Below are 400,972 nucleotides of genomic sequence, written 5' to 3' on the forward strand. Positions count from 1 at the left end.
TTTGCGCGGCTTTGGCGCGGGGCCGGAACGCTTCGTCGCAAAAAGGGTTTTGAAACGGGACGCGAATCGCTTATTTACACTGATGTAAGCATTGCATGGCATCAGCGAGTGCGAGACAAGGATCAGGATCGATGACCGCCACCGCCCGTGACTATAGCCAGATGTTCGCTGCCGACGGCACCGTGCTGCGCGATCCCGCGCGGCCCGAGCCGCAGTATCGGCCGCTGCGCGCATGGAAGAACTTCCGCCTGCTGATCCAGGACAAGGAAGACACCTCGCTGGTGTTCAAGATTTTCGAATCCCTGCCGTCCAAGGATTTTCTCCCGCGCGCTGCCGAACTGGCCCTGTCCGAACGCGGCGAGCATCTGCGCCGAACCGAGCCGAGCCTGCCCGAAATCCTCGACGATCACGCGGCGCTGCGGCGCACGCCGAAGGGCAGCCTGGCACATGCTTATTGCGACTTCATGGAAAACGAAGGGCTGACTGCAGCGGGTCTGGTAGCCGAGGCGGAGAGCCTCGGGCGTCCGAAATACCCCGATCTGGTGCAGTGGTTCATGGAACGCTCGCGCGATACGCATGATCTGTTCCACGTGCTGACCGGTTATGGCCGCGATGCGCTGGGGGAACAATGCGTGCTGCTGTTCACCCACGGCCAGAGCCCAAGCCACGGCCACCTGCTGATCGGCTATGCCGGTGCGGCCAACATCGCCAAGATGGCCAAGGGCAGCAAGGCACCCGTGTTCGGCGCCGTGCGTCAGGCCCACCGCACCGGCAAGGGCGCCCCGCGCCTGATCGAACAGCCGATCCGCGAATTGCTCGCCCGCCCGCTAGAGCAGGTGCGCGCCGATATGCGTATCCCCGAACCGAGCAAGTATCGCGAATGCCACCGCATCTGGCAGGCGGAAGGGATCAATCCCTACAATCTGCTCGCCAGCGAAAGCACGCCGGGCGAACTCGCCGCGGCCTGACCGGTCAAAGCCAGCTGGCGATCTGTGTCAGCGGCTTTTTAATCAGCGCGTGGGCAGGCACCGTGGCGTCGGGCGCAGGACGGCCTGCGACCACGATCATCACCGGCTTTTCCCATTCGGGCCGCCCGCAGATCTCGCGCAGGAAACCCATTGGTGACGGTGTGTGCGTCAGCGTCGCCAGCCCCGCCTCGTGCAGCGTCGCCAGAAGCATCCCGCAGGCGATCCCGACGCTTTCGTTGACGTAATAATTCTGCGTCGCCCCGTCTTCGGCGATCCCGCCCTTGCGCTGGGCAAACACCACGATGAGGTAAGGCGCGGTTTCGAGAAACGGTTTGTCCGCGTCGGTGCCGAGGTCCTTCAGCGCGGCAAGCCATTCCTCGCTCGCCTTGGGATCATCGCCGTCCGCACCGTAAAAACGCCGTTCCTCGGCCTCTGCGGCTTCGCGGATCGCGCGCTTGTGTTCGTGTGATGCGACGACCGCGAAATGCCATGGCTGGTGATTGGCCCCCGAAGGCGCGCTACCGGCCGCTGCTATCGCTGCTTCGATGATCTCGCGCGGCACCGGCGCGTCGGAGAACCACCGGCAGGTGCGACGCTGCTTCAACCTTGTGGCGAGGCTTTCGGCGCGGGCGATGGCTTCGTCATCGGGCACCTGCTTGATCGTGTAGGGAAGGGTTTCAGGTGCGGGCATCGGCAGTTTCTTGACCTCGAACAACGGACAAATCGACTTTTAACTGACACTGATGTAAGTGACGAAAGGTGAGTCTGGTTCGCGACTCGCGCAAAGGACGTTACACGATGGCGCTTCCCGATACCCCGCTGGCAGAACTCCCATTGCTCGCCCCCGAACGCAAGGTTTCGGGCTTCCGTCCGCTGAAAGTGCTGCATCATTTTCGCAAGCTGGTGGCGGACAAGGAGGACACCGAACAGGTGTTCCACATCATCGAGGCGACCAAAGGCAAGCGCACGCACCGGCAGGCGTGGGACTTCATCCGTTCCCCCGAAGGCCAGCGTTTCATTGCCGACAGCGTCGATATTCCGGCGATGCTCGACGATCACGCCCGCTGGGCCGATTGCGGGCCGGACAGCGTGGCGGCGCATTACATCGCCTTCATGAAGCGCGAGGGGCTGTCGGCGGCAGGGCTGGTGGCGGAAAGCCATAAGTGGGCGCCGCCCGAAAGCCTGCCGCGCGATCTGACGCAGTGGTATTTCGATCGCCTGCGCGACACGCATGATCTGTTTCACGTGCTAACCGGCTATGGCCGCGACGCGCTGGGCGAGGCGAGCCTGCTCGGCTTCAGCTACGAGCAGAACCACAACAAGGGCATTCTGTTCATCGCCTATGCGGGTGCGCGCCAGATCGCCAAGGCGAGCGGCACCAAGGCTCCGCTGTTCGCCGCGATCCGCGAAGGGCGCAGGCTGGGCAGGGCCGCGGCCAAGATCGCGCATCAGGATATCGCCGCGCTGATGCGCGAGGATATCGATGCCGCGCGGGCACGGCTGCATATCGGCAAGCCTGAAGTCTACCGCCAGTGCCTTTCCATCCTCGCGGGCGAGGGGATTTTGAGCGAGGAACTGACGCTGGGGAGCGCCCAGGCGGCATAAGGCCCCGGCCTAGAGCGCCCTTAGCCTTCCATCCATTCCGCGAAGAAGCGCTGGTTGGCTGCGCGAAGTTCCGCCAGCGGAACCCCCAGCACAGAATCGCCGCCCACCGTGCCGACCCGCTGGAAACCGATCTGGGCCGTTTCCTCGTCGCGGGTGCCCTTGGCGAGCGCGGCATTGAGGGCTTCGACATCGGGAACGGTGACGAGATAGCGTCCCTGATCCTCGCCGAACCACCATTGAGCGGGCGTGTAATCGGGGTTGCCCGCCGGATCGACTTCGGCCCCGATGCCTCCGGCCAGCGCCATCTCCGCCAGAGCGACCGCCAGGCCGCCATCGCTGAGGTCGTGGACCGCGTTCACCAGCCCGTCGGCGATCAGTTCGTGGATGATTTCGCCCGCGGTGCGTTCCACCACAAGGTCGGTCGGCGGGGTGCGGCCGCCTTCGATGCCCTTGACCACGCGCAGCCACAGCGACTGGCCGAGGTGCGAGCGGGTGGGATCGGGCTTGGCCCAGAATTCCGGCCCGACGAGGTAGATCGCATCGCCCGCCTGCTTGAAGTGCATCGTCATCATCTTGGAAAGATCGGTGATGATACCGACGCCGCCGATCGCCGGGGTAGGCAGGATTGCCGAGCCGCCGCCGGTCGCCTTGCTTTCGTTATAGAGGCTGACATTGCCGCTCACGATCGGGAAATCGAGCGCGCGGCAGGCATCACCCATGCCGTCCAGCGCATGGACGATTTGCGCCATGATCTCCGGGCGCTGCGGGTTGGCGAAGTTCAAACAGTTGGTCACTGCCAGCGGCCGCGCGCCGACGGCGCACAGGTTGCGGTAAGCTTCGGCAATCGCCTGCTTGCCGCCTTCATAGGGGTCGGCAAAGACATAGCGCGGCGTGCAATCGGTGGTGATCGCCAGCGCCTTGTCAGTGCCATGCACCCGCACCACACCGGCATCGCCGCCGGTCTGGAGCGTGTCGGCACCGACCTGCGAATCGTATTGCTCGGCAATCCAGCCGCGCGAGGCGAGATCGGGAGAGGCCATCAGGGTCAGCAGGTCCGCTGCCACATCATCGGTCGAGGGTACGTCCCCGAGCGGCGTCACGCCTGCCCACGCCGCATATTCCTCCTTGGAGAGGTAAGGCCGGTCATACAGCGGCGCTTCGTCCGCAAGCGGAGCGAGGGGGATGTCGCACACCACCTCGCCATTGAATTCCAGCACCATGTGCCCCGTATCGGTCACTTCGCCGATCACCGCGAAATCGAGCTCCCACTTGCGGAAGATCGCCTCTGCCATGGCTTCCTTGCCCGGCTTCAGCACCATGAGCATGCGCTCCTGGCTCTCCGACAGCATCATTTCGTAAGGCGTCATGCTCTCTTCGCGGCAGGGCACCTTGTTCATGTCGAGCCGGATGCCCGCGCCGCCCTTGGAGGCCATTTCGACGCTGGAGGACGTGAGACCCGCCGCGCCCATATCCTGAATCGCGACGATGGCATCGGTTGCCATCAGTTCAAGGCAGGCCTCGATCAGCAGCTTTTCGGTGAAGGGATCGCCGACCTGCACCGTGGGGCGCTTGGCCTCGGCATCCTCGCCGAAATCTGCGCTCGCCATGGTCGCACCATGGATCCCGTCGCGCCCGGTCTTGCTGCCGACATAGACGATCGGATTGCCAAGGCCGGTGGCGGCGGAATAGAAGATCTTGTCCTGATCGGCGACGCCGACGGTCATCGCGTTGACGAGGATATTGCCGTCATAGGCAGGGTGGAAGTTGGTCTCCCCCGCCACGGTCGGCACGCCGACGCAATTGCCGTAGCCGCCGATGCCTGCGACCACGCCCTGCACCAGATGCTTCATCTTGGGGTGTTCGGGCCGCCCGAAACGTAGCGCATTGGCATTGGCCATCGGCCGCGCGCCCATAGTGAAAACGTCGCGCAGGATGCCGCCCACGCCCGTCGCCGCGCCCTGATAGGGCTCGATGTAGCTGGGGTGGTTGTGGCTTTCCATCTTGAAGATCGCCGCCTGCCCGTCGCCGATATCGATCACGCCCGCGTTCTCGCCCGGGCCGCAGATCACCCACGGCGCCTCGGTCGGCAGCTTTTTCAGATGCAGGCGCGAGGATTTGTAGGAGCAATGCTCCGACCACATCACGGAAAAGATGCCGAGCTCGACAAGGTTCGGCTCGCGGCCCAGCGCGTGCAGGACGCGCTCGTATTCCTCGGGAGAAAGGCCGTGCTGTTCGACGATTTCGGGGGTGATGGCGGACATGTCGGGACTCCTTGGCCCGCCCCCTAGATTAGACTTCGCCGAAGGCCAAGCCGCAGCGTTTCTGGAACCAGCGATTCTCCCCCACCCAGACCGCCAGCGCGGTGAGAATCGCGAAGGCGAGCAAAGCCTGAAGATAAAGGAACGCGCCCGCTTCCTGCGGATGGGGCGCGAACCAGTTGATCGCCTGCAGCACCAGCATCACCGCCAGCAGCACCAGCGGTGGGCCGATAGGGCCGCGCGTGCGGCGCACGTAGAAGGCGAAAGCGCCGCCTGTAACCGCGAGTTCAAGCGGGATGGCCACCAACGGATAGTTCCACAACCCGAGCCCGAATTTCGGCGGCTCCCCGTCGAGCGTCAGATCGGGCACGTGTACCAGCCAGTCGAGCCCCCAGTGCGACAGCACAACCAGCCCGGCCAGCAATCCGGCGAACAGGTTACGCTGAGCCAGCGCAACCACAATCAGGAAGGCGAGCGCCCAGATCCCGGCCCCGATCAGACTGTGGGTATAGGGCATGTGATAAAGATCGAGCGGCACCATCACACTCGCCGCCGGATCGACCCGCAGTTTCTCCACGCCGATCAGCGCCAGCGTGAAAAATCCCCAGTCGACCAGTTGTGCAGCGACGAACAGCGTGCCGAGGCGCGGGCTGCGCGGACTGACGGCTGCGGCGACGAAGGCCGGGGCGAAATGACCGATGAACATGCGGTGCCGATCAGCCGGCAGCCGGAGCGAAGCGCAGCGCGGCCCAGGTGGCGATGGCGCTCGCCGTGCCGGTAGCAAAGGCACCCCAGAGAATGTCGAGCACGCTGACATGGGTCGCCCACACCTTGAACACCGCCTGGCTGGTGAGGTCGAAGGTCGCATAGCACAGCGCACCCAGCAGGATGCCGTTCAGCAGGGCCGCCTGCACCGTGCCGCTTTCGATACCGGGCTTGATCGCGAACCATGTCATCCCGGCGAGGTAGATGAGGTAGAACACCCCGGCGGCGGCCATGTTGAAATCCTTGGCCATGATCTCGCCGATTACCGGACGATAGAGATTGCCCGAGGCCCAGCGCAGCCAAACGGCGTCCATCGCGCCGAAAGCAAGCGCGGCGGCGGCGTAGGCGATGATCCATTTCGTCATGTCGTTCTTTATCCCGCTTTGCCCGCCACCTTTGCGTGCCAGCCTTGACCGGACAGGGCGGGCGCGTCAATGCTCGCGACCATGGACGAGGGCAACACCGGTACGGCGCAAGCGCCGGATATTTCGCAGATGAGCTTCGAGCAGGCGCTTGTCGCGCTCGAACAGATCGTGCAGCAGCTGGAACGCGGCGACGTGCCGCTCGACCAGTCGATTTCGCTGTACGAACGCGGCGAGGCGCTGCGCGCAGCCTGCCAGCAGCGGCTTGATGCGGCGCAGGCCCGGATCGAGAAGATCGTCACCGGCGCGGACGGCCGGCCCGCCGGTACCCGCCCGCTTGATGCGGATGGCTGAGCCGATGCTTGCAGGGGTGGACACCAATATCCTCGGCGACGGCCTGAAGCAGGTTCAGGCCGATATCGATTCGCTGTTCGACGCGCTGTTGCCGGTGCCGGATGACACCAGCGCGCGTCTGGTCGAAGCGATGCGTTACGCCGCGATCGGCGGGGGGAAGCGGGTGCGCCCGTTGCTGGTGGTCAGCACCGCGTCGCTGTTCGGCGTGTCGCGCGATGCCGCGCTGCGGGCGGGCGCCGCGATCGAGACGATCCACGTCTATTCGCTGATCCATGATGATCTGCCCTGCATGGACGATGATGATCTGCGCCATGGCAAGCCGACATTGCACAAGGTCTATGACGAGGCGACCGCCGTGCTCGCCGGTGATGCGCTTCATGCGCTGGCCTTCGAGATTCTGGCCGATGAGGCCACCAGCACCGATCCCTTCACCCGCTCCGAACTGATCCTGACGCTGGGCAAAGCATCGGGCATGCATGGCATGGCCGGCGGGCAGATGATGGATATGGTCGCCGACGAGGAAGGCGTGACCTATGATCTGCACACCATCACGCGGCTGCAACAGCTGAAAACCGGCGCGCTGCTGGCGGCGAGTGTCGAGATGGGGGCGATCCTCGGTAAGGTTGCGCCGCAGGGCCGGGCGCACTTGCGCGCCTATGCCCGCGATATCGGCCTTGCCTTCCAGATCGCGGATGATCTGCTCGACGCTGTCGGCGACGAGGACAAGGCCGGCAAGGCGCTGCGCAAGGACGACGAACAGGGCAAGCAGACTTTTGTCACCTTGCTGGGCATCGACAGGGCCCGCGATCAGGCCCGCGCGCTGGTCGATCAGGCGGTGGGCCACCTTTCGAGCTATGGTGCCGAGGCCGATATTTTGCGCGCGCTCGCCCGCTTCATCGTTGAACGCGATCGCTGATTTTCCGGACAGAGGACAGGACGTATGAGCAGCCGTATCGGGATCTATCCCGGCACATTCGATCCCATCACGCTGGGCCATGCCGATATCATCCGGCGCGGGGCGAAGCTGGTGGACAAGCTGATCATCGGCGTGACGACCAATCCTTCCAAGAACCCGATGTTCGGCGTCGATGAACGCTTCCGCATGGTCAAACGCGAAGTCGCCGGGATGGGGCTGACCAATGTCGAGGTGGTGGGCTTCAACGCGTTGCTGGTGAAGTTTGCCCAGAAACAGGGCGCCAGCGTCATCATCCGCGGCCTGCGCGCCGTCGCCGATTTCGAGTACGAATACCAGATGGCGGGCATGAACCAGCAGCTTGATCCCAGTGTGGAAACTGTCTTCCTCATGGCCGACGTATCGCTCCAGCCGATCGCGTCCAAGCTGGTCAAGGAAATCGCGATTTACGGGGGCGACATATCGAAATTCGTCAGTCCGCCGGTGCGTGCCGAGGTTGAGGCGCGCGTGCGCGAAACCGGAACCAAGGGCGATTATTGAACGGCGCGCTGTCGACAGGTTCCGCTTCATTCATTGAAGTGTCAGCCCGGCATGGCTACAGGCGGCGTCTCACACGGATGAAATGATGATCAAAGCCACGCTCACCTCTGCCATTGGTGCCCTGTTCCTGCTGACTGCTGCGCACCCCGCGCTTGCCCAGAAGCGGAAGGACGACACGCCGCCGGTTGCCTTTGGCGATAATGCCAAGGACGACGACGACGCGGAGGAAATCGCCAGCGCGCCGCGCACCTATGCCCCGATCAATTATGATCCGACGGTCGACCCTGAGAATGTCTGGGTGCTCGATCTGTCGAACGGCCAGCGGGTCAAGATCCGGCTGATGGAGGACTGGGCGCCCGAACATATCGCGCGGATCAAGGAACTTACCCGCCGTGGGTTCTATAACGGCGTGATCTTCCACCGTGTGATTGACGGCTTCATGGCCCAGGGCGGCGATCCGACCGGCACCGGGCAGGGCGGCAGCGAGCTTCCCGACCTCAAGGCCGAATTCAATCCGATGCCGCACGTACGCGGCACGGTGTCGATGGCCCGCGCGACCGAGGAAGACAGCGCCAACAGCCAGTTCTTCATCGTCTTCTACCCGCGTTTCAGCCTCGACAAGCGTTACACCAATTTCGGCCGCGTGATCGAAAACATGGACGCGGTTGATGCGATCAACCGGGGCGAACCGCCCGCGGAACCGACTCGTATCGTGCAAGCCTCGCTTGCCATCGACAACCTTCCGCCCCCGCCGCCGCCTGCACCGGCGGATGATACGCCGATCACCGTCGACATGTTGAGCGGCCCCATCGGCTAAGGGGACTTTCGCACGCCGCGCCTTCGGGTTAGGGGCGCGCGCCATGAAAGTAGACCTCTTCGATTTCGAGCTGCCGCAAGATCGCATTGCGTTAAGGCCGGTGCGTCCGCGTGATGCGGCGCGGATGCTGGTGGTGCGCGGGGCCGACGCGCCGTTTGAAGACAGGGGCGTGCGCGATCTGCCGACCCTACTCAATCGCGGCGATGTGCTGGTGTTCAACGATACCCGGGTGATACCCGCCCAACTCGAAGGCCGCCGCGCCGACGGGGAGGCGAAGATCGGCGCTACCCTGCACAAGCGGCTCGACTTGCGCCGCTGGCAGGCTTTCATCCGCAACGCCAAGCGGGTGAAGGAAGGCGATCAGCTGATGTTCGGCGGCGGTGTCACCGCGATTGCCGAGGCGCGCCATGCCGACGGATCGATCACCCTGTTCTTCGAAGGCGAAGAGCCGGTCGAAGTGCTGCTTGATCGTGCAGGCACCATGCCGCTGCCGCCCTATATTGCCAGTAAGCGCGGCGTGGATCAGCAGGATTTGGAAGATTACCAGACCATGTTCGCGCGCGAGGAAGGCGCGGTTGCCGCGCCTACTGCGTCGCTCCACTTCACGCAAAGACTAGTCGATGCGATCGACGCTGCCGGAATCGGGCGCGCGATGCTGACGCTGCACGTGGGGGCGGGGACCTTCCTTCCTGTGAAGGCCGACGACACCGACGATCACCAGATGCACGCCGAATTCGGGCGCATATCGCAGGACACCGCCGATCAGCTCAATGCCGCCCGCGCTGCCGGGGGCCGGATCATTGCGGTCGGCACCACTTCGCTGCGCCTGCTGGAAAGCGCGGTGGACGAAAACGGCATCATCCGCCCCTTCGCGGGCGATACGTCGATCTTCATCACCCCCGGTTATCGCCTTAAGGCGGTGGACGGGCTGATGACCAATTTCCACTTGCCCAAATCGACTCTGATGATGCTGGTTTCTGCGCTGATGGGGCGCGAGCGCATGCTGGCGGCTTACCGGCACGCCATCGCCAATGAATACCGCTTCTATTCCTATGGTGACTCCTCGCTGCTGCTTCCCTAATCGGTGGCGATGAACGAACCGATCCTCTCCATCCGCGGCCTGACCAAGACCTATCGTGGCGGCACGCGGGCGCTCGACAATGTCGATCTGGATATCCGGCCGGGCGAAATTTTCGCTTTGTTGGGGCCGAACGGGGCGGGCAAGACTACGCTGATCGGGGCCGTGTGCGGGCTGGTGCGGCCTTCCGGGGGCACGATCACCGCCTTCGGGCACGATCTGGCACGCGACTGGCGCAGCGCGCGGGCGCGGATCGGGCTGGTGCCGCAGGAATTGTCCACCGACATGTTCGAGACGGTGTGGCGGGCGGTCGCCTATTCGCAAGGTCTCTTCGGCAAGCCGCATGACGCCGCGCGGATTGAGGAAATCCTGCGCAGCCTGTCGCTTTGGGACAAGAAGGACGCGCAGATTCGTGCGCTGTCGGGCGGGATGAAACGCCGTGTGCTGATCGCCAAGGCGCTGGCGCACGATCCCGAATTGCTTTTCCTCGACGAGCCGACTGCGGGCGTCGACGTGGAATTGCGCAAGGGCATGTGGGAACAGATCGCCCGGCTGAAGGAACGCGGCGTCACCATTATCCTTACCACCCATTACATCGAGGAAGCCGAGGAAATGGCTGACCGGGTCGGCATCATTCAGGGCGGGCGCATCCTTATGGTGGATGAAAAGCACGCGATGATGGAGCGACTGGGTACCACCGAGGCGGTGATCGATCTTGCTGTGCCGCTCGGCCAGCTGCCGCCGGAAGTGGCTGCGTTCCCGGTCGAACTAGGCGAGGGCAGCACCCGCCTGATCTATCGCGGCGGCACGGGTGCGGGCGGGGGCGCGGCCGAAGTCGCGCAGCTTACTCAGGCGCTGACCCGTGCCGGGATCGCCTATAACAGCATCGACATCCACGATAGCTCGCTGGAGGATATCTTCGTTGGCTTGCTGGGCGAGCAGGAGGTGCCCGCGTGATGCATTTCAATCTGCGCAGCGCCTATGCCATCTACCGCCGCGAAATGGCCCGTGCCTTCCGCACCGCGTTCCAGTCGATCCTGTCGCCGGTGCTGACGACCTCGCTCTATTTCGTGGTGTTCGGATCGGTCATCGGCGCGCGGATGGAGCCGGTTGGCGGGGTGCCCTATGGCGCCTTCATCATTCCGGGGCTGCTGATGCTCACCCTGCTGGGCGAGACCACCAGCAATGCCAGTTTCGGCATCTACATGCCGCGCTTTACCGGCACGATCTACGAATTGCTGTCCGCGCCCGTGGGCGTGGCGGAAACGCTGGTCGGCTTTGTCGGCGCGGCGGCGACGAAGGGCCTGATTCTGGCTGCGATCATCCTGGGCACGGCGACTTTCTTCGTCGATTACCAGATCACCCATCCGGTGCTGGCTGCATTCTACATCATGCTGGTTGCGGCGAGTTTCGCGCTGTTCGGCTTCATCCTCGGCATCTGGGCGGATTCGTTCGAGAAGCTGGGGATCATCCCGCTGCTGATCCTCACCCCGCTGACTTTCCTCGGCGGCACCTTCTATTCGATCCGCGATCTGCCCGCGCCGTGGGACGCCGTCGCCTTTGCCAACCCCATCGCCTTTCTTGTCAGCGGGTTGCGCTGGACGTTCTACGGCACCGCCGACGTGCCGATCGCCGTCTCGCTTGGCCTGACGCTCGGATTTCTGGCGCTGTGCGTCACGATCATCGCCGTGATCTTCCGCACCGGATGGCGGCTGCGCGAGTAATTGCGGCCGGGTCTGCGAGCGACTTTGGTCGAACCGCAACCACCGTCCGTCTGACCTTAACGGCAACTTGTCCGCCTGTTCATGCGCCTGAAAGTGAGGGAATCCTAGTGGCTTGCCTACCGCCGCACCCCCTGCGGCAGGCAACAAACAAGGAAACAAACGCATGAGGAAAATCGCATTCACCACGCTCACGGCGATGGGCGCGATCGCACTTCCGGCAGCTGCCCAGGCGCAGTCCAACGAGGATCCCAAGGTCGAAGCCTATGTCGGCGCATCGGCGGGGATCCACGATCTCGGCATCGGTCTGCCCGATGACGACGGCGGGATCTACGGCGTGGTTGCCGGGGTCGATGTGCCGGTGGGCAAGACGTTCTTCGTCGGTGCCGAAGGCAATTTCCACATCGGCGACGGCCCGATCGATAACGAATACGGTATTGCCGCGCGCGCCGGTGTGCGCGTTGGCGAAACCGGCAAGATCTATGTTCGCGGCGGTTATCAGGAAGTCGACTTCGACATCCGCAACCTGTTCGGCGTCACCCCGCCGGCCGGGTTCGACACCACCGATGGCGATTACCTTGTCGGTGCGGGCGTCGAGTTCGGTCTGGGCGAAAGCCCAGTCCGCTTCCGCGCCGGGATCGACACCATCGCCTTCGACTCGACCCGTGCGACCGTGGGCGTGCTTTACGCCTTCTGAGGCCTAGGCGACCAATAACAGGGCCGGAGCCGCACCCCGCGCGGTTCCGGCCCTTTTTCTTGCCCGCGTGACAGCGCGACACGCTGCGGCTAGGCGCTGCCATTATGACATCGCCCCGTTTCTCCTTCACGCTCCACGCTACCGACGGCAAGGCGCGCACCGGCACGATTGCCATGCAGCGCGGCGAAATCCGCACGCCCGCCTTCATGCCCGTGGGCACGGCGGCCACGGTGAAGGCGATGAAGCCCGAGGCCGTGCGCGCGACGGGTGCGGACATCATCCTGGGCAACACCTATCACCTGATGCTGCGTCCGGGAGCGGAGCGGGTGGCGCGGCTTGGCGGACTGCACAAGTTCATGAACTGGCCGCGGCCGATCCTCACCGATTCGGGCGGCTATCAGGTGATGAGCCTGTCCGAATTGCGGAAGCTGACGGAAAAAGGCGTCGAATTCCGCAGCCATCTCGATGGGTCGAAGCACATGCTGACCCCCGAACGCAGCATGGAAATTCAGCGCCTGCTCGGCAGCGACATCGTCATGGCTTTTGACGAATGCCCCCGCGCCGACCGTCCGAAGGACGAGATCGCCAGCAGCATGGAACTCTCGATGCGCTGGGCCAAGCGCAGCCGCGAGGGCTTCGACAGTGGCGAGGAACATGCCGCGCGCGCCGCCTTGTTCGGTATCCAGCAGGGCGCGCTGCACGAAGACCTGCGCCGGATCAGTGCCGAAAAGCTGATTGATATCGGTTTCGATGGCTATGCCGTTGGCGGGCTTGCCGTGGGCGAGGGGCAGGAGGCGATGTTCGCCACGCTCGATTTCGCGCCCGACATGCTCCCCGAAGATCGGCCGCGCTATCTGATGGGGGTGGGCAAGCCCGATGATCTGGTCGGCGCGGTTGAGCGCGGGATCGACATGTTCGATTGCGTGCTGCCGACCCGTTCGGGCCGCAACGGGCAGGCCTTTACATGGAACGGGCCGCTTAACCTCAGGAACGCGCGCTTTGCCGAGGACACCGGGCCGCTGGATGATCGCTGCGCCTGTCCGGTCTGCACCACCTATTCGCGTGCCTATATCCATCACCTCGTCAAATCGGGCGAGATGCTCGGCGCGATGCTGGTGACCGAGCACAACCTGAGCTTTTATCAGGCGCTGATGCAGGGAATGCGCGATGCGATTGCGGCGGGCAGATTTGCGTCTTTTGCCAGCGACTTCCGCCGGGATTATCTGCACGCGAAGGCTTGAATCGCGCCGCTTGCGCGTTAGGCTTCGACCCATCGCAGAACCAAGGGGCGCATTAATGATTGGACGGTTTGGGGGTTCCGCCGGGCGGGCGCGGCTGATGCTTGCGCCGGCTCTGGCCGGATTGTGCGCGGCATCGCCGGCATGGGCCGAGGACGAGGGGATCGAAGCCCTCGCCGCGATGTTCGGGGCGCGCGAGACAGTGCTCGACATCTCGCTTTCGCCTTCCGGAGAAAAGGTCGCGTTTGTCTCGGCCGGGCCGGAACATACCGAAGTGCTTAGCGTGATCGATCTTGCCGGCGATGCGCAGGTGCGCCGCATCGTCGTCAATTCCGAAAAGATCGCCGATCTCGATTTCTGCGAATGGGCCAGCGACACCCGTCTTGTGTGTCAGGCCTCGGGCATGGCCAAAAGCGGCGACGGCGTGCTGCTTCCGTTCGAACGGCTTTTCGCGATCGACGATACCGGCGACAATGTGCAGGAGTTGAGCAAGCGCCAGTCCGGCATGGCGCTCGGCTTCGTGCAGCAGGGCGGGGACGTGCTGGCGCTCGACGTTGGCGGGGAGCAGGGGCAGATCCTCATGTCGCGCCAGTCGGTGCATTAATATTCCACCGGCACCCGGCTCGCCAACCGTGAATCCGGGCTCGGCGTCGATCTGGTCGATGTGACCACCGGCAAGCGCCGCCCGCGCGAGCGTGCCGATCCCGCGGCCCAGCGCTACGTCGCCGACGAACAGGGACAGGTGCGCATCAAGGTGCGCGCACGTTATGACGGCAATGGCCGCCTGACCGGCGAATATGATTATTTCTACCGGCGGCAGGACAGCAATGGCTGGGACGCGCTCGACAATCTGACGATCGGGGGAGAGCCCGTGCCGTGGTTCTCGCCGCTGTCGGTCGATAGTGCGCGCAATGTCGCGATCGGCTTCATCGTCAATGGCGGCTATGACGCGATCGCCGAATTCGCGCTCGACGGCACCGGCGCGGGCAGGCTGCTGATGGCGCGCGACGACGTCGATGTCGATACGCTCATCCGCATCGGTCGCCAGCGACGCGTGGTGGGCGCGAGCTATGCCACCGAAAAGCGCGAGGTTGCCTATTTCAGCCCCGAACTGGCCACGCTTGCCGAAAATCTCGGCAAGGCGCTGCCCGATCAGCCGATCATCAACATTGTCGGGGCCAGCAGTGACGAACAGCGTCTTCTGCTGATCGCATCGAGCGATACCCAACCGGGCATGGTCTACCTGTTCGACAAGGCCAAGCGCACGCTGGAACCGATCCTGCCGGTGCGTGCCGGGCTTACCGACCGTGCGATGGGGCGGATGCAGCCGATTACCTATCCTGCCGCCGACGGGACGCAGATTCCCGCCTATCTCACGCTCCCGCCGGGATCCGACGGCAAGAGCCTGCCTGCCATCGTGCTGCCTCACGGCGGCCCGGCGGCGCGGGATGAGTGGGGCTTCGACTGGCTGGTGCAGTTTTTCACCGCGCGCGGCTATGCCGTGCTCCAGCCCAATTACCGCGGTTCCTCGGGCTATGGCGCGGATTGGTATGGCCGCAACGGGTTCAAGGCCTGGGACGTTGCGATCGGCGACGTCAACGATGCGGGGCGCTGGCTGATAAGCGAGGGCATCGCCCGCCCAGATCAGCTGGCCATCGCCGGTTGGTCCTATGGCGGCTATGCGGCGTTGCAATCGCAGGTGCTTGACCCGGCGCTGTTCAAGGCGGTGGTGGCAATCGCGCCGGTCACAGACCTTGGCTATCTGGCCGGCGATGCGCGCCAATATACCAACTATCGGATCGTGCGCGACTATATCGGCGAAGGCCCGCATATCGACGATGGCAGTCCCCGCCGCCATGCGGAGAAGTTCGCGGCCCCCGTCGCCCTGTTCCACGGTACGCGTGATCTCAATGTCGACGTGCGCCATGCCCGCGCGATGGAAAAGGCGCTGCAGGATGCCGGCAAGCCGGTGATCTATCACGAATACGAGGATCTCCAGCACGGCCTTGGCGACAGCAAGGCCCGCATTGACATGCTGGCCACCATCGGGCGGTTTCTCGACGAGGCATTGGGACGCGGCGGATGACGGCGCTTAGGCTCTCGACAAGTCCGCCCCGCTCCGCCTAGGGGCAGCCCCATGACAGACAAACCCCTGAGCCCCGAGGATTGCACCACCATGGCCGAGGTGCGCGCCGGGGTTGATGCACTCGATCGCGAACTGGTGGCGCTGCTGGCGACGCGGTTCGGCTACATGCGCGCAGCCGCACGGATCAAGCAGAGCCGCGATGCGGTGCGTGACGAGGGTCGCAAGGCCAGCGTCATCACCGCCGCCGTGGGCGAGGCCGAAGCGCATGGCATCCCGGGCGACGTTATCGCCGATATCTGGGAACGGCTCGTCGAAGGCTCGATCGCCTACGAATTTACCGAGTGGGACCGGATCAGGGACTGACGCGGCGGGCAAGGAAGTCGGCGAGCCGCGCGGTCTTCTTTGCCGGTGCCTTTTGCCGGATCGAGCGTGCCATTTTCGCGATTCTGGCTTCCCACTTGTCGAGCGTGCGCGGCGGCGTAGTCTCGCCCACCGGACCAAGCGCGAGCATGCGCACCGGTGCAAAGCCGCAGAAGCCCAGAATCTGGCCTTTCCAGCGCCGGATCAGCGGATTGCCGTAATACCATCTGAGGATGAAGGGCGGCGTGTCCATCGTCGCGATCATGTCGGCCGATCGGCCCAACATCAGCCTGTCCCACCACGGATCGTCATCGTGATAGGCAAAGGTGAATTTCGGCAGGAACAGCCGGTCGATCAGGCCTTTCAGCTCCGCCGGTTCTGATCCCCACCACATCGGGAAGGCCACCACGAGGTGATCGCATTCGTCGAGCTGCCGGGCGAGGCGCTGGAGATCCGGCTCCCACTCGGTGCGCTGCTTGTAACCGTGGCGCAGCACCGGCGTGAATTGCAGATCGCGCACCGCCACGCGTGTGACCGTCGTGCCGGCGGGCAGGGCAGCCGCATAGGTATCGAGCAGATGGGTCGTAAGCCGGCCTTTGTCGGGGTGTCCGTCCAGCAGCAAAACGTTCATGATGGTGCGATCCCTCGTTCAAGCGTCCAGAATCAATGGGCGGGATTGCACCAAAAGAAAAGGGCGGCCCCGAAGGAGCCGCCCCGTTTCGTTTCGCCTGATCTGAAACCGATCAGCGCGAGTAGAATTCGACCACCAGGTTCGGTTCCATCGTCACCGGGTAGGGAACTTCGTCGAGCTTGGGCACGCGGGTGAAGCTCACCTTGTCGTTGCCGTCGGGCGCGACGTAATCGGGAATGTCACGCTCGGGCAGGGTCTGCGCTTCGATCACGAGCGCCATTTCCTTAGCCTTGCTGCCGAGGCTGATGACGTCGCCCACGTCGATCCGGCGCGAGGCGATGTTGCACTTCACACCGTTGACGTAGATGTGGCCGTGGCTGACGATCTGGCGCGCGGCGAAGATGGTCGGTGCGAACTTGGCGCGGTAGACCACCATGTCCAGACGACGCTCGAGCAGGCCGATCAGGTTCTGGCTGGTATCGCCCTTCATACGGGCGGCTTCGGCATAGGTGCGCTTGAACTGCTTTTCGGTGACGTCGCCGTAGTAGCCCTTGAGCTTCTGCTTGGCGCGCAGCTGAAGGCCGAAGTCGCTCATCTTGCCCTTGCGGCGCTGGCCGTGCTGGCCGGGGCCGTAGGAACGCTTGTTCACCGGGGAATTGGGACGACCCCAGATGTTTTCGCCCATCCGGCGGTCAAGCTTGTACTTGGCGCTCTTGCGCTTCGACATATGTCGTATCCTTCAAATATGCTGGATCGGCCCAGTGCCGACCATTCAACCCGGCATCGCACCATCGGGACATGCGTCCTGATGCGGCCACCGCTTCACCGGGGTGCGGGGCCCATTCGCGAAGGCGCGCGCATAGCAGGATTGCGCGCACGGTCAAGCGCAACCCGCCATTGGGCACGGGCAATCAGCGCGGGTTATTGAGCTCGCGCCATTGCTCGGTGGTGCGGCAGACCTTGGTCTTGCGGCGGCTCGACATGTCGAGCCGGACATAGCGGCAGATGCGCGAAGGCTCGGCGTTGTCGTCTTGGACATCGGCCTTTTCAGCGGGAGCCTGCTTTTCCTCGGCGGTTTCGCCATCGTTCTGCGGCTCGGCGCTTTGTGCGGCGAGAGCAGCGGAAGCAAACAGCGGCGCAGCAAGCACGGCAAACACCGCACCGGCGCGGAACGACAGCGATTTCATAAGCAATCTCACAGGGTTCGGGAGGTGAAGAGGAGCCCGAGGCCTAACTTGCGATTGCCGGCCTGTCCAATGCAAAAGGCGCAAGCAGCGTCAGTCGCGCGGATTGCGCTCCAGCGTGCTGAGAATGCCGCGCAAGGTGCGAACCTCCAGATGGTTCCAGCCCGGCTTGGTCAGCAACCCGCGCAGCGTGCGGCGGGTGGATTCAGCACGAGCCTCGGGCCGGAAATAGCCGCGCGGTTCGAGCAGTTTTTCGAAATGCGCGACCAGCCCGTCGAGCTCGTCCTGCGGGGCGGGCGGCAGCACGTCCTCGGCAGTCGGTTGCACCAGCACCTCCGCCGCACCCGCGAGCTCGCGCCCGATCCGCGACCATTCATAGGCGACCAGGATCACCGCCTGCGCAAGATTGAGCGAGCCGAATTCGGGATTGATCGGAACGGTCAGGATATTACGGGCCAGCGCCACATCCTCGGTCTCCAGACCTGAACGTTCGGGGCCAAAAATGATCGCATGGCGACCGGGCAGGGTATGGACCTGACGCCCGGCCTCGTCAGCGCCGATCACCGGCTTGGTGACGCCGCGCTTCCTCACAGTGGTCGCATGGACATGGGCGCAATCGGCGACGGCTTCTGCCGTGGTGGCATAGACCTTTGCCTGTTCGAGCACGATGTCCGCGCCCGAAGCGGCGGGGCCGGCCGACGGGTTGGGCCAACCGTCGCGCGGGCTGACGAGGCGCATCTCGGTCAGCCCGAAATTGAGCATCGCGCGCGCCGCCTTGCCGATATTCTCGCCCAGCTGCGGGCGCACAAGAACGATCACCGGCTTGTTCAGATCGGTCATCTTCCTGCCTATTCTTTCGCGGCTTGCTGAACGGTGCTCGCAAATTCTTCGAAGTCGCGCGCCTCGGAAAAATCGCGGTAGACGCTGGCGAACCGGATATAGGCGACAGAATCGATCTGGCGCAGGCCTTCCATCACCAGTTCACCGATGCGGGCAGAGGGCACTTCTGCCTCGCCCGAGGTTTCGACCTGACGCTGGATGCCCGAAATCAGCTGGTCGAGCCGTTCCTGCTCGATATCGCGCTTGCGGCAGGCGAGGGCGATGGATTGTTCGAGCTTCGATCGTTCGAAGGGTTCGCGGCGGTCACCCGACTTTACCACCACGACTTCGCGCAGCTGCACGCGTTCGAAGGTGGTGAAGCGGGCCCCGCAGGACGAACATTGGCGACGGCGCCGGATCGAGGCGTTGTCCTCGGTCGGGCGGCTGTCCTTTACCTGAGTGTCGTCATGGGCGCAAAAGGGGCAGCGCATTCAGGGGGTTATTTCTTTATTCTCTGATAGAGCGCGAATCCGGCGCCTACCGCGAGGCCGACCGGCCAAGAGATCACCGGCAACAGGGCTCCGGCCACCGCACCGATCGCCGCACCGGTCAGGACGGGTGCGGTAGAGGGGTGATTGACCCCCTCCTTGGCCATGCCCGTAATCTCGGCCTTGGCATCTTCGACCCATTCGGGGGTCTGGCGCGGTTCCTGATCGCTCATGGCGGTATCCTTACATGCCGGGATAGACGGGGAAGGCGGCGCAGAGTTCGGACACGCGGCCGCGCACGCTTTCTTCCACCTGCGCATCGCCTTCAGGGCCATTTTTCGCAAGCCCATCAACCACTTCGGCGATCAGCTTGCCGACGATGCGGAACTCCTCCGGGCCGAAGCCGCGGGTGGTGCCGGCGGGCGTGCCAAGGCGGATGCCGCTGGTAACGAAGGGCGAGCGGGTGTCGTAGGGTATGCCGTTCTTGTTGCAGGTCAGGAAGGCGCGATCGAGGCCCTTTTCGGCGTCCTTGCCGGTCACGTCCTTGGCCGTCAGATCGACCAGCATCGAGTGGTTGTCGGTGCCGCCTGAAACGATCCGCAGCCCGTTTTCCTCAAGGCTCGCCGCAAGTGCGCGGGCGTTCTCGACGATGCGGTGGGCGTAGGTCTTGAATTCGGGTTGCAGCGCCTCGCGGAAGGCGACTGCCTTGGCCGCGACGACATGCATCAGCGGGCCGCCCTGAAGGCCGGGGAACACCGCCATGTTGAGCGGCTTGGTATATTTCTCGTCGTTCCACAGGATGATGCCCGAACGCGGACCGCGCAGGCTCTTGTGGGTGGTCGAGGTGACGATGTCGCAATGCGGGAAGGGCGAGGGATGGGCGCCGCCAGCGACAAGGCCGGAGATGTGGCTCATATCGCACAGCAACACCGCGCCCACTTCGTCGGCGATGGCGCGGAAGGCGGGGAAATCCCAGGTGCGCGAATAGGCGGTGCCGCCGCAGATGATGATCTTCGGCTTGCTTTCCCGCGCCTTGGCGGCGACCTCGTCCATGTCGATCAGCTCGCTATCGCGCGAAACGCCATAGGAGACGACATTGAACCACTTGCCGCTCATGTTGACGGGCGAGCCGTGGGTGAGGTGGCCGCCCGAGTTCAGATCCAGACCCATGAAGGTGTCGCCTGGGTTGAGCAGGGCAAGGAACACCGCCTGGTTCATCTGCGAGCCCGAATTGGGCTGCACATTGGCGAAATTGCAGCCGAACAGCTGCTTGGCACGCTCGATCGCCAGCGTTTCGACCACGTCGGCATAGTCGCAGCCGCCGTAGTAACGCTTACCCGGGTAGCCTTCGGCATACTTGTTGGTGAACACCGAGCCAGTCGCTTCAAGCACCGCGCGGCTCGCGATGTTTTCGGACGCGATCAGTTCGATCTTGTCACGCTGGCGGGCGAGTTCCTTGGCGACGGCGGCGGCGATCTCCGGATCGGCGGTGGCCAGATCATCGCGCCAGAACCCCTCCATCGACTGGGCGGCGTGACGGGCGGAGAAATCGGCGGGGGCGGTGCTCATTGATGGGTCTCGATATGATCGGGGAAGAACGGGGGCTGGCCAAGCTTGCCCACCCGGCGCTGGTGACGCCCGGCCGGATCGCCGGCGTCAGCGAATTCGGTGTCAAGGAAAGTGGCAACGCAGGACTTGGCCATTTCGATCCCGACAAGACGCGCGCCCATCGCGATGCAGTTGGCATCATTATGTTCGCGGGCAAGCGCGGCGGAGAGCGGTTCTGACACCAGCGCACAGCGCACTTCGGGGTGACGGTTGACGGCAATTGAAATGCCGATGCCGCTTCCGCACAGGGCGATGCCGAATTCGACTGTCCCTTCCGCGATGATCTCGGCCAGGCGGTAGCCGTAATCAGGGTAATCGACGCTCTGCCCGGGTTCAGGGCCGAGATCGGCGACTTCGTGGCCTTCGTCGATGAGCCATTCGGCAAGGTCTGCCTTCAGCTCGGTCGCGGCGTGATCGGATGCAATGGCGATGCGCATGGCGCTCTACATAAGGGCGCACGGCGATTCTCTCCACCCCGTAAGCGCGCCTTTTCTACGATAAGCGCGGCTCAGTCCGTCAGACGAGCTTTTTGCGCAGCCACTTCCACAATTTATCGACTTCTTTGGCCGCCTTGCCTTGCGGATCGGCCTCGGCAGCTGTTTCGCCCTTGGCGGAGGAGCGGTGGAAGTCCGCGCGTTCGCCCAGCATGATCGGGCAGATGGAAAGCCCCAGGCCCTTGGCGAACTGCTCCGCATAGGCGGTCAGCACCTTCGCGCCGGCGGGCACGGCGTTGAAGACCACGAAAGCGGGGGTCTTCGCCATGGCGACCAGATCGACAATCGGTTCGAGCGCGGCGAGATCGAAGGCGCGCAGCCGGGTGGGGATCAGAACGATGTCCGCCGCCTTGATCGCCTCGCGCGCGGCGGCATCGGCGTGGGGCGGGGTGTCGATCACCACGAAATCCATGCCCTGCTTTCGCGCACTGTCGATGGTGCGAATGAGGCGCGCGGGCGGGCTGGTGACCACCACGGGAAGGAAATCCCCGCGCCAGTCGCTCCACGCCGCCGCGCTTGCTTGCGGATCGGTGTCAACGACGCAGGACTGATGCCCCGCCTGCGCCGCACGTGTGGCGATGTTGACGGCCAGCGTGGTTTTCCCCGAGCCGCCCTTCTGGCTGACGATGGCGATGGTCGCGGTATCTGACTTCGCCATCGTACCCCCCTCCGGCGCTTACTGATCGAGGAACGACCGCATCTTCCTTGACCGGCTCGGGTGCTTGAGCTTCCTCAGCGCCTTGGCTTCGATCTGGCGGATACGCTCGCGGGTCACCGAGAATTGCTGGCCGACTTCTTCCAGCGTGTGATCGGTGTTCATGCCGATGCCGAAGCGCATGCGCAGCACGCGTTCCTCACGCGGAGTGAGCGAGGCCAGCACGCGGGTGACGGTCTCCTTGAGGTTCGCCTGGATCGCAGCATCCACCGGGATGATCGCGTTCTTGTCCTCGATGAAATCGCCGAGGTGCGAGTCTTCCTCGTCCCCGATGGGGGTTTCGAGGCTGATCGGCTCCTTGGCGATCTTCATCACCTTGCGCACCTTTTCCAGCGGCATGGAAAGGCGCTGCGCCATTTCTTCCGGGGTCGGCTCGCGGCCTTCCTCGTGCAGGAACTGGCGGCTCGTACGCACCAGCTTGTTGATCGTTTCGATCATGTGCACCGGAATACGGATGGTGCGCGCCTGATCGGCGATCGAGCGGGTGATCGCCTGCCGGATCCACCATGTCGCATAGGTGCTGAACTTGTAACCGCGGCGATATTCGAACTTGTCGACCGCCTTCATCAAGCCGATATTGCCTTCCTGAATAAGATCAAGGAATTGCAAGCCGCGGTTGGTGTATTTCTTGGCTATGGAAATCACCAGACGCAGGTTCGCCTCAACCATTTCCTTCTTGGCGATACGTGCCTCGCGCTCGCCCTTCTGCACCATGTTGACGATGCGGCGGAACTCGGTGAGGCTCATGCCGGTCTGGGCGGCGATATCGGCGATTTCGCTGCGGATACGCTCGATCGGAGCCTCCTCGCGCTCGGCGAAGGCGGCCCATTTCTTGTCCTTCTTGGCCCGCTCCTTGATCCAGGCATCGTCCATCTCGTTGCCGACATAGGACCCGAGGAAGTCGATGCGCTTGATCTTGTGGCGTTCCGCGAGACGGAGCATCTGCCCGCCCAGCGTCGTCAGGCGGCGGTTGAAGGCATAGAGATTGTCGACCAGGAATTCGATCTTGGTCGCGTGGAACTGCACGGACTCGACCTCGGCGGTCAGCTCTTCGCGCAGCTGTTCGTATTTCTTTTCCTTCGCCGCCGGGAAATCATTGCCCGCCGCCAGCGTGTCGACCCGTTCGGCCTGCAGCTTCTCGAAGCTCTTGAACAGCTTGGTGATGCGCGCGAAGCGTTCGAGCGCCTCGGGCTTCAGCGCAGCTTCCATCTGGGCGAGGGAGAGGGTGTTGTCCTCCTCCTCTTCCTCTTCGCGCTTCGGGCGGCCTTCGCCGTCCTCGTCATCCTCGTCGGCCTCGGGCTCGTCCTCGACCTCGTCGTCCTCGCGGATGGTCGGGCCGGCGGTGGCTTCGGAAATCTCGCCGTCGTCGTCGTCATCCTCGGCGTCGTCGGCCATCTTGTCGGCGGGCGGCTCCTTCGACAGCATCGCATCGAGATCGAGGATCTCGCGCAGCTGCATGTCGCCGTTGTTGAGTGCTTCGGACCACTGGATGATGGCGTGGAAGGTGATCGGGCTTTCACACAGGCCCATGATCATCATGTCGCGCCCGGCCTCGATCCGCTTGGCGATGGCGATTTCGCCTTCGCGGCTGAGCAGTTCCACCGCGCCCATTTCGCGCAGGTACATGCGCACCGGATCGTCGGTACGCTCACCGGTGGCGAGTTTCTTGTTGGCGGCGCGGGCGTCCTTGGCAGGGCCTTTCTTCTCGCCGTCGTCGTCATCGTCGTCATCGTCGTCCGGCACCAGCGCCTCGACACCGTCGCCTTCCTCTTCGCCGTCGGCTTCGGCTTCCTCGTCGCTTTCGACGATCTGCACGCCCATTTCGGAAAGCGCGGTCTGGATGTCCTCGATCTGGTCGGGGCTCATCTCGCCCGAGGGCAGCGCTTCGTTCAGCTCGTCATAGGTGACATAGCCGCGCTTCTTGGCCTTGCTGATCAGCTTCTTGATCGAAGCCTCGTTGAGATCGATCAGCGGGGCGTCTTCCTTCTCGGCCATATGTCTCGTTCAATCCGTTGCCGGGCAGCCGGTTCCTGCGCACAAGCAGGCGGTCGCCAGTTTATCCCATATCCTCCGCCGGAGCGGAGTCGTCATCCGTGGCCGCCGGTGCAGCCTTTCTGCGCCCGAATGCCTTCAGGCGTTCGTCAACTGTCATGAGCTGTGCACGCAGCCTGGTCTGTTCGGCAAACGATCCTTCGGGATCGCTGTCGAAACGGGCTATCGTGGCCGCAAGCGCAGCCTCAAGCGCCGGCCTTTCAACCAGCAGCGACACAGCTTCGGCCAGTTCCTCGCACGCAGCGCCGGTGGATGTGCCTTCATCAAGGAAGGCGTAACGGATGTCTGCCGGCGGGGCAGGAAGGCCTAGCGATTCGCATATGGCGACAGGCGGGCGCGAATCAAGCGTTTCTGCAAGTTCGAAGAGCGATTCGATCAGCCGTGCGGCTTCGCGGTCATGCCGCGCGAGGCTGGAAAGGGCCTCGGCATGGCGGGTGATCTCCTGCGGAAAGCGGGTGAACCCGGCGATCACCGCTGCCAGCAGGCCCTGTCGCTGGCCGCCCGCCATGATGCCCGAAAGCCGCGCACGCGCTTCTTCCGACAGTCCCGGCGGCGGCATTGCGCCCCCGCGCCAGCCGGTTCGCGAGCCGCGCTGCTGCTGGGGGGAATAGGCGGGGCGGGGCGCACGCGGTGGATAGGCGAAGGCGGAGAAGCGGTCGCCAAGCTCGCGGCGGTAAAGCGACTTGATCTCCGGATCGGCGATAGTTTCGACATGCGCCATCAGCCGCGCTTTCAGCCCTGCCTTGGCTTCAGGCGTGGTCAGGGGCTGGGCATCGCGTTCGAATTCCCACAGCGTGTCGATGAGGTTGCTCGGGCTGGCGAGCAACTGCTCCATCGCCTGGCGGCCCTGCGCCTTGATAAGATCGTCGGGATCGAGCCCCGCGGGCAACCGCACGATGGCAAGCGAGCGCATCGGCGCGAGCAGCGGCAGCGCCCGCGTAATCGCCCGCATCGCCGCGCGTTGTCCGGCGGCATCGCCGTCAAAACACAGCACTGGCACTTCGACCATGCGCCACAGCAGTTCGAGCTGCATTTCGGTGAGCGCCGTGCCGAGCGGAGCCACGGCATCCGCGATCCCCGCATTGGCCAGCGCGATCACGTCCATATAGCCTTCGACGACCACCACCCGCCCGCTCTGGCGTGAGGCAGGGGCGGCGCGGTGGAGATTGTAGAGCGTGCGGCCCTTGTCGAACAGCTCGGTATCGGGGGAGTTCAGGTACTTGGCGACGCCATCGCGCTTGTCGAGGATGCGCCCCCCGAACGCGATCACCCGTCCGCGCGCGTCCTGAATCGGCAGCATCACGCGCCCGCGGAACCGGTCGTAGCGCTCACCCTGTTCATTGGCGGCGCGCATGCCCGCGCCCTCAAGCATGTCCTCGCCGAACCCGGAGAGCGCCTTGGGCAGCGCCTGCCGATCATCCGGTGCCCAGCCGAAGCCGAATTCGCGCATTATTGCTGGTGAGAACCCGCGCCTTTGCAGATATTCCCGCGCCGCCCCGCCACCGGGCGCGCCGAGGCTTTCAACAAAGAACCGCTGCGCTGCTTCGGTCACGTCAATCAGGCTGGCGCGCTGTTCGGCACGCTTGGCCATCTGCGGGTCGGGCGCGGGGACTTCCATCCCGGCCTCGGCGGCCAGCTCCTTGATCGCGTCCATGAATTGCAGGCCCGCATGATCGACCATCCAGCTGATCGCATCGCCATGCGCGCCGCAGCCGAAGCAGTGATAGAACTGCTTCTGGTCGTTGACGTAGAAGCTCGGCGTCTTCTCGTCATGGAACGGGCAGCACCCCTTCCATTCACGCCCCGCCCGCGTCAGCTTGACCGACCGCATGACAAGCGAAGACAGCGTGATCCGCGCACGCAGCTCGTCTTTCCATTGCGGGGTGATGGCCATGGGGAATAGGTGCGCCCGAACGCGGCTGCGTTCAAGCGCGACCTTGGCGGTTGTGCGCGATTACGAAAGCGCCGCCTTCACCAGGCCGCTTGCCAGCTTGCCGTCGAGCACTGCGCCGTAGCGGGCTTTCAGCTCGGCCATGACGGTGCCCATATCCTTCATGCTGGACGCGCCGGTTTCGGCCTTGATCGCCTCGATCGCGGCCTTGGTTTCGGCCTCGTCCATCATGCGGGGGAGAAATTCCTCGATAACGCTGAGTTCGGCCTTTTCCTTGTCGGCCAGTTCCTGCCGCCCGCCGCCTTCGTACATCTCGATCGATTCGCGGCGCTGCTTGGCCATTTTCTGCAGAACGCTGACGACCAGTTCGTCATCGGGAATCGCCTTGCCGCTGGTGCGCTCCTCGATGTCGCGGTCCTTGATCTTGGCGCTGATCTGGCGGAGCGCGGCGGTGCGGTCCTTTTCGCCGGCCTTCATCGCGGCGATGGTGGCGGCCTTGATATCATCACGGATCATTACGTGTTTCCTGTGGATTGGAGAATTGGGCGCGCCTCTAACGCAAATAACGCGCCAAGCCTAGGTTGACGCAGGGGGGCGAGGGGCCTAGCGGACGAAACTTAGCAACATCGCTGGCACCACCCCACAACGGAGCGCCCCATGGCCGACCCCGCATCTTCCCGCGCGCAACCTTCAGGGGCCACGGGAGTCCTTGTTCTGGCCGATGGCACGGTGATCTGGGGTCGCGGCTTCGGGGCGACCGGCAGCGCGGTGGGCGAGGTGTGCTTCAACACTGCGATGACCGGCTATCAGGAAGTGATGACCGATCCCAGCTACGCGGCGCAGATCGTCACCTTCACCTTCCCGCATATCGGCAATGTCGGCGCCAATGCCGAAGACGTGGAAAGCAAGGTGGAAGGCGCGGTCGGCTGCATCGTGCGCGAAGACGTGACCGAGCCGAGCAATTTCCGCAGCATCGAGAAGTTCGGCGAATGGCTGGCGCGCAATGGCAAGATCGGCCTGTCGGGCATCGATACCCGCGCGCTGACCCGCCGCATCCGCATGAGCGGCGCGCCCAACGCGGTGATCGCCCATGCGCCGGACGGCAAGTTCGATATCGACGCCCTGCTGAAACGCGCGCGCGAATGGCCGGGGCTGGAGGGCATGGATCTTGCGATCCGCGTCACCCGCGAAGGTGGCGAGCAGTGGGGCGGCGGGGCGTGGACGCTCGGCAAGGGCTATGGCCGCGCGGCGTTTGACGCGAAGCCGCACGTGGTCGCGATCGATTACGGCGCGAAGGACAATATCTTCCGCAACCTCGTGACGGCAGGTGCCCGGGTGACGGTGGTGCCGGCCAAGACGAGCTTTGACGAAATCATGGCGTTGAAGCCCGATGGCGTGTTCCTGTCCAACGGCCCGGGCGATCCGGCGGCGACGGGGGAATATGCGGTGCCGGTGATCCGTGCGCTGCTCGATGCCGATGTTCCGCTGTTCGGCATCTGCCTGGGCCACCAGCTCCTCGCGCTGGCTGCGGGTGCCAAGACGATTAAGATGCATCAGGGCCACCGCGGCGCGAACCACCCAGTCCAGCGCGTGGGCGAGGGCTGGGGCGAGACTTCGGGATTGGTCGAGATCACCTCGATGAACCACGGCTTTGCAGTGGACGCGGCAACGCTGCCCGAAAATGTCGAGCAGACCCATGTGAGCCTGTTCGACGGGACGAATTGCGGGATTGCGATCAAGGGCAAGAACGCCTTCGCGGTGCAGTATCACCCCGAGGCAAGCCCGGGGCCGCAGGATAGTTTCTACCTGTTCGAAAAGTTCGTCGGGGGGCTGGGGTGACTACATCAGATTGGATCACCATCGCGGCAATCATCATTGGCCCAATCGTTGCGGTTGGAATAACACTTTGGATTGAAGAGCGCCGCAAGCGTCGTGACGCCAAGCTGATAACTCTTCGATTGCTGCTTTCGACCCGCGATCTGACGAGCGACCCAAATTACCAAGTTGCGATAAAGTTGGTTCCCATAGAGTTCAATGACTGTTCGAAGGTTCTACAAGCCCACAAAGAATACCTCGAAGCTGCGAACGCCAGTATTGACGGTAAGTCTGAAGATGAGAAACGGACAATCATATCAACGACATCGGTAAAGCAAACGCGGCTTCTGTATGAGATGAGTAGAGCCGTCGGACTAAAGCTTCGCGAAACGGACATACAGACAGGTGCGTTTGGAACTGTCGGATTTTTTTACCGCGATGCGCTGCTTCAGGATTCGCAGCAAGCCATGCGCGATGTGGCGAATATTCTCTGGATGCAAACACGATTGCTAGGCGGCGAAACGTGGGAGCAGATAAAATCGCAACCGGACGCAAACAACAACACCACAGCGGCGCTTAAGCCTTCTGAAAAAAAGAAGAAATAATGCCCAAAAGAACCGACATTTCCTCGATCCTCGTCATTGGCGCCGGCCCGATCATCATCGGGCAGGCCTGCGAGTTCGATTACTCCGGCACGCAGGCGATCAAGGCGTTGAAGGAGGAGGGCTACCGCGTCATCCTAGTCAACTCGAACCCCGCGACGATCATGACCGATCCGGAGTTTGCGGACGCGACCTATATCGAGCCGATCACGCCCGAGATCGTCGCCAAGATCATCGCCAAGGAACGGCCCGATGCGCTGCTGCCGACGATGGGCGGGCAGACGGCACTCAACTGCGCGCTGAAGCTCGACGAGATGGGCGTGCTCGCCGAATACGGCGTCGAGATGATCGGGGCCAAGGCCGACGCAATCGACAAGGCCGAAAACCGCCAGCGGTTCCGCGATGCGATGGACAAGATCGGGCTCGAATCCGCGCGTTCGGGCGTTGCCAACACCGTCGATCAGGCCTTCGCCGTGCTCGAACGCACGGGCCTGCCTTCCATCATCCGCCCCAGCTTCACCCTCGGCGGCACCGGCGGGGGCATCGCCTATAACAAGGCCGAGTTCGAGCGCATCGTGCGCGAAGGCCTCGATGCCTCGCCCACCACCGAAGTCCTGATCGAGGAATCGCTCCTCGGGTGGAAGGAGTTCGAGATGGAGGTGGTGCGCGATCGCAAGGACAATGCGATCATCATCTGCTCGATCGAGAACGTCGATCCGATGGGCGTCCACACCGGCGACTCAATCACCGTCGCCCCGGCGCTGACGCTGACCGACAAGGAATACCAGATCATGCGCTCCGCCAGCATCGCGGTGCTGCGCGAGATCGGCGTGGAAACGGGCGGTTCCAACGTCCAGTTCGCGGTCAATCCCAAGGACGGCCGCCTGATCGTCATCGAGATGAACCCGCGCGTGTCGCGCTCCTCGGCGCTGGCATCCAAGGCGACGGGCTTCCCCATCGCCCGCGTCGCGGCAAAGCTGGCGGTCGGCTACACACTCGACGAGCTCACCAACGAAATCACCGGCGCGACGCCGGCGAGCTTTGAGCCCACCATCGATTACGTCGTCACCAAGATCCCGCGTTTTGCCTTCGAAAAGTTCAAGGGCGCGGCCAATGACCTTTCGACCGCGATGAAGAGCGTCGGCGAAGTCATGGCAATCGGGCGCAACTTCCAGGAAAGCGTGCAGAAGGCGCTGCGCGGGCTCGAAACGGGCCTCGACGGCTTCAACCGCGTGCCCGAGCTGGAAGGTGCGGGCAAGGACGTCATCACCGCTGCGCTCTCGCGCCGCACGCCCGACCGGCTGCTCAAGGTCGGACAGGCCTTCCGCGAAGGGCTGTCGATGGAGGAAATCGCCGCCGTCACCTTCTACGATCCATGGTTCCTGCGCCAGATCGAAGAGATCATCGCTGCCGAGCGCGAGGTGCAGAAGAACGGCCTGCCGATTGACGCACCCGGCCTGCGGCGCCTGAAAGCCATGGGTTTTTCAGATCGGCGCCTTGCCACGCTGGCCGTGCGTTCGGTGGGCGTTGCGGGCGGGCTGGGCGAAACCCAGGCCAAGCGTTCGGGGCTGCTCCACGATGCACTGGTCGCCATGGCAGGCGCCACCAGCGAGGACGAAGTGCGCGCGCTGCGCCACAGGCTCGGCGTGCTGCCCGTGTTCAAACGGATCGACAGCTGCGCCGCCGAATTCGAGGCGATCACGCCCTACATGTATTCGACCTACGAAGCCCCCAGCTTCGGCGAGGCCGAATGCGAGGCCAATCCGTCGGACCGCAAGAAAATCGTCATTCTCGGTGGCGGACCGAACCGCATCGGGCAGGGGATCGAGTTCGATTACTGCTGCGTCCACGCCTGCTTCGCGCTCGGCGAGGAATGGCACGGGCCGGCGTTCGAGACGATCATGGTCAACTGCAACCCGGAAACCGTCTCGACTGATTACGACACCTCAGACCGCCTCTATTTCGAACCGCTGACTGCCGAGGACGTGCTGGAAATCCTGCGCGTCGAACAGCAGTCGGGCGAGCTGGTGGGCGTGATCGTCCAGTTCGGCGGGCAAACCCCGCTGAAACTGGCGCAGGCGCTGGAAGATGCGGGGATTCCCATCCTCGGCACCTCGCCCGATGCGATCGACCTTGCGGAAGACCGCGAACGCTTCGCCAAGCTGGTGAGCAAGCTGAAGCTCCAGCAGCCCGAAAACGGCATTGCCCGCAGCCGTGACGAAGCCGCCGCAGTGGCCGCGCGCATCGGCTATCCGGTGCTGCTGCGCCCGTCCTACGTGCTCGGCGGGCGGGCGATGGAGATCGTCGATTCCGAAGCGCAGCTTGATGATTACATCGCCACTGCAGTGAATGTGTCGGGCGATAGTCCGGTGCTGATCGACCAGTATCTGCGCGATGCGATCGAATGCGATGTCGATGCCGTGTGCGACGGCAACGAAGTGCGCATTGCCGGCGTGATGCAGCATATCGAGGAGGCCGGCGTCCATTCGGGCGACAGCGCCTGCACCCTGCCGCCCTATTCGCTTGGCCCCGACATTATCGCCGAAATGGAGCGTCAGGCCGAAGCGCTGGCCTTTGCGCTGGGCGTGAAAGGGCTGATGAACGTGCAGTTCGCGGTGAAAGACGGCGTGGTCTATCTGATCGAGGTGAACCCGCGCGCCAGCCGCACCGTGCCCTTCGTCGCCAAGGCCACCGGCCAGCCAGTTGCCAAGATCGCGGCGCGGGTTATGGCGGGCGAGCCGCTGTCCAGCTTCGAACCGTTCAAGCGCGATATGCCCTATATGTCGGTGAAGGAAGCGGTGTTCCCGTTTGCGCGCTTCCCCGGCGCCGATCCGGTGCTGAGCCCGGAAATGAAGTCCACCGGCGAGGTTATGGGGATCGATCGCAGCTTCGAGGCGGCCTTCCTCAAATCGCAGATGGGGGCAGGGATGAACCTGCCGCGCACCGGCACGCTGTTCGTTTCGGTCAAGGATACCGACAAGGCAGCGATCGTGCCCGCGATCAGGCGCCTGATCGAACATGGCTTTGCCGTGATCGCCACCGGCGGCACCCAAACCTACCTTGCCGAGCAGGGGCTGGCGGTCGAGCGGGTGAACAAGGTGGCCGAAGGCCAGCCGCATATTGTTGACCGGATCATCGACGGCGAAATCGCGCTGATCTTTAACACCACCGAAGGCTGGCAGTCGCTGATGGACAGCAAATCGATCCGTCAGGCCGCCCTGGCGGGCAAGGTTCCGTACTACACCACCGCCGCCGCATCGCTCGCCGCGGCGGCCGCGATTGCCGCAGTCGGACCCGAGCAGCTTGAAGTCCGGTCATTGCAAGACTATTATGGCATCTAACTGACCTCGCTCTCCCCGACATTCGAAGTTCGTCGCGGTCGCGTTTTTGTGAAAAGCGCGCCGGTCGATATGGGTTTTTTGTCTGTCGGAGAGGGCCACGAGCACACAGGAAGAGACAAAGGCAATGGCAACCATGGAAAAGGTCCCGATGCTGGCCGAAGGTTACGAGCGGTTGACCGCCGACCTCAAGGCCCTGCGCGAGGAGCGCCCCAAGATCGTCGAGGCAATCGAGGAGGCTCGTGCGCACGGCGACCTTTCGGAAAACGCCGAATATCACGCCGCCAAGGAACGGCAGGGTCAGGTCGAAGCGATGATCGGCGAGATCGAGAACATGGTCAGCCGTGCGCAGATCATCGATCCCACCACGCTGTCGGGCGACAAGATCATCTTCGGCGCGACCGTGACGCTGCTTGACGAGGCCGACAAGCCGATCCGTTACCAGATCGTCGGCCAGACCGAGGCGGACGCCAACAAGGGCCGCATCTCCTACAACTCGCCGCTCGCCCGCGCGCTGATCGGCAAGCAGGTGGGTGACGAGATCGAGGTGACGGTGCCGTCGGGCGAGAAGTTCTACCTCGTCGACAAGATCGAATTCATCTGAGCACGATCGTATAATGGCCACGCCGCGCGTCAGACCGATCGCAGAGCGGCGGGTGGCCGAGGACTTTCTGGCGCGGGGCGCGACCGGCATGGCCGATGCCATGGCCTACGCGCCGACGCGCGCCAGCCGCCAGCGTGCGTTTGAACGCCTCAAAGGTGCGGATGTGCTGCGCACCGACGGCAAGGGGCGCTGGTGGCTCGACGAGGCGCAATGGAAGCGGCATCGCTCCAACCGCCGCACCCGCGTGGTGCTGACCATGCTTGCCGTGGCAGCAGCGGGTGCCTTCGCCGCGCTGCGTTGATCCTAGCCTGACAGCCCTTTTTTCCCCGGATCTCGGCGAGTTTCGGCGTTTTTGGGGCGTTTTTCGAGCGATCTCGGCAGTTTTCGGCGATGTTTCATGTGAAACATCGCGCTGTGGCGCCTGTCACCCGAGCTTTCGCTCCATCGCATAATTATGGATCGGCACGTCACGGCCTTCATGCGTAATGCTGAAGTCGCGGCGATGCAGCATCACATAACCGGTGCGTTCAAACACAGGCCGCGCCAGCTCGCTTGCTTCGGTGAACAGCCGTTCGATTCCCATAACGATCGCCCGCTTCTCTGCCTCAGCCAGCAATCTCATCGCCAGCCCCCGACCGGCGTGATCGGGGTGGCAATAAAGCATGTCGAGATGCCCGGCCGCTTCGAACAGGGCATAGGCAACCGGGGTGTCGCCTGCATCGACCGCAAGGATGATCGTGTCGCCCTTTGCCGCGCTGGCGATAAAGCGTTCCGGCCCGGGATGGCGGGCTGCCCATGCGGCGACCTGTTTGGGACTATAGGCCCGCGCACCGATGGCGCGGATCGCCGCGCCCGTCAGTTCGGCGAGCGCTTCGGCGTCGGTATCGCGGAACAGGCGGACGGCATGATCCATGACGTCCCGCCGGCGCTATTCTTCGGGGGTCAGCAGCTTATGAATGTGGACCACGACGTACTTCATTTCGGCATCGTCGACGGTGCGCTGCGCCTGTGCGCGCCACGCATCGACCGCTGCTTCGTATGAGCTGAACACGCCGACGACGTGGATGCTTTCGGGATCCTGGAATTCGATCCCGCGCGGATCTTTGACGCGGCCGCCCATCACGAGGTGGAGCCGCTGGGTAGGGGTGGTTTCTGCCATGTTATGAACCCTTGGGGAGGAAGGATGCGCGCTCCCTTAGCGGCTCGGGCGGCGAGGGCAAGTCCGCGTCAGGATTTGCGTTTGCCGACGATCCCGGATTCGGCGTCTTCGTCCCGGTCCGATCCCGGTCGGTTGCCTTCGAGCAGGTCTTCCACCAGCTTCATGCCATAGGCAATCGCGGCATCGCCAAGCAGCGCACCGATACGCGATCCGCCGCGAGTGGCCATGCCTTTTGCGCCCGCTGCCGCGCTGCTCGCCGCGCCGGATACAGCCGTCCCGACTCCGCCGATGGCCTGTGCGGCCACACGCCGGCCCGGCCGCGTCGCAAGGCCCGCCAGCAGGCCTAGCGCCAGCGCGCCGCCGATCACGGTCAGCGGGTGGGCGCGGGTATATTCCGTAGCCGCCGCGGCAGCCTCGCGCGCCTGATCGGCCAGCGACCTTTCGGCATTGCGACGCTCGGCCGCCTCGATCTTCGCGCGCAGCGCATCGCGCTGTCCGGTTGCCAGATCATTCATGCTGCATTGTCCTTGATTGTATCGGGGAAAAGATCCGCTTCGATATTCTGATCGGCGAGGGCTGCATCATCCCCGGCATGGTCGTCAGCGCCGGTCCCTTCACCCTCCATCAAGCCTTCGACCAGATCGAGAATCGGGCCGCGCATCACCCACAGCAGGATCGCGCCGATCAGCACAGCCAGCACGCCGGGATTGTCGCTGGCGCGCTGCTTGGCCTGTTCGAGCACATCGGCAGCGCCGTCGCGGATACGCGATGTGACAGTGGTGCTCACGCTGGAGGATACACGGCTTGCCACGCCCTGTTCGCCGAGACTGGCGCGCAGGCGGGCAATGTCCTCCTCCAGCACCACACGCGCGGCATCGCGCAAGGCCCGGTCTTCGATGAAGCGGGGGGGCAGGGCCGTCATGCGCCTTTGCTCCCGTCGCTTTCGAACAACGCGGCGAGCAGTTCGCCATCGCGCCTTGCACGCAGCACCAGCAAGACGACACCGCACAGCATCACGCCGACCACGATCGCGATTGCGCCCCAGATGCTGACCAGCGGCGCAAGCGCGATCACCGCGCCTACCGCCAATGCGATCAATGCGATGTGGAGCAATACCAGCGCCAGCACCAGCAGCACCACCGCGTGACCCGCCGTCTTCCCGGCAATCGCGGCGCGGGTCTTCTGGAAGGCAACCTCCGCCTCGGCATAGGTGCGCGCATCATCGGCCAGCACCGCGATTTCCTCGCGCAGTGCGGTCAGCGCATCGCCTGCGGCGACGAAGACATCCTCGGCATCGCCGCCGGCGGCGTCCGCGGCTGCCGACGCGTCAGCGGGTTCGGGTTCCTGCATTGGCGGATCCTGCAAGCTTCAGGCTTCCCCTATTCGCTCAGTCGCGCCGCCCGCCCAGCATGCGGGCAAGGAAAAAGCCTGCGATTGCGGCAATGCCGACCGCGAGGCCGGGGCTTTTGCGCACCATTTCGCGGGCGTCATCGCCAAGTTCCTCGACGCTCTTGGAATCGAGCTTGGCCGAGGTTTCCTGCAGGCTGCGTGATGCCTTGCGGGCATAATCGCCATATTGCTCGCCGAAGCGTTCGTCGATCTGCGGGGCAGTCTCGCCTACGACCTTGCCGAGCGAGGCGATCGCGTCGCTGGTGGCCTTCTTGCCTTCGACCGCGAGTTCGCCCGCGCGACCAAGCGCCTTGTCGCCATAGGTCTTGGCTTCGCTCACCAGATCGGTGCCCTTGGCCTTGGCCTGTTCGCCATAGGTGCCGACGCGGGTTTCGGCTTCGGCGCGCAGCGCGGCGGCGCCGGCCTTGGCTTCTTCAAGCGCGGCGTTGAAACGGCTCTTGGCTTCGGTGGTGTGGCTGGCGGGGGTTGCGGGCGGCGCGTCCTTCCCGCGCGCAGTCGCACCGGTTTTGCGTGCGGCTGCCTTGGCCGGGCCGGCGCTCTTGCTGGTTGCGCCCTTGGCCGATTTCGCGGGGGTTTTCTTGGTGGAGGTGGTGTCTGCCATGGCGGTCTTCCTCGTCTTTCCTAATGTCCGGTAACACCCGCGCCGCGCGCTTGCGCAGGAGACTTCCCGCGCATAGGGACGCAGCACGAAGGGCGTGAGCCAGAATCATGCCGTGCAAAGTGTCTTATCATCCTACAACACATTCCTGCCGGAGCCAAACATGACCGCCATCATCGACCTGCACGGCCGCGAGATTCTCGACAGCCGCGGAAACCCGACCGTCGAGGTCGATGTCCTGCTGGAAGACGGCAGCTTCGGCCGCGCGGCGGTGCCTTCGGGCGCATCGACCGGCGCGCACGAGGCGGTGGAACTGCGCGACGGCGATCCGGCGCGCTATCTCGGCAAGGGCGTGTTGAAGGCAGTCGACGCGGTCAACAACGAAATCCGCGATCTGTTGATCGACAATTTCGATGCCGAAGACCAGCGCGACATCGATCTGGCCATGATCGCGCTCGACGACACGCCTAACAAGGCGCGTCTTGGTGCCAATGCGATCCTCGGAACCTCGCTGGCGGTTGCCAAGGCGGCGGCGAATGCGCGCGGTTTGCCGCTTTATTCCTATCTCGGCGGGGTGTCGGCCCATGTCCTGCCGGTGCCGATGATGAACATCATCAATGGCGGCGAACATGCCGACAACCCGATCGACATCCAGGAATTCATGATCATGCCGGTCGGCGCGGACAGCCTGGCAGAGGCGGTGCGCTGGGGTGCAGAAGTGTTCCACACCCTGAAGAAGGGCCTTGCGCAAAAGGGTCTTGCCACCAGTGTCGGCGATGAAGGCGGCTTCGCGCCCGACCTCGCCAGCACCCGTGCGGCGCTCGATTTCATCATGGAAAGCATCGCCAAGGCCGGGTTCACGCCGGGCGAGGATATCGTGCTGGCGCTCGATTGCGCGGCGACCGAGTTTTTCAAGAATGGCCGCTACGAGATTTCGGGCGAGGGCCTAAGCCTGTCCGGCGACGAGATGGCCGATTACCTTGCGAAGCTGTGCGACGACTACCCGATCCGGTCGATCGAGGACGGCATGAGCGAGGACGACTTCGCGGGCTGGGCAGCGCTGACCGCCAAGATTGGCGACAAGGTGCAGCTGGTTGGTGATGATCTGTTCGTCACCAATCCGGCGCGCCTGTCCGACGGGATCGCACGCGGCCTTGCCAATTCGCTTCTGGTCAAGGTCAACCAAATCGGCACCCTCACCGAAACACTGGCTGCGGTCGATATGGCGCACCGCGCGCGCTACACCTGCGTGATGAGCCACCGTTCGGGCGAGACCGAGGACGCGACCATCGCCGATCTCGCGGTCGCGACCAATTGCGGGCAGATCAAGACCGGTTCGCTCGCGCGGTCGGACCGGCTTGCCAAGTATAATCAGCTGATCCGCATCGAGGAAGAACTGGGCGACAGCGCCTTCTATGCCGGCAAGGGCTGCTTCGGCGGGCGCGGCTAGAGACCGCCGCCCATTTCATCGAAGAAGCGTTCCATCGCCGTGATGCCGGTGCGGGTCAGCCGCACCAGCACGCGGCGGTTATCCTCCGCATCGTTCTCTCGCACAATCAGCCCCTCGTCAGCCAGAATGCCGAGCCAGCGCAGTCCGGTGGTGGCAGGCGCCGCCGATCCGATGCACGCGCTCGACACCGATACCGGCTTGCCTTCGGCATGGGCGACGTAAAGATCGAGCAGAATGTCCCACCCCGGCTCTCCGAAAAGTTCGGGATTGCCGAAGATTGCCGCACGCTTGCGCCGTAGGGAATAGGCCAGCCGTGCAAGCGCAAGATAGCGGCGTTGCGAGCGAGAAGGTGTGGGCGGGGAGGCCGAGGCCACATCGCGCAGCCGTGCCGCGATCGCAACCAGTTCATCGGCCAGCGGTTGCAGCATCGCGCCAGATGCCGCCGCAGCCATTTCGTCCGGACAAGGCAAAGCAGGCGACGCGGAGTCATCCATGCGCCAACCTCCGTCGCGCTGTTTCGGGAGCCGGAAAACTACGTTGAACCACGGAGGAAAATTAGCGTGGCAGTCCGGGTTTGGCTTTAAGGGTAAATACGCAGGCCGCTCTTTTGCCGAGGGAAATTATCCGGCCCCGGTCCGGGCACGCTGTTGGCGGGCCAGTTCCAGCCGCAGTTGCTGGATCGCCGCGTCGACATGCGCAGCGCCTACATGCAGGCACATTCGGTCAAGTTCGGCGAGCTGTTGTTCGAGTGTGGCAATTATGTTCGGCAGACCGGAAAGGTCCGGTGCCGGTGTAGTTCGTTTTTCCAATGCTCATTCCCGAAGCTGGCTGCACGAAGCTGCTAACCCGTGCGACGGCGAGCAACAGCAGAAGCTGATCGGATATCGCGTTAAAGGCTTACGGAAATCTACAGAGGGAAAATACCTAATCAGGGGTAGGGCCCATTATGGAACACCTTGCCCCTCCTTGCCTCAGCGCCCGAACCGCTCCTGCAGCGCCAGCAGTGCAAGTGCAGCTTTGGCCGCCTCGCCGCCCTTGTCCTTTTGCGCCGGATCGGCACGCACCAGCGCCTGAGTCTCGTTTTCCACGGTGAGGATGCCGTTGCCGATCGCGATGCCATCCATCGTCAAGGCCATGATCGCCCGGGCACTTTCGCCTGCGACGATTTCGAAGTGATAGGTTTCGCCGCGGATAACCACGCCGATGGCGACGAAGCCGTCATACTGCTCGCTTTCCGCCGCCAGCGCGATCGCGCCGGGAATTTCGAGCGCGCCTGGCACGGTCAGCACTTCGACTTCGTGGCCGTCCGCTTCAAGCGCGGCGCGGGCACCGGCGATCAGCATGTCGTTGAGATGGGCGTAGAAGCGCGCTTCGACGATCAGGATGCGGGCCATTGTGGTTACTCCGGAATGGGGTGGAAGTCGGTGATGGTCAGGCCGTAGCCTTCAAGCGCGACCAGATCGGGGCGGCTGTTCGACAGCAGCACCATGTCCGTAATGCCGAGATCGACGAGGATTTGCGATCCGATGCCGATATTTCGCAGTTCCTCGTCCGGGCGCCATTCGCCGGTGCCGACCCGGCCGGTCAGGATCACGATGACGCCCGAGCCATGTTCGCCCACCGCCTGCATCGCGCGCTGGAGCGTGCGCTTGCGCGGTCCGGGCTGGCCCAGAACGTCGTCAAACACCGAAATCGGGTGGACACGGGCGAGGGTAGGCTCGCCCGGAATGACATGGCCTTTCTGCAGGACATAGGCCTCGTTGCCCTCGACCCGGTTGCGATAAGTGATCATGCGCCACTGGCCGCCGTAATCGCTTTCGAAACTGCGTTCGGACAGCCGCTCGACCAGGTGATCATTGCGCATGCGGTAGGCGATGAGATCGCGGATGGTCCCGATCTTGAGATCGTGCTTGCGCGCGAACTTCACCAGATCGTCGAGCCGGGCCATCGAGCCATCGTCATTCATGATCTCACAGATCACGCCCGAGGGGTTGAGGCCGGCAAGGCGCGAGATGTCGACTGCAGCTTCGGTGTGTCCGGCCCGCACGAGCGTCCCACCGTCGCGCGCCATTAGCGGGAACACGTGGCCGGGGGTGACGATATCGTCCGGGCCTTTGGTGGCATCGATCGCGACCGAGATGGTGCGCGCCCGGTCGGCCGCCGAGATGCCGGTGGTGACGCCTTCCTTCGCCTCGATCGAGATTGTGAAGGCGGTTTGCATCGATTCCTTGTTGTTCCGGCTCATCGGTTCGAGCCCGAGCTGGTCGACCCGCGCTTTGGCCAGTGCGAGGCAGATCAATCCGCGCCCGTGAGTCGCCATGAAGTTAATCGCCTGCGGGGTCGCCATCTGCGCGGGGATGATGAGATCGCCCTCGTTCTCGCGGTCTTCGTCGTCGACGAGGATATACATCCGGCCGTTGCGCGCTTCGTCGATGATTTCCTCGATGCTGGCGAGCACGGGGCGCTCGTCATTCGCTTCGAGAAAGGCTTCAAGCTTGGCGAGGGTTTCCGCCGTCGGGTTCCAGCCGTCTTCTGCACAATCGCGCAGGGTATTGGCGTGGAGGCCTGCTGCCCGGGCAAGGCCGGCGCGAGTCATTCCGCCCGATGTGACAAGTTCGCGGATGCGTGTGATAAGCGATGTGTTCATGTGCCCGCACTATCACATCAGGATGTGATTGCAAGCGGGCTGCCCATGGCGAAACAGAGGGGCAACACGCAGCGCAGCGTCCTGCTGGTCAGTTCGGACATCAGATGAAAGGGGATGGTGGACGCACTAGGGCTCGAACCTAGGACCCGCTGATTAAGAGTCAGCTGCTCTACCAACTGAGCTATGCGTCCATTTCCGACCATGCCGGATCCGCGAGGCGAGGCGTCTGAGACGTCCCTCGATTCGCGTGAGGCGCTGCATTTAGCGCGTCCCGCCCCGATGGCAAGGGGCTAATCACACGAAAATTCGACGTCAGCTCGCCAGTCCGCGGCGCGGGGCGTTCTGGTTCCAGCGATTGACCATCATCAGCACCCCGATGCAGATCATGTTGGTCAGCATCGAAGACCCGCCGTGGCTCATCCACGGCAAGGGGATACCGACCACCGGGGCCATGCCCATCACCATCATCAGATTGACCGCGGCGTAGAAGAAGATCGTTACCACCATTCCGCCCGCAAGCAGGCTGGCAAACCGGTCTTCCGATTGCTGCGCCACCTTCCAGCCCCACCGCAGAATGATCGCGAAGGCGGCGAGCACGAACAGCCCGCCGATAAAGCCCCATTCTTCGGCCATGGTGGCAAACACGAAATCGGTGTGCGGTTCGGGCAGGTAGTTGAGGTGGCTTTGCGAGCCTTCGTTGAAGCCCTTGCCGAAAATCCCGCCCGAACCGATCGCGATCTTGGACTGGGTGATGTGATAGCCCGCGCCCAGCGGATCGGCTTCGGGATCGAACATCGTCATCACCCGGCGCTGCTGGTATTCCTTCAGTCCGTAGAAGAAGGCCAGCGGGGCGATCACCATGCCCGCCGCGGCCCCGCCGACGAACCAGCGCATCGGCAGTCCCGCGAGCAGCATCACCATCGCGCCGCCGAAGCCGATCGCCAGCGCGGTGCCGAGATCGGGCTGGGTCAGCACCAGCGCCATCGGCAAGGCGACCAGCCCGCCCGGGATCAGCAGCGCGCGCCAGGTATTGGTCATGCCGACCGGCAGAGTCGAATAGAACAGCGCCAGCGTTATCACCGCAGTTGGCTTCATCAGCTCGGATGGTTGCAGCACCATGAAGCCGAGGTTGAGCCAACGCTGGCTGCCGCCGCCGACAAACCCGACCAGTTCGACCCCGAACAGCATCAGCACGACGACGATATAGGCGGGATAGGTCAGCAGCTTGACCAGATCGCGCGGAAGCATGGCGATCACGATCGCCATCACCATGAAGATCGTGAAGCGCAGAAGGTGCGAGGCCGCGAAGGGCGTCATTGCGCCGCCGCCTGCCGAATAAAGAACTGCCGCGCCAAAACCGACGAGCGCGAACAGCGGGATCAGCATTTCCCATGGCTGGCGGGCGATCGGTTCGGGCACAATCCCGTTGGTGGCTGCGGTGTTCATTGCGCTGTGCCTCCATCGGTCAGGGGTGACGGGGAGGCGACGGGCGCGGCTTCGCCGGGTACGCCCACGGATGGCTCGTCCGGAACAGCCGGTTCCACCGGTGCGGACGGCGGCGGCGTGCCTGAAGGATTGGCCTCGGGCCGCGGCGCGATCACGTCGTCGGCAATCGCCTGTGACTGCGCCGCAGCGACCCGGGCCTCGGCCTCGACCCGGTCGAAGATTTCCTCGTCACGACGGGGCGGACGGCTGACAGCCGCGCCGCGCTCGGCGGCATAGGCGGCATAACGCGCGTCGAGCCGCTGCTGCGCGGTGCCGCCCCATTGTGCCTCCAGTGCGCTGAGCGCCTCCATTCCCTTGGCCGGATCGAACAGGAAGGTCATCACGTCGCGCGCGATCGGATAGGCCGCGCCTGAGCCGCCGCCATGCTCGATCACCACCGCGCCGGCATAGCGCGGGTTGTCATAGGGGGCGAAGAAGATGAACAGCCCGTGGTCCCGATATTTCCACGGGCCGGACTTGCCGTTCGATATGGAAAGCGAGACGACCTGCGCCGTGCCGGTCTTGCCAGCCAGCTGCACGCCGTCGATCGGTAGCCGCGCGCGCCCAGCCGTGCCGGGGCCGTTGACGACGTCGCTCATCGCCTGACGGACATATTCGACCTGCTCGGCCGGAAAGTCGATATTGTCGAAGCCCCTGGGGCTCGTGTCGAGCGTCAGGCGCGGCATCACGTGACGGCCGGTGGCAAGGCGCGAGGCCATCACGGCTAGTTGCAGGGGACTGGAGAGCATGTAGCCCTGACCGATGGTGGCGTTGACCGTGTCGAAGGTCTGCCATTCGCGGCCCCACTTCTTCATTTTCCATTCGGGATCGGGCACCGTGCCGTAGAACTGGCTGGTGACGGGCAGGGGGAATTCCTGCCCCATTCCGCAACGCCGCGCCATCGCCGCGATCGGGTCCATCCCGACGCGCTGGGCCATGGCATAGAAATAGACGTCGCAGCTCTGGTAGATGCCCTTGGCCATATCCACCGCGCCATGCCCGCGCCGGTTCCAGCAGCCGAAAACGCGGTTGCCGACGCGCAAGCCACCGCCGCAATAGACCGTTTCATTGGGGTCGATGCCCTGTTGCATCAGCGCCATCGAAACCATCGGCTTTACCGTGGAGCCGGGGGGATAGAGGCCTTTCAGCACCTTGTTGCGCAGCGGCACGCGCTCGTCGTCGCGCAGCATCGCATATTCGACGCTGCCGATCCCGTCGGAAAAGGAATTGGGATCAAAGCTCGGCATCGAGGCCATGCACAGCAGGTCGCCGCTGCGGCAGTCCATCACCACCACCGATCCGCTTTCCAGACCGATGCGGCGGGCGGCGTAATCCTGAAGCGGCCCGTCGATGGTCAGGCGCACGGGATCGCCCTGAATATCCTCGCGGGTTTCCAGATCGCGCACGATCCGTCCGGACGCGGTGACTTCGACCCGCCGTGCGCCCGGGATGCCGCGCAGTTCTTTCTCGAACTGCTTTTCCAGCCCGTCCTTGCCGATCTTGTAGCCGGGGGTGATCAGCAGCGGGTTTGGGTCTTTCTCGAACTCCTCGGCCGATGCGGGGCCGACATAGCCGATCAGGTGGCCGACGCTGGAGGCGGTGGGATAATAGCGCGAGAAGCCGCGTTGCGGCACCACCCCTTGCAGATCGGGCAGGCGCACGCTGATGGCAGCGAATTGTTCGTAATCGAGCCCGCTGGCGACCTCGACCGGCTGAAACCCGCGCGATTCCGAAATCTTGTCCTTGATGTCGGCAATGCGGGTCGGTTCCAGCGACAACAGCTCGCCCAGCTTGTCGATCGTGCCTTCGGGATCGGCGAGACGATCGGGAATGATGTCGACGCGGAAATCGGCGCGATTGGAGGCCAGCGGCGCGCCGTCGCGATCGAGGATCCAACCACGGCGGGGCGGGATCAGCGACAGGTTGACGCGGTTGCTTTCGGATTCGAGCCGGTATTTCTCGTTTTCCGCAATCGCCAGATAGCCCATGCGCGCGGCCAGCAGCAGGCCGATGCCGCCCTGAACCGTCCCGATCAGGATCGTCCGCCGCTCGAAGGAGCTGCGCAGGATCGAGGCATTCACGATCTTCCGGGGGCGTGGCCGGCGCTTGCCGCCGGGCAGAAAGGATTTCACCCGATCCTCCGGGCCCGGGCGAGCCGGAATCGGTCAAGACTGGCAACCATGCGCGCCAGTATCGGGTAGAGCAGCACCGACAGCAAGGCCTGCGGCAGCGCCACCACCAGCAGTTCCGGCGTCACCCGCGCGCCCGACAGCAGTAGTGTCGCCAGCCAGTAAAGCAGCGAGGCAAGACCGGCGGTGAACCAGTCCTGCCAGAACCCGCGCCACGGGAAGCGTGCCTCCATCAGTTCGAAGGCGATCATCGTCAGCGACCACAGCATCACGCCGCTGCCGAAGGGCTGCCCGCTGAACAGATCGTCGAACGCCCCGAGCGGAACGCCGGCCCACAGCGGCAGCAGGCCCGGACGCATCAGCCGCCACGCGACCAGCGTCAGGTAACCGAGCGGGGGAACAACCGGCATGACGTCGGCAATCAGCAGCACCGGCAGCAGCGATCCCAGCATGATCGACAGATAGGGGACGCTCCCGGCGCGCAGCGGCGACTGGGTGCGGTTGATGCGGCTGCCATAGGGGTCGGAACGCGCCCGCGGATTGAGCCGCTCCATTACCGGCGGTCCTCCGCGCTTGCCGCAGGAGAGGCCTCGTTGCCGGCTTGCGCGGGCTCGCCTTCCGGTTCGAGCGGCGCGCGCGGCGCGCGCAGCGCAGCGACGGCATCGGGCTGGTGGATCGGCTCGACCGCGACGAAATTGGTGGCGGAAGGTTCGGCCACCAGCCGCGCGATGCCGCCGTCGGGGGTGATCTTGCTGATGATCGCCACGGCCACGCCCGGACGGTAATACCCGCCCGCACCGCTGGTCACCATCAGATCGCCGACCTTGAGCGGATTGATGCCGAGATTGACCAGCCGCACCCGCAGCAAACCATCGCCGCGCCCCTCGGCAAAGGCGACAACATCGCCCTTGGCACGGCGCACCGGCAGCACGCTTTCGCTATCGGTCAGCAGCAGCACGCGGGCCGAATTGCGCCCGGTTTCCAGCACCCGCCCGACGACGCCGCGTTCCGATACTACCGGCATGCCCGGCGTCACCCCGTCGCTGCGCCCGACACCGAGAAAGGCGAGCCGCCGCCCGCTTGCGGCCGTGGAGCCGACCAGCCGCGCGGTTGCCACCGGCTTGGCTTCGTCCGCCCGCAGATCGAGCAGCGCGCGCAAGCGGCGGTTCTCGGCCCTGACAGCTTCAACCTCGGCCAGCCGGATGCGGGCGAGTTCGATTTCCTCGCGCAGCGCCGCGTTCTGGCTTCCTGCCCTGAAATAGCCGCCGATGCCTGCGAAAAAGCCCTGACCACCTGTGCGCGTTGCCGCAGTGACTTCACCCGCCGGCGCGATGACGTCGCCGGCCGCGCCGCGCAAGGGTGCGAAAGCCGCAGGCTGCCACAAGGACAGCAGCAGCAGTCCGAAGCCCAGCAACGCCCCGGCACCGGCCAGCAGGTAGCCGGTGAAGACCGAGAATTGTGCCTTCTTCGAGAAGCCCGACCGTCGCGATGAAGGCGGCGCCATGGCTTTTCGTCCCCTTCTGCCGGATCCCCCGGCGTCAGGCCGATGCGGCTCAGGCCGTCATCAGCACGCCGCGATAGACCGGATCTTCCATCGCCCGGCCGGTGCCGATGGCGACGCAGGTGAGCGGATCCTCGGCGACCGAGACCGGAAGGCCGGTTTCCTCGCGCAGGTGCTCGTCGAGCCGCCGGATCAAGGCACCGCCGCCGGTGAGCACTATACCTTGGTCAACGATGTCGGCGGCGAGTTCGGGCGCGGTGTTTTCCAGCGCGATACGCACGCCTTCGACGATCGCGCCGATGGGTTCGCTCAAGGCTTCGGCGACGTGCGCCTGATTGATGGTGATTTCCTTGGGCACGCCGTTCACGAGATCGCGGCCCTTCAGGGTAATGATCTCGCCAACGCCGTCTTCGGGGATCATGGCGATGCCGTAATCCTTCTTGATCCGTTCTGCCGTGGCATCACCGATCAGCAGGTTGTGGTGACGACGGACATAGCTGACGATGGCTTCGTCCATCTTGTCGCCGCCGGTGCGCACCGAGGTGGTGTAGGCAAGGCCGCGCAGCGAAAGCACCGCGACTTCGGTGGTGCCGCCGCCGATATCGACCACCATCGAACCGACCGGTTCGGTCACCGGCATGTCGGCACCGATCGCTGCGGCCATGGGTTCGAGGATCAGGTGCACTTCCGATGCGCCCGCGTTGGAGGCAGCATCACGGATCGCGCGCTTTTCCACCGAGGTCGAACCCGAAGGAACGCAGATCACGATTTCGGGATAGCGGAACAGATTGCGCTTGCCGTGCACCTTGCGGATAAAGTGCTTGATCATCTCTTCCGCGATTTCGATGTCGGCGATAACGCCGTCGCGAAGCGGGCGGATCGCCTCGATGCTGTCCGGGGTCTTGCCCATCATCATCTTGGCATCGTCGCCCACTGCCTTGACCCGCTTGATCCCGTTGATGGTCTCGATCGCGACCACCGAGGGTTCGTTCAACACGATGCCCTGATCCTGGACATAGACGAGGGTGTTGGCGGTCCCGAGGTCGATCGCCATGTTCTGCGAGCCGAACTTGAAGAGATTGGACAGGAAGCTCATTTCGTTTGGTGTTCCAGTGGTGGCGGGACGCGGTCTGCAGACCGTATATGGGGGTGGCCGCAGGGGATTTCGACCCGGTTATGACATGACGCAAGTCGCCTAGCGAATCCGCGCCCAAAACGCCAAAATATTTGTCGTCGCTGCTGGTGATTTCTGGGTCTTCACCCTCGAATTTGCGACCGCTGACGGCTAGCGTGCGACAAATGCCCGAAATCCGCCGCCTCCCGTCCGCTCTTGTGAACCGCATTGCCGCGGGAGAGGTGGTCGAACGCCCTGCGGCGGCGCTGAAAGAGCTGGTGGAAAACGCGATCGATGCCGGCGCGCGGCGAATCGGTGTCGTGCTGGCCGAAGGGGGCTTGGCGCGGATCGAGGTTGTCGATGACGGCTGCGGGATGGGGCCGGAGCCAATCGCGCTGGCGCTGGAACGTCATGCGACGTCGAAACTGCCTGACTCGCTGATCGGCCCCGATGGCGCGATCGAACTGGTAACGACGCTGGGCTTTCGCGGTGAAGCGCTGCCCTCCATCGCCAGCGTCGCGCGGCTGACCATCGAAAGCCGCGAACAGGGCGCGGCCGAAGGTTGGCGCCGCGTGGTCGATCACGGCGCGCTGCTGGCGGACGAGCCTGCCGCGCTGCCGCCGGGCACGCGGGTGCGGGTGGAGGAACTGTTCGCCAAAGTGCCCGCGCGCCGGAAATTCCTGCGCACGGCGCGCAGCGAATATGCCGCCTGCCTTGATGTGGTGCGCCGTCTGGCGATGGCGCGGCCCGACATTGCCTTCACGCTTGAAACACTGGGCGACGGGGCCAAGCGTACGGTTCTCTCGCTGCAAGCGGGTGAGGAACTGGCGACCCGCGTGGCGCGGATCATCGCGCATGAATTGAAGGACAATTCGGTCCCCATCGAAATCGAGCGCGACACGCCGCACGGGGTGATGCGGCTGACGGGTGTGGCGGGGCTGCCCACGTGGAACCGCGGCGTGGCCGATCACCAGTATCTGTTTGTCAATGGCCGTCCGGTGAAGGACCGGCTGCTGGTCGGTGCGGTGCGCGGGGCCTATTCCGACATGCTCGCGCGTGATCGCCACGCGGTGCTGGCGCTGTTCCTCGACCTGCCGCCGCAGGATGTCGATGTGAACGTCCATCCGGCGAAAACCGAGGTGCGCTTCCGCGATTCTGCGGGGGTGCGCGGGTTTATCGTCAGCGGGCTGCGACAGGCGCTGGCGACAGGTGACCGCCGGAGCGCGCAGGGGCCTGATCGCGGTGCGATGGCGCGGTGGGTGAGTGAGCCCGTCGCACCTGCTCCTGCGCCCGCATCGCCGACGCTGGAAAGCATTTTCTCCGGGCGTGACTGGACTGCACCCCAGGCCCGCCTTGGCGAAGCGCGCCCGCAATGGAACGCGCCGCTGGCCCAACCGCACGGCCGTGCCGAGGAAGCCGCGCCTGTTCCGGAGGAAGCGCGCCAGTATCCGCTCGGCATTGCGCGCGGGCAGGTCGCCAACACCTATATCGTCGCGGAAGCCGCCGACGGGCTGGTGCTGGTGGATCAGCACGCCGCGCACGAACGCCTTGTGCTTGAACGCCTGCGCGCGGCCGGTGCGGACGAGGGCATGCGCCGTTCGCAAGCCCTGCTGGTGCCCGATGTGGTCGAACTGGACGAAGTCGATTGTGACCGCTTGGAAGATGCCGTCGAGGGGCTGGCCCGCTACGGCCTCGTGATCGAACGCTTCGGGCCAAGTGCGATGCTGGTGCGGGCGGTGCCATCCGCCATCGCCAAGGCCGACACCGCCAAGCTGCTGACGGACCTTGCCGACGACATCGCCAAGCACGGCAAGCAGGAGGATAGCGGCGCGCTGCTGCTGGCCGAGCGGCTCGAACTGGTGTTGGCGACCATGGCCTGCCACGGATCGGTGCGGGCCGGGCGGGTTCTCAGTGTGGCCGAGATGAACGCCCTGTTGAGGGAGATGGAAGCGACGCCGAGGTCAGGACAGTGTAACCACGGGCGGCCGACATGGGTGAAGCTCAGCATGGAAGACGTCGAGAAGCTGTTCGGGCGGCATTGAGGCGCGAACTCAACAATCGATCCCGACCGCAGACGCTAGTCCTCCATGTATAACCGGTCTGTCTCTAACCCTTACGGGACTTTGCGAAGGATTGCTCATGGAACCGAAGACGATAGCGGTAGTGTTGCCCTTGTTGGCCATTATCGCGACGCTGATCGCCATTCTCGCAAACAGGAAAAACGACGACGATTGATCGCCTTTAATCGCGCCCGGTGCCGTCGCCGTCGCCCCGTCAAACGTTGAACTTGAACAGCAGCACATCCCCGTCCTGCACCACGTATTCCTTGCCTTCCTGCCGCAGCTTGCCCGCTTCCTTCGCGCCGCTTTCGCCGCCCAGCGTGACGTAGTCGTCATAGGCAATCGTTTCTGCGCGGATGAAGCCGCGTTCGAAGTCGCTATGGATCTCGCCTGCCGCCTGCGGGGCCTTGGCACCATCGGGGAAGGTCCATGCGCGGGCTTCCTTGGGGCCGGCGGTGAAGAAGGTTTTCAGGCCCAGCAGCTTGTATCCGGCGCGGATCACCCGCGACAGGCCGCTTTCCTCAAGGCCGAGCGCTTCGAGGAATTCACCCCGGTCTTCCACCGGCATCGCGACCAATTCGGCTTCGATCGCGGCTGACACCACCACGGCTTCGGCCCCTTCGGCCGCGGCCTTTTCGAACACCTTAGCCGACAGATCATTGCCGGTCGCCGCGTCTTCTTCGGCCACGTTGCAGACGTAAAGCACTGGCTTGGCGGTGAGGAGCTGCGCTTGGCGGAACAGCCGCTCTTCCTCGTCGTCCTTGGGCTCGGTCAGGCGAGCGGGCTTGCCGTCGCGCAGCAGTTCGAGCGCCTGTCCCAGCACGCTCGCCATGGCCTTGGCTTCCTTGTCGCCCGCCGCGCCGCGCTTGGCCGCAGCAGGCACCCGCTTTTCGAGGCTTTCGAGGTCCGCCAGCATCAGCTCGGTCTCGACCACTTCGGCGTCGGCAATCGGATCGACCTTGTTGGCGACGTGCTGGATATCGTCATCCTCGAAACAGCGCAGCACATGGACGATCGCGTCCACCTCGCGGATATTGCCGAGGAACTGGTTGCCGAGGCCTTCGCCCTTGCTCGCGCCCTTCACAAGGCCGGCGATGTCGACGAAGCCCAGCTGGGTTTCGATGATCTTGGCGCTGCCCGCGATGGCGGCGATCTTCTGCAGCCGCTGGTCCGGCACCGCGACCTGCCCGACATTGGGCTCGATCGTGCAGAAGGGATAATTGGCCGCCTGCGCCGCCTGCGTCTCGGTGAGCGCATTGAACAGAGTGGACTTGCCGACATTCGGCAGGCCGACGATCCCGCAACGGAAACCCATGATGAATTCTCTTGCCTAGCTGGAAAGCGCTGGCCCTTAGCGGGCGCGCGGGGCGCTGGCTAGAGCCTCACCGTTCGTGAACGCCGCGGATCAGCGGGCCATAGGCCGAATTGCCGAGCCACGCGGTCTGCACCTGTGCGGTCACCTGATTGATCGGGATCTGCGGCTTGTTACCGGGCGAGACCGGCAGGCGCAGCGGGCGGGTTCCCGGGGGCTGGGTCATCAACCCCGCAATCGCGCGGGCCACGTCCATCGGATCGTTGCGGCGGCCCGATCCGTCCTCCGTGCCCATCCGCGCAACCTGATCGGGATAGCCTTCCGAATGCACCGCCATGGAACGTTCCTTCAGCGCGGCGGAATAGATGTTGCGGTTGACCCACACCTTGGTCGGATAGCCGCCCGGTTCGATGATGGTCACGTCGATCTGGTGCGGCACCAATTCGTAGGCGAGCTGTTCGCTCATTGCCTCCAGTGCGAATTTGGTGGCGGAATAATGCCCCGAATAGGGCGTGATGACGCGGCCCAGCTGGCTGGAGATCTGGATGATCTGCCCGCCGCCCTTGCTGCGCATGCCCGGCAGCACCGCGCGTGCCATGCGGTGCGGGCCGAACACGTTGGTATCGAAGATAAGGCGCGTGGCCTCCATGTCCTGCACCTCGATGGGAGAGGTGATGCCGATGCCCGCATTGTTGACAAGCACGTCGATCGGCCCGCCATTGATCCGCTCGGCCTCCTTCACGCCGGCATTGACCTGCTTAAGGTCGGTCACGTCGATGCCGATGACATGCAGATCAAGCTTGTCGGCACTTGCCAATGCGACAAGCTCGTCAGCCTCGGGGCGGGGGAGGTTGCGCATCGTGGCGAATACCCGCGCCCCTTGCCTTGCCAGCAGTTCCGCCGACAGCCGCCCGAAGCCCGACGAGCAGCCGGTGATCAGCACGCTTTTGCCGGTGAAATCGGCTTGCGGGTTGTAGACCGGATCGGCAGCCGCTGCCCGGGTGGTAGCGGCGATTGCGGCGGTGGCGGCGGCCGAAGCGAGCAGGGTTCGGCGGTCGAGACGGGACATGGCGGTTTCCTTGGCCTGAAACAGATCAGCCAAGGTTATTGGCTTTGCGCCATTCTGCAAGTTCGCGCGGGTTGGCGAGGCGGATGAGCGTGCCTTTGTAACCCGCCAGCATCGCCTCGGTGCGCACGCGCGGGCCGGTGTTCCAGTTCATCACGTACCAGAAGAACGCCGGGTCGAACCGTTCCGGGCAGCCTTCGGGCATGTCGGGGCGCGACTGGCCGCGATTGGTGATTATCCGCTTCACGAGCCGCCACAGACACAGGCGGATCGGGAAATCGAGATAGATGACCATATCCGCACGTTCGAGCCGGGGGGCGAGGGTGCTGCCGTAATTGCCCTCGATCAGCCATTCGTCCTGCGACACGGCATCGGCAAGCCGCGCGTGGAGTTCGGCTTTCTCTGTCTCGATCCAGCCCGCCTGCCAGCCAAGCTGGTCCATGTGGACGAGCGGCAGGCCCATGCGCGGCGCGAGTTCGCGGGCGAGAGTGCTCTTGCCCGATCCGCAAGGGCCGATGACGAGCACGCGCTGCATGACGGATCAATCCGCGCGGATCGCCAGCAGTCGGGAATCGGTGATGGCGACTTTAAGACCGGTCACGGAGTCATGTCCTGCACTCTCAGCGCCACATCGTTCATGAAGCGGACGTCATCGCCCTTTGCCAGCCATTCGGCTTCCGCGCCGACCGCGCCGAGCATCGCAGCAAGATCATCTTCCTCGGCCTTGGCGAAATTGCCGAGCACGTGGCCGGTCACGCGGTCCTTGTGCCCGGGATGCCCGATGCCGAGCCGCACCCGGCGGAAGTCAGGCCCGCAATGCTGGTCGATTGAGCGCAGGCCGTTGTGTCCGGCATGGCCGCCGCCCAGCTTTACCTTCACCTTGAAGGGCGCAAGATCGAGCTCGTCGTGGAACACGGTCAGCGCATCGGTGCCGAGCTTGTAGAAGCGCAGCGCCTCGCCGACCGAGCGGCCGCTTTCGTTCATGAATGTCGCGGGCTTCAGCAGCAGGACTTTCTGCGTGCCGATCCGCCCTTCGCGCGCCCAGCCCTGGAACTTCTTCTGCTCGGGCCCAAAGCCGTGCATATCGGCGATGACGTCCACGGCCATGAAGCCGACATTGTGCCGGTGGAGCGCATAGCGCGGTCCGGGATTTCCTAGGCCGACCCAGATCTGCATGTCACCGCCCCTAGCCGTGTTGCCGTTCAAACGAAAGACGCCGGACTTCCCCTGAGAAGCCCGGCGTCCGGTATTTCATGCCGCTGGCGGCAGGGAAGATCAGTCTTCCTCGGTCTCCGTCTCTTCGGTCACCTCGGCAGCCGCAGCGCCTTCGCTCTTTTTCAGAGCCGACGGGGCAACCAGCGTGGCGATGGTGAAGTCGCGATCGGTGATCGCGCTTTCCACGCCTGCGGGAAGAGCCACTTCGCTGATGTGGATCGCATCGCCGACATCCTTGCCGGTGACGTCGATTTCAATCTCGCCGGGGATCGAGTCAGCCGGGCAGACCAGCTCGAGCTCGTGGCGAACGATGTTGAGCACGCCGCCCTTCTTGAGGCCGGGCGACTTTTCTTCGTTGATGAACACCACCGGCACGGCGACGTCGACCTTGGAATCCGCCGACAGGCGAAGGAAGTCGACGTGGGTCGGGCGGTCGGTCACCGGGTGAAAGGCAACGTCCTTGGGGAGCGTCTTGATGGTCTTGCCACCGATCTCGATGTTGACGATCGAGTTCATGAAGTGGCCGGTCATCAGCTGCTTGACCAGTTCCTTCTGCTCGACGTGGATCATGGTGGGTTCTTCCTTGCCGCCGTAAATCACGGCAGGCGTCCGACCATCGCGGCGAAGTGCTCGGGAGGCTCCCTTGCCAGCCCGTTCGCGCGCTTCAGCCGGCAGGTTCAGAGCGTCGCTCATAATAGTGCCTTTCGAATGCGTGTTGAAATCAGGTTATCCGGCGCGCCGCCTCCAGGGATGACCAGAGCGCCGAAGCGCGGGCCCTTAGTGCGTGACGCCGCGATTGGCAACCGCTTTAGGGAAGCCGGGTGACGCGATAGCCCCGCGCTTCCAGCATCGCCACCAACCCGTCCGGGCCGAGAAGGTGTGCGGTGCCGACCGCGATCAGCGGGCGTTCCGGCTGTTCGAGCAGTGCCGCGATCCGCCCATCCCAGCGACGATTGCGGGCAACCAGCAGCGTCTCACGCAGTTCGGGATCGGCCATGATGCCGCGGGTTGCGGCCTCTGTCAGCGCCGCTTCGTCGCCCGACAGCCACGCACGGCGCAGCTCGTCCGCACGCGCGCGGGCTTCGGAACCCTCGGTCACGACTGCGGCAATCAGATCGCGCTGTTCGGCTTCGGGCAGGGCATCGAAGATTTCCAGCTGTCCGCGCGCGCCTTCCAGCTCGCGCACCCTGTTTGCCGGAAAGGCACGGATCAAGGCGCGATCCACCCCGTATTCGGGATCGCCCACGGCATCGACTTGCGCGAGCATCAGGGCCGCAGCCCAGCTTTCCGTTTCGGTGAACGCATTGGCATCCATATCACCCCGCGCCAGCAGATCGGCCAGCTGCGGGCGCAGCGCGGCGGGCAGGCGTTTGTCGAGCGGCGGAAGACCCGGCGTCGTCGCCAGTTCGGCATAGATGCGTGAAAGCGCCGGACGATCGTCCAGCGCGGCAATTTCGACTACCAGTATGTCGGCCATCTCGGTGGCCCGGTCGATCGGCGGGGTTTGCCACCTTGTGCCGGGGGGCAGGGCATGGATGGTGCCCAACATCCAGCCCTCCACCGTGCCGTCGGCACCGGCGATTTCGTATAGCAGCGGATTGGGCGGCGGCCCCTCCGTGTCCTCGCCGGGGGCATCGCTGCACCCGGCGAGGTAAAGGGCAAGGGCGGGGACCAGCGCCGCCGCGACGGCGCGCCACATTCTGCGGATTGATCCGGTCCCCGACAAAGCGATCATCGCTATCCGGCTCCGCTCACTTTACCCGCGAAACGGTGATGCCCTTTTCGGCGAGGTAATCCTGCACGCTCTTCGCGCCCGCCAGGTGGCCCGCGCCGACCGCGATGAACACCGTGCCGGGTTCGTCGAGCCGGGTGTCGATCCATTCGGCCCAGTTGGCATTGCGCTGGTAGAGCAGGGCTTCGGCCACCGCCGGATCGCTCATGCCCTCGTTCATGATGACGGCAAGTTCGTCGGCATCGCCTTCGGCCCATTCGGCTACCATCCGATCGAGCATCGGCTTGACCTCGTCCATGCCGTCAACCGCTTCCATCAGGAACGACACCTGCCCTTCGGTCGGCATGCCGTCGAAGATGCCGAGCTGGTATTCGGCGGTCTCCAGCGCGCCCTGCGGCTTGTCTCCCACCTTCGACAGCAGCACCTTCTCGACCCCGCTGTTGGGATCATATCCCTGCTGCATCAGCGGCAGCAGCGACAGCGTAAGGCCGGCCAGCCAGGGCTTGAGCGGATCGAAGGCAGCCGGCGGCGCGCCGATCTTTGCCAGTGCTGCTTCGTAGGCGGTGATCTGTTCCGGCGTCAGCAGCGAACGCAGCGTGGTGCCGGAAGGCAGTAATCCCATCGACATGCTGAGCTGCTGGAGCTCGGTCTCGGCAGCAGGGTCCATCTTGATCTCGGTCACGATCATGTCGGCACCTTCTAGCGCGCCGGCGATGGTCGCATCATACCATTCGACGCCCTGCGGCAGGACATGGACCGTGCCGAACAGATAGATTGTGGTGTCCTCGTCGGCGACCTTCCACAACGCGGGGCCGTTGCCGGTGGCGGCGGGCGCGGCGGCGTCGGTCGCGGCGTGGTTGTCGGCCAGCGCGGGGGCAGCGGCAAACAGCGCGAGCGGGGCGGCGGTGAGTGCAAGCAGATTGGCAAGTTTCATCATTTTTCCTTTCGGGGATTCAGGGGTTTGAGGGACAAAGGACAAGTGGACAAGTGTGCTAGCCAACAGAAATTCACAGCCGCCAGCGGGCAAACAGAAAGGATGCAAGCATCGCGACATAGGCGAGGGCGAAGATGCCGAACGCATGCGGCGGCGGCGCGAAACCTCCGGCGTAAAGCGCTGCCCAGACGGGAAAGCCTGCCAGCACAGCAAGACACCCGCCGGTGAAACCGATGAAATTGTGTTCGCGCTTGTAATCGTCGATTTTCCCGAAGCCATAGATAGGCATGGCAACGAAACCGATCAGCAACAGCACCACCAGACCCAGCGCCAGCGCGGGCGGAAGCTTGAGCCGTTCCCAATCGCCCGCGAACAGATTGCCGTCGCCCTGATCGAAAGCGCCTGTGGCAAAGCCGATCAGACCGCCGATCATCCCGGCGATGGCAAGGAACACGATCTGGTTGCGGCGGCGCTTGCGCAGGCGCGCTTCACCGGGGCCGATCTGTGCATTTTTCTGGAGGATCATGCGGCTTCTCCATCGTCGAAGATTTCTTCGATTTTCATGTCGAACAGGCGGGCAATGCGGAAGGCGAGGGGGAGCGAGGGGTCGTGCTTGCCGGTCTCGATGGCGTTGACCGCCTGGCGAGAGACGTCGAGCCGTCCAGCCAGTTCGGCCTGCGACCAGTCGCGCTCGGCGCGCAGCACTTTGAGGCGGTTCTTCATGCTATTACCTGTCCCGCCACCGTCGCCAGGCCAATGCGGCATGAAAGATGGTGGCCATGATCGCCAGCGTCCAGCGCTGGTCGGGCGCCCGGTCGTTCAATGAAGGTACGACTTCGAACAACAGGATGATCCCCGCAAAGGTCAAGGCCCAATTGGCCGCAAAGGCAATTTGCGTGCGCACGAATTCATCGTTCGACCAGCTGAGGACGAGACCGATCAGGCTGCCGACAACCATGCCCGAACATACAGGCGTAAGGACGGCGATTTTCCCGAAGTGCAGCGAAGCGAGAAGAACGATGCACGCCGGCAGTCCGGCCCACAGAGCCACATAGGCGAAGGAGCGATCCTGCTCGTCGGCAGTAAAAATGCCAGTGCTGAAACCGCGCGGTCGATAGGGCATCACATGTCTCCCAGCAGGCGCTTGATGAACAGGCCGATGTAGAAGGATGCGATTTGCAGCACGAGAACGGTATCGGCGGGAATTGAGCGTTCTGAACTTCTGTTGGTGAGTCCGTCGATAAAGCCTTCGACAAAGGAGAGGCCGATGAAGGAGATCAGCATGGTGCCGAAGGCGACGCTGGCCCCGGCGTTCCACAGGCCGAGCGTGTATTCGTCGGCCTTACGGGTTGCCAGCATGGCAAAGCTGCCGATCATCAGAAGCGCGGTGCCGGGCATGCCGATCAGGCCCCACGCGTCGACCGCCTGCGCCGCGCCAACCAGCAACAGGCCCGACAATCCGATCCAGCTGCCGCCCATGAAGATGTTCGCCTTGTTCATCGTGCATCCCTCCAGCGCAGGAACTGGAAGAGCGCCACGAACACCATCATGTAACCGATCCAGGCGATGTAGATTGCCGGCCCCATGGTTACTTCCCTGAAAGGCCAGGCGAGGATGGGCGGCAAAGGCTTTGGCTGACCGAGTGCGTAAAACAGCGACCAATAGACCACCATATAGATCAACGGGGCCAAAGCCGTCAGATACGCCATCACAACAAAGCTGCGTTTCCACAGCTGTTCGCAATATTCATCGCGCATGAACTTCGCGCAAATCAGGATTACCGGAACAACCAGAATGAAGAACGTAACAAAGGCCAGAAAGACGGCCCGTACAGGTTCCGGCAGTACGGTGCTGATGTCGTAATCGAAGAAATAGCTGATGATCGGTTCGATAGCCGCATACGCAACAGCAACCAGACTGGCGTCCATCAGCCAGAAATAGGCCCTGTATCGCAATGCCTTGCGGGATCTTTCGGACATCTGCATCAGTCTGGCGCTCTCATTTCAGGCTTGAAGAAGGATTGGCGGAGGGGCGCGGGGCCTGCCCCTCCGCCAGGGGTATCACACGCCGGGAGTGGCGGCGGGCGATGCGGGGGTATTCTCTGCGAGGCGGACCCGATCGATCCGGGCATTGGCTACCGCCACGCGGATTGCCGGGGCGGCTGCGGCCAGCGCGCCGGCCTGGCATTCACGCTCGAGCCGCAGCGACGCGCTGTCCCGGCCGCCGTTGCGGCACATCTGGCGCGCCTTGGTGCGCACCCGCTCGTCGAGCCGGGCGACACCTTCACGGGTCGTAAGGTCGAGATCGTCATGCGCGATAACGGTTTCGAAGTCGGTCGCGTTGACGGGGTTGGCCATCGCGGGGGTGACAGCAACCAGTGCGACGGCTGCGGCGGCAAGGGGAGGACGAGAGGACATAGGGGGTCTCCTGGGGAGGAAGAGTTTGTCACGACAACCTTCCGGAATGTCAGGTTGCCCTTACTTTATGTCGAGATTCGCTAACCATGTCAACATGACCTGACATTTGGTCATGCAGACCTTACGAAAAGCCCCGATTTCTGCGGGTTTCAGGGGCGTTTCGGATGTGCAAAAAGCACCGATGCTGCGGCGCGGCATTGACCCGGTGGGGGGCTTGGGTCATGGCCCCCGGCATGGAATCAGAGGCCAAATCACCGGCGCGCGAATCGGCTCCTGACGGGCGCGATCCGACCCGCAGTTTTCAGGACATGATCCTGACGCTCCACGATTTCTGGAGCGCCAATGGCTGCGTGATCCTGCAGCCCTATGACATGCGCATGGGTGCAGGCACGTTTCACACCGCCACGACGCTGCGCGCTTTGGGTCCGGAACCGTGGAACGCTGCCTTTGTGCAGCCCTGCCGCCGCCCGACCGACGGGCGCTATGGCGAAAACCCCAACCGGCTGCAGCACTATTACCAGTATCAGGTCATCCTGAAGCCTTCGCCAGCGGATATTCAGGAGCTCTACCTCGCCAGCCTCAAGGCAATCGGCATCGATCCGCTGGCGCACGATATCCGCTTTGTCGAGGACGACTGGGAGTCGCCGACGCTCGGCGCATGGGGGCTGGGCTGGGAGGTCTGGTGCGACGGGATGGAAGTCACCCAGTTCACTTACTTCCAGCAGATGGGCGGGTTCGACTGCAAACCGGTCGCGGGCGAGCTGACCTACGGTCTCGAACGTCTGGCGATGTACATTCAGGGCGTCGACAACGTCTACGATCTGGCCTTCAACCAGCACGGCGTCAGTTACGGCGACGTTTTCCTCGAAAACGAACGCCAGATGTCGAAGTGGAACTTCGAAGTCGCCGAAACCGACGCGCTGTTTGATCTCTTCGCCAAGGCCGAGGCGGAGTGCCGCAACGCGCTTTCCGCAGGCGTGCCGATTGCCGCCTATGAACAGGCGATCGAGGCGAGCCACGTGTTCAATCTGCTTCAGGCGCGCGGCGTCATCTCGGTGCAGGAACGCGCCAGCTACATGGGCCGGGTGCGTGACTTGGCGCGTTCGTCCTGCGAGGCCTATGCCGAGAAGATGAGCCCCGAATGGGAAGCCAAGTACCCCGGGTGGAGGCTCGTCTGATGGCTGACTTCCTGCTCGAATTGCGCTGCGAGGAAATCCCTGCCCGGATGCAGGCGGGCGCGCGCGCTGAACTGGAAAAGCTGTTCCGGAAGCAATTGGAGGCTGACGGGATAAGCGTTGAGGATTTGAGAGTCTGGTCAACTCCTCGTCGTCTGGCATTGATCGCTCGGGGTCTTCCGTTGGAAACCGAGGCAACATCAATCGAGGTAAAGGGGCCTCGAGTTGGTGCACCTGATCAAGCAATAAATGGATTTTTGGGGCGCTACCTCGCCGATCGAGAAGAACTGGTCGAGCGGAACGGTGTCTACTTTTTGGAGCGTTTGGCTGCTGGACGCCCCATCTCTCGCGTTCTCCAAGAAGCTGTGGAAACGCTTGTACGCGAATTCAGTTGGCCCAAGTCGATGCGTTGGGGCGAGGCGTCGATTAGCACCGATAGCTTGCGTTGGGTCCGCCCGTTGTCTGGCATTGTCGCAATTCTAGACGGCGATGTGCTCGAATGCGATGTGCCCGGCGTTCCAGTGGGCCGCGAGACGATCGGCCACCGCTTCCATTCCTCCGGCACGATCACCATCAGCGATGCTGACATCTACGAGCTCAAGCTACTCGGCCATAAAGTGATCGTCGATCACGAGGAGCGCCAGAACATCATCCGCGAAGGCGCGGCGAGGGTTGCGGCGGAGGCTGGCTTGACGCTGGTCGCCGACGAAGGTCTGGTGATCGAGAACGCGGGGCTGACCGAATGGCCCGTGCCGCTGCTCGGCCGCTTCGACGAGGCCTTCCTCGACGTGCCGCCCGAAGTGATCCAGCTGACCGCGCGGGTGAACCAGAAATATTTCGTGTGCGAGGATGCGGGCGGGAAACTCGCCAACGCCTTCGTGTGCACCGCCAATATCGAGGCGGCGGACCCGGCAGTGGTGGTCGACGGCAACCGCAAGGTGCTCGCTGCGCGGCTCTCCGACGCGCGCTTCTTCTGGGAGCAGGACCAGAAGACGCCGCTTGCGGAACACGCGAAGAAGCTGTCGCGCATCACCTTCCACGAGAAGCTCGGGACGGTGGCCGACAAGGTCGAACGCGTGGCAAAGCTGGCGGAATGGTTGGCGAGCGAAGGCATCGTGCCGAATTGCGATCCCGCACTAGCGCGGCAGGCGGCGGAATTGTGCAAGGCCGATCTCGTCACCGAGATGGTCGGCGAATTCCCCGAATTGCAGGGCCTGATGGGCGGATATTATGCCACCAAGGAAGGTCTGCCGGTCGAGGTCGCGGAGGCGATCCGCGATCACTACAAGCCGGTCGGGCAGGGCGATGAAGTGCCGACCGCGCCGGTGACGGTGGCGGTTTCGTTGGCGGACAAGCTGGATACGCTGGCCCAATTCTTCCGGATTGATGAGCGACCGACCGGATCAAAGGACCCCTTCGCTCTCCGCCGAGCCGTGCTTGGCCTTGTTAGCTTGACCGTACAAAATGGGCTTCGTTACGATTTTCTCGCTGCTTTTGATCAGGCGGTTGAGGGAGACCTATCGTTAGAAACGGCGACTGCTGGAGGGCACTTCGCGTCGTTCGTTATTGACCGGCTTAAGGTTCAGCAGCGTGATGCCGGCGTTCGCCATGATGTGATTGACGCGGTAGCCTCATTTGGCGGTGATGACGACGTGGGCAGCGAGCGGGACATCGTCCGCCTGCTCGCCCGTGTTCATGCGCTCCAGGCCTTTGTTACGACCGAGGACGGCACCAACCTGCTCGCGGGCTACAAGCGTGCGGCCAACATCCTCAAGAAGGAAGGCTGGCAGGGTGGTGGCGAACCGGAACATACGGGAGAGGAAGATCCGCTCGCGTTGGTCGATGCGCCCGGCATGGCGGAGATTGTTGCCGAACAGGCTCACCCGTCGGGCACACACCTTTCCTACACCCTCGAACCCGCCGAAAAGGCGCTGATCGACGCGCTCGATACTGCTGCTCCGCGCGCTGCGCAGGCGGTGGAGGCAGAGCAGTTCGCCGATGCGATGGCGGCGCTCGCCACCTTGCGCGCCCCGATCGACAGGTTCTTTGAAGAGGTGACTGTCAACGCCGATGAGTCTGAAAAGCGCAAGGCGCGCCTCGCCCTGCTTGCGCGTTTCCGGGATGCGGTCCACCGGGTCGCGGATTTCAGCCGGATCGAAGGATGATTCCGGCGCTCGCCCCTGTGTTCGTCACCTTCGCGAAAGGCGAGCAATATTAGGGGTTAAGGGTAGTCCGCAAAGGTGACACGGTGTCGCCTTTGTATACTTTGTAATTTTTGATCATTTGCGGGAAATTTCATGATTATGAAAACGGTCTATGTATTCGGAGGCAAAGCCGACCATTCCGACCCGCGCCAGAAGGACAAGACCATTACCGGCGGCAAGGGCGCGAACCTTGCCGAAATGGCCAGCATCGGCCTGCCGGTGCCCCCGGGCTTCACCATCACCACCGAGGAATGCGTCGCCTATCTGCGCGACGGTGCGGATTTCTCGGACGGCTTGAAGGCCGCCGTTGCTGATGCACTCGCCCATGTCGAGGCGACCGTGGGCAAGACATTCGGCGATGCGGCTGATCCGCTGCTGGTTTCGGTGCGATCGGGTGCCCGCGTTTCGATGCCGGGGATGATGGACACCGTCCTCAACCTCGGTCTCAATGATGCGACCGTCGAGGGCTTGTCGGCCTCCTCGGGCGATGCGCGCTTTGCCTGGGACAGCTATCGCCGCTTCATCCAGATGTATTCGGACGTTGTGCTGGGCATCGATCACGGGTTGTTCGAAGAAGCGCTCGAGATCGCCAAGGAAGACAAGGGCTTCTACAACGATACCGAGATGAACGCGGCCGACTGGCAGGCGCTCGTCAGCGAATACAAAAGCATTGTCGAAGGCGAGCTGGGCCGTCCGTTCCCGCAGGACGTGCATGAACAGCTGTGGGGCGCAATCCGAGCCGTGTTCGACAGCTGGGATTCGGACCGCGCCAAGGTCTATCGCCGGCTGAACGATATTCCGGGCGACTGGGGCACCGCTGTCAACGTGCAGGCGATGGTGTTCGGCAATATGGGCGAAACCAGCGCCACCGGTGTCGCCTTTACCCGCGATCCGGCGACCGGCACCCGCGCCTATTACGGCGAATATCTGATCAACGCGCAGGGCGAGGACGTGGTGGCGGGCATCCGCACGCCGCAATATCTCACCAAGGCGGCGCGTGAGGCGGCAGGCGCCAAGCCGCTGTCGATGGAAGAGGCGCTGCCTGACGCCTATGCCGAACTCGCCCGCGTGTTCGACCTGCTGGAACTCCACTACAAGGACATGCAGGACATCGAATTCACGGTGGAACGCGGCAAGCTGTGGATGCTCCAGACGCGCTCCGGCAAGCGCACCGCCAAGGCCGCGCTCAAGATGGCGGTCGACATGGTGGGCGAGGGCCTGATCGACGAGCGCGAGGCGGTGCGACGGGTCGATCCTATGGCGCTGGACCAGCTGCTCCACCCGACTCTCGATCCCAAGGCCGAGCGTAACGTGCTGACTACCGGCCTTCCTGCCTCGCCCGGTGCGGCGGCGGGGAAGATTGTGCTCGATGCCGACACTGCCGAACAATGGGCGGGTCGCGGCGAGAAGGTCATTCTGGTGCGGGTCGAAACTTCGCCGGAAGACATTCACGGGATGCACGCGGCGCAGGGCATCCTGACCGCGCGTGGCGGCATGACGTCGCACGCAGCGGTTGTGGCCCGCGGCATGGGCCGTCCTTGCGTTTCGGGCGCGGGCGCTGTCTCGATCGACCGTGCCAGCCGCACGCTGCGGATCGGATCGACCGAGCTGAAAGAAGGCGATGCCATCACGCTCGACGGGGCGACGGGGCAGGTGATGCTCGGCATTGTCCCGACCGTGGAGCCGGAGCTGGCAGGCGATTTCGGCACGCTGATGGTGTGGGCCGACAAGCTGCGCCGGATGAAGGTGCGCACCAATGCCGAAACGCCCGACGACTGCCGCATGGCGCGCCAGTTCGGGGCGGAAGGCATCGGGCTGTGCCGTACCGAGCACATGTTCTTCGAAGCTTCGCGCATCTCGCTTGTCCGGCAGATGATTTTGGCCGAGGACGAGGCAGGCCGCCGCCGTGCGCTGGAAAAGCTGCTGCCCGAACAGCGCGCCGATTTCACCGCGATCTTCGAGGTGATGGCGGGCCTGCCGTGCACGATCCGTCTGCTCGATCCGCCGCTGCACGAATTCCTGCCGCACGCAGACGAGGAATTTGCCGAGCTCGCCGATGCAACCGGCCTAGGCGTCGATCACCTCAAGCGGCGTGCGGGCGAACTGCATGAATTCAACCCGATGCTGGGCCACCGCGGCTGCCGTTTGGGGATCACCTTCCCCGAGATTTACGAGATGCAGGCGCGCGCGATCTTCGAGGCCGTGTGTGCGGTGAAGCAGTCGAGTGGCGAGGCCCCGCTGCCCGAAATCATGATCCCGCTGGTCGCCACCAAGCGCGAGCTGGCCTTGCTGCGGGCGCTGGTCGACAAGACGGCCGAGGCGGTGTTCGCGGAAACCGGCACGCGGGTCGATTACCTCGTCGGCACCATGATCGAACTGCCGCGCGCGGCGCTGATGGCAGGCGAGATTGCCGAGGAAGGCGCGTTCTTCAGCTTCGGGACCAATGACTTGACGCAGACCACGCTCGGCGTGAGTCGCGACGATGCGGCGCGGTTCCTCAGCGTCTATGTCGACAAGGGCATCTTCCCGCGCGATCCCTTCGTCAGCCTCGATATCGACGGCGTCGGCCAGCTGGTCGAACTGGCGGCGGAGCGCGGCCGGGCGACGCGGCCGGACATCAAGCTCGGCATCTGCGGCGAGCATGGCGGCGATCCGGCGAGCATCGCCTTCTGCGAGAGCGTGGGGCTCGATTACGTCAGCGCCTCGCCCTACCGCGTGCCGATTGCGCGACTGTCGGCGGCGCAAGCGGCTCTCAAGAAGGGCTAGGTTCCGGCCAGCGAGCGTCGCCCGGTGAGGGTGATGATCTCGAAGGTCTCCGGCGTCTTGCCATCGCTATCGGTGCGCGCGGCAAAACCGGCGCGGGCACGGGCGAGGGCGGGTTTGCCGAGCGGAGACGCCGGTTTGGCAAGAGCGTTTCCCAGCCCCTGATCGCGCAGGTCGGCCACGAGCCGGTCCAGCGAGGAATAGCGGACGGTGAGCGCATGGGTGTCCACCACCGGGTCTTTCCACCCAGCACGCTGGAGCAGGCCCGGTGCGGCGCGCGGATCGACCAGCGGGTGCATTCGCGCTGCCGGACGATCGGGCTCGGCATCGATCATCGCGGCGCGCAGGGCCGGAAGGCTCTGGCCACCAATGAAATGGGCCATCACGAGGCCGCCCGGAGCCAGAGCATTGCGCAGATGGATCAGCGCGCCGGGCAAGTCATTGATCGCATCGAGCAAGCCGATGATGGCGATGAAATCATAGCCGCCCGATGGGAGGGGTGCCTCCAGATCGAATTCGCCCGGTTCGTCCACCGCGGCACCGGACGTACGGAGATGAACGGCCAGCCCATCGGTCCAGTCGCCCAGAACCAGTGCGCGCGCCGGTTCGTGGCGCAAGAATGCGAGGCGCTCCAGCGTTTCCTCGATCATGTCGTCGGCGATGAAGCTTGCGGCATCGGCGCGCTCGCGGCGATGCCGGGCGCGGTCCAGGCGTCGGGCGCGGCGTGTCGTACTGAAAATCGTCGGGATAGGCGCAGGTGTCATTCCGCGTGCCCTGCCGCGCTTGCCAGCGTAGCGCAAGCCGTGCGACACCTTGCAGCGATGGCAGTGGTCGCACACCTGTCCCGGAGCATGAAGCCGCTGGTAGATCTCGTCTATCCGCCGCGCTGCCCCTTGTGCGGGGTCGCTATCGCCGAACAGGCCGGACTTTGCGGCGATTGCTGGGGATTGCTCGATATACCCGGCGGTGCGTCGGACGATCCCGAAGCCTTGCCGGGCGGCACAGTGATCCGCGTCCATGCCGTGACCTATTATAATGATGCCTCGCGCCGGCTCGTGCTGGATTACAAGCATGGTGGAAGGATCGCGCATGCACGGCTTTTGGCGCGGCTGATCGCGGCGCGCCTGCCGGATGAGGATCCGCACAGGCCTGCGCCCTTGCTGGTTCCGGTGCCGCTGCATCGCTGGCGCTTGTGGCGGCGAGGGTTCAATCAGGCTGCTCTGCTTGCCGAAGAACTGGCAAGGCTGGGCAAGGGCACGCTTCTGGTCGACGGATTGGAGCGGCATCGTCGAACCGTCAGTCTTGGCGGGCTTGGGCGCGAGGCGCGGGAGCGCGCTTTGGCGGGAGCCATCAGGATCAACCCGCGCCGACGCACGCGCATCGAAGGTCGTGATGTGCTGGTGGTGGACGATGTGCTCACCAGCGGCGCAACTACCCGCGCATGCGCCGAGGCTCTAGCTCAAGCAGGTGCGCGCAGTATCGCGGTCGCCTGTTTTGCGCGGGTAGGGGAGGCGGGTGACGGCATATAAACGAAACGCCCGGGGCCTTTTGAGCCCCGGACGCCGCGTGACGAAACGGTTCGGATCCACCCTTGCGGGCCAAGATGGCCACCCCCTAGTGGGCCATCGGGATCCAGTCCCTCATCGTTCAACCGGTCGCACTGGCACCCCGCTGCCAGTCTGCGGTCCGGTCACCCCCTGAACCCGGCATCGGGCGATGCCATTGTTCGGTGGAGAACCTCTTGCGAAGTCCATGCGGCCTTGTTCCATCCCGGCCCCCGATGCGGAAGGCCTAACCATGGCTACGGACATTTTTTGCAAGCCGCTGTTGTGAACTTGCAACATTCCGCGCATGAGCGCGGCGTTTTCTTCAACTTTCGGTGTCGGTCCACCGGCGCCGAGCCGCAATTCCGCCGGAGACTTGGATGGCCGACCAGGAGCTGAGCGCCAGCGAACGCGAGCAAGGCGCGCGTTTCGCCCCGAAATTCGACGCCGCCGGTTTGCTGACCGCCGTTGTGGTCGATGCCGTATCGGCACAGGTTCTGGTCGTGGCGCACATGAACCATGAGGCTCTCGAAAAGACGCTGGCTAGCGGGCGGGTTCATTTCTGGTCGCGATCGCGCAAGGCTTTGTGGCTGAAGGGCGAGACTTCGGGCCATTTTCTCAATGTCGAGGAAGTGCTGGTCGATTGCGATCAGGATGCGCTTGTGATTCGGGCGCGGGCGGAAGGGCCGACTTGCCATACCGGTGCCCGGAGCTGTTTCTACCGGCGGGTAGATGGCGACGGGGAGAGTGCCGTTCTCGTAAAGGTCAAGACTTGACGCTCACGTAAAGGTAAGGTAGGGGCATGGCATGGCTACTGCTCCTGCACCGAACCAAACCGGGACCGCCGCCGAGGCCGAGCCGCGTCGCAACGGGGCGCACCTTGATCGTCCCGACATTCATGAGCGCGAGCAATTCACGATTTCCGATCTTACTTCGGAATTCGGCTGCACTGCTCGTGCCTTGCGCTTTTATGAGGATGAAGGCCTGATCAGTCCGGCGCGCGTCGGGCTGACGCGGGTCTATTCCAAGCGTGACCGTGCGCGCCTTGCATGGATCATGCGCGCCAAGAATGTGGGCTTCAGCCTCACCGAAATTCGCGAGATGATCGACCTTTACGATCTCGATGATGGGCGGGTCGAACAGCGCCGTGTCACCATCGAGAAATGCCGCACGCATATCGCCAAGTTGAAGGCGCAGCGTGACGATATCGATTCATCGATCAAGGAACTGACCGATTTCGTTGCCGAAATCGAAAAACTCGATCTTCGCTGAGCCCCTGGGCTTGGCTTCAACACCAAACGTTCAAGACCGCATACCGAAGGGATCACGAGATGCCGACCTATACCGCGCCCACCCGCGATACGCGCTTCATCGTCAATGAAGTGCTCGACCTTGCCAGCTACGGCAACCTGCCGGGTTTCGAGAACGCCACCCCCGACATGATCGACACCGTCATCAACGAGGCCGGCAAGTTCTGCGCCGAAGTGCTCGCGCCGATCAATCAGGCCGGTGACGAACATGGCTGCACCCGTCATGAAGATGGCTCTGTGACGACGCCTCCGGGCTTCAAGGAAGCCTATCAGGCCTATGTCGAAAGCGGTTGGGGCACCCTGGCCCAGCCCGAGGAATTCGGCGGTCAGGGTCTGCCGCACGTTCTCGGCTTTGTGCTGGAAGAATATACCGGCACCGCCAATCAGGCCTTTGCCATGTATCCCGGCCTTACCGCCGGTGCGATCTCGGCCATCCTCGCCAAGGGATCGGACGAACAGAAGGCGATGTATGTCCCCAAGATGATCTCTGGCGAATGGTCGGGCACCATGAACCTGACTGAGCCGCATTGCGGCACAGATCTGGGCATGATCCGCACCAAGGCCGTGCCGAACGGCGATGGCACCTATGCGATCACCGGCACCAAGATCTTCATCTCGGCCGGCGAGCATGACCTTACCAGCAACATCATTCACCTTGTGCTGGCCAAGACCCCGGGCGCGCCGGACAGCACGAAGGGTATCTCGCTGTTCATCGTGCCCAAGTTCATCCTCGACGAGAATGGCGAGCCGGCGCAACGCAACGGCGTCTCCTGCGGGTCGATTGAAAAGAAGATGGGCATCCACGGCAACGCCACATGCCTCCTCAACTATGACGGCGCGACCGGCTACATGGTGGGCGAGGAGAACAAGGGCTTGGCCGCGATGTTCATCATGATGAACGCCGCGCGTCTCGGGGTCGGGATCCAGGGCTATGCCCAGGCCGAAGTCGCCTATCAAAACGCAGTCACCTACGCGCTCGACCGTCGTCAGGGCCGCGCGCTGACGGGCCCGGCCGATCCCGCCGCCAAGGCCGATCCGATCTTCGTCCACCCCGACGTGCGCCGGATGCTGATGGATGCCAAGGTCTTCACCGAAGCCATGCGGGCGCTGTGCCTGTGGGGGGCGCTTCAGGTCGATCTGACGCACAAGGCCCAGACTGCTGAGGAACGCGAGATGGCCGATCTGCTGATCGGGCTGATGACCCCGGTGATCAAGGGCTACGGCACCGACAAGGGCTATGACATCGCCAACAACATGCAGCAGGTCTATGGCGGGCACGGCTACGTCAAGGAATGGGGCATGGAGCAGTTCGTGCGCGATAGCCGTATCGCCATGATCTACGAAGGCGCCAACGGCGTGCAGGCGATGGACCTGTGCGGCCGCAAGCTCGCCGCAGGTGGCGGCAAGGCGATCCAAGCCTTCTTCGCAATGATCGACGAGGAAATCGCCTCGGCCAAGCAGGACGAAACACTCAAGCCGATGGCCGAACGCCTCGAAAAGGCATTGGGCGAGCAGAAGGCGGCGACCATGTGGTTCATGCAGAACGCCATGGCCAACCCGAACCACCTCGGCGCGGGCGCGCATCACTACATGCACATCATGGGCATCGTGACGCTCGGTTTCTTCTGGCTGAAGATGGCCAAGGTCGCCGCCGCCAAGCTGGCAGGCGAGCCCGAGGACAAGGCCTTCTACGAGGCCAAGCTCGTCTCGGCCAATTACTACGCCGAACGCTTCCTGCCCGATGCCGGCGCGCTGCGGCGCAAGCTGGAAGCCGGCAGCGAGTACATGATGAAACTGCCGGCCGAGGCTTTCGCCACCGCCGCCTGATCATCTTCGAGGCAACCCGAAACAGAACGGCCGCCCTGTTATCGCAGGGCGGCCGTTTCTTTTTGCAGATAAGCGGGAAGGGCGGTTGTGCCTACTTCCCGGCTTCCTCCGCCACGACATATAGATAATCGACATAGGCCATGGTAGCCTCGTCGAGCCCGTTGACCTTGGGATCGGCGCTTTCGATCAGGAACCATTCGTTGGGCGCATGCGCGCCGCCGCCACGGCTCAGGCCGAATTGCGAGGCGGGCAGGTTGAGCGGCGGACCGTTGAAGATCACCCCCGGCCAGCTGCCGGCGTTGCGCGGGCGGATCGAATAGGGGATGCCGCTTTCGTCGAACAACCGCTTCTGCGCGCGGATCAGCACGCTGTCCTCTTCGGTCTCGTTCGGGCCGTAGCCGCCCGAGACGGTCACCTGCACATCGTCGAAGCCGCGCTTGGCAAGGTGCGCCTTGAGCTTCGACACCGCCTCGGCCTTGGTCATCGCAGGAACCAGACGAAATTCCAGCTTCGCCTCGGCCCGGCCGGGCAACACCGTCTTGCCGCCGGGGCCCGTATATCCCGCAATCAGGCCCTGGATGTTGACGGTCGGCTGCGAATAGAAACGTTCGAGGCTGGTGATGTAGTCCTCGTCGTCGATCCAGCGCCCGACGCCCAGCGCCGCCTTTTCCTGATCTTCGGGATTCAGCTTCGCGCTTTCGGCGATCAGCTGCTTTTGTCGATCGGTCAGCGGGCGGACATTTTCGAACCAGCCATCGATTACGGGCGTGTGCCCGTCATCGGCCACCAGCGTGTCGAGTGCCTTGACCAACCGCCAGGCGGGGTTCTCGATCCGCGCGTGGTTGGACGAGTGGATGTCGGTCTTGGGATATTTGTCCGACGTCTCGCCGCCCACTACCAGCTGGAATTCGACCGCGCCTTTCGCACCGAGCGTGATGTTGGCGCCGCCATCCTTGCTTTGCGCGGCTGACGGGATGAACACGCCGATGGTCTTGGCGAGCGCCGCCTGCACTTCCGGAACAGCCACGACCTGATCGAAGTGGGTCGAGGCGACTTCCTCCTCCCCTTCGGCCACCAGCACGAGGTTCACCGGCAGCTTGCGCCCGCTCGCCTGAATCGCCTTGATCGCGGCAAGGAAGGCCATTTCCGGGCCTTTCTGGTTCACCGCCCCGCGTCCGTAGATCGCCAGCCCTTCGCCCGGCCGCTCGACGAGCCGGCCTTCAAGCGGGGGCGAGTCCCATTCTGCCGGGTCGAACTGCTTGACGTCATACATGAAATAGATGCCGAGCGTGGTTGGCGCCCCGGCGTCAAGCGTCGCGAATACCGCGGGCACGCCGTCGGTCGGAATGATCTTTGCCTGCTGGAACCCGGCCTCGCGCGCCAGCTGCATCATGTATTCCGCGCCTTCGGGGGTGTTGCGCTTTTCCGCCGCGATGGTGGGCAGGGCGATCCAGTCCTGCAAAGCCTTGATCGTGGCGTCATGCTGCGCTTCCACCGTTGCTGCGATTTTCTCGCGTTCGGGCGTTTCCGCTGAGACTGGCGCAATCGCCAGTGCGAGCGCCGCCACCATACCCAAGCCTGCAATCCGTCGTGCCATCATCAAACTCCACAGTTACCGTTTGCGCCGCGAAGCTATCAGCGCCTCGGGGTTTGGCAACGGCTTTCGCGCCGGATCATGCGGTGGGGACAGCGCAGCGGACAAGGCTGGTAAGCGGGCGGATGATCGGCCACACACGGGCGGGGCGAGGATACGGAAGGAACGCGGCGCGTATGGGCAAGACTATTCTGGCGGTTGCGACGGCATGGGCGATGGTCGCCGGGGCAATGGCTGCGCCTGCTTTTGCGCAGACACAGTCAAGCGAGGCGGCGGCGTTCCAGACCTCGCTTCGCGCCGATCTCGACGGGCAGTATGATCAGGTGATCGCCGATCTGGTGCGCATCACCGAAACCCCTGCGCCGCCGTTCAAGGAGTCGGCGCGTGCCGCGCTGGTTGCGCAGATGCTGCGCGATGCGGGCTTGGACAATGTAACAATTGATGCGGAGGGCAATGTCCTCGCGCTGCGTCCCGGAACGGAAGAGGGCCCGGTATTCGTCGTTTCGGCGCACCTCGATACCGTGTTTCCCGAAGGCACGCCGATCAAGGTGACGCGCGACGGGGACCGGCTGTTTGCGCCCGGTATCGGGGACGACAGCCTCGGCCTTGCCTCGATGCTGGCATGGGTGCGTCATCTCGAAAATAAGGCGCTCGCCACCCGCCAACCGATCCTGTTCGTTGCCACGGTGGGCGAGGAAGGCGCGGGCGATCTGCGCGGGGTGCGTCACCTGTTCACGCAAGGGGCCTACAAGGGCAGGATCGGTGCCTTCCTCTCAATCGACAACACCAATGCAGGGCGGATCGTCCATGCGGCGGTCGGATCGCGCCGCTACCGCGTAACGTTCAACGGGCCCGGCGGGCATAGCTACGGCGCGTTCGGGATCGTCAATCCGATGGCGGCCATGGCCGAAACGGTTCGCGGGATTTATGCCATTGAGGTGCCGTCCGATCCCAAGACGACCTATGCCGCCAGCATGGTGAGCGGCGGTACTTCAGTGAACGCCATTCCCGATAAGATCGAGCTGCAGATCGACATGCGCTCGAGCCATCCGGCAGATCTGGCAAAGCTGGAGCAAGCCGTGCTGGCCGCAGCCGAGACGGCTGTCGCCGGCGAAAACGCCGCCCGCGATACCAAGGATGGAACGATCACACTGGTTGCGGAGCTTATCGGTGACCGTCCGGCGGGCATGACCCCTGCCGATCACCCGTTGGTGCAGACCGCCTATACCGCTTCGCAGGCAGCAGGGTTCAAGGCCCGGCTCGACGATTCCTCAACCGATTCGAACATTCCGATGAGCCTCGGCATCCCGGCGCTCACCATCGGTAGCGGGGCGGGTGGCGGGCGCACGCACAGCACCGAGGAATATCTCAATATCGGGCGCGAACGGTTCGTGGCTGGTCTGTCGGTCGGACTTGCCGTGATCCTTGCCCAGACGAAGGTGCGCCCGCGCTAGAGACTATTCCAGCGCTCCCATGTGACGCTGCGTTCCGGGCTTGACCTTGGGTGTGGTGGCAGCGGCAGCCAGGCGTTCCGACAGCGTCGTTCCCGGCCGGATGGCGATTTGCGGACGCTCCGCCGCGGGCTTATTGGCGGCGGCCAGCGGGGCTGGCTCGGCGGCGGGTTTCTGCGCCGCCTCGACGGGTTCTGGCGGCGGTGCTTCATCCGGTGCCGGTTGCGCTGCTGCCTGCGGGGGCGGCGGCGCGGGCTGCGGTACGGCTTCCGGTTGTTCCTGGCCGGCAGATGCCGTCAGGATTTTGTCCGCCACTTCCTCGATCGACCCGACCACCAGCAAAGGCTGACCGCCGACGATGCCGACAGTGGTCTGGCCGTTTTCGGCAGTGCGCAGCCATGCCACGTTTTCGGCGACGACCAGGTAATTGCCGCCGCGCGATTCAAGCTTGATGAATTTCATGGTCGTCGCAATTCCGAACAGCCGAGCAGGAGATAAGTGTTCCTGAGAAGGGAATAGGGCCGGTCGGTTAAGAAAACGGTTTATGCCGGCGGCACGAATTCATGTCCCGCAGGCGGCAAGCGCTCAGGCAGCCGCTGGCGCCACTTCGTCGATCAGTCCCATTAGCGCCGCCCATGACTGCCGATCCGCGACCGGGTGAAAGGCCGGATTGGGCATCTGTGCAGGAGTCAGCGGGTTGGTGAAGCCATGTTCTACCCCTGCAAAGGACATGAACTGCCAGTCCGCGCCCACGCGGTCCATCTCCTCCCAGAAGGCGATGACGTCGCGTCGCGGCACCAACGAGTCGGCATCGCCATGGCACACGAGCATACGCGGGATAATCGGCGCATTGGCCGGCATTGGCGTGGCCAGCAGCCCGTGAAAGCTTGCCACCAGTGCAAGTTCGGCCCCGTCGCGGGCAAGCTCCAGCACCGCCATGCCGCCAAGGCAGAACCCGATGGCGATTTGCGGCACGCCGGGGGCAATGTCGGCCAGAACGGCCAGTACGGCCCGCAGGCGCCTGCGCATCGCCAGCGGATCGGCGCGCAGGCGCTCCATCGCGGCAAAAGCGCTTTCGGCGTTATGCGGCGCGTCCGGGCCATAGAAATCCGCCACCAGCGCAAGACACCCCGCCTCGGCCAGCGCCGCGGTCTTGGCCTCGACCCCGGGCGTGGTGTTCATGAAGGTCGGGAACACCGCGACCGCTGCCCGTACGGGGCCGGAGGGCCGCGCCAGCCATCCGGTCAGCGCAGTCGCTCCGTCGCGATAGGACAGCTGTTCCAGGCTCATTCGGTCGGCAGGAAGTCGGGAACCGAGAGATAGCGTTCGCCGGTGTCGTAATTGAAACCGAGGATCCGGGTGCCTTCCGCAAGTTCGGGCAGCTTTTTCGCGATCGCCGCGAGTGTCGCGCCCGACGAAATGCCCACCAGCATCCCTTCCTCACAAGCCGCGCGGCGGGCCATTTCCTTTGCGTCCTCGGCATCAACGGCGATCGCGCCGTCGATTGCCGCCGTATGCAGGTTACCGGGGATGAAGCCTGCGCCGATACCCTGGATAGGGTGAGGGCCGGGCTGACCGCCGTTGATCACCGGCGAAAGCGCCGGCTCGACTCCGTAGGCCTTCATCCCGGCCCAGTGCTTCTTCAGTTCTTCCGCGCAGCCGGTCAGGTGGCCGCCGGTGCCGACCCCGGTGATCATGACGTCGATCGGGCTATCGGCGAAGTCCGCAAGGATCTCCTGCGCGGTGGTGCGGGCGTGAATGGCAGGATTGGCGGCATTGTCGAACTGGCTCGGCATCCATGCGCCGGGCGTTTCGTCGACCAGTTGCTGCGCACGTTCGATCGCGCCCTTCATGCCCTTTTCACGCGGGGTAAGATCGAAGCTCGCGCCATAGGCCAGCATCAGGCGGCGACGCTCAACCGACATGCTTTCGGGCATCACCAGAACCAGCTTGTAGCCCTTGACCGCCGCGACCATCGCAAGACCGATGCCGGTGTTGCCGCTGGTGGGCTCGACGATAGTGCCGCCGGGCTTCAACGCACCGCGGCTTTCCGCATCCTCTACCATGGCGAGCGCGATCCGGTCCTTGATCGATCCGCCCGGATTGGCGCGTTCCGACTTTACCCACACCTCGTGGTTCGGAAACAGTCGCGACAGGCGGATGTGCGGAGTGCCGCCGATGGTGGCGAGGATGTTGTCGGCCTTCATGTCGTTACCTCTCTCTTGAGTTCCTGCGGCTCGAAGCTGCGGGCGCGGCGCAATTCGGGGAAATACCACGCCCAGATCAATGTCACGACTATCGCACCCGCCCCGCCGAATACAACCGCACCGGTCGCGCCGAGCACTGCCGCGGCAAGTCCCGACTGCATTTCGCCCAGTTCATTGGATGCGGAAATGGCGAGGCCCGAAATGGCCGATACACGCCCGCGTCGATCATCAGGGGTAAATAGCTGGACGAGCGACGAGCGGATGAACACCGAAACCATGTCGACCGCACCCATCGCCGATAGGATTGCCAGCGAAAGGAAGAAGTTGCGGGAAAAGGCAAAGGCGATCGTCAACGCCCCGAAGGCGGCGACCGCCACCAGCATCTTGATCCCGACCTCGCGGGCAAGCGGCCGGAACGACAGCCACAGCGCTACACCGGCCGCACCCAGCGCCGGAGCGGCACGCATCAGGCCAAGGCCTTCCGGCCCGACGAACAGGATGTCGCGCGCGAACACCGGCAGCAGCGCGGTTGCGCCGGCCAGCAGCACGGCAAACAGATCAAGCGTGATGCACCCCAGAAGGAAACGTTCGCGCCAGACATAGACCATGCCCTCGATGATCTGGCGAAGCGGCTTCAGCGGCGGGCCTTCGTGCTTGGCCCGTATCGGTCGCACGGTAAGAATCAGCACCATCGCCGCGCCCAGCATCCCTGCTGAAATGGCGTGCGGCAGCCATTCGGCCCTCGCGAAGATCAGTCCGCCGACAGCCGGGCCGGCCACACTCGCAGTCTGCCAAGCGATCGAGGAGAGCGCGATGGCGCGCGGCAACATCGCGGGGGGTACGACATTGGGTGCAATCGCGCTCATCGCTGGATTGACGAACACCCGCGCCGTTCCGTGTGCGGCCGCGAGCGCGAACAGAATGGGGATGTTGAGCGCATCGGCCCATGTCATCGCCGCCAGCAGCACCGCCACAAGAGCGTCGATGCCGTTCGCGAAGGCCGCGACATGGCGGCGGTCAAAACGGTCGGCGGCAAGCCCGGCAACCGGGGTGAGCACGAATAGCGGAATGAACTGCGCGAGGCCAAGCAGGCCGAGGTAGAACGACGCCTCGGCCACGCTCATCCCGTAGTCGGCACGCGCGACCTCGTAGAGCTGGTAGCCCAGCAGCACCACCATCGACATGGTGGCGAACACGGCAAGGAATCGCGCGAGCCAGTAGCGCCGGTAATCGGCGATCTTCAGAGGCGTGTCAGGTTGCATCACCGCCGCGCCATGGCAGGCGGCAAGGCTCCTGCCAAGCAGGTGAAACTTGTGCGGCTGTCAGCCAGACTTGTGCCGCGCCTCAGCGCGAACGGCGCAGGCGCGGATTGGGCTGAAGTTCGTCGATGATCGCGATGAAATCGTCGAGCCGGATGATCCGTTCGAACTGGAAACCGGCGCGGTTGTCGCGTGTCCAGATGACATAGGCTTCGATCCGGCCCACCACCGGCAGACGGATGATGATCCGGTCACCGCGCGCAAGGTGGTGCGCGTCATCGACCATGAAGCCATGGGCGGATAGGTTGCTGACATGCAGCTTAAGATCGCCGTGCTCGAAATGCTCGACAATCACCGGATAATCGACCGGATGCCGCGCTGCACGCCGCATATCGGTTACGCTAAGACTTGCTCCGCCAGTCACGCCCCGCGATCCTCCGTTGTTATATCGGGTCCGCTAAGCAGAATGCCGAAGAAAGGCTTCAAATTGGTAAAGGGCGATCAGCGCTTCACCAAGGCGTGACGTTTCTTGCCGAGGCTGAGGCGCAAGGTCTCGCCATCGGCAGGAAGAACCAGATGGCCGGGATCGGTGATTGTCTCGCCTTCCAGTTTCACCGCGCCTTCGGCCAGCTTGCGCTTGGCCTCGCCATTGGACGCGGTGAGGCCGATTTCCGTGAGCAGTGCGGCGATGCGCATGCCTTCCGGGCCGGTGGAAAGGGTGGGCAGATCCTCGCCTGCGCCGCTTCCGGCGAAGGTCTCGCGCGCGGTCGCCTCTGCGCGCGTTGCAGCGTCGCCCCCGCGCACAAGCTTCGTCACTTCATTGGCGAGCACGATCTTGGCGTTGTTGATTTCCGCACCCTCTAGCGCTTCGAGCCGCGCGATCTCGTCGTGCGGCAGATCGGTGAACAGCCGCAGAAAACGGCCCACGTCGCGATCGTCGACATTGCGCCAGTACTGCCAGAAATCATAAGCGGGCAGCTGGTCTTCATTAAGCCAGACGGCACCCGCCGCTGTCTTGCCCATCTTCGCACCATCGGCCGTGGTCAGCAGCGGGGTGGTGAGGCCGAATAGCTCGCGGCCCTCCAGCCTGCGCCCCAGCTCCATGCCGTTGACGATATTGCCCCATTGGTCGCTGCCGCCCATCTGCAAGCGGCAGTCATAACGCCGCGCCAGTTCGACAAAGTCGTAGGCCTGCAGGATCATGTAGTTGAATTCGAGGAAGGTGAGCGGCTGTTCGCGCTCCAATCGCAGTTTGACCGAATCAAATGTCAGCATCCGGTTGATCGTGAAGTGCGGGCCGACATCGCGCAGCAGATCGATGTAGCCGAGGCCCGAAAGCCACTCGTCGTTATTGACCATCAAAGCATCGGTCGGCCCGTCGCCGAAAGTCAGCAGCCTTTCGAACACGGTGAAGATCGACGCGATGTTGTCGTCGATCACGTCGGGCGTGAGCAGCTTGCGGCTTTCGTCCTTGCCCGACGGGTCGCCGATCTTGGTGGTGCCGCCGCCCATAACAACGATCGGCTTGTGGCCGGCCTGCTGCAAGCGGCGCAGCATCATGATCTGTACTAGGCTGCCGATATGGAGCGACGGCGCGGTGGCATCGAATCCGATATATCCCGGCACGATCTGCTTCGCAGCGAGGGCATCAAGGCCCGCCGCGTCGGTCGTCTGGTGGATATAGCCACGCTCGTCGAGCAGGCGCAGGAGGGCGGATTCGTAGGTGCTCATAAGGCGCGCGCTTAACAGGGGGGAAGGGCGACGGGAAGAGACTTGCCCGCCGTGCGCGCGAACGGCATGAAGTGGGCATGCAACCGCTGATGCTTCACCAGACCTGCGAACTCGGCCCAATCCGCGCCGTAACCGCTTCGATCACCGGCACGCCGTCGGGCTGCGAGGCCGAATTCCGGCTCGATGGCAAGGTTCCGGCGATTGTCGTGCCGCAACCGGCCGCGCCGGAACGGATGGACAATCTGTGGAAGACGACCTGTTTCGAAATCTTCTGGCAGCCGCTGGGGGGAACATATTACCGCGAGTTCAATTTGTCGCCTTCAGGCCGCTGGGCGGCGTATGATTTCGATTCCTTCCGCGAAGGCATGCGCGATGCGCCGGTGGACGCCATCGCCATCGCCTGTTCGCATGACGATAGCGGGCTGGTGCTAAAGGCGAGCATCGCCGCCGAACTTCCGGACCCGGCACAGGTGGCGCTCAACGCGATTGTCGAGCATCCCGACGGCAGCCTGCAATTCTGGGCGCTGGGTTTCCCGCCGGGCAAGCCGGAATTCCATTCCGAAGCCTGCCGCACGCTGATCGTCGAACGCTAAGCCTTCCCGAACGGGCGGTTAAGCTGCACGATTTTGGCGTTGAGCACGAAGGCGAAGCTGACCCAGACAAAATAGGGCACGTTCAGCCAGCCCGCAAAGCTGTCACCCGCAAGGCGCGGCAGGACCGTCAACAAGGCGGTGACCGAACACCATAGCAGCACGTTTTCCGCCAGCGCCCAGTCGGGACGCTTCAATTTGAAGAACAGCGGCGACCAGCAGAAATGCAGCACGAAATTGGCGCCAAACAGCGCATAGACCGCCAGCTTCGCTTCGGGCGTTGGCGCGCTGGTCAGGCCGATATAGAAACTCCATCCCGCCAGCCCGAGAATGGTGGTCCATGCCGGGCCGAACAGCCAGTCGGGCGGTTGCCACGGCGGCTTGCGCAAATCGCGATACCATTGGCCAATGTCGGTCAAGGCCCCGCCTGCGCCGCCGAGGATGATAGCCCATGCGGCGGCGATAAGGGCGCTGGTCCAGTCCATGTACAGCCATATAGGGAGCCGCCGCGCAAATGCCATTGCCTTTGCCGCGAGCCTGCTGCACCCCACTCGCCATGAAGACAGGAATTGACCGGCTGCTGGCCGATCCCGCTCTGCTTGCGCAATTGAAGGGCCGCCGCGTCGCGCTGGTGGCCCACCCGGCCAGCGTCACCGCCGATCTGACCCATAGCCTCGACGCGCTGATCGCGGCGGGCGTGAACATATCCAGCGCATTCGGTCCGCAGCACGGGCTGAAGGGTGACAAGCAGGACAACATGGTTGAAACCGCGGATGAATTCGATCCGCATTACCGCATCCCGATCTATTCGCTTTATGGCGAGGTGCGCCGTCCGACCGGGCAGATGATGACCAGCGCCGACGTGTTCCTGTTCGATCTTCAGGACCTCGGCTGCCGGATCTACACCTTCGTCACCACGCTGCTCTATCTGCTGGAAGAAGCGGCGAAGGCGGGCAAGGAAGTCTGGGTGCTCGATCGCCCCAATCCCGCAGGGCGTCCAGTGGAGGGCACTTTGCTGGTGCCGGGGCAGGAAAGCTTCGTCGGGGCCGCGCCGATGCCGATGCGGCACGGGCTGACAATGGGCGAGATGGGACACTGGTTCATCGCCCATTTCGGCATTGATGTGGCTTACAGAGTAGTGGCGATGGAAGGCTGGCAGCCCGAAGAAGAAGGCAGCTGGGGCTGGCCCACGTCGCGCCTATGGATCAATCCGTCGCCCAATGCCGCCAACGTCAATATGGCGCGCTGCTATGCCGGCACGGTGATGCTGGAAGGCACGACGCTGTCGGAAGGGCGTGGTACGACCCGTCCGCTGGAGGTATTGTTCGGCGCGCCCGATATCGACGCCAAGGCGGTGCTGGCCGAGATGACGAAGCTCGCGCCGGATTGGCTGGCAGGCTGTGCAATCCGCGAATGCTGGTTCGAACCGACTTTCCACAAGCACGCAGGAAAGCTTTGCAATGCCTTGATGATGCACGCAGAAGGCGGGTTCTACGATCATCATGCCTTCCGCCCGTGGCGCTTGCAGGCGCTGGCGTTCAAGGCGATCCGGCGGCTCTATCCCGACTATCCGCTGTGGCGCGACTTCCCTTACGAATACGAACTGACGCGCCTCGCGATCGACGTCATCAACGGCGGCCCATCCTTGCGCGAATGGGTAGATGATCGGGCAGCGATGCCGGACGATCTCGACGCCATGACGTCACATGACGAGGCGGCGTGGGTGGCAGAGGTGCGCGGGCACCTGATTTACTGACCGGAGCCCCTTGCCGGCATCTGGAGCACCGGACCTTCGGGCCGTGCCGGAAGCGGGCGGATGTCGCTGACGTCACCATGCATCACCATTACCGCGCAGCCATCTATCCGCTTGTCGACGGCGTAGATGCGGTGCGGACGCTCGGGCGAGGCGGGCGCGCGATCAAGCAGCGGCGGCTTTCCCGTTGACTCGCGCACCTGAGTGATGCGGTCGCGGCACTGTTCGGGCGAAGGGGTGAGTGTTTGAATTTCACGCATGGTAGCGCGAGACTCTGCCGCCTGTTGCAGGGATGTCGGCGCTCCGGTTGCGCCCAGCAGTGCGAGTGCGGCAAGCGGAAAAGTCACGAGCTGCATGGTCATCTCCTTGCGAGAGATTAGCATAAAGTCCTTCGATTCAAAAGACTTCGCTCACGCCCCGTGCTTGCGGCTCAGCTCCCGCATCGCGTCGTCCAGCCCTTCGAGTGTCAGCGGATACATCCGGTCACCCACCAGCTGCTTGATCATCTTGGTCGACTGCGAATAGTTCCACTGCTTTTCCGGCACCGGATTAAGCCACACCGTCGCGGGATAGGTGTTGGTCACGCGCTGGAGCCAGACTGCGCCCGCTTCCTCGTTCATGTGCTCGACCGAGCCGCCAGGATGGGTGATCTCGTAGGGGCTCATTGCGGCGTCGCCCACGAACACGATCTTGTAGTCGTGCCCGTATTTGTGGAGCACATCCCAGGTCGTGGTGCGTTCCTGCCAGCGGCGCTTGTTGTCCTTCCACACACCTTCGTAGAGGCAGTTGTGGAAGTAGAAGAATTCTAGGTTCTTGAACTCCGCGGTGGCGGCGCTGAACAGCTCTTCGACCAGCTTGATGAAGGGGTCCATCGATCCGCCGACATCGAGGAACAGCAGCAGTTTGACGGCATTGCGCCGTTCGGGGCGCATCCTGATGTCGAGCCAGCCCTGCTTGGCGGTGCCTTCAATCGTGCCGGGAATGTCGAGCTCGTCCGCCGCGCCTTCGCGCGCGAAACGGCGCAGACGGCGTAGCGCCATCTTGATGTTGCGGGTGCCCAATTCCTTGGTGTTGTCGAGGTTCTTGAACTCGCGCTTTTCCCACACCTTGATCGCACGGCGGTGCTTGCTCTCGCCGCCGATGCGCACGCCTTCGGGGTTGTAGCCCGAATTGCCGAAGGGGCTGGTGCCCCCGGTGCCGATCCACTTGTTGCCGCCCTGGTGGCGCTTTTCCTGTTCCTCGAGCCGCTTTTTCAGCGTCTCCATGATCTCGTCCCAGTCGCCCAGCGACTTGATCTTCTCCATTTCCTCCGGGGTCAGGAATTTCTCGGCAACGGCCTTTAGCCAGTCTTCGGGAATGTCGACGGGGTTCTGGCCGTAATCGGTCATGATCCCCTTGAACACCTTGTGGAACACCTGGTCGAACCGGTCGAGCAGGCCTTCATCCTTCACGAAGGTGGCGCGGGAGAGATAGTAGAACGCCTCGGGCGTCTGCTCGATCACGTCCTTGTCGAGCGCCTCCAGCAAGGTGAGGTGCTCTTTGAAACTGGCCCCGATACCCGCGGCCCGCAGCTCGTCGACGAAATTGAAGAACATGGGCCGACGCTTACCCCGCTCCTTCGCCCCTGACCAGTCCCCATTCTTGAGGGGTAAAAGGGCTTTCGCTTAACGCTTCGCTTACCATCGCGGGGCTACAGCGCTTGCGACAAATCAGGGGCCGCACACCACCATGAAACAGATCGCGATCGACACCGCCAATGCCTATGCTCTGGGAATGATTCCCGAGAGTTGCGGTGCGGTGACGGTGGGCTGCACCGACGTGGCGGGCGTGGTCGAAGCCGTGATCGCTTCATCCAAGACGCTGCGTTCCGAACACGAAGCGCTGGCGGAGACAGTTCGCGCGCTTGAGGCTGACCAGACCAAAGTTGCCGAAGCGAGCGACGAGGCGCGAATCCTCTCCGAACGCGCGATCGACCGGCTGAATGAAGGCACGGCGCTGATCCAGTCCTCGCTCGGGCAGATCGCCTCGCTGATCGAACTGGTCGAAACACTGGGCCAGCACGTCACCAGCTTTTCTGCCGCGATGGAGCAGGTGCGCCGCAGTGCGCAGGACATCGACAATATCGCCGAGACGACCAATATCCTCGCGCTGAACGCCACGATCGAGGCGATGCGCGCAGGCGACGCGGGCCGCACCTTCGCGGTGGTGGCGAGCGAGGTGAAGAGCCTTGCCAGCGATACCCGCAAAGCGACCGAGGAAATCGCCCAGACCATCGATGCGCTGGGAGGCGAAGCGGAGATGGTGATCGGTCGCATCGAGGCGGGCGCCAAGGCAAGCGGCGAGGCCAAGGCATCGGTCGCACGGATCGAAAGCACCATTGCCAGCGTCGGGGGGCTTGTCGAAGAGGTGGATAAGCAGAACGACGTCATCGCCCGTTCGACCGGCACGATCTCCGGCCATGTCGACAAGGTGCAGCGCGTGCTGACCAGCTTCGATGCTGCCGCGCGCAGCAACGAGGACCGGCTCCACGGCGCGTATCGCAAGATGGAGGAGCTGGAATTTACCGCCAGCGAGATGTTCGATCGGATCGTGCAGGCCGGGCTCAGCCCCGAAGACAGTGCGATGGTCGAACAGGCGCAGCAGATGATGCAGGAAGTGGCCGCACATACCGAGGCGGCTCTGGCCTCCGGCGCGCTGACGATGACTGCGCTGTTCGATACCGATTACGTCCCCGTTCCCGGCACCAACCCGCAGCTGTTCCGCACCCGGTTGACCGACTGGGCCCATGCCGAATGGCGTCCGTTCCTCGATCGGGCGAAGGCAGGTGACTCGCGGGTTTTAGCTGCGGCTTGCACCGACATGAACGGCTTCCTGCCGACCCACCTGACAGAACGTTCGCGCACGCCGACGGGGGACATCAACCACGACACGCAGTTCTGCCGCAACGGGCGCATCATGCTCGAAGCGATCGACCGCAAGGCAAAGGAAAGCCGTGCCCCCTACATGATGGCGGTCTATCGTCAGGAAGGCGACGGCGACAGCTATGTGGTGGTTCGTAACGTCTATGTCCCGCTGGTGATCGGCGGACGGCGCTGGGGCGATTTCGAGCTGGCTTACAGCTTCGACTGAGGACACGCCGATGGGGTGTGTTCCGCGTGGAACACCGGCCTAAGGAGGGTCTAGCAGGGGTCTAGAGGGGGTCTAAGGGGAGTCTAACCGGGGTCTGGACTCGGTTGGGTCGCCTTGAGTCTGGTGGCAGCGTGCAGGGCCATCGCGATCCACCCGAGTGCGATTGTGCTCGTGGTGATGGGCGCAAGACCAAAGGGATCGAGCAGGCCGGGAACAAACAGCAGCGGAGCGGGAAGGCAGATCATCGCCAGCCAGAAGCGCCGCATGGTGAAGAACGCCCAGGCAGCCCCGCCGCAGGTGGCCGAGAGCAGCCCGAACTTGATCCACACCGGGTAGGGCAGGGCCAACATGGCCCCAGTGACATCGGTTCCCGCAACAAAGCTATCGACCATCGCAAACATGATCGCGTTTTCGATCCCGTCAGAAACTGCAGCCGCGATCCCCATCCAGCCGAATAGCCGCCAGAATCGCCCACCGGTTTCGCGTGCAATTCCGAAAAAGAAGCTCAGCGTCAGCAAGCCGTATGACGGCATGAGGAGGTAATCGAGCCGGTTCCCGACCGTCATTCCCGTAATGCGTGCTGCGCGTTGAGGATCGCCCGCCTCGCCAAAGATATTGACCAGATGCGACGGCGTGGACGCGAACTCCAGCAGCAGGACCGGCCGGATCTCGCTCCCCGCAAGCGGGATTGCGAGGTCGGGTGGGAAGTACCCTCGCATCACGCCCAGCATACCGAGCGTGAGGACGAAGAACAGCAATGTCAGGCGGTGATCGCCGAGCTTCACGCGTCCCAATGTCAGCTCGGATTGCGGCGCGCCATGAAGGCGAGGCGTTCGAACAGCATGATATCCTGTTCATTCTTCAGCAGCGCCCCGTGCAGCGGCGGAATCGCGCTGGCCGGGTTCTTGTCCTGCAACACCTCGAGCGGCATGTCTTCATTGAGCAGCAGCTTCAGCCAGTCCAGCAGCTCGCTGGTCGAAGGCTTTTTCTTAAGGCCCGGCACTTCGCGCAGGTCGTAGAAGATATCCATCGCCTTCTTCACCAGCGTCTTCTGGATGCCGGGGAAATGGACGTCGATGATTTCCTGCATGGTCTCGCGATCGGGGAACTTGATGTAGTGGAAGAAGCAGCGGCGCAGGAAGGCGTCGGGCAGCTCCTTTTCATTGTTCGAGGTGATGACGACGATCGGGCGTTCCTTGGCCTCGATCCGCTCCTGCGTTTCGTAGACGTCGAAGCTCATGCGATCGAGCTCCTGCAACAGATCGTTGGGAAACTCGATATCGGCCTTGTCGATCTCGTCGATCAGCAGGACGGGAAGCTGTGGCGCGGTGAAGGCCTCCCACAGCTTGCCCTTCTTGATGTAGTTGCGGATGTCATGGACGCGCTCGTCGCCCAGCTGGCCATCGCGCAGACGCGCGACCGCGTCGTATTCATAAAGGCCCTGATGCGCCTTGGTGGTGGACTTGATGTTCCACTCGATCAGCGGGGCATTGAGCGCCTTGGAGATTTCGTGGGCCAGCACGGTCTTGCCGGTGCCGGGTTCACCCTTGACCAGCAGCGGACGGCGCAGGGTGACGGCGGCATTCACCGCGACCTTCAGATCCTCGGTGGCAATATAGGATTGGGTGCCTTCGAAACGCTGCTGCTGTTCGGTCATGGGTTTTCCTGTGAGACTGATTTTCGTACGCACCGATAAGGGTCCGCTCGCGACGGCGCAAGGGCTGGCGGCCTCACAAATCAGCGAGGCAGCAGCAGGATGCGCTGGGCAATCCCTTCCAGCGCGCCCTGATCTAGACTGGCGGCGGGATTGTTCCAGCCCAGCGTCAGGACGTGCCAGGCGCCAGCCTTGTCGCGCAGCAGCCAGGTGAGGTTGAGCACGCCCGGCTCGCTGCCCCCCTTGAAGCCGATATAGTCCCAGTTGGCCTTGATTGCGGGCGTGGCCGAGGGGTTGATCGCCATGATGCCGAACGCCTTGTCGTCACCGGTGCGCCGCATGCGGGACAAAAGCCCGGCAAGATCGGCAGGCGAGGCCAGCCATTCGACGTCGAGCGCCTTTGGCCCTCCGGCAAAGGCGGCGTTCAGTTCCTCCAGCGTGACCGGGTTCGCCTCGATATCGGCAAGGATCGCGGCGCGGGCAGCGCTGTCACCTGCTTGATAGGCAGCGAGCCGCGCCGCATCGCCGCCCTTGAGCAGAAACAACTCGCGCGTGGTCAGGAAGGGCTCGTTAGCGCCGGTGGCGGCGTGGCCGCTGTCGCGCATCAACCGCAGAATACGCTCCCGCCCGAGCAAGTCGATCAGCTGGTCGGTGGCGGTATTGTCGCTGATCGAGATCATCAGCGCGGCCAGCGTGTGCAGCGTCAGCGGTGCGCCTTGCGGCCAGTCCTGCAACCGGCCGCTGGGAAAGCTCTTTACCGAAAGCGGCACCACATCGCTCCACTTGCGCTTGCCCGCCTTCACATCCTCGGCCAGCGCGGCGAGGATATAGAGCTTGAAAGTGGATCCGAGCGCGAGAGGGGTATCGGCCCCGATGCTGATAACCGGCGCTCCGCCATCCAGCGGAGCAAACCGCGCGTTGACCGTGCCGGGCAGGGCGGCGAGATCGGCAGCGATCTTGTCCGGTGTATCGCCTTCTGGTGCGATCGAATCCACCTGAGTGATACGCAATTCGCTGACACGGTTTTCTGCGGCTGGATCAATTGCGATCCCGCCTTTGGCCAGCCCGCGCTCGAACCGGATATGCAGCGCTGCGCGGGTGCCGTCGCGCGGGGTCAGCAGCGCCACGTCCACCGCCGCGCCGAACTGCGCGGTCAGGCTGGTGCTGAACGCCTTGATTTGCGCTGGAGGAAGCGCGGCGATGAAATCCGGGGTGAACACCTCGTCGGGTTCAAGCTCGCCATTCATTACCGCAACCACCTGCGCGCTACGCTGCTCCAGCGCGGTCTGTTCCGCAGTGGCCGCGGCTCCGGTCGGCTCCTGTGCCATCACTGGCAGGGCGAGGGCTGTCAAAGTGGCGCAGGCAAGCGCCATCACGCAGGGGCGGATCATGATTGGACTCCTATGTCTTTGTTTCAATTAGGCCGGAACGGATCGTCAGGCCAGTCTCTCAAGCCGTTCGAGATCGCGCTTCAGGCGTCGTGCTCCGTACCAGTTGAGCAGCACGACGGCGCAAAAGACCAATCCGATAAAAAGGCCGCGGCGGGTCAGCTCGGCAAGCGCAGCGTCCCAGCCTTTGACCTCTGCGATGCCGCTGGTCACGGCCGCAAGGAAGGCGATCAAACCTGGCATGACCGGCCCGATATACCATAGCGGTACGGAGAGCAGCGCTTCGTATTGGCGGCGATACTGACGGACGAGATGATCGCGGCACGGCTCTTCCGGATGGCGATCAAGATTGTCCGCCCGCCGTGTCAGGTTGCGCAGGACAACCAGCACGCCGACGCCGATCATTATGGCGCTGAGAGCAAGCGGCACCTCGCCCACCCGGAGGTAAAACGCAGCCATGCCTCCCCAGACGGGCAGCTGGATCCAACCGGCGATCCGTTCGATCCGATTGCGGCGGGCAATCCGGCGTTCGAATTCACCGGCATGCGCGGCGCAGGCGGCAGGATCGGTGAAGGTCGCATCGCTTGCGGCGGCGGCCCACAGGGAGAAGGGGGAATTGCTCATACGGCAGTCTCCGCTTGGTCGGTTTCGGTAAAGTGGCTGGCGAGCAGGGTCTTGATCCGGTGCACCCGGACATTGACCGCACCCGTTGAAAGCCCAGTAATTTCAGCGATGGCAGCGGCGCTTTCGCCTTCGAGCCACAGCACGATCACCTGCGTGTCCACAGGCGGCAGGCGGCGGATCAGTTCGGCAACCTGCGCCAGCACCAGCGCCTCGGCGGTGTCGGCTTCGACATTGGCAGGCGAGGGCAGGCAGTCGATATCCTCCAACGGCACCCGCTGCGGCCCGCGCATACTGCGCGCAACGTGATCGGCGGCGACATTATGCGCGACGCGGTAAACCCAGGTCTTGAGCGCACAGCGTCCGTCGAAACGGGCAAGGCTGCTCCACAGCGCACAGTGCATTTCCTGTTCGAGATCGCGCGCCTTGTCGGCATCGCGCTCGACCGAGCGGGCGAGACGCGCAAGTGCGGGGGCGAATTGTTCGCCCGCCTGCCGGTAAAGCTGTTCGGTTTGCTCGGTCATGCCCCCCTTAGTCCGCGCCGCAGCGGATTTCTTACGAGGGGGCGCGATTTTTCTCGCTCGCGACGGGATCCGCCTCAGGCGTCGATCAGGTCGCGGTCCACCTCGCCTGCGCGGTTCTGAATGAAGTTGAAACGGTGTTCGGGGTTGCGGCCCATCAGCTCGTCTACGAGCCGCGCCACGCCCGCGCGCTGTTCATATTCGGTCGGCAGGGTGATGCGGATCAGGCTGCGGGTTTCGGGCGCCATGGTGGTTTCGCGCAGTTGCTGGGGGTTCATCTCGCCAAGCCCCTTGAAGCGCGCAACCTCAACCTTCTTGCCCTTGAACACGGTCGCTTCCAGTTCGGCGCGGTGCGCATCGTCGCGGGCATAGCGGCTTTCCTTGCCCGCCGTCAGACGATAAAGCGGGGGCTGGGCAAGGAACAGGTGACCCTTCCTGACAAGGTCGGGCATTTCCTGAAAGAAGAAGGTCATCAGCAGCGTCGCGATATGGGCGCCGTCGACGTCCGCGTCTGTCATGATGATGACGCGGTCGTAACGCAGGTTTTCCGCGTCACAATCCTTGCGGGTGCCGCAGCCCAGCGCCAGCGCGAGGTCGGCGATTTCGCTGTTGGCGCGGATTTTGTCGTTGGTGGCCGAAGCGACGTTAAGGATCTTGCCGCGGATCGGCAGGATCGCCTGGCTCTTGCGATCGCGCGCCTGCTTGGCACTGCCGCCCGCGCTGTCGCCTTCGACGATGAACAGCTCGGTCTCGCGGCTACCTTCGCCCGAACAATCGGTGAGCTTGCCGGGCAGGCGCACCTTCTTGGCATTCGTCGCGGTCTTGCGCTTGATCTCGCGCTCCTGCTTGCGCTTGAGGCGCTCGTCCATGCGCTCCATCACCTCGCCCAGCAACGCCTTGCCGCGATCCATATTGTCGGTGAGGAAGTGGTCGAAATGGTCGCGCACCGCGTTTTCGACCAGCCTTGCAGCTTCGGGCGAGGTCAGGCGGTCCTTGGTCTGCGACTGGAATTGCGGATCGCGGATGAAGACGGAAAGCATCACTTCCGCGCCCGTCATCACGTCATCGGCGGTGATGTCCTTGGCCTTCTTCGCGCCCACCAGTTCGCCAAAGGCCCTAAGACCCCTTGTGAGCGCCATGCGAAGGCCTTGTTCGTGGGTGCCGCCGTCAGGAGTGGGGACGGTGTTGCAATACCAGCTCGTCGCCCCGTCGGAATAGAGCGGCCAGGCAATAGCCCATTCGACGCGGCCCTGTTCATCGGGGAAATCCTGCCGCCCGGTGAAGGGCTGCGCGGTAACGCATTCGCGCGCGCCGACCTGTTCGGCGAGGTGATCGGCAAGCCCGCCGGGAAACTTAAACACGGCCTCAGCCGGCACATCCTCGCTGGAGAGGCTGGCCGCGCATTTCCAGCGAATCTCGACGCCCGCGAACAGATAGGCCTTGGAGCGCGCCAGTTTGAACAGGCGGGCGGGCTTGAACTGACGGTCGCCGAAAATCTCGGTGTCGGGGGTGAAGCTGACGGTGGTGCCGCGCCGGTTAGGCGCCGCGCCAAGGTTCTGGATCGCCCCTTGTGTGATCCCGCGCGAGAATTCTTGCGCGTAAAGCTGCCGGTCGCGCGCGACCTCTACGCGGGTGTGCGAGGACAGCGCATTGACGACGCTGACGCCCACGCCGTGCAGGCCGCCGCTGGTGGCATAGGCTTTGCCCGAGAACTTGCCGCCCGAATGCAGCGTGGACAGGATCACCTCAAGCGTCGACTTGCCGGGAAACTTCGGGTGCTCGTCAACCGGAATGCCGCGCCCGTTATCGGCGATGGACAGGCGGTTGCCCTCTTCCAGACGCACTTCGATCCGGGTGGCATGGCCAGCGACCGCCTCGTCCATGGCATTGTCGAGCACCTCGGCGGCGAGGTGGTGCAGCGCGCGATCATCGGTGCCGCCGATATACATGCCGGGGCGGCGTCGCACCGGCTCCAGCCCTTCGAGCACTTCGATGGCGGAAGCGTTGTAATCGCCGCTCGAAGTCGGGGTGTTGGCGAAGAGATCGTCTGGGCCAGAGGCAGGGGCGTTGTCGGACATGCCTCTGCTATAAGCGTCCGCGCCGCCTGCTCACAAGCTGTGCGCTGAGGTTTTGCTCAACGACCGAAGCCGGTTGGCGCGGGGTCGACTTCCACCACTTCGCCGCTGCGCACCTCGCGCACTTCCAACGCGCGTTCGGCGATGCCGCTGCGGGCAAAGCGGAACGGCCCGTCAACCCCAAGGAACCCGCCGCGATCATAGAGTTCGCTTTTGGGGAAGGGGGTGCCCACCTTCCAGTCGCGGGCCACGCGCAAAGTCAGCAGCACGGCATCATAACCGAGCGTCGCGACGCGATAGGGCTTGGCCCCGAAACGGGTTTCGTAGCTGTCCGAAAAGCGTTTGAAGCGCCTGTCGGACACGGCCGCAAAGATCGCGCCTTCCATTGATGCGGCGCGGGTCAGCACGGTCTCGCCGCTCCACAATTCGGTGCCAAGGATGCGCGCGCGCGGATCGGCCCCGCGCTGCAATTCGTCGGCAGCCTCCAGCCCCAACCGCGCGCTGTCGGCGATCAGCACAGTGTCGTATCCGCCCGCCGCGCGCAGGCGCTGGGCCGCACTGACGATCGAGGTATTTCCGCGTGCGTAGCTTTGGCGGCCGACCAGCGCGCCGCCGAAATCGCGCAGCGCGTTTTCCAGTGCCGAGGCCGAACGCTGGCCATAATCCCCTTCGGGCAGCAGCGCGACAAAGCGGTTTGCGCCCTGCAGTCGGGCATATTCGACGCTGCGGCGGATCGACTGTTCGGGATTGTGGCCCATCACGAACACGTCCGCTGCCGCAACGCTGGTGTCGTTTGAGAACGAGATGATCGGCACACCGGCCCCGCGCGCGGCGGATTGCACTGCGGGAATGCTGTCGCCCATCAGCGGGCCGAGGATCAGGCGGTTGCCATCGGCGATCGCCTGACGCGCCGCCGCCGAGACGCCTGTCGCAGTGTCGTAGGTGGTGATGCGCAGGTTATCGGCACCGGTATCGAGCAGCGCCATGGTGGTGGCATTGGCAATCGCCTGTCCGACAGGGCCGGTTTCCCCGCTGACCGGAACAAGCAGCGCGATACGGTGGCGCCCGGAATCGGTCGGCAACGCAGTCGCCGAAGGCTCCGGCGTCGGGGCGGGCGGGGGCGGGGCGGTGGAAACATCGGTCTTGGGGATCACCTGACACCCGGCGGCCAGCATCGCCGCCCCTGCCAGCGCCAGATTGCGACGGGTAAACACCGCCGCCATGCCCGACAGCCAACCTGCCCATTTCGGCGATACCGTAAGCTTCATCCTTGCCGACCCCTCGCTGGTGCTTCAATGCTCTGCCCTGTAATGACGAGCGAGCTTTTATCCATCCCGTCCGGAACACCCGAACCCGGCCTCTATATCGTTGCGACTCCGATTGGCAATCTTGCCGACATCACGCTGCGGGCGATCGGGGTGCTTTCGGGCTGCAGCGTCATCGCCTGCGAGGACACGCGGGTGACGGGCAAGCTGTTGAAACATCTTGGTATCAAGGCGCGGCTCCAGCGGCTTGACGATCACGCCGCGCCGCAAGTGCGCGCACGGGTGATCGACGAAGCGAGACATTCTCCCGTTGCGCTGGTGAGCGACGCGGGAACGCCGCTGATATCCGATCCCGGCTATCGTCTGGTGCGCGAGGCGCGGGCCGCAGGGGTGACGGTGACAAGCATTCCCGGCGCCTGCGCGGCGATTTCCGCGCTGGCGATGGCTGGCCTGCCGAGTGACCGTTTCCTGTTCGCAGGATTCCTGCCGGTGAAGGACAAGGCGCGCGAGGATATGCTGGCGGGCCTTGCCGATATCGCCGCGACGCTGGTGTTCTACGAAACTGCTCCGCGGCTTGAACGCAGCTTGCGGGCGCTGGCGACGCTGTGGCCCGAACGCGAGGTGGCCGTGGCGCGCGAGCTTACCAAGCTGCACGAGGAATGCCGCACGGGAACGGCAGCCAGTCTGGCCGATCATTACGCCACGCACCCGCCCAAGGGCGAGATCGTGCTGCTGGTCGGCCCGCCGGCCGAGAGCGAGGCACCAGCAGTCGATGCCGACGCCCTGCTTCGTACGGTGCTGGGCGAGATGAGCCCGAGCAAGGCCGCAGGTCAGGTTGCCAAGGCGACGGGATTGGACCGGCAGGCGCTTTATGCCCGGGCGATGGAGATCAAGGGCGAATGACCGTGCAGCGCACCACCGATCAGCGGCGCGCGGCCGACAGGCGCGGACGCGAGGGCGAGGCGCAGGCGGCCATGTGGCTGACGCAACAGGGCTGGCGGATCGTGGCCGAGAGGGTCAAGACAAAGGCGGGAGAGATCGATCTGATCGCCCATCGGCCCGGTCTGGTTGCCTTTGTCGAGGTCAAATGGCGCGCGCGCAGCATTGCGCTGGGCGATGCAATCGACGAAAGGCGGCTCGCGCGGGTGGCCGCCGCCGTTGAATGTGTCGCGCACGAATATGCGACGCAGGGCGAGGATATCCGCATCGACGTGATCCTGCTTGCGCCGGGCGTGAAGCCGACCCACATCGAAAACGCGTGGATGCCCTGAGTTGCGGAGTTGCCAGTGTCTCTGAAAATCGCGGTCCAGATGGACCCCATCGACAAGATCAATATTGCCGGGGATTCCTCCTTCGCGCTGATGCTGGCGGCGCAGGAGCGCGGCTACACGATCTACGAATACCATGTCGAAAGCCTGACGCTGGACGAGGATGACCGGCTGTTCGCCCACGCCTGGCCGGTGACGGTGCAGCGGGTGGAGGGCGATCACTTTGCCCGCGGCGAACAGGTGCGGATCGATCTGGGGCGCGATGTCGATGTCGTGCTGATGCGGCAGGATCCACCGTTCCACATGGGCTATATCACCGCCACACACATGCTCGAACGGATCGCGGCGGAAACGCTGGTGGTCAATGATCCGGCCAATGTCCGCAATGCGCCGGAAAAGGTGATGGTGCTGAACTATCGCCGCTTCATGCCGCCGACGCTTGTGACGCGGTCGGTGGAAGAGGTGCGGCGCTTCATGGCCAAACACGGCGCGATCGTGGTCAAGCCGATCCACGGCAATGGCGGCAAGGCGATCTTCCGCGTGCCGGAAAACGGTGAGAACCTGACGGCGCTGTTCGAGGTATTCAACCAGACCTGGCCCGAACCGCACATGGTACAGCCCTTCCTTCCCGAAGTAGCCAAGGGCGACAAACGCATCGTGCTGGTCGACGGGGAAGTGGCGGGTGCGATCAACCGGCTGCCGGGCGAGGGCGAGTTCCGTTCCAACCTTGCGATGGGCGGTTCGGCGCAGGCGACCGAGCTGACGGCGCGCGAACAGGAAATCTGCGATGCACTCGGCCCGGATTTGAAACGGCTCGGCCTTACCTTCGTTGGCATCGACGTGATCGGCGGTAAGTGGCTGACCGAGATCAACGTAACATCGCCCACGGGTATCGTTGCGATTGACCGGTTCAACAACACTGATACGGCGGGCATGATCTGGGATGCGATCGAGCGGCGCCTGACAGAACGCCGCGCCGCGCCTGCGCAAGACTGACGGAAGGCCCGATGACCGAATTTCTGCTCGAACTGCTCGACAAGGGCGGATATCCCGGCATTTTCCTGCTGATGATGGCGGAAAACGTGTTTCCGCCGATCCCGTCCGAGGTAATTATGGGCGCAGCCGGCGTGCTGGTTGCGCGCGGGCAGATGACTTTCGTCACGCTCTGGATCGTCGCCACCGCGGGCACCGTTGTGGGCAACCTGTTCTGGTACTGGCTTGGCGTGCGCTGGAGCGAGGAAACCCTCAAGAAGGTGATCGACCGCTGGGGACGCTGGCTGACCTTCGAATGGGACGAGTTTCTGAAGGCGCGCGACACGTTCCGCAAATATGGCGACTGGATCGTGTTCCTGCTGCGCTTTTCGCCCTTGCTGCGCACCATCGTCTCGCTCCCGGCGGGGCTTGCGAAGATGAAGCTATGGCGCTTCGTTCTGTTCACAGCGCTGGGCTCTGCGATCTGGAACGGCATCCTGATCTTCGGTGGCAAGGCGATTGCCGGGCTGATTGATCGTTACGAAACGCTCGCAGGCTACGGCATTGTTGCTTTCGTGCTGCTGGGCGTGGCGGTTTATGTTTATCGCGTGGTGACGTGGGAACCGGTTGCCGCCTTCGAGAAGAAGGACGACTAGTCGCCGCTCCGCCCGGCGCGCGGATGGGCGTTGCGGTAATTTTCCAGCAGGCTCGCCGCATCGACGCGGGTGTAGATCTGGGTCGATCCCAATGAGGCATGGCCGAGCAATTCCTGCAATGACCGCAAATCGGCCCCCGCACTCAGCAGATGCGTGGCGAAGGAATGGCGTAGCGCGTGCGGCGTGGCGGTGTCGGGCAGGCCGAGCGCGCGGCGCGCCTTCGCCATCGCCTTCTGCACCATGCCCGGCGACAGCGGCCCTCCCTTGGCGCCGCGAAACAGCGGCTCCCCTGGCCCGAGCGGCCACGGACATTGGCGCGCATAATCGGCCACCGCAGCGCGGGTGATCGGCAGCACCGGCACAATCCGCTGCTTGCCGCCTTTTCCGGTCACCTGCAGCACCTCGCCCAGCACCGCGTCGCGGCCGGTCAGCGACAGCGCCTCGGCAATGCGCAGGCCTGAACCATACATCAACAGCAGTACCGCCCGGTCGCGCGCGCCGATCCAGTCCTCTGCGGCAAGCCCGTCCACCAATTCGGTGACGTTCACCGCCTCGTCAGGGGTGACAGGGCGGGGCAGGCCCTTCTTCAACCGAGGGCCGCGCAGGCGCGGCGCGGCCGGGTCAGGGTCGCCTGCCTGTTCGCGCGCGAAGGCAATGAACGCCTTGAGCGCCGACAATTCGCGCGCGGTGCTGGCGTTGCCCAGCCCCTCGGCGCGCCGTGCGGCAAGATGCGCGCGCAAATGGTGGGCCTCGGTGCGGGCAACCGCGTTCCAGTCCTCCAGCGCATTGGCTGCGACCAGCCTTTGCGCCGCAGCGACATAGGCGCGCACCGTGTGCGGAGAGCGGCGGCGATTATCGGCAAGATAGGCGCGCCATGCCGCGATCAGATCGGCCGCGCTCATGCCTCAACCAGCGTATCGGCGACGACTTCGGCCAGCAATGCATCGAGCAGGCCGCGGCCGGGCGGGGCAACGCCGATCCGGCTTCCGTCGCGCCAGAGCAGCCCGAGCGCGGTAAGGCGATCAAGCGCGCTTTCGTCCACCAGCCCGGCAGACGGCAGGGCAAAGCGTGATGCCATAGCGGCAAGATCGACGCCCTCTGTCAGCCTCAGTCCCATCAACAAGGCCTCGGCCGCTTGCTCGGAGCGGGAAAGGGCGCGCACCTCGGCAATGCCGTTGCCTTGACCGCTTACCGCTTTCAGGAAGTTTTCGGGCTTCTTGTGCCGCACCGTCGCCTTGCCGCCACGCCGTCCATGCGCGCCGGGGCCGATCCCGCAGTAATCGAGATAGCGCCAATAGGCGAGGTTGTGGCGGCTTTCCTCACCCGCGCGGGCATGGTTGCTGGTTTCGTAGGCGGGAAGGCCCGCGGCGGCGGTGGTGTCCTGCGTGATGTCGAACAGTTCGGCAGCTTCGTCATCATCCAGCGGCATCAGACGCCCGCGGCGCACATCACTGGCAAACCGCGTGCCGGGTTCGATGGTGAGCTGATAAAGCGACATGTGCCCCGTGCCGAAGGCCAGCGCCCGTTCAAGCTGCCTGTGCCACAGCTCCGGCGTGTGACCGGGCAGGGCATAGATCATATCGAAACTGACCCGCGCGAAATGTGCCTGCGCTGTCTCCAGCGCTGCCAGCGCCTCGTTCGCGCCGTGCAGCCGTCCGAGAAAGCGCAGTTCGGCATCATCGAGCGACTGCACGCCGAGCGACACGCGGTTGATCCCCGCGCCCGCCAGCGCGGCAAAGTTCGCCGCCTCGACCGAGGAAGGATTGGCTTCCAGCGTGATTTCGATGCCGGGGGCAAAACCCCACAAGGTTTCGGCCTCGGTCAGCAGGGCGGCCACCAGCGCAGACGGCATGAGCGAAGGCGTGCCGCCGCCGAAGAAGATCGAGGTCAGCCTCTCGCCGCCCGCGACCTCCGCCTCGGCGCGCATGTCGGCGATCAGTGCTGCCTGCCAACCTTCGACATCGACGCTTGCCCGCACATGCGAGTTGAAGTCGCAATAGGGGCATTTCTTCGCGCAGAAGGGCCAGTGGATGTAAAGCGCGCGGGCCATGACAGGGGTAGTCTAGCCTCCGAACTGCTCCGCGACCAGCTTCGCAAAGGCATCGGCCCGGTGACTGATGGCGTGCTTTTCCTCCGGCGCGATCTCGGCAAAGGTCTGGGTGCGTCCCGCGGGCACGAACACAGGATCATAACCGAAGCCCAGCGTTCCCCGCGGTGGCCATGTCAGCGCGCCGTCGCAGCGGCCTTCGTAGATCGCGTATTCTCCGTCGGGCCACGCCAGCGCCAGCACGCAATGGAAGGCCGCTGTGCGATCTACCTCCGTGCCCTTCTCGGCCAGCATCCCTTCGACCTTGCCCATCGCCATGTACCAGTCGCGGCCCGGCGCGCCTTCGAACCATTGCCGCTCGGCCCAGTCAGCGGTGTAGACGCCCGGACGCCCGTCGAGCGCAGCCACCGAAAGACCGCTGTCGTCGGCCAGCGCCGCCAGCCCCGAAGCCTCCGCCGCCGCGCGCGCCTTGATCAGGGCGTTCTGGGCAAAGGTGGTGCCGGTCTCGGCCGGTTCCGGCAGGCCAAGCGATCCGGCGGAGATGCACTTTACCCCGTGGGGTTCAAGCAGCGCACCGATCTCCTTCAGCTTGCCCGCATTGTGCGTGGCGATCACCAGCGTGCCGGAACCCAGACGGCGTGTCATTTCACCGCGTCCAGCTGAGCGGCGAAGATGCGGTCGGCGCCGATGCGGGCGAGGCGCAGCAGGCGCAGCAGGCCTTCCTCGTCATAGGTCGCACCTTCGGCGGTGGCCTGAACCTCGGCAATCTTGCCCCCCGAAAGCAGCACGAAATTGCCGTCGGCCTCGGCGTTCGAATCCTCGTCATAGTCGAGATCCAGGACAGGCGTGCCCTTGTAGATGCCGCAGGAGATACCCGCGACCTGTGCGGCAATCGGATCATGCTTGACGTCGCCCGAAGCCATCAGCCCGTTGACGGCCATACGCAGCGCGATCCACGCGCCGGAAATGGCGGCGGTGCGGGTTCCGCCATCGGCTTGGATCACGTCGCAATCGAGCGTGATCTGCCGTTCGCCGAGCTTCTGGAGATCGACCACGGCGCGTAAGGATCGACCGATAAGTCGCTGGATTTCCTGAGTGCGGCCCGATTGCTTGCCCTTCGCCGCCTCGCGCGCGCCGCGCGTGTGGGTGGCGCGCGGCAGCATCGAATATTCGCCAGTCACCCAGCCTTCGCCCTTGCCGCGCAGCCACGGCGGCACATTGCGTTCGACGCTGGCAGTGCACAGCACCTTGGTGTCACCGAAGCCGATCAGGCACGATCCTTCCGCGTGCTTGGTGAAACCGGTTTCGATGGTGATGGCGCGCATTTCGTCGGGCGCGCGTCCTGAAGGGCGCATGGGGTGTTCCTTTTCTGCTTGCCCGCCGCGCTAGAGGAAAGCGGGCGCATTCGACAAGCTTGCATCATGGGAAATTGAGTTTGGCGTAAAGTTTTCCTAGCTAATGAAGCATGACATCGCTTCCCGTCACCGAATTGACGACCCGCGCGCGAGAGATCTTCCGCCGCGTGGTCGAAGAATTTATCGAGAGCGGGCAGCCGGTCGGTTCCAAGACGCTGGCAGCGGACGGCACACTGAACCTCTCGCCCGCCTCGATCCGGTCGGTATTGGCCGATCTGGAGGCGGCGGGGCTGCTGGCCGCGCCGCATACCAGCGCGGGGCGAATGCCGACCGATGCGGGACTCCGAATCTTCGTCGACGGGATGATGCGCGTGGCCGAGCCGACGCGCGAGGAACAGGCCGCGATCGAAGCGCGTCTGGCCGAGGCCGGTCCGGTCGAGGCTGCGTTGAAGCAGGCTTCCGCCATCCTTTCCGATCTGTCGGGCGCGGCGGGCATGGTGCTGGTGCCGCAGCGCGAACAGCGCCTTGCCCAGTTCAGCCTTGTCGATCTGGGGCAGGGCCGGGCGCTGGCTGTGCTGGTGGGCGAGGATGGCGGGGTGGAGAACCGCATTCTCGATCTTGGCGGCGCGCTTAATCCCGGTGCGCTTGACCGCGCGTCGAACTACATAACCGCGCGTCTTGCCGGCCGCACTCTGGGCGAAGCCGCGCAGGCGATGCGGGTGGAGATTTCCACCGGCAAATCGCAGCTCGACGATGCCAGCCGCGATCTCGTCGAACGCGGGCTGGCCGTATGGAGCGAGGACGCGGCCCGCCGCCCGGTGCTGATCGTGCGCGGGGCGGCGAACCTGCTCGACGAAAGTACGCTGGGCGATATCGAGCGGGTGCGGATGCTGCTGGAAGATCTGGAGAACAAGCAGTCCGTCGCCGAGCTGCTCGATTCGGCGCGCGAGGCCGAGGCGACGCGCATTTTCATCGGTTCCGAGAACCGCCTTTTTGCCCTTTCGGGCTCGTCCGTTATCGCCTCGCCCTATCGCGATCGCGAGGGAAGGGTGGTCGGCGTGCTAGGGGTCATCGGTCCGACGCGGTTGAATTACGCGCGGGTTGTCCCCATGGTGGATCTGACCGCCCGTTCGCTGGGCAAGCTGATCGCTTGAATGGAAAGCCACACAACATGACTGATAACGACAAGCCGCGGGATGATGCGGCCGAAGCCGAATTGAAGGGTGTGCCCGAAGAGTTCCTGGATGACGGGGAAGACGCGGGCGAAGACAGCTTGGGCGAGGCGCTGGCCGCGCTGCGGCGCGATCTCGAAGCGGCGAAGCAGGATATCCTCTATGCTCAGGCCGAAACGCAGAACGTGCGTCGCCGTCTGGAACGCGAGAAGGACGAGGCGCGCGCCTATGCCGCGACCGGTTTTGCCCGTGATATTCTTTCGGTGGCGGATAATCTTGCGCGCGCTGTGCAGGCGATCCCCGAACCCTTGCGCGCTGACGACAGCATGAAAGGCCTGGTGGTCGGCCTAGAGGCGACCCAGCGCGAGCTGGAGAAGGTCTTTGCCAGCCACGGCATTACCCGTATTGCGGCCATGGGCCTGCCGCTTGACCCGAACCAGCATCAGGCGATGCTCGAAGTGCCGACAGCCGACGCCGAACCCGGCACGATCGTGCAAGAACTTCAGGCCGGATGGATGATCAAGGACCGCCTGCTGCGCGCCGCGATGGTGGCGGTGGCGAAGAAGCCGGATTAAGCGCTGCTAAAGGGCAGGATCGTCTCATAGGCTTCGAGCGGAGGCGATCCAGCCACCTTCACCTCTTGCCGCAGCAAAAAGGCATGCCGCACGATCTCGGCCTGCTGTTCGATTCCGTATTGCTCCAGTATCCAGCCCGGCTTGATCGCATAGTCGTAGCGGCACCACGGGTGGCGGCGCAGAATCAGATACCAGCGGCCGCGCGTCTGGGCCTGCCAGACATGCGTCATCTCGTGAATGAAATGCGCCTGATGGTGCAGCGGTGCGACGGCGAAATCGTCGCAATAATGCTGGGCTTGCGGGTGAAAGTGCAGGTGGCCCATCGGGGCCATGGTCACGCGGCGCGGATGCAGGGGAAAGAACCGCCGCCGCCGGATAGTGACGCGGGCATAGTCGATTGCATCGCAGAACATGCTGTGCGCGAGAGCAGTCTCGCCCGCCGTCAGCTGTCTGATCCCGCCGACCGGACAGACCGTCGGCGGCACGTCGACCCGCGCCGCCGCCAGTTCATCTCCGGTCAGCCGGTCTTTCAGCGTTCTTCACCCGCGGCGCGGACTTCGGCTTCGAATTCCTGTGTCGCGCCGCCCGACATGGTAAGCGTCACCTTGACCTTGTCGCCCGGGGCAAGGTCGGCAGACGGCTCCATCGCCATAATGTGCAATCCGCCCGGCTCGAAGGAAACCTTGGAGCCTTTGGTCAGCGCGATCGGCAGGGCTTCCATCATCTGCACCTTGAAGTCGTATTCGCCGTAATCGTGCATCATCGTCATGCCCGCGCCTTCGACATCGGCCTTGCGGATGGTGAGGCCCTGATCGCCCTGATAGTCGAGGTCGAAATAGACTGCGGCCGGATTGCCCGCGACCGGTGCGAGTACGAGGCGCGCGTTGCTGATGGTCATGCCCGGAACCTGTCCAGCGACAGCCTCGGCCGCGGGAGCATCAGCCTCTCCGCCGCATGCCGAAAGACCCAGCATCGCGGCTGCAATCCCCGCCGCCAGCGCACCCTTGCGCAGAACCCGAAGTGATCCCTTGTTGTTTTTCACGTATTTTCGCTCCCTCTTGGAATGGGCGAAAACTAGGCGCTCACAAGTCTTGTGCCAAGCAAAACCGCACCTATATCGCGCTCACAAACGAGCTGCCGAAGCGCCTTGCCTCACACGGGGGAGACGCAAAAGGCGGTGTCCAACAATCTTCCAGATGGATGGGGTAAACATGGGTAAAGTAATCGGTATCGACCTCGGCACCACCAACTCCTGCGTCGCTGTCATGGACGGCGGCAAGCCCAAGGTGATCGAGAACGCGGAAGGCGCGCGCACCACGCCGTCGATTGTCGCCTTCACCAAGGATGGCGAACGCCTGATCGGCCAGCCGGCCAAGCGTCAGGCAGTGACCAATCCCGACAACACCCTGTTCGCGATCAAGCGTCTGATCGGTCGCCGGTTCGAAGACCCGCTGACCAAGAAAGACATGGAGCTTGTCCCCTACAAGATCACCAAGGGCAAGAACGGCGATGCCTGGGTGAATGCGGGCGGTGAGGATTACAGCCCCTCGCAGGTTTCGGCCTTCATCCTCCAGAAGATGAAGGAAACCGCCGAAAGCTATCTCGGCGAAACCGTGACGCAGGCCGTGATCACCGTGCCCGCCTATTTCAACGACGCACAGCGTCAGGCGACCAAGGACGCAGGCCAGATCGCCGGTCTCGAAGTGCTGCGCATCATCAACGAACCGACTGCCGCGGCGCTCGCCTATGGCATGGACAAGGACGACGGCAAGACCATCGCCGTCTATGACCTTGGCGGCGGCACCTTCGATGTCTCGATCCTCGAAATCGGGGACGGCGTGTTCGAAGTGAAGTCGACCAACGGCGACACCTTCCTAGGCGGTGAGGATTTCGACAACGCGATCGTCGAGTTCCTGGCCGATTCCTTCAAGAAGAAGGAAGGGATGGACCTCAAGACCGACAAGCTTGCGCTGCAGCGCCTCAAGGAAGCTGCGGAAAAGGCCAAGATCGAACTGTCGAGTGCGGCCACGACCGAAATCAACCTGCCCTTCATCACCGCGCGCATGGAAGGTGGTAGCACCACTCCGCTGCACTTGGTGGAAACCATCACTCGTGCCGACCTTGAAAAGATGGTCGACGGGCTGATCCAGCGCACGCTTGATCCGTGCAAGAAGGCGCTGGCGGACGCCGGCATCAGCAAGGATCAGGTCGACGAGGTTATCCTCGTCGGCGGGATGACCCGCATGCCGAAGGTGCGCGAGGTCGTGGAGCAGTTCTTCGGTGCCAAGCCGCACACCGGCGTGAACCCCGATGAAGTCGTCGCGATGGGCGCAGCCATTCAGGCGGGAGTGCTGCAGGGCGACGTCAAGGACGTGCTGCTGCTCGACGTAACCCCGCTGTCGCTCGGTATCGAGACGCTGGGCGGCGTGTTCACCCGTATGATCGATCGCAACACCACCATCCCGACCAAGAAGACCCAGACCTATTCGACGGCCGAGGACAACCAGAACGCGGTGACGATCAAGGTCTATCAGGGCGAGCGCGAGATGGCGGCGGACAACAAGCTGCTCGGCAATTTTGACCTGATCGGAATCCCGCCCGCACCGCGCGGCGTGCCGCAGATCGAAGTGACCTTCGATATCGACGCCAACGGCATCGTTTCGGTGTCGGCCAAGGACAAGGGCACGGGCAAGGAACAGACCATCAAGATCCAGGCTTCGGGCGGATTGTCGGACAACGACATCGACCAGATGGTGAAGGACGCCGAAAAGTTCGCCGAAGAGGACAAGAAGCGCCGGGCGGCCGCGGAAGCGCGCAACCAGGCCGACAGCCTCGTGCACGCGACCGAAAAGCAGCTGTCCGAGCATGGCGACAAGATCGACGCCGCGACCAAGACTGCTGTCGAGGAAGCGATTGCTGCGACCAAGACCGCGCTTGAAGGCGGCGATGCCGATGACATCAACGCCAAGGCGCAGGCGCTTACCGAAGCGGCGATGAAGATGGGCCAGCAGATCTACGAACAGCAGCAGGCGGCGGGCGGTGATGCCGCAGCCGAACCTGAGGCCGAACAGGCAGCCGACGAAGACGTCGTCGATGCCGAGTTCTCCGAGGTCGACGAAGACAAGAAGGGCTAAGGCCCCGATGCCATCACGTACGTCGCCGATGTGTCCGGTACCCCTTTCCGGACCGTCGGCGGCGACGGGTCACGGGGAATAGGTCAGACTCATGTCCAGCGCCCAGATTGATTACTACCAGACGCTCGAAGTCGCGCGCGATGCCGACGGCGCGATGCTCAAGAGCGCATATCGCAAGCTCGCAATGAAATATCACCCGGATCGCAATCCGGGCGACACCGAGTGCGAAGCCAAGTTCAAGGCGATCAACGAGGCTTACGACTGCCTCAAGGACCCGCAGAAGCGCGCAGCCTATGATCGTTATGGCCATCAGGCCTTCACTCAAGGCATGAATGGCGGCGGTGGCGGCTTTGGCGGCGGGCCGTTCGGCGGTGGTGGCCGCGGCGACTTTGCCGATATCGGCGACATCTTTGAAACGATATTCGGCAGCGCCTTCGGGGGCGGCGGCGCGGCACGCCAGCAGAACCGGCGCGGTGCGGATCTGCGCTATGATATGCAAATCAGCCTCGAGGAAGCCTTCGACGGCAAGACCACCGAGATCGAGATCGAAGTCAGCCAGGTGTGCGACACCTGCGACGGCTCCGGCGCCACGCCCGGTACTAGCGAACGGCAGTGCAACCTGTGCCACGGCATGGGCTCGGTGCGCGCCAAGCAGGGCCTGTTCGTGGTCGAGCGTCCGTGCCCGACATGCAGCGGACGCGGCAGCGTGATCGAGGATCCGTGCAAGGCCTGTCGCGGGGAGGGGCGGGTCGATCGTCCGCAGGCGCTTCAGGTCGAAATTCCGGCCGGTGTCGATACCGGCACCCGCATCCGGCTTGCCGGCAAAGGCGAGGCGGGCCAGCGCGGCGCGCCTCCGGGCGATCTCTATATTTTCCTCCATGTCAAACAGCACGCCGTGTTCGAGCGTGAAGGCACCACGCTGATGACCCGCCTGCCGGTAAGCTTCACCACTGCGGCGCTGGGAGGCAGCGTGGATATCCCCGATCTGGACGGATCGACCAACAAGCTCGACATCCCGGCCGGCATCCAGTCGGGCAAGCAGTTGCGCATCCGCGGGGCGGGCATGCCGGTGCTGCAAGGGCGCGGGCGCGGCGATCTGGTGGTGGAGATTGCGGTCGAAACGCCGACCAAACTCACGCGTCGTCAGAAGGAAATCCTAGAGGAATTCCGCGCCACGGAAACGGGCGACGAATGTCCTGAAAGCCGCGGGTTCTTTGACAAGCTCAAGGATGTGTTCGGCGGCTAAATGCTGTGCTGCCTTCGCTCATTATTATCGACGATTTCCTAAAGGACCGCTGGGCCGGGCGCCGTGCGGCACTGGCGCTGGACTATGATCCGGCCCGCCAGCATGGCAATTTTCCCGGCCTCAATTCCGCCGCGCCGCTGGATACGACCGCGGTCGACAGTCGGTGTCGCGGCATCTCGGCATCAGGCTCGGTGCAGCGCCCGGGATGCAGCACGGCCATTGCCGCCTGACCTGCAAGGGCGATCGCGGCAAAAGCGGTGTGCATATCGACCGGAAGCCTATTCCGGCATCCTCTACTTTTCGCGGCCCGAGGATTGCGCGAGACCGTATGCATGCGGCACTGATTTCTTCCGCCACAAACGCACCGGCCTTGAAAGCGTGCCGCGTGTCTCAACTGGGCTCGACACGAACGGGGTTGGGGCTCAACCCATCCGTTCGCGCACCTCCATCCGGATCTGGTCGATCAACCCGCGCTGGCAGCGTCCGGTGAGTTCCTCTTCCTCCAGAATGGCAAGGAACACTGCCCGTTTTGCCGCGCGCAGACGGGGTTCGGGCACCGGCGTGCCCACGGTCGAAGCGACAAGGTCGAGCATCCGTTCGGCGCCGTGCAGCCGGCCCCACAGGTAATCGTTCTCGCGGTAATCGCGGCTGAAGAAGGCGCCGAAATTGTAGAACTCGATGCCGCGCAAGGTGGCTATTGTTCCGCCCTCTCGGATGCTGCGCGCGTCATCGGGGGAAATGCGGTCGATCCGCGCCGGGTTGTATTCGTCCAGCCCTTCGCGCCGGGTCAGGGGCAGGGTGGCGACATCGTAGAAAGGAAAGCCGAGATAGGTCAGCAGCATCCGCCGCTTGAGGTTCTTGGGCATGTCCTCCAGCGCGTCGATCAGCAATTCCTCGGCGGCGAGATCGGTGGTCGGAAGCAGCCGTTCGGTGGCGAGGAAATCGAGCACGGTTCCAGGCTTGCGGCTCACCTGCGCTGCCAGATCGGCAAAGTGTGGGTTGCGCAGAACGTCATCGTCGGCTCGGTAATAGAGCGCCATGATCGCATAGAGCCGGTCGCGCGCGCGATCGAGCGCGTCGTCGGGAATTTCGGGATCCAGTTCCCAGTCGCGCGACAGCTTGCGGGCAAGCATTTGCAGCCGGCGGATGCGGAACCCGGTATCATGGGCGCGGAAGAAGGCGATTGCCGCCGCACTCGCGCCGCCGCCAGCGTCGGTGAGCTTGTCCAGCCCGCGCGCGACAAGTTCGGCCCGCAAGGCGGCGGCAACGGGCGCCGGATCGGTCCGGCCCTCGCCTTCGGCCTTGAGCGTCAACCGCGCCAGCTGATCGAGGATCGTATCGAACTTGGCGAGAGCATAGGCACCGAAGGCATAGCCCGCCCGCTCGGCAGCGGCCTGCTGCGCTTTCGCCCGCCATCCCGCTAACCGCTTCGAAGTCGGACGATCGAGCAGGAAGGTGTAGCCGAACAGTTTTTCGACCGCGCGATCAATGTCCCCCTGCAGGTCCATGATGATTTGCTTCAGACGCTCCGCATCGCGCGATTGCTGGGCGATCCGTTCCAGATCGTCGCGGATCGGCTGTTCGCGCGGAATCGTCGAAAGCGAACCGAAGATCGCGCCGAAAAACCCGATCTCGCGTGCCGGCATGTTCGCCCCGATCCCGCGGCTGTCGGGCCGCGGGTCGATATAGACGAAGCGCCGGTCAACCTCGCGCTGGGCAGGGCGACCTCGCAGAGCCGCCAGCGCCGCGCCGAACGGAGCATTGACCAGCACCGCACCATCAATCAGCGCGGCCTCGTCAATCGTGCCTTCGCGCATGTGCACGGGCATGATCCGCCGAAGGAAATGATCGCGCGAGGCCCAGTCATGGCCTTCGCTGGCGGCCAGCTGATCGATCTCGGCGACGCCCAGCGGGGGAAAGGCGCCGGGAAAGCTTGCTGTCGCGCGCGCCGCCAGCACCAACTCAATCGGATCGGCGAGCGGCTGCGCCGGATCGGTGCCGACCCTGGCGTGAAAGCAGATCGGAAGGCGGTGTTCCAACTCTTCGACCTGTGGCGGAGAGTTGAGCCGCAGCGTCTGGGGATGGCCGCGAAAATCGGTTGCCGTCACGATCAGATCAATCGGATAACCGGGAGGCAGCAGGCTGATTTCGTCACCTTCGGCCTCCATCTTCTTCAGCGCTTCGAAAAGCATCGCCGAAAATCGCGAACCGGAAAACGGCGGGCTGAACCAGCGCCCGCGGACAAAGCGGGAAACCTTGTGACGCACCTCAGCACGGGTCTCGGGCGAGACCGTGGCGCTCACCGCATTGCCGGGACGGCTAAGGAACCATTCGGCGATCGGCTGCGCCCAGAACTTGGCATAGCGCCACATCGGCTCGGCATCGGGATCGGTAAGCTCGCTGACATCGGCATTTTCGAGCCACAGGTCGGTAAGCGGTTCGAGACTGTGGCCCGAATGGATCGCCTGCGCAAGGAACACCGCGTTGATTCCGCCGGCGCTGGCGCCGGTCAGGATGTCGGGCATGATGCGCAGCCGGAAGCCGTCCTTGCGCTCGATCTCTTCCAGAAATGCGCGATAGGCCTGTGCCACCCCATCAAGGTGGACAGCATGGGGATGGTGAAAGCCCCGGCTCGCACGGGCAAGGTGCCAGATTTCCTTGGTGATGCCGTGCATGTACACCGCTAGGCTGACGCCGCCATAGCAGACAAGGGCAAGGCGCAGTTCCTTCTGGCGCATGGCGTTTTGTGTACCGCAAAGCCGCGGCAATGCAATTGCGTTCTAATTCTGTTCCGTTTATGCGGGCGTTCTATGGCAAAATCTAAACGCCGGTACGTGTGTCAAGCTTGCGGTGCGGTATCATCGCGCTGGCAGGGACAATGCACCGATTGCGCGGAATGGAACACGCTGGTGGAGGATGCGCCGGCAACGGTGTTCTCGCAAAAGCACGATCTTTCGCGCGGCGGGCGGGCGCTGGCGTTCGAGCCCTTGAATGCGCCCACGCAGCTGCCGGAGCGCAAGTCGACCGGGCTTGCCGAGTTCGACCGTGCGCTTGGCGGCGGGCTGGTGCCGGGTTCGGCGGTGCTGATGGGCGGCGATCCGGGGATCGGCAAGTCCACGCTGCTGCTCCAGACGGCGGCGACGATCGCGCGCGGCGGGAATGACGTGGTTTATGTCAGCGGTGAGGAAGCTGCAGGACAAGTGCGGCTGCGCGCTGCGCGCATGGGAGTGGCCGATGCGCCGATCCGGCTCGCCTCCGAAACGTCGGTGCGCGATATCCTGACGACGCTGGGGCAGGCTGATCCGCCCGCCTTGCTGGTGATCGATTCGATCCAGACCATGCATTCCGACATGATCGAGGGTGCTCCGGGCACCGTATCGCAGGTGCGTGGCTGCGCGCTTGAACTTATCCGCTATGCCAAGGAAACCGGCTGCGCGGTAGTGCTCGTCGGCCATGTCACCAAGGACGGGACGATTGCCGGGCCGCGGGTGCTTGAACACATGGTTGACGTGGTGATGAGCTTCGAAGGAGAGCGCAGCCACCAGTACCGTATCCTTCGCGCCCTGAAGAACCGGTTTGGCGCCGTGGATGAGATCGGGGTCTTCGCCATGGCTTCCGAAGGGCTGGAAGAGGTCGCCAATCCTTCGCTGCTGTTCCTGTCCGGTCGCGAAACGCCGCTTGCGGGCAGCGCGGTTTTTCCGGCGCTGGAGGGCACACGGCCCGTCCTTGTGGAGATACAGGCGCTTATCGTCCGCCTGCAATCGGGCGCGACCCCGCGCCGCGCTGTGGTGGGCTGGGACAGCGGACGTATGGCGATGCTGCTGGCCGTGCTCGAATCGCGCTGCGGGCTGAATTTCAGCTCTGCCGAAGTCTATCTCAATATTGCCGGCGGCTACCGCCTGACCGATCCGGCGGCCGATCTGGCCGTTGCCGCCGCACTGGTTTCGGCACTGGCGGACAAGCCATTGCCCGACAAGGCGGCATGGTTCGGCGAGGTGAGTCTGGCCGGCGAAATTCGCCCGGTCGCGCACGCGCCCCTGCGGCTGCGTGAGGCGGCGAAGCTGGGCTTTTCGCGCTCCTATGGACCGGTCGGCGGAGCGGCCGGGGAACGGGGCGACAACTATCGCGGGCTTGCTGCACTTTCGAACCTCGTTGACCAGGTGATGAGGGGCGCATAGACGCTACCGGTCATGGCTGGTCTCGATATTGTCATTCTCGTCATCGTCGCTGTTGCAGCAATCGGCGGCTTCCTGCGCGGGCTTGTGCAAGAAGTCCTGTCGCTTGCATCATGGATCTTTGCCGCGCTGGCGGTTCATTTCCTGCACCCGCAGCTGACCCCGGCGCTCAGCGACATGCTGAACTCCGCACGCATTACACCGGTATTTGCCTTCGTGCTGTTGCTGCTGATCCCCTACGCAGCGATGAAGCTGATTGCGGGCAATATCAGCGAAGCATCGGACGGTGCGATCCTCGGCCCGATCGACCGCGTGCTCGGCTTCGGTTTCGGCGCGGTCAAGGGGGCGCTGATTGCGGTCTTCGCTTTTTCGTTGCTGGTGCTCGGTTTCGATGAAGGCTGGGGATACAAAGGGCGGCCGACGTGGATCACCACGGCGCGGACCTATTCCGCGGCAGATGCCTTTTCGCGCGACCTAGTGCCGATGATTGCCGTGCGGCGCGATCAGTTGCGACGCGAATCCGAAGCGCGCGACCGTGCTGTGTCACGGATTGCCAAGTGACGGAAGCGGTGGAAGCGCTTCCGCCGAAACTCTATTCTCCCGCGGTACTGGCGCTGGCGACCGAGCTGGCGGGATATCCGCTTGAAGACAGTCTCGATTTGCGCGGGGAGGCCCGCTCGCGCACATGCGGGAGCGAATTGGTAATCGGGCTTGCGCTGGCACCCGACGGTATGATCGACCGGGTCGGCATGCAGGTGCGCGCCTGCGCGATTGGACAGGCATCTGCCGCGCTGCTGGCCCGCGCGGCGCGCGGTCGCGGGGCAGCGCAGATCGCGTCCACTTGTGAGGCATTGGCACAATGGCTGGCAGGGGAGGGCGACTTGCCCGACTGGCCCGATCTGTCACTTCTTGCTCCGGCAAAACAGCACCCGGCGCGCCACGGTGCCTTGCTGTTGCCGTGGAAGGCCGCCAGCAAGGCGCTTTCAAGCTGCGCGGCGGCGGGTTAGAGACAGCGGCAAGAGAGGCGGCAGCCGCAACGCTGCAGCACCAAGGGGATTGAGATAAATGGCAGAGGCGCAGGCACTCGCGGATCGCGAGCCGAGCGAGAAGGAAATCCGTCTGGTGATCGGCGCGTCGAGCGCGGGCACCATCTTCGAATGGTACGATTTCTTTATCTACGGTACGCTCGCCTACATCCTCAAGGATGCCTTCTACGCCACCGACAACGAGACGCTGGGTCTGCTGCTGGTATGGTCGACCTTCGCCGTTGGCTTCGCCTTCCGTCCGCTGGGCGCGGTTTTGTTCGGCTTTCTGGGCGACAGGCTGGGGCGCAAATATACCTTCCTTGTCACCGTCACACTGATGGGCATTGCGACGGCAGGCGTGGGGCTGATCCCGACGGTGGATACCATCGGCATGGCTGCGCCGATCATCGTTATCCTGCTGCGGGTGATCCAGGGGCTGGCGCTGGGCGGCGAGTACGGGGGTGCGGCGATCTATGTCGCCGAGCACGCGCCGCCGGAGAAACGCGGCTATTACACGAGCTTCATTCAGGCGAGTGTCGCGGGCGGTTTCGTGCTGTCGATCATCGTCGTATTGGCCTGTCGTGCCCTGATTCCGGCGGATGCCTTTGCGGCGTGGGGCTGGCGCGTTCCGTTCCTGCTGTCGATCGCTCTGCTCGCCATATCGCTGTGGATGCGGCTGAAGCTGTCCGAAAGCCCGGTCTTCCAGGCAATGAAGGCCGCCGGCGAAACGAGCGGCAATCCCTTTGTCGAAAGCATGACCTATCCCGGCAACCCCAAGCGGCTGTTTGTCGCTCTGTTCGGCATTACCGGCATTTTGACGACGATCTGGTACACCAGTTTCTTCTCCGCGATGAGTTTCCTGCGCGGGCCGATGCACGTGACTGATCTGACGGTGGAACTGGTGCTGCTGGTGTCGGGCCTGATCGTGATGAGCTTCTATGTCATCGTCGGCAAATGGTCGGACAGGGTCGGACGCAAGAAACCCATCATAATCGGTGCGGCGCTGACGCTGGCGCTGCTGTTTCCGCTGTTCTGGGCGATGGGCAGCCTTGCCAATCCGGGGCTTGCGGCCGCTGCCGAGCGCACACCGATTGTGGTCAGCGGCCCGCAATGCGAAACCGATCCGTTCGCCGAATTGTTCGCGCGCGATCAGACCGATTGCGGCAAGGTTCTAGAAACGCTAACCGCCTCGGGGGTGCCCTATACCCTGACTGAGGGCGATAGCCTGCGCCTGTCGGCGGGCGACAACGCCATTGCCATCGATCCGGCATGGTTCGAAACCCCCGCTGCGCGCACCGCTGGCATCCGCGCGGCCCTTTCGCATTACGGCTTCGATTTCACCAAGCAGCAGCCGTCGACGGCCAATATCATCGGCATCGTCGGCATCCTACTGGCGCTGGGGGTGCTCTCGGCGCTTACTTATGGTTCGGTTGCAGCGCTGCTGTCGGAAATGTTCCCGCCCAAGATCCGCTATTCCTCGATGTCGATCCCCTATCATATCGGCGCGGGCTATCTTGGCGGGTTCCTGCCGCTGATCGCAGGCGTGATCGTGGCCAGCACCGGGAATATCTATTCGGGCCTGTGGTACACGTGGGTAATAGTCGCCTTCGGCCTGCTGGTCGCATGGTGGGGTATCCCCGACGGCCCGCCGAAAGACTTCGCCGATGAATGAAGCTGCGCCGCCGCCGACCATGCGGCTGACGGTCGATCGCGAAGCGCTGGCCGCAAACTGGCGTGCGTTGGATGCGCTGTCGGGCGCGGCGAGCGCGGGCGCGGCAGTCAAGGCAGACTGCTACGGTCTCGGGGTGGATACCTGCGTGCCCCTGCTGCGCGATGCCGGGTGCGAGGCATTTTTCGTGGCGCACTGGAGCGAGGTTGCCGCAGTGGCGCGCCATGTGCCGCCTTCGCAGATCGCGGTGCTGCACGGCCCGTTGAGCCCTGCGGATTGTGCCTATGCGCACAGCACCGGTGCGCTGCCCGTTATCAATTCGCGCGAACAGGCTGCCTTGTGGCTGGCGAGCGGGGGCGGGCGCTGCCACCTGATGGTCGATACCGGCATCAACCGTTTGGGCATCGCGCCTTCCGAAGCGAACGAACCGATTATCGCGGCGCTCGATATTGATATGCTGATGAGCCACCTGGCCAGTGCAGACGAGGACAGCGCGATGAACCCGCGCCAGCGCGATGCCTTCACTACCGTCGCCGCCGTCATCCCGCACAGGCGCCGAAGCCTTGCCAATAGTGCCGGGATCGCTCTCGGCAAGGATTACGCTTTCGACCTCACACGGCCCGGTATTGCGCTTTACGGAGGTGTGCCGCGCGCGGAATTGGCTGGCATCATTCGTCCGGTTGTGGGGATCGAGGCGGCGATCCTTCAATGCCGGACGCTCGCGGCGGGCGACGGCGTGGGTTACAATTCGACCTTTACAGCCCCCGAGGCGATGCGGGTGGCCACAGTCTCGATCGGCTATGCCGACGGGTTCCTGCGCCTTCGCGGGCCGGGGAACGCACTGTTCCACAAGGACTGTCGCCTTCCGATATTGGGCAAGGTTTCGATGGACATGGTGGTAGTCGATCTTTCCGCAGCGCCCGATCTGGTAGCGGGTGACTGGCTTGGCGTTCCCTGGGATATCACCGATTGTGCGCAGCAAAATATTCTTTCGCCTTACGAATTGCTGACCACCATTGGACAGCGCCTGCGCCCCGGATAGCATCGCAATGGCGCGATATTGCACTGCAGCTTGTGCAGGTGCTAAGATGGTACGGGAACTATTAGCGGGATAAAATAATGGTCGGACGGTCCAAGGCAGCATCGGGCGAAGCGGGCGATGCGGTCATCATCAAGAAATACGCCAACCGGCGGCTCTACAACACCGCCTCGTCGAGCTATATCACACTGGAAGATCTCGCCCGGATGGTGCGCGAGAATATCGATTTCAAGGTGCTCGATGCCAAGACCGGCGACGACATCACCCATTCGATCCTGACCCAGATCATCATGGATGAAGAAGCGAACGGCGGGCAGATGCTCCCCGTCAGCTTTCTGCGCCAGCTGATCGGGATGTATGGCAATTCGATGCAGGCGATGATGCCGTCCTACCTCGAAGCCAGCATGGCCAATTTCCGGGATAACCAATCGAAGATCCGCGAAGCCTTTGAAAAAGGCATGAGCGCCAGCCCGTTTGCCGCGATCCACGAAACCAATATGGCGATGATGCGCGCTGCGGCTGATGTGTTCCTACCGGGCGTCACAAAGGGTAAGAGCAAGCCCGCTGAACCTGCCGCGGAAGCGAAGGACGAGATCGCCGCTCTGCGAGAACAGATGGCGACAATGCAAAAGAAGCTGGACGAATTGGGCAAATAGCGCAAAGCGCGGCGCGCACGCGGCGTTGGACCGCGGCCCATGTGCCAATCTTTCAGGAACAGCCTTCGTGTCACAGATCCGCCATGCCCTTTCGGTGAAGCGCCAGGACGACTTCGCCAAGTGGTACCAGGAAGTCATCGCCGCCGCCGACCTCGCCGAGGAATCAGGGGTGCGCGGCTGCATGGTGATCAAGCCATGGGGCTATGGCATCTGGGAGCGCATCCAGCGCCTGATGGACGACCGGATCAAGGCGGCCGGCGTGCAGAACTGCTATTTCCCGCTGTTCATCCCGCTCGCGAACTTTACCCGAGAGGCCGAGCATGTCGAAGGCTTTGCCAAGGAAATGGCGGTCGTCACGCATCACCGTCTGATTTCGGACGGGAAGGGCGGGTTGATGCCCGATCCCGCGGCCAAGCTGGAAGAGCCGCTTGTGGTGCGCCCGACATCGGAAACCATCATCGGCGATGCCATGGCGCGCTGGGTGCAGAGCTGGCGCGATCTGCCGCTACTGACCAACCAGTGGGCCAATGTGGTGCGGTGGGAAATGCGCACGCGGATGTTCCTGCGCACCAGCGAATTCCTCTGGCAGGAAGGCCACACCGCGCACGAGAACCGCGAACAGGCGCTTGAAGAAACCCACCGCGCGCTGGAAATGTACCGTGCCTGCGCCGAGGAAGATCTCGCGCTCCCCGTAATTGCGGGCGAGAAGCCCGAAAATGAGCGATTCCCCGGCGCGGTGGAGACCTGGTCGATCGAGGCGATGATGCAGGACGGCAAGGCGCTGCAGGCCGGCACCAGCCACTATCTCGGCACCAATTTCGCTCACGCTGCGGGCATCCAGTATCAGGACCGTGAGGGCAGCCAGCAATATTGCCACACCACCAGCTGGGGCGTTTCGACGCGCCTTATCGGCGGGGTCATCATGACCCATGGCGACGACGATGGACTGCGCGTGCCGCCTGCCATCGCGCCGCAGCAGATCATCATCATCCCGATGCTGCGCGAAGCGCCCGAGGATGCCGAACTGCTCGCCTATTGCGAAGAACTGCGCGCCATGCTCGCCACGCAAACCGCGCTGGGCGAGCGTCTGCGCGTTCTGCTCGACAAGATCCCGGGCAAGGCTGCGGCCAAGCGTTGGGACTGGGTGCGCAAGGGCGCGCCTGTCATCCTCGAGGTCGGGCCGCGCGACATGGCCGAGGGCAAGGTCGCGATGCTGCGCCGCGATGCGCTGTGGAACGCTGAAAACGGCAAGCCCGCGATGCAGTTTGTGACCCGTGAAGACTTTGCTGCGCAGGCGGGCGCGCTGCTGGAGGAAATCCAGCGCAGCCTGTTCGAAGAAGCTCGCGTCCGCCGCGATGCCAACATCACGCGCGGTGTCACCCAGTGGCAGGCCGTGGTCGATCACTTCGAAAAGAGCGGGAAGTATCCCGGCTGGGTAGAGGTCGAATGGGCCAAGCCCACCGGCGCGGCGCTGGAAGCCGTGGTGGAAAAGCTCAAGGCGGTGAAGCTGACAATCCGCAACGTGCCCCGCGAGGGCGAACCGGCGACCGGCACCTGCATCTTCACCGGCGAACCGGCGGCCGAGCGTATCCTGATCGCGCGCGCCTACTAGACTTGCATCCTCGGGGCAGTCGCGGCAGGGAAAGCGCATGATCAAGCGCCTCACCCTCCTCGCCGCCATCGTTGCTGCCCCGCTCGCTGCCCAGAACCACCCTGCAGACAACGTTTCGCAGGAACGCCTGCAAGCCGACGTCGAAACGCTGGTCGGCTTCGGCACACGCCACACCCTGTCGGCGCAGGACGATCCGGAGCGCGGCATCGGCGCGGCGGTGAATTGGGCGCTAGCCGAATTCAAACGCATCGGTGCAGGCTGCGGCGATTGCCTTGAAGTGCTGCCGGTGGGCGAGGTAATCCAGCCCGACGGGCGCCGCATCCCCACGCCGACGCTGGTGCGCAATGCGGTCGCCATCCAGCGCGGCACCGAGCGCCCGAACGAAGTCGTGATCGTGCAGGGGCATATCGACAGCCGCGTGTCCGATCCGCTCGACTTTACCAGTGATGCCCCCGGCGCGAATGATGACGGTTCGGGCTCTGCGCTGGTGCTCGAAGCCGCAAGGGCGCTCAGCGCTACGAAATATCCGAGCACGATCATCTACGCGCTGCTATCCGGCGAGGAACAGGGCCTGTTCGGCGGACGCATCCTTGCCGACTGGGCCGAGGCGCAGGGCTTTACCGTCAAGGCGGTGCTCAACAACGACATCGTCGGCAATTCCTGCGGCAAGGACGGCTATTGCGAACCCAAGGTCGTGCGTGTCTTTTCCGAAGGCCCTCGCGCCGATCTGACCGAACGTCTGCGCGCGGCTGCAACCCGCTTCGGCGGCGAGAACGACACGCCGTCGCGCAACCTGTCCCGCTGGGTCGCTGGTCTGTCGGAACAGCACCCCGACGAAATGCAGGTTCGCCAGATCTGGCGCACCGACCGCATGGGGCGGGGCGGGGATCAGGTGCCGTTCCTCCAGAAAGGCTATCCAGCGATCCGCTTTTCGGTGGGCGTGGAAGATTACGACCACCAGCATCAGGACCTGCGTACCGAAGACGGGGTGTTCTACGGCGATACCATCGACGAGATGGATTTCGGTTACCTCGCAGGGGTGACGAAGCTGAACGTTCGCGCGCTCGACGCACTGGCTCGCGCCCCGATGCCGCCCAAGGTAACGGTGGATGCAGCGGTGCGGGTAGATACCGAGATCAAGTGGAGCGCGATTCCGGGAGCAGAGGTTTATGCGATTGCCGCGCGCCGCACCGACAATCCAGGCTGGGGGGGCGATGTCACGCTGGTATCCCGCAATGATGCCGCTGCCGCCGATGGTGAAGCAATGAGCCACGTGCTCAAGCTGCGCGGCGACGATTGGATGTTCGGCGTTTCGGCCTGTGCAGGCGATTACTGCTCCCCTGTTTCCAGCGCGGTTCCGGGAGGCGCGTTCGAGCCCGTCACCAAGGAATAATCCAAGCCTTCGACAAGTCCTCCGCGAACGGGTAAGGGGCGGCCATGGCCAAACCCCCCAAGCGCCCACAGGGCATGCCCACGCCCGAGCAGGTGCTCGACTTCATCCAGTCCTCCGACATTCCCGCCGGCAAGCGCGAGATCGCCAAGGCTTTTGGCCTCAAAGGGCAGGAAAAGATCAAGCTCAAGGCCCTGCTCAAGGACATGGCCGAGGAAGGCCTGATCGACGGATCGAAAAGCGCTTTCCACCGCATGGGCGGGGTACCCAAGGTCACGACCCTCAAGATCGTCGACGTGGACGAAGGCGAACTGATTGCCGAGCCCGACAACTGGGACCCCGAAGCCCCCGGCAAGCCGCCGCGCCTCATCATCCGTGAACCGAAGATGCGCGGCGCCAAGCGTCCGCCCGCACTGAAGCGCGGCGACCGCGTGCTCGCCCGCACGGAAGAAACCGAACGGGGCTGGATCGCGCATGTAATGAAAAAGCTGCCCTCGCGCACCGAGGGGCTGATGGGCGTGGTCGAGATCGACAAGGCCGGCAAGGCGTGGCTCGCGCCGGTGGACAAGCGCGTGCGCCAGTCCACCCCGATTGCCGATCGCGGCGAGGCCGAGGAAGGCCAGCTGGTGATTGCCGAGCGGGTGGGGCGTTCCGAACGTGCCGGCGTGAAGGTGGTCGAAGTGGTCGGCGATCCGCTCGCGCCCAAAAGCTTCAGTCTGATTGCTATCGCCAAGCACGGCATTCCCCACATCTTCCCCGAAGAAGTGCTGGAGGAAGCGCCGCGCGCGGCGAAGCTCAAGCTGTCGGAAAAGGCGCGCGAGGATCTGCGGCATCTGCCCATCGTCGCAATCGACCCCGCCGACGCGCGCGATCATGACGACGCAATCTGGGCCGAGCCGGACGGACAGGGCGGGTTCAATGCCGTCGTCGCGATTGCCGACGTGTCTTTCTACGTCCGTCCCGGCTCGGCGCTCGACCGCGAGGCGAGGAAGCGCGGCAATTCGGTCTATTTCCCCGACCGCGTGGTGCCGATGCTGCCCGAGGTGCTGTCCGCCGATGTCTGTTCGCTCAAGGAAGGCGAAGACCGCGCGGCGATGGCCTGCCACTTGCACATCGACGCGGAAGGCAAGGTCAACAAGTTCCGCTTTACCCGCGCGCTGGTGCGGATTGCGCACAACATCGCCTATGAGGACGCGCAGAAGGCAGTGGACGAAGGCAATCCGCCAGAATTCCTCACCAACCTGTGGGCCGCCTGGAAAGCACTGGCAGATGCGCGTCACGCGCGTGATCCGCTCGAACTCGAACTGCCCGAACGGCGCGTGGTGCTGAACGAGAAGGGCCAGATCGCCGAAATCGCGATCCGCGAACGGCTCGATGCGCACCGCGTGGTCGAGGATTTCATGATCGCCGCCAACGTCGCCGCCGCCAAGGCGCTGGAGGCCAGGACCGCGCCCGTCGTCTACCGCATTCACGAACCGCCGAGCCGCGAGAAGCTGATCGCGCTGCGCGATTACCTTGCCACCATGGGCAAGAAGCTGGCGCTGGGTCAGGTGGTGACCCCGGGCCTGTTCAACCGGATGCTCAAGGACATCAGCGACGAGGCGGAAAAGGCGCTGGTGATGGAGGCGGTGCTGCGCAGCCAGACGCAGGCCTATTACGGCCCCGCCAATGCCGGACATTTCGGGCTGTCGCTGGGCAGCTATGCGCACTTCACCTCGCCGATACGGCGCTATTCCGATCTGCTGGTGCACCGCGCGCTGGTGGATGCCTACAAGCTGGAACAGCCCGCCCCGCCGGGCTCCATTCCGCCGACTTCGGGCCTGTCCGACCGTGACCGCGCCTCGCTGCAACAGGTCTCTGACGCGATCAGCCAGACCGAGCGGCGCGCGATGGAGGCCGAGCGCGACACCATCGATCGCTACGTCGCGGCGTGGCTATCCGCGCGGGTGGGCGAGGTGTTCGACACCCGCATCACCGGCGTGCAGGCCTTCGGTTTCTTTGCCACCATCGTCGGGCTGGGCGGGGATGGTCTCGTCCCGATCTCGACGCTCGGCCGCGAATATTTCCGTCACGACGAAGCGGCGCAGGCGCTGGTCGGCAGCGATAGCGGCACGACATTTGCCTCTGGCGACCGGCTGAAATTGAAACTGGCCGAAGCCAACCCGCTAACCGGTGCGCTGAAGTTCGTGCTGCCCGATAGCGATGCCGGGGTGATCGAACCGCGCGGCAATAGGCCCGATGGCCAACGCCGCAGCACCGGCGGGCCGCCAAAGAAAGCCGGCAAGTTCGTTGTCGGCAAGCGCGGGCGTCCGGGCAACATCCGGCATCAGGGGCGCAGGAAATAGCGCCTCAGGCGTGGTGATCGCTCTTGGTCTCGTCGTAATCGGCAGGAATGATGTAGAGCGGGCAGGGCAGGGAGCCGGCCGCGGCCGAAAAGTGGGTAACCAGCGGGCCGGGCGCAGTTCCCTTGGCCGCGCCGAGCACCAGCGCGGCGACTTCGGCATGTTCGGCAAGAAATTCGCTGACGATCTTCTGTCCCTGACCGATCTTGACCGAAATGGTCGGCATGATGCCGCTTTCCGCCAGCAGATTGCCGGCGACACCATGGGCCAGCATTTCGGCGCGGTCGCGCGCCTCGGCCTCGATCGTGGCCTGCACCGCACCGAAGGCACTGAAATTCTGCTGCGGCACCAGTGCCAGCAGGTGCACCGCACCGCCCACTGCCACAGCCCGGCGCGCGGCGTAGCGCAAGGCGGCCAGCGCCTCTTCGCTTTCGTCGATGATGACCAGGAATGTGCGCATTTTCGTGCCCCGTGAGGCGCAAGCTATCAATGCATTCGTATGGTTTGGCAAGACCCCCACTTCTGACCCTTGCCCGCCGCGTCCGAATTGGCCAGAGACGAAAGCCGAAGATCGACTACGGGAGTTTCAGCGGATCATGGCCTTGGAAATCAAGATGCCGGCTTTGTCGCCCACCATGGAAGAGGGCACGCTTGCGCGTTGGCTGGTGAAGGTGGGGGATACGATTTCCTCGGGCGACATCATGGCCGAGATCGAAACCGACAAGGCGACGATGGAGTTCGAGGCCGTCGATGAAGGCGTGCTGACCGAAATTGTCGTGCCCGAGGGTAGCGAAGGCGTGAAGGTTGGCGCGGTGATCGCGCGGCTTACGGTCGAGGGCGAGGATGCAACTCCTGCTCCTGCTCCTGCTGCAACCCCTGCGCCTGCACCTGCCGCCGCTGCGGAAGGCCCCGCCGCCACGCCGACCGCGCGCAATTTGGCTGAGCAGAACGGCATCGACCTTGCGAGCCTCACCGGCACCGGCCCCAAGGGCAAGATAACCAAGGAAGACGTCGAGGCAGCGATCGGATCGGGCGGCGGTTCCGCCAGTCCGGCTCCGACACCTGCGCCCGCACCTGCGGCTGCACCGGCACCTGCCCCCGCTTCATCGGGCGACCGGATCATCGCCTCGCCGCTCGCGAAACGGATTGCGGCGGACAAGGGGATTGACCTTGCTCAGGTGAAGGGAACCGGCCCCAACGGTCGGATCGTCAAGGACGATGTCGAGAACTTCACTCCGGGTGCAGCGGCCGCATCGGCTCCGGCCCGTGCTGCGACACCCGCACCGGCTCCGGCAGCATCCGCGCCAAGCGCGCCGGTCGCCGTCCCGACGCTTGGCGGCGATCTCGATGCGCCTTACGAAGCGCAAAAGCTTAACAATGTCCGCAAGGTCATCGCGCGCCGTTTGACCGAGGCCAAGCAGACCATTCCGCACATCTACCTCACCGTAGACGTGCGGCTCGATCCGCTGCTCAAGCTGCGCGGCGAGCTGAACAAGAGCCTCGAGGCCGATGGGGTCAAGCTGTCGGTCAATGATCTGCTGATCAAGGCGCTGGCCCGTGCATTGCAGCGCGTGCCCAAGTGCAATGTCAGCTTCCAGGGCGATGCGCTCTTCCAGTTCTCGCGCGAGGATATTTCGGTCGCGGTCGCCGCGCCTTCGGGCCTTATCACTCCGGTGATCCGTGATGCGGGCCGCAAGGGGCTGGCGCAGATCAGCACCGAAATGAAGGAGCTGGCGAACAAGGCGCGCGACGGCAAGCTGATGCCGCAGGAATATCAGGGCGGCACGGCCTCGCTGTCGAACCTAGGCATGTTCGGCACCAAGCAGTTCGACGCCGTGATCAACCCGCCGCAGGCGATGATCCTTGCGGTCGGCGCGGGCGAGCAGCGCCCCTATGTGATCGACGGCGCGCTAGGTGTCGCCACGGTGATGAGCGTGACCGGCAGCTTCGACCACCGCGCCATCGACGGTGCGGACGGCGCACAGCTGATGCAGGCGTTCCAGCAGCTCGTCGAAAACCCGATGGGGCTGGTGGTGTAAACCGATGCCTTCCGGCGAGTTGACAATCAGGGCAACCGCCATGCCCGCCGACACCAACCCCTATGGCGGGGTGTTCGGCGGGTGGCTGATGGCGCAGATGGCGCTCGGCGCAGGCTCGCTCGCGAGCCGCGTGGGGCAGGGCAAGGCGGTGGTGGTCTCGGCGACCGACTTTGCCTTTCCGGGCGCGATGGCGGTGGGGGACGAGCTTTCGGTTTACTGCGACGTCCTCGCCACCGGCACCACCTCGCTCACCATCGCCGCCGAGGCCATCGCGCGGGAGCGCAACGGCGAGGCGACCACGCTGGTCGCCAAGGGCACTTTCAAATTCGTCCTGATCGGTGATGACGGGCGCCCGCGCGCTGTCGGCGTCGATCCCACACTTCTCCTCCCCAAGGAAAATTGAAAATGGCTACTGAATATGACGTGATCGTGCTCGGTTCCGGCCCCGGCGGCTATGTCGCGGCCATCCGCTGCGCGCAGCTGGGCCTGAAAACCGCCATTGTCGAGCGCGAGAACCTTGGCGGTATCTGCCTCAACTGGGGCTGCATCCCGACCAAGGCGATGCTGCGCTCTGCCGAGATCTATCACTACATGCAGCACGCGGGCGATTACGGCCTTGTTGCCAAGGGGATCGAGGCCGATCTGGCCGCGATCGTGAAGCGCAGCCGCGGGGTGGCAAAGCAGCTCAACCAAGGCGTCACGCACTTGATGAAGAAGAACAAGATCACCGTGCACATGGGCGAGGGGCGGCTGACCGGCGCGACCAGCCTTACGGTGAAATCCGACAAGGGCGAGGAAGCCCTTTCGGCCAAGCACATCATTGTCGCCACCGGTGCGCGTGCGCGCGACCTGCCTTTCGCTCCGGCAGACGGCAAGCGCGTGTGGACCTATCGCCACGCCATGACCCCTGCCGAACTTCCGGCAAAGCTGCTGGTGATCGGATCGGGTGCAATCGGGATTGAATTTGCCAGCTTCTACAATGATCTGGGCAGCGAAGTTACAGTGGTTGAAATGCTCGACCGGATCGTCCCGGTCGAGGATGCGGACGTTTCGACCTTCCTTGAGAAGTCGCTGCGCAAGCAGGGCATCAACATCATGACCGGCGCGGGTGTCGAAGCGATCAAGGTTTCGGACAAAGGCATCACCGCGACCATCAAGGATAAGGCCGGCAATGCCGCGACCAGCGAATTCACCCATGTGATCGTCGCTATCGGCATCGTCCCCAATACCGAGAATATCGGGCTGGAAGGCCTTGCCGAGATGGACCGCGGTTTCATCCAGATCGATCCCTATGGTCGCACCAAGTCAAAGGGCCTGTGGGCGATCGGCGATTGCACGCCGGGGCCGTGGCTGGCGCACAAGGCGAGCCATGAAGGCGTCACCGCTGCCGAGGCGATCGCTCAGGAACTGGGCAACAAGGATGCGCATCCGCACCCGCTCAACCGCTCGGCAATCCCCGGCTGCACCTATTGCCACCCGCAGGTCGCCTCGGTCGGCATGACCGAAGCCAAAGCCAAGGAAGCCGGTTACGAAATCCGCGTCGGCAACTTCCCCTTCATTGGCAACGGCAAGGCGATTGCGCTGGGCGAGGCGGAAGGCTTTATCAAGACCGTGTTCGACGCGAAGACGGGCGAATTGCTGGGCGCACACATGGTCGGCGCGGAAGTGACCGAGCTGATTCAGGGCTACACTGTCGGCAAGACGCTCGAGACCACTGAAGCCGAGCTGATGCAGACGGTGTTCCCGCACCCGACGCTGAGCGAGATGATGCACGAAAGCGTGCTCGATGCTTACGGGCGGGCGATCCACTTCTAGAAGGACAATCACATGACACAGACCGGCACCGAGGCGTTGAAGGGCGAAGACTGGGCGGGCGAGATGGGCGCGCGCTGGCTTGCCAGCCTCGACCGGTTTGAAGGCATGATCGCCCCCATCGGTGCGGCTTTGCTTGCGCAGGCCGATTACCGCCCCGGCGAGCGCGTGCTCGATCTCGGCTGCGGAGGTGGGGCGACCACGCTGGCGATTGCCGAGACCGTGGGACCGACCGGTGCGGCGCTGGGCCTTGATGTCGCCCCGATGCTGGTCTCCAAGGCGCAGGAACGCGCCGCCGATCTGGACAGTCCAGCGCGTTTTGTCTGCGCCGATGCGGCAACAGCGACGCTTAATGAACCGCCTTTTGACCGGCTGTTCTCGCGCTTCGGCTCGATGTTCTTTGCCGAACCGGTTCCCGCCTTCAATAACCTCAAGGCCATGCTGAAACCCAGCGCACGGATCGATCTTGCGGTCTGGGCCAACCCGCGCGACAACCTGTGGATGATGGAAGTCATGGGCGTGGTGCGCCAGCACATCGAAATTCCGCCCGCCGCGCCGCGCGCGCCCGGGCCGTTCTCCTTCGAGGACCTGACCTATCTTGAAGTGGTGCTGACCGGCGCGGGTTTCTCGGGCATGGAAGTTACGCCCTATGAGGGGCGCCAGTCCGTCGGCGGACCGGGCGCAGCGCCGCAAGAAGCGGTCGACTTCGTGCTGTCGTCGATGGCAGTTGGCCGCGTACTCGATGAAGCTGGAACGGCAATTCGCGATGCAGCGCGGACTGATCTCATCGAACTCTTCACGCAGCGGCATGTCGCAGGCGAGGGCGTGATGATGGGCTGCAAGGCCTGGCTGGTCAAAGCGCAGGCCTGAAGCGCGAAGCTTTGGCGGACAGGGTGTCCTCCATACTACCGGCAAATGAGGGCCGGAGCGGACAATCAAAACCCTTGCTATCCCTAGGTTTCCTGCAGCTTTGCCTTGCAATCTTTCCGATGCTCGCCGATACTGTTCCCATAAAAACACCGATCCAATTGGGGAGCGGTTTTGGGAACAGAGGCAAAATCTATGCCGCGCAAACTGCACAACGCTCTCACCGCGCAATCGGTTAAGCACGCGAAGCCGGGTCGCCATGCCGATGGAGGCGGGCTTTATTTGCTGGTGAAAGAGGGCGGGGCGCGCTCCTGGGTTTATCGCTTCATGCTCAAGGGCAAGTCGCGGGACATTGGCCTAGGTCCGGCTGGCCCCGGCGGTATATCGCTTGCCGAAGCCCGCGATCTGGCGACCGCGCTTCGTCTCAAGGTCAAGGCGGGCATTGATCCGCTGGAGGAACGGCAACGCGCCGAGGCCGAGGCAAAGGCGGCGGAACAGGCGGCGAAGGTCGCTGGAATTACGTTCAGGGCCATGGCCGAAACCCATATCGCGGCGAACAAGGAAAGCTGGCGCAATGCCAAGCACCGCCAGCAATGGGAGAACACGCTCAAGACCTATGCCTATCCGGTGATTGGCGATCTGCCGGTTGCCGAGGTCGATACCCCACATGTGCTCAAGGTGCTGGAGCCGATCTGGCGCGAGGTTCCCGAAACCGCCAGCCGGTTGAGGGGCCGAATTGAAACCGTGCTCGATAGCGCCAAGGCGCGCGGATACCGCCAAGGCGAAAACCCCGCCCGCTGGCGGGGACACTTGGCGCAAATCCTCCCCGCCCGCACGAAGCTGTCACGCGGCCATCACAAGGCCATGCCGTATGACGCGATCCCCGCCTTCGTGGAGCAGTTGCAAGCGCGGGAGGCGGTTGCGGCGCTGGCGCTGGAGTTTGTCATTCTTACCGCCGCGCGGACTGGCGAGGTTATCGCCGCCGAGTGGAGCGAGGTAGATCTGGCCAAGGCTGTTTGGACGGTGCCAGCCGAGCGCATGAAGGCGGGCAAGGAGCACCGCGTTCCCTTATCCCCGCGCGCGGTTGAGATACTGGAGCAAACGAAGCAACTGGGCGGCAAGCACCTGTTTCCCGGCGCTGGGCGCGCCAAGCTGTCCAGCATGGCCATGGCGATGCTGCTTCGCCGCATGAAGCAGGACGTTACGGTTCACGGTTTCCGGTCCGCGTTCCGCGACTGGGCCGCGGAATGCACCGGCTATTCTCACGAGGTCGCTGAAATGGCGCTGGCGCATACTATCGGCAACGCGGTGGAGCGGGCCTATCGGCGCGGCGATCTGTTCGAGAAGCGGCGGCGGCTGATGGCTGATTGGGCGACCTATTGCGCGAGCGGCGCTCCTGCTGGCGGGAAGATCACTCCCATCAACGTTCAATCTGCCGCTTAGCGACAGCCATTAATTACGGGCAAGCTTACTCGAAAACCGTTTGAGCCTCGCCTTTCGTAATTGCTTCACGAAGGCGTTTGCCTTGCCAAAACGCATATGCCCCTACGATAATTGCTGGCGCAGCATAGTCGCTGAACGCGCCCCAGTAATAGGGGCCTCCGTCAGCGCCGCCGAATCCCGCCAGCGTAGACCCCGTCATGTAGGCTGCTGCAACGCTTCCCACCTTTCCCTTTATTGGATCGTCGAAAACGCGTTTAAAAATTGCCCATTCGAGCAGGGCGTAAAGGAGGAAAATCCCAAACACCCCCCCAATGATTTGTCCAAAGAAATAAGCCATATATTTGGTTTCCGGTGATTAATCTCTAGATACTGAGGCCCAAAAGATCAGCAAAAACCTAATCCTGGATCAGCACGTAGGCCGCCATTCGGGCAGCGCCCTCCGGGGGCAATGATGCCATTGCGCGGTAAAGGGCCTTCCCGACCTCACATTGGCGATCAACGGGAAGCGTTGAATAGGTTTGGTTCGCTAAGCTATTCAATTCCTCCTCCAAGGTGCCATATTCTAGCATGGCACTACCAACCTGCTCCCAATCAGAATCGCTGGGGGGCTGACGAGGAGCTGGACTGTCACGACCAGCCGCTGCGGCTTTTATTTGCAACGACACAACCTCAGCCATCGCTTCCAAAGTGGGCGTTGAAAGCTGTCGTCCGGGACCAAGTCCTGTCGTTACAAACTCAGCACAAATCGAAGAAGAATCCTTAGAAAGAGCATCTAAAAGCGGAACATGCTTTTCGAGGACCTCAATCAAATTTTGCTGAGGGGCAGCGGAAAAATCCTTCTTTGAGGATTTGGCGAACGATCGCATAAAACTATGCGCATATACATTTATTTCAGCCCCACTTGCCCCGCCTCTAACCTTCTCACTAAACCCAGATATAAGTGCCTCATAATCAGAAGGATATTTCTCCTTTAGTACGTAGAACATAGAGGCTATTGATGGATTATCAGCAAAAGTATTTTCCAGATCTGCCTCGATGGACGATGGGGACGACTGGGCATAGTTTATGGCCTCGCGAGTGCCTACGCGCGCAACGGCACCCGCGATAGCGACGATAAGGATCGTTAAGCCAAAGCCGACCAAGCCCTTCATCCAGCCATCACTCTCCGGTTTATAAGGCATGATTTTCCCCATGCTGCCAAATCCAAGGCTAAAGCGTTGTTTCACAAAGCCGTGACAGATTATCAGCGAATGATAGGCAAGCAAGTACGACCAATCATCGACACCTGTTGCTGATGCTCCAAAGGTTCAACTGCCGCCACTGAAGCAGACACGATGATGGATGAGAGCGAACTGATGCATGGGCAAGGATTGAGCTAAAAGCGCGCCATTGGCTCCATCGCGATTATCTTCGTGGCAGGGGCTCACAAGCGATCCCGTCGCCATCTCCATCCATCTCCGGTCTGTAACCGGGCTGTCCCCTACGAAGTGGCGCAGCACCCGCCGCCCGTGCTTCCTTACAGTTGCGGAAATATGTTCCCGATCTGGCCGGGTTGGCAGGGCGATAAGGCACGGAGGTTTGCGCCCGCTCTCGCTGAAGTTGCCGTTCCAGCGACGCTACCTCGGCACGATAACCCGGATCGTTCGCGCGAAAATCTGCCGGAGCCTGAAACTCTCCCGACCAGATACCCAGCCGGCCAGACTTAGCCGCTTCCGCTGCTGGCACGTAATCCGAGCCGAACTGATCAAGCGCTACAGCATAGCCCGCTCGTGCGATTGCATCCGAGAGGTCCAGCCTTGCGACGGAACAGGTCGCCACTGACCTGCCATACTTGTCGGTATCGCGCTGGCGGCAAGAAACGCGATTGTCGGCAACCAAGGCTTGCAGCAGGGCCTTTGCATCCTCGCCACATGCCCATGCTTGACCGTCACGAGTGCAAGTCTGAGCACGCTCGGGCGCATCGATACCGAACAGACGGACGCGCTCGCCGCCGAAGTCCAAGGTATCGCCATCGACCACTCTTGGATTGCCATAGATGATTTGCGCTTGGCTGGGCGCAGCAAGGCAACAGGCGATGGCAACGAAAAGCGCATGGGTCGATCCGCGCATAATTTTCTGCCCCACTACAACGGCGGATACAAAACCGCCTTCGGTTTCCAACTTCCTCGCACTTATAGTAGTTTAGCCGCCGGGGATAGGCAGGCCAGCCGACAAGCGCGCATCCCACGTGCTTCCCCGCTTCATCCTTGGGAACCGCGAAGGGACGCGGGATGGCTCAAAATGCATTAGCTGGACTTGTAGATAAATATGATCTGGTCGGCCCCACGGTCGATGACGACGTTCGACGGATTATCGCGCGGTGGGGAGCCGAGGCGGTGAAAGAATCGGTGAAGGTGCAGACCAAGCCAAAGCGAGGTCGAAAACCCGAGAAAGATTGGCCGCTGCTTTGGCCATATATAGAGCGCGACGCGCGCGAATGGCTTGATGGCGGCGATCCCTACGAACGGTGGACCGACTATTCTATCGCCAAGGACTATGCCGACAAACACCCCGGGCAAAGTCACCCTGCGGTAATGAAGCGAATCACGAAGCGGTTGAAGGCAAAGCGGAAGATTTTCGCACTGATCGAAGCCGAGCGGATAAGCACGACTGACTATCCGTATACCGCGCACCTGAGGGCTTTAGCGGAACTCACGCGGGCCGAACGTCATCCGGTTTGGGCCTCGATGTATGCGCGGGCGAAAAAGCAAATTGACGATTACACAGCCAAGTATGGTGCGCCGCCAGACGAAGATTTTCCGATGATGAAAGTGCAAATGCTGGCAGAGATGCCTGTCTCTAAGCCTGAGGGCAGTCAACACCTCGGATTGCTGGAACGATATTCTAAGCAGCTTGATGCCAAGGACTAGGGAGAAAAAGCGACCGGATTTTCTCCCCCCAAAAACCGATCAGTTTTTCTCCACCCGAAACTGGTGCGATTTAAATCGCCTACCTGCTATCCGTAAAGGCGATAAATAGTCTGCCCCATAAGCCCGAACAATCCCGTTCGCGCAACATGGGAGGTGCTAATGCACCTGAATACAAACGACCCCCCGAAACTCGCCTATTCGATCCGCGAGGCGGTGGCAGCTACCAGCCTCAGCAAAACGACGCTCTACGCCAAGATTGCCGCGAATGAGTTGCGCGCTGTCCGCGTAGGCGGGCGGACCGTGATCCCGGCGGAATCGCTCCATGCGCTTATCCATGGGGAGGGCTGAGCCATGCCCGAAAAAAAGAAACCCCGGCAGGGTCGTGCCGAGGTCTCCTGCAATCAAGTTGGTGCCTGTTTGCAAGAGTCCCTTAGCCTTTCTGCTTATCGCGCTCAACACCTTATCGCCGAGCACGGCATTCGCCCGGACCTCGCTGTTATGGTGGCAAGCCTCGCATTCGGAGGGTATGGCCATGGCTAATCCCTATCCCGACGCACCCGGCGCGAAGGGGCCGGATGGCACCAGCCAAGAGGCGGCAGCTGCGATCCAACCGAGCGTGACGCGCCTTCGCCGCCTCGCCTTGCGGACGCTGGGCCAGCTGGGCGCTGCGACCGTGCTTGAAGCGGTCCCGGTCGCCGGAGTGCCGCGCGAAAGCCTCCAGCCGCGTTTCTCCGAACTCAGGGCCATGGGCCTTGTCGAAGCGACCGGCGAGCGGCGGCGCAACCCGAACGGCAAGAGCGCGGCTGTCCTGAGGCTGACGGATGAAGGGAGGGCAGCGCTATGAGTGATCTTGTCTCCACCTTCATCGAAGCCATGCAAGCGGCTGGCATTCGCCCGCTGGAGCCTATCGCGCACAAGCTGGCGGCGGGGCAACCTGTCCGGTTCCGTGCCGAGGGTGATAGGCCGGGGCGGCGCAACGGCTGGGCTGTGCTCCACTTGGACGGAGTGCCAGCCGGAGTCTTTCGCCATTACCGGCTGGGCATTCGATCGATCTGGCGCGCGGGGAGCGATCCTCGCGCGTTGGCACCAGCCGAGCGGCGCGCGATCATGGCCAAGGCGAACGAAGCCGAGGCGCGGCGCAAGGCCGAGACGCGGGCGAAGCAGGATGCGGCGGCGAAGCAGGCTCAGGCGCTTTGGAAAGCGGCGATAAGCGCGGAACCGGCCCATGGATACCTCACCGCCAAAAGCCTTGCCCCGTTCGGTATTCGGCAATCTGGCACGGCGCTGCTGGTGCCGATGTTCGATCCCGCTTTTAGGCTATGGAACCTCCAGCGCATTGCACCCGATGGCGGCAAGCGGTTCCTGTCTGGCGGGCGCATTGAGGGGCTGTTCTGGCCCCATGCGATGCACCTCGCCGATGGCAGACCTTCGCCCGGTCCGCTGGTGATTGGCGAGGGCTTTGCAACCGTGGCGGCGATCCACGAGGCAACCGGCCATGCGGTCGCCGCCGCCATGTCCGCCCGCAACCTGGAGCCGGTCGCGCGGGCCATGCGCGGGCTGTTCCCGGCGCGGCAAATCATCATCGCGGCGGACAATGACTGTCACCTTGCCGAGAATATGGGCCTGAGACTCGCTAGGAAGGCCGCTGAGTCGATTGGCGGGCTTTTGGCTATTCCGAGACCTGAAACGTCCCGAGGTAATTCTGGGGCCGATTTTGCGGACCTCAGGCGCAATGAGGCGGCGGCGATCATCGCGGCAACCCTGAGAGGGGAGGCCTAGTCATGGACGGAACAATACGCGCGCGCATGGACTTCGCGCAAATTGACCCCGGCGAGGCGAGTGAGGCCATAGCGGCGGCGGCTATCGAAACGCTCGATTGGGCGGCGCTGGCGAACGTCAAACCCGCGCCCAAGGCTTTCGTCATTCCCCTGCTGGCACCAGCCGGAGAGGTGACACTGTTCACCGGGCCGGGGAGCGCGGGCAAGTCGCTGCTGGCGCAACAGCTGGCAACCGCGCTGGCGGCTGGGGTGCCGACACTTCGTCTCGACATGGGGCAAGCCCCGGCGATCTATCTCACCTGCGAGGATGACGACGGGCAATTGCACTGGCGGCAAGCGCATATCTGCGAGGCGCTGGGCGTGCCGGTCGCCAGCCTAGCGGGCAGGCTGCACGTGGCGAGCCTGAGGGGCGCGCTCGATAACGCGCTAGGGACTGAGGGGCCGGACGGGGAGTTTACCCTGTCCCACGCCTATCATCGCCTCGCTGCCATGATCTGGCGCACCGGGGCCAAGCTGGTGGCGCTCGACAACGTGGCGCACCTGTTCACCGGGAACGAGAACGACCGGGGCGCGGTGACGCGCTTCGTCAATGCGCTCAATCGGCTGGCAGGCGAGAGTGGGGCGGCCATCATCCTGCTGGGCCATCCGAACAAGGCTGGGGACAGCTACTCAGGCTCCACGGCATGGCTAAACGCGGTCCGGTCGCAATTCGTGATCGAGCATGATCTGCAATCGGATATGCGGACGGTCACGGTCGGCAAGGCCAATTATTCCCGCAAGGGCGAGCAACTGCGCTTTGCTTGGGTGAATTGGGCCTTCGTGCTGGAGGATGATCTACCGCCGGACGCGGCGCGCCAGCTGGCCGAAACCGCCAAGGCGCAAGCGGGGAATGATGCGTTCCTTAGATGCCTTGCGCTTTGCACTCAGCAAGGGCGGAACGTCTCACACAAGCCGGGAAGCAATTATGCTCCCAAGATATTCGCCGGAATGCCTGCGGCCAAGGCCATGAAGAAGCCCGAATTTGAAGCGGCAATGGAGCGGCTGCTGGGCCTCAATATCATCGAATGTGACGCGGATTTGTGGCGCGGCGATGATCGAAAGACCCGGCGTGGTATCCGGCTGGTGGAGGGCGGCGGATGATGAAGCAGATTCAATGGAAGAGAACTTGCTGTGCAGGAGCAATTAAGATGAGCCTTATCGAGCATACATTAGTCGCACTTGTGATTCTGGCACTTGTCGGATGGCTGACCAAAAACTGGTGGGCAGCTGCCGCTTTACCGTCTGGGTATTTCATCGGTCGGGAGGTGGCACAAGCTGAGTATCGTTGGATTGAGACGTTTGGTGGTGGGCTGCGGGCAAATATGCCGTGGCACGCAGTATTCGATCTGCGTCTTTGGGAAAGCAGCGATCAGATTGCGGACTGGCTCGGACCGGTTGCGGCATGCATCGCCGTTGCAGTTTGGGCCGACCGCTATCGCAAGTAGGTATGCAATGCGGCGACACCGAAGAGTGCGGCGACCCCCTTGCGGCGACCCCATGCGGCGAACGCGGCGACCCTTTCGCTTTTACCCTCGGCGATCTGTGCGGCGACCGTGCGGCAAAGGTGCGGCGACCTCCCCCCTTACTAACGTAACGCGGGCGCGGCCTTGGGGGCCGCCGCGTCCCGCTAGAAAGGCTCAGACATGACGAAGGCAAAAGGCACTACCGGAGCGGCGAAGGCGAAACAGAACGTTCTGGAGGCCGCGCCCATGGACGGCGAGAAGCGGGAGGCGACTTTAGCGCGGCTGGCGCTGGGGCCGGGGCCAAGGCACGCAACAGTCGGCAACAGCTATGCTGCCAGCCTGTTCAGCGACAATCACCCGATGGACATTACCGCCAGCACCGGCGTTATCGGCGATGCCATGGAAAAGGCGAGACAAGGCGACAAGGCCTTTGCGAGCAACATTCTGGCCGCGCAAGCAGTGGCGCTCGATACGATGTTCACAGAACTGGCGCGCCGATCCGCCGTAAATATGGGCCAATATCTCGATGCCAGCGAACGCTATATGCGGCTGGCGCTCAAGGCTCAGGCCAATTGCCGAGCGACACTGGAGGCGCTGGGCAAGCTGCACCAGCCGCGCGAGCAGACTGTGAAGCACGTTCACGTGAACGAAGGCGGGCAAGCGATTGTCGCCGATCAAATCAACCAGCACGCCGGGGGCAGGGAAAATGGAAAATCAAACGAACAATCCCTTGCAACCGGACCGGCTGGCGAAAGCCCCGCGATGCTTGGCGCGGACCCGCAAGGGAACGGAGTGCCAATCCCCGGCGGTGAAGGGCCGGAAGCGGTGCCGGATGCACGGTGGCACAAATCCCGGCGCGCCTAGGGGCAATCGCAATGCGTGGAAGCACGGCGCGCGATCTTGAAGGCTGTGGAAGCGGCCCGGATTCTCCGGGAGATTAGAATGCAGTTTCAGGCTTGAGAACTTTGCGTGCGAGTTGCCCCACGAAGGAGGCGGAAGCGTTAATGCCATAATTTGGGACGCACGATTCTTAGATCTTGACGACAGCATCATCCTTAAGCCAATTCGCTCAAAGCGACCTGAGTAAATGTTGCTGAATTGGGGGCTCTATGAAGATTAAGAATGCTATGCTCAGCGCAATGGCCCTCTATGCGGCCACGTTGTCCGCGCCAACATCCGCTGCCGTGTTGTATGAATGGTCCGGCGAGAGCACCATTGTTTTTGATGATACAGTCCGTTTTGAGGCCTCTTTTTCATTCGAAAATGACGAGCCTATTGGAAATTTTCAGGTCCTCGATTTAAGTAAAGTGACTTGTGTTTTAAAGTTAAACGGAATCAATGTTGGTTGCTTGGAAGTGCGCATGGGCGAGGTCACCACTTTCGCTAATGGCAACGTCGTAGAAGTCGTTTCAAATTCGTTTGGGCGCGCAGGTTCAAGCTATAGTATGGGTAGTGTCTTTTCGCTTGATTCGCTCAGCATGACTGGGTCGTACGATGCGATTAGCTTCAATCCATCAAGATTGACTGTTACCAATACCAACTCGGCCCCTGCGGTGCCCGAGCCCGCAACTTGGGCTATGTTTATTCTCGGTCTTGGCTTGGTTGGTGGTGCCATGCGGCAACGAAAGGCTCTTACTGCGACGCTATCGAGCGCGTGAAGCGATCCGATATTTAAAGTTACGACCTCGCTGGAGAGATCTGGCACGGTTGTTGTTTGGAAGCGTTGAGGGCAGATGCATTTCAACGTAAAACGAACACCAGTAACAGTCCGAGATTATCTAAAGTCTGTCACAACCCAAAAAGTGCGATTTTGTAGGCCGAAGAAGCCATGTTTCTTTTTAAGAGTTATAGCGGCGGTCGTGGCTAATCTCGAAAAGGGTGGAGGACTTCAGTCCTTGCCTTGCGGAACGAATAAACCCCCTCAATATCTGTCCCTTTGACTTAGCCGGATGGCTCGTCAACCCCAGCAATTGTGATGGCGATTTGTTCATCAAACAATGCTCTGCGTGACGATAGCCGTCTGTCCAAACCATATCTCGACGCGGAAACACCTCAGTCGCTTCTTTTTCTAGCACTTTGATGGCGGAGCCATGGACTCGCCGAGCAGCCCATTCGTAATTTTGAAGACGTGTTTTGGAGAACGCTTTCGCGGAAAGCAGATCCCATTCCGCTTCGGGCGCCGCCTTTAGCAGAGCCAGCAATTCTGCTGCCGCTACGCGATCGACATCCCAAACATTGTCGTCACCCATAATGCCCCCGCTCTTGGTTTCGCTACCATGCTGATTGCCTGTCAGGGAAATGAAACTCAGATCGAACATTCGTCAAGTCTAGGCCCGAAAGCACCGACAAAGGACAAGCGATCATCGAGTGGGCCGTAAAGGCCAAGCTAAGGGCCATTGCCATGCTGCCGCTATTCGACGCGGCGTGGGCGATCGATGGAATCGAAGCGAAGATGAAGGAAGACGCGGAAAGATCTGAGTAAGAGCCTAGGCACAATCGGATTAGGGAACGCTTATGGGAATCGGGCCTTAGTTCAACATAAAGATCAATATTATCAGATGGTATTGGCGGACAGGGTGGGATTCGAACCCACGGTAGGCTTGCACCTACGGCGGTTTTCAAGACCGCTGCCTTAAACCACTCGGCCACCTGTCCGTACAATTTCGCCCTCTAGCGGGGTGATTTGTCCGAGTCACCATACTTCGGTTGTTGGGAATTCACCCAAGGTGTGACATCCCTAGGGACATGATTCCCCGTTTGCTTCCTGCCGCCTGCCTTGCCCTTGCCGCAGCCGTGCTGTTCGGCACCACACCGGCTCTGGCCCCAGCGACGGCACAGGCCCCTGCGCAGCCCGATCTTCCGTTCGACGCCTATCTCGAAGTGCTCAAGGCGCGGGCACGGGCCGAAGGCGTCAGCAGCGCCACCATCGATCGCATGACGGCCGGGCTCACCGCCAATGAACGGGTGATCCGGCTTGACCGAAACCAGCCCGGCAGCGCCACCGCAGCAGGCTATCCTCCGCTGGCCCCCTATATCGCCACCCATGTCAACGGCGAGAGGATCGGCAGCGGACGCCGGGTGTTTGCAGAGCACCGCGATCTGCTGGCCCGGATCGAGCGCGAAACCGGTGTGCCTGGGGGCATTATCATTGCGATCTTCGGACATGAAACCAGCTATGGCCGCATCAAGGGCGATTTCGATCTCGCCCGCAGCCTTGCCACGCTGGCCTGGGAGGGGCGTCGGCGCGAGTTGTTCGCTGGCGAGTTCGTCGCTCTGATGAAAATCGCCGACAAGGGCTATTCGCGGTCGCAGCTGGTGGGAAGCTATGCGGGGGCTTTCGGCAACCCGCAGTTCCTTCCGAGCGTCTATCTTCGCCTCGCCACCGATGGAGACGGCGACGGACGCGCCGATATCTTCACCAACCTCGCTGATACCTTCGCCTCGATCGCCAATTACTTCCGTGATGCCGGATGGCGGCCGGGTCAGCCCTGGGGCGTGCGCGCCTATGTGCCCTCTGGCTTCGACGTGGATGCCTACAGGACGCGGCTTGTCGCCCCGCTGTGCCCGCGCGTGCATGAACGCCACTCGGTCTGGAAAACCGTCGCCGAATGGCGCGCACTGGGCGTGGTGGCACAGGGCGGGCTGGCCGATGATGTCATGACGTCACTTTTTCAGCCCGATGGCCCCGGTGCGCCTGCATGGCTGCTGACCGGCAATTACCGCGCGATCCTCGAATATAACTGCTCCAACTACTACGCTATGAGCGTGGGGCTGCTGGCTGACGAAATCGTGAACTGATCATGCGCCATGCCTCGTCAAGCGCGGAGGGCATGGCTATAGCCGCGCGCGTGATGACTGCTCTCGTTCGCCGCTTTGTTCTGTTTCTTGTCCTGCTCGGGACGATCACGCTGCCTGTGCAGGCGCAACCGGCCGAGCGTGTCATTCCCGCTGTCCCGCGCGCGGACGAGGCACCCGTTGCGCTGCTGGTAGACATCACCACCGGACAGGTGCTCCACGCGCGCAATGCCGAGCGGCGCTTCATGCCCGCATCGGTCACCAAGGTGATGACGCTCTATCTGGCTTTTGAACTGATCGAACAGGGAAAGCTCGATCCGGCACAGGTTTTCATGATGAGCCCCGAAGTGGCGCGCGAATGGCGACGCAAGGGTTCGACGATGTTCCTCGATCGCGGCGAACGCGTAACGGTTCACGATCTGCTGCTCGGCATTGCCAATGTTTCGGCCAATGACGGCGCGGCGGTGCTGGCGGAGGGGCAGGCCGGGTCGGTAGCAGCATGGACCGCAGCGATGAGCGAGGCGGCACGCGGGCTCGGCATGAGCGGCAGCCATTTCGGCACTCCCAACGGCTTTCCCGACGAAGGGCGCACGTTCACCACAGCCAATGATCTGGCCAAGCTCGCACGGGCGCTGGTGACGCGCCATCCGGACAAGTTCGGTTATTACATCGGGCGTGCCGGGTTCGACTACAAAGGCATCGCGCAGGTCAATCATGATCCCATGATCGGACGGGTCGACGGGGCTGACGGGATCAAGACCGGTTTCACCAACGAATCCGGTTTCTCCTACCTCGGCACGGCGCGGCGCAACGGTCAGCGGCTGGTGCTGGTGCTCGCCGGCGTTGAAAACGGGCGGCTGCGCGGAAGGTTGGCGCTGGCCTATATGGAATGGGGCTTTTCCGCCTTCGACCGGCGGCGGCTGTTCGCACCTGATGCGGTAATCGGCACGGCGCAGGTGCAGAACGGCGATGCACGCAGGGTGGCTTTGGTGGGCAAGGGGCCCGTCGCGATCAATCTCCCGCGCGGGAGCAAGGGCAGGATCAGCGCGAACATTCGTTACGACGGGCCGCTTCGGGCGCCAATCATGGCCGGCCAGCAGGTGGCGACGCTGGAAGTCACCGCGCCCGGCGTAGCTCCCGCACGCATCCCGCTTTACGCCGCCGAGGAAGTCGGTGTCGCCGGCCCGATCGACCGGATCGTCAATGCCATCGCGGGGCTGTTCGCATGAGCGCGGTACGCGGCCGCTTCATTGCCTTTGAAGGCGGGGAGGGCGCGGGCAAGTCTACCCAGGCGCGCCTGCTGGCCGAAGCCTTGCGCGCACGCGGGCTGACGGTCGTGACCACCCGCGAACCAGGCGGGACGCCGGGGGCAGAGGCGATCCGCAAACTCCTGCTCAATCCGCCCGGTGACACTGGCTGGACAGCCGAAGCCGAAGCCTTGCTGTTCGCCGCCGCCCGCGCCGATCATGTCGCACACCTGATCCGCCCGGCGCTCGCACGCGGGGAATGGGTGGTTTGCGACCGGTACGTCGATTCGAGCCGCGCCTATCAGGGCGCTGCCGGAGAGCTGGGTGACGAAGCGGTTCTTGCGCTTCACGCCTTCGGCAGTGGCGGATTGCGGCCCGACCGGGTCATCCTGCTCGAAGGCGACGAAGCCGCGCTGGTTGGCCGCCTCGCAGCGCGCGGAGCGGAAACGGACGCGATCGAAGGCCGGCCTGCCGCCTATCACCGTGCGGTCGCCGCCGCTTTCAGAGCCTTTGCCGAGGCCGATTCTTCCGGTTTTGCCCGGATCGACGGAATGGGCGCACCCGATGAAGTTCACCATCGCATCATGGCGGCGCTCGGCGATCTGCTGGAGGGCGTGGGCACATGACCCGCTGGCCCAATCACGGCGAAGCGTGGCGGCAATGGCGCGATGCGCTGGCGGGTGAACGGATGCATCATGGCTGGCTGCTCGCGGGCAAGGCCGGGCTGGGCAAGCGTGATTTCGCCATGGCCGCGGCGCGCGAGCTGATGGCCGAACTCGGCGTTCCGCAGCCGCAGGGCGATCACCCCGATATTATCCTGCTGACCTATGGCCCCAAGGACGACAAGGCCGAACGCGCTGCTGCCGATGGGAAGCCTTACGAACTGGCTCGCAGCATTCGCATCAAGCAGATCCGCGCGATGCAGAAACGGCTGATTACCCGCCCGACGCTGGGTAGCCGGCGGGCAATCATTATCGATCCGGCCGACGACATGGAGAAAGCCGCCGCCAACGCGCTGCTCAAGAGCCTTGAGGAACCGCCGGTGGGCACGTTTTTCCTGCTCGTGACCCACCGTCCGGCGCGCCTGCTGCCCACCATCCGTTCGCGTTGCCGCACCTTGCGGTTTCCGGTGCTGTCCGACAGCCAGCTGGGTGCGATGCTGGAGGAGGGCGGCATGCCCCACGATCGCGCCGCCATCGCTGCCGCCGAAGGATCCTTCGGCGCCGCGCTGCGATTTGCCGCGCAGGATCTCGCGCCGCTGGCCAAGGTGATCGAGGCGTTGCTGGAACGCGGCGATGATGGGTTCACGGTTCGCGGAGAACTCGCCCGGCTTATCGGCCCACGCGCCGATCGCGAGCGCGTGCAGGCCGTGCTCGATCTCGCGCAGGCTCTTGCGGCGCGGGCTGCGCGGGAAACCGACGATATTGCCAGACGCGGGCGACTGATCGATACCCATGCCGCGCTGGTGAGCCTCGCCGCCGAGGCTCCGACGGCCAATTTCGATCCCGGGATGCTGCCCTTCGAGATCGGCAGCTTGCTTGTATCCGCCGCCCCCGCTAGCGAACCGGCCCATGGCTGAGACCGACACCACCCCTTTCTACATCACCACCGCCATCAGTTATCCCAACGGGCGGCCGCATATCGGCCACGCCTATGAGGCGATCGCGGCGGATGTCATCGCACGTTTCCAGCGCCTGCAAGGCCGATCCGTGCGGTTCCAGACCGGCACCGACGAACACGGGTTGAAAATGGCCCGCAAGGCCGAAGAGCAGGGCCGCAAGCCGCGTGACCTCGCCGATGAAATGTCCGGATATTTCCGGCAGATGTGCGATGCCCTTAACGTTTCCTATGATCGCTTCATTCGCACCTCCGAACCCGATCATCATCGCGCCAGCCAGGCAATCTGGCAGGCGATGGAAGCCAGGGGGGATCTCTATCTCGATCGCTACGAAGGCTGGTACTCGGTCCGTGACGAGGCCTATTACGACGAGAGCGAACTGGTCGAAGGCGAGGGCGGGGAAAAGCTGTCGCCGCAGGGCACTCCTGTCGAATGGACGATCGAGGAAAGCTGGTTCTTCCGTCTGTCGAAATATCAGCAACCGCTGCTGGAATTGCTGAAAACGCCGGGCTTTCTCGAACCGGCAAGCCGCCGCAACGAAATGATCGCCTTTGTCGAACAGGGCCTGCGCGACCTTTCGGTCAGCCGCACCAGTTTCGACTGGGGCGTGAAGGTGCCGGGCAGCGATGGTCACGTGATGTATGTCTGGGTCGATGCCCTGACCAATTATCTCACGGGGCTCGGCTATCCCGACGATACCGCCCAGATGCGCGAATTCTGGCCTGCCAGCCTGCACCTGATCGGCAAGGACATCGTGCGGTTCCACACGATATACTGGCCCGCCTTCCTGATGAGCGCGGATCTGCCGCTGCCGCAGAAGGTTTTCGGCCACGGCTTCCTGCTCAATCGAGGGCAGAAGGAATCAAAGTCGCTCGGCAACGTCACCGATCCGCTGGAGCTGGCAGAACGTTTCGGCGTGGATGCCTTGCGCTATTTCCTCATGCGCGAAGTCGCCTTCGGACAGGATGGCAGCTATTCACCTGAAGCCATTGTTTTGCGTGCCAATGCCGAGCTGGCCAACAGTTTCGGCAACCTAGCGCAGCGCACCCTGTCAATGATCGCGAAGAACATGGACGGGAAGCTCGAGGCTTTCGAGCAGGCCGAGGCCGATACTGCCTTGCTGGCGACTGTCAGTCTTGCCTGCGAGACCGAACTTCCACGCGAATTCAACGCGTTGAACTTCTCAGTAGGGATCGAGGCATGGATGCGTGCGGTCTATGCCTGCAATCAATACGTCGACGAACAGGCACCCTGGGGCCTGAAAAAGACCGATCCCGAACGGATGAAGGCGGTGCTGCAAACGCTGTTCGTGGCGCTGCGCGATCTCGCTATCGCGATCCAGCCCGTCGTACCGGAAAAGGCGGCATCGTTGCTCGACCAGCTGGGCATCCCCGCAGGCGAACGTTCCTTTTCCGCACTAGATGATCGGGAATGGTTCAACCGCCTCGTCGCCGGCGGCTATACTGTCGCTCCGCCGACACCGCTGTTCCCGCGGCTTGAATTGCCCGCAGAGGAGGGCTGAGGCAAGCGATGCTGGTCGATAGCCATTGCCACCTGGAATATAAGGGCCTCGTCGAAGATCGCGAGGGCGTGCTTGAGCGGGCGCGAGAGGCCGGAGTAGGGGCTTTCCTCAATATCTCGACCCGCCAGAGCGAATGGGATCAGGTGGTCGGCACCGCCGCGCGTGAGCCGGATGTCTTCGCCAGCGTCGGTATCCACCCACACGAAGCCGATGCGCATCAGGACCTCGGCCGTGCCGCGCTGCTCGAAGCGACACGGCACCCGCGCGTCATCGCGATCGGCGAGACCGGGCTCGACTACTATTACGACAAGTCGGACAGGGAGGCGCAGAAGTCTCTGTTCCGCATGCACATCGATGTCGCGCGCGAGACGCAGCTGCCGCTTATCATCCATACCCGCGATGCTGAGGAGGATACCTTCGCAATCCTCGCTGCGGAGATGGAGAAGGGGGCGTATCCCGCGCTGATCCACTGTTTCACCGCCTCGGCCAACTTTGCCGAAAAGGTGCTGGCGCTGGGGCTGACGATCTCGTTGTCGGGCATTGTGACTTTCAAGAATGCCAAAGACTTGCAGGAGGTCGCGAAGATCATTCCTGAAGACCGGCTGCTGGTCGAGACAGATAGCCCCTTCCTCGCTCCGGTACCGCATCGGGGCAGGGTGTGCGAACCGGCCTATGTCGCCGACACTGCCGCTTTTGTCGCAGGTTTGCGCGGAACAGATATGGAACGAATGACAGCCGTGACCACTGCGAATTTCTTCAACCTTTTCAAGAAAGCCGCCCTGTGAAAGTAGTGATGCTCGGTTCGGGCACCTCGACCGGGGTGCCACGGCTGGGCGGGCCCGATGGCGCGGGCGACTGGGGCGACTGCGATCCGGAAGAACCGCGCAACCGCCGCACGCGGGTGTCGATTCTGGTCGAAAGCGATGACGGCCGCAGGCTGCTGGTCGATACCTCGTCGGATTGCCGCGCTCAGTTACTGGCGAACCGGATCGACGGCATCGATGCGGTGTTCTGGACGCATGATCATGCCGATCACTGCCATGGCATCGATGATTTGCGCGTATTGCGTTACGGGCGCGCCGGGCCGATCCCGGGGTTTGCTTCGACTGAAACCGTCCGGCGGCTGCGGCAGCGGTTCGGCTACGTCTTTGCAGGACAGGACGGCTATCCGACAATCTGCACCATCGACACGCTTGACCGGCTGCGCATGATCGCCGGTTTCGGCGTCGAATGGTGCCAGATGGCGCATGGAACCGGCGAAACCACTGCATACCGCTTCGAAGCAGATGGCAAATCGATCGGCTATGCGACCGATTTCAGTGCGATTTCTGATGAGATGATCGAACTGTTCGACGGCGTCGATATTCTTGTGTCCGATTGCCTACGCCGTGAACCTCATCCCACGCATGCAAATCTCGCCATGGCCATTGAACTTGGCGAGCGGTGCGGCGCGGGGCGCGTCGTGCTGAGCCATCTCGACAAGAGCATGGATTACCGGGCGCTCTGTTGCGAAGTGCCCGATTTCGTAACTGTCGGGTTCGATGGTCTGGTGGTTGTCGCATGACCCCTGAATTGATCATGCCTGTGATTGCCAGCATCGGCTGGCTGATTGTCGTTGGTGCAGCGCTGGCTTCACACCGTTTGAAGTGGAGCCAGGTTGCAAAGATGGCGCTTGTCTGGGCGGCCATTTTCGGTGGTCTTTATGTTCTGGTGGAGTGGTACCTGACGGTTCGGGATGCCGCCGGGTCAACATCTTCCATTTAACATAATATATATTATCCATTCAAAGGTCAGGCATGAGCAAAGCGCCCCATACGTCCCCTATCAACCGGTTGCTCGACATCATGGCCCGCCTGCGCGATCCCAAAGCCGGTTGTGAATGGGATCTCGCGCAAGACTTCGCGAGCATCGCGCCTTACACCATCGAAGAAGCCTACGAAGTCGCAGACGCGATCAACCGCAATGACATCGCCGACCTTCGCGACGAACTTGGCGATCTGTTGCTCCAGGTCGTCTTCCACGCCCGCATGGCCGAAGAAGCCGGATATTTCGCCTTCGCCGACGTTGCCAACGCGATCAACGAAAAGATGGAAACCCGCCATCCGCATATCTTCGCCAACGCTGGCGGAACCATGGACGAGGCGCGCTGGGAAAATCTCAAGGCAAACGAACGCGCAGCCAAGGGTGTGACCAGCGCGCTCGACGGTGTGGCATTGGCGCTTCCGGCCCTGATGCGCGCGCAGAAGCTTCAGAAACGCGCCGCGCGAACGGGCTTCGACTGGCCCGATCCTTCCGGTTCCGAAGCTAAAATTGCCGAGGAAATGGAGGAACTTAAGGTCGCAACTTCCGATCAGGAAAAATTCGAGGAAGCGGGCGATCTGCTGTTCGCCGTCGTCAATTTTGTCCGCGCGCACGGGATCAGCGCCGAGGATGCCTTGCGCGCCGCCAATGCCAAGTTCGAACGCCGCTTTCGCGCAATGGAAGATCTGGCCGATGGCGCGTTTCCATCGCTGTCTCTCGATGCGCAGGAAGAATTATGGCAGCAGGTAAAATCGGCCGAGTAACCGTTTTTAATCAATTGCCTAGCGTGGAAAACTGGCCCAGTTCCTTGGGGTTGAGGCGGACAGTGACGCGGCGCATCGGGCCTGCCTCTCCTTCTCCGGCATCCTCCTCCGCCACCACGTCGCCATGCGCGTGCAGCCATGCCATGCGTCGCCCGTCGCTGAGCGGCAGCACAAAGCTGACTTCGCGTGCGGCACCGGTGAGCAAGGTGGAAAGCCGATCTTCCAGCCATGCCACGCCCTCACCCGTCGCCGCCGACACGATCACCGCATCGTGTCCTTCCGCCGCATCGTGCAATTCCTCAAGCGATTCAGCGTCCAAAAGGTCGCACTTGTTCCAGACTTCGAGAATCGGAATACTGCTTTCGCCGGTATCCTTGTCGACCACGCCGAGATCGCCGAGCACGTCCAGCACCTGCTTCTTCTGCGCCGCATGGCTTGGATTCGCCATGTCGCGAACGTGGCAGATGACATCGGCCCCCGTGACTTCTTCGAGCGTCGCACGAAATGCAGCCACAAGCTGGGTCGGCAGATCGGAAATGAAGCCCACCGTGTCCGAAAGGATCGCCTTTTCCACCCCCGGCAGACGGATCGCCCGCATGGTGGGATCGAGCGTGGCGAACAGCAAATCCTCCGCCATAACTTCCGCGCCGGTAAGGCGGTTGAACAGCGTCGATTTGCCCGCATTGGTGTAGCCCACCAGCGCGATGACCGGCCAGGGTGCCCTTCCCCGCCGTTCGCGATGCAAGGCGCGGGTTTTGCGCACCTGTTCAAGCTCTCGCCGCAAGCGACCCATGCGCTGACGGATCATCCGGCGGTCGGCTTCGATCTGGGTTTCGCCCGGACCGCCGAGAAAGCCGAAGCCGCCGCGCTGGCGTTCGAGGTGGGTCCAGCTGCGCACCAAACGGCTTTGCTGGTAATCGAGATGCGCCAGTTCGACCTGCAGGCGCCCCTCGGCTGTTGCCGCACGTTCGCCGAAAATTTCCAGAATTAGACCGGTGCGGTCGATCACCTTGCGCTTCAGCCGGTCTTCGAGATTGCGCTGCTGGATCGGGGTCAGCGCGCCGTCCACGATCACCAATTCGGCCGCGTATTGTTCGCACCAGACGGCGATATTTTCGACCTGACCCGATCCGAACAGGGTGTTCGGCTGCATCTGGCGCACGGGAAGGATCGCGGAATGGGCAACAACCACCCCGATCGCGAGTGCGAGCCCTTCGGCTTCGGCCAGGCGCTCGGACGCATCGAGATCGTAACGCAGCGCCCGGATATCCGGACACAGCACCAGCGCCCGCGCGCCGCGTGTAACCTCGTCGTCGAATTCGCTATCGAAGCTCAGTCTTCGGCCCCGTCGTCGTCATAATCGTCATCATCGTCACCGACGCTGAGATCGACCGGCCCGGCGGGCTGGATGGTGGACACGGCATGCTTGTATGCCAACTGCACCGCGCCGTCGCGTTCCAGCAGCATGCAGAACAGATCATAGGCAGCAATGCGTCCCTGCAACATCACGCCGTTCACGAGGAACATGGTCACCTGCACCTCGGCTTCGGCAACGCGGCTGAGGAACACGTCCTGAAGCAGTTTCTGCTTCTTGCCGCCGCCCCGGCTCTGGAATTGCATGTGGTCAAGCGACTGCCCGGGCATGATCGTCGAGATCGCGTGCTTGTAGACAAGCTGCGATTGCCCGTCGCGGCGGAGCAGGATCGAGAAATTGTCAAACCACGTGACAATGCCCTGAAGCTTCACGCCCTTCACAAGGAACATCGTCACCGGAATCTTGTTCTTGCGCAGCAGGTTTAGGAATGCATCCTGAAGATTGCCTTGCCGCCCGGCAGCACCGCCGCCGTCGCTGCGCTGTTCGACCGGCGCGGCACTGCGCGCAACCGGACGGGGGGAGAGCGTTCGCCCGCTGGACATGGTCTTGGCTCCTGTTCTTGGCGGCCGGTTTTGCGGTCCGCAGATATGGCTGACCGGACGCGTCACATGGCCGCCGGCACCGCCTATATAATGGCGATTGGCGTGCCACCCGACAAGGCTTGATTTGCTATGCGCTTACGGCCTGAACCGACGACCTATTCGCTGTCCCCGTCATCGCGCCGGTCGGCCATGCCGAGCAGCTTGAGCTTGCGGTGCAGCGCCGATCGTTCCATCCCGATAAAACTGGCGGTTTTCGAGATATTGCCCGAAAACCGGCGGATCTGGATCGCCAGATATTCGCGTTCGAAACTTTCGCGGGCCTCGCGCAGCGGCACCCCCATGATGGCCGAGAGATTGTCGCCTGCCATGCCGATCTGGCCGCCGGTGATTTCGGGTGGAAGCATGTCGGGCTCAACCGTGGTCAGCTTCTCGCGCGGGGTCATGATGATCGTGCGCTCGACCACATTACGCAACTGGCGGACATTTCCGGGCCAGTCATAGGCCTGTAGCGCCGCCATCGCCTCGGACGAGATTTCGGGGGGTGAAAGGCCCTGATCATTGGAATAGCGGGTGAAGAAATGTTCGGCCAGCGCAGGAATGTCCTCGCGCCGCTGCGAGAGCGAGGGGATTGCCACCGGCACGACGTTGAGGCGGTAGAACAAGTCCTCGCGGAAGCGCTTCTCGGCCATTTCCACGGTGAGATCGCGCGTGGTCGAGGATACGACGCGCACGTCCACCCCGATCTGCCTTGTGCCGCCGACCCGGACAAAGCTCTGGTCAGTCAGAACCCGTAGGATTCGCGCCTGAGTCGAGAGCGGCATGTCAGCGATTTCGTCGAGGTAAAGCGTGCCGCCGTCGGCCAGTTCTAGAAGGCCCGGGCGCACCTGCTTGCCGTTGGCTTCCTCGCCGAACAGTTCCTGTTCGAAGCGTTCGGGCGTGATCCGTGCGGAATTGACCAGCACGAAGGCACTTTCGGAACGCCCGCTCCACGCGTGCAACAGGCGTGCAGCGACTTCCTTGCCCGCCCCCGGAGGACCCGAAATCAGCACGCGGCTGCCGGTATTGGCAACCCGCTTTAGCGTTGCACGCACGGCATTGATGGTGGGCGAATTCCCGGTGAACTCCGCACTGCTCCAGCTGCTTTCGCGCAACCGGCTGTTCTCGCGCCGCAACCTTTCGGTCTCGGTCGCGCGTTCAACCAGCAGCAGCAACCGCTCGGCCTCGAATGGCTTTTCGATGAAGTCCATCGCCCCCCGACCCACGGCAGCGACAGCGGTGTCGATATTGCCGTGTCCGGAAAAGATGATCACCGGCAAAGCCGGCTCGCGCGCCTTGATCGCATCGAGCAGTTCAAGACCGTCCATCTGGCTCCCGTGGAGCCATACGTCGAGCAGCACGAGGCTGGGGCGGCGTTCGTCGATCGCGGCCAAGGCCGCGGTGCTATCGGCGGCGGTGCGGCAGACATAGCCTTCATCGCCAAGCACGCCCGCGACCAGCTCGCGGATATCGCGTTCGTCGTCGACGATCAGGATTTCGAGCGCCATGGGCGGGCTCCTTCGGCTGGGGTTCGGGGGTTGGAAGCGGACGGCGTCATGCCGGGATGCCCTCCAGCGGCTGGGGATTGCGCGCGAAGCGCAATGTCACACGCGTTCCCCCACCGGGGGTGCTGGCAAAGCTCATGTCGCCGCCATGTTCGTCGACAATCTTGTTGACGATGGCAAGGCCGAGCCCGGTGCCTTTCTCGCGTGTGGTGACATAGGGTTCGGTGATCCGCTCGCGGTCGGCGGGCAGGCCGATGCCATTATCCTCGATCGTGACCATGATCGCCTCACCCGCGTCGCTGATGGTGACGGCGATCTCGCCCGCAAATTCGCCGCGTGCCTCGCCAGCACGGGCCTCCACCGCCTCCACTGCGTTCTTGAGCACATTGGTCATCGCCTGGCCGAACTGGTGCCGATCGCAGCGCACCTCCCGTTCGAGCAGGCCAATGGAAGATACGCTAAACGCGATGCCCGAATGTGCGACTTCCTGCAGAAACACGGCCTGACGCACCAGATCGAGCGCATCCTCGTCGCGGAACACCGGTTTGGGTAGCCGCGCGAAGGAGGAAAATTCGTCGACCATCTTTCGAAGATCACCCACCTGGCGCACGATGGTGCTGGTGAGTTCATCGAACAGTTCGCGATCCTCGTCGCCCACCTGCGTGCGGTAGCGCCGCTTGAGGCGTTCCGTGGCCAGTTGGATCGGGGTGAGAGGGTTCTTGATCTCGTGCGCGATGCGGCGCGCAACGTCCGACCATGCCGCCTGCCGCTGATCGAGCAGCTGGCGGGTAATATCCTCGAAAGTGATCACGTGACCACTGGTGCCCGGCGCCACCTTGACGGCGAGCGTCAGCAGTTCGGTGCCCTTGGCATGGGAGACGATCGCGCGCTCCTTGCCTTCGGTAATCATGCGGCACAGTTCGGGCGCGAGGTCCTGGAGCGAGCGGCCGATCATGCCCTCCCCCTCCTGTCCCGGCGCCGATAGCAGCGCCTGCGCCGACGAATTCATCAGCATCACGCGGCTGTCGTTATCGACCGAAATCACCCCGGCAGTAACGGATTCCAGCACCGCTTCCATGAAGGCGCGACGGTCGTCGATCTGGCGGTTGGCGCTCACCAGTGCCTGGGTCTGCTTTTCCAGCTGCGCCGTCATGCGGTTGAACGCCCGGTTGAGCAGACCGATCTCGTCCGCGCCGGTACGCCCTTCGAGCCGCAGCGCAAAGTTGCCCTGCCCCACCTTTCGCGCCGCGCCGACCAGATCGGTGAGCGGCTTCACCTGCCGGTCGGCAAACCGCAACGCGAACCAGATCGCGAGGCCCACCAGCAAAAGGCTGACCGCGACCAGCGCGATGTTGAACCGCAATTGCAGCATCCGGGCGCTGCCGGTGAGCCGGTCATACGCGGTGACGATCGACTGCGCCTTCGACCACGAATTGAACATCGTCTCTTCGGTGGTGCGGGCGTTGTAGAGATAGATACCCGCCTTGCTGTCGATCGGTGCGATCGCGGCGATGCGTTCGGCACTCCCTTCGACCACGACCAGTTCATTATCGTCGAGCCGCTTGAGCGCTTTTTCGCTGAACGGCACCGGGTCGTTACCCTCGACCAGATTAAGAGCCACCGCAGTGCGGAAGGTGTCGTCATCCATCCGTTGGAGAATGACGCTCTCGGTGATCTCGCGCGCCTGCGCCTGGTACAGATAAAGGTCGGGAAAATCCTCGTCGGTGATAGGCACCCGCTCGAGGATGAACCGCATGTCGCCCGCCATTGCGACGGTTTCCTGCTGCACGTCGCGTTGGTTGGCCTCGTAATAGCTTTGCGCCAGTGCGTTGGCGTTCTCCATCAGCCCGCGGGAATCGTCGGAAAACCAGAAATCGACCCCGGTCTGGAAAAGGAAAGCGGCAAACCCCGCCACCAGCAGGGTCGGCAGTGCGGCCACCATCGAGAAGAAGAACACAAGCCGCACATGCAGCCGCGCAGTGCTCCCGGCGGCGCGGCGCAGCGCCACCCGGCGACCGATCAGCACCAGCAGCGCCATCGCAGGAACCAGCGTTGCCATCAGGAGCAGAGAGACCTGCATCGTCGGCAGCAAGGCGTCGGGCGCAGTAGCGCGCGAATAGGTCAGCCAAGTCGCGCCGACCGCCGCCAACAGAGCCAGTGCGGAAATGATCTCGAGCCAGAGGAATATATTCGCCCGGCGCGAGGCGACGATGAAGCGGCGCCACCAGCGCGGCGGTTGCTGCTGCGACAGGCTCAGCACGCGAGGCAGGGGCGCATCCATCGTTGCAACTCTACAACAATGGTGTGGCAAATATGCAAGCCGAAACCTTTCGACTATGCCCCGATTGCGTCAGGACGTTTGGGAAAAGCGATCAGGCTCCAGCCCCAGCTCGCCGATCCGTTTGCGCAGCGTGTTGCGGTTGATCCCGAGCAATTGTGCTGCGCGCAGCTGGTTGCCACCGGTCCGGCCAAGGGCGTGTTCGATCAGCGGCTTTTCGAAGGCTGCCAACGCGCGGTGATAGAGCATGCCCGGCGGCGGAGATTCGCTTGCCAGCCAAGCGGCCAGAGCGGAACCGAAGCCAGCCTCGGCGTCCCGCACTGCGCCCATCCCCGGGGCAGTATCCGCACCGATGATATCGGTCAGACTTTCGACGTCGATCCGCTCCTCGCGGGCCATCAGCGCGAGCCGGTAGACGACGTTACGCAGTTCGCGGACGTTGCCGCGCCAATTGCGCGTTTCAAGACCGGCAATCGCTTCAGGGGTAAGATACCGCCGCGGCAGGCCGTCCTCTGCGGCCAGCACCAGGAAATGCTGCGCCAGCGCACCGATATCCTCGCGTCGCTCGCGCAAGGGCGGCAGTTCGATCGGTACGACATTAAGACGGTAGAACAGATCCTCGCGGAAGGTGCCCGCGGCAATCATCGGCGCCAGATCGCGGTTGGTTGCAGCGATGATGCGGACATTCACCGCAATTTCCTGCCGTCCGCCGACGCGCCGGATGCGCCCCGATTGCAGCGCGCGCAGCAGCCGGGTCTGGGCCTCTGCCGGCATGTCGCCGATCTCGTCTAGGAACAATGTGCCACCATTGGCCTGTTCGAACTTGCCGATCGCCTGCGCGATTGCACCGGTGAACGCGCCCTTCTCGTGCCCGAAAAGCTCGCTTTCGACGAGGTCTGCGGGGATCGCGGCGGTGTTCACCGCGACGAACGGCCCGGTGCGCCGGCTGCCAAGCTGGTGAATCGCCTCGGCCACCAGTTCCTTGCCGGTGCCGCTCTCGCCGGTAATCAGTACCGTCAGATCATTGCGCAGCACTCGGGTGATCATGCGGTATACGCCTTGCATCGCCGGGCTGCGCCCGACCAGCGGCATGCGCGCACCCTCGCTTTCCCCCTCACCCTCCCCCGGGGTGTCGTCCGTTTCCTGACCCGCTGCCGCGCGCTGACCGGCCGCCTGCCGCACCGCGTGCACCAGTTCGTCGAGATCGAATGGCTTGGGGAAATATTCGAAGGCATCGCTCTCGCTCGCCCGCACTGCGGTATCCAGCGTGTTCTGCGCCGACAGCACGATGACCGGCATTGCGGGATCACCGGCCTTTACCGCTTCGAGACTGGCCAGCCCGTCGCCGTCCTCAAGGATCACGTCGGTCAGCATGACGGCAAAGCGCCGCTCGGCCAGCGCCCGGTCGCGCGCTGCGATGCCGGTGCAATGGGTGATGGCGAAGCCTTCGTCCTCAAGCGCGGCGATGATCACGGTGGCGATCGCGATGTCGTCTTCGACAAGCAGGACGGTGTTGGGCATGGTGCTCAGCTCTCGCGTGCAGCCTGCGGCAGATGCAGGCGGAAATGGGTTAGTCCGGCGCGGGCATCGCGTTCGTGGCTGATATTCCCGTTCATGTCGCTTACCAGCTTGCGCACCAGCGGTAGCCCCAGACCCTGTCCCGAAGGTTTGGACGAGACGAATGGTTCGAACACATGATCGCGCAACGCCGGATCAATGCCCGGGCCATTGTCGCTGACAGTGATCTCGATCGGCAAGGGCACGGCACGCCCTTTGCGAATGGCGCTGAAGGCAAGTCCGCTGACAAAGCGCGTCTGAACCACGATTTCCGCATCATCCCCCTGACCCAGCGCAGCATCGCGGGCATTCGACACAAGGTTGATCAACACCTGCTCCAGAGCATCGCGATTGACGAGAACCGGCGGCAGCGAGGGATCGAATTCCTCGCGGATCTCGATTTCGCCGTGCACCGATCCGGCCGCGCGCATGGTGGCGATGGCAGCGCGGATGGCCTCGTGCGGATTGCACGGCTCGACCGGTCCGGTGCGGGTGCTGCCGAGTTGCTGCATTCGGTCGATCAGCCGCGCGATCCGGTCGACTTCGTCGGTAATCATGCGTGCAAGCTTCTTGTCGGCATCGGGCAGCTTGCGGGCCACCAGTTGCCCGGCCCCGCGAATGGCGGCGAGCGGGTTCTTGATTTCATGCGCCAGCACCGCAGGCGCGCTCAACATCGCATCGCCGCCCTGCTTGTGCACCGGATCCTCGTGCCCGATTTCAGAAAGCGTAACGACCCGCCAACCCGGATAACTGCCGAGCGGCGAGACTGTCATGTTCACGCGTAGTTCGCCGTTACCCACGGCGATGGCCATATCACGCGCAACAAGCGCCTCGTCATTGAGGCTCAGGCGCGCCTCGACCCGCGCATTTATCGGACCAAGGCGTTCCACCAGCGGCGTTCCGACCAGACGGCTGGCGCTGGTACCCAGTAGGCTTTCGGCGGCATGGTTGACTTCGACAATCTGCCCGTCGCCATCAATCAGCAGCATCGCGAAGATCAGACCGGCAATCTGTGCCCGGGGATCGGGCACCGGGTCGCCGCCGGAAAAAGTCGTTGCAGCGGCGTCCTGCGCGTTGCCCGAAGCGTTCACCGCTCAGGCTGCCTGCTTCAGCAGAAATGGCGTGTAGAAACGCTCAATCTCGCCCAGCACCTGATCGGCATCGTCGATGAAATTGACGTGATTGCGGAATTCGGCCGAGCCATGCAGCCCCTTGGTGTACCATCCCAGGTGCTTACGGGCCATCTTCACCCCGGTATCGCGCCCGTAATGATCGAGCATGCGGTGATAATGTTCGACCACGACCGCATATTGTTCGGCCATTCCGGGCGCGTCCAGCGCCTCTCCGGTGCGCCACCAGTGCATCACCTGCCCCAGCAGCCACGGCTTGCCATAGGCACCGCGCCCGATCATCACCCCGTCCGCGCCCGATTGTTCAAGCGCCTTGGCAGCATCTTCGACGCCGCAGATATCGCCGTTCACGATCACGGGGATATTCACCGCGTCCTTCACCTTGCGCACGAAGGCCCAGTCGGCATGCCCCTTGTACATCTGGTTACGGGTGCGGCCGTGGACAGTGACCATCTGCACGCCCAGATCCTCGGCGATACGCGCGAGTTCGGGGGCATTAAGGCTGTCATGACACCAGCCCATGCGCATCTTTACCGTGACCGGCACCTTCACCGCCTTCACGGTGGCTTCCATCAGCCGCACCGCCAGCGGCACCTCGCGCATCAGCGCGGAGCCTGCAAACTGGCCGACGACCTTGCGCACCGGACAACCGAAATTGATGTCGATGATCGCGGCGCCATTGCCTTCCTGAATCCTCGCCGCCTCGGCCATGCTGGCCGGGTCGCAGCCAACCAGCTGCATCGAGACGGGTTCCTCGATCCGGTCCCACGCGGTCTTCTGCGTGCTCACCCGGGTTTCGCGGATCGCCGCCTCGCTCGCCACCATCTCGGTGACGTTGAGGCCCGAGCCATAGCGCCGCACAAGCGTGCGGAAAGGCATGTCGGTGACCCCGGTCATCGGCGCGAGCACCACCGGTTCGGCCACAGTGACGGGGCCGACGGCAATCGGCTTTAGCGCCGGAGGAGTGGGAAGCGTGGTCATTTGCGAGGGTGTGCCTAATTATTGGGCAGGCGCATAGTGGATTGCCGAAAGCCCGTCCAGACCTTAAGCGCGGCTACGCATGGCGAGCGAGCCCCCCCTTCCCGCTTTTTCCGCGATCGTGGTCGCCGCAGGCAAGGGCCTGCGCGTCGGTGGTGATGTGCCCAAGCAGTTCAGGCAATGGCGCGGTCGTCCGCTGGTGCGCCATTCGGTCGAGGCCCTGCTTGCGGCCGGGGCAAACCCGCTGGTCGTTGTCATCGGAGCGGATGCGCGGCGCGATGCAAAGGCCGCGCTTGCGGGCCTTTCGGGCATCCGCTTCGTCACCGGCGGCATCAGCAGGCAGGATTCGGTGCGCAACGGGCTTGAGGCGCTGGTGGATGATACGCCCGAACGGGTGCTGTTGCACGATGCCGCCCGCCCCGATCTGCCGCGCGGCGTCATCGCGCGCCTGCTTGCCGCGCTAGATACCCTGCCCGGCGCGATTCCTGTCCTACCGGTGGTAGACAGCCTGGCCGTCGCGGGAGAGGACGGGGCGATGGCGGGCAAGGCAACCCGCGAAACCTTGCGCCGGGTCCAGACCCCGCAGGCCTTCCGCTTTCCCGCAATCCTCGCCGCGCACCGCGACTGGCATGGCGCGACTGACGCAGGCGACGATGCGCAGGTGCTGGTTGCAAGCGGAGGTTCAGTAGCGCTGGTCGATGGTGACGAACGACTGAAGAAAATCACCTTTGCGGAGGATTTCGTGACAACCTCAACCATGCCCCCTTTCCGCGTCGGACAGGGCTTTGACGTCCACCGGCTGGAGGCGGGCGAGGAGCTTTGGTTGTGCGGGGTACAGATCCCGCATGACAAGGGCCTTTCCGGACACTCGGACGCCGACGTGGCGCTGCACGCTATTACCGATGCGGTGCTGGGTGCGATCGGCGACGGCGATATCGGTACGCACTTTCCGCCCAGCGACCCGCAATGGCGCGGCGCGCGTTCGGGGCGGTTCCTCGAACATGCCGTCGGCCTCGCCCGCAAGGCAGGCTACGCGATTGCCAATATCGACCTTACCCTGATCTGCGAGGCACCCAAAATCGGCCCGCACCGCACTGCCATGCGCGCCGAGGTGGCGCGGCTGACCGGCCTTGACGAAAGCGCCGTCAGCATCAAGGCAACCACCACGGAAAGACTGGGTTTCACCGGCCGCGGCGAAGGGATCGCTGCGCAGGCCATCGTCGCACTTGTTCTTGCTTGAGAGGATTTCTGCCCATGACCAGGCTTGTTGCCCCTGCCCTCGCACTTGTCGCACTGGCCACCGCGCACACCGCACAGGCCCAGCAGCAGACCTGCGTTGCCGCCGCCGATATCGGCGATACCGTGCTTTATGCCATGCCGATTGCCTATGACGCGGTAAGCCGGTCCTGTTCCAAGCAGCTGAAGGCGGACGGTTTCATCGCGCAGGACGGCGCGGCCTTTATCGACAATTTCCGCGCGCGGCAGGACAGCGCCTGGCCCGGCGCATTCCGCCTGCTCAAGACCTTCATGGCGCAGAACGATGCGGAGAAGGGGGGCAAGGACACCGACATGACGGCGATGATCGCTGCCCTGCCCGAAGATTCGCTGCGCCCCTTCGTCGATGGTCTGGTCGGCCAGATGATCGCTCAGGAAATCAAGCCGGACAGCTGCAGCAAGATCGAACGCGGCCTGGAATTGCTCAGCCCGCTGCCGGTCGACAATGTCGCCGGGCTGATGGGTTTCGTGTTCGAGCTGGCGGATGTGAAGAACCCGTCGATCTGCGCCGCACCGCAGCAGGCGAGCAGGAAGTAGACGAGCGATGCCCGCCTATCTCCTCCCCGATGACATCACCGATCTGGCCGCCCGCGTCGTGGCGGAAAACGCCGATGCCGGACGCAAGGTCGCGCTGGCGGAAAGCTGCACTGGCGGGCTGGTGGCCGGCGCACTGACCGAGATCGCCGGTTCTTCCAGCGTGCTCGATCGCGGATTCGTGACCTATTCCAACGAAGCCAAGATGGAGATGCTGGGGGTCGCGAGCGATATCATCGAGACCTTTGGCGCAGTGTCGATTGCCTGTGCGTGGGCCATGGCGAAGGGCGCGCTGGAGCGCTCAGGCGCCGATGTCGCGGTGGCGATCAGCGGGATCGCGGGCCCCGGTGGCGGGACGCCGTTGAAGCCGGTCGGCACGGTGGTGTTCGCGCGCGTGGTGCGCGATGCGACCGGCGAGCCGGAGGGCGAACTCAAGTTTTTCGAAGGCGGCGACGGGCCGGACGGCCGCGCCGAAATCCGGCGTCAGGCGACGCTTTGCGCGCTGGAGTTGCTGCTGCCGTAAAGATCGGCTGCGCGCTTTTCGAAGGCTTCCACCATCTTGCGGAAAGCCTTGTCGAAATACTGGCCCGCAATCTTCTCGAACAGGCGGTTCTTGAAGGTGAATTCGACGAGGAAATCGATCTCGCAGGTTTGATCGTCGATCGCGCGGAAAGTCCAGACATTGTCGAGATCGGACAGCGGCCCGTCGACGTAATGGACATCGATCATCCGCGGCCGGTCTTTCGCGACGCGCGAGGTGAAGCTTTCACGCAGAGATTTGAAGCCGACCACCATATCGGCGACCATCTCGGTATCGCTATTGGAGCGCACGCGGGTGGCGATCACCCATGGCAGGAATTCGCCATATCGGCCAACATCGGCCACCAGATCGAACATCTGTTCGGCGCTGTAGGGTAATCGCCTGGTTTCGCGGATACCTGGCATTACGCCTTCGCACGCTCCTGCGTGCGGGCGAGCTTCTCCTCGCGCGCAGCACGCATCTTCGCAAAATCGTCACCCGCGTGATAGCTCGAACGGGTCAGCGGGCTTGAAGCGACCTGCAGGAAGCCCTTGGCCCGCGCGATCGCGCCATAGGCGGCAAAAGCCTTGGGCGTGACGAATTCCTCGACCTTGGCGTGCTTGGGCGTGGGCTGGAGATATTGGCCCATGGTGATGAAATCCACCTCGGCGCTGCGCATGTCGTCCATCACCTGGTGCACTTCGAGCCGCTGTTCGCCCAGCCCGAGCATGATGCCCGATTTGGTGAAGATCAGCGGATTGTGCGCCTTCACCTCTTCCAGCAACCGCAGCGAGGCATAGTAGCGCGCGCCGGGGCGAATGGTGGGATAAAGCCGCGGCACGGTTTCGAGGTTGTGGTTGTAGACGTCCGGCCCGGCCTCGCAGATCATTTCCACCGCGCGGCGCATCTTGCCGCGGAAATCGGGGGTCAGGATTTCGATGGTGGTGCCGGGCGTATTACGGCGCAGCGCCTCGATCACCTTGACGAACTGCATCGCCCCGCCGTCCGGCAGATCGTCCCGGTCGACGCTGGTGATGACGATATGTTCCAGCCCCATCTTGGCCGCAGCGATGGCGGTATTTTCCGGCTCCATCGGATCGACGCTACGCGGCATGCCAGTCTTGACGTTGCAGAAGGCGCAGGCGCGGGTGCAGACATCACCGAGGATCATCACCGTCGCGTGCTTCTTGGTCCAGCACTCGCCGATATTCGGGCAGGCAGCTTCCTCACACACGGTGTTGAGGTTCAATTCGCGCATCAGCTTGCGCGTTTCGTGATAGCCCTCGCTCACCGGCGCGCGCACCCGGATCCAGTCTGGCTTGCGCTGGCGCGCAGGACGCTCGGCGGGATTATCGGACGGCGGGGTGCTGGCAAGGTCGTTCATGTGGGCCATTTAGGCGCGCGAAGCCGCTGCCGCAAGCGCATGCGGGTGCGACTTTTCGATAGCATGCTTGTCCGCAGGCTGCCTGCGCTGCATACCGGCGGCATGTCTGATACCGTACTCAAGAATATCGCCCTGCTGATCGATGCGGACAACACCAGCCCGCAGGCGATCGACCCCGTGCTGACCGTCATGGCCGAACTGGGCCAGGTCAACATCCGCCGTGCCTATGGCAATTTCGCCAAGGACAACCTGTCGAAATGGGACAGGATCACCAACAAGTACGGCATCCGTCCGCAGCAACAGTTCGACATCTCGAAGGGCAAGAACGCCACCGACATGGCGATGACGATCGACGCCATTGATCTGCTCTATCAGGGCAAGGTCGACGGGTTCGGGATCATGACCTCGGACAGCGATTTCACCCCGCTTGTCACGCGGCTGCGGCAGGACGGCATCCTTGTTTACGGATTCGGCGAGAAGAAGACGCCCGAGGCGTTCCAGTCGGTGTGCACGCGGTTTCTCTATATCGACGAACTGATCGCCACGACGCGCGACGAAGCGGCCGGGACTAAGTCCGAAACCAAGCCCGTAGTCGATGATCTGCACGATCTGATCCTGGCCGCCTATCGCGAGGCGAAGCGTGACGAGAACGGCTATGCGCGTCTGCAGCAGGTCGGCCAGATCGCCGGCAACCGCTCCAGCTTCGATGTCCGCAATTACGGCTTCAAGAACCTGTCGGAACTGTTCAAGTCGCTCGGCAATTTCGAGCTTGATCGCCGTGCGGACAATCAGATCTGGGTCAAGCGCCTGCGCTGAAACTGCTGGCAGGCGGCACAAACAAAAAAGGGCGGCAGACCGATGGTCCGCCGCCCCTTTTTTGTCCGAAAGACAGTGTGATCAGTCGCCCGTGGCAGCCGAACCGTTTGCCTGCTGCGCGGCATAGGCGGCCCACAGCTTGGCAATGGGTGCGCGGGTGCCATCGACCTTGGCGAAGGTTTCCTGCGCCGCAGCATAGTCACCCATGCCGGTCTGCGCGATCCCAAGGCGGGTCAGCGCGGTGTTGCGCTCCACCCCGGCCATGCCAAGGCTCTTCTGGTAGAAGCCCGCAGCCTTGGCATATTCGCCGTAGCTCAGGAACGCATCACCCGCAGCGAAGACAGTGCGCAGACCCGCCGACGCGGCATTCGCGTCCTTTTCCAGCGCCGGCAGTTCGGCCATGTCGGTCTTGATACGGCTGTTGGCGGTGGTCAGCGAATCTGCGACGTAGATATCGTCCTTGCTGACGGCGCCCTTGGCATAGGCCTCGTCGATCAGATCCTTGACTTCCTTGGGCAGACGGCGGGCGTCTGCCGCTTCGATGTAGTAGATGTAATCCTGCTTCTCAGTCAGCACGCCGGCCTTCTTCGACAGGCGCAGCAGGTCGAGGATTTCGGGACCTTCGTAATTGTTGAGGTTACGGGTCAGGTTGATGCCATCGCGCCAGTTGTCCTTGGCCGGATAGTCGGCCAGCCAGTCGATCACCAGATCATAGACCTGCGGCACGATCTGGTTGTTGTAGGCCACAGTGATGCCGCGACGATACCACTGCGCATCAACCGTTTCGCCCGCCGCTTTGCGCGCGGCGATCGCCTTGTTGAGGTAATCGAGACCGGCAGCAAATTCATTCGCTGTGAAATAGCTTTCAGCCATCGTGATTTCGAGATCGGCCTTGGTCACGGTCTCGGTGGTGAAATTGTTGTCGATCGCCCGCTGCAGATAGGCGCGCGACCTGGGATAGTCCTGCAGCGCATTGGCAAGCTGGTAGGCGACGAAATTGTAGCGCGCGAAATCTTCGGGCGAGAGCTTGCCGCTGTTCAGCATCATCTCCATGCCCTTGAGCTGCAGGGCACGGTCACCGGCCTTGTTGCCGGCGTTATAGACGAGGCCACCCCCGGCAAGCTGCTCGTCGGGCGAAACCAGCAGCGGCAATAGCGCGTCGATCTGCGGGCGCAGAGCATTCACATCCGCACCTTCCGCTTTCAGGGCTTCGTCGAGCGGCTGGTAGGCTGCCACGAATTCCTTGGAATAGGCCGCCTTGGGCTCTTCCTTCTTCTTGTCGCGCTTCTGGGCGTGGGCCGCGTCGGTGAAAGCGGGCGCCGCCAGCATCGCGGTGCCGCTCGCCAGAGCAAGCGCCAAGGCAAAGTGCCGCGAGAAGCCGGTGTTGCGCCGATAGGTCGAAGACAGCTTGTTCAATTCTTCCTCCAGAATTCGCTCGATCACGGGACATGAAAGGCCCCCGGAACCGGGTGAGACGTCTCGCTGCCTTTGGACGGCTGACGAGCATTTTGCAATTCCCGCTAGGCGAGCCGTGCTGAATGGCTTTTGAATGACACGTGCTGCAGGGCAAGCGGCCTGCGAAGTGTGGAAAAAGCAGCTGTGTTCCTGCTGTGTTCGCGCCCGGAGGTGGCGAAACGGCTGGTCCGCTCCTAAATGAAAGGGACTTCCGGCCACGATGGCCCACGCCCCCGAGCGGGGCCTGATGAACACTAGCAGAAACGGCCCGAGCCTTGAGCGACGACAGCGACATCATCGATTCCCCTCCGCCTTCGCCGATGGGCGGCTTCGACCGCATCGACATCGTCGACGAGATGAAGTCGAGCTATCTCGATTACGCGATGAGCGTGATCGTCTCCCGCGCGCTGCCCGACGTGCGCGACGGGTTGAAGCCGGTGCACCGCCGCATTCTGTTTGCCAGCCAAGAAGGCGGCTTCGTAGCCGGCCGGCCTTATCGCAAGAGCGCCAAGATCGTGGGCGACGTGATGGGTAATTACCACCCGCACGGCGACGCGGCGATCTATGACGCGCTCGCCCGGATGACGCAGCCGTGGTCGATGCGCGTGCCGCTGATCGATGGTCAGGGCAATTTCGGCTCGATGGACCCCGATCCGCCGGCCTCCATGCGTTACACCGAAGCGCGGCTTGCCCGCGTCGCCAATTCGCTGCTCGACGATCTCGACAAGGACACAGTCGATTTCACCGAGAACTACGACGGCTCGCGTCAGGAGCCGACGGTGCTGCCCGCGCGCTTCCCCAACCTGCTGGTCAACGGCGCGGGCGGGATCGCGGTCGGCATGGCGACCAACGTGCCGCCGCACAACCTTGGTGAAGTGATCGACGGCTGTCTGGCTTTCATCGACAATCCGGCGATCACCTCGGAAGAACTGATCCAGTATATTCCCGGGCCGGACTTCCCGACCGCGCCGCTGATCCTTGGCACGCATGGTGCGCGGCAGGCCTATACGACGGGGCGCGGATCGATCCTGATGCGCTGCCGCCACGAGATCGAAACCTCACGCGGCGATCGGCAAAGCATCGTTTTCACCTCTATCCCCTATCAGGTAGGCAAATCGAACCTCGTCGAGAAGATCGCCGAGTCCGCCAAGGACAAGCGGATCGAGGGTATTTCGGATATCCGCGACGAAAGCTCGCGCGAGGGCGTGCGCGTGGTGATCGATCTCAAGCGCGATGCCACCCCCGAAGTGGTGCTCAACCAGATCTGGCGGCACACACCTGCGCAGTCCAGCTTCCCGGCCAACATGCTGGCGATCCGTGGCGGACGTCCGGAAACGCTGACCCTGCGCGACATCGTGCAGAGCTTCATCGCCTTCCGCGAGGAAGTGATCACCCGCCGCACCAAGTTCGAACTCAACAAGGCACGCGAACGAGCGCATCTGTTGCTGGGCCAGGTGGTGGCCGTTTCCAACCTCGACGAAGTGGTGGCGATGATCCGCGGTGCGGCCAACCCCGCCGCTGCACGCGCGCGACTGCTCGCCAAGGAATGGCCGATCGGCGACATCGCGCAATATATCAGGCTGGTCGAAGCGATCGAACCTTCGGCCGACGAAAGCGGCGGCACTTATCGCCTGTCGGAACGTCAGGTAAAGGCGATCCTCGAATTGCGCCTGCACCGTCTCACCGCGCTCGGCCGCGACGAGATTGGCGACGAATTGAAGGAACTGGCGGTCTCGATCGAGGAATATCTTTCGATCCTCGCCGACCGTGTGAAGCTCTACGGCGTGATGCGCACCGAGCTTGAGGAAATCCGCGCGACCTATGCCACGCCACGCCTATCCGAAATCGCGCCCGCATGGGACGGTCTGGACGACGAGGACCTGATCGAGCGCGAGGAGATGGTCGTGACCGTCACCCACGGCGGCTATATCAAGCGCACCTCGCTTGCCACCTTCCGCGCGCAGGCACGCGGAGGCAAGGGCCGCTCCGGCATGGCGACCAAGGACGAGGATGCCGTCGTCGAGCTGTTCGTCACCAGCACCCACAACCCGGTGCTGTTCTTCACCAACACGGGCCGCGTTTACCGCATGAAGGTGTGGAAGCTGCCCGAAGGCGGGCCGCAGACCAGGGGCCGCCCGATGGTCAACCTGTTGCCGCTGGGCGATGACGAGCGCGTCACCAACGTGCTGCCACTGCCCGAAGACGAGGAATCCTGGGGGGGGCTCAACATCGTGTTTGCCACCGAACAGGGCATGGTTCGGCGCAATTCGATGGACGCCTTCGCCAATATCCCGACCGCGGGCAAATATGCGATGGGCTTTGTCGAAGGTTCGGGCGACCGGCTGATCGGCGTGCAGCTGCTGACCGAGGAACAGGAAATCTTCCTCGCGAGCGACACCGGCAAGGCCATCCGCTTTGCCGCCACCGACGCGCGCGAAACCAAGAGCCGCACGGGTATCGGCGTGCGCGGCATGAGCCTGAAGAAAGGCGGCAAGGTCGTCAGCATGGCGGTGCTCGATCCGCTGACCGCCGATATGGAAACCCGCGAGGCATACCTTCGGGCCGCAACGTGGAAAAACAACGATGCCTCCCCCACCCTGCCTGCTGAAATAATGGCGGACATGGCGGAAAAGGAGGAGTTCATTCTCACCATCACCGCCAATGGCTACGGCAAGATTTCCTCGGCCTACGAATACCGCACCACGTCGCGCGGCGGCCAGGGTATCACCAATATCGGCACGCCGGAAAGCAATCCCGAACGCAACGGTCCGGTGGTAGCGAGCTTCCCGGTCAAGCACGGATCGCAGCTGATGCTGGTGACCGATCAGGCCAAGCTGATCCGCCTCGGCATCGATTTCCGCCACCTGATCGAAGGCGGGTTTGAGAACCTGAAGGGCTTCTCGATCTCCGGTCGCGGCTCTTCCGGCATCCGCATCTTCGACGTGGCCAAGGACGAACACATCGTCGGCGCCGCGCTGATCGGCGAGACCGGGGAACCGGAGGACGCCGCGGAAGAGGCTGTCGAAGGGGAAACCTCCAACAGTCCCGAAGCGCCGCTCGGCTGACCTCTGAAAAGAGGGTTTGATCAAAAAACGGGCAGTCGGCGAATGGTCCGGCTGCCCGTTTTTCTTCTGCCCAAGATTTAGGCAGGCATTATCGAACCGGCTGCTCGCCTCTCAGGCATTGAACCACGCCGGTCGCGATCATCACCTGTCCGGCATAATAGAGCGGCCAGATCAGCAAATCAGGCAGCACGCCCAGATCGTAGCTGCCGAGCCGTGAGAAGATCAGCCAGTCGCTCACGACGAACAGCACCGCGCCCGTACCGACGCGGTAACGCGGGAAACGGCTGTACCACGCGGCCGAGGCCATCGCGCCGAGGAAGGCCGCGTAGATTGCAATCTCGGCCCTGCCGCTCAGCAGGAAACTGATCAGCGGCGTGCCGATCAGCAGCGCGATACTCAGCATCCGCTGGCTCGGTGAATGTCGCGCACGCGGGTTGCGCAGATAAAGCGCCACAGCGACACAATGCGCGGCGGCGAAGAAGGCACCGCCGACCGTGAAATAAAGCTCGATCGCGACATCGCCTGCCGAGGCCAGCGCCAGCGCCAGAACCAGCAGCAAACTATCGGCCCGATGCTCGTGATCATGCGGCACCCGCAACACGACAAATATTGCCAGCAGGCCGACCGATGCACCTTTGGCCAGCAGACCCCAGGTGCCTTCGAACACCGGATTGTCGCTGAGAAAATAGAACGCAGTCGCCGCCGCGATACTCGCCAGCAGCCATGGCCTCTGCTCGATCAATGCGCGTTTCGCCATCGCTCGCCCTTGCCCTGTGCAAAACCCTTCCGCACTTGCAGCCGAGCTAACACGCAATTACCTGCCTCGCCATGCGTTCGAACCAGACACCCCACGATGTCCACATTATCGGCGGCGGCCTCGCGGGAAGCGAAGCGGCCTGGCAGCTTGCCCGGCGCGGGGTGAAGGTGCGCCTTTCGGAGATGCGCGGATCTGGCGCGATGACGCCGGCGCACCAGACAGACGGCCTCGCCGAACTGGTCTGCTCCAATTCTTTCCGTTCCGACGACGATACCAAGAACGCAGTCGGGCTGCTGCATCACGAAATGCGCGAGCTCGATAGTCTGGTGATGCGCGCAGGCGAGGTTGCACGGGTCCCGGCGGGCAGCGCCATGGCTGTCGACCGCGACGTGTTCTCGGCCGAGGTCGAGAAAGCGCTGGGCCAGCACCCCAACGTCACCATCGTGCGCGAGCGGGTGGATGCCCTGCCCGCCGCCGGGCTTACCATCGTCGCCACCGGCCCGCTGACCGCCGAGGCGCTCGCCGGAAGCATTGTCAAGGCGACGGGAAGCGAGCGGCTCGCCTTCTTCGATGCCATCGCGCCGATCGTGCATCGCGACTCCATCGACATGTCGAAATGCTGGATCCAGTCGCGCTGGAACAAGCGGACCGAAGCTTCGAACGAAGGCGGCGACTACATCAACTGCCCGATGACAAGGGAGCAGTACCTCGCCTTCCATCGCGGGTTGATTGAAGGCGAGAAGACCGAATTCCGCGAATGGGAAAAGGACACGCCCTATTTCGACGGCTGCATGCCGATCGAGGTGATGGCCGAACGCGGTGTGGAAACGCTGCGTTACGGACCGATGAAGGGTGTGGGTCTGGACAACCCCTTCGACACCACGCCCGAATTCCCGCAGGGACGCTGGCCCTATGCGGTGGTGCAGCTGCGGCAGGACAACAAGCTGGGCACGTTGTGGAACATGGTCGGCTTCCAGACCAAGCTGAAATACGGCGCGCAGATCGAGCTGTTCCGCACCATCCCTGGTCTGGAGAATGCTGAATTCGCCCGGCTGGGCGGGCTGCACCGGAATACATTCCTCAATTCGCCGCAGGTACTGGATCGCCAGCTGCGTCTGCGCGCTGCGCCGCATATCCGGTTTGCCGGGCAGGTGACCGGGTGCGAAGGCTATGTCGAAAGCGCGGCAATCGGCCTGGTGGCGGGAATGATGACTGCTACCGAACTGGCGGGCCGCGAATGGCATGCCCTGCCCGCGACCACCGCGCTAGGCGCGCTTCTGTCGCATATCACCGGCGATGCCGAGGCCGACACCTTCCAGCCTATGAATGTCAATTTCGGCCTGTTCCCGCCGCTCCACGACGTCGGCAAGAAGCAGCGCAAGGAAGCCTATACAGACCGCGCAAAAGCCGATCTGGCGCGCTGGATCAGCGAGAGCCGCGAAGCGGTGCCCGCCTGATCAGCACTTGCAAGCGGGTTTCTTTGCCGCAGGCTTGGGCGCGGTCGTGGCGAATTCGCGCGGCGTCAGCCGACCGTCAGCGTCCGCATCGGCCTTTTCGAACCGCTCGACGGTGGTCACCGCCCATTCCTCGAAGGTCAGCAGGTTGTTGCCGTCGACATCCAGTGCGCGAAAACCGTCAGAGCGGGTGGAAAGCATCTCGTTTCGGGTAATCACCCGGTCGCGGTTGCGATCATAGCGAAAGAAGCGTTGCTCCTCGCGGGTCAGGGGGCTGACTTCGGGCGGCGCTGGTCCCTGCATCTCGCCGGGATCGGTCAATGGCAGATCCTCCGGGCCAGGGGCGGGAGCCTCTGCCACCGGCGGCGGCGGGGCGCTGGTCTCGATTGCGGCGCGGCCCTGCCACCAGAACACGCCGACCCCGGCAAGCACGAGTCCCCCCAGAACGCCCAGAACAACCTGTCGCAAAGCCCTGCTCCCCTTACAGCAATAATAAGGGGTTACACGTAATCAGCGCCCAAGGATAGCAACCTTCAAAGCGACGATGGAAGCGCCCCTGCCCTCCATCAACGGACGTCCGCCGCGTTTCAAGGCCCGGAGCGCCAGTGCTTCCAGCACGCCCAGCCCCCGCAACGCCGATGGCAGCGGCAGATCGGGGCACGATCCACCAAGCCCTTGTGCGATCGCAGCCTCGCGTTCTTCCGTACCGCTCAGATTTGCGGCGATATCGGCGAGGATATATCGCCTGCCTGCCATCGCAATGCGCGATCCCAGCATCTCGTCCGCCGCGGGAAGCAAGGCGGCAAAGGGCGCGGCCCGGCCTGCTGCGCAGCGACCAAGATCATCAGGCTCCAGCGAACCGCCCGGCAGGAGATATTCCCACCCGTCGACCATCCGGACCAGCGCATCCTCCCTGCCCGCCCAGTGCGTGCCCAGCCCATCAAGCACGACATCGCCCAGCGGGCGATCGCCAACCGGCTTTCCCAGCATCTCGCGCCACCAGGCAAGCCGCATCTGGCCCAGCATCGGTTCGGAAGTGCGGGTGACGATCCGGGCCAGTCTGCGGTCAAGCTGAAGAAACGTGCTTAACGGCCCGCGCAGAGCCTGCGGCGTCCACGCCAGCGCCAGGCCGGCTTCGGCAGGCAGGGTTTCGTCGGCTATCTCGCTCACAGGCCGCGGCCTAGCCGCGCTGTGGTGGAAATGGCAAGCGAACTGTCTCCGGGCGGGACAGGGCTGCATTATTAAACCCCTGTAACGCAATTAGGATTTCGTTAACCACGATCTTTCGCAGTCCGCTTACCAGAAGGTTCTAGATCAGGCCCATGCATCCGGAATTCCCCCCGGTTTCATGGGGAAAAGGTTAGCGGAAGGACGCGCATCCGATGGGGCAAGAATACCAGCGAAAGTCGTTTCTGCGCTCGCTCCTGCATGACAGGACTGCGAACACGATCGTCATTTCGGCAGTGTCGCTCATCCCGTTGATGGCAATGGTGGGCGGCGGCATCGATGCCAGTCGCTATTACATGACCCAATCGCGCATGCAGGCGGCGTGTGACGCCGGCGCGCTGGCCGCGCGGCGCGCGATGGTGGATGATACCTTCACATCCGAACACCGCCAGTTGGGCCTCGATTTCTACGACCAGAACTTCTCGCAGGGCATGTTCGGCCTTGAAAGCGGCCAGCGTGATTACACCAGCGACGGCCAGGGTGTGGTGACCGGCACTGCCAGCGGCACTCTGCCCACCAGCATCATGTCGGCATTCGGTTTCGAGAACTTCCAGCTTCAGGTCAGTTGCACCGCCGAAATCAACATCTCGAACACCGACATCATGTTCGTGCTCGACACCACCGGATCGATGGCCAGTTGCCCCGACGGGTCGAACTGCGGCTCCGGCCCGGGCTCCAAGATCGTTGCGCTGCGCGAGGCGGTGATCGACTTCTACGATTCGGTGGAATCCGCAACCTCGGCCAGCGCGCAGGTGCGTTACGGCATCGTGCCCTATTCGCGGCAGGTGAATGTCGGCTTCTCAATCCCGACCCAGTACATGGCAAGTCGCCACACCTATCAATCGCGCGTCGCACGATTCCACGAGGTGCAGATTCTGGTTCCCGGCAACGGCGTCGAGGTGGGCGACTGGTTCAACTATTCCGAACAGACCGAATGGATCCCGCGCTTCTCGAGCAATTTCGGATCGAGTAACGAGGCGGACTATCGCTTCAACAACCGCAGGAACCGGCCCGATCGCCGTGACGATGCGGATCGCGACCGGTGCGAGGCCTATAGCGGCAACAGCTTTTCGGTCGGCGACGAAGTCTGGCAGGTCCTGACCGACAATTATGTCCTCCAGGCGTGGAGTACCGGCAGCCTGGACACCCGCGCCGGTTGCAGCGGGGTGATCCGCAAATGGCGGCGGGCCACGCAAGACGACGTCATTCCCGACACCTATCGTACGGAGCTCCAGTTCCGCGACTATGTCTATTGCCCGGTCGATACCGACGATGACACGCCGTGCAACGTCACCAATCCCGCAGGCAGCCCGCCGGGATGGGAAACCGTGGATCTGTCGACGCTCTACGATGACAACCGCATCGAATTGCCGACCGGCAGCCTGTCCGCTGGCACAACCAATTTCAGCGGCCTGATGCAAACCCACACATGGGATGGCTGTATCGAAGAACCCACGACGGTGCTGACGGACAACTACAACCCGATCCCTGCGGCGGCGCATGACCTTAACATCAATCTTCTGCCTGCAACCGAGGAGCAGCGCTGGAAGCCCGCGCTGATCAGCGCGACGTGGAAACGCGAGGACGGCAGCACCAACACCCTGAACTGGCTGTATCAGACCTGGGACGAAAACCGTCCGGGCTACACCTGTCCGCGTGAAGCCATCCGCTTGTCGGAAATCACCCGCACCGACCTGCAGGCCTATGTGAACAGCCTCGTTGCGAGCGGTAACACGTATCACGACATCGGTATGCTGTGGGGTGCGCGCTTCATCTCTCCGCGGGGCCTGTTTGCGGCCGACAACGATACCGCGCCCAATGGTGATGCCATCGCCCGCCACATCGTCTTCATGACCGACGGTGCGCAGGTGAACAACATCGAGGATTATGCCACGCACGGAACCGAATTCTGGGACCGCCGCATCACCGGCGACGGTAACGGGGGCCTGCTGACAAGCCGGCGTGCCGCGCGCCTGCAGGCGATCTGCCGCGCTGCCCGGCAGGAGAACATCACCGTGTGGGTGGTCGCCTTCGGCACCACGCTGACCCAGAACCTGATCGATTGCGCATCGCCGGGCCGGGCCTACAGCGCGCAGGACAATGACGCGCTGAAGGCGGCCTTCCGCGAAATCGCGCAGAAGATCGCAGCACTGAGGCTCACGTCATGATCCCTGCCGCCAAAAGCCCTCGCCGCCGTCCGTTGCTTCGTCATCTGCTGGGTGACCGCAACGGGGCAACGCTGACCGAATTCGGTCTTGTCGCTCCGGTGCTGTGCCTGATGATTATGGGCATCTTCGACATGGCCCATGCGCAATACACGAACTCGCTGGTTCACGGCGTGCTGCAAAAGGCGGGCCGCGACCTGACGCTCGAAGGGGCCGGGGCCAACCAGGCCACAATCGACGAGACCGTGCGCCAGCAGGTGCTTAACGTGGTGCCGTCCACATCGACCATCCAGTTCGAGAAACTGTCACACTTCGACTTCAGCGACATCGGTGAAGCCGAGGAATATGCCGACGACAACAACGACGGCGTCTGCAACGATGGCGAGGTGTTCGTCGATGCCAATGGCAACGGCCAGTGGGATGCCAACCGCGGACGTGACGGTATCGGCGGTGCACGCGATGCTGTGCTCTACACCGCCGTCGTCACCTACCCGCGGCTGTTCCCGATGTATGGCCTTGCCGGGATGCCGCAGGAAGTGACCTTGCGCGCCTCCACCGTGCTTCGCAACCAGCCTTTCGACGAGCAAGACCGTTCGAGTGATACGGGGAACTGCCCATGACATCCGCACCGCTCAAGCGTCTCGAGAAAATCGCCGGACCGGTTTCGGCGCTCGGTAATTATGCCCGCCGCCTCAAGAAAAGGCTGGCGCCGGACAGTTCCGGCGTTGCCATGGTCGAATTCGCCTTCACCGCACCGATCGTGCTGGCGATGGGCATGCTCGGCACCGAAACCGCCTATTTCGTCATCACGCACATGCAGGTGAGCCAGGTCGCGATGCAGGTGGCGGACAATGCCTCGCGCGTGGGCGAACAGGACGTGCTGACGTCCCGCAAGGTCTATGAAAGCGACATCAACGATTCGCTGGTCGGCGCCGAAAAGCTGGGCGAACAATTCGCGATTTTCCAGCGCGGCCGCGTGATCATCTCCAGCCTTCAGCAAAACGCTGACGGCGGGCAGTGGATCAACTGGCAGCGCTGCCGCGGCGCGAAGGTGTTCAATTCAAGCTACGGCGTCGAAGGCGACGGTGCCACCGGAACCGGTTTCCCGGGTATGGGCGAAGCTGCCAACCGCATCACCGCCAGCCCCGGGACGGCGGTGATGTTTGTCGAGATTTCCTATGACTACGATTCGCTGACCCCGTTCGACATCTTCGACGGGCGCGAGATCCGTTACACGGCAGCCTTCAACGTCCGCGATTCGCGCGACCTGACGCGACTCTACGACGACGGCCCTTCGGCCGATTGCGGCACCTATTCGGCGGCCCGCCCGAGCTGATTTCAGCCGGGCGGCCCTGCCACCACTACTTGTAGCAGACCTTGCGCGCGGCTTCGGCAATGCGCGCCGCGTCGATCAGCGCGAGCTTTTCGAGGTTGGCTGCATAAGGCAGCGGCACGTCCTCGTTGCACACCCGCAGGACCGGCGCATCGAGGTGGTCAAAGCCTTCCTCCATGCAGATGCTGACGATCTCGCTCGCGATCGAGCACGTCGGCCAGCCTTCTTCAGCCACGATCAGGCGGTTGGTCTTGGCGAGGCTTTTCAACACGGTGTCCTTGTCGAGCGGACGCAGCGTGCGAAGGTCGATCACCTCGGCATCGATGCCCTCGCCCGCAAGCGTTTCGGCCGCTTCGAGTGCCAGCCCGACGCCGATCGAATAGCTGACGATGGTGACATCCTTGCCCTCGCGCATGATCCGCGCCTTGCCGATAGGCAGCACGTAATCATCGACGTCCGGCACATCGAAGCTGCGTCCGTAGACCAACTCGTTCTCAAGGAACACGACCGGGTCTTCCGAACGGATTGCCGCCTTCATCAGGCCCTTGGCATCGGCCGCGTCGTAAGGCGCGATCACGATCAGGCCCGGGACGCTGGCATACCACGGTCCGTAGTTCTGGCTGTGCTGCGCGCCCACGCGTGACGCTGCACCGTTGGGGCCGCGGAACACAATCGGACAGCGCATCTGGCCGCCCGACATGTAGTTGGTTTTTGCAGCCGAATTGATGATGTGGTCGATCGCCTGCATGGCGAAGTTAAAAGTCATGAACTCGACGATCGGACGCAGGCCGCCCATCGCCGCGCCGGTGCCGATCCCGGCGAAACCATATTCGGTGATCGGCGTGTCGATCACACGCTTCGGCCCGAATTCAGCCAGCAGGCCTTGCGTCACCTTGTAGGCGCCCTGGTATTCGGCCACTTCCTCACCCATAACGAAGACGCGGCCATCGCGGCGCATTTCCTCGGCCATGGCATCGCGCAGCGCCTCGCGCACGGTGGTGCTGGTGAAGCTGGTGCCGGCTGGAATGGCCGGATCGGCAGCAGGCGCCGAGGGGGCGGGCTTTTCCGCCTTCGGGGCGGGCGCCGGTGCAGGAGCGGGCGCCGGTGCGGGTTCGGGTGTCGCTGCGGGAGCGGGCGAGCCCGCCTCCCCTTCCCCGGCGATCAGCGCGATTACCGCGCCCACCGCCACGTCTTCGGTACCGGCGGGCACAAGGATCTTCTCGATCACGCCTTCGTCAATGGCTTCGAATTCCATCGTCGCCTTGTCGGTCTCGATCTCGGCGATGATGTCGCCCGGCGCGATAGTGTCGCCTTCGGCCTTGAGCCACTTGGCGAGCGTGCCCTGCTCCATCGTCGGCGACAGCGCCGGCATCTTCAGTTCGATCGCCATGGCTCAATACTCCTCCACCAGCACATCGGTGTAGAGTTCGCCCGCAGCCGGTTCCGGCGAGGTTTCCGCAAAGTCGGCCGCCGCGGCCACTTCAGCGCGGATCGCCTTGTCGATCGCTTTCAATTCGTCCTCGGTCTTGCCTGCTTCGATCAGGGTCTTCTTCAGCCCCTCGATCGGATCATGGTGGTCACGCTGTTCCTGCACTTCCTCGCGGGTGCGGTACTTGGCCGGGTCGGACATCGAGTGTCCGCGATAACGATAGGTGTTGCACTCCATCAGCACCGGCCCCTTGCCGGCGCGGACGTGGGCAAAGGCGACTTCGGCGGCGGCGCGCACTTCGAGCACGTCCATGCCGTTCACTTCCATCCCCGGAATGCGGAAGGCCGTGCCGCGGCGGTAGAAGCGGGTTTCGGCGGAGGAGCGCTTGGTCGCGGTGCCCATGGCGTATTGGTTGTCTTCCACCACAAACACGATCGGCAGGTTCCACAGCGCAGCCATGTTGAAGGTTTCGTAGACTTGGCCTTGGTTGGCCGCACCATCGCCGAAATAAGCGAGGCACAGCCCGCCGTCGCCGTTGTACTGGTGCGCGAGCGCGAGCCCGCCGCCAAGCGCCACCTGCGCGCCGACGATGCCGTGCCCGCCATAGAATTTGTGCTCGGTCGAGAACATGTGCATCGACCCGCCCTTGCCCTTGGAGATCCCGGCTTCGCGGCCCGTTAGTTCGGCCATGATGACCTTGGGATCGATCCCGTACGCGAGCATGTGCCCGTGATCGCGGTAGCCGGTGATCACGGAATCGCGATCATTGTCGAGCGCGCTCTGCAGGCCGATAGCGACCGCTTCCTGCCCGATGTAGAGGTGGCAGAAACCGCCGATCAGGCCGAGGCCGTAAAGCTGGCCGGCCTTCTCCTCGAACCGCCGGATCAGCAGCATCTGGCGGTAGAATTCGAGCATCTCCGCCTCTGACGCGGCATAGCGCTTCTTGGCCTCGAAGGCGTCCTGCAGCGAATGCAGAATGAAATCGGAATCATCCGCCGGCGCAGCGGCGGGTTTGCGGGTGCGCGCGGCCGGCTTCTTTGCCGCCGACGAAGGCTTGGAAGGCTGCTTTGCCAAGATCGTTTTCCTCTCTCAGGCGCGCGTCAGGGGAGGAGTAGCGCGCCATTTCGCTATAGGCGGGGATTTGCCCGCGACGCAACGTCAAGCCGGCGATCGGGCACCGTCCGCATACGAAATCAGCAGGTTTGCAAAAAGGCGATGCCGGGTCACTCGTCTTCGAGCGTGATGACGACCTCGTCCTCGTGGATCACGCCAAGCTGCTCACGCACGAGCTCGCTGGCGAGATCGGGATCGGCCGCTTCGGGATCAAGCAGCCTGACGCGGTTGCGCAGGGCATCACGTTCTGCCGTGAGGCGGGCCAGATCTTCCTGACGCTGTTCGAGCGCAGTGGCATTCTCGCTCCACGCCAGCAGCCCCGTGGGCCCGGCAACGGCGAAACCGGCCAGCGCCAGCAGCACGACAAGCGCCGCTGCCTGCTTCACCCTTTCGCCCGATCCCGCCTTGCGCATTTCTGGTCTTTGCCCCTCACACCGATATTTTCCACAGAATCACACTTGCCGCCCCGCTGCAAGGGGGATGCGATGCTATGCGCAATAATCTGTGCGGATAGCGGCTCAATAGCTGCGCGGCAGGCCGAGCACGTGTTCCGCCAGATAGGACAGGATGAGGTTGGTCGATATCGGCGCGACAGTATAGAGCCGCGCCTCGCGAAACTTGCGTTCGACGTCGTATTCCTCGGCAAAACCGAACCCGCCGAAGGTCTGCACGCACATGTCGGCTGCCGCCCAGCTGGCCTCGGACGCGAGCAGCTTGGCCATGTTGGCTTCCTCTCCCGGATTGCCGCCTCCGTCGTATACCCGCGCCGCATGATGCACCATCAACTCGGCCGCGCGCATCTGGGCATAGGCGCGTGCGATCGGGAACTGCACGCCTTGGTTCTGGCCGATAGGACGGGCAAAGACGTTGCGATCTTTGGCATAGGCAGTCGCCTTGCCGATGAACCACTTGGCATCCCCGATGCATTCGGCAGCAATCAGGATGCGTTCGGCATTCATGCCGGACAGGATGTAGCGGAAGCCCTTGCCCTCCTCGCCCACCAGCGCGGATGCGGGGATGCGCAGATCATCGAAGAACACCTCGCAACTCGAATGGTTCATCATCGTGCGGATCGGCTTGATGCTCATGCCGTTCTGCAAGGCGGCCTGCATGTCGACGAGGAAGATCGAGAGGCCTTCCGTCTTGCTCGTCACCTGATCGCGCGGCGTGGTGCGGGCGAGCAGCAGCATCAGGTCGGAATGTTCGGCACGGCTGGTCCAGATCTTCTGGCCGCTGATCACATATTCGTCGCCGTCGCGCACAGCGCGGGTTTTCAGGCTCAGGGTGTCGGTGCCGCTGGTAGGTTCGGACACGCCAAAGGCCTGCAAACGCAATTCGCCGCGGGCAATGCGCGGAAGATAACGCGCCTTCTGCTCTTCGCTGCCGTAACGCAGCAGCGTGTTCATGATGTACATTTGCGCATGGGCGGACGATCCGTTGCACCCGCTCGCCTGGATTTCCTCCATGATCACGCAGGCCGCCTCAAGGCTGAGGCCGCTGCCGCCATGTTCCACCGGGATCAGCGCGGCAAGGAAGCCCGCCTGCGTCAGCGCATCGACGAATTCGGCGGGATATTCGCGCGCGGCGTCCTTGGCGCGCCAATATTCGCCCGGAAAGCCTTCGCACAGGCTGGCGACCGCGCGGCGGATTTCGGCAAGTTCCTCGGCTTCTTGCGGCATCATCTATCCCCTGGTTGCTGCGCGGCTGCTTGCCCGCGTCGCCGGACAAGGTCCACCCCGTCAATTTGACGGTTCGCATTCCTTGGCCTTTTCCGCATCACAAGCGCGCTGGCAATCCCGTTTCGATCTGATACTGAAAATGCCGAATGGGAGAACGACCATGCAAATCAACGCTCACGATCCGGCGCGCTTTGCCGACCTGCCGGATTATCCCTTTGCCGAGAACTGGTTGACCATCGACCTGGGAGAGGGCTTCGCGGGCCGCATGCATTACCTTGACGAGGGGCCTAGCGACGCACCGCCCGTGCTGCTGCTGCACGGCGAGCCGAGCTGGAGCTACCTCTACCGCAAGATGATCCCGCTGCTGGTCGATGCGGGATTCCGTTGCCTTGCCCCCGACCTCATCGGCTTCGGCAAAAGCGACAAGCCGGACGATCAGGCCTTCTACACTTACGCTCGCCACGTCGACTGGTTGAATCAGTTCCGCAATACCGTGGTGCCGCAAGTGGCCGGTTTGTTCTGTCAGGACTGGGGCGGCCTGTTGGGGCTGCGAATGGTGGGACAGGAACCCGATCGCTTTGCCTTCGTCGTCGCCAGCAACACCTTCCTGCCGACTGGCGGCGGCAAGGCATCGCCAGGTTTTCTCGCCTGGCGCGAATTCGCGCGCTCCTCACCCGACTTCCGGATCGGCGGAATCATGGATCGCGGCTGCCAGACGCCTTTCAGCGAAGCAGAGATTGCCGCCTATGATGCGCCCTTCCCCGACGAGCCGAGCAAAGCCGGTGCACGCGCCTTCCCCCAGCTTGTCCCGGTGGAGGACAACCGCCCCGGCGTCGCTGACAATATCACGGCATGGGAAGGACTTGCTGCATTCGACAAACCGTTCCTGACCCTGTTCGGAGAAGACGATCCGGTATTGGGCATGGCAGGGCCGCAGCTTGCACGACGGGTCAAGGGCGCCGAAGGGCAACCGCACTCCATGCTTTCGAAATGCGGCCATTTCAGTCAGGAAGACCGCCCGGCAGAGCTGGCACAGGGGGTGATCGACATGGCAAAAAAGGCGGGCTTCCTCGCTTGAACACCGGCTCTCCAAATGACGGTGCCCTCGCCTATCTGAGCCGGGGGCAGGAATATGCGCTTGCGGTGACGATCGCGGTGGTGACTGCCAATGCCTATTACATCCACCCGATCATCGGCGAGGTGGCTCGCGGTTTCGGCATTGGCGACGGAAGGATCGGGATCGTCCCCGCGCTGAACCAGCTGGCGCTGGCGCTCGGTATTCTGCTGTTGCTGCCGCTCGGCGATTTCGTCTCCAACCGGCGGCTTTGCCTGATTTTCGTCTCCGCGCAAACGCTGTGCCTGCTGGGCATGGTGCTGGCACGCGACTTCGTGCTGTTCACGGCCGCGTCCACAGTTCTCGGCTTCTTCACCATTGCGCCCTATCTCATCCCCGCCTTCGCATCGAAACGGGTTGCGCCCGAACGGCTGGGACAGGTCACCGCGCTGCTGACCGCAGGGGTCATTTTCGGCATTCTGGTGGCGCGGATGGGCGCAGGTATCATCGCCGAACATGCGGACTGGCACACGGTCTATGTCTGTGCCTTCGCGCTGATGGCAGGCGTCACGGCATTCCTGCCCGTCGCGATGCGCAGCGAGACTGCGCCGCGCAAGCAACCGGCGACGGGATATGGTGCACTGATCGCATCCGTCTTCGCGCTCGCCGCGCGGCATCCGGATATGCGCCTGTCGGCGCTGATCCAGGGGCTGAACTTCGCCATGTTCACCGCCAGCTGGCTGGCGCTGGCGCTGCATCTGACCAGTCCGCAGATGGGCTATGGCACCGACGCGGTCGGCTATCTCGCCGGGATCGCGGCGGTCAGCGTTATCAGCACCCCGCGGCTCGGACGCTGGGCCGATCGGATCGGCGCGCGCCGCGCGCGGCTGGTGGCGGCGCTGGTGCAGCTGGCAGGTATCGCGCTGTTCTATCCGCTTGGCGGTAGCATTGCCGGATTGCTGGTGCCGTTATTGCTGGTCAATCTGGTCGGCCCGACTATCGACGTGACCGGTCGCATGACCTTTCTCGCGCTCGCGCCGGACATCCGCACGCGGCTGACCACTTTCTACATCGTGGTGATGTTCGTGGGCGGCGCGATCGGTAGCGCGCTGGGCACGGCGGCCTATGATACAGGCGGATGGGCGGGCAACTGCGCCATATTGCTGGCGATGTCCCTGTGCGTGGTGGGTCTTGCCCTGCTCGCAGAGCGGCGCTGGCAGCAAGCGCTAGCCTGAGCATTGGTGACCCCGGCGCGATTCGAACGCGCGGCCCTCAGATTAGGAATCTGATGCTCTATCCTGCTGAGCTACGGGGTCCCGCGACGTGTCTTAGCAGCGGAACGTCACCAATCAATTGAGTTTGTCGGGCGGTGCGACCGGGAAAGGCAGCGGTGCGACCGGCACGCCTTCCTCGATCAGCGCCTTGGCCTCGGCAAGGCTCGCCTGCCCGTGGATCGGCGCCTCGTCACGCTCGCCATAATGCATTGCGCGCGATTCCTCGGCGAATTTATCGCCCACCCAGGTGCTTTTCTTCAGCGCCTCGGCCTGTGCCTTGGCCAGCGTGGCGAGCGCTTTCTGAACCTCGGGCGGCATCGGCGTATTGGCCATGGGCTGCGATGCTTCGGGTGCGGTAGGAACGGGCTCGGAACGGCTGTTGCCCTTCGCCGGCACAGCCGGCGCCATCGGCGCCTTGGCAATATCGCCAGAGCCGCAATGCGGACAGGCCAGCAGCCCGCGCGCGCGCTGATCCTCATAATCGGCGGACGAGCCGAACCAGCCCTCGAACCGGTGCCCTTCGGCGCATGAAAGGTCAAAGACGATCATTGCGCGGCCTAATTGGGAATTTCGCGGGCATTGGCAAGACTGGGCACCTGCGCTCGCACTTCGGCAATACGGTCAAGATCGATATCGCAGAACGCGAGGCCGGGTTCCTCTCCTCCCATGTCGAGCAGCACTTCGCCCCACGGATCGACCACGAGGCTATGGCCATAGGTCTCGCGCCCGTCTTCATGCTTGCCGACCTGCGCCGCGGCGATCACGAAAGCGCTCGCTTCGATCGCGCGGGCGCGCAGCATGACATGCCAGTGCGCTGCTCCGGTCGGGCGGGTAAAGGCGGCAGGAACGGCAATCGCATCGCAGCGGCGTTTGCCCAGCGCGCCGAACAGCGCGGGGAAGCGCAGGTCGTAACAGACCGTCAGCCCCAGCCTCCCCACCGGCGTGTCATCCACCGTCACCACCTCCCGGCCCGGTTCATAGGCATTGCTTTCGCGCCAGCTCTCCCCGTTCGCCAGATCGACGTCGAACATATGGATCTTGTCGTATGTCACCGGGCCTTCGCCGCTCGGCGCAAAGACCATCGAGCGGTTGGCATTGCGCCCGCCCGCAACCGCTACGGCCATCGAGCCGAGGGCGATCGTCAATTCGTTCTCTTCGGCCAGATTTGCCAGCATCGGCACGAAAGGTGATTGCATCTGCGGAACAATGTGCTGTGCGGCCCTTGCGCGATTGCGGTCGAGCAGCATCGACATTTCGGGGGTGAAGAGCATCTGTGCCCCGCCCTCGCGCGCGGCATTCGCCGCATCGCGGATCGTGTCGAAATTGCGCGCGGGATCAATGCCCGAGCACATTTGGAGAACCGCAATCTTCGGCATCAGCCCGCAAGCAGCGCGTCGAGCTTGCCCTCGCGTTCGAGCGCGGCGAGATCATCAGAGCCGCCCACGTGCACATCGCCGATGAAGATCTGCGGCACCGTGCGCGCATTGGGGGCACGCTCCATCATCTCGTCCCGCTTCGGCCCGCCCATCGTGATGTCGTGTTCGGTATAGGCTGCACCCTTGCGATCCAGCAGGTGCTTGGCGCGCACGCAAAACGGGCAGGCGAACTTGGTATAGATGTCGATCCGGGGGGCGGCCATGAGGATCCTCTTGAAAGCGTCGAAACAGCAAACCAGATAGGTGCTGTCGCCCCTTTCCGCCAGTCCCGGGGAAAGTCATGCGGCAGCGGGTGCTGCATCCGGCAGGCCCGCGTCAGAACCAAATTGCTCGAACAAGAGGATTTGCACGCTATGTCTCGTTTCGATTTCACCCCCTATCGCCGTAGCACCGTGGGCTTTGATCGCCTGTTCGACCTGCTCGAAAACCAGGCGCGCCTTAACGCCGGCGACAATTACCCTCCTTTCAACATCTCGCGCCGCGGTGAAGACAATTACCGCATCACCCTCGCGGTGGCCGGCTTCCGCCCGCAGGATATCGACATCACCGCCCAGCAGAACCTGCTCGTGGTGCAGGGCCGCAAGCGCGACGAAGCCGCGGACGGTTCCGAACTGATCCATGTCGGAATTGCCAATCGCGGGTTCGAACGGCGCTTCGAACTGGCCGATTTCGTGCGCGTCGAAAGCGCCGATCTGGCAGACGGCCTGCTGACGATCGATCTGGTGCGCGAAGTGCCCGAGGCGATGAAGCCGAAGAAAATCGCCATCAACGGCGCAGCCCGACTGACCGCGGTGCCGGTCGAAGGCGAGGACGGTGAGGCCAGCGCGGCCTGATCGTTTGCCGGATGATCATGTGAAGAAACCAAAGGGGGCGGATCTTACGATCCGCCCCCGCGGCTTTCGCCGCCCTGCCTGATCCTGTCCGTCCGGGTCGCAGAAGACGGACAAAATCGCGCAAGCTCGAAACCAGCGAGAGACTTCAAAAATCGTCAGGGCGGCTTTGATAGCGTTCTCTCGATACGCCGATCATTAGCCAGAGCGACCCTACGTAAGTCCTCTCGTCGGCCTCGCGTCTAATGCGGAAACGCAATTCCACGCAAGCAATAAGTTACAGAGTTGTAAGGATACGACACGCTCGACACAAAGCCTGTAACAAAACGGGGCGAAGGGGCAACTGAGCGCAGCTAATTCGCTGCCGAATGTCTTTCCGCCGCCTGTCGCTATACGAGTCGCGATTGCTCCAGTGCAGCGCCGATGAAGCCGGCAAACAGCGGATGCGGATCGAACGGCCGCGATTTCAGCTCGGGGTGGAACTGCACCCCCACGAACCACGGGTGATCGGGACGCTCGACGATTTCCGGAAGCAAGCCGTCAGGCGACATCCCCGCAAACACCAGACCATCCTTTTCCAACGGCGCGATAAAGGCACTGTTGACCTCGTAGCGATGCCGGTGACGTTCGGAAATCAGCTCCGCCCCGCCATAGATCCGCGAAGTGTGGCTGTTGGGGCTGAGCTTTGCCGGGTAGGCGCCCAGACGCATCGTGCCGCCAAGGTCCCCGCCCGCTTCGCGCTGCTGGATACCTTCCTTGCTCATCCATTCGGTGATGATCCCCACCACCGGCGTGTCGGTCGGCCCGAATTCGGTTGAAGAGGCGTTGGGGAACCCGGCTGTGCGCGCGCCTTCGATGCAGGCCATCTGCATGCCCAGACAGATGCCGAAAAACGGCACATTGCGTTCACGCGCGAACCGCACCGCCGCGATCTTGCCCTCGCTGCCACGCTCGCCAAAGCCGCCCGGCACGAGGATGCCGTGCATCGGCTCCAGCGCGGAAACGATTTCCGATTCGTTGTCGCCTTCGAAAATCTCGGCGTCGATCCAACGGATATTCACCTTCACCCGGTTGGCGAGCCCGCCATGCACCAGCGCCTCGTTGAGGCTCTTGTAGGCATCGGGCAGGCCGACATATTTCCCCACCACCGCGATGGTGACTTCGCCTTCGGGGTTGAAATAGCGGTCGGTCACATCCTTCCACGCCGAAAGGTCGGGCGCGGGCGCATCGGTGATGCCGAACCCGCGCAACACTTCTGCATCCAGCCCTTCGGCATGATATTGCAGCGGCACCGAATAGATCGAGGGCGCGTCGAGAGCCGGGATCACCGCTTCTTTGCGCACGTTGCAGAAGTTGGCGATTTTCTGGCGCTCCCCGTCGGGAATCGGGTGTTCGGCGCGGCACAGCAGCACGTCGGGCTTGATCCCGAGGCTGGCCAGTTCGCGCACCGAATGCTGGGTCGGCTTGGTCTTCAGCTCGCCCGCAGCCTTGATGTAGGGCACCAGCGTGACGTGGACGCTGAGCGTCTGGAGCGGCTCTAGCTCGTTCCTTAGCTGGCGGATCGCCTCCATGAAGGGCAGCGATTCGATGTCGCCCACCGTCCCGCCGATTTCACACAGGATGAAATCGTGATCGCCCTGATCGGCCAGCGCGAAAGCCTTGATCGCATCGGTGACATGCGGAATCACCTGCACCGTCGCGCCGAGATAGTCGCCGCGGCGTTCCTTGGCGATGATGTCGCGATAGACGCGGCCTGACGTGATGTTGTCGCTCTGCCGCGCGGAAACGCCGGTAAAGCGTTCATAATGCCCCAGATCGAGATCGGTCTCGGCCCCGTCGTCGGTCACGAACACCTCGCCGTGCTGATAAGGGCTCATCGTGCCCGGATCGACGTTGAGATAGGGATCGAACTTGCGAATGCGGACCTTGTAGCCACGCGCCTGCAAGAGCGCTGCCAGAGAGGCAGCCATGAGACCTTTGCCGAGCGAGGAGACCACGCCGCCGGTGATAAAAATGAACCGCGCCATGGGAGTCGGGCCTTAAGCAGCGAGAGGGATTCGGGGCAAGCGAATTGCGTCGGAGCGCGCCGCTCCATCCACAGCAATCGCAGTCGGTAAGAAAACGCGGGGCCAGTGCGCCGCGTTTGACGGCGGCCTTATTCGGCCAGCGGATCCTCGGCCGGAGCAGGCTGCGCCGGTGCGTCACCTGCGGGTGCCACCGGATCCGCTAGCGGATCGGGCGCAGCCGCCGGGGCCGCCGTGCTGCGTTCCAGCGTGGTGGACACTGTCCCGACGCCGCTTTCGCGCACGGCCAGCGCAGCCAGCACGATTGCAAGGATTACGAAGGTCACCGCCAGCCACTTGGTCGCCCGGGTCATGAAGTCCGCCGCGCCGCGGGCGCCGAACGCACCCGAGGGACTGCCGCCGATGCCCAAGCCTCCGCCTTCGGAACGCTGCATCAGCACCACGCCGACCAGCGCTGCGGCCACCAGGGCCTGAATCACGGTAAGGAAGATGAACAGGGACATGGACAATTCTCTTGCACGGGGCGCACGGCCCCCGGGTGAAGCTGTTGCGCGCCATGTAGGCTGCCCGCGCGCGCTCGGCAAGGGCGGCGCGCGGGCTGGCTGCGCGGATCAGAGGTCGGAAGGCTCTCCGGCGGCAAGGGCAATGCCCATGAAGCTGTCGGCCGTCAGGCTGGCCCCGCCAACCAGCGCCCCGCCCACTTCGGGCACGGCGAAGATTTCCGCTGCGTTTTCGGGCTTGACCGAACCGCCGTAGAGAATGCGCACACCCGTGCCCTGCTCTTCGCCGTAAAGCTCGACGAGCAGCTTGCGGATGGCGGCATGCATTTCGGCGATATCGTCGGTGGTTGCGGCAGTGCCGGTCCCGATCGCCCAGATCGGTTCATAGGCAACCGTGACTCGCTCCGCGATGTCTGCCGGCATTTCCTCGGCGGGCGGGAGCGATGCCTTGAGCTGCTTTTTCACGAAGCTGAGTGCGTGTCCTGATTCGCGGGTTGCGGCCGCCTCCCCGCAGCACATGATGATCCTGAGGCCCGCGGCCAGCGCAGCCTGCGCCTTGGCGCGAACCATTGCGTCGGTCTCGCCGTGGCCCTGGCGCCGCTCGGAATGGCCGAGGATGACGAACTTGGCACCGGCATCGGCGACCATCGCGGCGGAAATGTCGCCGGTGAAGGCGCCGCCGTCGGCATGGTGGCAATCCTGCGCGCCGACGGAGATCTGTTCAGCTTCGCGGTGGATGGGGTGGATCAGCGTGAAGGGCGGCGCGAGCGCGACCTCGACCTTCATGTGGCGCTGGGCAGCACGGTCGATCGCGCGCGCTTCGGACAGCATCGCGCGGGTGCCGTGCATCTTCCAGTTTCCGACGATGTAGGGTCGGCGAGTCATGGGTTTGTCCTGCACCTGAGAAATATGAGAGGGTTAGAAGTACGGAGCGGTGATTCTGTGTTTGCCTTAGAGCCCCGGGGCCGCGTCCGCTAGCCGAGGAAGGCCATGTAGTCAAAACCCGCGCAGACCTGTTGCCGCGCGGTCGCATGGCCTATAAAGCGCCCAACGCGCCGCCTCCGGCCTGCGGCGCGGCGGGGAGGCTTGTCGTCCCCGCCGGCAGCCAGTTTTCCGCTCGGGGTCACAACCGCAATGCTCACCTTCTTCCGTCGCTTTTTCCAGTCCAAGATCGGTTTGCCAATTTTCCTCGGCTTTCTGGTGCTGATGGCGCTGGCCTTTGCCGCGGCCGACATTACCGGATCGACCTTCGGCGGCGTGTCGGGCGGTGACCGTGTGGCGGTGGTGGACGGCGAGCCTATCGGCACCTCGGAACTGGTGACAGCGGCCAACACCGCGCTCGATCAGGTGCGCCAGCAGAACCCGACGCTGACCATGCCCGAATTCATCGAGGCCGGCGCGCTTGACGAAGTGCTGCGCCAGCTGATCGATCGTTATGCGGTCGGCCATTATGCCGAGAAGTACGGCCTGCGGGCGGGTGAGAACCTCGTCAACAGCGAGATCCTGCAGATCCAGGCATTCCGTTCGCTGAGCGGCGAGTTCGACCAGCAGATCTATCTCGCCGCGCTGCGCCAGCGGGGCCTGACCGACGCGGTGTTCCGCCGCGACCTTGTCAACGGCCTGCTTGAAGACCAACTGCTGCGCCCGGCGCTGCTATCGCCTCAGATGCCGGAAAAGATCGCGCGCCAATATGCCTCGCTGGTGCTGGAACGGCGGCGCGGGCAGATCGCGTTGATCCCGAGCAGCGTGTTCGCGCCCGAAAGCGGGCCGACGGACGCGCAGCTCACCGAATGGTACGGCACCAACCGGACGCTGTTCGTGCAGCCCGAGCGGCGCACCTTGCGCTTCGCAGTGTTCGGCGACGACACGCTGGAAGTGTCCGCCACGCCGACCGAGGCTGAAATCGCCGCCCGTTACAAGCGCGATGCAGACCAGTACAAGGCGACCGAACGGCGCGCGGTAACCGCCTTCGTCGTACCGACCGCAGACGCGGCCAAGGCGCTCGCGGCCCGCATCCGCGGCGGCGTGTCACTCGAAGCGGCGGCACGCGAAGCCGGCTTCAGCGCCTCGCAGACCGAACTGCGCGACCGCGAGGCGACGGCCAATGCCACCAGCTTCGCCTTCGCCGAAAACGCCTTCAAGGCGGCCGAAGGCAGCGTGGTCGAACCGGCACAGGGCACGCTTGGCTGGTATGTCGCGCGGGTCGACAAGATCGAACGCACTCCCGCGCGCAGCCTCGATCAGGTGAGGAGCGAAATTGCCGAACAGCTTGCCGTCGAAAAACGCAGCGCCGCGATTGCCGACCTTACTGCCGAAATCGAAGGCGAAATCGACAGCGGCACCGCGCTGAGCGAGGTGGCCAAGGCCTATAATCTCAAGGTCGAAACGACGCCGCCGCTGCTGGCCGATGGTTCTGCCTTCCAGCGCCCCGACGTGCAGATCGTGCCGCAGCTGCGCACACTGCTGGCTACCGCGTTCCAGATGGAGGAAAGCGAGCCGCAACTGGCCCCGGTGCCCGGCAACCAATACGTGATCTTTGAAGTCGCCCGGGTGGAAGAAGCCGCCGCGCCGCCGCTGGCGCAGGTGAAGGAACAGGCCGAAGCCGCCTGGCGCCGGGCGCAGGGCGCCAAGCTCGCGCGAGAAACCGCCGATCGCGTGATGAAGCAGGTGCGCGGCAAAACCGATCTTGCCACCGCGCTCGCCGCCTTGAACAAGCCCGGTTTCGAGCGCGAGGTCATCGATCTCGAACGGCGCGAACTGCTGGCGCGCAGCCAGGGCAATGTCCCGCCGCCGCTGGTGCTGCTGTTCAGCATGGCCGAAGGCTCGGTCAAGCTGCTGGAAGCTCCGCGCAACATCGGCTGGTATGTCATCAGCCTCGATGAAATCAGCACCAGCCCCGTCGACGAGGAGCCCGGTCTGCTCGAACAGACCCGTCGCCAGCTCGCCCCGACCCTGACCGAGGAATATCGCCGTCAGGCTGCCGCCGCGATGCGCAAGGAACTCGGCTCGACCCGCAACGATGCGGCGATCGAGGCGGTGCGCAAGCAGCTCGCAGGCGAGCAGTGAGCGCGGGTGTAGGCCTTTCGTGAGCACCGCCACTGATCCGACCCTGCCCGAAAATGCCGTAGCCGCCACCGCCGCGCTGGCGGCCGGGCGTCCGGCGCTGGTATGGCGGCGCATTATCGCCGACAGCGACACGCCGGTGGGCGCGGCGCGGCGGCTGATCGTGCCGGGACGCGGCGACTTCCTGCTCGAATCGGTCGAAGGCGGTGAGGTGCGCGGGCGATACAGCCTGCTCGGCCTCGATCCCGATCTGGTGTTTCGCGCCCACGGAACGCGGGCGGAAATCAACCGCGACTGGCGCCGTAACCGCGAGGCCTTTTCGCCCTGCGATGGCGATGCGCTGTCCGAACTGCGTGCGCTGTCCGCCGCCTGCCGGATCGATCCGATGCCTGAAGGCCTGCCGCCCGCACTCGCCTGCCTCGTCGGCTATCTGGGCTATGAAACCATCGGTCTGGTCGAAAAGCTGCCCCGCGCACAGGACAGCGCGCTGGCCCTGCCCGATCTGCTGTTCGTGCGTCCCGGCGTCATTCTGGTGTTCGACAGCCTAACCGACGCGCTCTACGCGGTCGCGCCGATCTGGCAGGCCGATAATCCCGCCGCTGCGGTGGCGCGTGCGGGCGAGCGGATCGACGCGGTGCTAAGCCAGCTGGGCGAGGCCGCGCCGAAGGAAGTCCATCCCGCGTTGCCCGACACCCTGCCAGACCTTGCGCCCGTAATCGCGCCCGATGATTACAAGGCGATGGCCCTGCGCGCGAAGGATTACATTCTTGCTGGCGACATATTCCAGGTGGTGCTGGCCCAGCGGTTCACCTGCCCCTTCCCGCTGCCGCCGCTGGCACTTTACCGCGCGCTGCGGCGGGTGAACCCTTCGCCCTTCCTCTATTTCCTTGATCTGCCGGGCTTCGCGCTGGTGGGCTCCAGCCCTGAAATCCTTGTCCGGGTGCGTGACGAGGAGGTGACCATCCGTCCGATCGCCGGAACGCGGCCACGCGGAAAAACGCGCGAGGAAGATGACGCCAACGAGGCGAGCCTGCTGGCCGATCCCAAGGAACGGGCCGAACATCTCATGCTGCTCGATCTGGGCCGCAACGATGTGGGCCGGGTCGCGGCGGCGGGGACGGTGGAGGTCACCGACAGCTTCACCATCGAACGCTACAGCCACGTGATGCACATCGTCAGCAATGTCGTCGGCAATCTCGATCCGTCGAAGGATGCTCTGGACGCGCTGTTTGCAGGCTTCCCGGCAGGCACTGTTTCGGGCGCGCCCAAGATCCGCGCCTGCGAGATCATCGCCGAACTCGAACCCGAAACCCGCGGTGCCTATGCCGGCGGGGTGGGCTATTTCGCGCCCGACGGCAGCCTTGATTCCTGCATCGTTTTGCGCACCGCAGTGGTGAAGGACGGGGTAATGCACGTGCAGGCAGGTGCCGGCATCGTCGCTGACAGCGATCCCGATTACGAACTGGCCGAATGCCGTGCCAAGGCCGGCGCGCTGATCGCCGCTGCGCGCGAAGCGGTGCGGGTGGCGGGCGAGCCGGGGTATGGGCAGTGAAGCGTGCCGGCACCCTGCTGGCGGGCCTCGCGCTCGCACTCGCGGCCTGTTCGGAACAGCCTGCGGGCGAGCCGGTGGTGCGCGCGCGGCTTGACGGGTCGGCACCCGCTGCGCTCGCCAGCCCCGAAGCGGTGCCGAGCGCGCCTGCTGCCGAATCCGCCTGTCGCAAGGTCGTGTTCGAAGATGTGCCGCTGACCGATTGCATCGCCGATCCGGCCAAACACCGCATCGCCATGGCCAACGCTCCTGCGGGCGGCCAGCCCTACGGTTCGATTGCCGCCTTTGCCGAAACGGCCGATGCCGCCACCATCGCCTTTGCCGTCAACGGCGGGATGTATGGCGATGATCTCAAGGCGATCGGCTATTACGTTGAGGATGGTGAGCGCCTTTCGGAGCTCGACCGCGGCGACGGCAGCGGCAATTTCTACATGAAGCCCAACGGGGTATTCTTCGGCACCGGCGGGCAGTGGCGCGTGCTGGCGAGCGACGCTTTCTTCGCCACGGTCGGCGAGCGTCCCGCTTTCGGCACCCAGTCCGGCCCGATGCTGGTGGTGGACGGCAAGCTGCATCCCGACATTCAGGACAACGGCCCATCGCGCGCAATCCGCAACGGCGTCGGTGTCGACGCCAGCGGCAAGGCCCATTTCGTGATTGCCGATGCGCCGGTCAGCTTCGGCCAGCTGGCGCGCTATTTCCGCGACGAGTTGAAAGTAGCCAACGCGCTCTATCTCGACGGGCAGGTATCGAGCCTGTGGGACCCGGCCAGCGGGCGGCTGGACAAGGGCCGGGTTGGCCCGATCATCGTGGTGACGAAAGGCGAAGGGACAGGCCAATGATCCCAGAGAAAACCATAGTCGTCATCGACAATTACGACAGCTTCACCTTCAACCTCGTCCATTACCTGATGGAACTGGGGGCCGAGGTGCGGGTGGAACGCAATGATGCGCTGACCGCCACCGAGGCGATTGCTACCCGCGCGGCGGGCTTCCTGATCTCGCCCGGCCCGTGCACGCCGAACGAAGCGGGCATCAGCCTTGATCTGGTCGCGGCCTGCGCCGATGCGGGCAAACCGTTGATGGGCGTGTGTCTCGGGCATCAGGCGATCGGGCAGCATTTTGGCGGCACCGTCCAGCGCGGCGGGTTGATGCACGGCAAGACGTCTCCGGTGACGCATGACGGAACGGGACTGTTTGCAGGCCTGCCATCGCCCTTCACCGCGACGCGTTATCACAGTCTGGAAGTCGTGAACGTGCCGGACGCGCTGGTCGCGAACGCCCATGCCGAAACACCAGGCACGGACCATCCTTCGGTCATGGGGTTCCGTCATGCAGAGCTGCCGATCCATTCGGTGCAGTTCCATCCCGAAAGCATCGCTACCGAGCATGGCCACGCGCTGCTCGCCAATTTCCTGCGCGTATGCGGGCTTGAACCGGTGCTGCCCGAAAGTCTGCACGCATGAGCGCCCTGCCCGATATCGCCGCGCCCCTGACCGAGGCCGAGGCAGAAGCGGCGTTCGGAGCCTTGCTGGACGGCGCGCCTTCGGAAGCGGAGATCGCCGATTTCCTCGTCGCGCTTTCCGCGCGCGGCGAAACGGCGGACGAGATCGCGGGCGCGGCACGGGCGTTGCGCGCACGGCTGATCCCGATTGCCGCGCCCGAAAATGCCATCGACGTGTGCGGCACCGGGGGTGACGGGCACCACACGCTCAATGTTTCGACTGCGGTCAGTCTCGTGGTCGCTTCCTGCGGTGTGCCGGTGGCCAAGCACGGCAACCGCGCGGCCAGTTCCAAGGCGGGCGCGGCGGATACGCTGGAGGCGCTGGGCCTCGATATGGACGCCGCCGGGCGCACGGCGGAAAAGACGCTGGCGGAAATCGGCATCTGCTTTCTTTTCGCCAAGAACCACCATCCCGCGATGGCGCGCATCCAGCCCATCCGCGTGGCGATCGGCCAGCGCACGATCTTCAACCTGATGGGTCCGCTGTCGAACCCGGCCGGGGTGAAAAGCCAGCTGATCGGCATCGCCCGGCCCGCCTATGTCCCGATCTATGCAGGCGCGATGGCGCGGCTCGGCACGGGACAATCGCTGATTGTTTCAGGCGATGAAGGCCTCGACGAACTCAGTCTTGCTGGCGGGAATGAGGTTGCCGTCGTCACCGGCAACGCCTTCCGCATGGACCGGGTGGACGCGGGCGCGGCGGGTCTGCCCCACGCCCCGATCGAGGCGATCCGCGGCGACGATGCAAAGCACAATGCCGCTGCTCTGAAAGCGCTGTTGATGGGCGCACCCGGCCCCTATCGCGATGCCGTGCTGTTCAATGCAGCGGGCGCACTGCTGGTCGCCGGACGCGGAGCCGACTGGCGCGAGCGCGCGGCGATGGCGGCAGAGGCGCTGGATTCGGGCGCGGCGCTGCGGCTGCTCGAACAATGGATCGACATGGCGAAGTGAGACGATGAACAAGCTTGAGGAAATCTGCGCCGCCAAACGCACCATCGTCGCCGCGCGCAAGCAGGCGGTGAGCGAGGCCGATCTTACCGCCGCCGCCCGCACGCGGACCGCACCGCGCGGGTTCGAGGCAGCGCTGCGCACCCGCGCCGCCAGCGGATACGCCCTGATTGCCGAGATCAAGAAAGCCAGCCCATCCAAGGGATTGATCCGCGCCGATTTCCGCCCCGCCGAACACGCCGCCGCCTACGAAACCGGGGGCGCAGCCTGCCTTTCGGTGCTTACCGATGCGCCCTATTTTCAGGGGCACGAGGATTACCTTGTCGAAGCCCGCGCCGCCTGCGCGCTGCCGGTGCTGCGCAAGGATTTCATGGTCGATCCGTGGCAATGCCTCGAAGCCCGCGCGATCGGCGCCGACGCGATCCTGATCATCGTCGCCGCGCTGGAAGACAGCGCCATGGCCGAAATCGAAGCCGCCGCGCGCGAACATGGCATGGACGTGCTGGTCGAAGTGCATAACGAGGCCGAGCTCGAACGCGCCGCCCGCGTGCTCCAGTCGCGACTAATCGGGGTCAACAACCGCGACCTGAAAACCTTCACCACCTCGCTCAGCACGACCGAACGGCTCGCACCGCTGATGCCGGAAGGCACGCTGATCGTGGGCGAAAGCGGGATCAACAGCCACGCCGATTGCCGGCGGCTCGAAGCTGCGGGCGTGCGCACTTTCCTTGTCGGGGAAAGCCTGATGCGGGCTGACGATATTGCGAGTGCCACCGCCAGGCTGCTCGGGACAGAACAGGACGCATGAGCAAACTCACCCACCTCGACGAATCCGGCGCGGCGCGCATGGTCGATGTCGGCGGTAAGCCGGCCACGCAGCGGCGCGCGGTCGCCAGTGGACGGATCACCATGTCGGCAGAGGCCCTCGCCGCGATCCGCGAAGGTAACGCGCCCAAAGGTGACGTGCTGGGCACCGCGCGCATTGCCGGGATCATGGCCGCCAAGCGCACCGGCGAGCTGATCCCGCTGTGCCACCCGCTGGGCCTTGAGGCGGTCAATATCGATTTCGCCTATGAAGAAGACGCGATCCGCGTCACCGCCACGGCATCACTGACGGGGCGAACCGGCGTAGAAATGGAAGCGATGACAGCAGCTTCGGTCGCGCTCCTCACAATCTATGATATGGCCAAGGCGATCGACAAGGGCATGATCATTTCCGATATCCGCCTGATCGCAAAGACCGGCGGCAAATCGGGCGACTGGAAGGCGGACGCTTGAGCGAACTGCTCGGCCTCGAAGAAGCGCAGTCACGGCTGCTGGCGCTGGCGCCGATCACCCGTTCGATCAATCAGGACATCAAACCCTCCGGCCTGACGCGCTATCTGGCCCGCGACATTACCGCGTCGCGCACCCAGCCCCCGGCTGATCTTTCCGCGATGGATGGCTATGCCGTTACCCCAGGTGCCGGGCCCTGGCGACTGGTTGGAGAAAGCCGCGCCGGAGCGCCCTTCGACGGGACGCTCGATCCGGGCCAGTGTGTCCGCATTTCAACCGGCGCGCATGTGCCGCAGGGCAGCGACAGGGTTCTCTTGCAGGAGGATGCGCTGGTTTCGGGCAGCGCCATCACCGCGACCGACCTGCCGCCGCCCGGAAAGCATATCCGCAAGGCCGGGTTCGATTTCCACGCGGGCGACAGGGTGCTGGCAAAGGGAACCGCACTATCGCCTGCCACACTCGCGCTCGCCGCATCTGCCGGGCATGGCGCACTGCCCTGTTTCGACGCGCCTTCGGTCGCCGTGCTCGACAGTGGTGACGAGTTGGTGCCAGCGGGCGAGCCCTGCGGCCCGCACCAGATCCCGGCCAGCAACGGGGTGATGCTGGGCGCGATGCTCTATCCCTATGTCGGACGGGTCACCGCGCTTGGCCCCGTGCCGGATGATCGCGATGCGCTCGCCGCAGCGCTCAAGCGGGCAGAGGACAGCCAGATCCTCATAACCTCGGGCGGGGCCTCGGTCGGCGATCACGATCTGATCCAGCAAGCGCTGAAGGATTGGGGTGCCGATATCGCCTTCTGGAAGGTCGCGATCAAACCGGGCAAGCCGCTGATGGTGGCGACCCGCGAGGCGGCATGGGGCCGACAGGTTATCCTCGGCCTGCCGGGCAATCCGGTGTCGAGCTTTGTCACCGCGTTCCTTTTTGCCCTGCCGCTGGTGCGCGCGAGCATGGGTGATGCCTCTCCCCTGCCCCGCAGCCAGATGATGACGGCGGGAGAGGCCCTGCCCGCCGTGGGCCGGCGCCGCGAATTCCTGCGCGCCATATCCGACGGGCAGAGCGTGCGGCTTGCCGGATCACAGGATTCCTCGGCGCTTACGGCGCTGGCCGGTGCCGATTGCCTGATTGACCGGCCCGCCAACGCCCCGGCGGTCGCGCAGGGGGAAGCGGTCAGGGTGTTTCCGCTCCGGAATGGCTGAATTGCGCGACTTTGCGGTGGTGCGCGCTTGACTCGAGTCTGATGGTTGCCTAATTGTTCCTTATTCGTTCACCTTAATGGCGGGCGAAACGTGCAGGCAACGCACCCAGCGCCCGACCGGGCCGGTGCCTCTTGGCGCACACAAGGGGATTGGCACGCTTCGCCCCACCATATGCGGCGCGGGTGCGACCACAGGAGATTTGATCAATGCTGACAGCCAAGCAGCACGAGTTGATCCGCTTCATCCAGCAGCGGCTGGAGGAAACCGGCATCTCGCCCAGTTTCGAGGAAATGAAGGAGGCGCTCGATCTCAAGAGCAAGTCGGGCGTGCACCGCCTGATCTCCGCACTCGAGGAACGCGGCTTCCTGCGCCGTCTGCCCAACCGCGCGCGGGCGCTCGAAGTTGTGCGCCAGCCCGAGGATGTGACGCCTTCGCGGGCATCGGGCAATGTGGTGCCGATGCCTGCACCGCGCACCGCGCCTCCGGAACCGGCCAATGACGTGATCGAACTGCCGCTCCACGGCCGCATCGCCGCGGGCGCGCCGATCGAGGCGCTCGAGGGGCAAAGCACGCTTCCGGTTCCGGCCGCGCTGCTCGGCCCGGGCGAACATTACGCGCTCGAGGTGTCGGGGGACTCGATGATCGAGGCCGGCATCTTCGACGGCGATTTCGCGCTGGTGCGCCGTACCGATACCGCCCGCGACGGCGAGATCGTGGTGGCGTTGGTGCGTGGTGAGGAAGCGACGCTGAAATACCTGCGCAAGGAAAGCGGGATGGTGCGGCTCGATCCGGCCAATGGTGCCTACGAACCGCAGATCTACCGGCCCGACGAAGTGCAGGTGCAGGGCAAGCTCGCTGGTCTGCTGCGCCGCTATCACTGATCGGAAAAGCGCCGGAAACGGGGTTCTCACGCGGAACGGATAACCGAAAACCGCGTGAAACATTCGCTCCGGCGCTTTTCAATATATATTTCAGTGGCTTGTCTGGATTTTGTTTCACGGACATGCCCGCTTGAAGGGCGTTTGAGGGCCGTTTAAGCCCTGTTCTCGCCGGTTTTGGCCTGCTTTTGGCCGGTTTAGACCCGGTTTTCGGGTCATTTACCGGCCTTTTGCCCCCTTCCACCAGCCATGCTGCCCTTCACGCTCGCCAACACTCGTGATCGACTTACGTTCAAGATCGATCGCCAGCCCGCCGCTGGTCTCCAGCATCCGCCGGTCGGCCTTGAGCCACCGCGGGCGACATGATCGCGGCAGGAAGCGGTCGGCAATGACGATATCCGCGCCGGAACATGCGCTCGCCAATGCGCGCTCCTCGACCCGGTCCCTGCTGCGCGCCAGCAGGATGACCCAGTCGCGTTCGCCGCGCGAAAGATCCACCACGCAGAACGCGCTCGAACAGCGCGCTTCGGACCATTCGGCAAGCGGCACGAGATCGGCTTTTACGCCCGCCAGTTCGAGCAGATTGTCGCGCGAATAGCTCGACCGGCTGTCGCGCAGGGACAGCAGCCGGCGCTCTCCATTGGCTCCAGTAATCGTGATCCCCACCTGCCGGCCATCGCCCGAAACCAGTACATCGGGCACCGATGTCGAAAGCGCCAGAACACTCGCCAGCGCAACCGGCACAAACCCATAAAACCGCGCCCGGCCGCTCCACAGCGCCAACCACAACCCGCCGCCTGCAAACAGCGCGATGGCCGCCCCGCCCATCTGCGGCATCAGCTTGACCGCGCCCGGCTGGCTTGCCGTAAAATGCGCAATCCCCAGCAGCAGGTCGAGCGAATACTCCACCAACCACCAGAACGGCCGGCCCACGCCAACCAGATCAAACAGCAGCCCGAGCGCGATCAGCGGCATGGAGACGAAGGTCACCAGCGGAATCGCAACGACATTGGCCAGTGCGCCGTAAAGTCCCGCACGGTGGAAATGGAACAACACCACCGGCATCAACGCCAGCTCGATTACCATACCGGTGACGAACAGCATCACGACCCGCCTTCCGGTCCGCGCCCACCACGGCTCCTCGCGCGCCGCAAGAAAGGCACGCACCGGTGCGCTAGTCGATAATGCAATGATTGCCAGCACCGCGGCAAAGCTCATCTGGAAGCTGGGCCCGATCGCGCTTTCCGGCCACAGCAGCAACACGAAAACCGCCGCGACCGCGACCATCCTGAGCGACAGCGCATCGCGCCCGAGCGCAAGCGCGATCAGCACCAGCATGGCCGCAACGCAGCTGCGCACCGTCGGCACCTCCGCGCCCGTCAGCAGGGTATAGCCGATCCCCGCCAACGCCCCGCCCGCCGCCGCAGCCACAGGCAAGCGCACCCGCAGCGCCAGCGCGGGCCACAGCGCCAGCAACTTCAATACCGCGAAATAGGCCGCGGCGATCACCGCGCTGACGTGCAAGCCGCTGATCGAAAGCAGGTGGGTGAGGCCCGAATCGCGCATGGCCGCCTCGTCCGCTTCGGTGATCCCGCCCCGGTCGCCGCTGGCAAAGGCTGCGGCAATCGCGCCCGCAGATCCGTCCACCCGCGCCCGGACATGGGCCGAAAGCGTGCGCTGGAGCCGGGCAATGCTACCGCCGGGCGGAGCTGGTCGGACGATCTCGACCGGACCGATCGCGCTGCCGCTTGCCGCCAGCCCCTTGAACCATGCGGCACGGGCGAAATTATAGGCACCGGGCAGCATCGGACTTGCCGGCGGCATCAGACGCGCGCGCAACCGCACCACCGCGCCCTCCCCTAGCGCCGCGCCGCTGGCCGTGCCCTCCAGCAAGGCCAGCGGGACATTGATGCGAACCTTGCGAGCGGTGCCACTTTCCCGGTCCCGCACGGCCAGGATCAACCGGATGCGTCCGTAAGCGGGCTGATCTTCGCGTTCGAGCACATGGCCTTGCAATAATTCGACCTGCGGTGCGACGATCGGTTCGGCCCCGACGATTTCGGAACGCGCCCAGATCACGGCGATGCCGAGTGAGAACACCAGCCCGCCTGCGATCATTGCGCTGCGCAGGTGGTAACGCGCATCGCTGTCCGCGGGCCACATGAACGCCGCAACACCCGCAATCGCGCCGCTACCGGCCATCGCCGCGATCCAATAGGGTGCAGAGGTCAGCGCGAACCACGCGAGTATCCCGGCCAGGAACAGCACCGCCAGCCACGGCGCACGGTCGAACCCGGCGCCGGCCAGAAACCGCTCTGCGGCATCGCCGAACCGGCTGCCCCAACCCGCGCCGGTGCTGGACAATCGCCCGCCGCTTTGCCAAGGCCGCGCCGATACGACGGGTCCGGTAGGCGTGCTGCCGGGATCGTCTCCCATCGGAATGATCGGCACATCGCGCATCGGCTCGTCCCCCGACCGGCCAGCCTCATGCCAAGCCGCTCAAAGTGAACAGGAATTGACAGTCCATGGCAAGCGAAAGCAGCAACCCGGGCGGCCAGTCCGAAGTGGTGACCCGCTTCGCCCCCTCGCCCACCGGCTTCCTCCACATCGGCGGCGCACGCACGGCGCTGTTCAACTGGCTTTTTGCCCGCCACCATGGCGGCCGCACGCTGCTGCGCATCGAGGATACCGATCGCAAGCGCAGCACGCAGGAAGCGATTGACGCGATCATCGAAGGCCTCGACTGGCTCGGGCTCGATTACGACGCGCCGCCGCTGTTCCAGTCCGACAGGGCCGAACGCCACGCCGAAGTCGCATGGGCGCTGCTGAACGCGGGCCACGCCTACAAGTGCTTCGCCACCCCCGAAGAACTCGAAGCGATGCGCGAAGAACAGCGCGCCAACAAGAAGCCGCTTCGCTATGACGGGCGCTGGCGCGATCGCGATCCTGCCGAAGCCCCCGAAGGCACGCCCTTCACCATCCGGCTCAAAACCCCGAACGAGGGCGAAACCACGATCCATGACCGTGTGCAGGACGTGGTTACGGTGAAGAACGACGAAATCGACGACTACATCATCCTGCGCGCCGACGGCACGCCGACCTACATGCTCGCGGTGGTGGTGGACGATCACGACATGGGTGTGACCCACGTGATCCGCGGCGACGATCACCTGAACAATGCTTTCCGCCAGCTACCGATCATCCGCGCGATGAACGCGATCGAGGGCAATTGGCCCGATCCGGTCTATGCTCATATCCCGCTGATCCACGGATCGGACGGGGCCAAGCTGTCGAAACGGCATGGTGCGCTGGGCGTTGAGGCCTATCGTGACGAATTCGGCATCCTGCCCGAAGCGCTGTTCAATTACCTGCTGCGTCTGGGATGGGGTCATGGCGACCGCGAGGAGATTACCAAGCAAGAAGCTGTCGAGCTGTTCGATCTCGATGGCGTTGGCAAAAGCCCGTCGCGCTTCGACATAAAGAAGCTAGAGAATCTCAACGGACACTATCTGCGCGAGGCCGATGATGCGCGCCTGGCGGCGCTGGTGGCCGCGCGGATCGGGGAAACGGCCGACTTGGCGCTGCTCGAAAAGGCGATGCCCGTTCTTAAAGTGCGTGCAAAGAACCTCAACGAAGTTGCTGAAGGTGCTGCATTCCTGTTCGCCAAGCGTCCGCTGGAAATGACCGAAAAGGCCGCCCAGCTGCTCGACGGCGATGGACGCACGATCTTGCGCAAAATTTGCGACCGGCTTGCGGGCGAAAACGACTGGACAAGCGAAGCACTCGAAGCCACTACGAAGGCGCTCGCCGAGGAGCAGGGATTGGGTCTGGGCAAGCTCGCGCAGCCGATGCGCGCGGCTTTGACCGGGACCACCACCTCACCCGGTATCTTTGACGTTCTGGTCCTCTTGGGCCGGGACGAGGCCCTAGCCCGGCTGGACGCACAGGCGGCATAACCTGCGGGGGCAGGGCCGAGACAAATTGGACAGGAGAAACATCGTGGCAGACAAGCTGGCGAAACTCGAAATCGGGGGCAAATCCTTCGATTATTCCGTGCTCGAAGGTAGCACCGGCCCGGATGTGATCGACATCCGCAAGCTCTATGCGCAGACGGGTGCCTTCACTTTCGACCCGGGCTTCACTTCGACCGCCAGCTGCGAAAGCGCGCTGACCTACATCGATGGCGACGAAGGCGTGCTGCTGCACCGCGGTTACCCGATCGGTCAGCTCGCGGAACATTCGAGCTTCATGGAAGTAAGCTACCTGCTGCTGAACGGCGAACTGCCGAGCAAGGACGAGCTCGACGACTTCACCTACACCATTACCCGTCACACCATGCTGCATGAGCAGTTGATGACCTTCTATCGCGGTTTCCGCCGCGATGCGCACCCGATGGCGATCATGTGCGGCGTGGTTGGCGCGCTGTCGGCGTTCTATCACGACAGCACCGACATTTCCGATCCGGAACACCGCAAGATCAGTTCGCACCGCCTGATCGCGAAGATGCCGACGATTGCGGCGATGGCCTACAAGTATTCGGTCGGTCAGCCCTTCATGTATCCCGACAATTCGCTGTCCTATACCGGCAATTTCCTGCGCATGACCTTCGGCGTTCCGGCCGAGGAATACGAGGTGATCCCGGCGGTGGAACGTGCGATGGACCGGATTTTCATCCTCCATGCCGACCACGAACAGAACGCCTCGACCTCGACCGTGCGGCTGGCCGGTTCGTCGGGCGCGAACCCGTTTGCCTGTATCGCGGCCGGCATTGCCTGCCTGTGGGGGCCCGCGCATGGCGGCGCGAACGAAGCCGCGCTCAACATGCTCAAGGAAATCGGCACGCCCGACCGCATCCCGCACTATATCGAGCGCGCCAAGGACAAGAACGATCCGTTCCGCTTGATGGGCTTCGGCCACCGCGTCTACAAGAACTACGACCCGCGTGCGACCGTCATGCAGAAGACCGTGCGCGAGGTGTTCGACGCGCTGAAGGTCAATGATCCGCTGTTCGAAACCGCGTTGCAGCTGGAAGAGATCGCGCTCAACGATCCCTACTTCATCGAGAAGAAGCTGTTCCCGAACGTCGATTTCTATTCGGGCATCATCCTTTCGGCGATCGGTTTCCCAACGACCATGTTCACCGCGCTGTTTGCCCTCGCCCGCACCGTGGGCTGGGTGGCGCAGTGGAACGAGATGATTTCGGATCCCGCGCAGAAGATCGGTCGTCCGCGCCAGCTCTACACCGGCCCGACCCAGCGCGATTACATCACGCTCGACAAGCGCTAAGGCGCACGAATGTTCCGGAAAGTACTGAAGGCAGTCGGCGGTATGCTGATCGCCTTCGGCGCTATTTGGGGCCTGCAGGGATTGGGGCTGCTGGACTGGCCGGCGGACAGCTTCATGCTCGGACAGCGTGCGTGGGCGCTTTACGGCGCGATAGCGGCCTTTACTGGCATAATCCTTTGGCGATGCGCGGATCGCGGATGACCCAGGCTCGAGTTCAGGCGGCGGGCAGTTCCAGCCTGAAAAGCGCCCCGCCCCCTTCGGCACCCTCCACCGTCAGGCCACCGTCCATCGCCTCGGCCAGGCGCCGCGAGATGTAGAGCCCAAGGCCAGAGCCCTTGTCCTTGCCGCCATCGCTGTCGCGCCCGAGACGTTCGAACTTTTCGAAGATGCGAGTGGCCTGTTCGGGGGTTACGCCCGGCCCTTGATCCGCCACACTCACCGCCACGCGGCCCTTGCCCACCTGTGCGACTGCAATCGTCACCACGCTGCCGGCGGGGGAATAGGCAATGGCATTGCCGATCAGGTTGATGAGGATCTGCAGCACACGCCGGAATTCCGCCGTCGCAACGACGTCACCGGGCTTTCCGTTGACGTTCAGGGAAATCTCGCGGTTCTGCGCCCGCACGCCGAGAATGCCGGCGGCCCGGCTCGCCGCATCGGCAAGGTCGACCCGTTCGCGCGCAGTGGTGAAATCCGGCGTCTCGACCACCTCGAGATCCGCAAGATCGTCCAGCATCGCGGCAAGGTGCTGACCTGCGCTGGCGATCGTTGCCGCATATTCGCTATATTCCTCGCGCAAGGGCCCGGCGAGGCGGGTGCGGATCGTTTCGGCATTGGCGATGATGCGCGCCACCGGCTGACGCAGTACCGGGGCAAGCGCGCTGCCGATCAGGCGGGTCGGTGCAGTTTCCTCATGCTCGTGGGGCGCTTGCCCTTCGGATGCAACGGGGAGTGGTTCCTCGGCGATCAGCAGGAGTTCGAAGCCCGCCGGGCTCTGGGCGTCCGACCCGAGCGGAATCAGCCGCACCCGCCAGTGACGCTCCGATCCGGCAAATTGACAGGTCGCCCCGTCGAGCAGACGCCAGTGCAAGGGTTGCTGGTGACTGATACCCGACAGTTCGACCAGATCGCTCCACAATTGTCCGGGCGATGTCATGGCTGCAGCCTGCAACGCGGCGGCATCGGGTGCGCCCGCGATCAGCACCTGCACGCGCTGGCCTGTGTCGAGCCGCCCAGTGACTTCGGCAGTGGCGCGGTCGATCGCGTCGAGCCGTTCGGTAAAATCGCGGCCCTCGGGCAAGGCAGCCGGATTGCGTTGCCAGTTTTCTACCAGCACCTCGCAGCCGCCACCCTCGCCCGCACCGAGCGGATGGATCCGAGCAAAGCCGGTCACCATCGCATCCCCGTCGAAGGCGGTGAATTCGCGCGCGATCTTCAGCCCCATGCGACGACCCTGGCGCACCAATTCGCGAAGTTCGGGAATCGCCAGCGGTCCCGGCACGCGCCCACCGCACCGTGCCTGCAATTCGGCCAGCGATTCGTCCGCGCTGAGCAGGCAGTCGCTCGCGTCCGTCAGCCCGCGGGCGCCAAGCAGGGTATCGCGGCGTTCCATCGTGGTCACGCCACCTGATCCGCGGCGAGCAAATGGCGCGCCCGGTCGGACGAAATTACGGGGATTTCCGTCGCCATGCGGGCGTTGGGCTCGGTCAGAAGCAGTTGCCGTTCGATCGCATCCGCCCCCAGTCCCGCTGCCCGCAAGCCAAGCGCCAAACGCCCGCTCTGCCCTTCATGGCAGGACAGGACGGCGTGATGGCGCGGCTGCCGGGCGAGCACGGACAGCGCGCTAGCAAACAGCGCCAGCCCCGCATGATCGAGCGCAAGCGCGGCAATCGCCCCGCGCCGCATCGCAGACACGAGCCGGGCGAGCAGCCCAAGCCGCCCCGCCGCTTCGTCATACCCCTGTTGCAGCCGCGCAAACCCCGTCGCATCACTGTCCGTACCGTTTTGCATCGCGATAACCGCATGAAACAGTTCGGCCGGAAGTTCGCCAATCGGCAGCTCCATCCGGCGCTGGCTCTGGATGAAGCGCGACTGGGCGGCTAGGGCATTCATCGCCAGTTCCGCAACTTCAGGCTGCTGCGAGGCGATCAATTCCTGCAACAACGGGCTGAGGACGGGATCGATCGCATGCTGCCGGTTCAACCGCTCGGCCAGCAGGCCTTCGGTCGCGAGCCCGTGGCAGAAGGCGAGAAGGGCGGAATCTGCGGCGAGCCTATCGACCAGCGCATCGCGTTGACGAGACGTGGCGTCATCTTCGGGCCCGCGCAGCGCCGGATCGCGTCCGGCGGATACAGCAAGTACCTGCGCGGCGAGATCCGACAGCATCCCTCGCACCCGCGCAAGAACCGCATCGCTCACCAGCCTCTGGCCATCGCTGGCGAGCAGGTGACGCAGCACCGGCACGACCGAACCCAGCGCACGGCTCTCGCGCGCCAGCTCCTCCTGCAGGATCGCCTCGAGCTTTCCGCCGTCGGCATGGTCAATCGTGTCTTCGCCCATCCTGCCCGCATAACCCGCGCATAGTTAAATCAGCGTTAGTTCAATCCGGCATGCCGCGCAGCAGCAATCCGCCCAGCAGCACCAGCGCCGATACCGCGACGAAAAGCGGCAGAACGCCCAGCCCAGCCCCCAGCGCGAGAACGGCGATCAACACCATGCGATCAGCGGGAAAGGCGAGCGCGGGCACGGTGCGCGAAGCAACCCGCGCGAGCCCCACGGCCACCGGCCCCAGAACCGATAACGGCTCGGATAGCGGCGCAGAAGTCAGCGCCAGCCAGAGCGTCAGCGCCGCCAGAGCGTCGACCGCCCACCCCGTCCAGCCAAGTGCCCGGGCCGACAGCCCGTCACCCAGCAATTCCCGCCGCATGTTTGCCATCACATCCGCCAATGCGGCAGCCAGCACGCCGCCTGCGGCAAGCGTCAGACCGGAGACAGCAGCGCCGAACCAGCTTGCCGTCACGCCGCCGAGCAAAAGCACCAGTGCCCCGGCCAGTGCGAAAAGGGGCCCGCGCGTAAGGCCGCGAGGCACCAACTGCCTCCCGATCAGCCGCGCTGCCGCCTGCGATGGCCTGCGCCAGTCCACAGCGCCGGCAGCGCGCATGATCAGCGCATTTTCCTGCACGGCAAGCGCCGTCTCGTCGGCGGCGAGCAACCACGCTGAGGACGCAGCGCGATCCTCTGTCACTATGCGGCACGGCGTTCCCGCCTGCAGCGCCAGTCGCAACAGCAGTGAGACCGCATCGGCATCGGGCGGAAAATCGGCAAGATGCTGCACCGGCGCGCCGCGCATCGCCAGCACGCCCGCCCAGTGCCGCTCGGCATCGATCCGTTCGAAATCGTCGGGATGCTGCGCGACCAGCGGGTTTGACGATGCAAGCGCGGCGACGAACCGCGGCGGCGTGGTTTGCGCGAACAGATCGGCGATCAATGTGGGATCTGGCAACAGACCATCGGCAAGGATCACCAATTCGTCATCGCCGCGCACCAGCGCCGGCAGATGGAGGAATCCGCGCAGCGCCTGAAATGTGCCGCCCGTGCTTTCGACCGCCTGCTGCACGCCCAGTACCTCGGCATCGACGCGATCGCACAGACACAGGATCCGCTCGCAACCCAGCGCGTGCAGCAGATCGACTTGCCGCGACAACACCGTTCGTCCGGCGAGAGGCATCGCGGCGCGCAAGGCGCCGGTTCCGGTTCGTCTGAGGGCTGAAACCAGTCCCGTGCGCATCCTTGCCGCCTTTCCCGAAGGAACAGATGCATCGGATTTGGCGGGTTCGGTGCGGCGGTTCAAGCCGCGATGGCGCAGGTTTGCCCCAATTCGCGGGCAGGCTAACGGATCAGCGACGAAGCGGACGAGCGAAGTTGTGCAGCACAGCCTCGATCTCGCGAACCACCATCGGTTCGCCCGGCGCGGCGTTCAGCGCGCGCTCGGCGGCGGCGAGCAGATCATCGGCGTGAAAACTCGCCGCCAGCCCCTTCAGCCGCATCGCTGCAACATTCCAGTTGCCGTCGCAGCGCGCGCGCTTGAGCAGATCGAGCTGCCGCAGCGCGCTTTCCAGAAACGCGCTGCGCAGTTCGCGCATCAGCGCGGCATCATCCCCGGCAGCGGCGGCCAGAGTCGCATCAAGGGCTCCGTTGTCATAAGCCATGAACCCGGCGTTAGCGCAGGTCTGGTTAAAGCGGGGTTTATCCCGATTCCGGCTGTGGTATGAGGGGGCATGGCAGGACGGCACCAGATACGCGCCTTGGGGCGCAAGAGCGGGGCGGATCACCCGGCGCAATCACCTTCGACGCAGGACGGAGACGAGCCCGGCTCTGCCACCGCGAACGAGGAAATGCTGCTGAGGGAGGAATGGGAAGCGCCGGCACTCGACCTGCCGGACCGCGCTTCGGCGCCCTCGCGCTCAGGCTGGCTGCCCCCTGCCCTTGCCCTCGTCGCAATTGCCGCGTGGACCGGATTTTTCGGCTGGACCATCAGCAGTGCGGCGATCGGGGGTGCGGCGCCTACCGAATGGGCGGGATGGATCGTCGAATGGTCGGTGCCCGTGGCCCTGATCGGCATTGTCTGGCTGCTCGCGATGCGTTCCTCGCGGGCCGAAGCGAACCGTTTTGCCGCCAGCGCTGCACTGCTCAGCCGGGAAAGTGCGGAGCTGGAAGAACGGCTCAAGGTGGTCAATCGCGAGCTTAGTCTGGCGCGCGAATTTCTTGCCGCGCAATCGCGCGATCTCGAGGCGCTGGGCCGGATCGCGGCGGAGCGCATTTCCACCCACGCCGGGGAACTGCAACAACTTATCACCACCAATGGCGCACAGGTCGACGCAATCGGCACTGCAAGCGAAACTGCGCTCGGCAACATGAACCGGCTGCGTGACGATCTGCCGGTGATCGCCAATGCCGCGCGCGATGTCGCCAACCAGATCGGTAGCGCAGGTAACAATGCCCTGCACCAGCTTGAACGCCTGGGCGGCGGTTTCGAAAAGCTTGGCGAGCTTGGCAGCAGCAGCGAAGTGCGTGTGCAGGGCCTTGCGTCCACCATCGGACAGACGCTCGAGAGTTTCGAGACGCAGGTGGAGCGGGTCGAAGCGCTGGTCGCAAACCGCTTTACTGCCCTTCAGGGTGAGGCCGGGGCCTATCGTGAACGGCTCGAAGAACTGGAAGCCGCCGCGCTAGAGGAACTGCGCGCGCGTACCGTCCAGCTTGAAACCGATCTTTCGGCCACTGCCGAGCGGCTGCGTCAGGCGGAAGATGCCGCGCGCGATCAGATGCGCAATGAACTCGCCGCGCTCGAACAGGACATGGCCGAACGGCTCCGGGTGGTGGAGGAGACTGAGGCGCAGGCGCTTGCCGCCGCGCGTGAGCGGATCGCGGCAATTGCCGGGGAAGCGGATCGTCTCGAAGCCCGTCTGGCCGAGCGTGATCTTCGTTTCTCCGAGGCAATCGAGCAGCGTCAGGCCGCCTTCGACACCCGCGAGGCGCAGGCCAGCGAAGTACTTGCTCAGCGGCTGGCGGCGCTCGACGATGCTCTCGCCCAGCGGCGCGAGGCGCAAGTGGCGGACACCGAAAAGCTGGTGGCCCATGGCGAAAGCATTGCTGCACAGCTGGAAAAGTTCGGCGGACTTCTGGCACAAGTCAGCCAGCAGGGCGATGCTGCCCGCAACAGCCTGACGACCGGGTTCGACGAGCTGGGCGAGAAGCTGTCGGCAAAGCGCATTGCGCTGGGCGAGACCGAAGCGCGGCTTGCACAACTCACCGAAAGCGGCGTGCGGTTGCTGGAAATCATCCAGTCGGGCGCACGCACGAGCCGCGAGGATCTGCAACAGGCGATCGCCTCTGCCAGCGAAAGCCTCACTGCAATTGAGGGGCGCGCGGACGAAGTAGGGCAGATGATGCTGCGCACTAGCCAGAGCGGCAGCGACCTGTCGGACTATCTCGTCAAGACCCGCAGCGAGATAGACGCGGCGGACGAGGCCATCGCAGGTTTCCGTGCACGGTTGGCGGAGCAATCGGACGAAGCACTCGCCCGAATTCAGGGCCTGCGCGGCGGGTTTGCGCGACTGGCCAACGAAAGTGGAACGCTCGCCGGAGACACGCAGGAACGTCTGCGCGAGGCGCTATCGGCGCTTGAAACCGCGATCGCCCAGGCTTTTGTCACGCTGGAGGAAGGCACCCGCGAGAAGACCACTGCCATGGCGGAAAAGCTCGGCGAGGAAGCGGTGCAGGTCCTCGAACGCGCCTTGCGCAACGAAACCGCCGCGACCATCGGCAAGATCGAACAAGCCGCAGCCCATGCGTCGGGCGTGGGACGCGAAGTGGTGATACAGCTTCGCGACCAGTTGGTGCGGGTAAACGAGCTGACCGGCAATCTGGAACAGCGCGTTTCCCGGGCCCGAGAGCTTGCCGAAGAGCAGGTCAACAATGACTTCGCGCGGCGCATGGCGCTGATTACCGACAGCCTGAACTCCGCAGCGATCGACATAAGTGGCGCGTTGTCAACCGAGGTCGCCGACACCGCTTGGGACGCGTATCTGAAGGGCGACCGCGGCATATTCACCCGCCGCGCAGTGCGCCTGATCGACAACGGCATGGCCCGCGAGATCGTCGAGCTCTACCAGCGCGACGACACCTTCAAGACCAATGTCAGCCGTTACATCCACGATTTCGAGGCGATGCTGCGCGCCACCCTGTCGACCCGCGACGGCCACGTTCTGAGCGTGACGATGCTGGGTTCGGACATGGGCAAGCTATACGTCGCCCTGGCACAGTCGATCCAGCGGTTCCGGAGTTAGCTTTCTCCGGCGACGGGTGGCTTGGGCAGAATGTCGATGTCGTCCATCGTGATCCAGCCATATTCATAATTGGCCACGAAAATGCTGGTGAGGACGGCCGCCAGCACGGTCGCCCGCAGCGCCAGACGGCCCGGACGGAAATTGACAGGCGCGCTTTCGGCCTGTCCCGGCACCTTCTCCTCGCCCGCCTCATCAGCTGTGCGGACGCCGAAAGGCAGCATGACGAAGGCGCTCATCACCCAGAACAGGAAATAGATCGCGGCAATCGACGTGATCTGCATCAGTCGGGACTTCTCGGCATTATCACCCGCACCTGCGGACGCTTGCCCGCCCAGCGCTGCGCCGCACGCCGGGCGGCGAGCCGCGCTGCTTCGTGAACGGCAGCGGGATCGCGCGCATCCTTGCCCTTGAGCCGCGAAATGGCGTTAAGCACGTCATTCGCCGCTTCCGCGAGGAACTCGGGCATGTCCTCTTCCAGCGGCAGGCCGACCGCCTCGATCAGCGGAACGGAGCCGCGCACCAGCACCACGACCATGACGCCCTCGGCAGCGATCCTGCGGCGCATGGTGATCGCCTCGCCATTGGCGGGGGCAATGATATCGCCATCCAGCACCAGACGGCCGGCGCGCACCTCGGCCAGCTTGCCCGGCTTGCCCGGCGCAAGGCGGACGATATCACCGTTCTTCTGCACGACCTGTGCCGGAATACCGGAAGCCTTCCCGACGCGCGCCTGCTCGACCATGTGCCGCATCTCGCCATGAACAGGCACAAGCACCTCGGGTTGCAACCACTCGTAAAGCGCCTCAAGCTCCGGGCGCCCCGGGTGGCCGGAAACATGGATGAAGGCCTGCCTGTCGGTCACCATGGTGATCCCGCGCGCAGCGAGCTGGTTCTGGATACGCCCGATGGGAATTTCGTTGCCCGGGATCTGGCGCGATGAAAACAGCACCACGTCGCCCGCGGTCAATTCGATCGGATGATTATTGTCGGCCATGCGCGCCAGCGCCGCGCGCGGTTCGCCCTGCCCGCCGGTGGCCAGCACCAGCACTTCTCCGCGCGGAAGGCCCATTGCCGTGTCGAAATCGACCGGGGTCGGGAAGTCCTGAAGATAGCCGTTGTCCTGCGCGACCTCGATGATGCGATCGAGCGAGCGGCCCGCGACGCAGATCTGCCGCCCTGTCTCGCGCGCGACCTCGCCCAGCGTCTGTAGGCGTGCGACATTGCTGGCAAAGGTGGTGACGACGACGCGCTTGCCCTTATGGCGCGCGACTTCCTCCATCAGCGCGTGATGCACCGCGCCTTCAGAGCCCGAGGGCTTCGGGTTGAACACATTGGTCGAATCGCACACCAGCGCGAGCACGCCTTCGTCCCCGATAGCGCGCAATTCCTCCTCGGTGGTCGGCTCACCGATGATCGGGTCCTCGTCCAGCTTCCAGTCGCCGGTGTGGAAGATGCGCCCGTGCGGGGTGTCGATCAGCAGCGCGTTGCCCTCGGCAATCGAGTGCGCCAGCGGGATATAGGTGACGCTGAACGGCCCGATGTCGATCACCCCGTGATCGTCTTCGATAATGTTCAGTTCCACCTTGCCAAGCAGACCGGCCTCTTCCAGCTTGCGTGCCACCAGATCGGCGGTGAAGGGCGTGGCATAAAGCGGCACACCCAGTTCGCCCGCGAAATAGGGCACCGCGCCGATATGATCCTCGTGCGCGTGGGTCAGGACGATACCAAGCAGATCCTCCACCCGCTCCTCGATGAAATCGAGATCGGCAAATACCAGATCAACGCCCGGATATTCGGTGCCGGAGAAGGTCATGCCGAGATCGACCATCAGCCATTTGCCCTGACAGCCGTAGAGATTGACGTTCATGCCGATCTCCCCCGAACCGCCAAGGGCAAGGAAAAGGAGCTCGTCTTCAGGTGTAAAATCGTTCTTCAAAATATTTCCGGTTCTAAGATGGGGGGTCAGACAGTTTCCGCCTGACGGGCAAGGATCGCGAGACCATCCAGTGTGAGATCGGCATCGACATGATCGAAGATCTCGGTCGCGTCATCGAACAATATGGCGAGCCCGCCGGTCGCTACAACCTTTGCGGGGCGACCAATCTCGGTCTTCATCCGCGCCACCATGCCTTCCATCATCGCCACATAACCCCAGAACACGCCGATCAGCATCTGGTCTTCGGTGTTGCGGCCGATCACGCTGCGGCTGGCGGGCGCACGAATGGCGATACGCGGTAGCTTGGCGGTCTTGCCGACCAGAGCATCAAGCGACAGGTTGATTCCGGGCGCGATCGATCCGCCCTTGTAGGCTCCTGTGAAATCGACCGCCTCAAACTTGGTCGCCGTGCCGAAATCGACCACGATCAGATCGCCGCCGTACTTGTGATGTGCGGCAAGGATATTGAGCGCGCGGTCGGCCCCCAGCGACGAGGGCTGGTCAACATCGATCTCGAACCGCCACCGCGCCGCGCCCTGTCCCGCAAACAGCGGAGTGATGCCGAAATATTTCTGGCACAGCACGGTGAGGTTATGATCGGCCCGCGGCACCACCGATGCGACGATGATCTGGGTGATCTCGTCGCGCTCTACCCCTTCGATTTTTAGCAGTTGGAGCAGCCACACAGCATATTCGTCGCCCGTCCGGCGCGGATCGGTGGCGATCCGCCAGCGCGCGCGGATGGTGTGTGTCCCGTCATCGCCATAGGTGAACAGCGCGAAGACGACATTGGTGTTCCCGACATCGGCGGCGAGCAGCATTGTGGTAATCCTCAACTAGGAAATGTCGCCTGCGCGAATGACACGTTCGCTGCCATCCGCCAAGCGCAGCCGTAACGCACCGTCGCTTTCCTCAAGCCCCGCAAAGGACCCGGAAAGCGTCGAACCGTCGCTGTCGTGGACGGTCAGGGGCGAACCTTGCGCGTGGATCGCGTGGGCAAGGAACGCCTGCAATGTCGCACCGAGTCCGTAGGTGCGCCAGTTTTCGAGCCGGCGAGCGAAATGCGAAGCGAGGGACGCCGCAAAATCCTCGAGCGCCGGCGGCGTCATGATGTCAGCGAGAGCAGCGGTCTTGCGATCGGGCAATTGCGGCGTACGGGCGAGATTCACGCCGATGCCGACAATGATCGTCCCGCGCACCATTTCCAGAAGGATACCCGATAGCTTGGCACCGCCCAGCAGGACATCATTTGGCCATTTGAGCGCGAGCGGGGCCTCTTCACCCAGCGCCTCGCCCACGGCATCGCGCACCGCCAGCGCGGCGACAAAGCTGAGCGATGCCGGCGGCGGCCCGCCCTCGCCCACCGCAACGACGGTAGAGCCCATGAAGTTGCCCGCGCCGTCGAACCATTCGCGCCCCTGCCGGCCGCGACCCGCGGTCTGGCGGCGGGCAATCAGCCACTGCCCTTCCGGCCACCCCTCCCCGCTGCGGATTGCCGCCGCGAGGTCAGCATTGGTCGAGCCGGTCTCGTCGACCACCCGGATATGCGGGGAACCGCTCAAACCGCGAGGAACAGCGAGGCGGCGGCCTTGTCGGCCAGATCGGTCAACGACGGGGTGAGAAGATAACCGATCGGCGAGATGATAAGCGCTGTCAGGCCGAGCAGCGCCCAATGGCCTGTTTCGCTCTTGCCGGTGACCACGCCTGCCGGTTCATCGAAGAACATCACCTTGACGAACTTGATGTAGTAGAACGCGCCGATCACGCTTGCCGCGATGGCGATGGCACCAAAGGCGATCAGACCGGCTTCGACCGTCGCCTGGAACACCACGAACTTGCTGTAGAAACCGAGCAGCGGCGGAATGCCGGCAAGGCTGAACATGAACAGCAGCAGCGCCCACGCAATCGCCGGGCGGGTGACCGAAAGCCCGCGAATGTCGGCAAAGGTTTCGTAAAGCGCACCATCCTCGCCACGCAGCATCAGCAGGGCGACAAAGCTGCCAAGGCTCATCGCGACGTAGATGAACAGGTAGACCAGCATCGCGGCGGCCCCGGTCTGGTTGGCAACCGCCAGGCCCAGCAGGATGAAGCCGATATTGTTGATCGAGGAATAGGCTAGGAGGCGCTTGAGGTTTTCCTGACCGATCGCGCCCAGCGCGCCGAAGATGATCGAGGCGAGCGCGGTGAACATCACGATCTGCTGCCACGCGGCGACCTGCGCGCCGAACACCTCGAACGCCACGCGCGCGGTCAGTGCGACAGCGGCAACCTTGGGAGCGGTGGCGAAAAAGGCGGTGACGGGTGTCGGCGCGCCTTCATAGACGTCAGGCGTCCACATGTGGAACGGCACAGCAGAGATCTTAAAGGCAAGACCCGCGAGCACGAAAATCACGCCGAACAGCGCGCCGGTACCCATCTCGCCTGTCAGGCCCGCGCGCACGGCCGTGAAGGCGGTGCCGCCGGTAAAGCCGTAAAGCAAGCTCATCCCGTAAAGCAGGATGCCCGAGGCCAGCGCGCCAAGCACGAAGTACTTCAGCCCCGCCTCGCCCGAACGCGCATCGCGGCGCAGGATCGCTGCCAGCACATAGGCCGAGAGGCTGTTGAGCTCGAGCCCAAGATAAAGGCTCATGAAGTCATTGGCCGACACCATGATGCTCATGCCGACGGTCGCGAACAGCACCAGCACCGGATATTCCGCGCGCATCACGCGCTCGGTGCCCGCAGCCGCGCTGGTGAAGAACGCCGGTGCCACCATCAATGCGCCGATAGCGGCAAGATAGATCAGCGCCTTGGCGAACAGCGCGAAGCTGTCGACCTTGAGCAAGCCGCCAAACGCCAGCGTTGCAGGGCCGTCGGTGCCGAAATGCAGCCCCGGAACCAGCATAAAACCGGCCCCGAACAGCGCTGCGGCAGCCGCAATTGCCATCGGGCGCGCGACCTTGTCCCCGCCCCAGGCGGCGACCAGCAGAAGCGCAAGTCCCGCGCCGATCAGCAGCAGTTCAGGGGCAACAAGCGCGAAGGAAGGAGCGAAATCCATCAGTGCGCGCCCTCCTTGGCGCCGGCATGATCGGTATTCTCGTGTTGAGGAAGCGCATTGGCGGCCTCGGCACGCGGAGTGCCGGGCGCAAGCTGCGCATCGGAGGCCGGAGCAGCAGCGGCAAGGCGGGCATCGAGCACCGCGATGTCGGCACGCATCGGCGCAAGGAAGCTTTCGGGATAGACGCCCATCCACAGCACCACTGCGGCGATCGGCGCCATCATGACCCATTCACGGGCGGTGATGTCACCCATGGCGGCGGCATCCTCGTTAGTCTGTCCGCCGAAAGCGACACGGCGATAGAGGTACAGCATGTAGGCCGCGCCCAGAATGATCCCCGTGGTCGAAACCAGCGCGACGAGGCTAGAGGTCTGGTAGATCCCTGCCAGCGACAGGAATTCTCCGACGAAACCGCTGGTGCCCGGCAGGCCGATGCTTGCCATGGTGAACAGCAGGAAGAACAGCGCGTAGTAAGGCATATTGATCGCCAACCCGCCGTAACGCGCGATCTCGCGGGTGTGCAGGCGGTCGTAAATCACGCCCACGCAGAGGAACAACGCGCCCGAGACGAGACCGTGGGAGAGCATGATGATCATCGCGCCTTCCAGCCCCTGCACGTTGAAGGCGAACAGGCCGACTGTGACGATCGCCATGTGCGCGACCGATGAATAGGCGATCAGCTTCTTCATGTCGGCCTGAACCAGCGCGACCAGTGAGGTGTAGACCACCGCGATCATCGACAAGATGAATACCAGCCACGCGAAATCGGCGGAAGCATCGGGGAACATCGGCAGGCTGAAGCGGATGAAGCCGTAGCCGCCGAGTTTGAGCAGCACGCCGGCTAGGATCACCGAACCGGCAGTGGGCGCCTGAACGTGCGCATCCGGCAGCCAAGTGTGCAGCGGCCACATCGGCACCTTCACCGCGAAGCTCGCGAAGAATGCCAGCCACAGCCATGTCTGCGCCTCAGCCGGGAAATTATACTGCATCAGCGTCGGGATGTCGGAGGTGCCAGCCTCGGCCACCATCCAGAACATCGCGATCAGCATCAGCACCGAGCCAAGCAGGGTGTAGAGGAAGAACTTGTAGCTCGCGTAGATGCGGTTGTCCCCGCCCCACACACCGATGATCAGATACATCGGGATAAGGCCCGCCTCGAAAAAGACGTAGAACAGGAACAGGTCCTGCGCCGCGAAGGTGCCGATCATCAGCACTTCCATGAACAGGAAGGCGGCCATGTATTCGCCGACGCGCTTCTGGATCGCGTCCCAGCTCGCAAGGATACAGATCGGCATCAGGAAAACGCTGAGCATGATCAGCAGCAGCGCAATGCCGTCGATCCCCAGCGCATAGCTGAAGCCCGCAAACAAATCGGCCTTTTCGGTGAACTGCCACTGCGGACCGCCGATCTGGTAATTGGACCACAGCACGATGCCGAAACCGAAGGTGACAAGCGTCGCCCCAAGCGCAATCCAGCGCGCGGCGTTGGCGCCTGCAAACAGGCATGCCAGCGCGCCCGCGAGCGGCACGAGCATCATCACAGTGAGGATGGGAAGGCCTTCCATTACGAAGCGCGCTCCTAAAGCAGAACGTAGGTGACAGCGGCAACCAGCCCGAGGAGCATGATCAGCGCATAGGTGTAGACGTAGCCCGACTGGATCGACTTGGCCGCTGTGGCGCTGCGATCGACCACCCAGGCTATGCCGTTGGGGCCGAAGCGGTCGATGGTGCCGATATCGCCGAGCTGCCAGAATTTGCGGCCCAGCCAGAAGGCAGGCTTCACGAAGACCGCATCATATAGCTCGTCGAAGTACCACTTGCGGTAAACGAAGTTGTGCAGTGCACCGAAGGTAGCGACAAACTTTGCCGGGATATCGGGCTTGGCGATGTAGGCCACGTAAGCGCCGGTGAAGCCAAGCAGCATCACGATGAAGGCCGAATACTTCACCCAGTAAGGCACGGCGTGCATCGCGTGGATCAACGGTTCGTTGTAGAAGATCGACCGGTCCCAGAAGGCGGCATTGTCGAGGAACTGCGGGGCGAATACTTGTCCTGCCGCAATCGCCCCAATGGTCAGCACGCCGAGCGGGATCAGCATCGACGCCGGGCTTTCATGAGGGTGATAGCCGCCGGTGGTGTCCTCGCCCGCCTGTTCAGGCGTCTTGTGGACGGCGTGCTGGATGTGCTCGCTCTCGATCCAGCGGGGCTTGCCCCAGAAGGTGAGGAACAGCAGACGCCAGCTGTAGAAGCTGGTCAGCAGCGCCGCGCCCACGCCCAACCAGAAGGCGGTGGTGGAAACCTGCGTGCCGCGCGCGAAGGCGACTTCGAGGATCGCGTCCTTCGACCAGAAGCCCGCAAAGCCGACGCCAAGGTGATAGACACCAAGCCCGGTGATCGCCAGCGTGCCTGCCAGCATCGCGTAGAAGGTCAGCGGGATGTGCTTACGCAGCCCGCCGTAATAGCGCATGTCCTGTTCGTGGTGCATCGCATGGATCACCGAGCCTGCACCCAGGAACAGCAGCGCCTTGAAGAAGGCGTGCGTAAACAGGTGGAACATCGCCGCGCCATAGGCCCCGACGCCCGCAGCAAAGAACATGTAACCCAGCTGCGAACAGGTCGAATAGGCGATGACCCGCTTAATGTCCCACTGCGTGGTGCCGATTGTGGCAGCGAAGAAGCAGGTGGCAGCCCCGACGATGGTGACGATTGTCAGCGCGGTCGGCGCGGTTTCGAACATCGGCGACAGGCGGCACAGCATGAACACGCCCGCCGTCACCATGGTTGCCGCGTGGATCAGCGCGGAGACCGGCGTCGGGCCTTCCATCGCATCGGGCAGCCACGTGTGGAGGCCAAGCTGCGCCGACTTGCCCATCGCCCCGATGAACAGGAGGATGCACAGGATGTCCATGGTGTAGAGGCGCATCCCGACAAAGGTAATCGTCGATCCGCTCATACCCGGGGCGGCGGCGAGGATCTCGGTGATCGAGGTCGTCTGGAACACCATGTAGGTGCCGAAGATGCCGAGCATGAAGCCCAAGTCACCGACGCGGTTGACCACGAAAGCCTTGATCGCCGCAGCGCCCGCGCTCGGCTTCTTGAACCAGAAACCGATCAGCAGGTAGGACGCAAGGCCCACCCCTTCCCATCCGAAGAACATCTGCACGAGGTTGTCCGCCGTCACGAGCATCAGCATCGCGAAGGTGAACAGCGACAGGTAGGCAAAGAAGCGCGGCTGATCCGGGTCTTCCTCCATGTACCCCCAGGAATAGAGGTGCACGAGCGCGGAGACCGAGTTGATTACCACCAGCATGATCGCAGTGAGCGTATCGACACGCAGCGACCAGTCGAAGCTGAGCGTACCGCTCTGGACCCACTTCAGGACTTCGACGACTTCGGCAGTCTGCGTGCCGCCAAGGAAACCGAGGAAAATCGTCCAGCTAAGGCCCGAGGAAAGCAACAGCGCGCCGGTGGTGACGGACTTGGCCGCCACATTGCCGATCATGCGATTGCCCAGCCCTGCAATCAGGGCAGCGAGCAGCGGCGCGAAGGTGATGATAAGGATGGGATGCACCGGGTCTTACCCCTTCATCCGGTTGATATCGTCGACCGCGATGGTGCCGCGGCCACGGAAATAGATGACAAGGATCGCCAGACCGATCGCTGCCTCGGCCGCTGCCACGGTCAGCACCAGCATGGCGAAGATCTGGCCGACCAGATCCTGCATGAAGGCGCTGAAGGCGACGAGGTTGAGGTTTACCGACAATAGGATCAGTTCGACCGCCATCAGGATGACGATCACGTTCTTGCGATTGAGGAAGATCCCCAGCACGCCGAGCACGAACAGGATCGCGCCGACGGTAAGATAATGTTCGATGCCGATCACAGTTCGACCCCCTGCCCGACTTCCGGGTTCTTCATGACGGTTGCCTCTTCGGGACGGCGACGGATCTGCTTGCCGACGTCCTGGCGCGCGCGCGCACCGGGCTTGGGCGGCTGGAAGGTCAGCACGATCGCGCCGATCATTGCGACCAGCAAGATGATCCCCGCGATCTCGAACAGCGCGATATACTTGCCGTAAAGCAGCGCACCCAGCGCCTCGATATTGCTGGCATCGGCCGCCTGCATCGCGCTGCCATCGGGCGAGCCGAGCGTCAGCCCGCCCGCATTATAGGCGCCCACGGCCAGCAACAGTTCCGCCAGCAGCACCGCCGCCACCGCAAGGCCCAGCGGCGCATTGCGCGAAAAGCCAGCGCGCATCGCGGCGAAATCGATGTCGAGCATCATCACCACGAACAGGAACAGCACCGCGACCGCGCCCACGTAAACGATCACCAGCAGCATCGCTATGAACTCCGCGCCCACCAGCACCATCAGGCCGGCAGCGTTGAAGAACGCCATGATCAGCCACAGCACCGAGTGCACGGGATTGCGCGACATGATCGTCATCACGGCGGCGCCGACCACGATGGTCGCGAAGAAATAGAAGGCGATGGCCTGTATCATGCTGGTCCCCAACCTCCATGTCCGCCCGCTTGGCGTGCCGACCGGAGAGCCGTCCTTACTGATCCCAAAATGCGTTTACGCGGACCTTGCCGAAGCGCCGCCCGCGCGGCTGTGATTTACGTTTGGCGCGCCCTAGCGATAGGGTGCGTCCGCTTCAAGATTGGCCGCGATGGCCCGTTCCCATTTGTCACCATTCGCAAGCAGCTTGGCCTTGTCGTAAAGCAGCTCCTCGCGGGTTTCGGTGGCGTATTCGAAATTCGGCCCCTCGACGATCGCATCCACCGGGCAGGCTTCCTGACAGAAGCCGCAATAGATGCACTTAGTCATGTCGATGTCGTAGCGGGTGGTGCGGCGGCTGCCGTCCTCGCGCGGTTCGCTCTCAATGGTGATCGCCTGCGCGGGGCATACGGCCTCGCACAGCTTGCACGCGATGCAGCGTTCCTCGCCATTGGGATAGCGCCGCAGCGCGTGTTCACCCCGGAAGCGGGGGGACAGAGGCGACTTTTCGAACGGATAGTTGATCGTCGCCTTGGGCTTGAAGAAATACTTCAGCGTCAAGGCGTGCGCCTTGAGGAATTCCCAGAGGGTGAACGATTTGATGAGGTGCGAGACAGTTGTCATGCGAAATGCCCGATGGCCATGAGGTAACCGGAGGTGGCGGCGACAAACAGAAGGCTCATCGGCAAGAACACCTTCCAGCCAAGCCGCATCAGCTGGTCGTAGCGGTAACGCGGCACGGTCGCCCAGATCCAGCTGAACATGAAGAAGAAGATGAAGGTCTTGACGAGGAACCACACGATCCCCGGCACCGCGTAAAGCACCGGAATGTCGAGCGGCGGCAGCCACCCGCCCCAGAACAGCAGGGTGTTGAGCGAGCACATCAGCAAGATGTTGGCATACTCGCCGAGCCAGAACAGCGCGAAGCTCATCGAGGAATATTCGGTCTGGTAACCCGCGACAAGCTCGCTCTCGGCCTCGGTCAGGTCGAATGGCGCTCGCGCGGTTTCAGCGAGGGCCGAGATGAAGAACACCACCCACATCGGGAACAACAGCGGGTGCACCGCATAGGCGTTGATCAGCCCGAGCCCGAAGCCCTGCTGCGCGTTGACGATGCCGCTGAGGTTGAACGTGCCCGCAAACAGCACCACGCAGACCAGCACGAAGCCGATCGAGACTTCGTAGGAGATCATCTGCGCCGAGGCGCGCATCGCCGAGAAGAACGGGTATTTGGAGTTCGACGCCCACCCGCTCATCACCACGCCGTAAACCCCCATCGAGGAGATCGCGAGGATGTAGAGCAGGCCCACATTGATGTCGGCGATTACCCCGCCATCCCAGAACGGAATCACCGCCCAGGCCGCCAGCGCGACGGTGAAGGTGATGATCGGCGCGAGCAGGAAGATGCCCTTGTTCGCCGCGCTCGGAATAATGGTTTCCTGCAGAAACACCTTGAGCCCGTCCGCAAAGGACTGGAGCAGGCCGAACGGCCCGACCACGTTGGGTCCGCGCCGCAGCATGATCGCGCCCAGCACCTTGCGGTCGACATAGATCACCATCGCAACGCTGAACATGACGAGCAGCGAGACGACCACGATCGCGACCACGGTTGCGACGGTCCACGCCCATTCGTAAGGCAGGCCGAGGGATTGGAAGAAGGCGGTCACTTGCGTGCCTCCATGTAGATGTCGAGCCGGGTCAGCAGCGCGGCAGCGATCAGCAACCAGCTTCCGTAGAACACGTTGTCGATCACCGGGCCATTAGTCGCGACGGTGCCGCCGATCGCGAGCACGAAGAACGCGATCAAGAAATGCGGCGTGAAGCGTGCGACCGTCCGGGTGAATGCGTCGCTCACTCTGCGGCCTCCTTGACGTCAGCCCCATGCAGTAACTCGTCCGAGCACTGCTGCATCACCGCGCTGGCGCGGGCGATGGGGTTGGTGAGGTAGAAGTCCTTGATCGGGTAGCCAGCTATCTCGCCCTCGGCCTTGGCGCTGCTGTCCGCCTTGGGCAGCGCGCCGTAATCGGCGAGGCCCTCCTCGCCCAGTGCGGGAACGGCGGCGATCATTTTCGCCTGAAGTTCCGCAAAGCTGTCAAAACCGACATTCACACGCAGCGCATCGGCCAGCGCACGCAGGATCGTCCAGTCCTCGCGCGCGTCGCCGGGGGCGAACACGGCCTTCTCGGCGAACTGCACGCGGCCTTCGGTGTTGACGTAGGTCCCATCCTTTTCGGCATAGGACGCACCCGGCAGGATAATGTCGGCGTGATGCGCGCCCTTGTCGCCGTGGTGGCCGATATAAACCTTCAGGCTCTTGGCGTAGGGCGCATAGTCCATCTCGTCCGCGCCGAGGCTCAGCAGCACCTTGGGCTTCGCAGCCGCGACATCGGCCATGCCGCCCGGCAGGGCGAACCCCAGCATCAGCGACGCCATCCGCGCCGCCGAAATGTGCAGCACGTTGAAGCCGTTCCAGACGCTGCCGTCTTCACTGGTACGCACCAGATTGAACTTGTCGACCAGCTTGAGCGCCGCCGGAAGCGCACCCTTGGCGAGCGCCGCCGCACCGAGGATCACCGCCGGACGCTTGGCCGACTTCATGAAGTCACCCAGCTCCTTGGGCACACGGTTCAGGATCTTGAGGTCGCTGCCGAGGAAGGTCGCCGGGTAGGTCGGATCCCATTCGGGGCCGATGATGTAGACCTTCGCCCCCGCCTTCACCGCCTTGCGCAGACGGACGTTGAGCAGCGCGGCTTCCCAGCGGACATTGCTGCCAACGATCAGGATCGCGTCGGCTGTCTCGATCCCAGCGAAGGTGCTGTTGAAATTGACCGCCGCAAGGTTCGACACGTCATATGTCATGCCGGTCTGACGCGCTTCGGTCAGCTGCGAGCCGCAGGCATTGACCAGCGCCTTGGCCGCGAACATCGTTTCGGCATCGACCAAATCGCCCGCGACGGCAGCGATGCTCGCCTTGCCGCGCTTGAGAGCACCCGAAATCATGCCGAAAGCCTCGGTCCACTCGGCGGGCTGGAGCGTGCCTTCTCGGCGGATCCAGACGCGATCGAGCCGGCGCTTGGTCAGGCCATCAACCTGGTAGCGGCCCTTGTCCGACAGCCACTCTTCGTTGACGTCGTCATTGACGCGCGGCAGCGCGCGCATGACTTCGCGGCCCTTGGAATGCAGCATGATGTTGGCGCCCACCGCGTCGGAGACGTCAATGCTGAGCGTCTTCTTCAGCTCCCACGGCCGCGCTTCGAAGGCATAGGGCCGCGAGGTCAGAGCGCCCACCGGGCACAGGTCGATGACGTTCGCCGAAAGCTCGTGCGCAGCCGCCTGTTCGAGGTAGGTGGTGATCTGCATGTCCTCGCCGCGGTAGAGTGCGCCGATTTCGTCCACGCCCGCGATCTCTTCCGAGAAGCGCACGCAGCGGGTGCAGTGGATGCAGCGGGTCATGATCGTCTTGATCAGCGGGCCCATGTACTTCTCGGTCACCGCGCGCTTGTTCTCGTGATAGCGCGAGCCGCCGCGGCCATAGGCGACCGCCTGATCCTGCAGATCGCACTCGCCGCCCTGATCGCAGATGGGGCAATCGAGCGGGTGGTTGATGAGCAGGAACTCCATCACCCCTTCGCGGGCCTTCTTGACCATCGGGCTGTCGGTGCGGATTTCCTGGCCCTCGGCGGCCGGCAGCGCGCAGGAGGCCTGCGGCTTGGGCGGCCCGGGCTTCACCTCGACAAGGCACATCCGGCAATTGCCCGCGATGGAGAGGCGCTCGTGATAGCAGAAGCGCGGGATTTCCTTGCCCGCCATCTCGCAGGCCTGGAGCACGGTCGCGCCCGCGGGGACCTCGATTTCCTGACCGTCTACGGTGACCTTGGGCATTACTCGGCTGCCTCTTGGAATTGCGCGTTGTGTTCGTTGATCCGCCGCTCAAGCTCGGGGCGGAAATGGCGGATGAGGCCCTGAATCGGCCATGCGGCGGCATCGCCCAGCGCGCAGATGGTGTGGCCTTCGACCTGCTTGGTGACTTCCTGCAGCATGTCGATTTCCTCGATTGCCGCATCGCCGGTGCGCAGGCGTTCCATCATGCGCCACATCCAGCCCGTGCCTTCACGGCAGGGGGTGCACTGGCCGCAGGACTCGTGCTTGTAGAAATAGCTCAACCGGCTGATTGCGCGGACGATATCGGTGGACTTGTCCATGACGATGACCGCTGCCGTGCCGAGACCCGAGCCGAGTTCCTTCAGCCCGTCAAAGTCCATCGGCGCCGAACGGATTTGCGCGGCCGGCACCAGCGGCACCGAGGAACCACCAGGAATAACCGCAAGCAGATTGTCCCACCCGCCGCGGATCCCGCCGCAGTGCTTTTCGATCAGTTCCTCGAAGGGAATGCTCATCGATTCTTCGACGACGCAGGGCTTTTCCACGTGGCCGCTGATCTGGAACAGCTTGGTGCCCTTGTTATTCTCGCGCCCGAAGCTGGAGAACCACGCAGCCCCCCGCCGCAGGATCGTCGGGGCGACCGCGATGCTCTCGACGTTGTTGACGGTGGTCGGGCAGCCATAGAGGCCCGCGCCCGCCGGGAACGGAGGCTTGAGGCGCGGCTGCCCCTTCTTGCCTTCGAGACTTTCGATCATCGCGGTCTCTTCGCCGCAGATATATGCGCCCGCGCCGCGGTGCATGAAGACGTCGAAGTCATAGCCCGACTTGCAGGCGTTCTTGCCGATCAGTCCCGCGGCATAGGCCTCGTCGATCGCCTTCTGCAGCGTCTCAGCCTCGCGGATATATTCGCCGCGGATGTAGATATAGGCCGCCCGCGCGCGCATCGCGAAACCGGCGACCAGCGCGCCTTCGACCAGCTTGTGCGGATCGTGGCGGATGATCTCGCGGTCTTTGCACGATCCGGGTTCGGATTCGTCGGCGTTGATGACGAGAAAGCTGGGCCGCCCGTCGCGCGATTCCTTGGGCATGAAGGACCACTTGAGCCCCGTAGGGAAGCCCGCCCCGCCCCGTCCACGCAGACCGCTGGCCTTGATTTCCTCGATGATCGAGTCCGGCCCGCGTGCGAGCAGCGCCTTGGTGTCGTCCCAGTCGCCGCGCGCCTGCGCTGCCTTCAGGCCCCAGTCCTGGAACCCGTAGAGGTTGGTAAAGATGCGGTCCTTGTCAGCCAGCATCACTGCTTCCCTTGCATTTTGGCGCGCTTGAGACGCACCAGCGAAATCACCTGGAACACGAGGCCCAGACCCATCAGGATCACGCCCATTTCCAGCTTGCCCGTCGCGCTGAAATAAGCGCCGAGCGCGAAACCGGTCAGCCCGGCACCGGCGAAGGCGAGCGTCAACGGGCTCATCCGATCACCCCTTGGGTGTAGAGGCCATAAAGCACCGCCAGAATGAGCAGGATCACCCCCACGCGCACGAGGCCCATCAGCACCTTGTAGGCGATGAAGGCCAGAACGGCTGCACCGAGGAAGGAGGCGACGGCGGTCAACTTACCACTCGCCCCGATAGTCATGGTTTTCGGTCACCATGTCCTTGAGCGTGGTCGGCCCGCCTGCAGGCTCCGACGTATGCCGCCCCGGCTCCTGCGTGCCAGCCTTAGGCTGCTCGCCCGCCGCGAGCGCATCGAGCACCGCGTGGAGGCGTTCCGGAGTCAGATCCTCGAAATTGTCATCGTTGATCTGGACCATCGGCGCAGTAGCGCAATTGCCCATGCATTCGACTTCGGTAAGGGTCCACAACCCGTCTTCCGACACTTCGCCCTTCTTCATCCCGCGCTTCTTGCAGGCGGTCATTATGTCGTCCGAGCCGCGCAGCATGCACGGCGTGGTGCCGCACACCTGCACGTGAAATTTGCCGACGGGCTTCAGGTTATACATGAAGTAGAAGCTGGCGACCTCGAGCACGCGGATCACCGGCATGTCGAGATACTTGGCGACATATTCGATCACCGGCAGCGGCAGCCAGCCCTGCGTGTCAGTCTCCGCGCCGACCTGCCGCTGGGCGAGATCGAGCAGCGGCATCACCGCCGAGCGCTGACGCCCTTCGGGATACTTGGCGATGTGCCAGTCGGCGGTCTTGCGGTTTTCCGGCGTCCATTCGAACGCCCCCCAGCGCGCGCGCAGTTCGGGAGTATCGGGAGCGGGGGTACGGTCAGCCATTATCTGTCACACTCACCAAAAACCACGTCGATCGCGCCCAGAATGGCGGTCGCGTCAGGCAGCATGTGGCCGCGGCTCATGAAGTCCATCGCCTGAAGGTGCGAGAAAGCCGTGGGGCGGATCTTGCAGCGGTACGGCTTGTTGGTGCCGTCGCTGACGAGATAGACGCCGAATTCGCCCTTGGGGCTTTCGGTCGCCACGTAAACCTCGCCAGCGGGGACGTGGAAGCCTTCGGTGTAAAGCTTGAAGTGGTGGATCAGGCTTTCCATCGACTGCTTCATCTCGCCGCGCTTGGGCGGGGAAACCTTGCCGTCGGTGCTGGCGATCGGGCCGGAAGGCATGTCGCGCAGACACTGCTTGATGATCTTCGCGCTCTCGTAAACTTCCTTCACGCGCACCATGAAGCGGTCGTAGCAGTCCGAATTGGTGCCGACGGGGATGTCGAACTCCATCCGGTCATAGACGTCATAGGGCTGGCTCTTGCGCAGATCCCACGGGATGCCCGCAGCGCGGATCATCGGGCCGGAAAAGCCCCATGCCACCGCGTCTTCGCGGCTGACCACGGCGATATCGACATTGCGCTGCTTGAAGATGCGGTTGTCGATCACGAGGCTCATCGCATCGCCGAACAGTTCGGGAAGACGGTTGTCGAGCCAGTCGCCGATATCCACCAGCAGCTTTTCCGGCACGTCCTGGTGCACGCCGCCGGGGCGGAACCAGGCCGAGTGCATCCGCGCGCCGCTCGCCCGCTCGAAGAAGTTGAGGCAATCCTCGCGCAGCTCGAACACCCACAGGTTGGGCGTCATCGCGCCCACGTCCATCACGTGCGCGCCGATGTTGAGCATGTGGTTGCAGATGCGGGTCAGCTCGGCGAACAGCACGCGCAGATATTGCGCGCGGATCGGCACTTCGAGGTTCAGCAGCTTTTCGATCGCCAGCACATAGGAGTGCTCCATCGCCAGCGGCGAACAATAGTCGAGCCGGTCAAAGTAAGGCAGCGCCTGCAAATAGGTCTTCTGCTCGATCAGCTTCTCGGTGCCGCGGTGGAGCAGGCCGACATGGGGATCGATCCGTTCGATCACCTCGCCGTCCAACTCCATCACCATACGCAGCACGCCGTGCGCAGCCGGGTGCTGCGGGCCGAAGTTGATGGTGTAGTTGGAGATGACCTCGCCTTCAGTGGTCGGCGATTCCTCGAGATGCATGCTCATTTCTTGGCCTCCCCTTGCCGATCCGCAGGGGCCTTCTCGTCACCGGGCAGCACGTATTCCGCGCCTTCCCACGGAGAGAGGAAATCGAAGCTGCGCATTTCCTGCGCCAGCTCGACCGGCTCGTAAACGACCCGCTTCTCCTCTTCCGAATAACGCAGCTCGGTATAGCCGGTCATCGGGAAGTCCTTACGGAAGGGGTGACCTTCAAAGCCGTAATCGGTGAGGATGCGACGCAGGTCGGCATTGCCCGCAAAGGTCACGCCATACATGTCGAACACCTCGCGTTCGAGCCAGCCCGCATTCGGCCAAAGTGTCGTGACAGTCGGCACGGGCGTGTCCTCGCTGGCCGAACACTTCACCATCACGCGCTGGTTCTTGGTCAGGCTCTGGAGCATGTAGACAACTTCGAAGCGTTCGGGGCGCGACGGGTAGTCAGCGCCCGCAATTTCCATCAGCTGCTGGTAGGCGTGATCGTCGCGCAGGATGCGCAGCACCTTGTCCACCGCATCGCGCTCGACACGGAAGATCACCTCGCCATGCGCCTCGACAGCCTCGATCAGCCAAACAGAAATCGTCTCGCTGATGGCATCGATCACGCCTTCGTTGGAAGCGAATTTCGGGGCGGAATGAAGAACGGCCATGTCCTTTCCCTTACCTCTCGATCGTGCCCACACGGCGGATCTTCCGCTGCAACTGCATGACGCCGTACAGCAGCGCTTCTGCGGTCGGCGGGCAGCCGGGAACGTAGATGTCGACAGGCACGATGCGGTCGCAGCCGCGCACCACCGAATAGCTGTAGTGGTAATAGCCGCCGCCGTTGGCGCAGGATCCCATGCTGATCACATATTTGGGATCGGACATCTGATCATAGACCTTGCGCAGTGCCGGAGCCATCTTGTTGCACAGCGTGCCGGCAACGATCATCACGTCCGACTGGCGCGGGGAAGCGCGCGGGGCGATCCCGAAACGCTCCATGTCGTAGCGCGGCATGTTGACGTGAATCATCTCGACCGCGCAGCAGGCAAGACCGAAAGTCATCCACCACAGGCTGCCGGTGCGCGCCCACTGGAACAGCTCCTCGGTCGAGGTGACGAGGAAACCCTTGTCGTTGACCTCACTCTGGAGCGCGTTGAAGAAATCGGCATCGGGCTGGCGCAGATCGCCGCCCTGTGCTGCCGGGATTATCGAGGAAGTGTTCGCCATGGTGCTCATTCCCAATCCAGAGCCCCCTTCTTCCACTCGTAGGCCAGGCCCACAGCAAGAATGAACAGGAACACCATCATGCCGCCCCAACCGATCCAGCCCGTTTCGTTCAGGCTGACGGCCCAAGGGAACAGGAAGGCGGCTTCGAGGTCGAAGATGATGAAGCTGATCGCCACGAGATAGAAACGCACATCGAACTGGCTGCGCGCATCCTCGAAAGCGGGAAAGCCGCATTCATATTCGCTGAGTTTCTCGGCGTCCGGATTGTGGACGCCGGTCAGCCGCGACACCGCCATCGGTGCGACCACAAACAGGATCGACAATCCGAACGCGATGAGAATGAATAACAGTATCGGCAGATACTGGCTGAGATCGATCACGGCGATGTCCAAGCTATTAATCCCGAGGCCGCCCTAAGCCTGTCGCGCGCACCGCGCAAGCCCGCGACTCGGGCAAAAGCCCTTAGAGGTGTTGCAGGAAATCGAACAGTCGTTGCGACAGAGGATGCGGGGAAATCCGTGCCCTACTTCATCATGCGTGCCGCAGCCTGCTCTGTCGCCTTGCCATAGGGAGGCTTCAGCCCGCCCAGCTTGGCAATGTCGATCTTTGGCTGGTGATAGACCGCGCGGGCATGGCTGAATTCGCGGAATCCCTCGATCGCATGGTAGCTGCCCATGCCCGACGGGCCCACACCGCCGAACGGCAGGTCTTCCATCGACACATGGAACACCACGTCATTGGTGGTGACCCCGCCAGAAATCGTGCGGGTCAGCACCCGCTCCTGCTCGCCCTTGTCCTCCCCGAAATAGTAGAGGCCGAGCGGACGGTCATGCTCGTTGATGTAATCCACCGCCTGATCGACGGACTGATAGGTCATCACCGGCAGGACAGGGCCGAAGATTTCCTCCTGCATCACGCTCATCGAATCATCGACGTTCTTGAGAACGGTGAGCGGCATCTTGCGCTGGTTGGCGTTGCCGAAATCTTCCTGCCCCGGATTGACCTCGATCACCTCGGCACCCTTGTCACGCGCGTCGGCGACCAGGCTCTGCAACCGCTCGAAATGGCGGTCGGAGACAATCGAGGCATAGTCGTCATTGTCGAGCAGGCGGGAATACATCGCCGCAGCCGCCTGGGTCACGCCAGCCACCGCCTCGTCCTGCTTGTCATCGGGGACGATCAGGTAATCGGGTGCGAGGCAGATCTGGCCGGCGTTCATCATCTTGCCGATCGCGATGCGCTCACCCGCTTTGGCGAAGTCGGCACTGCGGCCCATGATTACGGGCGACTTGCCGCCTAGTTCAAGCGTGACCGGAACGAGGTTCTCCGCCGCCGCCTGCATCACCCGCCGCCCTGTTGCAGTCGATCCGGTGAAGACAAGGTGATCGAATGGCAGCGAGGAAAACGCCGCCGCGACCTCCGGCCCACCGGTTATAACCGCGACTTCGTCGGGTGCGAAATATTCGGTGGTAAGCTGCGCCATAAGTTCGCTGGTGCGCTCGGTGAATTCGCTTGGCTTGATCATCGCCCGGTTCCCCGCCGCGAGCACTTGCATCAGCGGGCCGAAGGCGAGTTGCACCGGGAAGTTCCAGGGCGAGAGAATGCCGATCACCCCCTTGGGTTCGTAACGCACTTCGGCCCGCGCACCCAGCAGCCCGAGCGGGAACTGCACCTTGCGCTTTTCGGGCTTGGACCAACTGTCGATATGCTTAAGCGCATGATTGCCTGCACCCACCGTGGCGGCGATGTCCGTAAGCATCGATTGCTGGATCGAGCGGCTGCCGAAATCGGCACTCATCGCCTTGGCGAATTCCTCGCCATGCTCCTTCACCAGCGCGATTGCGCGGCGGATCCGGTCTTTTCTTTGCGAGATCGCCTCGGGCCGCGATGCGGTGAAGGCGGCGCGCTGGCGGGCCAGCAGGGCTTCGAGTTCTGCGCGGCGATCGTCGGCCATGTCGTTCTCCCATAGACATAGATGCGTTTTGATTTGCGACGCGTTGTTGCGCAAAGCCGCCAGCCTGACAAGGTTGTTGCGGAGGCTGCCGCGCGATTGCCAATACCGCAATGCAGCATTAAACCCCCGCCCCGACATTCCATTCGCTCACCGAAGGACCTATCCCATGAGCCAGATTTCCCCCACCGATCCCATCGTCATCCTTTCCTATGCCCGCACCCCGATGGGCGCGATGCAGGGTGCGCTGGCCGATGTGGCAGCGACCGATCTCGGTGCGATCGCGGTGAAGGCAGCGGTCGAGCGGGCCGGCGTTGCGGGCGAGGAAATCGATCGCGCCTATATGGGCTGCGTGCTTCCGGCAGGCCTTGGTCAGGCGCCCGCGCGGCAGGCGGCGATCAAGGCAGGCCTGCCCCAGTCGGTCGAGGCGACCACCGTCAACAAGGTTTGCGGCAGCGGCATGCAAACCGTGATCATGGGTGCCGAGGCACTGGCCAGCGGCACCATCGACGTGGTGGTTGCCGGCGGCATGGAGAGCATGACCAATGCGCCCTACCTGCTGAAAAAGCACCGCTCGGGCGCGCGACTCGGGCATGACACGGCTTATGACCATATGTTCCTCGACGGGCTGGAAGATGCCTACGAACCGGGCCGTGCGATGGGTACCTTCGCGCAGGAAACCGCCGACGAATACCAGATGACCCGCGAGGAAATGGACGCCTACGCCATCGAGTCACTCGCCCGCGCCAACAAGGCCATCGAAAGCGGTGCCTTTGCAGGCGAAGTCGTGCCGGTGACCGTTTCGACCCGTGCGGGCGACGTGGTGGTCGAACATGACGAGCAGCCCGCCAAGGGCCGCCCTGACAAGATCCCCCAACTGCGCCCGGCCTTCGCCAAGGACGGCACCATCACCGCCGCCACGTCGAGCTCCATTTCCGACGGGGCTGCCGCCCTGGTGCTGACCCGCGCAAGCGTCGCTGCCGAAAAAGGCCTGACGCCAGTCGCCAAGATCGTCGCCACCGCCGCCCACGCCCATGCTCCGTCCCAGTTCACCACCGCCCCGATCCCGGCGATCCAAAAGGTGCTCGACCGTGCCGGTTGGAGCGTCGATGACGTCGATCTTTTCGAAGTGAACGAAGCCTTCGCCTGCGTCGCCATGTTCGCGATGCGCGATCTCGGCATTCCGCATAACAAGATCAACATCAACGGCGGCGGCACCGCACTCGGTCACCCGATCGGGGCGAGCGGCGCGCGGATCATCGTGACGCTGCTCAACGCGCTCAAGACTCAAGGCAAGAAGCGCGGCGTCGCTTCGCTTTGCATCGGCGGCGGCGAAGCCACGGCCGTCGCTGTCGAGTTGGTCTGAACAGACACAGCCGGGCGGCGTCATTCGTCGCCCGGCAATTCCTCAGTACCCCACAGGCGATCGCGGTCAATCCAGCCCGTACGTCCGCCGATATCGACCTCGCACCAGTCGTCACGGCAGCCCTTCAACCGGCCCACGACGCCCGGCTCCGCACGCCAGCGCAGAGTCGCCGCGCCGGAAGGTTCAGCGCGGATTTCGGCAAGACCCTTGCCCGTTACCAGCGCCCCGCGTTCCGGATCAAGCTGGCTGCGGGCAATCCAGCCACTGGTGCCTTCCGGATCCTCGACGAAGCGCCAGCCCTCGCGCACCCGCACCACCTTTACCGGCAGGCCCTTGCGTTTGTAGACCCATTCGATCGGATATTCCTCGCTCGGCCCGACCCGCATGCGCACTTCGTCATAGCGCAAGGACGCCCAGTAAGGCACCTCGCGATCCTGCGCGTGAGCGGGATCGCAGACAATCGTGCCCGCCATCAGCAGACACAAGCCAAACACGGCAAAGGCACGTAATCCCATCATCATGCAAAGCCGATAGCCGCTCTCGCCCTGCGCTTTCAAGCGGCCTTGCAGCATCTCGCCTTGACCGGAGCGGGCGAGTGGCATTAGCCGATTGTCCATGCCCGATACCCGCACCCCGCTCGAACGTCCCCGCGTCATCGTCACCCGCCATCTGGTGCCCGAGGTCGAGGCGCGGATGCGCGAATTGTTCGACGTGGTGCTGAACGAGGCGGATGTGCCGCTGACCCGCGACCAGCTCGCCGCCGCGATGCAGGATTGCGACGTGCTGGTGCCGACCGTGACCGACAGGATCGACGCCGAACTGATCGAAGGCGCATCGCCGCGCCTTGGCCTGATCGCCAGTTTCGGTGCGGGGACCGAACATATCGACCTCGCCGCTGCCGCAGCACGCAAAATCATCGTCACCAACACGCCGGGCGTTTTCACCGACGACACCGCCGATCTTGCCATGGCCATGATCATCGGCGTGCCGCGCCGGGTACGCGAGGGTACCGCGCTGGTGCGACGCGGCGAGTGGACAGGCTGGACGCCCTCGGGACTGCTAGGGCGTAAGCTGGCGGGCAAGGTACTCGGCATTATCGGCATGGGCCGCATCGGCCAGGCGGTCGCCCACCGCGCCCGCGCCTTCGGGCTGGAGATCGCCTATACCAATCGCAAGCCCCTGCCCGAGGCGGTGGAACGGATGCTGGGCGCGCGTTATGTCGCCGACGTCGACGCGTTGATGGGCGAGGCCGACATCCTCACCCTGCACTGCCCGCTGACCGAGGAAACCCGCCACCTGATCGATGCGCGTCGCATCGCGCTAATGAAGAAAGGCGCGAGCATCATCAACACTGCGCGCGGCGAGTTGATCGATCAGGAAGCGCTGATCGCAGCGCTGCAATCGGGTCAATTGGCGGGCGCTGGGCTCGACGTTTACCCCGACGAGCCCAATGTCGACCGCCGGTTGCTTGACCATCCCAACGTCATGACCCTGCCCCACATCGGCAGCGCCACCACCGAGGGCCGCGAGGATTCGGGCCACAAGGTGATCGCCAATATCCGCATGTGGGCCGACGGACACCGTCCGCCGGATCAGGTGCTGACGGCGCTGGTGCGGGGTTGAACACCACCGCACCCGGCGCCCGCCGTTAGTCCCCCGTCAAAATCCGCTCGACCAACTCGCCCACGCTCGGCGTATAGCCGTTCGAATAGAAGGGATCGGTCTTGAAACGGTAGGCCGCGTGGCCCGCGAAAGCGAGGTTGTTGTCGGGATCATCGCCATGGGCAATGTCCTGAAGCGTCTTCTGGATGCAGAAGCTGCGCGGGTCCGCCAGACGCCCGGTGGTGTAGTCGTCGTGGTCTTTCCAGCTAGAAAAGCCGCAATGCGACAGGCAGCCCATACAGTCCTGCTGGTCCTTGCGGATCGTGTCGCGCGCCTCAGGCGTGACAAAGACGATGGTCTCGTCCGGTGTCTTGAGCGGCTCGCTATGGCCCGCACGCATCCACATTTCAGCCTTGGCCTTGTCCTCGGGCCGAACCCAGAAGCTGCGCGCCTTGCCGTCTTCGCCAAGCTGCACTGTGCCCTCTTCCGCGCCGCGCTTGAAGAACGGGATCTGCCGCTCGCTACGGTGCATCAGCTCGTACAGGAACGGAGTCTTCACCGCGCTCGAATAAAAGCCGGTGGGCGAGAACTTGTGGAGCAGCACATCGCCCGGCTCGACCGTGCGGAGCATGTCCTTCCAGATCTGCGGGATCGGGCTTTCGCGCGTCAGCAGCGGGCGTGTGCCGAACTGGAATGCGATTTTGCCAAGCTCGGGATTGTCGATCCAGTCGTTCCATTCGCGCAGGTACCATACCCCGCCCGCCATCACGATCGGCACGTCGTCCGACACGCCCTCCGCGCGCATCATGTCGCGCAGCACCTTGACGCGCGGGTACGGATCTTCGGGCTTGGTCGGGTCTTCGGCGTTGCTTAGTCCATTGTGCCCGCCCGCAAGCCACGGGTCTTCATAGACCACCGCAGCCATCAGATCGGGGACCTTGTGGTATGAACGCTTCCACAATGCGCGGAAGGCGCGACCCGAGCTCACGATCGGCAGGTAGCAGACATTGAAGCGCGCCGCGATTTCCGCCAGCTTGTAGGGCATGCCCGCGCCGCAGGTGACGCCGGCCACCATGCCACGGGTATTTTCCAGCACGCCTTCGAGCACGGCCTGCGCCCCGCCCATTTCCCACAGAACGTTGATGTTGATCGCGCCCTTGCCGTTCGCGATCTCATAGGCTTTCTTCACCTGTGTGGTGGCGCCGTCGATGGCGTAGCGGATCAGCTCCTGATGCCGTTCTTCGCGTGTGCGGCCGTGATAGACCTGCGGGATCGGGTTTCCGGCCGCATCGTAGCTGTCGGCATTGACCGCGCTGACAGTACCGATACCGCCTGCCGCCGCCCATGCGCCAGAACTGGCATGATTGGTTGCCGAAACACCTTTGCCGCCTTCGACCAGCGGCCACACCTCACGCCCGCCATAGACGATCGGGCTCAATCCCTTGAACAATGAAAACTCCCCTTCGCGCCCTCTCGGCGCGCATTACGTGTCGGTGACATAGTGCCGAGCGGCGCGGCCTGCAACGCCCGAGGCGGTGGTTGCCCCTAGCCTACGTTGCAGGGCCGGATGGCGTCCGGCTCGGTGCGTTTCGCACCGCGCTGGAAACGCGCGAAATACCCCTTGATATCGGGCCGTTCGAGATATTCGACGAGCACATAACCCACCGCCTCGAATTCGCAGAAAAGCAGCGTGTGCGGCAAGCCATGGCGACCCACCGGGCTGTCGCTTTCCACCACGATGATCTGCCCTTCGGCGTTCAGCGCCGGCCACATCCGCCACAGGAAGGCGTATGGCTCGGTCACTTCGTGATACATGTGGACCATGAAGATGCGGTCGAAGCTGTCGACGGGCAGCTGCGGGTCGTCCGACTCGCCCAGCTTGATCGAGATATTCTCGAGCCGCTCGCGCTCAATGCGGCGGCCAAGCCGGTCGAGCGCTTCGGGATCGATGTCCTGCGCCAGTACCCGCCCGTCCTCGCCCACCCGCTCGGCCAGACGCACGGTGTAATACCCCTCGCCCGCGCCGATATCGGCGACGGTCATGCCGGGACGGATATTGGCAAGATCCATCACCACTTGCGCCTCGTTGCGCTCGTCGCGCGCATCCTCGTTGGCGAACTGGTTCGACACGACCTTGGCGACAGGACGATCAGGCTTTGGAAATTCGATCGCGCTGCCGGGCCTTTCGCTCGCGACCGGCATCATACCGTCGCACCCCGCCAGCAACAGCGTCCCCGCGAGCAGCACCGCCGAAGCGCTCCAGCGTCCGGCGCGCATGATTATTCGACGTCCTCGATTTCGACCGTCTCACCCGTCACCCGCTGCGCAAGCGCGGCGGAGATAAAGGGATCGATCGCCCCGTCGAGCACAGCGTCGGGCGAGGTCGAAACCACGCCGGTGCGCAGATCCTTGACCATCTGGTAGGGCTGCAGGACGTAGGAACGGATCTGGTGGCCCCATCCGATGTCGCTCTTGGCCGAATGTTCAGCGCTGGCGGCTTCCTCGCGCGCCCGCATTTCCGCCTCGTAGAGCCGCGCCTTGAGCATGTTCATCGCGATATCGCGGTTCTTGTGCTGGCTGCGGTCTTGCTGGCTGGCAACGACGATGCCGGACGGCTGGTGGGTGATGCGCACCGCCGAATCGGTGGTGTTGACGTGCTGCCCGCCCGCACCCGACGCGCGGTAGGTGTCGATCTTAAGGTCGGCCGGGTTGATCTCGATCTCGAAAGAATCGTCGATCACCGGATAGACCCATACGCTGGAAAAGCTGGTGTGGCGCCGCGCCGAGCTGTCATAGGGGCTGATGCGGACGAGACGGTGGACGCCGCTCTCGGTCTTGGCATAGCCATAGGCGTTTTCGCCCTTGATCAGCAGGGTCGCGGACTTGATGCCCGCCTGCTCGCCCGCCTGATATTCGACTGTTTCAACCTTGAAGCCGCGCCGTTCAGCCCAGCGCGCATACATGCGCAGCAGCATCTCGGCCCAGTCCTGACTTTCGGTTCCGCCCGCGCCAGCGTGGATTTCCAGATAGGTGTCGTTGCCGTCCGCCTCGCCCGAAAGCAGCGCCTGCACCTTGTCGGCATCAGCGCGGTCGGCCAGCTGCGAAAGCGTGGCCAGACCGTCGTCAACGATCGCCTCTTCGCCTTCGGCTTCGCCCATCTCAATGAACTCGACTGCATCGCGCATTTCGGCGGAGATCTCGTTGACGGTGTTGACTGCCGTCTCGAGCGTCTTCTGCTCACGGCTGATCGCCTGCGCCTGCTTCGGATTGTCCCACAGCGACGGGTCCTGCACCCGCGCGTTGAGTTCGTCGAGCCGCCGAAGGGCGCGCTCCCAGTCGAGCGACTGGCGCACCAGCGCCAGCGCCGCTTCGATCCGGTTGATGTAAGCCTGGGCCTCGGCCCGCATGGTCAGTCCTTCAAGATAGGCGAAAACCGGCCCCGCTTAGCGCGGGTAGCGCGATTGTAAAGTCGTGCGCCGCTGCGCTGCCCGGTCTGCCTACCTCTTCAACGCGCGCACCGCGGCGAGGGTCTTTTCCACGTGGCCGCGATAATCACTGTTCGAATGTACCGCGACGATCCGGCCATCGGTGGCGATGACATAGGACGTGCGGCTGGTCAGCCCCGAATTGCCGAGCGCCACATCATAGCCCTTGATCACGTCCGCGCCGGCCACGCCGACCGGGAAGGCATCGCGACATTCCTCGCGGCTGAACCGCTTGAGGGTGTCGATATCGTCATTCGACATACCGATCACGCTCGCGCCCGCCGCTTTGAACCGTGGCATCGCCTCGGCAAAGGCATTGGCTTCAAGCGTGCAGCCCTGCGTGAAGGCCTTGGGGTAGAAATACAGCACCACCGGCCCCTTCGCGAGCGCGGCGGCGAGGGAGAAGCCAAATTCCTTGCCGGCGAGCGCCGCGCGGGTGGTGAAAGCCGGGGCTTTTTCTCCCACCGGCAGTTCGGCCGCAGCGGGGGTGGCGGTAACCGCAGCGGCGAGCGCGGCGGCAACGAGCGATACAAGCGTTCTGGTCATGCCCAAGAAACCTCCTGGCCCCGCCCCGGTTCCCCGGCGCGCGGGCAAGTTTCAGTAAATTCCGCCCTGCTCTTCGACAAAGTCGCGCGGGGCATCGGGATCATCGTCGCGCACCGCGCCGTCGGCGTTCTGTCGGCCTGCACGGATAAGTTCGAGAATCTCGTTGCGGCGCGCGGCGATTTCGTCCTGGCGGGTGAAGCGCTCTGGCTCGGTATCCGGCTTGAACGCCTCCCAGATGATCGCAGATCGCGGATCGTCGGTGGGCCAGCCCTCGAACACCTGCTTGCCGGTGCGCCGGTCAACGCGGACCATGCGCACACCTTCGGGCGCGACAGGCGGCAGGTCGGACCATTTCGCCTTGGTCTTTTCGATCATGCTCTTGATGATCGGCGCGGCAATGGTGCCTCCATAGGCATAACCGCCCATATTGCGCGGCTGGTCGAAGCCCACATAAGCCCCGGCAACCATCTGCTGCGTGCCGCCGACGAACCAGACGTCCTTCGGGCCGGTGGTGGTTCCCGTCTTGCCGAACAGCGGCAGACCAAGCGGATTGAGCACCGTCGCCGTGCCCCGGCTGACCGCGCCGCGAAGCATATGCATCACCTGAAACGCGGTGCGCGCGTCCATCGCCTGAACGCCCTTCAGGCCGAAGCGCGGCATCGGCTTGCCGTCCCATTCGTCCATCTTGCAGCCGCGGCAATCGCGGGAATCGGCACGCCACAGCACCTTGCCGCGCCGATCTTGCACGTAATCGATCACGGTCGGCGTGTTTAGCCGCCCGTGGTTCGCCAGCGCGGCATAGGCAGCCACCATCTTCGATAGCGTGGTCTCCCCTGCCCCAAGCGCGGTCGAGGGATAGGGATCGAAGCTGCCGATGCCCAGCTTCTCGATCTCGTCGACGACGTTGGTCATGCCAGCAGTCATGCCGATTTGCACCGTCATGATGTTCTGCGACTGCTCGAGGCCGTAGCGCATGGGGAACTGCCCCGCCCGCCCGCCGCGGATACATTTTTCACCAAGGTTCGCGCCCTGATAATAGCAGAAGCGCGAGTTATCGATCTGGGTCGAAGGGGTCATGCCGTTGTCGAGCCCGGTGGCATAGACGAACGGCTTGATGGTAGAGCCCGGCTGACGCATCGCCTGCGTCGCGCGGTTGAAGTCCGACAATCGGTGATCGAAACCACCCTGCATCGCCAGCACGCGGCCATATTGCGCGTTCTCGACGATCAGCGCGCCTTGCGCTTCGGGGATCGTGCGCACCTGCCAGCTGCCGCCTGCTGGGCTGGCTGCGATTACATCACCCGCCTTCAGACGGTCGGGCAGGTTGGTCAGCGGAGCTTCGGTTCCATCGGCGAATCCGATCCGTGCCGAGGTGCCGCTGCGGCTCGTGACGACGCCGACCTTCCAGTCGCGGAAATTGATACCGAGCGGCGAGCTTTGCAGCTGGCTCGCCCAGTTGCCGTCTCTCACATCAATCGTCGCAATCGGGCCGGTCCAACCCCGGCCGCCATGATAGCGCAGCAACCCGTCACGCAGCGCGTCGCGCGCGGCCAGCTGGATAACCGGATCGAGCGAGGTCCGCACCCAGAGGCCACCGGCATAGACGCTGTTGGGACCGTCCTCGGCGGTCTCGCCGAAGCGGTCAATCAACTCGCGGCGCACTTCTTCGAGGAAGTAACCCGCATCAACGCTGCGTTCGCGGCGCTGGGTGACCAGCCCGAGCGGCTTTGCGACCGCCGCAGCTTCATCAGCCGCAGTGATGAACCCGTTCTTCTCCATCTGGTCGAGCACGAAATTGCGCCGTGCGACCGCGGCCTGCTCCTGACCCTTGCGGCCGTAACGTTCGGGGGCTTTGGGCAGAATCGCGAGGAACGCAGCCTCGTGCAATTCCAGATCGTCCACGTCCTTATCGAAATAGGCCCGTGCTGCCGCCTGAACGCCGAAAGAGCGCCGGCCGAGCGGGATTTCGTTGAGATATAGTTCAAGGATTTCCTGCTTGGTCAGCACCTGTTCGATGCGCCCGGCAAGGATCATTTCCTTGAGCTTGCGGGTAACCGAATATTCGTCACCCAACAGCAGGTTTTTGGCGACCTGCTGGGTAATGGTCGACCCGCCGACCGCACGCCCCGTGCGCATGGGGTTGAGATAGTCGATCACGGCGTTGGCGGTGCCGAAAAAATCAATCCCGCCATGGCTGAAGAAGGTCTTGTCCTCGGCCGAAAGATAGGCCTGGATCAATTGGTCTGGAAAATCGGCATACTGCAGCTGGACGCGCCGCTCGCGGGCGTAGGAATGGACGATCTCGCCATCATAACCGCGCACCACCGTCGGCAGCGGGGTTTCGTAGGTCAGCAGCGCCTCGGCCTCGGGAAGATCGCTCGCCAGCCACACGAACACCGCGATCCAGATCACCAAGCCCAGCGCAAACAGGCTGGCGACAATCTTGAACAGCAGGCTTTGGCGCCACTTCGCGCCGAACCACGCCAGCGCCCCGCCGATGTCGCGGTTCACGCGATAGCGGAAATAGTCCCAGGCGGATTGCGGGGAGGATGCTAAAGGCTGATCGGTCATGAGCGTCGGGCAACTAGCACGCAGCCAGCGGACAAGGCTAGCCGCTTTGCAGCACTATGCACCTGCATCTCCGGCATTGCTGCGGCGTGCGAAATAGACGCGGATCGCTCGGGCCAGCACGCCGGCATATTGGGCCTGGCCTTCGGGCGTGGTCAGACGGTCGCGGTCGGTGCGGTTGGTCACGAAGCCGCTTTCGAACAACACCGAAGGCACATCGGGCGCGCGCAGCACCGCCAGCGCTGCGGAACGGCGGGGCTGCGGCACGAAAGCCAGCTGGTCGCCCCCCTCGCGCACCACCAGCGACGAAAATTCCAGCGCATCTTCCTGCGTCTGCTGCTGCGAAAGTTCGACGAGGATCGCGCTTATTGCCTCGCTTTGCCCTTCGATCGCGATACCGTTCAACCGTTCGGCATCGTTCTCGCGTGCGGCGAACCGGGCCGCCGCCTCGCTGGAGGCGTCCTCGGACAATGTGTAAATGCTCGCTCCGCTGACATTCTCGCGCTCACCGGCGGAATCGGCGTGGATCGAAACGAACAGATCGGCATCGAGCTGGCGGGCGATCTCCGGTCGATAAGACAGCGGTAGGATGCGGTCATCATCGCGGGTCAGCGCAACGCGGATGCGCCCTGCACGCAGCAATTCGTCGCGCAGCGCCAGCGCCAGAGCCAGCGTGATGTCCTTTTCCTGCACTCGCTGGCCGCGCGCATCCTCGCCGACTGCGCCCGGATCCCTTCCGCCGTGACCCGCATCGATTACCACCAGAGGAAGCGAGGGATCATCAGGGCCGGCGATTGCAGGCAGTTCAACGGGAGCCACCTCGCCCGCCAGCACAAAACGCAGGACATAGTCGCGCTCCCATTCGGGAACCGGGATGCGCACGCCAAGCGCCGCCGCGCCGCCAACCAGCAGCGCAGGGACCAGCAGCACGATCAGCAACAGGGTGCGATAGCTCATGTCTTGCCGGGCTTACGTTCTTGGCAAAGGATAACGCAATAGAGTTGCGGGGTTTGCCCCACAGTGCTAGCAGTCTCGACAGAGAGGTTGCAACCTGGTGCCCCGGCACCCGAACAGCCCGCCTCTCGTGCCGGGCTCCCTCTCTTTCATGGCTCCCGGTTTCAAGACAGGTTGATGCAGTGACAAGACGCTTTTCCCCGCAATCCAGCACAGCGCGCAGCTTCGCTGACTGTGCCGTTGCGGGCCGAAGCGCGGCACTACGCCGCGATCTTGCCGTTGCAGACACGAGCTTCGCGCTGATCGTCCCTTGCGGGCGCGGCGCGACAATCCCTTCCGGCTCTCCCTCTGGACAGTCCGGATCATCCCACAATCGGCGTCCCCTTTACGTCCCCTCGCGGGCAAGGCCGGACGCATGGAGAATATTCAATGGCAACGCGCATGCTTATCGATGCGCGCCACCCGGAAGAAACCCGGGTGGCGGTACTTCAAGGCAACCGGATTGAGGAATTCGATTTCGAGTCTGCCGAACACAAGCAGATCAAGGGCAATATCTACCTCGCCAAGGTAACCCGGGTCGAACCTTCGCTGCAGGCGGCTTTTGTTGATTTCGGCGGTAACCGACACGGTTTCCTCGCCTTCAGCGAAATCCACCCTGACTACTATCAGATACCCAAAGCTGACCGTGAGGCGCTGCTGGCCGAAGAGGCCGAGGCCGCCGAGGAAGAAGCCCGTCTACGCGACGAGGAGGAGGACGAAGGCATCTCCCCCGGCGAGGAATACGACGCCGAGGATGACAGCGGCGAAGCGCTGGCCGAAGATCTCGCCGAAAACGGGGTCGAGGAAATCGACACCTCCGACAAGGATGAAGTCGCCACCATCGAGGACGGCACCTCGGACGAGGAATCCGGCGAAGACGACAACGACAACGGCGACGAGGAAGCTGACGGCGATTCCGCCGAAAACGACGATCAGGATCGCGGTCGCGGTCGTCGCGGGCGCCGCCGTCAGGGCAAGGGCGACAGCAAGGGCAGCCGCAGCCGCGCCAAGCAGGTCGACGAAGTGCGCGCCAAGCGCATGGCACTGCGCCGTCGTTACAAGATCCAGGATGTAATCCAGCGCCGTCAGGTGCTACTGGTGCAGGTCGTCAAGGAAGAGCGCGGCAACAAGGGTGCGGCGCTGACTACCTATCTCAGCCTCGCCGGGCGCTACACCGTGCTGATGCCGAATTCGTCGAGCGGTGGCGGGATCAGCCGCAAGATCAGCTCGACCAGTGACCGCAAGCGGCTGAAAGAGATCGTCTCCGATCTCAAGCTGCCCAAATCGATGGGCCTGATCGTGCGCACTGCCGGTCTTTCGCGCACCAAGCCCGAGATCAAGCGTGACTTCGATTATCTCGCCCGCGTGTGGGACGAGATCCGCGAAAAGACCCTTGCGTCGGTCGCGCCCGCGCTGATCCATTCCGACAGCGACCTTATCAAGCGCGCGATCCGCGACATCTATAACCGCGACATCGAAGAAGTCGTGGTCGAGGGCGAGGAAGGCTACAAGTCGGCCAAGGCCTTCATGAAGCTGCTAATGCCCAGCCATGCGCGGCGGGTGAAGGCCTATTCCGATCCGGTTCCGCTGTTCCAGCGCTATGGCGCCGAAGACCAGCTGCGGGCGATGTATGATCCGATGGTGCAGCTGAAGTCGGGCGGCTATCTGATCATCAACCCGACCGAGGCGCTGGTCTCGATCGATATCAACTCCGGTCGCTCGACCAAGGAACACAATATCGAGCAGACCGCGCTGCACACCAATCTGGAAGCAGCCAAGGAAATCGCCCGTCAGCTGCGCCTGCGCGACATGGCCGGCCTCGTCGTCATCGACTTCATCGACATGGAGTATTCCTCCAATGTCCGGAAGGTCGAAAAGGCGATGAAGGACGCGCTCAAGAACGACCGTGCGCGTATTCAGGTCGGCCGTATTTCCAGCTTCGGCCTGATGGAAATGAGCCGCCAGCGCCTGCGCACCGGCGTGCTCGAAGCGACCACCCGCCCTTGCCCGCATTGCGACGGCACCGGCCTCGTGCGCACCGCATCGAGCGCAGGCCTTTCGGCGCTGCGGTTGATCGAGGACGAAGCGGCCAAGGGCAAGGGCACGCAGATCCGTCTGGCAGCCAGCACCGAAGCGGCGATCTACCTCCTCAACGAAAAGCGCGCCGATCTGGTCGAGATTGAACAGCGTTACGGCGTGAGCGTCGAAGTCGTGCCCGAAGGCGAGGACGAAGGCGCGAAGATGAGCGTTTCGAGTGGCGGCCCGCGCCCGGCGCAGGCTCCGCGTTTCGATCCGATCATCGACGAGGAAGAAGACGAGGATATCCCCGAGGAAGAGGACGCCTACGAGGAAGAAGAAGAGCGCGAGCCGCGTGCACGACGCGAACGTCGCGACAGCGCCGACGGCGAAGATGATGCCGGACGCAAGAAGAAGCGCCGGCGTCGGCGCGGCGGGCGCAACCGCAACCGTCAGGATCGTGAGGATGGCGGCGAGGACAATGGATCCGAGCAGGCTCAGGATGGTGACGAGCAAGAAGCCGACGAGGCTGGCGAAGCGGCACCCGCAGAAGGCTCCGACGAAAGCGGCGAGGAGCGCCCCAAGAAGCGTCGCCGTCGCGGCGGCCGCGGACGCAAACGGCGCGCCGATGGCAGCGAGGACGAGGCCGGTAGCGATCAGGCGCACGACGGTGATAGCGACGACGCCAGCGATGACGCCGTTGCAGCCACTCCCGAAGCCACTCCGACCGAAGAAGCAGAGGCCGCCGCAAGCGAGGCATCTGCGGAAACCCCTGCCGAAAAGCCGAAGCGCAAGCGAGCACCGCGCAAGGCCAAGGTGGTAGAAACCGAAGCCGACGTCGCCACCGAGTTTGCACCAGAACTCGCGGCCGAACCGACCGAGGCAGAACCTGCCGCCGAAGAAGCCGCCCCTGCCGAAAAGCCCAAGCGCAAGCGGGCTCCGCGCAAGGCCAAGGCTGCAGAACCGGCTCCGGTGGAAACTGCCGAAGCCACAGAGCCTGCAGCAGAACCTGCCGCTGCGCCTGAAGCCGGCTCGGAAGAGTCCGCGGACGAGCCGGAAAAGGCCGCTGACAGCAACGTCAAGCCGCGCAAGGGCTGGTGGAGCCGCACTTTCGGCGAATAAGAAACTAACAGATCAGGAATGGAGGGCGGGAAAGGACAACCTTTTCCGCCCTTTTTCTATCCCGGCTTACGGGCGATCCCCCACTCCATCCATCCGGCGAATTGCGGCGCCTTGGGGGTATAGCCCTCCCCCAGTGTCTCAACCGCAAATCCTGCGCCCGACAGCGCAGTGGCGATGGGGCGGCTGAGATGGCAACCCCCGGCCATGCGTTTCCACAAGGGCTCGATTCTCTCCTGCCATCGCCGCACACCGGCATCGGGCGCGCGGCCATGTTCGAGGAACAGCATCTGACCGCCGGGACGCAGGATGCGGCGCAACTCGGACATGACCCGGGCCGGATCATCGACCGAACACAGGGTAAATGTGCACACCACACAATCGAAACTGCTATCGGCGAAGGGGATAGCCTCCCCCCGCCCCTGCCTCAGATCCGCGGCCCAGCCCTTGTTCCGTGCCGCAGCCCGCGCGCTGTCCAGCAGGCCTTCGTGCGGATCGATCCCGGCATAGGAGGTGATCGCCGCAGGATCATAGAATTCATGGTTGATCCCGCCTCCGCAGCCCAGCTCGAACACGTCTCCCGCAGCCAGAGGCACCACAGCTTTGCGGCGCTTCATCACCTGCCCTTGTGAACAGGCGCAGGTGATGAGTTTCGGCATGATCCGCCGCTCGTACCACGCACCCAGCCCCATATTGCCTCCTTCGCGAAATCCTGTCCGGCAGTCTCCGCCAAAGCCCGTCGCTTGCCAATCCTTTCCTTGCGCATTGGTGCAAGATTTGAGTGGCGATGCCCCCGGCAAGCCTGTATTGGCCGCGACCATTCCCGATGGACCGGAACACAATGACCGACACACTTCAGCCGCTACGCATTTCGCCCGAAGACAAGAGCCGCGTGCGCCTGCTTTACATGGCGAAGCATGCCAAGTGGGGCGGCGGGATGCACCCGGAAGACGGCAACCACGCCATCTACCATCACGAAGTGCGCCAGACGCTTGAAGGACTCGGGCTCAATCTCACGTTGGGCGACAGCTATGATATGCTGTTCACCCGCCCGCCGGTCGATTTCGTGTTCCCGCTGCTCAACCGCGGCGGCTTCGTGAACTCGGAAATGCTGATCCCGTTGCTGTGCAACCGCCAGCGCCTGCCCTATCTCGGCGCCATGCCGTTCATGCGCGGGCTGGGCGACGACAAGTCGGTGTCGAAGCTGGTTGCGCGCCATGCCGGCGTGCCGACTGCCGACTGGTTCTGTTACCGCCGCGGCGCGCCGGTCAATGAAGCCGATCTGCCTGCCAGCCCCAACGGACGCTGGGTGATCAAGCCCAATGCGTCTTCGGCAAGCTGGGGTATTTCCGACGCCTTCGATTTCGCCGGAGTCGCCAACGCCATCGCCGATATTCACGGCCAGGGCCATGATGCGATCGTCGAACCTTACCTCGATGGCTACGACATCCAGTGCGCGTTCATCACCTTGCATGACGAACCGTCCGCGCTGCCGATGCTGTGGTACGAACGCGAGGATACGCAGCGTCTGTGGACCTATTACGAAAAGCGCGATCTGGTGCAGAACACCGAAAAGGCTGCGCTGAAGGCCTTTGATCATGCCGAATTCGCGCCGAAAATCGCTGCCATGGCCAAGGCAGTGGCGCGCGAGTTCGTGCCGTTCGACTATGGCCGCATCGAATTCCGGCTCGACCTCAATACGGGCGACATCAACTTCATCGAGATCAACCTTAACTGCAACCTGTGGTCGGAAAAGGTGATGGCCAAGGCAGCGGCGCGGGCCGGCTTCAGCCATGCGGATCTGCTCGAAACGCTGCTGGCCGAAAGCTGGCGCCGCAACGGGCTGATCAGCGGCTAGGATCGGGCGGTTCGGCGTGCGTCAGGCGGGGATCGCCAGCGCCTCGGCAAAGCGGCCAATCTGCTCGAACAGCGCCGCCTCGCGGGCATGATCGTCGATCGCGGCAAGCGCACAGATCTGCGGCATCGACAGGCCGACCCGCAACGTACCGCCCCAGTCGCCATCGTCGCGGCGCACGCATTTGACGGGTTGGCCAAGTCGCAGCCCGGTTTTGTCGAGCGCGTGATACAGCCCGCGGGCCGCTTCGAATGTCTGCGCTTCGGGATGACGGCTGACATCGAGAGTTGCGAGTGTGAGCATCTCGATCGGGTGCTCTACCGCAAGCGCTTCTTCGCCCGGCGGAACTGTATCGATAAGCCGCAAACCAAGCTTGTGTTCAAGCAATTCGCGCACAGCACGCTGGAACGACATGATGACTTGCTCAACCGCAGACAACCCAAGCGCCCCGAAGCGTTCAAGCTCGAACACGGAAGCTTCCAGCCTTAACGCAAGGCCGGGATTGGAACTGTCATCAAGCCATTCCCGCCCTGCCCAGCCTTCGCGCCATTCACCCTTGCGAAACAGGCTGGCGAAACCGGAGGGCAGCGGCGAGGCAGCAGCGACCAACGTTTCGGGAATCAGGGCAAAACCCGAAAACGGGGGACCGCCCATGAATTTCGAACCGGTGAGGAACACAATCGCCCCGCGCGCCAGATAGTCGCCCACCGCGCTGCGGGCGATACGCGCCTGACAGGCATCGACCACCACGCTCATCGCATCACCGAATTCCGCCTTCAGCGCGTCGATCTCGGTCAGTTCAGGCAAAATCAGACCGGTCTTTGAGCCGTGGACCACGTGCAGAAGGGCATGCCGCCCTTCACTATGTGTTCGCAGGATTTCGGCGCGAACCTGTCGGGCGATTTCCTCGCTGCTGCGGGCTATGCCGCCAGCGCAGCGCACCGGCACGTCGGCAAGCGTGACGCTTTCCATCCCCGCGACCGGCTCGCCCGGGTACGTCGCGACGCCCAGAGCTGTCTCTTCGGCGAAATACTGGCCACGCGCTGAATAAACGCAACCGCTGCCGACCTCGTCCGCGCCGAGCAGGATATTGTGCACGCCTGCCCGCCCCCGCCCGGCAACCGCTGCCAGCGCCACGAATTCGAGATCGGTGCCCGAGGGCGCAAAAACCACTTCGGTCGATTCGGCGATCCGGTATGCCGAACGGATTCGCTGCCGCAGATTGTCCAGGTGCGCGGTATAGTCCGGCAAACCCTTGTGCCGCAGGCCAAGCAGATGATCGCAGGCAGGCGCTGACAAGTCGTTCGCGGTGGAAGAAGCAAAAGCCAGCGTCTTGCGCGGATAAGGTGCTGCAAGATAACGGTTCAGACCGCTCACCGGGTCAAGCACAATACGTGCATCCCCGCCCGACGACAGAACGGCAACCAGCTCCGCAACGCCCGGCCGGTCGCGATAGGCAGGATCCATATCTGGAAATTGTGCGACCACGCGGTTCTTCTTGAGCGAATAAGCTTGGATGAGGCGCGTAGCAGATTTATGCGGCGGTGCCATTTCCATTCATCGGATGCCGCAAAACTTGTCCCAGCTTCGCCCCCTCACGATCCCGGCCGCCGCGAAGGAGCGGCTGACCATCCTGTTCATCGCCAAGAACGCGCTGTGGGAGGGTGAACTTCACCCCGAGGATGGCAACCATGCGCTCTACCATCGCGAGATGCGCGAGACTCTGGAGGGTCTCGGCCTCAGGCTCAAGGTCGCGCAGACGCATGACGTGATGTTCGATCCGCCCGCAGTCGATTTCGTGTTTCCGCTGCTAAACCGGGCGGGGTTCTTCAATTCGGAAATGCTGTTGCCGCTGCTGTGCGAGCGGGCGAAGATTCCTTATCTGGGGGCCAGCCCGATCCTGCGCGGCCTTTCGGACGACAAGCACCTCGCGAAGCGCGCCGCGCGCGATGCCGGTGTGCCGACCGCGCCCTGGGCGATCTATCGCAAGGGCGCACCGGTCACGCCCGAAAAATGCCCGACTGCGAGCCGTTATGTCATCAAGCCCAACGCTTCCTCGGCCAGCTGGGGGGTCGAAGATGCCTATGACTGGGAAGGCGTCAAAGCGGCCATCGCGCGCACCCATGCCGACGGACATGACGCGATCGTCGAGCCCTTTCTCGAAGGCAGCGATGTCGAGGTGCCGGTTATCACCATCAATGGCGAGCCGCAGATCCTGCCGATGATGATCTTCCGGCAGGCCGATCCGGCGCATCTGCGCACCTATTACGAAAAGCGCGATCTGGTCGATCGCAGCCAGAAATACTCGCTCGATCCCTTCGCTAATCCCGACATGGTGGCACGGATCGCAGAGCTGACGAAGAAGGCTTGGGAGGAATACCGTCCATTCGATTACGGTCGCTTCGAATTCCGTGTGAACGAGCAGACGGGCGACATCCAGTTCCTCGAGCTCAATCTCAACTGCAACCTGTGGTCGCAGAAGGTGTTCGGGCGTGCAGCAGTGCTGGCGGGATGGAGGCAGGAACAGCTGATCGAAACGCTGGTGGCCGAAAGCCTTTCGCGTCACGGTTTGCTAGACTAATATCCAGCCGTTCCCGAACGGAGGTTGGCGATGTCTGCAATCACTTTTCGGCCTTCTGCCGGCACCCGTAGCTTCCGGCTTGTGTTTTTGGCCCTTGCCGGCCTTCTCCTCGCGGTCCCGCTGGTGGCCATGCAGTTTACCGGCGAAGTGAACTGGGGCCCGGGCGATTTTATCGTAATGGGCGCGATGCTGGCTTTGCTTGGAACGGGCATTGATATCGCCCTGCGCCTTCCCGCCTCGTTCCGACTGCGCGCGGCACTGGCTGGGCTGGCCATCGCGGGGTTTCTGCTGGTCTGGGCGGAGCTGGCCGTCGGCATTTTCGACTAGGCCGGGACTTCATCTCCGCGAAAATCGAAGACCTTGCCCGAATCCTGCGGGCCAAGCCGCGCGAGCACGTCGAGCAAATTTGTGGCTGCATCCTGCGGAGCGGTCAGCTGGCCCTCCGGAAGGTTCGACTGGAAGGGCTCCGACAATGCGCTGTCCACCGTTCCGGGATGCAGGCCCGCAACCACGCCTTCGGGATGGGTGCGCGCCATTTCCAGCGCGAAATTGCGGATCAGCATGTTGAGCGCCGCTTTCGAAGCGCGATAGGAATGCCACCCGCCGAGACGGTTGTCGCTGATCGATCCGACCCGCGCCGAAAGCGCCGCGAAGACGAAACGCCGGTCGCGCGGCATCAAGGGCAGCATGTACTTTGCGATCAGCGCCGGCCCAATCGTGTTGAGCGCGAAAACCTCCGCCATCGCAGCCGGATCGAGCCGCTTATACGTCCGCTCCGGCCCCGTGCCATCGGCGAGCGTCAACACGCCGGTTGCGACGATCACCCACTCGGGCGGATCATCCTTCATCATCTCTGCCGCGGCGGCGATACTCGCTTCATCGGCAAGATCGAAGGCAAAGGGGTAAATGGCGTCGCCCTGCGGCCCTGCGCCCCTGCGTGACCCGGCGTGGATCACCTGTGTTCCTTGCGCCGAGAACGCTTCGCAAAGCGCGCAGCCGATTCCGCCCGATGCGCCAAACACCGCCGCAGCGCGCGGCCAGCGCGCCATATTTTCCGTTGGGGAGCCATTGCTTGCCATAGCACCTCATAGCGCATGGCAGGCCGCATGGTTCCGGCTGGTGAGGCGCGCTCAACTCCTGTGCAAAAGCGCGCAACACCGCCCGCTTGCCTCACCCGGCAGAGGCGCTAGATAGGGTGCAAATCAAAACGGGATCATCCAATGGCGACCTTCACTCTCCCCAAAAATTCCAAGATCAGCAGCAATGGCAAGGTGCACAAGGCTGAAGGCGGCCGGGTGAAGTCGTTCAAGATCTACCGCTACGATCCCGATTCCGGTCAGAACCCCCGCTACGACAAGTTCGAGATCAACCTCGACGAATGCGGGCCGATGGTTCTGGACGCGCTGTTCAAGATCAAGAACGAGATCGACCCGACGCTGACGTTCCGCCGTTCGTGCCGCGAAGGCATCTGCGGTTCTTGTTCGATGAACATGAACGGCAAGAACGGCCTCGCCTGCACCACTGCGATCGAGGACCTGAAGGGCGAAATCCGTATCACCCCGCTGCCGCACATGGACGTGATCAAGGACCTGGTGCCGGACTTCACGCATTTCTACGCGCAGTATGCCTCGATCCGCCCCTGGCTGCAGACCGTCAGCCCCACGCCTTCGGGCAAGGAGCGCCTGCAGTCGCCCGAACAGCGCGAGAAGCTGGATGGCCTGTATGAGTGCATCCTGTGCGCCTGCTGCTCGACCTCGTGTCCGTCCTACTGGTGGAACTCGGACAAGTTCCTGGGGCCCGCAATCCTGCTGCAGGCCTATCGCTGGCTGGCGGACAGCCGCGACGAGATGACGGGCGAGCGTCTGGACGACCTCGAAGATCCGTTCCGCCTTTATCGCTGCCACACCATCATGAACTGCGCGAACGTGTGCCCCAAGGGCCTGAGCCCGGCAAAGGCGATCGCGGAGACCAAGAAGATGATGGCCGAACGCGCGATTTGATCCGGCGGTGCTGAAAGACGACGTATTCGAGCACGGGCCGGACCCAGACAACCCGGGCTGGCGGCACTGGAACCTGAAGGACCCGACGCTGTTCAACGGCGCGGTTATGGGCAAGCTCATCACCCGTGTCGATCCGGACGGGAAGGTGCGTCTGCGCATGTTCCCCGAACGGCGCCACGAGAACCTGCAGGGCATTATCCACGGCGCGGTGACGCTGGCGCTGATCGACATCTCGCTGTTCGTCACCATGCATAATATCGGCACAGGCAATGCAGGGCCTTCGGTAACGCTGGAACTTTCCACGCAATTCGTGGGCGGCGGCGATCCCAAACGGCCGATGGACGCCGTGACCGAGATCGTGCGCGAAACCGGCAAGCTGGTGTTCGTGCGCGGAATGGTGGAGCAGGAAGGCGACGTCGTCGCCAGCTTCTCGGGCATCGTCCGCAAGATGCTGCCGCGCGGCTGAACCTTGCGCGGTGGCCGGAATGCTTGCCCGTTACGATGCGCTGATTGCCAGCGGCGAACTGCGAGCCGATCCCGATCAGCGCGCAGCAGCCGAGCGGCTCGACCGGCTGCAACGCGAACTTGAGGCACCGCCGCCCAAGCGGGGCCTGTTCGCCCGCCTCACCGGCACCGCCCCCTCATCGACCGACCCACGCGGCGTCTACCTGTGGGGCGGAGTCGGGCGCGGCAAGTCGATGCTGATGGACTTGTTTGTCGAGACTCTCGGCATTTCCGCCAAACGCCGCGTCCACTTCCACGCCTTCATGCTCGAAGTCGACCGCCTGATCGCTGAAGCGCGCAAGGCCGAGCGCAAGGATCCGTTGATTGCAGTGGCTCTGCGCATGGCCGAACAGGTGCGCTGCCTCGCCTTCGACGAGATGGTCGTCACCAACACCGCCGATGCGGCGATTATGGGCCGCTTCTTCACCGCGCTGATGGAGGCGGGCACGGTGATCGTTACCACCTCCAACCGGCCCCCGCGTGATCTCTACAAGGATGGGCTCAACCGCTCGCTGTTCCTGCCCTTCATCGATCTGGTGGAGGCGCGGATGGACGTGCTCTCGCTTAATGGCGAGACCGATTACCGGCTTGACCGGATCGGCGGGCTGGCGACGTGGCACGCGCCGCTGGGCGATGCGGCAACCGCGCAGGTTCGCGAGGCGTTCTTCCGCCTCACCGACTTCGAACCCGAAGATGCCGCGCATGTGCCGAGCGGACAACTCGATCTTGGCGGCGGGCGCACGCTTCACGTGCCCAAAAGCCTGAAGGGCGTGGGCGTGTTCAGCTTCAAGAAGCTTTGCGGGGCCAATCGCGGCGCGGCGGATTACCTCGCCATCGCACAGGCCTTTCACACGGTCATCCTCGTGGGCATCCCGCGGATGGGACCGGAAAACCGCAACGAGGCAATCCGCTTCACTAAGCTGGTCGACGCGCTCTACGAACACCGCGTAAAGCTGTTCGTCACTGCCGCGGCAGCACCGGAGGAACTTTATCAGGCCGGCGATGGCGCCTTCGAATTCGAACGCACCGTCAGCAGATTGAACGAAATGCAGAGCGACGATTACATGGCGCTCGGCCACGGCACTGAGGACTAGCCGCCCACCCCCAGGCGGGTCAGCGACTTTTCCAGCATCAGCAGCTGCCACAAGGTGCGCGAATGGTCGGCACGAGCGGCAATGTGGGCTTCGGCCAGCGCCGATATCGCCTTGGGGTCGAAGAACCCTGTCTGTGCCAGCCCACCCGTCGCGATCCCGCGCGCCGCCCCTGCTAGCGGGCCGCGCAGCCATTCCGCAATCGGGGTGACGAACCCCTGCTTGGACCGGTAGAGCACATTGTCCGGCAGATAGCGTTCAAGCGACTTCTTGAGCAGGTACTTGCCGGTCGATCCCCGCACCCGCATCCGCTCGGGAAGGCGCGCGGCGAATTCCACCAGACGGTGATCAAGCAACGGCTCGCGCGCTTCAAGGCTCACCGCCATGCTGGTTCGATCGACCTTGGTCAGAATGTCGCCCGGCATCCAGAACTTGAGATCGGCGTATTGCGCGCGGTCGAGCCCCGAACGGCCCGGTGCGGCCTGCATCAGCGCGATCAGCTCGTCCTCGCCGCGGAAACCGGCGAGGCTGGCATTGAAGGCATCGGAATAAAGCGCCTGCCGCGCGTCCGGAAGCGTCACCGACAGGCCGCGCGCGTAACCTTCCTCACCACTTTCGGCGAGCGCCAGCAGGGTCGCCTTGGCGCGCAGCGGTCGCGGCGCCCAGTCGGCCTTGGGCCATGCCTGCCCGAGCGCGCCGAACAAGGGAGCGCGCAGACTCGCCGGCAGCACGGCGCGCGCGCGTTCCTCATGATGGTGAAACACCTGCCGCCGGTAACCGCCGAAGGCCTCGTCCGCACCATCGCCCGACAGCGCTACCGTCACCCGCTCGCGCGCCAGCTGGCACACCCGCCATGTCGGCAGCGCGGAGGCATCGGCGAAGGGCTCGTCAAACATCGCCGCAAGGCTGTCTATCGCGGCGAAATCATCGGTAGCGACGATCCGCTCCTGATGGTCCGCACCGAATTTCTGTGCGACCTGACGAGCATAGGAGGTTTCGTCATAGGCGGCGACATCGAAACCGATCGAGCAGGTCTGCACCGGTTGGGGACTTGCCTCGCTCATCAGCGCGACCACGCCCGAGCTGTCCACCCCGCCCGAAAGGAACGCGCCCAGCGGCACGTCGGCCACCATGCGTGAACGCACGCCTTCGCGCATCAGGTGGACGAGTTGCGCCGACAGGTCGGCCTCGTTTCCACGTTCGCGCTGCGTGAAGTCGATATCCCACCAGCGCTGCGGCTGACCGGTTGCGCGCCCCTGTTCCAGCAACAGGAAATGCCCCGCAGGCAGCTTCTCCACCCCTGCCAGAATGGCGTGCGTATCGGGGACATAGCCCCAGGTCATGTAGGATTCGATCGCCTGCGGGTTGACCCGGCGGCGCAGCAGCGGGTGGGCCAGCAGGCCTTTCAGCTCGGAAGCGAAAGCGATGCTGCCGTCGGAAAGGTGCGCGAGAAACAACGGTTTCACCCCGAAACGGTCGCGCGCGAGGAACAATTGTCGCTTGTCGCGGTCAAACAGCGCGAAGGCGAACATCCCGTCGAGCCGCGCGAGGCAATCCGGCCCCCAGCGCTGCCAGGCGGCTAGGATCACCTCGGTGTCGCCGGAGGTGCGGAAGCTGAACCCCGCCTGTTCCAGCTCACGCCGCAACTCGCGGAAGTTATAGATCTCGCCGTTGAAGACGATCACCGCGCGTCCGTCTGCCGAATGCATCGGCTGCGGCGATCCGGCGAGGTCGATGATCGAAAGGCGGCGATGGCCCAGCCCGACGCCGTGATCGGTCCACACCCCTGCCCCGTCAGGCCCGCGATGGACAAGCGCATCGCACATCCGTTCGACCCGCGCGGGATCGACCGGCTTGGGGGTTTCGGCATGAAAGATCCCGGCAATCCCGCACATCGCGTCGTCAGGCCTAGATCATGGTGCCAAGCGCGGCAATCGCAGCCAGCGCGGCGATCGCAAACGCAGCGCCTGTCGGCGCAAACCGGGCAGCTTCGGAGCGCTGGACCCAGTCCCATTGCGCGACCGAATGTGCTGTCCAGCCATACTGCTCCGGCTCCCGATCGAAAAATCGCCATGCTGCGCCCAGCAGCGCGGCAACCACGATGGCGAAGAATATCCAGCCATAGACGATATGATCGAACCCGGTCGCCTTCTCCGCCCCGACGAACTGCGCGACATAGATCGTCGCCCAGGCCCGCACGCCATTGGCGAGGATGGGCACGATAATGCATGCCGCGATGAAGATAACACGGCGCGACCAGCGCTCGAACCGGGTGAAGCACACCAGCACCCCCAGCGTCACCATGGCGATTAGGAACTTCACGCCAGAACAGGCCTCGGCAACGATGAACAGCCCGGCGGGGGTGTCGATATAGATACCCTCGACACTGGCAGGCACCCCGCTCAAATGCGTGAGCGCGATCGCTAGATCGGCGGTGAGGAATTGCAGCGGAGGAATGATCTCGTCGCCGAACGGCACGAGGAAGGCAGCAAAGGCAATCGGCAGCGCCAGCAGAAGGCTTGCGCGCAGGCCTAACACAGTCACCACCGCCGCCTGCAATGCGCCAACAGCCCCTGCGTGAGCGACAAGATTGATCCCACTCGCGCGCCCTGCCCACCACAAGCCGAGCGCCGCGATAACCAGCGCGAGGCCGGGTATGAACGGGCGCGGTTCGATGCTGCCCAGCTCCTTCGCTTTCAGCGCTACCAGCCATGCGATGATCGGCGGCACCAGCAAAAGGTGATTATAGGTGTCGATGTTCCACCACTGGTGCAGCATCTCACCCCAGCTTTGCGCCGTAACCGCCACCAGAGCAAAGGCCGCCGCACCCAGCAAGACCAGCGAAATGCGCCATTCGGCGGGAATGCGCGCTGGCATCACCCTGCGCGGAGCGGAGAATGTAGCAGGCTCAGGCGGCATGGCGCTCGGCCTCGTCGCGATCGCCGAGCAGCCCGGCCAGCGGTGCCAGCATCGCTTCCCAGCCATGATGATCGAGCACAAAGCGCCGCGCCGCCGCGCCGATGCGAGCAGATGCCTGCGGGTCGGAAAGCAGCGCTTCAATGCGGTTGCACATGATCGCCGGGTCAGCTTCGCTCATGAGCCAATCTTCGCCGTCGCGCGCATCAATCCCCGTCGCCGCGTCGCGGGTGAGCACCACGGGACGCGCCATTGCCATGGCTTCCAGCACCTTGTTCTGCACCCCGCGCGCGATCAGCAGCGGGGCCAGAACGGCGTCGGCCGCAGCGATGAAGGGGCGCACATCGGGCACTTCGCCCCAGACATGCACACCCGGGGTGCCATGATGTGCCATCAGAGCGCGGGTCGGATTGCGTCCGACGACGTGGAATATCGCTTCGGGAAAGCGCTGAAGCAAACGTTGCATCAGCCCCTCGATAACCCATAGCGCGGCCTGTTCGTTGGGACGGTAATCCATCTGGCCGGTGAAGACGAAATGCGGCCCGGGCAGGCTTTCCAGCTGCGGATGGGGACGAGCGGCGGCGGGATCGAAAAACTCCGCATCGATCCCATTGCCGATCACCTGCACGGCGACCTTTTCCGGCGCGGTCAGGCGGCTGCGATAGAGCGCGGCTTCGGCCTCGGAAATCAGGATTGTCGCATCGGCGCGGCGACCGAGCCGTTCCTCCTCGATCGCAAGCAACCGTGCCTCGCGCGCATTGAGCCACACCCGCTCGCCCGCCTCGGCGTAACTGGCAAATTTGGCGCTATCGACATCGCACAGGTCGATGATGACGCGACCCGCAAATTCGGTAGGGACATATTGCCCCATCTGGCCGGAAAAGACGACAATTGCCGAGATATCGTGCCGGGCGATCGTCTCGTGCACCCATGTCGCCAACTGGCGCGAATTGAAAGCGGTGAGGCTGACCGGCTTTCCCGCCAGCACCGCCTCTATACCCGCCAGCGGCAGGGCTTTGGTGCGCGGGGCAATGCAATAAGACGTCGCCATTTCTGCCAGAGCCGCCTGTCCCGCATTGTCCGCGCCTTCGGCAAAGCAGCCGACATGGACCGGCCCTAGCCTTGCGAGCGCCTTCAAGAGGTGATGCGCGCGAATGCGATCGCCGCGATCGGGCGGAAACGGCACGCGGTGGGCGAGGAACAGGATGCCCCCCATCACGCCAGCCCGCGTGCGATCCACGGCCCCAGCGTGTTGGCGATCGCCAAGGGCAGCTTCTTCCACAAATCGATCTTGCGCGAATAACCGGCATCGGTCGGATCGATATTGCGCCCTTTGGCCCCCGGGGCAGTCCATGCGCCATAAGTCAGCGGTTCGGGCGCGAAGCCCCAGTTCTTCTTGAAGGCAAACGGCCCGCTGCCCGTCTTCGAGCGGCCGAAATCAAAGTGCTCCATGCCTTTCCTGCGGGCGTGGAGCATAAGCTCGTAATACATCCGCTCGTTGGCGCGTGCGGCGCGCGCGGCGAACACGCCCCCGCCCCAGAACGGCATAACCGCACCATTATGATAGAAACTCAGCACACTGGCGAGCGGGGTATCGCCGTCCCACACGGTCAGAATGTCGCTATTGTCGGGGAGAGCGTCCAGCATCGCCGCAAACAGCGCGCGCGGAAATACCGGCGTGCCGAGATTGCGGACGCTCTGACTGTAACAGGCAAAATGCGCGGCCAGATCATCGCGCCCGCGGCCGATGGTCACACGATGATCGAGCGCAAGGCCCTTGCGCACCTCCGCTCTGGCCTTGCGGGGGATGGCGTTCAGTTCGGCTTCGTCATTCGCAGCCAGCGGGCGGACGAAACCGCAATGCTTGTCGGACCACGCATCCCAGCTTTCGGGGATAGGGCCGCCACGCAACTCGATCCCGCCGAAACCGCCCGCCATCGCTTGCGTCTCAGCCGCCGCAGCGAGCAGCCGGGCGACCTCGGGCGTTTCCGCACAGATCCCGCCACCCACGCCGAACCCGCTCGATACGAGCGCCTTGCCGAACAGTGCCGATCGCACCTCGGTGAGCGGTAACCAGCCTGTCACGACGCCGAGCCTTTCGCTGATCAAACCTGCCGCGCGCTGGCCGGTGCCTGCGGCAACCGCCTGCAGCCATGCCGGACGGTGAAACAGGCTCGCACGATGTTCGGCAACAAAGCTCTCGATCCGGCGCACGTCGCTTGCATCGCGCCAGTCGAGCGCGCGCACCTGGTGCCCGGCACGGACCGGCGCGTTCATGCGGCGATCTCTTCGTCTTCACGCACCGGAGCCGGCAGTTCCATCGCTCGCGCGGCCTCGCGGTGAGCGATCATGTCGATCCGGCCCCAGCGGAATTCGTGCACCAGCGCGCGCAGCTTGTCAGCCATCTTGGCAAGGCCGGTATAGTGCCGGAAGCGCGATCGCAGGGGTGCATGGGCGACGCGCGGCTGGTCGGGATCGATTTCCCACGGGTGGAAATAGAACACCGCCGGACGGCCCTCGACGCGGTTGACCTGTCGGATCGCCCAGCGCGAGAAGCCGTAAGGCAACACGCGGAAGAATCCCCCGCCCCCTGCCGCCACGCGCCGCCCGCCGAGCATCGCAGTGGTCACCGGCAGTTCGATCAGCGAAGACCACGGCAGAGGGCGAAATGCGAAACGCGGCGCTTCGGGCCAGCCATAATGATCATGCACCACCGGCGCGACGCTGGAGGAATAGGCATAGCCCTGCTCCGCCAGTTCGGCGAAGGCCCATGGGGTGCGAGCGTCGATCGAGAAACTCGGCGCGCGATAGCCCGTCACCTGGACGCCGGAGCAATCCTCGATAATCTCACGCGCCTTGCGAATATCCTCGCTGAAGCTACTGCGATCAAAGGTGAATACACGCGCGTGATCATAACCGTGGCTGGCAAGTTCGTGTCCGGCATCGGCAATGCGCCGGATCATCTCCGGATGACGTTTCGCCACCCAGCCCAGCGTGAAGAAGGTTGCGCGCACATCGGCTTCGGCGAACAGATCAATGATACGATAGACATTGTCTTCAACCCGCGTGCGGATTGCGTCCCATTCGCCCCGGGCAATCACGTTCTCGAACGCGCCGACCTGGAACCAGTCCTCCACATCGACCGACAGGCCGTTGACGACCGGCGGACGGGAGCCTTCGGGAAAGGGATCGAGCGGCGCGTTCATCGTCACGCGGCCTCGCGCGACGGATCTTCCTCAAGCCATTCGATCAGCATGGTCAGCACGTGGCGGAAGGATTGCTCCTGTTCTTCAAGCCGTGCCTCGATGCGTTCGAGCTCGGTGGCAAAACGCGCCTCTGCAAGCCTGACCTCCTCGGGCGACAGCGTCGGATCGGCCGGTTCGCGCTGGCCGATGCCCGCCGCCTGCAATTCACCGATGGCCGCTTCGAGTTCGGCGGTGCGCGCGTCACGGGTTGCGAGCAGCGCGGCAACTTCGGCCGCGGGCAGGCTGTCGCCGGCAGAAACAGGCGCAACCGGAGCCTCGCGCAAATCGCCGCGCCCGTGGGCACCGCGGCTCTGGTCTGCGGCCATTTCGGCCACCACCTCGTCCAGCATTGCCAAGGTCAGCTCGTCCCGCTCCTCGATCGCGCCAAGCAGCAGCAGGCGGTTCATCACCTGATTGACCCGGCGCGGGATGCCCTGCGTGTGGCGGTAGAGCGCTTCGAGCAGCCCTTCGCCCAGCGCCGGGTGATCACGCCAACCGACATGACCAAGCCGGTGACGCACATATTCGGCCACTTCGCTGTCATCCAGCGCCTCAAGATGGTGCGAGGCAATGATCCGCTGGCGCAGCTGCTCCAGCCCGGGATGATGTGCCAGCATGCGCCGGAACTCCGGCTGGCCCAGCAGCAGGCTTTGCATCAGTGGGTGCGAGCCAAGCTGGAAGTTGGACAGCATCCGCAGTTCTTCCAGCGCCTCCATGTCGAGGTTCTGGCATTCATCGACCACCAGCAGGCAACGGCGCCCCGCACGTGCCTCGTCCTGCAGAAAGCGTTCGATCGCACCGAGCGCCCCGGCCTTGTCGTGGCCTTCGACCGCAAGGCCGAAAGCCTGCGCGACGACATGCACCAGTTCCTCGCCGTCCAGCGCGCTGGTGACGACCTGCGCAACCGTCAACGCCGACGGGTCGATCCGTTCCATCAGATGGGCGACCAGCGTGGACTTACCCGCCCCCACCTCGCCGGTAATGACGATGAAGCCCTCACCCTGCCCAAGCCCGTAGCCGAGATAGCTCATCGCCTTCTTGTGGCTGATGCTCTCGAAATAAAACTGCGGATCAGGCGTCAGCTGGAAAGGCCGGGCTTCGAAACCGTAATATTGTTCATACATGAGCGCGTCGCTCCCCGTCAGAAGTTGTACCGCAGGCCGACCAGCGCGGTCGCAAATGCGAAATCCTCGGCGCTGAATTCGCTGTCGAAGTAATCCACCGCCACTGCTGCCCGGCCAGTCAGGCGGCGGGTGATCGAGCGATTATAGGCCGCCGATGCGCCCATCGCGGTTACGTCGCCGCCGGGCGTGGCGCTGTCGAACCAGTTCACATAGGCATTGGTGGTGAGATTGGCGTTCCGGCCCAGTTCGCGGGTCAGCCCGCCGATCACGTAATAGCTTTCGTCGGTCAGCCCATCGATCGCGGCGAGCACCGTGCCGGGCGCTGCGATGAAGGTGCGCCGGTCATAACCCGCGCCGAGTGCGGCCGTGGTCCGGCCCATCTGGCGCTGGTAGGACGCGCGCACCCCGCGGCCGCGGAAAGCAGCCGAGCGCACGGATCCCAGACCGCCGACGACAGACTGGCCTTCGGTGCCGTTCACAAGCCCGCCGAAGTCGCCAGTCACCGGATTGCGGATCGCCTCGAAATCGCTCGACAGACCAGCGAGCGAATTGTTGAGCAGCCCGCCAAAGCCGGTCACCCCGTCATAGACACTGAGCGCAAAGGCGCTGCGTTCGTTGGGGACGTAGGTGAAGGTGCCGTAATAGGTGGTCGAATCGTAACGTTCGCCCACCCGCGCCTCCAGCGAGGTACGCGAACTGGGACGCCACATCACGCCGACATCCCACAACAACCCGTCCACGTCGAAGGCGATGGTGCGGGGCGAAGCAGAGTCGGTAACAAATCGACCGCCGCTGCCGATCACCGGATTGCCATCTGCATCGCGCAGTGCGTCGCGGCTGGAAATCTCGACATTCTCGTAGCCCACGCCGCCAACCAACGCGAGGCTGGGGGACACAGGCACGATCACGTCGCCGCGCACGTAAAGGTCGCGCACGCGCTGGTCGAGGTTGGCAATGTCTTCCTGAAAACCGCCTGCCGTCACCGCTAGGCCGACTGGTGCCACAGTATCGGGACGCACCCCGGCGCGGATCTGGCCGAGATAGGTCATGCTGTCATCAAACACGTCGACCGGCGCGCCCTGTGCGTCGGTAAGCAATGCGTCGTTCTCGAACCGGTTGTAGCCGACCCGCGCTACGCCCTGCACGTCGACTTCGCCGACGCGTGTGTTGAGGCTGGGGCCGGCATAGAGGCTGTAGAACCGGCTCTCGGCATCCTCGCGCACCAGCGGGTTTGCGGTGGTGCCGCCGCCGCCATCGACGCGGGTCCGTGCGGCCAGAGCGCCTGCCTCGAAGCTCAACGCATTGGGAATGACCGCCAGCGTGCCCCGCGCAACGCCGCTTATGGTGTCGGTATCGACATTGTCGTTACCGTAAGCGATGTTGCGTTCGTACCGCAGCGATACCGCAGCGCCGCTGTTGCGTCCCTGCACATTGATGTCGACCCCGACCGCGACCTGGGTGAAGGTCAGCACGTCGTCGCCGGGCGAAAGTTCGGCCGACAGCACCTGTCCGACCTCGATATAGGGCTGCACGATCCGGTTGGCGCGCTGGATGTCGCCGGCGCCCGTGTCCTGTGCTTGTCCGCCGCCCAGCGGCTGCTGCTGCGCCCATGCCGGAACCGAAGCAACAAGTCCCGCAAGCGCCAGCGGCACGGCAAGAAGAAAAGCGCGCACGGTTATTTCCCCCCCGCGCCATAGGAACCGAAACGCCGGCCCGAGAGGCTGTAGCGTGCGGCGTTAAGCAGCAGTTTGATGTCCGGACAGGCGGACAGCAATTGCTGCGCGTCTTCCAGCGCTGCCTTGGCGGTCTCATCGGCCCGCACCACCAGCAGCGCCTGACCGACATGGGCCGCGAGTTCGGCAGCGGGAGACGCGGCAAGCGCAGGCGGTGTATCGAAGATCAGGATTCGGTTGGGCGCGCCTTGCGTCAGCCGGTCCAGCACCGTTCCGGTGTGCGCGCTGGCAAGATATTCCGCGTCAAGCGCGCTGGGCGTTCCTGCCGGCAACACGAACAGGCCTTCGATATCGGTACGGATCACGAGGCTTTCGGGCTGTACCGACGGATCGGCCAGCGCATCCATCAGGCCGCGCTCGGCTTCGATTCCGAGACGCCGGGTCACCTCCGGCTTGACCACGTCGGCATCGACCAGCACCACCTCCAGATCGCGCTCTGCGGCAAGCGCGATCGCGAGATTGGTGGCACAGTAGGTCTTACCTTCACCGGGATGCGGCGAGCACACCAGAATCCGGCGCGCCAGTCCGCTGTCCCCCGAACGGGCCTCGGCCAGCAGCTCGCGCTTCACGATACGGAATTCCTCCAGCAGCCCCGTCACCGGGTCTTCCGGAATGATCAGCCCGCCGTCACGCAGGTGTTCGCGGTCAATCGCGGCAACCGGGCCGGAAAAAGCGACCGCGCGCGGGGCTTCGGGCGCAGGTTCGGGTAGCGGTGCGGGTTCACTGATCGGTGCAGCCGGCGCTTGGGGGACGACGGATTGCTCTTGCACTTGCGGTGCAGATGCCTGCGGTTGCGGCACCGGCGCTCGGCGCAGCGGTTCGGGCACAGGCGGCACCGGCGGCAGTTTCGGCCCGGCGTTTACCGGCCCCAGTCCGAAGGCGGCATCGGCGCGCTCGAACAGCGATGCGGGCCGTGCGCCCTCGCGGTTGATCTTGCCCTGATCGGTCATCGCGTTACCCCCGCCCTCACGCAATCGTCCCGATCGAGACGATCTCGATGGCGATAAGGATCACGAACACGCCGACCAGCCCGGCGCAGGCTCCGGCAAACTGCTTCAGGCGCTTTTTCTCGATTGCCTTTGCGGCATCGGAAATTGTCAACGAAATCGAGCCGATGACCGGCAAATCGAAGGCGCGTTCGAGCATCTGCGAGGTGGCGAAGCTCGACTTGAGCTGGCTCAGTCCCCAGGCGGCCACCGCGCCTGCACCGCAACCGACGATCAGCACGCCAAACAGCAATAGCGGGCGATTGGGCGCGGCAGGCTTGTGCGGAACGCTCGGCTCCTGAATCACGTCGAAGCGGAACTGGCTGGCCTTGTCCTCGACCTGCCCGCGCGTGCGCAGCGCTTCGCGGTCTTGAAGCAGTTTCTCGTAATTCTCGCGCAGCACGTCGTAATCGCGGCTGATGCGGTTGGCCTCGGCAGCGACTGCAGGCTCGGACGCCTGACTTGCCATCAGCGCGGCGAAATCGCTCTGCAATGCGGCACGGCGGGCCTGAAGGGCCTCTACGCCGGCCTGACGCTCGGTGCGGATGGCAAGCAGCGAGGAATAGGCGGGATTGGGCGTGCCGCCTGCGTCGTCGCCAGAAGCGGCGGCCTGCTTGGCGAGCAGCTGCACCTGTCTGGTAGTCGATACGACATCGGGGTGGTTATCGGTGAGTCCGCGTGCGCGTAGTTCGGCAAGCTGGGTCTGGGCCTGCTGCAAGGCGGCGCGCGGGCCGGTCGCCTGCGGCCCGCCGACAATGGTTCGCGGCGTGCTGGCAAGTTGGCCGGAAATCGCCGCGAGCGCGCTTTCGGCGGCCGCCAGATCGGCATCGACCGCACGCAGATCCGCGCGTGCCGACTGCACCTTGCTCGACAGGCTCGCCGAGCCGCCGACAAGATCGGGATATTGCGCCTCGAAGGCCAGGCGGCGCTGTTCGGCCTCTTCCAACTCGCGCTTGCGCCCGTCAAGCTGCCGTTCGAGATCGGTGATCGCCTGAGAGATGCTGGCCCTGTTCCCCGCCACGTGCTCCTCGCGCAGGATGTCGAGCAGCTTCTGCACCACATCGCGCGCCAGCACGGCATTCTCGGCATCGGAAAGATCACCGCGTCCGATCTGGGCGGTAATCTCGAACAGGTTGTCCTGCTCGCTCGTCACCTGAACCTTCTTTTCGACCTCGCCGATCATCGCGTCCAGCGCGCCGCGCTCGGTAATACCTTCGCCAAGGCGGGTGGACGTAATGACCTTTTCGAGGTTCTTCGCGCTCGACAGCGTCTGCCGCACGCGCATGATTTCTTCCTTGCCGTCACCGGCAATCCCGAGCTGCTTGGACAGCACGTCCTCTACATCGACATAGACGCGCGCCTTGGATTCGTAGGAATTGGGGATCATCGCGATCACCAGCCAGCCCAGCAGGCATACGCCCCAGGCCACCGCAATCGCGATCCAGCGGCGGTGCCAGACCGACCACAGCGCCGCGCGCAATTCCTCGAAGATCTCGCTCATCGGTGTGGGCGCTCCGTCAGAACCGGCTCTCGGGGATGATGATCGTATCCCCCGGCATCAGCAGGACATTGGCGCTGGCATCGCCGCGACGGATCAGATCAGACAGGCGCACGCGATATTCCACCTGCTTGCCGCTTTCGCGGTCGAGCCGGATCAGCTTCGCGCGGTTCCCGGCGGCAAATTCGTTCAAACCGCCGACCGCGATCATCGCGTCGAGCACGGTCATATTAGCGCGGAACGGCAGCGAGGCCGGCTGTGCGGTGGCACCGATAACGCGCACTTGCTGGGTGAAGTTGCCTTCGGGCGTGTTGACGATCACCGAAACGATCGGCTGTTCGATATACTTCGAAAGCTCGCCGGCGATGTAGTCCTGCAATTCGGTGGAGGTTTTGCCCACGGCCGGGATGTCCTGCACCAGCGGAATGGTCAGCCGCCCGTCGGGACGCACACGCACCTTGTCCGCGGAAAGTTCCGGGTTGCGCCAGACATGAATGGTGATCTCGTCGAGCGGGCCGATCGTGTATTCCTCGCTCGGCGCAATCGGGGCGGTGGAATAGCTTGCCGGGGGCAGTTCCTTGCCGCCGGGTGCGCAGCCTGCCAGCGCAAGCGGGGCAAGGCCCAGAGCGGCAAGACAAGAGAGCGGCAGCGAATGAGACATTGACGAGGATCCTTGGCCATTGGTCGGTTCCACGCGGCAGCAGACATGGAGCAGGCGCGACCTGCAGTCCGCAACCATCGGAACGACAGCCACTTCTCGCCGGAAATGGTGAACATATTGTTAGTTATATAGCGGGAATTCCGGCCCTATCCCGGATCGGGACAATGGTCTGACAGGCGTTAACGGACCGCCGGTGGAAAGCGGATCAGACCAGCAATTCGGCCGCTGGGCCATGGCCCAGGAACGCCGCCGGGCTGGCGCTCGCCCCGTAAGCCCCGGCACAGAACACCGCGACCAGATCGCCGACCTCGGCACGGGGCATGAAGGCATTGTCGGCAAGCCGGTCAAGCGGGGTGCAAAGGCAGCCGACGATGTTCACTTCTTCTGTCGGCTCTGCTCCGTAATGGCTTGCAATCGCTGACGGATAATTGCGCCGCACCACAGTTCCGAAATTCCCCGAAGCGGCCAGCTGGTGATGCAAACCGCCATCGGTGACAAGGTAGACGACGCCGTGACTTTCCTTGCGGTCGATCACGCGGCACAGGTAAACGCCGGCCTCGCCCACGAGATAGCGGCCCAGTTCGATGCACAATTCGCTGTCCGCAAGCACGGAAGGCAGGCTGTCCACCCGCTCGGCCAGAGCCGCGCCGACGCGCGCCAGATCGAGCGGCTCGTCACCTGGGAAATAGGGAATGCCGAAGCCGCCGCCCATATTGAGCTTCGGCAGACCGAAACCGATATCATTGGCAAGATTTTCCGCCAGTTCCAGCACGTTGCCCTGCGCTTCGATGATCGCGTCTGCGCTCAATGCCTGGCTGCCGGTGAAGATGTGCAGGCCGCGCCATTCGGCCCCTTCCCCGATCAGCATGCGGGCGAGCGCGGGCACTCTGTCGGCATCGACGCCGAAAGGCTTTGCCCCCCCGCCCATCTTCATGCCCGAACCTTTCAGTTCAAAGCTGGGATTAACCCGGATCGCGATGCGTGGCGCCTTGCCCAGACGTTGACCAATTGCAAGCGCACGAAGCCCCTCGCCTTCGCTCTCGCAATTGAGCGTCACGCCTGCACCAACGGCTGCTTCCAGCTCGTCATCGCGCTTCCCCGGGCCGGCAAAGCTGATCCGCGCGGGATCGATGCCCACGGCGATGCACAATCCGAGTTCGCCCGAAGAGGCAATGTCGAACCCGTCGACCAGCGGCGCCATGTGGCCGATCACTGCAAGGTGCGGGTTGGCCTTTACCGCGTAATTGATCCCGATCCGTCGGGGCAGCGCGGCGCGCAGCTGGGCAACGCGGGCATCGAGGTGTGCGCGCGAGTAAACGAACAGGGGCGTGCGCCCTGCCTCTTCCACCAGCTTGCTCGCGCGCTTGCCGCCGATGGCAAGTTCACCGCCGATGGCATTGTAACCTGCGGGGATCGGGCCAACCGGCTTCATTGCGCAAATTCCTTGTCGAGTTCGACCTGCAAGGCGGTGCGATCGATCTTGCCGTTCGGGTTCAATGGCATCGCATTGCGCCAATGGATATGCTGGGGTTGCATGAAGTTGGGCAATTCACGCTGGAGCAGCCTTGGCAGCTCGGCACGCGCGGCTTCGTCCTCAATGCCGCGTACCACCAGATGCACCGCCTGCCCAAGCCGCGCGTCCGCTACGCCCAGCGCGACTGCCTCGGCCGCAAGCCCGGTAGCAATCGCTGCGTCCTCGATCTCCTGCGGGCTAATACGGTTGCCGGCGCTCTTGATCATCGCGTCGCGCCGCCCGGCGAAATAGAGCAGCCCGTCAGCGTCGCGCCGCACCCGGTCGCCCGACCACACGGCAATCCCGCCATAGGTCGAAGCCGAAGGCGCGGGCTTGAAGCGTTCGGCCGTCCGCACAGGATCCTGCCAATAGCCCTGCGCCACCAACGGCCCGCAATGCACCAGCTCGCCCTCCTCATTATCTGCTGCGACATTGCCGGCATCGTCCATAACGAGAATCTCTGCGAAGGGTATCGCCTTACCCATTGACGTTGCGTGCGAATCCACCAATTCCGGATCAAGATAAGTCGAACGGAAGGCTTCGGTCAGACCGTACATCGGAAATAGTTGCGCCTGCGGGAACATGCCGCGCAAGGACCGCACCAGATCCACCGTCAGCGCACCGCCGCTATTGGTCAACCGCCGCAAGGGCGCGCGCGCTTCTTCGGGCCAGTCGATCTCGGTCAACTGAACCCACAGCGGCGGAACCGCGGCAAGAGTCGTCACGCCATGCTTGGCGCAGGCCTTGGCAACATCCTTGGGGAAGAGGAAATCCAGCGGTACCACGCAGCCGCCTGCATACCATGTGGAAAGCAGCTGGTTCTGCCCGTAATCAAAGGACAGCGGCAACACGGCAAGCGTCACGTCATCCGCGGCCAGCCCCAGATAATCCGCCACGCTCACCGCGCCAAGCCACATGTTGGCATGGCTCAACATCACCCCCTTGGGCTTGCCGGTGGAGCCGGAAGTATAGAGGATCGCGGCCAAATCCGCCGGGTCGGCTTGCGACGGCCCCAGTGCGAGCGCCGCCGCATCGGCCGCCGCCAGTGCCTCACCCTCGCCCAGCGCCGCACAGCCGGCAGGCAGATCGCCCGGTTCAAGGCTGGCGAGGCGCGAACCCGTCCCGATCAGCAGCTTTGCGCCGCTATCGGCCAGGATATGCGCCGCCTGCGCACGCTTGAGCAGCGGATTGACCGGAACATGCACCAGCCCCGCGCGCGCTGCCGCGAGTGGCAGGATGCAGGTGAGTTCGCCTTTCGCCGCCCAGCTGGCCACCCGCGCGCCTTTCTCGGGCACCATTTGCGCCAGCCACCCGGCCAGCACAGCAACACGCTGTCTTAACTGATTGTGGTTAAGCGTGCGCTCGCGCAACACCAGCGCCGGACGTTCCCCATGCCCCGCCGACCCTGCCAGTTCGGCAAGGTGATCGAGCGGACGCGCAAGGGGATCGGGCTGGCGGGGCATTGGCAGGAGGAACCATTCAAGTGATCGAAGCGCGGTATCACGATAGCGTTAACGTCTTGCAAGCCCTCACTGGCGATATGGCCGGTGCGCCCTTCGATCGCGCCGAGTGGTACGCCCTGCTCGCCAGCACCGGACTTACCCCGCTGATCGCGATTGCCAGCGATGCCGATGATACCGCCGCGCTGGCTTTGACGGAGCGTGACGGGCAAATAACACCCTTGCGCAACTGGTACAGCTTCACCTGGCGCCAGCTTGCCCCGGAAGGTGCGGCCGGCGACCGGCTGCTCGAAGCGATCGCGCGGCAGTTGAAGAGCCGCGGCCACCGCGTCACGCTCGAACCCGTGCCGGGCGAGGACGGTTCAGCCGATCGCCTTGCGCGAGCCTTCCGTGCAGCAGGCTGGCGGGTCGCGGTCGAGCCGTGCGACATCAATCATATCCTCGAAGTCGGCGGGCGCAGCTTTGCCGAATACTGGGAAAGCCGTCCCGGTGCCTTGCGAACCACGCTCAAACGCAAGGCGAAGAAGGTCGAAACCCAGGTGCTCACCCGCTTCGATCCTGCCGTCTGGGCCGAATACGAGAGCATCTACGCCGCCAGCTGGAAACCGGCAGAGGATCAGCCCGCCATGCTGCGCGCCTTTGCCCAAAGCGAGGGCGCGGCAGGCCGTTTGCGGCTCGGCGTGGCGCGGGCCGGAGGACAGGCGGTCGCCGCGCAGTGCTGGACGGTCGAGAATGGCGTGGCCTACATCCACAAGCTCGCGCACCTTGAAAGCCACAAGCCGCTTTCCGCCGGAACCACGCTGAGCGCCGCGCTGTTTGCCCATGTGATCGACATCGACAAGGTCGCTCTGGTCGATTTCGGCACCGGTAACCAGAGCTACAAGGCCGACTGGATGGAGGCTGTGCGCCCACGTTTCCGCATCGATTGTCTCGACATGGGCCAGCCCAAAGCCTGGGCACCGCTGGGCAAGCGGATGCTGCGTTCGCTGCGCCCCTGACTGGCCGCAGCGCTTGCACGCGCGCGGCGGCATGGCTAAGCCCCGCGGCCAACCGCCGCTTACAGGGATTTGGGCGATCCGATGAATGCTAATCCGACCATCCAGAGCGAAGCCGAGGCCGCCGCGCTTGACCGGGAACTCAAGGGCTTGATTGCCGATGTGCTCGGTCTCGATCCGGCGCAGGCATCCGCTTTCGGGCCGGATTCCGGCCTGTTCGGGCACCTTCCCGAACTGGATTCAATGGCTGTCGCGGGCCTTTTTACTGAGATGGAAGACCGGCTCGGAATCGTGATCGAGGATGACGATGTCGATGGCGAGATGCTGGAAACCTATGGCGGGCTGCTGGCCTTCGCCCGGGCCAAGCTTGCCGACAAGTAGACCTGCCGCCTCGTGATCTCCACGTGGACCATTACCGCCCCTGACGGGTCGACAACCGAAGAGCTTCTGGTTGCCCTTGATCGCGGACGCGACCGGCGTGTGCTGATATGTCCGGCTTGGTTCGACGAGGCGAACAAGCTGCGGCGTTTCACGGTCGAAGTGATGCGGCGACTGGATGCGGCGGGCATCGACAGCTTTCTACCCGATCTGCCGGGCTGCAACGACAGCCTCGCCCGCCTCGACGCGCAGACCCTCACCGGTTGGCGGGCGGGAATGACTGCTGCGGCGCAGGCCCTTTCTGCCAGTCATGTTCTTGCCATTCGCACCGGTGCTCTGCTTGCGCCGGAAACCTTGCCCGGCTGGCACTATGCGCCGCAATCCGGCCCCAGGTTGCTGCGCGGCATGATCCGCGCGCGCACCATCGCCGCGCGCGAGAGCGGGTTTGAGGAAAAGGCCGAGGCGCTGATGGCGCTGGGACGGAGCGAAGGCCTGACGCTGGGTGGTTGGCCCCTGAGTGCTGCAATGATCGGCGAACTCGAAAGCGCCGAACCCGTGCTGGTCGCTGGGCAGAGCGAAATCACGCAAGCCATGCTGGGTGGCGCGGGCCTGTGGCTGCGCGCCGAACCGGACGAGGATGGGGCGCAGGCCGACGCGCTGGCTGCAATCGTCGCGGAAAGCATCATATGAGCCGCCTACCCCTCTCGTTCGGCTGCGGGACGCTGCGACTGGCGGCCACGCTCGATACCGCGCCCGGCACCACCGGGCTGCTGATCGTCAGCGGCGGCAACGAAATCCGTTCGGGCGCTTTCTCCGGTCAGGCACGGCTGGCCGCCCGCATCGCCCGCGCCGGCTTTCCCGTGTTCCGCTTCGACCGTCGCGGCGTGGGAGACAGCGAAGGCGAGAACCGTGGTTTCCGCAATTCGGCCAAGGACATCGCCGCCGCAATCGAAGCCTTCCATGCAATCGCTCCGCAGATCGCCCGCGTCGTCGCTTTCGGCAATTGCGATGCCGCATCGGCGCTGATGCTGACAGGCGGCGTAGGGCTGGCCGGGCTTGTATTGTCGAACCCGTGGACGATCGAGCAGGAGGCGGCTGACGGTAACGCCGACGGCACTCCGCCCCCGGCCGCGATCCGTGCGCGCTATATCGAAAAGCTGAAGAACCCGCGCGAAGTCGCAAGGCTGATCGGCGGCGGCGTTGATCTGCGCAAACTGGCGCGCGGTCTGGCTCGCTCTGTCGGGCCGGGTGCAGCCCCCTCAACCCTGGCGGGCGAAATGCGCGACGGTTTGGCGAACTTCGAGGGCGAGGTGCGCATTCTGCTCGCCACCGCCGATCGTACAGCTCAGGTGTTCGAGGCGGCGTGGGACGCATCCGATCCGCGCATTCATCGCTGCGAGGGTGCCGGCCATGCCTATGTCGAACCCGAACATGCCGCGTGGCTCGAAGCGCAGATACTTTCGGCCTTGCGCGCCTAGCGCTCGAACAGGCTCACCAGTTCGACATGGGTCGACCAGCGGAACTGGCCCACGGGACGCAGCTTCGTCAGCCTGAAGCCAGCCTCAGTCAGAGTCGCCGCATCGCGCGCCCAGCTTGACGGATTGCAGCTGACATAGACGACGCGTGCCAGCGTGCTCGCGGCGATTTCGGCAACCTGTGCGCGGGCACCGGCACGCGGAGGGTCTAGCAGCACCGCGTCGAAGCGGTTCAACTCGTCGGGCTGGAGCGGGCTGCGGAACAGATCGCGATGCAGCGCCAGCACAGTCCCTCCCGATTGCGCTCCGGCGGCCTTGCATGCGAGATGCGCCGCGCGTTCGGCTTCGACCGCGAGCACCTTGCGACCCTGACGCAGCGCGAAGGCGAAGGTGCCGAGCCCCGCGAACAGATCGGCCACAAGCCGCGCATCGCCCAGCCATTCCGCAGCGTCGGCGGCCATCCGGCTTTCGGCATCCTGCGTCGCCTGCAGAAAGGCGCCAGGCGGCAAGCTGACCGGCACACCGGCAAGCGTCACCGTCACCGGCTCGGGCTCCCACAAGGTCTCGGGGCCGTAGCCCTGATCGATCGTCAACCGCGCAAGCGCATGCTCGCGGGCGAAATCGAGCGCGGCCTCGGTCGGACCGAGCCCTTCGAGCGGGAAGTTGGCAAGGTTCGCCTCCACCCCCTGATCCGCCAGCGTCAGATCAATGCCGACCATCCCTTTGGGCCCATGCGCAGCCACGAAGCCCCGCAAAGGGACGATCAATGCGGTCAGCGCGGGATGCAGCACAGGACATTCGGCCAGATCGACCACCCGGTGCGAACCGCCCTCGCGATAGCCGAGCACCGCGCCTTTCGCAGTGCGCAGGGCGTGCAGTCCCGCGCGGCGGCGTGAATGCGGGGGCGAAAGGTGGACGGGAAGCAATTCGGCCGGCTCCAGCCCCTGCCCGCGTGCCGCATTGGCAACGCGATCCCGCACGAATTCGGCAAGCATCGTGTCGTCGGCGTGCTGGAGCTGGCAGCCACCGCAAGTTTCGAAATGGCGGCAGGCGGGCGTGATGTGGTGTTCGCCCGGCGTGATCACCCCGCCCTCGTCAACCATGTCTCCCAGCACCGTACCGGCAACATGGCGACCGGACGGCGTGACGCCATCGCCCTTGGCGGCGAGGCGGATAATCGGTTCGCTGGTAGTCACAGGCAGGCCGCTAGCGCCTCGGACACCCTTTCGGCAAGCTGCGACGGCGTAAAGGCTGGCCCTGACCGACGCGCCGCCTCGCCGTGGAGCCAGAGCGCCTCGCACGCGGCTGTGAACGGATCAGCCCCTGTCGCCATACGGCTTGCCGCGACCCCTGCCAGCACATCGCCCGTTCCCGCGACCGACAGCCAGCTCGGTACGGGGCTGCCCAGCGCGAGGCGACCATCGGGCGCGGCGATGATGCTGTCGGGCCCCTTGGCGAGCACCACCATGCCGCTGACCCTGGCAAGCGCAACCGCCCGCGCGCGCCGGCCTTCGGCGATAATTCCGAAGGCGCGGCAAAGCGCTTCAAGCTCGCCATCATGGGGGGTCGCCAGCATCGGCACAACGCGACCAAGCATTTCGGGCGACAACAGCACCAGCGCATCGGCATCGAGCACGAGCGCTCTTGCATGACGCAGCGCCTCGACCAAAGCAGCCTTGGCCGGTGCCCCGCGTCCCAGCCCCGGACCGACCAGAACCGCAGCGATGCGCTCGTCCGCCAAGGCCTCTCCCAGCGGCGAAGAATCGGTCACAACGTCGGCGGGCGTGCGCGGATCGACTTCGCTTGCGAGCAATTTGACATAGCCCGCCCCGGCGCGCTGTGCAGCGACGGCGGCAAGCAGGCTGGCACCCGGCATGGCGCCGCCGACGATACCAAGCAATCCGCGGCGATATTTGTGGCTGTCGGTGGCGGGGGCCACAATCTTCGGCCGGCCTACAAGCTGCGCCGCGCCCGCCACATCCTCAACCCCGATCGGCACGAGCCGCATCTGCCCCATCAGCGCGCGGCCCGGCAGGCTCCAGTGAGCGAACTTCCATGCGCCCAGCGCCAAAGTGAGATCGAACCGCGGTAGGCGTTCGTTCAGCACCGCACCATTGTCGCTAGCCACGCCCGAAGGCACATCCACCGCCACCTTGTAGCGGTGCCGCGCCGCCAGATCGCGCAACAGCAGCGCGTGTTCGGCCACCAGCGGGCGAGCAAGACCAGATCCGAACAGGCAGTCGACGAAAACCTCTCCGCGTGCGCCCTTGCCCGAAGCACCAACAGGGCCATCCCAACGGCGTTTCGCCTCCTTCGCTGCATCGGTTGCCGGTGCCAGCGGGGCGATAAGGGTAACGGCATTGCCCGCTTCCCGCAGGCGCCGAGCGATCACGTAACCATCGCCGCCATTATTGCCCGGGCCGCAAAGCACCGTGACAGAGCGCCCGGCGGCAATGCGCCGGATCCATTCGGCTGCTCCCCCCGCCGCCACTTCCATCAATTCGGAAATGCTGGTGCCCGCATCGAACAACGCCTGCTCGGCCGCGCGCATCTGGTCTGCGGTTAGGATCTGTGCCGCGCTCACGAAGCGGGCGGCTCCAGCAGGGCGTAAGGGATGCGGTAGCGGTCGGACCCGATGGCAAATTGCACTTCGCCCTCGGCAGAATTTTCGGACACCAGCGGCTCTGCCCCGTCAATCGAACGGAGCGAGCCGGTAGCGGGATCGCGCACCAAACGGCGGAAGCCGCCATCGGGGTGATGGAGAACCAGCCCGTCACTGCCCGCGACCTTCTCCAGCGTGCAGACAGGGGAAAAATCCGCCCCCGCGCCGATCGCGCAATCAACGCTGTCTCCCGGCGGCGGCGGGCTTTCACTACCGCACGCCGCCAGCAAGGCAAGTAATCCGAGCGTGCTAGATATCCGCAAACACATGGGTTTCCGCCTTGGCTCCGGGGTGAGTGATCGCGCCGTAGCGCGCCGGGCCGACAACCTGACTGTAACGCCAAAGCGCGCCGGCCTGATAGTCATTCGTGCGCGGGGTCCATGCCTTGCGCCGCTCCGCCAGCACGTTCTCGGGAACCTCGAGCTCGATGCTTCCCGTTTCCGCGTCGATAGTGATGATGTCGCCATTCTCGACCAGCGCGATTGGGCCGCAATCGGCAGCTTCGGGGCAAACATGGCCGATGCAGAAGCCGCGCGTCGCCCCGGAGAACCGCCCGTCGGTGATCAGCGCGACCTTCTCGCCCATGCCCTGCCCGTAGAGCGCGGCGGTGGTGGAAAGCATCTCGCGCATGCCGGGGCCGCCCTTGGGCCCTTCATAGCGGATCACGATGACGCAGCCTTCCGCGATATCGCGCTGTTCGACCGCGGCGAAGGCATCCTCCTCGCAATCGAACACCCGCGCCGGGCCGGAGAACTGCAGGCGCGCCATGCCTGCGACCTTCACAATCGCCCCGTCGGGCGCGAGGCTGCCCTTGAGGCCGACGACCCCGCCGGTAGGGGTGATCGGGGTCTTCACGTCGTAGAACACCTTCTGATCGGGGTTCCAAGTGATCTCCTCGATATTCTCGCCCAGCGTCTTGCCGGTGACGGTCATCGGGTTGGGTTCGATAAAGCCGCCGTCAAGCAGCGTGCGCAGCGCCATGTAGACCCCGCCGGCTTCGTGCATGTCCTTGGCCACATACTTCCCGCCGGGCTTGAGGTCTGCGATATAAGGCGTTGTCTTGAAGACTTCCGCGACGTCGAAAAGATCGAAGTCGATGCCGCATTCATTGGCCATGGCAGGCAGGTGCAGCGCGGCATTGGTCGAACCGCCCGTGGCCGCGACCACGCGCGCTGCATTCATGAAAGCCTCGCGGGTACAGATATCGCGCGGGCGCAGATTCATGGCGACAAGCTCCATCACCTGCTTGCCCGCGGCAACCGCAATTTCATCACGCGATCTGTAAGGAGCAGGCGCCATGTTGCTGTTTGGCAGGGACAAACCGATAGCCTCGCCGACGCAGGCCATGGTGTTGGCGGTGAACTGCCCGCCGCAGGCACCGTGACCGGGGCAGGCGACCTTTTCGAGCGCGATCAACTCGGTCAGCGGGCAATTGCCCGCGGCGAACTGGCCGACCGCCTCGAACACATCGACCACGGTCACATCATTGCCGCGGTGGGTGCCGGGCAGGATCGATCCGCCGTAGACGAAGATCGAGGGCACGTTGAGCCGCAGCATCGCCATCATCATGCCGGGCAGGCTCTTGTCACACCCAGCAAATCCGACAAGCGCATCATAACAATGGCCCCGGACCGAAACCTCGATCGAATCCGCGATGATTTCACGGCTGATGAGCGAGGACTTCATGCCCTGGTGACCCATCGCGATACCGTCAGTCACGGTGATGGTGTTGAACCGCCGCGGGGTGCCGCCGCCAGCGATCACGCCTTCGCGGCAGATATCGGCCTGCGCATTGAGGGTGGTGTTGCACGGCGCGGAATCGTTGCCCGCACTGACCACGCCGACGAAAGGCTGGGCGATCTCCTCTTCGGTCATGCCCATCGCATAGTAGTAGGAGCGGTGCGGCGCGCGCTCCGGGCCGACCGAGACGTGGCGGCTGGGGAGCTTCGACTTGTCAAACTTCTGCGACATAAGATTTCCCGTTGAAGGCGATTTATGAAATGCCCTTGCCTTCAGCGAAGCGCCGACGCAACCCTTTGCGCAATATTCGCCAACAAAGCAGCCCAGCGTGCGTGATCCTCGGGCGATTGTGCCAGATCCTGCCGGATCTCGATGCCGAGGTAAGGGCGTCCGTGCGCCTCGGCGTGGCGGTTCATGGTGTAATTGAGATCGCGGCCCGAATAGGGGAGATTGTCGCCGACATTCAGGCCCTCGGCCGCGAGCAGCGGAATGGCGATGCGCGCGGCGCGATCATCGGTGTTGTAGAGCACCCCCACCTGCCACGGGCGCGCTTCCTCGCGGCTGGCAAGGCGCGGAGTGAAGCTGTGGAGCGAGAGGACCAGCGCCGGTTGCGCCTGCTCCAGCCATTCGCCCAGCGCAGAGTGATAGGGGCGGTGGAAGCGGTTCAGGCGTTCCTCGCGGCTCGCACCGACATTGCCGGGAATCGGATGACCGTCGCTGGTGTCGGGGACGAGGCCGGGCGCATCCTCCTCGCGGTTGAAGTCGCAGACGAGGCGGCTGACCGCAGCAATGTGCGCGGGGACGGCGTGATCACGGGCGAGCCGCTCGGCAATCGCTTCGGTGCCGATATCGACAGCGATGTGATCTTCCAGCAGATGCGTCGGAATGCCGAGACTTATGTCGTCCGGCACGCGATTGCTTGCGTGGTCGGCGGCGCAAACGATCCCGCCGGGCGCGGGCGAGCCGAGTTGGCGGAAAGCTTCTGTCAAAGCCCGATCTCCGTTCGTGTCGAGCGAAGTCGAGACACCATGGACCGGCCTCTCGACTTCGCTCGAGGCGAACGGGTTTCGGGGCAAGCCCTCACCGCAGTCGCCCCGCCATGGTCCACCACTCCCCCGGCATCGCCGCCGCCGCCGCATCGCGGGCTTCGACGGTATCGTAGAGCGCAAAGCAGGTCGCGCCCGAACCGGACATGCGGGCGAGCCACGGATTGGTCGTTTGCAGGGCAGCCAGCACCTCGGCGATCCCGGGGCAGAGCGAAATGGCGGGCGCTTCGAGGTCGTTGCGCCCTTCCCTTGCGATCTTGCTGGCCGGGCCTTCCGGCAGCGCGCCCCTGTCCGCGCCGTCCCAAGCCTTGAACACCGGGCCGGTCGAGAGCGGCACGCGCGGGTTGACCAGCAGCACCGGGGTTCCGGCGAGGTCGTCCTCGACGCTCTCCTGCTCGGTGCCGGTGCCGAGGCCGATATGGGTGCGGCTGAGGACGCAGGCGGGCACATCCGCGCCGAGCTTGGCCGCGCGCGCCTGCCAGTCCTCCGGCAATCCGTGCAATGCCTCGACAATCCGGAACACTGCCCCCGCATCCGCCGACCCGCCGCCAAGGCCAGCCGCGACGGGGAGGTTCTTTTCGAGAGTCACTGCGAGGCCCTGCGAGCGCGGGAGGGCGCCCAAGGCGCGGGCCACAAGGTTGTCGAAGGGATTGTCCAGCACTCCCGCGAATTCACCCACCGTGGCGAAGCTGTCCTGCGCGGCAGGCTTCGCCGTCAGCACATCGCCCGTATCGACGAAGGCGAACAGGGTCTCAAGCTCGTGATACCCGTCCTCCCGCCGCCTGCGAACATGCAGAGCGAGATTGATCTTGGCGTAGGCGGTTTCAGTGATCCTCACGCTCGACGCTTACTACCCATGGAATTGCGCAATGAGCCTCTCGCGATCCAGCGCGAAACAGTGCCAGCGCCGAGAATGAACCCAATTAACAAAACCACACGGTCGAAGCTGGTGAGCACCTGCTTCACTTGCTCGTTAGCAAACCCGGCGAAAACGCACGCAAGCAAAAACACCACCACAGCCAGGACGGCACGCAATCGCTCAATGGAAAACATGCCGCCCTGCAACCTCACATATTCGGATAGTTCGGCCCGCCGCCACCTTCGGGCGTTACCCAGTTGATGTTCTGGTTGGGGTCCTTGATGTCGCAGGTCTTGCAGTGGACGCAGTTCTGCGAGTTGATCTGGAACTTAGGCTCGCCGGTCTTCTCATCTGTGAGCCATTCGTAGACCCCCGCCGGGCAGTAACGCGCCGAGGGGCCGCCGAACACCGCCAACTCGCTGTCCTTCTGCAAGCCAAGGTCGGCCACCTGCAGGTGCACCGGCTGGTCCTCGGCATGGTTGGTGTAGCTATAGGCGACGTTTGTCAGGCGGTCGAAGCTGATCACCCCGTCGGGCTTGGGGTAGTCGATCTTCGGGTAAAGATCGGCGCGGCCGGTATAGGTGTAGTCCGGCTTGTGCTTCATGCTGATGGGAAGCCCGATCTTGAGCGTGCGCATCCACATGTCGATTCCCGCGAGCGCCGTGCCGATATCGCCGCCATACTTGGCAACCGCCGGCTGGGCGTTCTGGACGAGCTTGAGTTCGGTCGCGATCCAGCTCGAACGCACTGCCGCGTCGTAATCGGCGAGTTCAGTCTTCTCGTTGCCCGCCGCAATCGCCGCCGCGATGCTTTCCGCCGCCAGCATCCCGCTCTTCATCGCGGTGTGGCTGCCCTTGATGCGCGGCACGTTGACGAAGCCCGCCGCGCAGCCGATCAGCGCCCCGCCGGGGAATGCAAGCTTGGGCACCGACTGCCACCCGCCCTCGTTGATCGCCCGGGCGCCGTAGCTGACGCGCTTGCCGCCTTCGAGGTACTCGCGGATCGCAGGGTGCTGCTTCCAGCGCTGGAATTCCTGATAGGGCGAGACCCAGGGGTTCTTGTAATCGAGCGCCGTGACGAAGCCGAGCGCCACCTGCCCGTTGGCCTGGTGGTAGAGGAAGCCCCCGCCCCAGCTATCGCTTTCGGTGAGCGGCCAGCCCTGGGTGTGGATCACCCGGCCCGGCTTGTGCTTCTTGGGATCAATGTCCCACAGTTCCTTGATGCCAAGGCCGTAGACCTGCGGCTGGCAATTGGCCTCAAGGTCGAACATCGCCTTCATGCGCTTGGTCAGGTGGCCGCGTGCGCCTTCGGCAAACAGGGTATACTTGGCGTGGATTTCCATGCCCGGCTGGTAATCGCCCTTGTGACTGCCATCGGCGGCAACGCCCATGTCCTGCGTGATGACACCGGCAACGCGGCCTTCATCATCGATCATCACTTCGGCCGCGGGGAAGCCGGGGAAAACCATCACGCCCAGACCTTCGGCCTGCTCGGCCAGCCAGCGCGCCAGATTGCCGAGCGATCCGGTGTAGCAGCCATGGTTGCTCATCAGCGGCGGCATGATCGCGTGCGGCATCGAGGTCTTGCCGGTTTTGGACAGCACCCAGTGCCAGTTATCGGTCACCGGGGTCTGCGCCATCGGGCAGCCCATGTCGCGCCATTCGGGCAGCAGTTCATCAAGCGACTTGGGATCGACCACCGCGCCCGAGAGAATATGCGCGCCGACTTCCGAGCCTTTCTCCAGCACGATCACTTCGAGTTCGGCGTTGATCTGCTTTAGCCTGATCGCCGCGGCCAGCCCTGCTACGCCGCCACCGACAATCACGACATCGCATGGCATTGATTCACGTTCGCTCATCGGGCTTTCCTGATCCTTGCTAGGTTTTGACGCGCTCGGCGCACATTCCGGCGAATTGCTGATGTCGTCCACTTGCTAACCGGGACCGGGACAGTCAAGACCCGCATTGGATAGCACCTGCCCGATGACCCGTCCCGAACCTTCCCTTGCCCGCGAACTCGACGCTGCGCTTTCCTGGTGGCAGGCGGCGGGGGTTACGCACGACTTCACCGATGACGCTACGGCGTGGTTGGCCGATGCGACGTCGCTGGCTGCCGAAGCGTCGCCGAGCGCTGCGCGCGCAAAGCCTGTGGATGCGGGAAGCCAGCAGGCGCAGATTGCCGCGCGAAACACCCCGGTATCACCGGCCGAGCCGCCCCGTCCGGCCCGGCGCGATCTGCTGGGCGAATCGCCGCCCGCCGATCTGGCCGGTTTCCGCGACTGGTGGATGACCGCCCCCGCACTGGGTACGGCAAACACATTTCCCCGCATTGCCCCCCGCGGAACGGCAGGCGCCGCATTGATGGTGCTTGTGCCCCAGCCGGAGGAAGGCGACCGCGAACGCCTGCTTGACGGGCCACAGGGCCGACTGCTGGCCAATATCATCGCTGCGACGGGGTTGGACGAAGACGCAGTCTACATCGCCTCGGCATTGCCCTGCCATACGCCGATGGCCGATCTTTCGGCCTTGGCCGCAGGCGGGATGGACGCGGTTACCGCGCATCACGTCGCGCTGGCCGCACCGCAGCGCGTGCTGGTGCTGGGGACAGCGCTGACGCCGATGCTGGGCGCGACAGACGCAAATGGTTTACGGGAAATCAACCATAATTCGGGCACGCTTCCCGTCATGGTGAGCGAGACGCTCGAAGCGATGATGGATATGCCCCGGCTAAAGGCCCGGTTTTGGCGGAGATGGATGGAATGGTCGGCCTCTCGATGATGCGCATGCGCTTTGGGGTGGCAGCGATGGCGCTTACGGCATTGTCAATGCCGGGCGGCGCGGCGGCGCAATCGGGCGATCTGGTTGCGCGCTGGGACGGGCAGGCGCAACAACAGCGCGCACTCGCGGCCGTGCTTTCGCAGGAAGACCGCAGCTTCTACCGCGAACTTTTCGCCGCGATCGACGCCGAGCAGTGGAGCCTCGTCGAAGCCCTGCTCGCCGCACGGCCCGACGGGTTGCTGACCGCAGTCGCACGCGCCGAGTACTACACCCACGCCAACAGCCCCAAAGTTTCGGCGGAACAGATCACGCAGTGGTTCGCTGCGGGCATCGAACTGCCGCAGGCCGAGCAACTTGTGCGGATGGGCGCCAAGCGCGGCGTCGAATACCTGCCGTCGCTGCCCGGCACGCAGGGTTTCGCACGCCAGCCTTCTGCGCCCAAGCGGATCCTGCCGCGCACCGTCAACGACGGCACCATGCCCTCTGCCACCGCCACCGCGATCCTGGAGGCGATCAAGGCCGACAATCCGGCTGAGGCGCAGCGCCTGCTCGCCGAAGTCGATTGGCAGCTTTCCAGCGATGCCCGCGCCGAATGGCGCGAACGGGTGGCGTGGAGCTATTACATCGAAAATGATGACGCTGCCGCGCTGGAACTGGCGCGCACCGTTGCCGAAGGCACCGGCGAATGGGTCGCCGAAGGCGCGTGGGTCGAAGGGCTGGCCGCGTGGCGGCTGGGGCATTGTTCGCTGGCGGGCGATGCCTTTGCGCGCACGGCTGCGCGCGCCTCGAATGTCGAACTTGCCGCCGCGGGGCATTACTGGGCGCATCGCGCCGCAGTGCGTTGCCGCGAGCCGGGGCAGGCACAACAACACCTTTCCGCTGCCGCGCAGATGACCGAAACGCTCTATGGCATGCTCGCGGCAGACCAGCTGGGGATTGAGCTTCCCGCCCATGCCCCGCCCCGCCCCTTCGTCCGCGAGGATTGGGAGCTGTTGTCGCGCCGCGACAATGTCCGCATCGCTGTCGCCCTGACAGAGATCGGCCGACCCGGCCTTGCTGATGAAGTCCTGCGACATGAAGCGCAGATTGGGCCGGCGCGCCAGTTTGACGCACTCGCCCGTCTGGCGCGCGAATTGGGCCTTCCGTCCACCCAGCTGTGGATGGCGCATAACGCGCCCTATGGCAGCAGCAGCGATCCTGCCCTGCGCTTTCCCGTTGCGCGTTGGCAGCCGGTGGGCGGGTGGCAGGTCGATCCGGCGCTCGCATTCGCCCATGCGCTTCAGGAATCGAATTTCCGCGCCAACGCGGTCAGCCCCGCCAATGCGCGCGGGCTGATGCAAATCACCCCGATCACTGTCAGGCAGCACGCTCCGACACTCAATATGAGCGCGTCCTACGTCGATCTGAACGATCCCGAGGTCAATCTCAGCTTCGGCCAGCGCAATCTTGAAATGCTGCGTGATTCCCCAGCGACCGGCGGGCTGCTGCCCAAGATCATGGCTGCCTATAACGCCGGCCTCAGCCCGGTGGCGCGCTGGAATTCGGAGATCAACGACCAGAATGATCCGCTGCTGTGGATGGAATCGATCCCCTATTGGGAAACGCGTGGCTATGTCGCGATCGTGATGCGCAATTACTGGATGTATGAACGCGCCGCCGGCGTTCCCTCGCCAAGCCGCCGCGCGCTGGCGCAGGGACGCTGGCCGGAATTTCCGCAACCGCAGACGCTGCGCTCGGCAAGACTGGAACCCTGATGGCAATCGACGAAAGCCGGGTGTTCAAGCCGATCAATATCGCGGTGCTGACCGTGTCGGACACGCGCACCGCCGAAGACGACACGTCGGGCGATATTCTGGCCGAACGCGTCAAGGCTGCGGGCCATAACCTCGCCGCCCGCACCATCGTCAGGGACGATGCGACATTGCTCGCCGCGCAGTTCAACGCCTGGATCGACGATCCGGCAATCGATGCGGTCGTCAGCACCGGTGGCACCGGCCTGACAGGGCGTGACGTCACGCCCGAAGCGCTTTCCATGATCGACGGGGCGCGCGACATCCCCGGCTTCGGAGAGTTGTTCCGCTGGCTCAGCTTCAAGAGCATCGGCACCAGCACCGTGCAATCACGCGCCTGCGCTGTCGTGGCGCGCGGCACCTATATCTTCGCCCTTCCCGGTTCGAACGGCGCAGTGAAGGACGGGTGGGACGGGATCCTTGCCGAACAGCTCGACAGCCGCAACCGGCCCTGCAACTTCGTCGAGCTGATGCCGCGCCTGAAGGAAGTCTGATCGGCGCGACGGGACTTGGCATCATGCCATTTGTTCCGTAAATGTTCCACGTGAAACATTCTCCGGTCAAAGGACGCGGCGCGCAATCGGATGCGGTGCCGACCCGCTTCGGCCTCGCCACGCGCGAGGCGGACGGAGACTGGCGCGATTATGTCGAAAGCCTTGATGGCCCGCCGGTGAATCTGCGCACCACGGTGACTGAGGAACGGCCGAAGTCGATCCTCACCTTCAACCAGTCTCCCGATGTCCCCTTCGATCGTTCGGTCAACGCCTATCGCGGGTGCGAGCACGGCTGCATTTATTGCTTTGCCCACCCCACCCACGCTTACCACGACCTTTCGCCGGGGCTGGATTTCGAGACGCGGCTGTTCGCCAAACCCAACGCGGCAGACCTGCTGCGCGTGACACTGGCGAAGAAGGGTTACGTGCCGCGCCCCATTGCCCTGGGCACCAACACCGACCCCTATCAGCCGATCGAGCGGGATTATCGCATTACCCGCGCAATTCTCGAAGTCTGTCTGGAGGCGCGTCACCCGGTCACGATCACCACAAAATCCGATCGCGTCCTGATGGATGCCAATTTGCTGGAAGAGATGGCGCGGGAAAAGCTGGTAGCGGTGGCGATTTCGGTCACAACGCTCGATCCGGTGCTGTCCGCCAAGCTCGAACCGCGATGCGCTACGCCCGCCAAACGACTGATGGCACTGGGAAAGCTCGTCGAAATAGGCGTGGCGGTGCATTGTTCGATCTCGCCGATCATTCCGGCCATTACCGACGAATTCATGGAAGGCATCATCGCGCGCGTGGCTGAACTTGGCGTGCAAAGCGTCGGCTGGATCCCCCTGCGCCTTCCCCACGAGGTCGCGCCGCTGTTCCGCGAATGGCTCAGCGTTCATTACCCCGAACGCGCGGGCAAGGTGATGAACATCGTGCGCGAGATGCGCAGCGGGCGGGACAATGATCCCAACTTCCACAGCCGATTCAATCCGCAAGGCGTCTGGGCCGACCTGCTGCGCACCCGGTTCAAGGTGGCATGCAGGAAAAAAGGGATCGGCAAGACCCGCTTCGAACTCGATTCTTCGCGTTTTCGTGCACCGCAAGTGGATGGCCAATTGCGGCTCTTGTGATAGTCCCTCTGCGGGTCATTCAAGGGAGAGGGGAATTCATGCGTTCGATAATTCTTGCGGCGGCGGCGATGCTGGCGCTTTCCGGAGGCGCCGCACAGGCGCAGACCAAGGACACGCTTGATACCTTCAGCCGTGCCGACTTCGAACAGGCGCTGCGTGCCGCAGGAGCGACCATCAACTCCAACGCCGATTCACAGCGGATCGACTTCACCTTCGAAGGCGGGGTCATGGCCGACGGCCTGCTGCTGGCGTGCGAGGACGAGCAGGCCAATACGAAGTGCTACGGTTCCTCGATGCTGGCGACATTCACCGCAAATGAAGGCACCTCGCCCGATCAGGTGTTGGAAGCCATCAACAAGTATAATTACCTCGAGAATTTCGGCCGCGCCTATATCGATCCCGAGGGCACGATCTCGGTCAGGATGTACATCATCTCAGACGGCGGGATCACGCGCGAAAACTACAGCCGCCAGATCGGCCTGTGGTTCAACTCGGTGCTCGATTTCTTCGGCTATCTCTATCCCGAAGAAGAAGCCTAAACCTGCGCGGCAGGGGAACGGTCACCCGAACTCCTCGCCCGCCTCGCCGGGAGCGAAGCGGATCAACCGGCTGTCGGTCAGCGCGGCGGTGCGGTTGACGACGGCCTGCTGGTAATCCGGGTCCTTGATCATTTCGAAGAACGCGCCCGCATTCGGATATTGCGCGATGAAGCCGTCGTGCCATGCGCGCACCTCCGGCCCCGTCACCATTGTCTCGAACTTGCCTCGCCAGATAATGCTGCCGCCCACACGCTTGAAGATCGGGCCGCTGGTCTTGCCGTATTCCTCGTAGGCGCGCCGCCCGCTCCAGCCTTTGCCTGCGTGTTCGTGGCCCTCCGGGTAGTCCGCCAGATCGCGATAGAGCAGCAGGTTGAGCATATGGATCGGCGTGTTGCGCGGCAGGTCCTTGAAGGACTGGAAGTTCGCCGGCGAAGGGTCGATGTAAACCTCAGTCATTGTCCCACCCTTTTCCTGTCAGATCGCATTGCATGTAGACCGTATCGAGCGTGCGGCCGAACTTGAAGCCGACATTGCGCATCCGCCCCGTCTGGACAAACCCGCACTTGCTGTGGAGCGCGACCGAGGCCGGTTCGCCGCCGCCAATCACCGCGATCATCTGTTCGAACCCGGATACGCGTGCAGCGTCGATCAGGTTACCGAGCAAGCGCTTGCCAATGCCATACCCTCGCGCCTCGTCGCTGACATAGATGCTGTCCTCGCAGGTCTTGGCGTAGGCTGCACGGTCGCGGAACTGCGTGGCATAGCAATAGCCGACGACCACGCCGTCGCGCACGGCGACAAGAAAGGGCCATCCGCGCGCGGTGACAGCGGCGATCTTTTCCGCCCACGCCTGCACATCGGGCGCAACCGTATCGAAAGTCGCGGTGCTGTGCGCGACGTGGAAGGCGTAAATGTTGCAGACGGCCTGCGCGTCACTGTCACGCGCAGGCCGGATTCCCACGTTAGCCAAGCTTGTAGTCCGCGAACCGATCGCGCAGGTCCTTCTTGCTGATCTTGCCGGTGGCGGTGTGCGGAATGTCATCGACGAATTCGACGGCATCGGGCAGCCACCACTTGGCGATCAGCGGCTTGAGGTGTTCGATGATGTCATCCGCCGTCACTTCGGAGCCGGCCTTCTTCACCACGAACAGCACCGGACGTTCGTCCCACTTGGGGTGGTAAATGCCGATGCAGGCGGCTTCGGCCACGCCGGGATGCCCGCAGGCGGCGTTTTCAAGCTCGACTGAGCTGATCCATTCACCGCCCGACTTAATCACGTCCTTGGTGCGGTCGGTCAGTTGCAGGGTGCCGTCGGGGTGGAGGATACCGACGTCGCCGGTGTCGAACCAGCCCTCGTTGTTCACCGCATCCTGTTCGGCCTTGAAGTAGCGCTTGATCACCCAGGGCCCGCGGATCTGGAGCGCGCCGCTGGTCTTACCGTCGCGCGGCAGCTCGGTCGCCATATCGTCGAGATCGACGGTGCGCAGCTGCACCCCGAAGATCGGACGGCCTTGCATCGCCGTCTTTTCGATCCGCTGTTCAAGCGTGAGCTGGTCCCAGTCCCAGGTCGGCCCGCCGACCGTGCCGATGGGCGATGTTTCGGTCATGCCCCAGGCGTGTTGGACGCGGGTGCCGTTCTTCATCAGCCGCTCGATCATGAACTTGGGCGCTGCCGATCCGCCGATAGTGGCGGCCTTCAGCGGCGGCAGATCAAGGCCGTTGGCGTCGCAATACTGGAAGTGCGCCAGCCACACCGTCGGCACACCGGCAGAATCGGTCACGCCTTCGCGCAGCATGAGATCGTGCAGCACCGCGGGATCATTCACGGCAGAAAACACGAATTTGATCCCCGCCATCGCGCCGGCATAGGGCAGGCCCCAGCTCGCGGCGTGGAACATCGGCACGACCGGCAGCATCACCGACGCCGCGCTGAAGTTGAAGGCGGCAGGCTGAAGCCCAGACATGGCGTGCATCACCGTGGAGCGGTGTTCGTATTGCACGCCCTTCGGATTGCCGGTGGTGCCGGAGGTATAGCAGATCATGCAAGGATCGGTTTCAGGCCCCGTCACCCACTCGAAATCACCGTCTTGCGCGGCAATCCAGTCTTCGAACGCGGGCGCGTGCTCGCCCGAATCATAGCAGATGTAATGTTCGACTGTGGGCCAGCGGTCCTTCATCCGGTCAACGATCGGCTGGAACGCCGCATCGTAGCACAGCACCCGGTCCTCGGCGTGGTTGACGATATATTCGAGCTGGTCGTCGAACAGGCGCGGGTTCACCGTGTGCAGCACCCCGCCCATGCCGGCCACGCCATACCAGCTGACGAGGTGGCGCGAATGGTTCATGGCAAGGCTCGCCACCTTATCGCCCGGCTTCAGGCCAAGCGCTTTCAACGCCTGCGCCATCTTCAGCGCATCGCGGCGGATTCCGGCCCAATCGGTCCGGGTCTCGCTGCCATCGGCCCAGCGGGTAACGATCTCGCGCGTCGGCGCCTCGCGCGCGGCGTGATCGATCACCGCGGTCACCCGCATCGTCCAGTCCTGCATTGCCCCGAGCTTGCCTGCGGCCATTGTCGTCTCTCTCCTGCGATGGTTCGCGCGGGCAGCCCTATCCGCCCACGTGATGATGTATCCACCGCGCATCCATGCCTTCGCCCCCCGCGCTTGGCAATCGTCAGGACGCAGGATTTCGCACAGAATGGAAAGGATCAGGCGACGAGGCGCAGGCTCGCCTTGCTCCTTAGCGGTGCGAGTTCGACATTGGCGATGCCCGGCACCTCGGCCAGCCGCTCGGCCAGTTCGCCGGACAGCAGGAAACTGCGTCCGAGCCGCAGCTGCGCGTGCCCGCCGTCTTCAAGCGTGACGCGCACCAGCACTTCGCCGTTGCCTTCGAAAGCGCAGTCTTCCTCGACATCGAGCGCGATCTTGAGTTCGAGCAATGCCTCGTGGGTAGAAACATCTGCCTTGAGCTGCATCGGCGTGGAGCCCACCACACCTGCCAGCGGCCGCGCGCCGCGCACTGTCAGACGTGGCGGTTCGTCCGGACTGGGCGAATCCAGTTCGACCGTCATCAACAGGCACTCGCCCTCTTCGGCCCAGCGTTCGAACTGTGGCACCAGCGCTTCTTCGAAACAGGCGGCGGAGAACTGGCCCGAAGCGTCGGAGAAATCGGCGCGCACGAAGGTGCCGCCCTTGCGCGTGCGGGCCTTGGTAATGCCTTCGACCAGCACAGCCATCACCGCCGACCCGCGCCCGCCCGCAGGCGCGCCCGCTTCCATCAGGCTCTGGTAGGTGCGCGCGCCATTGGCCGATGCGACCTCACGATATTGCGCGACCGGATGCGCCGAGAAATAGAACCCGAAATTCTCGCGCTCGCGCGCCATCAGCTCGCTGCGGCTCCACGGTTCGGCGGGTTGCAGGCGCAGATCCTCGGCAGCGGTGTCCTCGCCGCCGAACAGTCCGGCCTGCCCGCTCGACCGCTCGCGGATCGCCGCGTCCGCCACCGCCAGCAACAGTTCGGCATTGGCGTGAAGCAGGCCGCGGTCGGAATCGAGCCCGTCGAGCGCGCCCGCGCAGATCAGCCCTTCAAGCTGGCGGCGGTTCATCGTGCCTTGCGGCAGGCGTTCGAAAAAGTCCTTGAGGCTGGCGAACCGCCCGTTGGCGATGCGCTCGGCGACGATGGCGTCCATCGCCTTTTCGCCGACATTGCGAATGCCCGCCAGCGCATAACGCACCGCATAGCCTTCGTCGGTCTGTTCGACGGTGAATTCGGCTTCGGAGGCGTTGATGCAGGGCGGCAGCACCGCAATCCCGCCCGCGCCGTTGGGATAGCGCCGGGCATCGTCGACAAAGATGCTGAGCTTGTCCGACTGGTGCATGTCGAAACACATTGATGCAGCGTAGAATTCTTCCGGATAATGCGCCTTCATCCAACCGGTCTGGTAGGCAAGCAGCGCGTAGGCGGCGGCGTGCGACTTGTTGAAGCCGTAGCCTGCGAATTTGTCGATCAAATCGAACAGTTCGTTGGCGCGCTTGGCATCGATGCCGGACACCTCCTTGCAGCCTTCGACGAACCGCCCGCGCTGCGCGTCCATCTCGGCCTGCACCTTCTTGCCCATCGCGCGGCGCAAGAGGTCAGCGTCTCCGAGCGAGTAACCGGCCAGCACCTGCGCGGCCTGCATCACCTGTTCCTGATAAACGAAGATGCCGTAGGTCTCGGCGAGGATACCTTCGAGTTTGGGGTGCGGATATTCGATCGGCACAAGCCCCGCCTTGCGCTGGCCGAACAGCGGGATGTTGTCCATCGGACCCGGGCGATAGAGCGAGACGAGCGCGATGATGTCGCCGAAATTGGTCGGCTTCACTGCCTTCAGCGTGCGCCGCATGCCTTCCGATTCCAGCTGGAACACGCCGACAGTGTTACCCGCCTTCATCAGATCATAGACCGCCGGATCATCGAGCGCCAAAGCGCCCAGATCGATCGCGATGCCGCGCTTGCCCAGCAGATCGACCGCCTTGCGCAGCACCGAAAGCGTTTTCAGACCGAGAAAGTCGAACTTGACCAGGCCGGAGCTTTCGACGTGCTTCATGTCGAACTGCGTCACCGGCATGTCCGAACGCGGATCGCGGTAGAGCGGCACCAGCTCGGCCAGCGGGCGATCCCCGATCACCACGCCCGCCGCGTGGGTCGATGAATTGCGCGGCAGGCCTTCAAGCTGCATCGCCAGATCGACGAGGCGCTTCACCTCGTTATCATTGTCGTATTCGCGCTTGAAATCGGCAGCGCCGTTCAGCGCGCGCGGCAGCGTCCACGGATCGGTCGGGTGGTTGGGCACCATCTTGCAGAGCCGGTCCACCTGCCCGTAGCTCATCTGCAAAATGCGCCCGCAATCGCGCAGCACCGCACGCGCCTTCAGCTTGCCGAAGGTGATGATCTGCGCGACGTGATCGCCGCCATATTTGCGCTGGACGTAACGGATCACCTCGCCGCGCCGGGTTTCGCAGAAGTCGATATCGAAGTCGGGCATCGACACGCGTTCGGGATTGAGGAAGCGTTCGAACAGCAGCCCAAGCCGGATCGGATCGAGATCGGTGATGGTCAGCGCCCAAGCGACCGCCGAACCCGCGCCCGAACCGCGCCCCGGCCCCACCGGAATGCCCTGATCCTTGGCCCATTTGATGAAGTCGGCAACGATCAGGAAGTAACCGGGAAAACCCATCTTCACGATCACATCGATCTCGAATTCGAGCCTGCGTTTGTATTCCAGCACTTCGGCGAACACCCCGGCCTCGCGCAGCGCGGCGAAGGAGGCTTCAGCCTCGGCCAATGCGTCGGCGGAGGTGAAGTGCAGCGCCTCGTGCAGTTCGGCATGGCAGGTTTCGGGATAATAAGGCGACAGCCGCGCGACGAGGCCCAGCCGCGAATCCTCGGCCAGCATCCGCGCCTCGCCTGCAAGATCGCCCGCAAGGCTCGGCAGGATCGGCTTGCGATAGGGCGGCGCAAAGGCGCACCGCTGGGCGATGACGAGAGAGTTCGCCAGCCCTTCGGGCAGATCGGCGAACAGCTCCTCCATCATCGTCGCCGATTTGACGAAGGCCTGCGGGTTGGAACGCGGGCGATCCTCGGCATCGATCTGGGTCGAATGGGCGATACAGAGCATCGCGTCATGCGCCCTGTATTCGTGCGGCTCGGCAAAATTGGCCGGATTGGTGGCGACCATCGGCAGATCGCGGGCATAGGCGAGATCAATCAGCGCCGCTTCGGCACGTTCGCTTGCCGTATCGCCGTTGCGCGCGATTTCGACATAGAGCCGCGACGGAAACAGCCGTTCAAGCGTATCGCAAAGCCTTGCCGCGGCTTCGTGTTGTCCTTCGGCCAGCAGACGCGTCAGCCCGCCCTCGCCCGCGCCAGTCAGCGCGATCAGCCCGCCGGTATGCCCTTCGAGATCGGGGAGCGTGACGTGGGGTTCCAGCTCAAGCGGGCGGTCGAGATGCGCCTTGCTGACGAGGTGGCACAGATTGCCGTAGCCATCGTCGTCCTGCGCAAAGAGCGGCAGGTAGTCGATTGCGCGCGCACCCGATCCTTCCACGCCTTCGCGCGCGACGCCCAGCAGCGTGCCGATAATCGGCTGCACCCCTTCCGCCTTGCAGGCGGAGGCAAAGGCCATAATGCCGTAAAGCCCGTTGCGGTCGCAGATAGCGATGGCGGGAAAGCCGCGTTCTTTCGCCAGCTTGGCAATCGCCTTCGGATCGATCGCCCCTTCGAGCATCGAGTAGGATGACAGCACGCGCAGGGGAACGAAGGGAGCGAAAGCCATGGCGCGCAGTTTAGGAATTTGCGCCGATTCCGGAAGCGCCCGCCCGCCTTAATTTCTCCACAGGGGCCGGAAAAACTATAGCAGCTTCTCGATATCCCTCGCGATGCTGGCGGGCGTGTCCTGCGGGCCGTAACGCTTCACGACATTGCCTTCGCGGTCGATCAGGAACTTGGTGAAGTTCCATTTGATCGAGGTCGATCCCATCAGCCCCTTGGCTTCCTTCTTCATCCAGTCGAACAGAGGCGATGCATTGGCGCCGTTCACTTCAACCTTTGCCATCAGCGGGAAGGTGACGCCGAAATTGACCTTGCAGAATTCGGCGATCTCGTCGGCATTGCCCGGTTCCTGCGCACCAAACTGGTTGCAGGGGAAGCCCAGCACTTCGAAATCCTTGTCCTTGAACTGCTGGTAAAGCTTCTCCAGCCCGTCATATTGCGGGGTAAAGCCGCACTTGCTGGCGGTGTTGACCACCAGCAGCACCTTGCCGAGCTTCTCCTCAAGCGCGAGCTCCTGCCCGCGGTTGGTGGTAACGGTGAAATCGGCAATCGTGGTCATGCGGTCCCTCGCTGGTCGGTCGATCTATCCTGCGTCTTGTGCGGGAAAATCGGGGCGCGAGGCAAGCGCCATTGCCTCATCCGCCGAATAACGCCGGTCGCCCGCCTTGGCGATGACATAGCGCTGGCGAGTCTCTTGAGGCAAAGCGGCAAGGTGACGGATCATTTCGGCGAAGGTCCCGCGCTGCAAGGCGCTGCCCCCGTCCAGAACGCCGCCACTGTCATCGGCGGCATGAAGCGACGCGCGATCGTCCCAAGCGGTGGTGCCGGTATCGCCGGTTTCGCCCCGGAAGGTGCTCGGATGGTCGGACATGATCGGATCCTCCTCTGGTCAGCACCACCAATATGGGAACGACCGGGCCGGATCGCTAGGTCAGCACGCCTTCGTGCAGGCGCACCACGCGGTCCATCCGCGCCGCCAGCCGTTCATTATGCGTGGCGACCAGCGCCGCACTGCCCTCGCCCCGCACCAGATCGAGGAACTGCGCCAGCACGGTGTCCGAAGTCGTCTCGTCCAGATTGCCGGTCGGCTCGTCTGCCAGCACCAGCGTCGGCCGGTTGGCGAGCGCGCGGGCAACTGCGACGCGCTGTTGCTCCCCACCCGAAAGCTGGCTGGGGCGATGGGTCAGCCGTTCCCCTAGGCCGAGGCTCGAAAGCAGACTGTCGGCCCGCGCTTCGGCCTCGCTGCGGGCCACGCCGCGGATCATCTGCGGCATCACCACATTCTCGCGCGCGTCGAAATCGGGCAGCAGATGGTGGAACTGGTAGACGAAACCGAGATGGTCGCGCCGCAGCCGGGTGCGCTCGTCGCCCGGCAGATCTTCGGCCTGCACCCCGGCGATGGCGATCGAACCTTCGAACCCGCCTTCAAGCAGGCCAACGGCCTGCAGCAGCGTCGACTTGCCCGAACCCGAAGGCCCCAGCAGCGCCACGATCTCGCCCGGCATGATGTCTAGGTTGACCCCCCGCAGCACGTCGATGCGCTGCCCGCCCTGTTCGAACGACCGCTTCAGGCCTTTGAGGCTGACGATAGGGGACGCGTCACTCATAGCGCAGCACCTGAACCGGATCGGTATTGGCCGCCTTGAACGCCGGATAGAGCGTCGCCAGGAAGCTCATCACCAGCGCCAGCATCACGATGCCGAGGATCTCCCACGGATCGGTGCGCGAAGGCAGCGTTGACAGGAACCGCACTTCCGGGTCCCAGATTTCCTGCCCCGTCACCGCCGCGATGAACCCGACGATCGGTTCGCGGAAGAACAGGACGACAGAGCCGAGCGCGAGTCCCGCCATCGTCCCGATCGCGCCCACGGTGGTGCCGGTGGTGACGAAAATCTTCAGCAGGCTGCGCCGCGTTGCGCCCATCGTGCGCATGATCGCGATGTCGCGGGTCTTGGCGCGCACCAGCATCACAAGGCTTGAAAGGATATTGAACGCGGCGACCAGCACCATGAAGGAAAGCGCGAAAAACATCGCCACGCGTTCCACCTGCAAGGCTTCGAACAGCGCGGAATTGATCGTCTTCCAGTCGGCCACCACGGCCTGCCCGGCGAGTTCCTCGGAAACCGGACGCAGGATATCGCCGACCTTGTCCGGATCCTCCACGGTGACTTCGATCATCCCGATGGAATCGCCCATCAGCAGCAACGTCTGTGCGTCCTTGATCGGCAGGACGACGAATTTCTCGTCATAATCGTAGATGCCGACCTCGAAGATCGCTGCGACCTCGTAGGGCACCTGACGAATCGAGGTGCCGAAGGGGGTCGAGCGGCCCTGCGGGTTGATGATCGTGATGGTGTCGCCGACGCGGATGCCGAGGTTCTGCGCCAGCCGCGTGCCGATCGCCACCCGTTCCGAACCGCCGCCGAGCGCGGCAATGTCGCCAATCACCACCTTGTCGGCCAGATTTGCCACATCCTCGTCAGTCTCGCCGCGCAGGAAGATCGCCTCTACCCGCCCACCAAAGCTGATCAGCAGCGGCTGTTCGATCAGCGGCGATGCAGCCGTCACGCCGGGCGTATTCTCGACCTTTTCGAGAATGCCCTCCCAGTTCTCCAACCGTCCGCCATAGGCCTGGACGATGGCGTGGCCGTTGAGCCCCACGATCTTGTCGAGCAATTCGGCGCGGAAGCCGTTCATCACGCTCATCACGATCACCAGCATCGCGACCGAGAGCATCACGACCCCGACCGAAATCCCGGCGACCAATGCAATGAAAGCCTCGCCCTTGCCGGGCCAGAGGTAACGCTTGGCGATCATCCATTCGAAAGGGGAAAGCATGGGTGTGCGGGCTGGCCTGTCCTAGATGAACGCAGGCTGTAGTGGCCGCGCGGGATCGCCGCAATCCCGTGCCGGATCAATGTCCCCCACCCAGAACAGCGCACCGCCACGCCGATGCTGTCATATCGCGGTTAGCAAAAAGGCGGGCATCGCAGGTGCGCTTTCCCTTGTAATTGATCCGTCACATCGCCATTGGAGCCCTGCGCCCCGGATAGAGCAGCCGCGGACAGGTCTGGTGATGCCGATGACACCCCTCAATGTGACCCACCCCTTCCTTGACGCAGATGGCGACAAGCTGCGGGAGGAATGCGGAATTTTCGGCGCGATCAATGCCGCCGACGCTTCGGCCGCGACCGCGCTTGGCCTGCATGCATTGCAGCATCGCGGGCAGGAAGCCGCGGGAATCGTCAGCTGGGACGGCAAGGAATTCTTCGTTCGCCGCGGGCTGGGCCACGTGGCGGAGAATTTCTCCTCTCCCGAAGCGATCGCCGAATTGCCGGGTCACATGGCGGCTGGCCACGTGCGCTATTCCACCACCGGCGGATCGGGCCTGCGCAACGTGCAGCCGCTTTATGCCGATCTTGCCAGCGGCGGCTTCGCGGTCGCGCATAACGGCAATATCTCCAACGCGATGATGCTGCGCGCCGATCTGGTCGGCAAGGGTTCGATCTTCCAGTCGACCTCGGATACCGAGGTGATCATCCACCTCGTCGCCACCAGCCGCTATCCCACCATCGCCGACAGGCTGGTGGACGCGCTGCGGCTGGTCGAGGGTGCCTATGCGCTGATCGTGATGACGCCCGAAGGCATGATCGCCTGTCGCGATCCGCTCGGCATCCGTCCGCTGGTGATGGGCCGGATGGGCGAAAGCATCCTGTTCGCCTCCGAAACCGTCGCTTTCGACGTGGTCGGGGCCGAGGTGATCCGCGAAGTCGAGCCGGGCGAGTTGGTGCTGGTCGATTTCTCGGGTGAAATCCGGTCGGTCCGCCCCTTCGGCAACCCGTCCCCGCGTCCCTGCATCTTCGAACATGTCTATTTCAGCCGCCCCGATTCCGTGTTCGCTGGCCGTTCAGTCTACGAAGCGCGCAAGGCGATCGGGGCGCAACTGGCGCTTGAGGCCCCGTGCGAGGCCGATCTGGTGGTGCCGGTGCCCGACAGCGGTGTTCCCGCCGCAATCGGGTTCGCCCAGCAATCGGGCATTCCTTTCGAACTGGGCATCATCCGTTCGCACTATGTCGGGCGCACTTTCATCCAGCCTTCCGACGGCGCGCGCCATTCCTCGGTGAAGCGCAAGCACAATGCCAACCGTTCGCTGGTCGAAGGCAAGCGTATCGTGCTGATCGACGATTCGATCGTGCGCGGCACCACGTCGCTGAAGATCGTCGAGATGATGCGCGAAGCAGGCGCTGCCGAGGTGCATTTCCGCGTCGCCAGCCCGCCGACCGCGCATTCCTGTTTCTACGGCGTGGATACGCCCGAACGCTCCAAGCTGCTCGCCGCGCGCATGGAGCTGGAACCGATGCGCCAGTTCATCAAGGCCGACAGCCTCGCCTTCATCTCGATCGACGGGTTGTATCGTGCGGTCGGCCATGAAGGCCGCGATGCCGTGCGTCCGCAATTCTGCGACGCCTGCTTCACCGGCGATTATCCGACATCGCTGACCGACCTTGCGCAGACCGAGCAGAAATCCGCCGAGCTTCCCTTCGCTGACCCCAAGGCCGCGTAATTGACATGACCGAAAATGTGAAACCGCTTTCCGGGCGCACCGCGCTTGTCACCGGCGCAAGCCGCGGCATCGGCGCCGCCACCGCCAAGGCGCTAGCCGAAGCGGGCGCGCATGTGATCCTCGTCGCGCGCAAGGTCAAGACGCTCGAAGAAGTCGAGGACGCGATCCACGCCGCCGGCGGCACATCGACCATCGCCCCGCTCGACCTGACCGAACCCGACGCTGTCCCGCGCCTTGCCGCAGCGATTGCCGGACGCTGGACCACGCTCGACATCATGGTCCTTTCGGCCGCGTTCCTGCCCGAACTGACCCCGGCATCGCAGATCGAACCCAAGCAGTTCAATCAGGCATTGCTGACCAACGTGGTCGCCACGCAGGCGCTGATCGCCGCTTTCGACCCGATGCTGCGCCGCGCCGAGGCAGGCCGGATCATCGGCCTGACCAGCAGCGTCGGCGCCGCGCCGCGCCCCTATTGGGGGGCCTATGGCGCGACCAAGGCAGCGTTCGACAACTTGCTCGAAACCTACGCTGCCGAAGTCGAACGGCTGAGCCCGCTGCGCGTCGCGATCATCGATCCGGGCGCAACCCGCACCGAAATGCGCAAGCGCGCCTATCCGGGCGAAGACCCGGCGACGTTGAAGGCTCCTGAGGTGGTGGCCGAACGTATCGTCGCGCTGCTCGCCGAAGGCTTCGACGATCTCCACCGCGAGCGCATCGACTGACGAAACGCCGAGGTTACCGACGCGGTAACCATCGCCGTCAACGCTTCATTAGGGATTTTATCGGCATAGCTGAGGGTGGTCCTGGCCGTGCGCTGCTGCGCGCGGCAAAACGAGGTTTTGCCCTATGCCGATTGAAACCGATCCCTATCGCCTGGCCGCGCAGGAAGATCGCTGCGCGCCGCGCACCCGGCTGACAATTCCCGCGACGCTGCGCGCCTCGGGCGGTCGTGCCTTCCAGAGCGTGGTGCACGATCTGTCGATCTCGGGCTTCTCGGCCGCTTCGATCAATCGCATGCACGAAGGCCAGCTGTGCTGGCTCACCCTGCCCGGCCTCGAATCGCTCCAGGCCGAAGTCGTGTGGTGGGACAACTGCATCGTCGGCTGCGCCTTTTCGGAGCTGCTCAGCCCGATCGTGCACGACAATATCCTGCAGCGTTACAGCAACATCGGCGTCTACCGTCAGGTGATCTGAGCGACGCGCCGGGGCGCGCTCAGCGCACCTCGGCTGCGATCTTGCGGCTCAGATCAAGGAACTGCCCGCGCTCCGGGCCGCCGCTCGCGGTCGCCCAGTTACCAATATAGGCGAACACCATCTTCTTGTCCGGGAACAGGGTGATGCCCTGACCGAAGATCCCTTGCGCGCCGAAGGTGCCTTGCGGATAGGTCCACCACTGGTAGCCATAGCCGAAACCGCTTGTCCCGAAATCGACCGCGCTGTCGGTCGCTTCGGCAAACCAGCCTTCGGGTACCGCACCCTTCCCGCCTTCAAGCACGAACTGGCCCATCCGCGCATAGTCCGACAGGCGCAGCGACAGACAGCACCCGCCGATATTGCCGCCGCGCGGATCGACCATCCAGAACAATCCGCCTGCAAAGCCCGCCGGTTCGACGATCTTGGCTTGCGCATATTCAGCCAGCGGCAGGCCGACCGCGTTTTCAACCAGCACGCCGATAAGATTGGTCTCGCCGGTCTTGTAGACCCACTTCTTGCCCGGCTCCGCCTCGCGCGGGAGGGCCTTCATCTGCGCCACAATGGCATCTGGGCCATATTCGACCACGAAGCGGTTCATCTGCGCGACGTCGCTGTTGGGGTCGGTATAATCCTCGTTCCACTTGACCCCGCTGGTCATGGTGGCGAGTTGGCGGACGGTAACGCCGTCATAGGCTGAACCCGCAAGCCCGGGGATATAGTCGGTGACGGGATCGGACAGGCTCTTGATGAAGCCGTCCTTCACCGCCGCGCCGAGCAAGGTCGAGGTGAAGCTCTTGGCGACCGAGAAGCTGGTCCAGCGGTCATCGGGCCCCATGCCAAGGCGATATCCCTCAAACCTTACCTTGCCATCGACCAGCACCATGACGCCCGCCGTATTGGTTTCGTCCATCAGTGCCTTCAGCTCGGCCTGCAACGCGGGGCTGAGCGGCGCACCCTTGGGCAGCATCCGGGTGTTTCTGGCGGTCGGGACTTCATGGCCGGCGAACCATTGCTCCATCACGCGGAAGCGTTCCGCGCGCTGGGCGTCGCTCCAGAACAGCACCTGCAATTCGGACTGGTCGCGCTGCGGCGGCTGCACCATCGCCACCTTGGCGGACGGGGGCGGCGGCGCGGCGACGACATTTTCGGCCGGGGCATAGGATCCTGCACAACCCGCCAGCAGCGCCATCAGCGCCGCGCCCGATACCATCCGCGAAAAGCTCCGCAGTCCCGTCATGCCTGAAATCCTCTCGTCCGTTGTTGCAGGATGCATAGGCGGACGGGGCGCGAACGGGCAAGCCTTGCCTTACCCTTCCTTCATCGCCTTCAACGCCGCCAGCGCCCGCTCGCGCCCGGCCTTGTGGGGAATGATCTTGCGCGGATAGCCCGCAGGCCTGCGCCCGAACTCCTCGGGATCATGGACATATGGCTCGTCGATGCCCTTCAATTCGGGAACATAGGTGCGGATGTAGCGTGCCGCGTCGAATTTCTCCGACTGGGTGAGCGGCGCCATGATCCGGCTGAACATGTTGCTGTCCACCCCCGTCCCCGCGGTCCACTGCCAGTTGGTGGCGTTGGAGGCGTAATCGGCATCGCAGAGCGTATCCCAGAACCACTTCTCACCCTCGCGCCAGTCGATCAGCAGATGCTTGATAAGGAAGCTGGCGGTGATCATGCGCACGCGGTTGTGCATCCACCCGGTCTGCCACAGCTGGCGCATCCCGGCATCGACGATCGGATAGCCGGTGCGCCCGTGCTGCCATGCTTTCAGATCGCGCGCGGCGGCTTCGTTGGTGGCGGGATCGCGCCAGGGGAAGCGATCGAAATCCTCGCGGTAGTTCTGCGTGGCATAGGCCGGGAATTGCAGGATCGCGTTCTGCGAATAGTCGCGCCAAATCAGCTCGCCCTCGAAGGTGCGCCAACCGTCGGAACGCTTGTGCTTGAAGCGGTGCCAGATCTGGATCGGGCTAATTTCGCCGAAATGGAGGTGAGGCGAAAGGCGCGAAACCTTGTCGACGCTGGGGAAGTTCCGCTTGTCGTCGTAATCGTCAACGTCCGCTTCCCACGCGTCCAGACGTTCGTGTGCCGCATCCTCGCCCACCTTCCAGAAGGTGCGCATTCCGCCCGCCCAGTCGGGCTTGGTGGGAAGCAGGTTCCAGTCGGCGAGATCATCGCTTGCAGGCCAGCTGTCGGGCGAGGACAGCGTTTCGGGCGCAGGCAGTTCGTCGCGCGGCGGATAAGCCTCGCGCACCGCACGGCTAAAGGGGGTGTAGATCTTGTACTGCCCGCCGGTGCCGGTGGTGATCGAGCCGGGGGGCATCAGGAAATTGCCGTCGTAGAGTTGCAGGTCGAGCTTTTCCGCCAGCTTGCCCTGCGCCTTCCTCCACCACGGTTCGTAGTGGCGGTTGGCATGAATCGTGGTGGCGCCGACCTCCTGCGCCACCTTGCACAATTCCTCCACCGCATCGCCGCGCCGCAGGATCAGCTTTGCGTGACGCCGGGCGAGGCTGTTCGACAGGCTTTCGAGCGAATGGTGCAGCCACCAGCGCGAGGCGCCGCCATAGGCGTGATGCTTCGGGCTTTCGTCGTCGAGCACATAAACGCACACCACCGGCCCGGCCTTGGCGGCGTGATAGAGCGCAGGATTGTCGGCAAGGCGCAGATCGCGCCGCAGCCATAGGATTTGGGTTTTACTCATGCAGCCTCAAGCGCCTTACCCGGCGGGAAGTTCCTCGCACTTCACATCAGGCAGCGCGATCGAGAACCGGTCCCGCGACCGCGGATCGTAAAAGCGGGCGTCGTAGAGGATCACCGAACCGTCCTCGGCTCGCACCCCAAGCGGCGCGCGCGACCAGAAAAGGAAAGCGTCGAGTTGCGAATTGGTGCGGCGGGCCTCGGTCAGATCGGGCAGACGACATTGCTTCTGATCGGAATTGGCATAGCCATAGCCGAAATCGCTGCCCTTCCAGTCGCTCGAAATCCAGCGCCCGTCTTCCAGTTGCGCGATCTGTTCGCGGCGCCAGGATGTGAGCGGTGCAGGCGCGGCAATATAGGCCTCGGGATAGGGTTCGGTCATCGTTCCGCGGGTCGCGTTATCGAGCCAGGTGATCGCCCCGTTCACCCCGATATAGACCAGCATGATCGCAATCGCACCGCGCGCAATCGGGCGCTGGTCACCGCCGAGCTTTTCGCGCCACCATGACCACCCGACACTCGCGATCAACATCGCCCACAGCCACGGGTCGATGATGAACAGCGTGTCGCCGTAGAACCATTGCGAGGAAAACGGCTCCAGCAGGCGAATGCCGTAGACGTTGAGCCAATCGAAGAACGGGTGGCTAAGACAGCCGATGAAGGCCATCGCATAAAGCCAGCCGAAGCGCACCGGCAGTCGCCCCTCGGGCCGGGTGCCGCGTTGCGTCTGCCAGCGATCAAAGCCCCACAATATCCCCGCCAGCACCAGCGGCAGCAACACCAGCGCGGGCGGGCCGTGGGTGATGCCGCGGCGAAAGCCGAGATGCTCGGTGCCCTCCAGCCAGAAGAAGCACGCCGCGTCCAGGTCCGGCAGGTTCGCGCCGATGATCAGCGCAGGCATGGCAAGACCCGTGGTCCGCTTCAGCCCCGCCTGCCCCAGCACCGCGCCGACAAGGCTATGTGTCAGATTATCCATATCTTCCCCGCCTAGCCGCGCGGCAGTGCACATGGAACCGCAAATGCACTTGGAAAAGACCCGTTCCCTCGCCTATCGCATCGCCAAAGAGACACGGGAGAGAACCACGATGACCGACGCGCCCTATATCCGCCCCGACATGAAGGCCTTCCTCGACATGATGGCGCAGGTGAACGGGCCGAAGCTGGTCGACATGACGCTGGAGGAAGCGCGCGCGTCCTATATCGCCATGCACAACCTCGCGGACCGTCCTGCGCGTGATCTGGCGGTGATCCGCGACCTTTCCTGCCCCGGCCCGAACGGCGACATTCCCTTGCGCCTTTACGACGCGCGCGAGATGCGCCAGCCGGGGCCGGTGGTGGTGTTTTACCACGGCGGCGGCTTCGTGATCGGCGATCTCGACACGCACCACGCGCTGTGCACCGAAATTGCCGCGCTGATCGATCTGCCGCTGGTCGCCGTCCACTATGCCCGCGCGCCCGAAGCCCCCTTCCCCGCCGCGATCCTCGATTGCGAGGCGGCGACGCGCTGGGTGGCGGGCAGCCCGGCCGAACTCGGCCGCAAGGCAAGCGGGATCATCACCATCGGCGATTCTGCGGGCGGCAATGCCACCGTGGTCGTCAGCCAGATGCTTGGGCAGCGCCCCGCCGAAGTCCCTGTCGTGCTGCAAGTGCCGATCTTCCCGCTGGTGGCCGACGCCAATGGATCGGGCAGCATGGCAGCATTCAGCGAGGGCTTCCTGCTCACCGCCGACACCATGGGCTTCTTCGATGCCGCCTACGGCGCGGACCGCGCCGACCCGCGCGGCTTCCCGATTCTGGGCGACCACTCCGAGGCACCCCCCACCATTGTCGTCACCGCCAGCCTCGATCCGATCCGCGATTCGGGCCGCGAATATGCCAAGGCGCTGGTGGATGCCGGGCGCGACGTGGTGTTCCTCGAAATGCGTGGGGTCACCCACTCCTTCACCAACCTGCGCCAGATGGTGCCGAGCACGCAGAAGGATCTCGAACGCGTGATCGCCGCGATGAAGTTCATGTTGGAGAACCCTGCGTGAGTCCCGAAGGCCTCCCCTATCGCCCCTGCGCGGGCTTCATGCTGGTCAACGCGCAAGGTCTCGTCTTCGTCGGCCAGCGGATCGACCCGTCAGCGCATGGCTTCTGGCAGATGCCGCAAGGCGGGATCGACAAGGGCGAGGACGTGCGCACAGCCGCCCTGCGCGAGCTTGAGGAGGAAGTGGGCATCGCCGCGCATATGGTCGAAGTGATCGCGCAATCCGCGCAGCCCTATCTCTACGATCTGCCGCCCGAATTGTTGGGCCGCGTGTGGAAGGGCAAATATCGCGGGCAGGAACAGCACTGGTTCCTCGGGCGCTTCCTGGGCTCTGATGCCGACATCGATCTGGAAGCGCACGATCCGCCCGAATTCAACGCCTGGCGCTGGATCGCACCCGAACAGCTGCCCGAACTGATCGTGCCGTTCAAACGCGCGGTTTACCAAGGGCTGGTGGCAGAATTCCGCCACCTGATCTGACTGATCAGTTGCTCGACGGGCCTGCGTCGGCGGTGCTGTCGGCCGCGAGGCGGGGCTGGCTGCCACGTGCGATCGAGGTTTCGAGCGCAAGGGTTTCGGGGCAGGTTTCGCCGCACAGGCTCTGCAGCTGTGCAAGATTGCGCCGCGCTTTCTCGACCGCACCCTTTTCGGCCAGCGCCGCACCTTCGCCCGAAATCGCAGCGAAATTGCCCGGATCGCGCTCCAGCGCCTCACGATAGTAACGGATCGCCTTGCCCTGAAGCCCGCTCTGGCGCGCGGCTTCGGCAAGGTCGATAAAGATCGGCGTATAGCCCGGATCGACGGCCAGCGCGGCTTCGAAGGCGTCGATCGCTGCCTGCGTTTCCCCGGCACCCAGCGCCGCCTGCCCCTGCGCGATAAGCGCCGCGGCCCGCGGGTCCGGGGCATCGCTGCGGCCTGCGCTGGTGACGCTCGCGGTCATGACCAGACAAAGCGAGAGGGCAGCGGCAGCGGGCGCGAAACGCATCAGAAGCTCCTTCAGTGCAAGAGACCGGGAACCGGAGTTAATGGCCATAAGGGCCACACTATCATGGTGAACGCAAGCCCGCGACGAAAAAACCATCCGTGGCGTCATGGAACGGGTCAAGTCGCCAGCCCGCCCCGCGCTGGCTTCCCAGCGGCAACGGCAGCGCCTCGGCACGCCAGTCGGGATGACGGGACAGGAAGGCGGCAATGCGATCGGGCCCTTCCGCATCGAGCAGCGAACAGGTCACGAAGCTGACAGAGCCACCCGGGCGAACGAGCTGCGCGGCCAGATCGAGCACGTGGTCCTGCAGTGCGTTCAAGCGCGCCAGTTCCGCCGGATCGAGTCGCCAGCGTCCCTCAGGGCTGCGGCGCCAGGTGCCGCTGCCCGAACAGGGCGCGTCGACCAGCACGTGATCGGCCTTACCCGCGAACGGCCCAAGCGCCTGCATCTCGCGGCCCGGATCGAGCAGCACGATGTGGTCAATCGCAGCCCCTGCCCGTTCGGCACGCGGGGCAAGATTGCCGAGCCTGCGCTTGTCGGTATCGGCAGCGACAATGCTCGCGGCATTGCCGAGCCGCGCGGCCAGGGCCAGCGTCTTGCCGCCCCCGCCCGCGCACAGATCGACAATGGTGTCGCCCGCCGCCACCGGCAGCGCCTCGACAATCAGCTGGCTGCCGAGATCCTGCACCTCGATCAGGCCGTCGCGGAAGGCCTCCCACTGTTCGACCTGCGTGCCCGAAGGAAAGCGCAGGCCCTGAGGTGCGGCGAGCGGCTCACCGGGTTCGGGCAAATCGATTTCGGCACGATCAGCCTTGAGCGCATTGACCCGGATATCGAGCGGGGCGCGTTCGAGCAGTGCTGCAATCTCGCGCCCGCCAAGGCCCGAGGCGCGCAAGGCGGCAGCTAGCCATTTGGGCGCAAGTCCCGTCATTGCGGCAGCCTCGCCCTCGGCACGCGGCGCCGGCCCGTGGGGCGAACCGTCGAACTGGGCAGCGATGCTGTCATCCTGCGTTGCCACCGCCAGCATTGCCGCGCGCCCGCTTTCGGGCACCGGGCCGCACAGCCGGATCGCGGCATAAACCAGATCGCGCACCGCGCGGCGGTCCTTCGATCCGGCATAGCGGCGCGCGCGGAAATAGTCGGCGATGATCCTGTCGGCGGGCGCACCCTTCCCGCGCGCGGCGGGAATGATGGCGTCGAGCAGCTCGATAGCGGCCTGAACTCTTGCGGCGGGGGTCATGCCCCCGCTCCGGACGACATGAACCTAGCGCGTGGGATAATTGGGTGCCTCTCGGGTGATGGCGACATCATGGACGTGGCTTTCGGACAGGCCCGCATTGGTGATCCGCACGAATTGGGCGCGCTTCTGGAGATCGGTGATGGTGGCCGAGCCGGTATAGCCCATCGCCGCCTTGATCCCGCCCACCAGCTGGTGAACGACATCGGCAGCAGGCCCCTTGAACGGCACCTGGCCTTCGATCCCTTCGGGCACCAGCTTCATCGCACTGACGTCCTGCTGGAAGTACCGGTCGGCCGAGCCGCGTGCCATCGCGCCGACAGAGCCCATGCCGCGATAGGCCTTGTAGGAGCGCCCCTGATAGAGGAACACCTCGCCCGGGCTTTCGGTGGTGCCGGCCAGCATCGAGCCAACCATCACGCTGGAAGCCCCCGCCGCCAGCGCCTTGGCCGCATCGCCCGAAGTGCGCAGGCCGCCATCGGCGATCACCGGCACGCCCGACTTTGCTGCTTCCGCCGCGCTTTCCATGATCGCGGTCAGCTGCGGTACGCCCACGCCTGCGACGACGCGGGTGGTGCAGATCGAGCCCGGCCCGATCCCGACCTTGACGGCATCCGCCCCGGCATCGACCAGCGCCCGCGTGGCCTCGGCAGTGGCGACATTGCCTGCGATCACCTGCACCGAATTGGACAACTTCTTGGCGCGTTCGACCGCCTTGGCGACTTCGACATTGTGGCCATGCGCGGTGTCGATCACGATCACATCGACTTCCGCATCGACCAGCGCCTCGGTGCGGGCAAAGCCGGCATCGCCCACGGTCGTCGCCGCGGCCACGCGCAGACGGCCCGCGCTGTCCTTGGTCGCATGGGGATAGTTGACCGCCTTTTCGATGTCCTTGACCGTGATCAGGCCGATGCAGCGGAAGGCATCGTCAACCACCAGCAGCTTCTCGATCCGGCGGGCATGCAGCAGGCGGCGCGCTTCCTCCTGACCGGTGCCGAGCGGCACGGTGGCGAGGTTTTCAGTGGTCATCAGCTCGCGCACGGGCTGCATCGGGTTTTCGGCAAAGCGCACGTCGCGGTTGGTAAGGATGCCGACCAGCTTGCCGCCTGCGTCCACCACCGGAATGCCGCTGATGCGGTGCTGCTGCATTAGCGCCTGCGCCTCTCCCAGGGTCGCGTCCGGCTGGATGGTGATGGGGTTTACCACCATGCCGCTTTCGTAACGCTTCACCGCGCGCACTGCGGCGGACTGCGCCTCGATATCGAGATTGCGGTGCAGCACGCCGATACCGCCCAGCTGCGCCATGGCGATCGCCATGTCGGCCTCGGTTACGGTGTCCATCGCGGAGGAAAGGATCGGAATATTGAGCGCAATCTCGCGCGTCAGCCGGGTCGATGTGTCGGCCATGCTCGGCAGGACGCTGCTTTCTGCCGGACGGAGCAGAACGTCATCAAAGGTGAGGCCGAGCGGGATATCCATGAGTGCCACTTTCGCAATTCGCTTTCGCGGGGAATCGGGGGAGAATCGTGGCGGCCCATGTAACCGCGGTTTGCCCGTTACGCTAGGGGCCGCCCTCGCCCTGCACCGGATAGCGCGCCGGGTCCGCGACAATACGCACCAGCGCTTCGTGCAACATCAGATCGTCGATCGCTCCGCCCAGCTCCACCGAGGCGGCCTCGTCCGAGGGACGATGGTACCCGCTGTCGAGAAACGGGCGCAGCACGGCATTGCTGCCGAAGGCGCTCGACAGCAGCACGGTGGGCACCCCCTGTTCGAGCAACACCCATCCATCCTGCCGCGCAAGGAAGCTCTCCGCCAGCGCCTTGTCACCGGTCGTGCGGCCGGCGCGCGCGATCTCGGCACGGATCAGCGGATCGAGCGGGGTGCGCCCTTCGCCGATGAAGCCGACCGCGCTGCCCGCCGGAGCCAGCGCCAGCATGTCGAGATTGAACGCCGCCACAATCCGGTCGAGCGCCACAGGCGGCGCCTTGGCAAAGGCGCGCGTGCCGAGCAGCCCCGCTTCCTCGGCGGTGGTTGCCAGCACATAGACATCGCGCCCCGGCGGCGGGCCGTCCTTCAGCCGCCGCGCCAGTTCCAGCGTAACCGCGATCCCGCTGGCATTGTCGACCGCGCCGTTGCAGATCCGGTCGGACAGGTCGGGCGCGCCGCATTCGCCCAGGTGGTCCCAATGCGCCATCAGCAGCACCGCGCCCGATCCCGGCGCGCTGCCGGGAATCAGGCCGACAAGATTAGCGCTGGCAAATTCGCGTCGCTCGGCCGTTGCCTCGATGCTGATCGCCAGCTGGATTTCGATCGGGGTGAAATCGGGTTCCTCGCTGCGCTGTTTCAGCCGTTTCCAGTTCGCCTCGCCCAGCACCCGGGCAAGCGCGGCGTCGGTGACATAGGCGCTGAGCGTGTCGAGCTCGTCACTGGCGAGTTGGACGCTTTCCCTTGCGTATCTCGCCTGCACCCGCGCGACTGCCGCGGCATCGGGCAGCACGGTCAGCACCGCAGTGGCGCGATCGCGGAAGGGCTGTGCCATGCGCGCCGGATCCGGCCCGTCACCGCCGATCAGCACAACCATCGCGCCCGCGACCAGATCGGGCGAGATCGGTCCTTCGCCCTCGCCCACGAACACCACCGGAACGCCGGTTGCGGGGCCGCCCGCAGCCAGCGCGCGGCGGCGGCGGGTAAAAACGGCGGCCTCGTCATCGGGCACCACCAAAGCGGTGCGCCCGCGCGCGAGACTGAGCTTGCCCGACAGCGGCCGGGCAGAAACCAGTTCAACCGGCATGCGCCAATAGCTGCCCGGATCGCCGGTGCCCGACAGCAGCCCGATCTCGCCGAAACGCTGCTCGATAAAGGCCAGCGTCTTTTCCTCGCCCGGCGTCCCCGGCTTGCGTCCGGCGAAATCGTCGCTCGCCAGCATCGCGATATCGGCGCGCAGCCGCTGCTCGATCCCGATCCGCTCGGACACCGGCACGCTGGCAACGGGCGCGCGCGCGCAGGCGGCGAGCACCAGGCTCGCCAGCATCACCGCCAGAAGCCGGGCGCGCGGCATCATCATTCGGCGGTCCAGCCCCCGTCGATCGTGTAGTTCGCACCGGTGATATTGCGTGCCGCATCGCCGCACAGGAACACCGCCAGCGCGGCAACGTCATCGGGCTGGACGAAGCTTTTGGTCGGCTGCTTGGCCAGCAGCACGTCGTTCATCACCTGATCGCGCGTCATTCCACGCGCGGCCATGGTGTCGGGGATCTGGTTTTCGACCAGCGGGGTCCAGACATAGCCCGGGCTGATGCAGTTGGCGGTAATACCGCTGGTCGCCAGTTCCAGCGCGATCGTCTTGGTGAAGCCCGCCATCGCGTGCTTGGCCGCGACATAGGCGCTTTTGAACGGCGAGGCGGTGAGCGAGTGCGCGCTGGCGGTGGCAATGATCCTCCCCCAGCCCTTCGCTTTCATCCCCGGCACGGCAAGGCGCGTGGTGTGGAACGCCGCCGACAGATTGAGCGCGATAATCGCATCCCATTTTTCAGGCGGGAAATCCTCGACCGGCGCAACGTGCTGCATCCCGGCATTATTGACGAGGATATCGACCGGGCCGACTTCCTCCATCATCCGCGCGATTGCCGCCGGATCCATCAGGTTTGCGCCGTTATAGGTTGCGCCCAGATCATCGCACAGCTGCGCGATTTCGTCCGGATCGCCCAGCCCGTTGAGGATCACTTCGGCCCCTTCGGCTGCCAGCGCGCGCGCAATCGCAAGGCCGATCCCCGAAGTCGAACCTGTGACGAGGGCACGCTTTTCCTTGAGCATTGGCGGCAACTCCTGCACTTCTGATCCGCTGGAATACCGCTTTTGCCGCGACCACGGCGACTGTCCAGCGATTTGCACACGGCGGGAGAATTGCAAATGCGGCTGGGGCCTTACGACACGTCCGACATCGAAGTGCGATCAAGCGGCGGCGGCGGGATGCGGCGCGCGGGCGGGATCGGCTGCGGCACGCTGGTGATCGCGCTGCTCGGCGCGCTGGTGTTCGGAATCGATCCGATGCAGACCATCGGCATGGTCGAAACCGTCCAGCAGCAGACCGCGCCGCCCCAGCCGGCCAGCGACATGAGCGAAACCGAGGTCTGCGCAAGCAGCGCCTATGCCGACGAAGCCTGCGCCGCGCTCGCCAGCCTCAACGCAACGTGGGAAGCCACCTTCGACAGGAACGGAATCGCCTTCCAGCGCCCCGTGCTCGACCTGTTCCGCACCGGCAGGGTCGATACCCGCGGCTGCGGCAGTGCGACCTCGGCGGCAGGGCCGTTCTACTGTCCGGCGGACAAGGGCATCTATATCGATACCTCGTTCTACGATCAGCTGGCGCAGATGGCGGGCACCGGCGGAGACTTCGCAAGGCTCTATGTCATTGCGCACGAATATGGCCACCACATCCAGAACCTGACTGGACGTTCGACGCAGGTCAGGCAGGCGCAACAGCGCAATCCGTCAGCGGCCAACCGCTTGCAGGTGGCGATGGAGTTGCAGGCCGATTGCTATGCCGGGATGTGGGCAGGCAAGAACCGCGACAGAATCGATCGGGGCGATCTGGAAGAAGGCCTCGCTGCTGCCAGCGCGATCGGCGACGACACGCTGCAACGCGGCGCCGGACAACGCATAAACCCCGAGAACTTTACCCATGGCACGAGCCGCCAGCGCATGGCAGCGCTGCGGCTGGGACTGGAGAGCAATAATGATTCTGCCTGCGAAGTGTTTTTCGAAGGGGCCTAGCCGCCTCGCGCTTGTCGCTACGGCATTCCTGACGATGACGGCAGGCCTGCCGGCATTTGCGCAGGTCGTGCCCGATCCCGACGCGACGGAGGTCGCCAAGACGCCCTTGCGCGATCTGAATATCGACGGTCACGATATTCCCGAAGTGCTGAAAGTTGCGGTCGAGAACCCGTACGAGACCGCGCGGTTGACGAGCTGCAACGCGATCGTTGCCGACATTGCCGAGCTCGATCAGGTGCTGGGCGCGGACTATGATATCGCGGTGGACGAGGAAGGCCGAAAGATCAACGCCGGACGGATCGGCCAGAAGGTCGTCGGATCGATGATCCCCTTCCGCGGGATCGTGCGCGAGGTGACGGGCGCGGCCGATAACGACCGCGCCCTGCGCGCCGCTTACACCGCGGGAATGGTGCGGCGCGGTTTCCTGAAAGGCCTGGGGCTGGGCCGCAAATGCAAATATCCGGCGCGGCCCAAGCCTGCATCTGGAACGGAATAGAGCCTAGCCTTCGGCGTCCTTCCACGCTTCGATCTGGCGGTCGAGCTGCTTGAGGATACGCTTGCGGGTGTCCTCGGAAAGGTCGCGGCTGCGCGCGATCTCGTCCCGCGCCTGTTCAATCCCCTTGAGCGCCGCTGCCATGTTCTTGCGCTGGCAGATGGTGATCGTGCGGGTACCGTCCTTGCCTTCTTCGACATTGGCGATGTTCTGTTCGCGGTCGCATTCGATCTTCACGACGACCCTCTGCTTGCCCGCTTCGGCGCGCGCCGCCTCGGCCTCGGCCAGCCCCTTGCGAAGCGCCTCGCGTGCTTCGGCATGGGCCTTGTCCGCATCGGCCAGCCCCTTGCGCAGTTCGATCACCATTGCCTCGCGCCCTTCCCAGGTCAGGCCTTCGCTCGGGCGCAGGTCCTCGGTCACCACTTCGCCGTCCGGACCGGCGCGCCGCACGATGCGGTTGCGGCGTTCCTTGCCGTCCGGGCCGATCTGCACCGTCTCGGTGACGGTCACGGTCGTGGTCTTCTTCTCGCCATCGGCGGCCTCGCTGTCCGGATCGATGAAGACGAAGGTCGAAACCTTGCCGGGGGCATCGGGCGCGGGCGGCGCTTCGGGCGGTTCGGGCGCATCGGGCGCGGCAGGCGGTGCCGGCGGCACGGGCGGCCTGGGCGGCGCGGGTGCCTCGACCTGCGCTTCGGATGCGGCGTAGCTGATCGAAGCGGTCAGCGGCAACGCCAGCACGCCAAGGCCAAGCAACGCGCGGCCGGCCATCCGGCGACGGGCAGAAAGGTGGGACATCGACAGGCTCCTGAGACGTTGAATGATGGATTTCTCGCCCAGCACCGGACAGGCCATCGGCGCGGCCAGCGCGAGGTTCGGGCCGGCGGCGAAACCGGCGATCAGGCGGGCGTAGGCGGCACGTTCGTCGGCATCGGCACGGGCGATCACGCGGGCATCGCACGCCGCTTCCTGATCGCGCCGCAGCGCCAGCCAGCCGTAATGGCCGAGCGGATTGAACCAGTGCAGCGCGAACAGCGGCTGGACGAGAATGTTGATCAGCAGATCGCCCCCGCGATGGTGCGCGACCTCGTGCGCCAGCGCCAGATCGCGCGCACGCCGATCATGCAGCGCCATGAAGCCGGGCGGCAGCGCGATCACCCGATCTAGCACGCCGAAGGCCAGCGGGGCATTGGTGCCCGGGGTTTCTACCAGCCGGATCGCGCCCAGCCGTCCGGGGATGCGCCCCATCTCGCGCCCACGCGCCAGCAAGTGCTCGCGCAAGGTGAAATAGGCGGCGAACCGGCGGCACAGGAACATGCCCGCCCCGCCAAGCCAGACCAGCAGCACCGCCTCGACCAAAGGAAGGCCATCAATCAGCGCAAACAGATCAAATCCGGGTTCGGGCTGCGGCGCAACCACAATGGCCTCTGCCTGCCACACCGCCGGATCGGTCGCGGGCGCCGGAGCGGGCTTTGCCGGTGCCATCCAGGCGGGCAGCGTCAGCGGCGGCAGCACCAGCCGGATCAGCGGCAGCGCCCACAGCGCATAGGCGCATTGCGGTCCGCACCAGCGCGCCACTGGACGGCGCAGCAGCAGCACGATTGCGATCAGCACGCCGGTCCATGCCAGCGTCTCCATCATCACCGCGCTCATGGCCGCAGCTCCTTCAGCAGCGCCTCGATCTCGGTAAGGTCATCCTCGGTCAGGGCCTCGGTTTCGGCCAGATGGGCGACCAGCGATGCTGCCCGCCCGCCGAACAGGCGATCAACCAGCCGCCGGGATTCGCCGCCGACATAGGCTGAACGCGCGATCAGCGGCGAATAGAGATAACGCCGCCCGTCGGGCGCAGCGGACAGCGCACCCTTCTGCACCAGCCGCGCCAGCAGCGTCTTGACCGTGGCGAGGCTCCAGCCGCGCGCCGCACACACCGCCTCGCAAACTTCGGCAGCGGTCTGGCGCGGGCGTTCCCACAAGACATCCATCACCGCCAGTTCGGCTTCGGTGATGCGTTCGTGAACGGGTTCTTCCGGAGTTGTCACAGGGGCCTCCCTCAAGACTGATTACACCTGTAGTCATTGCGACTACATCTGTAAACATTGCGCCCCGATGAACGACGCCGCTCCCCGCTTGCGCCTCGACGAAGCGCCGATATGTTCCCACGAATGACACTCCGCGCCATATTCTCCGCCTTGCTCTTCCTGCTTGCCGCGCCGCTGCTGGCGCAGAGCGAGGAATTCCTGCCGCTCACTGCGCCGGTCGAACTGGCGCAGGATCAGCCCGATATCGCCATCGGCGAGCTGATCTTCCGCGGCGGGGTGGAGATCGCGCCCGACAAGGCGCAAATCGGCGGCATTTCGGGGCTCGAATGGCATGACGGGCAGCTTTATGCTGTCACCGACGACGGGCGCTGGCTGGTGCTGACGCCGGAGAACGTGCAGGGGCGGCTGGTCGATGTCTCACAGGTGACGATCGGCCCGCTGCTGGACGAACGCGGGCGCAAGCTGGGCGGCAAGGAACGCGGCGATGCGGAAGGCATCACGCGGCTGGCATCGGGCGAATGGCTGGTGTCGTTCGAGCAGGAACACCGCATCTGGCGTTATCCGGCGATCGGTGCTGCAGCGGCGGGCAGCGAGGACCACGCGGCCGCGCTTGTCGCGGGGGCCGAGGCCAATAGCGGGATCGAAACGATCGCGGCCTATGCAGGCGGCCTGTTCGCCTGCGGCGAATGGATCGATCCGGCGCGCCCCAATTGTCTGCGGATCACGCCCCAAGGCACACAAGCCTTCGCCCTCGCCGCGCCCGAAGGCATCGCCGAAGCAGGCGGCGTGCCGACCGACGCGGCCTGCGCCGAGGACGGCACCTGCTATGTCCTGCTGCGCAGTTATCGGCGGGGTGAAGGCAACCGCGCGGCCATTGTCGAAATGGCACCCGACAACACGCCCGAAACCCTCGCCGTGCTGACTCCGCCGCTCACGCTCGACAATTTCGAAGGGCTGGCCTTTCGCGAGGAGGCGGGGCGAAAGTTTCTCTATGTAATCTCGGACGACAACTTCAATAATTGCGACGGGAACGAGCGGCCCGATTGCCAGCGCACGCTGCTGATGAAGTTCGAGATCAAGGGCAATGCCCCTCCCCCCGGTGCGCCGGTGGTCGTGTCGGCTGCCCCTGCGACGAAATCCACCGCCCGCCCCGGCACCCGCCCCTTCCCCGAAGCGGCGAGCGTCAATGTCGTGCTCACGACCGAGCTGGGCGACATCACCATCGCGCTGGAGACCGAGCGCGCGCCCGTCACCGCCGCCAATTTCCTGCGCTATGTCGATGAAAAGCGCTTCGACGGGACGGTGTTCTACCGCGCGATGCGATTGGACCGCGAACCGCGCCCCAACGGGCTGTTGCAGGGCGGGACGCAATTCGATCCCAAGCGCATCCTGCCCGGCATCCCGCACGAGCCGACCTCGCAGACCGGCCTCACCCACACCCACGGCGCATTGTCGATGGCGATGGGCGAGCCCGGCAGCGCGAACGGCGATTTCTCGATCATGATCGAGGACCAGACCGGATTGGACGCCGATCCTGCCGCCAGTGATCCGGTGTGGCGCAATGGCTATGCCGTGTTCGGCTATGTCGTGGACGGGATGGATGTGGTCGCCGCGATCCACGCCAGCGAAATCGACCCCGACAAGGGCGAAGGCTGGATGAAGGGCGAAATCCTGGCAAAGCCGGTGAAGATCATTTCTGTCCGGCGCGCACCGGCGGAGTAAACGCCGCCGGATCGAAGGCGGGCCGCCCGACCGGTGCGCTGGCGATACGCGGTATATTCGCCTCGATCTGCGGCAGCCAGCCTTTCGCATCGGCCCCGATGCTCACCTGCGGCAGCGAAGCGAGAAAACGCGCCTTGATCTCCCATTCCGCGACCGAACGCCCCGCCATGCGCGCTGCCTCGTCAAGGCTCACCGGCTGGCGCAGCGCGCGGTTGATCAGCGCATCGCCGAAGAACGTCCAGTCATTCTCCGCCGCGCAGCCGAAGGACGTTCGCGTGCTGGCCGCTGCGGTCAGAATCGCTGTGTCGGGACTGGCGAGTGCGGGAACGAATACCCCCGAATAGCAGGCCGAAAGGATCAGCACCCGCCGTCGGATCCCCGCTTCCTCCAGCGCCGCTTTCAGACGCGCAGGGGACAGGATGCCATAACCGCTGTCGCCGTAATGATAGGCCAGCCCCAAATCCAGCCCGTGGCTAGTGGTGTAGAGCACCAGCACGTCCTCGGATGCGTCCATCAGGGTGCCGATATGCGACAGCGCCAGCACCAGCGCGGTGATCGAGCCGTGCGGCGCATCGTCGCGCACCCCGTCCGGCCCGGCCAGCACCAGCGTGCGGGCTTGTGCGCCGTAACGCGCAGCCAGCACCCGCCCCGCCTCGCGCGCCTCACGGGCGAAGACAGGATCGCTGTCGAGCGCGATGGTGACGACGTAGGCATCGGGCGTGCCCGGCACGTGAGGCTGAAGCGCGGCAAGCGCGCTATCGAGCCGCCGCTGCTGTTCGCGGATATGCGCGGCGCTGAACCCGCGTCGCAGCTCCGGCCCCGCCTCGAAACTGGCACGCCGCTGGGTGCGGCTTTCCCCGCTGCCGAGATCGGGGAACGGCGCGGTGTGCGGCGGCGGCTGGTTGGGATTGGCGGGGGCTGACTGCGGAAGCGCCGGGGCCGCGAGCAATGCCGCGAGAAGCCCGGTGATGATCGCGCCCCTGTTCATCGGGGATCAAGGTGATGCGGCACGCCAAAAGGGTCAAGCGCTATTCCCGTCGACGCACGCTTTTGTCTTTTGCAATCCAGCCAAAGCCATTAAGCTATTAGAATATTTGAAGCGGGTCGCAGCGCTCCCGGGGGCATGACGGCACGGAAGGGGGCAGACGTGGGGCAGACCTTCAAGCTACTGGGACCGCCCTTGCGCGGCACGATAGCATTGGCGTGGGCATTCGCGCTCGCCTCGTGCACCATCGTTCAGGTCGATGGCCCGGCGAAGGTCACCCGCATTTATCCAGGGGTGCTCAGAATTGAGCCTGCTGCCGACAATTCAATGATTGCCTATCGTACCCGCGGGTTCGGCATCGTGCCGGGCCACAATGGCGTGACTGTGGGCTTTGCCGGGGAAACGGCAGTCGCGATGGCGGACACGGATCAATGCCGGGTTGTCCTGTTTGATCCTGATCCGGAGACTGTCGGCGAACTCGCAGCGCTGCTGCAACCGGTTATTCCGAAACAACAAGTATGTAACCTTGGGGGGTAATGGATGAACAGGAATTTTTTGGGCGCAACCGTGGCCCTTCTTACGCTTGCCGGGTGCAGTTCGGTCGATCAAGTTCCGCTCGTCTATGTATCGACGACGAAGGTAGGCGTTAATGTCGAGAGCGGATCAGCCGAAACACCCGGGGCAAGCATCATGATAGGCGTCGATCTGACCGATGCTGCCTATGTCCCAGTTGCGGTAACACGCAACTGTTCCGGCGACACTGTGGAGATGATGAAGCTGTGCGCCGATAATCTCAAGGAAATCACGGTCATCCGAGGGGAAAGCAAGGCCCTCACCGAGAATGACAAATCGCGGATTAAGCAACTGGCCAACGATGCCAACGCGCTCAGCGAGAAGATGGTCGGTACTGCCGGAAACTATTCGACAGCCTTGTCAAACCTCGCCGAGGCGCAGTCGAGCGTTCGTGCGGCTGAGTCCGCGAAGGCGCAGGTTGACCTGTTGACCGCCAAGAAAGAGGCTTTGCCGGAAGGAACGGAATTTATCGAAAGCGCGCAGCTTGACGAAGCGACGCGCACCTTCAGTGATCTGGAAAACCGGAAAAAGACACTCGCCGCAGCTGGCGATGCTGTCGATGCGGCGCGCCAAGCGCTCGATAAGGACAAGCAGGATTTGAGGAAGCTCACAAATGAGTTTCTCAACCTGATTCCCCGGGAAAGCGGTTCCTCGTTGGGGCAGAGCGATGCTCTTTCGGTGTTCGGAACCTTTACCGGCGACATCAATGGCAAAACGGGACAGGAAACAGGGTCCAGCGTCCGACTTGGTAAGAGCTTTTCGACTGGCGTTGCCGCGCAGCATCTCGCGCAAGGTGTTGCCGATCGTGAGAGAGTGGTTGCCGAAAAACGCTCGGATTGCGTGAAGGCGGTGACGGACGGCTTCGCGGCCCTCCCCAACACTGCACGGACCTTGGATACATACCAGAAGCTGCTGTCGCGCTGCGACGGCTAATATCTGGCGACAGCAAACAGCCTGTCCCGATTTGCACCCCCTCCCGCACGCGGGAGGGGGCTTTCACGCGATCAATACACCCGTGCCTTGGGCTCGATGTACTTGATGTCGTCGGTCAGCGTATATTCGTGCACCGGACGGTAATCGATCCGGATGTTGCTGCCGCGACCGCCCCAGCCGTCGAACCAGGCGATGGTGTGCTTCATCCATTCCTTGTCGTTGCGATCGGGGAAGTCCTCGTGCGCGTGGGCGCCGCGGCTTTCCTTGCGGTTTGCCGCCGATGCCATCGTCACATTGGCCTGCGCCATGAGGTTGTCGAGCTCCAGCGTTTCGATCAGGTCGCTGTTCCAGATCAGCGACTTGTCGGTGACGTGGATGTCCTCCATCCGCTTGTTCTGCTCGGCGAGCTTCGCCACGCCTTCGTCCATTAGTTTCTGATCGCGGAACACGGCGCAGTGCTTTTGCATTGCCTTCTGCATTTCCGCACGGATCTGCGCGGTGGGCGATCCGCCCTCGGCATAGCGGAAGTGATCCAGACGGGTCAGCGCGAAATCGGCGCTGTCCGCGGGAAGCTCCGGCTGCTTGGCATTGGGCTTCAGATTGTCGCGCAGGTGGTGGCCGGTCGCACGGCCGAACACCACGAGATCGATCAGCGAGTTCGAGCCGAGGCGGTTCGCCCCGTGCACCGAAACGCAGGCCGCCTCGCCCACGGCGTAAAGGCCGGGAATGACCTGATCCGGATTGCCGTCCGGCCCCAGCGTCACGACCTGCCCGTGATAGTTACACGGGATGCCGCCCATGTTGTAATGCACCGTCGGGGTGACGGGCAGTGGCTGGCGGGTCAGATCGACGCCGGCGAAGATCTTGCCGCTTTCGGTGATGCCCGGCAGGCGCTGGGCCAGCACGTTCGGGTCGATATGGTCGAGGTGGAGGTAGATGTGATCCCCCTCCGGCCCGACGCCGCGCCCTTCGCGCATTTCGAGCGCCATCGAGCGCGAAACGACGTCGCGCGAGGCGAGATCCTTCGCGGAAGGCGCGTAACGCTCCATGAAGCGTTCGCCTTCGGAGTTGGTGAGGTAACCGCCCTCCCCGCGCGCGCCTTCGGTGATCAGCACGCCCGCGCCGTAGATGCCGGTCGGGTGGAACTGCACGAATTCCATGTCCTGCAGCGGCAGCCCTGCACGCAGCACCATCCCGCCGCCGTCGCCGGTGCAGGTGTGGGCTGAGGTGGCGGTGTAGTAGCAGCGCCCGTAGCCGCCGGTCGCCAGAACCACGCTCTGCGCGCGGAAGCGGTGGATCGTGCCGTCATCAAGGCACATCGCCATCACGCCGACGCAGACCTTCTGGCCGTCACGCTCCGACATGATCAGATCGAGCGCGAAATACTCGATGAAGAAGTCGGCGTCATACTTCAGGCTCTGCTGGTAGAGCGCGTGGAGCATGGCGTGGCCGGTGCGGTCGGCGGCGGCGCAGGTGCGCTGCACCGGCGGGCCGGCGCCCATGTTCTGCATGTGCCCGCCGAACGGGCGCTGATAGATCGTGCCGTCGGCATTGCGGCTGAAGGGCACGCCCGCGTGTTCGAGCTCGTAAACCGCCGCCGGGGCTTCGCGCGCGAGATATTCGATCGCGTCCTGATCGCCCAGCCAGTCAGACCCCTTGACGGTGTCATACATGTGCCAGGTCCAGTGGTCGGGCGAGTTGTTGCCGAGCGATGCGGCGATGCCGCCCTGCGCTGCGACAGTGTGCGAGCGGGTCGGGAACACCTTGGAGATATTGGCGGTGCGCAGGCCGGCCTCGGCCGCGCCCATCGTCGCGCGCAGGCCGGAACCACCCGCGCCCACAACGACGACGTCATAGGTATGATCGATGATCTTGTAAGCGCCCTTCAGGTGCGGTGCACCGCCGGTTTCGCTTGCTGCTGCGGTAGCCATCAGGCCTGACCTCCGAATGCGAGCGCGGCAACGCTGAAAATGGCAAAGGCGCCGCCGCCGATAGTTGCGAGATTGAGCGCTGCAAGGGCAGCGAATTTGGTGCCGGCTTCGTGGACATAATCCTCGATCAGCACCTGCAGCCCGAGCCGGGCGTGCCAGAACAGGCTGATGACCAGCAGGATCATCGCCGTCGCCGAGACCGGCTGCGAAAGCCACTTGGTGACGCTGGCATAGCCGAAATCGCCGAGCATGATGAAGCTGACCAGCAGCCAGCTCATCAGCACCACATTGCCGATCGCGGTGAAACGCTGCACCAGCCAGTGATGCGGGCCTTCATGCGCCGCGCCCAGACCGCGCACGCGTCCGATGGAAGTTCCGTTACCCATGGTCTTTCCTCCTCAGCGCAGCAGGAGCAGGGCCCAGAAGCCCGCGGTGAGCAGAATCGCGATGATCGGCGCAGCGATCGACCACATGCGGTTGGTGTCGAGTTCGTAACCCGCGCCGATATCCAGCACAAAGTGGCGAAGCCCGCTCATCAGGTGGGTGAAGAACGCCCAAGACAGCCCGACCAGCACCACCATGCCGGGAATCGAGCCCATGATCGCCTGGAAGCTGGCATAGGCCGCCGGCCCGCTGGCAAGCGCGCCCAGCCACCACACCAGCACGGCGAGGCCGACCAGCGCCATGCCGTCGCCGGTTGCGCGGTGGAGGATCGAAATCAGCATGTGCGGCCCCCAGCGCCACACCTGCAAATGGGGAGAAAGCGGTCTTTGGTTCATGGTGATCCCGTCTGGTCCCTGTTATGTGCCTCCCACTTAGCGCCACTGTCGGCTGAGGCAAGCCGCCAGCGGTGGACACAGCTTGCAAAGTTTCGGATAGGCGATTGCATGGGACACATTCTGGTTACCGGATCGAGCCGCGGAATCGGCAAGGCGGCGCTCGACGCGCTGGCGGCACGCGGGGCGCAAGTCATCGGTCACGCCTCGCGCCCGCAGGCGGCGGCAGAAGACGGCGTACCGATCATCGCTGCCGATTTCGGCGATCCGCTCAGCGTGCAATCGCTGTGGGAACAGGCGCTCGACATCGCGGGCGGGGAAATCGACGCGGTTGTGAACAATGCCGGGCGGTTCGAGGCGAACCGGCTCGATCGTTCGGACATCGAATGGCTCGATGCGTGGGAGGACACCGTCAGGGTCAACCTCACCAGCGCGGCGCAATTATCGCGCTTTGCCGTGCTTCACTGGCAGGAACGCGCCTTTGCCGGACGCCTTGTTCATGTCGCCAGCCGCGCCGCCTATCGCGGGGATTCGCCCGCGCACTGGCATTACGCCGCCGCCAAAGGCGGGATGGTGGCAATGCACAAGACCATCGCGCGCGCTTACGCCAAGGAAGGCATCCTCAGCTTCGCGGTTACCCCCGGCTTTACCGATACCAGCATGGCCGGCGATTACCTCGCCAGCCGCGGCGGGCCGGGTTTGCTGGCCGACATTCCGCTGGGCCGCGTGGCGACCCCGGAAGAAATCGCCAGCATCATCACCTATTGCGCGCTCGACGCGCCGCCGAGCATGACGGGTGCGGTGATCGACGCGAACGGGGCCAGCTTTGTCCGGTAACACCACCTGGAAGCTCTCCGCCTTCGCCCCCAAGCCTGTCGTGCAGGCCGCCCTTATCGCGCATGACGAGGTGGACGACTGGGACTATGATCTGGTCATCGCCGGGCGCGAGGTGGCCGAAGACAGGCCCGATGATTGGGTGCTCGAAGGCTGGTTTCCCCGCAAACCGGGCAAGGCCGAAAAGGCGGCGCTTGCGGGGCTGTTTGCCGGCAAGGCCCCGCCGATCACCGTCGAACAACTGCCCGACGAGGACTGGGTAACGCTGAGCCAGCAGGGGGTCGAGCCGATCCGTGCGGGGCGCTTCCATGTCCACACGCCCGAATATCCGGCCGATCCGCAAGCCATCGACTTCATTATTCCCGCCTCTCAGGCCTTCGGCACCGGCCAGCACCGCACCACAGCAGGGTGCCTCGAAATGCTGGGCCATATGAAGGATAGCGGGATGATCGCCCGCAATATTGCGGATATCGGCACCGGCACCGGCCTGCTCGGTTTCGCCGCGCTCCGCCTGTGGCCGCGCGCGCTGTGCACGCTTACCGATATCGATCCTGTCTGCGTGCCCGTGGTCGAGGAAAACGCCGCCACCAACGGCATCGCGCTTGGCTCGGGTGCGGGCGAGGCGATCATGGTGGTGGCCGACGGAATGGACGATCCGCTGATCCGCGTGCGCGGACCTTACGACTTGCTGATCGCCAATATCCTCGCCGGCCCGCTGGTGGAACTCGCGCCCGATTTCGCCAGGGCCGTCAGCCCCGGCGGCAGCCTGCTGCTCGCAGGATTGCTTGCCGGAGAGCAGGAAGCCGCCGTCAAGCGCGCAATGAAGCTGGCGGGCTTCCGCATGGCCGCAAGGCTCCAGCGCGGCGACTGGGCGATCCTTTGGCTGCGGCGGCGAAGGGCTAGGTAAGCCCCGCCCGCCAGCGCTCCAGCCACAGCCGTTCGGCGCGCGGCGGACCCAGCGCGAGCGCGGCATCCAGCGCCGCCGCCGCCTCCCCTGTCCGACCCGTCTTCGCAAGCAGATCGGCGCGCGCAACGTGCCACGGGCGCGCCAGCGCGAGCCGCTCGGCCGGGAGCTCTCCCACAGCGGCCAGCCCCGCCGCCGCGCCTTCAACCTGCGCCAGCGCCAGCGCACGGGAGAGCGACACCATCGGCGAGGGCCTGAGCGCCAGCAGTACATCATAGAGCCGCACCACCGCGCCCCAGTCCACCGCCCCGTCGAAGGCGCGGCGCGCATGGGTCAGCTGGATCGCCGCCATCACCTGATAGGGCCCTGAGCGACCCGCCTGCGCCGCCCTTTCCATCAGCACGCGCGCCTCCGTGATCCGTGCGAAGTCCCACAGGGCGCAATCCTGCTGCGAAAGCGGCACCATCGCACCCGTATCATCAAGCCTCGCCGCCTGCCGCGATCGTGCGAGCAGCACCAGCGCGGCAAGGCCCAGCGCCTCGGGCTCCTCATGAACGAGTTCGGCGACCAGCAGCGCCAGCCGTTCGACTTCGCCGCCAAGGTCTTCACCCAGATCCGCCGACAACTCCCCGCCGGCATCGGCATAGGCGGCGGTGAAGGCCAGTTCGAGCGCCAGCAGCACTGCCGCCAGCCGCGCAGGCCAGTCGCGTCGCGGGGGCAGTTCGAAGGCGATCCCCGCCTCGCGCACCTTGGCCTTGGCGCGGGTGATACGCTGGAACATGGTCTGTTCGCTCACCACGAACAGCCGCGCGATGGCGCTCACCGGCAGGCCGCAGATCACCTTGAGCGCGAGCGCGATGCGCGCCTCTGGAGCGATCGCAGGATGGCAGCAGATGAACAGCAGTCGCAGCCGTTCGTCGGGGATCGGTTCGGGCAGCGTGAGGATGTCGGCCATGTCTGTCACCTGCGCCAGCGCATCTGCGGTGCGTGCCTCGGCCGCGGCCTTGCGGACGCCATCGAGCGCGCGGCGCCGGGCGACCACGAACAGCCAGGCGGCGAGATCGCGCGGAGCTTCGGCCAGCGCGAGTGCACGCTCGGCGGCTCCGGCAAAGGCCTCTTCCGCTGCATCCAGATCGCGCAATTGTGCGGCAAGCGCGGCCACCACCCGGGGCCGCGCCGCCATGATTGCCGCTCCGGGCACTGTGCCTTGCGCGGCGTTCAGCCTTCGGCCCCCATCGGCCACACCGGACGCACCTCTATCCCGCCCTTGGGCACCGGAATGCGGCGCGCCCACTCGAGCGCCTCGTCAAGACTGGCGACGTCGATGATGTAGAACCCGCCCAGTTCCTCGTGGGTCTCGGCAAAGGGGCCGTCATGGAGCGTGGTGGTGCCATTGTCGAAGCGGAGCGTGGTAGCGGTGGCGGCGGGCTTCAGCCGCTCGCCCGAAAATGGCACCCCGGCGGCGACCAGATCCTCGGCCAGTTTCATGTGCCCGGCCAGAACCTGCTCCATCAGCGCCGCACCCTCGGGGCCGGCATATACGCTTTCGTCCTCGTTGATCATCAACATGAATTGCATCGCACGTCTCCGTTATCGGCCCGGCCACAATGGCGAGGCTCTGACAGGGAGACGGGCTTGCCAAGCGGGATTCGACAGAGGGCGCGAAAATTATTTGGCGAGAGCGTCCTCAAGCAGCGCCAGCGCGTTGCGGGTGAAGGCGGCCATATTGGCGATGCGATCATTCGAACCGGTTTCGATGAGGCGGGTGAATTCGCCCTCCGCCCCGGCCAGCGCCGCCACGCTGCGCCCCGCAGGCGCACCACTGGGATGGGTCGAACCGCCCACCGATCCGCTTTCGGCAAGGCCCCATTCGGCGCCGAAATTATCCCGGATCGCGCGGGCTTGCAGCAGCGCGTAATCGTCGCTCGCCCCGCGCATGCCCTTGTAGGCTTCGCGCGGCAGGGCAAACAGCACGTCGCGCGCGCGGAATGAATAGACGACGCCCCCGCCGACGAAGAAATCGAGCGCGCCGGGCACGGTCAGCAGGCTGGCGGCAATCAAACCGCCCGTCGCCCCGTCCGCCACAGCGACTTTCTCGCCACGCGCGCGCAGCAGGCCTGCGATACGCAGGGCCTGGGGGTGCAATTCGTGCAGCAGATCGCTCATGGTGCACTCACCTCCACCACGATGTCGCCAAGCTGGTTCGAGCCGTGGCGCACGCGGTCACCCGCTTTCAGGAAATGCCCGCCTGCCAGCTCGTTGGCGATAAAGCGCCGCTTGACGCTGTCGACCAATCCGGTGCCGGACAGAGGGCCACCGCCCAGCAGATAGGCCGCAATCCCCTCGATCATGTCGGCGCGCGTGGGCGGCGTGAAGATCACACCCTCCGATGTGCCCGACATCAGCGTCATGTCGGTCGTAATCCTGCCCTGCGGCGCGAGCCGGTGGAAGCTGCCCTGATAAAGAAAGCGTGGCTTGTCCATGTCGCCCAGCGCCTTGGCAGCGAGTTGGCGGAAATCCATCACCATCTCGCCCCCGCGCGCATCCTGTCGTGGATCATCATTGACCTCTGTCGTCATCCGCGCACGCTCGACAAACCGCTTCCAGTCGCGCGGCACCACGATGAACGGGCCGGAAGGGTAATGGCCGAGGCCGCTCTTGGCGTCGGAAAAGCCGAAGCCGGAATCGAGATTATCGGGATCGGCCAGTTCCACCAGCGCGTTGCGGTTGGTGAAATCGCCGCACAGGAACACGCCTTTCACCGCCGCGTCGAAATCGGCAAGGCTGGCAATGTCGCGATCGAAGCGCATGCAGAGCTCAACCTCGTAATCAAGCAGGATGCCGGGATGCGCGGTGATGGTGGTGCGTGCGGGCGTGGCGGTGCCGAACTTGGGAAACTGGAACACTGATCCGCTGTTCGCTTCGGCAGCATGTTCGGGGAAGTTGGTGCCGGTGCCGATATGGACGGCGCCGCCCGGGGCCGAAGGGAGCAGCACATCATAGGCGAGCGTCATGCGCGGGCTATCGGGCAAGGCGGCGGGCAAGCGCGGCAGCGAGCCAAGATCGCGCAGCGGATTGCCGGTTTGCGCAGCGCCCAGCACCGCAAGCGGGACGCCGGTAACCGAATTGCCGTCGAAGCCGCTGACCAGCAGTGTTGCCTGCTTTCCGTCCGCATCGCGATAAAGCGCCAGCGTCAGCGCCTCGGCCAGTGGCGCGAGTTGCGGATCAAGCGCTGCCTGTTCGAAGGTCGCGGGATTGCCTTTCGGGTCAGGCGCGGTTGCCCAGGCGGCGGCGAGGCCGATCACGGCCACCAGCATCAACACCGCGAACCCCTTTGCCAGCCTGCGCATTGCCCTACCCCGCTTCGGCAACGATTTGCGCCCAGCCGGCCTCGTCGATCACCTCGATCCCAAGATCGGCGGCCTTCTTGAGCTTCGAGCCCGCACCAGGCCCGGCCACCACCAGATCCGTCTTCGCGCTGACGCTGCCGGCCGCCTTGGCACCCAGCCGTTCGGCCTGCGCCTTGGCCTCGTCGCGGCTCATGGTTTCGAGCTTGCCGGTGAAGACAACGGTCTTGCCCGCAACCCTGCTGGCAACGGTCTGCACCTCATAGCGCGGCGGGGTGACTTCATTGAGCAGGTCTTCCCACACCGCGACATTGTGCGGCTCGTGGAAGAAATCGCCCAGCGCCTCGACCACCGAGGGGCCGATCCCGTCGATGGCGGTGAGTTCCGCCACGGCATCCGCATCGCCTTCCCGCGCACGTTCGGCGATCACGCGAAGCACGGGCAATTCGTGGAAGTTCTTCATCAGATCGCGCGCGGTCACCTCGCCGACATGGCGGATGCCGAGCGCGAATAGCAGCCGCGCCGCGTCGGGCGCGCGCTTGGCCTCGATCGCGGCGAGCAGGTTGTCGACCGACTTTTCCTGCCAGCCTTCAAGCGCGAGAATATCGGCGCGGCGCTTGCGCAGGCGGAAGATGTCCGCCGGACTTTCGAGCCAGCCCAATGCGAAAAACTGCGCGATGGTCTTCTCGCCCAGTCCTTCGATATCGAGCGCCTTGCGGGAGACGAAATGTTCGAGCCGCTGGGTGCGCTGCGCGGGGCAGATGAGGCCACCCTGACAGCGCACATCGACTTCGCCATCTTCCGCCACCGCCTCGCTGCCGCATTCGGGGCAGTGATCGGGGAACGGGAAGGCGGGGCGATCTTCCTCACGCGTCAGGTTCTCGACCACCTGCGGGATCACGTCGCCCGCGCGCTGGATCACCACGCGGTCGCCGACGCGCAGGCCCAGCCGCGCGATCTCGTCGCGGTTGTGGAGCGTGACGTTGGTCACTGTCACCCCGCCGACCAGCACCGGCGCGAGGCGGCCCACCGGGGTCAGCTTGCCGGTCCGGCCCACCTGTATGTCGATCGCCTCAACCGTGGTTTCGGCGCGTTCGGCCGGGAACTTGTGCGCCAGCGCCCAGCGCGGTGCCTTGGCGACGAAGCCCAGCCGTTCCTGCCAGTCGAGCCGGTCAAGCTTGTAGACGACGCCGTCGATATCATAGGGCAGATCGGGCCGCGCCTTGCCGATCGCATCGAACCGCGCGACCAGTTCCTCCGTACCGCCGACGACGCGCGCGAATAGCGGCGAGACCGGAAAGCCCCAGCTTCTGATCGCCTCGACCACCTCGGTCTGGGTGGTGCCGGGCAGCTGCGACACCGCGCCCCAGCCATGCGCCCAGAAGCGCAATTGGCGCTTCGCGGTGACGCTCGCATCCTTCTGGCGCAGGCTTCCGGCAGCGGCGTTACGCGGGTTGGCAAACAGCTTTCCGCCCGCTTCCTGCTGCGCAGCATTGAGCGCGGTAAAGGCCTGTTTTTCCATATAGACCTCCCCGCGCACCTCGAACACCTCGGGCACGCCGGCAGGCAGGGTTTGCGGTATGTCGGGAATGAAGGCGACATTCGCCGTCACATCCTCGCCCACCTGCCCGTCGCCGCGCGTCGCAGCGCGCACCAGCTTGCCGTTTTCATAGCGCAAGGAGCACGACAATCCGTCGATCTTGTCCTCGGTGGTCACCGCCAGCGGCTCGCCTTCGGGCAGGTTGAGGAAGCGCCGCATCCGCGCCAGCCACTCGCCCACTTCCGCAGGGCTGAAGGCATTGTCGAGGCTCATCATGCGAACCTCGTGCGTCACCTTGCCCAATGGCGAGGCGGCAATTGCGTGGCCGATCTTGCGCGATGGGCTATCCTCGCGGATCAGGTGCGGAAAAGCAGCCTCCAGCTCGGCATTGCGGCGCACCAGCGCATCATATTCCGCATCGGAAATCTCGGGCGAATCCTCGGCGTGATACAGCCGGTCATGCTTCGCAATCGCCTTGGCCAGCCGCATCAATTCGTTGGCGGCATCGGCTTCGGAAAGGGTCGTCACGTCATTCATATGCTCAGTTTTCGCCCTTCAGCACCGCCAGCATCGCAGGCTCGTTTGCCGCATAGACCGGATTGCCGGGCGTGATGATGGCAAAGTGGCTCGCCCCTGCGTTCTCGCGCACGGCCACCTTCGTCCCGCCTGCGGCAATCGCCGCCTGTGTCGCCGCCGCGGGCGCAGGCAGCTTCGCCTGCACGAACAGCAGCTCGGCGAGCTGCGGTGCGACCGTCGAAGGCGAAATTGCCTTGTAGCGTTCGGGAAAGCGCATCGGCTCGCCGCCCATGAAGGGATCGACCGCAGAGAACTGGCACAGCGCATCGAAGGCAGGCCGTTCCGCCCCGACATCGCCCGGCCCATCGAGCACGATTGCCGCGCGCACCATTAGCGGATCGCGCGCGCCCACCGGCCCGTCCGCACCCTGCCGGCTCGCCAGCCATTGCGCCGGGAGCGCGCCCGCCGAATGGCCGACCAGCGTCACCGCCGCGCGGTCAACCGGATAGCGCGCCGCCACCTTGTCGATCAGCCGCGCCGAGGCCGCCCAGTCAGTAAAGGAGCCGGGCCACCCGCCCCCATCGCCAACCTCGCGGTAATCGACATTGAGCGTGGCGATGCCGAGCGCCTGCCAGCGGGTTGCAAGCGGGGCCATATAGGCCTGCGAGGCGATACCGGTCTTCCAGCACCCGCCGTGATAGATCACCGCCAGCGGGAACGGGCCCTTTCCATCCGGAAGCCGCAGTTCGGCAAAGCCGCGCGGATGATTGGCATAGCGCAGCACCGCGTCCGGAGCGGAGGCAGCAAGATCCGCGTCGGTGCCGTAGGTCGCGTTGTTCGGTTGCACGGGCGCGGACTCCTCGGGTGCGGGCGTAGCAGGGGTACATGCAGCGGCAAGCAGCAGAAGCGGGAGCAGACCCCTTTCCACACGTGCGATTTGGCTAATTTGCATGGGCCAAGCTATGCATGAAGCGGGGGTCTGGCAAAAGAGCCCTGTCATCGGGTCGCGGTTCGCCAAGGGGGAAAACCGATGATCGATCGCATTCTCAAAGCCGTTGTCACGGCCAGCGTGGCGCTGATGGCGCTGCTTTACGTCGCGCACAACATCGCCAATCTGCCGCAGGCCTTCGACTTCTTCGTCTATACGACCAGCCATGCCGACCAGACGGCCTATCCGCTCACCCTGCTGCCGGTGCCGCCGCAATTCCTGATCGTGGTCGCCATGATCCTGGTGTTCACGCTTGAACTGGTGGCAGGCCTCGGCGGGTTGTGGGGAGCGTGGACGCTGTGGTCGCTGCGCAAGGCGGACGTGCGGGAATTCGAGGCCGGCAAGGCATGGGCGAAGATCGCCATGGGCGCGGCAGTACTAAACTGGTGGGGGCTGTTCCAAGGCGTGGCAGTGGCGGGATACCAGCTCTGGCAGATGCCGCTAGGCCAAGGGCCCAATCAGGGCTCGTGGGTGTTCGGCGGCATGGCAATGATGACGCTGATCTACCTCACCCTGCGCGAGGCGGACGCCTAGGCGCCTTCGACCAACACCTGCGTTGGCGGCTCGGGCAGGCAAGACCCCGGAGCGCCTTTTTTCGAATAGCGGGCACCCGGAAAGCGGCCAAACCACAGGGTTGCAATGTATATCTTGTGAAAAATCCAAAAATATGACCATAATAGCGCGGGGTTGCATCACGACTCGTGAATCAGTGCAAATATTGCTTGTATTTGCACAGTGGAGGAGATGCATATTTATGAAAAGCCAAACATTTTTCGCAGCAATTGCTGCTTCGGTTATATTTGCTGCACCTGCGAATGCGCAGAATTTTACTTATGATGTCGTCTGGAAACCCGTTGAATCCATTGGCGGAATGACGGGGGCGGACGGAAGTCGCGGCGGCGGCGCGGGTGTCGTCAACGGGGCCTACACCACCACATACGAAGACGGATCGGTGCAAAAGGGCACCGTGCGCTGCGTCGGCATGCAACAGCCCGACAACGGCCTGTTCGACATCCATATGAGCTGCACCACCAAAGACACCACCGGAACCGCGTCGGTGATCTGGGGATGCAACTATCTGGGCGAACCCGGGCCGGAAACGCCGCTCGGCTGTGTCGGCGGCATTCAGGGCACGTCAGGCGAAGCGAAGGGGCGTAACGGCCTGATGACCATGGAATGGTATTCCGATACCGCCTCGCGCGGGACGGGCCAGTGGTACCGCGGCCAGTAACCCTGCGAATAATCGTACCGGCCGCAAGCTGAAGAGCTTGCGGCCGGGGACGGCTGAATTGGCGGCGATTACACCACCCAGCGCATTTCGTATCCGGTAACGGACCAGCTGCCGCCCGACCTTTCGACTTCGTAGCGATTGCCTCCGCCGAACCAGTCAATATCGACAAGGCAGCGGCTGCGGGTCGGACAGTCCACTTTGGCAATCTTCAGATGGGCTGCTTCGGTGCCTTGCGCGTCGAACCAGTAAGTCCTCGCGGTAAACATGCCGAAATCGCCTTCGACTGTCCGCTTGGTGCAGCCTGCCGCCGGAACGGGCCGCAGGAAGGACGGCGCCAGACGCTTTGCGAGGAGCGGGAAATCGAGCTGGCGCGCGGTTTCGAGACAAACCGTCAGATGCGTCGCGCTATCGGCCTCACCGGCCGGAGGGCCGGAAAGCTGTTCGACGTAAATATCCAGTTCGGCCGCAATCGCGGCAGCGGCGGCTTCGGTTACCTGCGGCTTGCGATCAAGTGTGCCCGACAGCCAGACCGCGCCCGCAACCAGCACAGCGAACGCACCGAGCGTGGCATAGTCCTTTGGCCCGCTCACACCCCCTCCAGCAGCCTGTCGGCCTGAGCGCGCGCCTCGGGCGTGACTTCCGCGCCGGAGAGCATCCGCGCGATTTCCTCTTGCCGGCCTGCGCTATCCAGCAGCCGCACGCTGGTCTTGGTCACCGTGCCGCTGGAGGCCTTGGCGATGAGGTAGTGCTGCTGCCCGCGCGCGGCGACCTGCGGCGAGTGGGTGACTGCGAGCAATTGCCCGTCCGCCGCCAGCCGCGCCAGCCGTTCCCCGATCGCGCTGGCGACCGCCCCGCCCACGCCGCGGTCGATCTCGTCGAAGATAATGGTCGCGGCGCCGCCCTTTTCCGCCAGCGCGACCTTCAGCGCGAGGATGAAGCGCGAAAGCTCGCCGCCGCTGGCGATCTTGTTCAGGGGCGCAAAATCCGCGCCGGGGTTGGTCGAGATCAGGAATTCGACCGCGTCCATGCCCTGCGCGCCCCAGCGGTCTTCCGGCAGTTTGGCGACGGACGTGCGGAACTTCGCGGCATCAAGCTTCAGCGGTGCGAGTTCCACCGCCACCGCCGCATCCAACTTGCCCGCGGCCGAACTGCGCGCGGCATGCGCCTTTTCAGCAGCGGCGACATAGGCGGCGCGCGCTTCTCTGGCGGCGGCCTCCAGCGCATCCAATTGCGCCTCTCCGCCCTCGATCGCGTCGAGCCGGCTGCGCATCGTGCGCATCAGTTCGGGCAGATCATCGACTTCGCAGCGGTGCTTGCGGGCGGCGGCGCGCAGATCGAACAGGCGGGTTTCGGCGCGTTCCAGCTCCATCGGATCATGCACCAGCGCGTCGGCCGCCTTTTCCAGCTTCTCCTCCGCCTCGCTCGCTTCGATCACCGCACGATCCAGCGCAGCAAGCGCTTCGGTCAGCAGCGGGTGCTGTTCGGCGATCCGGTCAAGCCGCCGGGCCGCAACACGCAGCGCGGCGAGCGGCGAATCCGATCCTTCCCACAGGTGGCGCAATTCCTCGAGATCTCCCGACAGCTTCTCGCCCTTCTGCATGTCGGCCCGGGCGAGCGCGAGGCGTTCTTCCTCGCCCGCCACCGGCTCCAGCGCGGAAAGCTCGGCAAGGTGCGCGATCAGCAGATCCTGATCGGCCTTGGCTTGTTCGACCTCGGCCCGCGCCTCGGCCAACTGCGCCTCGGCCCGCGCCCAGTCGGCAAAAGCGCGCTCCAGCCCCGCTACGTCGGTTCCCGCATAACGATCGAGCAGCGCGCGGTGGCCGCGCGGGTTAACCAGCCCGCGATCATCGTGCTGGCCGTGCAGTTCCACCAGCGCGGGCGACAATTCGCGCAGCAGCGCCACGCTGGCGGGCGCATCGTTGATGAAGGCCTTTGATCCGCCGTCGGCCTTTACCTGCCGCCGGATAATCAGCGGCTCGCCCGGCTCGATATCGATATCGGCATCGTCCAGCGCAGCGGCAATCGCGGGCGGCAGCGCGGCGAATTCGAAACTGGCGGTGACGGAGGCCTTGTCCTCTCCGGCGCGCACAAGGCCGGTTTCCGCGCGGTCGCCCAGCACCAGCCCGAGGGCGTCCAGCAGGATCGACTTGCCCGCCCCCGTCTCACCCGTCAGCACGCCCAGCCCGCGCGCGAAATCGAGATCGAGCGCTTCGATAAGGACGATGTTGCGGATCGAAAGCCGGGTCAGCATGAGTGCGCGAACAGATAGCGCACCCCCCCGCCCGCGTCACGTCTCAAGCGGGGGGCAATCCCCGACCGCCGGATATTCAGCTCGCGGTGACGCCCTCGGCGTGCTTGTTCACCAGCTTGAACGCCTTCTCGTACCACTCGGTGCCGGGATAGTTGGCGCCCAGCACCGCGGCATATTTCACCGCCTCTTCCGGAATGCCGAGCGCAAGGCTGCTTTCCGTCAGGCGATAGAGCGCCTCGGGCGTGTGGCTGGTGGTGTCGAACTTTTCCACGACGTTGCGGAACCGCATGTCCGCGGCGAGCCACAGGCCCATGCGCTGGTAATGGCGCCCGATCTCCATCTCCTTGCCCGCAAGGTGATCGGCCACCAGGTCCAGCTTCAGCCGCGCATCGGCAGCATATTCGGTCTGCGGAAAGCGCCGGTTGACCTCGCGCAGCGCGGTCTGCGCCTGTTCGGTGATCTTCTGGTCGCGGTTCACGTCGCTGATCTGTTCGTAATAGCACAGCGCGATCAGGTAATAGGCGTAAGGGGCGTCCTTGTTGCCGGGGTGGATCGACAGGAACCGCTGCGCGTTCTGGATCGACTTGTTGTAATCGCGCGCGATGTAATAGCTGAAAGCGCTCATCAGCTGCGCCCGCCGCGCCCAGGGCGAATAGGGGTGCTGGCGCTCCACCTCGTCGAACAGCGCCGCGGCGACCAGCGTATTGCCCCGGTCAAGCCGCCGCTGCGCCTCGGCATAGAGCGATTCGACGTCGCGCGCGACATAGGCGATGTCCTTGCCTTCCGTGCTGCCGGCACAGGCCGAAAGGGTGGCAAGGGTCGCGCCGAGCAGAGCCGCGCGCGCGATACGGGAAGAGAACGAGGTCGCCATGGAGCGACCCTATAACGGGGCCTTCGCTGAACGCCAAGTGAAGGGTGCAGCCCTCCCCCGCCCGCTGCACATTTTCCTACTCGCGCGAATTGTGTTCCAAACCGGTTGCGCCAGCAACCGCAAGGGCGACTGCCCGCCCGCAGCGGGTGCAGCTTTGCTGCACACAGAGCGAGGATGCGCCCGCGGACGCGGGTGCACAATCAAGGACCCCCCATGACCAGACGATCAGATCCCCGCACCACCCGCCTGCCCGTCCCCGCAGGAGAGCTGCCCCCCTTCACCCCCGTCCCGCGCCAATATGCGCGCCACGACGGCTGGACCCTCGAACGCCAGATCGCCTTTATCGAGGCACTGGCCGATACCGGCAGCGTCGAGGCCGCCGCAAAGGCCGTCAATATGAGCCAGTCGGGCGCCTATCACCTGCGCCGCCAGCCCGAGGCCGAAAGCTTCCGCAATGCCTGGGCCGCCGCGCTCGATCTCGGCGTGCGGCGGATCGAGGATGTGGTGATGGACCGCGCGCTCAACGGCGTGGAGGAGCCGCTCTATTCCTATGGCAAGCTGATCGGCACGCGCCGCAAGTATAATGACCGGCTGCTGATGTTCATCCTGCGCAACCGCGCCCCCGATCGCTTTGCCGATGGCAAGCCCCGCGCGATGAACGCGATCGACACGATGGAGGCCAAGCGGCTCAAGCAGCAATGGCGCAAGGAATGGGAGGCCGAACAGACCCGCGTCACCCCGGCCGAGGTGCGCGCCAGCATCGACCGCAAGATCGAGGAAATCCGCCGCCGCGTCGAAGCCGACCGCGTCCGCCAATGGGCCCGCATGTCCGAAGAAACCCGCGCCGCATGGGAAGCCTTCGTCGCGCTACGTGATCGCGATCTGGAAGCGATGCGGGCGGATGACGAGATGCGGGCGCAGATCGTTGACCACCCGATGGCAGAGGTGCCGACACTGCGCCCCGAGGATATGCGCAGGGTGCAACCGCCCGAGCCGGAGCCGCCGAAGACGCGGTGGACGCTTAAAGACGAGAGTTTCGATCCTTGAGGGGTAAGGCGCAAAAATCCTCCCCTGCAAGGGGAGGGGGACCACCAAAAGTGGTGGAGGGGCGGGCTAGATCACGATACTCACGCGGCGAAAGCGTGGAAGTCTCTGTGCCAAGTTAAAAACTGCGGATGCGGGTGGTCCGCTTCCCTCGGAGGCGCGATGAGCTTTCCGGTGGGATTGATGATCGCTTCAACGCCGCTTCGGTCGTTCACTTTACGGTGAATGATGATCTCATGGTTATCGGCCACGCCAATCAGCCCGCGATCAAACATCCAATGCGCAGTGCCAGACAGTGCTAGTCCGTTGCGAATTGAATCAGGCCCGCCATGCTCAACCGGACGGATATGCGCGGCCTCGGCTTCCAACCGCCCACCCCCATTGACCAAGCGCCAGCCAGTCACCGCGCAACGTCCATCATAAGCGTGGAGCACTGCACGCCGAAAAGCGCGGTCACGGAACGGGCGGTTAAGCAGCGATTGAACGAGTGGGCGCTCTACCTCGAAAGGCGTTTGTTCCTCGCGCACGCGATTCAACGGCTCCGGATCGCCAACACGGGGAAGTGTTTGGTCATCCGGCAGACCCAATGCGATGATGCGTGCGAAGTCAGAATTAGATAGTGGAAGTATTGACCATTGAGCATTGTAGCAGTCGCGCTCTATCGGCTGTCCATCAACCTCACGAGGCACTGTTGGCCAGAAAGGAAGATAGCTGCCGGGTTCAATGAGGGCTCTGTAACGGCCAGAAATTTCAGGATCAGGGATGATGTCATTGACTCGCGCGACAGCAAAGAAGCCCTTGGAATCCTTCACTTTCGCTGGCTCAAGATAAACGACCCAATTTCCAACCAGCGGCTCGACTCGTGGCAGGTGGTATTCTTTGAACTGGTAGTGCACTTCGGGAATGTCGTCATAGATAGACCCATCCTTGTGCATGAACACGCCGAAAGCCATTCGCTGTCGATCCTACGACTTACCGATTAGGTCAATCGGTGTAGATGTATCTCACGTGGAACAAGATCAGAACCAATTCTCTGATACAGAACCGTTATATCGCCCCGCACACGATCTTGATTCCACAAGTCTGTTGCGCTTACTTCAGTCATCAGCTTCATTCTCAACCGTTGATGGGACACACCTTCAACAACCGCAGCCCAGCCTCGTCCGCTATGATCCCGATCTTGTGCATGTAGCTCAATAATCACTCCGTCAAAATTCCGTGAGGCATGTTCTTCAGAGGCGTCTTCAACCAAAAATTCTGCCGGAACATCCCTGACGACACGTTGAGGAATTTCGCGCCCGTTTACTTCAACGGGAGCGCTATCTTGATGCTTACTTGGTGCGAAGAACCGTGAAGTCGCATTGGCAAGACGTCGCCAAAGCGTTTTTTCAGCATATCTATCGGCCAATACCTCTCTAATATTTTTTTCAGATTTGCCGATCATCGGCGATAATTCAGCGATAAGACCATCCAGTTGCGTCTGCGCCGCCCCATCCGCGCCTGATCCAAACACTAAATCCTTCAGCGCACCAGCGCCGTAAAACACAACGATAAGCGTCAATAGGGTTATAACGGTATCGAACCGATCAGAGACTATCAGTCCGGTTGCGTCTGTAATTATATGAGGAATTTCTTCTTCAAGTTGCTTCTGAAACGCCATGAAGAGAGCAACGGCGAAAAGTTCTCGGAGCGGGCTTTCTTGCGCAACTTCTCGAACCTTGATCTCAATTTTTTCGACCTTCAAGCCGTCGACGAACGTGGGCAGCAACTTCGCCACTTCATTGAGCGTAGTTTCCACGCCTTGAAGACTAGCAATGATGTCACGAATCGGAACTGGTTCATCGGTCAAATAACGAACCGAAAGTGGAGTGACGTGCTTCATTGTGTCCCCGCCCCAATTGCTTCAAGCACTTAAAGCATGAGCGGAGATAAATGTGGAGTCGGGTTTGTGAGCCAAAGTCACAGCTGGGATCACATCTCGTGACCCGGCACGGAGGCACGGAAAAGTTTAGCCGCGGCAAAGCCGCGGCCGTGACGTCGAACGGGCTGCGCTACGCGCACCCGCCGGCCGGAGTTACAGCCTCTCGCTTGTAAGCCTGCGGTCGCTTCGCGATCCTCGGATTACTCGCGGGGCTTCACTCCTCCCCCATCCGCAGCGCGGCAATAAACGCCTCCTGTGGAATACTCACATTCCCGTACTCTCGCATCCGCGCCTTGCCCTTCTTCTGCTTCTCCAGCAGCTTCTTCTTCCGGGTAATGTCGCCGCCGTAGCACTTGGCGGTCACGTCCTTGCGCAGGGCGGCGATGGTTTCGCGGGCGATCACCTTGCCGCCGATCGCGGCCTGGATCGGGATCTTGAACAGGTGGCGCGGGATCAGGTCTTTCAGGCGTTCGCACATGCCCCGGCCCCGCTCCTCGGCGGCGTGGCGGTGGACGATCAGGGATAGGGCGTCGACCGGCTCGTTATTGACGAGGATGTTCATCTTCACCAGATCGCCCTCGCGGTTGCCGATCTGCTCGTAATCGAAGCTGGCATAGCCGCGGCTGATCGACTTCAGCCGGTCGTAGAAATCGAACACCACTTCATTAAGCGGCAGTTCGTAGGTCACCTGTGCGCGGCCGCCGACATAGGTCAGTTCGGTCTGGATGCCGCGACGATCCTGACACAGTTTCAGGATCGCGCCGAGATATTCGTCGGGGGTGTAGATCACCGCCTTGATCCACGGCTCCTCGATCATCTCGATCCGGTTCACGTCCGGCCAGTCGGCGGGGTTGTGAATGTCGATGACCTTGGCGTCCTCGTTCTTGGTATGGCCAAGGTGGACGCGGTAAACCACCGAGGGCGCGGTGGTGATGAGGTCGAGATCATATTCGCGGCTGAGGCGTTCCTGGATGATCTCCAGATGCAACAGGCCGAGGAACCCGCAGCGGAAGCCGAAGCCCAGCGCGGCCGAGCTTTCCATTTCGTAGGAGAAACTGGCGTCGTTCAGCCGCAGCTTGCCGATGGATTCGCGCAGTTTTTCGAAGTCCGCGGCATCGACGGGGAACAGCCCGCAGAACACCACCGGCTGGACTTCCTTGTAGCCTGGCAGCGGATCGGTGGCCCCGCCCTTGACCGTGGTGATGGTGTCGCCGACGCGGGCCTGCTCCACCTCCTTGATCTGCGCGGTGATGAAGCCGATCTCGCCCGGGCCGAGTTCGGCCAGATCGGTGCGCTTGGGAGTGAAGCAGCCGACACGGTCGACAAGGTGCTGCGTGCCGCCCTGCATGAAGCGGATGTTGAGGCCCTTGGTCAGCCGCCCGTCGATCACGCGCACGAGGATGACGACGCCGAGATAGGGATCGTACCACGAATCGACGAGGCTGGCTTTCAGCGCTGCGTCGGCCGTGCCCTTGGGCGGCGGGATGCGGGTGACGACGGCTTCGAGCACGTCCTCGATCCCGATGCCCGATTTGGCGGAGGTGAGGACGGCGTCCGATGCGTCGAGGCCGATGATCTCCTCGATCTCGTGCTTGACCTTTTCCGGTTCGGCGGCGGGCAGATCGATCTTGTTGATGACGGGGACGATTTCGTGATCGTGCTCGATCGACTGGTAAACGTTGGCGAGGGTTTGGGCCTCGACCCCTTGCGCGGCGTCGACGACAAGCAGCGCGCCCTCGCACGCGGCGAGGCTGCGGGAGACTTCATAAGCGAAGTCGACGTGGCCGGGGGTGTCCATCAGGTTGAGCTGATAGGTCTCGCCGTCCTTGGCCTTGTAGTTCAGGCGGACGGTCTGGGCCTTGATGGTGATGCCGCGCTCTTTCTCAATGTCCATGTTATCAAGGACTTGCGCTGACATCTCACGCTCGGTGAGGCCTCCGGTGAACTGGATCAGCCGGTCGGCAAGCGTCGACTTGCCATGGTCGATATGCGCGATGATGCTGAAATTGCGGATCTTGGAGAGGTCGGTCATTATGCCCGCGACTTAGCGTTGCACCACGCCAAAGTCATTCGAGAAAAACGCAACACCCGTCAGTCAATCCTCGCCCCCGGAGCATAGCCGAATTTTGGTGCGGCGCTCTGATCGATCAGGCCGCCGACCATGCCTTGATAGCTGCCCGGCGCCAGAGCGGCGAGCGGGGCTCCGGCGGAGGCGAGTGCATAGGGTGAGACGCGGTTGCGGGTGCACAGCCCGCCAGAGCCGTCGTCCACCAGCGATTGTTCGAATTCCAGTCCCTGCGTATCCCCGCTGGAGCGCATCACAGTCGCTACGGCCAGCTGTCCGCCGCCGAGATCGACCACGAACTGGGTTCCCTTGGGAACATCCGCCAGACCCTGAATCAGAGCCCCGGTGCGCGACAGATTGCGCAAGGTCACCTCGTAGGCATAATTGTCGTGGATCACCTGAATCTTCCGGAACACCGTCCGGCGCTTAGCGCGGCGGGAGCGGTTCGAGCCCGGCTCGATCTTCCACGTACCGCCCATCATTTCCTGTTCGATCATGTCCTGATCGACCGGCTCGCTAAAGATCGGCCCTTGCAGGTAGCGCACCCCGCACTCGCTCAGCATTGCGAGGAGCGTCACACTTTCTATACCATTCGCGATGGTGTCCATCTCGAGCGCTCCGGCCAGCGCCACGATTGCGCGCACCAACCCAAGTTCGCGGCTGTCGTGGCGCTCCACTTCGGCCAGCAGCTTATCGTCGATCTTGATCGAATCGAACGGCGCGCGGCGTAGATAGGCGAGTGAGGAATAGCCCGAGCCAAACTCGTCGAGCGTCATGCGCACACCGAGCTTGAACAGGTTTGCAAGCGTGCGGTCGACAATGTTGGTATCCCCGAAGAATACCGCCTCGCTGATTTCCAGCTCAAGCCGTCCGGGCGCAAGTCCGGTTTCCGACAGAGCCTCGCTTACCTGTTCCACGAAGGTTTCCGACATGAACAGCGCCACAGGCACGTTCACCGCGATGCGCACGCTGTCGGGCCAATCAGCCGCGCGGCGGCAGGCCTCGCCGATCGCCCACATCCCGACATCGCCGATCAGACTGGAGCCCTCGACGATCTGGGTGAATTCTTCCTCGTCGATGATCCCGCGCTCGGTGTGGTTCCAGGCCACATGTGCCTCGACCGCCTGTACCGTCTGGGTCGCGGCATCGACGATCGGCTGGTAGCGCAGAAACAGCTGCTCATCACGCAAGGCGTCGCCGAGATGCTGTTCAAGCCGGCGGCGGAAGATCGTCTCGTTTTCCAGTTCGCCCGAGAAGAAACGGTATTGTCCGCGTCCGCCATTCTTGGCCGCATAAAGCGCAAGGTCGGCCGCACGCACGATTTCCTCGCGGGTCACCCCGTCATGCGGCGCGATCGCAATGCCGACCGAAGCACCGATGACGCAGCGCCCTTCCTCTAGGCTGTAGGGCTGGCGCAGCATGGCAATGATCTTGGCCGCCATTTCGCCCAGTTCCCCGCGATCATCGATGTCGGGGAGCATCACCTGGAATTCGTCGCCGCCGAGCCGCCCGATCTCGCATTCGCGATCGATCGCTCGGGTGAGGCGCTGCGCGACCTGCTTGAGCAATTCGTCGCCCGCAGCGTGGCCGAGCGTATCGTTGACGTGCTTGAAGCGATCGAGATCGAGCATCATCACCGCGCAGTTGCGGCGAGCCGCCTTGAACGCGGTCAGGGTGTTCTCGATATGGTGCGCCATGCGGTGGCGGTTGGAAAGGCCGGTGAGCGAATCGAACCGCGCCAGCCGAGCGGTTTCCTCTTCGCGATAATATTCCTCGGTGATGTCCGCACCGGTTCCGCGAAAGCCGGCGAAACGACCGGAAGATGAAAATACCGGCTGTCCGGCAAGACGCAGCACCGGCCCATCCGGACGCGGCGCCGCGCGAACCGCAAAGCCTGAAAACGCCTTGTGCGTCCCCAGCATCAAAGACAGCGACTTGGCCCGGCGTTCGGTTTCGGCGGCCACGAACAGGCTTGCCAAAGACTGGCCAAGCAGTTCTGCCAACGGCACATCGATACGTTCTGCAATAGCGGCAGAGATATAGGTCAGCTTGCCCGCCTCGTCGCTAGCCCAGAACCAACCGAGCCCCGACTTCTCGAGTTCGTCGAGCATGGCCAGTCGTTCGCCGTCGGACAGAGCCGAAACAGCATCGCCACCAGACCCGCGAAATGCGGAAAACCCGCGTGTAGACAAGAGACCCTTGAGGGACACTGCGTCAGAAACCTCCAAGCTCGCGGCAGTGCGAATGCCTCGCCTTCTGCCGTGTGCTGACCAGCGGTAAAGCTGGATGGTTATTTTTTGCCTAAGGCCTGCGCTTTATCAGCATGGCTAACAACGGGCTAACCATGGCCGTTCCGACCCGGTCAGCGCGCCTGCAAGGCAATTGACCCGTCGGCTCGTGCCCGCAGCGGCGTGTGAAATTCCAGCCCCAGCCGGTTTTCGCGCGCCCAGCGGACCTGCCCCGCAACGGCCTCGGTCGGGCTGAATTCAATCCGCAGATCGGTGCCTACCGGAATGTTCCATAGGCCTTCGATCATTGCGCCGCCTTCGGAAATGTTGCGCAAGGTCGCATAGTGACGCACGTCACCGTGTCCGGCAACCACCCGCCGCAGCAGCACCTGGCGCGGGGCGCGCGCCGATTTCGGCCCGCTGGCAACAGCGGCCAGATCGCCTTCGGCCAGCGCCCCGGCCGCGGCGGCATCCATGGGCCTTGAATAGATGTGCCCCTGCACGTGGCTGCACCCGAGCAGGCGAACAAGTTCAAGCTCGTCATGCGTTTCCACGCCTTCGGCGGTGGTATCCATGTGCAGCACTTCGGCAAGACTGGTGATGGCAGCGATGATTGCCCCATTGCGGCTGCCCTGCTCTGTCGCGCCGCGCACAAAGCTGCGATCGATCTTGATCCGGTCGAAAGGAGCCTTGCGCAGGTAGCCGAGCGAGGAATAGCCCGTACCGAAGTCGTCGAGCGCAAGCCGCACGCCGAGCTGCTTAAGGGCGCGGAAGGTCGCTTCGGTGCCGGGGGTATCGCTGACGAATACGCTTTCGGTGATCTCCAGCTCCAGCCGGGAGGGAGCAACACCGCTATGCGCAAGAGCACTGGCGACAATGCCGGGCAATTCGGGATTGGCGAATTGCAGCGCGGAGACATTGACCGAACAGCGGATCTTCTCGGGCCAGCGCGCAAGGTCGGCACAGGCAGTGCGCAGCGCCCATTGGCCGAGCCGGTCGATCAGCCCGGAATCCTCGGCAATCGGGACAAAGCGCGAAGGAGGCAGCGGGCCGCGCCGCGGATGGTTCCAGCGCAGCAGTGCCTCGAAGCCGACGATGGTCTCGCTCGCGGCATAGACCACCGGTTGATAGAACAGTTGCAATTCGCCCTTGGAAATCGCCTCGCGCAGGTCTTTTTCCAGCTCCGCGCGTTCCTCGACCGCGGCGTGCAAACCGGGCTCGAAGAAACGGAACCGGCCGCGTCCCGCATCCTTGGCAGCATAAAGCGCCAGATCGACATTGCGGATCAGCACTTCGCTGGTGGTTCCGTCAGCCGGCGCGCGGGCTATCCCGACAGAGGCGCCGATCACCACGCTTTGGCCATGAATCACATAGGGCTGCGACAGCGCGGCGATGATATCGCAGGCAATATCGGCCAGACGCTTGCCGTCCTGTTCGCCCGGGACGATCACCTGGAATTCGTCACCGCCCAACCGGCCGCAGCACCCGCCTGCGCCGATCACGCGTTCCAGCCGCTGCGCGACCTGCCGCAACAAGGCGTCGCCCGCCGGATGGCCCAGCGTGTCGTTAACCTGCTTAAACCGGTCGAGATCGAGCATCATCACCGCGCAGGCACGCTCGCGCTTGGCGGGGGCGGCCAGGATCTGTTCCAGTGTCTGTCCCATCTGCACCCGGTTGGCGAGCCCGGTGAGCGAATCGTAGAGCGCGAGGCGCGAAACCTGCTGCTCACTGCGGCGCTGTTCGGTCAGATCGGTGCCATGACCGCGGAAACCGCAGAAATTCTTGAAGGAATCATAGACCGGGCGGCCAGTGATCGCCCACCAGCGCTCTTCCTGCGGCGCAGCGGCAAGCACTTCGACATCCCGGAAGGCGGAACGCGCGGAAAGGTGGAAGGCCAGCATACGGTCGGCCTCGGCCGTGCCCGGCCGGTTGGCAACGATTTCTCCGAGCGGCGCACCGATCATTTCCTGTTCGCTTCGCCCGAGCACATGGGCCGCCTTGGGAGAAATGTAGGTGATCAGCCCCCGCCGGTCGGTTTCCCAGAACCAGCCCTGCCCGCTTTCCTCGAAGCTTCTGAGGATGTCCTCGGCCCGAGCGGCGACGCGTTCGCGCGCTTCGCCCATGATACGGGCCCGCTCCGCCCGCCGCCATTCGATACGGGCAATCAGCGCAAGGGTGACCATCGCACCCGTCAAAGCCGCAAAGGTCAGTTGCTCCGGCACCGCAACCGCCACAAACCCGGCCCAACTGGCGATCTGGGCACTGAACAAGGAGGCGATGCGGCCTTCGAACATCACTGCGGAAGCCGCGTTGATGCACACCAGCGTCGCCACTGCCCATTGCCACGGCAGGCCGTTGCTGATCCCCGATCCGAGTGTGAAGCCAGCGCATGCCATCGGCAGGACAGTGGCGCAAACCAGCAGCGCGACCCGCATGGCCGGTGTCGTGCCAGCGCGTCTCTCGACGGCGGCGAAAAGATTGCAGGCGGCCAGCAGTCCGGTTGCAATCACGGCCGAAAGCGCGGCCGACAGCGACGGGATGCGGCCCGCCACCGCTATTGCCAGGCCGAAAGCTACCATCAGCGAAATCGCCATGCCGTTGGCTTGTGGTGGAAGATAGAAACGCAGGTCCGCAGCCGGATCGCCGGTCGCGTTGGCGTTGGCGGCAAGCGGTAAAAGTCCGTCGGGCTTAAGCCGCTGCGGCCCGCGTCGTTCGACGACAGCACGAAGTTCGCGCGTCGCGCTTTGTCCGTCAGCCGCGAGCGTTTCGGCACCTGTCTCCTCGACAGGCGGGAGAGCCGGCTCTTGCGGTGATCTTGCGGGCAGCCCTGACATGGCCAGCAAATGCCCTGCCACCTCTTGGAAAAGCGTGAATCGAAGCGGTAAACAAACGCCTTACATCGACGCGGCTGACCGCTTCTGGCCAGCCTGCGCCAATGCTTGCAACTTGGTCTCGCAGGCTGCATCTTGGCTCCGGCTCAACGCCCGCGCGACAGTGCAGATAGAAGTAAGGGGATCCGATGGCAGAAAGCGAAGTACGGCTCGAGAATGAAGCAGCCCAGTCCACCAATGCTCTGGGGCCGTTAATCGGCGTCGCGCGCGAGGATTTCGTGAGCGCGGTGGCCCTGCTGCTGCGCGAAACTGCGTCTGATCCGAGCCGGTTCATCCGCCACTCCACCGCCATGGCGCAGGACATGGTCAAGATCATGACCGGCAAGAGCGACCTCGCGCCCGATCCGAAGGACAAAAGGTTCATGGATCCGGCCTGGCAGTACAACCCCTTCTTCCGTGCCGGGGCGCAATATTACCTCGCCGTGCAGAAGGGCATGAAGAACTGGCTGGAGGAACTCGAACTCGACGAGCTTGAACGCAACCGCGCGAATTTCATCGCGAATATCATCCTCGACGGTCTGGCCCCGACCAACTCGCTGGCCGGCAATCCGACCGCGCAGAAGCAGATCATCAATTCGGGCGGGCTCAGCCTCATCAAGGGCCTCCAGAACGCCTATAACGACCTCGTTCACAACAAGGGCATGGTCAGCCAGGTCGACAAACGGCCCTTCAAACTGGGCGAAAACATCGCGACCTCGAAAGGCAGCGTGGTCTACCGCGACGAGATCATGGAGGTGCTGCAATATGCGCCGACGACCGACGAGGTCTACGAGATCCCGCAGCTGACAATCCCGCCGCAGATCAACAAGATGTACATCAACGACCTGTCACCGGATAAGTCGGTGATCAAGTGGCAGGTCGACAACGGCGTGCAGACATTCGTGATCTCCTGGCGCAATCCGTCCAAGGAACAGGGCCACTGGGGCATGGCCGATTACATCGCCGCCTGCGAGCGTGCGCTGGAGGTCGTCTCCTCGATCACGGGGTCCAAAAAGGTTAATGTCTCGGCCGGATGCTCGGGCGGGCAGACAGCCTCGGTGCTTGCATCCAAGCTCGCCGCGACCGGCAATCCGATCCTTGGCACGCTGACGCTGATGGTGTGTGTGCTGCACCCCAAGCCGACCGATATCGAGGCCGGATCGCTGGTCAGCGAGAACGGCATGCAACTCGCCCGCCAGCGCGCGATGAAGCAGGGCGTGATCAAGGCCGACGATCTGGCGCGCGGCTTTGCATGGCTGCGCCCGAACGACCTGATCTGGAACTACGTCATCAACAACTACCTGCTGGGGCAGGACCCGCCGGCTTTCGACGTTTTGTTCTGGAACGCCGATGCGACCAACCTGTCGTCTAGCCTGATGGGTGACTTCCTGACGCTGTTCGAAACGCTCGCCTTCACCAAGCAGGGCGAAGTCGAGATGGCGGGACACAAGGTCGATCTTTCGAAGGTGACAGCCGACCTATTCATCCTCGGCGGGGTGACCGACCACATTACGCCTTGGAAGGCGACCTACCGTTCCACCCAGCTGTTCGGTTCGAAGGATGTCACCTACGTGCTCAGCCAGTCGGGCCACATGCAGGCGATCCTCAACCCGCCGGGCAATCCCAAGGCAAAGTATTACGTCCAGAAGAAGAAGGGCAAACTTCCCGCCACCGCCGACGAATGGCTGCAGGGCACCGAAGAGGTAAAAGGGAGCTGGTGGCCGCTGTGGATGGAGTGGGTGCAGGCGCGTTCGGGCAAGAAGGTGCCAGCGCCTGCCAACCTCGGCAATGACACCTTCAAACCCACGGATCCGGCTCCGGGACTCTACGTCGTCGAAGAAGTCTGATAAGACGATGCTGCACTGCAGCGTCCGGGGAGACGCATCGGCGGCGTAAAATCTTTGTGGGCGCTTTCGTGAGGGATCGACGAAAGCGCCCAACCCGCCCCTTGCATCGGGGCGCAGAAAGGACGTGAATACGTGACAAATCCCATGGACGACGCGGTCGTCTCGATGGAGGAAGTGGGCGGCCGGACGCTACGGACTGCTGCCTGGCGGCTCGATATGCCCTCCGAACATCTGCCAATCCTGTTCTTCAACGGCATCGGCGCGAATATCGAGGCCGTGGCCCCGCTCGCGGCGGCCATGCCGGAACGCGGCTTCATCATGTTCGACATGCCGGGGACGGGCGAATCACCCGATCCATTGGTGCCCTACAACCCCTTCACCATGAGCTGGACCGCAGCCCAGTTGCTGGGGAAATACGGGCTCGACGAAGTCGACGTGATGGGCGTTTCGTGGGGCGGTGCGATGGCGCAGCATTTCGCGCTTCAGCATCCGGGCCGTACCCGCCGACTGACCCTGATCGCCACGACGCCGGGCATGGCGATGGTGCCCGGCAATCCGGCGGCCTTCACCAAGATGGCCGATCCGCGCCGCTATATCGATCCTGAATTCATGAACGAACACTTCGCCACACTTTACGGTGGGGTCGACAAGGACGGGGCCGAGCACCAGAAGGACAGCCATATCGGCCGCCTCAAGCCCCCTTCCCCGCGCGGCTACATGTACCAGCTCTTGTGCATGCTCGGCTGGACAAGCCTTCCCGCCCTGCCCTTCATGACCAAGGAAACCCTCATCATGATGGGCGAGGACGACCAGATCGTTCCGCTTGCCAATGGCAAGATCCTGAAGGCGATGATCCCCAATTCGCGGCTGATGACCTTCGCGGGCGGCGGTCACCTGTTTCTACTGACCCATGCCGACGAAAGCGTAGCGGCGATCCGCGAATTCCTGAACGCGCCCGAGACCGAGAAAGAAGCGCGGCGGATGGTGGCAGCGTAAGCGCACCGCTGGACAGCCTGCCCGGATTGCGACATCCTCTTCCGCAAACGGGAGAGAGACCATGGCGGAATACGACCTCATCATTCGGGGTGGCACGATCGTCGACGGCACCGGCGCACCGGCATATACCGGCGATGTCGCCATCAGGGACGGGCTGATCGCAGCCGTCGGGCAGGTGTCCGGCACGGCTGCGCAGGAGATCGACGCGCACGGCAAGATCGTCACCCCCGGTTTCGTGGACATCCACACCCACTATGACGGGCAAGCCACGTGGGATCAGGAAATGGCCCCGTCGAGCTGGCACGGTGTCACCACAGTTGTCATGGGCAATTGCGGCGTCGGCTTCGCACCTGCCAAGCCCGACCGTCACGAATGGCTTATCAGCCTGATGGAAGGCGTGGAGGACATTCCCGGCACCGCGCTGGCCGAAGGGATCACCTGGGATTGGGAAACCTTCCCGGAATATCTCGATGCGCTCGAAAAGCTGCCGCGCACGGTCGATATCGGCACCCACGTCCCCCACGGCGCTGTGCGCGCCTATGTGTTGGGTGATCGCGAGAAACCCGGCGCTGTACCGACGCAGGAAGACATTGCCGAAATGAGCCGCATCGTCGAGGAAGGCGTACGTGCGGGCGCGCTGGGCTTTTCCACGTCGCGCACGGTGCTGCACAAATCGGTGGACGGTGAGCTTGTGCCCGGCACCACCGCAACGGCGGATGAACTGGTCGCGATCGGCAAGGCCATGGGTCGCGCCAAGGCGGCAGGCGGACATGCCGTGTTCGAAATGGCGAGCGATCTGAAGCGCGAATGGAACGAATTCGAATGGATGGGCAAGCTTTCCCGCGAGGCCGGCATCCCCGTTACCTTCGCCGCGCTGCAATCCATCGCCAAGGAATTGCCGCTCGACGAACAGATCGCTTTGATGCGCGCCGAAAACGATAACGGCGCGAACATCGTCGCCCAGATCGCGCTGCGCGGCAATGGCATCATCATGGCGTGGCAGGGCACGGTGAACCCCTTCGCCTTCCGCCCAAGCTGGCAGACGATCAAGGACCTGCCGTGGGATGAGCAGAAGGCCAAGCTGCTCGATCCCGCGTTCAAGGCCAAGCTGCTGGCCGAGCCCAATGATTACAGCGAAGCGCCGATGGATATCATCGGGGTGGTGATGGTGATCACCCAGGGCTGGGCGCTGCAATACGAGATGGATCCCGATTTCGATTACGAGCCCGGGCCGGAAGCCAGCGTCAATGCACGGGCCGCGGCGGCGGGGATCGATGCGCAGGAATATGCCTATGATCTGCTGTGCCGCGACGATGCCAGGGGCTTCATCTACCTGCCGATCCTCAACTATGCCGAGGGCAATCTCGATTTCCTGCTGCCGCTGCAACAGGCCGACGACACCGTGAACTCGCTTTCCGATGGCGGCGCGCATTGCGGGACGATCTGCGATGCGGCCTCACCCACCTTCATGCTCGAACACTGGGTCAAGAGCCGCAAGCGCGGGGATCGGATCAGTCTCGAACAGGCGATCAAGCGCCAGTGCCGCCACACCGCATTGCTTTACGGACTGGAAGATCGCGGCGTGATCGCACCGGGCTATCTGGCCGACTTGAACGTGATCGACATGGACCGCCTGAAGCTCGGCAAGCCGTGGCTCGCCTTCGATCTGCCTGCGGGCGGCAAGCGGCTGTTGCAAAAGGCGGAAGGCTATGTTGCCACGATCAAGAACGGCACGGTGACATTCCGCGACGGGACATGGACTGGCGCGACTCCGGGCGGATTGATCCGCGGCCCGCAGCGTATCGAGATGGCCGAGGCGGCGGAGTAATCCGCCGCCGCCGTCGGCCCTAGGGCTCGATCACGATCCCGCGGGCCGGATCGACCTTGCCCGCCAGCATTTCGAGGAACACCGCACGCGCTGCCTCCAGACCGGGCAAGCGCTCGATCCCGATGGTGCCTTCGACGGCCTTGAGGAATTCGCGCCAGGCAGCGGCGACAAGCTTGCCGCCCTCATCCGCACCATGCGCCTTGAAGAAAGCCACCGCATGGTCGGGCGCGAAGAACAGCTGTGGCTTCGGCCCCGGTAACGGCTCTCCGCCGCCGAGCGTCGAGCGCGCTTCGATATGGGTGACACCGACCAGAACCGACTGCGCCAGCGCGGCATCAAAGTGGCGGTGGATGCGGCCGAGAAGGTCGGCATTGCCGGCGAAATCGACACTGACGCTGCGCACTACCGGAAGTTGTTCGAGCTCGTCATAGGCCACGACCTCATCATACAGCCCGCTTGCCTCGACAAAGGCGACATTGCCCTTGGAAGTCAGCCCGACGCGCCGGATATCGGGCGAGTTCTGCCGCGCCACGCTCGCCAGACCCATCGCGGTCTTTGACGAGGCGCTGGTGACGATCAACTGCTCTGCCCCGAACCAGCCTTCCCCGCGCAGGAAATACTCGATCAGGAACCCCGTGCGGAACAGCGGGCCGAAGATCATCCGCTCCGCCTCGCGCGCCGGATCATGCTCGGGATCGGCAGCGAGGCGGGTGTAGGTATTGTAGACCGGGCTCATCGGCTGGCGATATTCGGTCGTGTCGAGAAAGCCGCTTGGGCTCACCTTGCCCGGGCGAACATCGAGATGGCTCGCCATCGGCAGGTAACCATAGACCCGCTCGCCCACCGCGATGTCCGGATGGTTGCTCTCGATCACCCGTGCATGGCCCCACATCGGCACGATGCCGAGGCCTTCAGGCGCGGGGAAGAAATCCCAGTAACGGAAGCCGTCGCCCACCACCGCATAGGTGACGTTGTTGGCAGTGACCGAGAAACTCTCGACGGCGAGCCGCACCGCGCCTTCGGCCAGCGGGGTCAGCGGCACTTCGACCAACGAGGCCTCGGCGAGCGCGTCCTTGCGGACGTGGACCTGCACGACGCCCATCACACCCGCATCGGCATCAGCACGTAAAGTGCGGGGCTCGCCTCGTTTTCGCGGATCAGCGTCGGCGCACCGGCGTCTGCAAGGTGCAGTTCCACCGTGTCGGCGTCGATCTGGCCAAGGATGTCCTTGAGATAATTGGCGTTGAAGCCGATCTCCATACCTTCCGCCTTGTACTCCGCGGCCAGTTCCTCGGCGGCGGTGCCGTTGTCGGGCGAGGTGACTGAAAGCGTCACGCGGTCATTATCCAGCCCGATCTTCACAGCGCGGGTCTTTTCAGTAGCGATGGTCGCGACGCGATCGACGCCCGAGAAGAACAGCTTCGGATCGACCTTCAGCAGCTTGTCATTGGCAGTCGGGATGACGCGGCTGTAATCGGGGAAGGTGCCGTCGATCAGCTTGCTCGTCAGCACAACCCCGCCCTCACCGCCAAGGGTGAAGCGGATCTTGCTGGCGCTGAGGTCAATAAGAACATTGCCGTCCAATGCCTCTTCGAGCAACTTGCGCAGCTCGCCCACAGCCTTGCGCGGCACGATCACGTCGGGCATCCCGGCGGCACCTTCCGGACGCGGCAGCGTGAAGCGGGCAAGCCGGTGACCGTCGGTCGCCGCAGCCTTCAGCATCGGCTCGCTATCGTCGGTCACGTGCAGAAAAATGCCGTTGAGATAGTAGCGCGTTTCCTCGGTCGAGATCGCGAAACGGGTGCGGTCGATCAGTTCGGCGAGCACGCGTGCCGGTAGTTCGAAGCTGGTCGGCAGATCGCCTTCCACGATCACCGGGAAATCGTCGCGCGGCAGGGTCGGCAGCTTGAAGTTGGAACGGCCCGCCTTGACTTCCAGACGGTTGTCATTGGTGGTCAGGCTTACCTGGCTGCCTTCGGGCAGCTTGCGCGCGATGTCGAACAGCAGGTGCGCCGAGACGGTGATCGCACCGGGCTGATCGACCGAGGAGGCGGACATTGTTTCGACCACCTGAAGATCGAGGTCGGTCGCCATGACCCGCACCGAGCCGCCGTCACTGGCGTCGATCAGCACGTTGGAGAGAATGGGAATGGTATTGCGGCGTTCAACCACGGATTGAACATGGGAAAGGCACCGCAGCAGCGTCGCGCGTTCGATCGTGGCCTTCATCGCTAGTCCCTATCGTTCCTGTGTATGGCAGAGGGCCGAAGGAATCGCCCCCAAACGCCGGAAAGTGCGTAAAACCTTAGCGAAGGCGACGATACGGGCAAGTTGGCGGCTTTGCGAGGGGGCACGCGGCTGGGGATAAGGGAGCCAAGTCGCCCCCCAATTACCCCAGCATCGCCATTCCGCCGTTCACATGCAGCGTTTCGCCGGTGACATAGGCAGCCTCGCGGCTGGCGAGGAAGGCGACTGCGGCACCGATTTCCGCGCCCTCGCCCATGCGGCCCATCGGGATGCGGGCATTGATCGCGGCTTGCTGCTTTTCGTCCAGTGCGGCTGTCATGGCGGTGCGGATGAAGCCGGGGGCGACGCAATTGGCGGTGATCCCGCGGCTGGCCACTTCCTGCGCGAAGGCCTTGGTCATGCCGGTAAGGCCGGCCTTGGCGGCGCAGTAGTTCATCTGCCCCGGATTACCGGTCGCACCGACGACGCTGGTGATGTTGATGATCCGGCCAAAACGCGCCTTCATCATCGGTTTGGCCGCCGCGCGCATCAGGCGGAAGCTGGCTTCGAGGTTGATACGGATCACCTGATCCCATTCCTCATCCTTCATCCGCATACCAAGGTTGTCCCGCGTGATGCCGGCATTGTTGACCATGATATCCATGCTGCCGAGCGTATCGAGCATGGCCGGCACCAGTTCCTCTACCTGCGTCGCGTTGCCGAGATCACAAGTGATCTCGACATGGCCGTCATGATCGTGATGGGCGTAGGTTTCGTTCAATTCGTCGCGGAAGGCGCGCAGCTTGCTGGCGTTTGAGCCCGACAGCGCAAGCCGGGCGCCCTGCGATGCTAGCGCATGCGCGATCGCGGAACCGATCCCGCCCGAAGCCCCGGTGACGAGTGCATTCATGCCTTTGAGTGAGAACATCACGCCATCTCCTTCGCAAACGCTTCGAGGTCGCCCATGGTGACAAGGCTCGTCACCTGCGCCTCCCGGTCGATCCGGCCAATCATCGGGCCGAGCACCTTGCCACCCAGTTCGACAAAGCTTTCGACCCCATCGGCGCGCATGGCAAGCACGCTTTCGCGCCAGCGCACGCGGCCCGTCACCTGCTCTACCAGCAATGCGCGTTCCTCATCGGGATCGGTAACGGCGGCTGCGGTAACATTGGCATAGACCGGAAGGCCAAGCGCACGCAGCGGGGTTTCGCCGAGTGCTTCGGCCATGCGCTTGGCGGCGGGCGCCATGAGCGAACAATGGAAGGGTGCGGAAACGGGCAGCGGCACGCCGCGCTTGATGCCATGTTCCTTGACCATCGCCACAGCGCGTTCGATCGCCTCGCGGTGGCCGGAGATCACGACCTGGGTCGGATCATTATCGTTGGCGACTTCGCACACCTGCCCTTCTGCCGCTGCCTCGGCCAGCGCCTTGGCCTGTTCGATATCCGCGCCCAGCAGCGCCGCCATCGCGCCCTCGCCCACCGGCACTGCGGCCTGCATCGAACGTCCGCGCAGCTTGAGGAGTCGGGCTGTGTTCGCAAGGTCGATCGCGCCGACCGCGCACAGCGCGGAGTATTCCCCGAGCGAATGGCCCGCGACGCATGCGCCATGTTCGGCAAGGGCCACACCGAATTCGCGTTCGAGCACGCGCTGGACGGCGATCGAATTCGCCATGATCGCGGGCTGCGCGTTCTGGGTAAGGGTCAGCTCGTCCTCGGGCCCTTCCGCCATGATGCGCGAAAGGTTCTGCAGCAGCGCTTCGTTCACTTCCTCGAACACTTCGCGTGCAGCCGCCGATGCTTCGGCAAGCTCCTTGCCCATGCCGACCTTCTGGCTGCCCTGCCCCGGAAAAACAAATGCGCGCATTATCGCCCCCTGCCCTGTGTTCTGGTCGTCGGTGAATTTGGCGCGCGCCGTTACGTCCGCGAGGGCGGGCTGGCAAGTCCGAAGGGCACAACCCTGTTGGCAGAATAATGCCCGATCAGCGCGCGGCCAAGGTAGGGAATGCCCGCGCGGTCGCACCAGTAGCGCGCGATTTCATCCTCGCTCTGGCCGAATTCGACATAGTTTTCCGGCACGTCCGTCACCGCCCCGAGCCTGAGACCCGCGAGCCGCGGCAGCGTTGCGGCAAGGTGGAAGAACATCCGGTCGATGGCGTAGAGATGTTCGGACACTTCCTCTACCATCACCACATGGCCGGTCAGATCGGGCATCATCGGCGTGCCCGCAATCATTGCGAGGGTGATGAGGTTGAAGGCCGCAGCCGGCGTCGTCCCGTCAAGGCTGGGTTCGACCCCGCTGGTGTCCCCGCCAAGCCATTTGAGCACCCGCCGGATCGCCTCGCGCCCGCCTTCGGACCGCGCGCTGACCGGCATGTGCCCGTGCACACTCTGCCCGATCCCCGCGCGGTAGAGCGCGGCGAGTAGGTATCCGCAATCGGAAAATCCGACAAAGGTCTTGGCCCGCGCCGCCGCGTTCATCTGCGCAACGGCCGCCTCGGCGATCCGGTTCGATCCGTATCCGCCTTTGGCGAACCACACGACATCGAAAGCAGGATCATTGGCGCATTCGAGCAGTGCGGCCAGCCGCCGCAGGTCATCTCCGGCGAAATGCCCCTGCCGTTCGAAACACTGATCGTGGAATGTAACCCGATGCGCGGGAAACTCCGCTGCGACGAGTTCCTCCAGCGCAACCTGCTGTTCGCGGGTAATGGGCGTAGCCGGCGCACAGATGGCGATATTCGTCATGCCATCAGCCTATGGCGCTTGTCAGGCAAGGCGCAAGCCAATAACCGTCAGACATATGGATAAGGCGGTCGATGCCGGGACGCTTGAAGGGCGCCCGCTGTTCTTTTGCGGCATTGGCGGGTCGGGCATGCTCCCCCTCGCGCAGATTGCGCACGGCCTCGGCTTGTCGGTGGCGGGTTCGGATCGCAGCCGCGACCAGGGCCGTACGCCCGAAAAGTTCGCGTGGCTCGAAAGCAATGGTTTCGCGCTGTTTCCGCAGGACGGCAGCGGGGTGACTTCGTCCGATCAGGTGCTGGTCGCATCGGCCGCGATCGAGGACACCGTGCCGGAAGTCGCCCGGGCAAAGGAACTGGGTTGCGCGCGGCTGAGCCGTGCCGAGCTGCTTTCGGCACTCTTCAACAATGCCGGCTTTTCTATCGCGGTCGGCGGAACGTCCGGGAAATCGACCGTCACCGGCATGATCGCCTGGATCCTGTACGAAGGCGGCTATGATCCCACAGTGATGAACGGCGCGGTGATGAAGAACTTCGTCAGCCCGGAAAACCTGTTTGCCAGCGCCCGGATCGGCAGGCCCGAACTCTTCGTCAGCGAAGTCGACGAAAGCGACGGGTCGATCGCACTTTATCGCCCGACCATCGGGGTGCTGCTCAATGTCAGCCTCGACCATAAAAGCATTGAGGAACTGCGCGTGCTGTTCGGCGATTTCGTCGCCAAGGCAGGGACAGCAGTGATCAACCTCGACAGTCCCGAGGCCGGTTACCTCGTGCCGAGGGCAAGCCATTGCGTGACCTTCGGGATCAATAACCCGAAAGCCGACATCACGGTTGAAGCGGACTCGATCGATCAGAGCGAACTGGGCATCCGCGCTGCGGTGATCGACAATCGCAAGCGCGAGGTGTTCCCGCTGATCCTGCCGATGCCGGGGATGCACAATCTGTCCAATGCCCTTGCCGCGATTGCAGCGGCCAGCGCGGCCGGGATCGGGGTTGGCCATGCGGCCTATGCGCTGCGCAGCTTTGGCGGGCTTGCCCGGCGGTTCGACGTGATCGGCACCTCGCCCGGCGGCATTACCGTGATCGACGATTTCGGTCACAATCCCGAAAAATGCGCCGCCACTTTGCGCACGCTGAGGGCAACTCAAGGCCGGGTGATCGCCTTCTTCCAGCCCCACGGTTACGGCCCGCTTCGGCAGATGGGCGGCGAACTGGCGCATACCTTCGCGCGCGAGCTGGGGCCGGATGACATCACCATCTTCAGCGACCCGGTCTATTTCGGTGGCACAGTCGACCGCAGCGAGGGGAGCGAGCGAATTGTGGCGCTGATCAACGAGGCAGGTGGCAACGCCGAACACATCGCCTCGCGCGGTCACTGCGCCGACAGGATCATTGCCCTCGCCCGGCCGGGCGATCGGATCGTGGTGATGGGAGCCCGTGACGATACACTGACGGAGTTCGCGCAATCGCTGCTCGCGCGCCTGCCCTGACACTTTATGCCCGCGCCACCCGCCATGCTTGGCGGATGCTGGGCGTACTGGTGCTGGCGATCGGCATCGTCGTTGCGGTCGATCGGCTATATGGCCATTCAAGCATCGCATTTGCGGCAGCGATTGTGCTGCTTGTGATTGCCAATGCTCCGATGCTGCGGTTCAACTGTCCGGAATGCGGCAAGAACGCCTTCTTCCGCGGCCTGTTCGTGGTGCCCTGGCCCAACCGCGTCTGCACCAGCTGCGGAACCGCGCTCGATACGGCAAATCCCCAAAAACGCTGATGGATGCGGCAACCCGCCAAAGGTAGCACTCGCCCATGCATCCCCGCGATTTCTCTCTCGACACCCTGCTGGCCAATTGCGCCGCGCGCCATGCCCACCGGATCGCCACGGTCGACGGCACGCAGCGCCTGACATGGGCGGAACTTGACCAGCGGGTGGAAACGCTGGCCCGCTGGCTGCTGGCGCGCGGCATTGCGCCGGGTGACCGCGTGGCGTTGCTGCTGACCGATGGCGCACCGTTTCTCACCACCCTGCTTGCATGCGGCAGGATCGGCGCCATCAGCGTACTGCTCAACTGGCGGCTTGCTCCTGGCGAGATCGCGTGGATCATAGACAATGCCGATGTCTCCATGACCTTCGCGAACCCGCGCTTTGCCCATCTGCTGGCCGAGGCTGAAGCGGGTGAAGCGATCGCGGTGGACGAAGGGCACGACCCGCAAACAGCGTTCGAGACGATGGTAACGGCACCGCAAGTCCGACCGACCTTCCCCGACCTCACTCCCGATCGCCCGCTCTACATGATGTATACCAGCGGCACGACCGGACGGCCAAAGGGCTGCCTGCAAGCCGGCAGCGCAGTCGCGGCGAGCGCGCTTGGCTTCGCGCAGCATCGCGGGTTCCGGCAGGACGAGGTGCTGCTTTCGGTCAATCCGCTGTTCCATGTGGTGGGCATGCAGCAGGTCGCCGCGATGCTCGCCTGCGGGGGCACCAGCGTCTTCGCGAGGCGTGACGACGACAATGCCGCGATCCTTGATCTGCTCCACCGTGAAGCCTGCACCACCACCAGCGCCTTTCCGACCATCTGTTTTCCGTGGCAGGCGATGGAGCCGATCCGCAATGGGGTGATGCCGCTCACCAATTACACCGGCGGCGCAGGCATGGGCCGCCCGCAAATGTACGAATTCATCGAGAAGGAATGGGATGCCCGCGTCGTCGGCGGCTACGGCCAAACCGAAATCTGCGGCTTTGCCACCTTCATCGATTATGCGGACATGCTGGAGCATCCCCGTTCGATCGGCTGGACACTGCCGCATGTGCAGATGGCCGTGCACGATCCGGAAGGCAATCACCTGCCCCCCGGCGAGGAAGGCGAGCTGTGCCTGCGCGGCCCTTCGGTGATGCTCGGCTACTGGCGCAACCCGGAGGCGAGCGAGGCTGCGCTCGGCCATGGCTGGCTGCGCACCGGCGATCTCGGCACGATGGACGAGCGCGGCTTGGGCTATCTGCTGGGGCGCGCAAAAGAGCTGATCAAGACCGGCGGCGAAAACGTCTACCCGGCCGAGGTCGACGCCGTGTTCGCCGCCATGCCCGAAGTGGCCGACGCGGGCTGCTGCGGCGTGCCCGACAAGCAATGGGGCGAAGCAGTGAAAGCCTTTGTGGTTCTGAAGCCAGGAACGAGCCTGTCCCGGGAGGAAATCACCGCCCGCTTCAAGGGCCAGATCGCGGGCTACAAGCGCCCGCGTTATATCGAATTCGTGGACAGCCTACCCCGCGATCCGATCGGCAAGCTGCTGCGCCGCGAGCTTTCGGCACGGCCGGTAACCCCCGATCAGGCGGCGTGAAAGCCCAATCAGGCGGCTGCGGCGCGCCCGGCAGGCTCTGCGCCGACGGGATAGTCCAGCAGATCACGCAGGGTCAGCGGCTCGGCTGCCAGGGTCGGGTGCGGGGAATATCCGTCGTGCCAGTATTTGTGCTCGATCATGTCGCGGGCAATGCTCATGCCGATGATCCGCCGTGGCTGGGATGATCGATTGTCCGGCCCCGCATGAAGCAGGTCGCTGCGATAAAGGATCACTGTCCCCTTGCGCGGCGCGGTCTGCACAATCGGGAACAGCCGGTCGAGCGCCTTGCCCTGGCGCCACAACTTCCACAAGGTCAGCGGTCCCAGCATGGCAAGGCTTAGCTGGGCGTTCTTGCCAAGCAGGAAACGCAGCAGATTGGGCTGGTGCTGATCCCACTTGGTCGAAAACACCCGGTCGCGGAATTCGCCCGGTGCTAGCGGGGTGACCGGGTCCTTCCGCATGGCCCATAACTTGGCGAGATTGTGCCGGAAAATACGCAGATTGCAGCGCTTGCGGAACAGCTCCATCAATTCGTTGGCTTTGCCGCCGTGGGTATTTCCTACGCCGCCAAAAAGATGCGTCCCGGGGACGAAAACAGTGCCGCCCTGCTGGTCGCTGACATCATCGACCGCCGCAAACATGCTGATCACCCCGCTCGGGTCGCGGTGCACATATTGATGTGACGAACCCTGATAGCTGGTGAAGGTGGCGATTTCGAGCAGCGGGCGCGAAGGCCCGCAATATTCGGTCAGCACCCCTTCAAGGCGCTGGCACAGGGTCGCGGCGAAGCGCTTGACCGGCGGGCTGGATGGCAGCGAGCAGAAATCGCGACGCTTGTAACTATTGTCCGTTTCGCTGGCGAAGGAGCAATGGGCACGGTCTGGATCGGCGACGGTCTGGTGTACCAGATCAAGCCCGGCGCCGGCTTCGGCTTCCGAAAGCAGGCCGGTCAACACCACCACCCCATGAGTATCCATCATCGCCACCGCCTGCCGGACGCAGTGATCGGCAAGCCGCCCGGCCTCGTCGAGTACGGCCGCGACTTCATAGGCGGAGGTATCGCTGGAAACCTCGAGTTCCATCATGCCCAAATACCCCATCCGTGCCCGCCCCATCTCGAGGGGTGGCAGTATCCCGCCTGCCCAGACACGGTGTTGCCGGGCTGGCTGCACGTACGTTCGCCGTGTTATTGGCGCAGAAAATTGACCATCGGGTTAACTGACGGGCAACGGCAGCACATGCCGGGCAATACGCGCTGCGGCGACTCTATTGGCCGAGCGCCGCGCGCCCTGCCTCTTCGCGCTCAAACGCACGAACATAAGCGGGTCGCGCCGTCAGCCTCTCGCGGTAATCCTTAAGGCTTTGCGGAACGCCTTCGTCCAGCCCGACACTCTGGGCCAGGATCAACGCGTAGCCCACGCAGATGTCGGCTACGGTAAAGCGGTCCGCGCACAGGAATTCACGGCCCTGCAAACGCTGTTCGACCTTCACCAGCCGTTTGTGGAACCATTTGGCATAGGCATGCCCGGCCTCGGCCCAACCCTTCTCCTTCTCGAAGATGGCAAAGCGCATATAGACCGTCTGCGGGAAGGTGATCGTCGCGTCCGCATGGAAGGTGTAGTCGAGGTATTCGCCATAGTCCCGCTCGCCCGGCGCGATGGCGAGATCGGTATAGCCCGAACGCGTGGCAAGGTAATGCGCAATGGCACAGCTTTCGGTCATCCGCGTCTCGCCGTCGACCAGCAGCGGCACGGTGCCGAGCGGGTTCAGATCGAGATATTCGGGCGCAAGATAGCGCGGCGGAAACGGCAGGATGTTGAGGTCGATATCAACCCCGGCCTCCTCGGCCGCCCAGGTGGCGCGCAGGCCGCGTGAACGGGCGCAGGTGTAGAGAACGGGCTTTGTCATGGGCGCATCCTAGTGCCCTTCCTCGGCACCGACACCCAGCACTTTGTGCAGCACAAAAGCGATCAGGCCGCCCAGCACCAATCCGACAACAGCGGAAATTGCGGCGTAGGTGGCCCAGCCCAGCACGCCGCCTGCTGCCGCCTCCACCGCATGTTCGGCGCCGTGAACCACATCGTAGATCGCATGAAAGCCAATCTCGTGCGTACCGTGGACAATGATCCCCCCGCCGACCCACAGCATCGCCACCGTGCCGATGATCGACAGCGCGGCAAGCAATTTGGGCACGAAGCGCAGCAGGAAGCGCCCGAAAGACTGCTTCCACTCGGCCGCCTGCTTGGTGAGATAAAGCCCGATATCGTCGATCTTCACGATCAGTCCCACCGCGCCGTAGACCGCCAGCGTCACCACCACCGCCACCAGCGCGAGCACCGCACCGCGGATCAGCAGCGTCTCGTCCGCCACCTCGTTAAGCGCGATCGCCATGATTTCGGCGGACAGGATCAAATCGGTGCGGATCGCGCCCGCCACACGCTTGTTCTCGAAAGCGACCGGGTCTGCGATCTCGTCATCGAGCGTCGCGCCGTGCTTGTCCGCCCCCAGCTTCTCCAGCACCTTTTCTGCGCCTTCGTAACACAGGAAGGCCCCGCCCAGCATCAGGATGAAAATGATCGCTTGCGGCAGAAACTCCGACAAGATCAGCGCCCCGGGCAGCAGGAACAGCAGCTTGTTGCGCAAACTCCCCTTGGTGATCTTCCAGATGATCGGCAGTTCGCGAGCCGGGGAAAGGCCGGTGACATAGCTCGGCGTAACCGCCGCATCGTCGATCACCACGCCCGCTGTCTTGGTGCCTGCCTTGCCCGCGGCCACCCCGATATCGTCGATCGAAGCCGATGCCGCCTTGGCGATCACCGAAATGTCATCCAGCAGTGCGACCAGTCCTGAAGGCATGTGGGTTCCCCTTGGCGCGAATCACATGCGCCCAAACTAGCGCGTGCCCGTCCGATTCCCGCGCGACAAGACTTGCAATTCACCGCCAAAGCTGTAAGGGGCCGCGCTTCGCCGGGGAACCGCCCTTGCGATTGTCGAAGAAAGCCGGAGGGGCCCCGTTCATCCGAACGGACAAGCCAGCGATCGGCATTGAAGTGAAAGGACGCGGGATGGCGCTCTACGAGCACATCTTTCTCGCACGTCAGGATCTGAGCCAAGCTCAAGTCGACGCGCTGGCGGCACAAGCCACCGAAATCATCGAAGCCAACAACGGCAAGGTCACCAAGACCGAAACCTGGGGTCTGAAGTCGCTCGCCTACAAGATCGAGCGTAACCGCAAGGCACACTTCGTGCTGCTCAACATCGACGCCCCCGGCAACGTGGTGGCCGAGCTCGAGCGCCAGACCCGTATCAACGAAGACGTCATCCGCTACATGACCATCCGCGTGGACGCCCACGAGGAAGGCCCCAGCGTGATGATGCGCAAGAACGAACGCGAGCGTAAGCGCCGCGAAACCCGTGAGGAGCGCGACTGATGGCCCGCCCGTTTTTCCGCCGCCGCAAGTCCTGCCCGTTCGCGGCCAAGGACGCCCCGAAGATCGATTACAAGGACGTGCGCCTGCTTCAGGGCTTCATGTCCGAGCGTGGCAAGATCGTGCCTTCGCGCATCACCGCCGTGTCTGCCAAGAAGCAGCGTGAACTCGCCCAGGCGATCAAGCGCGCACGCCAGATCGGCCTGCTGCCGTTCATCGTGAAGTAAGAGGAGAAAGAGACATGGATATCATTCTCCTCGAGCGCATCGAGAAGCTCGGATCGATCGGCGACATCGTCACCGTCAAGGATGGCTACGCCCGCAACTTCCTGCTCCCGCAGAAGAAGGCCCTGCGCGCCAACGACGCCAACAAGAAGGTGTTCGAAGCCAACCGTGACCGGCTGGAAAAGGAAAACGCCGAACGTCGCACCGACGCCGAAAAGATGGGCGAAAAGGTTGCTGGCGCAGAAGTGGTGCTGATCCGCGCTGCCTCGAACGCCGGCCAGCTCTACGGCTCGGTCAGCGTGCGCGACATCGTCGCCGGGCTCGCCGAACAGGGTCATAACGTCGACAAGCGCATGGTCATCCTCGGCGCGCCGATCAAGAACATCGGGATGCACAACGTCACCGTTGCCCTGCACCCCGAAGTGCGCGTCACGGTGAAGGCCAACGTCGCGCGTTCGGACGATGAAGCCAAGCTGCAGAGCGAAGGCGTCGACGTGCTCGCGCAGATGTTCGAAGACGAACAGCGCGCCATCGAAGAGCAGGCTGAAGCCACCCGCATCGAAACGGGCCTTGAGCCGGGCGAAATCCCCGCCGAGCTGCTCGAAGAGCGCGGCGAAGAGGGCGAAGAAGCCTGATACTCGCGGCCTTCCGGCCAGGTTATCTCAGAAGGGCGCGGGGATCGGATGCGATCTCCGCGCCCTTCTTGTAAACAGCGTCAACTCGCGCGAAGGTGCTGCCACACAACGATAACAACAAAGGAGCAGAACAACTGCCATGATCGATATTCCTAACATCCTCGCCCAGCTTCAGCAGCATTACGACGAGGCCGTGCGCGCGCTGCGCGACGATGTGATTGCCTATGGCAAGAACGGCACGATCCCGCCGCAGCGCAAGCGCGAGGATGGCAGCTATGCCTATCCGCAGATCACCCTGCGCTATTCCGGAACTGGCAGCAGCCCGCAGGATCGCAGCCGCGCTTTCGGGCGCCTCGAACTGCCCGGCACCTACACCACCACCATCACGCATCCGGACCTGTTCGCCCACTACCTGACCGAACAGCTCCAACTGATCGGCAGCGAATACGAGATAGACATCGCGGTCGAGCGTTCGCGCCAGGAAATTCCCTTCCCCTACGTGCTCGATGGCGAGGCCGGTGCCGCGATGGTCGGCATTTCCCCGCAGGATATCGCCGCGCACTTCCCCTCGACCGATCTTGCGCTCATCGGAGACGAATTGGCCGACGGGATCGAGTTTGCCGAAGATCAGGACATGCCGCTATCGCTGTTCGATGGCTTGCGCACCGATTACTCGCTCGCCCGGCTGAAGCATTATACCGGCAGCGAAGTCAGCGATTTTCAGGACTTCATCCTGTTTACGAACTATCACCGCTATGTCGATGAATTCGTGAATTGGGGTGCCACGCAGATAGGGCAGGATGGCTATGTCGCGCTGACCGGCGCGGCGGGGCTCGATATCCGCGAGAAGACCGCCCATGCGCAAGACCAGTTGAACGACACCGCTTGGCGCCGCCATCAGATGCCCGCCTATCACCTGATCCGCGAGGACGGACGCGGGATCACGCTGGTCAATATCGGTGTGGGCCCGTCCAACGCCAAGACAATCTGCGATCACCTCGCGGTGCTGCGCCCTCACGCATGGCTGATGATCGGCCACTGTGGCGGCCTTCGCTCGACCCAGAAGATCGGCGACTTCGTGCTTGCCCACGCCTATCTGCGCGACGATCACGTGCTTGATCCCGTGCTCCCGCCCGAAGTGCCGATCCCGCCGATTGCCGAAGTGCAGCAGGCAATGGCCACCGCGGCCGAGCAGGTTTCCGGCGTGCAGGGCGCGAACCTCAAGCAGCGGATGCGCACCGGGACGGTCGTCACCACCGATGATCGCAACTGGGAACTGCGCTATTCCTCCTCGGCCAAGCGCTTCTCGCAGAGCCGTGCAATCGCAATCGACATGGAAAGCGCGACGATCGCTACGCAGGGCTATCGCTTCCGCGTGCCCTATGGGACGCTGCTGTGCGTCTCGGACAAGCCGCTCCATGGCGAGATCAAGCTGCCCGGGCAGGCCAACAAGTTCTACGAGGAAGCGATTGCGGCCCACCTACAGATGGGCATCGTCGCTTGTGCCAAGCTGCGCGACGAGGGCGACCGCCTGCACTCGCGGAAACTGCGCGCCTTCAACGAACCGCCGTTCCGGTAAGTCATGGCCGGTCTGTCCCGCTCGATCGCCGGCCGCGTTGCCATTATTACCGGAGCCGCGAGCGGCATGGGCCGCGCGGCGGCGCGTCTGTTCGCGGCTGAGGGCGCGCATGTCGCCGTGACCGACCTCGATCTTGTCATCTGCGAGGCAGTCGCGGCGGAATGCGGGCCGAAAGCGCGCGCCTATGCGCTGGACGTGGCCGATGCCGGAGCGATCACCGGCACCGTCGAACGTATTGCGCAGGACTTCGGTCGGATCGACATTCTGGTGAACAATGCAGGTGTATCGAGCTTCTGCGGCCTCGATGATCCCGCTTGCGAGGATGTCTGGCACCGTGCTGTCGCAGTCATGCTGACCGCGCACCAGCGCATGGTGCGTGCCGCGCTGCCGTTCCTCATGCAAAGTGATGCGCCGCGGATCGTCAATATCGCAAGCACTGAAGGCCTCGGCGCGACGCCGGGCGATACGCCCTATGTCGCCGCCAAAACCGGAGTAATCGGCCTTACACGGGGGCTTGCAGTCGATCTCGGGCCTGAAGGCATCACAGTGAACTGCATCTGCCCCGGCCCGATCCGCACCGCAATGACCGACGCCGTGGCGGAGGAGCACAAGGCAATCTTCGCCAAGCGCCGCACCGCGCTGCGTCGCTATGGCGAGCCCGAGGAAGTCGCGCACATCACGCTTTCACTGGTGCTGCCCGCCGCGAGCTACATCACCGGAACGGCGATCCCGGTGGACGGCGGCTTGATGGCGCGAAACGCCTGAAAACGTGAGGCTGCCGAATCAGGCGACCGCTGTCGCCTCGATCTCGATCATCACCGCCGGATCATAAAGACGCGTCACCCCGAGCAGAGTGCAGGCGATCTTCGATCCCGCCTCGATATAGAGGGGCGTGGTCTGATCGGCCGTCGCCATGAAGGCATCGACATCAGTGGTGTAGATGTTCAGCCGGACGAGGTTGGCAGGCGTCATATCCGCCGCGGCAAGCGCATCACATAGGCACGCCCACGCACCCTTGAACTGCGCGACGATATCGCCGGGATGAAGCGCCGCGCCGTCGGCATCCGAAGCGGTCTGGCCCGAGAAATAGACTGTGCGCGTGACACCGCTGACCTCGACCGCGTGATTCAGCCCGAAATGCTCAAGCCACGGCGTCGGATTATGGGTTTTGATCTGCATTGGCTGTTTCCCTCCCCTTTTGCGGAAACAGCCTATCCTAACCCTGACCTTTCGTCTTGGTCTTTCCGTCCCTCGCGTTGGCGGCGATGAAATCGATGATCAGGCCCGCCACGTCCTTGCCCGTCGCGCTCTCGATACCTTCGAGGCCGGGCGAGGAATTGACCTCCATGATGACGGGGCCGTGATTGGATCGCAGCATGTCCACCCCGCACACATTCAGACCCATGCGCTTGGCCGCGCGCACGGCGGTGGAGCGTTCCTCGGGGGTGATCTTGATCACCTCTGCACTGCCACCACGGTGGAGGTTGGAGCGGAATTCGTCCGGCGCGCCGGTGCGCTTCATCGCCGCGACGACCTTGCCGCCCACCACCAGCGCACGAATATCGGTGCCGCCGGCTTCCTTGATGAATTCCTGTACCAGAATGTTGACGTTGGCGCCGCGAAACGCCTCGATCACAGACTTGGCGCTCGACATCGTCTCGGCCAGCACCACGCCGATCCCCTGCGTCCCTTCGATCAGCTTGATCACCACCGGCGGGCCCTTCACCGCCCTGATGATCTCCTCGGCCGCCTTGGGATCATTGGCATAGGCCGTCAGCGGCAGGCCGAGGCCATGCTTGGCAAGGATCTGCAAGCTGCGCAGCTTGTCGCGGCTGCGGCCGATGGCAACACTTTCGTTGAGCGACCAGATGCCGCGCATTTCGAACTGCCGCAGGATCGCGAGGCCGTAATTGGTGATCGAGGCCCCGATGCGCGGGATCACCGCGTCATAGGCGGGGATCGGTTTTCCGTTATAGAACACCTGCGGGCGGTGGCTGGCGATATGCACTGTGCAGCGCAGCGTGTTGAGAATATCGAGCTCATGGCCGCGCGCTTCGGCAGCCTCTTTCAGGCGCCGGTGCGAATAGAGATTAGGGTTACGCGCCAGCATCGCGATTTTCATGGGATACCTTTCGAATCCGGCAGTCTACCGGCGGCCCGGCCCCTTATCCGCATTTTCATCCGATTGCAGCCAAGAATGACCGCTATCGACGACGAAACGACGCCTGAGCGCGGTGCGCCCTATAAGCATCGGAAATTGCATCTGCGAACGGTCCGCTAGGCTGATTTCCGCCCGGAAGGTGTATTTACCGATGCTGAGAGGCGTCTTTATGACAAATCGCTGCTGCTGTTCGCCCATCGAACTGGTGATGCCGCGGATATCGACATGCACCGCCTCGCACACATGGCGCGCCCCGCCCCAGTTGACCGCGAAGCGCACAAAGCGCTGGCGATCACGGCGGAATTCGTCGAGCACTTCGGCATGAAGCGAAGAGGTGCGCGCGCCGGTATCGATCTTGGCCGGTATGCCTGCCAGCCCAAGGTCGGGCAGGCCGATCCTCTCGCGCCAGCCAATGATTGTCGGAGGATTCTGGCCGCTCAAGGCAGGATCGCCATCCCGTCCCCGCCGTCACCCACTATCAGGCGGCGCAGCACCTTGCCGCTGGCGTAATCGACTTCGGCAACAGTATCGCTGGCGGTTTCGGCGACGTAGATCTTCGATCCGTCGTCGGACCACAGGATCGTGACTTGAAAGCGGGCCTCTGCCTCGGCAGGACTGGAAACTGCGACGGTGCGGATCACTTTCGCGGTCGCGGTGTCGATGACAGTGAGGCTGCCGTCCTGCAGATCGGACGTCACCGCAACATCGCCCTGCGGGCGCACCGCGATGCGCAGCGGGAAACGCCCGGTGGCGACAGTCTCTCGCAATTCCATCGTCTGCGGATCGAGCGCGAAGGCCTGGTTCGAGCCGCGGGCCGAAACCCACAGGGTCGTGCCATCAGGAGAAAGCGCGATGCCTTCCGGCTCCTCCCCCACCGTCACCGACATTGGCGCACGGCGCGTGACGAGATCGACCCGTGTGACCGTGCGCGAGCCGAGATCGGTCGTCCATGCAATCCGGCCATCGGGGCTGACGGCGAGCATGTGACTGCCTTGCTTGCCGGTGCCGGATTCGAACACCTGGCGAGCTTCGGAAAGCGGATCGCGGATCCAGAACACCGACTGCCGCCCCTCTGCGGTGGCATAGAGGTTGCCATTGGCATGCCAGACGATGCCATGCGGACGGGCATTTTCGCCCAGATCAATGCTGGCCACCCTCTCAAGGCTGTCGGTAAGGAATATATCGATGCTGGTACCGCCATAGCAGGCCAACGCCACGTGGCGCCCGTCTGGCGAGGTCGCAAGTTCATGCGGGTTGGTGCAGCTCGGCAGGCGCAAGACTTCCTTGCCGGTTGCCAGATCGACCTTGGACAAGGTGTTTCCGCGCTTGTTGGCCACGAACAGCGTTGGCGGCATGACGGCGCCATCGGCCTGCTGCGGCGCGGCAGACGGCGCACAGGCGGCAAGCGTGAAAGCGAGGCCCCCGACCAGCATGGTGACAAATTTCATGGCAAGCCCTCCCCTTGGCCAATGCGTGATGCAGATGTGAACCCGGTCGCGGTGCGAATCAAGCGGCGAGGAAATCCGCGATTGCTACGCCCATTTCGGGCTTGGTGACGCTGCTCATGTGGGTGCCGGGCACCTCGACATAGTGGGCATCTGGCAGCAGCGCGGCGAGATCCTCGGCAGAGCCATTATCCTGATCCTCGTCCCCGCAGATCACCGCGACCGGCATCGTGATGTTCGCCAGCATGGCAAGGTCGAAATCGTCCATTGCATCGAGCAGCAACCGCGCCGCCACGCGGTCCACCCCCTGCGACTTGAGGAAAGTGCGCGCCAGATAGGCCGGATCGCCGGGCTTGATGGTGTCGAACTCATCGATCACCCGCTTGAAATGCGCGGCACGGCGCTGCCATTCGCCAAGGCCCGCCACCCCCATGCCGCAGATCGCAAGCCGCCGCGGCTGAAGGATGCCGTGGGCTACCGCATGGATCGCGGTGCGCGCGCCCAGAGAGAAGCCGACGAGATCGAACCCGCCCGGCTCCAGTCCCAGATGCTCGGCCAGTGCGGCGACATCGCGCACCAGTACGCCGGGGGGATAGGCGGCAGGATCATGCGGCGCTTCGCTGTCCCCGTGGACGCGGAAATCGGGCATGATCGCACGGAAGCCCGCCGCCGCGAGCCGCGCCCCATGGCCCCATTTGATCCAATTCATGTGGGCCGAGGAAAACAATCCGTGGAGCAGAATGACGGGGCGCCCTTCCCCCTCGATATGGATTGCAAGGCGGGTCCCGTCGAATGACGTGAAGTGGTCGGTCACCCGCGCTTCTCCAGCCCCTTCTGCTCCATCCGCCACTTGGCCATGGCGATCCGGTCCTGCCCGAAAAAGGGCTCGCCCTCGAACACGAGCGTCGGCACGCCCCAATGGCCCGCCGCTTCGAGCGCGGCCTGATTGGCGGCGATCTCGGCGTCGAGCGCCTCGGCATCGTGCTGCGCCTCCCCGTCAAGCTCGCAAAAGTCGAGCCCGGCGCGCTCGCAGGCGGGATACATGTGATCTTCAAGGTACCAATCGTCGGTGCTGCCGTCCCAGATGATCTTTGACACCTCGTCGGCAAAGGCGAGCCCCCTGCCTCGCCGCTCGGCCGCCTGCCCCATCCGGCATAGCCAGTGGATGTACGGCTGCTCCTCCGCAATCTCGCGCGTGGCGAGGTTCTGCACCACCGGATCGGGGCGCGGCCAGCGATAGGGGATGCCGAGCATCTGCGCGCTGCGCGCCGCATCGATGAAGATGTAGCGCCCGACATTGGGATTGCCGGTGAACAAAATACCCGGATCGCGGATTGCGATCGGCAACACGGTGCGCAGCGCAATCGTGATGTCGTATTCCGCCGCCATGGCGCGATACCGCCCGATAGCAAGGTAGGAATAGGGCGAGCGAAAGCTGAAGAACAGATCGGCGTGGAGCGTCATGAAGCCCTTGCTAGCGGGGTTCGGTAAAGGGTGCCAGCCCCGAGCATGTGGTCGCTTGCAGATAGTAAGCCCCCTTATTATATGCCCCTATATGATCATCGAGACCGGCTATCGACTCGCAGATAATTCGCGCCAGCTGCGCCGCCTGTTCGACGAGCGGGTACGCTGCCTCGGCCTGACAGGACCGCAGGCGCGGCTGCTGCTCTCGCTCGAGCGCAATCCGAACGAAAATCAGGTGTTCTATGCCGATCGGCTGGAAATCGAGCCGATCACACTCACCCGTATCGTTGACCGGCTGGAAGACGCCGGCTGGGTCGAAAGGCGCAGCGATCCGGCAGACCGCCGTGCGCGCATCCTTCATCTGACCGACAAGAGCCGCGGGATCGTGACCCGGCTGCGCGGGATCGTCGAGGCGCTGTTCGAAGACATGCTGCAAGGCATCGACGCCGCCGAACGCGCCGCCTTCGCGCATGCGCTGGACCGAATCGCCACCAATCTTGCCGCCGCCCGCCAGACCGAGACGATCAATGGCTGAAGCCGATCCTGCCCGCACCCCTACTGCCGCGAATATGGCCGAAAGCCCGCCGGAAACCGTCCGGACAAAGGATCGCCCGTGGTATCGCTGGGCGCTGATGCTTGCAGTGCCGCTGGCGCTGCTTGCCGGGACGCTGGTTTATTACTTCACCCTGCAAGGCAAGGTTTCGACAGATAATGCCTATCTCCAGCAGGACATGGTCTCGATCAGCCCCGAGGTCGGCGGTCGGATAGTCGAGGTGCTGGTCAATGACGGCGACGAAGTCGAGGCTGGCCAGCTGCTCTTCCGGATCGATCCCCAACCCTACCGGCTCCAGATCGCCGAGGCCAATGCCGCGATCGCCAGCGCGCAGGCCAATCTCATCGCTCTAAGCAATGCGCCCGACCTGACCGGTGTGGACATCGACGCCGCGCGCGAGGACATCGGTTTCGCCCAGGCGCGGTTCGACCGCGTTGCGGCGTTGCGCGACAAGGGGTTCAGCACCAAGGCCGATTACGAGGCCGCCGAACAGGCGCTCGAACGGGCACGCGCCGCGCTGCGTCAGGCCGAGGCGCGCCAGCGCGAAGCCCGCGCGCGGCTTGCAACCGGCGCGGCGGTGCCGGGCGTTAATCCGCAGATCGCCGCTGCCGAGGCGCGCAAGGCCAATGCCGCGCTCGCGCTCGATCGCACCGAAGTCCGCGCCCCCGCCGCAGGCCGTGTGGCGCAGGCAGATCGTCTGCAGATCGGCCAGCAGGCGGTACCCAACCTTCCGGTGCTGACGCTGGTCAAGACCGGATCGACCTATGTCGAAGCCAATTTCAAGGAAACCGATCTCGACACGATGCGCGTCGGGCAGCGTGCCGAAATCCGCTTCGATGCCTATCCCGACGTGGTGCTGGAAGGCCATGTCGCCTCGATCGGGGCAGGTACAGGTTCGGAATTCTCGGTCATCCCTGCGCAGAACGCGACCGGCAACTGGGTCAAGGTGACGCAGCGCGTGCCGGTGCGCATCGCGATAGACGGGGACAGCCCGCGCCAGCTGATTGCGGGTCTATCGAGCGAGGTCACGGTCTTTACCGACGATAACGGCCCGCGCTGACGTGGCCAGCAGGGCTGCTTCCTCCGCGATGGTGCCCGCTGATCAGGTCGCGCCGCCGTTGCGCGACGTGGCGGAACTGGAGACGCGCAACTACAGGCTGATGATCCTCGGGGTGATGGCGGCATCGCTGTTGCAGATCCTCGACACCACGATCGCCAATGTCGCGCTGCCGCACATGCAGAGTTCATTGGGCGCGACGGTTGATACCGTCACCTGGGTGCTTACCAGCTATATCATCGCCTCTGCCGTGGCGTTGCCGATCACCGGCTGGCTGGCCGACCGGATCGGTGCGCGGCGCCTGTTCATCCTTTCGGTCGCAGGATTCATCAGTGTCTCAATGCTGTGCGGGATTGCGCAGAACCTTGAGGAGATGGTGGCCTTCCGCGCGCTGCAAGGCGTGGCGGGAGCGTTCATCGCGCCGCTCAGTCAGGCTTTCATGCTGGATACCACCCGGCCCAGCCGTCACCCGCAGGTCATGGCAATTTGGGGTATGGGGATCATGATCGGCCCGATCCTCGGCCCCATCCTCGGCGGGTGGCTGACCGAAACCGCGAACTGGCGCTGGGTATTTTTCGTCAACCTGCCAGTCGGCGCGCTTTCGCTGGCGATCCTTATCACCTGCCTGCCGCAGCGCCCCCAGCGCAGGCGGCGTTTCGACCTGACCGGCTTTGCGTTGATGGCGGTAGCACTGGCTGCATTCCAGTTGTTGCTCGATCGCGGCAACCAGCTCGACTGGCTCGCCTCGGGCGAGATCTGGGCCTATCTGCTGGTGACCCTGTCGGCGACATGGATGGCTGTGGTGCACTTTGCCACCGCTCCCGCCCCGATGTTTGAACGCGCGCTGTTTGCCGACCGCAATTTCGCCATCGCGTTGTTTTTCATGATCGTGATCGGGATCGTGATGTTTGCGGTAATGGCGCTGCTGCCGCCGATGCTCCAGAACCTGTTCGGTTACGGCGTGATCGATACCGGCATCGTGCTGATGCCGCGCGGCGTGGGCATCCTGATCTCGATGCAGGTTTCCGGCCTGCTGATGCGGCGCGGAATCGATGCGCGGCCCGTGGTGGCGAGCGGCTTCCTGATCTGCGCGGTCTCGCTATGGCAAATGGCGCACTGGTCGCTCGCCGTGGACGAGATGCACGTGATCGTCAGCGGGCTGCTCCAGGGCCTCGGGATGGGGCTGGTGTTCATCCCCTTGCAAGTCAGCGCCTTTGCCACGCTCAGCCCCAGCTTACGCACCGACGGATCGAGCCTCCTCAATCTGTTCCGCTCGCTTGGGGCCTCGGCCGGGATTTCGTGGATGACGGTGCTGCTCGCCCGCAATCTCCAGACCGCTCATGCCGATCTCGGCAGCCACGTGACGGCGGCGACAGGGAGCATCGTCGACTTTTCGACCACCGACCGCTTTCAGGTGCTGGGAGACATGGCGATGACGCTGGTCGATGCCGAAGTGAACCGCCAGGCCGCGATGATCGCCTACATCGACGATTTCTGGCTGATGATGTGGATCACCATAGCCGCCGCGCCGCTGGCTTTCCTGATGCGCGGAAATACGCGGCCCGCAGGCCCGGTCACGCTTGCGGAATAACGCCGCTCAGCGGAAGAAGCACTGGGTGCCGGCGTAAAGCATCTCGACCTTGTCGCCCGCGATGAAACCGCCGATCCGCTGTCCCAGCGCAAATTCCTCGCCAAGCGTGCTGCCTTCGACCGGTGCATATCCAGGCGCGCTTTCGGCAAGGCTGCGTGCAGAACCGACCTGCACATCGCCTGCGAGCTTCACGACGCCCGTTGCCGGCGCATCGCCGTCCTGGGCAAGGTGCCAGTTCCACCCGACCAGCCGGCCCTGCTGGAAATGCGCGGTCAGCCCGCCCGCGAAATCGGTGAAGATAATCGGCCCCGCGCCACATTCGGGATTGGACCCCGTGCGCAGCGGTGCGCCCAGTGCCTTGGCCAGCGCGGTTTCGACCTCCTGCTGGCCGGCAGCGAAATAGAACGCCTCCGATCCCGCTGCGAGCCCTTCGCCACGCAGTTCGACTGCATTGGCCGCCAGCGGCTGCTGCACCCCCTCGCCCTGCTGGCGTTGGGCCGGGCTCGGCACCTCGCCGCTGTCGCAAGCCGAAAGAGCCAGTGCCGCGGCGAGCGCAACCAGACCGAACCGCATCGGCCTTATCCCTTTTTCAGGTGGCGGCGGCCGAGCAGCTCGGCGATCTGGACCGCGTTCAATGCGGCGCCCTTGCGCAAGTTGTCGGACACACACCACAGGGTGAGGCCGTTCTCGACCGTGGGATCCTCGCGCACGCGGCTGACGAAGGTCGCTGCATCGCCGACGCATTCCACCGGCGTGATGTAGCCGCCATCCTCGCGCTTATCGATCAGCATTACGCCAGGGGCCTCACGCAGAATGTCCATCGCGGCTTCGGCGGAAAGTTCGTTCTCGAACTCGATGTTCACGGCTTCCGAATGGCCGACAAACACCGGCACGCGCACGCAGGTCGCGGTCAGCTTGATCTTCGGATCGAGGATCTTCTTGGTCTCAACCACCATCTTCCATTCTTCCTTGGTCGATCCATCGTCGAGGAAGACATCGATATGCGGGATGACGTTGAAGGCGATCTGCTTGGTGAACTTCTTGGGCTCCACCGGATCGCCGACGAAAATCGCGCGGGACTGGGCGAACAGTTCGTCCATCCCTGCCTTCCCGGCGCCCGAAGTCGATTGATAGGTGCTCACCACCACTCGCTTGATCGTCGCGGCATCGTGCAGCGGCTTCAATGCCACCACCAGCTGCGCGGTCGAGCAATTGGGGTTGGCGATGATGTTGCGTGCCTTGTAACCGTCGATCGCGTCGGGGTTCACTTCCGGCACGATCAGCGGCACGTCCGGGTCCATCCGGTAGAGCGAGGAATTGTCGATCACCACGCAGCCCGCAGCTGCTGCCTTGGGGGCATATTCCTTGGCGGGGCCGGAACCTGCGGCGAACAGGGCGATGTCCCAGCCGGTGAAGTCGAAATGCTCGATATTCTTGCACTTGAGCATCTTGCCGGTGTCGCCGAATTCGACTTCGGTGCCCACCGACCGCGACGAGGCGACCGCAGCGACCTCGTCGCACGGGAAATCGCGCTCGGCGAGAACCTGCATCATCTCGCGCCCGACATTGCCGGTCGCACCGACCACTGCCACCCGGTAACCCACTTGGCATTCTCCTGATATTTCGCAGCTGCGAGATAGCGACACTTGTCCCGAGCGCAACTGCTAAGAGCGCAGTGCAGACCTATTCGGCTGCTGGCGGCGTTACCCCGTGCCGTTCAAGGAAGCGGAAGATGGAGTTCCAGACGTGCGGGCCGATGTTCGGGCCGGAGACGCGGTGCGTGTAGCCGGGGTAGAGCATCATCTCGAACGGCACGTTGTTTTCCTGAAGCACGCCAATCAGTTCCGACGAATTCTCGAACACCACATTGTCGTCCGCCATGCCGTGGATCAGCAGCAGCGGATCGGCGATTTTCGTCGCGTCGGGGATGGCGCTTGCCTTCTCGTAGGCCTCCGGTACCTCGCGCGGGTCGCCCATGTAGCGTTCGGTATAATGGGTATCGTAAAGCTCCCAGCGCGTCACCGGCGCGCCGGAGATGCCCGCCGCGTAGAGACCCGGATCAGCCTCCAGCATCTTGAGCGTCATGTAACCGCCATAAGACCAGCCGTAGGTCGCGATCCTGTCGCCGTCGACGAAATCGAGCGCCTTGAGGAACTGCGCGCCCGCCTTCTGGTCACGCACTTCTGCCCCGCCCATGGCGCGGTAAAGCGGCTGTTCGAAGTCGACCCCGCGATTGGCCGAGCCGCGGTTATCGAGCTCGAAGAAGATAAAGCCCATGTCGACGATCGCCTGCGCCAGCGCGCCGTTCCAGCCCTTGGTCACCGTCTGCGGACCCGGCCCGCCATAGTGCTGGAAAAACACCGGATAGCGTTTCCCCGGCTCCATTTCCGGCTTAATCATCATCCAGTGCAGCGGGGTGCCGTCCTCGGCCGCGATGGTGCCGAATTCGGGCGTTGCATGGCTCGCCAAATAGGGGGCGTAGGGATGATCGCCTTCGACGCGGTTCTCCTCGATCCACGCCACACGCTTGCCGTCGGGCGTGGCGAGATAGGACTGCGGAGGCTGCGCGGCGTTCGAACGGGTGACGTAGAGCAGTCGTCCCTTGGCATCCATGCTCGCCGAATTGGTGTAATCGGGATCGGTAAGGAGTTCCGGATCGCCCGTACCGTCCAGCCGCGCGCGGTAGATCTGCTGGGTCAGCACATCCATCGTCGCCTGGTAGGTGAAGGTGCCCGCATCCTCGTCCACGCCGACCAGCGTCGTAGTGGGCGAGGGGCCGCTGGTAAGCTGCGTCCACTGCCCATCGGCATAACGGTAGAAATGGCCATAACCGTCGCGTTCGGACCACCAGAGCAAGCTGCCGTCCTTGAGGAAGCGGTAATTGTCCGACAGGTTCACCCAGTAATCGGGCCGCGCGGCCGTTTCGGTGAACAGGATCTGCGAAGCGCCGGTGGCAGGATCGACCTTCAGCATGTCGATCTTCGTCTGCGCGCGGTCCTGCCGCTGGACATAGAGGTAATCGTCCGGCCCCCAGTCGACCCGCGCCACATAGACATCGAGATCGAAGCCCAGGTCGACCTTCACGCGGTTGCCGCCATCCGGGTCCATCAGGAACAGTTCGACGACGGCATTGTCGGTGCCGGCGGCGGGATAGCGCTGGTCGAACACCTTGGTGCCCTTCGCCCCGATCGCCGCGCGGGTAACGATACCCACCGGGCTTTCATCGGTACGCTGGACAGCGATACGGTCATCATTGGGCGACCACCAGTAACCTGCAAGCCGCGCCATTTCCTCTTGCGCGACGAATTCCGCCTCGCCCCAGCGGATGGTATCGGCCTCGCCTTCGGGCGTAACCGGCTGCGCCTCGCCGCCGACCGGTCCGACCCACAAACGGCGATCACGCACGAAGCTGACATAGCTGCCCTTCGCCGAAAGCCTGGGGTTAAGCTCGGTGCCTTCGGTATCGGTCAGCTGCGTCACCGTGCCATCGAGTCTGGCAAGGTAGAGATCGCCATCGAGCGGCACCAGCACGCCCGAGCCGTCGCTTGCCCACTGGTAGCTGATGATACCCTTGAGGCTGCCGACCCGCGCGCGTTCGCGCTGCATCTTCTCGTCCTCGGACAGTTCGCGGCCCGATCCTACGCTGAGCGAGTCCACCAGCATCCGCCATTCGCGGGTTTCCAGATCATAGCCCCACAGGTCGTAGCGGTCGCGATCCTCGGCGCGGTTGCGCAGGAGTGTCAGATAACGCCCGTCGGGCGAAAGCTTCACTTGTCGCGGCGCGGCGCCGTCGAGGCCTGGCGATGCGAAGACGCGTTCGAATGACAGCGTGGGCGCTGTTTCAGTCATGGTGGTCGTTTCCGCCAACGCAGGCGTAGTCAGGCAGGTCGAAAGACACAGGGCAACCGCAGCAAGAACCGAACGCATTCAAAGCTCACCTCGTCATGGCGCGCGGCCGGATGGCAACGCGCTGCTGCTCCTCGCAATGACGAGAAGGATTGGCAAGGGGCGCAAACGAAAAGGGCGGCGCCTTTCGGCACCGCCCTTCGCAAATTGCTGGCTGTTGAAGCCTTACGCCTTGGGCGCGGTAACCTTGCGCTCGGCGATACGCGCGCTCTTGCCGGTGCGGCCGCGCAGGTAATAGAGCTTCGCACGACGCACGACACCGCGACGCACCACAGTAATGCTCTCGATGATCGGCGAGTAGAGCGGGAAAACGCGCTCGACGCCTTCGCCGAAGCTGATCTTGCGCACGGTGAAGTTGGAACCCATGCCGCGGTTCGAACGGGCGATCACGACGCCTTCGTAGTTCTGAACACGCTCGCGGTTGCCTTCCTTCACCTTCACGCCGACGCGGACGGTGTCGCCTGCGCGGAATTCGGGGATGTCCTTGCCGGACTTGGCGATTTCTTCGGCTTCAATCTGCTGGATCAGGTTCACTGGTCCGATTCCTTCGTTTCATGCCGCGCGCCAGAGGCAGGCTGGACCCGAGCGCCCTCATGACGCTCCCACAAGTCCGGCCTGCGTGACCGAGTATCTTCCTCGCTACGCAGCTTGCGCCATGCAGCGATCTTCGCATGATCCCCCGATCGCAGCACTTCGGGGATCGTGCGCCCTTCCCATTCCTGAGGTCGGGTATAATGCGGATATTCGAGCAACCCCGTTTCGAAGCTTTCCTCGGTACCGCTGGAAGGCGCGCCCATTACTCCGGGAAGCAGCCGAATGCAAGCGTCAAGGATGGTCAGCGCCGCCATCTCGCCTCCGGAGAGCACGATGTCGGCAAGGCTAACCTGTTCGATCTCGGGCCGGGCCTCGAAAAGGCGTTCGTCGAACCCCTCAAACCGCCCGCACAGGATGACGACACCGGGGCCGGCTGCGAGTTCGCGGATGCGCTGTTGGGTGATCGGTTTCCCGCGCGGAGTCATAGCGAGAATGGGTCGTCCAGCGGCAGGCGCAGAATCCAGCGCGCGGGCCAGCACATCGCATTTCAGCACCATCCCCGCCCCGCCGCCCGCAGGCGTATCGTCGACGGTGCGGTGCTTGTCGGTGGCGAAGTCGCGGATCTGCACCGTCTCGCAAGCCCACTTGGCATCAGCCAGCGCGCGCCCCGCGATGGAGTGCCCAAGCGGCCCGGGGAACATCTCGGGATAGAGCGTGAGGACTGTGGCGGCGAAGGTCATATGCGCGAGCCTTCGATCAACGACAGGTTGAGCCGATAGCCGAGTGGCCAAACAACCAAAAGAAGCGCCGCATTCATTACCATCAGGATCAGTAGGCCTTGCGCTTCCGGACCCGATTCACAGCAGCCACTTCCAGCGAAGCCAATGATGCTCCACACGAGTAATCCTACCGGGACAAACCCCGCCGTAACGAGCGCGAGAGTCGGCTCGTAGGCCTTGGGAAACAGGAGACCCGCAAACCACGCTAGCCCTGCGGAAACCCCCGAGACAATCACGCCAAAGCCCAATGCGATGGCGAGCCCGGCAAAGATCAGCTCAGCCATTCGACCCCATCCTTCGCCTGCGTGTCGACGGTCAGCTCAAACACATCCGGCCGCGCGTAATGCCCGTCGGTGTCGAGGCTTGTCAGACCCGTTGCGATCTCGGTGAGGTCGAGTTCGGCAAACAGCGTCTCCTCCCCCTCGCCCGCTTGCACGATCACGCGCGTGTCGGGCGCGGCGATCAGAGAGCCGCCGCGGTTGAGCACTTCGGCGGGGATCGCTTCCAGCAACTCCAGAGCAGCCGCATCACCGCCCACCCGCTCCAACCCGTCGAACAGATCGTCGCGCTTCTGCACCAGCCCCGCCGCCAGCACGAAGCAGCGCCCCTCCATCGCATAGTGCCGCGAGGCGATCGCATAGCTCTCTCGCACTGTCGGCCAAGCCGCCACGTGCACATCCTCGCCCAGATTATGCATCGCCGCACGGGCGAGAGGCATCCAGTGCTCCCAGCAAATCAGCGAGCCGACGCGGCCCCATTCAGCCTGATGCACGCCCAGCGTCGAGCCGTCGCCGCGCGCCCAGATCAGGCGCTCGCCATGGGTCGGCACCAGCTTGCGATGATCGAGCACCGGAAGGCCCGGGCGGAAGGTCATCTGGTTGTTCACAAGGCTGCGCCGCACCCGCTCATGTGCGCCGATCGAAATGATCGCGCCGCTCGCGTCGGCCAGTTCCTGCAAGGGCAAGAGCCGCTCGTCATTGGCGACCACGGCTTGCTCAAGCATGATTGCGTGCAGCGCCTTGCTGCCGGGGTGATCCCACAGCGCCGCGCCGGGCGCCTCGTCCAGCCACAGCGGATAGCCGCCCAGAAAGGTCTCTCCGAAGGCGACGACCTTCGCGCCGCTCTCCACCGCCGCGCGGGCAAGGTGCACGGCCTTGTCGATACCGCCCGCAAAATCGAGCGGGATCGGTGCGGCTTGGACGACGGCGACAGGAAGCTTGGTCATGCCAGCCGCTTACGCGCGCAAGTCAGTCCCCGCAACCACCACAGCCACCACCGCTGTCACCGTCACCGCTGGAGCCGCTGTCCCCGCTGCCCTGCTGTCGCATCGCGTGAACCGCTTCCCACGGCGTGCCGACCAGAACACCCGTACCGAACAATGCCACCGCCATAGCTGCCTCCTCGGGCCGCGGAGCAAGCCGTAGCCGCGCTTCCTTGTCAGCCATGCGGTTGACTGTCTCGATCCCCCCCGCCGTGCGGTTGTCCAGCGATGCGAAACGGACCACCGCGGCGATCGCTGTCGCCGTCATCAACGCGATCAGAAAACCGGTCGGCTCGCCCAGCGCACTTCCGGCCCGCTCGCGATAGACACCGATCACGAAAAGCACCACGAAAGGCGCGACCGATAGCCAGCGTATCCGGCTGATCTGGTCGTCGAAAGCGATCAGTCCCTGACGCCTGAGCCGCGCCGCGGTCCGATCGGCGGCAACAGCCAGAGCCTTGCGCGCTGATCCAATCTTGAAATTCCCGTCGAGCGCGAGCAGCGCCTTGCCCGCACCGCCTGCCGGGATAGTGCTGCGTACCACCGTCAGCTTGCCGCCACCGGCTGCGGCCAGCCCGCCGCGCGCGTAGAGATCGGCGATGACCGATTCTGCCAGCCGCTGTCGCCCACCCGCCAACATTGCGAGGCTTTCGGCATCAAGCGATTCGCTTCGCCGTCCGGCCGGACGCAGATTGAACGGGATCCACCACGAAGCTGCCAAGGCCAAACCCAGCAGTATCGTGTAAAACAACAGAAAGTCGCCGCCCGTCCATGACGAGAACAGCTGCATTACATTATCCTTCCCGTGAGCCAGCCCGCGACGAAAACGAGCAGACCCAGCGCCAGTGCGACCCGGCGTTTGAGGACGATAACATCGAAAAAGTTAACGCGCACACCAAGGGGGTCGACGGAAAAACGCCTGCTGGCAGGTGGCCATATATCGGCGGGTGGTGACGTACCGAAGACAGTCTCGTACGCCGCGAGCGTATCGGCATATTGGCGGTAGTAGCGTTCGCGCTCCACCGGCCCGCCTGCCGTCGGTCCATGATGGAGCTCCGCCCCGAGCACCTGCGGGCAGAAAACCTGCCAGTAATCACGGCTGTAGGTGAGATGGAGATGCCAGGCCTGATCGACCGCATCGGACGGGGTAACCTCGTGCCCGGCGGTCATCGCGAGATAGCAGAAACGCTTGTATTCGCCCACCACCCGCTCTGCATGGGGCAGGCTCCAGCGGTTTTCGCGGGCAAGCCGTAGGGTGAAAGTCAGCGAGGCGTCAAAGGGGCCGATCGCATGGCCGGCAATGCGCCCCCACAATTCGGTTCCCAGCGCGCTCATGGCGCTAGTCTTCGGCGAAGGCCTCCGCGATGACAAGCCGATCTTGGTCCCATTCCATCACCGCGGCGGGAGTCATCGGTACCATAAAGGTCTTTGCGCCCTTTTCGGGCACAGGCTCGCGGGCGATCTCGATAATGTCGGTCGCACCGAAATTCTCGATCGCGACCACCCGTCCGACCAAATTCCCGGCATCGGTTACCACCGGCAGATCGAGAAGATCGGCGTGATAATACTCACCCTCGCCCAGCGGCGGGAGCGCGTCGCGCGAAACGGCCAGCACGGTACCCCGGAGTTTCTCCGCGTCCGCCCGGCTCGAACATTCGGCAAGCCGGGCAATCGCCCCGCCCTTACCGTCCTCGCGGATCTTCACGAGGGTTAGTGCGCCGTCATTGAAGCTCTTGTGCCGCGAGAGCGTCGCCACGCCCTCCCCGAACAGCTTTAGGCGCACCTCGCCCGCCACCCCGTGCGCGCCCGCAATGGCGGCGAGGGTGACGGGCTTGGTCATGCCTGCAATCAGCCTTCAGTCTGCTCTTCGGCAGCGGCTTCTTCAGCCGGAGTTGCTTCGGCAGCCGGGGCTTCCTCGGCGGGCGCTTCTTCGGCAGTCGGCGCAGCGGCGGCAGCCTTGGCTTCTTCTTCAGCGGCGCGTGCGGCTTCTTCGGCCTCGGCGATCTTGGCGGCACGCTCTTCCGCGCGCTCCTTGGCCTTCTCGCCCGGCTCGCCCTTCTTCGGGTTGTTGCGGGCCGCACGCTCCACGATGCCGGCAGTGTCGAGGAAACGGGCCACACGGTCGGTCGGCTGCGCGCCGACGCCGATCCAGTAGCGGGCGCGGTCTTCGTTGAGCTTCACGCGCTCGCCCGAATCCTTGGCGAGCAGCGGGTTATAGGTGCCGATCTGCTCAAGATACTTGCCGTCGCGGGGCGAACGGCTGTTGGCGACGACGATGCGATAATACGGACGCTTCTTGGCTCCGCCGCGCGAAAGCCGGATGGAAATGGACATGGAATTTACACCTTTCGATTAGAATTGATTTGAATATTCGAATTTAATTTACTGAACTAAAATCTATTTCTTGCGTGTTGGGCCGCCAAGACCGCCCAAACCGCCCGGGCCGCCAAGTCCGGGAAGACCACCGGCACCGCCGCCCATGCCCCCCATCGGACCGCCCATCCCGCCGCCGCCGAACATCGCGGCAAGCCCCTTGAGGCCGCCCATCTTCTTGATCTGCTTCATGGCGCGGGCCATTTCCTGATGCATCTTCAGGAGCTTGTTGACGGTCTGCACATCGGTGCCACTGCCCGCTGCAACGCGCTTCTTGCGCTTGGCATTCATCAGGTCGGGATTGGCGCGTTCCTTGGCCGTCATCGAAGAGATGATCGCCTCCATGTGGACCAGCACCTTGTCGTCCATGCCGCTGGCCTGCATCGCCTGCTTGGCCTTCTTCATACCCGGCATCATGCCCGCCAGCATCCCCAGCCCGCCCATGTTGCGCATCTGGCGCAGCTGCATGGCAAGGTCATTGAGGTCGAACTTGCCCTTTTCAAGGTTGCGCGCGAGCTTTTCGGCGTCCTCTTCCTTGATCGTGGCGGCCGCCTTTTCGACCAGGCTGACGACGTCGCCCATGCCAAGAATCCGGTCCGCGACCGAACCCGGACGGAACACCTCGATCGCGTCGAGCTTTTCACCGGTGCCTGCAAACTTGATCGGCTTGCCGGTGACCGCCCGCATCGAAAGCGCCGCACCGCCGCGCGCGTCGCCGTCCATCCGGGTCAGCACCACGCCGGTGAGCGGCACCTCACCCGAGAAGCTTTGTGCGACGTTCACCGCGTCCTGACCGGTTAGCGAATCGACCACCAGCAGCACTTCGTTGGGCGCCGATACGCTGGCGACGGCCTTCATCTCGGCCATCAGTGCGTCATCGACATGCAGGCGGCCCGCGGTGTCGAGCAGCAACACGTCGAAATTCTGGAGCCGTGCGGCTTCCATTGCCCGACGCGCGATGTCGACCGGCTGCTGACCCTTGACGATTGGCAGGGTCGCCACATCGACCTGCCCGCCCAGCACCGCCAGCTGTTCCTGCGCTGCCGGACGATTGACGTCGAGCGAGGCCATCAGCGCCTTCTTGCCGTGACGTTCGCGGATCAGTTTGGCGAGCTTGGCGGTGGTGGTGGTCTTGCCCGAGCCCTGAAGGCCGACCATCATGATCACGACCGGAGGCTTGGCATCGAGGTTCAGGCCCTCGGTCTCTGCCCCGCCCAGTGTCGCCACCAGTTCGTCATGGACGATCTTGATGACCTGCTGGCCCGGCGTGACCGACTTGAGAACGTCCTGCCCGACAGCCTTTTCGGTGACGGCATCGATGAAGCGGCGGGCGACTGGCAGCGCGACATCGGCTTCGAGCAAGGCAATGCGCACTTCGCGCATAGCATCGCGGACGTCCTGCTCGCGCAGCGCGCCGCGGCCCTTCAGCTTGTCGAAGACCCCGCCGAGCCGGTCGGACAGCGTATCGAACATCGCTTGCCTCCTCCTGCCGCGCGCCTCTGACGCCCGGTAAACGCGAAAAACGCCGGCGGACGAAACCTCGTCGGCCAGCGTTGCGAGTTTCCCTTGTGAAACCCGACTTTGTCAGTGGTGACTGGTGGAGCCTAGCGGGATCGAACCGCTGACCTCAACACTGCCAGTGTTGCGCTCTCCCAGCTGAGCTAAGGCCCCGAGCCAGTCATCATGCGAGCGGAGCGTTGCGCCCTGCTCACGGGAGGCGGCCATTATAAGGGCCGACCTCCCATTGCAAGCGTAAAAATCAGGATTCGTCGTCCTCGTCGTCGCCCTTGCCCTTGGACACGCCAAGGTCATCGTCGCCGCCAAGATCGACGTCGTTGTCGGGCGAATCGCCGTCGTCGTCGATGTCCTCGATATCTTCCAGATCGTCGAGATCGTCATCGCCGCCGAGATCGGCATCGGCCTCGACATCCTTCTTCTTCTCTTCCTCGAAGGGAATCGGCTGCTTGGACTTCAGCACGGGTTCGGGCGTCCAGGTCTCGCCGCATTCGATGCAGGTGACCGGATCTTCCTTGCCGAGATCGTAGAACCGCTCCCCGCACTTGGGACAGGTACGCTTGGTACCCCATTCGGGCTTTGCCATCATTGTTCCTCAATAGAGACCGGCCCCCTTGCCGGGGGGCGGGCGAAAACTTGCGATATTCACGGGTGCTGTGATCAGGATTGTGGGTTCCGGCAAGCTCTTTATCAAGAGCATGTCGGCCCGCGCGCGGCGCGCCTTGCCAGAAGCGCGGGGCGCTGTCAAAGACCGCCGCCTGATGATCAGCCATACCTTCGCTCACACTGGCCCGCTCAAGGGCACGATCCGCGTTCCGGGCGACAAGTCGATCAGCCACCGCTCGCTGATGTTTGCCGGCCTTGCCGTCGGAGAAAGCCGGATCACCGGCCTGCTCGAAGGTGAGGACGTGCTGGCCACGGCCGCCGCAATGCGCGCCTTCGGGGCGCAGATCGAACGCAGTGCGGACGGCATCTGGACGGTATACGGCGCGGGCGTCGGCAGCCTTCTGGAGCCGAAGCAGGCGCTGGATATGGGCAATTCGGGCACCTCGACGCGCCTTCTCATGGGCCTTGTCGCCAGCCATGCGATCACCGCGACCTTCATCGGCGATGCAAGCCTTTCGGGCCGCCCGATGAAGCGCGTGATCGATCCGCTGACGCAAATGGGCGCGAGCATTGAGGCCAGCGCAGGCGGCACCCTGCCCCTGATGCTGCGCGGAGCGGCGCCAGCTGTGCCGATCACCTATCGCCTGCCGGTGGCAAGCGCGCAGGTGAAAAGCGCGGTGTTGCTGGCGGGGCTCAACACGCCCGGGATAACCCGCGTGATCGAGCCCGTCCCCACCCGCGATCATACCGAACGGATGCTGACCGGTTTCGGTGCGACGGTTGAAGTGGGCGAAGAGAATGGCGAGAAGATCATCGCCATACACTGCGAGGCCGACCTCATGCCCTGCGACGTGGTGGTGCCTGGTGATCCTTCCTCGGCCGCATTCTTCATGGTCGCGGCCAGCATCGTGCCGGGCAGCGATCTTACCATCATGAATGTCGGCCTCAACCCGACCCGCGCCGGACTGCTTCACGTCCTGCGCCAGATGGGTGCCGATATCAAGGAGGTGAACCCGCGCGAAGTCGGCGGCGAGCCTGTCGCCGACCTTCGCGTGCGCTATGCGCCGCTTTCCGGCATCGATGTCGATCCCGCGATTGCCCCCGCCATGATCGACGAATTCCCGGTGCTGTTCGTTGCCGCAGCAATCGCCAGCGGCACCACCCGCACCAGCGGCCTCGACGAATTGCGGGTGAAGGAAAGCGACCGTCTGGCCGCGATGGCCGCCGCTCTCACCGCGGCGGGCGCGCAGGTGGAGGAGCATGAAGACGGCCTCTCCATCCACGGCACCGGCGGCGAGCCGCTGCGCGGCACGGCCAATGCCCGCGTCAAGTCGCTGCTCGATCACCGCATTGCCATGAGCATGGCGGTGGCGGGCCTCGTCAGCACCGGCGGGGTCGAAGTCGACGATATCTCGCCGATCAACACCAGCTTCCCCACCTTCATGGGTCTGCTGGCTGAGGCGACGGCGTGAACACCCCGCTCGACTGGGCCAGCCTCGTCGGCCTTTGCGGCACGGCCTGTATCATCGGTGCCTATGCCTATCTGACGCTGGCCAAAGCAACCAACCCGTTCCTGCTGCACGGCACCAACCTGCTCGGCGCCGTGCTGTTGACGGTATCGCTGCTCTATCACACCAACTGGGCGAGCCTAGTGCTCGAATTCTTCTGGGCCGGAATCGCCGTCATCGGACTGGTGCGGGCATGGAGGGGCCGCGTTCCCGAGGGAGAACAGGGATGATGACAAAGCCATTCGTCACCGCCGTACTTGCGCTGCTGGCCTTTCCCGCACTGGCGCAGACGGCGCTGCCGACTGATCCGGCCGCAGACTGGTCCGTGGCGAGCTCCGAACACCGCATCGCGGTCGAAGGCGGAGAGGTCTGGGCGCGGGTCAACGGCACCATCGGTGAAGGCGCAACCCCCGCCATCTTCATCCATGGCGGCCCGGGCGGCACACATCTGGGCTTCGGCGGTCTGTTGAGCCTTTCCGACCAGCGCCCGGTCATCCTCTACGACCAGCTCGACAGCGGCATGTCCGACCGGCCCGAAGACCCCGCCAATTGGCGGGTCGAACGCTTCGTCGCAGAGCTGGAGGCGATCCGGCAGGCGCTCGGCGTGGAGCGCTGGCACGTGATCGGTCACAGCTGGGGCTCAGCGCTCGCGCTCGAATATGCGGCGGCCTACCCCGAACATACGGCATCGGCGGTGCTGAGCGGCACGTTCATTTCCACCCCGCATTGGATCACAGGCACCAACCTTTTGATCCGCGACCTGCCAGACGATGTGGCGGCCACGATCCGCGCCTGCGAAAGCGCATCTCCGCCCGAAGCAGAGGTATGTGAGCCTGCAACAGCGGCATTCTATGCTGCCTATAACGGGCGGCCCGATCGTCCCGCACCCTCCCCCGAAGCCCGTGCCTATCGCCAGCGATATGGCGGCAAGGGGTTCAACGCGACTGTCTACAACGCAATGTGGGGGCCGACGGAGTTCCGCGCCTCGGGTTCGCTGGCGACCTATGATGCCACCCAGCTGCTTGCGCGGGTCGATGGCAAAAAGGTGATGTTCGTGGTCGGCCAGTATGACGAGGCGCGGATAGATACGGTGCAGGATTTCGTCGCGCTGACGCCCGGAGCGGAGCTTGCGGTGGTACCCGGCGGCAGCCACGCCTTTATCAGCGAACGCCCAGACGTGGCAGAGGCGATCTATCGCGACTGGATGAACCGCATCGATTCCCGCGAGGCCGGCCAATGATCATCGCCGTCGACGGCCCGACCGCGAGCGGAAAGGGCACCATTGCCAAGGCACTGGCCGCGCATTTCGGCCTGCCGCATCTGGATACTGGCCTGCTGTATCGGGCCGTCGGGCGGCAGGTTGAACTAAACGGCGGCAATCCGGACAATCCCGCCGACGCGCTGGCCGCCTGCGACTTTTCCGATGAGCTGCTCTCCGACGAGATCTTGCGGTCAGAACATGTCGGCGGGCTTGCGAGCCGTGTCTCGATCCATCCCGCCGTGCGTGAAGCGCTATATCAGCGCCAGCGCGCCTTCGCCCTGCAACCCGGCGGCGCAGTGCTCGACGGGCGCGATATCGGCACCATCATCGCGCCCGAGGCGCCGGTGAAGCTCTATGTCACCGCCAGCGTGCAGGAACGCGCGCGTCGCCGCTGGCTGGAGATGACGGGACGCGAAATCGACATTCCGCTGGCAGAGATCGAGCGTGACATCGTCGCCCGCGACGCGCGCGACATCAATCGTGCCGACGCCCCCTTGCGTGCCGCACCGGATGCACTGGTGATCGACACCACGCATTTCGGCCGCGACGCTGCGGTCGAAGCGGCTATCGAGGCCGTTCGCACGCTGACCGGACGCTAGCGCAAAGCGCACCGACAATCGTCAGTCGGCCCAACCGGCCTTCTTGTCCTCAGCCCGCTGAATCGCAGCCTCTTTCTGGCGCTCTACCCATTCTTCGTTGGCGGCAAACCCTTCTGCCTGCATCTGCGGCAGACTTTGCGACACGACCGCGGCCATTTCCTTGCCGAGCTTCTGCGCATCTACGGGCTCTCCCGTCAGCGTCTGGCGGACCAGCGCGGCGATCTCCAGTTCGAAGAATTGCGCCGCAGCGTCGCTGGTCGCTGCTCCCGTGTCGCCGCAATCGGGCGTGATGCGGGTGTTTTCGGCGTCCACTTCCTCGAAACGGACGATGCAGGATGAACCGAAGGTGCCAGCGTTCGACAATTTCACTTTCAGGCCGTCTGCGACTGCACCCGCAGAACGCATGGAACGCGTCTGCGACCCGGTTTGATAGGATGCCTTGGTGCCTGCAATCTTGGCCTTCGCCTCGGCCAGCGGCATGGCATAGGTTCCGCTATCGTCACCGGCCGCGCACGCACTCAGCATCACGCAAGCGGGCAGGAACGACAAAAGCAGACGGGCGGTTTTCCTCGATGCGATCATTGCGAGCAGACCCTGACAGTGGATTGGGAATGCACGCTTTCTAGCCTTCTATGCTTAACAATCCGCTATTCTGCGGGCATGGCAGCCGCGGTTCCGGCCGGCTTGCGAAGCGGCTGGGCCTCGCCATAGGTCAGGCTGCGCCACAGCCATTCGAGCGGACCGAAGCGATATCGCGCCAGCCACCACAGGCTGAAACCGATCTGCATGGCGAAAAAGGCGATCGCCAGTCCCAGGCTCGCCGTCGCGCCGAGATAGGACATCAGCCCCAATCCAAAGCCGTATAGCCCGAAGACATAGAACAGGCTCTGCATCAGGTAATTGGTAAGGGCCATGCGACCCACCGCCTGCAATCCGATGAACAGGCGGGTGAATCGTCCGTGAAGGTGAAGCATCACAATCGCAGCGCCATATCCGCAGGCGAGCACCAGCATCGACACCTGGTCAACAGTAGCGCCAACCCACACCGGCAGCCATTCGAACCACTTCACGCTGGCGACGAAGCCGGACATCAGCAGCCCGATGGGCAAGGCAAGGCGCGTCGTTCTTGCAAAAAGGCGGGTATGGCCGGAGACATTGCCCAACCAGCCCTGCCGAAAGATCCAGCTGCCCAGCAGAAAACGGCCGATGATCTGCGCCAGATAGGGCAGGACCGCAGGCGTCAGCCACCATTCAACCCAGGTGCTGCGCCACAATTCGGCGACAAAAGCCGTGTAGTCGTTCCTCATCGCCAGATCGGCTCTGATCGCTGCCCCCTCCTCCCATAATCGCAGCCACCAGGCCTCCCCGCCCATCAACAGACGCATTGCCAGTTCCAGCACCGGCGTCCCCAGAACCGCGACAGGCAAACCGACAAGGATCAGCATGCGGGTGGACCAGTTGCGGGTCAGGTAGAGAACAAATCCCATGACGGCATAGGCCGCGAGAATATCCCCGACCCACATCAGGAAGACATCGATCAGGCCGAACACCAGCAGAATGGCGGTCCGTCGCAGGAATATTGCCGGGGAGGCACCGCGTGCCTTCAATCTGTCGATGATGTTGGCAAAGCCGAAGCCGAACAGCAAAGAAAACAGGGCCTGCGCCTTTCCGCGCATCAGCCATTCGGACAAAAATCCGACCCAGTAATCAAGCCGCGCGGTGGGCAAGTGATCGAGCGCATCATTGGGCATCATCAGGCCGCGATGCTCATAGAGGTTCATCCAGAGCACGCCGAACAGGGCAAAGCCCCGGATGATGTCGATCGCCGCGATGCGGTCGCCGACCGCAATCGGCTGTGGTGCCTGCATGATTGATCCCCCCCCGCCCATGACGGGCCTGATCGACGGATACCCTCTGATCCCGCGGCTGGCAAATGGACCGGGATTCCCCATTTTCCTTGCTTTCGGGGCGCTTCTCACCTAGGGGCGCCCCCGTTCTCGAAATCAAATCTGGTTGAAAGAACCTGCATGTCGGCATGGGGCCGCGCGCAGAAGTCTGCCTCTTGCCCCGCCAGCCCCGGCAATGGTGCCTGGGAAGCGGAGAAAGACCCCGGAAAAACCGGTGGCCGGTAGCATAACGAAACAGGACTCTGAGAGATTATGGCGAGCACTGCCAATCCTACCCGCGCCGATTTCGAGGCGCTTCTCAACGAACAGCTCGGCGGCGCCGGCGATGAAGGCTTCGAAGGCCGCGTCGTAAAGGGCACCGTCACTGCGATCGAAAACGGCTATGCCGTGATCGACGTCGGCCTCAAGAGCGAAGGCCGCATCGCACTCAAGGAATTTGCACGCGGCGAAGACGACCACGGCCTGACCGTCGGCGGCGAAGTCGAAGTCTATGTCGACCGTGTCGAGAATGCCGACGGCGAAGCCATGCTGTCGCGTGACCGCGCCCGCCGCGAAGCCGCCTGGGACAAGCTGGAAAGCGAGTTCGGCGAAGGCAAGCGCGTCGAAGGCCGCATCTTCGGCCGCGTCAAGGGCGGCTTCACCGTCGACCTCGACGGCGCCGTGGCGTTCCTGCCCGGCTCGCAGGTCGATATCCGTCCGGTGCGCGACGTTACCCCGCTGATGGACGTGCCGCAGCCCTTCCAGATCCTCAAGATGGACCGTCGCCGCGGCAACATCGTCGTCTCGCGTCGCGCGGTGCTGGAAGAAACCCGCGCCGAACAGCGCAGCGAACTGATCAACGATCTCGCCGAAGGTCAGATCATCGATGGCGTCGTGAAGAACATCACCGATTACGGTGCCTTCGTCGACCTCGGCGGCATCGACGGCCTGCTTCATGTCACCGACATGAGCTACAAGCGCGTCAACCACCCGAGCGAAGTCATCAATATCGGTGACACCGTGACCGTGCAGATCGTGCGCATCAACGCCGACACCCAGCGCATCAGCCTAGGCATGAAGCAGCTGGAAAGCGATCCGTGGGATGGCGTTGCCGCCAAGTATCCCGTCGGTATGAAGCTGTCGGGTCAGGTGACCAACATCACCGAATACGGCGCCTTCGTCGAACTGGAACCGGGCATCGAAGGCCTCGTCCACGTTTCGGAAATGAGCTGGACCAAGAAGAACGTCCACCCGGGCAAGATCGTCTCGACCTCGCAGGAAGTCGAAGTCATGGTGCTGGAAGTCGACAGCGAAAAGCGTCGCATCAGCCTCGGCCTCAAGCAGGCCCAGCGCAATCCGTGGGAAGAATTCGCCGAGAAGCACCCGATCGGTTCGGTCGTGGAAGGCGAAGTCAAGAACGCGACCGAATTCGGCCTGTTTGTCGGCCTCGACGGCGACGTCGACGGCATGGTGCACATGTCGGACATCGCCTGGGGCATCTCGGGCGAAGACGCGCTGGCGCTCCACCGCAAGGGCGAGATGGTCAAGGCCGTCGTGCTCGACGTCGATGTGGACAAGGAACGCATCAGCCTCGGCATGAAGCAGCTCGAAAAGGGTGCGCCGTCGGCTGAAGGTGCCTCGACCGCGGGCGCACTGCGCAAGAACCAGACCGTCACTGTCACCGTGCTCGAAGTGCGCGACGGCGGCCTGGAAGTTCAGGTTGGCGAAGACGGGGCGACCGGCTTCATCAAGCGCAGCGACCTCGGCCGCGACCGCGACGAGCAGCGTCCGGACCGCTTCCAGGTCGGCAGCAAGATCGACGCCATGGTGATCGGCTTCGACCGTTCGAAGAAGCCGAACTTCTCGATCAAGGCGCGTCAGATCGCCGAAGAAAAGGAAGCCGTTGCACAGTTCGGTTCGTCGGATTCGGGCGCATCGCTCGGCGACATCCTCGGCGAAGCGCTCAAGCGCAAGGACGACTGATAGCGAAGCGCTCGCCCACCGGGGCGGGCGTCTTCAAATCGCGAAAGGCCCGCTTGTTTCCGACAAGCGGGCCTTTTCACTTTGCGGCAGGGCGCGTAAGGTCCGGTCCATGATATACGTTCATCAGTTCCCGTGCCTTAGCGACAACTACGGCTACCTCGTCCACGATACCGACAGCCACGAAACCGCGGCGATCGATACGCCCGACGGCAAGGAATATCTGCGCGAGGCCGATCTCAAGGGCTGGCGCATCACCCAGATCTGGAACACGCATTGGCACCCCGATCATGCCGGCGGCAACGCGATGATCCAGGAAGCGACAGGCTGCACCATCACGGGCCCTGCCGAGATCGAGGGCAAGTTCCCGATCGACCGCATCGTGGCGCACGGCGAGACGGTACAGCTTGGCGCGCACAGCGCGCAGGTGATCGACGTGTCGGGCCACACCAATGGCCACATTGCCTATCACATGGCCGATTCCGGGATCGCTTTCGTGGGCGATTCGGTGTTCGCACTGGGTTGCGGACGGATGTTCGAAGGCGAGCCCAAGCAGTTCTGGGGAAGCCTTGAACGCCTCAAGGCACTGCCGCCCGAAACCCTGCTCTACTGCGCGCACGAATATACCGCATCCAACGCCAAGTTCGCGCTGCATGCCGATCCCGACAATGCGGCACTGGCCGCCTATGCCGAAGAAATCGCCGCCAAGCGGGCTAGGGACGAGTGGACGGTGCCGACCACGCTCGAACGCGAGTTGGCGACCAACCCCTTCCTGCGCGCCGACGATCCGGCGATGATGGCGAAATGGGGCGGGACTGCACCTTACGAAACCTTCGCGGCGCTGCGGGCGGCCAAGGACAATTTCTAGCACCATGCAGGCCCTCAGGGTCGAACGGCTGTCGGACGATCTGTCCGGCGTGGAGCTGGCTGACCTCCCCGCACCTGTCCGCACGCCGGGCGAGGTGCTGGTTAAGGTACACGCCGCCTCGCTCAATTTCCCCGACCTGCTGATGACGCGGGGGGATTACCAGTTCAAACCCGGGGTGCCGTTCACCAGCGGGCTGGAATTCGCAGGCGAGGTGCTGGAGGCCGAATCTGACACCGGCTTCGCCCCGGGCGACCGCGTAATGGGCGGCAACAAGACCGGCGCCTTTGCCGAGATTGCCTGCGTGCCTGCCGACAAGCTTTCGCCGATGCCTCAGGGCATGGATTTCCCCGCTGCCGCCGCAATGGGAGCAGCCTATTCGACCGCCTTTACCGGCCTTGTCGAACTCGGGGGACTGGAAGAAGGCCAGTGGGTGCTGGTGCACGGAGCGAGCGGCGGCGTTGGTCTTGCCGCCTGCGATCTGGCGCGGGCGCTTGGAGCCAAGGTCATCGCAACCACTGGCAGCGCTGACAAAGTCACGCGCATCTCCACCCTCGTCCGCTCCGACGCGGTGATCCTCACCGAAGGGCGCTTCCGCGAACAGGTGGCGGAGATCACCGACGGGCATCTCGCCGACATTGTGTTCGATCCCGTCGGCGGCGACGTGTTCGACGAATCGACCCGCTGCGTCGCCTTCGGCGGCAAGCTGGTGGTGGTGGGCTTCACCTCGGGGCGGATCGCGGAAATCTCGACCAACATTCCGCTGATCAAGGGCTTCAGCATCGTCGGGCTGCGCGCCGGAGAATATGCGCGGCGCTTTCCCGAACGTGGCGGGGCGATCAGGCAAGCGATTGCACGGCTCGCCGAGGAAGGTCGCATCACACCCGCGATCGACCGTACCCTGCCCCTTTCCCGCTGGCGCGAAGGGTTCGACGCAATGGCGCGGCGCGAGCTGGTGGGCAAGGTGGTGTTCGTGCCGGACGCCTAAGGCGCAAAAGAAAAGGGCGGCCTCGTTGGACCGCCCCCCTCTCCAACCGGAAAACTGGTGTGCTCAGAGCGAGGAGATGACCTCGTCGGCGAGCTTCTTGTCGGCCTTCTTGTCGTGCCGCTCGGCAATGAGCTTGCGCGAGGCGGCAGCAGCGGCCGTCACGGCGCGGGCCTTGACCTCGGCAACCGCAGCGCGTTCGGCAGCGGTGATCTTGTCTTCGGCCATACGCTGACGACGGGCGACCATCACCTTGCTGTCGGCCTCGGCCTTGGCGAGGATCGCGTCAGCTTCCTCGCGCGCACCGGCCAGCATCGCCTCGGCATCCTTTTCGGCGCCGGAAATCTTCGCGGCATATTCGGCACGCAGAGCCTCGGCCTCGGCGCGCAACGACTTGGCTTCGTCGAGCGCCTTGCGGATCTCGGCGATCTTGGCATCGAGCCCGCCGGTAATCAGCCCGGGAACCTTCTTCCAGACGAACACCGCGACAAGCACCAGCATCGCGAGTGCGACCCACTGGTACGAATCGAGCCCCAGGACCGCCGGTTCGGCGTGGCCCTCGGCCCCGCTGGCGAGCAGAACGAGAATGTTAGCCATGCGCCATCACCTCCTTGACCGCGGCCTCGGCGGCGGCGGATTCAACCTCGGTGCCGGCGATGCGGGCGACGATATCGCGGGCAGCATCGGCGGCGACGCCTTCGATCTCGGCCATCGCACTGGCGCGCGCCGCGTCGATCCCGGCTTCGGCTTCGGCGAGCTGCTTGTCGAGCTTGGCCTGTGCCTTGGCGAGCTTGGTCTCGCTGGCCTTGGCCGCCTTGGCCTTAGCCTCGGCGATCACGGCCTGCGCCGCGGCGCGATTTTCGTTCTCACGCTTGCGCCAGGCCTCTTCCTCGCTGTCGGCCGCATCGCGAGCGGCCTGCGCCGCAGCGAGATCATCGGCGATCTGACGGTCGCGCAAGTCCACAGTGCCCATGACCTTCGGCACCATACCCAACCCCACAACGAGGAAGGTGAGGCCGAAGAACACCAGCAGCCAGAAGACCTGACTGGACAGAACCTCGGAAAGTTGTTCGATCTGGGGCATTTTGCGCCTTCATTGCCGGGCGCCGGGCGCGCAGGTCAACCCCTGCACCCGGCGCAACAGGCCCATCCGATTAGTTGCTGAAGATCAGCAGGACGGCGATAACGAAGGCCAGCAGGCCGAGAAGTTCGGCGGCCGCGAAGCCGATGAACAGGCGGCCCTGCTGGGCGTCGGCGGCACCCGGGTTGCGCAGTGCGCCTTCGAGGAACGAAGCGAACACGTTGCCCACGCCGAGAGCGGCAAGACCAGCGCCGATCGCCGCGAAACCGGCACCCAGAAGAGCTGCAGCAGTAGCGTCCATGGTATTAAACTCCTTGAGAAAAATTCTTTGGTTGGTGAGGGTTGTGTAAAACGTCCCGAAGGACGGCTCAGTGAAGGTTTTCCGCGTCGTTGATGTAGAGCGAGGTCAGCAGCGCGAAAACGTAGGCCTGAATGCCTGCAACCAGGATTTCGAGCGCGCTGATCGCAACCATCAGAATGAAGCTGGGGATGCCAACCGCCGCGCCGAGCACCGGGCCCGCACCGCCGCCGGCGATAACGAAGCTCGCCAGCACTTTGAGCAGTACGTGGCCAGCCATCATCGCGACGAACAGCCGCAGCGCGAGGCTGAAGGGGCGCACCATGAAGGACACGAATTCGATCGGGGCGATGAAAATCGCCATCAGGAACGGCGTATCCTTGGGCACGAACAGCGAGAAGAAGTGCAGCCCGTGCTTGGCGAAGCCGACGATCAGGACGATCGAGAAGCTGAGGATCGCCAGCACCCCGGTGACCGAGAAATGGCTGGTAAAGGTGAAGGCATGCACCCCGGGGATCACGCCGACCGGCACGAGGCCGAGGAGGTTCCCGAACAGGATAAACATGAAAAGGGTAAAGATGTAGGGGACGTACTTGCGCCCGGCCTTGCCGATATTGGCTTCGAGCAGATCGTCGATGAAACCGGTCAAGGTTTCGACAGCCATCTGCCAGCGACCCGGCACCACCTGACGCTTCATGCCGCCGGCGACGAAAACCGTCACCAGAATCGCGGTGATCGCCATCCACAGGGCGGAATTGGTGAATGCGATGTTGAACCCGTCAGCCAGTTGCCAGCCATCGGAGCCCATCAGGGGCTCGATGGTGAACTGCTTCATCGGATCGACCTTGCCTTCTTCGGCTGCCACGATCTGTCGGTCCTTAAATGTTTCACATGAAACACGCCCCTAAAGCAGCCTAAAAGGGGGTCAAAACGGGCGAAATCGCCCCTCAATCCCCGTCAGACGGCTCCCCGGGGCGCGTATTCGCCGCAAGGATGATGCTTCTGAAGGCCGACGCGGTTCCGAGGAACAGACCGACCAACAGGCCCCAGGGCGCGGTCCCGGCCAGCGAATCCACCGCAAAGCCGATAACCAGACCACCGATCACCCCACCGAGAAGGCTGGCCAGAGCGCGGTTACCGCTGCGGTAATTCGCGTCGGTCCCCTGCACCTTCGGCCGGTTGCGCTGTTCTTCACGCTCGCGAGCAGCCTTGAGCCGCGCTTCGAGCGCATCGATCCGCGCATCCTCGACGATGGGTTCTCGGGCGGGTTTCTCGTCGCTCATGCCAATATCCCGAAAGAGGTAGGACAAGGCACGCGCAGCAAGGTGCCCGCCGAGGGCGCCGCCCCCTTAGAAGGGGGGCACATACGTGTCAACATCACGCGGGCCGAGTTTGTGCAGTTGCGAAAAGCTGCGGGATCGACCTAGGGACAGCGCGGGTCGCGGATCGGCGGGGCGCCGGTACGCGTCTGCCAGCTGCCGTCGGGCGCCATGTATTTCTCGCCCGGCACGGTGCGGGCGATCGCCTGACAACCGGCGGTCAGCGCATAGGCTTCGGGCGTCGCCTTGTTTTCAAGCGCTTTTTCGGAATAGATTGCCTTGCGCTTGATATTGATATTGTCGACCAGCCGCTGAAGCGCAGGGTCGGCGTTACCGACGATACCGAGATAGCCGTCGGGCTTTTCGCCCACCTTGCCCGCCGCGCGCGCCGCGGCATAGGCCGGATCGCGCTGGGCCAGCGCCGGGGCGGCCGCCATGCCGATCGCCGCCACGGCGACCAATCCGGCAAAAACTGCGTTGCGCATCTTCATTCCTCCTGGTCGCGAATACATGCTCAGAAAATATCCGCGTTCTCGTCGATCGTGTTGGCCGCATCCTCGGCCAGCCGGTAAATCACTTCCTGCCGGATATTGATGTTGAGCTCGATCACGATCGGCTCGTCGGGTGCGGCGATGTTGATGCATCCGCCCAGACCTGCCGAAAGGATCGCCGCCGCCATCACGCTTCCGGCCGTTCCGTTTCCTCGCCGCCCCATTGGCGCTGCCCCCTGCCTTTTCGATGCAAGGGATGTGGCAGCGCGTTCCGGCGCGGTCAATTGATGGTGCATCATGGCTGGCTTTCGCTTTCAGGAGGTTGAACGGGTGAGGACACCGGATTGGCGCGATTGGCCGGGACGAAGCGGCCGTTTTCGGTCCTCAGCAAGCCGCGATCGACCGGATTGCCGAGGTAATCGACATCCCAGAACGATCTGACCATGGTCGCCAGTTCGTAGAAATTCTCCGACCGGACATTGATCTTGAAGCGGATCGGCAGCTTGGCGATCCGGCGGGTGACGAAGTTCTGGCTGGTGCCTGCGCCCTGCCGCACGCCGTCGAAATCGAAATTGGTGATGATCTCGCCGCCAAGACTGCCGTTGAGACCGACGCTCATCTGGCGGTAATCGAGCGAGCGCAGCGCCGAGAAGGCATAATTGCCCATCGCGCCCAGATCCTCGTAGGTCAGCTCCCCGATATAGGCGACATTGCCCCCGCCCTCGCGGCTGAGCAGCAGGCCGCGTTCGATCCGGCCATTGCCATCAGCGTCGAAGATGATCGGCACGGTTCCGTCGAAAGTCCCGGTGGCGGCAAGATTGGTCAGTTCCATCTGCGCTACGAAGCGCGCGGCATCGAGCCCGATGATCTCAAAGATGTAACGGCGTTCCTCCGGCTTGGAGAAATCCATCATCAGCGGGCGCATCACCAATTCGCCGCCCATGAAAGGAAAGCGCGCGTCCTCCAGCCGCAGCAAGGTTCCATCGCGCAGTGTGAAGCGCACCTTGCCCGCCAGCACCTCGATCCCGGGATTGATCGCGGCGATGGTCAATTCCTGATCGGGTGCGGTGGTGAGGTTGACGAGATCGGTGAACACCACTTGTCCCTCAAGGCCGCGGACCGGACCGAAGGGCGCGGCGAAATCGAAGCCGTTGCTGGCGAACACGCCGCTGCTGGTAATGTCGTCGCCCCGCCAGTCGATCCGGCCCTCGCCCGTGATCGTGCCGTCTGCGAAGACAATCAGATCTTCGGCCAGATAGGACAAATCCTCGGGTTGCATGGCTTTGTCGAACATCAGGCCGGGCACCGACAGGCGCGCTCCGCCCACAGCAGTGGAAAGATCGTGGGTGACGGCCACTTCGGCCACCAGCCGGTCTAACGCGGGATGACGCAGGCTGGCGCGGGCGCGGATTCCCCCGTCGACCAGCGTCAGCGAGGCACCGCGTGCGGCAAGCGGCACGAATCGCGCCGGGCCTTGGGGCGGACGATCGGTCAAAGTGAAGGCCCCGTCCTCGATCTTCAGCACGCCGTCGGCAAAGGACCAGCGCCCTGTCATCGCGGCAAGATCCATCGGCACCGCGTCCATCTGCGCCGTACCGCCGATGAAACCGCCCGCAATCTCGCCCGCTATATTACCGGTGAGGCTGGCCGCGGTCAGCCGGGTTGCGCTTCCGGCCGCGCCGATCCGGGCCGTCACACCGTCGAGCGAGAAAGGCTCGGGATAGCGCAGGACAAGGCTTTCGGCGGCAAGGCTGGCAGGGCTTTCACCCAGCGCGCCATTAAGCGCCAGCGGCCCGCTGCGCGCAGCAAGCGTTAGGCTGTCGCCAAATGCAAGCAACGGCGCATCCCCATCGGGACAAAGCGTGACTTCCTGCCCTTCGAGTGCAAGTCCCGACAGCGCCAGAGAGCGGAACCGCAGCGGTGTGCAGCGTGTGCCCAGAGCCAGCCCGCGTGTGGCCGACCAATTTCCTTCCAGTGGCACTTCCAGCCCGCTCACCATCCCGCCGGGCAAGGCACCGCTCGCCGTGATCAGGCCTTCAAAACGCAACGCCCCGCCGCGATCCTGCCGCAAGGACAGTCGCGGGATCGCCAGCCGGTCATCGCCAACGCGATATTCGGCCATCGCCAGACGCAGCGCCCAGCCGCCGCCCGCCGTTTGCTCCATCCGTCCGTTGAGGCTCGGTAACCCTGCCCCGCCTGCCAGCACGTTGCCGCGCAAACCTGTGAGTGCGCCCTCAATGACCCCCGCGCTGACCTGCGAAAGGGCCAGAACCCGCTCGCCTTCCGCGGTTGAAATCGCGGCTTCCGGGATCGTCAGCGTCATCCCGTCCGGCTTGCTGCGAAGCATCGCCTCGGCGGCGAAATCCGCTCCGGAAAGCGCCCGCGCCAATCCGCCGCGCGCCTTGGCTAGCAGCGGAGCAAGCAATGTGCCGTCGACGCCGCCTGCCGCCTGCAGCAACGGCGTTGCAAGCGAGTCGGCGGCCTCCAGTCCCTGGCCCCGGACACGCCCCTGCCAAGCGCCGCTTACGGCATCGCTCCCGCTCCGCCACGTCCCGTCAGCAGTCAGCTGCGCAACGCGCGCCTGCGGCGCGGCAATCCCTGTCAGCGCAAGATCATGAGCGATCACCAGCCCCTTCTCCGACCAGGTGAGCTTGCCGGTTCCGCCGATCCCTTCTCCGGTCAGCGTGTCGTAGCCAAGGCCACTGCCATCGATGCGGAAATCGCCCTCGGCGCCGGCGAAATCGCGAGCGAGGGTCAAACGGGTGCCGATATTCGCCGCGGCAAGGCTCGTCCCGGCGCAAGCGACCCCGCCCAGCCGCAAAGGCCCGTTCAGCAGCGGCACCCCGCCCGCGGTCGAGAGTTTGCCGTAGAGCGTTGCGGTTTCGGCGCGGCAGTCCTGTGTCCCGATGCCCGGCGCGGTAGCGGCAAGCGTGCCTGCGAACCCGTCGTCCAGCCGCCCCGCCCCATCCAGCTTCACCGCGACTGCGCCGTAATCGCTTTCCACCAGCGCGCGGGCATCGTTCAGCGCGATGTCGATTGCGGGCAGCGCGGGTGGCTGCTCGCCATCCGTGAACACCAGCGGATCGAGTGTGCCGAGGCTCAGCTTGCCCCCTGTATAGCTGCCAAAGATTCGCGCACCGTCGAGCTGCACCCGCCGAACCTCCGGACCCGCCCAGCCGACGCCCAGTTCCACGACCAATCGCCGCGCGGTGAGATCGGGCCGCGCCGGATCGCCAACCACCAGATTTTCGATCACCTGCGTGCGCGGGCCGATGGCGACGATGTCATAGGTGGCGGGGACGCCGTTTTCGGTCAGATAATCGTCGATGAAATCGCCCGCGATCCGATCGCGGTCCAACCACGCAGCACTGCCCGCAGCAAGCGCCAGTACAGCGCTGCCGAGCCCGATTCGGGTGCGCCACCGGCGAGGCCACTGGCGGGCACGCGCAGCTAGCGGAGAAAATTCGTCTTGCGTTTCAGGCACCGCCATTGCTCGTCACCCTTGCGCCCATCGCCGCCCAAAGGCAATGAAAGAGCGGGATCAACTCCTGCCGGGGGTCGCATTGCCGGGAGCTGAAGACGGATTCGATTTTGGCGAGGGGCCGCGCCCCGCTGCCGACGCGGGCAAGAGCGCCGGGGCGGGTCATCGCGCGCGGCTGCGCGAACGACTGCTGACCGGCGGGGCCGAGGCGCTGGCAGATTACGAGGTGCTGGAATACCTGCTGTTCGCCGCCATCCCGCGTGGCGATACCAAACCGATCGCCAAGACGCTGATTGCCCAGTTCGGCAGTCTGGCAGGTGCGCTGAATGCCGATCCCAAGGCGCTGCAGCGGGTCAAGGGCGTGGGCGAAAACAGCGCAGCCTCTCTGAAAGCGGTTGCCCTTGCCGCGCGCCGGATGACCCGCGGGGAAATCGTCAAGAAGCCGGTGCTGGGCAGCTGGCAGGCGCTGATCGACTATCTTACCACCGACATGGCGCATCTGACGGTTGAGCGCGTGCGCATCCTCTATCTCGACACCCGCAACCGCCTGATCGAGGATCACCACCTTGGCGACGGTTCGATTGACGAGGCAGCAATCCACCCGCGCGAGGTGATCCGCCGGGCAATGGATGTGGGCGCGAGTGCGATGATCCTTGTCCACAACCACCCTTCCGGCTCGCCCGAACCCAGCCGCGCCGACATCCAGATCACCCAGCGCATCGCCGAAGCCGGACGGCTGCTGGGGGTGACGGTGCACGATCACGTCATCATCGGACGCGAGGGGCACACCAGCTTGCGGTCGAAAGGCCTTATCTAGCGGCTTGCCTTCGCGCCCCTGCCCGCCTAGCCGCTCGGCGACGTTCGACCCATCACACGGAGCCGCCCGATGGTCCCCCGCTATGCCCGCCCGCAAATGACCGCTCTATGGGAGCCGGAAGCGAAATACCGCATCTGGTTCGAGATCGAGGCGCACGCGACCCAGAAGCTTGCCGATCTCGGCGTCGTGCCGCAGTCTGCGGCCAAGGCATTGTGGGACTGGTGGGCGACGAACCCGAAGATCGACGTCGAAGCGATCGACGCGATCGAGGCGGTGACCAAGCATGACGTCATCGCCTTTCTCGACTGGGTGGCGCGCGAGGTCGGCGAGGAAGCCCGCTTCATGCACCAGGGCATGACCAGCTCCGACGTGCTCGACACCACGCTCTCGGTGCAGCTGGCGCGGGCGAGCGACCTCCTGCTGGAAGACATGGACGCGCTGCTCGCCGCGATCCGCAAGCGGGCGGAGGAGCACAAATATACTCCGACCATCGGCCGCAGCCACGGCATCCATGCCGAGCCGGTGACCTTCGGCCTCAAGCTCGCGCAGGCCTATGCCGAGTTCGACCGCTGCCGCGCGCGGCTGGTGGCGGCGCGTGCGGAAATTGCCACCTGCGCCATTTCCGGCGCGGTGGGCACCTTCGCCAATGTCGATCCGCAGGTCGAGGCCTATGTTGCCGAACAGCTCGGCCTCGCGGTCGAGCCAGTCTCGACCCAGGTTATCCCGCGCGATCGCCACGCGATGTATTTCGCAACACTGGCAGTGATCGCGGGCAGCATTGAGCGCATTGCGGTGGAGATCCGCCACTTGCAGCGTACCGAGGTGCTGGAGGCCGAGGAATATTTCTCGCCCGGCCAGAAGGGGTCGAGCGCCATGCCGCACAAGCGCAACCCGATCCTCACCGAAAACCTCACCGGACAAGCACGCATGATCCGCGCCTATGCCCTGCCCGCGCTGGAGAATGTCGCGCTGTGGCACGAGCGCGACATCTCGCACTCATCGGTCGAGCGTTTCATCGGCCCCGACGCCACCATCACGCTCGACTTCGCCCTCGCGCGGCTGACCGGCGTGGTCGACAAGCTGCTGGTCTATCCCGAACGGATGGAGAAGAACCTCAACCGTATGGGCGGGCTTATCCACTCGCAGCGCGTGCTGCTGGCGCTGACCCAGGCCGGTCTCACCCGCGACGATGCCTATCGGCTGGTACAGAGGAACGCGATGAAGGTGTGGGAATCGGACGGTGCGCTGTCGCTGCTTGAACTGCTAAAGGCCGATCCCGACGTCACCGCAGCACTGTCGCCTGCGGAGCTCGAGGAGAAATTCGACCTCGGCTACCATTTCAAGCACGTCGACACGATCTTCGCGCGGGTGTTCGGTTGACGCGGGCGATGCTGGACAAGGACGGCAAATCGCCTAGGCTCGGCCATTCAACGCGCTATCGGGAGGAACGCGGCTCGTGAAGATCCTTCGCACCATGATCTGGGCCATCGCGGCTTTGGCGTTCCTGATCTTCGCGATCTACAACTGGAAACCTGTGGAGGTGACGCTGTGGCAGAACCTCGTGATGGAAACCAAACTGCCGGTGCTGGCGCTGCTTGCCTTCGCGCTCGGGTTTCTGCCGCTGTGGACATACCACCTCAGCGTGAAGTGGGGACTTAACCGCCGCGTGAAGGCGCTGGAAAACTCGCTCAAAACCACCGCACTGGCGCGCCACCATGAACCGCAGGCAAGTGCCGCTCCCGTGAACACCCCTGTGGATAAGGCCGGGACAAAAGCGGGAGAATCCCCGGATCTCCTATCGCCCGCCGATGGAGGCGCGAAGTGAGCAACCCGGTCTATCTCGCGCTCGACGTGCCGCAGCTCGATGCGGCAAAGGCACTGGTCAGCAAGGTCAAGGCGCATATCGGCGGGGTCAAGCTGGGCCTTGAATTCTTCTGTGCCCACGGCGCGCACGGGGTGCACGAGATCGCGCATCTGGGACTGCCGATCTTCCTCGACCTCAAGTTCCACGACATCCCCAACACCGTCGCCGCAGCGATGCAGGCGATTCATGTCTATCAGCCCGCGATTGTCACCGTCCACGCCAGCGGCGGGCGCGCGATGATGGAGGATGCCAAGGCCGCTGCGGCCGAGGGCTGCAAGGTGGTGGCGGTAACGATGCTCACCAGCCTCGACGCAAACGACCTGACCGCCACCGGTGTTTATGGCAGTGCCGAAACGCAAGTAATGCGGCTGGCGGAGCTTGCCCATGCGGCGGGCCTCGACGGGATCGTGTGTTCGGGACAGGAAGTCGGCATGGTGCGCAAGGCATGGCGCGACGGCTACTTCGTTGTCCCCGGCCTGCGCCCGGCCGGAAACGGCACCGGTGACCAGAAGCGCGTCGTCACCCCGCGTCAGGCACGCGACAACGGGGCGAGCGTGCTGGTGATTGGCCGTCCGATCAGCCGCGCCGAAGACCCTGAAGCGGCAGCCCGCGCGATCGAGGCGACGCTTTGATCGCAGTTACGACGGCGTCCATCGCGGATGCCCCTGCTCTAAAGGCTCTGCTCGAAGCCGCCTATCGCGGCGATTCGGCGCGTCAGGGGTGGAATCACGAGGCGGACATTCTCGATGATGAACGCATCGCACCGGGCGAGCTTGAAGCGCTGCTGGCCAATCCTGCGGTCACGATCCTGACAGCGCGCGACGGCGACACGCTGATCGGCTGTGTCGCGGTGACCCGCAAGGATGCAAGCCTCGCCTATCTCGGGATGCTCTGCGTCGAGCCGACCCTGCAATCGGCGGGCGTCGGTCGGCAATTGCTCAACGCAGCGGAAGATCATGCCCGCGCCCACGGCATCGCAGCGATGGAGATGACCGTGATCGACAGCCGCGATACGTTGATCGCGTGGTACGAACGGCGCGGCTATGCGCGCACTGGCGAAACCCGCCCCTTCCCCGTCCCCCGCGATCCGCCAATCACCTTCGCGGTGCTGGAAAAGCCGCTCTCCCCCGCGTAAGGCGGCGCACATGGCTGGCACCCTCGTCAAGATCTGCGGGATATCGACGCCCCAAACCCTCGCCGCAGCCGTGCAGGCCGGGGCAAGCCATGTCGGCTTCGTGCATTTCCCCAAGAGCCCGCGTCACCTTTCGCTGGCGGATGCGGCAGGGCTGCGGGCGTTAGTGCCAGCGCAAGTCAAGGCGGTGCTGCTGCTGGTGAACCCTTCGCCCGATGTGCTGGCCGATGCGGTGCGCGAGGTGCACCCGGACGTGGTTCAGTTCCATGGAAGCGAGACACCCGACGCTCTTGCCCGCTTTCGCGCCGACACCGGCCTTGAAGCATGGCGCGCGCTGGCGGTGAGGGACGCTGCCAGCCTTGCCGATGCTGGGACCTTCCGCGGGGCGGCCGACCGCGTGCTGCTCGACGCGCCAGCCTCTGCACTGCCCGGCGGTAACGGCACGCGCTTCGACTGGAGCCTGCTCTCCGGATGGGACGCACCGCTTGCCTGGGGCCTCGCCGGAGGGCTGACCCCCGCGAACGTTGCCGAGGCGATCCGGCTGACGGGCGCGCCGCTGGTGGATACATCTTCGGGGCTCGAGCGTTCCCCCGGTATCAAGGACGTGGACAAGATCGCGGCCTTCTGCAAAGCGACCCGGATATGAACACACCTCTCAATTCCTTCCGCAACCTTCCGGACGAGCGCGGCCATTTCGGCCAGTTCGGCGGACGCTATGTCGCCGAGACGCTGATGCCGCTAGTGCTCGATCTCGAGCGCGAATACCGCGCAGCGCAGGCTGACCCCGCGTTTCAGGCGGAGTTCGACGATCTGCTGGAGCATTACGTCGGTCGTCCCTCGCCGCTCTATTTCGCCCCGCGCCTCACAGAAGAACTCGGCGGCGCGCAGGTGTGGTTCAAGCGCGACGAGCTCAACCACACCGGCGCGCACAAGATCAACAATTGCATCGGCCAGATCCTGCTCGCGATCCGCATGGGCAAGACCCGCATCATCGCCGAGACCGGCGCGGGCCAGCACGGGGTGGCGACGGCGACGGTCTGCGCGCGCTTCGGCCTGCCTTGCGTGATCTACATGGGCGCCGAGGACGTGAAGCGGCAGTCGCCCAACGTGTTCCGCATGAAGCTCTTGGGCGCGGAAGTCGTCCCCGTCACCAGCGGCGGGGCGACGCTGAAGGACGCGATGAACGAAGGCCTGCGCGACTGGGTCGCAAACGTCCACGACACCTTCTACATCATCGGCACCGCAGCCGGCCCTCACCCCTACCCCGAGATGGTGCGCAACTTCCAGAGCGTGATCGGCAAGGAAGCCCGCGCGCAGATGCTTGACCGCACCGGACGCCTGCCCGACCTGCTGGTCGCGGCAATCGGCGGCGGGTCGAACGCGCTGGGGCTGTTCCATCCCTTCCTCGATGATCCCACCGTGAAGATGCTCGGCGTCGAAGCGGCGGGCCACGGCCTCGATGGTGACGAACACGCCGCGAGCCTGCTGGGCGGCACCCCCGGCGTGCTCCACGGCAACCGCACCTATCTGTTGCAGGACGAGGATGGCCAGATCACCGAGGGCCACTCGATCAGCGCCGGCCTCGATTACCCCGGCATCGGCCCAGAGCACGCGTGGCTCAAGGAAAGCGGCCGCGTCGATTACACCGCCGTCACCGACGAGGAGGCGCTGGACGCCTTCCAACTGCTGTGTGCGACCGAGGGGATCATCCCTGCGCTGGAGCCCTCGCACGCCATCGCGGCGGTGAAGAAGGTCGCGCCGACGATGCCCAAGGACAGCATCATCCTCGCCAACCTGTGCGGGCGCGGGGACAAGGACATCTTCACCGTCGCGGAGCGTCTGGGGGTCGAGCTGTGAGCCGGTTCGCTGCGGCTTTCGGAAAGTCGGCACCCGCGCTCGTCTGCTTCATCACCGCGGGCGATGGCGACACTGCGGCCAATCTCGATGCGCTGGTGGAAGCCGGGGCGGATGTGATCGAGCTCGGCATGCCCTTCACCGATCCGATGGCCGATGGCCCCGCGATTCAAGCGGCAAATCTGCGCTCGCTCGGCGCAGGCACGACGACGCATGATGTGTTCAAAATCGCTTTCGAGTTCCGCGAGCGCCACAAGGATGTGCCGCTGGTCCTGATGGGCTACGCCAACCCTATGGTGCGCCGCGGCCCGGAGTGGTTTGGCAGCCAATGTGCCGCAGCGGGTGTCGATGGTGTCATCTGCGTCGATATTCCCCCCGAGGAAGACGATGCCTTGGGTCCGACTTTGCGCGAGTTCGGAGTTGCCCCGATCCGACTTGCCACCCCCACCACCGATGCAGCGCGTCTGCCGCAGGTGCTCGCTGGCTCGGAAGGGTTCCTCTACTACGTCTCGGTCGCCGGGATCACCGGCAAGCAGCAGGCGCAGATCGAGAGCATCGAGGCCAATGTCGCGCGCATCAAGCAGTCCAGCGACCTCCCCGTCGCGGTCGGCTTCGGCGTGCGCACGCCTGAACAGGCGGCAGCCATCGCTAAGGTCGCCGACGGCGTCGTTGTCGGCTCGGCACTCGTTGAAATCTGCGGCGAGTATGGCGCCGAGGCTCCGGCCAAGCTAAGGGAGCTGACTTCGGCTCTCGCACAGGCGGTGCACACCGCCCGACAGGACTAAAGCAATGAACTGGTTCACCCGCGTCCGCAATTCGCTCGGCTTTGCCCAAGAGAAGAAGACCACGGAGAAGGATCTGTGGATCAAGTGCCCGTCGTGTCAGGAAATGCTGTTCGTGCAGGAATACGAGGCGAACCTTTCGGTCTGCCCGAAATGCGAGCATCATGGCCGCATCGGGGCCGACGCGCGGCTGGCGCTGCTGCTCGATCCGGGCTTCGAGGTGCTGCCCCTGCCCAAGGTCACCGAAGACCCGTTGCAGTTCAAGGACACAAAGAAATACACTGATCGTCTGAAGGCTGCACGCGCCGCGAACCCGCATGAAGATGCCTTCGTGGTCGGCTCGGGCACTATTGCGAACCGCCCCGCGGTGGTCGGCGTGCAGGATTTCAGCTTCATGGGCGGATCGATGGGCATGGCCGTGGGTCAGGCTTTCTGCGAGGGCGCGCAGAAGGCGCTGGATCGCGGTTGCGCCTATGTCGTGGTGACCGCCGCTGGCGGTGCGCGCATGCAGGAGGGCATTCTGTCCCTCATGCAGATGCCGCGCGCGACGGTGATGACCCGCCGCCTCAAGCAGGCGGGCCTCCCCTATATCGTCGTGCTGACCGACCCCACCACCGGCGGGGTGACGGCGAGCTATGCCATGCTCGGCGACATCCACATTGCCGAGCCGGGCGCGCTCATCGGCTTCGCAGGCCAGCGCGTAATTCAGGACACGATCCGCGAACAGCTGCCCGAAGGCTTCCAGCGCGCCGAGTACCTGCACAAGCACGGCATGGTCGACATGGTGGTGCCGCGCCGCGAGCTGAAGGCGACGCTGGCGACGGTGCTCGACTATCTGCAACCCGTGAAGGCGGCGTAACCCGCAACTTGCCGTGAAGCCGCTCGATTTCGGCCGGTCGGACGACCCACGCGTTCAGGCGCAGCTTGACCGGCTGAGCGCCCTGAGTGTTCCACAGGGGCGGCTCGGCCTCGACACCATCCGCACGCTGCTTGATCGGCTTGGCAACCCGCACCGCAAGCTGCCGCCGGTATTTCATGTCGCGGGCACCAACGGCAAGGGTTCGACCTGCGCCTTCCTGCGCGCGATGCTGGAGGCTGAAGGTTACAAGGTCCACGTCACCACCTCGCCCCATCTGGTGCGTTATAACGAGCGCATCCGCCTCGCAGGCGAGCTGATCTCCGACGCGGAACTGGCCGCCGTGCTGGCCGAGGTGCTCGATGCGGGTGAAGACCTTGGCCCGAGTTTCTTCGAAGTCACCATCGCCGCCGCCTTCCTTGCCTTCTCGCGAACCCCGGCAGACGCCTGTGTGGTCGAAGTCGGCATGGGCGGGCGTTTCGATGCGACCAACGTGCTGGAGCCCGAGGCCCTCGCTGCCTGCGGGATCGCCGCGCTCGGCCTCGATCACGAACGCTTCCTGCTCGCGCCGGAAGAGGGCGTGCCGCAAGAGCCGATGGCGCGTATCGCTTTCGAGAAGGCCGGGATCGCCAAGAAGAACGTGCCGCTGCTCAGCCTCGCCCATACCCCGCTCGAACGGGGCGCGATCAGCGCGCAGGCCGGGCGTGCGGAGACTGCAGCCCTGTTTGAAGGAACGGCCTACCGCATCGAAACCAGCGGCGATCGGCTTACCTATCGTGACGACAAAGGCATACTCGACTTGCCCCCGCCGGCCCTGCCCGGCGCGCACCAGATCGCCAATGCCGGGCTTGCCATCGCCATGCTGCGCCATCAATCGGCGCTGGCAATTACTCAGGCAGGGGTTGCGGCAGGTTTGCGGCAGGCCCGCTGGCCTGCGCGGATGCAGCGCCTCTCACCCGGCCCACTCGCGGGAGGTCGCGAGGTCTGGCTCGATGGCGGTCACAATCCGCAGGCGGGTGCGATGCTGGGCGCGCATTTTGCAGGCCAGCGTCTGCATCTGATCATCGGGATGATCGATGGGAAGGATCCGGCGGCGCTGATTGGACCGCTCGGCCCGGCTCTGGCCAGCATCACCGCCGTACCGGTGCCAGGGCACGATTGGCACCCCGCAAGTGCATTCGGCCTAAAGGCTAGCCCCGCATCCGATGTGCAGGCCGCGGTGGCAATAATTCCGGACGACGGTTTGCCGGTACTGATCGCCGGCTCGCTCTACCTCGCGGGCGAGGTGCTGCGATTGAACGACGAACTGCCGGACTAGATCTCCGGCTCCGGCGGCGGCGCGTTTTCCTCCCGGCCCGATTTTGCCTGCCGCATCCACTCGATCACGCACAGCACCACCGCGAACCCGCCGATCGCGGTGGTCAGCAGGAACACGTCGTAATAGCCGCGCTCCTCGATCATCTGGCCCAGCGCCGGTCGACCCAGCGTTCCCACCAGCATCGTCAGCGAGGACAGCAGCGCATATTGCACCGCGCTATACCCCTTGGCGACCACGCTGGAGAGGTAGGCGACAAACGCCGCTCCCGCGATGCCGACCGCGATGTTCTCCATCCCGATGGTCAGCATCAAACGCGCCATGCGATCATCCGCGCCGAACAGTCCGGCAAGCCAGGTGAAGCCGATGATGTCGCTCGCTGCCTGCATGCGCGCGCCGCCAATGGCGAGATCGGCATAGAGCAGGTTGGTCAGCGCCGCGATCACCGCGCCCAGCGTCAGCGTGGTCATGCGGCCGATAACCGTCAGCAGCGTACCGCCGAGCGCCAGCCCCACCAGCAGAGCGCCGACCCCGAAAAACTTGGAGGCAATCGCCACCTCGTCCTTGGTATATTGCAGCTCGCCCAGATAGAACGGGTAGGCGAAACTGCCCCAGATCGCGTCGGTAATGCGGTAGGACAGCACCAGCGCGATCACCAGCACCGCTGCCCATTTCAGCCGCCCGATGATCTCCGCCAGCGGCAGGATCAGCGCGCGGTAGCCATGATCGAGCGCGAGATCGAGCGCGCCGGACGACGGCACCGCCTCGCGCACAACATGCCGCCCCTGCTTGCGCATGCTTTCCAGCCAACCGGCGATCAGCCCGGGAATAACCACGGTGGCAATCACAACTAGCGGTCCCATGGTGCTGACGAACTCGGTGGAATCGGGCCGCGTTTCGGGGGTCGCAGTGAGCGAGCGGACCATGAACACCACCACCGTCACGAGCGCCCAGCCCCACAACACTGCCACCGCACCCAGCGCCCAGGCACGAATGCGCGGTTCGATCTGGCCGGGCTGGCGCAGGGTCTGAAGGTTGGCGCGCTCGCTCTCCAGCGCAGCGGCGCTGCGTTCGGCATCCGGCGCGAACAGGCCGAGGAAGCCGACAAACAGCAATATCCCGCCCATGCTCGCATAGACCGTCGGCCAGCCCAGCCGCTCGGCCATGAACAGCGCCAGCGCTCCGCCCACCAGCGCGGCGACGCGGTAGCCCATCTGGAACACGGTCGAGAGGATGTCGATCGTCGCCACCTCATCCGCAACATCGACGCGCCAGGCATCAATCACCACATCCTGCGTGGCGCTGGCGAAGGCGCCGATCCCCGCGAGCAGCGAGAATAGGCCAAGCGAAGTCAGCGGGTTGAGCAGCGACAGGATCACCAGAATCGCCCCGAGCAGCAATTGCGCGGTGACGATCCACTGCTTTCGCTTCCCCAGCCGCCGCATCCCCGGCAGGTCGATCCGGTCAAGTGCAGGCGACCACAGGAATTTGAAGGCATAGGCAAGGCCGACCAGCGAGAACACACCCATCGTCTCGACATCGACCTCGGCCTCGGTCAGCCACGCATAGAGCGTGCCCAGCAGCAAGGCATAAGGCAGCCCGCTCGCAAAGCCGAACAACAGCACATAGCCGGTCTTGGGATGGCGCAGCGATGCCATCAGCTTCAGCCAGCGCGACAGGCGCGTTCGGTGTTCGGGGGCGGCGTCTGCCATCGATGATCCCATTCTGGTGGCGCGGAGATTTGCTCCGGCCCGGTTTCATGCCACACTAGGCGCGGATGAGAGGATGAGAAAAGAGCGATGAACGCCGCAACAACAGATATGCCCACTTTGCGCCCTACCCCCGGCCAGTTGGCCTTGGCCGAGGCAATCCGTGAAGGCCGGGCCAAGGTCGCAGGCAGCGTGCAGACGGTGCCCGCCTCGAATTACACCTGCCCCGATCACTTCGCGCGCGAGAAGGCGGCGCTGTTCGATCGCCTGCCGCAGGTGATCGCGCCGTCCGCGCTGCTTCCGGAACCCGGCATGGCGGTGCCGCACGATGCCACCGGACGCCCGCTGCTTATCACCCGCGACAATGACGGTCGCGCGCATGTCTTCCTCAATGTCTGCCGCCACCGCGGCACGCGGTTGGTCGAAGGGAACGAGGTGCAATGCACCAAGCGGCTCGTCTGCCCCTACCATGCATGGACCTACCGACTCGATGGCGGGCTGATGGCTCTGCCCCGGCCAGAGACTTTTCCGGGTCTGGACAAGGCGGATTACGGCCTCGTCGAACTGCCCACTTTCGAGGCAGGCGGGCTGATATGGTTCGCGCGGAAGGATGGTGCCGATTTCGGTGATGCCGAAAAATTGGGCAGCGATCTCGATGCATTCGGCTTACCGCAAGCGCATCTGTTCCGGCGCAAGCTGCATACCGTGCGCGGCAACTGGAAGCTGATCATGGACGCCTTCCTTGAAAGCTACCACGTCACCCGGCTGCACGCCGCCACCATCGGCCCGTTCTTCAAGGACGGGATCACTGCGGGCGACCAGATCGGGCCGCACCAGCGCTCTGCCGTGGGGCGGCTGGAGGAGATGGAGAGGGTAGACCTCACCGATATGGCCGCACTGCGCCGTGTCGTCACGTTCGCCTACCAGCTGCTTCCTGCCACGATCATCGTGCCCAGCCCCGATTACGTGAACGTGATGGTGCTTATGCCGCAGGCACACGACCTGACGCTGGTCGAGGATTTCATGCTCATTCCCGAAGCCCCCGCCACCGACAAGGCGCGCGATCACTGGGAACGCAGCTGGAAACTGCTCGATGGCGGCGTATTCGCATCGGAGGATTTCCGCGCCGCCGAACTGGGCCAGCAGGGGCTTTCCTCGGGCGCGGTCACCCATGTTACGCTAGGCACGCTTGAAGGCGGAATCGCGCGCTTTGACCAGATCGTGAGCGAGGCCCTGAGGGAAGCGAACTAAGCCCGCCCCATTGCTAAGGCGCGGGCAGGAACCTAAGGGCGGGATCATGCCCACCCAGCCTCCCCGCTCCGAAAGCCGTCCCGAGGGCGACCGTATCGCCAAGCTGCTCGCCCGCGCCGGCGTCGCCAGCCGCCGCGAGGTCGAGCGGATGATTGCCGAAGGGCGCGTCGCGCTCGATGGCAAGGTGCTGGAAACCCCGGCCACGATCCTGCCCGACCTGAAGGGCGTAACGGTCGATGGCAAACCCGTGACCGCAGCCGAACCGACCCGGCTGTTCGCCTTCCACAAGCCCGCCGGCCTGATCACGGCCGAGCGCGATCCGGCGGGCCGGCCGACGATCTACACCGCGCTGCGCAACGCCCTGCCGAAAAATGCCGGACGGGTCATGCCGGTCGGGCGGCTCGACCTCAACACCGAGGGCCTGCTGCTGCTCACCAATGACGGCGAGGTGAAGCGCAAGCTCGAACTGCCCGCCAGCGGCATTCCGCGCACCTATCGCGCGCGCGCATTCGGCGAAGTGGCGCAAAGCCAGCTCGAAGACCTGATCGAAGGCGTGGAGATTGACGGCGTGCGCTATGGCTCGATCGATGCAAATCTCGAACGCAGCTCGGGCCGCAACCTGTGGATCGAAATGACCATCACCGAAGGCAAGAACCGCGAGGTTCGGCGCGTGCTCGAACATCTTGGTCTGAAGGTGAACCGCCTGATCCGCGTCGGCTATGGCCCCTTCAACCTCGGCGATCTGCCGCGCGGACAGGCGGTGGAATTGCGGGGCAAGCCGGTCGAACGCTTTCTTGCCGATCTGGCCAAGGGTAACGCTGGCGGCGGGCCGAGGAGGCCGCGCAAGTGAGGATCGTTGCGGGCGAATGGCGCGGGCGCAAGCTGGTCGCGCCCAAGGGCGACGCCACACGCCCGACTGCCGACCGCGCGCGAGAAACGCTGTTTGCCATGCTCACCAGCCGGCTGGGCAGTTTCGAGGGATTGCAGGTCGCGGACCTGTTTGCAGGCTCGGGCGCGCTTGGGCTGGAGGCATTGTCGCGCGGGGCGGCGCACTGCCTGTTCGTCGAACAGGATCGCGGGGCGCTCGATGCGATCCGCAGCAATATCGCCGCGCTTGGCGCACAAACCCGTTCGCGGGTCGAGGCCGGATCGGTAATGGGCTTGCGGGCAGCGAATGCGCCGCTCGACCTGATCCTTGCCGATCCGCCCTATCACTCGGGCGCGGGCGAAGTCGCGCTCGACCGGCTGCTGCGGCTCGGCTGGATCGGGCCGCAAACCTGGATCGCGCTGGAAACGGCTTTCAACGAGGATGTTGCGATCAAGGGCCTGGAAACCGACACGACGCGCAAGGTCGGCAAGGGCAAGCTGCACCTCATGCGCCTCGCCGCGCCGGAAAGCTGAGACGCGCGGTCGACAAGCGCGTCCAAGCGGCTTGCCCGCACGGCAATTGTTCCCTACCTGTTCGCATGAGACAATGAGCAGCAATCTGCCCTCCCCTGCGCCCGGAAGCGATGCGATTCCCGCTTACGCGGCGCGATTGAACCCGCCCCAGCGCGCTGCCGTGCTGGCCACGGAAGGCCCGGTGCTGATGCTGGCGGGTGCGGGCACCGGCAAGACGGCGGCGCTCACCTCGCGCCTCGCGCACCTTGTGGCGACGGGACGCGCCTATCCCAGCCAGATTCTCTGCGTCACCTTCACCAACAAGGCCGCGCGCGAGATGCGGGAACGGGTGGCGCACCATCTCGGCCCGCAGGCGGAGGGGCTGCCGTGGCTCGGAACCTTCCATTCGATCTGCGCCAAGATGCTGCGCCGCCATGCCGAACTGGTGGGGCTGCAGCACAATTACACCATCATCGATACCGACGATCAGATCCGCCTGCTGAAGCAGCTGATCACCGAGGCCGAACTGGACGAGAAACGCTGGCCCGCGCGCCAGCTCGCCGGCCTGATCGATCGTTGGAAGAACCGCGGGCTCAACCCGGAGGATCTCGATGCAGTGGAGAATGAGGCCTATGCCAATGGACGCGGCGTGGCCCTTTATGGCCGGTATCAGGAGCGGCTGAAGCAACTCAACGCCTGCGATTTCGGCGATTTAATGCTGCACATGCTGAACATCCTGCGCGACCATCCCGATATCCTCACCGATTACCAGCGCCGCTTCCGCTACATCATGGTGGACGAATATCAGGACACCAACGCGGTGCAGTACCTGTGGCTGCGCCTGCTGGCGCAAGCGCACAAGAACATCTGCGTAGTGGGGGATGACGACCAGTCGATCTATTCCTGGCGCGGGGCGGAAGTCGCCAACATCCTGCGGTTTGAAAAGGATTTTCCCGGCGCGCAGGTGATCCGGCTGGAACAGAATTACCGCTCAACCCCGCACATCCTCGGCGCGGCTTCGGGCCTGATCCGCGAAAACAGCCAGCGTCACGACAAGACGCTGTGGACCGAGGTGAACGGCGGCGACAAGGTCAAGGTCATCGGCGTGTGGGACGCGCCCGAGGAAGCACGCCGCGTGGGTGAGGCGATCGAACGGCTGGAGCGCGAAGGCGCACCGCTGGATCAGGTCGCCATCCTTGTGCGCGCACAATACCAGACCCGCGAGTTCGAAGACCGCTTCATCCAGATCGGCGTGAACTACCGCATCATCGGCGGTTTCCGCTTCTACGAACGCGCCGAGATCCGCGACGCGCTGGCCTATCTGCGCCTGATCGCGCAGCCGCAGGACGATCTCGCTTTCGAGCGTATCCATAACCAGCCCAAGCGCGGGCTTGGCGCCAAGGCGCTTGAGGCGATGCACAGCCACGCGCGCCGCACCGGCCTGCCGCTCGCCGCGGCCGCCTTGCAACTGGCCGATAGCGACGAATTGCCCAAGCGCGCGGCCGCAACCATCGGCGGGTTGATGCGACAATTCCTGCACTGGCGCGAGGAGGCCGAACGGCTCACCCCGGCGGACCTGCTCAGGCTGGTGATGGAAGAATCGGGCTATAACGCCATGCTTTCCGCCGACCGTTCGCCCGAAAGCGCGGGGCGCGCGGAAAACCTCTCCGAACTCGCCCGTGCGATGGAGGATTACGAGAGCCTCGGCGATTTCCTCGAACATGTCAGCCTGGTGATGGACAATGACCGCGCCGACGAGGGCGAGCGGGTGACAATCATGACGATCCACGCCGCCAAGGGGCTGGAGTTCGACAATGTCTTCTGCGTCGGCTGGGAGGAAGGCGTGTTCCCCTCGCAGCGTGCGATCGACGAAGGCGGGCTTGCCAGCCTCGAGGAGGAACGCCGCCTCGCCTATGTCGCGATCACCCGCGCACGGCGGCGCTGCACGATTCTCCACGCCGCCAACCGCCGCATCTATGGGCAATGGACCAGCAGCATCCCCTCGCGCTTTATCGAGGAATTGCCACAAGAACATATCGATCAGGAAACCACGCTCACCGGCGGGGCATCGCTGTGGCGCGCCAACTGGAGCGAGCAGGAAGACCCCTTCGCCCATGTCGCGCGCGATCATCCGGCCAAGGCCCAGACCCGCGGCCCCGGCTGGCAACGCGCGCTGACATCGGGTTACGAGACGAAACCTGCGCGAGTGCGCGAAAATACCCGGTCAGCGGCGAGCTTCGCCGCCCCAGCGCGCAGCGACATCGCAATCGGGGCGATGGTCACCCACGACAAGTTTGGTACCGGCTGCGTGATCGATCAGGAAGGCAACAAACTCACCATCCTGTTCGAGGATGCGGGCGAAAAGCGCGTGCTCGACAGCTTCGTGAAGGTGGTGGGTTAAAGCGCGGGCTGATTGCCGACCGGCTTGCCCTTACCCGGACGGTAACGCGCTTCGAACGGGCGGGCGAGTTCCCCGATAAAATCGCGCGTGCCTTCGGCGATACCCGTTTCGCAGTCGAGATAGGGCGCCGGATCGACATAGGTGCCGAACAGCTTGTCCCACAGCGTGATGGTGTTGCCGTAATTGAACCCCATCAACTCCTCGTCGCGGATGTGGTGCAGGCGATGCGCCGCGGGCGAGATCAGCACTTTGCCCACCGGCCCCAGCGTCCAGGGCACATCGGCATGCACGAAATAGCCCCACCACGTGCGCAGGACCAGCGCGGCGGCGATGGCCCAGAAGGGCAATCCCAGCAGCAACACCGGAACCGTGTCGACCGCCATGCTAAGCGCGGCGCCAAGCGGGTGCTTGCGATGCAGGCTGAGCCAGTTCATCGCTTCGTCTGCGTGATGGGTCGCATGGATCGGCCACACGCTGCGCGAATGTTCGGCGCGGTGGCGCCAATAGGCCGCAAAGTCGATCACAACGATTGCAGCGATGAGCGACAGGCCGACCGGAATTTCATCCCACAAGGCGACGAGCGCGGTGTTACGCGGCACCAGATCATGCCCCGTCATCAACGGCACAGCCAGCAAAGGGGCCACCACCAGCGCATTGACCAGCAAGAGGTATAGATTGGTGACGATCTCGTTGCGGGCGCGTTTAAGCCCGGCAAGAACCGCGCGGCGTTTCATCACCAACGCGAGCAGGCCGAACACCACGGCGACCGGGATCATCCCGGTTAAGAGTGCGCGTGCCGCTTCGAGAAAATTGTCCCACACCCCGCTGCCTTAGCGCCCGAAGCGCCAAGAAACCGTTAAGCCCGCAGGGCGCGCGACGCGGAGACGGTTCAGCCGAAGCCGATATCGAGGAAAGCCGGACGCGGGCCGTTCCATTCGCCTGCGGGAACAGGCTCTGCGTCCTCGTTGTATCGGCGCGCGCGAGGCTGGCGCTCTTCACGTTCCTCGCGCTCGCGACGCGGCTTCTTCGGCCGCTCGTCATGGGGGGCACGCTCTTCGCTTTCTTCCCGCGCACGGCGCGGCTTGCGTTCGGGACGTTCCTCGCGGGGCTGCTCGGTCTTGGCGGCCTCTGCGCGGGCGATGACTTCGCTCAGATCGACCCGCACGTCGTCCTTGCCGAACACCTTGATTTCGCTGCCGGTCAGCTTCTCGACATTGCCAATCGCTTCGGCGTCTTCCTCAGAAACGAAGGTAAATGCGCGTCCCTTGGCTCCGGCACGGCCGGTGCGGCCAATGCGGTGGACGTAATCGTCAGGGTGCCACGGCGTGTCGAAATTGAAGACGTGGGACACGCCCTTGATGTCCAGCCCGCGCGCGGCGACGTCGGAGGCGACGAGGATGTTGACCTCGCCGCTCTTGAAGCGTTCCAGTTCCTGCAGACGGCTGGTTTGGTCCATGTCGCCGTGAATCTCGCTCGACCGGAAACCATGGCGTTTTAAGCTCTGGTTGAGCTCGCGCACCGTGGTCTTCTTGTTGGCGAAGATGATGGCGGTCTCGACCAGGTCGTTTTCGAGGAACCAGCGCAGCGTCTCGCGCTTGGCGCGGCTTTTGACCGGCACCTTGAAGGCGGTGATGTCGGCATTGGTCGAAGCCGCGCGGCTGACCTCGATCCGCTTGGGATTGGTCAGGAACTTCTTGGCCAGCTTTTCGATCGGCGGCGGCATGGTGGCCGAAAACAGCATGGTCTGGCGGGTTTCGGGCAGCTTGGAGCAGATGAACTCGATATCGGGAATGAAGCCCATGTCGAGCATCCGATCGGCCTCGTCGATGACGAGCAGCTCGCAGCCGTTGAGCAGGATCTTGCCGCGCTCGAACAGGTCCATCAGGCGGCCGGGTGTCGCGATCAACACGTCGACGCCTTCATCGAGCGCCTTCAACTGGTCACCCATCTGCACGCCGCCAATCAGCAGCGCCATCTTCAGATCGTGGTTCTTGCCGTATTTCTCGAAGTTCTCGGCCACCTGCGCTGCGAGTTCGCGGGTCGGTTCGAGGATCAGCGAGCGCGGCATTAGAGCGCGGCGGCGGCCGGCGGCCATCACGTCGATCATGGGGAGCACGAAGCTCGCGGTCTTGCCCGTGCCCGTCTGGGCGATGCCGATGAGATCCCTCATCATCAGCACGGTCGGGATGGCCTGGGCTTGGATCGCGGTCGGCTGGGTGTAGCCCGCGTCCTCCACGGCTTTGAGCAATTCGGGCGAAAGGCCGAGATCGGCGAAGGTCATGCGTTTTGTGGTGTCCGGATAGGCGGGCAGGAATGCTGCCGGGATTACTGCCTTTGGCCGCGCAAACGGTGCAATCAGGCTCGCGGGCGTTTCTCTCAACCGGGGGCAAAAGTCAAGGAATCGCGTGCGTCCTGTGCCGGAGAATCACTCGCGCACTTCGACGAGCTGGCGCATCGCTTCCACCTCGCACCGCATACCGGTGCGCGACTGGAGCTTGTCGCGATCAACGCACAGCCGCCCGTCCTTGTTCTTTTCGACGTAGAAGCCGGAATAAAAGTCGCGCGCACGGCACGATTTTTCGAGATTGACCGATATCATCCGCTGATCGCGCAGAAACAGCACAAGCCGATTGCCGCTACCGGTCTGGACACCGGCAATCCCTTCCAGCGGCACGCATTTTTCCTTGCGCGCCTCTTCAAAGCGGGGCGCGATCGCACGTTGAGGAAGCTGCGCCAGCATGTTCTGCCGCGCGGCCGGCGGCTGCGGCGCGATGCGTACCACGACGCGCTGCTCGATCCGGATCTGGCGTGCGCTCTGCTGCCCGCGGAGCGCCGAAAGCGGGTTGATGCGCGGCGCATCCTCCATCGCCGATGCTGCGCATTGCGGGGCGGAAGGCGCCGCCGGATCATCCACCGCCCGCACGCCCACCCCCGCCGTAAACGGCAGAATCATCGCCAGAGGCGCTGTCAGGGTGAACAGGCTATGCATGGCGGGCGAAGGTTTCTCCTCGAAGGTGCAGAGGCCCTGAACGCGCAGGTGCGAGCGATGTCACGCCTAACAAATGCAATTGAACCGTGGCTTAACTGACGGGCAGTCCGATGCAAAACCTCTGGCGCATTTGCGGCAGACTGTGGCATGTGCGCAACAATGAATACGCTCTCCGCAACGACCGCCTTTCTCGATGAAGCCGCCGATCTGCTCGGCCCGCGCGGGCTGACCACCGATCCGGAACGGATGGATGCGTGGCTGACAGACTGGCGCGGGCGTTACACCGGACGCGCGCTGGCCATGGCGTCGCCCGCCTCCACCGACGAGGTCGCCGCACTGGTGAAGCTCTGCGCAAGGCACCGCGTGCCTATCGTGCCGCAAGGCGGCAACAGCGGCATGGCGGGCGGCGCGACCCCCGACGAGACGGGAACCGCACTGCTGCTGAGCCTGCGGCGGATGGACGCTATCCGCAGCCTCTCGCCCGAATCCGGACAGGTCGTGGCCGAGGCAGGCGTCATTCTCCAGCACCTCCACGATGCGGCGGAAGATGCTGGGATGCGTTTCCCGCTGACGCTGGGCGGCAAGGGATCGGCCACCATCGGCGGGCTGGTTGCGACCAATGCAGGTGGCACGCAGGTGCTGCGCCACGGCACCATGCGCGGGCAGGTGCTGGGACTGGAGGCGGTGCTGGCCGACGGTTCGGTGTTCAATGGTCTCGTCCCGCTCAAGAAGGATAATCGCGGCTTCGATCTCAAGCAGTTGCTGATCGGTTCGGAAGGCACACTCGGGATCGTCACCGCCGCCTGCCTGCGCCTTTTGCCCGCACCCATCGGGCGGGTGACAGCCTGGATCGGACTGGATGGCATCGTCGAGGCGCGCACGCTGCTGCGACATGTCGAGCGCGACATGGGAGAGGCACTGGAAGGCTTCGAGGTGGTGCCGGCGCATTGCCTCGACAGTGTCCTTGCGCACCTTCCCGACGCCCGTTCGCCGCTGGCGGGCCGTCACAAGTGGAACGCGCTGATCGAATGCGTTTCGGCCGGCGCCGACAGCGCCGCCCTGCGCGAGCGGTTCGAAACGAGCCTCGCCGCCGCGCTCGAGGCGGGCATGTTCGAAGACGCGGTCATTGCCGCAAACGAAAGGCAGGCCGAGGATTTCTGGCTGCTGCGGGATTCGATCTCCGCCGCCGAACGCGCGATAGGCCCTGCGATGCAGCACGACATATCGGTACCGGTCGAACGGATGCCCGAATTCATCCTTGCTGCCAGTCCCGCAATCGAGGCGACCTTCCACGGCACCCGCGCGGTGGCTTTCGGTCATCTCGGAGACGGAAATGTGCATTTCCACGTCCTTGCGCCCCCCGGTTCCGTGCGCGGAGAGTGGGAGGAGAGCGCCGGAAAGGACGTCAGCGCACGGGTTTACGATCTGGTGTGCGAATGGGGCGGGTCGATCAGCGCCGAACACGGGATCGGGCAAATGAAGGTGCCCGAACTCGCCCGCCTGCACGATCCGGTGGCGCTGTCGATGATGCGCAGCGTGAAGCTGGCGCTCGACCCGCTCGGGTTGCTCAATCCTGGCAAGCTGGTGATCGCGTCCCCTGCGGCTTGCGCCTAGGTCCGCAAACGCTTACAGGCCGCCCTCGTCCGGCGGGGGGATCCTGCCGCAGGGATCACCCATAACTGATTTTCTCGGAGACGAATTCATGGCCAGCGCGCCGCAACCGCAACTTCCGCTTTTCTACAAGGACCTCCTGCCGCTCAACAGCCGCGATCACGCCGACTGGAAGGTTGGCACGATGGAGGACGCCGCGTTTCTCGCCCAGACCCATGCCGTGCCGCTGACCAGCGACGAGTTCATCGACGCCCAGCGCCACTTCCCGATCGTGTTCACCGCCGGCGACAACCCGCTGCCGATCGCGCTGTTCGGGCTGAACGAAGGCGTCAACACCTTCATGGGCGACGACAACAAGCTGACCAGCGCCGTCTATGTCCCGGCCTATGTGCGTCGTTATCCCTTCATGCTCGCGAAGCTGCGTCCGGAGGCAGAGGATCTGTCGCTGTGCTTCGATCCGACCGTCGGCATCATCGGCAAGCGTGACGAAGGCCTCGCCCTGTTCAACGACAAGGCCGAGCCGACCGAATACACCCAGGGCGTGCTCGAATTCTGCCGCCGCTTCGAAGAATCGGGCCAGCGCACCAAGGCGTTCATGGACGAGCTGCAGAAGCTCGACGTGCTGATGGACGGCGAAATCTCGATCACCCGCAACGACCAGCCCGAAAAGCCGTTCGTCTATCGTGGCTTCCGCATGGTTGACGAAAACAAGCTGCGCGAACTGCCGCTCGACACGCTCGATGCGCTGAATAAGAACGGTATGCTGATCCTGATCCACGCCCACCTGTTCTCGCTCAACCTGATGCGCACACTGTTCGAACGCCAGATTGCGCTGGGCAAGATGCCCGTGGCACCGGCTGCGGTGAACTGATTGCTTTCCTCCGCCGCGCAAGGTGGGGAGAGACGGAAAATTCTGGCGGGCGGCTCTGCTTGAAAAGGGGCCGCCCGCTTTCCATATGCGCAGCGTCGGCAGGGCGATCCCTCATGCGCCTGTCGATAAGGCGCTGATACAAGCGCAATTCCCCTGAACCTAGGCCACCCCTTGCGCATCCCCCTCACGCGAAGGGGGGGGTATAGTGATCATCACCAAAAGATGGAGATCTGACCACAGGGTTGGCTCTCACTTCGACATGCTAACTCTGATTGGCCAGAGGCTGGTATCGAAAGAACTCAACTCGGCCCTGAAGCTCAGGGTCGAGCTTCACGTAGACCCCTTGGTATCTACCATTGGTGTCCTCCAATTGTCGTGACAGGCCTTTTCCAAGGTCAGAACTTACATGCACCATGTAAATTGGACGGCCCCGTCGCTCGCAGGCATCGATGACAGCTCGGACCAAGATGGTGGTGTCAGCAGGAGACTCTCCGATGAGGTCAACTCCGAGGGGCTCTGGTCGGGGCTGGCTTCCAAGCAGTGTCGCGAGGCCCTCGGCAATTTCATCCAGACGTGCCATAGTTACCTCATCGAACGCGTATGATCTGCCCCCTTCTGAGTGGCCCAATTTCTATTTTAGAATTGGTCACGAAGGAGGAATGGAATGGCAAGGAAGCACAGGCCGGAAGAGATCATCGGCAAGCTGCGTGAAGCGGAGAT

The 400,972-nt window shown here is 64.0% G+C and carries 395 protein-coding genes, 4 tRNA genes and 2 pseudogenes; 167 read left to right on the forward strand and 234 right to left on the reverse strand.

What is annotated here, in order from left to right; genetic code table 11:
• The first annotated feature begins 131 nt into the window (after positions 1 to 131).
• Entirely contained in the window at positions 132 to 968 is an 837-nt protein-coding gene (locus OIK40_RS00890; protein ID WP_273675420.1) for a Coq4 family protein, read from the forward strand.
• Between the two features lie 4 nt (positions 969 to 972).
• On the opposite strand, the gene OIK40_RS00895 is transcribed toward OIK40_RS00890, so the two are convergent.
• Positions 973 to 1,659, reverse strand: coding sequence for a nitroreductase family protein (locus tag OIK40_RS00895; RefSeq protein WP_273675421.1), 687 nt, complete (start codon positions 1,657 to 1,659; stop codon positions 973 to 975).
• 107 nt (positions 1,660 to 1,766) lie between these two features.
• Here OIK40_RS00895 and OIK40_RS00900 point away from each other — a divergent pair, with 107 nt between their 5' ends.
• Positions 1,767 to 2,573 carry a Coq4 family protein gene (locus OIK40_RS00900; protein ID WP_273675422.1) on the forward strand — a complete coding sequence of 269 codons (807 nt, stop codon included), beginning with the start codon at positions 1,767 to 1,769 and terminating at the stop codon, positions 2,571 to 2,573.
• Between the two features lie 20 nt (positions 2,574 to 2,593).
• On the opposite strand, the gene purL is transcribed toward OIK40_RS00900, so the two are convergent.
• Genes purL through OIK40_RS00915 form a run of 3 tightly spaced genes read right to left on the reverse strand, consistent with a single transcriptional unit; the run spans position 2,594 to position 5,961 of the window.
• Positions 2,594 to 4,834, reverse strand: coding sequence for a phosphoribosylformylglycinamidine synthase subunit PurL (gene purL, locus OIK40_RS00905; protein ID WP_273675424.1), 2,241 nt, complete (start codon positions 4,832 to 4,834; stop codon positions 2,594 to 2,596).
• Between the two features lie 28 nt (positions 4,835 to 4,862).
• Complete coding sequence (locus OIK40_RS00910; RefSeq protein ID WP_273675426.1) at positions 4,863 to 5,537, reverse strand: hypothetical protein; 675 nt, start codon at positions 5,535 to 5,537, stop codon at positions 4,863 to 4,865.
• 10 nt (positions 5,538 to 5,547) lie between these two features.
• Positions 5,548 to 5,961, reverse strand: coding sequence for a DUF2177 family protein (locus tag OIK40_RS00915; RefSeq protein WP_273675428.1), 414 nt, complete (start codon positions 5,959 to 5,961; stop codon positions 5,548 to 5,550).
• A gap of 69 nt (positions 5,962 to 6,030) precedes the next feature.
• On the opposite strand from OIK40_RS00915, the gene OIK40_RS00920 reads away from it, so the two are divergent.
• From OIK40_RS00920 to OIK40_RS00975, 12 genes are all read left to right on the forward strand, one after another.
• A complete protein-coding gene (locus OIK40_RS00920; protein WP_374211763.1) occupies positions 6,031 to 6,312 on the forward strand; it encodes an exodeoxyribonuclease VII small subunit in 282 nt (93 codons plus the stop codon).
• A gap of 4 nt (positions 6,313 to 6,316) precedes the next feature.
• Positions 6,317 to 7,228, forward strand: a complete 912-nt coding sequence (locus OIK40_RS00925) for a polyprenyl synthetase family protein (protein WP_273675430.1) — start codon at positions 6,317 to 6,319, stop codon at positions 7,226 to 7,228.
• Positions 7,229 to 7,252: 24 nt separating this feature from the next.
• Positions 7,253 to 7,765: a pantetheine-phosphate adenylyltransferase gene (coaD, locus tag OIK40_RS00930; RefSeq protein WP_273675432.1), complete on the forward strand. Its 513-nt coding sequence runs from the start codon at positions 7,253 to 7,255 to the stop codon at positions 7,763 to 7,765.
• An 85-nt stretch (positions 7,766 to 7,850) separates the two neighbouring features.
• A complete protein-coding gene (locus OIK40_RS00935) occupies positions 7,851 to 8,582 on the forward strand; it encodes a peptidylprolyl isomerase (RefSeq protein WP_273675434.1) in 732 nt (243 codons plus the stop codon).
• A gap of 43 nt (positions 8,583 to 8,625) precedes the next feature.
• Positions 8,626 to 9,663, forward strand: a complete 1,038-nt coding sequence (gene queA, locus OIK40_RS00940; protein WP_273675436.1) for a tRNA preQ1(34) S-adenosylmethionine ribosyltransferase-isomerase QueA — start codon at positions 8,626 to 8,628, stop codon at positions 9,661 to 9,663.
• A gap of 9 nt (positions 9,664 to 9,672) precedes the next feature.
• Complete coding sequence (locus OIK40_RS00945) at positions 9,673 to 10,617, forward strand: ABC transporter ATP-binding protein (RefSeq protein WP_273675438.1); 945 nt, start codon at positions 9,673 to 9,675, stop codon at positions 10,615 to 10,617.
• Entirely contained in the window at positions 10,617 to 11,384 is a 768-nt protein-coding gene (locus tag OIK40_RS00950) for an ABC transporter permease (protein WP_273676048.1), read from the forward strand. The genes OIK40_RS00945 and OIK40_RS00950 overlap by 1 nt, the downstream gene beginning before the upstream one ends.
• 163 nt (positions 11,385 to 11,547) lie before the next feature.
• Positions 11,548 to 12,078, forward strand: coding sequence for an outer membrane protein (locus OIK40_RS00955; protein WP_273675439.1), 531 nt, complete (start codon positions 11,548 to 11,550; stop codon positions 12,076 to 12,078).
• Between the two features lie 104 nt (positions 12,079 to 12,182).
• Positions 12,183 to 13,319 (forward strand): tRNA guanosine(34) transglycosylase Tgt, encoded by a 1,137-nt coding sequence (gene tgt / locus OIK40_RS00960; RefSeq protein WP_273675441.1) that lies wholly within the window; start codon positions 12,183 to 12,185, stop codon positions 13,317 to 13,319.
• A 55-nt stretch (positions 13,320 to 13,374) separates the two neighbouring features.
• Positions 13,375 to 13,920 (forward strand): hypothetical protein, encoded by a 546-nt coding sequence (locus OIK40_RS00965; RefSeq protein ID WP_273675443.1) that lies wholly within the window; start codon positions 13,375 to 13,377, stop codon positions 13,918 to 13,920.
• 60 nt (positions 13,921 to 13,980) lie between these two features.
• Positions 13,981 to 15,402, forward strand: coding sequence for an alpha/beta hydrolase family protein (locus tag OIK40_RS00970; RefSeq protein WP_273675445.1), 1,422 nt, complete (start codon positions 13,981 to 13,983; stop codon positions 15,400 to 15,402).
• 51 nt (positions 15,403 to 15,453) lie between these two features.
• Positions 15,454 to 15,765: a chorismate mutase gene (locus tag OIK40_RS00975; protein ID WP_273675446.1), complete on the forward strand. Its 312-nt coding sequence runs from the start codon at positions 15,454 to 15,456 to the stop codon at positions 15,763 to 15,765.
• Here OIK40_RS00975 and OIK40_RS00980 read toward each other — a convergent pair.
• The 12 genes from OIK40_RS00980 to OIK40_RS01035 form a co-directional block, all read right to left on the reverse strand.
• Positions 15,755 to 16,393, reverse strand: a complete 639-nt coding sequence (locus tag OIK40_RS00980; RefSeq protein WP_273675447.1) for an NAD(P)H-dependent oxidoreductase — start codon at positions 16,391 to 16,393, stop codon at positions 15,755 to 15,757. The genes OIK40_RS00975 and OIK40_RS00980 overlap by 11 nt on opposite strands.
• Positions 16,394 to 16,505: 112 nt before the next feature.
• The gene (gene rpsD / locus OIK40_RS00985) at positions 16,506 to 17,120 is read right to left on the reverse strand and encodes a 30S ribosomal protein S4 (RefSeq protein ID WP_273675449.1); all 615 of its coding nucleotides are present in this window, start codon (positions 17,118 to 17,120) and stop codon (positions 16,506 to 16,508) included.
• A gap of 184 nt (positions 17,121 to 17,304) precedes the next feature.
• The gene (locus tag OIK40_RS00990; protein WP_273675451.1) at positions 17,305 to 17,580 is read right to left on the reverse strand and encodes a hypothetical protein; all 276 of its coding nucleotides are present in this window, start codon (positions 17,578 to 17,580) and stop codon (positions 17,305 to 17,307) included.
• 90 nt (positions 17,581 to 17,670) lie between these two features.
• A complete protein-coding gene (locus OIK40_RS00995) occupies positions 17,671 to 18,417 on the reverse strand; it encodes an RNA methyltransferase (RefSeq protein ID WP_273675452.1) in 747 nt (248 codons plus the stop codon).
• An 8-nt stretch (positions 18,418 to 18,425) separates the two neighbouring features.
• Positions 18,426 to 18,887 carry a transcriptional regulator NrdR gene (gene nrdR, locus OIK40_RS01000; protein ID WP_273675453.1) on the reverse strand — a complete coding sequence of 154 codons (462 nt, stop codon included), beginning with the start codon at positions 18,885 to 18,887 and terminating at the stop codon, positions 18,426 to 18,428.
• A gap of 8 nt (positions 18,888 to 18,895) precedes the next feature.
• On the reverse strand, positions 18,896 to 19,117 hold the full coding sequence (locus tag OIK40_RS01005) for a hypothetical protein (RefSeq protein ID WP_273675454.1): 222 nt from the start codon (positions 19,115 to 19,117) through the stop codon (positions 18,896 to 18,898).
• A 10-nt stretch (positions 19,118 to 19,127) separates the two neighbouring features.
• Positions 19,128 to 20,453, reverse strand: a complete 1,326-nt coding sequence (gene glyA / locus OIK40_RS01010; RefSeq protein ID WP_273675456.1) for a serine hydroxymethyltransferase — start codon at positions 20,451 to 20,453, stop codon at positions 19,128 to 19,130.
• Positions 20,450 to 20,929, reverse strand: a complete 480-nt coding sequence (locus OIK40_RS01015) for an RpiB/LacA/LacB family sugar-phosphate isomerase (protein ID WP_273675458.1) — start codon at positions 20,927 to 20,929, stop codon at positions 20,450 to 20,452. Before OIK40_RS01015 ends, glyA begins: the two co-directional genes overlap by 4 nt.
• Before the next feature lie 79 nt (positions 20,930 to 21,008).
• Positions 21,009 to 21,644, reverse strand: coding sequence for a ParA family partition ATPase (parA, locus tag OIK40_RS01020; RefSeq protein ID WP_273675460.1), 636 nt, complete (start codon positions 21,642 to 21,644; stop codon positions 21,009 to 21,011).
• Positions 21,645 to 21,662: 18 nt separating this feature from the next.
• A complete protein-coding gene (rpoD, locus tag OIK40_RS01025) occupies positions 21,663 to 23,696 on the reverse strand; it encodes an RNA polymerase sigma factor RpoD (RefSeq protein WP_273675462.1) in 2,034 nt (677 codons plus the stop codon).
• Between the two features lie 61 nt (positions 23,697 to 23,757).
• Complete coding sequence (dnaG, locus tag OIK40_RS01030; RefSeq protein ID WP_273675464.1) at positions 23,758 to 25,647, reverse strand: DNA primase; 1,890 nt, start codon at positions 25,645 to 25,647, stop codon at positions 23,758 to 23,760.
• A gap of 60 nt (positions 25,648 to 25,707) precedes the next feature.
• Positions 25,708 to 26,160, reverse strand: a complete 453-nt coding sequence (locus OIK40_RS01035; RefSeq protein ID WP_273675465.1) for a GatB/YqeY domain-containing protein — start codon at positions 26,158 to 26,160, stop codon at positions 25,708 to 25,710.
• A 141-nt stretch (positions 26,161 to 26,301) separates the two neighbouring features.
• On the opposite strand from OIK40_RS01035, the gene carA reads away from it, so the two are divergent.
• From carA to OIK40_RS01060, 5 genes are all read left to right on the forward strand, one after another.
• Positions 26,302 to 27,483, forward strand: a complete 1,182-nt coding sequence (carA, locus tag OIK40_RS01040) for a glutamine-hydrolyzing carbamoyl-phosphate synthase small subunit (protein WP_273675466.1) — start codon at positions 26,302 to 26,304, stop codon at positions 27,481 to 27,483.
• Entirely contained in the window at positions 27,480 to 28,064 is a 585-nt protein-coding gene (locus tag OIK40_RS01045) for a DUF6680 family protein (protein WP_273675468.1), read from the forward strand. The genes carA and OIK40_RS01045 overlap by 4 nt, the downstream gene beginning before the upstream one ends.
• The gene (carB, locus tag OIK40_RS01050; RefSeq protein ID WP_273675470.1) at positions 28,064 to 31,402 is read left to right on the forward strand and encodes a carbamoyl-phosphate synthase large subunit; all 3,339 of its coding nucleotides are present in this window, start codon (positions 28,064 to 28,066) and stop codon (positions 31,400 to 31,402) included. Before OIK40_RS01045 ends, carB begins: the two co-directional genes overlap by 1 nt.
• A 124-nt stretch (positions 31,403 to 31,526) precedes the next feature.
• On the forward strand, positions 31,527 to 32,003 hold the full coding sequence (greA, locus tag OIK40_RS01055) for a transcription elongation factor GreA (RefSeq protein WP_273675472.1): 477 nt from the start codon (positions 31,527 to 31,529) through the stop codon (positions 32,001 to 32,003).
• 13 nt (positions 32,004 to 32,016) lie between these two features.
• Entirely contained in the window at positions 32,017 to 32,304 is a 288-nt protein-coding gene (locus OIK40_RS01060) for a hypothetical protein (protein WP_273675474.1), read from the forward strand.
• Positions 32,305 to 32,427: 123 nt separating this feature from the next.
• Here OIK40_RS01060 and OIK40_RS01065 read toward each other — a convergent pair whose 3' ends face one another.
• The 6 genes from OIK40_RS01065 to OIK40_RS01090 form a co-directional block, all read right to left on the reverse strand.
• Positions 32,428 to 32,916, reverse strand: coding sequence for a GNAT family N-acetyltransferase (locus OIK40_RS01065; RefSeq protein ID WP_273675476.1), 489 nt, complete (start codon positions 32,914 to 32,916; stop codon positions 32,428 to 32,430).
• Positions 32,917 to 32,931: 15 nt separating this feature from the next.
• Positions 32,932 to 33,162 (reverse strand): DUF4170 domain-containing protein, encoded by a 231-nt coding sequence (locus OIK40_RS01070; protein WP_273675477.1) that lies wholly within the window; start codon positions 33,160 to 33,162, stop codon positions 32,932 to 32,934.
• Between the two features lie 68 nt (positions 33,163 to 33,230).
• On the reverse strand, positions 33,231 to 33,677 hold the full coding sequence (locus tag OIK40_RS01075) for a hypothetical protein (protein WP_273675478.1): 447 nt from the start codon (positions 33,675 to 33,677) through the stop codon (positions 33,231 to 33,233).
• On the reverse strand, positions 33,674 to 34,084 hold the full coding sequence (locus tag OIK40_RS01080; protein WP_273675479.1) for a hypothetical protein: 411 nt from the start codon (positions 34,082 to 34,084) through the stop codon (positions 33,674 to 33,676). The genes OIK40_RS01075 and OIK40_RS01080 overlap by 4 nt, the downstream gene beginning before the upstream one ends.
• Positions 34,081 to 34,512, reverse strand: coding sequence for a phage holin family protein (locus OIK40_RS01085; RefSeq protein ID WP_273675480.1), 432 nt, complete (start codon positions 34,510 to 34,512; stop codon positions 34,081 to 34,083). The genes OIK40_RS01080 and OIK40_RS01085 overlap by 4 nt, the downstream gene beginning before the upstream one ends.
• Positions 34,513 to 34,549: 37 nt before the next feature.
• Complete coding sequence (locus OIK40_RS01090; RefSeq protein WP_273675481.1) at positions 34,550 to 35,173, reverse strand: hypothetical protein; 624 nt, start codon at positions 35,171 to 35,173, stop codon at positions 34,550 to 34,552.
• Between the two features lie 160 nt (positions 35,174 to 35,333).
• On the opposite strand from OIK40_RS01090, the gene eno reads away from it, so the two are divergent.
• A complete protein-coding gene (gene eno, locus OIK40_RS01095) occupies positions 35,334 to 36,620 on the forward strand; it encodes a phosphopyruvate hydratase (RefSeq protein WP_273675483.1) in 1,287 nt (428 codons plus the stop codon).
• Here the strand turns inward: eno and OIK40_RS01100 are convergent.
• The 9 genes from OIK40_RS01100 to OIK40_RS01140 form a co-directional block, all read right to left on the reverse strand.
• Positions 36,617 to 37,114 (reverse strand): winged helix DNA-binding protein, encoded by a 498-nt coding sequence (locus OIK40_RS01100; RefSeq protein ID WP_273675484.1) that lies wholly within the window; start codon positions 37,112 to 37,114, stop codon positions 36,617 to 36,619. The genes eno and OIK40_RS01100 overlap by 4 nt on opposite strands.
• Before the next feature lie 477 nt (positions 37,115 to 37,591).
• On the reverse strand, positions 37,592 to 38,014 hold the full coding sequence (gene ribH / locus OIK40_RS01105) for a 6,7-dimethyl-8-ribityllumazine synthase (RefSeq protein ID WP_273675485.1): 423 nt from the start codon (positions 38,012 to 38,014) through the stop codon (positions 37,592 to 37,594).
• 5 nt (positions 38,015 to 38,019) lie between these two features.
• Entirely contained in the window at positions 38,020 to 39,267 is a 1,248-nt protein-coding gene (gene ribB / locus OIK40_RS01110; protein WP_273675486.1) for a 3,4-dihydroxy-2-butanone-4-phosphate synthase, read from the reverse strand.
• Between the two features lie 115 nt (positions 39,268 to 39,382).
• Positions 39,383 to 39,458, reverse strand: a tRNA-Lys gene (locus OIK40_RS01115).
• A gap of 121 nt (positions 39,459 to 39,579) precedes the next feature.
• Positions 39,580 to 40,713: a rod shape-determining protein RodA gene (rodA, locus tag OIK40_RS01120; RefSeq protein WP_273675487.1), complete on the reverse strand. Its 1,134-nt coding sequence runs from the start codon at positions 40,711 to 40,713 to the stop codon at positions 39,580 to 39,582.
• On the reverse strand, positions 40,710 to 42,833 hold the full coding sequence (gene mrdA, locus OIK40_RS01125; protein ID WP_273675488.1) for a penicillin-binding protein 2: 2,124 nt from the start codon (positions 42,831 to 42,833) through the stop codon (positions 40,710 to 40,712). The genes rodA and mrdA overlap by 4 nt, the downstream gene beginning before the upstream one ends.
• A gap of 47 nt (positions 42,834 to 42,880) precedes the next feature.
• Positions 42,881 to 43,435: a rod shape-determining protein MreD gene (locus OIK40_RS01130; protein ID WP_273675490.1), complete on the reverse strand. Its 555-nt coding sequence runs from the start codon at positions 43,433 to 43,435 to the stop codon at positions 42,881 to 42,883.
• The gene (locus OIK40_RS01135) at positions 43,435 to 44,385 is read right to left on the reverse strand and encodes a rod shape-determining protein MreC (protein ID WP_273675491.1); all 951 of its coding nucleotides are present in this window, start codon (positions 44,383 to 44,385) and stop codon (positions 43,435 to 43,437) included. Before OIK40_RS01135 ends, OIK40_RS01130 begins: the two co-directional genes overlap by 1 nt.
• A 49-nt stretch (positions 44,386 to 44,434) precedes the next feature.
• Positions 44,435 to 45,478 (reverse strand): rod shape-determining protein, encoded by a 1,044-nt coding sequence (locus tag OIK40_RS01140; RefSeq protein ID WP_273675493.1) that lies wholly within the window; start codon positions 45,476 to 45,478, stop codon positions 44,435 to 44,437.
• Positions 45,479 to 45,681: 203 nt separating this feature from the next.
• On the opposite strand from OIK40_RS01140, the gene mutL reads away from it, so the two are divergent.
• The gene (gene mutL, locus OIK40_RS01145) at positions 45,682 to 47,538 is read left to right on the forward strand and encodes a DNA mismatch repair endonuclease MutL (RefSeq protein ID WP_273675494.1); all 1,857 of its coding nucleotides are present in this window, start codon (positions 45,682 to 45,684) and stop codon (positions 47,536 to 47,538) included.
• Between the two features lie 232 nt (positions 47,539 to 47,770).
• On the opposite strand, the gene ychF is transcribed toward mutL, so the two are convergent.
• The 13 genes from ychF to OIK40_RS01210 all read right to left on the reverse strand — a co-directional run bounded on the left by ychF (position 47,771) and on the right by OIK40_RS01210 (position 56,232).
• Positions 47,771 to 48,871 (reverse strand): redox-regulated ATPase YchF, encoded by a 1,101-nt coding sequence (gene ychF, locus OIK40_RS01150; protein ID WP_273675495.1) that lies wholly within the window; start codon positions 48,869 to 48,871, stop codon positions 47,771 to 47,773.
• A gap of 67 nt (positions 48,872 to 48,938) precedes the next feature.
• On the reverse strand, positions 48,939 to 49,937 hold the full coding sequence (locus tag OIK40_RS01155; protein WP_273675496.1) for an SDR family oxidoreductase: 999 nt from the start codon (positions 49,935 to 49,937) through the stop codon (positions 48,939 to 48,941).
• A gap of 25 nt (positions 49,938 to 49,962) precedes the next feature.
• Positions 49,963 to 50,469, reverse strand: a complete 507-nt coding sequence (locus OIK40_RS01160) for an AAA family ATPase (protein WP_273675497.1) — start codon at positions 50,467 to 50,469, stop codon at positions 49,963 to 49,965.
• A 62-nt stretch (positions 50,470 to 50,531) separates the two neighbouring features.
• Positions 50,532 to 51,110, reverse strand: a complete 579-nt coding sequence (gene pth / locus OIK40_RS01165) for an aminoacyl-tRNA hydrolase (RefSeq protein ID WP_273675498.1) — start codon at positions 51,108 to 51,110, stop codon at positions 50,532 to 50,534.
• Positions 51,111 to 51,209: 99 nt separating this feature from the next.
• The gene (locus OIK40_RS01170) at positions 51,210 to 51,842 is read right to left on the reverse strand and encodes a 50S ribosomal protein L25/general stress protein Ctc (RefSeq protein WP_273675499.1); all 633 of its coding nucleotides are present in this window, start codon (positions 51,840 to 51,842) and stop codon (positions 51,210 to 51,212) included.
• 115 nt (positions 51,843 to 51,957) lie between these two features.
• On the reverse strand, positions 51,958 to 52,848 hold the full coding sequence (locus OIK40_RS01175) for a TraB/GumN family protein (protein WP_273675500.1): 891 nt from the start codon (positions 52,846 to 52,848) through the stop codon (positions 51,958 to 51,960).
• 52 nt (positions 52,849 to 52,900) lie between these two features.
• Positions 52,901 to 53,815 (reverse strand): TraB/GumN family protein, encoded by a 915-nt coding sequence (locus OIK40_RS01180; protein ID WP_273675501.1) that lies wholly within the window; start codon positions 53,813 to 53,815, stop codon positions 52,901 to 52,903.
• Positions 53,816 to 53,888: 73 nt separating this feature from the next.
• Positions 53,889 to 54,341 carry a hypothetical protein gene (locus OIK40_RS01185; protein ID WP_273675503.1) on the reverse strand — a complete coding sequence of 151 codons (453 nt, stop codon included), beginning with the start codon at positions 54,339 to 54,341 and terminating at the stop codon, positions 53,889 to 53,891.
• Complete coding sequence (locus OIK40_RS01190) at positions 54,338 to 54,538, reverse strand: helix-turn-helix transcriptional regulator (RefSeq protein ID WP_273675504.1); 201 nt, start codon at positions 54,536 to 54,538, stop codon at positions 54,338 to 54,340. Before OIK40_RS01190 ends, OIK40_RS01185 begins: the two co-directional genes overlap by 4 nt.
• 4 nt (positions 54,539 to 54,542) lie before the next feature.
• Positions 54,543 to 54,938, reverse strand: coding sequence for a hypothetical protein (locus OIK40_RS01195; RefSeq protein WP_273675505.1), 396 nt, complete (start codon positions 54,936 to 54,938; stop codon positions 54,543 to 54,545).
• On the reverse strand, positions 54,938 to 55,315 hold the full coding sequence (locus OIK40_RS01200; protein WP_273675506.1) for a hypothetical protein: 378 nt from the start codon (positions 55,313 to 55,315) through the stop codon (positions 54,938 to 54,940). The genes OIK40_RS01195 and OIK40_RS01200 overlap by 1 nt, the downstream gene beginning before the upstream one ends.
• Positions 55,312 to 55,800 carry a hypothetical protein gene (locus OIK40_RS01205; RefSeq protein ID WP_273675507.1) on the reverse strand — a complete coding sequence of 163 codons (489 nt, stop codon included), beginning with the start codon at positions 55,798 to 55,800 and terminating at the stop codon, positions 55,312 to 55,314. The genes OIK40_RS01200 and OIK40_RS01205 overlap by 4 nt, the downstream gene beginning before the upstream one ends.
• 75 nt (positions 55,801 to 55,875) lie before the next feature.
• Positions 55,876 to 56,232 carry a UrcA family protein gene (locus tag OIK40_RS01210; RefSeq protein WP_273675509.1) on the reverse strand — a complete coding sequence of 119 codons (357 nt, stop codon included), beginning with the start codon at positions 56,230 to 56,232 and terminating at the stop codon, positions 55,876 to 55,878.
• 308 nt (positions 56,233 to 56,540) lie between these two features.
• Here OIK40_RS01210 and OIK40_RS01215 point away from each other — a divergent pair, with 308 nt between their 5' ends.
• The 3 genes from OIK40_RS01215 (at position 56,541) to ppdK (ending at position 62,377) form a co-directional block, all read left to right on the forward strand.
• The gene (locus tag OIK40_RS01215) at positions 56,541 to 57,410 is read left to right on the forward strand and encodes a glycine--tRNA ligase subunit alpha (RefSeq protein WP_273676049.1); all 870 of its coding nucleotides are present in this window, start codon (positions 56,541 to 56,543) and stop codon (positions 57,408 to 57,410) included.
• A complete protein-coding gene (glyS, locus tag OIK40_RS01220) occupies positions 57,410 to 59,572 on the forward strand; it encodes a glycine--tRNA ligase subunit beta (protein ID WP_273675510.1) in 2,163 nt (720 codons plus the stop codon). The genes OIK40_RS01215 and glyS overlap by 1 nt, the downstream gene beginning before the upstream one ends.
• Before the next feature lie 138 nt (positions 59,573 to 59,710).
• Entirely contained in the window at positions 59,711 to 62,377 is a 2,667-nt protein-coding gene (gene ppdK / locus OIK40_RS01225) for a pyruvate, phosphate dikinase (RefSeq protein ID WP_374211769.1), read from the forward strand.
• On the opposite strand, the gene OIK40_RS01230 is transcribed toward ppdK, so the two are convergent.
• Entirely contained in the window at positions 62,374 to 63,138 is a 765-nt protein-coding gene (locus tag OIK40_RS01230) for a class I SAM-dependent methyltransferase (RefSeq protein ID WP_273675511.1), read from the reverse strand. The genes ppdK and OIK40_RS01230 overlap by 4 nt on opposite strands.
• Positions 63,139 to 63,177: 39 nt before the next feature.
• Here OIK40_RS01230 and OIK40_RS01235 point away from each other — a divergent pair, with 39 nt between their 5' ends.
• From OIK40_RS01235 to OIK40_RS01250, 4 genes are all read left to right on the forward strand, one after another.
• On the forward strand, positions 63,178 to 63,903 hold the full coding sequence (locus tag OIK40_RS01235) for a ComF family protein (protein ID WP_309557457.1): 726 nt from the start codon (positions 63,178 to 63,180) through the stop codon (positions 63,901 to 63,903).
• A gap of 395 nt (positions 63,904 to 64,298) precedes the next feature.
• The gene (hisI, locus tag OIK40_RS01240; RefSeq protein ID WP_273675512.1) at positions 64,299 to 64,694 is read left to right on the forward strand and encodes a phosphoribosyl-AMP cyclohydrolase; all 396 of its coding nucleotides are present in this window, start codon (positions 64,299 to 64,301) and stop codon (positions 64,692 to 64,694) included.
• A gap of 31 nt (positions 64,695 to 64,725) precedes the next feature.
• Positions 64,726 to 65,190 carry a MerR family transcriptional regulator gene (locus OIK40_RS01245; protein WP_273675513.1) on the forward strand — a complete coding sequence of 155 codons (465 nt, stop codon included), beginning with the start codon at positions 64,726 to 64,728 and terminating at the stop codon, positions 65,188 to 65,190.
• 59 nt (positions 65,191 to 65,249) lie between these two features.
• On the forward strand, positions 65,250 to 67,055 hold the full coding sequence (locus tag OIK40_RS01250; RefSeq protein WP_273675515.1) for an acyl-CoA dehydrogenase C-terminal domain-containing protein: 1,806 nt from the start codon (positions 65,250 to 65,252) through the stop codon (positions 67,053 to 67,055).
• 91 nt (positions 67,056 to 67,146) lie between these two features.
• Here the strand turns inward: OIK40_RS01250 and OIK40_RS01255 are convergent, their stop codons facing one another.
• Positions 67,147 to 68,652, reverse strand: a complete 1,506-nt coding sequence (locus OIK40_RS01255) for a M20/M25/M40 family metallo-hydrolase (protein WP_273675516.1) — start codon at positions 68,650 to 68,652, stop codon at positions 67,147 to 67,149.
• A gap of 173 nt (positions 68,653 to 68,825) precedes the next feature.
• Between OIK40_RS01255 and OIK40_RS01260 the strand changes: the two genes are divergently transcribed.
• Positions 68,826 to 70,103, forward strand: coding sequence for a M20/M25/M40 family metallo-hydrolase (locus OIK40_RS01260; protein ID WP_273675518.1), 1,278 nt, complete (start codon positions 68,826 to 68,828; stop codon positions 70,101 to 70,103).
• A 3-nt stretch (positions 70,104 to 70,106) separates the two neighbouring features.
• Here OIK40_RS01260 and OIK40_RS01265 read toward each other — a convergent pair whose 3' ends face one another.
• From OIK40_RS01265 to tyrS, 6 genes are all read right to left on the reverse strand, one after another.
• Positions 70,107 to 70,562: a hypothetical protein gene (locus tag OIK40_RS01265; protein WP_273675520.1), complete on the reverse strand. Its 456-nt coding sequence runs from the start codon at positions 70,560 to 70,562 to the stop codon at positions 70,107 to 70,109.
• A 123-nt stretch (positions 70,563 to 70,685) separates the two neighbouring features.
• Positions 70,686 to 71,390: a dienelactone hydrolase family protein gene (locus tag OIK40_RS01270; RefSeq protein ID WP_273675521.1), complete on the reverse strand. Its 705-nt coding sequence runs from the start codon at positions 71,388 to 71,390 to the stop codon at positions 70,686 to 70,688.
• Positions 71,387 to 72,307: a cysteine synthase A gene (gene cysK, locus OIK40_RS01275; protein WP_273675522.1), complete on the reverse strand. Its 921-nt coding sequence runs from the start codon at positions 72,305 to 72,307 to the stop codon at positions 71,387 to 71,389. The genes OIK40_RS01270 and cysK overlap by 4 nt, the downstream gene beginning before the upstream one ends.
• Complete coding sequence (locus OIK40_RS01280) at positions 72,304 to 73,569, reverse strand: MFS transporter (protein ID WP_273675523.1); 1,266 nt, start codon at positions 73,567 to 73,569, stop codon at positions 72,304 to 72,306. Before OIK40_RS01280 ends, cysK begins: the two co-directional genes overlap by 4 nt.
• Before the next feature lie 82 nt (positions 73,570 to 73,651).
• Entirely contained in the window at positions 73,652 to 73,990 is a 339-nt protein-coding gene (locus OIK40_RS01285) for a PilZ domain-containing protein (RefSeq protein WP_273675524.1), read from the reverse strand.
• A gap of 77 nt (positions 73,991 to 74,067) precedes the next feature.
• On the reverse strand, positions 74,068 to 75,297 hold the full coding sequence (tyrS, locus tag OIK40_RS01290) for a tyrosine--tRNA ligase (RefSeq protein WP_273675526.1): 1,230 nt from the start codon (positions 75,295 to 75,297) through the stop codon (positions 74,068 to 74,070).
• 77 nt (positions 75,298 to 75,374) lie between these two features.
• On the opposite strand from tyrS, the gene OIK40_RS01295 reads away from it, so the two are divergent.
• A complete protein-coding gene (locus OIK40_RS01295) occupies positions 75,375 to 75,890 on the forward strand; it encodes a DOMON domain-containing protein (RefSeq protein WP_273675527.1) in 516 nt (171 codons plus the stop codon).
• Here the strand turns inward: OIK40_RS01295 and OIK40_RS01300 are convergent.
• The gene (locus OIK40_RS01300) at positions 75,887 to 76,372 is read right to left on the reverse strand and encodes a TspO/MBR family protein (protein WP_273675528.1); all 486 of its coding nucleotides are present in this window, start codon (positions 76,370 to 76,372) and stop codon (positions 75,887 to 75,889) included. The two genes, OIK40_RS01295 and OIK40_RS01300, sit on opposite strands and share 4 nt — an antisense overlap.
• A 71-nt stretch (positions 76,373 to 76,443) precedes the next feature.
• On the opposite strand from OIK40_RS01300, the gene OIK40_RS01305 reads away from it, so the two are divergent.
• Positions 76,444 to 77,643 carry an exo-beta-N-acetylmuramidase NamZ family protein gene (locus tag OIK40_RS01305; protein ID WP_273675529.1) on the forward strand — a complete coding sequence of 400 codons (1,200 nt, stop codon included), beginning with the start codon at positions 76,444 to 76,446 and terminating at the stop codon, positions 77,641 to 77,643.
• On the opposite strand, the gene OIK40_RS01310 is transcribed toward OIK40_RS01305, so the two are convergent.
• Positions 77,637 to 77,996 (reverse strand): hypothetical protein, encoded by a 360-nt coding sequence (locus tag OIK40_RS01310; protein ID WP_273675531.1) that lies wholly within the window; start codon positions 77,994 to 77,996, stop codon positions 77,637 to 77,639. The genes OIK40_RS01305 and OIK40_RS01310 overlap by 7 nt on opposite strands.
• Before the next feature lie 54 nt (positions 77,997 to 78,050).
• Positions 78,051 to 79,235, reverse strand: coding sequence for a vWA domain-containing protein (locus tag OIK40_RS01315; protein WP_273675532.1), 1,185 nt, complete (start codon positions 79,233 to 79,235; stop codon positions 78,051 to 78,053).
• A 133-nt stretch (positions 79,236 to 79,368) separates the two neighbouring features.
• Between OIK40_RS01315 and OIK40_RS01320 the strand changes: the two genes are divergently transcribed.
• A complete protein-coding gene (locus OIK40_RS01320) occupies positions 79,369 to 80,769 on the forward strand; it encodes a methyl-accepting chemotaxis protein (protein ID WP_273675533.1) in 1,401 nt (466 codons plus the stop codon).
• Positions 80,770 to 80,852: 83 nt separating this feature from the next.
• On the opposite strand, the gene OIK40_RS01325 is transcribed toward OIK40_RS01320, so the two are convergent.
• The 7 genes from OIK40_RS01325 to OIK40_RS01355 form a co-directional block, all read right to left on the reverse strand.
• Entirely contained in the window at positions 80,853 to 81,554 is a 702-nt protein-coding gene (locus tag OIK40_RS01325; protein ID WP_273675534.1) for a hypothetical protein, read from the reverse strand.
• 11 nt (positions 81,555 to 81,565) lie between these two features.
• Complete coding sequence (locus OIK40_RS01330; RefSeq protein ID WP_273675536.1) at positions 81,566 to 82,426, reverse strand: AAA family ATPase; 861 nt, start codon at positions 82,424 to 82,426, stop codon at positions 81,566 to 81,568.
• Between the two features lie 80 nt (positions 82,427 to 82,506).
• Positions 82,507 to 83,814: a serine hydrolase gene (locus OIK40_RS01335; protein WP_273675538.1), complete on the reverse strand. Its 1,308-nt coding sequence runs from the start codon at positions 83,812 to 83,814 to the stop codon at positions 82,507 to 82,509.
• A gap of 45 nt (positions 83,815 to 83,859) precedes the next feature.
• The gene (locus OIK40_RS01340) at positions 83,860 to 84,435 is read right to left on the reverse strand and encodes a hypothetical protein (RefSeq protein ID WP_273675539.1); all 576 of its coding nucleotides are present in this window, start codon (positions 84,433 to 84,435) and stop codon (positions 83,860 to 83,862) included.
• Complete coding sequence (locus OIK40_RS01345; RefSeq protein WP_273675540.1) at positions 84,432 to 84,956, reverse strand: RNA polymerase sigma factor; 525 nt, start codon at positions 84,954 to 84,956, stop codon at positions 84,432 to 84,434. The genes OIK40_RS01340 and OIK40_RS01345 overlap by 4 nt, the downstream gene beginning before the upstream one ends.
• Positions 84,957 to 85,030: 74 nt before the next feature.
• The gene (gene parE, locus OIK40_RS01350) at positions 85,031 to 87,031 is read right to left on the reverse strand and encodes a DNA topoisomerase IV subunit B (RefSeq protein WP_273675541.1); all 2,001 of its coding nucleotides are present in this window, start codon (positions 87,029 to 87,031) and stop codon (positions 85,031 to 85,033) included.
• 56 nt (positions 87,032 to 87,087) lie between these two features.
• Positions 87,088 to 88,296 carry a penicillin-binding protein activator gene (locus OIK40_RS01355; protein ID WP_273675542.1) on the reverse strand — a complete coding sequence of 403 codons (1,209 nt, stop codon included), beginning with the start codon at positions 88,294 to 88,296 and terminating at the stop codon, positions 87,088 to 87,090.
• Between the two features lie 42 nt (positions 88,297 to 88,338).
• Between OIK40_RS01355 and rsmI the strand changes: the two genes are divergently transcribed.
• The 4 genes from rsmI to OIK40_RS01375 are packed head-to-tail and all read left to right on the forward strand — an operon-like array spanning position 88,339 to position 91,189.
• Positions 88,339 to 89,196 carry a 16S rRNA (cytidine(1402)-2'-O)-methyltransferase gene (gene rsmI, locus OIK40_RS01360; protein WP_273675543.1) on the forward strand — a complete coding sequence of 286 codons (858 nt, stop codon included), beginning with the start codon at positions 88,339 to 88,341 and terminating at the stop codon, positions 89,194 to 89,196.
• The gene (locus OIK40_RS01365; protein ID WP_273675545.1) at positions 89,193 to 89,564 is read left to right on the forward strand and encodes a YraN family protein; all 372 of its coding nucleotides are present in this window, start codon (positions 89,193 to 89,195) and stop codon (positions 89,562 to 89,564) included. Before rsmI ends, OIK40_RS01365 begins: the two co-directional genes overlap by 4 nt.
• Before the next feature lie 15 nt (positions 89,565 to 89,579).
• Complete coding sequence (gshB, locus tag OIK40_RS01370; protein WP_273675546.1) at positions 89,580 to 90,557, forward strand: glutathione synthase; 978 nt, start codon at positions 89,580 to 89,582, stop codon at positions 90,555 to 90,557.
• Between the two features lie 11 nt (positions 90,558 to 90,568).
• Entirely contained in the window at positions 90,569 to 91,189 is a 621-nt protein-coding gene (locus OIK40_RS01375; RefSeq protein ID WP_273675547.1) for a DedA family protein, read from the forward strand.
• Here the strand turns inward: OIK40_RS01375 and OIK40_RS01380 are convergent.
• From OIK40_RS01380 to rph, 4 genes are read right to left on the reverse strand one after another with little or no spacing between them, the layout of a single operon-like run.
• On the reverse strand, positions 91,186 to 92,091 hold the full coding sequence (locus OIK40_RS01380) for a tyrosine recombinase XerC (RefSeq protein WP_273675548.1): 906 nt from the start codon (positions 92,089 to 92,091) through the stop codon (positions 91,186 to 91,188). The genes OIK40_RS01375 and OIK40_RS01380 overlap by 4 nt on opposite strands.
• A complete protein-coding gene (hemW, locus tag OIK40_RS01385) occupies positions 92,088 to 93,239 on the reverse strand; it encodes a radical SAM family heme chaperone HemW (RefSeq protein ID WP_273675549.1) in 1,152 nt (383 codons plus the stop codon). Before hemW ends, OIK40_RS01380 begins: the two co-directional genes overlap by 4 nt.
• 12 nt (positions 93,240 to 93,251) lie before the next feature.
• Entirely contained in the window at positions 93,252 to 93,881 is a 630-nt protein-coding gene (gene rdgB / locus OIK40_RS01390) for an RdgB/HAM1 family non-canonical purine NTP pyrophosphatase (RefSeq protein WP_273675550.1), read from the reverse strand.
• Positions 93,878 to 94,591: a ribonuclease PH gene (rph, locus tag OIK40_RS01395; RefSeq protein ID WP_273675551.1), complete on the reverse strand. Its 714-nt coding sequence runs from the start codon at positions 94,589 to 94,591 to the stop codon at positions 93,878 to 93,880. Before rph ends, rdgB begins: the two co-directional genes overlap by 4 nt.
• A gap of 110 nt (positions 94,592 to 94,701) precedes the next feature.
• On the opposite strand from rph, the gene hrcA reads away from it, so the two are divergent.
• On the forward strand, positions 94,702 to 95,745 hold the full coding sequence (gene hrcA, locus OIK40_RS01400; protein ID WP_273675553.1) for a heat-inducible transcriptional repressor HrcA: 1,044 nt from the start codon (positions 94,702 to 94,704) through the stop codon (positions 95,743 to 95,745).
• Positions 95,746 to 95,762: 17 nt separating this feature from the next.
• On the forward strand, positions 95,763 to 96,338 hold the full coding sequence (locus OIK40_RS01405) for a nucleotide exchange factor GrpE (RefSeq protein WP_273675555.1): 576 nt from the start codon (positions 95,763 to 95,765) through the stop codon (positions 96,336 to 96,338).
• Here the strand turns inward: OIK40_RS01405 and OIK40_RS01410 are convergent.
• Positions 96,335 to 96,751 (reverse strand): vgr related protein, encoded by a 417-nt coding sequence (locus tag OIK40_RS01410; protein ID WP_273676055.1) that lies wholly within the window; start codon positions 96,749 to 96,751, stop codon positions 96,335 to 96,337. The genes OIK40_RS01405 and OIK40_RS01410 overlap by 4 nt on opposite strands.
• A gap of 116 nt (positions 96,752 to 96,867) precedes the next feature.
• Positions 96,868 to 97,380 carry a copper chaperone PCu(A)C gene (locus OIK40_RS01415; protein WP_273675557.1) on the reverse strand — a complete coding sequence of 171 codons (513 nt, stop codon included), beginning with the start codon at positions 97,378 to 97,380 and terminating at the stop codon, positions 96,868 to 96,870.
• A 169-nt stretch (positions 97,381 to 97,549) separates the two neighbouring features.
• Here OIK40_RS01415 and dnaK point away from each other — a divergent pair, with 169 nt between their 5' ends.
• The 3 genes from dnaK (at position 97,550) to OIK40_RS01430 (ending at position 100,948) form a co-directional block, all read left to right on the forward strand.
• Positions 97,550 to 99,472 (forward strand): molecular chaperone DnaK, encoded by a 1,923-nt coding sequence (dnaK, locus tag OIK40_RS01420; protein ID WP_273675559.1) that lies wholly within the window; start codon positions 97,550 to 97,552, stop codon positions 99,470 to 99,472.
• A 91-nt stretch (positions 99,473 to 99,563) separates the two neighbouring features.
• Positions 99,564 to 100,718, forward strand: a complete 1,155-nt coding sequence (gene dnaJ, locus OIK40_RS01425; protein ID WP_273675561.1) for a molecular chaperone DnaJ — start codon at positions 99,564 to 99,566, stop codon at positions 100,716 to 100,718.
• 5 nt (positions 100,719 to 100,723) lie between these two features.
• Positions 100,724 to 100,948 (forward strand): hypothetical protein, encoded by a 225-nt coding sequence (locus tag OIK40_RS01430; RefSeq protein WP_273675563.1) that lies wholly within the window; start codon positions 100,724 to 100,726, stop codon positions 100,946 to 100,948.
• A gap of 192 nt (positions 100,949 to 101,140) precedes the next feature.
• Here the strand turns inward: OIK40_RS01430 and OIK40_RS01435 are convergent, their stop codons facing one another.
• Positions 101,141 to 103,456, reverse strand: a complete 2,316-nt coding sequence (locus OIK40_RS01435; protein WP_273675564.1) for a patatin-like protein — start codon at positions 103,454 to 103,456, stop codon at positions 101,141 to 101,143.
• 72 nt (positions 103,457 to 103,528) lie between these two features.
• On the opposite strand from OIK40_RS01435, the gene radA reads away from it, so the two are divergent.
• From radA to rnr, 9 genes are all read left to right on the forward strand, one after another.
• Positions 103,529 to 104,896: a DNA repair protein RadA gene (gene radA, locus OIK40_RS01440; protein WP_273675566.1), complete on the forward strand. Its 1,368-nt coding sequence runs from the start codon at positions 103,529 to 103,531 to the stop codon at positions 104,894 to 104,896.
• 12 nt (positions 104,897 to 104,908) lie between these two features.
• Entirely contained in the window at positions 104,909 to 105,454 is a 546-nt protein-coding gene (locus tag OIK40_RS01445; RefSeq protein ID WP_273675568.1) for a CvpA family protein, read from the forward strand.
• Entirely contained in the window at positions 105,451 to 105,900 is a 450-nt protein-coding gene (locus OIK40_RS01450) for an iron-sulfur cluster assembly scaffold protein (protein ID WP_273675570.1), read from the forward strand. The genes OIK40_RS01445 and OIK40_RS01450 overlap by 4 nt, the downstream gene beginning before the upstream one ends.
• A 58-nt stretch (positions 105,901 to 105,958) precedes the next feature.
• Positions 105,959 to 107,590, forward strand: a complete 1,632-nt coding sequence (locus OIK40_RS01455; RefSeq protein ID WP_273675571.1) for an MFS transporter — start codon at positions 105,959 to 105,961, stop codon at positions 107,588 to 107,590.
• Complete coding sequence (alr, locus tag OIK40_RS01460; protein WP_273675573.1) at positions 107,583 to 108,629, forward strand: alanine racemase; 1,047 nt, start codon at positions 107,583 to 107,585, stop codon at positions 108,627 to 108,629. Before OIK40_RS01455 ends, alr begins: the two co-directional genes overlap by 8 nt.
• Before the next feature lie 77 nt (positions 108,630 to 108,706).
• Entirely contained in the window at positions 108,707 to 109,282 is a 576-nt protein-coding gene (gene phaR, locus OIK40_RS01465; RefSeq protein WP_273675575.1) for a polyhydroxyalkanoate synthesis repressor PhaR, read from the forward strand.
• A 67-nt stretch (positions 109,283 to 109,349) separates the two neighbouring features.
• Entirely contained in the window at positions 109,350 to 110,894 is a 1,545-nt protein-coding gene (proS, locus tag OIK40_RS01470; RefSeq protein ID WP_273675576.1) for a proline--tRNA ligase, read from the forward strand.
• Positions 110,895 to 110,931: 37 nt separating this feature from the next.
• Positions 110,932 to 112,287: a M20/M25/M40 family metallo-hydrolase gene (locus tag OIK40_RS01475; RefSeq protein WP_273675577.1), complete on the forward strand. Its 1,356-nt coding sequence runs from the start codon at positions 110,932 to 110,934 to the stop codon at positions 112,285 to 112,287.
• A gap of 44 nt (positions 112,288 to 112,331) precedes the next feature.
• On the forward strand, positions 112,332 to 114,629 hold the full coding sequence (gene rnr, locus OIK40_RS01480; protein ID WP_273675579.1) for a ribonuclease R: 2,298 nt from the start codon (positions 112,332 to 112,334) through the stop codon (positions 114,627 to 114,629).
• Positions 114,630 to 114,633: 4 nt separating this feature from the next.
• On the opposite strand, the gene OIK40_RS01485 is transcribed toward rnr, so the two are convergent.
• A complete protein-coding gene (locus OIK40_RS01485) occupies positions 114,634 to 115,086 on the reverse strand; it encodes a universal stress protein (RefSeq protein WP_273675580.1) in 453 nt (150 codons plus the stop codon).
• A 136-nt stretch (positions 115,087 to 115,222) separates the two neighbouring features.
• On the opposite strand from OIK40_RS01485, the gene OIK40_RS01490 reads away from it, so the two are divergent.
• The 5 genes from OIK40_RS01490 (at position 115,223) to OIK40_RS01510 (ending at position 120,787) form a co-directional block, all read left to right on the forward strand.
• The gene (locus tag OIK40_RS01490) at positions 115,223 to 116,665 is read left to right on the forward strand and encodes a 2-oxo acid dehydrogenase subunit E2 (RefSeq protein ID WP_273675582.1); all 1,443 of its coding nucleotides are present in this window, start codon (positions 115,223 to 115,225) and stop codon (positions 116,663 to 116,665) included.
• A gap of 40 nt (positions 116,666 to 116,705) precedes the next feature.
• Positions 116,706 to 117,068: an acyl-CoA thioesterase gene (locus tag OIK40_RS01495; protein ID WP_273675584.1), complete on the forward strand. Its 363-nt coding sequence runs from the start codon at positions 116,706 to 116,708 to the stop codon at positions 117,066 to 117,068.
• A 2-nt stretch (positions 117,069 to 117,070) separates the two neighbouring features.
• Positions 117,071 to 118,480, forward strand: coding sequence for a dihydrolipoyl dehydrogenase (lpdA, locus tag OIK40_RS01500; protein ID WP_273675586.1), 1,410 nt, complete (start codon positions 117,071 to 117,073; stop codon positions 118,478 to 118,480).
• 12 nt (positions 118,481 to 118,492) lie between these two features.
• Positions 118,493 to 119,347 carry a class I SAM-dependent methyltransferase gene (locus OIK40_RS01505; protein WP_273675588.1) on the forward strand — a complete coding sequence of 285 codons (855 nt, stop codon included), beginning with the start codon at positions 118,493 to 118,495 and terminating at the stop codon, positions 119,345 to 119,347.
• A 192-nt stretch (positions 119,348 to 119,539) separates the two neighbouring features.
• Positions 119,540 to 120,787: a tyrosine-type recombinase/integrase gene (locus OIK40_RS01510; protein ID WP_273675590.1), complete on the forward strand. Its 1,248-nt coding sequence runs from the start codon at positions 119,540 to 119,542 to the stop codon at positions 120,785 to 120,787.
• A gap of 25 nt (positions 120,788 to 120,812) precedes the next feature.
• On the opposite strand, the gene OIK40_RS01515 is transcribed toward OIK40_RS01510, so the two are convergent.
• The 3 genes from OIK40_RS01515 to OIK40_RS01525 form a co-directional block, all read right to left on the reverse strand.
• Entirely contained in the window at positions 120,813 to 121,124 is a 312-nt protein-coding gene (locus tag OIK40_RS01515; protein WP_273675592.1) for a hypothetical protein, read from the reverse strand.
• 58 nt (positions 121,125 to 121,182) lie between these two features.
• Positions 121,183 to 122,052, reverse strand: coding sequence for a hypothetical protein (locus OIK40_RS01520; RefSeq protein WP_273675593.1), 870 nt, complete (start codon positions 122,050 to 122,052; stop codon positions 121,183 to 121,185).
• A gap of 139 nt (positions 122,053 to 122,191) precedes the next feature.
• Positions 122,192 to 122,947, reverse strand: coding sequence for a thermonuclease family protein (locus OIK40_RS01525; RefSeq protein WP_273675595.1), 756 nt, complete (start codon positions 122,945 to 122,947; stop codon positions 122,192 to 122,194).
• A 110-nt stretch (positions 122,948 to 123,057) separates the two neighbouring features.
• Between OIK40_RS01525 and OIK40_RS01530 the strand changes: the two genes are divergently transcribed.
• The 6 genes from OIK40_RS01530 (at position 123,058) to OIK40_RS01555 (ending at position 126,958) form a co-directional block, all read left to right on the forward strand.
• Entirely contained in the window at positions 123,058 to 123,696 is a 639-nt protein-coding gene (locus tag OIK40_RS01530) for a hypothetical protein (protein ID WP_273675597.1), read from the forward strand.
• 159 nt (positions 123,697 to 123,855) lie between these two features.
• Positions 123,856 to 124,044 carry an excisionase family DNA-binding protein gene (locus tag OIK40_RS01535; protein WP_273675599.1) on the forward strand — a complete coding sequence of 63 codons (189 nt, stop codon included), beginning with the start codon at positions 123,856 to 123,858 and terminating at the stop codon, positions 124,042 to 124,044.
• A 184-nt stretch (positions 124,045 to 124,228) separates the two neighbouring features.
• Positions 124,229 to 124,540 (forward strand): hypothetical protein, encoded by a 312-nt coding sequence (locus OIK40_RS01540; RefSeq protein ID WP_273675601.1) that lies wholly within the window; start codon positions 124,229 to 124,231, stop codon positions 124,538 to 124,540.
• Positions 124,537 to 125,475 carry a toprim domain-containing protein gene (locus OIK40_RS01545; RefSeq protein WP_273675604.1) on the forward strand — a complete coding sequence of 313 codons (939 nt, stop codon included), beginning with the start codon at positions 124,537 to 124,539 and terminating at the stop codon, positions 125,473 to 125,475. Before OIK40_RS01540 ends, OIK40_RS01545 begins: the two co-directional genes overlap by 4 nt.
• Before the next feature lie 2 nt (positions 125,476 to 125,477).
• Positions 125,478 to 126,614, forward strand: a complete 1,137-nt coding sequence (locus OIK40_RS01550; RefSeq protein WP_273675606.1) for an AAA family ATPase — start codon at positions 125,478 to 125,480, stop codon at positions 126,612 to 126,614.
• Complete coding sequence (locus OIK40_RS01555; protein WP_273675608.1) at positions 126,611 to 126,958, forward strand: hypothetical protein; 348 nt, start codon at positions 126,611 to 126,613, stop codon at positions 126,956 to 126,958. The genes OIK40_RS01550 and OIK40_RS01555 overlap by 4 nt, the downstream gene beginning before the upstream one ends.
• A 291-nt stretch (positions 126,959 to 127,249) precedes the next feature.
• Here OIK40_RS01555 and OIK40_RS15065 read toward each other — a convergent pair whose 3' ends face one another.
• Entirely contained in the window at positions 127,250 to 127,654 is a 405-nt protein-coding gene (locus tag OIK40_RS15065; RefSeq protein ID WP_374211764.1) for a hypothetical protein, read from the reverse strand.
• 28 nt (positions 127,655 to 127,682) lie between these two features.
• Between OIK40_RS15065 and OIK40_RS15070 the strand changes: the two genes are divergently transcribed.
• Together OIK40_RS15070 and OIK40_RS15075 are read left to right on the forward strand one after the other, a co-directional pair.
• On the forward strand, positions 127,683 to 127,880 hold the full coding sequence (locus tag OIK40_RS15070) for an HGGxSTG domain-containing protein (protein ID WP_374211770.1): 198 nt from the start codon (positions 127,683 to 127,685) through the stop codon (positions 127,878 to 127,880).
• Between the two features lie 583 nt (positions 127,881 to 128,463).
• Positions 128,464 to 128,634, forward strand: a pseudogene (locus OIK40_RS15075) (PEPxxWA-CTERM sorting domain-containing protein); the annotation flags it as partial.
• A 180-nt stretch (positions 128,635 to 128,814) separates the two neighbouring features.
• Here OIK40_RS15075 and OIK40_RS01570 read toward each other — a convergent pair.
• Together OIK40_RS01570 and OIK40_RS01575 are read right to left on the reverse strand one after the other, a co-directional pair.
• Entirely contained in the window at positions 128,815 to 129,294 is a 480-nt protein-coding gene (locus OIK40_RS01570) for a hypothetical protein (RefSeq protein ID WP_273675613.1), read from the reverse strand.
• A gap of 247 nt (positions 129,295 to 129,541) precedes the next feature.
• Positions 129,542 to 129,631, reverse strand: a tRNA-Ser gene (locus OIK40_RS01575).
• 90 nt (positions 129,632 to 129,721) lie between these two features.
• Here OIK40_RS01575 and OIK40_RS01580 point away from each other — a divergent pair.
• From OIK40_RS01580 to mazG, 9 genes are read left to right on the forward strand one after another with little or no spacing between them, the layout of a single operon-like run.
• Complete coding sequence (locus OIK40_RS01580; protein WP_273675615.1) at positions 129,722 to 130,774, forward strand: lytic murein transglycosylase; 1,053 nt, start codon at positions 129,722 to 129,724, stop codon at positions 130,772 to 130,774.
• Between the two features lie 53 nt (positions 130,775 to 130,827).
• Positions 130,828 to 132,000, forward strand: coding sequence for a D-alanyl-D-alanine carboxypeptidase family protein (locus OIK40_RS01585; protein WP_273675617.1), 1,173 nt, complete (start codon positions 130,828 to 130,830; stop codon positions 131,998 to 132,000).
• Positions 131,997 to 132,644, forward strand: a complete 648-nt coding sequence (gene tmk, locus OIK40_RS01590; RefSeq protein WP_273675619.1) for a dTMP kinase — start codon at positions 131,997 to 131,999, stop codon at positions 132,642 to 132,644. The genes OIK40_RS01585 and tmk overlap by 4 nt, the downstream gene beginning before the upstream one ends.
• On the forward strand, positions 132,641 to 133,597 hold the full coding sequence (locus OIK40_RS01595; RefSeq protein ID WP_273675620.1) for a DNA polymerase III delta subunit-related protein: 957 nt from the start codon (positions 132,641 to 132,643) through the stop codon (positions 133,595 to 133,597). The genes tmk and OIK40_RS01595 overlap by 4 nt, the downstream gene beginning before the upstream one ends.
• Positions 133,590 to 135,158: a methionine--tRNA ligase gene (gene metG / locus OIK40_RS01600; RefSeq protein ID WP_273675621.1), complete on the forward strand. Its 1,569-nt coding sequence runs from the start codon at positions 133,590 to 133,592 to the stop codon at positions 135,156 to 135,158. Before OIK40_RS01595 ends, metG begins: the two co-directional genes overlap by 8 nt.
• A gap of 8 nt (positions 135,159 to 135,166) precedes the next feature.
• Entirely contained in the window at positions 135,167 to 135,943 is a 777-nt protein-coding gene (locus tag OIK40_RS01605; protein ID WP_273675623.1) for a TatD family hydrolase, read from the forward strand.
• Positions 135,940 to 136,722, forward strand: a complete 783-nt coding sequence (locus tag OIK40_RS01610; RefSeq protein ID WP_273675625.1) for an MBL fold metallo-hydrolase — start codon at positions 135,940 to 135,942, stop codon at positions 136,720 to 136,722. The genes OIK40_RS01605 and OIK40_RS01610 overlap by 4 nt, the downstream gene beginning before the upstream one ends.
• Positions 136,719 to 136,922 (forward strand): hypothetical protein, encoded by a 204-nt coding sequence (locus OIK40_RS01615; protein WP_273675626.1) that lies wholly within the window; start codon positions 136,719 to 136,721, stop codon positions 136,920 to 136,922. The genes OIK40_RS01610 and OIK40_RS01615 overlap by 4 nt, the downstream gene beginning before the upstream one ends.
• 32 nt (positions 136,923 to 136,954) lie before the next feature.
• The gene (mazG, locus tag OIK40_RS01620; protein ID WP_273675628.1) at positions 136,955 to 137,722 is read left to right on the forward strand and encodes a nucleoside triphosphate pyrophosphohydrolase; all 768 of its coding nucleotides are present in this window, start codon (positions 136,955 to 136,957) and stop codon (positions 137,720 to 137,722) included.
• 10 nt (positions 137,723 to 137,732) lie between these two features.
• Here the strand turns inward: mazG and hflX are convergent, their stop codons facing one another.
• From hflX to dusB, 7 genes are all read right to left on the reverse strand, one after another.
• Positions 137,733 to 139,004: a GTPase HflX gene (hflX, locus tag OIK40_RS01625; protein WP_273675629.1), complete on the reverse strand. Its 1,272-nt coding sequence runs from the start codon at positions 139,002 to 139,004 to the stop codon at positions 137,733 to 137,735.
• Positions 139,005 to 139,054: 50 nt separating this feature from the next.
• Positions 139,055 to 139,639: an RNA chaperone Hfq gene (hfq, locus tag OIK40_RS01630; RefSeq protein WP_273675630.1), complete on the reverse strand. Its 585-nt coding sequence runs from the start codon at positions 139,637 to 139,639 to the stop codon at positions 139,055 to 139,057.
• Between the two features lie 155 nt (positions 139,640 to 139,794).
• Positions 139,795 to 141,183: a nitrogen assimilation response regulator NtrX gene (gene ntrX, locus OIK40_RS01635; RefSeq protein ID WP_273675632.1), complete on the reverse strand. Its 1,389-nt coding sequence runs from the start codon at positions 141,181 to 141,183 to the stop codon at positions 139,795 to 139,797.
• Between the two features lie 46 nt (positions 141,184 to 141,229).
• Positions 141,230 to 143,461 carry a sensor histidine kinase gene (locus OIK40_RS01640; RefSeq protein ID WP_273675634.1) on the reverse strand — a complete coding sequence of 744 codons (2,232 nt, stop codon included), beginning with the start codon at positions 143,459 to 143,461 and terminating at the stop codon, positions 141,230 to 141,232.
• 69 nt (positions 143,462 to 143,530) lie between these two features.
• A complete protein-coding gene (locus OIK40_RS01645) occupies positions 143,531 to 144,979 on the reverse strand; it encodes a sigma-54-dependent transcriptional regulator (RefSeq protein ID WP_273675636.1) in 1,449 nt (482 codons plus the stop codon).
• A 5-nt stretch (positions 144,980 to 144,984) separates the two neighbouring features.
• Positions 144,985 to 146,106 carry a two-component system sensor histidine kinase NtrB gene (locus OIK40_RS01650; RefSeq protein WP_273675638.1) on the reverse strand — a complete coding sequence of 374 codons (1,122 nt, stop codon included), beginning with the start codon at positions 146,104 to 146,106 and terminating at the stop codon, positions 144,985 to 144,987.
• Between the two features lie 3 nt (positions 146,107 to 146,109).
• Positions 146,110 to 147,126 (reverse strand): tRNA dihydrouridine synthase DusB, encoded by a 1,017-nt coding sequence (gene dusB / locus OIK40_RS01655; protein ID WP_273675640.1) that lies wholly within the window; start codon positions 147,124 to 147,126, stop codon positions 146,110 to 146,112.
• Between the two features lie 79 nt (positions 147,127 to 147,205).
• On the opposite strand from dusB, the gene OIK40_RS01660 reads away from it, so the two are divergent.
• From OIK40_RS01660 to OIK40_RS01670, 3 genes are read left to right on the forward strand one after another with little or no spacing between them, the layout of a single operon-like run.
• On the forward strand, positions 147,206 to 148,363 hold the full coding sequence (locus tag OIK40_RS01660) for a bifunctional 2-C-methyl-D-erythritol 4-phosphate cytidylyltransferase/2-C-methyl-D-erythritol 2,4-cyclodiphosphate synthase (protein ID WP_273675641.1): 1,158 nt from the start codon (positions 147,206 to 147,208) through the stop codon (positions 148,361 to 148,363).
• A gap of 14 nt (positions 148,364 to 148,377) precedes the next feature.
• Positions 148,378 to 148,935 carry a hypothetical protein gene (locus tag OIK40_RS01665; RefSeq protein ID WP_273675644.1) on the forward strand — a complete coding sequence of 186 codons (558 nt, stop codon included), beginning with the start codon at positions 148,378 to 148,380 and terminating at the stop codon, positions 148,933 to 148,935.
• Positions 148,936 to 148,942: 7 nt separating this feature from the next.
• Positions 148,943 to 149,455 carry a CinA family protein gene (locus OIK40_RS01670; protein WP_273675645.1) on the forward strand — a complete coding sequence of 171 codons (513 nt, stop codon included), beginning with the start codon at positions 148,943 to 148,945 and terminating at the stop codon, positions 149,453 to 149,455.
• On the opposite strand, the gene OIK40_RS01675 is transcribed toward OIK40_RS01670, so the two are convergent.
• Together OIK40_RS01675 and lipA are read right to left on the reverse strand one after the other, a co-directional pair.
• Complete coding sequence (locus tag OIK40_RS01675; RefSeq protein WP_273675647.1) at positions 149,416 to 149,877, reverse strand: type II toxin-antitoxin system RatA family toxin; 462 nt, start codon at positions 149,875 to 149,877, stop codon at positions 149,416 to 149,418. The two genes, OIK40_RS01670 and OIK40_RS01675, sit on opposite strands and share 40 nt — an antisense overlap.
• On the reverse strand, positions 149,877 to 150,845 hold the full coding sequence (gene lipA / locus OIK40_RS01680) for a lipoyl synthase (RefSeq protein WP_273675649.1): 969 nt from the start codon (positions 150,843 to 150,845) through the stop codon (positions 149,877 to 149,879). The genes OIK40_RS01675 and lipA overlap by 1 nt, the downstream gene beginning before the upstream one ends.
• Positions 150,846 to 150,938: 93 nt before the next feature.
• Here lipA and OIK40_RS01685 point away from each other — a divergent pair, with 93 nt between their 5' ends.
• Positions 150,939 to 151,652: an NYN domain-containing protein gene (locus OIK40_RS01685; RefSeq protein WP_273675651.1), complete on the forward strand. Its 714-nt coding sequence runs from the start codon at positions 150,939 to 150,941 to the stop codon at positions 151,650 to 151,652.
• An 81-nt stretch (positions 151,653 to 151,733) separates the two neighbouring features.
• Here the strand turns inward: OIK40_RS01685 and OIK40_RS01690 are convergent, their stop codons facing one another.
• Complete coding sequence (locus tag OIK40_RS01690) at positions 151,734 to 153,095, reverse strand: hypothetical protein (RefSeq protein WP_273675653.1); 1,362 nt, start codon at positions 153,093 to 153,095, stop codon at positions 151,734 to 151,736.
• Positions 153,096 to 153,382: 287 nt separating this feature from the next.
• Between OIK40_RS01690 and gyrA the strand changes: the two genes are divergently transcribed.
• Positions 153,383 to 156,172, forward strand: a complete 2,790-nt coding sequence (gene gyrA / locus OIK40_RS01695) for a DNA gyrase subunit A (RefSeq protein WP_273675655.1) — start codon at positions 153,383 to 153,385, stop codon at positions 156,170 to 156,172.
• Positions 156,173 to 156,260: 88 nt separating this feature from the next.
• Here the strand turns inward: gyrA and OIK40_RS01700 are convergent, their stop codons facing one another.
• Entirely contained in the window at positions 156,261 to 156,929 is a 669-nt protein-coding gene (locus OIK40_RS01700) for a lysoplasmalogenase family protein (protein ID WP_273675656.1), read from the reverse strand.
• A 71-nt stretch (positions 156,930 to 157,000) separates the two neighbouring features.
• On the opposite strand from OIK40_RS01700, the gene trmFO reads away from it, so the two are divergent.
• Positions 157,001 to 158,386, forward strand: a complete 1,386-nt coding sequence (gene trmFO, locus OIK40_RS01705) for a methylenetetrahydrofolate--tRNA-(uracil(54)-C(5))-methyltransferase (FADH(2)-oxidizing) TrmFO (protein WP_273675658.1) — start codon at positions 157,001 to 157,003, stop codon at positions 158,384 to 158,386.
• Here trmFO and OIK40_RS01710 read toward each other — a convergent pair whose 3' ends face one another.
• On the reverse strand, positions 158,387 to 158,851 hold the full coding sequence (locus OIK40_RS01710; protein ID WP_273675660.1) for an EF-hand domain-containing protein: 465 nt from the start codon (positions 158,849 to 158,851) through the stop codon (positions 158,387 to 158,389). It abuts the gene before it with no gap.
• A 42-nt stretch (positions 158,852 to 158,893) separates the two neighbouring features.
• Positions 158,894 to 159,553, reverse strand: a complete 660-nt coding sequence (locus OIK40_RS01715; protein WP_273675661.1) for a hypothetical protein — start codon at positions 159,551 to 159,553, stop codon at positions 158,894 to 158,896.
• A 212-nt stretch (positions 159,554 to 159,765) separates the two neighbouring features.
• Between OIK40_RS01715 and OIK40_RS01720 the strand changes: the two genes are divergently transcribed.
• The 3 genes from OIK40_RS01720 to OIK40_RS01730 are packed head-to-tail and all read left to right on the forward strand — an operon-like array spanning position 159,766 to position 163,111.
• A complete protein-coding gene (locus OIK40_RS01720) occupies positions 159,766 to 161,778 on the forward strand; it encodes a pilus assembly protein TadG-related protein (RefSeq protein WP_273675663.1) in 2,013 nt (670 codons plus the stop codon).
• Entirely contained in the window at positions 161,775 to 162,395 is a 621-nt protein-coding gene (locus OIK40_RS01725) for a TadE/TadG family type IV pilus assembly protein (RefSeq protein WP_273675665.1), read from the forward strand. The genes OIK40_RS01720 and OIK40_RS01725 overlap by 4 nt, the downstream gene beginning before the upstream one ends.
• Positions 162,392 to 163,111 carry a TadE/TadG family type IV pilus assembly protein gene (locus tag OIK40_RS01730; protein ID WP_273675666.1) on the forward strand — a complete coding sequence of 240 codons (720 nt, stop codon included), beginning with the start codon at positions 162,392 to 162,394 and terminating at the stop codon, positions 163,109 to 163,111. The genes OIK40_RS01725 and OIK40_RS01730 overlap by 4 nt, the downstream gene beginning before the upstream one ends.
• Positions 163,112 to 163,136: 25 nt before the next feature.
• Here the strand turns inward: OIK40_RS01730 and OIK40_RS01735 are convergent, their stop codons facing one another.
• The 4 genes from OIK40_RS01735 to OIK40_RS01750 form a co-directional block, all read right to left on the reverse strand.
• Positions 163,137 to 164,498 (reverse strand): pyruvate dehydrogenase complex E1 component subunit beta, encoded by a 1,362-nt coding sequence (locus OIK40_RS01735; RefSeq protein ID WP_273675668.1) that lies wholly within the window; start codon positions 164,496 to 164,498, stop codon positions 163,137 to 163,139.
• A 3-nt stretch (positions 164,499 to 164,501) separates the two neighbouring features.
• The gene (gene pdhA / locus OIK40_RS01740; protein ID WP_273675670.1) at positions 164,502 to 165,611 is read right to left on the reverse strand and encodes a pyruvate dehydrogenase (acetyl-transferring) E1 component subunit alpha; all 1,110 of its coding nucleotides are present in this window, start codon (positions 165,609 to 165,611) and stop codon (positions 164,502 to 164,504) included.
• 149 nt (positions 165,612 to 165,760) lie between these two features.
• Positions 165,761 to 166,063, reverse strand: coding sequence for an FtsB family cell division protein (locus tag OIK40_RS01745; RefSeq protein WP_273675672.1), 303 nt, complete (start codon positions 166,061 to 166,063; stop codon positions 165,761 to 165,763).
• Positions 166,064 to 166,168: 105 nt separating this feature from the next.
• On the reverse strand, positions 166,169 to 167,332 hold the full coding sequence (locus tag OIK40_RS01750; protein WP_374211765.1) for an acyl-CoA dehydrogenase family protein: 1,164 nt from the start codon (positions 167,330 to 167,332) through the stop codon (positions 166,169 to 166,171).
• Positions 167,333 to 167,489: 157 nt separating this feature from the next.
• On the opposite strand from OIK40_RS01750, the gene OIK40_RS01755 reads away from it, so the two are divergent.
• Together OIK40_RS01755 and OIK40_RS01760 are read left to right on the forward strand one after the other, a co-directional pair.
• The gene (locus OIK40_RS01755; RefSeq protein WP_273675674.1) at positions 167,490 to 168,407 is read left to right on the forward strand and encodes a haloalkane dehalogenase; all 918 of its coding nucleotides are present in this window, start codon (positions 167,490 to 167,492) and stop codon (positions 168,405 to 168,407) included.
• The gene (locus OIK40_RS01760) at positions 168,404 to 169,618 is read left to right on the forward strand and encodes an MFS transporter (protein ID WP_273675677.1); all 1,215 of its coding nucleotides are present in this window, start codon (positions 168,404 to 168,406) and stop codon (positions 169,616 to 169,618) included. The genes OIK40_RS01755 and OIK40_RS01760 overlap by 4 nt, the downstream gene beginning before the upstream one ends.
• A gap of 4 nt (positions 169,619 to 169,622) precedes the next feature.
• On the opposite strand, the gene OIK40_RS01765 is transcribed toward OIK40_RS01760, so the two are convergent.
• The 4 genes from OIK40_RS01765 to grxC all read right to left on the reverse strand — a co-directional run bounded on the left by OIK40_RS01765 (position 169,623) and on the right by grxC (position 171,296).
• Positions 169,623 to 169,699, reverse strand: a tRNA-Arg gene (locus OIK40_RS01765).
• 33 nt (positions 169,700 to 169,732) lie between these two features.
• Positions 169,733 to 170,206: a DUF1178 family protein gene (locus tag OIK40_RS01770; protein WP_273675678.1), complete on the reverse strand. Its 474-nt coding sequence runs from the start codon at positions 170,204 to 170,206 to the stop codon at positions 169,733 to 169,735.
• Positions 170,207 to 170,214: 8 nt separating this feature from the next.
• Positions 170,215 to 171,033: a carbon-nitrogen hydrolase family protein gene (locus tag OIK40_RS01775; protein ID WP_273675679.1), complete on the reverse strand. Its 819-nt coding sequence runs from the start codon at positions 171,031 to 171,033 to the stop codon at positions 170,215 to 170,217.
• A complete protein-coding gene (grxC, locus tag OIK40_RS01780) occupies positions 171,033 to 171,296 on the reverse strand; it encodes a glutaredoxin 3 (RefSeq protein WP_273675681.1) in 264 nt (87 codons plus the stop codon). Before grxC ends, OIK40_RS01775 begins: the two co-directional genes overlap by 1 nt.
• 150 nt (positions 171,297 to 171,446) lie before the next feature.
• Here grxC and OIK40_RS01785 point away from each other — a divergent pair, with 150 nt between their 5' ends.
• Positions 171,447 to 171,926 carry an Hsp20 family protein gene (locus OIK40_RS01785; protein ID WP_273675682.1) on the forward strand — a complete coding sequence of 160 codons (480 nt, stop codon included), beginning with the start codon at positions 171,447 to 171,449 and terminating at the stop codon, positions 171,924 to 171,926.
• A 386-nt stretch (positions 171,927 to 172,312) separates the two neighbouring features.
• Here OIK40_RS01785 and pyrG read toward each other — a convergent pair whose 3' ends face one another.
• From pyrG to tpiA, 3 genes are all read right to left on the reverse strand, one after another.
• Positions 172,313 to 173,950: a CTP synthase gene (gene pyrG / locus OIK40_RS01790; RefSeq protein ID WP_273675684.1), complete on the reverse strand. Its 1,638-nt coding sequence runs from the start codon at positions 173,948 to 173,950 to the stop codon at positions 172,313 to 172,315.
• Positions 173,951 to 174,078: 128 nt separating this feature from the next.
• Positions 174,079 to 174,450, reverse strand: a complete 372-nt coding sequence (gene secG, locus OIK40_RS01795; RefSeq protein WP_273675686.1) for a preprotein translocase subunit SecG — start codon at positions 174,448 to 174,450, stop codon at positions 174,079 to 174,081.
• Positions 174,451 to 174,558: 108 nt separating this feature from the next.
• Positions 174,559 to 175,332, reverse strand: coding sequence for a triose-phosphate isomerase (gene tpiA, locus OIK40_RS01800; RefSeq protein WP_273675688.1), 774 nt, complete (start codon positions 175,330 to 175,332; stop codon positions 174,559 to 174,561).
• A 249-nt stretch (positions 175,333 to 175,581) separates the two neighbouring features.
• On the opposite strand from tpiA, the gene OIK40_RS01805 reads away from it, so the two are divergent.
• From OIK40_RS01805 to lexA, 9 genes are all read left to right on the forward strand, one after another.
• Entirely contained in the window at positions 175,582 to 177,513 is a 1,932-nt protein-coding gene (locus OIK40_RS01805; RefSeq protein WP_273675689.1) for a peptidylprolyl isomerase, read from the forward strand.
• Positions 177,514 to 177,532: 19 nt separating this feature from the next.
• Positions 177,533 to 179,062 (forward strand): anthranilate synthase component I, encoded by a 1,530-nt coding sequence (gene trpE, locus OIK40_RS01810; protein ID WP_374211766.1) that lies wholly within the window; start codon positions 177,533 to 177,535, stop codon positions 179,060 to 179,062.
• Positions 179,059 to 179,898, forward strand: coding sequence for a phosphodiester glycosidase family protein (locus OIK40_RS01815; RefSeq protein ID WP_273675691.1), 840 nt, complete (start codon positions 179,059 to 179,061; stop codon positions 179,896 to 179,898). The genes trpE and OIK40_RS01815 overlap by 4 nt, the downstream gene beginning before the upstream one ends.
• A complete protein-coding gene (locus OIK40_RS01820; RefSeq protein WP_273675693.1) occupies positions 179,895 to 180,521 on the forward strand; it encodes an anthranilate synthase component II in 627 nt (208 codons plus the stop codon). Before OIK40_RS01815 ends, OIK40_RS01820 begins: the two co-directional genes overlap by 4 nt.
• Positions 180,518 to 181,510, forward strand: a complete 993-nt coding sequence (gene trpD, locus OIK40_RS01825; RefSeq protein ID WP_273675695.1) for an anthranilate phosphoribosyltransferase — start codon at positions 180,518 to 180,520, stop codon at positions 181,508 to 181,510. The genes OIK40_RS01820 and trpD overlap by 4 nt, the downstream gene beginning before the upstream one ends.
• A 4-nt stretch (positions 181,511 to 181,514) precedes the next feature.
• Positions 181,515 to 182,315 carry an indole-3-glycerol phosphate synthase TrpC gene (trpC, locus tag OIK40_RS01830; RefSeq protein ID WP_273675697.1) on the forward strand — a complete coding sequence of 267 codons (801 nt, stop codon included), beginning with the start codon at positions 181,515 to 181,517 and terminating at the stop codon, positions 182,313 to 182,315.
• The gene (gene moaC, locus OIK40_RS01835) at positions 182,312 to 182,785 is read left to right on the forward strand and encodes a cyclic pyranopterin monophosphate synthase MoaC (protein ID WP_273675699.1); all 474 of its coding nucleotides are present in this window, start codon (positions 182,312 to 182,314) and stop codon (positions 182,783 to 182,785) included. The genes trpC and moaC overlap by 4 nt, the downstream gene beginning before the upstream one ends.
• Entirely contained in the window at positions 182,782 to 183,978 is a 1,197-nt protein-coding gene (locus OIK40_RS01840) for a molybdopterin molybdotransferase MoeA (protein ID WP_273675701.1), read from the forward strand. The genes moaC and OIK40_RS01840 overlap by 4 nt, the downstream gene beginning before the upstream one ends.
• 206 nt (positions 183,979 to 184,184) lie before the next feature.
• Positions 184,185 to 184,859 carry a transcriptional repressor LexA gene (gene lexA / locus OIK40_RS01845; protein ID WP_273675703.1) on the forward strand — a complete coding sequence of 225 codons (675 nt, stop codon included), beginning with the start codon at positions 184,185 to 184,187 and terminating at the stop codon, positions 184,857 to 184,859.
• 216 nt (positions 184,860 to 185,075) lie between these two features.
• On the opposite strand, the gene OIK40_RS01850 is transcribed toward lexA, so the two are convergent.
• A complete protein-coding gene (locus tag OIK40_RS01850) occupies positions 185,076 to 187,316 on the reverse strand; it encodes a ComEC/Rec2 family competence protein (protein ID WP_273675704.1) in 2,241 nt (746 codons plus the stop codon).
• 65 nt (positions 187,317 to 187,381) lie between these two features.
• On the opposite strand from OIK40_RS01850, the gene gltX reads away from it, so the two are divergent.
• The 3 genes from gltX to OIK40_RS01865 are packed head-to-tail and all read left to right on the forward strand — an operon-like array spanning position 187,382 to position 190,343.
• On the forward strand, positions 187,382 to 188,812 hold the full coding sequence (gltX, locus tag OIK40_RS01855) for a glutamate--tRNA ligase (RefSeq protein WP_273675705.1): 1,431 nt from the start codon (positions 187,382 to 187,384) through the stop codon (positions 188,810 to 188,812).
• Positions 188,813 to 188,855: 43 nt separating this feature from the next.
• On the forward strand, positions 188,856 to 190,142 hold the full coding sequence (locus tag OIK40_RS01860; protein ID WP_273675706.1) for a citrate synthase: 1,287 nt from the start codon (positions 188,856 to 188,858) through the stop codon (positions 190,140 to 190,142).
• Positions 190,143 to 190,184: 42 nt separating this feature from the next.
• Entirely contained in the window at positions 190,185 to 190,343 is a 159-nt protein-coding gene (locus tag OIK40_RS01865) for a hypothetical protein (RefSeq protein WP_273675708.1), read from the forward strand.
• A gap of 13 nt (positions 190,344 to 190,356) precedes the next feature.
• Here the strand turns inward: OIK40_RS01865 and OIK40_RS01870 are convergent, their stop codons facing one another.
• The 4 genes from OIK40_RS01870 to OIK40_RS01885 all read right to left on the reverse strand — a co-directional run bounded on the left by OIK40_RS01870 (position 190,357) and on the right by OIK40_RS01885 (position 194,350).
• Positions 190,357 to 191,754 carry a sensor histidine kinase gene (locus OIK40_RS01870; protein ID WP_273676059.1) on the reverse strand — a complete coding sequence of 466 codons (1,398 nt, stop codon included), beginning with the start codon at positions 191,752 to 191,754 and terminating at the stop codon, positions 190,357 to 190,359.
• A 5-nt stretch (positions 191,755 to 191,759) separates the two neighbouring features.
• Positions 191,760 to 192,701 carry a hypothetical protein gene (locus tag OIK40_RS01875; RefSeq protein ID WP_273675709.1) on the reverse strand — a complete coding sequence of 314 codons (942 nt, stop codon included), beginning with the start codon at positions 192,699 to 192,701 and terminating at the stop codon, positions 191,760 to 191,762.
• 40 nt (positions 192,702 to 192,741) lie between these two features.
• Entirely contained in the window at positions 192,742 to 193,929 is a 1,188-nt protein-coding gene (locus OIK40_RS01880; protein ID WP_273675711.1) for a hypothetical protein, read from the reverse strand.
• Positions 193,930 to 194,038: 109 nt separating this feature from the next.
• Positions 194,039 to 194,350: an Hpt domain-containing protein gene (locus OIK40_RS01885; protein WP_273675712.1), complete on the reverse strand. Its 312-nt coding sequence runs from the start codon at positions 194,348 to 194,350 to the stop codon at positions 194,039 to 194,041.
• 69 nt (positions 194,351 to 194,419) lie between these two features.
• Here OIK40_RS01885 and OIK40_RS01890 point away from each other — a divergent pair, with 69 nt between their 5' ends.
• Complete coding sequence (locus OIK40_RS01890) at positions 194,420 to 196,987, forward strand: coiled-coil domain-containing protein (RefSeq protein ID WP_273675713.1); 2,568 nt, start codon at positions 194,420 to 194,422, stop codon at positions 196,985 to 196,987.
• On the opposite strand, the gene OIK40_RS01895 is transcribed toward OIK40_RS01890, so the two are convergent.
• The 22 genes and pseudogenes from OIK40_RS01895 to OIK40_RS02000 form a co-directional block, all read right to left on the reverse strand.
• Positions 196,984 to 197,268 carry a DUF1467 family protein gene (locus tag OIK40_RS01895; protein WP_273675714.1) on the reverse strand — a complete coding sequence of 95 codons (285 nt, stop codon included), beginning with the start codon at positions 197,266 to 197,268 and terminating at the stop codon, positions 196,984 to 196,986. The genes OIK40_RS01890 and OIK40_RS01895 overlap by 4 nt on opposite strands.
• The gene (locus OIK40_RS01900; protein WP_273675715.1) at positions 197,268 to 198,923 is read right to left on the reverse strand and encodes a ribonuclease J; all 1,656 of its coding nucleotides are present in this window, start codon (positions 198,921 to 198,923) and stop codon (positions 197,268 to 197,270) included. Before OIK40_RS01900 ends, OIK40_RS01895 begins: the two co-directional genes overlap by 1 nt.
• Before the next feature lie 26 nt (positions 198,924 to 198,949).
• Positions 198,950 to 199,744 (reverse strand): type III pantothenate kinase, encoded by a 795-nt coding sequence (locus OIK40_RS01905; protein WP_273675716.1) that lies wholly within the window; start codon positions 199,742 to 199,744, stop codon positions 198,950 to 198,952.
• Between the two features lie 15 nt (positions 199,745 to 199,759).
• The gene (locus OIK40_RS01910; protein ID WP_273675717.1) at positions 199,760 to 200,485 is read right to left on the reverse strand and encodes a biotin--[acetyl-CoA-carboxylase] ligase; all 726 of its coding nucleotides are present in this window, start codon (positions 200,483 to 200,485) and stop codon (positions 199,760 to 199,762) included.
• Positions 200,482 to 201,960, reverse strand: coding sequence for an NADH-quinone oxidoreductase subunit NuoN (nuoN, locus tag OIK40_RS01915; RefSeq protein WP_273675718.1), 1,479 nt, complete (start codon positions 201,958 to 201,960; stop codon positions 200,482 to 200,484). The genes OIK40_RS01910 and nuoN overlap by 4 nt, the downstream gene beginning before the upstream one ends.
• Positions 201,960 to 203,525 carry an NADH-quinone oxidoreductase subunit M gene (locus tag OIK40_RS01920; RefSeq protein ID WP_273675719.1) on the reverse strand — a complete coding sequence of 522 codons (1,566 nt, stop codon included), beginning with the start codon at positions 203,523 to 203,525 and terminating at the stop codon, positions 201,960 to 201,962. The genes nuoN and OIK40_RS01920 overlap by 1 nt, the downstream gene beginning before the upstream one ends.
• A 14-nt stretch (positions 203,526 to 203,539) precedes the next feature.
• Positions 203,540 to 205,531 (reverse strand): NADH-quinone oxidoreductase subunit L, encoded by a 1,992-nt coding sequence (nuoL, locus tag OIK40_RS01925; RefSeq protein ID WP_273675720.1) that lies wholly within the window; start codon positions 205,529 to 205,531, stop codon positions 203,540 to 203,542.
• Positions 205,532 to 205,537: 6 nt separating this feature from the next.
• Positions 205,538 to 205,843, reverse strand: coding sequence for an NADH-quinone oxidoreductase subunit NuoK (gene nuoK / locus OIK40_RS01930; protein WP_273675721.1), 306 nt, complete (start codon positions 205,841 to 205,843; stop codon positions 205,538 to 205,540).
• The gene (locus tag OIK40_RS01935) at positions 205,840 to 206,463 is read right to left on the reverse strand and encodes an NADH-quinone oxidoreductase subunit J (protein ID WP_273675722.1); all 624 of its coding nucleotides are present in this window, start codon (positions 206,461 to 206,463) and stop codon (positions 205,840 to 205,842) included. Before OIK40_RS01935 ends, nuoK begins: the two co-directional genes overlap by 4 nt.
• A gap of 132 nt (positions 206,464 to 206,595) precedes the next feature.
• Positions 206,596 to 207,084 (reverse strand): NADH-quinone oxidoreductase subunit NuoI, encoded by a 489-nt coding sequence (gene nuoI, locus OIK40_RS01940; RefSeq protein WP_273675723.1) that lies wholly within the window; start codon positions 207,082 to 207,084, stop codon positions 206,596 to 206,598.
• A complete protein-coding gene (gene nuoH / locus OIK40_RS01945) occupies positions 207,081 to 208,127 on the reverse strand; it encodes an NADH-quinone oxidoreductase subunit NuoH (protein ID WP_273675724.1) in 1,047 nt (348 codons plus the stop codon). The genes nuoI and nuoH overlap by 4 nt, the downstream gene beginning before the upstream one ends.
• Entirely contained in the window at positions 208,124 to 208,315 is a 192-nt protein-coding gene (locus OIK40_RS01950) for a hypothetical protein (protein ID WP_273675725.1), read from the reverse strand. The genes nuoH and OIK40_RS01950 overlap by 4 nt, the downstream gene beginning before the upstream one ends.
• Complete coding sequence (gene nuoG / locus OIK40_RS01955) at positions 208,312 to 210,342, reverse strand: NADH-quinone oxidoreductase subunit NuoG (protein WP_273675726.1); 2,031 nt, start codon at positions 210,340 to 210,342, stop codon at positions 208,312 to 208,314. Before nuoG ends, OIK40_RS01950 begins: the two co-directional genes overlap by 4 nt.
• Complete coding sequence (gene nuoF / locus OIK40_RS01960) at positions 210,342 to 211,634, reverse strand: NADH-quinone oxidoreductase subunit NuoF (RefSeq protein WP_273675727.1); 1,293 nt, start codon at positions 211,632 to 211,634, stop codon at positions 210,342 to 210,344. Before nuoF ends, nuoG begins: the two co-directional genes overlap by 1 nt.
• On the reverse strand, positions 211,634 to 211,810 hold the full coding sequence (locus tag OIK40_RS01965) for a hypothetical protein (protein ID WP_273675730.1): 177 nt from the start codon (positions 211,808 to 211,810) through the stop codon (positions 211,634 to 211,636). Before OIK40_RS01965 ends, nuoF begins: the two co-directional genes overlap by 1 nt.
• Positions 211,807 to 211,950: a hypothetical protein gene (locus OIK40_RS01970; protein WP_273675732.1), complete on the reverse strand. Its 144-nt coding sequence runs from the start codon at positions 211,948 to 211,950 to the stop codon at positions 211,807 to 211,809. Before OIK40_RS01970 ends, OIK40_RS01965 begins: the two co-directional genes overlap by 4 nt.
• A 1-nt stretch (position 211,951) precedes the next feature.
• On the reverse strand, positions 211,952 to 212,620 hold the full coding sequence (gene nuoE, locus OIK40_RS01975; protein WP_273675734.1) for an NADH-quinone oxidoreductase subunit NuoE: 669 nt from the start codon (positions 212,618 to 212,620) through the stop codon (positions 211,952 to 211,954).
• Positions 212,620 to 213,831, reverse strand: coding sequence for an NADH-quinone oxidoreductase subunit D (locus OIK40_RS01980; protein ID WP_273675736.1), 1,212 nt, complete (start codon positions 213,829 to 213,831; stop codon positions 212,620 to 212,622). Before OIK40_RS01980 ends, nuoE begins: the two co-directional genes overlap by 1 nt.
• Before the next feature lie 29 nt (positions 213,832 to 213,860).
• A pseudogene (locus OIK40_RS01985) lies at positions 213,861 to 214,472 on the reverse strand (NADH-quinone oxidoreductase subunit C); the annotation flags it as partial.
• A gap of 10 nt (positions 214,473 to 214,482) precedes the next feature.
• Positions 214,483 to 215,043, reverse strand: a complete 561-nt coding sequence (locus tag OIK40_RS01990) for a NuoB/complex I 20 kDa subunit family protein (protein ID WP_273675738.1) — start codon at positions 215,041 to 215,043, stop codon at positions 214,483 to 214,485.
• Entirely contained in the window at positions 215,040 to 215,414 is a 375-nt protein-coding gene (locus tag OIK40_RS01995; RefSeq protein ID WP_273676060.1) for an NADH-quinone oxidoreductase subunit A, read from the reverse strand. Before OIK40_RS01995 ends, OIK40_RS01990 begins: the two co-directional genes overlap by 4 nt.
• Before the next feature lie 143 nt (positions 215,415 to 215,557).
• Entirely contained in the window at positions 215,558 to 216,988 is a 1,431-nt protein-coding gene (locus OIK40_RS02000; RefSeq protein ID WP_273675740.1) for a coniferyl aldehyde dehydrogenase, read from the reverse strand.
• A gap of 166 nt (positions 216,989 to 217,154) precedes the next feature.
• Between OIK40_RS02000 and OIK40_RS02005 the strand changes: the two genes are divergently transcribed.
• Entirely contained in the window at positions 217,155 to 218,351 is a 1,197-nt protein-coding gene (locus OIK40_RS02005; RefSeq protein ID WP_273675742.1) for a thiolase family protein, read from the forward strand.
• A gap of 20 nt (positions 218,352 to 218,371) precedes the next feature.
• Here OIK40_RS02005 and OIK40_RS02010 read toward each other — a convergent pair whose 3' ends face one another.
• Positions 218,372 to 218,953 carry an SH3 domain-containing protein gene (locus OIK40_RS02010; RefSeq protein WP_309557464.1) on the reverse strand — a complete coding sequence of 194 codons (582 nt, stop codon included), beginning with the start codon at positions 218,951 to 218,953 and terminating at the stop codon, positions 218,372 to 218,374.
• Positions 218,954 to 218,966: 13 nt separating this feature from the next.
• On the opposite strand from OIK40_RS02010, the gene OIK40_RS02015 reads away from it, so the two are divergent.
• A complete protein-coding gene (locus tag OIK40_RS02015) occupies positions 218,967 to 219,974 on the forward strand; it encodes a 2-hydroxyacid dehydrogenase (RefSeq protein ID WP_273675743.1) in 1,008 nt (335 codons plus the stop codon).
• 25 nt (positions 219,975 to 219,999) lie between these two features.
• Here the strand turns inward: OIK40_RS02015 and OIK40_RS02020 are convergent, their stop codons facing one another.
• From OIK40_RS02020 to OIK40_RS02045, 6 genes are all read right to left on the reverse strand, one after another.
• Positions 220,000 to 221,403 (reverse strand): NAD(P)H-dependent flavin oxidoreductase, encoded by a 1,404-nt coding sequence (locus OIK40_RS02020; protein ID WP_273675745.1) that lies wholly within the window; start codon positions 221,401 to 221,403, stop codon positions 220,000 to 220,002.
• A 95-nt stretch (positions 221,404 to 221,498) separates the two neighbouring features.
• Complete coding sequence (locus tag OIK40_RS02025; RefSeq protein ID WP_374211767.1) at positions 221,499 to 222,230, reverse strand: class I SAM-dependent methyltransferase; 732 nt, start codon at positions 222,228 to 222,230, stop codon at positions 221,499 to 221,501.
• 2 nt (positions 222,231 to 222,232) lie between these two features.
• Entirely contained in the window at positions 222,233 to 223,360 is a 1,128-nt protein-coding gene (prfB, locus tag OIK40_RS02030) for a peptide chain release factor 2 (RefSeq protein WP_273675747.1), read from the reverse strand.
• A gap of 90 nt (positions 223,361 to 223,450) precedes the next feature.
• Positions 223,451 to 223,984 carry a peroxiredoxin gene (locus OIK40_RS02035; protein ID WP_273675749.1) on the reverse strand — a complete coding sequence of 178 codons (534 nt, stop codon included), beginning with the start codon at positions 223,982 to 223,984 and terminating at the stop codon, positions 223,451 to 223,453.
• A 51-nt stretch (positions 223,985 to 224,035) separates the two neighbouring features.
• A complete protein-coding gene (locus OIK40_RS02040; RefSeq protein WP_273675750.1) occupies positions 224,036 to 226,555 on the reverse strand; it encodes a penicillin-binding protein 1A in 2,520 nt (839 codons plus the stop codon).
• Between the two features lie 54 nt (positions 226,556 to 226,609).
• The gene (locus tag OIK40_RS02045; protein ID WP_273675751.1) at positions 226,610 to 227,509 is read right to left on the reverse strand and encodes an N-acetylmuramoyl-L-alanine amidase family protein; all 900 of its coding nucleotides are present in this window, start codon (positions 227,507 to 227,509) and stop codon (positions 226,610 to 226,612) included.
• Positions 227,510 to 227,935: 426 nt separating this feature from the next.
• Between OIK40_RS02045 and OIK40_RS02050 the strand changes: the two genes are divergently transcribed.
• Positions 227,936 to 230,683: an Rne/Rng family ribonuclease gene (locus OIK40_RS02050; RefSeq protein WP_273675753.1), complete on the forward strand. Its 2,748-nt coding sequence runs from the start codon at positions 227,936 to 227,938 to the stop codon at positions 230,681 to 230,683.
• A 56-nt stretch (positions 230,684 to 230,739) separates the two neighbouring features.
• On the opposite strand, the gene OIK40_RS02055 is transcribed toward OIK40_RS02050, so the two are convergent.
• Positions 230,740 to 231,372 (reverse strand): class I SAM-dependent methyltransferase, encoded by a 633-nt coding sequence (locus tag OIK40_RS02055; protein WP_273675755.1) that lies wholly within the window; start codon positions 231,370 to 231,372, stop codon positions 230,740 to 230,742.
• A gap of 149 nt (positions 231,373 to 231,521) precedes the next feature.
• On the opposite strand from OIK40_RS02055, the gene OIK40_RS02060 reads away from it, so the two are divergent.
• Positions 231,522 to 232,538: a D-alanine--D-alanine ligase family protein gene (locus tag OIK40_RS02060; protein ID WP_273675757.1), complete on the forward strand. Its 1,017-nt coding sequence runs from the start codon at positions 231,522 to 231,524 to the stop codon at positions 232,536 to 232,538.
• A gap of 21 nt (positions 232,539 to 232,559) precedes the next feature.
• Here the strand turns inward: OIK40_RS02060 and OIK40_RS02065 are convergent, their stop codons facing one another.
• Complete coding sequence (locus OIK40_RS02065) at positions 232,560 to 234,023, reverse strand: PLP-dependent aminotransferase family protein (protein ID WP_273675759.1); 1,464 nt, start codon at positions 234,021 to 234,023, stop codon at positions 232,560 to 232,562.
• Between the two features lie 88 nt (positions 234,024 to 234,111).
• Here OIK40_RS02065 and OIK40_RS02070 point away from each other — a divergent pair, with 88 nt between their 5' ends.
• Positions 234,112 to 235,116, forward strand: coding sequence for a D-alanine--D-alanine ligase family protein (locus tag OIK40_RS02070; RefSeq protein WP_273675761.1), 1,005 nt, complete (start codon positions 234,112 to 234,114; stop codon positions 235,114 to 235,116).
• 30 nt (positions 235,117 to 235,146) lie between these two features.
• The gene (locus tag OIK40_RS02075) at positions 235,147 to 235,443 is read left to right on the forward strand and encodes a hypothetical protein (protein ID WP_273675763.1); all 297 of its coding nucleotides are present in this window, start codon (positions 235,147 to 235,149) and stop codon (positions 235,441 to 235,443) included.
• On the opposite strand, the gene OIK40_RS02080 is transcribed toward OIK40_RS02075, so the two are convergent.
• The gene (locus OIK40_RS02080) at positions 235,440 to 236,165 is read right to left on the reverse strand and encodes an SDR family NAD(P)-dependent oxidoreductase (protein WP_273675765.1); all 726 of its coding nucleotides are present in this window, start codon (positions 236,163 to 236,165) and stop codon (positions 235,440 to 235,442) included. The two genes, OIK40_RS02075 and OIK40_RS02080, sit on opposite strands and share 4 nt — an antisense overlap.
• A gap of 171 nt (positions 236,166 to 236,336) precedes the next feature.
• Here OIK40_RS02080 and OIK40_RS02085 point away from each other — a divergent pair, with 171 nt between their 5' ends.
• Genes OIK40_RS02085 through zapE form a run of 3 tightly spaced genes read left to right on the forward strand, consistent with a single transcriptional unit; the run spans position 236,337 to position 238,714 of the window.
• Positions 236,337 to 237,116, forward strand: a complete 780-nt coding sequence (locus OIK40_RS02085; protein WP_273675767.1) for a succinate dehydrogenase iron-sulfur subunit — start codon at positions 236,337 to 236,339, stop codon at positions 237,114 to 237,116.
• Between the two features lie 10 nt (positions 237,117 to 237,126).
• A complete protein-coding gene (locus tag OIK40_RS02090; protein WP_374211771.1) occupies positions 237,127 to 237,582 on the forward strand; it encodes a PaaI family thioesterase in 456 nt (151 codons plus the stop codon).
• A 10-nt stretch (positions 237,583 to 237,592) separates the two neighbouring features.
• Positions 237,593 to 238,714, forward strand: a complete 1,122-nt coding sequence (zapE, locus tag OIK40_RS02095) for a cell division protein ZapE (protein ID WP_273675771.1) — start codon at positions 237,593 to 237,595, stop codon at positions 238,712 to 238,714.
• Here the strand turns inward: zapE and OIK40_RS02100 are convergent.
• The 12 genes from OIK40_RS02100 to OIK40_RS02155 all read right to left on the reverse strand — a co-directional run bounded on the left by OIK40_RS02100 (position 238,711) and on the right by OIK40_RS02155 (position 253,850).
• Entirely contained in the window at positions 238,711 to 240,606 is a 1,896-nt protein-coding gene (locus OIK40_RS02100) for an XrtA/PEP-CTERM system amidotransferase (RefSeq protein WP_273675773.1), read from the reverse strand. The two genes, zapE and OIK40_RS02100, sit on opposite strands and share 4 nt — an antisense overlap.
• Positions 240,607 to 240,619: 13 nt before the next feature.
• The gene (gene xrtA, locus OIK40_RS02105) at positions 240,620 to 241,588 is read right to left on the reverse strand and encodes an exosortase A (protein ID WP_273675774.1); all 969 of its coding nucleotides are present in this window, start codon (positions 241,586 to 241,588) and stop codon (positions 240,620 to 240,622) included.
• 31 nt (positions 241,589 to 241,619) lie between these two features.
• Positions 241,620 to 242,867, reverse strand: coding sequence for a TIGR03087 family PEP-CTERM/XrtA system glycosyltransferase (locus OIK40_RS02110; protein ID WP_309557467.1), 1,248 nt, complete (start codon positions 242,865 to 242,867; stop codon positions 241,620 to 241,622).
• Complete coding sequence (locus tag OIK40_RS02115; RefSeq protein ID WP_273675775.1) at positions 242,843 to 243,904, reverse strand: FemAB family XrtA/PEP-CTERM system-associated protein; 1,062 nt, start codon at positions 243,902 to 243,904, stop codon at positions 242,843 to 242,845. The genes OIK40_RS02110 and OIK40_RS02115 overlap by 25 nt, the downstream gene beginning before the upstream one ends.
• On the reverse strand, positions 243,901 to 244,833 hold the full coding sequence (locus tag OIK40_RS02120; RefSeq protein ID WP_273675776.1) for an XrtA system polysaccharide deacetylase: 933 nt from the start codon (positions 244,831 to 244,833) through the stop codon (positions 243,901 to 243,903). Before OIK40_RS02120 ends, OIK40_RS02115 begins: the two co-directional genes overlap by 4 nt.
• A gap of 2 nt (positions 244,834 to 244,835) precedes the next feature.
• Positions 244,836 to 245,996 (reverse strand): XrtA/PEP-CTERM system-associated ATPase, encoded by a 1,161-nt coding sequence (locus OIK40_RS02125; protein ID WP_273675778.1) that lies wholly within the window; start codon positions 245,994 to 245,996, stop codon positions 244,836 to 244,838.
• A gap of 17 nt (positions 245,997 to 246,013) precedes the next feature.
• The gene (locus OIK40_RS02130) at positions 246,014 to 247,669 is read right to left on the reverse strand and encodes a porin family protein (RefSeq protein ID WP_273675779.1); all 1,656 of its coding nucleotides are present in this window, start codon (positions 247,667 to 247,669) and stop codon (positions 246,014 to 246,016) included.
• Between the two features lie 2 nt (positions 247,670 to 247,671).
• Positions 247,672 to 248,679, reverse strand: coding sequence for a P-loop NTPase (locus tag OIK40_RS02135; RefSeq protein ID WP_273675781.1), 1,008 nt, complete (start codon positions 248,677 to 248,679; stop codon positions 247,672 to 247,674).
• A gap of 16 nt (positions 248,680 to 248,695) precedes the next feature.
• Positions 248,696 to 250,216 (reverse strand): XrtA system polysaccharide chain length determinant, encoded by a 1,521-nt coding sequence (locus OIK40_RS02140; RefSeq protein WP_273675784.1) that lies wholly within the window; start codon positions 250,214 to 250,216, stop codon positions 248,696 to 248,698.
• 16 nt (positions 250,217 to 250,232) lie between these two features.
• Complete coding sequence (locus OIK40_RS02145) at positions 250,233 to 250,874, reverse strand: XrtA/PEP-CTERM system exopolysaccharide export protein (RefSeq protein ID WP_273675786.1); 642 nt, start codon at positions 250,872 to 250,874, stop codon at positions 250,233 to 250,235.
• A 205-nt stretch (positions 250,875 to 251,079) separates the two neighbouring features.
• Positions 251,080 to 252,306 (reverse strand): pyridoxal-dependent decarboxylase, exosortase A system-associated, encoded by a 1,227-nt coding sequence (locus tag OIK40_RS02150; protein WP_273675788.1) that lies wholly within the window; start codon positions 252,304 to 252,306, stop codon positions 251,080 to 251,082.
• Complete coding sequence (locus tag OIK40_RS02155) at positions 252,303 to 253,850, reverse strand: acyl-CoA ligase (AMP-forming), exosortase A system-associated (RefSeq protein WP_273675789.1); 1,548 nt, start codon at positions 253,848 to 253,850, stop codon at positions 252,303 to 252,305. Before OIK40_RS02155 ends, OIK40_RS02150 begins: the two co-directional genes overlap by 4 nt.
• A gap of 20 nt (positions 253,851 to 253,870) precedes the next feature.
• Here OIK40_RS02155 and OIK40_RS02160 point away from each other — a divergent pair, with 20 nt between their 5' ends.
• The 4 genes from OIK40_RS02160 (at position 253,871) to OIK40_RS02175 (ending at position 256,698) form a co-directional block, all read left to right on the forward strand.
• On the forward strand, positions 253,871 to 254,845 hold the full coding sequence (locus tag OIK40_RS02160; protein ID WP_273675790.1) for a GNAT family N-acetyltransferase: 975 nt from the start codon (positions 253,871 to 253,873) through the stop codon (positions 254,843 to 254,845).
• 81 nt (positions 254,846 to 254,926) lie between these two features.
• On the forward strand, positions 254,927 to 255,223 hold the full coding sequence (locus OIK40_RS02165; protein ID WP_273675792.1) for an acyl carrier protein: 297 nt from the start codon (positions 254,927 to 254,929) through the stop codon (positions 255,221 to 255,223).
• A 12-nt stretch (positions 255,224 to 255,235) separates the two neighbouring features.
• On the forward strand, positions 255,236 to 255,910 hold the full coding sequence (locus OIK40_RS02170) for an alpha/beta hydrolase family protein (protein ID WP_273675793.1): 675 nt from the start codon (positions 255,236 to 255,238) through the stop codon (positions 255,908 to 255,910).
• The gene (locus OIK40_RS02175) at positions 255,907 to 256,698 is read left to right on the forward strand and encodes a hydrolase 1, exosortase A system-associated (protein WP_273675794.1); all 792 of its coding nucleotides are present in this window, start codon (positions 255,907 to 255,909) and stop codon (positions 256,696 to 256,698) included. The genes OIK40_RS02170 and OIK40_RS02175 overlap by 4 nt, the downstream gene beginning before the upstream one ends.
• On the opposite strand, the gene OIK40_RS02180 is transcribed toward OIK40_RS02175, so the two are convergent.
• The 7 genes from OIK40_RS02180 to OIK40_RS02210 all read right to left on the reverse strand — a co-directional run bounded on the left by OIK40_RS02180 (position 256,695) and on the right by OIK40_RS02210 (position 264,860).
• On the reverse strand, positions 256,695 to 257,891 hold the full coding sequence (locus OIK40_RS02180; RefSeq protein WP_273675795.1) for a class I SAM-dependent RNA methyltransferase: 1,197 nt from the start codon (positions 257,889 to 257,891) through the stop codon (positions 256,695 to 256,697). The two genes, OIK40_RS02175 and OIK40_RS02180, sit on opposite strands and share 4 nt — an antisense overlap.
• Positions 257,888 to 259,279: an NAD(P)H-hydrate epimerase gene (locus OIK40_RS02185; RefSeq protein ID WP_273675796.1), complete on the reverse strand. Its 1,392-nt coding sequence runs from the start codon at positions 259,277 to 259,279 to the stop codon at positions 257,888 to 257,890. Before OIK40_RS02185 ends, OIK40_RS02180 begins: the two co-directional genes overlap by 4 nt.
• Positions 259,276 to 259,626 carry a hypothetical protein gene (locus OIK40_RS02190; protein ID WP_273675797.1) on the reverse strand — a complete coding sequence of 117 codons (351 nt, stop codon included), beginning with the start codon at positions 259,624 to 259,626 and terminating at the stop codon, positions 259,276 to 259,278. The genes OIK40_RS02185 and OIK40_RS02190 overlap by 4 nt, the downstream gene beginning before the upstream one ends.
• Complete coding sequence (gene ilvD / locus OIK40_RS02195; RefSeq protein WP_273675799.1) at positions 259,607 to 261,328, reverse strand: dihydroxy-acid dehydratase; 1,722 nt, start codon at positions 261,326 to 261,328, stop codon at positions 259,607 to 259,609. The genes OIK40_RS02190 and ilvD overlap by 20 nt, the downstream gene beginning before the upstream one ends.
• Positions 261,329 to 261,369: 41 nt before the next feature.
• Positions 261,370 to 262,086, reverse strand: a complete 717-nt coding sequence (locus tag OIK40_RS02200) for an N-formylglutamate amidohydrolase (RefSeq protein WP_273675801.1) — start codon at positions 262,084 to 262,086, stop codon at positions 261,370 to 261,372.
• A gap of 91 nt (positions 262,087 to 262,177) precedes the next feature.
• Complete coding sequence (locus OIK40_RS02205) at positions 262,178 to 262,981, reverse strand: 4-(cytidine 5'-diphospho)-2-C-methyl-D-erythritol kinase (RefSeq protein ID WP_273675803.1); 804 nt, start codon at positions 262,979 to 262,981, stop codon at positions 262,178 to 262,180.
• 229 nt (positions 262,982 to 263,210) lie between these two features.
• Positions 263,211 to 264,860, reverse strand: coding sequence for an electron transfer flavoprotein-ubiquinone oxidoreductase (locus tag OIK40_RS02210; protein WP_273675805.1), 1,650 nt, complete (start codon positions 264,858 to 264,860; stop codon positions 263,211 to 263,213).
• A 124-nt stretch (positions 264,861 to 264,984) separates the two neighbouring features.
• Here OIK40_RS02210 and OIK40_RS02215 point away from each other — a divergent pair, with 124 nt between their 5' ends.
• From OIK40_RS02215 to OIK40_RS02235, 5 genes are read left to right on the forward strand one after another with little or no spacing between them, the layout of a single operon-like run.
• Positions 264,985 to 265,779, forward strand: a complete 795-nt coding sequence (locus OIK40_RS02215; RefSeq protein WP_273675807.1) for a uracil-DNA glycosylase family protein — start codon at positions 264,985 to 264,987, stop codon at positions 265,777 to 265,779.
• Positions 265,752 to 267,533: a lytic transglycosylase domain-containing protein gene (locus OIK40_RS02220; protein WP_273675809.1), complete on the forward strand. Its 1,782-nt coding sequence runs from the start codon at positions 265,752 to 265,754 to the stop codon at positions 267,531 to 267,533. The genes OIK40_RS02215 and OIK40_RS02220 overlap by 28 nt, the downstream gene beginning before the upstream one ends.
• Entirely contained in the window at positions 267,533 to 268,063 is a 531-nt protein-coding gene (gene moaB, locus OIK40_RS02225; protein WP_273675810.1) for a molybdenum cofactor biosynthesis protein B, read from the forward strand. Before OIK40_RS02220 ends, moaB begins: the two co-directional genes overlap by 1 nt.
• Positions 268,064 to 268,104: 41 nt before the next feature.
• Entirely contained in the window at positions 268,105 to 269,190 is a 1,086-nt protein-coding gene (locus OIK40_RS02230; protein WP_273675812.1) for a PA0069 family radical SAM protein, read from the forward strand.
• A 38-nt stretch (positions 269,191 to 269,228) separates the two neighbouring features.
• Positions 269,229 to 269,729, forward strand: a complete 501-nt coding sequence (locus OIK40_RS02235; protein ID WP_273675814.1) for a YbjN domain-containing protein — start codon at positions 269,229 to 269,231, stop codon at positions 269,727 to 269,729.
• Between the two features lie 21 nt (positions 269,730 to 269,750).
• Here the strand turns inward: OIK40_RS02235 and OIK40_RS02240 are convergent, their stop codons facing one another.
• From OIK40_RS02240 to OIK40_RS02275, 8 genes are all read right to left on the reverse strand, one after another.
• Positions 269,751 to 270,185 carry a DUF1330 domain-containing protein gene (locus tag OIK40_RS02240; RefSeq protein ID WP_273675816.1) on the reverse strand — a complete coding sequence of 145 codons (435 nt, stop codon included), beginning with the start codon at positions 270,183 to 270,185 and terminating at the stop codon, positions 269,751 to 269,753.
• Positions 270,178 to 270,690 (reverse strand): GNAT family N-acetyltransferase, encoded by a 513-nt coding sequence (locus OIK40_RS02245; protein WP_374211772.1) that lies wholly within the window; start codon positions 270,688 to 270,690, stop codon positions 270,178 to 270,180. The genes OIK40_RS02240 and OIK40_RS02245 overlap by 8 nt, the downstream gene beginning before the upstream one ends.
• Before the next feature lies 1 nt (position 270,691).
• The gene (locus tag OIK40_RS02250) at positions 270,692 to 272,299 is read right to left on the reverse strand and encodes a long-chain fatty acid--CoA ligase (protein WP_273675820.1); all 1,608 of its coding nucleotides are present in this window, start codon (positions 272,297 to 272,299) and stop codon (positions 270,692 to 270,694) included.
• Between the two features lie 137 nt (positions 272,300 to 272,436).
• Positions 272,437 to 276,045, reverse strand: coding sequence for a DNA polymerase III subunit alpha (dnaE, locus tag OIK40_RS02255; RefSeq protein WP_273675822.1), 3,609 nt, complete (start codon positions 276,043 to 276,045; stop codon positions 272,437 to 272,439).
• A gap of 75 nt (positions 276,046 to 276,120) precedes the next feature.
• Entirely contained in the window at positions 276,121 to 276,600 is a 480-nt protein-coding gene (locus tag OIK40_RS02260; protein ID WP_273675824.1) for a glutathione peroxidase, read from the reverse strand.
• 24 nt (positions 276,601 to 276,624) lie between these two features.
• Positions 276,625 to 276,912, reverse strand: a complete 288-nt coding sequence (locus tag OIK40_RS02265) for a hypothetical protein (protein WP_273675825.1) — start codon at positions 276,910 to 276,912, stop codon at positions 276,625 to 276,627.
• A 55-nt stretch (positions 276,913 to 276,967) separates the two neighbouring features.
• Positions 276,968 to 277,648, reverse strand: a complete 681-nt coding sequence (locus OIK40_RS02270; protein WP_273675827.1) for an ABC transporter ATP-binding protein — start codon at positions 277,646 to 277,648, stop codon at positions 276,968 to 276,970.
• Positions 277,641 to 278,879, reverse strand: a complete 1,239-nt coding sequence (locus OIK40_RS02275) for a lipoprotein-releasing ABC transporter permease subunit (protein ID WP_273675829.1) — start codon at positions 278,877 to 278,879, stop codon at positions 277,641 to 277,643. Before OIK40_RS02275 ends, OIK40_RS02270 begins: the two co-directional genes overlap by 8 nt.
• Positions 278,880 to 279,117: 238 nt before the next feature.
• Between OIK40_RS02275 and purF the strand changes: the two genes are divergently transcribed.
• The 3 genes from purF to OIK40_RS02290 all read left to right on the forward strand — a co-directional run bounded on the left by purF (position 279,118) and on the right by OIK40_RS02290 (position 281,799).
• Entirely contained in the window at positions 279,118 to 280,605 is a 1,488-nt protein-coding gene (gene purF / locus OIK40_RS02280) for an amidophosphoribosyltransferase (protein ID WP_273675831.1), read from the forward strand.
• A 5-nt stretch (positions 280,606 to 280,610) separates the two neighbouring features.
• On the forward strand, positions 280,611 to 281,327 hold the full coding sequence (locus OIK40_RS02285) for an SDR family NAD(P)-dependent oxidoreductase (protein ID WP_273675832.1): 717 nt from the start codon (positions 280,611 to 280,613) through the stop codon (positions 281,325 to 281,327).
• Positions 281,328 to 281,451: 124 nt separating this feature from the next.
• On the forward strand, positions 281,452 to 281,799 hold the full coding sequence (locus OIK40_RS02290) for a PilZ domain-containing protein (RefSeq protein ID WP_273675835.1): 348 nt from the start codon (positions 281,452 to 281,454) through the stop codon (positions 281,797 to 281,799).
• Positions 281,800 to 281,818: 19 nt separating this feature from the next.
• On the opposite strand, the gene OIK40_RS02295 is transcribed toward OIK40_RS02290, so the two are convergent.
• The 3 genes from OIK40_RS02295 to OIK40_RS02305 all read right to left on the reverse strand — a co-directional run bounded on the left by OIK40_RS02295 (position 281,819) and on the right by OIK40_RS02305 (position 285,469).
• A complete protein-coding gene (locus OIK40_RS02295) occupies positions 281,819 to 283,036 on the reverse strand; it encodes a serine hydrolase domain-containing protein (RefSeq protein ID WP_273675837.1) in 1,218 nt (405 codons plus the stop codon).
• 69 nt (positions 283,037 to 283,105) lie between these two features.
• Positions 283,106 to 284,497, reverse strand: coding sequence for a cryptochrome/photolyase family protein (locus OIK40_RS02300; RefSeq protein WP_273675839.1), 1,392 nt, complete (start codon positions 284,495 to 284,497; stop codon positions 283,106 to 283,108).
• Positions 284,498 to 284,512: 15 nt separating this feature from the next.
• Positions 284,513 to 285,469, reverse strand: coding sequence for a metal-dependent hydrolase (locus OIK40_RS02305; protein WP_273675841.1), 957 nt, complete (start codon positions 285,467 to 285,469; stop codon positions 284,513 to 284,515).
• Positions 285,470 to 285,578: 109 nt separating this feature from the next.
• Here OIK40_RS02305 and OIK40_RS02310 point away from each other — a divergent pair, with 109 nt between their 5' ends.
• Entirely contained in the window at positions 285,579 to 286,526 is a 948-nt protein-coding gene (locus tag OIK40_RS02310) for an alpha/beta hydrolase (RefSeq protein WP_273675843.1), read from the forward strand.
• Positions 286,523 to 287,002 carry an RNA pyrophosphohydrolase gene (locus OIK40_RS02315; protein ID WP_273675845.1) on the forward strand — a complete coding sequence of 160 codons (480 nt, stop codon included), beginning with the start codon at positions 286,523 to 286,525 and terminating at the stop codon, positions 287,000 to 287,002. The genes OIK40_RS02310 and OIK40_RS02315 overlap by 4 nt, the downstream gene beginning before the upstream one ends.
• A 4-nt stretch (positions 287,003 to 287,006) precedes the next feature.
• On the opposite strand, the gene OIK40_RS02320 is transcribed toward OIK40_RS02315, so the two are convergent.
• From OIK40_RS02320 to OIK40_RS02340, 5 genes are all read right to left on the reverse strand, one after another.
• Complete coding sequence (locus OIK40_RS02320; protein WP_273675846.1) at positions 287,007 to 287,507, reverse strand: tetratricopeptide repeat protein; 501 nt, start codon at positions 287,505 to 287,507, stop codon at positions 287,007 to 287,009.
• A gap of 61 nt (positions 287,508 to 287,568) precedes the next feature.
• The gene (locus OIK40_RS02325) at positions 287,569 to 288,747 is read right to left on the reverse strand and encodes an RsmB/NOP family class I SAM-dependent RNA methyltransferase (protein WP_273675848.1); all 1,179 of its coding nucleotides are present in this window, start codon (positions 288,745 to 288,747) and stop codon (positions 287,569 to 287,571) included.
• A gap of 24 nt (positions 288,748 to 288,771) precedes the next feature.
• Positions 288,772 to 290,226, reverse strand: a complete 1,455-nt coding sequence (guaB, locus tag OIK40_RS02330) for an IMP dehydrogenase (protein WP_273675850.1) — start codon at positions 290,224 to 290,226, stop codon at positions 288,772 to 288,774.
• A gap of 82 nt (positions 290,227 to 290,308) precedes the next feature.
• Complete coding sequence (locus OIK40_RS02335) at positions 290,309 to 291,814, reverse strand: M28 family peptidase (protein ID WP_273675852.1); 1,506 nt, start codon at positions 291,812 to 291,814, stop codon at positions 290,309 to 290,311.
• The gene (locus OIK40_RS02340; protein ID WP_273675854.1) at positions 291,811 to 292,563 is read right to left on the reverse strand and encodes a 3-hydroxybutyrate dehydrogenase; all 753 of its coding nucleotides are present in this window, start codon (positions 292,561 to 292,563) and stop codon (positions 291,811 to 291,813) included. The genes OIK40_RS02335 and OIK40_RS02340 overlap by 4 nt, the downstream gene beginning before the upstream one ends.
• Before the next feature lie 96 nt (positions 292,564 to 292,659).
• Here OIK40_RS02340 and ypfJ point away from each other — a divergent pair, with 96 nt between their 5' ends.
• Positions 292,660 to 293,523, forward strand: coding sequence for a KPN_02809 family neutral zinc metallopeptidase (gene ypfJ / locus OIK40_RS02345; RefSeq protein ID WP_273675855.1), 864 nt, complete (start codon positions 292,660 to 292,662; stop codon positions 293,521 to 293,523).
• A 34-nt stretch (positions 293,524 to 293,557) separates the two neighbouring features.
• The gene (locus OIK40_RS02350; RefSeq protein ID WP_273675856.1) at positions 293,558 to 294,019 is read left to right on the forward strand and encodes a hypothetical protein; all 462 of its coding nucleotides are present in this window, start codon (positions 293,558 to 293,560) and stop codon (positions 294,017 to 294,019) included.
• A 3-nt stretch (positions 294,020 to 294,022) separates the two neighbouring features.
• Here OIK40_RS02350 and OIK40_RS02355 read toward each other — a convergent pair whose 3' ends face one another.
• Both OIK40_RS02355 and OIK40_RS02360 read right to left on the reverse strand, forming a co-directional pair.
• Positions 294,023 to 295,666 (reverse strand): M56 family metallopeptidase, encoded by a 1,644-nt coding sequence (locus tag OIK40_RS02355; protein ID WP_273675857.1) that lies wholly within the window; start codon positions 295,664 to 295,666, stop codon positions 294,023 to 294,025.
• A complete protein-coding gene (locus OIK40_RS02360; protein ID WP_273675859.1) occupies positions 295,663 to 296,052 on the reverse strand; it encodes a BlaI/MecI/CopY family transcriptional regulator in 390 nt (129 codons plus the stop codon). Before OIK40_RS02360 ends, OIK40_RS02355 begins: the two co-directional genes overlap by 4 nt.
• 123 nt (positions 296,053 to 296,175) lie before the next feature.
• On the opposite strand from OIK40_RS02360, the gene OIK40_RS02365 reads away from it, so the two are divergent.
• On the forward strand, positions 296,176 to 297,774 hold the full coding sequence (locus OIK40_RS02365) for an esterase-like activity of phytase family protein (protein WP_273675860.1): 1,599 nt from the start codon (positions 296,176 to 296,178) through the stop codon (positions 297,772 to 297,774).
• Here OIK40_RS02365 and OIK40_RS02370 read toward each other — a convergent pair.
• The gene (locus OIK40_RS02370; protein WP_273675861.1) at positions 297,743 to 298,762 is read right to left on the reverse strand and encodes a C13 family peptidase; all 1,020 of its coding nucleotides are present in this window, start codon (positions 298,760 to 298,762) and stop codon (positions 297,743 to 297,745) included. The two genes, OIK40_RS02365 and OIK40_RS02370, sit on opposite strands and share 32 nt — an antisense overlap.
• 159 nt (positions 298,763 to 298,921) lie before the next feature.
• Between OIK40_RS02370 and OIK40_RS02375 the strand changes: the two genes are divergently transcribed.
• A complete protein-coding gene (locus OIK40_RS02375; RefSeq protein ID WP_273675863.1) occupies positions 298,922 to 299,296 on the forward strand; it encodes a hypothetical protein in 375 nt (124 codons plus the stop codon).
• 3 nt (positions 299,297 to 299,299) lie between these two features.
• A complete protein-coding gene (locus tag OIK40_RS02380; protein WP_273675864.1) occupies positions 299,300 to 300,265 on the forward strand; it encodes a hypothetical protein in 966 nt (321 codons plus the stop codon).
• A gap of 71 nt (positions 300,266 to 300,336) precedes the next feature.
• Here the strand turns inward: OIK40_RS02380 and sdhA are convergent, their stop codons facing one another.
• From sdhA to sdhC, 3 genes are read right to left on the reverse strand one after another with little or no spacing between them, the layout of a single operon-like run.
• Complete coding sequence (gene sdhA, locus OIK40_RS02385) at positions 300,337 to 302,196, reverse strand: succinate dehydrogenase flavoprotein subunit (protein ID WP_273675866.1); 1,860 nt, start codon at positions 302,194 to 302,196, stop codon at positions 300,337 to 300,339.
• Positions 302,196 to 302,582, reverse strand: coding sequence for a succinate dehydrogenase, hydrophobic membrane anchor protein (sdhD, locus tag OIK40_RS02390; RefSeq protein WP_273675868.1), 387 nt, complete (start codon positions 302,580 to 302,582; stop codon positions 302,196 to 302,198). Before sdhD ends, sdhA begins: the two co-directional genes overlap by 1 nt.
• Before the next feature lie 12 nt (positions 302,583 to 302,594).
• On the reverse strand, positions 302,595 to 302,975 hold the full coding sequence (sdhC, locus tag OIK40_RS02395; RefSeq protein ID WP_273675870.1) for a succinate dehydrogenase, cytochrome b556 subunit: 381 nt from the start codon (positions 302,973 to 302,975) through the stop codon (positions 302,595 to 302,597).
• Between the two features lie 108 nt (positions 302,976 to 303,083).
• On the opposite strand from sdhC, the gene OIK40_RS02400 reads away from it, so the two are divergent.
• Positions 303,084 to 303,809, forward strand: coding sequence for an SDR family NAD(P)-dependent oxidoreductase (locus tag OIK40_RS02400; protein WP_273675872.1), 726 nt, complete (start codon positions 303,084 to 303,086; stop codon positions 303,807 to 303,809).
• On the forward strand, positions 303,799 to 304,713 hold the full coding sequence (locus tag OIK40_RS02405; RefSeq protein WP_273675874.1) for a 50S ribosomal protein L11 methyltransferase: 915 nt from the start codon (positions 303,799 to 303,801) through the stop codon (positions 304,711 to 304,713). Before OIK40_RS02400 ends, OIK40_RS02405 begins: the two co-directional genes overlap by 11 nt.
• Here OIK40_RS02405 and OIK40_RS02410 read toward each other — a convergent pair.
• The 6 genes from OIK40_RS02410 to OIK40_RS02435 all read right to left on the reverse strand — a co-directional run bounded on the left by OIK40_RS02410 (position 304,706) and on the right by OIK40_RS02435 (position 310,960).
• Positions 304,706 to 305,893, reverse strand: coding sequence for an RNA polymerase sigma factor (locus OIK40_RS02410; RefSeq protein ID WP_273675876.1), 1,188 nt, complete (start codon positions 305,891 to 305,893; stop codon positions 304,706 to 304,708). The two genes, OIK40_RS02405 and OIK40_RS02410, sit on opposite strands and share 8 nt — an antisense overlap.
• A 35-nt stretch (positions 305,894 to 305,928) precedes the next feature.
• A complete protein-coding gene (locus tag OIK40_RS02415; protein WP_273675879.1) occupies positions 305,929 to 306,288 on the reverse strand; it encodes a YciI family protein in 360 nt (119 codons plus the stop codon).
• Positions 306,289 to 306,378: 90 nt separating this feature from the next.
• Positions 306,379 to 306,876, reverse strand: a complete 498-nt coding sequence (locus tag OIK40_RS02420) for a CinA family protein (RefSeq protein ID WP_273675881.1) — start codon at positions 306,874 to 306,876, stop codon at positions 306,379 to 306,381.
• Positions 306,873 to 308,060 carry a fumarylacetoacetate hydrolase family protein gene (locus OIK40_RS02425; RefSeq protein WP_273675882.1) on the reverse strand — a complete coding sequence of 396 codons (1,188 nt, stop codon included), beginning with the start codon at positions 308,058 to 308,060 and terminating at the stop codon, positions 306,873 to 306,875. The genes OIK40_RS02420 and OIK40_RS02425 overlap by 4 nt, the downstream gene beginning before the upstream one ends.
• Before the next feature lie 4 nt (positions 308,061 to 308,064).
• Positions 308,065 to 310,134 carry an NAD-dependent DNA ligase LigA gene (ligA, locus tag OIK40_RS02430; protein WP_273675883.1) on the reverse strand — a complete coding sequence of 690 codons (2,070 nt, stop codon included), beginning with the start codon at positions 310,132 to 310,134 and terminating at the stop codon, positions 308,065 to 308,067.
• 4 nt (positions 310,135 to 310,138) lie between these two features.
• A complete protein-coding gene (locus tag OIK40_RS02435) occupies positions 310,139 to 310,960 on the reverse strand; it encodes an alpha/beta hydrolase family protein (RefSeq protein WP_273675886.1) in 822 nt (273 codons plus the stop codon).
• 183 nt (positions 310,961 to 311,143) lie between these two features.
• On the opposite strand from OIK40_RS02435, the gene OIK40_RS02440 reads away from it, so the two are divergent.
• A complete protein-coding gene (locus tag OIK40_RS02440; protein ID WP_273675888.1) occupies positions 311,144 to 311,635 on the forward strand; it encodes a DUF2165 family protein in 492 nt (163 codons plus the stop codon).
• A 220-nt stretch (positions 311,636 to 311,855) separates the two neighbouring features.
• On the forward strand, positions 311,856 to 312,332 hold the full coding sequence (locus tag OIK40_RS02445) for a hypothetical protein (RefSeq protein ID WP_273675890.1): 477 nt from the start codon (positions 311,856 to 311,858) through the stop codon (positions 312,330 to 312,332).
• Positions 312,333 to 312,400: 68 nt separating this feature from the next.
• On the opposite strand, the gene OIK40_RS02450 is transcribed toward OIK40_RS02445, so the two are convergent.
• The 3 genes from OIK40_RS02450 to OIK40_RS02460 all read right to left on the reverse strand — a co-directional run bounded on the left by OIK40_RS02450 (position 312,401) and on the right by OIK40_RS02460 (position 315,454).
• The gene (locus OIK40_RS02450; RefSeq protein WP_273675891.1) at positions 312,401 to 312,922 is read right to left on the reverse strand and encodes a hypothetical protein; all 522 of its coding nucleotides are present in this window, start codon (positions 312,920 to 312,922) and stop codon (positions 312,401 to 312,403) included.
• Positions 312,919 to 314,583, reverse strand: a complete 1,665-nt coding sequence (gene recN / locus OIK40_RS02455) for a DNA repair protein RecN (RefSeq protein ID WP_273675892.1) — start codon at positions 314,581 to 314,583, stop codon at positions 312,919 to 312,921. The genes OIK40_RS02450 and recN overlap by 4 nt, the downstream gene beginning before the upstream one ends.
• A 76-nt stretch (positions 314,584 to 314,659) precedes the next feature.
• Positions 314,660 to 315,454 (reverse strand): outer membrane protein assembly factor BamD, encoded by a 795-nt coding sequence (locus OIK40_RS02460; RefSeq protein WP_273675894.1) that lies wholly within the window; start codon positions 315,452 to 315,454, stop codon positions 314,660 to 314,662.
• A 213-nt stretch (positions 315,455 to 315,667) separates the two neighbouring features.
• Between OIK40_RS02460 and OIK40_RS02465 the strand changes: the two genes are divergently transcribed.
• Complete coding sequence (locus OIK40_RS02465) at positions 315,668 to 316,501, forward strand: hypothetical protein (RefSeq protein ID WP_273675895.1); 834 nt, start codon at positions 315,668 to 315,670, stop codon at positions 316,499 to 316,501.
• Between the two features lie 80 nt (positions 316,502 to 316,581).
• Here the strand turns inward: OIK40_RS02465 and OIK40_RS02470 are convergent, their stop codons facing one another.
• The 5 genes from OIK40_RS02470 to OIK40_RS02490 form a co-directional block, all read right to left on the reverse strand.
• Positions 316,582 to 317,451: an HNH endonuclease gene (locus OIK40_RS02470; RefSeq protein ID WP_273675896.1), complete on the reverse strand. Its 870-nt coding sequence runs from the start codon at positions 317,449 to 317,451 to the stop codon at positions 316,582 to 316,584.
• A gap of 26 nt (positions 317,452 to 317,477) precedes the next feature.
• A complete protein-coding gene (locus OIK40_RS02475; RefSeq protein ID WP_273675897.1) occupies positions 317,478 to 318,380 on the reverse strand; it encodes a hypothetical protein in 903 nt (300 codons plus the stop codon).
• Positions 318,381 to 318,633: 253 nt separating this feature from the next.
• On the reverse strand, positions 318,634 to 320,451 hold the full coding sequence (gene lepA / locus OIK40_RS02480) for a translation elongation factor 4 (RefSeq protein ID WP_273675899.1): 1,818 nt from the start codon (positions 320,449 to 320,451) through the stop codon (positions 318,634 to 318,636).
• A 59-nt stretch (positions 320,452 to 320,510) separates the two neighbouring features.
• The gene (locus OIK40_RS02485; protein ID WP_273675901.1) at positions 320,511 to 322,595 is read right to left on the reverse strand and encodes an EAL domain-containing protein; all 2,085 of its coding nucleotides are present in this window, start codon (positions 322,593 to 322,595) and stop codon (positions 320,511 to 320,513) included.
• A 251-nt stretch (positions 322,596 to 322,846) separates the two neighbouring features.
• Entirely contained in the window at positions 322,847 to 325,546 is a 2,700-nt protein-coding gene (locus OIK40_RS02490; RefSeq protein WP_273675903.1) for an EAL domain-containing protein, read from the reverse strand.
• A 185-nt stretch (positions 325,547 to 325,731) separates the two neighbouring features.
• On the opposite strand from OIK40_RS02490, the gene OIK40_RS02495 reads away from it, so the two are divergent.
• The 3 genes from OIK40_RS02495 to OIK40_RS02505 all read left to right on the forward strand — a co-directional run bounded on the left by OIK40_RS02495 (position 325,732) and on the right by OIK40_RS02505 (position 330,253).
• Entirely contained in the window at positions 325,732 to 327,429 is a 1,698-nt protein-coding gene (locus OIK40_RS02495) for a PHA/PHB synthase family protein (protein WP_273675905.1), read from the forward strand.
• 132 nt (positions 327,430 to 327,561) lie between these two features.
• Positions 327,562 to 328,425 carry an alpha/beta fold hydrolase gene (locus tag OIK40_RS02500; protein WP_273675907.1) on the forward strand — a complete coding sequence of 288 codons (864 nt, stop codon included), beginning with the start codon at positions 327,562 to 327,564 and terminating at the stop codon, positions 328,423 to 328,425.
• A gap of 61 nt (positions 328,426 to 328,486) precedes the next feature.
• Entirely contained in the window at positions 328,487 to 330,253 is a 1,767-nt protein-coding gene (locus OIK40_RS02505) for an N-acyl-D-amino-acid deacylase family protein (RefSeq protein ID WP_273675908.1), read from the forward strand.
• A gap of 19 nt (positions 330,254 to 330,272) precedes the next feature.
• On the opposite strand, the gene OIK40_RS02510 is transcribed toward OIK40_RS02505, so the two are convergent.
• The 5 genes from OIK40_RS02510 to OIK40_RS02530 form a co-directional block, all read right to left on the reverse strand.
• Positions 330,273 to 331,355 carry a DUF2855 family protein gene (locus OIK40_RS02510; RefSeq protein ID WP_273675909.1) on the reverse strand — a complete coding sequence of 361 codons (1,083 nt, stop codon included), beginning with the start codon at positions 331,353 to 331,355 and terminating at the stop codon, positions 330,273 to 330,275.
• The gene (dnaN, locus tag OIK40_RS02515) at positions 331,355 to 332,482 is read right to left on the reverse strand and encodes a DNA polymerase III subunit beta (RefSeq protein ID WP_273675910.1); all 1,128 of its coding nucleotides are present in this window, start codon (positions 332,480 to 332,482) and stop codon (positions 331,355 to 331,357) included. Before dnaN ends, OIK40_RS02510 begins: the two co-directional genes overlap by 1 nt.
• 160 nt (positions 332,483 to 332,642) lie before the next feature.
• The gene (gene fabG / locus OIK40_RS02520; RefSeq protein WP_273675912.1) at positions 332,643 to 333,407 is read right to left on the reverse strand and encodes a 3-oxoacyl-[acyl-carrier-protein] reductase; all 765 of its coding nucleotides are present in this window, start codon (positions 333,405 to 333,407) and stop codon (positions 332,643 to 332,645) included.
• Entirely contained in the window at positions 333,407 to 334,345 is a 939-nt protein-coding gene (gene fabD, locus OIK40_RS02525; protein WP_273675914.1) for an ACP S-malonyltransferase, read from the reverse strand. Before fabD ends, fabG begins: the two co-directional genes overlap by 1 nt.
• Before the next feature lie 50 nt (positions 334,346 to 334,395).
• Positions 334,396 to 335,226: an LD-carboxypeptidase gene (locus OIK40_RS02530; RefSeq protein WP_273675916.1), complete on the reverse strand. Its 831-nt coding sequence runs from the start codon at positions 335,224 to 335,226 to the stop codon at positions 334,396 to 334,398.
• A 55-nt stretch (positions 335,227 to 335,281) separates the two neighbouring features.
• On the opposite strand from OIK40_RS02530, the gene OIK40_RS02535 reads away from it, so the two are divergent.
• Genes OIK40_RS02535 through OIK40_RS02545 form a run of 3 tightly spaced genes read left to right on the forward strand, consistent with a single transcriptional unit; the run spans position 335,282 to position 338,555 of the window.
• Positions 335,282 to 336,709: a glutamate ligase domain-containing protein gene (locus OIK40_RS02535; protein WP_273675918.1), complete on the forward strand. Its 1,428-nt coding sequence runs from the start codon at positions 335,282 to 335,284 to the stop codon at positions 336,707 to 336,709.
• Between the two features lie 35 nt (positions 336,710 to 336,744).
• Positions 336,745 to 336,993: a hypothetical protein gene (locus OIK40_RS02540; protein ID WP_273675920.1), complete on the forward strand. Its 249-nt coding sequence runs from the start codon at positions 336,745 to 336,747 to the stop codon at positions 336,991 to 336,993.
• A 35-nt stretch (positions 336,994 to 337,028) separates the two neighbouring features.
• Complete coding sequence (locus OIK40_RS02545) at positions 337,029 to 338,555, forward strand: class I adenylate-forming enzyme family protein (protein WP_273675921.1); 1,527 nt, start codon at positions 337,029 to 337,031, stop codon at positions 338,553 to 338,555.
• An 8-nt stretch (positions 338,556 to 338,563) separates the two neighbouring features.
• Here the strand turns inward: OIK40_RS02545 and OIK40_RS02550 are convergent, their stop codons facing one another.
• From OIK40_RS02550 to OIK40_RS02560, 3 genes are all read right to left on the reverse strand, one after another.
• On the reverse strand, positions 338,564 to 339,640 hold the full coding sequence (locus OIK40_RS02550; protein WP_273675923.1) for a phytanoyl-CoA dioxygenase family protein: 1,077 nt from the start codon (positions 339,638 to 339,640) through the stop codon (positions 338,564 to 338,566).
• 181 nt (positions 339,641 to 339,821) lie between these two features.
• A complete protein-coding gene (locus OIK40_RS02555) occupies positions 339,822 to 340,463 on the reverse strand; it encodes a glutathione S-transferase family protein (RefSeq protein WP_273675925.1) in 642 nt (213 codons plus the stop codon).
• A gap of 9 nt (positions 340,464 to 340,472) precedes the next feature.
• On the reverse strand, positions 340,473 to 341,411 hold the full coding sequence (locus OIK40_RS02560) for a DUF808 domain-containing protein (protein ID WP_273675927.1): 939 nt from the start codon (positions 341,409 to 341,411) through the stop codon (positions 340,473 to 340,475).
• Between the two features lie 209 nt (positions 341,412 to 341,620).
• On the opposite strand from OIK40_RS02560, the gene rpsF reads away from it, so the two are divergent.
• The 5 genes from rpsF (at position 341,621) to OIK40_RS02585 (ending at position 345,186) form a co-directional block, all read left to right on the forward strand.
• Positions 341,621 to 341,986 (forward strand): 30S ribosomal protein S6, encoded by a 366-nt coding sequence (gene rpsF / locus OIK40_RS02565; protein ID WP_273676064.1) that lies wholly within the window; start codon positions 341,621 to 341,623, stop codon positions 341,984 to 341,986.
• The gene (gene rpsR / locus OIK40_RS02570) at positions 341,986 to 342,210 is read left to right on the forward strand and encodes a 30S ribosomal protein S18 (protein ID WP_017665523.1); all 225 of its coding nucleotides are present in this window, start codon (positions 341,986 to 341,988) and stop codon (positions 342,208 to 342,210) included. The genes rpsF and rpsR overlap by 1 nt, the downstream gene beginning before the upstream one ends.
• A gap of 14 nt (positions 342,211 to 342,224) precedes the next feature.
• A complete protein-coding gene (gene rplI, locus OIK40_RS02575; RefSeq protein WP_273675933.1) occupies positions 342,225 to 342,842 on the forward strand; it encodes a 50S ribosomal protein L9 in 618 nt (205 codons plus the stop codon).
• 139 nt (positions 342,843 to 342,981) lie between these two features.
• Entirely contained in the window at positions 342,982 to 344,421 is a 1,440-nt protein-coding gene (locus OIK40_RS02580; RefSeq protein WP_273675935.1) for an AMP nucleosidase, read from the forward strand.
• 3 nt (positions 344,422 to 344,424) lie between these two features.
• On the forward strand, positions 344,425 to 345,186 hold the full coding sequence (locus tag OIK40_RS02585) for an SDR family NAD(P)-dependent oxidoreductase (protein ID WP_273675936.1): 762 nt from the start codon (positions 344,425 to 344,427) through the stop codon (positions 345,184 to 345,186).
• Positions 345,187 to 345,204: 18 nt separating this feature from the next.
• Here OIK40_RS02585 and OIK40_RS02590 read toward each other — a convergent pair whose 3' ends face one another.
• The 6 genes from OIK40_RS02590 to OIK40_RS02615 are packed head-to-tail and all read right to left on the reverse strand — an operon-like array spanning position 345,205 to position 349,491.
• Entirely contained in the window at positions 345,205 to 345,600 is a 396-nt protein-coding gene (locus OIK40_RS02590) for a RidA family protein (protein ID WP_273675939.1), read from the reverse strand.
• 37 nt (positions 345,601 to 345,637) lie between these two features.
• The gene (rimK, locus tag OIK40_RS02595) at positions 345,638 to 346,543 is read right to left on the reverse strand and encodes a 30S ribosomal protein S6--L-glutamate ligase (RefSeq protein WP_273675940.1); all 906 of its coding nucleotides are present in this window, start codon (positions 346,541 to 346,543) and stop codon (positions 345,638 to 345,640) included.
• Between the two features lie 24 nt (positions 346,544 to 346,567).
• The gene (locus OIK40_RS02600; RefSeq protein WP_273675942.1) at positions 346,568 to 347,023 is read right to left on the reverse strand and encodes an ATP-dependent zinc protease family protein; all 456 of its coding nucleotides are present in this window, start codon (positions 347,021 to 347,023) and stop codon (positions 346,568 to 346,570) included.
• Positions 347,020 to 348,030, reverse strand: coding sequence for a Vgb family protein (locus OIK40_RS02605; RefSeq protein ID WP_273675944.1), 1,011 nt, complete (start codon positions 348,028 to 348,030; stop codon positions 347,020 to 347,022). The genes OIK40_RS02600 and OIK40_RS02605 overlap by 4 nt, the downstream gene beginning before the upstream one ends.
• A gap of 58 nt (positions 348,031 to 348,088) precedes the next feature.
• The gene (locus tag OIK40_RS02610) at positions 348,089 to 348,841 is read right to left on the reverse strand and encodes an alpha/beta fold hydrolase (RefSeq protein ID WP_273675946.1); all 753 of its coding nucleotides are present in this window, start codon (positions 348,839 to 348,841) and stop codon (positions 348,089 to 348,091) included.
• On the reverse strand, positions 348,838 to 349,491 hold the full coding sequence (locus OIK40_RS02615) for a 2-hydroxychromene-2-carboxylate isomerase (protein WP_273675948.1): 654 nt from the start codon (positions 349,489 to 349,491) through the stop codon (positions 348,838 to 348,840). The genes OIK40_RS02610 and OIK40_RS02615 overlap by 4 nt, the downstream gene beginning before the upstream one ends.
• Before the next feature lie 91 nt (positions 349,492 to 349,582).
• Between OIK40_RS02615 and OIK40_RS02620 the strand changes: the two genes are divergently transcribed.
• From OIK40_RS02620 to OIK40_RS02630, 3 genes are read left to right on the forward strand one after another with little or no spacing between them, the layout of a single operon-like run.
• On the forward strand, positions 349,583 to 350,026 hold the full coding sequence (locus OIK40_RS02620) for a MarR family winged helix-turn-helix transcriptional regulator (protein ID WP_273675950.1): 444 nt from the start codon (positions 349,583 to 349,585) through the stop codon (positions 350,024 to 350,026).
• Positions 350,019 to 351,104 (forward strand): HlyD family secretion protein, encoded by a 1,086-nt coding sequence (locus OIK40_RS02625; protein WP_273675952.1) that lies wholly within the window; start codon positions 350,019 to 350,021, stop codon positions 351,102 to 351,104. The genes OIK40_RS02620 and OIK40_RS02625 overlap by 8 nt, the downstream gene beginning before the upstream one ends.
• Positions 351,105 to 351,132: 28 nt before the next feature.
• Positions 351,133 to 352,692 (forward strand): MDR family MFS transporter, encoded by a 1,560-nt coding sequence (locus tag OIK40_RS02630; RefSeq protein WP_374211773.1) that lies wholly within the window; start codon positions 351,133 to 351,135, stop codon positions 352,690 to 352,692.
• A 6-nt stretch (positions 352,693 to 352,698) separates the two neighbouring features.
• Here OIK40_RS02630 and OIK40_RS02635 read toward each other — a convergent pair whose 3' ends face one another.
• The 14 genes from OIK40_RS02635 to OIK40_RS02700 all read right to left on the reverse strand — a co-directional run bounded on the left by OIK40_RS02635 (position 352,699) and on the right by OIK40_RS02700 (position 363,646).
• A complete protein-coding gene (locus OIK40_RS02635; protein WP_273675953.1) occupies positions 352,699 to 353,265 on the reverse strand; it encodes an aspartate-semialdehyde dehydrogenase in 567 nt (188 codons plus the stop codon).
• 5 nt (positions 353,266 to 353,270) lie between these two features.
• Positions 353,271 to 354,296: an aspartate-semialdehyde dehydrogenase gene (locus OIK40_RS02640; RefSeq protein WP_273675955.1), complete on the reverse strand. Its 1,026-nt coding sequence runs from the start codon at positions 354,294 to 354,296 to the stop codon at positions 353,271 to 353,273.
• Between the two features lie 79 nt (positions 354,297 to 354,375).
• Positions 354,376 to 356,619 (reverse strand): S9 family peptidase, encoded by a 2,244-nt coding sequence (locus tag OIK40_RS02645; protein ID WP_273675957.1) that lies wholly within the window; start codon positions 356,617 to 356,619, stop codon positions 354,376 to 354,378.
• A 144-nt stretch (positions 356,620 to 356,763) separates the two neighbouring features.
• Positions 356,764 to 357,132, reverse strand: a complete 369-nt coding sequence (gene rplS, locus OIK40_RS02650) for a 50S ribosomal protein L19 (protein ID WP_273675959.1) — start codon at positions 357,130 to 357,132, stop codon at positions 356,764 to 356,766.
• Positions 357,129 to 357,872, reverse strand: coding sequence for a tRNA (guanosine(37)-N1)-methyltransferase TrmD (gene trmD / locus OIK40_RS02655; protein ID WP_273675961.1), 744 nt, complete (start codon positions 357,870 to 357,872; stop codon positions 357,129 to 357,131). The genes rplS and trmD overlap by 4 nt, the downstream gene beginning before the upstream one ends.
• Entirely contained in the window at positions 357,869 to 358,195 is a 327-nt protein-coding gene (locus tag OIK40_RS02660) for a hypothetical protein (RefSeq protein WP_273675963.1), read from the reverse strand. Before OIK40_RS02660 ends, trmD begins: the two co-directional genes overlap by 4 nt.
• Complete coding sequence (locus tag OIK40_RS02665) at positions 358,183 to 359,136, reverse strand: carbon-nitrogen hydrolase family protein (protein WP_273675965.1); 954 nt, start codon at positions 359,134 to 359,136, stop codon at positions 358,183 to 358,185. Before OIK40_RS02665 ends, OIK40_RS02660 begins: the two co-directional genes overlap by 13 nt.
• Before the next feature lie 22 nt (positions 359,137 to 359,158).
• On the reverse strand, positions 359,159 to 359,962 hold the full coding sequence (locus tag OIK40_RS02670) for a TIGR04222 domain-containing membrane protein (protein WP_273675966.1): 804 nt from the start codon (positions 359,960 to 359,962) through the stop codon (positions 359,159 to 359,161).
• Positions 359,962 to 360,507 (reverse strand): glycine-rich domain-containing protein, encoded by a 546-nt coding sequence (locus OIK40_RS02675; RefSeq protein WP_273675967.1) that lies wholly within the window; start codon positions 360,505 to 360,507, stop codon positions 359,962 to 359,964. Before OIK40_RS02675 ends, OIK40_RS02670 begins: the two co-directional genes overlap by 1 nt.
• Positions 360,508 to 360,511: 4 nt before the next feature.
• Positions 360,512 to 361,012, reverse strand: coding sequence for a ribosome maturation factor RimM (rimM, locus tag OIK40_RS02680; protein ID WP_273675969.1), 501 nt, complete (start codon positions 361,010 to 361,012; stop codon positions 360,512 to 360,514).
• 8 nt (positions 361,013 to 361,020) lie between these two features.
• Positions 361,021 to 361,506: a 30S ribosomal protein S16 gene (gene rpsP / locus OIK40_RS02685; RefSeq protein WP_273675970.1), complete on the reverse strand. Its 486-nt coding sequence runs from the start codon at positions 361,504 to 361,506 to the stop codon at positions 361,021 to 361,023.
• Positions 361,507 to 361,569: 63 nt separating this feature from the next.
• Positions 361,570 to 363,018: a signal recognition particle protein gene (gene ffh / locus OIK40_RS02690; protein ID WP_273675972.1), complete on the reverse strand. Its 1,449-nt coding sequence runs from the start codon at positions 363,016 to 363,018 to the stop codon at positions 361,570 to 361,572.
• Positions 363,019 to 363,140: 122 nt separating this feature from the next.
• A tRNA-Ala gene (locus OIK40_RS02695) sits at positions 363,141 to 363,216 on the reverse strand.
• Between the two features lie 88 nt (positions 363,217 to 363,304).
• Entirely contained in the window at positions 363,305 to 363,646 is a 342-nt protein-coding gene (locus OIK40_RS02700) for a TIGR02300 family protein (RefSeq protein WP_273675973.1), read from the reverse strand.
• A gap of 175 nt (positions 363,647 to 363,821) precedes the next feature.
• Between OIK40_RS02700 and aroA the strand changes: the two genes are divergently transcribed.
• The 4 genes from aroA to OIK40_RS02720 are packed head-to-tail and all read left to right on the forward strand — an operon-like array spanning position 363,822 to position 367,034.
• Positions 363,822 to 365,138: a 3-phosphoshikimate 1-carboxyvinyltransferase gene (aroA, locus tag OIK40_RS02705; protein WP_273675974.1), complete on the forward strand. Its 1,317-nt coding sequence runs from the start codon at positions 363,822 to 363,824 to the stop codon at positions 365,136 to 365,138.
• Positions 365,135 to 365,404 carry a CBU_0592 family membrane protein gene (locus OIK40_RS02710; protein WP_273675976.1) on the forward strand — a complete coding sequence of 90 codons (270 nt, stop codon included), beginning with the start codon at positions 365,135 to 365,137 and terminating at the stop codon, positions 365,402 to 365,404. Before aroA ends, OIK40_RS02710 begins: the two co-directional genes overlap by 4 nt.
• Positions 365,401 to 366,414 carry a proline iminopeptidase-family hydrolase gene (locus OIK40_RS02715; protein ID WP_273675977.1) on the forward strand — a complete coding sequence of 338 codons (1,014 nt, stop codon included), beginning with the start codon at positions 365,401 to 365,403 and terminating at the stop codon, positions 366,412 to 366,414. Before OIK40_RS02710 ends, OIK40_RS02715 begins: the two co-directional genes overlap by 4 nt.
• Complete coding sequence (locus OIK40_RS02720) at positions 366,411 to 367,034, forward strand: (d)CMP kinase (protein ID WP_273675978.1); 624 nt, start codon at positions 366,411 to 366,413, stop codon at positions 367,032 to 367,034. Before OIK40_RS02715 ends, OIK40_RS02720 begins: the two co-directional genes overlap by 4 nt.
• Before the next feature lie 21 nt (positions 367,035 to 367,055).
• Here the strand turns inward: OIK40_RS02720 and OIK40_RS02725 are convergent, their stop codons facing one another.
• Together OIK40_RS02725 and OIK40_RS02730 are read right to left on the reverse strand one after the other, a co-directional pair.
• Positions 367,056 to 367,616, reverse strand: coding sequence for a hypothetical protein (locus OIK40_RS02725; RefSeq protein WP_273675980.1), 561 nt, complete (start codon positions 367,614 to 367,616; stop codon positions 367,056 to 367,058).
• A 65-nt stretch (positions 367,617 to 367,681) separates the two neighbouring features.
• Complete coding sequence (locus OIK40_RS02730) at positions 367,682 to 368,902, reverse strand: DUF418 domain-containing protein (protein WP_273675982.1); 1,221 nt, start codon at positions 368,900 to 368,902, stop codon at positions 367,682 to 367,684.
• Between the two features lie 291 nt (positions 368,903 to 369,193).
• On the opposite strand from OIK40_RS02730, the gene rpsA reads away from it, so the two are divergent.
• The 3 genes from rpsA (at position 369,194) to OIK40_RS02745 (ending at position 372,753) form a co-directional block, all read left to right on the forward strand.
• On the forward strand, positions 369,194 to 370,903 hold the full coding sequence (gene rpsA, locus OIK40_RS02735; protein WP_273675984.1) for a 30S ribosomal protein S1: 1,710 nt from the start codon (positions 369,194 to 369,196) through the stop codon (positions 370,901 to 370,903).
• A 109-nt stretch (positions 370,904 to 371,012) separates the two neighbouring features.
• The gene (gene gloB, locus OIK40_RS02740; RefSeq protein WP_273675985.1) at positions 371,013 to 371,768 is read left to right on the forward strand and encodes a hydroxyacylglutathione hydrolase; all 756 of its coding nucleotides are present in this window, start codon (positions 371,013 to 371,015) and stop codon (positions 371,766 to 371,768) included.
• Between the two features lie 4 nt (positions 371,769 to 371,772).
• Positions 371,773 to 372,753, forward strand: a complete 981-nt coding sequence (locus tag OIK40_RS02745; RefSeq protein WP_273675986.1) for an NADPH:quinone oxidoreductase family protein — start codon at positions 371,773 to 371,775, stop codon at positions 372,751 to 372,753.
• Between the two features lie 63 nt (positions 372,754 to 372,816).
• On the opposite strand, the gene OIK40_RS02750 is transcribed toward OIK40_RS02745, so the two are convergent.
• From OIK40_RS02750 to OIK40_RS02785, 8 genes are all read right to left on the reverse strand, one after another.
• Positions 372,817 to 373,347, reverse strand: coding sequence for a F0F1 ATP synthase subunit B family protein (locus tag OIK40_RS02750; protein WP_273675987.1), 531 nt, complete (start codon positions 373,345 to 373,347; stop codon positions 372,817 to 372,819).
• A complete protein-coding gene (locus OIK40_RS02755; protein WP_273675989.1) occupies positions 373,340 to 373,834 on the reverse strand; it encodes a F0F1 ATP synthase subunit B family protein in 495 nt (164 codons plus the stop codon). The genes OIK40_RS02750 and OIK40_RS02755 overlap by 8 nt, the downstream gene beginning before the upstream one ends.
• A gap of 70 nt (positions 373,835 to 373,904) precedes the next feature.
• On the reverse strand, positions 373,905 to 374,132 hold the full coding sequence (locus tag OIK40_RS02760; RefSeq protein ID WP_273675991.1) for a F0F1 ATP synthase subunit C: 228 nt from the start codon (positions 374,130 to 374,132) through the stop codon (positions 373,905 to 373,907).
• Between the two features lie 67 nt (positions 374,133 to 374,199).
• Complete coding sequence (locus tag OIK40_RS02765; RefSeq protein WP_273675992.1) at positions 374,200 to 374,994, reverse strand: F0F1 ATP synthase subunit A; 795 nt, start codon at positions 374,992 to 374,994, stop codon at positions 374,200 to 374,202.
• 82 nt (positions 374,995 to 375,076) lie between these two features.
• Positions 375,077 to 375,412, reverse strand: coding sequence for an AtpZ/AtpI family protein (locus OIK40_RS02770; RefSeq protein WP_273675994.1), 336 nt, complete (start codon positions 375,410 to 375,412; stop codon positions 375,077 to 375,079).
• A gap of 140 nt (positions 375,413 to 375,552) precedes the next feature.
• Entirely contained in the window at positions 375,553 to 375,933 is a 381-nt protein-coding gene (locus tag OIK40_RS02775; protein ID WP_273675996.1) for a YdbL family probable chaperone protein, read from the reverse strand.
• A 29-nt stretch (positions 375,934 to 375,962) separates the two neighbouring features.
• On the reverse strand, positions 375,963 to 376,163 hold the full coding sequence (locus OIK40_RS02780; RefSeq protein ID WP_273675997.1) for a YnbE family lipoprotein: 201 nt from the start codon (positions 376,161 to 376,163) through the stop codon (positions 375,963 to 375,965).
• A gap of 71 nt (positions 376,164 to 376,234) precedes the next feature.
• Entirely contained in the window at positions 376,235 to 379,429 is a 3,195-nt protein-coding gene (locus tag OIK40_RS02785) for an intermembrane phospholipid transport protein YdbH family protein (RefSeq protein ID WP_273675999.1), read from the reverse strand.
• Between the two features lie 73 nt (positions 379,430 to 379,502).
• Here OIK40_RS02785 and radC point away from each other — a divergent pair, with 73 nt between their 5' ends.
• From radC to OIK40_RS02835, 10 genes are all read left to right on the forward strand, one after another.
• Complete coding sequence (radC, locus tag OIK40_RS02790; RefSeq protein ID WP_273676001.1) at positions 379,503 to 380,237, forward strand: RadC family protein; 735 nt, start codon at positions 379,503 to 379,505, stop codon at positions 380,235 to 380,237.
• A gap of 69 nt (positions 380,238 to 380,306) precedes the next feature.
• On the forward strand, positions 380,307 to 381,617 hold the full coding sequence (gene purB, locus OIK40_RS02795) for an adenylosuccinate lyase (protein WP_273676003.1): 1,311 nt from the start codon (positions 380,307 to 380,309) through the stop codon (positions 381,615 to 381,617).
• Positions 381,618 to 381,693: 76 nt separating this feature from the next.
• Positions 381,694 to 382,062: a LapA family protein gene (locus OIK40_RS02800; RefSeq protein WP_273676005.1), complete on the forward strand. Its 369-nt coding sequence runs from the start codon at positions 381,694 to 381,696 to the stop codon at positions 382,060 to 382,062.
• On the forward strand, positions 382,059 to 382,733 hold the full coding sequence (gene pyrF / locus OIK40_RS02805) for an orotidine-5'-phosphate decarboxylase (protein ID WP_273676007.1): 675 nt from the start codon (positions 382,059 to 382,061) through the stop codon (positions 382,731 to 382,733). Before OIK40_RS02800 ends, pyrF begins: the two co-directional genes overlap by 4 nt.
• Positions 382,730 to 383,236, forward strand: coding sequence for a GNAT family N-acetyltransferase (locus OIK40_RS02810; protein WP_273676009.1), 507 nt, complete (start codon positions 382,730 to 382,732; stop codon positions 383,234 to 383,236). Before pyrF ends, OIK40_RS02810 begins: the two co-directional genes overlap by 4 nt.
• Before the next feature lie 10 nt (positions 383,237 to 383,246).
• Positions 383,247 to 383,879: a phosphoribosylanthranilate isomerase gene (locus OIK40_RS02815; protein WP_273676011.1), complete on the forward strand. Its 633-nt coding sequence runs from the start codon at positions 383,247 to 383,249 to the stop codon at positions 383,877 to 383,879.
• Entirely contained in the window at positions 383,876 to 385,090 is a 1,215-nt protein-coding gene (gene trpB / locus OIK40_RS02820; RefSeq protein WP_273676013.1) for a tryptophan synthase subunit beta, read from the forward strand. The genes OIK40_RS02815 and trpB overlap by 4 nt, the downstream gene beginning before the upstream one ends.
• A complete protein-coding gene (gene trpA / locus OIK40_RS02825) occupies positions 385,087 to 385,872 on the forward strand; it encodes a tryptophan synthase subunit alpha (protein WP_273676014.1) in 786 nt (261 codons plus the stop codon). Before trpB ends, trpA begins: the two co-directional genes overlap by 4 nt.
• A gap of 4 nt (positions 385,873 to 385,876) precedes the next feature.
• A complete protein-coding gene (gene accD / locus OIK40_RS02830) occupies positions 385,877 to 386,728 on the forward strand; it encodes an acetyl-CoA carboxylase, carboxyltransferase subunit beta (RefSeq protein WP_273676016.1) in 852 nt (283 codons plus the stop codon).
• A 13-nt stretch (positions 386,729 to 386,741) separates the two neighbouring features.
• Complete coding sequence (locus OIK40_RS02835; protein WP_273676018.1) at positions 386,742 to 388,043, forward strand: bifunctional folylpolyglutamate synthase/dihydrofolate synthase; 1,302 nt, start codon at positions 386,742 to 386,744, stop codon at positions 388,041 to 388,043.
• Here OIK40_RS02835 and OIK40_RS02840 read toward each other — a convergent pair.
• Complete coding sequence (locus OIK40_RS02840) at positions 388,040 to 389,752, reverse strand: AmpG family muropeptide MFS transporter (protein ID WP_273676020.1); 1,713 nt, start codon at positions 389,750 to 389,752, stop codon at positions 388,040 to 388,042. The two genes, OIK40_RS02835 and OIK40_RS02840, sit on opposite strands and share 4 nt — an antisense overlap.
• A gap of 87 nt (positions 389,753 to 389,839) precedes the next feature.
• Between OIK40_RS02840 and OIK40_RS02845 the strand changes: the two genes are divergently transcribed.
• The 4 genes from OIK40_RS02845 to OIK40_RS02860 all read left to right on the forward strand — a co-directional run bounded on the left by OIK40_RS02845 (position 389,840) and on the right by OIK40_RS02860 (position 394,781).
• A complete protein-coding gene (locus OIK40_RS02845; RefSeq protein WP_273676021.1) occupies positions 389,840 to 391,000 on the forward strand; it encodes an aromatic ring-hydroxylating oxygenase subunit alpha in 1,161 nt (386 codons plus the stop codon).
• 46 nt (positions 391,001 to 391,046) lie between these two features.
• Positions 391,047 to 391,850: a pseudouridine synthase gene (locus OIK40_RS02850; RefSeq protein WP_273676022.1), complete on the forward strand. Its 804-nt coding sequence runs from the start codon at positions 391,047 to 391,049 to the stop codon at positions 391,848 to 391,850.
• Positions 391,847 to 392,401, forward strand: a complete 555-nt coding sequence (gene rsmD / locus OIK40_RS02855; RefSeq protein WP_273676023.1) for a 16S rRNA (guanine(966)-N(2))-methyltransferase RsmD — start codon at positions 391,847 to 391,849, stop codon at positions 392,399 to 392,401. Before OIK40_RS02850 ends, rsmD begins: the two co-directional genes overlap by 4 nt.
• Positions 392,402 to 392,474: 73 nt before the next feature.
• Positions 392,475 to 394,781 (forward strand): ATP-dependent helicase, encoded by a 2,307-nt coding sequence (locus OIK40_RS02860; protein ID WP_273676024.1) that lies wholly within the window; start codon positions 392,475 to 392,477, stop codon positions 394,779 to 394,781.
• Here the strand turns inward: OIK40_RS02860 and OIK40_RS02865 are convergent.
• The 3 genes from OIK40_RS02865 to OIK40_RS02875 all read right to left on the reverse strand — a co-directional run bounded on the left by OIK40_RS02865 (position 394,778) and on the right by OIK40_RS02875 (position 397,770).
• Complete coding sequence (locus OIK40_RS02865) at positions 394,778 to 395,602, reverse strand: sterol desaturase family protein (RefSeq protein WP_273676025.1); 825 nt, start codon at positions 395,600 to 395,602, stop codon at positions 394,778 to 394,780. The genes OIK40_RS02860 and OIK40_RS02865 overlap by 4 nt on opposite strands.
• Before the next feature lie 68 nt (positions 395,603 to 395,670).
• Positions 395,671 to 397,062 (reverse strand): DEAD/DEAH box helicase, encoded by a 1,392-nt coding sequence (locus OIK40_RS02870; protein ID WP_273676026.1) that lies wholly within the window; start codon positions 397,060 to 397,062, stop codon positions 395,671 to 395,673.
• A 144-nt stretch (positions 397,063 to 397,206) separates the two neighbouring features.
• Positions 397,207 to 397,770 carry a hypothetical protein gene (locus OIK40_RS02875; protein WP_273676027.1) on the reverse strand — a complete coding sequence of 188 codons (564 nt, stop codon included), beginning with the start codon at positions 397,768 to 397,770 and terminating at the stop codon, positions 397,207 to 397,209.
• Between the two features lie 159 nt (positions 397,771 to 397,929).
• Here OIK40_RS02875 and OIK40_RS02880 point away from each other — a divergent pair, with 159 nt between their 5' ends.
• Positions 397,930 to 399,384 (forward strand): FAD-binding oxidoreductase, encoded by a 1,455-nt coding sequence (locus OIK40_RS02880; protein WP_273676028.1) that lies wholly within the window; start codon positions 397,930 to 397,932, stop codon positions 399,382 to 399,384.
• Between the two features lie 88 nt (positions 399,385 to 399,472).
• Positions 399,473 to 400,252 carry a SapC family protein gene (locus tag OIK40_RS02885; protein ID WP_273676029.1) on the forward strand — a complete coding sequence of 260 codons (780 nt, stop codon included), beginning with the start codon at positions 399,473 to 399,475 and terminating at the stop codon, positions 400,250 to 400,252.
• Positions 400,253 to 400,972: the final 720 nt, after the last annotated feature.

The sequence above is a fragment of the Erythrobacter fulvus genome, from assembly GCF_028595285.1.
Taxonomy (GTDB): domain Bacteria; phylum Pseudomonadota; class Alphaproteobacteria; order Sphingomonadales; family Sphingomonadaceae; genus Erythrobacter; species Erythrobacter fulvus.

Bases quoted from the DNA above. Each gene is read 5' to 3' on its own strand.
- OIK40_RS00890 (WP_273675420.1), top strand. From the start codon at position 132: ATGACCGCCACCGCCCGTGACTATAGCCAGATGTTCGCTGCCGACGGC.
- OIK40_RS00895 (WP_273675421.1), bottom strand. From the start codon at position 1,659: ATGCCCGCACCTGAAACCCTTCCCTACACGATCAAGCAGGTGCCCGAT.
- OIK40_RS00900 (WP_273675422.1), top strand. From the start codon at position 1,767: ATGGCGCTTCCCGATACCCCGCTGGCAGAACTCCCATTGCTCGCCCCC.
- purL (WP_273675424.1), bottom strand. From the start codon at position 4,834: ATGTCCGCCATCACCCCCGAAATCGTCGAACAGCACGGCCTTTCTCCC.
- OIK40_RS00910 (WP_273675426.1), bottom strand. From the start codon at position 5,537: ATGTTCATCGGTCATTTCGCCCCGGCCTTCGTCGCCGCAGCCGTCAGT.
- OIK40_RS00915 (WP_273675428.1), bottom strand. From the start codon at position 5,961: ATGACGAAATGGATCATCGCCTACGCCGCCGCCGCGCTTGCTTTCGGC.
- OIK40_RS00920 (WP_374211763.1), top strand. From the start codon at position 6,031: ATGCTCGCGACCATGGACGAGGGCAACACCGGTACGGCGCAAGCGCCG.
- OIK40_RS00925 (WP_273675430.1), top strand. From the start codon at position 6,317: ATGCTTGCAGGGGTGGACACCAATATCCTCGGCGACGGCCTGAAGCAG.
- coaD (WP_273675432.1), top strand. From the start codon at position 7,253: ATGAGCAGCCGTATCGGGATCTATCCCGGCACATTCGATCCCATCACG.
- OIK40_RS00935 (WP_273675434.1), top strand. From the start codon at position 7,851: ATGATCAAAGCCACGCTCACCTCTGCCATTGGTGCCCTGTTCCTGCTG.
- queA (WP_273675436.1), top strand. From the start codon at position 8,626: ATGAAAGTAGACCTCTTCGATTTCGAGCTGCCGCAAGATCGCATTGCG.
- OIK40_RS00945 (WP_273675438.1), top strand. From the start codon at position 9,673: ATGAACGAACCGATCCTCTCCATCCGCGGCCTGACCAAGACCTATCGT.
- OIK40_RS00950 (WP_273676048.1), top strand. From the start codon at position 10,617: ATGCATTTCAATCTGCGCAGCGCCTATGCCATCTACCGCCGCGAAATG.
- OIK40_RS00955 (WP_273675439.1), top strand. From the start codon at position 11,548: ATGAGGAAAATCGCATTCACCACGCTCACGGCGATGGGCGCGATCGCA.
- tgt (WP_273675441.1), top strand. From the start codon at position 12,183: ATGACATCGCCCCGTTTCTCCTTCACGCTCCACGCTACCGACGGCAAG.
- OIK40_RS00965 (WP_273675443.1), top strand. From the start codon at position 13,375: ATGATTGGACGGTTTGGGGGTTCCGCCGGGCGGGCGCGGCTGATGCTT.
- OIK40_RS00975 (WP_273675446.1), top strand. From the start codon at position 15,454: ATGACAGACAAACCCCTGAGCCCCGAGGATTGCACCACCATGGCCGAG.
- OIK40_RS00980 (WP_273675447.1), bottom strand. From the start codon at position 16,393: ATGAACGTTTTGCTGCTGGACGGACACCCCGACAAAGGCCGGCTTACG.
- rpsD (WP_273675449.1), bottom strand. From the start codon at position 17,120: ATGTCGAAGCGCAAGAGCGCCAAGTACAAGCTTGACCGCCGGATGGGC.
- OIK40_RS00990 (WP_273675451.1), bottom strand. From the start codon at position 17,580: ATGAAATCGCTGTCGTTCCGCGCCGGTGCGGTGTTTGCCGTGCTTGCT.
- OIK40_RS00995 (WP_273675452.1), bottom strand. From the start codon at position 18,417: ATGACCGATCTGAACAAGCCGGTGATCGTTCTTGTGCGCCCGCAGCTG.
- nrdR (WP_273675453.1), bottom strand. From the start codon at position 18,887: ATGCGCTGCCCCTTTTGCGCCCATGACGACACTCAGGTAAAGGACAGC.
- OIK40_RS01005 (WP_273675454.1), bottom strand. From the start codon at position 19,117: ATGAGCGATCAGGAACCGCGCCAGACCCCCGAATGGGTCGAAGATGCC.
- glyA (WP_273675456.1), bottom strand. From the start codon at position 20,453: ATGAGCACCGCCCCCGCCGATTTCTCCGCCCGTCACGCCGCCCAGTCG.
- OIK40_RS01015 (WP_273675458.1), bottom strand. From the start codon at position 20,929: ATGCGCATCGCCATTGCATCCGATCACGCCGCGACCGAGCTGAAGGCA.
- parA (WP_273675460.1), bottom strand. From the start codon at position 21,644: ATGGCGAAGTCAGATACCGCGACCATCGCCATCGTCAGCCAGAAGGGC.
- rpoD (WP_273675462.1), bottom strand. From the start codon at position 23,696: ATGGCCGAGAAGGAAGACGCCCCGCTGATCGATCTCAACGAGGCTTCG.
- dnaG (WP_273675464.1), bottom strand. From the start codon at position 25,647: ATGGCCATCACCCCGCAATGGAAAGACGAGCTGCGTGCGCGGATCACG.
- OIK40_RS01035 (WP_273675465.1), bottom strand. From the start codon at position 26,160: ATGATCCGTGATGATATCAAGGCCGCCACCATCGCCGCGATGAAGGCC.
- carA (WP_273675466.1), top strand. From the start codon at position 26,302: ATGGCCGACCCCGCATCTTCCCGCGCGCAACCTTCAGGGGCCACGGGA.
- carB (WP_273675470.1), top strand. From the start codon at position 28,064: ATGCCCAAAAGAACCGACATTTCCTCGATCCTCGTCATTGGCGCCGGC.
- greA (WP_273675472.1), top strand. From the start codon at position 31,527: ATGGCAACCATGGAAAAGGTCCCGATGCTGGCCGAAGGTTACGAGCGG.
- OIK40_RS01060 (WP_273675474.1), top strand. From the start codon at position 32,017: ATGGCCACGCCGCGCGTCAGACCGATCGCAGAGCGGCGGGTGGCCGAG.
- OIK40_RS01065 (WP_273675476.1), bottom strand. From the start codon at position 32,916: ATGGATCATGCCGTCCGCCTGTTCCGCGATACCGACGCCGAAGCGCTC.
- OIK40_RS01070 (WP_273675477.1), bottom strand. From the start codon at position 33,162: ATGGCAGAAACCACCCCTACCCAGCGGCTCCACCTCGTGATGGGCGGC.
- OIK40_RS01075 (WP_273675478.1), bottom strand. From the start codon at position 33,677: ATGAATGATCTGGCAACCGGACAGCGCGATGCGCTGCGCGCGAAGATC.
- OIK40_RS01080 (WP_273675479.1), bottom strand. From the start codon at position 34,084: ATGACGGCCCTGCCCCCCCGCTTCATCGAAGACCGGGCCTTGCGCGAT.
- OIK40_RS01085 (WP_273675480.1), bottom strand. From the start codon at position 34,512: ATGCAGGAACCCGAACCCGCTGACGCGTCGGCAGCCGCGGACGCCGCC.
- OIK40_RS01090 (WP_273675481.1), bottom strand. From the start codon at position 35,173: ATGGCAGACACCACCTCCACCAAGAAAACCCCCGCGAAATCGGCCAAG.
- eno (WP_273675483.1), top strand. From the start codon at position 35,334: ATGACCGCCATCATCGACCTGCACGGCCGCGAGATTCTCGACAGCCGC.
- OIK40_RS01100 (WP_273675484.1), bottom strand. From the start codon at position 37,114: ATGGATGACTCCGCGTCGCCTGCTTTGCCTTGTCCGGACGAAATGGCT.
- ribH (WP_273675485.1), bottom strand. From the start codon at position 38,014: ATGGCCCGCATCCTGATCGTCGAAGCGCGCTTCTACGCCCATCTCAAC.
- ribB (WP_273675486.1), bottom strand. From the start codon at position 39,267: ATGAACACATCGCTTATCACACGCATCCGCGAACTTGTCACATCGGGC.
- rodA (WP_273675487.1), bottom strand. From the start codon at position 40,713: ATGAACACCGCAGCCACCAACGGGATTGTGCCCGAACCGATCGCCCGC.
- OIK40_RS01130 (WP_273675490.1), bottom strand. From the start codon at position 43,435: ATGGAGCGGCTCAATCCGCGGGCGCGTTCCGACCCCTATGGCAGCCGC.
- OIK40_RS01135 (WP_273675491.1), bottom strand. From the start codon at position 44,385: ATGGCGCCGCCTTCATCGCGACGGTCGGGCTTCTCGAAGAAGGCACAA.
- OIK40_RS01140 (WP_273675493.1), bottom strand. From the start codon at position 45,478: ATGAGCTTCCTGTCCAATCTCTTCAAGTTCGGCTCGCAGAACATGGCG.
- mutL (WP_273675494.1), top strand. From the start codon at position 45,682: ATGCCCGAAATCCGCCGCCTCCCGTCCGCTCTTGTGAACCGCATTGCC.
- ychF (WP_273675495.1), bottom strand. From the start codon at position 48,871: ATGGGTTTCCGTTGCGGGATCGTCGGCCTGCCGAATGTCGGCAAGTCC.
- OIK40_RS01155 (WP_273675496.1), bottom strand. From the start codon at position 49,937: ATGTCCCGTCTCGACCGCCGAACCCTGCTCGCTTCGGCCGCCGCCACC.
- OIK40_RS01160 (WP_273675497.1), bottom strand. From the start codon at position 50,469: ATGCAGCGCGTGCTCGTCATCGGCCCTTGCGGATCGGGCAAGAGCACT.
- pth (WP_273675498.1), bottom strand. From the start codon at position 51,110: ATGCAGATCTGGGTCGGCCTAGGAAATCCCGGACCGCGCTATGCGCTC.
- OIK40_RS01170 (WP_273675499.1), bottom strand. From the start codon at position 51,842: ATGAGCGACGCTCTGAACCTGCCGGCTGAAGCGCGCGAACGGGCTGGC.
- OIK40_RS01175 (WP_273675500.1), bottom strand. From the start codon at position 52,848: ATGTGGCGCGCCGTCGCGGCGGCGCTGGTCCCCGCCCTTGCCCTTTAC.
- OIK40_RS01180 (WP_273675501.1), bottom strand. From the start codon at position 53,815: ATGAAACTTGCCAATCTGCTTGCACTCACCGCCGCCCCGCTCGCGCTG.
- OIK40_RS01185 (WP_273675503.1), bottom strand. From the start codon at position 54,341: ATGATCCTCCAGAAAAATGCACAGATCGGCCCCGGTGAAGCGCGCCTG.
- OIK40_RS01190 (WP_273675504.1), bottom strand. From the start codon at position 54,538: ATGAAGAACCGCCTCAAAGTGCTGCGCGCCGAGCGCGACTGGTCGCAG.
- OIK40_RS01195 (WP_273675505.1), bottom strand. From the start codon at position 54,938: ATGCCCTATCGACCGCGCGGTTTCAGCACTGGCATTTTTACTGCCGAC.
- OIK40_RS01200 (WP_273675506.1), bottom strand. From the start codon at position 55,315: ATGAACAAGGCGAACATCTTCATGGGCGGCAGCTGGATCGGATTGTCG.
- OIK40_RS01205 (WP_273675507.1), bottom strand. From the start codon at position 55,800: ATGCAGATGTCCGAAAGATCCCGCAAGGCATTGCGATACAGGGCCTAT.
- OIK40_RS01210 (WP_273675509.1), bottom strand. From the start codon at position 56,232: ATGTCCTCTCGTCCTCCCCTTGCCGCCGCAGCCGTCGCACTGGTTGCT.
- OIK40_RS01215 (WP_273676049.1), top strand. From the start codon at position 56,541: ATGATCCTGACGCTCCACGATTTCTGGAGCGCCAATGGCTGCGTGATC.
- glyS (WP_273675510.1), top strand. From the start codon at position 57,410: ATGGCTGACTTCCTGCTCGAATTGCGCTGCGAGGAAATCCCTGCCCGG.
- ppdK (WP_374211769.1), top strand. From the start codon at position 59,711: ATGAAAACGGTCTATGTATTCGGAGGCAAAGCCGACCATTCCGACCCG.
- OIK40_RS01230 (WP_273675511.1), bottom strand. From the start codon at position 63,138: ATGACACCTGCGCCTATCCCGACGATTTTCAGTACGACACGCCGCGCC.
- hisI (WP_273675512.1), top strand. From the start codon at position 64,299: ATGGCCGACCAGGAGCTGAGCGCCAGCGAACGCGAGCAAGGCGCGCGT.
- OIK40_RS01245 (WP_273675513.1), top strand. From the start codon at position 64,726: ATGGCTACTGCTCCTGCACCGAACCAAACCGGGACCGCCGCCGAGGCC.
- OIK40_RS01250 (WP_273675515.1), top strand. From the start codon at position 65,250: ATGCCGACCTATACCGCGCCCACCCGCGATACGCGCTTCATCGTCAAT.
- OIK40_RS01255 (WP_273675516.1), bottom strand. From the start codon at position 68,652: ATGGCACGACGGATTGCAGGCTTGGGTATGGTGGCGGCGCTCGCACTG.
- OIK40_RS01260 (WP_273675518.1), top strand. From the start codon at position 68,826: ATGGGCAAGACTATTCTGGCGGTTGCGACGGCATGGGCGATGGTCGCC.
- OIK40_RS01265 (WP_273675520.1), bottom strand. From the start codon at position 70,562: ATGAAATTCATCAAGCTTGAATCGCGCGGCGGCAATTACCTGGTCGTC.
- OIK40_RS01270 (WP_273675521.1), bottom strand. From the start codon at position 71,390: ATGAGCCTGGAACAGCTGTCCTATCGCGACGGAGCGACTGCGCTGACC.
- cysK (WP_273675522.1), bottom strand. From the start codon at position 72,307: ATGAAGGCCGACAACATCCTCGCCACCATCGGCGGCACTCCGCACATC.
- OIK40_RS01280 (WP_273675523.1), bottom strand. From the start codon at position 73,569: ATGCAACCTGACACGCCTCTGAAGATCGCCGATTACCGGCGCTACTGG.
- tyrS (WP_273675526.1), bottom strand. From the start codon at position 75,297: ATGAGCACCTACGAATCCGCCCTCCTGCGCCTGCTCGACGAGCGTGGC.
- OIK40_RS01295 (WP_273675527.1), top strand. From the start codon at position 75,375: ATGCAACCGCTGATGCTTCACCAGACCTGCGAACTCGGCCCAATCCGC.
- OIK40_RS01300 (WP_273675528.1), bottom strand. From the start codon at position 76,372: ATGGACTGGACCAGCGCCCTTATCGCCGCCGCATGGGCTATCATCCTC.
- OIK40_RS01305 (WP_273675529.1), top strand. From the start codon at position 76,444: ATGAAGACAGGAATTGACCGGCTGCTGGCCGATCCCGCTCTGCTTGCG.
- OIK40_RS01310 (WP_273675531.1), bottom strand. From the start codon at position 77,996: ATGCAGCTCGTGACTTTTCCGCTTGCCGCACTCGCACTGCTGGGCGCA.
- OIK40_RS01315 (WP_273675532.1), bottom strand. From the start codon at position 79,235: ATGTTCTTCAATTTCGTCGACGAGCTGCGGGCCGCGGGTATCGGGGCC.
- OIK40_RS01320 (WP_273675533.1), top strand. From the start codon at position 79,369: ATGAAACAGATCGCGATCGACACCGCCAATGCCTATGCTCTGGGAATG.
- OIK40_RS01330 (WP_273675536.1), bottom strand. From the start codon at position 82,426: ATGACCGAACAGCAGCAGCGTTTCGAAGGCACCCAATCCTATATTGCC.
- OIK40_RS01335 (WP_273675538.1), bottom strand. From the start codon at position 83,814: ATGATCCGCCCCTGCGTGATGGCGCTTGCCTGCGCCACTTTGACAGCC.
- OIK40_RS01340 (WP_273675539.1), bottom strand. From the start codon at position 84,435: ATGAGCAATTCCCCCTTCTCCCTGTGGGCCGCCGCCGCAAGCGATGCG.
- OIK40_RS01345 (WP_273675540.1), bottom strand. From the start codon at position 84,956: ATGACCGAGCAAACCGAACAGCTTTACCGGCAGGCGGGCGAACAATTC.
- parE (WP_273675541.1), bottom strand. From the start codon at position 87,031: ATGTCCGACAACGCCCCTGCCTCTGGCCCAGACGATCTCTTCGCCAAC.
- OIK40_RS01355 (WP_273675542.1), bottom strand. From the start codon at position 88,296: ATGAAGCTTACGGTATCGCCGAAATGGGCAGGTTGGCTGTCGGGCATG.
- rsmI (WP_273675543.1), top strand. From the start codon at position 88,339: ATGACGAGCGAGCTTTTATCCATCCCGTCCGGAACACCCGAACCCGGC.
- OIK40_RS01365 (WP_273675545.1), top strand. From the start codon at position 89,193: ATGACCGTGCAGCGCACCACCGATCAGCGGCGCGCGGCCGACAGGCGC.
- OIK40_RS01375 (WP_273675547.1), top strand. From the start codon at position 90,569: ATGACCGAATTTCTGCTCGAACTGCTCGACAAGGGCGGATATCCCGGC.
- OIK40_RS01380 (WP_273675548.1), bottom strand. From the start codon at position 92,091: ATGAGCGCGGCCGATCTGATCGCGGCATGGCGCGCCTATCTTGCCGAT.
- hemW (WP_273675549.1), bottom strand. From the start codon at position 93,239: ATGGCCCGCGCGCTTTACATCCACTGGCCCTTCTGCGCGAAGAAATGC.
- rdgB (WP_273675550.1), bottom strand. From the start codon at position 93,881: ATGACACGCCGTCTGGGTTCCGGCACGCTGGTGATCGCCACGCACAAT.
- rph (WP_273675551.1), bottom strand. From the start codon at position 94,591: ATGCGCCCTTCAGGACGCGCGCCCGACGAAATGCGCGCCATCACCATC.
- hrcA (WP_273675553.1), top strand. From the start codon at position 94,702: ATGACATCGCTTCCCGTCACCGAATTGACGACCCGCGCGCGAGAGATC.
- OIK40_RS01405 (WP_273675555.1), top strand. From the start codon at position 95,763: ATGACTGATAACGACAAGCCGCGGGATGATGCGGCCGAAGCCGAATTG.
- OIK40_RS01410 (WP_273676055.1), bottom strand. From the start codon at position 96,751: ATGTTCTGCGATGCAATCGACTATGCCCGCGTCACTATCCGGCGGCGG.
- dnaK (WP_273675559.1), top strand. From the start codon at position 97,550: ATGGGTAAAGTAATCGGTATCGACCTCGGCACCACCAACTCCTGCGTC.
- dnaJ (WP_273675561.1), top strand. From the start codon at position 99,564: ATGTCCAGCGCCCAGATTGATTACTACCAGACGCTCGAAGTCGCGCGC.
- OIK40_RS01435 (WP_273675564.1), bottom strand. From the start codon at position 103,456: ATGCGCCAGAAGGAACTGCGCCTTGCCCTTGTCTGCTATGGCGGCGTC.
- radA (WP_273675566.1), top strand. From the start codon at position 103,529: ATGGCAAAATCTAAACGCCGGTACGTGTGTCAAGCTTGCGGTGCGGTA.
- OIK40_RS01445 (WP_273675568.1), top strand. From the start codon at position 104,909: ATGGCTGGTCTCGATATTGTCATTCTCGTCATCGTCGCTGTTGCAGCA.
- OIK40_RS01455 (WP_273675571.1), top strand. From the start codon at position 105,959: ATGGCAGAGGCGCAGGCACTCGCGGATCGCGAGCCGAGCGAGAAGGAA.
- alr (WP_273675573.1), top strand. From the start codon at position 107,583: ATGAATGAAGCTGCGCCGCCGCCGACCATGCGGCTGACGGTCGATCGC.
- phaR (WP_273675575.1), top strand. From the start codon at position 108,707: ATGGTCGGACGGTCCAAGGCAGCATCGGGCGAAGCGGGCGATGCGGTC.
- OIK40_RS01475 (WP_273675577.1), top strand. From the start codon at position 110,932: ATGATCAAGCGCCTCACCCTCCTCGCCGCCATCGTTGCTGCCCCGCTC.
- rnr (WP_273675579.1), top strand. From the start codon at position 112,332: ATGGCCAAACCCCCCAAGCGCCCACAGGGCATGCCCACGCCCGAGCAG.
- OIK40_RS01485 (WP_273675580.1), bottom strand. From the start codon at position 115,086: ATGCGCACATTCCTGGTCATCATCGACGAAAGCGAAGAGGCGCTGGCC.
- OIK40_RS01490 (WP_273675582.1), top strand. From the start codon at position 115,223: ATGGCCTTGGAAATCAAGATGCCGGCTTTGTCGCCCACCATGGAAGAG.
- OIK40_RS01495 (WP_273675584.1), top strand. From the start codon at position 116,706: ATGCCCGCCGACACCAACCCCTATGGCGGGGTGTTCGGCGGGTGGCTG.
- lpdA (WP_273675586.1), top strand. From the start codon at position 117,071: ATGGCTACTGAATATGACGTGATCGTGCTCGGTTCCGGCCCCGGCGGC.
- OIK40_RS01505 (WP_273675588.1), top strand. From the start codon at position 118,493: ATGACACAGACCGGCACCGAGGCGTTGAAGGGCGAAGACTGGGCGGGC.
- OIK40_RS01510 (WP_273675590.1), top strand. From the start codon at position 119,540: ATGCCGCGCAAACTGCACAACGCTCTCACCGCGCAATCGGTTAAGCAC.
- OIK40_RS01515 (WP_273675592.1), bottom strand. From the start codon at position 121,124: ATGGCTTATTTCTTTGGACAAATCATTGGGGGGGTGTTTGGGATTTTC.
- OIK40_RS01530 (WP_273675597.1), top strand. From the start codon at position 123,058: ATGGCTCAAAATGCATTAGCTGGACTTGTAGATAAATATGATCTGGTC.
- OIK40_RS01535 (WP_273675599.1), top strand. From the start codon at position 123,856: ATGCACCTGAATACAAACGACCCCCCGAAACTCGCCTATTCGATCCGC.
- OIK40_RS01540 (WP_273675601.1), top strand. From the start codon at position 124,229: ATGGCTAATCCCTATCCCGACGCACCCGGCGCGAAGGGGCCGGATGGC.
- OIK40_RS01545 (WP_273675604.1), top strand. From the start codon at position 124,537: ATGAGTGATCTTGTCTCCACCTTCATCGAAGCCATGCAAGCGGCTGGC.
- OIK40_RS01550 (WP_273675606.1), top strand. From the start codon at position 125,478: ATGGACGGAACAATACGCGCGCGCATGGACTTCGCGCAAATTGACCCC.
- OIK40_RS01555 (WP_273675608.1), top strand. From the start codon at position 126,611: ATGATGAAGCAGATTCAATGGAAGAGAACTTGCTGTGCAGGAGCAATT.
- OIK40_RS15070 (WP_374211770.1), top strand. From the start codon at position 127,683: ATGGAAAATCAAACGAACAATCCCTTGCAACCGGACCGGCTGGCGAAA.
- OIK40_RS01570 (WP_273675613.1), bottom strand. From the start codon at position 129,294: ATGTTCGATCTGAGTTTCATTTCCCTGACAGGCAATCAGCATGGTAGC.
- OIK40_RS01580 (WP_273675615.1), top strand. From the start codon at position 129,722: ATGATTCCCCGTTTGCTTCCTGCCGCCTGCCTTGCCCTTGCCGCAGCC.
- OIK40_RS01585 (WP_273675617.1), top strand. From the start codon at position 130,828: ATGACTGCTCTCGTTCGCCGCTTTGTTCTGTTTCTTGTCCTGCTCGGG.
- tmk (WP_273675619.1), top strand. From the start codon at position 131,997: ATGAGCGCGGTACGCGGCCGCTTCATTGCCTTTGAAGGCGGGGAGGGC.
- OIK40_RS01595 (WP_273675620.1), top strand. From the start codon at position 132,641: ATGACCCGCTGGCCCAATCACGGCGAAGCGTGGCGGCAATGGCGCGAT.
- metG (WP_273675621.1), top strand. From the start codon at position 133,590: ATGGCTGAGACCGACACCACCCCTTTCTACATCACCACCGCCATCAGT.
- OIK40_RS01605 (WP_273675623.1), top strand. From the start codon at position 135,167: ATGCTGGTCGATAGCCATTGCCACCTGGAATATAAGGGCCTCGTCGAA.
- OIK40_RS01615 (WP_273675626.1), top strand. From the start codon at position 136,719: ATGACCCCTGAATTGATCATGCCTGTGATTGCCAGCATCGGCTGGCTG.
- mazG (WP_273675628.1), top strand. From the start codon at position 136,955: ATGAGCAAAGCGCCCCATACGTCCCCTATCAACCGGTTGCTCGACATC.
- hfq (WP_273675630.1), bottom strand. From the start codon at position 139,639: ATGTCCAGCGGGCGAACGCTCTCCCCCCGTCCGGTTGCGCGCAGTGCC.
- ntrX (WP_273675632.1), bottom strand. From the start codon at position 141,183: ATGGCGCTCGAAATCCTGATCGTCGACGACGAACGCGATATCCGCGAG.
- OIK40_RS01640 (WP_273675634.1), bottom strand. From the start codon at position 143,461: ATGGATGCGCCCCTGCCTCGCGTGCTGAGCCTGTCGCAGCAGCAACCG.
- OIK40_RS01645 (WP_273675636.1), bottom strand. From the start codon at position 144,979: ATGCCCAACACCGTCCTGCTTGTCGAAGACGACATCGCGATCGCCACC.
- dusB (WP_273675640.1), bottom strand. From the start codon at position 147,126: ATGACCACGCTTCCCACTCCTCCGGCGCTAAAGCCGATTGCCGTCGGC.
- OIK40_RS01660 (WP_273675641.1), top strand. From the start codon at position 147,206: ATGGCGAGCGAGCCCCCCCTTCCCGCTTTTTCCGCGATCGTGGTCGCC.
- OIK40_RS01665 (WP_273675644.1), top strand. From the start codon at position 148,378: ATGACCAGGCTTGTTGCCCCTGCCCTCGCACTTGTCGCACTGGCCACC.
- OIK40_RS01670 (WP_273675645.1), top strand. From the start codon at position 148,943: ATGCCCGCCTATCTCCTCCCCGATGACATCACCGATCTGGCCGCCCGC.
- OIK40_RS01675 (WP_273675647.1), bottom strand. From the start codon at position 149,877: ATGCCAGGTATCCGCGAAACCAGGCGATTACCCTACAGCGCCGAACAG.
- lipA (WP_273675649.1), bottom strand. From the start codon at position 150,845: ATGGCCCACATGAACGACCTTGCCAGCACCCCGCCGTCCGATAATCCC.
- OIK40_RS01685 (WP_273675651.1), top strand. From the start codon at position 150,939: ATGTCTGATACCGTACTCAAGAATATCGCCCTGCTGATCGATGCGGAC.
- OIK40_RS01700 (WP_273675656.1), bottom strand. From the start codon at position 156,929: ATGGCGAAACGCGCATTGATCGAGCAGAGGCCATGGCTGCTGGCGAGT.
- trmFO (WP_273675658.1), top strand. From the start codon at position 157,001: ATGCGTTCGAACCAGACACCCCACGATGTCCACATTATCGGCGGCGGC.
- OIK40_RS01720 (WP_273675663.1), top strand. From the start codon at position 159,766: ATGGGGCAAGAATACCAGCGAAAGTCGTTTCTGCGCTCGCTCCTGCAT.
- OIK40_RS01725 (WP_273675665.1), top strand. From the start codon at position 161,775: ATGATCCCTGCCGCCAAAAGCCCTCGCCGCCGTCCGTTGCTTCGTCAT.
- OIK40_RS01730 (WP_273675666.1), top strand. From the start codon at position 162,392: ATGACATCCGCACCGCTCAAGCGTCTCGAGAAAATCGCCGGACCGGTT.
- OIK40_RS01735 (WP_273675668.1), bottom strand. From the start codon at position 164,498: ATGGCGATCGAACTGAAGATGCCGGCGCTGTCGCCGACGATGGAGCAG.
- OIK40_RS01745 (WP_273675672.1), bottom strand. From the start codon at position 166,063: ATGCGCAAGGCGGGATCGGGCGAAAGGGTGAAGCAGGCAGCGGCGCTT.
- OIK40_RS01750 (WP_374211765.1), bottom strand. From the start codon at position 167,332: ATGATGCCGCAAGAAGCCGAGGAACTTGCCGAAATCCGCCGCGCGGTC.
- OIK40_RS01755 (WP_273675674.1), top strand. From the start codon at position 167,490: ATGCAAATCAACGCTCACGATCCGGCGCGCTTTGCCGACCTGCCGGAT.
- OIK40_RS01770 (WP_273675678.1), bottom strand. From the start codon at position 170,206: ATGATCGTCTTTGACCTTTCATGCGCCGAAGGGCACCGGTTCGAGGGC.
- OIK40_RS01775 (WP_273675679.1), bottom strand. From the start codon at position 171,033: ATGCCGAAGATTGCGGTTCTCCAAATGTGCTCGGGCATTGATCCCGCG.
- grxC (WP_273675681.1), bottom strand. From the start codon at position 171,296: ATGGCCGCCCCCCGGATCGACATCTATACCAAGTTCGCCTGCCCGTTT.
- OIK40_RS01785 (WP_273675682.1), top strand. From the start codon at position 171,447: ATGTCTCGTTTCGATTTCACCCCCTATCGCCGTAGCACCGTGGGCTTT.
- pyrG (WP_273675684.1), bottom strand. From the start codon at position 173,950: ATGGCGCGGTTCATTTTTATCACCGGCGGCGTGGTCTCCTCGCTCGGC.
- secG (WP_273675686.1), bottom strand. From the start codon at position 174,450: ATGTCCCTGTTCATCTTCCTTACCGTGATTCAGGCCCTGGTGGCCGCA.
- tpiA (WP_273675688.1), bottom strand. From the start codon at position 175,332: ATGACTCGCCGACCCTACATCGTCGGAAACTGGAAGATGCACGGCACC.
- OIK40_RS01805 (WP_273675689.1), top strand. From the start codon at position 175,582: ATGCTCACCTTCTTCCGTCGCTTTTTCCAGTCCAAGATCGGTTTGCCA.
- OIK40_RS01820 (WP_273675693.1), top strand. From the start codon at position 179,895: ATGATCCCAGAGAAAACCATAGTCGTCATCGACAATTACGACAGCTTC.
- trpD (WP_273675695.1), top strand. From the start codon at position 180,518: ATGAGCGCCCTGCCCGATATCGCCGCGCCCCTGACCGAGGCCGAGGCA.
- trpC (WP_273675697.1), top strand. From the start codon at position 181,515: ATGAACAAGCTTGAGGAAATCTGCGCCGCCAAACGCACCATCGTCGCC.
- moaC (WP_273675699.1), top strand. From the start codon at position 182,312: ATGAGCAAACTCACCCACCTCGACGAATCCGGCGCGGCGCGCATGGTC.
- lexA (WP_273675703.1), top strand. From the start codon at position 184,185: ATGCTGACAGCCAAGCAGCACGAGTTGATCCGCTTCATCCAGCAGCGG.
- OIK40_RS01850 (WP_273675704.1), bottom strand. From the start codon at position 187,316: ATGCGCGATGTGCCGATCATTCCGATGGGAGACGATCCCGGCAGCACG.
- gltX (WP_273675705.1), top strand. From the start codon at position 187,382: ATGGCAAGCGAAAGCAGCAACCCGGGCGGCCAGTCCGAAGTGGTGACC.
- OIK40_RS01865 (WP_273675708.1), top strand. From the start codon at position 190,185: ATGCTGATCGCCTTCGGCGCTATTTGGGGCCTGCAGGGATTGGGGCTG.
- OIK40_RS01870 (WP_273676059.1), bottom strand. From the start codon at position 191,754: ATGGAACGCCGCGATACCCTGCTTGGCGCCCGCGGGCTGACGGACGCG.
- OIK40_RS01875 (WP_273675709.1), bottom strand. From the start codon at position 192,701: ATGGGCGAAGACACGATTGACCATGCCGACGGCGGAAAGCTCGAGGCG.
- OIK40_RS01880 (WP_273675711.1), bottom strand. From the start codon at position 193,929: ATGCGCACGGGACTGGTTTCAGCCCTCAGACGAACCGGAACCGGCGCC.
- OIK40_RS01885 (WP_273675712.1), bottom strand. From the start codon at position 194,350: ATGGCTTATGACAACGGAGCCCTTGATGCGACTCTGGCCGCCGCTGCC.
- OIK40_RS01890 (WP_273675713.1), top strand. From the start codon at position 194,420: ATGGCAGGACGGCACCAGATACGCGCCTTGGGGCGCAAGAGCGGGGCG.
- OIK40_RS01895 (WP_273675714.1), bottom strand. From the start codon at position 197,268: ATGCAGATCACGTCGATTGCCGCGATCTATTTCCTGTTCTGGGTGATG.
- OIK40_RS01905 (WP_273675716.1), bottom strand. From the start codon at position 199,744: ATGCTGCTCGCCGCCGATGTCGGGAACACCAATGTCGTCTTCGCGCTG.
- nuoN (WP_273675718.1), bottom strand. From the start codon at position 201,960: ATGGATTTCGCTCCTTCCTTCGCGCTTGTTGCCCCTGAACTGCTGCTG.
- OIK40_RS01920 (WP_273675719.1), bottom strand. From the start codon at position 203,525: ATGGAAGGCCTTCCCATCCTCACTGTGATGATGCTCGTGCCGCTCGCG.
- OIK40_RS01935 (WP_273675722.1), bottom strand. From the start codon at position 206,463: ATGATACAGGCCATCGCCTTCTATTTCTTCGCGACCATCGTGGTCGGC.
- nuoI (WP_273675723.1), bottom strand. From the start codon at position 207,084: ATGACAACTGTCTCGCACCTCATCAAATCGTTCACCCTCTGGGAATTC.
- nuoG (WP_273675726.1), bottom strand. From the start codon at position 210,342: ATGCCCAAGGTCACCGTAGACGGTCAGGAAATCGAGGTCCCCGCGGGC.
- nuoF (WP_273675727.1), bottom strand. From the start codon at position 211,634: ATGCTGGCTGACAAGGACCGCATCTTTACCAACCTCTACGGGTTCCAG.
- OIK40_RS01965 (WP_273675730.1), bottom strand. From the start codon at position 211,810: ATGAGCCCGTTGACGCTCGCCTTCGCCGGTGCCGGGCTGACCGGTTTC.
- nuoE (WP_273675734.1), bottom strand. From the start codon at position 212,620: ATGGCTGACCGTACCCCCGCTCCCGATACTCCCGAACTGCGCGCGCGC.
- OIK40_RS01980 (WP_273675736.1), bottom strand. From the start codon at position 213,831: ATGAGCATGCATCTCGAGGAATCGCCGACCACTGAAGGCGAGGTCATC.
- OIK40_RS01990 (WP_273675738.1), bottom strand. From the start codon at position 215,043: ATGAGCACCATGGCGAACACTTCCTCGATAATCCCGGCAGCACAGGGC.
- OIK40_RS02000 (WP_273675740.1), bottom strand. From the start codon at position 216,988: ATGGCCGACGATCGCCGCGCAGAACTCGAAGCCCTGCTGGCCCGCCAG.
- OIK40_RS02005 (WP_273675742.1), top strand. From the start codon at position 217,155: ATGAGCCAGATTTCCCCCACCGATCCCATCGTCATCCTTTCCTATGCC.
- OIK40_RS02010 (WP_309557464.1), bottom strand. From the start codon at position 218,953: ATGCCACTCGCCCGCTCCGGTCAAGGCGAGATGCTGCAAGGCCGCTTG.
- OIK40_RS02015 (WP_273675743.1), top strand. From the start codon at position 218,967: ATGCCCGATACCCGCACCCCGCTCGAACGTCCCCGCGTCATCGTCACC.
- OIK40_RS02025 (WP_374211767.1), bottom strand. From the start codon at position 222,230: ATGCGCGCCGGACGCTGGAGCGCTTCGGCGGTGCTGCTCGCGGGGACG.
- prfB (WP_273675747.1), bottom strand. From the start codon at position 223,360: ATGCGGGCCGAGGCCCAGGCTTACATCAACCGGATCGAAGCGGCGCTG.
- OIK40_RS02035 (WP_273675749.1), bottom strand. From the start codon at position 223,984: ATGACCAGAACGCTTGTATCGCTCGTTGCCGCCGCGCTCGCCGCTGCG.
- OIK40_RS02040 (WP_273675750.1), bottom strand. From the start codon at position 226,555: ATGACCGATCAGCCTTTAGCATCCTCCCCGCAATCCGCCTGGGACTAT.
- OIK40_RS02045 (WP_273675751.1), bottom strand. From the start codon at position 227,509: ATGAGCTATCGCACCCTGTTGCTGATCGTGCTGCTGGTCCCTGCGCTG.
- OIK40_RS02050 (WP_273675753.1), top strand. From the start codon at position 227,936: ATGGCAACGCGCATGCTTATCGATGCGCGCCACCCGGAAGAAACCCGG.
- OIK40_RS02055 (WP_273675755.1), bottom strand. From the start codon at position 231,372: ATGGGGCTGGGTGCGTGGTACGAGCGGCGGATCATGCCGAAACTCATC.
- OIK40_RS02060 (WP_273675757.1), top strand. From the start codon at position 231,522: ATGACCGACACACTTCAGCCGCTACGCATTTCGCCCGAAGACAAGAGC.
- OIK40_RS02075 (WP_273675763.1), top strand. From the start codon at position 235,147: ATGTCTGCAATCACTTTTCGGCCTTCTGCCGGCACCCGTAGCTTCCGG.
- OIK40_RS02080 (WP_273675765.1), bottom strand. From the start codon at position 236,165: ATGGCGCGCTGGCCGCGCGCTGCGGCGGTGTTTGGCGCATCGGGCGGA.
- OIK40_RS02085 (WP_273675767.1), top strand. From the start codon at position 236,337: ATGGCGACCTTCACTCTCCCCAAAAATTCCAAGATCAGCAGCAATGGC.
- OIK40_RS02100 (WP_273675773.1), bottom strand. From the start codon at position 240,606: ATGTGCGGGATTGCCGGGATCTTTCATGCCGAAACCCCCAAGCCGGTC.
- xrtA (WP_273675774.1), bottom strand. From the start codon at position 241,588: ATGCCAGCGCGCATTCCCGCCGAATGGCGCATTTCGCTGGTCTTGCTG.
- OIK40_RS02115 (WP_273675775.1), bottom strand. From the start codon at position 243,904: ATGAACGCGCCGGTCCGTGCCGGGCACCAGGTGCGCGCGCTCGACTGG.
- OIK40_RS02120 (WP_273675776.1), bottom strand. From the start codon at position 244,833: ATGAACGCGCCGCTCGATCCCTTTCCCGAAGGCTCCCGTCCGCCGGTC.
- OIK40_RS02125 (WP_273675778.1), bottom strand. From the start codon at position 245,996: ATGTATGAACAATATTACGGTTTCGAAGCCCGGCCTTTCCAGCTGACG.
- OIK40_RS02135 (WP_273675781.1), bottom strand. From the start codon at position 248,679: ATGACCGATCAGGGCAAGATCAACCGCGAGGGCGCACGGCCCGCATCG.
- OIK40_RS02140 (WP_273675784.1), bottom strand. From the start codon at position 250,216: ATGAGCGAGATCTTCGAGGAATTGCGCGCGGCGCTGTGGTCGGTCTGG.
- OIK40_RS02145 (WP_273675786.1), bottom strand. From the start codon at position 250,874: ATGTCTCATTCGCTGCCGCTCTCTTGTCTTGCCGCTCTGGGCCTTGCC.
- OIK40_RS02150 (WP_273675788.1), bottom strand. From the start codon at position 252,306: ATGAAGCCGGTTGGCCCGATCCCCGCAGGTTACAATGCCATCGGCGGT.
- OIK40_RS02155 (WP_273675789.1), bottom strand. From the start codon at position 253,850: ATGCCCCGCCAGCCCGATCCCCTTGCGCGTCCGCTCGATCACCTTGCC.
- OIK40_RS02165 (WP_273675792.1), top strand. From the start codon at position 254,927: ATGAATGCTAATCCGACCATCCAGAGCGAAGCCGAGGCCGCCGCGCTT.
- OIK40_RS02175 (WP_273675794.1), top strand. From the start codon at position 255,907: ATGAGCCGCCTACCCCTCTCGTTCGGCTGCGGGACGCTGCGACTGGCG.
- OIK40_RS02190 (WP_273675797.1), bottom strand. From the start codon at position 259,626: ATGTGTTTGCGGATATCTAGCACGCTCGGATTACTTGCCTTGCTGGCG.
- ilvD (WP_273675799.1), bottom strand. From the start codon at position 261,328: ATGTCGCAGAAGTTTGACAAGTCGAAGCTCCCCAGCCGCCACGTCTCG.
- OIK40_RS02210 (WP_273675805.1), bottom strand. From the start codon at position 264,860: ATGAGCGAACGTGAATCAATGCCATGCGATGTCGTGATTGTCGGTGGC.
- OIK40_RS02215 (WP_273675807.1), top strand. From the start codon at position 264,985: ATGACCCGTCCCGAACCTTCCCTTGCCCGCGAACTCGACGCTGCGCTT.
- OIK40_RS02220 (WP_273675809.1), top strand. From the start codon at position 265,752: ATGGATGGAATGGTCGGCCTCTCGATGATGCGCATGCGCTTTGGGGTG.
- moaB (WP_273675810.1), top strand. From the start codon at position 267,533: ATGGCAATCGACGAAAGCCGGGTGTTCAAGCCGATCAATATCGCGGTG.
- OIK40_RS02230 (WP_273675812.1), top strand. From the start codon at position 268,105: ATGTTCCACGTGAAACATTCTCCGGTCAAAGGACGCGGCGCGCAATCG.
- OIK40_RS02235 (WP_273675814.1), top strand. From the start codon at position 269,229: ATGCGTTCGATAATTCTTGCGGCGGCGGCGATGCTGGCGCTTTCCGGA.
- OIK40_RS02240 (WP_273675816.1), bottom strand. From the start codon at position 270,185: ATGACTGAGGTTTACATCGACCCTTCGCCGGCGAACTTCCAGTCCTTC.
- OIK40_RS02250 (WP_273675820.1), bottom strand. From the start codon at position 272,299: ATGGCCGCAGGCAAGCTCGGGGCAATGCAGGACTGGACGATGCGGGTG.
- dnaE (WP_273675822.1), bottom strand. From the start codon at position 276,045: ATGGCTTTCGCTCCCTTCGTTCCCCTGCGCGTGCTGTCATCCTACTCG.
- OIK40_RS02260 (WP_273675824.1), bottom strand. From the start codon at position 276,600: ATGACCACGATTGCCGATTTCACCGTTACCACCAACCGCGGGCAGGAG.
- OIK40_RS02265 (WP_273675825.1), bottom strand. From the start codon at position 276,912: ATGTCCGACCATCCGAGCACCTTCCGGGGCGAAACCGGCGATACCGGC.
- OIK40_RS02270 (WP_273675827.1), bottom strand. From the start codon at position 277,648: ATGAGTGACGCGTCCCCTATCGTCAGCCTCAAAGGCCTGAAGCGGTCG.
- OIK40_RS02275 (WP_273675829.1), bottom strand. From the start codon at position 278,879: ATGCTTTCCCCTTTCGAATGGATGATCGCCAAGCGTTACCTCTGGCCC.
- purF (WP_273675831.1), top strand. From the start codon at position 279,118: ATGCCGATGACACCCCTCAATGTGACCCACCCCTTCCTTGACGCAGAT.
- OIK40_RS02285 (WP_273675832.1), top strand. From the start codon at position 280,611: ATGACCGAAAATGTGAAACCGCTTTCCGGGCGCACCGCGCTTGTCACC.
- OIK40_RS02290 (WP_273675835.1), top strand. From the start codon at position 281,452: ATGCCGATTGAAACCGATCCCTATCGCCTGGCCGCGCAGGAAGATCGC.
- OIK40_RS02295 (WP_273675837.1), bottom strand. From the start codon at position 283,036: ATGACGGGACTGCGGAGCTTTTCGCGGATGGTATCGGGCGCGGCGCTG.
- OIK40_RS02300 (WP_273675839.1), bottom strand. From the start codon at position 284,497: ATGAGTAAAACCCAAATCCTATGGCTGCGGCGCGATCTGCGCCTTGCC.
- OIK40_RS02305 (WP_273675841.1), bottom strand. From the start codon at position 285,469: ATGGATAATCTGACACATAGCCTTGTCGGCGCGGTGCTGGGGCAGGCG.
- OIK40_RS02310 (WP_273675843.1), top strand. From the start codon at position 285,579: ATGACCGACGCGCCCTATATCCGCCCCGACATGAAGGCCTTCCTCGAC.
- OIK40_RS02320 (WP_273675846.1), bottom strand. From the start codon at position 287,507: ATGCGTTTCGCGCCCGCTGCCGCTGCCCTCTCGCTTTGTCTGGTCATG.
- OIK40_RS02325 (WP_273675848.1), bottom strand. From the start codon at position 288,747: ATGACCCCCGCCGCAAGAGTTCAGGCCGCTATCGAGCTGCTCGACGCC.
- guaB (WP_273675850.1), bottom strand. From the start codon at position 290,226: ATGGATATCCCGCTCGGCCTCACCTTTGATGACGTTCTGCTCCGTCCG.
- OIK40_RS02335 (WP_273675852.1), bottom strand. From the start codon at position 291,814: ATGATGATGCCGCGCGCCCGGCTTCTGGCGGTGATGCTGGCGAGCCTG.
- OIK40_RS02340 (WP_273675854.1), bottom strand. From the start codon at position 292,563: ATGCTCAAGGAAAAGCGTGCCCTCGTCACAGGTTCGACTTCGGGGATC.
- ypfJ (WP_273675855.1), top strand. From the start codon at position 292,660: ATGCGGCTGGGGCCTTACGACACGTCCGACATCGAAGTGCGATCAAGC.
- OIK40_RS02350 (WP_273675856.1), top strand. From the start codon at position 293,558: ATGACGGCAGGCCTGCCGGCATTTGCGCAGGTCGTGCCCGATCCCGAC.
- OIK40_RS02355 (WP_273675857.1), bottom strand. From the start codon at position 295,666: ATGAGCGCGGTGATGATGGAGACGCTGGCATGGACCGGCGTGCTGATC.
- OIK40_RS02365 (WP_273675860.1), top strand. From the start codon at position 296,176: ATGACACTCCGCGCCATATTCTCCGCCTTGCTCTTCCTGCTTGCCGCG.
- OIK40_RS02370 (WP_273675861.1), bottom strand. From the start codon at position 298,762: ATGAACAGGGGCGCGATCATCACCGGGCTTCTCGCGGCATTGCTCGCG.
- OIK40_RS02380 (WP_273675864.1), top strand. From the start codon at position 299,300: ATGAACAGGAATTTTTTGGGCGCAACCGTGGCCCTTCTTACGCTTGCC.
- sdhA (WP_273675866.1), bottom strand. From the start codon at position 302,196: ATGGCTACCGCAGCAGCAAGCGAAACCGGCGGTGCACCGCACCTGAAG.
- sdhD (WP_273675868.1), bottom strand. From the start codon at position 302,582: ATGGGTAACGGAACTTCCATCGGACGCGTGCGCGGTCTGGGCGCGGCG.
- sdhC (WP_273675870.1), bottom strand. From the start codon at position 302,975: ATGAACCAAAGACCGCTTTCTCCCCATTTGCAGGTGTGGCGCTGGGGG.
- OIK40_RS02400 (WP_273675872.1), top strand. From the start codon at position 303,084: ATGGGACACATTCTGGTTACCGGATCGAGCCGCGGAATCGGCAAGGCG.
- OIK40_RS02410 (WP_273675876.1), bottom strand. From the start codon at position 305,893: ATGGCGGCGCGGCCCCGGGTGGTGGCCGCGCTTGCCGCACAATTGCGC.
- OIK40_RS02415 (WP_273675879.1), bottom strand. From the start codon at position 306,288: ATGCAATTCATGTTGATGATCAACGAGGACGAAAGCGTATATGCCGGC.
- OIK40_RS02420 (WP_273675881.1), bottom strand. From the start codon at position 306,876: ATGAGCGATCTGCTGCACGAATTGCACCCCCAGGCCCTGCGTATCGCA.
- OIK40_RS02425 (WP_273675882.1), bottom strand. From the start codon at position 308,060: ATGCGCAGGCTGGCAAAGGGGTTCGCGGTGTTGATGCTGGTGGCCGTG.
- ligA (WP_273675883.1), bottom strand. From the start codon at position 310,134: ATGAATGACGTGACGACCCTTTCCGAAGCCGATGCCGCCAACGAATTG.
- OIK40_RS02440 (WP_273675888.1), top strand. From the start codon at position 311,144: ATGATCGATCGCATTCTCAAAGCCGTTGTCACGGCCAGCGTGGCGCTG.
- OIK40_RS02445 (WP_273675890.1), top strand. From the start codon at position 311,856: ATGAAAAGCCAAACATTTTTCGCAGCAATTGCTGCTTCGGTTATATTT.
- recN (WP_273675892.1), bottom strand. From the start codon at position 314,583: ATGCTGACCCGGCTTTCGATCCGCAACATCGTCCTTATCGAAGCGCTC.
- OIK40_RS02460 (WP_273675894.1), bottom strand. From the start codon at position 315,454: ATGGCGACCTCGTTCTCTTCCCGTATCGCGCGCGCGGCTCTGCTCGGC.
- OIK40_RS02465 (WP_273675895.1), top strand. From the start codon at position 315,668: ATGACCAGACGATCAGATCCCCGCACCACCCGCCTGCCCGTCCCCGCA.
- OIK40_RS02470 (WP_273675896.1), bottom strand. From the start codon at position 317,451: ATGGCTTTCGGCGTGTTCATGCACAAGGATGGGTCTATCTATGACGAC.
- OIK40_RS02475 (WP_273675897.1), bottom strand. From the start codon at position 318,380: ATGAAGCACGTCACTCCACTTTCGGTTCGTTATTTGACCGATGAACCA.
- lepA (WP_273675899.1), bottom strand. From the start codon at position 320,451: ATGACCGACCTCTCCAAGATCCGCAATTTCAGCATCATCGCGCATATC.
- OIK40_RS02485 (WP_273675901.1), bottom strand. From the start codon at position 322,595: ATGCTCGACGAACTCGAGAAGTCGGGGCTCGGTTGGTTCTGGGCTAGC.
- OIK40_RS02490 (WP_273675903.1), bottom strand. From the start codon at position 325,546: ATGTCAGGGCTGCCCGCAAGATCACCGCAAGAGCCGGCTCTCCCGCCT.
- OIK40_RS02495 (WP_273675905.1), top strand. From the start codon at position 325,732: ATGGCAGAAAGCGAAGTACGGCTCGAGAATGAAGCAGCCCAGTCCACC.
- OIK40_RS02505 (WP_273675908.1), top strand. From the start codon at position 328,487: ATGGCGGAATACGACCTCATCATTCGGGGTGGCACGATCGTCGACGGC.
- OIK40_RS02510 (WP_273675909.1), bottom strand. From the start codon at position 331,355: ATGGGCGTCGTGCAGGTCCACGTCCGCAAGGACGCGCTCGCCGAGGCC.
- dnaN (WP_273675910.1), bottom strand. From the start codon at position 332,482: ATGAAGGCCACGATCGAACGCGCGACGCTGCTGCGGTGCCTTTCCCAT.
- fabG (WP_273675912.1), bottom strand. From the start codon at position 333,407: ATGTTCTCACTCAAAGGCATGAATGCACTCGTCACCGGGGCTTCGGGC.
- fabD (WP_273675914.1), bottom strand. From the start codon at position 334,345: ATGCGCGCATTTGTTTTTCCGGGGCAGGGCAGCCAGAAGGTCGGCATG.
- OIK40_RS02530 (WP_273675916.1), bottom strand. From the start codon at position 335,226: ATGACGAATATCGCCATCTGTGCGCCGGCTACGCCCATTACCCGCGAA.
- OIK40_RS02535 (WP_273675918.1), top strand. From the start codon at position 335,282: ATGGATAAGGCGGTCGATGCCGGGACGCTTGAAGGGCGCCCGCTGTTC.
- OIK40_RS02540 (WP_273675920.1), top strand. From the start codon at position 336,745: ATGCTGGGCGTACTGGTGCTGGCGATCGGCATCGTCGTTGCGGTCGAT.
- OIK40_RS02545 (WP_273675921.1), top strand. From the start codon at position 337,029: ATGCATCCCCGCGATTTCTCTCTCGACACCCTGCTGGCCAATTGCGCC.
- OIK40_RS02550 (WP_273675923.1), bottom strand. From the start codon at position 339,640: ATGATGGAACTCGAGGTTTCCAGCGATACCTCCGCCTATGAAGTCGCG.
- OIK40_RS02555 (WP_273675925.1), bottom strand. From the start codon at position 340,463: ATGACAAAGCCCGTTCTCTACACCTGCGCCCGTTCACGCGGCCTGCGC.
- OIK40_RS02560 (WP_273675927.1), bottom strand. From the start codon at position 341,411: ATGCCTTCAGGACTGGTCGCACTGCTGGATGACATTTCGGTGATCGCC.
- rpsF (WP_273676064.1), top strand. From the start codon at position 341,621: ATGGCGCTCTACGAGCACATCTTTCTCGCACGTCAGGATCTGAGCCAA.
- rpsR (WP_017665523.1), top strand. From the start codon at position 341,986: ATGGCCCGCCCGTTTTTCCGCCGCCGCAAGTCCTGCCCGTTCGCGGCC.
- rplI (WP_273675933.1), top strand. From the start codon at position 342,225: ATGGATATCATTCTCCTCGAGCGCATCGAGAAGCTCGGATCGATCGGC.
- OIK40_RS02580 (WP_273675935.1), top strand. From the start codon at position 342,982: ATGATCGATATTCCTAACATCCTCGCCCAGCTTCAGCAGCATTACGAC.
- OIK40_RS02585 (WP_273675936.1), top strand. From the start codon at position 344,425: ATGGCCGGTCTGTCCCGCTCGATCGCCGGCCGCGTTGCCATTATTACC.
- OIK40_RS02590 (WP_273675939.1), bottom strand. From the start codon at position 345,600: ATGCAGATCAAAACCCATAATCCGACGCCGTGGCTTGAGCATTTCGGG.
- rimK (WP_273675940.1), bottom strand. From the start codon at position 346,543: ATGAAAATCGCGATGCTGGCGCGTAACCCTAATCTCTATTCGCACCGG.
- OIK40_RS02605 (WP_273675944.1), bottom strand. From the start codon at position 348,030: ATGAAATTTGTCACCATGCTGGTCGGGGGCCTCGCTTTCACGCTTGCC.
- OIK40_RS02615 (WP_273675948.1), bottom strand. From the start codon at position 349,491: ATGACGCTCCACGCCGATCTGTTCTTCAGCTTTCGCTCGCCCTATTCC.
- OIK40_RS02620 (WP_273675950.1), top strand. From the start codon at position 349,583: ATGATCATCGAGACCGGCTATCGACTCGCAGATAATTCGCGCCAGCTG.
- OIK40_RS02625 (WP_273675952.1), top strand. From the start codon at position 350,019: ATGGCTGAAGCCGATCCTGCCCGCACCCCTACTGCCGCGAATATGGCC.
- OIK40_RS02630 (WP_374211773.1), top strand. From the start codon at position 351,133: ATGGTGCCCGCTGATCAGGTCGCGCCGCCGTTGCGCGACGTGGCGGAA.
- OIK40_RS02635 (WP_273675953.1), bottom strand. From the start codon at position 353,265: ATGCGGTTCGGTCTGGTTGCGCTCGCCGCGGCACTGGCTCTTTCGGCT.
- OIK40_RS02645 (WP_273675957.1), bottom strand. From the start codon at position 356,619: ATGCGTTCGGTTCTTGCTGCGGTTGCCCTGTGTCTTTCGACCTGCCTG.
- trmD (WP_273675961.1), bottom strand. From the start codon at position 357,872: ATGACCTTCGCCGCCACAGTCCTCACGCTCTATCCCGAGATGTTCCCC.
- OIK40_RS02660 (WP_273675963.1), bottom strand. From the start codon at position 358,195: ATGGCTGAGCTGATCTTTGCCGGGCTCGCCATCGCATTGGGCTTTGGC.
- OIK40_RS02665 (WP_273675965.1), bottom strand. From the start codon at position 359,136: ATGACCAAGCTTCCTGTCGCCGTCGTCCAAGCCGCACCGATCCCGCTC.
- OIK40_RS02670 (WP_273675966.1), bottom strand. From the start codon at position 359,962: ATGCAGCTGTTCTCGTCATGGACGGGCGGCGACTTTCTGTTGTTTTAC.
- OIK40_RS02675 (WP_273675967.1), bottom strand. From the start codon at position 360,507: ATGAGCGCGCTGGGAACCGAATTGTGGGGGCGCATTGCCGGCCATGCG.
- rimM (WP_273675969.1), bottom strand. From the start codon at position 361,012: ATGACCAAGCCCGTCACCCTCGCCGCCATTGCGGGCGCGCACGGGGTG.
- rpsP (WP_273675970.1), bottom strand. From the start codon at position 361,506: ATGTCCATTTCCATCCGGCTTTCGCGCGGCGGAGCCAAGAAGCGTCCG.
- ffh (WP_273675972.1), bottom strand. From the start codon at position 363,018: ATGTTCGATACGCTGTCCGACCGGCTCGGCGGGGTCTTCGACAAGCTG.
- OIK40_RS02700 (WP_273675973.1), bottom strand. From the start codon at position 363,646: ATGGCAAAGCCCGAATGGGGTACCAAGCGTACCTGTCCCAAGTGCGGG.
- aroA (WP_273675974.1), top strand. From the start codon at position 363,822: ATGATCAGCCATACCTTCGCTCACACTGGCCCGCTCAAGGGCACGATC.
- OIK40_RS02715 (WP_273675977.1), top strand. From the start codon at position 365,401: ATGATGACAAAGCCATTCGTCACCGCCGTACTTGCGCTGCTGGCCTTT.
- OIK40_RS02720 (WP_273675978.1), top strand. From the start codon at position 366,411: ATGATCATCGCCGTCGACGGCCCGACCGCGAGCGGAAAGGGCACCATT.
- OIK40_RS02725 (WP_273675980.1), bottom strand. From the start codon at position 367,616: ATGATCGCATCGAGGAAAACCGCCCGTCTGCTTTTGTCGTTCCTGCCC.
- OIK40_RS02730 (WP_273675982.1), bottom strand. From the start codon at position 368,902: ATGCAGGCACCACAGCCGATTGCGGTCGGCGACCGCATCGCGGCGATC.
- rpsA (WP_273675984.1), top strand. From the start codon at position 369,194: ATGGCGAGCACTGCCAATCCTACCCGCGCCGATTTCGAGGCGCTTCTC.
- gloB (WP_273675985.1), top strand. From the start codon at position 371,013: ATGATATACGTTCATCAGTTCCCGTGCCTTAGCGACAACTACGGCTAC.
- OIK40_RS02745 (WP_273675986.1), top strand. From the start codon at position 371,773: ATGCAGGCCCTCAGGGTCGAACGGCTGTCGGACGATCTGTCCGGCGTG.
- OIK40_RS02750 (WP_273675987.1), bottom strand. From the start codon at position 373,347: ATGGCTAACATTCTCGTTCTGCTCGCCAGCGGGGCCGAGGGCCACGCC.
- OIK40_RS02755 (WP_273675989.1), bottom strand. From the start codon at position 373,834: ATGCCCCAGATCGAACAACTTTCCGAGGTTCTGTCCAGTCAGGTCTTC.
- OIK40_RS02760 (WP_273675991.1), bottom strand. From the start codon at position 374,132: ATGGACGCTACTGCTGCAGCTCTTCTGGGTGCCGGTTTCGCGGCGATC.
- OIK40_RS02770 (WP_273675994.1), bottom strand. From the start codon at position 375,412: ATGAGCGACGAGAAACCCGCCCGAGAACCCATCGTCGAGGATGCGCGG.
- OIK40_RS02775 (WP_273675996.1), bottom strand. From the start codon at position 375,933: ATGCGCAACGCAGTTTTTGCCGGATTGGTCGCCGTGGCGGCGATCGGC.
- OIK40_RS02780 (WP_273675997.1), bottom strand. From the start codon at position 376,163: ATGGGGCGGCGAGGAAACGGAACGGCCGGAAGCGTGATGGCGGCGGCG.
- OIK40_RS02785 (WP_273675999.1), bottom strand. From the start codon at position 379,429: ATGGCGGTGCCTGAAACGCAAGACGAATTTTCTCCGCTAGCTGCGCGT.
- purB (WP_273676003.1), top strand. From the start codon at position 380,307: ATGGTCCCCCGCTATGCCCGCCCGCAAATGACCGCTCTATGGGAGCCG.
- OIK40_RS02815 (WP_273676011.1), top strand. From the start codon at position 383,247: ATGGCTGGCACCCTCGTCAAGATCTGCGGGATATCGACGCCCCAAACC.
- trpB (WP_273676013.1), top strand. From the start codon at position 383,876: ATGAACACACCTCTCAATTCCTTCCGCAACCTTCCGGACGAGCGCGGC.
- accD (WP_273676016.1), top strand. From the start codon at position 385,877: ATGAACTGGTTCACCCGCGTCCGCAATTCGCTCGGCTTTGCCCAAGAG.
- OIK40_RS02840 (WP_273676020.1), bottom strand. From the start codon at position 389,752: ATGGCAGACGCCGCCCCCGAACACCGAACGCGCCTGTCGCGCTGGCTG.
- OIK40_RS02845 (WP_273676021.1), top strand. From the start codon at position 389,840: ATGAACGCCGCAACAACAGATATGCCCACTTTGCGCCCTACCCCCGGC.
- OIK40_RS02850 (WP_273676022.1), top strand. From the start codon at position 391,047: ATGCCCACCCAGCCTCCCCGCTCCGAAAGCCGTCCCGAGGGCGACCGT.
- OIK40_RS02860 (WP_273676024.1), top strand. From the start codon at position 392,475: ATGAGCAGCAATCTGCCCTCCCCTGCGCCCGGAAGCGATGCGATTCCC.
- OIK40_RS02870 (WP_273676026.1), bottom strand. From the start codon at position 397,062: ATGACCTTCGCCGATCTCGGCCTTTCGCCCGAATTGCTCAAAGCCGTG.
- OIK40_RS02875 (WP_273676027.1), bottom strand. From the start codon at position 397,770: ATGCATAGCCTGTTCACCCTGACAGCGCCTCTGGCGATGATTCTGCCG.
- OIK40_RS02880 (WP_273676028.1), top strand. From the start codon at position 397,930: ATGAATACGCTCTCCGCAACGACCGCCTTTCTCGATGAAGCCGCCGAT.
- OIK40_RS02885 (WP_273676029.1), top strand. From the start codon at position 399,473: ATGGCCAGCGCGCCGCAACCGCAACTTCCGCTTTTCTACAAGGACCTC.